The sequence below is a fragment of the Capnocytophaga endodontalis genome (assembly GCF_002209445.1).
Taxonomy (GTDB): Bacteria; Bacteroidota; Bacteroidia; order Flavobacteriales; family Flavobacteriaceae; genus Capnocytophaga; species Capnocytophaga periodontitidis.
Map to the genome: position 1 here is coordinate 461,038 of NZ_CP022022.1, position 461,373 is coordinate 922,410.

409 protein-coding genes, 5 tRNA genes, 3 rRNA genes, 1 other RNA gene and 10 pseudogenes (2 of these 428 cut by a window edge) are annotated in these 461,373 nt (G+C 38.9%); 234 read left to right on the plus strand and 194 right to left on the minus strand.

Annotated elements, in window-relative coordinates; genetic code table 11:
• Together CBG49_RS02220 and CBG49_RS02225 are read right to left on the minus strand one after the other, a co-directional pair.
• Positions 1 to 25, minus strand: the 5' portion of a protein-coding gene (locus CBG49_RS02220; RefSeq protein WP_088593191.1) for a YggS family pyridoxal phosphate-dependent enzyme. 704 nt of this gene lie to the left of the window's left edge; only the first 25 of its 729 coding nucleotides appear in the window; the start codon lies at positions 23 to 25; its stop codon lies beyond the left edge, outside the window.
• Positions 26 to 39: 14 nt separating this feature from the next.
• Entirely contained in the window at positions 40 to 756 is a 717-nt protein-coding gene (locus CBG49_RS02225) for a hypothetical protein (RefSeq protein ID WP_227002934.1), read from the minus strand.
• Positions 757 to 926: 170 nt separating this feature from the next.
• Here CBG49_RS02225 and flxA point away from each other — a divergent pair, with 170 nt between their 5' ends.
• The 9 genes from flxA to CBG49_RS02270 all read left to right on the plus strand — a co-directional run bounded on the left by flxA (position 927) and on the right by CBG49_RS02270 (position 14,611).
• On the plus strand, positions 927 to 2,435 hold the full coding sequence (gene flxA / locus CBG49_RS02230; protein WP_088593193.1) for a flexirubin biosynthesis tyrosine ammonia-lyase FlxA: 1,509 nt from the start codon (positions 927 to 929) through the stop codon (positions 2,433 to 2,435).
• A gap of 16 nt (positions 2,436 to 2,451) precedes the next feature.
• The gene (locus CBG49_RS02235; protein WP_227002935.1) at positions 2,452 to 2,961 is read left to right on the plus strand and encodes a DUF4948 family protein; all 510 of its coding nucleotides are present in this window, start codon (positions 2,452 to 2,454) and stop codon (positions 2,959 to 2,961) included.
• Between the two features lie 147 nt (positions 2,962 to 3,108).
• On the plus strand, positions 3,109 to 3,843 hold the full coding sequence (gene flxB / locus CBG49_RS02240; RefSeq protein ID WP_088593195.1) for a flexirubin biosynthesis SDR family reductase FlxB: 735 nt from the start codon (positions 3,109 to 3,111) through the stop codon (positions 3,841 to 3,843).
• A 313-nt stretch (positions 3,844 to 4,156) separates the two neighbouring features.
• Positions 4,157 to 8,044, plus strand: coding sequence for a DEAD/DEAH box helicase (locus CBG49_RS02245; protein WP_088593196.1), 3,888 nt, complete (start codon positions 4,157 to 4,159; stop codon positions 8,042 to 8,044).
• Positions 8,045 to 8,272: 228 nt separating this feature from the next.
• The gene (locus CBG49_RS02250) at positions 8,273 to 8,668 is read left to right on the plus strand and encodes a hypothetical protein (RefSeq protein ID WP_157668350.1); all 396 of its coding nucleotides are present in this window, start codon (positions 8,273 to 8,275) and stop codon (positions 8,666 to 8,668) included.
• Positions 8,669 to 8,903: 235 nt separating this feature from the next.
• Positions 8,904 to 9,428, plus strand: a complete 525-nt coding sequence (locus CBG49_RS02255; protein ID WP_088593198.1) for a hypothetical protein — start codon at positions 8,904 to 8,906, stop codon at positions 9,426 to 9,428.
• Positions 9,429 to 9,655: 227 nt separating this feature from the next.
• On the plus strand, positions 9,656 to 11,020 hold the full coding sequence (locus tag CBG49_RS02260) for a TlpA family protein disulfide reductase (protein ID WP_088593199.1): 1,365 nt from the start codon (positions 9,656 to 9,658) through the stop codon (positions 11,018 to 11,020).
• A gap of 276 nt (positions 11,021 to 11,296) precedes the next feature.
• Positions 11,297 to 12,244 carry a hypothetical protein gene (locus CBG49_RS02265; protein ID WP_088593200.1) on the plus strand — a complete coding sequence of 316 codons (948 nt, stop codon included), beginning with the start codon at positions 11,297 to 11,299 and terminating at the stop codon, positions 12,242 to 12,244.
• 84 nt (positions 12,245 to 12,328) lie between these two features.
• A complete protein-coding gene (locus CBG49_RS02270; RefSeq protein WP_088593201.1) occupies positions 12,329 to 14,611 on the plus strand; it encodes a hypothetical protein in 2,283 nt (760 codons plus the stop codon).
• A gap of 46 nt (positions 14,612 to 14,657) precedes the next feature.
• On the opposite strand, the gene CBG49_RS02275 is transcribed toward CBG49_RS02270, so the two are convergent.
• Entirely contained in the window at positions 14,658 to 15,113 is a 456-nt protein-coding gene (locus tag CBG49_RS02275; protein WP_088593202.1) for a PIN domain-containing protein, read from the minus strand.
• Entirely contained in the window at positions 15,110 to 15,376 is a 267-nt protein-coding gene (locus CBG49_RS02280) for a glutaredoxin-2 domain protein (RefSeq protein WP_088593203.1), read from the minus strand. The genes CBG49_RS02275 and CBG49_RS02280 overlap by 4 nt, the downstream gene beginning before the upstream one ends.
• 264 nt (positions 15,377 to 15,640) lie before the next feature.
• Here CBG49_RS02280 and CBG49_RS02285 point away from each other — a divergent pair, with 264 nt between their 5' ends.
• A complete protein-coding gene (locus CBG49_RS02285) occupies positions 15,641 to 16,492 on the plus strand; it encodes an AraC family transcriptional regulator (protein WP_088593204.1) in 852 nt (283 codons plus the stop codon).
• A gap of 51 nt (positions 16,493 to 16,543) precedes the next feature.
• Complete coding sequence (locus tag CBG49_RS02290) at positions 16,544 to 17,026, plus strand: hypothetical protein (protein ID WP_088593205.1); 483 nt, start codon at positions 16,544 to 16,546, stop codon at positions 17,024 to 17,026.
• Between the two features lie 169 nt (positions 17,027 to 17,195).
• Here CBG49_RS02290 and CBG49_RS02295 read toward each other — a convergent pair whose 3' ends face one another.
• Complete coding sequence (locus tag CBG49_RS02295) at positions 17,196 to 17,978, minus strand: lipocalin family protein (RefSeq protein WP_088593206.1); 783 nt, start codon at positions 17,976 to 17,978, stop codon at positions 17,196 to 17,198.
• A 468-nt stretch (positions 17,979 to 18,446) separates the two neighbouring features.
• Here CBG49_RS02295 and CBG49_RS02300 point away from each other — a divergent pair, with 468 nt between their 5' ends.
• The 4 genes from CBG49_RS02300 (at position 18,447) to CBG49_RS02315 (ending at position 26,701) form a co-directional block, all read left to right on the plus strand.
• Positions 18,447 to 21,485, plus strand: coding sequence for a SusC/RagA family TonB-linked outer membrane protein (locus CBG49_RS02300; protein ID WP_088593207.1), 3,039 nt, complete (start codon positions 18,447 to 18,449; stop codon positions 21,483 to 21,485).
• 152 nt (positions 21,486 to 21,637) lie between these two features.
• Positions 21,638 to 23,122 carry a RagB/SusD family nutrient uptake outer membrane protein gene (locus CBG49_RS02305; protein WP_088595240.1) on the plus strand — a complete coding sequence of 495 codons (1,485 nt, stop codon included), beginning with the start codon at positions 21,638 to 21,640 and terminating at the stop codon, positions 23,120 to 23,122.
• A 135-nt stretch (positions 23,123 to 23,257) separates the two neighbouring features.
• A complete protein-coding gene (locus CBG49_RS02310) occupies positions 23,258 to 24,697 on the plus strand; it encodes a SusE domain-containing protein (protein ID WP_088593208.1) in 1,440 nt (479 codons plus the stop codon).
• A 264-nt stretch (positions 24,698 to 24,961) separates the two neighbouring features.
• On the plus strand, positions 24,962 to 26,701 hold the full coding sequence (locus CBG49_RS02315) for an endo-dextranase (RefSeq protein ID WP_088593209.1): 1,740 nt from the start codon (positions 24,962 to 24,964) through the stop codon (positions 26,699 to 26,701).
• Between the two features lie 70 nt (positions 26,702 to 26,771).
• Here the strand turns inward: CBG49_RS02315 and CBG49_RS02320 are convergent, their stop codons facing one another.
• Positions 26,772 to 27,137, minus strand: a complete 366-nt coding sequence (locus CBG49_RS02320; protein WP_088593210.1) for a hypothetical protein — start codon at positions 27,135 to 27,137, stop codon at positions 26,772 to 26,774.
• 273 nt (positions 27,138 to 27,410) lie between these two features.
• On the opposite strand from CBG49_RS02320, the gene CBG49_RS02325 reads away from it, so the two are divergent.
• Positions 27,411 to 29,597: a glycoside hydrolase family 97 protein gene (locus CBG49_RS02325; RefSeq protein WP_088593211.1), complete on the plus strand. Its 2,187-nt coding sequence runs from the start codon at positions 27,411 to 27,413 to the stop codon at positions 29,595 to 29,597.
• 64 nt (positions 29,598 to 29,661) lie between these two features.
• Here CBG49_RS02325 and CBG49_RS02330 read toward each other — a convergent pair whose 3' ends face one another.
• Positions 29,662 to 29,853, minus strand: a complete 192-nt coding sequence (locus tag CBG49_RS02330) for a hypothetical protein (protein ID WP_088593212.1) — start codon at positions 29,851 to 29,853, stop codon at positions 29,662 to 29,664.
• A gap of 270 nt (positions 29,854 to 30,123) precedes the next feature.
• Between CBG49_RS02330 and CBG49_RS02335 the strand changes: the two genes are divergently transcribed.
• The 5 genes from CBG49_RS02335 to galE all read left to right on the plus strand — a co-directional run bounded on the left by CBG49_RS02335 (position 30,124) and on the right by galE (position 35,442).
• Positions 30,124 to 31,281, plus strand: coding sequence for a hypothetical protein (locus tag CBG49_RS02335; RefSeq protein ID WP_088593213.1), 1,158 nt, complete (start codon positions 30,124 to 30,126; stop codon positions 31,279 to 31,281).
• A 69-nt stretch (positions 31,282 to 31,350) separates the two neighbouring features.
• Entirely contained in the window at positions 31,351 to 32,967 is a 1,617-nt protein-coding gene (locus tag CBG49_RS02340) for a DUF6377 domain-containing protein (RefSeq protein WP_088593214.1), read from the plus strand.
• A gap of 69 nt (positions 32,968 to 33,036) precedes the next feature.
• The gene (locus CBG49_RS02345; RefSeq protein WP_009418182.1) at positions 33,037 to 33,276 is read left to right on the plus strand and encodes a hypothetical protein; all 240 of its coding nucleotides are present in this window, start codon (positions 33,037 to 33,039) and stop codon (positions 33,274 to 33,276) included.
• 20 nt (positions 33,277 to 33,296) lie between these two features.
• Positions 33,297 to 34,391, plus strand: a complete 1,095-nt coding sequence (locus CBG49_RS02350) for an SH3 domain-containing protein (RefSeq protein ID WP_193433075.1) — start codon at positions 33,297 to 33,299, stop codon at positions 34,389 to 34,391.
• A 25-nt stretch (positions 34,392 to 34,416) separates the two neighbouring features.
• The gene (gene galE / locus CBG49_RS02355) at positions 34,417 to 35,442 is read left to right on the plus strand and encodes a UDP-glucose 4-epimerase GalE (protein WP_088595241.1); all 1,026 of its coding nucleotides are present in this window, start codon (positions 34,417 to 34,419) and stop codon (positions 35,440 to 35,442) included.
• A gap of 85 nt (positions 35,443 to 35,527) precedes the next feature.
• Here galE and CBG49_RS02360 read toward each other — a convergent pair whose 3' ends face one another.
• From CBG49_RS02360 to CBG49_RS02430, 15 genes and pseudogenes are all read right to left on the minus strand, one after another.
• Positions 35,528 to 35,761 (minus strand): hypothetical protein, encoded by a 234-nt coding sequence (locus CBG49_RS02360; RefSeq protein ID WP_088593215.1) that lies wholly within the window; start codon positions 35,759 to 35,761, stop codon positions 35,528 to 35,530.
• A 7-nt stretch (positions 35,762 to 35,768) separates the two neighbouring features.
• Positions 35,769 to 35,969 carry a hypothetical protein gene (locus tag CBG49_RS02365; protein WP_088593216.1) on the minus strand — a complete coding sequence of 67 codons (201 nt, stop codon included), beginning with the start codon at positions 35,967 to 35,969 and terminating at the stop codon, positions 35,769 to 35,771.
• A gap of 291 nt (positions 35,970 to 36,260) precedes the next feature.
• A pseudogene (locus CBG49_RS02370) lies at positions 36,261 to 36,395 on the minus strand (type II toxin-antitoxin system mRNA interferase toxin, RelE/StbE family); the annotation flags it as partial.
• Complete coding sequence (locus CBG49_RS02375) at positions 36,376 to 36,651, minus strand: flagellar motor switch protein FliM (protein WP_088593217.1); 276 nt, start codon at positions 36,649 to 36,651, stop codon at positions 36,376 to 36,378. The gene CBG49_RS02375 and the pseudogene CBG49_RS02370, both read right to left, overlap by 20 nt.
• Before the next feature lie 42 nt (positions 36,652 to 36,693).
• Positions 36,694 to 37,560 (minus strand): NAD(P)H-binding protein, encoded by an 867-nt coding sequence (locus tag CBG49_RS02380; RefSeq protein ID WP_088593218.1) that lies wholly within the window; start codon positions 37,558 to 37,560, stop codon positions 36,694 to 36,696.
• A gap of 4 nt (positions 37,561 to 37,564) precedes the next feature.
• Entirely contained in the window at positions 37,565 to 38,896 is a 1,332-nt protein-coding gene (locus CBG49_RS02385) for an NAD(P)H-binding protein (protein ID WP_088593219.1), read from the minus strand.
• A gap of 3 nt (positions 38,897 to 38,899) precedes the next feature.
• A complete protein-coding gene (locus CBG49_RS02390; protein WP_088593220.1) occupies positions 38,900 to 39,514 on the minus strand; it encodes a CDP-alcohol phosphatidyltransferase family protein in 615 nt (204 codons plus the stop codon).
• 79 nt (positions 39,515 to 39,593) lie between these two features.
• Positions 39,594 to 39,902 (minus strand): hypothetical protein, encoded by a 309-nt coding sequence (locus CBG49_RS02395; protein WP_088593221.1) that lies wholly within the window; start codon positions 39,900 to 39,902, stop codon positions 39,594 to 39,596.
• Between the two features lie 116 nt (positions 39,903 to 40,018).
• Entirely contained in the window at positions 40,019 to 40,327 is a 309-nt protein-coding gene (locus tag CBG49_RS02400) for a hypothetical protein (protein WP_088593222.1), read from the minus strand.
• A 168-nt stretch (positions 40,328 to 40,495) separates the two neighbouring features.
• On the minus strand, positions 40,496 to 41,113 hold the full coding sequence (locus tag CBG49_RS02405) for a hypothetical protein (protein ID WP_157668351.1): 618 nt from the start codon (positions 41,111 to 41,113) through the stop codon (positions 40,496 to 40,498).
• Positions 41,114 to 41,303: 190 nt separating this feature from the next.
• Complete coding sequence (locus CBG49_RS02410) at positions 41,304 to 41,696, minus strand: hypothetical protein (protein ID WP_157668352.1); 393 nt, start codon at positions 41,694 to 41,696, stop codon at positions 41,304 to 41,306.
• A gap of 80 nt (positions 41,697 to 41,776) precedes the next feature.
• The gene (locus CBG49_RS02415; RefSeq protein WP_157668353.1) at positions 41,777 to 42,346 is read right to left on the minus strand and encodes a hypothetical protein; all 570 of its coding nucleotides are present in this window, start codon (positions 42,344 to 42,346) and stop codon (positions 41,777 to 41,779) included.
• A gap of 180 nt (positions 42,347 to 42,526) precedes the next feature.
• Positions 42,527 to 43,720, minus strand: coding sequence for an NADH-quinone oxidoreductase subunit J (locus CBG49_RS02420; RefSeq protein ID WP_088593226.1), 1,194 nt, complete (start codon positions 43,718 to 43,720; stop codon positions 42,527 to 42,529).
• A gap of 129 nt (positions 43,721 to 43,849) precedes the next feature.
• Positions 43,850 to 44,656: a CPBP family intramembrane glutamic endopeptidase gene (locus CBG49_RS02425; RefSeq protein WP_088593227.1), complete on the minus strand. Its 807-nt coding sequence runs from the start codon at positions 44,654 to 44,656 to the stop codon at positions 43,850 to 43,852.
• Positions 44,657 to 44,852: 196 nt separating this feature from the next.
• Positions 44,853 to 47,192, minus strand: coding sequence for a TonB-dependent receptor (locus CBG49_RS02430; protein WP_088593228.1), 2,340 nt, complete (start codon positions 47,190 to 47,192; stop codon positions 44,853 to 44,855).
• 384 nt (positions 47,193 to 47,576) lie between these two features.
• On the opposite strand from CBG49_RS02430, the gene CBG49_RS02435 reads away from it, so the two are divergent.
• Positions 47,577 to 48,398 (plus strand): leucine-rich repeat domain-containing protein, encoded by an 822-nt coding sequence (locus CBG49_RS02435; protein ID WP_088593229.1) that lies wholly within the window; start codon positions 47,577 to 47,579, stop codon positions 48,396 to 48,398.
• Positions 48,399 to 48,517: 119 nt separating this feature from the next.
• Here the strand turns inward: CBG49_RS02435 and CBG49_RS02440 are convergent, their stop codons facing one another.
• The 7 genes from CBG49_RS02440 to CBG49_RS02470 all read right to left on the minus strand — a co-directional run bounded on the left by CBG49_RS02440 (position 48,518) and on the right by CBG49_RS02470 (position 54,943).
• The gene (locus CBG49_RS02440) at positions 48,518 to 49,315 is read right to left on the minus strand and encodes a DNA-methyltransferase (RefSeq protein ID WP_088593230.1); all 798 of its coding nucleotides are present in this window, start codon (positions 49,313 to 49,315) and stop codon (positions 48,518 to 48,520) included.
• Positions 49,315 to 49,836 carry a PD-(D/E)XK nuclease superfamily protein gene (locus tag CBG49_RS02445; RefSeq protein WP_088593231.1) on the minus strand — a complete coding sequence of 174 codons (522 nt, stop codon included), beginning with the start codon at positions 49,834 to 49,836 and terminating at the stop codon, positions 49,315 to 49,317. Before CBG49_RS02445 ends, CBG49_RS02440 begins: the two co-directional genes overlap by 1 nt.
• Positions 49,833 to 50,756: a DNA adenine methylase gene (locus tag CBG49_RS02450; protein WP_088593232.1), complete on the minus strand. Its 924-nt coding sequence runs from the start codon at positions 50,754 to 50,756 to the stop codon at positions 49,833 to 49,835. The genes CBG49_RS02445 and CBG49_RS02450 overlap by 4 nt, the downstream gene beginning before the upstream one ends.
• Positions 50,757 to 50,779: 23 nt before the next feature.
• The gene (locus tag CBG49_RS02455; RefSeq protein ID WP_088595243.1) at positions 50,780 to 52,951 is read right to left on the minus strand and encodes a glutamine synthetase III family protein; all 2,172 of its coding nucleotides are present in this window, start codon (positions 52,949 to 52,951) and stop codon (positions 50,780 to 50,782) included.
• A gap of 208 nt (positions 52,952 to 53,159) precedes the next feature.
• Complete coding sequence (locus CBG49_RS02460) at positions 53,160 to 53,741, minus strand: Uma2 family endonuclease (protein WP_088593233.1); 582 nt, start codon at positions 53,739 to 53,741, stop codon at positions 53,160 to 53,162.
• Positions 53,742 to 53,822: 81 nt separating this feature from the next.
• Positions 53,823 to 54,407, minus strand: coding sequence for a Uma2 family endonuclease (locus tag CBG49_RS02465; protein ID WP_088593234.1), 585 nt, complete (start codon positions 54,405 to 54,407; stop codon positions 53,823 to 53,825).
• A 122-nt stretch (positions 54,408 to 54,529) separates the two neighbouring features.
• A complete protein-coding gene (locus CBG49_RS02470) occupies positions 54,530 to 54,943 on the minus strand; it encodes a hypothetical protein (protein WP_088593235.1) in 414 nt (137 codons plus the stop codon).
• Between the two features lie 118 nt (positions 54,944 to 55,061).
• Here CBG49_RS02470 and CBG49_RS02475 point away from each other — a divergent pair, with 118 nt between their 5' ends.
• The 15 genes and pseudogenes from CBG49_RS02475 (at position 55,062) to CBG49_RS02545 (ending at position 68,425) form a co-directional block, all read left to right on the plus strand.
• A complete protein-coding gene (locus CBG49_RS02475) occupies positions 55,062 to 55,412 on the plus strand; it encodes a hypothetical protein (RefSeq protein ID WP_227002936.1) in 351 nt (116 codons plus the stop codon).
• A gap of 22 nt (positions 55,413 to 55,434) precedes the next feature.
• Positions 55,435 to 56,619, plus strand: coding sequence for a helix-turn-helix domain-containing protein (locus CBG49_RS02480; protein WP_088593236.1), 1,185 nt, complete (start codon positions 55,435 to 55,437; stop codon positions 56,617 to 56,619).
• 75 nt (positions 56,620 to 56,694) lie between these two features.
• Positions 56,695 to 57,861: a dicarboxylate/amino acid:cation symporter gene (locus CBG49_RS02485; protein WP_088593237.1), complete on the plus strand. Its 1,167-nt coding sequence runs from the start codon at positions 56,695 to 56,697 to the stop codon at positions 57,859 to 57,861.
• 83 nt (positions 57,862 to 57,944) lie between these two features.
• Complete coding sequence (locus CBG49_RS02490) at positions 57,945 to 59,180, plus strand: PAAR-like protein (RefSeq protein WP_236854633.1); 1,236 nt, start codon at positions 57,945 to 57,947, stop codon at positions 59,178 to 59,180.
• A gap of 20 nt (positions 59,181 to 59,200) precedes the next feature.
• Positions 59,201 to 60,166 carry a pentapeptide repeat-containing protein gene (locus CBG49_RS02495; RefSeq protein ID WP_088593239.1) on the plus strand — a complete coding sequence of 322 codons (966 nt, stop codon included), beginning with the start codon at positions 59,201 to 59,203 and terminating at the stop codon, positions 60,164 to 60,166.
• A 291-nt stretch (positions 60,167 to 60,457) separates the two neighbouring features.
• On the plus strand, positions 60,458 to 63,511 hold the full coding sequence (locus CBG49_RS02500) for a leucine--tRNA ligase (RefSeq protein ID WP_088593240.1): 3,054 nt from the start codon (positions 60,458 to 60,460) through the stop codon (positions 63,509 to 63,511).
• Between the two features lie 59 nt (positions 63,512 to 63,570).
• Entirely contained in the window at positions 63,571 to 64,239 is a 669-nt protein-coding gene (locus tag CBG49_RS02505) for a hypothetical protein (RefSeq protein ID WP_088593241.1), read from the plus strand.
• Complete coding sequence (locus tag CBG49_RS02510) at positions 64,236 to 64,808, plus strand: hypothetical protein (protein WP_088593242.1); 573 nt, start codon at positions 64,236 to 64,238, stop codon at positions 64,806 to 64,808. The genes CBG49_RS02505 and CBG49_RS02510 overlap by 4 nt, the downstream gene beginning before the upstream one ends.
• Positions 64,809 to 64,893: 85 nt before the next feature.
• Positions 64,894 to 65,316: a SufE family protein gene (locus CBG49_RS02515; RefSeq protein ID WP_088593243.1), complete on the plus strand. Its 423-nt coding sequence runs from the start codon at positions 64,894 to 64,896 to the stop codon at positions 65,314 to 65,316.
• A 69-nt stretch (positions 65,317 to 65,385) separates the two neighbouring features.
• On the plus strand, positions 65,386 to 65,709 hold the full coding sequence (locus CBG49_RS02520; protein WP_009413044.1) for an iron-sulfur cluster assembly protein: 324 nt from the start codon (positions 65,386 to 65,388) through the stop codon (positions 65,707 to 65,709).
• A 21-nt stretch (positions 65,710 to 65,730) separates the two neighbouring features.
• Complete coding sequence (locus CBG49_RS02525) at positions 65,731 to 66,654, plus strand: DUF3078 domain-containing protein (RefSeq protein WP_009413043.1); 924 nt, start codon at positions 65,731 to 65,733, stop codon at positions 66,652 to 66,654.
• 117 nt (positions 66,655 to 66,771) lie between these two features.
• Positions 66,772 to 67,308, plus strand: a complete 537-nt coding sequence (locus CBG49_RS02530; RefSeq protein WP_088593244.1) for a DUF6922 domain-containing protein — start codon at positions 66,772 to 66,774, stop codon at positions 67,306 to 67,308.
• Positions 67,309 to 67,487: 179 nt separating this feature from the next.
• Positions 67,488 to 67,727 (plus strand): annotated as a pseudogene (locus tag CBG49_RS02535) (Crp/Fnr family transcriptional regulator); the annotation flags it as partial.
• Between the two features lie 9 nt (positions 67,728 to 67,736).
• Positions 67,737 to 67,901, plus strand: a pseudogene (locus CBG49_RS16335) (L-2-amino-thiazoline-4-carboxylic acid hydrolase); the annotation flags it as partial.
• Complete coding sequence (locus CBG49_RS02545; protein WP_088593245.1) at positions 67,898 to 68,425, plus strand: Crp/Fnr family transcriptional regulator; 528 nt, start codon at positions 67,898 to 67,900, stop codon at positions 68,423 to 68,425. The pseudogene CBG49_RS16335 and the gene CBG49_RS02545, both read left to right, overlap by 4 nt.
• Here the strand turns inward: CBG49_RS02545 and CBG49_RS02550 are convergent.
• Together CBG49_RS02550 and CBG49_RS02555 are read right to left on the minus strand one after the other, a co-directional pair.
• Entirely contained in the window at positions 68,422 to 68,952 is a 531-nt protein-coding gene (locus tag CBG49_RS02550) for a hypothetical protein (RefSeq protein WP_088593246.1), read from the minus strand. The two genes, CBG49_RS02545 and CBG49_RS02550, sit on opposite strands and share 4 nt — an antisense overlap.
• A 3-nt stretch (positions 68,953 to 68,955) precedes the next feature.
• Entirely contained in the window at positions 68,956 to 69,234 is a 279-nt protein-coding gene (locus CBG49_RS02555; protein ID WP_088593247.1) for a hypothetical protein, read from the minus strand.
• Positions 69,235 to 69,368: 134 nt separating this feature from the next.
• Between CBG49_RS02555 and CBG49_RS02560 the strand changes: the two genes are divergently transcribed.
• The 5 genes from CBG49_RS02560 (at position 69,369) to CBG49_RS02580 (ending at position 73,961) form a co-directional block, all read left to right on the plus strand.
• Positions 69,369 to 70,382, plus strand: a complete 1,014-nt coding sequence (locus CBG49_RS02560) for an Acg family FMN-binding oxidoreductase (protein ID WP_088593248.1) — start codon at positions 69,369 to 69,371, stop codon at positions 70,380 to 70,382.
• 210 nt (positions 70,383 to 70,592) lie between these two features.
• The gene (locus tag CBG49_RS02565) at positions 70,593 to 71,804 is read left to right on the plus strand and encodes a beta-ketoacyl-[acyl-carrier-protein] synthase family protein (RefSeq protein WP_088593249.1); all 1,212 of its coding nucleotides are present in this window, start codon (positions 70,593 to 70,595) and stop codon (positions 71,802 to 71,804) included.
• Positions 71,805 to 71,898: 94 nt separating this feature from the next.
• Positions 71,899 to 72,237, plus strand: coding sequence for a carboxypeptidase-like regulatory domain-containing protein (locus CBG49_RS02570; protein WP_088593250.1), 339 nt, complete (start codon positions 71,899 to 71,901; stop codon positions 72,235 to 72,237).
• A gap of 188 nt (positions 72,238 to 72,425) precedes the next feature.
• The gene (locus CBG49_RS02575; RefSeq protein WP_157668354.1) at positions 72,426 to 72,860 is read left to right on the plus strand and encodes a hypothetical protein; all 435 of its coding nucleotides are present in this window, start codon (positions 72,426 to 72,428) and stop codon (positions 72,858 to 72,860) included.
• Positions 72,861 to 72,908: 48 nt separating this feature from the next.
• Positions 72,909 to 73,961, plus strand: a complete 1,053-nt coding sequence (locus CBG49_RS02580; RefSeq protein ID WP_088593252.1) for an NAD(P)/FAD-dependent oxidoreductase — start codon at positions 72,909 to 72,911, stop codon at positions 73,959 to 73,961.
• Between the two features lie 12 nt (positions 73,962 to 73,973).
• Here the strand turns inward: CBG49_RS02580 and CBG49_RS02585 are convergent, their stop codons facing one another.
• Positions 73,974 to 74,801, minus strand: coding sequence for a prephenate dehydratase (locus CBG49_RS02585; protein ID WP_088593253.1), 828 nt, complete (start codon positions 74,799 to 74,801; stop codon positions 73,974 to 73,976).
• A 408-nt stretch (positions 74,802 to 75,209) separates the two neighbouring features.
• Here CBG49_RS02585 and CBG49_RS02590 point away from each other — a divergent pair, with 408 nt between their 5' ends.
• From CBG49_RS02590 to CBG49_RS15995, 12 genes are all read left to right on the plus strand, one after another.
• On the plus strand, positions 75,210 to 75,992 hold the full coding sequence (locus CBG49_RS02590) for a hypothetical protein (RefSeq protein WP_088593254.1): 783 nt from the start codon (positions 75,210 to 75,212) through the stop codon (positions 75,990 to 75,992).
• Positions 75,993 to 76,061: 69 nt separating this feature from the next.
• Complete coding sequence (gene prfH, locus CBG49_RS02595) at positions 76,062 to 76,754, plus strand: peptide chain release factor H (RefSeq protein WP_088593255.1); 693 nt, start codon at positions 76,062 to 76,064, stop codon at positions 76,752 to 76,754.
• Between the two features lie 196 nt (positions 76,755 to 76,950).
• Positions 76,951 to 77,361 carry a hypothetical protein gene (locus tag CBG49_RS02600; protein WP_088593256.1) on the plus strand — a complete coding sequence of 137 codons (411 nt, stop codon included), beginning with the start codon at positions 76,951 to 76,953 and terminating at the stop codon, positions 77,359 to 77,361.
• A 110-nt stretch (positions 77,362 to 77,471) separates the two neighbouring features.
• Entirely contained in the window at positions 77,472 to 77,918 is a 447-nt protein-coding gene (locus CBG49_RS02605; protein ID WP_088593257.1) for a hypothetical protein, read from the plus strand.
• A gap of 9 nt (positions 77,919 to 77,927) precedes the next feature.
• Positions 77,928 to 79,319 (plus strand): RtcB family protein, encoded by a 1,392-nt coding sequence (locus tag CBG49_RS02610; RefSeq protein WP_088593258.1) that lies wholly within the window; start codon positions 77,928 to 77,930, stop codon positions 79,317 to 79,319.
• A gap of 262 nt (positions 79,320 to 79,581) precedes the next feature.
• Positions 79,582 to 79,863 (plus strand): hypothetical protein, encoded by a 282-nt coding sequence (locus CBG49_RS02615; protein ID WP_088593259.1) that lies wholly within the window; start codon positions 79,582 to 79,584, stop codon positions 79,861 to 79,863.
• Between the two features lie 13 nt (positions 79,864 to 79,876).
• Positions 79,877 to 80,323 (plus strand): PIN domain-containing protein, encoded by a 447-nt coding sequence (locus CBG49_RS02620; RefSeq protein WP_088593260.1) that lies wholly within the window; start codon positions 79,877 to 79,879, stop codon positions 80,321 to 80,323.
• A 543-nt stretch (positions 80,324 to 80,866) separates the two neighbouring features.
• Positions 80,867 to 81,538, plus strand: coding sequence for an MIP/aquaporin family protein (locus tag CBG49_RS02625; protein ID WP_088593261.1), 672 nt, complete (start codon positions 80,867 to 80,869; stop codon positions 81,536 to 81,538).
• A 127-nt stretch (positions 81,539 to 81,665) separates the two neighbouring features.
• Positions 81,666 to 84,248 (plus strand): DNA mismatch repair protein MutS, encoded by a 2,583-nt coding sequence (gene mutS, locus CBG49_RS02630; RefSeq protein WP_088593262.1) that lies wholly within the window; start codon positions 81,666 to 81,668, stop codon positions 84,246 to 84,248.
• 262 nt (positions 84,249 to 84,510) lie between these two features.
• A complete protein-coding gene (locus CBG49_RS02635) occupies positions 84,511 to 84,807 on the plus strand; it encodes a preprotein translocase subunit SecG (RefSeq protein WP_088593263.1) in 297 nt (98 codons plus the stop codon).
• A gap of 99 nt (positions 84,808 to 84,906) precedes the next feature.
• A complete protein-coding gene (locus CBG49_RS15990; protein WP_227002938.1) occupies positions 84,907 to 85,248 on the plus strand; it encodes a hypothetical protein in 342 nt (113 codons plus the stop codon).
• Positions 85,249 to 85,282: 34 nt separating this feature from the next.
• A complete protein-coding gene (locus tag CBG49_RS15995; RefSeq protein WP_227002939.1) occupies positions 85,283 to 85,552 on the plus strand; it encodes a hypothetical protein in 270 nt (89 codons plus the stop codon).
• A 136-nt stretch (positions 85,553 to 85,688) separates the two neighbouring features.
• Here the strand turns inward: CBG49_RS15995 and CBG49_RS02645 are convergent, their stop codons facing one another.
• Positions 85,689 to 86,201, minus strand: a complete 513-nt coding sequence (locus CBG49_RS02645) for a lipocalin-like domain-containing protein (protein ID WP_227002940.1) — start codon at positions 86,199 to 86,201, stop codon at positions 85,689 to 85,691.
• Positions 86,202 to 86,456: 255 nt separating this feature from the next.
• On the opposite strand from CBG49_RS02645, the gene CBG49_RS02650 reads away from it, so the two are divergent.
• Positions 86,457 to 87,059: a hypothetical protein gene (locus CBG49_RS02650; RefSeq protein WP_088593264.1), complete on the plus strand. Its 603-nt coding sequence runs from the start codon at positions 86,457 to 86,459 to the stop codon at positions 87,057 to 87,059.
• 116 nt (positions 87,060 to 87,175) lie between these two features.
• On the opposite strand, the gene CBG49_RS02655 is transcribed toward CBG49_RS02650, so the two are convergent.
• The gene (locus tag CBG49_RS02655) at positions 87,176 to 87,883 is read right to left on the minus strand and encodes a response regulator transcription factor (RefSeq protein ID WP_088593265.1); all 708 of its coding nucleotides are present in this window, start codon (positions 87,881 to 87,883) and stop codon (positions 87,176 to 87,178) included.
• Positions 87,884 to 87,971: 88 nt separating this feature from the next.
• Here CBG49_RS02655 and CBG49_RS02660 point away from each other — a divergent pair, with 88 nt between their 5' ends.
• Complete coding sequence (locus CBG49_RS02660; protein ID WP_088593266.1) at positions 87,972 to 90,200, plus strand: FAD-dependent oxidoreductase; 2,229 nt, start codon at positions 87,972 to 87,974, stop codon at positions 90,198 to 90,200.
• A gap of 41 nt (positions 90,201 to 90,241) precedes the next feature.
• On the opposite strand, the gene CBG49_RS15815 is transcribed toward CBG49_RS02660, so the two are convergent.
• The 9 genes from CBG49_RS15815 to CBG49_RS02710 form a co-directional block, all read right to left on the minus strand.
• Complete coding sequence (locus tag CBG49_RS15815) at positions 90,242 to 90,556, minus strand: hypothetical protein (RefSeq protein WP_162613454.1); 315 nt, start codon at positions 90,554 to 90,556, stop codon at positions 90,242 to 90,244.
• 223 nt (positions 90,557 to 90,779) lie between these two features.
• Positions 90,780 to 91,388 (minus strand): hypothetical protein, encoded by a 609-nt coding sequence (locus CBG49_RS02675; protein ID WP_009413053.1) that lies wholly within the window; start codon positions 91,386 to 91,388, stop codon positions 90,780 to 90,782.
• Between the two features lie 159 nt (positions 91,389 to 91,547).
• A complete protein-coding gene (locus tag CBG49_RS02680) occupies positions 91,548 to 92,045 on the minus strand; it encodes a YfbM family protein (protein ID WP_088593269.1) in 498 nt (165 codons plus the stop codon).
• Positions 92,046 to 92,152: 107 nt separating this feature from the next.
• The gene (locus CBG49_RS02685; RefSeq protein WP_088595244.1) at positions 92,153 to 92,851 is read right to left on the minus strand and encodes a WG repeat-containing protein; all 699 of its coding nucleotides are present in this window, start codon (positions 92,849 to 92,851) and stop codon (positions 92,153 to 92,155) included.
• A 269-nt stretch (positions 92,852 to 93,120) separates the two neighbouring features.
• Positions 93,121 to 93,633, minus strand: a complete 513-nt coding sequence (locus CBG49_RS02690; protein WP_167372065.1) for a YfbM family protein — start codon at positions 93,631 to 93,633, stop codon at positions 93,121 to 93,123.
• Positions 93,634 to 93,651: 18 nt separating this feature from the next.
• Positions 93,652 to 94,371, minus strand: a complete 720-nt coding sequence (locus CBG49_RS02695) for a hypothetical protein (protein ID WP_088593271.1) — start codon at positions 94,369 to 94,371, stop codon at positions 93,652 to 93,654.
• A gap of 38 nt (positions 94,372 to 94,409) precedes the next feature.
• On the minus strand, positions 94,410 to 95,150 hold the full coding sequence (locus CBG49_RS02700; RefSeq protein WP_088593272.1) for a hypothetical protein: 741 nt from the start codon (positions 95,148 to 95,150) through the stop codon (positions 94,410 to 94,412).
• A 14-nt stretch (positions 95,151 to 95,164) separates the two neighbouring features.
• The gene (locus tag CBG49_RS02705; protein WP_088593273.1) at positions 95,165 to 95,956 is read right to left on the minus strand and encodes a hypothetical protein; all 792 of its coding nucleotides are present in this window, start codon (positions 95,954 to 95,956) and stop codon (positions 95,165 to 95,167) included.
• 193 nt (positions 95,957 to 96,149) lie between these two features.
• Positions 96,150 to 96,896 carry an acid phosphatase gene (locus CBG49_RS02710; RefSeq protein WP_088593274.1) on the minus strand — a complete coding sequence of 249 codons (747 nt, stop codon included), beginning with the start codon at positions 96,894 to 96,896 and terminating at the stop codon, positions 96,150 to 96,152.
• A 449-nt stretch (positions 96,897 to 97,345) separates the two neighbouring features.
• Here CBG49_RS02710 and CBG49_RS02715 point away from each other — a divergent pair, with 449 nt between their 5' ends.
• The 4 genes from CBG49_RS02715 to CBG49_RS02730 all read left to right on the plus strand — a co-directional run bounded on the left by CBG49_RS02715 (position 97,346) and on the right by CBG49_RS02730 (position 99,891).
• Positions 97,346 to 97,678 carry a hypothetical protein gene (locus tag CBG49_RS02715; protein WP_009413063.1) on the plus strand — a complete coding sequence of 111 codons (333 nt, stop codon included), beginning with the start codon at positions 97,346 to 97,348 and terminating at the stop codon, positions 97,676 to 97,678.
• Positions 97,679 to 97,771: 93 nt separating this feature from the next.
• Positions 97,772 to 98,590 carry a class I SAM-dependent methyltransferase gene (locus CBG49_RS02720; RefSeq protein WP_088593275.1) on the plus strand — a complete coding sequence of 273 codons (819 nt, stop codon included), beginning with the start codon at positions 97,772 to 97,774 and terminating at the stop codon, positions 98,588 to 98,590.
• A gap of 349 nt (positions 98,591 to 98,939) precedes the next feature.
• Positions 98,940 to 99,440: a Panacea domain-containing protein gene (locus CBG49_RS02725; RefSeq protein ID WP_088593276.1), complete on the plus strand. Its 501-nt coding sequence runs from the start codon at positions 98,940 to 98,942 to the stop codon at positions 99,438 to 99,440.
• A gap of 4 nt (positions 99,441 to 99,444) precedes the next feature.
• The gene (locus CBG49_RS02730) at positions 99,445 to 99,891 is read left to right on the plus strand and encodes a hypothetical protein (protein WP_088593277.1); all 447 of its coding nucleotides are present in this window, start codon (positions 99,445 to 99,447) and stop codon (positions 99,889 to 99,891) included.
• A gap of 217 nt (positions 99,892 to 100,108) precedes the next feature.
• Here the strand turns inward: CBG49_RS02730 and CBG49_RS02735 are convergent, their stop codons facing one another.
• From CBG49_RS02735 to CBG49_RS15710, 3 genes are all read right to left on the minus strand, one after another.
• Entirely contained in the window at positions 100,109 to 100,417 is a 309-nt protein-coding gene (locus tag CBG49_RS02735; RefSeq protein ID WP_088593278.1) for a hypothetical protein, read from the minus strand.
• A gap of 73 nt (positions 100,418 to 100,490) precedes the next feature.
• A complete protein-coding gene (locus tag CBG49_RS02740; protein WP_088593279.1) occupies positions 100,491 to 100,766 on the minus strand; it encodes a hypothetical protein in 276 nt (91 codons plus the stop codon).
• Positions 100,767 to 101,224: 458 nt separating this feature from the next.
• Complete coding sequence (locus tag CBG49_RS15710; RefSeq protein WP_157668355.1) at positions 101,225 to 101,377, minus strand: hypothetical protein; 153 nt, start codon at positions 101,375 to 101,377, stop codon at positions 101,225 to 101,227.
• A 102-nt stretch (positions 101,378 to 101,479) separates the two neighbouring features.
• On the opposite strand from CBG49_RS15710, the gene CBG49_RS02745 reads away from it, so the two are divergent.
• Positions 101,480 to 101,995 carry an OmpH/Skp family outer membrane protein gene (locus CBG49_RS02745; protein WP_088593280.1) on the plus strand — a complete coding sequence of 172 codons (516 nt, stop codon included), beginning with the start codon at positions 101,480 to 101,482 and terminating at the stop codon, positions 101,993 to 101,995.
• Positions 101,996 to 102,080: 85 nt separating this feature from the next.
• Here the strand turns inward: CBG49_RS02745 and CBG49_RS02750 are convergent, their stop codons facing one another.
• The 4 genes and pseudogenes from CBG49_RS02750 to CBG49_RS02765 all read right to left on the minus strand — a co-directional run bounded on the left by CBG49_RS02750 (position 102,081) and on the right by CBG49_RS02765 (position 107,475).
• Positions 102,081 to 102,746 carry a LysE family translocator gene (locus CBG49_RS02750; RefSeq protein WP_088593281.1) on the minus strand — a complete coding sequence of 222 codons (666 nt, stop codon included), beginning with the start codon at positions 102,744 to 102,746 and terminating at the stop codon, positions 102,081 to 102,083.
• A 122-nt stretch (positions 102,747 to 102,868) separates the two neighbouring features.
• Positions 102,869 to 103,419: pseudogene (locus CBG49_RS16395) on the minus strand (hypothetical protein).
• 436 nt (positions 103,420 to 103,855) lie between these two features.
• Positions 103,856 to 106,087: a ribonuclease R gene (gene rnr / locus CBG49_RS02760; RefSeq protein ID WP_088595245.1), complete on the minus strand. Its 2,232-nt coding sequence runs from the start codon at positions 106,085 to 106,087 to the stop codon at positions 103,856 to 103,858.
• A 503-nt stretch (positions 106,088 to 106,590) separates the two neighbouring features.
• Positions 106,591 to 107,475: an NAD kinase gene (locus CBG49_RS02765; protein ID WP_009413073.1), complete on the minus strand. Its 885-nt coding sequence runs from the start codon at positions 107,473 to 107,475 to the stop codon at positions 106,591 to 106,593.
• Positions 107,476 to 107,575: 100 nt separating this feature from the next.
• Here CBG49_RS02765 and CBG49_RS02770 point away from each other — a divergent pair, with 100 nt between their 5' ends.
• On the plus strand, positions 107,576 to 108,667 hold the full coding sequence (locus tag CBG49_RS02770) for a hypothetical protein (protein ID WP_088593282.1): 1,092 nt from the start codon (positions 107,576 to 107,578) through the stop codon (positions 108,665 to 108,667).
• Positions 108,668 to 108,674: 7 nt separating this feature from the next.
• Here the strand turns inward: CBG49_RS02770 and nrdG are convergent, their stop codons facing one another.
• Positions 108,675 to 109,157 (minus strand): anaerobic ribonucleoside-triphosphate reductase activating protein, encoded by a 483-nt coding sequence (gene nrdG / locus CBG49_RS02775; RefSeq protein ID WP_088593283.1) that lies wholly within the window; start codon positions 109,155 to 109,157, stop codon positions 108,675 to 108,677.
• Positions 109,138 to 110,928 carry an anaerobic ribonucleoside-triphosphate reductase gene (gene nrdD / locus CBG49_RS02780; RefSeq protein ID WP_088593284.1) on the minus strand — a complete coding sequence of 597 codons (1,791 nt, stop codon included), beginning with the start codon at positions 110,926 to 110,928 and terminating at the stop codon, positions 109,138 to 109,140. Before nrdD ends, nrdG begins: the two co-directional genes overlap by 20 nt.
• 394 nt (positions 110,929 to 111,322) lie before the next feature.
• Here nrdD and CBG49_RS15905 point away from each other — a divergent pair, with 394 nt between their 5' ends.
• The 9 genes and pseudogenes from CBG49_RS15905 to CBG49_RS02830 all read left to right on the plus strand — a co-directional run bounded on the left by CBG49_RS15905 (position 111,323) and on the right by CBG49_RS02830 (position 119,235).
• Positions 111,323 to 112,276, plus strand: coding sequence for a phage baseplate assembly protein V (locus CBG49_RS15905; protein WP_193433076.1), 954 nt, complete (start codon positions 111,323 to 111,325; stop codon positions 112,274 to 112,276).
• A gap of 497 nt (positions 112,277 to 112,773) precedes the next feature.
• On the plus strand, positions 112,774 to 113,541 hold the full coding sequence (locus tag CBG49_RS02790) for a hypothetical protein (RefSeq protein WP_157668356.1): 768 nt from the start codon (positions 112,774 to 112,776) through the stop codon (positions 113,539 to 113,541).
• A gap of 85 nt (positions 113,542 to 113,626) precedes the next feature.
• Positions 113,627 to 113,875, plus strand: a pseudogene (locus CBG49_RS15910) (PAAR-like protein); the annotation flags it as partial.
• 872 nt (positions 113,876 to 114,747) lie between these two features.
• Positions 114,748 to 114,909: pseudogene (locus CBG49_RS15920) on the plus strand (PAAR-like protein); the annotation flags it as partial.
• Positions 114,910 to 115,232: 323 nt separating this feature from the next.
• Entirely contained in the window at positions 115,233 to 116,129 is an 897-nt protein-coding gene (locus tag CBG49_RS02810) for a hypothetical protein (protein WP_088593286.1), read from the plus strand.
• A gap of 12 nt (positions 116,130 to 116,141) precedes the next feature.
• Positions 116,142 to 116,207: pseudogene (locus CBG49_RS16340) on the plus strand (DUF4280 domain-containing protein); the annotation flags it as partial.
• 271 nt (positions 116,208 to 116,478) lie between these two features.
• Positions 116,479 to 116,877 (plus strand): hypothetical protein, encoded by a 399-nt coding sequence (locus tag CBG49_RS02815; protein WP_088593287.1) that lies wholly within the window; start codon positions 116,479 to 116,481, stop codon positions 116,875 to 116,877.
• A gap of 440 nt (positions 116,878 to 117,317) precedes the next feature.
• The gene (locus tag CBG49_RS16015) at positions 117,318 to 118,775 is read left to right on the plus strand and encodes a hypothetical protein (RefSeq protein ID WP_227002943.1); all 1,458 of its coding nucleotides are present in this window, start codon (positions 117,318 to 117,320) and stop codon (positions 118,773 to 118,775) included.
• Between the two features lie 106 nt (positions 118,776 to 118,881).
• A complete protein-coding gene (locus CBG49_RS02830) occupies positions 118,882 to 119,235 on the plus strand; it encodes a DUF4280 domain-containing protein (RefSeq protein ID WP_088593288.1) in 354 nt (117 codons plus the stop codon).
• A 573-nt stretch (positions 119,236 to 119,808) separates the two neighbouring features.
• Here CBG49_RS02830 and CBG49_RS02835 read toward each other — a convergent pair.
• A complete protein-coding gene (locus CBG49_RS02835; RefSeq protein ID WP_088593289.1) occupies positions 119,809 to 120,618 on the minus strand; it encodes a lipocalin-like domain-containing protein in 810 nt (269 codons plus the stop codon).
• Between the two features lie 162 nt (positions 120,619 to 120,780).
• Between CBG49_RS02835 and CBG49_RS02840 the strand changes: the two genes are divergently transcribed.
• Positions 120,781 to 121,731, plus strand: a complete 951-nt coding sequence (locus CBG49_RS02840) for a hypothetical protein (RefSeq protein ID WP_088593290.1) — start codon at positions 120,781 to 120,783, stop codon at positions 121,729 to 121,731.
• A gap of 50 nt (positions 121,732 to 121,781) precedes the next feature.
• Here CBG49_RS02840 and CBG49_RS02845 read toward each other — a convergent pair whose 3' ends face one another.
• The 9 genes from CBG49_RS02845 to CBG49_RS02885 all read right to left on the minus strand — a co-directional run bounded on the left by CBG49_RS02845 (position 121,782) and on the right by CBG49_RS02885 (position 127,541).
• A complete protein-coding gene (locus tag CBG49_RS02845; RefSeq protein ID WP_009750715.1) occupies positions 121,782 to 122,531 on the minus strand; it encodes a uroporphyrinogen-III synthase in 750 nt (249 codons plus the stop codon).
• Positions 122,532 to 122,553: 22 nt separating this feature from the next.
• Positions 122,554 to 123,225, minus strand: coding sequence for a DUF4271 domain-containing protein (locus tag CBG49_RS02850; protein WP_088593291.1), 672 nt, complete (start codon positions 123,223 to 123,225; stop codon positions 122,554 to 122,556).
• A gap of 14 nt (positions 123,226 to 123,239) precedes the next feature.
• Positions 123,240 to 123,650: a DUF4296 domain-containing protein gene (locus CBG49_RS02855; RefSeq protein WP_088593292.1), complete on the minus strand. Its 411-nt coding sequence runs from the start codon at positions 123,648 to 123,650 to the stop codon at positions 123,240 to 123,242.
• Positions 123,651 to 123,661: 11 nt separating this feature from the next.
• Complete coding sequence (locus CBG49_RS02860) at positions 123,662 to 124,999, minus strand: dihydroorotase (RefSeq protein ID WP_088593293.1); 1,338 nt, start codon at positions 124,997 to 124,999, stop codon at positions 123,662 to 123,664.
• Between the two features lie 16 nt (positions 125,000 to 125,015).
• Positions 125,016 to 125,555 carry a GNAT family N-acetyltransferase gene (locus tag CBG49_RS02865; RefSeq protein WP_088593294.1) on the minus strand — a complete coding sequence of 180 codons (540 nt, stop codon included), beginning with the start codon at positions 125,553 to 125,555 and terminating at the stop codon, positions 125,016 to 125,018.
• On the minus strand, positions 125,552 to 125,845 hold the full coding sequence (locus tag CBG49_RS02870; RefSeq protein ID WP_088593295.1) for a DciA family protein: 294 nt from the start codon (positions 125,843 to 125,845) through the stop codon (positions 125,552 to 125,554). Before CBG49_RS02870 ends, CBG49_RS02865 begins: the two co-directional genes overlap by 4 nt.
• A gap of 16 nt (positions 125,846 to 125,861) precedes the next feature.
• Complete coding sequence (locus CBG49_RS02875; RefSeq protein WP_088593296.1) at positions 125,862 to 126,158, minus strand: Txe/YoeB family addiction module toxin; 297 nt, start codon at positions 126,156 to 126,158, stop codon at positions 125,862 to 125,864.
• On the minus strand, positions 126,158 to 126,382 hold the full coding sequence (locus CBG49_RS02880; RefSeq protein ID WP_088593297.1) for a hypothetical protein: 225 nt from the start codon (positions 126,380 to 126,382) through the stop codon (positions 126,158 to 126,160). The genes CBG49_RS02875 and CBG49_RS02880 overlap by 1 nt, the downstream gene beginning before the upstream one ends.
• Before the next feature lie 157 nt (positions 126,383 to 126,539).
• On the minus strand, positions 126,540 to 127,541 hold the full coding sequence (locus CBG49_RS02885) for a choice-of-anchor D domain-containing protein (RefSeq protein WP_009413099.1): 1,002 nt from the start codon (positions 127,539 to 127,541) through the stop codon (positions 126,540 to 126,542).
• Positions 127,542 to 127,781: 240 nt separating this feature from the next.
• Here CBG49_RS02885 and CBG49_RS02890 point away from each other — a divergent pair, with 240 nt between their 5' ends.
• Together CBG49_RS02890 and CBG49_RS02895 are read left to right on the plus strand one after the other, a co-directional pair.
• Positions 127,782 to 128,594 (plus strand): type IV secretion protein Rhs, encoded by an 813-nt coding sequence (locus tag CBG49_RS02890; protein WP_088593298.1) that lies wholly within the window; start codon positions 127,782 to 127,784, stop codon positions 128,592 to 128,594.
• A gap of 158 nt (positions 128,595 to 128,752) precedes the next feature.
• Positions 128,753 to 129,973, plus strand: coding sequence for a 3-deoxy-D-manno-octulosonic acid transferase (locus CBG49_RS02895; RefSeq protein WP_088593299.1), 1,221 nt, complete (start codon positions 128,753 to 128,755; stop codon positions 129,971 to 129,973).
• A gap of 104 nt (positions 129,974 to 130,077) precedes the next feature.
• Here the strand turns inward: CBG49_RS02895 and CBG49_RS02900 are convergent, their stop codons facing one another.
• The 10 genes from CBG49_RS02900 to CBG49_RS02945 form a co-directional block, all read right to left on the minus strand.
• Positions 130,078 to 132,342 (minus strand): NADP-dependent malic enzyme, encoded by a 2,265-nt coding sequence (locus CBG49_RS02900; RefSeq protein WP_088593300.1) that lies wholly within the window; start codon positions 132,340 to 132,342, stop codon positions 130,078 to 130,080.
• 87 nt (positions 132,343 to 132,429) lie between these two features.
• Positions 132,430 to 133,062, minus strand: a complete 633-nt coding sequence (gene pgmB / locus CBG49_RS02905) for a beta-phosphoglucomutase (RefSeq protein WP_088593301.1) — start codon at positions 133,060 to 133,062, stop codon at positions 132,430 to 132,432.
• A gap of 78 nt (positions 133,063 to 133,140) precedes the next feature.
• Positions 133,141 to 134,571, minus strand: a complete 1,431-nt coding sequence (locus CBG49_RS02910) for a leucine-rich repeat domain-containing protein (protein WP_088593302.1) — start codon at positions 134,569 to 134,571, stop codon at positions 133,141 to 133,143.
• Positions 134,572 to 134,805: 234 nt separating this feature from the next.
• Positions 134,806 to 135,000, minus strand: coding sequence for a 30S ribosomal protein S21 (gene rpsU, locus CBG49_RS02915; protein ID WP_009413086.1), 195 nt, complete (start codon positions 134,998 to 135,000; stop codon positions 134,806 to 134,808).
• A gap of 52 nt (positions 135,001 to 135,052) precedes the next feature.
• Positions 135,053 to 135,631, minus strand: coding sequence for a TatD family hydrolase (locus CBG49_RS02920; protein WP_088593303.1), 579 nt, complete (start codon positions 135,629 to 135,631; stop codon positions 135,053 to 135,055).
• A gap of 43 nt (positions 135,632 to 135,674) precedes the next feature.
• Positions 135,675 to 136,154, minus strand: coding sequence for a CAP domain-containing protein (locus CBG49_RS02925; RefSeq protein ID WP_088593304.1), 480 nt, complete (start codon positions 136,152 to 136,154; stop codon positions 135,675 to 135,677).
• Between the two features lie 29 nt (positions 136,155 to 136,183).
• Entirely contained in the window at positions 136,184 to 137,152 is a 969-nt protein-coding gene (locus CBG49_RS02930) for a type II toxin-antitoxin system HipA family toxin (RefSeq protein ID WP_088593305.1), read from the minus strand.
• A 2-nt stretch (positions 137,153 to 137,154) separates the two neighbouring features.
• Positions 137,155 to 137,475, minus strand: coding sequence for a HipA N-terminal domain-containing protein (locus tag CBG49_RS02935; RefSeq protein ID WP_088593306.1), 321 nt, complete (start codon positions 137,473 to 137,475; stop codon positions 137,155 to 137,157).
• On the minus strand, positions 137,472 to 137,684 hold the full coding sequence (locus tag CBG49_RS02940) for a helix-turn-helix domain-containing protein (RefSeq protein WP_088593307.1): 213 nt from the start codon (positions 137,682 to 137,684) through the stop codon (positions 137,472 to 137,474). The genes CBG49_RS02935 and CBG49_RS02940 overlap by 4 nt, the downstream gene beginning before the upstream one ends.
• A 330-nt stretch (positions 137,685 to 138,014) precedes the next feature.
• Positions 138,015 to 138,434 carry a nucleoside-diphosphate kinase gene (locus CBG49_RS02945; RefSeq protein ID WP_088593308.1) on the minus strand — a complete coding sequence of 140 codons (420 nt, stop codon included), beginning with the start codon at positions 138,432 to 138,434 and terminating at the stop codon, positions 138,015 to 138,017.
• 88 nt (positions 138,435 to 138,522) lie between these two features.
• Here CBG49_RS02945 and ffs point away from each other — a divergent pair.
• An RNA gene (gene ffs, locus CBG49_RS02950) (signal recognition particle sRNA small type) lies at positions 138,523 to 138,621 on the plus strand.
• Between the two features lie 31 nt (positions 138,622 to 138,652).
• Here the strand turns inward: ffs and CBG49_RS02955 are convergent.
• The 3 genes and pseudogenes from CBG49_RS02955 to CBG49_RS02960 form a co-directional block, all read right to left on the minus strand.
• On the minus strand, positions 138,653 to 139,387 hold the full coding sequence (locus CBG49_RS02955; protein ID WP_088593309.1) for a molecular chaperone DjiA: 735 nt from the start codon (positions 139,385 to 139,387) through the stop codon (positions 138,653 to 138,655).
• A 42-nt stretch (positions 139,388 to 139,429) separates the two neighbouring features.
• Positions 139,430 to 139,567, minus strand: a pseudogene (locus tag CBG49_RS16020) (PIN domain nuclease); the annotation flags it as partial.
• Between the two features lie 61 nt (positions 139,568 to 139,628).
• Positions 139,629 to 139,889 carry a glutaredoxin-2 domain protein gene (locus CBG49_RS02960; RefSeq protein WP_088593310.1) on the minus strand — a complete coding sequence of 87 codons (261 nt, stop codon included), beginning with the start codon at positions 139,887 to 139,889 and terminating at the stop codon, positions 139,629 to 139,631.
• 197 nt (positions 139,890 to 140,086) lie between these two features.
• Between CBG49_RS02960 and CBG49_RS02965 the strand changes: the two genes are divergently transcribed.
• Complete coding sequence (locus tag CBG49_RS02965) at positions 140,087 to 141,001, plus strand: IS982 family transposase (protein WP_088593311.1); 915 nt, start codon at positions 140,087 to 140,089, stop codon at positions 140,999 to 141,001.
• 118 nt (positions 141,002 to 141,119) lie between these two features.
• Here the strand turns inward: CBG49_RS02965 and CBG49_RS02970 are convergent, their stop codons facing one another.
• From CBG49_RS02970 to CBG49_RS02995, 6 genes are all read right to left on the minus strand, one after another.
• On the minus strand, positions 141,120 to 142,355 hold the full coding sequence (locus CBG49_RS02970; protein WP_088593312.1) for a hypothetical protein: 1,236 nt from the start codon (positions 142,353 to 142,355) through the stop codon (positions 141,120 to 141,122).
• An 88-nt stretch (positions 142,356 to 142,443) separates the two neighbouring features.
• Positions 142,444 to 143,667: a hypothetical protein gene (locus CBG49_RS02975; protein WP_088593313.1), complete on the minus strand. Its 1,224-nt coding sequence runs from the start codon at positions 143,665 to 143,667 to the stop codon at positions 142,444 to 142,446.
• 30 nt (positions 143,668 to 143,697) lie between these two features.
• Entirely contained in the window at positions 143,698 to 145,419 is a 1,722-nt protein-coding gene (locus CBG49_RS02980; protein ID WP_088593314.1) for an ABC transporter ATP-binding protein, read from the minus strand.
• Between the two features lie 22 nt (positions 145,420 to 145,441).
• Positions 145,442 to 147,175 carry an ABC transporter ATP-binding protein gene (locus CBG49_RS02985; RefSeq protein ID WP_088595246.1) on the minus strand — a complete coding sequence of 578 codons (1,734 nt, stop codon included), beginning with the start codon at positions 147,173 to 147,175 and terminating at the stop codon, positions 145,442 to 145,444.
• 72 nt (positions 147,176 to 147,247) lie between these two features.
• Positions 147,248 to 148,054 carry a class I SAM-dependent methyltransferase gene (locus CBG49_RS02990; protein ID WP_088593315.1) on the minus strand — a complete coding sequence of 269 codons (807 nt, stop codon included), beginning with the start codon at positions 148,052 to 148,054 and terminating at the stop codon, positions 147,248 to 147,250.
• 3 nt (positions 148,055 to 148,057) lie between these two features.
• Positions 148,058 to 150,382 carry a TonB-dependent receptor gene (locus tag CBG49_RS02995; RefSeq protein ID WP_088593316.1) on the minus strand — a complete coding sequence of 775 codons (2,325 nt, stop codon included), beginning with the start codon at positions 150,380 to 150,382 and terminating at the stop codon, positions 148,058 to 148,060.
• Positions 150,383 to 150,596: 214 nt separating this feature from the next.
• On the opposite strand from CBG49_RS02995, the gene CBG49_RS03000 reads away from it, so the two are divergent.
• On the plus strand, positions 150,597 to 151,559 hold the full coding sequence (locus CBG49_RS03000) for a helix-turn-helix domain-containing protein (protein ID WP_418219530.1): 963 nt from the start codon (positions 150,597 to 150,599) through the stop codon (positions 151,557 to 151,559).
• A 45-nt stretch (positions 151,560 to 151,604) separates the two neighbouring features.
• Positions 151,605 to 152,906, plus strand: a complete 1,302-nt coding sequence (locus CBG49_RS03005; protein ID WP_088593318.1) for a Fic family protein — start codon at positions 151,605 to 151,607, stop codon at positions 152,904 to 152,906.
• Position 152,907: 1 nt separating this feature from the next.
• On the opposite strand, the gene CBG49_RS03010 is transcribed toward CBG49_RS03005, so the two are convergent.
• From CBG49_RS03010 to CBG49_RS15840, 9 genes and pseudogenes are all read right to left on the minus strand, one after another.
• Positions 152,908 to 154,428, minus strand: coding sequence for a GH3 auxin-responsive promoter family protein (locus tag CBG49_RS03010; RefSeq protein ID WP_088593319.1), 1,521 nt, complete (start codon positions 154,426 to 154,428; stop codon positions 152,908 to 152,910).
• Between the two features lie 83 nt (positions 154,429 to 154,511).
• The gene (locus CBG49_RS03015) at positions 154,512 to 155,480 is read right to left on the minus strand and encodes a glycoside hydrolase family 130 protein (protein ID WP_088593320.1); all 969 of its coding nucleotides are present in this window, start codon (positions 155,478 to 155,480) and stop codon (positions 154,512 to 154,514) included.
• Positions 155,481 to 155,497: 17 nt separating this feature from the next.
• Positions 155,498 to 156,565, minus strand: coding sequence for a TdeIII family type II restriction endonuclease (locus tag CBG49_RS03020; RefSeq protein ID WP_088593321.1), 1,068 nt, complete (start codon positions 156,563 to 156,565; stop codon positions 155,498 to 155,500).
• Positions 156,566 to 156,575: 10 nt separating this feature from the next.
• A complete protein-coding gene (locus CBG49_RS03025) occupies positions 156,576 to 158,162 on the minus strand; it encodes a DNA methyltransferase (RefSeq protein ID WP_088593322.1) in 1,587 nt (528 codons plus the stop codon).
• Between the two features lie 22 nt (positions 158,163 to 158,184).
• On the minus strand, positions 158,185 to 158,451 hold the full coding sequence (locus CBG49_RS03030; protein ID WP_088593323.1) for a hypothetical protein: 267 nt from the start codon (positions 158,449 to 158,451) through the stop codon (positions 158,185 to 158,187).
• Between the two features lie 11 nt (positions 158,452 to 158,462).
• Positions 158,463 to 158,842: pseudogene (locus CBG49_RS03035) on the minus strand (Uma2 family endonuclease).
• Between the two features lie 122 nt (positions 158,843 to 158,964).
• Positions 158,965 to 160,089, minus strand: coding sequence for a DegT/DnrJ/EryC1/StrS family aminotransferase (locus tag CBG49_RS03040; protein ID WP_088593324.1), 1,125 nt, complete (start codon positions 160,087 to 160,089; stop codon positions 158,965 to 158,967).
• 109 nt (positions 160,090 to 160,198) lie between these two features.
• Positions 160,199 to 160,744: a GNAT family N-acetyltransferase gene (locus CBG49_RS03045; protein WP_088593325.1), complete on the minus strand. Its 546-nt coding sequence runs from the start codon at positions 160,742 to 160,744 to the stop codon at positions 160,199 to 160,201.
• 8 nt (positions 160,745 to 160,752) lie between these two features.
• Positions 160,753 to 160,929: a hypothetical protein gene (locus tag CBG49_RS15840; protein ID WP_009750733.1), complete on the minus strand. Its 177-nt coding sequence runs from the start codon at positions 160,927 to 160,929 to the stop codon at positions 160,753 to 160,755.
• A 275-nt stretch (positions 160,930 to 161,204) separates the two neighbouring features.
• Between CBG49_RS15840 and CBG49_RS03050 the strand changes: the two genes are divergently transcribed.
• The 6 genes from CBG49_RS03050 (at position 161,205) to CBG49_RS03080 (ending at position 171,978) form a co-directional block, all read left to right on the plus strand.
• Positions 161,205 to 162,182 carry a pyruvate dehydrogenase complex E1 component subunit beta gene (locus tag CBG49_RS03050; protein ID WP_088593326.1) on the plus strand — a complete coding sequence of 326 codons (978 nt, stop codon included), beginning with the start codon at positions 161,205 to 161,207 and terminating at the stop codon, positions 162,180 to 162,182.
• Positions 162,183 to 162,521: 339 nt separating this feature from the next.
• Positions 162,522 to 163,139 (plus strand): 4'-phosphopantetheinyl transferase family protein, encoded by a 618-nt coding sequence (locus CBG49_RS03055; RefSeq protein WP_009750735.1) that lies wholly within the window; start codon positions 162,522 to 162,524, stop codon positions 163,137 to 163,139.
• Between the two features lie 276 nt (positions 163,140 to 163,415).
• Positions 163,416 to 165,707 (plus strand): TonB-dependent receptor, encoded by a 2,292-nt coding sequence (locus CBG49_RS03060; protein ID WP_088593327.1) that lies wholly within the window; start codon positions 163,416 to 163,418, stop codon positions 165,705 to 165,707.
• Between the two features lie 343 nt (positions 165,708 to 166,050).
• Positions 166,051 to 166,371 (plus strand): DUF6660 family protein, encoded by a 321-nt coding sequence (locus CBG49_RS16345; protein ID WP_009750737.1) that lies wholly within the window; start codon positions 166,051 to 166,053, stop codon positions 166,369 to 166,371.
• 85 nt (positions 166,372 to 166,456) lie between these two features.
• Positions 166,457 to 170,788: a CusA/CzcA family heavy metal efflux RND transporter gene (locus CBG49_RS03075; protein WP_016479452.1), complete on the plus strand. Its 4,332-nt coding sequence runs from the start codon at positions 166,457 to 166,459 to the stop codon at positions 170,786 to 170,788.
• Between the two features lie 5 nt (positions 170,789 to 170,793).
• A complete protein-coding gene (locus tag CBG49_RS03080; protein ID WP_009411030.1) occupies positions 170,794 to 171,978 on the plus strand; it encodes an efflux RND transporter periplasmic adaptor subunit in 1,185 nt (394 codons plus the stop codon).
• A 47-nt stretch (positions 171,979 to 172,025) separates the two neighbouring features.
• Here CBG49_RS03080 and CBG49_RS03085 read toward each other — a convergent pair whose 3' ends face one another.
• The 3 genes from CBG49_RS03085 to CBG49_RS03100 all read right to left on the minus strand — a co-directional run bounded on the left by CBG49_RS03085 (position 172,026) and on the right by CBG49_RS03100 (position 176,587).
• A complete protein-coding gene (locus tag CBG49_RS03085; RefSeq protein ID WP_088593328.1) occupies positions 172,026 to 172,916 on the minus strand; it encodes an IS1595 family transposase in 891 nt (296 codons plus the stop codon).
• Between the two features lie 940 nt (positions 172,917 to 173,856).
• Positions 173,857 to 175,092 (minus strand): site-specific integrase, encoded by a 1,236-nt coding sequence (locus CBG49_RS03095; protein ID WP_088593329.1) that lies wholly within the window; start codon positions 175,090 to 175,092, stop codon positions 173,857 to 173,859.
• 319 nt (positions 175,093 to 175,411) lie between these two features.
• Positions 175,412 to 176,587 carry a DUF4595 domain-containing protein gene (locus CBG49_RS03100; protein ID WP_088593330.1) on the minus strand — a complete coding sequence of 392 codons (1,176 nt, stop codon included), beginning with the start codon at positions 176,585 to 176,587 and terminating at the stop codon, positions 175,412 to 175,414.
• Positions 176,588 to 176,728: 141 nt separating this feature from the next.
• Between CBG49_RS03100 and CBG49_RS03105 the strand changes: the two genes are divergently transcribed.
• The 17 genes from CBG49_RS03105 (at position 176,729) to CBG49_RS03185 (ending at position 194,782) form a co-directional block, all read left to right on the plus strand.
• Entirely contained in the window at positions 176,729 to 177,175 is a 447-nt protein-coding gene (locus tag CBG49_RS03105; protein WP_009414239.1) for a 6-pyruvoyl trahydropterin synthase family protein, read from the plus strand.
• A 38-nt stretch (positions 177,176 to 177,213) separates the two neighbouring features.
• Complete coding sequence (locus CBG49_RS03110) at positions 177,214 to 177,678, plus strand: hypothetical protein (protein ID WP_162613455.1); 465 nt, start codon at positions 177,214 to 177,216, stop codon at positions 177,676 to 177,678.
• 35 nt (positions 177,679 to 177,713) lie between these two features.
• Positions 177,714 to 178,208, plus strand: coding sequence for a hypothetical protein (locus tag CBG49_RS03115; protein WP_088593332.1), 495 nt, complete (start codon positions 177,714 to 177,716; stop codon positions 178,206 to 178,208).
• A 4-nt stretch (positions 178,209 to 178,212) separates the two neighbouring features.
• The gene (locus CBG49_RS03120; protein WP_088593333.1) at positions 178,213 to 179,286 is read left to right on the plus strand and encodes a Fic family protein; all 1,074 of its coding nucleotides are present in this window, start codon (positions 178,213 to 178,215) and stop codon (positions 179,284 to 179,286) included.
• A gap of 128 nt (positions 179,287 to 179,414) precedes the next feature.
• Complete coding sequence (locus CBG49_RS03125) at positions 179,415 to 180,191, plus strand: UDP-2,3-diacylglucosamine diphosphatase (RefSeq protein ID WP_088593334.1); 777 nt, start codon at positions 179,415 to 179,417, stop codon at positions 180,189 to 180,191.
• A gap of 5 nt (positions 180,192 to 180,196) precedes the next feature.
• Positions 180,197 to 181,249 (plus strand): DUF4434 domain-containing protein, encoded by a 1,053-nt coding sequence (locus CBG49_RS03130; protein WP_088593335.1) that lies wholly within the window; start codon positions 180,197 to 180,199, stop codon positions 181,247 to 181,249.
• 23 nt (positions 181,250 to 181,272) lie between these two features.
• On the plus strand, positions 181,273 to 181,881 hold the full coding sequence (locus CBG49_RS03135) for a GAG-binding domain-containing protein (RefSeq protein ID WP_088593336.1): 609 nt from the start codon (positions 181,273 to 181,275) through the stop codon (positions 181,879 to 181,881).
• Between the two features lie 6 nt (positions 181,882 to 181,887).
• Positions 181,888 to 182,310 (plus strand): ribose 5-phosphate isomerase B, encoded by a 423-nt coding sequence (gene rpiB, locus CBG49_RS03140; protein ID WP_088593337.1) that lies wholly within the window; start codon positions 181,888 to 181,890, stop codon positions 182,308 to 182,310.
• Positions 182,311 to 182,723: 413 nt separating this feature from the next.
• On the plus strand, positions 182,724 to 184,085 hold the full coding sequence (locus CBG49_RS03145; protein ID WP_088593338.1) for a hypothetical protein: 1,362 nt from the start codon (positions 182,724 to 182,726) through the stop codon (positions 184,083 to 184,085).
• Positions 184,086 to 184,124: 39 nt separating this feature from the next.
• Positions 184,125 to 185,225, plus strand: a complete 1,101-nt coding sequence (locus CBG49_RS03150) for an imelysin family protein (protein WP_088593339.1) — start codon at positions 184,125 to 184,127, stop codon at positions 185,223 to 185,225.
• Positions 185,226 to 185,311: 86 nt separating this feature from the next.
• Positions 185,312 to 186,709, plus strand: a complete 1,398-nt coding sequence (locus CBG49_RS03155) for a di-heme oxidoreductase family protein (RefSeq protein WP_088593340.1) — start codon at positions 185,312 to 185,314, stop codon at positions 186,707 to 186,709.
• A 542-nt stretch (positions 186,710 to 187,251) separates the two neighbouring features.
• Positions 187,252 to 189,387, plus strand: a complete 2,136-nt coding sequence (locus CBG49_RS03160) for a prolyl oligopeptidase family serine peptidase (protein WP_088593341.1) — start codon at positions 187,252 to 187,254, stop codon at positions 189,385 to 189,387.
• A gap of 178 nt (positions 189,388 to 189,565) precedes the next feature.
• Positions 189,566 to 190,942: a T9SS ring complex lipoprotein PorK/GldK gene (gene porK, locus CBG49_RS03165; protein WP_009414251.1), complete on the plus strand. Its 1,377-nt coding sequence runs from the start codon at positions 189,566 to 189,568 to the stop codon at positions 190,940 to 190,942.
• 62 nt (positions 190,943 to 191,004) lie between these two features.
• Positions 191,005 to 191,670, plus strand: a complete 666-nt coding sequence (gene porL, locus CBG49_RS03170) for a type IX secretion system motor protein PorL/GldL (protein ID WP_009414252.1) — start codon at positions 191,005 to 191,007, stop codon at positions 191,668 to 191,670.
• Between the two features lie 36 nt (positions 191,671 to 191,706).
• Complete coding sequence (gene porM / locus CBG49_RS03175) at positions 191,707 to 193,272, plus strand: type IX secretion system motor protein PorM/GldM (RefSeq protein WP_088593342.1); 1,566 nt, start codon at positions 191,707 to 191,709, stop codon at positions 193,270 to 193,272.
• A gap of 10 nt (positions 193,273 to 193,282) precedes the next feature.
• Positions 193,283 to 194,185, plus strand: coding sequence for a type IX secretion system ring subunit PorN/GldN (gene porN / locus CBG49_RS03180; protein ID WP_009414254.1), 903 nt, complete (start codon positions 193,283 to 193,285; stop codon positions 194,183 to 194,185).
• Positions 194,186 to 194,455: 270 nt separating this feature from the next.
• Positions 194,456 to 194,782, plus strand: coding sequence for a nucleotide pyrophosphohydrolase (locus CBG49_RS03185; protein WP_088595247.1), 327 nt, complete (start codon positions 194,456 to 194,458; stop codon positions 194,780 to 194,782).
• Between the two features lie 39 nt (positions 194,783 to 194,821).
• Here the strand turns inward: CBG49_RS03185 and recA are convergent, their stop codons facing one another.
• Positions 194,822 to 195,994 carry a recombinase RecA gene (recA, locus tag CBG49_RS03190; protein WP_088593343.1) on the minus strand — a complete coding sequence of 391 codons (1,173 nt, stop codon included), beginning with the start codon at positions 195,992 to 195,994 and terminating at the stop codon, positions 194,822 to 194,824.
• 228 nt (positions 195,995 to 196,222) lie between these two features.
• Between recA and CBG49_RS03200 the strand changes: the two genes are divergently transcribed.
• From CBG49_RS03200 to CBG49_RS03245, 10 genes are all read left to right on the plus strand, one after another.
• Positions 196,223 to 196,687 carry a hypothetical protein gene (locus CBG49_RS03200; protein ID WP_088593345.1) on the plus strand — a complete coding sequence of 155 codons (465 nt, stop codon included), beginning with the start codon at positions 196,223 to 196,225 and terminating at the stop codon, positions 196,685 to 196,687.
• A 46-nt stretch (positions 196,688 to 196,733) separates the two neighbouring features.
• Entirely contained in the window at positions 196,734 to 197,255 is a 522-nt protein-coding gene (locus CBG49_RS03205) for a hypothetical protein (protein WP_088593346.1), read from the plus strand.
• Positions 197,256 to 197,291: 36 nt separating this feature from the next.
• Positions 197,292 to 197,804, plus strand: a complete 513-nt coding sequence (locus CBG49_RS03210) for a hypothetical protein (RefSeq protein WP_157668359.1) — start codon at positions 197,292 to 197,294, stop codon at positions 197,802 to 197,804.
• Between the two features lie 21 nt (positions 197,805 to 197,825).
• Positions 197,826 to 198,134 carry a Fic family protein gene (locus tag CBG49_RS03215; protein ID WP_227002944.1) on the plus strand — a complete coding sequence of 103 codons (309 nt, stop codon included), beginning with the start codon at positions 197,826 to 197,828 and terminating at the stop codon, positions 198,132 to 198,134.
• Positions 198,135 to 198,612: 478 nt separating this feature from the next.
• On the plus strand, positions 198,613 to 198,879 hold the full coding sequence (locus CBG49_RS15730) for a hypothetical protein (RefSeq protein WP_157668360.1): 267 nt from the start codon (positions 198,613 to 198,615) through the stop codon (positions 198,877 to 198,879).
• Positions 198,876 to 199,484: a hypothetical protein gene (locus CBG49_RS03225; protein WP_088593349.1), complete on the plus strand. Its 609-nt coding sequence runs from the start codon at positions 198,876 to 198,878 to the stop codon at positions 199,482 to 199,484. The genes CBG49_RS15730 and CBG49_RS03225 overlap by 4 nt, the downstream gene beginning before the upstream one ends.
• 11 nt (positions 199,485 to 199,495) lie before the next feature.
• Positions 199,496 to 200,065: a hypothetical protein gene (locus CBG49_RS03230; protein WP_088593350.1), complete on the plus strand. Its 570-nt coding sequence runs from the start codon at positions 199,496 to 199,498 to the stop codon at positions 200,063 to 200,065.
• Positions 200,066 to 200,296: 231 nt separating this feature from the next.
• Entirely contained in the window at positions 200,297 to 200,698 is a 402-nt protein-coding gene (locus CBG49_RS03235) for a hypothetical protein (protein WP_088593351.1), read from the plus strand.
• A gap of 54 nt (positions 200,699 to 200,752) precedes the next feature.
• Positions 200,753 to 201,877: a DUF2931 family protein gene (locus CBG49_RS03240; protein WP_088593352.1), complete on the plus strand. Its 1,125-nt coding sequence runs from the start codon at positions 200,753 to 200,755 to the stop codon at positions 201,875 to 201,877.
• Positions 201,878 to 201,965: 88 nt separating this feature from the next.
• Complete coding sequence (locus tag CBG49_RS03245) at positions 201,966 to 202,985, plus strand: hypothetical protein (RefSeq protein ID WP_088593353.1); 1,020 nt, start codon at positions 201,966 to 201,968, stop codon at positions 202,983 to 202,985.
• 268 nt (positions 202,986 to 203,253) lie between these two features.
• On the opposite strand, the gene CBG49_RS03250 is transcribed toward CBG49_RS03245, so the two are convergent.
• Entirely contained in the window at positions 203,254 to 205,569 is a 2,316-nt protein-coding gene (locus tag CBG49_RS03250; RefSeq protein WP_088593354.1) for an outer membrane beta-barrel family protein, read from the minus strand.
• A gap of 248 nt (positions 205,570 to 205,817) precedes the next feature.
• Here CBG49_RS03250 and CBG49_RS03255 point away from each other — a divergent pair, with 248 nt between their 5' ends.
• Entirely contained in the window at positions 205,818 to 206,918 is a 1,101-nt protein-coding gene (locus CBG49_RS03255) for a FlxJ family methyltransferase (RefSeq protein WP_088593355.1), read from the plus strand.
• Positions 206,919 to 206,976: 58 nt separating this feature from the next.
• Here CBG49_RS03255 and CBG49_RS03260 read toward each other — a convergent pair whose 3' ends face one another.
• From CBG49_RS03260 to CBG49_RS03365, 23 genes are all read right to left on the minus strand, one after another.
• The gene (locus CBG49_RS03260) at positions 206,977 to 208,308 is read right to left on the minus strand and encodes a UDP-N-acetylmuramoyl-tripeptide--D-alanyl-D-alanine ligase (RefSeq protein WP_088593356.1); all 1,332 of its coding nucleotides are present in this window, start codon (positions 208,306 to 208,308) and stop codon (positions 206,977 to 206,979) included.
• The gene (locus CBG49_RS03265; RefSeq protein ID WP_088593357.1) at positions 208,305 to 208,823 is read right to left on the minus strand and encodes a HigA family addiction module antitoxin; all 519 of its coding nucleotides are present in this window, start codon (positions 208,821 to 208,823) and stop codon (positions 208,305 to 208,307) included. Before CBG49_RS03265 ends, CBG49_RS03260 begins: the two co-directional genes overlap by 4 nt.
• Positions 208,824 to 209,038: 215 nt before the next feature.
• The gene (gene gldJ, locus CBG49_RS03270; RefSeq protein ID WP_472266232.1) at positions 209,039 to 210,688 is read right to left on the minus strand and encodes a gliding motility lipoprotein GldJ; all 1,650 of its coding nucleotides are present in this window, start codon (positions 210,686 to 210,688) and stop codon (positions 209,039 to 209,041) included.
• Between the two features lie 222 nt (positions 210,689 to 210,910).
• Entirely contained in the window at positions 210,911 to 211,945 is a 1,035-nt protein-coding gene (locus CBG49_RS03275) for an inorganic phosphate transporter (protein WP_009414267.1), read from the minus strand.
• Positions 211,946 to 212,333: 388 nt separating this feature from the next.
• The gene (locus CBG49_RS03280) at positions 212,334 to 212,795 is read right to left on the minus strand and encodes a lipocalin-like domain-containing protein (protein WP_088593358.1); all 462 of its coding nucleotides are present in this window, start codon (positions 212,793 to 212,795) and stop codon (positions 212,334 to 212,336) included.
• Positions 212,796 to 212,989: 194 nt separating this feature from the next.
• Positions 212,990 to 213,673, minus strand: coding sequence for a porin family protein (locus tag CBG49_RS03285; RefSeq protein ID WP_088593359.1), 684 nt, complete (start codon positions 213,671 to 213,673; stop codon positions 212,990 to 212,992).
• Positions 213,674 to 213,950: 277 nt separating this feature from the next.
• The gene (locus CBG49_RS03290) at positions 213,951 to 214,208 is read right to left on the minus strand and encodes a DUF6952 family protein (RefSeq protein ID WP_088593360.1); all 258 of its coding nucleotides are present in this window, start codon (positions 214,206 to 214,208) and stop codon (positions 213,951 to 213,953) included.
• Positions 214,189 to 214,500: a thioredoxin family protein gene (locus tag CBG49_RS03295; protein WP_002681786.1), complete on the minus strand. Its 312-nt coding sequence runs from the start codon at positions 214,498 to 214,500 to the stop codon at positions 214,189 to 214,191. The genes CBG49_RS03290 and CBG49_RS03295 overlap by 20 nt, the downstream gene beginning before the upstream one ends.
• Positions 214,501 to 214,567: 67 nt before the next feature.
• Positions 214,568 to 215,203: a peroxiredoxin gene (locus CBG49_RS03300; RefSeq protein WP_088593361.1), complete on the minus strand. Its 636-nt coding sequence runs from the start codon at positions 215,201 to 215,203 to the stop codon at positions 214,568 to 214,570.
• A 144-nt stretch (positions 215,204 to 215,347) separates the two neighbouring features.
• Positions 215,348 to 216,082, minus strand: a complete 735-nt coding sequence (locus CBG49_RS03305) for a tRNA threonylcarbamoyladenosine dehydratase (protein ID WP_088593362.1) — start codon at positions 216,080 to 216,082, stop codon at positions 215,348 to 215,350.
• A 581-nt stretch (positions 216,083 to 216,663) separates the two neighbouring features.
• Positions 216,664 to 217,245, minus strand: a complete 582-nt coding sequence (locus CBG49_RS03310) for an outer membrane beta-barrel protein (RefSeq protein ID WP_088593363.1) — start codon at positions 217,243 to 217,245, stop codon at positions 216,664 to 216,666.
• Positions 217,246 to 217,414: 169 nt separating this feature from the next.
• Entirely contained in the window at positions 217,415 to 218,773 is a 1,359-nt protein-coding gene (locus tag CBG49_RS03315) for a WD40/YVTN/BNR-like repeat-containing protein (protein WP_227002945.1), read from the minus strand.
• Between the two features lie 332 nt (positions 218,774 to 219,105).
• Positions 219,106 to 220,854: an aspartate--tRNA ligase gene (gene aspS, locus CBG49_RS03320; RefSeq protein ID WP_088593365.1), complete on the minus strand. Its 1,749-nt coding sequence runs from the start codon at positions 220,852 to 220,854 to the stop codon at positions 219,106 to 219,108.
• 22 nt (positions 220,855 to 220,876) lie between these two features.
• On the minus strand, positions 220,877 to 221,182 hold the full coding sequence (locus CBG49_RS03325; RefSeq protein WP_088593366.1) for a type II toxin-antitoxin system YafQ family toxin: 306 nt from the start codon (positions 221,180 to 221,182) through the stop codon (positions 220,877 to 220,879).
• Positions 221,183 to 221,184: 2 nt separating this feature from the next.
• Positions 221,185 to 221,409: an antitoxin gene (locus CBG49_RS03330; RefSeq protein WP_088593367.1), complete on the minus strand. Its 225-nt coding sequence runs from the start codon at positions 221,407 to 221,409 to the stop codon at positions 221,185 to 221,187.
• Between the two features lie 139 nt (positions 221,410 to 221,548).
• Entirely contained in the window at positions 221,549 to 222,715 is a 1,167-nt protein-coding gene (locus CBG49_RS03335) for a sugar-binding protein (protein ID WP_088593368.1), read from the minus strand.
• A 30-nt stretch (positions 222,716 to 222,745) separates the two neighbouring features.
• A complete protein-coding gene (locus tag CBG49_RS03340) occupies positions 222,746 to 223,063 on the minus strand; it encodes a type II toxin-antitoxin system RelE/ParE family toxin (protein ID WP_009420594.1) in 318 nt (105 codons plus the stop codon).
• Positions 223,026 to 223,298, minus strand: a complete 273-nt coding sequence (locus tag CBG49_RS03345; RefSeq protein ID WP_088593369.1) for a hypothetical protein — start codon at positions 223,296 to 223,298, stop codon at positions 223,026 to 223,028. The genes CBG49_RS03340 and CBG49_RS03345 overlap by 38 nt, the downstream gene beginning before the upstream one ends.
• An 81-nt stretch (positions 223,299 to 223,379) precedes the next feature.
• Positions 223,380 to 223,550: a hypothetical protein gene (locus CBG49_RS15845; protein ID WP_167372066.1), complete on the minus strand. Its 171-nt coding sequence runs from the start codon at positions 223,548 to 223,550 to the stop codon at positions 223,380 to 223,382.
• A 4-nt stretch (positions 223,551 to 223,554) separates the two neighbouring features.
• Positions 223,555 to 224,361 carry a type I methionyl aminopeptidase gene (map, locus tag CBG49_RS03350; protein ID WP_088593370.1) on the minus strand — a complete coding sequence of 269 codons (807 nt, stop codon included), beginning with the start codon at positions 224,359 to 224,361 and terminating at the stop codon, positions 223,555 to 223,557.
• A gap of 53 nt (positions 224,362 to 224,414) precedes the next feature.
• Positions 224,415 to 226,034: a glucose-6-phosphate isomerase gene (gene pgi / locus CBG49_RS03355; protein ID WP_088593371.1), complete on the minus strand. Its 1,620-nt coding sequence runs from the start codon at positions 226,032 to 226,034 to the stop codon at positions 224,415 to 224,417.
• 105 nt (positions 226,035 to 226,139) lie between these two features.
• Positions 226,140 to 226,874: a DNA cytosine methyltransferase gene (locus CBG49_RS03360; protein WP_088593372.1), complete on the minus strand. Its 735-nt coding sequence runs from the start codon at positions 226,872 to 226,874 to the stop codon at positions 226,140 to 226,142.
• Between the two features lie 14 nt (positions 226,875 to 226,888).
• On the minus strand, positions 226,889 to 228,118 hold the full coding sequence (locus CBG49_RS03365; protein ID WP_088593373.1) for a M23 family metallopeptidase: 1,230 nt from the start codon (positions 228,116 to 228,118) through the stop codon (positions 226,889 to 226,891).
• Positions 228,119 to 228,288: 170 nt separating this feature from the next.
• On the opposite strand from CBG49_RS03365, the gene CBG49_RS03370 reads away from it, so the two are divergent.
• The 3 genes from CBG49_RS03370 (at position 228,289) to CBG49_RS03380 (ending at position 231,529) form a co-directional block, all read left to right on the plus strand.
• Positions 228,289 to 228,534, plus strand: a complete 246-nt coding sequence (locus CBG49_RS03370) for a FeoA family protein (protein ID WP_088593374.1) — start codon at positions 228,289 to 228,291, stop codon at positions 228,532 to 228,534.
• Between the two features lie 161 nt (positions 228,535 to 228,695).
• Positions 228,696 to 230,861, plus strand: a complete 2,166-nt coding sequence (feoB, locus tag CBG49_RS03375; RefSeq protein WP_088593375.1) for a ferrous iron transport protein B — start codon at positions 228,696 to 228,698, stop codon at positions 230,859 to 230,861.
• 14 nt (positions 230,862 to 230,875) lie between these two features.
• On the plus strand, positions 230,876 to 231,529 hold the full coding sequence (locus CBG49_RS03380) for a hypothetical protein (RefSeq protein WP_088593376.1): 654 nt from the start codon (positions 230,876 to 230,878) through the stop codon (positions 231,527 to 231,529).
• A 24-nt stretch (positions 231,530 to 231,553) separates the two neighbouring features.
• Here CBG49_RS03380 and CBG49_RS03385 read toward each other — a convergent pair whose 3' ends face one another.
• The 14 genes from CBG49_RS03385 to CBG49_RS03455 form a co-directional block, all read right to left on the minus strand.
• A complete protein-coding gene (locus CBG49_RS03385) occupies positions 231,554 to 232,456 on the minus strand; it encodes a transposase (RefSeq protein WP_088592837.1) in 903 nt (300 codons plus the stop codon).
• Between the two features lie 296 nt (positions 232,457 to 232,752).
• Entirely contained in the window at positions 232,753 to 233,064 is a 312-nt protein-coding gene (locus CBG49_RS03390) for a hypothetical protein (protein ID WP_088593377.1), read from the minus strand.
• A gap of 85 nt (positions 233,065 to 233,149) precedes the next feature.
• The gene (locus CBG49_RS03395; RefSeq protein WP_088593378.1) at positions 233,150 to 233,656 is read right to left on the minus strand and encodes a hypothetical protein; all 507 of its coding nucleotides are present in this window, start codon (positions 233,654 to 233,656) and stop codon (positions 233,150 to 233,152) included.
• 825 nt (positions 233,657 to 234,481) lie between these two features.
• A complete protein-coding gene (locus tag CBG49_RS03405) occupies positions 234,482 to 235,111 on the minus strand; it encodes a hypothetical protein (protein WP_088593380.1) in 630 nt (209 codons plus the stop codon).
• 257 nt (positions 235,112 to 235,368) lie between these two features.
• Positions 235,369 to 235,914: a DUF4303 domain-containing protein gene (locus CBG49_RS03410; RefSeq protein WP_088593381.1), complete on the minus strand. Its 546-nt coding sequence runs from the start codon at positions 235,912 to 235,914 to the stop codon at positions 235,369 to 235,371.
• Positions 235,915 to 235,960: 46 nt separating this feature from the next.
• Entirely contained in the window at positions 235,961 to 236,401 is a 441-nt protein-coding gene (locus CBG49_RS03415; RefSeq protein ID WP_088593382.1) for an SMI1/KNR4 family protein, read from the minus strand.
• A gap of 80 nt (positions 236,402 to 236,481) precedes the next feature.
• Complete coding sequence (locus CBG49_RS03420; RefSeq protein WP_088593383.1) at positions 236,482 to 236,982, minus strand: hypothetical protein; 501 nt, start codon at positions 236,980 to 236,982, stop codon at positions 236,482 to 236,484.
• A gap of 48 nt (positions 236,983 to 237,030) precedes the next feature.
• Complete coding sequence (locus tag CBG49_RS03425) at positions 237,031 to 237,552, minus strand: hypothetical protein (protein ID WP_088593384.1); 522 nt, start codon at positions 237,550 to 237,552, stop codon at positions 237,031 to 237,033.
• Positions 237,549 to 238,187, minus strand: a complete 639-nt coding sequence (locus CBG49_RS03430) for an Imm43 family immunity protein (RefSeq protein WP_088593385.1) — start codon at positions 238,185 to 238,187, stop codon at positions 237,549 to 237,551. Before CBG49_RS03430 ends, CBG49_RS03425 begins: the two co-directional genes overlap by 4 nt.
• Entirely contained in the window at positions 238,184 to 238,606 is a 423-nt protein-coding gene (locus CBG49_RS03435; RefSeq protein ID WP_227002946.1) for an immunity protein, read from the minus strand. The genes CBG49_RS03430 and CBG49_RS03435 overlap by 4 nt, the downstream gene beginning before the upstream one ends.
• Before the next feature lie 140 nt (positions 238,607 to 238,746).
• Positions 238,747 to 239,172 (minus strand): hypothetical protein, encoded by a 426-nt coding sequence (locus CBG49_RS03440; protein ID WP_088593386.1) that lies wholly within the window; start codon positions 239,170 to 239,172, stop codon positions 238,747 to 238,749.
• Positions 239,173 to 239,193: 21 nt separating this feature from the next.
• The gene (locus tag CBG49_RS03445) at positions 239,194 to 239,508 is read right to left on the minus strand and encodes a hypothetical protein (protein ID WP_167372067.1); all 315 of its coding nucleotides are present in this window, start codon (positions 239,506 to 239,508) and stop codon (positions 239,194 to 239,196) included.
• Between the two features lie 102 nt (positions 239,509 to 239,610).
• Positions 239,611 to 240,249, minus strand: a complete 639-nt coding sequence (aat, locus tag CBG49_RS03450; protein ID WP_088593388.1) for a leucyl/phenylalanyl-tRNA--protein transferase — start codon at positions 240,247 to 240,249, stop codon at positions 239,611 to 239,613.
• Between the two features lie 2 nt (positions 240,250 to 240,251).
• Positions 240,252 to 240,797 carry a DUF3127 domain-containing protein gene (locus tag CBG49_RS03455; RefSeq protein WP_088593389.1) on the minus strand — a complete coding sequence of 182 codons (546 nt, stop codon included), beginning with the start codon at positions 240,795 to 240,797 and terminating at the stop codon, positions 240,252 to 240,254.
• Between the two features lie 257 nt (positions 240,798 to 241,054).
• On the opposite strand from CBG49_RS03455, the gene CBG49_RS03460 reads away from it, so the two are divergent.
• The 8 genes from CBG49_RS03460 to CBG49_RS03495 all read left to right on the plus strand — a co-directional run bounded on the left by CBG49_RS03460 (position 241,055) and on the right by CBG49_RS03495 (position 250,119).
• Positions 241,055 to 242,638 (plus strand): leucine-rich repeat domain-containing protein, encoded by a 1,584-nt coding sequence (locus CBG49_RS03460; protein WP_088593390.1) that lies wholly within the window; start codon positions 241,055 to 241,057, stop codon positions 242,636 to 242,638.
• Positions 242,639 to 242,657: 19 nt separating this feature from the next.
• Positions 242,658 to 243,218 carry a calycin-like domain-containing protein gene (locus tag CBG49_RS03465; RefSeq protein WP_088593391.1) on the plus strand — a complete coding sequence of 187 codons (561 nt, stop codon included), beginning with the start codon at positions 242,658 to 242,660 and terminating at the stop codon, positions 243,216 to 243,218.
• A gap of 167 nt (positions 243,219 to 243,385) precedes the next feature.
• Positions 243,386 to 243,583 carry a hypothetical protein gene (locus CBG49_RS03470; RefSeq protein ID WP_088593392.1) on the plus strand — a complete coding sequence of 66 codons (198 nt, stop codon included), beginning with the start codon at positions 243,386 to 243,388 and terminating at the stop codon, positions 243,581 to 243,583.
• A gap of 47 nt (positions 243,584 to 243,630) precedes the next feature.
• Entirely contained in the window at positions 243,631 to 245,187 is a 1,557-nt protein-coding gene (locus CBG49_RS03475) for a leucine-rich repeat domain-containing protein (RefSeq protein WP_088593393.1), read from the plus strand.
• A 100-nt stretch (positions 245,188 to 245,287) separates the two neighbouring features.
• On the plus strand, positions 245,288 to 245,866 hold the full coding sequence (locus tag CBG49_RS03480) for a calycin-like domain-containing protein (protein ID WP_088593394.1): 579 nt from the start codon (positions 245,288 to 245,290) through the stop codon (positions 245,864 to 245,866).
• A 97-nt stretch (positions 245,867 to 245,963) separates the two neighbouring features.
• On the plus strand, positions 245,964 to 247,064 hold the full coding sequence (locus CBG49_RS03485; protein ID WP_088593395.1) for a DUF4903 family protein: 1,101 nt from the start codon (positions 245,964 to 245,966) through the stop codon (positions 247,062 to 247,064).
• A gap of 4 nt (positions 247,065 to 247,068) precedes the next feature.
• Complete coding sequence (locus tag CBG49_RS03490) at positions 247,069 to 249,411, plus strand: TonB-dependent receptor plug domain-containing protein (RefSeq protein WP_088593396.1); 2,343 nt, start codon at positions 247,069 to 247,071, stop codon at positions 249,409 to 249,411.
• Between the two features lie 18 nt (positions 249,412 to 249,429).
• Positions 249,430 to 250,119: an HmuY family protein gene (locus CBG49_RS03495; protein ID WP_088593397.1), complete on the plus strand. Its 690-nt coding sequence runs from the start codon at positions 249,430 to 249,432 to the stop codon at positions 250,117 to 250,119.
• 173 nt (positions 250,120 to 250,292) lie between these two features.
• Here CBG49_RS03495 and CBG49_RS03500 read toward each other — a convergent pair whose 3' ends face one another.
• The 3 genes from CBG49_RS03500 to gdhA all read right to left on the minus strand — a co-directional run bounded on the left by CBG49_RS03500 (position 250,293) and on the right by gdhA (position 253,824).
• Positions 250,293 to 251,675 carry a hypothetical protein gene (locus CBG49_RS03500; RefSeq protein ID WP_088593398.1) on the minus strand — a complete coding sequence of 461 codons (1,383 nt, stop codon included), beginning with the start codon at positions 251,673 to 251,675 and terminating at the stop codon, positions 250,293 to 250,295.
• A gap of 64 nt (positions 251,676 to 251,739) precedes the next feature.
• Positions 251,740 to 252,393 carry a M949_RS01915 family surface polysaccharide biosynthesis protein gene (locus tag CBG49_RS03505; RefSeq protein ID WP_088593399.1) on the minus strand — a complete coding sequence of 218 codons (654 nt, stop codon included), beginning with the start codon at positions 252,391 to 252,393 and terminating at the stop codon, positions 251,740 to 251,742.
• A 90-nt stretch (positions 252,394 to 252,483) separates the two neighbouring features.
• Positions 252,484 to 253,824, minus strand: a complete 1,341-nt coding sequence (gene gdhA, locus CBG49_RS03510) for an NADP-specific glutamate dehydrogenase (RefSeq protein ID WP_088593400.1) — start codon at positions 253,822 to 253,824, stop codon at positions 252,484 to 252,486.
• Positions 253,825 to 254,127: 303 nt separating this feature from the next.
• Between gdhA and CBG49_RS03515 the strand changes: the two genes are divergently transcribed.
• Positions 254,128 to 255,735, plus strand: coding sequence for an L-lactate permease (locus CBG49_RS03515; RefSeq protein ID WP_088593401.1), 1,608 nt, complete (start codon positions 254,128 to 254,130; stop codon positions 255,733 to 255,735).
• A gap of 93 nt (positions 255,736 to 255,828) precedes the next feature.
• Here the strand turns inward: CBG49_RS03515 and CBG49_RS03520 are convergent, their stop codons facing one another.
• The 7 genes from CBG49_RS03520 to rnpA all read right to left on the minus strand — a co-directional run bounded on the left by CBG49_RS03520 (position 255,829) and on the right by rnpA (position 259,888).
• Positions 255,829 to 256,239, minus strand: a complete 411-nt coding sequence (locus CBG49_RS03520; RefSeq protein WP_009413975.1) for an META domain-containing protein — start codon at positions 256,237 to 256,239, stop codon at positions 255,829 to 255,831.
• Between the two features lie 18 nt (positions 256,240 to 256,257).
• On the minus strand, positions 256,258 to 256,659 hold the full coding sequence (locus tag CBG49_RS03525) for a hypothetical protein (RefSeq protein WP_088593402.1): 402 nt from the start codon (positions 256,657 to 256,659) through the stop codon (positions 256,258 to 256,260).
• Between the two features lie 101 nt (positions 256,660 to 256,760).
• A complete protein-coding gene (locus CBG49_RS03530; RefSeq protein WP_088593403.1) occupies positions 256,761 to 257,255 on the minus strand; it encodes a TlpA family protein disulfide reductase in 495 nt (164 codons plus the stop codon).
• Between the two features lie 85 nt (positions 257,256 to 257,340).
• Positions 257,341 to 258,240, minus strand: coding sequence for a sulfate adenylyltransferase subunit CysD (gene cysD / locus CBG49_RS03535; protein WP_088593404.1), 900 nt, complete (start codon positions 258,238 to 258,240; stop codon positions 257,341 to 257,343).
• 16 nt (positions 258,241 to 258,256) lie between these two features.
• On the minus strand, positions 258,257 to 258,700 hold the full coding sequence (locus CBG49_RS03540) for an energy transducer TonB (protein WP_088593405.1): 444 nt from the start codon (positions 258,698 to 258,700) through the stop codon (positions 258,257 to 258,259).
• 253 nt (positions 258,701 to 258,953) lie between these two features.
• Positions 258,954 to 259,523 (minus strand): phosphoribosylglycinamide formyltransferase, encoded by a 570-nt coding sequence (gene purN / locus CBG49_RS03545; protein WP_088593406.1) that lies wholly within the window; start codon positions 259,521 to 259,523, stop codon positions 258,954 to 258,956.
• Positions 259,520 to 259,888, minus strand: coding sequence for a ribonuclease P protein component (gene rnpA / locus CBG49_RS03550; protein WP_088593407.1), 369 nt, complete (start codon positions 259,886 to 259,888; stop codon positions 259,520 to 259,522). Before rnpA ends, purN begins: the two co-directional genes overlap by 4 nt.
• Positions 259,889 to 260,335: 447 nt before the next feature.
• On the opposite strand from rnpA, the gene CBG49_RS03555 reads away from it, so the two are divergent.
• The 56 genes from CBG49_RS03555 to CBG49_RS03835 all read left to right on the plus strand — a co-directional run bounded on the left by CBG49_RS03555 (position 260,336) and on the right by CBG49_RS03835 (position 341,970).
• A complete protein-coding gene (locus tag CBG49_RS03555; RefSeq protein WP_088593408.1) occupies positions 260,336 to 263,680 on the plus strand; it encodes a SusC/RagA family TonB-linked outer membrane protein in 3,345 nt (1,114 codons plus the stop codon).
• Between the two features lie 15 nt (positions 263,681 to 263,695).
• Positions 263,696 to 265,189: a RagB/SusD family nutrient uptake outer membrane protein gene (locus tag CBG49_RS03560; RefSeq protein ID WP_088593409.1), complete on the plus strand. Its 1,494-nt coding sequence runs from the start codon at positions 263,696 to 263,698 to the stop codon at positions 265,187 to 265,189.
• A gap of 30 nt (positions 265,190 to 265,219) precedes the next feature.
• Positions 265,220 to 266,062, plus strand: a complete 843-nt coding sequence (locus tag CBG49_RS03565; protein WP_088593410.1) for a zinc-binding metallopeptidase — start codon at positions 265,220 to 265,222, stop codon at positions 266,060 to 266,062.
• Positions 266,063 to 266,076: 14 nt separating this feature from the next.
• A complete protein-coding gene (locus tag CBG49_RS03570; RefSeq protein ID WP_088593411.1) occupies positions 266,077 to 267,426 on the plus strand; it encodes a DUF4302 domain-containing protein in 1,350 nt (449 codons plus the stop codon).
• 18 nt (positions 267,427 to 267,444) lie between these two features.
• The gene (locus CBG49_RS03575; RefSeq protein WP_088593412.1) at positions 267,445 to 268,395 is read left to right on the plus strand and encodes a leucine-rich repeat protein; all 951 of its coding nucleotides are present in this window, start codon (positions 267,445 to 267,447) and stop codon (positions 268,393 to 268,395) included.
• 23 nt (positions 268,396 to 268,418) lie between these two features.
• Positions 268,419 to 269,753: a DUF4302 domain-containing protein gene (locus CBG49_RS03580; RefSeq protein WP_088593413.1), complete on the plus strand. Its 1,335-nt coding sequence runs from the start codon at positions 268,419 to 268,421 to the stop codon at positions 269,751 to 269,753.
• 65 nt (positions 269,754 to 269,818) lie between these two features.
• A complete protein-coding gene (locus CBG49_RS03585; protein ID WP_088593414.1) occupies positions 269,819 to 271,294 on the plus strand; it encodes a BACON domain-containing protein in 1,476 nt (491 codons plus the stop codon).
• A 29-nt stretch (positions 271,295 to 271,323) separates the two neighbouring features.
• Positions 271,324 to 271,938 carry a hypothetical protein gene (locus tag CBG49_RS03590; RefSeq protein ID WP_088593415.1) on the plus strand — a complete coding sequence of 205 codons (615 nt, stop codon included), beginning with the start codon at positions 271,324 to 271,326 and terminating at the stop codon, positions 271,936 to 271,938.
• Between the two features lie 15 nt (positions 271,939 to 271,953).
• Positions 271,954 to 273,276 (plus strand): DUF4302 domain-containing protein, encoded by a 1,323-nt coding sequence (locus CBG49_RS03595; RefSeq protein ID WP_088593416.1) that lies wholly within the window; start codon positions 271,954 to 271,956, stop codon positions 273,274 to 273,276.
• Positions 273,277 to 273,338: 62 nt separating this feature from the next.
• The gene (locus tag CBG49_RS03600; RefSeq protein WP_088593417.1) at positions 273,339 to 274,670 is read left to right on the plus strand and encodes a DUF4302 domain-containing protein; all 1,332 of its coding nucleotides are present in this window, start codon (positions 273,339 to 273,341) and stop codon (positions 274,668 to 274,670) included.
• A 101-nt stretch (positions 274,671 to 274,771) separates the two neighbouring features.
• On the plus strand, positions 274,772 to 276,094 hold the full coding sequence (locus CBG49_RS03605) for a DUF4302 domain-containing protein (RefSeq protein ID WP_088593418.1): 1,323 nt from the start codon (positions 274,772 to 274,774) through the stop codon (positions 276,092 to 276,094).
• Between the two features lie 6 nt (positions 276,095 to 276,100).
• A complete protein-coding gene (locus CBG49_RS03610) occupies positions 276,101 to 276,586 on the plus strand; it encodes a PH domain-containing protein (protein WP_088593419.1) in 486 nt (161 codons plus the stop codon).
• Positions 276,587 to 276,701: 115 nt separating this feature from the next.
• Positions 276,702 to 277,118, plus strand: a complete 417-nt coding sequence (locus tag CBG49_RS03615; RefSeq protein WP_034555884.1) for a CBS domain-containing protein — start codon at positions 276,702 to 276,704, stop codon at positions 277,116 to 277,118.
• 68 nt (positions 277,119 to 277,186) lie between these two features.
• Positions 277,187 to 278,137 carry a PhoH family protein gene (locus CBG49_RS03620; protein WP_088593420.1) on the plus strand — a complete coding sequence of 317 codons (951 nt, stop codon included), beginning with the start codon at positions 277,187 to 277,189 and terminating at the stop codon, positions 278,135 to 278,137.
• Between the two features lie 283 nt (positions 278,138 to 278,420).
• The gene (locus CBG49_RS03625) at positions 278,421 to 278,627 is read left to right on the plus strand and encodes a hypothetical protein (RefSeq protein WP_088593421.1); all 207 of its coding nucleotides are present in this window, start codon (positions 278,421 to 278,423) and stop codon (positions 278,625 to 278,627) included.
• A gap of 12 nt (positions 278,628 to 278,639) precedes the next feature.
• Complete coding sequence (locus CBG49_RS03630) at positions 278,640 to 279,044, plus strand: protein-export chaperone SecB (protein ID WP_088593422.1); 405 nt, start codon at positions 278,640 to 278,642, stop codon at positions 279,042 to 279,044.
• Between the two features lies 1 nt (position 279,045).
• Entirely contained in the window at positions 279,046 to 279,597 is a 552-nt protein-coding gene (locus tag CBG49_RS03635) for a hypothetical protein (protein ID WP_088593423.1), read from the plus strand.
• Positions 279,598 to 279,878: 281 nt separating this feature from the next.
• A complete protein-coding gene (locus tag CBG49_RS03640; protein WP_088593424.1) occupies positions 279,879 to 282,197 on the plus strand; it encodes an outer membrane beta-barrel protein in 2,319 nt (772 codons plus the stop codon).
• Between the two features lie 650 nt (positions 282,198 to 282,847).
• Positions 282,848 to 283,303, plus strand: coding sequence for a 50S ribosomal protein L13 (rplM, locus tag CBG49_RS03645; protein WP_009413950.1), 456 nt, complete (start codon positions 282,848 to 282,850; stop codon positions 283,301 to 283,303).
• Entirely contained in the window at positions 283,303 to 283,689 is a 387-nt protein-coding gene (gene rpsI / locus CBG49_RS03650; RefSeq protein WP_002681865.1) for a 30S ribosomal protein S9, read from the plus strand. The genes rplM and rpsI overlap by 1 nt, the downstream gene beginning before the upstream one ends.
• A gap of 111 nt (positions 283,690 to 283,800) precedes the next feature.
• Positions 283,801 to 284,526, plus strand: coding sequence for a 30S ribosomal protein S2 (gene rpsB, locus CBG49_RS03655; protein WP_088593425.1), 726 nt, complete (start codon positions 283,801 to 283,803; stop codon positions 284,524 to 284,526).
• 123 nt (positions 284,527 to 284,649) lie between these two features.
• Positions 284,650 to 285,612, plus strand: coding sequence for a translation elongation factor Ts (gene tsf / locus CBG49_RS03660; protein WP_009413948.1), 963 nt, complete (start codon positions 284,650 to 284,652; stop codon positions 285,610 to 285,612).
• Positions 285,613 to 285,942: 330 nt separating this feature from the next.
• The gene (locus tag CBG49_RS03665; protein ID WP_088593426.1) at positions 285,943 to 288,567 is read left to right on the plus strand and encodes a zinc-dependent metalloprotease family protein; all 2,625 of its coding nucleotides are present in this window, start codon (positions 285,943 to 285,945) and stop codon (positions 288,565 to 288,567) included.
• A gap of 543 nt (positions 288,568 to 289,110) precedes the next feature.
• Positions 289,111 to 291,828, plus strand: a complete 2,718-nt coding sequence (locus CBG49_RS03670) for a TonB-dependent receptor (protein ID WP_088593427.1) — start codon at positions 289,111 to 289,113, stop codon at positions 291,826 to 291,828.
• 159 nt (positions 291,829 to 291,987) lie between these two features.
• Entirely contained in the window at positions 291,988 to 293,787 is a 1,800-nt protein-coding gene (locus CBG49_RS03675; RefSeq protein WP_088595248.1) for a DUF5689 domain-containing protein, read from the plus strand.
• Positions 293,788 to 293,915: 128 nt separating this feature from the next.
• Positions 293,916 to 294,257, plus strand: a complete 342-nt coding sequence (locus CBG49_RS15735) for a hypothetical protein (RefSeq protein ID WP_157668361.1) — start codon at positions 293,916 to 293,918, stop codon at positions 294,255 to 294,257.
• A 372-nt stretch (positions 294,258 to 294,629) separates the two neighbouring features.
• Positions 294,630 to 296,142: ribosomal RNA gene (locus tag CBG49_RS03685) — 16S ribosomal RNA — on the plus strand.
• Between the two features lie 139 nt (positions 296,143 to 296,281).
• Positions 296,282 to 296,355: transfer RNA gene (locus tag CBG49_RS03690), tRNA-Ile, on the plus strand.
• An 85-nt stretch (positions 296,356 to 296,440) separates the two neighbouring features.
• Positions 296,441 to 296,514 (plus strand) — tRNA-Ala (locus CBG49_RS03695).
• A 154-nt stretch (positions 296,515 to 296,668) separates the two neighbouring features.
• Positions 296,669 to 299,511: ribosomal RNA gene (locus CBG49_RS03700) — 23S ribosomal RNA — on the plus strand.
• Positions 299,512 to 299,692: 181 nt separating this feature from the next.
• Positions 299,693 to 299,803: ribosomal RNA gene (rrf, locus tag CBG49_RS03705) — 5S ribosomal RNA — on the plus strand.
• Together the 16S, 23S and 5S rRNA genes with 3 tRNA genes alongside form the textbook arrangement of a ribosomal RNA operon.
• 287 nt (positions 299,804 to 300,090) lie before the next feature.
• Positions 300,091 to 300,164, plus strand: a tRNA-Ile gene (locus CBG49_RS03710).
• A gap of 695 nt (positions 300,165 to 300,859) precedes the next feature.
• On the plus strand, positions 300,860 to 301,636 hold the full coding sequence (locus tag CBG49_RS03715) for a type III pantothenate kinase (RefSeq protein ID WP_088593429.1): 777 nt from the start codon (positions 300,860 to 300,862) through the stop codon (positions 301,634 to 301,636).
• The gene (locus CBG49_RS03720) at positions 301,629 to 302,903 is read left to right on the plus strand and encodes an outer membrane protein transport protein (RefSeq protein ID WP_088593430.1); all 1,275 of its coding nucleotides are present in this window, start codon (positions 301,629 to 301,631) and stop codon (positions 302,901 to 302,903) included. Before CBG49_RS03715 ends, CBG49_RS03720 begins: the two co-directional genes overlap by 8 nt.
• A 12-nt stretch (positions 302,904 to 302,915) precedes the next feature.
• The gene (locus CBG49_RS03725; protein ID WP_088593431.1) at positions 302,916 to 304,256 is read left to right on the plus strand and encodes a hypothetical protein; all 1,341 of its coding nucleotides are present in this window, start codon (positions 302,916 to 302,918) and stop codon (positions 304,254 to 304,256) included.
• Between the two features lie 87 nt (positions 304,257 to 304,343).
• Complete coding sequence (locus CBG49_RS03730; protein ID WP_088595249.1) at positions 304,344 to 304,580, plus strand: XRE family transcriptional regulator; 237 nt, start codon at positions 304,344 to 304,346, stop codon at positions 304,578 to 304,580.
• A gap of 66 nt (positions 304,581 to 304,646) precedes the next feature.
• A complete protein-coding gene (lptC, locus tag CBG49_RS03735) occupies positions 304,647 to 305,195 on the plus strand; it encodes an LPS export ABC transporter periplasmic protein LptC (RefSeq protein WP_418219531.1) in 549 nt (182 codons plus the stop codon).
• A 2-nt stretch (positions 305,196 to 305,197) separates the two neighbouring features.
• Positions 305,198 to 305,383 carry a hypothetical protein gene (locus CBG49_RS03740; protein ID WP_009412992.1) on the plus strand — a complete coding sequence of 62 codons (186 nt, stop codon included), beginning with the start codon at positions 305,198 to 305,200 and terminating at the stop codon, positions 305,381 to 305,383.
• Between the two features lie 5 nt (positions 305,384 to 305,388).
• Positions 305,389 to 305,607 carry a uroporphyrinogen decarboxylase gene (locus CBG49_RS03745; protein WP_088595250.1) on the plus strand — a complete coding sequence of 73 codons (219 nt, stop codon included), beginning with the start codon at positions 305,389 to 305,391 and terminating at the stop codon, positions 305,605 to 305,607.
• Between the two features lie 309 nt (positions 305,608 to 305,916).
• Positions 305,917 to 308,046, plus strand: a complete 2,130-nt coding sequence (locus CBG49_RS03750; RefSeq protein WP_088593433.1) for a S9 family peptidase — start codon at positions 305,917 to 305,919, stop codon at positions 308,044 to 308,046.
• A gap of 10 nt (positions 308,047 to 308,056) precedes the next feature.
• The gene (gene pth, locus CBG49_RS03755) at positions 308,057 to 308,623 is read left to right on the plus strand and encodes an aminoacyl-tRNA hydrolase (protein ID WP_088593434.1); all 567 of its coding nucleotides are present in this window, start codon (positions 308,057 to 308,059) and stop codon (positions 308,621 to 308,623) included.
• Positions 308,624 to 308,639: 16 nt separating this feature from the next.
• Complete coding sequence (locus tag CBG49_RS03760) at positions 308,640 to 309,098, plus strand: CopD family protein (protein WP_088593435.1); 459 nt, start codon at positions 308,640 to 308,642, stop codon at positions 309,096 to 309,098.
• Between the two features lie 326 nt (positions 309,099 to 309,424).
• Positions 309,425 to 312,709 carry a SusC/RagA family TonB-linked outer membrane protein gene (locus CBG49_RS03765; protein ID WP_088593436.1) on the plus strand — a complete coding sequence of 1,095 codons (3,285 nt, stop codon included), beginning with the start codon at positions 309,425 to 309,427 and terminating at the stop codon, positions 312,707 to 312,709.
• Between the two features lie 12 nt (positions 312,710 to 312,721).
• Positions 312,722 to 314,458, plus strand: coding sequence for a RagB/SusD family nutrient uptake outer membrane protein (locus tag CBG49_RS03770; protein ID WP_088593437.1), 1,737 nt, complete (start codon positions 312,722 to 312,724; stop codon positions 314,456 to 314,458).
• 24 nt (positions 314,459 to 314,482) lie between these two features.
• Positions 314,483 to 317,236 (plus strand): SusC/RagA family TonB-linked outer membrane protein, encoded by a 2,754-nt coding sequence (locus CBG49_RS03775; protein ID WP_088593438.1) that lies wholly within the window; start codon positions 314,483 to 314,485, stop codon positions 317,234 to 317,236.
• Positions 317,237 to 317,240: 4 nt separating this feature from the next.
• Positions 317,241 to 318,941: a RagB/SusD family nutrient uptake outer membrane protein gene (locus CBG49_RS03780; protein ID WP_088593439.1), complete on the plus strand. Its 1,701-nt coding sequence runs from the start codon at positions 317,241 to 317,243 to the stop codon at positions 318,939 to 318,941.
• 319 nt (positions 318,942 to 319,260) lie between these two features.
• Entirely contained in the window at positions 319,261 to 320,817 is a 1,557-nt protein-coding gene (locus tag CBG49_RS03790; protein WP_088595251.1) for a DUF1735 domain-containing protein, read from the plus strand.
• Between the two features lie 322 nt (positions 320,818 to 321,139).
• Positions 321,140 to 322,126 (plus strand): IS110 family RNA-guided transposase, encoded by a 987-nt coding sequence (locus tag CBG49_RS03795; protein WP_088593441.1) that lies wholly within the window; start codon positions 321,140 to 321,142, stop codon positions 322,124 to 322,126.
• 238 nt (positions 322,127 to 322,364) lie between these two features.
• Complete coding sequence (locus CBG49_RS03800) at positions 322,365 to 323,150, plus strand: glycoside hydrolase family 16 protein (RefSeq protein WP_088593442.1); 786 nt, start codon at positions 322,365 to 322,367, stop codon at positions 323,148 to 323,150.
• Complete coding sequence (gene galA, locus CBG49_RS03805; protein WP_088593443.1) at positions 323,151 to 325,616, plus strand: beta-galactosidase GalA; 2,466 nt, start codon at positions 323,151 to 323,153, stop codon at positions 325,614 to 325,616.
• Between the two features lie 272 nt (positions 325,617 to 325,888).
• A complete protein-coding gene (locus CBG49_RS03810; protein ID WP_088593444.1) occupies positions 325,889 to 327,292 on the plus strand; it encodes a cellulase family glycosylhydrolase in 1,404 nt (467 codons plus the stop codon).
• 7 nt (positions 327,293 to 327,299) lie between these two features.
• A complete protein-coding gene (bglX, locus tag CBG49_RS03815) occupies positions 327,300 to 329,612 on the plus strand; it encodes a beta-glucosidase BglX (protein ID WP_088593445.1) in 2,313 nt (770 codons plus the stop codon).
• Positions 329,613 to 329,636: 24 nt separating this feature from the next.
• Positions 329,637 to 332,696: a beta-galactosidase, LacZ type gene (gene lacZ / locus CBG49_RS03820; protein ID WP_088593446.1), complete on the plus strand. Its 3,060-nt coding sequence runs from the start codon at positions 329,637 to 329,639 to the stop codon at positions 332,694 to 332,696.
• Positions 332,697 to 333,279: 583 nt separating this feature from the next.
• On the plus strand, positions 333,280 to 337,323 hold the full coding sequence (locus CBG49_RS03825; protein WP_088593447.1) for a hybrid sensor histidine kinase/response regulator transcription factor: 4,044 nt from the start codon (positions 333,280 to 333,282) through the stop codon (positions 337,321 to 337,323).
• A gap of 43 nt (positions 337,324 to 337,366) precedes the next feature.
• Positions 337,367 to 339,433, plus strand: a complete 2,067-nt coding sequence (locus CBG49_RS03830) for a beta-galactosidase (RefSeq protein ID WP_088593448.1) — start codon at positions 337,367 to 337,369, stop codon at positions 339,431 to 339,433.
• Positions 339,434 to 339,900: 467 nt separating this feature from the next.
• Positions 339,901 to 341,970, plus strand: a complete 2,070-nt coding sequence (locus CBG49_RS03835) for a GDSL-type esterase/lipase family protein (protein ID WP_088593449.1) — start codon at positions 339,901 to 339,903, stop codon at positions 341,968 to 341,970.
• Here CBG49_RS03835 and CBG49_RS03840 read toward each other — a convergent pair.
• The gene (locus CBG49_RS03840) at positions 341,954 to 343,105 is read right to left on the minus strand and encodes a glycosyltransferase family 4 protein (RefSeq protein ID WP_088593450.1); all 1,152 of its coding nucleotides are present in this window, start codon (positions 343,103 to 343,105) and stop codon (positions 341,954 to 341,956) included. The genes CBG49_RS03835 and CBG49_RS03840 overlap by 17 nt on opposite strands.
• 303 nt (positions 343,106 to 343,408) lie before the next feature.
• Here CBG49_RS03840 and rimO point away from each other — a divergent pair, with 303 nt between their 5' ends.
• From rimO to CBG49_RS04000, 32 genes are all read left to right on the plus strand, one after another.
• The gene (rimO, locus tag CBG49_RS03845; RefSeq protein WP_088593451.1) at positions 343,409 to 344,719 is read left to right on the plus strand and encodes a 30S ribosomal protein S12 methylthiotransferase RimO; all 1,311 of its coding nucleotides are present in this window, start codon (positions 343,409 to 343,411) and stop codon (positions 344,717 to 344,719) included.
• Between the two features lie 77 nt (positions 344,720 to 344,796).
• Positions 344,797 to 346,116 (plus strand): UDP-glucose dehydrogenase family protein, encoded by a 1,320-nt coding sequence (locus tag CBG49_RS03850; RefSeq protein ID WP_088593452.1) that lies wholly within the window; start codon positions 344,797 to 344,799, stop codon positions 346,114 to 346,116.
• Positions 346,117 to 346,189: 73 nt separating this feature from the next.
• Positions 346,190 to 346,411 carry a hypothetical protein gene (locus CBG49_RS03855; RefSeq protein ID WP_088595252.1) on the plus strand — a complete coding sequence of 74 codons (222 nt, stop codon included), beginning with the start codon at positions 346,190 to 346,192 and terminating at the stop codon, positions 346,409 to 346,411.
• The gene (locus tag CBG49_RS03860; protein WP_088593453.1) at positions 346,393 to 346,686 is read left to right on the plus strand and encodes a Txe/YoeB family addiction module toxin; all 294 of its coding nucleotides are present in this window, start codon (positions 346,393 to 346,395) and stop codon (positions 346,684 to 346,686) included. The genes CBG49_RS03855 and CBG49_RS03860 overlap by 19 nt, the downstream gene beginning before the upstream one ends.
• A gap of 154 nt (positions 346,687 to 346,840) precedes the next feature.
• Positions 346,841 to 347,689 (plus strand): NAD-dependent epimerase/dehydratase family protein, encoded by an 849-nt coding sequence (locus CBG49_RS03865; RefSeq protein WP_088593454.1) that lies wholly within the window; start codon positions 346,841 to 346,843, stop codon positions 347,687 to 347,689.
• A gap of 266 nt (positions 347,690 to 347,955) precedes the next feature.
• Positions 347,956 to 348,576 carry a hypothetical protein gene (locus tag CBG49_RS03870; RefSeq protein ID WP_088593455.1) on the plus strand — a complete coding sequence of 207 codons (621 nt, stop codon included), beginning with the start codon at positions 347,956 to 347,958 and terminating at the stop codon, positions 348,574 to 348,576.
• 122 nt (positions 348,577 to 348,698) lie between these two features.
• On the plus strand, positions 348,699 to 349,691 hold the full coding sequence (locus CBG49_RS03875; RefSeq protein ID WP_088593456.1) for a 2Fe-2S iron-sulfur cluster-binding protein: 993 nt from the start codon (positions 348,699 to 348,701) through the stop codon (positions 349,689 to 349,691).
• A 53-nt stretch (positions 349,692 to 349,744) separates the two neighbouring features.
• Complete coding sequence (gene rfbF, locus CBG49_RS03880; protein ID WP_009417218.1) at positions 349,745 to 350,515, plus strand: glucose-1-phosphate cytidylyltransferase; 771 nt, start codon at positions 349,745 to 349,747, stop codon at positions 350,513 to 350,515.
• Positions 350,509 to 351,579, plus strand: a complete 1,071-nt coding sequence (rfbG, locus tag CBG49_RS03885; protein WP_088593457.1) for a CDP-glucose 4,6-dehydratase — start codon at positions 350,509 to 350,511, stop codon at positions 351,577 to 351,579. The genes rfbF and rfbG overlap by 7 nt, the downstream gene beginning before the upstream one ends.
• A 588-nt stretch (positions 351,580 to 352,167) precedes the next feature.
• Positions 352,168 to 352,545, plus strand: a complete 378-nt coding sequence (locus CBG49_RS03890) for a GxxExxY protein (protein ID WP_034555318.1) — start codon at positions 352,168 to 352,170, stop codon at positions 352,543 to 352,545.
• Between the two features lie 322 nt (positions 352,546 to 352,867).
• Positions 352,868 to 354,181 (plus strand): lipopolysaccharide biosynthesis protein RfbH, encoded by a 1,314-nt coding sequence (rfbH, locus tag CBG49_RS03895; RefSeq protein ID WP_088593458.1) that lies wholly within the window; start codon positions 352,868 to 352,870, stop codon positions 354,179 to 354,181.
• Between the two features lie 173 nt (positions 354,182 to 354,354).
• Entirely contained in the window at positions 354,355 to 355,233 is an 879-nt protein-coding gene (locus CBG49_RS03900; protein ID WP_088593459.1) for an NAD-dependent epimerase/dehydratase family protein, read from the plus strand.
• Positions 355,230 to 356,249, plus strand: a complete 1,020-nt coding sequence (locus tag CBG49_RS03905; RefSeq protein WP_088593460.1) for an NAD-dependent epimerase/dehydratase family protein — start codon at positions 355,230 to 355,232, stop codon at positions 356,247 to 356,249. Before CBG49_RS03900 ends, CBG49_RS03905 begins: the two co-directional genes overlap by 4 nt.
• A 9-nt stretch (positions 356,250 to 356,258) precedes the next feature.
• Positions 356,259 to 357,536 carry a protoporphyrinogen/coproporphyrinogen oxidase gene (locus tag CBG49_RS03910; RefSeq protein ID WP_088593461.1) on the plus strand — a complete coding sequence of 426 codons (1,278 nt, stop codon included), beginning with the start codon at positions 356,259 to 356,261 and terminating at the stop codon, positions 357,534 to 357,536.
• Positions 357,533 to 358,945 carry an O-unit flippase-like protein gene (gene wzx, locus CBG49_RS03915; RefSeq protein ID WP_088593462.1) on the plus strand — a complete coding sequence of 471 codons (1,413 nt, stop codon included), beginning with the start codon at positions 357,533 to 357,535 and terminating at the stop codon, positions 358,943 to 358,945. The genes CBG49_RS03910 and wzx overlap by 4 nt, the downstream gene beginning before the upstream one ends.
• The gene (locus tag CBG49_RS03920) at positions 358,942 to 359,946 is read left to right on the plus strand and encodes a glycosyltransferase family 2 protein (protein ID WP_088593463.1); all 1,005 of its coding nucleotides are present in this window, start codon (positions 358,942 to 358,944) and stop codon (positions 359,944 to 359,946) included. The genes wzx and CBG49_RS03920 overlap by 4 nt, the downstream gene beginning before the upstream one ends.
• Complete coding sequence (locus CBG49_RS03925) at positions 359,943 to 360,902, plus strand: nucleotide-diphospho-sugar transferase (protein ID WP_088593464.1); 960 nt, start codon at positions 359,943 to 359,945, stop codon at positions 360,900 to 360,902. Before CBG49_RS03920 ends, CBG49_RS03925 begins: the two co-directional genes overlap by 4 nt.
• Positions 360,899 to 361,843 carry a glycosyltransferase family 2 protein gene (locus CBG49_RS03930; RefSeq protein ID WP_088593465.1) on the plus strand — a complete coding sequence of 315 codons (945 nt, stop codon included), beginning with the start codon at positions 360,899 to 360,901 and terminating at the stop codon, positions 361,841 to 361,843. Before CBG49_RS03925 ends, CBG49_RS03930 begins: the two co-directional genes overlap by 4 nt.
• Positions 361,833 to 362,555: a glycosyltransferase family 2 protein gene (locus CBG49_RS03935; RefSeq protein WP_088593466.1), complete on the plus strand. Its 723-nt coding sequence runs from the start codon at positions 361,833 to 361,835 to the stop codon at positions 362,553 to 362,555. The genes CBG49_RS03930 and CBG49_RS03935 overlap by 11 nt, the downstream gene beginning before the upstream one ends.
• Positions 362,555 to 363,682, plus strand: a complete 1,128-nt coding sequence (gene wecB / locus CBG49_RS03940) for a non-hydrolyzing UDP-N-acetylglucosamine 2-epimerase (RefSeq protein WP_088593467.1) — start codon at positions 362,555 to 362,557, stop codon at positions 363,680 to 363,682. The genes CBG49_RS03935 and wecB overlap by 1 nt, the downstream gene beginning before the upstream one ends.
• Positions 363,672 to 364,688, plus strand: a complete 1,017-nt coding sequence (locus tag CBG49_RS03945; RefSeq protein ID WP_088593468.1) for a glycosyltransferase family protein — start codon at positions 363,672 to 363,674, stop codon at positions 364,686 to 364,688. The genes wecB and CBG49_RS03945 overlap by 11 nt, the downstream gene beginning before the upstream one ends.
• Positions 364,685 to 365,497: a glycosyltransferase family 2 protein gene (locus CBG49_RS03950; protein WP_088593469.1), complete on the plus strand. Its 813-nt coding sequence runs from the start codon at positions 364,685 to 364,687 to the stop codon at positions 365,495 to 365,497. The genes CBG49_RS03945 and CBG49_RS03950 overlap by 4 nt, the downstream gene beginning before the upstream one ends.
• A complete protein-coding gene (locus CBG49_RS03955; protein WP_088593470.1) occupies positions 365,498 to 366,574 on the plus strand; it encodes an EpsG family protein in 1,077 nt (358 codons plus the stop codon). It begins immediately after the preceding gene.
• A 5-nt stretch (positions 366,575 to 366,579) separates the two neighbouring features.
• A complete protein-coding gene (locus CBG49_RS03960; RefSeq protein ID WP_088593471.1) occupies positions 366,580 to 367,614 on the plus strand; it encodes a glycosyltransferase family 4 protein in 1,035 nt (344 codons plus the stop codon).
• Entirely contained in the window at positions 367,611 to 368,726 is a 1,116-nt protein-coding gene (locus CBG49_RS03965; protein WP_088593472.1) for a glycosyltransferase, read from the plus strand. Before CBG49_RS03960 ends, CBG49_RS03965 begins: the two co-directional genes overlap by 4 nt.
• Before the next feature lie 358 nt (positions 368,727 to 369,084).
• Positions 369,085 to 369,786, plus strand: a complete 702-nt coding sequence (locus CBG49_RS03970) for a glycosyltransferase (protein ID WP_088593473.1) — start codon at positions 369,085 to 369,087, stop codon at positions 369,784 to 369,786.
• On the plus strand, positions 369,783 to 370,889 hold the full coding sequence (locus tag CBG49_RS03975) for a glycosyltransferase WbsX family protein (protein WP_088593474.1): 1,107 nt from the start codon (positions 369,783 to 369,785) through the stop codon (positions 370,887 to 370,889). The genes CBG49_RS03970 and CBG49_RS03975 overlap by 4 nt, the downstream gene beginning before the upstream one ends.
• A complete protein-coding gene (locus CBG49_RS03980) occupies positions 370,886 to 371,719 on the plus strand; it encodes a glycosyltransferase family 2 protein (RefSeq protein WP_088593475.1) in 834 nt (277 codons plus the stop codon). Before CBG49_RS03975 ends, CBG49_RS03980 begins: the two co-directional genes overlap by 4 nt.
• A gap of 9 nt (positions 371,720 to 371,728) precedes the next feature.
• The gene (locus tag CBG49_RS03985) at positions 371,729 to 373,618 is read left to right on the plus strand and encodes an acyltransferase family protein (RefSeq protein WP_088593476.1); all 1,890 of its coding nucleotides are present in this window, start codon (positions 371,729 to 371,731) and stop codon (positions 373,616 to 373,618) included.
• A gap of 308 nt (positions 373,619 to 373,926) precedes the next feature.
• A complete protein-coding gene (gmd, locus tag CBG49_RS03990) occupies positions 373,927 to 375,084 on the plus strand; it encodes a GDP-mannose 4,6-dehydratase (protein WP_088593477.1) in 1,158 nt (385 codons plus the stop codon).
• Positions 375,085 to 375,086: 2 nt separating this feature from the next.
• Positions 375,087 to 376,157, plus strand: a complete 1,071-nt coding sequence (locus tag CBG49_RS03995) for a GDP-L-fucose synthase family protein (protein ID WP_088593478.1) — start codon at positions 375,087 to 375,089, stop codon at positions 376,155 to 376,157.
• Between the two features lie 243 nt (positions 376,158 to 376,400).
• Positions 376,401 to 376,964 carry a hypothetical protein gene (locus tag CBG49_RS04000; RefSeq protein WP_088593479.1) on the plus strand — a complete coding sequence of 188 codons (564 nt, stop codon included), beginning with the start codon at positions 376,401 to 376,403 and terminating at the stop codon, positions 376,962 to 376,964.
• A 754-nt stretch (positions 376,965 to 377,718) separates the two neighbouring features.
• Here the strand turns inward: CBG49_RS04000 and CBG49_RS04005 are convergent.
• Both CBG49_RS04005 and CBG49_RS04010 read right to left on the minus strand, forming a co-directional pair.
• Positions 377,719 to 378,801: an OmpA family protein gene (locus CBG49_RS04005; RefSeq protein ID WP_088593480.1), complete on the minus strand. Its 1,083-nt coding sequence runs from the start codon at positions 378,799 to 378,801 to the stop codon at positions 377,719 to 377,721.
• Between the two features lie 234 nt (positions 378,802 to 379,035).
• A complete protein-coding gene (locus CBG49_RS04010) occupies positions 379,036 to 380,433 on the minus strand; it encodes a leucine-rich repeat protein (RefSeq protein WP_088595253.1) in 1,398 nt (465 codons plus the stop codon).
• Between the two features lie 445 nt (positions 380,434 to 380,878).
• Between CBG49_RS04010 and CBG49_RS04015 the strand changes: the two genes are divergently transcribed.
• The 5 genes from CBG49_RS04015 to cls all read left to right on the plus strand — a co-directional run bounded on the left by CBG49_RS04015 (position 380,879) and on the right by cls (position 387,102).
• Positions 380,879 to 382,084: a hypothetical protein gene (locus tag CBG49_RS04015; protein ID WP_088593481.1), complete on the plus strand. Its 1,206-nt coding sequence runs from the start codon at positions 380,879 to 380,881 to the stop codon at positions 382,082 to 382,084.
• A gap of 495 nt (positions 382,085 to 382,579) precedes the next feature.
• Entirely contained in the window at positions 382,580 to 383,620 is a 1,041-nt protein-coding gene (locus tag CBG49_RS04020) for a threonine aldolase family protein (RefSeq protein ID WP_088593482.1), read from the plus strand.
• Entirely contained in the window at positions 383,617 to 384,330 is a 714-nt protein-coding gene (locus CBG49_RS04025; RefSeq protein ID WP_088593483.1) for a ZIP family metal transporter, read from the plus strand. The genes CBG49_RS04020 and CBG49_RS04025 overlap by 4 nt, the downstream gene beginning before the upstream one ends.
• A 142-nt stretch (positions 384,331 to 384,472) precedes the next feature.
• The gene (locus CBG49_RS04030) at positions 384,473 to 385,654 is read left to right on the plus strand and encodes a toxin-antitoxin system YwqK family antitoxin (RefSeq protein ID WP_088593484.1); all 1,182 of its coding nucleotides are present in this window, start codon (positions 384,473 to 384,475) and stop codon (positions 385,652 to 385,654) included.
• Entirely contained in the window at positions 385,651 to 387,102 is a 1,452-nt protein-coding gene (gene cls / locus CBG49_RS04035) for a cardiolipin synthase (protein WP_088593485.1), read from the plus strand. Before CBG49_RS04030 ends, cls begins: the two co-directional genes overlap by 4 nt.
• Before the next feature lie 34 nt (positions 387,103 to 387,136).
• Here cls and CBG49_RS04040 read toward each other — a convergent pair.
• Positions 387,137 to 387,207, minus strand: a tRNA-Gln gene (locus tag CBG49_RS04040).
• A gap of 310 nt (positions 387,208 to 387,517) precedes the next feature.
• Between CBG49_RS04040 and CBG49_RS04045 the strand changes: the two genes are divergently transcribed.
• The 5 genes from CBG49_RS04045 to CBG49_RS16270 all read left to right on the plus strand — a co-directional run bounded on the left by CBG49_RS04045 (position 387,518) and on the right by CBG49_RS16270 (position 390,630).
• Positions 387,518 to 388,342, plus strand: a complete 825-nt coding sequence (locus CBG49_RS04045; RefSeq protein ID WP_088593486.1) for a thymidylate synthase — start codon at positions 387,518 to 387,520, stop codon at positions 388,340 to 388,342.
• A 140-nt stretch (positions 388,343 to 388,482) separates the two neighbouring features.
• Complete coding sequence (locus CBG49_RS04050) at positions 388,483 to 389,730, plus strand: alpha/beta hydrolase (RefSeq protein WP_088595254.1); 1,248 nt, start codon at positions 388,483 to 388,485, stop codon at positions 389,728 to 389,730.
• Entirely contained in the window at positions 389,711 to 390,259 is a 549-nt protein-coding gene (rfbC, locus tag CBG49_RS04055) for a dTDP-4-dehydrorhamnose 3,5-epimerase (RefSeq protein WP_088593487.1), read from the plus strand. The genes CBG49_RS04050 and rfbC overlap by 20 nt, the downstream gene beginning before the upstream one ends.
• 119 nt (positions 390,260 to 390,378) lie before the next feature.
• A tRNA-His gene (locus CBG49_RS04060) sits at positions 390,379 to 390,455 on the plus strand.
• Positions 390,456 to 390,498: 43 nt separating this feature from the next.
• Entirely contained in the window at positions 390,499 to 390,630 is a 132-nt protein-coding gene (locus tag CBG49_RS16270) for a hypothetical protein (protein WP_257789601.1), read from the plus strand.
• 212 nt (positions 390,631 to 390,842) lie between these two features.
• Here CBG49_RS16270 and CBG49_RS04065 read toward each other — a convergent pair whose 3' ends face one another.
• On the minus strand, positions 390,843 to 393,284 hold the full coding sequence (locus CBG49_RS04065) for a TonB-dependent receptor (protein ID WP_088593488.1): 2,442 nt from the start codon (positions 393,282 to 393,284) through the stop codon (positions 390,843 to 390,845).
• Positions 393,285 to 393,287: 3 nt separating this feature from the next.
• Positions 393,288 to 394,628 (minus strand): PKD domain-containing protein, encoded by a 1,341-nt coding sequence (locus CBG49_RS04070; protein ID WP_088593489.1) that lies wholly within the window; start codon positions 394,626 to 394,628, stop codon positions 393,288 to 393,290.
• A gap of 172 nt (positions 394,629 to 394,800) precedes the next feature.
• Between CBG49_RS04070 and porV the strand changes: the two genes are divergently transcribed.
• Positions 394,801 to 395,862, plus strand: a complete 1,062-nt coding sequence (porV, locus tag CBG49_RS04075; protein WP_227002948.1) for a type IX secretion system outer membrane channel protein PorV — start codon at positions 394,801 to 394,803, stop codon at positions 395,860 to 395,862.
• Positions 395,863 to 396,008: 146 nt separating this feature from the next.
• Here the strand turns inward: porV and CBG49_RS04080 are convergent, their stop codons facing one another.
• The 15 genes from CBG49_RS04080 to CBG49_RS04160 all read right to left on the minus strand — a co-directional run bounded on the left by CBG49_RS04080 (position 396,009) and on the right by CBG49_RS04160 (position 426,673).
• Entirely contained in the window at positions 396,009 to 396,650 is a 642-nt protein-coding gene (locus CBG49_RS04080) for a hypothetical protein (RefSeq protein WP_167372068.1), read from the minus strand.
• Entirely contained in the window at positions 396,650 to 397,021 is a 372-nt protein-coding gene (locus tag CBG49_RS04085) for an AHH domain-containing protein (RefSeq protein ID WP_088593491.1), read from the minus strand. Before CBG49_RS04085 ends, CBG49_RS04080 begins: the two co-directional genes overlap by 1 nt.
• Positions 397,022 to 397,026: 5 nt before the next feature.
• Entirely contained in the window at positions 397,027 to 398,022 is a 996-nt protein-coding gene (locus tag CBG49_RS04090; RefSeq protein ID WP_088593492.1) for a hypothetical protein, read from the minus strand.
• Between the two features lie 2 nt (positions 398,023 to 398,024).
• Positions 398,025 to 398,291, minus strand: coding sequence for a hypothetical protein (locus CBG49_RS04095; protein ID WP_088593493.1), 267 nt, complete (start codon positions 398,289 to 398,291; stop codon positions 398,025 to 398,027).
• A complete protein-coding gene (locus CBG49_RS04100; protein WP_167372069.1) occupies positions 398,288 to 398,929 on the minus strand; it encodes a hypothetical protein in 642 nt (213 codons plus the stop codon). The genes CBG49_RS04095 and CBG49_RS04100 overlap by 4 nt, the downstream gene beginning before the upstream one ends.
• Positions 398,930 to 398,937: 8 nt before the next feature.
• Positions 398,938 to 402,651, minus strand: coding sequence for an AHH domain-containing protein (locus CBG49_RS04105; RefSeq protein ID WP_088593494.1), 3,714 nt, complete (start codon positions 402,649 to 402,651; stop codon positions 398,938 to 398,940).
• Positions 402,652 to 402,680: 29 nt separating this feature from the next.
• Positions 402,681 to 405,974, minus strand: a complete 3,294-nt coding sequence (locus tag CBG49_RS04110; RefSeq protein WP_088593495.1) for a T9SS type A sorting domain-containing protein — start codon at positions 405,972 to 405,974, stop codon at positions 402,681 to 402,683.
• A gap of 159 nt (positions 405,975 to 406,133) precedes the next feature.
• On the minus strand, positions 406,134 to 406,583 hold the full coding sequence (locus CBG49_RS04115) for a lipocalin-like domain-containing protein (protein ID WP_088593496.1): 450 nt from the start codon (positions 406,581 to 406,583) through the stop codon (positions 406,134 to 406,136).
• Between the two features lie 601 nt (positions 406,584 to 407,184).
• A complete protein-coding gene (locus tag CBG49_RS16025; protein WP_227002949.1) occupies positions 407,185 to 410,286 on the minus strand; it encodes a zinc metalloprotease in 3,102 nt (1,033 codons plus the stop codon).
• Positions 410,287 to 410,408: 122 nt separating this feature from the next.
• Positions 410,409 to 411,425 carry a hypothetical protein gene (locus tag CBG49_RS04130; RefSeq protein WP_227002950.1) on the minus strand — a complete coding sequence of 339 codons (1,017 nt, stop codon included), beginning with the start codon at positions 411,423 to 411,425 and terminating at the stop codon, positions 410,409 to 410,411.
• Positions 411,426 to 411,455: 30 nt separating this feature from the next.
• Entirely contained in the window at positions 411,456 to 412,502 is a 1,047-nt protein-coding gene (locus tag CBG49_RS04135) for a hypothetical protein (RefSeq protein WP_088593497.1), read from the minus strand.
• A gap of 1 nt (position 412,503) precedes the next feature.
• The gene (locus CBG49_RS16030; protein WP_227002951.1) at positions 412,504 to 417,843 is read right to left on the minus strand and encodes a hypothetical protein; all 5,340 of its coding nucleotides are present in this window, start codon (positions 417,841 to 417,843) and stop codon (positions 412,504 to 412,506) included.
• Positions 417,844 to 417,858: 15 nt separating this feature from the next.
• On the minus strand, positions 417,859 to 419,910 hold the full coding sequence (locus CBG49_RS04150; RefSeq protein WP_088593498.1) for a fibronectin type III domain-containing protein: 2,052 nt from the start codon (positions 419,908 to 419,910) through the stop codon (positions 417,859 to 417,861).
• A 6-nt stretch (positions 419,911 to 419,916) separates the two neighbouring features.
• Positions 419,917 to 424,353, minus strand: a complete 4,437-nt coding sequence (locus CBG49_RS04155) for a hypothetical protein (protein WP_088593499.1) — start codon at positions 424,351 to 424,353, stop codon at positions 419,917 to 419,919.
• Positions 424,354 to 425,314: 961 nt separating this feature from the next.
• The gene (locus CBG49_RS04160) at positions 425,315 to 426,673 is read right to left on the minus strand and encodes an alginate export family protein (protein ID WP_088593500.1); all 1,359 of its coding nucleotides are present in this window, start codon (positions 426,671 to 426,673) and stop codon (positions 425,315 to 425,317) included.
• Between the two features lie 185 nt (positions 426,674 to 426,858).
• On the opposite strand from CBG49_RS04160, the gene nrfH reads away from it, so the two are divergent.
• From nrfH to CBG49_RS04185, 5 genes are all read left to right on the plus strand, one after another.
• On the plus strand, positions 426,859 to 427,476 hold the full coding sequence (gene nrfH, locus CBG49_RS04165; RefSeq protein ID WP_088595258.1) for a cytochrome c nitrite reductase small subunit: 618 nt from the start codon (positions 426,859 to 426,861) through the stop codon (positions 427,474 to 427,476).
• A gap of 26 nt (positions 427,477 to 427,502) precedes the next feature.
• Positions 427,503 to 428,969, plus strand: a complete 1,467-nt coding sequence (gene nrfA / locus CBG49_RS04170) for an ammonia-forming cytochrome c nitrite reductase (RefSeq protein WP_088593501.1) — start codon at positions 427,503 to 427,505, stop codon at positions 428,967 to 428,969.
• 82 nt (positions 428,970 to 429,051) lie between these two features.
• Positions 429,052 to 430,272, plus strand: a complete 1,221-nt coding sequence (locus tag CBG49_RS04175) for a cytochrome c biogenesis ResB family protein (RefSeq protein WP_088593502.1) — start codon at positions 429,052 to 429,054, stop codon at positions 430,270 to 430,272.
• A 24-nt stretch (positions 430,273 to 430,296) separates the two neighbouring features.
• A complete protein-coding gene (ccsA, locus tag CBG49_RS04180; RefSeq protein ID WP_088593503.1) occupies positions 430,297 to 431,091 on the plus strand; it encodes a cytochrome c biogenesis protein CcsA in 795 nt (264 codons plus the stop codon).
• 100 nt (positions 431,092 to 431,191) lie between these two features.
• On the plus strand, positions 431,192 to 431,551 hold the full coding sequence (locus CBG49_RS04185; protein ID WP_009412534.1) for a helix-turn-helix domain-containing protein: 360 nt from the start codon (positions 431,192 to 431,194) through the stop codon (positions 431,549 to 431,551).
• 34 nt (positions 431,552 to 431,585) lie between these two features.
• Here CBG49_RS04185 and CBG49_RS04190 read toward each other — a convergent pair whose 3' ends face one another.
• The 17 genes from CBG49_RS04190 to CBG49_RS04265 all read right to left on the minus strand — a co-directional run bounded on the left by CBG49_RS04190 (position 431,586) and on the right by CBG49_RS04265 (position 446,533).
• A complete protein-coding gene (locus CBG49_RS04190) occupies positions 431,586 to 431,993 on the minus strand; it encodes a hypothetical protein (RefSeq protein WP_088593504.1) in 408 nt (135 codons plus the stop codon).
• Between the two features lie 11 nt (positions 431,994 to 432,004).
• Positions 432,005 to 432,376, minus strand: coding sequence for a hypothetical protein (locus tag CBG49_RS04195; RefSeq protein ID WP_009412536.1), 372 nt, complete (start codon positions 432,374 to 432,376; stop codon positions 432,005 to 432,007).
• 33 nt (positions 432,377 to 432,409) lie between these two features.
• A complete protein-coding gene (locus tag CBG49_RS04200) occupies positions 432,410 to 434,032 on the minus strand; it encodes a hypothetical protein (protein ID WP_088593505.1) in 1,623 nt (540 codons plus the stop codon).
• Between the two features lie 146 nt (positions 434,033 to 434,178).
• Positions 434,179 to 435,438: a putative DNA modification/repair radical SAM protein gene (locus tag CBG49_RS04205; protein WP_088593506.1), complete on the minus strand. Its 1,260-nt coding sequence runs from the start codon at positions 435,436 to 435,438 to the stop codon at positions 434,179 to 434,181.
• Between the two features lie 16 nt (positions 435,439 to 435,454).
• Positions 435,455 to 436,027, minus strand: a complete 573-nt coding sequence (locus CBG49_RS04210; RefSeq protein ID WP_193433091.1) for a 1-acyl-sn-glycerol-3-phosphate acyltransferase — start codon at positions 436,025 to 436,027, stop codon at positions 435,455 to 435,457.
• The gene (locus CBG49_RS15820; protein WP_162613456.1) at positions 436,023 to 436,205 is read right to left on the minus strand and encodes a hypothetical protein; all 183 of its coding nucleotides are present in this window, start codon (positions 436,203 to 436,205) and stop codon (positions 436,023 to 436,025) included. The genes CBG49_RS04210 and CBG49_RS15820 overlap by 5 nt, the downstream gene beginning before the upstream one ends.
• Before the next feature lie 181 nt (positions 436,206 to 436,386).
• Positions 436,387 to 436,566 (minus strand): hypothetical protein, encoded by a 180-nt coding sequence (locus CBG49_RS04215; protein WP_088593508.1) that lies wholly within the window; start codon positions 436,564 to 436,566, stop codon positions 436,387 to 436,389.
• Positions 436,567 to 436,713: 147 nt separating this feature from the next.
• Positions 436,714 to 437,868: an ABC transporter permease gene (locus tag CBG49_RS04220; protein ID WP_088595259.1), complete on the minus strand. Its 1,155-nt coding sequence runs from the start codon at positions 437,866 to 437,868 to the stop codon at positions 436,714 to 436,716.
• Positions 437,869 to 438,022: 154 nt separating this feature from the next.
• Entirely contained in the window at positions 438,023 to 439,483 is a 1,461-nt protein-coding gene (locus CBG49_RS04225) for an ATP-binding protein (RefSeq protein ID WP_088593509.1), read from the minus strand.
• 182 nt (positions 439,484 to 439,665) lie between these two features.
• Complete coding sequence (locus tag CBG49_RS04230) at positions 439,666 to 441,201, minus strand: DKNYY domain-containing protein (RefSeq protein ID WP_088593510.1); 1,536 nt, start codon at positions 441,199 to 441,201, stop codon at positions 439,666 to 439,668.
• 1 nt (position 441,202) lies between these two features.
• A complete protein-coding gene (locus tag CBG49_RS04235) occupies positions 441,203 to 442,216 on the minus strand; it encodes a virulence RhuM family protein (protein WP_088593511.1) in 1,014 nt (337 codons plus the stop codon).
• A gap of 19 nt (positions 442,217 to 442,235) precedes the next feature.
• The gene (locus CBG49_RS04240; RefSeq protein WP_227002952.1) at positions 442,236 to 442,952 is read right to left on the minus strand and encodes a Fic family protein; all 717 of its coding nucleotides are present in this window, start codon (positions 442,950 to 442,952) and stop codon (positions 442,236 to 442,238) included.
• The gene (locus CBG49_RS04245; RefSeq protein WP_088593512.1) at positions 442,945 to 443,697 is read right to left on the minus strand and encodes a hypothetical protein; all 753 of its coding nucleotides are present in this window, start codon (positions 443,695 to 443,697) and stop codon (positions 442,945 to 442,947) included. The genes CBG49_RS04240 and CBG49_RS04245 overlap by 8 nt, the downstream gene beginning before the upstream one ends.
• On the minus strand, positions 443,694 to 443,990 hold the full coding sequence (locus CBG49_RS04250; protein ID WP_088593513.1) for a DUF1493 family protein: 297 nt from the start codon (positions 443,988 to 443,990) through the stop codon (positions 443,694 to 443,696). Before CBG49_RS04250 ends, CBG49_RS04245 begins: the two co-directional genes overlap by 4 nt.
• A gap of 16 nt (positions 443,991 to 444,006) precedes the next feature.
• Positions 444,007 to 444,399 carry a 30S ribosome-binding factor RbfA gene (rbfA, locus tag CBG49_RS04255; RefSeq protein ID WP_009412549.1) on the minus strand — a complete coding sequence of 131 codons (393 nt, stop codon included), beginning with the start codon at positions 444,397 to 444,399 and terminating at the stop codon, positions 444,007 to 444,009.
• Positions 444,400 to 444,446: 47 nt separating this feature from the next.
• A complete protein-coding gene (gene ribD / locus CBG49_RS04260; protein ID WP_088593514.1) occupies positions 444,447 to 445,418 on the minus strand; it encodes a bifunctional diaminohydroxyphosphoribosylaminopyrimidine deaminase/5-amino-6-(5-phosphoribosylamino)uracil reductase RibD in 972 nt (323 codons plus the stop codon).
• Positions 445,419 to 445,573: 155 nt separating this feature from the next.
• Positions 445,574 to 446,533 carry a ribonucleotide-diphosphate reductase subunit beta gene (locus tag CBG49_RS04265; RefSeq protein WP_088593515.1) on the minus strand — a complete coding sequence of 320 codons (960 nt, stop codon included), beginning with the start codon at positions 446,531 to 446,533 and terminating at the stop codon, positions 445,574 to 445,576.
• 215 nt (positions 446,534 to 446,748) lie between these two features.
• On the opposite strand from CBG49_RS04265, the gene CBG49_RS04270 reads away from it, so the two are divergent.
• The 6 genes from CBG49_RS04270 to CBG49_RS04295 are packed head-to-tail and all read left to right on the plus strand — an operon-like array spanning position 446,749 to position 451,168.
• Complete coding sequence (locus tag CBG49_RS04270) at positions 446,749 to 446,955, plus strand: hypothetical protein (RefSeq protein ID WP_034555269.1); 207 nt, start codon at positions 446,749 to 446,751, stop codon at positions 446,953 to 446,955.
• A gap of 2 nt (positions 446,956 to 446,957) precedes the next feature.
• The gene (gene rfbD / locus CBG49_RS04275; RefSeq protein WP_088593516.1) at positions 446,958 to 447,794 is read left to right on the plus strand and encodes a dTDP-4-dehydrorhamnose reductase; all 837 of its coding nucleotides are present in this window, start codon (positions 446,958 to 446,960) and stop codon (positions 447,792 to 447,794) included.
• Positions 447,795 to 447,803: 9 nt separating this feature from the next.
• Positions 447,804 to 448,949 carry a cytochrome-c peroxidase gene (locus CBG49_RS04280; protein ID WP_088593517.1) on the plus strand — a complete coding sequence of 382 codons (1,146 nt, stop codon included), beginning with the start codon at positions 447,804 to 447,806 and terminating at the stop codon, positions 448,947 to 448,949.
• A complete protein-coding gene (locus CBG49_RS04285) occupies positions 448,949 to 449,608 on the plus strand; it encodes an HAD family hydrolase (RefSeq protein ID WP_088593518.1) in 660 nt (219 codons plus the stop codon). The genes CBG49_RS04280 and CBG49_RS04285 overlap by 1 nt, the downstream gene beginning before the upstream one ends.
• A 16-nt stretch (positions 449,609 to 449,624) precedes the next feature.
• The gene (locus CBG49_RS04290) at positions 449,625 to 450,428 is read left to right on the plus strand and encodes a phosphoribosyltransferase family protein (RefSeq protein WP_088593519.1); all 804 of its coding nucleotides are present in this window, start codon (positions 449,625 to 449,627) and stop codon (positions 450,426 to 450,428) included.
• A gap of 2 nt (positions 450,429 to 450,430) precedes the next feature.
• The gene (locus CBG49_RS04295) at positions 450,431 to 451,168 is read left to right on the plus strand and encodes a TIGR03915 family putative DNA repair protein (RefSeq protein ID WP_088593520.1); all 738 of its coding nucleotides are present in this window, start codon (positions 450,431 to 450,433) and stop codon (positions 451,166 to 451,168) included.
• Here the strand turns inward: CBG49_RS04295 and CBG49_RS04300 are convergent.
• The 14 genes and pseudogenes from CBG49_RS04300 to CBG49_RS04370 all read right to left on the minus strand — a co-directional run.
• Positions 451,165 to 452,028: a glycerophosphodiester phosphodiesterase family protein gene (locus tag CBG49_RS04300; protein ID WP_088593521.1), complete on the minus strand. Its 864-nt coding sequence runs from the start codon at positions 452,026 to 452,028 to the stop codon at positions 451,165 to 451,167. The genes CBG49_RS04295 and CBG49_RS04300 overlap by 4 nt on opposite strands.
• 6 nt (positions 452,029 to 452,034) lie before the next feature.
• Complete coding sequence (msrB, locus tag CBG49_RS04305; protein ID WP_418219532.1) at positions 452,035 to 453,084, minus strand: peptide-methionine (R)-S-oxide reductase MsrB; 1,050 nt, start codon at positions 453,082 to 453,084, stop codon at positions 452,035 to 452,037.
• A gap of 164 nt (positions 453,085 to 453,248) precedes the next feature.
• The gene (locus CBG49_RS04310; RefSeq protein WP_088593523.1) at positions 453,249 to 454,163 is read right to left on the minus strand and encodes a ribonuclease Z; all 915 of its coding nucleotides are present in this window, start codon (positions 454,161 to 454,163) and stop codon (positions 453,249 to 453,251) included.
• Positions 454,154 to 454,465: a hypothetical protein gene (locus CBG49_RS04315; protein WP_088593524.1), complete on the minus strand. Its 312-nt coding sequence runs from the start codon at positions 454,463 to 454,465 to the stop codon at positions 454,154 to 454,156. The genes CBG49_RS04310 and CBG49_RS04315 overlap by 10 nt, the downstream gene beginning before the upstream one ends.
• A 152-nt stretch (positions 454,466 to 454,617) precedes the next feature.
• Positions 454,618 to 454,890 carry a hypothetical protein gene (locus tag CBG49_RS04320; protein WP_088593525.1) on the minus strand — a complete coding sequence of 91 codons (273 nt, stop codon included), beginning with the start codon at positions 454,888 to 454,890 and terminating at the stop codon, positions 454,618 to 454,620.
• 391 nt (positions 454,891 to 455,281) lie between these two features.
• Positions 455,282 to 455,968, minus strand: coding sequence for a hypothetical protein (locus CBG49_RS04330; protein WP_088593527.1), 687 nt, complete (start codon positions 455,966 to 455,968; stop codon positions 455,282 to 455,284).
• A gap of 31 nt (positions 455,969 to 455,999) precedes the next feature.
• The gene (locus CBG49_RS04335; RefSeq protein ID WP_088593528.1) at positions 456,000 to 456,200 is read right to left on the minus strand and encodes a hypothetical protein; all 201 of its coding nucleotides are present in this window, start codon (positions 456,198 to 456,200) and stop codon (positions 456,000 to 456,002) included.
• A gap of 327 nt (positions 456,201 to 456,527) precedes the next feature.
• Positions 456,528 to 457,364, minus strand: coding sequence for a hypothetical protein (locus CBG49_RS04345; protein ID WP_088593530.1), 837 nt, complete (start codon positions 457,362 to 457,364; stop codon positions 456,528 to 456,530).
• Between the two features lie 284 nt (positions 457,365 to 457,648).
• A complete protein-coding gene (locus CBG49_RS04350) occupies positions 457,649 to 458,095 on the minus strand; it encodes a hypothetical protein (protein ID WP_157668362.1) in 447 nt (148 codons plus the stop codon).
• Positions 458,096 to 458,353: 258 nt separating this feature from the next.
• Positions 458,354 to 458,551 (minus strand): hypothetical protein, encoded by a 198-nt coding sequence (locus CBG49_RS04355; RefSeq protein ID WP_227002953.1) that lies wholly within the window; start codon positions 458,549 to 458,551, stop codon positions 458,354 to 458,356.
• Between the two features lie 19 nt (positions 458,552 to 458,570).
• Entirely contained in the window at positions 458,571 to 459,326 is a 756-nt protein-coding gene (locus CBG49_RS04360; RefSeq protein WP_157668363.1) for a hypothetical protein, read from the minus strand.
• A gap of 311 nt (positions 459,327 to 459,637) precedes the next feature.
• Complete coding sequence (locus CBG49_RS04365) at positions 459,638 to 460,651, minus strand: hypothetical protein (protein ID WP_088593533.1); 1,014 nt, start codon at positions 460,649 to 460,651, stop codon at positions 459,638 to 459,640.
• Between the two features lie 14 nt (positions 460,652 to 460,665).
• A pseudogene (locus CBG49_RS15740) lies at positions 460,666 to 460,848 on the minus strand (transposase); the annotation flags it as partial.
• A 50-nt stretch (positions 460,849 to 460,898) separates the two neighbouring features.
• On the minus strand, positions 460,899 to 461,373 hold the 3' end of the coding sequence (locus tag CBG49_RS04370; protein ID WP_193433092.1) for a DUF2062 domain-containing protein. Its footprint extends 662 nt past the window's final position; 475 of the gene's 1,137 nt are visible here — the last part of the coding sequence; the start codon falls outside the window, past its right edge; the stop codon is at positions 460,899 to 460,901.

The window sequence follows — 461,373 nt, forward strand, 5'->3', positions numbered from 1 at the left end:
CGATGTTTTGCAGAATGTTTTCCATTATTTTTGTGTTTCTTAATAATATTCAATAGTGCGTTTAGCGGTACTTTTGAGTTTGCCGTTTTCGTATTTCTTTATTTCAATAGCACTGCCGTGAGTGTCGTATTGGTACTCGTAGGTAATTTTTGTTTCCTTTTTGTCGGCGTTTTGCGAAAGAACTGTAGTTGCAAAGCCTCGACTATTATAAGTGTAAACATTTTTAGTTATAGGAAGAGGGTCATCATCTTTAAAAACCTCTTTAGTTATCAGGAATCCCTCTTTGTTATAGGTAATGAGTTGTTTTACATTTATTATTTTATCATCAGATACAAGAGTTGTTTTGTAATCTTTAGGGTCATAGCGATAATAAAATTTTACTTTTTCAGTGTCATTCAGTCGCATTTCCATTTCAATGGGAAAGCCTTTTTTATTTAATTTTACCACATTCCCATCAATCTCCTTTCCTTCTTGATTATAAACTATAGTAGTTGCTACGGCTCCTTGACGTTCAAAAATTGTTTTAAATGCTTCATTAATAGGTTCTCCTTGCAATGTTCGTGTTTCGCTTTTGGTTATAAAACCATCCTTACTAAAAGAATAGAAAACAGTATCAATAGCACTAAAAAAAGGTGCTTCATATTCAATAATTTCCTTCACATTTTTCACTTTTCCATTCAACTGATGTTGTTGCACATCTGTTATCAATCTAAAATTCTGTGCCTTTACACTGAAAAAGCATAAACTGACAATCATAAGAAGCAATAGTTTCATAGTAAGAATGCTCATCAAGGGTTGAAAAGTTAAAAAAATAAAAAGTTGCCTGATAAACCAGACTATGGCGACAAAAGTAGTAAAAATATCTCATATTTGCTAATTTACCAATTATTTACTACCTTTGTCGCTCATATTAAAATTTTTTCCAGTTGAAAACACTACGTACTTACGAAGATTTTAAAGCCATTGTTTTTCACAAAAAACAAGTAGCGATTAGCAAAGAAGCTAAACATTTGATTGAGGAGAGTTATAACTTTCTAAAAGAATTTGCCAACGATAAAATTATCTATGGCGTAAATACTGGTTTTGGCCCTATGGCACAATATCGCATAGAGTCTGAAGACCAATTGCAATTGCAGTATAATCTCATCCGTAGCCACGCTTCTGGCTGTGGAGAAGTATTTGATATAAAAACGGTACGCGCAGCGATTCTCTGTCGTTTGAACAGTCTTTCTCTTGGTAAATCGGGGGTGCATATAGAGGCTATTGAGCTGATGCGCGACCTATTGAACTACCGCATTACCCCGCTTATCTTTCAGCACGGTGGTGTAGGCGCCAGTGGCGACCTCGTGCAGTTGGCTCACCTCGCCTTAGTACTCATAGGCGAAGGCGAAGTGTTCTACAAAGGCTTGCGTCGCCCAACGGCTGAAGTATTTGCCGAAGTAGGTCTCAAACCGCTACAAATACACTTGCGCGAGGGTCTTTCGCTGATGAACGGTACCTCGGTAATGACGGGCTTGGCAGGGGTGAATTTATATTATGCCGAAAAACTATTGGACTGGACAGTAAAATTCAGCTGTGCTATCAATGAATTGGTACAGACTTATGACGACCATTTTTCAGAAGAATTAAACAACGCCAAACAGCATACCGGTCAGCAGGATATTGCTAAGCTAATGCGCGAGTTTCTCGCCGACAGCAAGCGCACCCGCAAACGCGCAGAACACCTTTACCAAGGAGAGCACAACGAGACTGTTTTCAAAGAAAAAGTACAAGAATACTATTCATTGCGCTGTGTGCCACAGATATTAGGTCCTGTGTTAGACACTTTGCAACACACCCAGCGCATTTTTGAAGAAGAACTCAACTCGGCTAACGACAACCCTATCGTAGATTTGCCTACCCAACAAGTGTATCACGGGGGGAACTTCCACGGCGATTATATTTCCCTTGAAATGGACAAACTCAAGCTGGTAGTTACCCGTATGGCAATGCTTGCCGAGCGACAACTCAACTACTTATTGAATCCTAAAATCAACGAACTTTTACCGCCGTTTGTGAATGCAGGCAAGCTGGGCTTTAACTTCGGTATGCAAGGGGTGCAATTCACGGCTACCTCTACCACTGCCGAGTGTCAAACCCTCTCTACCTCTATGTATGTGCATAGTATCCCGAATAATAACGACAATCAGGATATCGTGAGTATGGGTACCAATGCCGCAACGCTCACCCGCAAGGTGATAGAGAATGCTTTCCAAGTACTCACCATTGAAGCGATTACCATTGCGCAGGCTATCGATATTTTGGGCTGTTATGACCAGCTTTCAAGCACTACCAAAGAATGGTATGACGAAATAAGGGAGATTATTCCGTTCTTTAAAGAAGATATGGTGTTTTATCCTTATTTGAAGGAAACAGCGACGTGGTTGAAGAAATAGAACAATGCGAATACTATTGTTATTATTAGTACTTTTCACCTTAAAAAGTTGCAAACCAGAGGTAAAAGATCCTACCGACAAGCAAATGACAAGTCATTTCAACACACACAAAGCTGATTTTGAAATGGTTCGGCAAATCATTGCAGAAGATACAATCACAGCGTTTGATTATCCGCCTATTTTAGTTGAAGGGAAATATAAAAATGCCAAGGATTCTATATATTTCAATCAGCTGACCATAAACAAAAAAAGAAAATTGGATTCCTTGTTACAAAATGTACAATGTAGTGGGATATCTGTCCTTTCCAATGATCAGGTTACTTTTAATTATTATTCCTATGGTGGAATAGGTTGGGGTGTTGAAAAGAATTTTCTTTACACCAAAAGGAATTTTAAGGAAAGTGATGCCGAAATCTGTCCGCCAGAGGTAGATATGTCCGAAAAGCGTTATAATTCAATAACAAATTGCCACTTAGTAAAAGAATTAGGCAATAATTGGCACATAGAGTTAAACTATGACAGATAATAACTGAGCAAAAGTTCTATTTTCAACTTTGCCAAAGTGTGAAATTTTAGCAAAGTGTAGCGACAGTGTGGTTAAAAAAAAATAGAATAATCAGACAAGTCTGACTTGTCAGACTTATCAGACAGAAAAACTAAATAAAAAAACAAAATGAGAAAGTACGCTATCATTACAGGCGGTTCGCGAGGCATAGGGCGCGCTATATGCGAAAAACTCGCGCAAGACACCGATTATCACCTACTCATTACTTACCAAAGCAATGAGATAGCTGCCCTTGAAACCCTCGGTCATATCAAAAAATTAGGGCGCGAGGGAGAGATTATTCGCTTTGATGTTTCTAATCACGAAAGCACCACCAAAGCCCTCACCCAATGGCAACACGACAATAAAGATGCTGTGGTAGAGGTGATTGTGAACAACGCGGGTATCAATCGCGACGGACTCTTTATGTGGATGCCTCAAGAGGATTGGAGCAAGGTAATCTCTACTACCCTTGATGGTTTTTACAACGTAACCAACTTCTTTATCCAAAAAATGTTACGCCATCGCTACGGACGTATTATCAACATTTCATCGGTATCGGGAGTAAAGGGAACTGCAGGACAAACTAACTACTCGGCTGCTAAAGGGGCTATCATTGCTGCTACCAAAGCCTTAGCTCAAGAAGTGGCGAAACGTCATATTACTGTAAATGCCATTGCCCCAGGGTTTATACGCACCGATATGACTTCCTCTCTCAACGAAGAAGACCTCGTAAAACTGATTCCTGTAGGGCGTTTTGGCGAAGCTGAAGAAGTAGCCGACCTCGTATCGTTTTTAGTGTCTAAAAAAGCCTCGTATATCACCGGAGAAGTGATAAATATCAACGGGGGAGTATATAGTTAAGTGAAAAGTGAAAAAATCTGTTCAGTATCCCACTGAACAGCTTTTTCTTATTTGCTAATTTGCTAATTATAAATTACCTATCGTATGAAAAGAATCTTTAATTTTTTATGAGAAAGAGTTCAATGCAACCGTAACTGAGCACAAAGTTTCACCCAATGCACAGTGGCATTATGAAGTATATGCTACCAACACCTTGCATTTTGCTTTCTTTGATGACGTGAGTCGTTGGGATTACCTCATTGAAGTTTGGGTAGCTCCTACAAAAAACGACCTGATAAAAGCTATCAATGCAAATAAAAAATAAACCCCTAAAATGAATCAAGAAATCTTCACCGCTCTACAAAACAAACTCAAAGTAGGCAACCGCCGTGGCGTGCACCTCAACGCTATTCCTGCTGCTTCGCGCTATAAATTTGATATTGCACGACTTTCGGCTATCTTCAAGAGCTTGCCCGAACGCTTTATCCTCGACCTCCTTACCCTGCGCAACCTCAACTTTTCGTTTTCTATTCACGATACCGAAAGTACTGATATAGACCGCCGTAGCGCCTCTTCCGAGAGCCGCAACAACAGCTTTGAACGCAATCCCGCCCTCGAAAAACTCGTAGATAGCATCGAAAACCTGATGTTCCAAAGCGAGGTTATCACTTCCGAAAAAGGGGTGAACACACTCGGCTTTGGCTTCCCCATACTGTTGCGCCGCGATATGGGCGACGGACAACTCACGGCTGCGCCTATCCTAATTTGGTCGGTGAAGATAAAGCCGGCTACCCAAATGAATACGTGGGTGATAAGCCGCAATGAGGACGACCCTATCTACCTGAACGAGGTGCTCACCAACCACCTGCAAAACGATTCAGGCGTAAGCCTCAAACCCATCCCCGACGAGATGCTGGAAGACGGCAAAATCGATAAACCTGAACTGCACTCTCTTTGTTCGGATATCCTCAACCAACTGAAAGTTACCCAAAACTTGGATTTCTTGCTGAACAACTATACCGAAATTCTCCCCCTAAAAACAAAAGCGGAGTACGAGGAACTTTTGCCTAACAAAGGCGATGCTTTTATAGAAAAATGCGGTATCCTCTCCCTCTTTGAAGTCCAAAAACAGAATATCATCAACGATTACGAATCGCTGAAAAAGGAATTTGTACCTTTGGAGGCAACAGCTAATGAACAATTCCAATCGCTGAGCGCTATTGAAACCGACCCCTCTCAACAGTCGATTTTGGAATCGCTGAAAAGTCAGCAGAAAATACTCATTCAAGGTCCCCCAGGTACGGGCAAGAGCCAAACGCTCACGGCAATTCTCATCAATGCTTTGGAAAACAAACAGAAAACATTAGTAGTCTGCGAGAAGCAAACTGCCCTCGAAGTACTCTACAACGCCTTGCAAAACAAAGGTTTGGGTAAGTATTGCACAATGATAAAAGACGCTATTGCCGACCGCAGATTCATTGTAGATGCCGTGCGTAACCATATCGATAATGCCGAGTTTAAAAAAGAAACACCAGCCTTTCCCGAAAAACTCCTTGCTGAACAAGTGCAAGCAATGCGCAAAATCACAACAGATATCAATGCTATTCACCACAAACTCAACCAACCGCTCCTCAACCAACTGTCGTGGACAGATGTAATGGCGGAGCTAATGCGCTACGAAACAGATAGAGAAGAACTCGACCTCTCGGCTTTTTCCTTTCAGTTTACCGATGAAGAATTTACCTCTCTCGCACCCCTTTGGCAACAAGGTGAGGCGCTCTATCAGCGGTATGCACCCTACGCTCAAAATCATTTGTTCAACCCCAAAAAACTCACCGCTACCAATCTGTTTAACACCCAACAACAACTCGCCGAAGCCTTCAAACAATATGCGCAACAGTGGGAGGTTATCCAGCAACAGAAAGCCGTTTATAAAGCCTATTACTTGCACAAACGCAAAGAGGAATTTGTACAACAGCTGGATACCTTAGCGCAATATCGCAATGAGTATGAGCTGATTACCGCTACGCTCCCCCCTACTTCACCTGTGTATCAACCAGAAGTAACCAAAGGATTTTTCTACAAACTCTCAGCACTCTTTTCTGCTGAGAAAAAGCAGGTGCTGAAAACCCAAAAACGCTTGCAAGAACTCTGTACAGCGATTAAAGCACTCAGTTTGCACCGTAATTTTTTGTCGATTGCTATTTCGGATAACTTATTGCTCAACAAAACTATCATCGCCGAGTACACTCCTGCCATTGCCCAAGCGCAAACCGATTTCGACAGCAAAGCTAATGCTGATTTCGCTGCCTTAGACCTGCTGAATTACTACGAACGATCGTTTGTAAACGCCGATTTAGACAAGCTCATAAGCGAAGTGAAATCGCTTAAAAACCGCATAGAAGCTGATAGTTGGCTCGACGCTGTCAATTTTGGCAATACCTTTGCCGAGTTTGAAGCCTTTATCACCCGCAGCTTGGCGACTTACAACAGCTATCAAGCCGACCCTGCACAGCCTTTGGTGGCTCAGTACGAGTGGTTTGCATTCTTTCAATCGCTTAACGATTTCCAAGAACGCATTGTTTTATCACTTACCAAAGTAACGCATTGGGAAGCTTCCTTCCTCTATGCTTATTACACCTTGCTCTTGCAACGAAATGCCGATGATACGCTAAACTTCAACGAGCGCGATTACGCCGATTTTAAAAAGAAAGTACACTACTTCGCCTCTGCCCAAAAAGATTTTATCGAGGGCTATTGGAATACCCAACAACGCAAAGCTGTAAAAACGTTTGAAGAGACTAACAAAGATCTCACTGTGGCAAACCTCTACAATAAGCGCAAAAGTGAAAAACACAGTCGCCTCACCTTGAGACAAATAGCGATGAAGGACACCGACCTCTTTACGAGTTTCTTCCCTATTATCCTCACTACCCCCGATGCTTGTTGCAATCTGTTTGAGGGCAAAAATTTCTATTTCGACAATGTGGTGTTCGACGAGGCAAGTCAGCTGAAACTCGAAGACAACTTGCCGGCTATGCTCAAAGGCAAGACGATTATCATCGCAGGTGATGAACACCAAATGCCGCCGTCTAACTACTTTAGCAAAGTATTCGACGGTAGTGCTGAAGATGAGGACGACAACGAGGAAGAAGATGAAGTCCTCACCTACAAAAATGCGATGCTGAACATAGAGTCGCTCTTGGATTACGCTTTGGAGTACCAATTCAGTAAGAACCATTTAGATTTTCACTATCGTTCTAAACACCCTTATCTGATTGATTTTTCTAACCACGCTTTCTACAACGCCCGATTGCGTCCGCTACCCAGCACCGAAAATCGTATCCCTATCCATTTCACTCAGGTAAATGGCACATTCGATGAGCATATCAACCGTGAGGAAGCTGCCGAAGTATTGCGTATCCTCTCACAAATAGAACCTCGTGCCGACGGTAGTTACCCATCGGTGGGGATTGCGACCTTCAATATCACCCAGCGCAACTACATACGCAAACAGATACTCCAAAAGCAAAACGACCCTACTCAAACGGCTTTCCGCGAGAAAATCAACGCCTTAGAACAAGCAGGACTCTTTATCAAGAACTTGGAGAACATACAAGGAGACGAGCGCGATATCATCATCTTATCGGTAACTTATGGCAAGAAGAAAGGTGGCAAGTTCGTACAGAGTTTTGGTCCGCTGAACTTCTCCAAAGGCTACAAACTGCTGAATGTGATTATCACCCGCGCCAAGGAACAGATATACGTGTGCAACTCTATTCCCGAAGAATTGTTAGCAACCTATAAAGACGCTTTAGCGCAAGAAGGGGCTAACAACCGCCGCGCTGTGCTCTACGCCTACCTCGCCTACGCCCGTGCCGTAAGCGACGGCAATGATGCCCTCCGCCGTGAAATACTATCGGAACTCGACCTCTACGGACACAAACACACCGATGTCGACCAGCAAAGTAAAAGTGCTTTTAAAGAACAAACCTACCGTCAGCTCAAAGAAAAATACCCCGACCAGCGTATCACTATGGACTACGAGTTTGGTGGTTATACTATCGATATTTTGTTAGAACCCAAAGAAGGCAAGCCCGTAGCTGTAGAATGCCTCAGCAAACCCCTTTACAACAACGATTTAGCCTATTTAGAAGACCTGCACAAGGAAAAAATATTGCTCAACGCCGGCTTTGACTACAAAAGGAAATGGGCGAAATGATAATGACGAGGGACGAATTACGAGGGACGAGGGACGAATTACGAATGACGAGGGACGACTATTGTATTTCTTGTTAAAAGGTTATTATTTGTTTTTGTTTAGGCATTTAATATATAAAACATTGAAAAGTTAGTTAGATTTGGGGTAATGTATCAAATAACTTGTTGAATTCTAAGCAGTACAACAACCTAATTGACAAACGGCACGAGCGACACGCAAAAAGAGAAAATGGGAAAGAAAATAAATAAAATAATAAATATTTTATACTATTTTTTAGTGTTTATAGTCATTGTTACTACCATAACAATCATTGTAAACGGAAAATCACTTGACTTTTTTTGGTACTTAACAAAAGAATGTCATACAAACAACAATCCTTTGACTTGTGGATATTTGTTTTATTATACCTTTGGATATTTAAGCATAGCACTTTCTTTTGTAATCAATAAAGATGGCATTCCTCCAATCATTGATCACATTCTTTTTAGTATAGGAGCTCTCGTTGCTGGTTGTTTGTGGTGGGGTATATGCTTTCTGCTTAAAAAAGGACTACAAAAAGGTTCAATTTTAATACTAACTCTCATTGAAAAGTGGCGAAATGCGCATTCCAACAGAAGAAAATAATAAATTAACGTCAGTTCGATATAACAAAATATTGATTTACAGCTTTGTATTATAATATATTTACAAAACAATTCACCGTCAGGTGAAAATTCGTGTTTCACATACCCAGCTGCGCCAACTCGCTGGCTTTGTGGGAGATTTAAAATGTTTCGCTGATTGTTAAATGAATACTTACGCCGAACTCACGTTATCTTAGAGTTTAGGTTTGTAAAAGAAATTAAAAAACACGAGAAATATGGAAACCGTTGATATTATAAATAATATAATGGATAAATATTATTTTACAGAAGAAATAAAAGATGATGAAGAATTGAAAGCTATTCTAAAAAAAGAAATTGATAAATCATCATTTAATAATGCAATATATACATTAATAGAAAAAAAGGACTTAGAAACAGTACAAAATGTTATCCTAACGGGGTGGTTGTTAAATTGTTTTAATCCCTCTAACGAAGAACCTTTAAGGAGATTGCTTTTATTGAATTTTCATAATTCCCACGAAGATATTGTTGATTTATTTCAAACAATGTGGAATAATAGTACCAAAAATATACCTATTCTATTAAAAGCGATAGATAATATCCCTGAGTATTTAGAAGACGATGACTTCAAATATCCTTATATACGAAAAATCATCTATGCTATAGGAGCTCAACCACAGCCTGAGAGTCTTTTAGCATTAGAGCAATTAGCAGCTGAAACTAATGATATAAAAATAAAGGAATTGGCTTTGCACCAGTTAGAAAAAAGGAAGGAATAAATAACTAGAGGTAGAATATTGTTTTTCTTGTTAAAGGGTTATTATTTGTTTCTGTTTAAACAGCTTTACATTGAAAGTTAGTTAGATATGGGGTAATGTATCAAATACCTTGTTGAATACTAAGCAGTACAATAACCTAATTGACAAACGGTACAAGCAACATAAAACGCACCTATGCGAGATGCAAGCCGTTTTTGATAAACACTAATAAAATACAAATAAACAATATGAAAAAAATCATTACAACCCTAACAACGCTTGTTTTATTAGCTCCTTGTGGCGCCCAATCTCTCCAAAAAGGAAAGGATTATGGGGTAATCTCTGGAAAATTAGACTTCTCTATGCCTAATCAAAAGATGCGACTTATTCATAACGATAAACTCTTTAAGGAGATTGCTGTTGGCAATGATGGTTCTTTCCGAGATACCATACCCGTTATAAGCAATGATCATACCTACTATCTTGAGGATCCTATATCGCTTTCTTTGTATATAGATAACAAAACCAATATAGAGATTTTTATGAGTATGCAACCTCTTAAGGTAACCGTATCAGGAGCGCAAGCCGAGCAAACTCAGTATTTCATAGAAAGGGATCACTTCTTTAAAGAAAAAATATCCGATGCGTATAACACCCTCTTCCTACAAGAACCTCAGGAGTTTAAAAAAAACATTAGGGCGCTATTAGGCGAATTGAAAAGAAAATTAGAAAGCTATAATTTTGACAATGAATTCCTCAAAAACCAACAAAATTGGATTGACTACAACTATATATATGCTTTGATAAAATATCCTGATATATATAAATTCTTCATCCGTAAGGAAGTGGAACTCCCCAAAGATTTCTATGCCGAAAGAGATGCGATAGACTTTGATAATGCACAAGAATTTGAGCGCAATGAAGTCTATAGAACTTTGGTGAAAATCAAATACTTTGAACAAATAGGTGAAAACCCCAACAATCCCGAGCGAATAGATAATTTCATAAAGCTAATAAGCACTCTCAAATCGGATAATATTCGTGCTTATTTTGCGGAAAACTTGGTACTCTTGATAAAACCTGGCAATACTGAAAATAAGAAAATACTGAACTTTATACTCCACAATGTAAAAGATAAGAAAGTAATACAAGATGCTAAAGAAGCTTATCACAAAACGCTGAAATTAGCTCCTGGAAAACCGGCTCCGCTATTCACCAACTATGAAAATGCTCAAGGAGGAACAACTTCTCTTACAGATCTCAAAGGGAAACGCTTGTATGTGAGTATATGGACTACTTGGTGCCTCCCCTGTAAAACAAAACTTGCTGACCTTAGGGTTTTACAGGAAAAACTCAAAGGAGAAAACATTGAGTTTGTAAGTATCGCTATAGACAACGATAAGCAAGAGTGGCGAGAAATGGTAAAGAAAAGAGAATACAAAGGGGTGCAACTCATTACCGATAAAGCCTCTGAATCTCAATTTATTAAAGAATGTGGCATCACACAAATTCCTACTTTTCTCATTATAGATGAGAAAGGAAGAATCGTAAGTCTCAATGCGCCCCAGCCTTCCGACCCTAATATAGAGAAAGTATTAAAAGGTAAAAAGTAACAGGTTGATGCGTCGCTACATTTTGATAATCAGTTGCTTTTAGAGTATGTTGTGTAGACACTGCCCAAAAAGTCTCAAAATCGCTTTTGCATCATAAACTTTGTCAAAGTCCCAAAACTTTGACAAAGTCTATAAACCTGATAATCAATAACTTTTAGTCACATTGTAGGGGCGTTTTGCAAACGCCCACATAAATAAAACTTTTCGGACGCCCCCCTAAAAACAAGCCTAATTATTCGCAACCTATTTTTATATTGACTATAAATTAATCCTATAATGAAACACCTCTTTCTAACACTATTACCCCTTTTTGCCTTTGGTCAAACCGATTCTATACCTATTGCGCCTCCTCCTCCCCCTCCTATGCGGATAAGAGTGATAAGCGACATCGTTCGAGACCAAGAAAAACTATTAGTTGTGCTCTCTCAACCTAACGACAAGAAAAGGTCTAAACATTACGACGATTACTGGAACGACTATATAGAATCACACCCTAACGACCAAGATTTAGAAGGCAAAAAACCTATTTACTACTACTTTTTTTACTTAGTAGATGAAATTGACGACGCTCAATGGCTCAAAAAAAATGGCATCCCTACTGATAAAAACGTGTATGCTGTATGTGATTATGATGGTGACGTAATGTATTATAAAGAAGCTACTATACCCGAAATGCATCGCAAAAAATTGTTCTATGACGATACTGAAGCTGAGGTGCGCACTACCGCCACTGCTCGCCTTATCGACAAAGTGCTTACCAACCCCCAAGCTCCTATAGAAGATGTAGAAAAGGCTTTTCACAAAATGGTGACCAACAACTATGATTTACAACTACAAAAGGTAGAAAATTACATCTTAAAGCTAACCCCTAAACAACTGCGCTGGCAGTGGAAACGCTTAGTGGAAGCCCATTATCGCGATAGAAAAATAAATGAGGAGTATACCCGTTTGCTCATACGCAACTACACTACATTCTACAACCAGAATTTCCTGCAAATTATCTTTCACACCGAATACATCCCTGATGCTACCGACCTAAAGGCAATGGCTTACTTTATCAAATTCTATGAAGAAGCTGTAAAAATCCCTGATGCTGAGAGACTATTTCTCTATAGTTATGATCTCTATGAGTTCTTTCAAAAACTCACCACAGCCCATCGCGAGTTACTCCCCGATATAGAGATCGTTACCGCCGAAGCCAAAAGAAAAGGAATTATAGATTAATCCTTCCTTTTTTACAATATACTAAATGCTCTGGCTCACTTTTTGCTGCTAAGCCCTAAAAACTAAATTAACTAATATCTAAAAATGAAAGTACTCCCCTTATTAGCGCTCTTGCCGCTCTCTTTGGCTGCGCAAACCCCCATTCCTTCAGGAAATTATAAAGCCAACTCTCTTGGCAATGCTTTAGAATTGAGATTCCTCCCCAACGGCACTTACGAACTGATTGCTACCTCGGGCGAGTACGTTCTCAAAGATAAAAAAATACTTTTTCAACCTCAAACCTCTTCTTTTGTTGTTGAGAAAAAACAAAGCGACAGTCAGCAATTGCAAATCACCCTCAAAACACCGCCTCGCACAGGTGCCGATCCGCGTTATCTCTACATTGGGTATGAAAATGCTAAAGGAGAAGTGGAGTACGTATGCGTTTATAACAAAATCGATTCTTTAGAGAATATTGAAGAAAAAAAGGATAGCAATGGCGAAACTTACTATGTGCTCGAAAGTTTTGAAGTACCCCGCACTGCCAATCTCTACTTAGTTGATGCTCACCAAGCTGCCCACAGCAAAAACAAGGAAGTAAACATCCAAAAATTCCCTATTGGCAAAGATACAAATGCTGTGGAAATCGCTGTTTTAGCAGGTGGTAATTCCTTCAACCTCAACGGGGTTTACAATCCCGACAAACAAACTATTTCGGTTTCGGAAGGCAATAGCAGCAATGCCATTGTCTTTAGCAAACCAAACGACAAACCCAATCCTAACCAAGTACCTGTCGCTTCTAAAGAAAACGTAAGTCAATGGGCTCACTTCATCGACTTTGAAAAAGAACGCGATATTCCTCGATACGACCCCGATAAAAAAACCAAAGAAAAAACCAAAGCCGTAGTTTCGGTGCCTAAAAACCTCAATGTTGCCCTCGCTTCAGCCGATAAACAAAGTCGTTTAGTGGTAGTGTTCCAGCAACCTGATAACTCAAAAGCAAAAGCTGAATTTGATGATTTCTTCGCTAAATACAAAGAAGACGGTAGTGGCTATAACGACGATGATGACGATAACAGTCCGCTTTATCCTTACGAGTTCTATTTGGCTACTGCCAAAGACCTCAAAACCCTCAAAGCCAAAGGAGTTCCTGCAGGTAACCAAGTAGTTCTGTTAGACGTTGCAGGCAATGTGCTTTATTCACAACCCGCAACCATCAGTGAGGTTGCCAGTGATGAGCTCTTTACTTCTAACGAAAATGTAGCCCGTTTCAGCACTATTGCAATGGCACGCGCACTCGATAAAGCCTTGAGTAACCCTAAACTACCCGTAAAAGAACTGCAAAACATTTTCACCACTTTCCTCAAAAAGGACAGTCAGCGTGTGTATTTATTAGCAAAGAATCGTCCGGAACAAAAAACCGGCGATAGCAATGAGGAAGAAGCTTTTGACTATATTGCGCAAGAAGCCGAAGATTATTTCTCTAATCTCAAGAATCCCAAAGGTATTTACCAAATGCAACTCACCCCAGAGCAGGCAATCTCCCAATGGGAACGCGTGGTGAATGCTCATAAAAAGGACACTAAACTCGACCCTGAGTACGCTTTCTTGCTCTCCCTCAACAATACCGAAAGCAACTATTACTACCGCATTTTCAACGCCGAAAAACCTGCAACTACCGCCGATATAGATGCGGTTGCTTATTTGGTGAAATTCGCCGATGATATCAAAGCCTACAACAAAAAAATTGAAGGTAACGACGACAACTATATGGGCTATAACGAACGTTTGAACAAAGGAATCATAGAAGTAAATTACGGAGAACTATCTAACCAACTCGACCGTATCGTTTTCAACGACAAAAAACTCTTTGAACCCGTAAAAACTGTTTATAAAGAAGGTTTGAAAAAGAACCTTTTCTCCGCCGATAACTACATCGATTTTCTCTATGATAACAATGTAGATGAAGCCGCAGCTTACTTCGGTGAATACTACAAAAATCTATTGCAAAAGGATAGCAATCTCATCGCTGCATTAGACAAGGCTTTTTCGGAAGGCGATGATGAGAACAGTTGGAAATACTACAAAATGCGTTTTGCAAATCGCGCTAACAACATTGCTTGGAAAGTGTTTGAAGAGCACAAACAAAACCCCGATAAATTGAATGAGGCTTTCCAATGGTCGAGTTCGGCAGTACAATTAGAACCCGAAAATTCTTATTATTTAGACACTTTTGCCCACCTCTTGTACGCACGTGGTGAAAAGCAAAAAGCCTTAGAAATACAAGAAAAAGCTGTTAAAAATCTCCCTAAGGCCGAATATGGTGGCGATGATGAAAAATCAGAGATTCAAACCAATTTTGAAAAAATGAAGAAAGGAGAGATTTAGGGGGCAGTCACTACACTTTGTCAAAGTCCAAGGACTTTGACAAAGTCTATAAAATACTTTCTTTTTTGTGATAAACTTTTGTTTTAAGCTCTTGGGTTGTTATACATATATCATAACCTTCTTCTTTTAATCCATTCAAAAGTTTGAAATCACAAGTCCAGATTTTATGGCCTTTTTCCAAATGAAGTGCAACAAAAGGATAATCGTCAGGGTCTATGCTTTTGACTATATTTTTAGCTTTATCTATATATACTCTTGGAATATCTTTTACTTTGAAGAAAATAATATTTTGTATAAATCTTTTGAGAAGGACATTAGCTTGCCTTTTGGTCAAATGATTATCTTTCATAATTTCAGGTAAATGTTCATTAACCTCATCTAAAAGGTAATCAGGGGCAATAAATTGAATTGTTTTCTTTTTATCACTCAAAATGGTAGCTATAACTCCTTCTGGTTTATAGAAACAGCTATAAATAATGTTGGTATCCGAAATAACTATCATATAGCTTGTTTTTCTTCCATTTTAGCAAGTTCTTCATCCCAACGACGTGCAATGTTTTTATTAGATTCTTTTGACATTGCCATAATTTTATCGCGGTATTTGATAGGAATACCATATTCATCTTCTTCGAGTTCTTCAGTAGCAATTGCTTCTTTTTTAGTTTCCTTTATCTTGGTAACTTTAACAAAATCAAGAGTTTTTGCGTACTTTATAAAACTCATAGCCATTGGGCTATTATCGTTAATGGTTATAGTATAAATCATAATAATTCAATTGATAATTGATAATTAATAGTTTATAAGCCTCAAAAATTGCGCCAAATTAGGGGTCAGGTTTCAGGGGTCAGGGGTTATAGTATACTTTTGACAGCCTTGTCTGACCCGTCTGACTTATCCGAGTTGTCTGACTCCGTCTGACTTGTCTGACCTCCCCAGCTTGTATTGTAACAACAAACAATAAAGCAATATAGGAAAAGTCCCCTTGAAAAAACTGCCGTATCTTTGCCCCAGAAATTCAAATTACACCCTATGAAATCTATCACTCATAACGATTACACCCAGCGCATCAACAAGGTAGCGGAATACATCAACCGTCACCTTGATGAGCCTATCGAACTGAAAACATTAGCCGATATTGCCCACTTGTCGCACTTTCACTTTTGTAGGATTTTCAAAGTGCTGAAAGGTGAATCGCCTATCGCTTTTATCGCGCGTTTGCGCATAGAAACCGCTGCCCAACTGCTGCGCTACTCTACCCTCCCTATAGAGCAAATAGCCTTCAATATAGGCTATGAAACCCCTGCATCGCTCTCTAAAGCCTTTAAAAACCAATATGGCATTACCCCTACCGAGTACAGAACTAATAAAGATATCTACATTATGAAAAAAGAAATCATCAACCCCGATTTGGCTCTCAAAGCTCCTAAAATAATGGAACTCGAGCCTAAAAACCTCATCTATGTAGCCCTTACCGGCGGATATGGGTCTTTAGACTACGGCAAAGCCTACGAACAATTATGGGCGGTTGTAAAATCGCAAAAGCTATTTTCCAAAGGCATCGAGTCGATATGTGTATCGTACGACGACCCTAAAATTACCGAAGCCTCCCTGCAACGTTCGGAAGTAAGTTTGGCTATTCACAAACCTGCGCTCCCTGAAGGAGAGGTGAGTTGCAAAACCTTAGCAGGAGGCAAGTATGCCGTCTTTTTCTATCAAGGCAGTTACAGTCAGCTCTCTGCCGTTTGCGATGCTGCAATGCGTTGGGTAGTAGAAAATGAATACGAACTGCGCGATGAGCCTATGTTCGAGAAATACCTCAACGACGCTCGCCGCACCCCCGAAGAAAAACTAAAAACAGAAATCTATATCCCCATTAATTGATTTGTCGATTTTCTAATTTGCTAATTCTCTAATTTACTAATTTTTAACATTATGCTTCTTACAAAAACTGAAAAAACCGCAGGGATTGTTTTAGCAATCCTTCTATTATTGCTCACACTTTCAGGGAGTGGTTATTTCTTCTTCACTTTGAAAGTAAACTTTGTGCAATGGCTTGCTTACAACGCTTGCTCACCCAGCAGCTTAGTGTATTTAGCTTGCTTTATCGCCTTTTGGCTCACCAAAAAGAGCTTTTGGCTACCCCTTGCCTTCCTGCCGATGTACTATTTCGGCACTATGGGACTCTTCACATTCACGTGGAGCGGCGCTAATATCTTTGCCCAACTGTCGCATATCACGATGACGCTCAACTTGCTATGGGCAGGCTATACCCTTTACCGCATCGGTGATTACAAAGGATTCGCACAAGGCTTGTTGTGGAGCATACTATTATTTGTGCCTTACATCGCTTTTGTGATGTACTACTGCCGCACCCACGCCGAGGAAATTAGTAACTTGCTACAAATGACGCCTTAAAAATGCTATCGGTTTTATTAGACCTTTCTGTTCATCATCAGACTCCTCAGACTTGTCAGAGTCGTCGGATAACTCTGATAAAACCGACTTTATTCAAAAGTAAAAAATCCCTTGCAGTTTGCACTGCAAGGGATTTTTTCTAAAGTAAAGTAACTATTTCATTAATTGATTACTGCTTTTGGAAGAACATTGTAGTTCCTCCAAGGCTAAGCGTAAGTGTTTGGTTGTTATTGCTAAAGCTAAAAGGGATAGGTACTTTTTGTCCGTTAGAAACGTTGTAATATTTGCCTCCTTCTTTTACATAGTCGTAGCTTTCCACCTTACCTGCTTGGCATTGTGTGCTGTTTGCAGGCAGGGTATAGTAAAGCGAAAAGCCTATAGAGCTCGCTACTATACTACCTGTAAAGCAAGCAGGAGTACCCGCAGGATAAGTAGTGCCTCCTGCTTCTATTTTGGTAAGTTTCCAATAACCTACAAAAGGATCGAGATAACTATAGTCTACTCCTTTTTTGTGAAGGATATTTGTTTCTTGAAAACCTAAATTGTTCTCAAAAGTGAGAATAAGTTCTTTGCCCTTTATTTCATATTTCATAGGCTTCATTTTCTTTCCTTTAGGACCATTAGGAGAATTGCTAGCAACACTATAATTTATCTCACCATTAGAGAGGGTGTAATCAAGAATAAAGGGAGTATATTTACATTCGGAACCTTCTAAATGATACCATTCTTCTTTTATTTGAGTATCGGAAAATGAGCGATAACCCCGTTTAGCACGATCGTCAGGAAAACCCCAACTCATAGGTTTTCCATTACTTCCAGAGTTATTATACATAGTATAAATATACCAATCTCCTTTGAGCGAAGTGCTACCTCCGCCGTTGTCGTCGTCTTTCCCGCAAGAGGAAACGCATAATGCTGTGGCAACCAGTGCCGAAAAAATTAGTTTTTTCATATAATTATTATTTAGTGAGCCCCCGAACCCCCGAAGGGGAACAAGCCGCAAAAGTTATTGGATTATTAGTTTTTATCAGACAAGTCAGACTAGTCGGACGTGTCAGACCAGTCAGATTCCTGACCCCTGAACCCTGACACCTATCATCGGGGCAAAAATAATAAAAAATATCTTTATATCCTATTTTTTTTTAACTTATTTTATATTTCGTCTCTCGTCATTCGCTCCTCGTCATTCGTAACTCGTCATTCGTAACTCGTCATTCGTAACTCGTCATTTCCTTACATTCTTTCTATATTTTTCGCTCTTGCTTTCTTTTCATTTTGTTGTTTATCAAACTGCTACATTTTTAGTTATCTATATTTTCACTATCTGATGTTTTTAGTATATCTTTAACGTTTTATCTTTGCGGCAGAATTAGGTATTAGGTGTCAGCTCTTACCTCTTACCTCTTAACTTTTAACTAAAATGAAAGGAAAACAAAGAACTTTATTAAACAGTATTGGCAAGCTCACCTTGCTACTACTTTTTAGCTTGCTTTCTACCGCCCTTTCTGCCCAAAACAAAAAGATTAGCGGAAAGGTAATCGATGAAAAACACCAGCCCGTGCTGGGGGCATCGGTGGTGGTGAAAGGCACTACTAAGGGTACTACTACCGATTTCGATGGGAATTTCACGATAGATGTACCTGCTAAAGCCACGCTATCGGTTTCATTTATAGGGTATCACACCCAAAATGTAGCAGTAGGCAACCAAAACCAACTCTCTATCGTGCTCAAAGAAGAACAAGAGCAGTTAGACGAGGTAGTGGTGGTAGGTTATGGTACCGTCCGCAAGAAAGACCTTACGGGAGCGGTTACTTCGGTGTCTAACAAAGCCCTCAAGGAGAAACCTATTGCCAACGCTGGGGAAGCGCTCCAAGGGCGTGCTGCTGGGGTGCAAGTAACCTCGGCGGGAAAACCTGGTGACAATGTGTCGTTTCGCATTCGGGGTATCAGCACGATTAACAACAGCGAACCGCTACTGGTTATCGATGGGGTACCTACCGACCTCGGTATCAACGCCCTCAACGTAGATGATATAGAAAATATTGATGTGCTAAAAGATGCTTCGGCAACTGCCATTTACGGCTCTCGTGGTGCCAATGGGGTGGTGCTTATCACTACCAAAAAAGGAAAAAATGGCGACGGCAAACTGTCGTTTAGTACCAATATTGCTCTCCAACAAGCTACCAACTTACCTGTGATGCTCAACGCCCGCGAGTTCGCTTCTTATCACAACGAGATGATTGCCAACTACAACCGTACCCCTGGGGTGAGTCCGCTTTCACAACGCCCTGATTTTGCTAATCCCGAAGACTGGGGCGAAGGCACTAACTGGCTCAAAGCGCTTTTCCGCCCTGCTTTTATGCGTAACTATTCGCTTTCATACTCAGGCGGTAACGACAAGAGCAATTACTACGTATCAGCTGGGGTGTTCGACCAAGATGGGATTATCCTCAACACTTCTTACCGCCGTTATACAGTGCAGTTCAATGGCGAGTCGCGCGTAAAACCGTGGATTAAGTTTGGCAACAACCTCACTCTCAGTCACGACGAAAAGAAATCGGGCGACTACAACATCCGTATGGCAATGGCTTCTTTGCCTACACAACCTATTTACAATGAAGACGGCAGCTACTCAGGTCCGGATTCGCCTGCCCATCAGTACAGCGATATCCGCAACGTGATAGGTACTGCCCTTATCAACGGACAAAACACTACCAAAGGCTATAACATTTTGGGGAATATCTTTGCCGAGATTACTCCCGTAAAACATTTGGTATTCAAAACCACTGGAGGGCTTGATTTTAAATATTGGGACAACCGCAGTTTCTCCCCTAAATACAACTGGAAACCAATACCTAATCCGCTCTCTAACCTCTACCAAGATGCTAACAAGAGCACTACTCTCCTTTGGGATAACACACTCACTTATACCAATACTTTTGCCCAAAAGCACTTCCTCAATGTGATGGTGGGCACCAGTGCGCAAAACAACGTGTATAGCAAAATCAATGCGAGTGTGAGCAACTTCTTGAGCGACCAGCAAAACCAACTCAGCAAAGGCTTGGAAAACCCTACAGTAGGCGGTACGATGAACGATTGGGCTATCCTCTCTTTCATCGGGCGACTCAACTATACTTATGCCGATAAGTACTTGCTCACTGCTACGGTGCGTCGCGATGGTTCTTCGCGTTTCTCCAAAGAAAACCGCTGGGGTACTTTCCCTTCTTTCTCTTTGGCGTGGCGCGCATCAAATGAGTCTTTCTTCCCTAAAAACGACTATGTAAACGATGTGAAATTGCGCGTGGGTTACGGTATGACTGGTAACCAAGGCGGTATTGATAACTATGCTTATTTCACCAAATTACGCACAGGGCAATATGTGTTCAACAACAATTTGGTGTCTACCCTCTATCCTCACGTGATGCCTAACCCTAATGTAAAATGGGAAACCGTAGAGCAATTCAATGGGGGTATTGACCTTGCGCTACTCAAAAACCGCTTGAACCTCACTTTCGATGCCTATATCAAAAACACCAGCGATATGTTGGTGCCAATGGCGGTATCAGTAAGCTCTGGCTATTCGGATATCAACGTGCCAAGTATCAACGCTGGTAAAGTGGAAAACAAAGGGGTAGAGCTCACAGTATCATCAGTGAATGTGAATAAAAAGGACTTCCAATGGAATACTGATGTAAACGTATCGTTCAACCGCAACAAAATTGTGAAGATGAACGATGGTGTGCCTTTGTTCACTGGTTTTGAGGCGTTCCTCACCAAATTGCAAATCCTCTCCGAGGGTCACCCTGTAAACGCTTTCTATGGCTATGTAATGAACGGACTTTTCCAAAACCAAACAGAGGTGGACAACTATGCTACCCAAGTGGAAAACGGTACCGCCCCTGGTGATGTGAAGTTCCGCGACCTCAACAACGACGGGGTCATCAATGCCGAAGACCGTACTTATATCGGCAATCCGTTCCCTGAATGGACATTCTCTATGAACAACAATTTCAACTACAAAAACATCGATTTACAAATATTTTTACAAGGTGTAGCAGGCAACGATATCTACAATGCCAACCGTATATGGCAAGAGGGAATGTCGGTGCCACAAAACCAAATTGCCAAAGTAAAAGACCGCTGGACAGGCGAGGGCACTAGCAATAGCATTCCGCGTGCTATCTATGGCGACCCCAACCAAAATGCGCGTCACTCTACCCGCTTTGTAGAAGATGGTTCGTATTTGCGCATCAAGAACGTAACTTTGGGGTATACACTTCCTAAAGAGGTTACTCAAAAATTCCACACCGATATGTTGCGCATATATCTGTCTTGCCAAAATCTCTATACTTTCACCAAATACAGCGGTATGGATCCCGAAGTAGGCACTGGTGGCGTTGATGGCGGTACTTACCCTGTAACCCGCACAGTTAGCTTTGGATTAAACGTGCAGTTTTAGGGGTCAGGCATCAGGTGTCAGGTGTCAGGCATCAGGCATCAGGTAATAAAATATAACACAATTATAAACAAAAAAAAATTACCCCTATGCAGCCTTTGTGGCTTGCCCCCCTCTCCTTGGGAGAGGGGGAACGGGGGAGAGGAATCAATACTATGAAAAAGATATTATACATCACCCTATTAGCATTTCCACTCTTCACGGCTTGCTCTAAATTCTTAGACAAGACTCCTTATGAAGATTCAAGTGCTGAAAACATAAGCGATGCGGCATCGGCAATTGCCCTTACCAATTCGGCTTATAAACCCTTGCAACGCTCTAACCTCTACAATATGCGCCTCTGGACGCTCGACATCGTAGCAGGTAACAGCATCGTAGGCGCTGGAGGTGGTAACGACGGACTCGAAACTATCACTCTTTCCAACTTCAACGCAACTGCCGATAACCCTTTGGCGCTCGAAATATGGCGCGGTTGTAACCCTGGTATTCTCTATTGCAATACGGCTCTGAAAGCTTTGCCTTCTGCCAATATCCCTGAGGATATCAAAAACCGCTGTATCGGTGAAGCCAAATTCCTCCGCGCGCACTACTATTTCCTTTTGGTGCAACTCTTTGGCGATGTGCCTCTTCAGCTCGACCCTAAAGAGAGTTTGACTAACAAAACGCCTTTCCGCCAAAGCAAAATGAAGATATACAACGAGGTGATTATCCCCGACCTCAAAGAGGCTTTCAACCTATTGCCTACACGCGAGCAATATAGCAATGCCGATAAAGGTCGTGCCACCAAAGGTGCTGCTGCGGGTATGCTCGCTAAAGTATACCTCACCTTGGGCAGATATAGTGAAGCCCTTGAGATGTGCAACGCTGTCGAAAACCTCGGTTATACCCTCAATCCTGATTATTCCGATTGTTTTGGCGCTGCCGAACGCAACAAAAACACTGCCGAGTCTATCTTTGAAATTCAGTATTACGGACTTACCAAAGATGATTTCTGGGGCGAAGAAAACCAAGCCTCTTGGCTCAGTACTTTTATGGGTCCTCGCAACAGCGGTTGGGTAGGGGGTGCTTATGGGTGGAATCAGCCTACACAAGAGTTTGTAGACCAATATGAGGCTGGCGACCTCCGCAAGGATAAGACGATTCTCTACGAGGGTTGTCCTAATTTTGAGGGGAATGCGTACCGCGCTTCAATGTCTAACACGGGCTACAATGTGCGCAAGTTTTTAGTGCCACTAAGTCAGTCGCCTGATTTCAACACCAACCCTGCCAACTTTGTAGCGCTCCGCTTTGCCGATGTACTCCTAATGAAAGCGGAAGCTCTCAACGAATTGGGTCGCACCACCGAAGCCGAAGTGCCTTTGTACAAAGTGCGCACCCGCGCGGGTCTTACTCGTCGCGCCGATATAGAGAACCTCACTCAAGCGCAAATGCGTGAGAAAATACGCCACGAACGCCGTATAGAACTCGCTTTTGAAGGTCATCGCTGGTTTGATATGATTCGCTGGGACAACGGTCAGTACGCACTCAATTTCTTGCACTCCATAGGTAAAACCAATGCCCGCGAGAAACACCTGCTCTTGCCCGTCCCTCAAAAAGACCGCGACGCCAACCCCAACCTCACCCAAAACCCTGGTTGGTAGTGCGAGCCGCACAGGCAATTAAAACAAATTACTTAATTAACAAATAAAAACAATTTCACCCTTGTCGCTTTTGCGGATTCCCTCCCCCTCGCCTTCGGAGAGGGGGAGAACGGAGGGGGTGAGGAACAAACTAATATGAAACCATTCCATTTATACATCGCCTTCCTCTTACTGCTCCTTACGGGCTGTAAAAAAGAGGACTATATGGAGCTCTTCAAAGAGGGAAAACCTTTTGAATTGAAAGCCCAAAAAGAAATGGTAGCCTTAGATGCTGCCAACCCCGAACAAGAAGCTATCAAATTCACTTGGACAGCAGCTTCTAATTACGGCACCAATGCCGGTATCACCTATACCTTCCAAATGGATGTGCAAGGCAATAACTTTGCGGGAGGTATCAGCGAGAATGTAGGTCGTGAAGCCTATGAGAGAGTGTATAAAAACGAAGAACTCAACAACCTCTTGCTCAATACTTTCAAGGTTGCGGTAGACACCGAAGTTACTATGGAAGTACGCATTATTGCTCAAGTGGCTTCTGGCGAGGGAATGAAACAACATACCAATGTAAAGACTATCGTTTTCAAAACGCATACCCCTATCAGCAATACATTGTATATCATCGGTAGCGCCGCCCCTCACGGTTGGAGTGCCGATCAAGCCGAAGAGATGAAACCTGTTGAGGGCACTCCTAAAGCTTTTGCGTGGTCAGGACGATTGTCTGCTGGAGAAATCAAGTTTATCACTACCAAAGGTCAGTTTATACCATCGTATGGCAAAGGCAGTAACAACAACGAGTTGCACTTCCGCAAAACCGATGTCGATACGAGTGATGAGAAATTTACAATTGCCGAAAGTGGTGTCTATACTGTGAAAGTGAACCTCATCAACCTCACCATAAGCATCACCAAAGGCGAAGCGCCTGAATATACCGAGTTGTGGTTCGTAGGTGAACCTACCGGTTGGAGCTTCAAGAAAATGACCGTAGACCCTGCCGACCCCTTTGTGTTCCACTACAACGCCGATTTAGGCAATGGAGGTGAGTTCAAAATAGGCACTAAAGAAGGCGATTGGTTAGCAGTATTTTTCCGTCCGAAAGAAAATAATACTGCTGAAGGTAGTGACCTCCCTGTGAAGAAATGGGCGGGCGACCCCGATAACAAATGGAAAATTGCAGCTGGCACTTACAAGATTACGCTCAACACTCGTACAATGAAGATTGACATTGTGCCTTTCACTCCTTATGCAGGAATGTATATGATTGGTAGTGCTACCGATGCTGGTTGGGATATCAACAATCCTATTGCAATGACTGTCGATAGTAGCAATCCTAACGTTTTTATGTGGGAAGGCGACTTGAAAGCGGGCGAGCTCAAATTCTCTTGCGACAAGAAAAGCGATTGGGGTGGCGACTGGTTCTTAGCTGCTAAAGCTGATAAAGCACCCGCCGGTGTAGAAGAACCTATGATTTTCAGCGCCCACGGCTCTAACCCCGATAATAAGTGGAAAATCACTGAAGCAGGCACCTACAAAATCACCCTCAACCAACTCACCCAAAAGGTGATTATTAAAAAGCAATAGTCCCCTCCCCAGCCCTCCCCCAAGGGGAGGGAGTTTAAGAGAGTTCAAGAACAAAACATCTTTATACGTGTTAAACAACCCTCCTTTCCGTTCGCATCTGCGGGCTTAGCCTCTCTCAATCCTATTTGCGGATTGCCCCCCTCTCTTTCGGAGAGGAAGTCGCGAAAGCGAGTATGTGGAGGGGTGAGGCTTTAAACTATTGCGGATTGCCCCTCTCTCCTTGGGAGAGAGGAAACGGGAGAGAGGAATAATTATTAATTGAAAATGAAAGCTTTATATACTCTATTCTTCGCCACTACGCTCAGCCTCTTCTCTTGCGAGAAGAACGATACGCCGAGCAATAACCCTATTACCTATGGCGAAACTTATTTGAAAATAGATATCAGCACCGATAAGGCAGTCTACACCCCTGGTAGCACGGTGCGCTTCTCCTTGGCGAGTATGCCCTCTGGTACTTACAAAGTGCGCTACTCTCACTTAGGCGAAATCATTAAAGAAGAACCTCTTACCAGCGCCTCTTGGCGATGGGTAACCCCTGCCGATGACTATCGAGGTTATTTGGTGGAAATCTACCAAGAAGCTGGCGGTAAACAAAATACTTACGGCAGTATCGCTGTGGATGTATCTTCCGATTGGACAAAATTCCCCCGCTATGGCTTCTTGTCCTCTTACGGCAAAAACGAACCTATTGAGAAGAATATCGACTTTATGAACCGGTGTCATATCAATGGCATTCAGTTCTACGATTGGATGTACGACCACCACAAACCACTGGCTGGCACCCCTCAAAACCCTGCTACTGAGTGGACTGACCTCTTCAAACGCCCCACTTTTCTTTCTACTGTACGTGGCTATATCAGCGCTGCTCATAGCAAGGGTATGAAAGCGATGTTCTACAACTTGGCTTTTGGGGCACTCAAAAATGCGGAAGCCGATGGGGTTGCCAAAGAGTGGTTTCTCTACAAAGACAATCAGCACAAAGAGAAAGATGCACACTTGTTAGGCGACTTTGCCCGCAGTAGTATCTACCTCACCAACCCTGGCAATGCACACTGGCAAAACTACTTAGCAGGGCGCAACAGCGATGTCTATGCTGTTTTTGGCTTCGATGGCTATCATATCGACCAACTCGGGGGGCGTGGCACGGTATACGATTACAATGGCAATAGCGTAGACCTCTTGCCCCAATACGCCTCATTTATCAATGCGATGAAAAACGCACATCCTAACAAACGCCTTGTGATGAACGCGGTAGGGCAATACGGTCAAACTGAAATTGCAGGCACCAATAAAGTGGATTTTCTATATACTGAAGTATGGGACGAAAAAACCTACGACCAGTTAGCTCGCATTATCCTCGATAACTACAATCGTAGCAACAACCAACTCAAAACGGTGTTGGCTGCCTATATGGATTATGAAAAATCTAAAAATGCAGGTTTTGTAAACGAACCTGGCGTATTGCTTGCCAATGCCGTGATTTTTGCTTTTGGAGGGGCTCATTTAGAGATAGGCGAACACTACCTCGCCAATGAGTATTTCCCTAACAAAAACCTTCAAATGAAAGCCGACCTCAAAAAAGCGCTCATCACCTACTACGATTTCTTGGTGGCTTACCAAAACCTATTGCGCGATGGCGGTAGTTATACCTCAGCGCAGGTAACTGCCGAAAATGCAACCATAGCAGCTTGGCCTGCAGCCAAAGACCAAATTGCTTGCGTGAGCAAAAAGGTAAATAACAAAGAAGTGGTACACCTCATCAATTTCAACGGGGTAACCTCTATGGACTGGCGTGATACCAACGGTACTCAAAAGAAACCTACCACAGTAACCGACCTTAAAACTACCGTTGCTGTAACCGCACAACCCAAAAAAGTGTGGTTCGCCAGCCCCGACCTCTTTGGCGGTGCTCCTCGTGCCGTAGAATTTACCTATAACAACAACCAAATTACCTTCACCCTCCCCTCCCTCAGCTATTGGGATATGGTGGTGATAGAGTATTAATAAAAAAATTAGCAGATTAGCAAATGAGAAAATTTGCTAATCTGCTAATTAATAAATTTGCTAATTATCGTTATAGTTTTTCTTTCTTTAAAACCTCTAAAACAGTATAGTGAGGTAGATATATCTCATCTTGATAGGGTTCTCGGTTAAGAATTTTTTGTTCGCGAAGTACTTTTACAGTATAACGATAACCCGCTTCATAAGTGTCGAATTTTAAATATTCTTTAGCAACCATAAAAGTATTGTTAGATTCATCAGTAACCCTGTAACATTTTGTTTCAAAGACACCTGTAAACATCCGAAAAGAGCATTCCTCTAAATGCCCGTCAATCACAAAAGTGTGATAGCTCTTTTGAATTTCAAATTCAGGTTTTTCTTTTTTACAAGAAAGCAAAAACAACAAGGTAATAAGTGTGTAAAATATAGTGTTTTTCATAAGGAATAGATTTTAAATTCAAGACAAAGATACTGTTTTATTTCTATAAATATAATTTTTATACTAAATTTTAATCTTTATTTTCAGAGATTATTCCCTTCACTTTTAAGAACTGTCCCCTTTCGGGGAAGTCAGCGAAGGCTCATAACTGAATATGTACACCACAATTGTGAGTAAGTGAATAAGGGGACAATCCACAAATTAGAAAATTAAAAATGCCTATATAGCTCATACCAAATTTGCTAATTTGCTAATTAATAAATTTGCTAATTTATGAGATTTCTTACTTTCATAACAATAACTATCCTCTCCTGTGCTACTGCTGTAGCGCAGGAGTTATTTTCGCCTAACAAAGCGCTGAAACTCTCTTTTTCACTCAACGCGGAAGGCACACCTACCTATTCGCTTTTTTACAAGGGAAAAGAAGTAGTTAAACCGAGTAGATTAGGTATTGAACTATTTAGCTCCAATGAAGTGAAATTTGGCGCTGAAATCACCAAAAAAGAGGGGGCAAACACCTCTCTCTACCATAATTTTGAAGTGGTGAATACCCAAAATACAAGCATTGATGAAACTTGGCAACCCGTATGGGGCGAAAGCCAAAACATTCGCAACCACTACAACGAGCTATTGGTGAGCCTCAAACAGAAGGACACCCACCGAGAGATGAACCTGCGTTTTAGATTGTTTGACGACGGATTGGGCTTCCGCTATGAGTTCCCCGAACAAAAGCAAATGCCTTACTTTGTGATTAAAGAAGAACGCACCGAGTTTGCAATGACGGGTGATCACCAAGCGTGGTGGATACCCGGCGATTACGATACCCAAGAGTACGACTATCAGCAATCACGCCTCTCCGAAATACGCGCTATCAACCAAAAAGGGCGTCAGGCGAATTTAGCACAAACAGGCTTTTCGGATACGGGCGTACAAACCGCTTTAATGCTCAAAACTGACGATGGTTTGTATATCAACCTGCACGAGGCTGCTTTGGTAAACTACGGGGCGATGCACCTCAACCTCAACGATAAGACTTTCGTGTTCCAATCGTGGATTACCCCCGATGCCAACGGTGCCAAAGGTTATATGCAAACCCCTGCCCAAACGCCTTGGCGTACAGTGATTGTTAGCAACGATGCCCGCGATATTTTAGCTTCGGATATCACCCTCAACCTCAACGAACCTTGCGCTTTAGCTGATACCTCTTGGATTCACCCGATGAAGTACGTAGGGGTATGGTGGGAAATGATTACCGGTATGAAAGAATGGTCGTATACTTACGATGTGCCTAGTGTGCATATCGGTAAAACCGATTACACCACCCTCAAACCCCACGGCAAGCACGGGGCTACTACCGAAAACGTGAAGAAATACATCGACTTTGCCGCCGAAAATGGTTTTGATGGTGTACTGGTAGAAGGTTGGAATATAGGGTGGGAAGATTGGTTTGGACATTCCAAAGATTTGGTATTCGACTTCCAAACACCTTACCCCGATTTTGATATCGAAGCTATTCACCAATACGCCAAAAGCAAGGGAATTAAGATGATTATGCACCACGAAACTTCCTCGTCTATCCGCAACTATGAGCGTTTTATGGACAAAGCCTATCAGCTGATGAACAAATACGAATACCCCGCCGTAAAAAGCGGTTATGTAGGGAATATCATTCCGCGAGGCGAAAACCATTACAGTCAGTGGGTAAACAATCACTACCTTTATGCTATTAAAAAAGCTGCCGACTACCGCATTATGGTGAATGCTCACGAGGCAGTGCGCCCTACGGGGTTGTGTCGTACCTATCCTAACCTCATAGGCAACGAGTCGGCGCGCGGAGGTGAATACCAAGCCTTTGGCGGTAGCAAGCCCAATCACGTGTGTGTGTTGCCCTTCACCCGACTTATTGGCGGACCGATGGACTATACTCCTGGCGTGTTTGAAATGGACATCAGCAAGAACAACCCCAACAACCATTCACACTGCAATGCCACTTTGGCAAACCAATTGGCATTGTATGTAACGATGAGCAGTCCGCTGCAAATGGCATCTGACCTGCCAGAGAACTACCGCCGTTTTCCCGATGCTTTTCAGTTTATCAAAGAGGTTGCGCTCGATTGGAGCGAAAGCCACTATTTAGAAGCCGAACCAGGGGCTTATATCACTGTGGCACGCAAAGCCAAAGGCACTCGCAATTGGTTTGTAGGCAATACAGCCGGCAAGGATTTTACCTCCAAGATTCACTTCAGTTTCTTAGAGCCCAAAACTACTTATGTAGCCACTATCTACGCCGATGCCAAAGATGCCAACTATCAAACCAATCCGCAAGCCTATACTATTCAAAAAGTATTGGTGACCAACAAGAGCAAGCTCACTCTGCACTCAGTAGCAGGCGGAGGCTATGCCATTAGCTTGTACCCCCTCACCGATAAGGCACAAGCCAAAGGATTAAAAAAACGATAGCAATTACAGTAATATAATAGTGAAAAAAAGCTGCTAAGCGACGTGCTTAGCAGCTTTTTTGTGATTATTTAGTAATTTTCGGTAAGAAATCTTTAGGATGTCCTAATTTGCTAAATAGTTCTTTAGCAGCGGCTACTTTTTCAGGAAAATACACCTTATTTTCATCATAAGGTTGTTCATTTTCTTTAAAAGCGATTTGTATGCGGTGTTTATCCCACATTTGTTTTTCAAAAGCTCTTTTTTCTTCTGTTGTCATAGTCAATTATTTTTAAGATGTAACAAGAATAGATTGTGAATAAATATGTTTACTCTCAGAAACGTTTAAAGCACATATCCAGTTATCACATACTTTTTTACACAACATTCTTTAAAATGATTGATTATCAGTAAATAAACTTTGCCAAAGTCTAAAACTTTGGCAAAGTGTAGCGACATAAATCTTATAATTATTATAACAAAAATTACACCAAAACAAATTTGCTAATTCCCTAATTTTTCTTACTTTTGCCTTTAAAAATAAAATACTATGAAAAAAGACCTCTTTTTCCCTGCACTAATCGCTGGTATTGTCTTTTCTGCTTTCTTTATCTTCCTTGTCAATCAGTTTGCCACAGGCTTATATACACAAGCGTGGTTTCTTTTTCTCCCTATCCCCTTGATTTTAGGGACATGGACATTCTATGCTATCTGCTGCAAGCACAAAATATCCTCCGTTATAGCGATAGGTTGCACCATTGCTTTTTTTGCGTGGATAATGGACGAATTAGACGTTTCTTTCTCTAAACTGAGAGCAGAAAAAAACTTGCCTATAGCTTACAGAGATTATGAAGATTTAGACTATGAAATATCTGTTTGCGCCCAAGAAGGAGGAAATTGTATTCACGAAGTTCCTACTAATGAATCGGAAGATTTAACAAGTTGTTTTCTCAATCGCCGAAATGAAGTGGTTATGGTTCAAGATGATAGAATATCTTCTTATATTTTGAAATTCGACACCTTAGGCTATCAACAATCAATGGATATTGCAACTGATAGAGACCATAAAAAAGCTGCTTATATTTTAGATGATTATGTAATCAATATCGATGAAAATACCTATAGTACATTCTTCCTAAACGATGATGAAAATTTCCTACCAATGACCTTTATCGAAGCATCTAAAAAATGGACACCAACACAACAACAAAACTTTTTTGAAAACAATGTGAAAACTAAAGCCTCTTGTTTTAAAATAACAAAGGGAAAACAGAATAAAATCGTCTTCTTAAAAGACGACAAATGGCAATATTTCTACACCGATATAGAACGTGCTTCCTTTGGCAAAGACACCCTAAAAACACAATACAATTACCCTGAGCTATTTGATGAAAAACGTTTTCCTAAACAAGAAAAAAGCTTAACTCGCAACTATATACGTCCGCAGTACGTACAAACCTACCGAGATAACTTTGGCTATACTACCATTTTGTATTATCATATCGTGAAACCTTCACTTACCTATCATCTAAAAACTCGTTTCAAAACTGTAAAATCTCAAGAAGAACTTCGCACTCTACCTACCTATTACTTTAAAAATGATACCGAAACTATAGAAACTTTTGGATGGATAAGTCTGTATAGCCATAAACATTTGCAATATCAATTATTGAGAATAGGAAATCAAACATATAGAATAGGAAAGTAAAATCTAATTCTCTAATTGGCAAATTGACAAATTTTTCTTACTTTTGCCTCTGAAAATTAATGTTTGAAAATGAAGTACAAAAGCCTTATCATAACCCTCCTACTACTCCCCTACTGCGCTCTGGCGCAAATGGCGCAAAATCAAACGCTCATTCACGACCTCACCGCACTTATCAAACAGAAAGATAACTACACCCAGCAAAAAGAACGCAAAATAAAAGAAACTATCGACTTGCTACGAGTGCCCAATGCCTCTGCTGAACAACGTTATGCTATCAACCAACGCCTCTTCGACGAGTTTAAAACTTATATATCCGACTCGGCGGTGTACTACGTGAAAGAGAATATCCGCATTGCTGAAGAACTCCAAAAACCCGACCTCCAAAACGATTCCCGCCTCTCTCTCGCTTCTCTCTACATCATTTCGGGCAACTACTTAGATGCTGCCGACCTTCTTAAGGCTATTGATAAAGAACAACTGCAAAAACCTCAGCTCATTCAGTACTACAACTGCTACCTCAATCTCTACAACAACTACGCTTTCAACAACCCCGATGCCAAAACCTATATCGCTAAAAGCAATGCTTACCGCGATCTCCTTCTCAATTTAGTAGATAAGAATTCCACTCACTATATCCTCCTCTATGCTGGTGTGCTCACCGATGCCGGCAGGTATGACAAAGCCGAAAAACTCCTCCTCGACCGCTTTGCTCTAATGCACACCGATGAACACGAAAAAGCCGTATTAGGCTATGTGCTGGGCACGCTCTACAAAAAGAAAAAGAATGTCCCTAAACAAATAGAATACTTTGCTATTTCGGCGAGTTGCGACATCAAAGATGCTATTAAAGAAAACGCCTCGATGCTCGAACTTGCCTCAGCACTCTTTCAATTAGGCGAAGTAGAGAACGCTTACACTTGTATCAAATCGGCGATGGAAGACGCTACTTTTTGCAATGCTCAACTGCGTTCCGATGAGGTGATGAAGATTTTCCCTATCATCGAAAAAGCCTATCAGGAACGCATTCACAGTCAGAATACCAAATTGCGCAACGCCTTGTTGTTAGTAGGGTTGTTTGCCGTTTTCCTCATCATTGCCGTAGTATTGGTCACCCGCCAAATGAAGCGCATCGCCAAAATACGCAAGGAACTCTACCACAAAAACCAAGATTTAGAACAACTCAACGAACACCTGCGCGACGTAGTAACTCAACTCAACGAAAGCAACGAAGTAAAAGAAGCCTATATAGGCGAGTTTTTCAACTTGTGCTCGGTGTACATCAGCAAATTAGAAAAATACCAAAAAATGCTTACCAAAAAGGCAAAAGACCGCAATTGGGACGAACTCAACAAAGTGCTCCGCTCTACCGAGATGATAGAGCAAGAACTGAAAGAGTTCTACAAGCTGTTCGACGATATTTTCTTGCATCTATTTCCCCACTTTATCACCGAGTTCAACGCTCTATTAGCCGAAGACGAACGTTTTGCCCCCAAACCTCACGAAATGACCCCCGAGTTGCGTATCTTTGCCCTTATCCGCTTAGGCATCACCGATAGCTCTAAAATAGCCACTTTCTTACACTATTCCACCAATACGATTTACAACTATCGCACCCGTGTGCGCAACAAAGCTATCGTACCGAGAGAAACTTTTGAAGAAAAAGTAATGAAAATAGGCAAGAAATAACACAAAAAGTAAGCTACTTTATTGCTAATCATTTTTTTTTGTACCTTTGTGGCGATAAAATAAAAACAAATGACTTACACAATCACCATAGACAATAGTCCGCAAGCTTTATCATTTATAGAATTCGTTAAGAATCTTGATTTTGTGTCGATTACTAAAACTAAAGAAAATAGTACAAAATCAAATGTTGTACTTAATGAACAAAAAGAACTCAAAAAACGTTTTTTTAAAGCGTTAAAAGAGGCTGACGACATACGTGCTGGCAAAAAAGAAGCTATTGATTTAGACGAATTGCTCAATGAACTATAAACTCCCAAAAATTAATATTTGTGAACCCCTATAACAATTATTTACATATACGCTTATTACCAATTTTATTCATCAGTTGTTGTCTATTTAGCGGCTGTGAATATTTCTCATCCTCTCCTGCCCAAGAAGAGACAAGTAAAACAGCTGATGAGATTTATACAGAAGAGGAGAATTCAGCTGAGAATATAAACTCTGAAGATGAAAAAATAGGCAATCCTATTGATTATAAAACACCTACTATCAAGAAAGTGTTTGTTACCACTCGTGATGGCATTGAGTTTTACGAAGGAGCTGATGATAAAAGTACTCGTCTTGGCAAACTACCTTACGGAGAAAAAGTGGAGGTCATAGAAGAACTTATGTATTGGTACGCCATAAAGTATAACATTCAAAGGGAATACAAGACGCCTAGTGGAAATAATGTAACTATGTGGCAATGGGAAAAAGTTTTTATAAAGCAAGAGCAAACTGGCGATATTAGCCAGATTAAACTCAATTACAAAGACCTGATTACTACTGAAGACAAGAAACCACTAAAGAAAATAAGCATTCGCTTTGTGACTAAAGACGAATATCTCACCGAAAAAGCCAACGCTGTTGATTTTTTAGATACTACCAATGTCATCAAACCGGTAAAAGGAAAACTACGATTGCCTTGCGAAGAATGCAAACAAAAATATATTACTTATCTTGATAGTCTTCATTCTTATATGGGTGAAATACCTCCTCTAAACCAATATCTTATTAGTGCTATGTACTATGATAGTTGGGGGTGTGCCTTGGTTGATAAAACCACAGGTAGAAAACTTATCTTATCTGGCTATCCTTATATCACCCCCGATAAACAGCATTTTATAACCCTTGATGATATTGATCCCGAAAAAGTTATGGAGTTTTCACTTTATAATGTTGATGAAACAAATAAAATAAAGAAAGTATTTTCAACTACTTTTACTGAATGGATTATTATGTATGATAAAGAGGGAAAAGTAGAAAGGTTTATGGGTAGTAATGGAAAACTATATGCCAAAGTTTTTTACGCATATATTAGTCTATTTGAAGATATAGATAAATACAACCAATATGGACAGTACATCTGTATCAGCCTTAAATAATAAATGTGACTCAATTAATAAACAAATGAAAAAAATAGTAGTAACCGGTGGATTGGGCTTTATTGGCTCTCATACCGTTGTAGAATTACAAAACGCAGGCTTTGATGTGGTTATCATTGATAACCTTTCCAATGCCCAAGAAAATGTAAAAGACCACATTGCTAAAATTACAGGTAAAATGCCGGTGTTCGAGAAATTCGACCTGCGTGATAAAGCTGATGTACAAGATTTCTTCAAGCGTCATCGCGATGTGCAAGGGGTGATTCACTTTGCTGCCTCTAAAGCGGTAGGTGAGAGCGTGGAGAAACCGCTTTTGTATTACGAAAATAACCTTACCAGCCTTGTATACCTCTTGCAAGAACTGAGCAAGTTGCCCAAAGCACACTTCATTTTCAGTTCGTCTTGCACTGTGTACGGTCAGGCAGATGAGTTGCCTATTACTGAGAATGCTCCTGTGAAAAAAGCCGAATCACCTTATGGTAACACCAAACAAATCAGTGAGGAGATTATCAGCGATACTTGCAAGGTTACTCCTTCGCTCAATGCGATTGCCTTGCGCTACTTTAACCCTATTGGGGCACACCCTTCGGCTGAAATAGGCGAACTGCCCTTAGGCGTACCTCAGAACTTAGTGCCTTATATCACCCAAACGGCTATAGGTTTACGCGAGAAACTCTCGGTTTTCGGTGGCGACTACCCTACCCCCGATGGCACTTGCATTCGCGATTATATTCACGTTGTGGATTTGGCAAAAGCTCACGTGATTGCGCTTCAACGCCTATTAGAAAGCAAAAATCCCGAAAACTATGAAGTCTTCAATATAGGAACAGGCAAAGGCAGTACCGTTCTGGAAGTTATCCAAAGTTTTGAACGCGTATCGGGCAAGAAATTGAACTACCAAATCGTAGGTAGACGTGCTGGTGATATCACCGCTGCTTATGCTAACACTGATAAGGCTAATAACATACTCGGTTGGAAAGCCCAAAGCACTTTGGACGATGCGATGCGCTCGGCTTGGCAATGGGAACAGAAAGTGAGAAGTAAAAAGTAAAGCCCAGCAGGGACTCACAGCTGGATATGTGGTAAAAAGTTAAAAAAAATGGCTGTTCAGGCGAGGACTGAACAGCCATTATTGTTTAAAGGTTTAAATTTTTCAACTCCTGCTCTACATCAATATTGAGGATATGATAAAGCGTTTTGCGCGAAATAAAGAATTTAGGATAGATAAACTCTCGCCAAATTACCGTAATAGGGATATAACGCGCATCGTGAGCGTTGAACTCATTCATTACCGCTTGGTAGCGCAGTAGTTGGTTGCGACGGCAAGTCTCCCGACTCCCGTTGCCTTTAGATTTCATTGTTATTTTCATTATACTGTTAATTGTTGTTGTTGATAGTTCTGCCAAAGTGTTTTAGCTCTTGCAAACTTCTGCCTAAACCGCTAATATGGTGAGGCAAAAAGCGTGAGGGGCGCTGCATTTTTTTTGCTTGAGCCAATACTTCGAGGGCACGTTGCTGGTGGAGCCTATCAAAATACTCCTGCTGTGCCATTTCATTAGGTTGTATATAAGTCTTCATTTTGTTTAAATTTACTATTAGACAAACAATTGTAACACATAGAGAAATACTAAAAAGGCGGTGATCTATTCATCATTTTTACGATTTATTAACCCTGCAAAAATATAGACTTTCTCTCTAATAAACAAATATTTTTAGAGTTTTTTTCTAAAAATATTAGAGCGGGAACATAAATCCTTAACTCTCAATTTATCAGAATTTTTAATTAACAAAACACTTTTCACTTCTTGTGTGTCACAACAAAAATCCCCTTGTATTTTACATACAAGGGGATTTTTGTTTCTTATATCATCAACTAAATAAATCAGAATGTGTTTCTATTCTGTTTAGAGTAATCAACTTTTCTTCTTCATATTGCTTTCAAATCAATAGTAAATCAGGTTCTATATGGCACTCCATACAACCTTTATAATTTCCAGTTAGTAAAAATATCATTAAGCATTTCCTTTGCGTTGGTATAGCCTTTTACAAGTCCTTTTTTATATTTTGCTACTAACATATCGCCTTCTTCAATAGCTTCAATGGTTTTTTTGTTGGGCACATACTCCTCAATAGGTTCAGCTACTGCATTCACTGGCTCTACAATCACATTGTACTTCTTGAAAAGAGACTCAAAAATAGGCACTTCTGCCTCAGGAATACTTACATTGTAATTTATCATATTATAATTTGTAGTTCTCATATCTTTTTATTTTTTTTGGCAAATATACAATTATTTTTGTGATTAACAATCTTTTATCGCTTCAAAATACGGCTTCAATCGGTGTTTTCCTACTTTTAGAGGGGTTACCGAATCCATTGCCATTACAGTGAAAACAAACTCTATGGTACCATAAGCGCTCTTTGGCATCAAATATTTGCCTATTTTCAAAATAAAACGCCGTAACCAGTCAGGTGAATAGCTTATTTTCACAGGTTTGTGCAACACTTCAAAAGCTAAACGGGCAATTTCGGTATGCGTAAAGACCTCAGCACCGCCTACATTCACTTCTTTTTCAGTACTTGCTAATTGTGCCACGCACACTTCGGCTAAATCTTCGCCGTGAATGGGGTTCATTGCGTATTGTCCTTTGCCAAACAAACGCACTTTCCCCCCTTTTGCCATCTTTAAAAAGTTACCCATATCGCTGTAAAAACCACTGGGTCGCACAATGCAATAGTCTACCCCACTGGCTTTAAGGGTATCGACAAAACGTTCTTTGGCTGCCCCAATGGCGATATGTCGCATCATTTCACCTTTGAATACCGATACATACACAAATTTCTGTACGCCTTCGCGCAAAGCTTCATCGAGGAGGTTTTTGTTGGCTCCATAATCCACTTGTTCGTAGGTAAGTCCGTCCTTTTGTTGGGTAATTCCCACAGTTGAAATCACTTGGCTCACCCCTTTGCATACCCCTTGCAGTGTTTCGGGTTTTGTTACCTCAGCTTCTACCACTTCCAGTAGCGGATGTGTGAGTAGGGCGGGTGCTATTTTTGACTTATTGCGCACCACAATACGGGTAGGGTATTCTTTTTTTAGGAGCTCAGCTAATATATACTGACCCAAATAGCCGGTCGCTCCTGCTAATAATATTTTCTCTGTTTTCATTGGGTTAATCTTCTTCTGCTAAGTCTAAAAAGTCTTCAAAATATTCCTCAAAAGAATCAAACATAGGAGTAGGTTTGTCTATTTCAAATTCCCCTTTATCATTGCAAAATACCTCTGCTTCGAAGACCTTCGCATCTTTTAGGCGTACCCCATTAGAAACTTTATATAAGGTTAGAAACTCGTCCACCTCGTAATGTAGTACGATAAAATCCTCTGAGAGATGTAAATCGTCTCTTAGTTGTTTAGTTAGTTCCACAATAGGATAAGATATACTGTCTTTTTCTTTGTAAATACCATTGATATACACATCGCCATAGTTGCAGGAACCACATTCTGAAAGAAAATTTACATATACTTCAGGAAGCAATATGCCCAATTCCTCTTCTATATGCTTAATTTCTTCAGCATTAGCCCCTAGAGAATACTCAAATTCTCCACTCTGTTTTAATCGTTTTAGATAATATCTATCAGCTGATGAATTTATAGATTCAAAAAACGCCTTTAACCAATGTTTGCCTACTTGCATAGGAGCTACAACATCCATGGCCATAATGGTAAGGACAAATTCCATAGCACCATAGATACTTTTAGGGAGGAGGTATTTGCCCATTTTTAGGATCAAACGCCGTACCCAGTCGGGTAAATAAATTATATTGGCAGGTTTATGGAGTACCTCAAAAGCCAAATGAGCCATCTCCGTTTGTGTAAAAATCTCAGCTCCTCCTACATTGACTTCCCGTTCGTAACGCTCCAATTGGGCGACACAGACCTCAGCCAAGTCTTCCCCATGAATGGGATTCATGGTATATTGTCCTTTGCCAAATAGGTGTATTATGTCCTTCTTATCCATTTTGAAAAATAGAGTCATATAACTATAGAAAACGCTGGGGCGTATGATACAATAGTCTAATCCACTAGCCTTAAGAGCATCAACAAAACGTTCTTTAGCCGCTCCAATGGCTATATGTCGCATGGCTTCTCCTTTGAATACGGATACATATATGAACTTACGTACTCCTTCGCGTAAGGCTTCATCAAGTAGGTTCTTGTTGGCTTGGAAGTCTACCTGCTCATAGGTAAGTCCATCTTTTTGGCGGGTAATCCCTACAGTTGAAATCACCTTATGCACCCCTTTACATACTCCTTGTAGGGTGTCAGGCTGGGTTACTTCCGCTTCTACTACCTCCAATAGCGGGTGAGTGAGTAGGGCGGGTGCTATTTTTGCCTTATTGCGCACCACAATACGGGTAGGGTACTCTTTTTTTAGGAGCTCAGCCAATATATACTGACCTAAATAGCCGGTCGCTCCTGCTAATAATATTTTCTCTGTTTTCATTTGTTAATTAAACAACTTGTGTTTCTTAATTTCTTTTCCTTTTCTCAGCAGATAAGCGTGGTAGCTACTCGGGATATCGTTCTGCCATTTGGGTAGCAACAAAATGATAAGAATGACGTCCAATTGCGAGAAAAGTCCCCAATAGACCGCCAAGAGCAAGGGGAAACCTCCATAACCAAAGCCGATGAGCGAGATAAAAGCTACTAATAAGCATACGCCCCACAGTTTGGAAAGAAAAGCGTGTGTACAAGTTTCTTTGCCAAATCGCCAAAAGCTCACCCCATAGCAGAGTCCTTCCATTACAAAAAGGGCAATAATTTCATACCGATAGGCTGCTATCAAAGTGGGATTGAGGTGATAACAAGCCACGCCCACACACAGCCAAAATATCAAATCTGTTTGGCTATCCATTCGCCGCATTGCCACGGTGCAGACCCCCATATAGCGCGCAATAATCCCATCGAAGATATCCGACAATAGTCCTAAAACGATAAAAACTACTATCCATAGCCTTGCGGTGGGTTCTTCTGCCTTATACGCCACCCACAGAATAGTAGGGGCTAATAAAAACCGAAATAATATCAGTAGGTAGGGGAATTTTTTTAATAGTGTTTTCATTATTCAAATACGATTTTGCCAATAGAAATCTTTTGTATTAGTATGTTGCATTTTTAAGAGCCTAACTAAATATTACCCTTTACCATAGACTTGTTTTATATTTTTCTTTATAAAAAGTATTGAATAAGACGAAAAACTCATCCAAAGCCTTTTCTTCTGTTTCAAATTTATAGAGAAGTATATCTGCCCAGCCCCTACTATCATTCATATTATATCTTTTACGTAACCACTCATAAAAGTCTGTGTATAAAATATCTGCCTTTACATCTTCTTCTTCATCACGGTAATACCAAGCATCAATAAATACTTCGAGGTTAAATATGCTATGCTTTCTGATAAATAGTACAGGAAAGGGTTTAATTTGCTTTATAAGTTCTATAATAGTCATATTGAAAATAGTTTTTGTTTCTGTGTGTTATATTAGGTATAAAGTCTAAAGGATTTCTCTCACTGACTCGCGCCTGTGGGGAGGTTTTAGTATGTTGCATTTTTAAATATTACCCTTTACCATAGACTTGTTTTGTATTTTTCTTTATAAAAAGTATTGAATAAGACGAAGAACTCATCCAAAGCCTTTTCCTCAGTTTCAAATTTATAGAGAAGTATATCAGCCCAGCCTCCACTACCTCCTACTTTGTATTTTTCTTGTAGCCATTCATAAAATTCTGTGTATAAGACATTAGCTTTTACATCTTCCTTGGTATCACGATAACACCAACCATCAATAAATACTTCGAGGCTGAATATACTATGTTTTCTAATGAACAGTTCAGGAATAGGTTTGATTTGCTTTATAAGTTCTATAATAGTCATATTGAAAATAGTTTTTGTTTCTGTGTGTTATATTAGGTATAAAGTCTTAACGATTTCTCTCATTTAAGGGCGATTTGCAAATCGCCCCTACAGTAGCGTGCAAGATAACTGATTATCTCCCTCTCAGTTGGTTATAGAGCTGCAAGAAACGCGCCAGCGGGGGAAAATTTAGTTTTCAATGACATCTCCTACTTCTAAAAATAAAACATTACTAAATCCTCTTTCTTCTATGAAAGTTTTTACATTTTCTGTACATAAAAGAAAAGTACTTTTTTCTATTCTGAAAAAATCAAAATCTCCAAGCTCTCGCTTGTCAATAAATATACCCTTTCCAAGTTCTCTTGGTGTATGTTTTGTACCAAATAGGGTTTCTTCTCCAATATAGTCTTTTATCCAATCTTTTCCATCATTTCCTTTACTCATTATTACAGTACTTTGAGGTAATATAGGAATGTTGATTTTAGAATAGATATGTACCAAATCGACCTCTTCTTTAGGTAACCATCTTAATTTACGAATATCTTTTGCTACTATTTCTTTTGGATTTTTATGCCATTCTAGCTCTCCTATTTCTATTTTATTGAATATTTGATTTAGCTCTATTGCTATTTCTCTTTTACATACAATATACCCACCATATAAAAAATCAGGAATAACATTCCCTTTGGAATGGTAATCATTCCAAGTCACTTTTATATATTCTCCTTTTTCATAAGGTTGTCCCATTTGAGCGTGAATACTAGCATAAATAGGATCATTTCCACCTCTTATTTTGTATATCTTCATTGTTTCTATATTGTACTGCTTAATAATATATTGAGGTTTTAACAATACATCTAATTGATTACCATAAATTTGTAATAGAGCTAGAAGCTCTTGGGATGATAGGCACGAGCTACAAGCTCGCGCCAGCGGGGCTCCCCTTTAGGCTTTAGCTCTTTGTATTGTGCTGCTTGGTAGGTTGAGGGGGAGGTATTTATTTCTTAAAAGAAACAATATCTTTTTCTTCTAACCATATAGACTCATCATTAGTAGTTATTTCTCCTGTATTAGCATTTATCCAAATACCGAAAACTGCTACCTTTTGCATAACTAAATTCTGAAAAGAATACACATAATGATCATCAATAATTAAGGTTGGAGAAAGAAGCGTTTCATCATAATCTAAATCCTTACTTTTTTTATTATCATATAAATATTTGACATATAAATCATTAGCTTCTTGGACACTAATTTTATATTTCTTTTCTTGGACAATTTCCTCAGAATACGGAAAAACTTTATGGTTTTTTAAGTAATTCTCACTTGGATTACAACCAAATAATAAGGTAATAAGTGATATAGTAATAATTATTCTTTGCCATTCCATAAATCTTTCGTTTTTGTTTAATTGTATTATAATGTTCTGTTGATTCTTATATTGCCCACGCGGATTGCACCAGCGGGGTTTTACCAATTTTTATAATTAGCAGGAGGTATAGGAGTCTTTTTTCTACGAAATCTACTAAAAACATAGATTGTATCACCTCTTATCACTCCCATTCTTTGGTCATAACGAGCTGATGTTGGCGAATGAGCTACAAATTCTTCTAATTCAACCTTGTTGGGGTTATGCATCTTATAATAACCAGCTGTCCATTGTTTTGAGGGGGCATTATATTGTAAAGAATCTCCATAAAGAAATCCAGAAGCACAACGACCATCAGCAAAAAAACGTAAAAATACAACATAAGGTTTCCTTTTATAATCATAACCTATATCCTTATTTATGTATATAGCTGTTGTATCTATATTATCTCCTTTTTGCAATCGGTAAGGAGTAGGATATGCTAACCAAAAGCAAGGATCTATAGGGCGAGCTCCATCTCCTTCTAACCGATAATAGTTTCTCCCCACAGGAATGGGACAGTGAAATAAACGTGTATTACAACTACAAATTGAAAATATTACTGTTATTATCAGGATTCCAGAAAAACTGAATAGACGGAATCGTTGGTTCTTTTTGATGTTGAATTTCATTATCATTAATTTTTCCTTGTTTTTATTAATTAGGCTTTAGTTCTTTTGCATTGCACAGCTTGGCAGGTTGTTTTTTGGGGGGATGATAGGCACGAGCTAAAGTCACTGAAACCTGCAAGCAAGTATGTGACTCGCGCCAGCTGGGGTTTTCATTAGTTTATTTTAATTCTTTTTCTCCTATTATTCATCCTTAATGATGTAAGTTCTACCTCTATCATTAAACAGTTTATAGTGCAAATTCTTATTACTATAGAGTTTCAGGTGAGCAAAAACCTCCATAGTTTCTGTAGGAGTAGTGAAATAAGTAGTAGGCAAATGTAGGTTAGTTTCCGTTTCTCTATAATCACTTATATTAAAAGTAACCTTATCTATTACCAAATCGTAGTAAAAATCTTTGTTATTATTAGCTATATATTGCAGTTGTATGCCTTTAGGTTGCTTACTATCACGTTTGGTAGCCTCCCATTCTTCAAAATTCATAAAGCTTTTTACTTTATTTTTAGAGATAAGACCTCGCAGAAAATCATATTCATCGCGTTCTTCATATTTTCTGTTAAACGGAAGAAAGAAATAGTACCACTCATTGTCTTTGCAGAAAATAACCTTCAAATCATTTAACTGCTTATTTTCGGGTTCTTTTCGGTATATATAGCCTTCATCATCAATAAAAAAAGCATCAGTTGTTTGTTTCATTTCTTCAAAAAAAGCTTCACTTTCACTATCATTCCACTCTGCTGATTCTTTTAAAAAAGTTATAGGTTTAGGTACAGTATCACCATCAATAGCCCAAGTAAGGTATTTGTTATTACGCGTGTCAAAGTAACAACTCTTCATCACATCATTTGCGTAATATCCTTGCCTAATGTAGTATTCGGCAATGAGGTTGCCATAAGTATCATATTTATAGAGTCTTTTAGCTCCTTCTATCAAGATAAGCTCATTTTTATCATTCAAGAAAACAACAGTAGTCGTACTACCATACCCAGGACCTTCGCGTTTAGAAAGAAAGCTAATAGTCTTGCCTTGTTTATGATAAGGGGCACTACTAAACAAGTTATTATAGTTCTTGTATTTCTTCGGAGTTATCTTATCCGAATAATAATCTATGATATCATTATGAAATAAATCAAACAACGAAATAGCTGTAAATAGTACAACTGTGGCCAACCCCCAGCGTGCCCATTTGTAATACACACTAAAGTAGGTAAAGAACAGAAATGCTATAACAATACTAACTGCCGATGCAAGAATAAAAATATAAATAGCCCCCCACCCCCCTTCAAAAATAAACATTAGGGAGGCAATTAGCATTATAGCAAATATGATAAAAAAGACTACTATAGCAGGCTTTTCAGGATTTGGTTTTGCGTTCATATTATTGATATTGAATATTTTGAGATGTTAGACTAAGTGCATATTAACTAATGTTAGAAAATAAGGTGTTTTTGCTCCACAAAAGTAGGTATTTATTCACTAATAACCAAATTCTCCCCTTTTAACTCTTCACTCTTTACTAAAAAACAATCGTCTTTCTTTCACTAATATATAGCCCATCAGTAGGGCAAATAAGCCTGTTTGTATCAGTTTGCTGTCGGGGTGGGTGGCGAAGATTTCGTTGGAAATATTGGCTACCAAATGGAACAATATGGCTACTAATACATTGCGCCCCGACTTGTAATACAACCAGTTGATGATAAACACAAAGGCAAACAGACTCACAAAAAAGTTAGCCGTATAAATCCACCCTTCCGCTTGTATGTTGCTCTGGTAATAATCTTTTACGAAGAACAAAGGCAAATGCCACAACCCCCAATACACGGTAAAGATAACCGATGAGGTGAAAAGCGTCCACCTACTGCGCAAGGCATCAGTGCCGTAAGTATGCCAAGCTAACTCTTCGACTACTGGCGCTAAGCAAAGTACAAACCAAGCATTGAAAGGTGCTGAACTAAAACTGGGTTGCCCTGAAATGTAAAACTGGTCGAGGCTATGCCCTAAGTCCAATGAAAGTAGCTGTGCCACCACAATGGAAAGAGGTGGAAACAAGAGGGTAATCCAAAAATAGCGGTTGGTGAGCAATTTTTTGCCTACAAAACGCCCTTTGAGGTCGGATAAGAGCTCCTTATTACGTGTAAAGAGGTAGGTTGCCACTCCCATAGGCGCTAACAAACCTGCCAATTCAAAAAAGCCTGTCCAAAAAGCATTAGGTGCTTTGGGTTGGTGACTCCAATAAGCCACCACAAACCACAATACCCAAGGAATCACAAGGGAAAGAGTAAAAAACAAAATAGGGTGATTATATTTTTTCATTTTATTTAAGAGTTAAACTCAATTTATGAGAAAGCCCCCGTTCCCCCGAAGGGGGACAATCTGCAAAAGTGAGCATTTTTTAAAATAAAGACAATGTTTAGCCTCTCACAATAATCGCTTTCACGGCTTGCCCCCTTTCCTTCGGAGAAGTCTGCAAAAGCAGAGTATGTGAGGAATGGGGGTGAGGCCTTTACTTTCAAAATTCTATTTTATAACTGATATTAGGAATCACCAAAGTAGCTTTACTGAGCTCTATCTGTCCGGTTTGGTAATTGTAATTATGGTCGATGTAGATAGGGGCACCCAGTACATTCTTCATTTGGAAAGAGAACACGCTACTGCTCTTGCGGTGGTTGATGCGGTAATTCACAGTAAGGTCGGCGTAGGTAAGGGTACGGAATTGCTCGCTAAAAGCCCTACTTTCATCGTATATCACACGTTTTTGGGCTACCGACTGGCTTTCCAAAATGGGACTGTAACGCTCGCCTCCGGTTACACTCACACGCGCATTCACATCGAGCACCTTGCGGTTATTGGCAAAATAGAACTCTTTACCAAAGAGGGCATTCAGCACAAAACCTTTGTTATAGCGCGTGTTACGCCACACATTATCCCCCGCTTTATATTCGGATTTGAAGATAGACCCCGTAATGAGATAGTAATAATTATCACCCAAAAAGCGCTCGAAAGTAAGGTCGATACCATAATTGCGCCCTTTGGTATTATTCACGAGTGCTTTGTTGAGATACAACGCCCTGCGCAAATTGATAAGCGAATAGCTACTACCCTCTTCCCCTGGTATATTCCACAGATATTGATAATAGGCTTCGGCTTTGAAACGCAATTTATCGGTAAGCATCCAGTCGTAACCTAACACAAAATGATGTGCCTCACTGAGCTTCAAATCCTTATTCACAGCTACACCCCCTACTTCTATCATATACACATTCAAATCTTCGGGCTGAGAGTGTTTACCATAGCCGAAACTCAAACTGTATTTGTCGGAAAGTTTCCAAGCCAATCCCGCTCTACTTTCAAGAGAGAGTTCTTTACTCAAACCAAAGTAGTGAGTGCGCAATCCCACATTCGCCAAAAGGGCAGGCGATAGCTGGTATTTCAGTTGGGCATAACCTTCGGTAAGATGCGTATTACCAGCCGAATTGACGATACGCGCATAAGTGGAAGGCACATAATCCTGTGCAGCGCTGAGGTTATACTTGTAGAAAAGTTGTTTAGATGAAATCCCTACTTTTAAAGTAGCCAAGGGAGAGAGTTTATGAGTGAGCGAGGTCGCCAAAGTGAGTGTGCCGTTTTGTTTTTTAAGTCGGCTATCGGGAGTGAACACAGAAGCATCATCGGAAAGATAATCGGTGCTAATACGGTCGTCAGTACCCGAAAAAGCGACGTGTGATTCTACAAAACTGCGCTCACCAGCGGTGATTTGGTGGCGCAAGCCCACAGTACCCACGTAAGTATCCCAATTGTTATTCACGCGGTCGATATCAGTTTTCCAGTCGGCAGGAGCGCTCAAAGCATCTTTATGAGTGTTGTCAATCCCCCCGATACCCCAAAGAGAGAATGTACCTGTTTTTTCAGTAGGGAAATTCAATTTAAAGGAAAGGTCTTGGTACTTAATACGCTGACCGGTTTTATTGATTTTCAAATCACTGAGTAATCCCAAAGTAGAATAGCGATAGTTGAAGAGATAAGAAGAACCTTTGGCACGTGAAAGCGGACCTTCGGAAGCAAAATCGAGTCCTAATACGCCCACTTGTGCTGTATGCTCATAGCGGGAAGTATTGCCAGTGCGCATTTTCACATCAAAAACAGCTGCGAGCGCATTGCCATACTCGGCAGGAAAAGCCCCTGTAAGAAAATCGGAATTTCCAATCACCTGATTGCTAAAAAGCGTAACCAATCCGCCCCCGATGACGTTTCCCCCAGAAAAATGCTGAGGTGAAGGGATTTCCACGCCTTCCAATCGCCATTGCACGCCCTGCGGAGCATTACCGCGCACGACAATAGAGTTGTCCTGCAAGTTACCGGTAGAGACCCCCGCAAAAGCAGACGCCAAACGCGCAGGGTCACTAAGTCCGCCAGCATAACGCTGTGTTTCCTCTACCGAAAAGGTGCGGGCACTCACGGTAGCCATTGCATTGAGGGCTTTCTCCTTGCGGATACCCGCTACTACCTCCACACCTTCAAGCTCAGTAGCGGCTTCTTTCAGAGCAATACTAAGCACTACTTCTTTGGCTGAAGTAATGAGCAGTTCGGGAATCACACGGCTCTCATAGCCTATATAAGAAATTTCCAAACTCACCCTTCCTAAGGAAAGATTAGTAATCGAAAAGTTTCCCGCCTCATCGGTAGTTGTACCGATAACAGGATTAGAGTTTTGCACCACTATGGTAGCCCCTATGAGAGGTTCGTGAGTGCTTTGGTCGTAAATAGTACCCCTAAGTGTTTGGGTAATATCTTGCGAATGTGCTACAAGCGGAAGCACTAAAAAAAGGGCGATATTCAAAAAGGTTTTCATTGCGTAATACTTTTAAAATTCTGGGGCAAAAGTACAGCGCAAAAAGGGGTGCATCGCCCAAGCGTGAGGGAATGGACGCTTTTTTTAATGACGAATGACGAATGACGAGAGACGAGCTGTATGGGCAAGAAATTTTGGCAAAGGATAATCATTTACTTTTAGAGTATGTTATATAGAAAAATATACAAATAGAAAGCTATAGCCATTAGTTTAAAAAAGGAAAGATAAATCAGTCACTTGCAAAGATAGACTAAAAAGATTTCATAACCAAACTTTTACTTTTTGATGTATTGAATTGGTTATACTAAAAAATATCTTCATTATTAATTGTTTATTGATAATTATTTTGTAGCTTTGCACTCTAAACATCAAAAAAAAATTACTATGAAAAAAATTTTATTTTTAACCTTAGCTGCTACTGTTTTTGCAAGCTGTAGCAAAGACAAAACAGAGGACCCTGTAAACAACGACATTCCTGCAAGCTATTATGAACTTAGTGCTGATGGTTTGACCCTTGTGAAATGGACTAACACTAGTACTACTTCATTAGATATGCAAGCCGATAGCAAGCTACAAAAAGTAAATACTATTAAAGCAAATGCTTTTAGAAACACCAAACTACAAAGCATAAACCTGCCTGTTAACTTAAAGGAAATAGGTGATTATGCTTTTATAAACTCTTCTATTAGTACAGTTACTTTTAATAGCGCATCTAATATTACTTTTGGGGAAGCTGCCTTTGAAAATACCGATATAACTTCAATAAAGCTCCCCAACACTAAAGAAATAACAAACTCTCTATTTAAGGGTTGTCGCAAACTAAAAGAAGTACAGTTTGGTAAGGTAGAAAAAATAGGTGACAATGCATTTTACAACTGCACAGCTCTTACCCAAATTAACTTAGATAACACCGGGCTTACTGAAATAGGGGAAGCTGCTTTTGCTTTGTGTGAAAAAGCCGAAAAAGCTATCTTACCTGAAACCATACGTATAATAGGAGCAAGTGCTTTTTCAAATTGTTTTGTGTTAAGTAATATTACAGTTAAAGCTTTTTTAGAAGTACCTACTTTGAAAAGAGATAATGCTTTCATTAGTGGGTCATCAATAAGAAGAAATATTTATGTACCTTCAAGAAGAGTAAACGATTACAAGAATGCTCCTAACTGGAGTACTTGGAAAGAAGAAATTACTGCTATTATTGAATAAATTAGCAAATTAGTAATTAGAAAATGAGCCAATATGCAGGTATGCACATTGGCTCATTTTGTATTGATTCACAATAAGAAAAACATACAAATAGAAAGCTATAGCCATTAGTTTTTTGTTTATAATCGGGATTTGTATTTCTTAAATATATCAGGGTTTTGTATTTCTAATTTTCTGTTTTTGCTCAGCTCTAAAAACTCTTGTTCTTTATCTATACCAACAAATTTTCTGCCTTGCAAATTAGCCGCAATACCTGTAGTTGAACTCCCTGTAAAAGGGTCTAATATCCAAGCATTAGGTGGGGTAGAAGCTAAAATAAGTCTTGTAAGTACTGATAAGGGTTTTTGAGTGGGGTGCTTGCCACACGACTTTTCCCAAGGAGCAATCGCGGGAAAACGCCATACATCTTTCATTTGCTTATTACCATTCAGTTCTTTCATTAGTTCGTAATTGAAGTAATGAGGCGTTTTTTCTTCTTTTCTTGCCCAAATAATTTGCTCAGTAGAGTGGGTAAAATACCTGCAAGAAAAGTTAGGGGGTGGATTGGTTTTCTCCCAAGTGATAATATTGAGTATTTTAAAACCTAATTCTGTAAGTATTTGTCCTACTGAAAAGATGTTATGCATCGTACCACTAATCCAAATAGTAGCCTCTTCTTTCATCACTTCGCGTACTAAAGTAAGCCATTGTCTATTAAAATCATTTACAAAAGCTATTCCTTTTGACTTATCCCAATCTCCTTTATTAACGCTTACAATTTCGCCGTTATTTACAGTAAGTCCTCCATTTGATAAAAAATAAGGAGGATCTGCAAAGACCATATCAAACTTACGATGAAACTGTGGTAACAGCTCCATCGTATCTCCGTGAAGAAGGTAAAATGATTTGTCTTTGGATTTGAAATAGGGGTTAAGCATTATTCAGGGACAGGCAAACCTAATTTTATTAATGGAATATACTCAAAGAAATAATAACAATGTACACTATGAATATAGTCTAAAACATCTTTGTATTCAGGTTTCCTAAACCAATCACTTAATAGATAAATGTATTCTACTTCTATATTTGCTTTTGATAAAAGTTTTTGATATTGTTTCCTTTTAAAATCACAAGTTTGTAATTTTTCATCTACTGAACCTGCTACTTGTTGGAATTTGCATTCAATTATGAATAATGTATTTGCTATAATTACAAATATACTATCATCGGGCAGTAATCTTTTAGATATTAATTGTTTCCAATCAATATCTAACTCTTCGAGAAATTTATAAAAACCGTATTTTTTAAAAATTCTTCCAACAAGTTCTCCTTTGTAAAAAACATTATTTTCTTTTACTTCATAACCTTTTTGAGAGTTTAGAAATTCTGCTAAATCAGTTTTACCTTCAAAAGCTAAACCTGTTTTTGTATTTCCTCCTCCTCTTCCTCCGTAAATCATATAGTTAAAAAATTATTAGTATAGTTGTTAATTAATAATTCATTTAATACCCCTCGTTTTTCAGGGTTAGCATTGATACTTCTCTTAGCTAATACGCGTTTTATTTTAAAATCGGCATATAGTTCATCAAAAAAATGGTTGTTTTCGTCTTTTCCTTTTACATCTGAATTGCTGAGTATCCAATAGTGGTTCAAGTTGTCTAATTTTTGGCAGAAATCTCTTAATCTAATTTGTTCGCTATCGTCAAAATTGTCTTTTGCATAAGCATTGAAGTTAGAGGTCTCGCTCAAAGGTTTGTATGGAGGGTCAAAATAGAATAAAGTATTTCCTTCTGTATAATGAATAGTTTGCTCGAAATCACCACATATAATTTCCACCTTTTGCAATGCTTTACTTACTGCTAAAATGTTTTCTTTATCGCAAATCATAGGTCGTTTGTAACTCCCTATGGGCACATTGAACTCATTTTTACTATTTACACGATATAAACCATTGAAACAAGTGCGATTTAAGAATATAAATAAGGCTGATTGGTTTAGTTTTTCTTCACTTCTGCTATTAAACAAGGCTCTTTTCTCATAATAGTATGCTTTTTTAGCCTCTTGTTGATCTTCTAAAGCGTGGTATTCTCTTTGTAAATGCTCAAGAATGGTTATTAACGGCTCAGGATTTTCGGCAATAGTGCAATAAGTATCTATCAAATCTTTGTTGATATCATTGATAATTGCTTTTTTCATATTAGGAAACTCATTGAGTAACCAAAATAGGACAGCTCCGCTCCCTACAAAAGGTTCTATATAGGTAAAGCTCTCATTATGAACAAAATTAGGTAAATTTTTTTTGATTTGTTCTATGAGCTGTGTTTTACCTCCTGCCCATTTTAAGAAAGGTTTTGCTATGTGATTTGTATTTTTTCTCATTTAATTTTTATCTACGCTTTTGTTTAGTTAAACAACAATTCGCGGTATTTGGTGAGTGTCCAAAGTTCATCGTCTACCATAAGTTCGAGTTTATCGCAGTGGTAGCGTATTACCTCAAAGAAAGGTTTTACTTGCGTGCAATAAGCATCGGCTTTGGCTTCAAAATCGGGAAGGTGATTAGCGTGCTTGCGCGCCTCTACCATTGCCTCTACCTGACTGTGAATCACCTTGATATGCTCGGAAATATGGCGTATGAGCTCTAATTGCTCGGCAGCGACTTCTTGATAGCTATCGCCAAATATTTCTTTTAAGCCTTTCACATTCTCAATAAGGGTGTTTTGGTAACGCACGGCTGTTGGCACCACGTGGTTCAGTGCTATATCGCCTAATACACGCGATTCTATCTGCACGGTTTTCACGTATTCTTCTAAGCCAATTTCATAACGCGCTAAAAGTTCTACTTTGCTGAGTACTCCTGTACTTTCAAACAAAGCCACAGCCTTCTCACTGATGTTTTCTTTGAGTGCTTCTGGTGTCGTTTTATGGTTTGACAGTCCGCGGCGGGCAGCCTCTTCCTCCCATTCTTTGCTATAACCATCGCCTTCAAAGCGTATTTTTTTACTTTCCTTAATATAGCGGCGCAACACTTTAAAGATCGCATCTTCTTTCTTCTTGCCCCCCTCTATAAGCGCATCAACGGCTTTCTTGAAGTCGGTGAGTTGCTGAGCTACAATGGTGCTCAGTACCATTGTAGGCTTGCCACAGTTGGCTTTAGAGCCCACTGCGCGGAACTCGAACTTGTTGCCCGTAAAGGCGAAAGGCGAGGTGCGATTGCGGTCGGTAGTGTCGAGGAAGAGGTCGGGTATTTTGCCTACTACATTCAGTTTGAGTTCGGTTTTTTCCTCAGGAGATAGGTTATCAGAGGATACTTCTAAGGCGTCCAACACTTGGGTAAGCTGTTCGCCTATAAACACCGATACTATGGCAGGCGGTGCTTCGTTGGCACCTAATCGGTAATCGTTAGTCGCCGATGCCACTGAGGCTCTTAACAAAGGCTCATACTCACATACTGCCTTGATAGTACAGATGAAGAAAGTGAGGAATTGCAGGTTCTTGATAGGCGTTTTGCTCGGTGCTAAGAGGTTTACGCCTGTATCGGTAACAAGCGACCAGTTGTTATGCTTGCCCGACCCATTCACCCCTGCAAAGGGTTTTTCGTGGAATAGGATTACAAAGTCGTGGCGCTCGGCTACTTTGCGCATCACGTCCATTAGCAAAGAGTTTTGATCGACAGCAAGGTTAGCTTCTTCAAAGATAGGTGCCAACTCAAACTGGTTAGGCGCGACCTCATTATGGCGCGTTTTTACGGGGATACCGAGTAATAGGCACTCTTGCTCCAAATCGCGCATAAAAGCCAATACACGGCTTGGAATTGCCCCTAAATAGTGATCGTCCAACTGTTGTCCTTTCGCCGCTTGATGTCCTAAGAGCGTGCGACCGGTAATCATCAAATCGGGGCGGGTATTGGCAAGGGCTTTATCGATGAGGAAGTACTCTTGTTCACAGCCTAAGGTAGTGGTTACTTTGCTCACGTTCTTGTCGAAATAGCGGGCTACCTCGGTAGCTGCTTGGTCGAGAGCGCTAAGAGCTTTAAGCAAAGGCGTTTTATTGTCTAACGCCTCGCCCGTATAGGCGATGAAGATTGTAGGGATACAAAGCACGGTGCCATATACAAAAGGCGGTGAAGAAGGATCCCAAGCGGTGTAGCCACGCGCCTCAAAAGTATTGCGAATACCGCCATTGGGGAAGCTGGAAGCATCCGATTCTTGTTGAACGAGCTGTCCGCCCCCGAAGCGTTCGATAGCGCGGTCGCGAGTAACGGGCTCAAAGAAAGCGTCGTGTTTTTCAGCTGTACCTCCTGTAAGAGGTTGGAACCAGTGGGTGTAATGGGTAGCGCCTTTGGAGATTGCCCAATCGCGCATAGCGGTCGCCACTTGGTCGGCTACGCGGCGGTCGATTTTAGTGCCATTGTGGATGGCGTTCATTACAGCGGCAAAGGCATCGCGGGTCATCAGTTGGCGCATAGCCTCTTCGTTGAATACATTTTGGGCAAACAGTTCGGAGCGTTTGCCATTTTCGGGTACCGCCACCGGTTTACGGTTTTGTGCGGTAGTAAGAGCGGTGAATCTTAGCATAGGTAATAGGTAACAAGCCACACGGGCAGTTTTATTAAAAAGGTTGAGTGAGGCGGACGAGGCGGACTGGTCGGATGAGGCGGACGCAGTTTTTAATATCAAATTTGGCAAAGGTCGTAGCACGACGAGCATATCAACTTTGGCAAAGTTTTAGACTTTGCCAAAGTGTAGTGACGCATCCTATCCCCTGAGACCTGACACCTGAAACCTAACTACTAAATATCTCACTTAGGTTTATCTGCAAGTCGGGGAATTTTTGTGGGGATACTACTTCGCCTGCAAAGCGCGGTTTGAGTCCTATATAGCCATTATCTTGTAGTACAAAGATATCTAATTCCTTTTCTTCGGGACGTAGCACCCAGTATTCTGCCACCCCTGCTTCTTCATAGATATGCATTTTTTTGCTTAGTTCTTTTTCTACATTACTGGGGGAGACGATTTCGAGTACCCAATCAGGGGCTCCATAACAGCGTTTGCCATCGGCGAGCTTTTCGGGGTCGCACACTACACAAAGATCGGGTTGTAATACGGTATTATCTTCTCCATTAGGGTTTTTGAGCACTACATCAAAAGGCGCTGCAAAGACTTCACACCGCTTGCCTTCTAAATAGTTGTCTATCTTAGTAGATAGTTTTCTCGACACCCTCTGGTGGTTGATAGAGGGTGCTGACATCTTGAAGAGCTTTCCTTTGAGGAGCTCTACACGTTCTTCAAATTTCCATAGCAGGTACTCTGCATAGGTATACAGCCCATTGATAGGGTCTAACTGATTGATGTTTGTTATCGTCATATTTTAATTTTATTGAGTGAATGAGGGGGGGTGGATTGGGCGGACACTATCCCCTGAAACCTGATGCCTGAAACCTAATCTCTAATTCCTAAAAATCTCTTTTGTATGTACTTTTAGGGTGGGAAATATCACCGAATGCACTTCATCATCTACTATGGGGCTGAGCGTTTTATAGTGGTTGTTTTCCAATACATTTACAATTACATATTCTTCTGTGGGGTGTATCACCCAATATTCACGTACTCCTGCTTCTTCGTAGAGTTTAAACTTCTGTTTAAGTTCTTTTTTTGAATTACCTGGTGATATGATTTCTATTACCAAATCAGGGGCTCCTATACAGCCTCTGCTGTCAATTTTTGTACGGTCGCATACCACACAAAGGTCGGGTTGTACCACTGTATGGATAGCATCACCTGTCTCGCCTTTTGCAGGCAAACGCACATCAAAGGGGGCTGGGTATATCTGGCATTTTTGATTTCTGAAATATAATCCTAATTCTATATTTAGATTACTTTGTACTACCTGATGTGCAGGAGAGGGTGCTGACATCTTGAAGAGCTTTCCTTTGAGGAGCTCTACACGTTCTTCAAATTTCCATAGCAGGTACTCTGCATAGGTATACAGCCCATTGATAGGGTCTAACTGATTGATGTTTGTTATAGTCATATTTTAGTTGTTAGTTTTATTGGACGAGGTCAGATGAGGTGGACGAGGGCGGATAAGGCAGACGGGGGTCGGACAAGGCTAACATTGCCCCCCGTGATACCTGATACCTGACCCCTAACCTCCTACAACTGTAATGTAATAGGGGCGTTGTCCTTTGATTTGAGGGTAACGGCTTTGCTGGTTTTCAAAGTGTTTTCAGTCACATCATCACCTGAAAGGTTCTGCTTGTTTTGGTTGTAATAGACTACAAAATGATACACTTCACGCTCTTCAAATTTATCTACACTGAGGGTGAAAATTGCTTTCCCTTCATCGTCGGTTGCTGTTGATTTGGCGTGGAAAGTGGGTTTTGAGCCACCTTTGTGTTCCCAAGCCCACTGGTCGTAGGCGTAGACTACCCAATTTTTTAGAGGGGCACCATTGGTGTCTTTTAAGTAGAGAGTTACATCTACTTTGCCTTCCATTTTCTTAATGTCCTCTTTGCTACAAGCTACAATAGCAAGTGCAATCAATAGTGTTAAAATTGTTCTTTTCATTGTTTTATTATTTAGTTGCTAGTTGTTAGTAGTTAGACAATGCAAAGGTATTACATAATGAGCAAAAAAGCAAGGAGATAGAAAAATATTCTTACCTTTGCCATAAATTATGTAGTTTATGAAATTATTAGTCTCCTTATTGCTTTTATTACCTTTGTGGGCAGAAGCGCAACTAATGGAACCTCTTGACAGATGGGGTATACGCACTGCTTACACACATACTAACAGCAACAAGAGTTTTGTTTTTGTAGGTGCTTCACTCAATAGTATAGATGTAGATGCCAGTGGTTTGGCTGCTGCAGGTGCCGATGCCTTCTTTATCTTGCCTGTAGGAGCAGGTGTTTCAGTAAATACTGAAGCAATAACACCCCGTGTAGGTATTACACTCCTGAATGCTATCGAATTTTACTGGGGATACTCCATTCCTTTTAAGGGAGATAACTACTTTAGGGGCGCACATTTTCGGTGATTGTAAATTTGTTTAGTGGATTATGAGTAGTCTTTTTGTTATTGGCATCTTTTTGTGCTTTTTCTTAGCGATACTGCTGTTTTCTAAAAAATCTCCATCGTTGTCTGACAAGGTATTGGGGGTATGGCTTATGTGCATTGGTGTTTACTTGCTGAACTACTATCTGCACTATTTGGGTTATTGGGAGAAATACCCGCATTTGGTAGGAGTTACCCATCCTTTCCCGATGCTTTTTGCGCCTTTTTTGTATTTGTACGTATCGGTGTGCGCGCGTGAAGACCAACGTTTTCATTGGCGCGACACTTTGCACTTCCTACCCTTTATACTGGGCTATATAGTGATGTTCCCCTTTTTATTTGGCTATTCAGCAGAAGAAAAGGCAATAACTGATAGTGCTGATTATCACAGTGATTATCAGTGGTTTTTTACACTTTCGTTTATTACTTTTGTAGTAGTGAGTGGGGTGTATTTTGTATTAGCTTATCGGAAAATTAACCTCTATGAGCGGGTGATAGGTGAGAATTTTGGCTATAATGAGGGGATTAGCTTGCAGTGGTTGCAGTTGCTATTGTTAGGTTTTGTGGCTATTGTAGCTGTATTGGTAACGGTGTATGTGGTAGAATATTCTTTAGAAATAGACACAGGATTTAATATAGAAATCATAGCCTTTGCGCTGTTTATATTATTTATTTTTGCGATTGGTTTTTGGGGCATACGCTATCAGGGGATTTTTAGTGCGAGTGGTGCAGGGAGGGTAACAAATCTCTCAGACAAGTTGGACGGGACTGACAAGGTGGAGGAAGTAGAGAATTTTAATAACTTTGAAGAGGAGACTAAAGCGCCAGAGTATCGCAAATCGGGATTGAAAGCTGAAGAAGCGCCCGAACTACACCAACAGCTTTTACAACTAATGCAAACTGAAAAACCTTACCTCGAGCCTAAACTCTCTTTAGCGCAATTAGCGGAAAGGTTAGGCGTACTGCCTAATCACCTATCGCAAATTATCAACCAATACGAAGAAAAGAATTTCTACGATTTTGTGAACAGCTACCGCGTGGAAGAGTTTATCGATTTGGCTAAAAAAGATACCGACAAGAGTTTTAATCTCTTAGGACTTGCTTTTGAGGCGGGGTTTAACTCTAAATCTTCTTTCAATCAGGTTTTTAAGAAATTTAAAGGAAAAACCCCAAGTGAATTTTTAAGTTGAGAGGTAAAATTTGCTAATTTGCTAATTATTTTATACTTTTGTCGCTTTCAATTAATTATAAAATATTAGTGAGCTATGAAAATCTTCAACAATCTTCTCGTGAGGGTGATTTGTGGTATTCTTTTAGGGGTACTCCTCGGTAACTATGCACCAGAATGGTTATACCGCATACTTCTCACTTTTCAATCATTATTTAGCAATTTTCTCAAGTTTGCTATCCCCTTGATTATGATGGGGCTCATTATGCCTTCTATCGCCGATTTAGGCAAGAATGCGGGCAAATTGTTGCTCATCACGGTAGGGATTGCTTATGCTTTTACGCTGTTTTCAGGTTTTTCTACTTATTTAGTGGGCGAGGCTATCTTCCCTTCACTCTTACAAGGCGAACAACTCGCTTCTCTTGCTGAAAACAGTGTGAAATCTGCACCTTATTTTACGATTGAAATGCCCCCACTTGCCGATGTGATGAGTGCTTTAGTTTTCTCGTTTATCATAGGGATAGGTTTATCGTTCAACGAAGAATCTAAACTCACCGATGTGATACGCGAGTTTGGCGATATTATCAAATGGTTGATTATCAAAGCCATTATACCTATATTACCTTTCTACATCTTGTGTATTTTTGCTGAAATTACTTATAGCGGACAAGTGGTTGCTATAATGAAGGTATTCTTCAAACTAATTGTAATCCTCTTTGTAATGCACATTTGCTTGCTCATCATTCAGTATCTTATTGCAGGGGGTATTTCGGGCAAGAATCCTTTCAAAGCCTTGGGTACAATGCTACCTGCGTATGCTACTGCTTTGGGTACTCAATCCTCGGCAGCTACCATACCTGTAACGTTGCGACAATCGCTAAAATTAGGGATTTCACAACGCATCGCAGGCTTTGTCATTCCGCTTTGCGCCACCATTCACCTATCGGGGAGTACAATGAAAATCACTGCTTGCGCCCTTGCATTGATGATGCTCCAAGGGGTACCTTACGATTTTTCTCTCTTTGCCGGCTTTATACTGATGTTAGGCGTGGTGATGATCGCTGCTCCTGGTGTTCCTGGAGGTGCCATAATGGCGACCTTAGGAGTACTGAACACTATCCTCGGTTTTGACGAGAGTATGCAAGGACTGATGGTTGCTCTCTACATCGCTATGGACAGCTTTGGCACTGCCTGCAACGTTACTGGCGACGGTGCTGTAGCACTGATTGTTGATAGAATTGCGAAGAGAGGGGATAGGAGATAGAGGTCTGGTGTCAGGGGAGAGGCTCTATACATTGCACTGCAGGAGCTCTCCCCTGCCCTATAAAAGCAAAAGATAAGGGTGTAATGCTGGGCGATAAAACGTCGTGCTCTACTATTGATAATGACCCTATACAAAACAAATTCGACTTTGGTATATGCAAAATAACCAAACAACCTTGTGTTAACAATATTAAGTTGGGTAATTGGGAAAACTATAAAAAAGATCTCTATTTTGATGAACATCCTGCCCTTACCAATCGCTCTACTATAAAGTGTGCTATGGGTGGTACGATTAAATTTAATACTACGGGGCAAATAGGAGAAGTTCCAGTAGTTTCGGGCGTAAAAACTTATGGTGATAAGGCTAAAACCGAAGCTGAAATACAATTTACCAAACTTGCTTTTCACACTAAGTATGATGTGTGCAGTGATGAAGTAACCGATTTTGTGGATTACAAAAACTTTTATGTACTTACGGATAATAACGAATGTTATCACTGGTTGTTTCTCAGAGAAAACCCCGATGATTACAGCACTATAAAACCCGAAAGTATTCCTTTTACTTGGGAAAGTAATAAGCCCTTAATACTTACCACTACCTTTCAAGTGATAAGTGATGAAGCTATTGAAAAAGTACCTCTTTTACGACTACAACAGCAAGGTGAGGGAGGAGAAAAATATCTATTCAAAGAACGAAAGGCTAAAAGAGCTAAAGGCAAGCGAAAATGTGATGAGTTTACAGTAACATTTATCAGTAAAAATACCCCTTTTAAAAATAGCGTACAGTACATAGAAAATTTTGTACTTACGGTAGAATGTTCTTGGGATGATGGAAAAACTTGGCATAAAGTAGGTAGTAGCCAAAACACTTTGTACATTACTTGGCGAAAGCCTTTGTGGGACAGATTTAGAAAACTTAATTCTGAATGGACTTCTACACAAGTGAAAAATATGAGCGATAATGCCAAACCTTGTATTTTAGAGACTTTATTATACTTGGGCTGCAAACAAGCTCATAGTATACAGTTAGGGAAAGAATCCTCTTCAGAGTTTGAAGAAGCTGTAGCTATAGAAATATTTAAAGCTTTTGAAGGATTAGAAGTAAAACGCGCTCGAGAAGATACTCCCTATAGAACCCCTTTAACCAATGGTTGTATGGGATATTGGAGAGAAATTAGTGTAGCAGACTCAGGAAACCCTATAACAAATAATACAGATCCAAGATCAAAAATGTTTTATGACAAACCTAAAAATGTAGTCTACCAAGTAGGACTTACTTACTACTTCAATCCCGATGTTTGGAAAGATAAGAAAAATTAGAGAATTGGCAAATTAATCCTATGGCAATATCCATAAAACTCAAAAAACGTTGGGATGTTTATCCCACTTTGCAAGAGGTGCTTACAGCAACTCAAAACCTCAGTGTGTCTCCCTTCGGACTTACCGAAGAAGGCTTGCAGGACTTTTGTGGGATAAAACTAGAATACTCTCATGATAAGTATTATTACGATTACTTCGAACTCCCTATCACGGGAATGCAAAAATGCGATTTTTCGGGCTCAAAATGGCTTAATTTCTTACTTGTTTCAGAAGTGTATGAAAACCCTAGTACGATTGAAAACTGTATCTTCAACGAGACGCTTTTTGATACGAGTCTTGCTCGTACAATGATATTTAAACACTGCTCTTTTGATGATTGCACGATCAAAGACCATACTTTTTATGGCATCCTACAATCTTGCTCATTTAAAGGCATACGCAAGAAAAACACCAAACTATTTTTTAACTGCGACCTGATAAAAGACTGTTTGTTTGAAGGCGAAATGCGAAAAATCAACTTTTGGGGTTCTCCTTTAGAAGATTGTGTTTTTAAAGGAACGCTGTATGATTGTTCGTTTGACGGTCTAAAGATGGGGTCTGAAAAATGGAAAAAAGGCTACGTAACTCCCGAAGAGGTAGATAATCGCTTTGATCGTATAGATTTCTCTCAGGCTGAAGTGATGATGAGTAGCTTTGCAGATTGCTATTTAGACCGCGTGAAGCCCTCACCAAACAACTGTTTGGTACATCTCACAGAAGCTTTTTTTAATAAGCTTTGCGAGCTGGTAGAAGCAAAAGCGAGCGATGATGAAAAGATTATGCGTTATGCCAAATCGTTTTATCGTTCGCACCCTCGAACACCTTATACATTCGCTCACCCTAAGGATTTTACGCACCCTAAAGAACCCGAAAGTTTTGTCTTTGCACAGCGACTCTACGACCTTGTTTGCGAGGCAGCAGAAGCCACCAATTGCAGAATAAAGTAAGGTTATAATAGGTTTTGGCAAAGTCCCAAAACTTCGCCAAAACCTATTTTCTTATCTCTTATCTCTTACCTAAAAAACCGCCCGTGCGGCTCGCACCCCATTACTCCCCGCTGGCGCGAGCTTGTAGCTCGTGCCTACTATAAATAGAGCTTGTAGCTCCCCAAAAAATTGCCCGTGCGGCTTGCACCCCATTACTCCCATTATTCCCACTACTCTCACCCCAAATTTGCATATCTATCAATTATACACTACCTTTGCACCCTAATACCTAACACCTGAAACCTAACACCTATGGTATATAATCACAAAGAAATAGAAGCCTTTTGGCAAGAATATTGGGCTAAACATCAAACTTTCAAAGCCCAAAACAACAGTACCAAACCCAAGTACTATGTGCTTGATATGTTCCCTTATCCCTCAGGAGCGGGCTTACACGTAGGGCATCCGCTGGGCTATATCGCCAGCGATATCGTGGCGCGCTACAAGCGTCACAAAGGGTTCAATGTGTTGCACCCTCAGGGGTACGACAGCTTCGGTCTGCCAGCCGAGCAATACGCTATCCAAACAGGGCAACACCCTGCGGTTACTACCGCGCAGAACATCGCTCGTTACCGCGAGCAGCTTGATAAGATAGGCTTCTCATTCGATTGGAGTCGCGAGGTGAAAACTTCCGATCCCGATTACTATCGCCATACCCAGTGGATATTCATACAGTTGTTCAACTCGTGGTATAACAACGCAACCGACAAGGCAGAGCCTATCGAAACGCTCATTGCACTCTTTGAAAAAGAAGGCAATAGCAAGGTAAATGCTGCCTGCGATGATGATACCCCCACCTTCACTGCGGAACAGTGGCGCGCTTTCTCATCAGAACAGCAACAACAAATCCTCCTCAAATACCGACTTACCTATTTGGCAGAGACCGAAGTAAACTGGTGTCCTGCCTTAGGAACTGTACTTGCCAATGATGAAATTGTCAATGGTGTATCCGAGCGTGGTGGTCACCCTGTTATTCGCAAGAAGATGACCCAATGGAGTATGCGCATTACCGCCTATGCCGAACGCCTCTTGCAAGGATTAGACACCATCGATTGGAGTGAAAGCATCAAAGAAAGCCAACGCAACTGGATAGGGAAATCAGTAGGAGCCTCTATCAATTTTACGCTCGCCAGAGGCGAGCACAAAGTCGAGGTCTTCACCACTCGCCCCGACACCCTCTTTGGCGTTACTTACCTTACCCTTGCCCCCGAACACCCCTTAGTATTGCAAATCACTACAGAGGAGCAACGTGCTGAGGTAGAGGCTTATATAGCAGCTACTGCCAAACGTTCAGAGCGCGACCGTATGGCGGATACCAAAACCGTATCAGGGGCATTTACAGGAGCGTATGCCGTACACCCACTCACCGGAAAGCAAATCCCTATTTGGATAGGTGATTATGTATTGGCAAGCTATGGTACAGGGGCTGTTATGGCAGTGCCTGCTGGCGACGACCGCGATTATGCCTTTGCTAAACACTTCAAAGGGGCTAAAGGAATGCCAGAAATGATTAATATCTTCGATAAAGATATTTCAGAAAATGCCTTTACTGACAAAGAGGGAATGACTTACCAAAACTCCGATATTCTCAATGGTTGCTCTAACTTTAGCGAGGCAGTTGCCAAAGTGTTAGCAGCCTTAGAAGCCAAGGGCGCCGGCAAAGCCAAGGTGAATTACCGTCTCCGCGATGCTGTCTTCTCACGTCAGCGTTATTGGGGCGAACCTTTCCCAGTATACTATGAAAACGGCTTGCCACAGATGATAGGAGAGGAGCACCTCCCTATTCTCCTACCCGAAGTAGAGAAATACCTCCCTACCGAAGAGGGTAACCCACCGTTGGGCAATGCGACTACTTGGGCGTGGGATACCATAAACCATAAGGTAGTGAGCAACGAACTTATTGATAATCAAACCATATTCCCGTTAGAATTGAATACTATGCCAGGTTGGGCGGGCTCTTCTTGGTATTGGTTAGAGTATATGATGGAAAAAGACGCACGTGGAACTTTCCCTACCAAACCCGTAGTAGACTACTGGCAAAACGTAGACCTATACGTAGGGGGTAGCGAACACGCCACAGGACACTTGTTATACTCTCGCTTCTGGAACAAATTCCTCAAAGACCGCGGTTTTGCTCCTACCGAAGAACCTTTCAAAAAACTGATAAATCAAGGGATGATATTGGGTATGAGTGCCTTTGCATACCGAGTGTTATGGGAAGTGAAAGATGAGCAAGGTAATGAAGTGAATTTAGTTGAAGTAAAAGAGCTTTCATCTAATAACTTTCCTCCTATATTTGTTTCAAAGAAATTCAAGGATGATAAGTTGGTGATTGTTTTATTAGAGAAGATTTTCCCTAAATATCCTCAATGGGTGGAGTTTATGAAAAAACTCTCAGGAAAAATAATTAATACTATTATCCAACCTATTCACGTAGATGTTTCTCTCCTCAAAGATACTTCTGATGAATTAGATATTGAGAAATTCAAAACGTGGCGCAAAGAATTTGCTAATGCCGAGTTTATTTTAGAAAATGGTGCACTCTACACCCCCTCCTTGGGAGGAAGTCGCGAAGAGCGAGTATGTGAAAAGGGGGAGGATTTCCTCTGTGCTCGCGAGGTAGAAAAGATGTCGAAATCTAAATACAACGTGGTAAACCCTGATGATATTTGCGAACAATATGGTGCGGATACTTTGCGCCTCTACGAAATGTTCTTAGGACCTTTGGAACAAGCCAAACCTTGGAACACGGCAGGTATTTCGGGGGTATATAACTTCTTGCGCAAGCTATGGCGTTTGTATTTCAATGATAATGGCTGGCAAGTAACCGATGAAGCCCCTACACCCGAGATGCTCAAAGCACTGCATAAAACGATTAAAAAGGTAAATGAAGATATCGAGAATTTCTCATTCAATACCTCGGTGAGTCAGTTTATGATATGCGTGAATGAGCTATCAACGCTAAAATGCCACCATAAAGACGTTTTAACGCCTCTTGCGGTACTAGTAGCACCCTTTGCTCCACATATCGCCGAAGAGCTCTGGAAAAGGCTCGGAAATGCCGAAAGTGTAACTTATGCACCTTATCCCGTACACGAGGATAAGTATTTGCAAGAGGACAGTAAGGAATATCCCGTATCGTTCAACGGTAAAGTGCGCTTCAAACGCGCTTATGCTACCAGTATGACTCCTGCTGAGATAGAGCAAGCCATTCTCGCCGATCCTCAAACTGCAGAACAGTTACAAGGCAACACCCCTAAAAAGGTCATTGTAGTACCTAATAGGATTATCAATATCGTAATGTAAATATAAAAAGTCGTTAGTCATTAGTGATTAATGACTTTTTCTTTTTTTTGATCAAAATTATGGATACACTATTTCTCTTGATGCTCCCCATTCTCGGGGTTATTATGTACTTTGTGATGGTACGCAAAAACGCCTTTGAAGAGCGCTTGGCACTTTATCGCCCTCAGCACCAGCTGTCACAAAAGCGGGAGGTTTATTTGAAAGGGGTGCATAAGTTCCGTCTCTGGTTTGTAAGTATCTTCTTTGTAATATTTGTCGCTCCTTCACTCGTCTACTTTATATTGATGTTTCAAGAGAATACAGCTAAATGGTATGTATTATACCCCAATGAAATGATAGTAGAACCTTTGATAATCTTCTTGATTGGTTTTTTAGCTTATTACCTCCTTTCTTACGTGTTCAAACGCAATGAAAAAGCCCTGCGTATGCTGGTAGAACAAATGAGCGATAGTGATTTTGAGTTACTCCTCAAAATAAAAGAGAGATTACCGTTTATCAATAAATACGATACTTCATTTGTATTGTGTAACCATCAGTTATATCTCTTTACTTTCTTTGCAATTCGTGAGATTGACCCTACCAAAATTACCAATATGAACTGGGGAAGATCCAAAAATGGTGTCTCGGTAACCCTCAAAGCTCCCAAACGAACAATGATAATGATGCCTCGAGAAGCATTTCCTTACTTTTTGCAAATCGTTGAACAGTATAATCCAAAACTAAAATGAACAATACTCTCCTCTCTTCCGAAAGACAGCAATATATCAAAAACCAAAACAAATATATCAAACAAGCAGCTGTATTCTTTGCCTGCACTCTCATTGCTACAATAGCGTTTTTTGTAGGGTTATTCTTCTATTTCATTCCAGATAAATCTCACATCTACAACCTTTTGTTGGCAATCTCAGTCGCCGAAATTTTAGCGTTCTACTTTAGCTATCACGTATTAAAAAAGAAAATTCAAAACCAACAAGAACTCATTGCGCAAATGTCGGATACTGATTTTCAGCAGTTGCTCAATACCCAAAAATATTTGTTCCCTTTGATGAAATACAACCCTCCATTTGTGTTTTGTAGAGATAAACTCTACTTGTTTCCCCTTTTTAATATCAAAGAAATCAACCCTACAACTATCAAAATACTGAGTTGGAGGTATTATAACAGACAAAAACGAGGAATGACTTTTATCAAAACGCCTAATACTACCGATGTTGCCAAAATGACAAAAGAGCTATTCCAGCATTTCGCATCGATTATCAAGCTCTACAACCCCAGTGTACAAATCGAAACGCTTTAAAACACCACTGCTAATTGTTAAAAATGTTAATTGTTAATTGTCAATTGTTAATTGTTTTTTATCTTTGCCCCCTAATTTATTGCAAATGACTATCGAACATATTCAAAATGAGCTTATTGAAGAGTTTTCATTCTTTGAAGATTGGACGCAACGTTACGAATATCTCATAGAACTCGGCAAGTCGTTGCCTCTAATAGACGAACAATATAAAACTGAAAATCACCTTATCAAAGGATGCCAAAGTCAGGTGTGGTTACACGCCGAAAAGCAAGGTAACGAACTCGTATTCACCGCCGATAGCGATGCGATTATCACCAAAGGTATTGTCGCTCTCTTAATAAGAGTATTCTCTCATCAAACCCCCGAGAATATCCTCAACGCCGATGTGAGTTTTATCGATAAAATCGGTCTTAAAGACCACCTTTCACCCACCCGCGCCAACGGCTTAGTAAGTATGATTCAGCAAATGAAACAATACGCTCGGCAGGAGTTAGAAAAAAAGAATTAGCTCCAGTTGTCGCTTTTGCGGATTGTCCCCCTTCGGGGGAACGGGGGCTTTATTAATAACTAAAAAAAGATGGACGAAATCATAAACACCGAAGTCCTCGGCGAAAAAATCGTTGAGGTACTCAAAACCATATACGACCCCGAGATTCCTGTAGATATCTACGAACTCGGACTTATCTACGACGTTTTCGTGAACGAAGACCGCGATGTGAAAATACTAATGACCCTCACATCACCCAATTGCCCCGTCGCCGAATCTCTCCCTATGGAAGTGAAAGAAAAGGTGCAAAGCATTGACGAAGTACACGAAACACTTGTAGAAATTACCTTCGACCCCCCTTGGAATCAAGATATGATGAGCGAGGTCGCAAAACTCGAATTAGGACTTTTGTAAACTAAATTTAATAAATCACTTATGAAAAAACTTTTATTTTCAGCTCTATTATTGTCTTCAGTAGCTACTTTCGCTCAGGAAGACGAAACTAATGGCGGTGTAGCTCAAGATCCTACAGCTGCCCCTACCGAAGAAGCTCCTGCTCCTCGTTGGACAAAAGGTGGTAGCGCTTCATTGTTGTTCTCACAAGCTGCTTTCAACCACGATTGGACTGGTGGTGGTTCTAACAACGTTGCTGCTAACCTCGCTGTTAGCTATGCTTTCAACTACAAAAAAGACAAATGGGCTTGGGATAACAATATCTTCATCGACTATGGTCTCACCAAAGTAGATGGCGATGAATATACTAAAAAAACCACCGACCGTTTTGAAGTAAACTCTGTACTCGGTTACCAATTGAACAACCCTCAATGGTACTACTCATTCTTCTTGAACTTCAAAACTCAAATGACCGATGGTTACAAGTATGTAGATAGCCAAAACCGCACGCTTATCAACAAATTGCTCTCCCCAGGTTACTTGCAATTTGGTCCTGGTATGTTGTGGAAAAAGAGTGACAACCTAAAAGTGAACATCGCGCCTGCAACTTCTAAAATTACTACTGCACGCAAGGAATTTACTTCACCTACAGGAGCTCACTACACTCATAACTTCTACGGTGTTGAAGACGATAAAAACATCCGTTACGAACTCGGTTTCTACTTGAACGGCTATGCTAAAGTTAATGTATGGGAAAACGTATCTATCGAGAACATCCTCAGCTTGTACAGCAACTATTTAGATAAACCACAAAATATAGATTTGGATTACACTGCTAACGTAGTGATGAAAGTAAATAAATACTTATCAGCTAACTTTACTTTCCAAGCCATCTACGACGACGATGCTGCACGCGCTTTCCAAATCCGTGAATTGTTAGGATTAGGTTTAAGCTACAAATTCTAATGACGAATGACGAATTACAAATTACAAAAGGACTGTCTTATTAGGGCAGTCCTTTTTTTATTGTGTATCTTGGTATTTAAAAAAATAATAGTACATTTGTAGTCATATTTTAAATATATGTTGCCAGAATTAGAGAAAATAAAAGGAGTACCCCCCAGCGCTATTATCCTGAGAGAGCTTAAGAAATCAGCTATTGAACTTGAGCAATTTCTAAAGGATACAGCACTCTCTTTGCAGTCATTAGATCAAATCACTCCTAAAATTTCTAATGTTTTAGCACAAAAATTTGGTACAACCCCTGATTATTTTTTAAAGTTACAAGAGTATTACAACAAAAAATTAGCCTTAAACAAACTTCCAAAACCCAAACCTGATGTATCTAAAATTAGTAGGATACTATTTTGGGATACCAATTTCGATCAAATAGACTGGATAAAGAGTAAAAAGGCTGTTGTAAGACGTGTATTTGAAAGAGGAAGTCCTCAAGAAAAAGAAGTAATACTAACTTTTTATGGCAAAGAAGAAGTAATAAAACTTCTAAATGAATTACATCAAAAATTAACTAATGAAAGCCTCAAAAATCTACCTGAATACAGTATCCCCATTACTTTTAGAAGTATTCAATCAGTTAACTCTCACCTTTATATAAGTTGATTACTCTGATAATCAATAGATTTTGCAGTATGTTATGTAGAAAAACTGCAATAATTGAGTATGTGCTACAAACGCTACATACAAAAACTTTTGGGATATTTTCTTTTTGTTTAGTTTGTTGGTATTTAGAAAAATAGTACTACTTTTGCCTTATACACTATTGCTGAATTACAGAAGATTTGGAGAAACTTATTGCATACATACAAAAAACAATTCCTAAACTAAAAATAGAGGAACAGATGCTTAGAGAGGCTTTCCAAAAAGAGAGCGTTGTTAAAGATACCTTGTTGTTGGACTTCGGACAAGTGTGTGAGCATTATTACTTTGTAAACAAAGGGGCTCTTAGGATATTCTTTTACGATGATAATGGCGAGGAATACACCAGTTGGATAGCTTTTGAAAATTACTTCTTTACAGAGTAATTTAGTTATACAGATTTACAGAGAATTATATGCCAAGTAGACTGCGGTTGGATAAAGGGCATTAAAACAGAGCTACACAACTTACATTTTGCGCGACCCACTACTTTTGCTACGGGCAATACCTGCCAAATGTGGTTTATAAAAGAAGAAAAAACAGAAGATATACAATGACCCTAAACCTCGATTTCCTCAGTCAGTATTTTACTGAAGTACATTTCGATAAAGATGCCCTCATCACCCGTGCAGGCGATGTGGAGCACTCGCTCTATTACCTCAGCGAGGGCATCGTGCGCTTCTTTTATTACAACCCCACAACCGACAAGGAAACTACCGTAGATATCCTCTTTGCCGAGCAGTTTTTTATGTCGTATGCCTCGTTTGTAAAGCGTGAACCTTCGCTCTTCTCTATTCAAGCACTCAAAGAGGTTACTGCCTATAAAATAGGGCGTGAACACTTGGAACACCTCATTGAAAAGCAAGAATACTTACAAATAAAAGCTGATATCTTGGAACATCTGCTCATTGAAAAGATGCAACGCGAGGCGCAGTTCTTATTGCAATCACCCGAAGAGATTTACCGCAATCTATTGGAAAAAGACCCTAAACTCATCCAAAATATCCCCCTAAAATATATCGCTTCTTATATTGGCATCACCCCTCAAGCGCTCAGCAGGATTAGGAAAAGAATTTTCTAAAAGGTTACTTTCTCATTGAGTTCTTTCAATAATTCTTCCACAAGAGAGAAATAAACTCTTGGATATGTGTCTTTTTCCTGTAGGATTGTAGTCAAGCGAAACCGTAATTTCATACAAAGCTCTGTTCCTAAGGTAGTGTACTTTAAATCCTCTTTCAGCAAATGAGCCAAATTATTATAGTTTTCATCTTCTAATGTGATGATAAGCCATTTCACTTTGCCAAAAAAGTCTCTGGAGATATGTTCTTGGTAGAAGGTGTCAAATAGTTCAAAGAAAGCATCTAAAGCCTTTTCTTTAGTCTTGAATTTGTAGAAGAGTATATCCGCCCAGCCTCTACTATCCCTAAGATGATATTTCTTGCGTAACCAATAGTAAAAGTCTTTATAGAGTATATTGGCTTTTACCTCTTCTTCTTGATTGCGATAATACCAACCATTTAGGAAAGCTTCTAAGCAGAATATATCGTGTTCGCCAATAAATAATTCAGGACGAGGCTTGATAAGGTTAATAAGTTCTATGATGTTCATTACTTATTTCTTTAGCGTGTTAAAAAAAAGGTCATCTATTTGTTTTTCAGTACCTGAGCCTATAGAGACCATTTTGCTGACGTCAGCAAAATGATAGGCTATATTTTCGCCTACACTACTGCAGGAAACCTTTGCTTTTTGAATAATAAGTTCAAAATTACGCCACTGAGAGTACCCCAATAAGGTTTGTAACTCTCTGGCACTCCAGCATTCTATGCCTTCTACTTCTTGGGCGGCTTCCTCAAATTTCTTAAAAAGAGCTTTTATTTCTTCTGCTTTCATTTTGGTATGATGAATTATTTTTCTGCAAAGTTATGGTTTTATTCTTATACTGCCAAAAGCATTTCTTAACCTAAGTTCATTTTTTTGGCGTTTTTTCGGCGTTACTTTGCAGCGTAAAACAAATACAAACTAAAATGAACTTAAAAATGTTACCTATCACGTTTATGATGGCGCTTGCTACCCTTAAAGCTTCCGCCCAAAATCCCGACTTTTTGACCCTTATCAAGGCTGCTACACAAGCACCTTCAGGTCATAACTCTCAGCCTTGGTGGTTTGAAACTTCCGATCACAGTATCGTTATCAAACCCAACTTCGAGAAAGCCCTCCCCGCCGTCGATGGTCAGCATCGCGAACTCTTCATCAGCTTGGGTTGTGCGCTCGAAAACCTCTGTATCAAAGCCTCTGAGCTACAGTACCAAACTAATGTAACCCTCAGTCCCGAGGGGGTCATCACCATTGACTTACAAAAATCAGAAGCTGTTACCCCTGACCCTTTGGCAAGTGTGATTGAAAAACGACAAACCAACCGCTCGGTGTACGACGGCAAACGCATCGACCCTGCGCTATTGCAAAGCCTTGTGGAACAAACAGGAGCAACGGGTATCTTTACTTTTGCCAATGGCACTTCGCTCTTCAAGAAACTCACCGATGCCGTCTTGCAAGGCAATACCGCTCAGATGTCCGATCCTGCTTTTAAAAATGAACTCCTTTCGTGGATTCGCTTCAACAAAAAACACTCTGAAAGCACTCACGACGGACTCAGTTATGCGGTACTCGGGGCACCTAATTTACCCCGTTGGGTTACAGAGCCTATTGTAAAAGGAAGCCTCAAAGCAAAAACCCAAAACAAAACCGACCTGAAAAAGATTCAATCCTCTTCGGATATGGTACTCATCACTACTGCTACAAACGATATCCCCACGTGGATAGCCACCGGTCGCACCCTCGAACGCTTTTTGCTCTTGCTCACCCAAGCAGGCATCGCTCACGCCTACCTCAATCAGCCGTGTGAAGTACCTGAAGTAAATACTTCTCTACGCGAAAAACTCACTGAAAACAACGTCTATCCTCAAATTCTTTTGCGTATCGGCTATGCCAAACCCGTCGCATACTCCAAAAGAAAAGACGTTAAGGAAGTGATGAGGTAATTTGCAAATCTGTGCAGCTCGCACTTTTGGTAAATTTGATTACCTTGATAATCAGTTACTTTCAATTACATTGTAGGGGCGTTTTGCAAACGCCCCTATACATTTTCTAACGCCTAATTTCGTCATTCGTAACTCGTCATTCGTAAATATTTATTACCTTTGCCCCTACATTTGCTAATCTGCTAATTTTCTAATTTACTAATTGAATTTATGAGAGTAGTTATCACCGGAATGGGTATTTATTCCTGCATAGGCACTTCACTGGGCGAAGTGCGTGATTCGTTATACCAAGGTAAATCGGGTATTGTTTTCTTGCCCGAACGCAAAGAATATGGCTATCGCTCTGCCCTCACAGGCTTTGTAGAAAACCCCGACCTCAAAGGTCTCTTGGGTCGCCGCGAGCGTATTTCTATGGGACAAGAAAGCGAATTTGCCTATATGGCAACCCTCGAAGCGCTTAAAAATGCCGGTATCGATAGCGATTTCTTACAGCAAAACGAAGTGGGCATCCTCTATGGCAACGACAGTGTAGCCGAGTCGGTGATTCTTACCAATGACAAGATAAGAGAAAAGAAAGACACTACCCTCGTAGGCTCTGGAGCGGTGTTCCGCACGATGAACTCCACTGTAACGATGAACCTCTCTACCCTCTTCCAACTGCGCGGGGTAAATATGAGCATTAGCGCCGCTTGTGCCAGTGGCTCACACTCAGTAGGTTTGGGTTATTTGCTTATCCAAAGCGGTATGCAAGACTGCGTGATTTGCGGCGGTGCTCAGGAAATCAACAAGTATAGTATGGGCAGTTTTGATGGTCTTGGGGTCTTCTCAATGCGCGAGGGAGAGCCTGCTTTGGCTTCACGTCCTTTCGATGCTAATAGAGACGGTTTAGTGCCCAGTGGGGGCGCAGCTACTTTGGTGTTAGAAAGTTACGAATCGGCAATGAGGCGCGGGGCGACCCCTATCGCTGAGGTGGTAGGCTATGGCTTTTCGTCTAATGGCGGACATATCTCTACCCCCAATGTAGAAGGACCTGCCCGTGCGATGGCGCGCGCCCTCAAAAATGCAGGTATGCAAGCTAATGAAATCGACTATATCAATGCACACGCCACTTCTACCCCCATAGGCGATGCCAACGAAGCAAAGGCTATACACGAGATTTTTGGCAGCCATATCCCTGTGAGTTCCACCAAATCAATGACCGGACACGAGTGCTGGATGGCAGGAGCCAGCGAAGTGATTTATTCCGTACTGATGATGCAAAACAGCTTTATAGCCCCTAATATCAATTTTGAAACCCCTGATGAAGCTTCTGCTAAACTCAACATCATCGCCGAAACTATGGAGCGCCCTATCAACGCCTTTTTGAGCAACTCATTCGGCTTTGGCGGTACAAACTCAGCTTTGGTAATCAAGAAAATTTGAGAATTATAGTCTATCATAATTGATTTGCAAAATTTGTATCGCTACACCTTTCCGTACGAGGTAAGATGTAAAAAGTCTCATTTGGTTAACTAAAATGAATAAGATATTTTGTTTCCTACTTATTTATATTATAACACTAAGTTGTAATATCTACAATAAAAAAGAATTCTACACTGGTTATGTATATGATTTTGTTACCCGAAAACCTTTACAAAATGTTAAAGTAATAGAATTAGAAAGTAACCACGAAACGACAACCAATGAAAAAGGATATTTTAGTATGAAGAAGTTAGAAAATGTATCTTCAAGTCTTATTTTTGAAAAAGAAGGTTATAAGAAAGATACTATTCGTTCTATTCAAATACAAAATGGTGAACAACAACAAGAAGTTTTCAAAGGAAAAATAATTTATATATCTAAATTAAAAATATGAATCAAGAGTTGAAAAATAATAATCCCTGATTAACAGAATGTTATCGCTTTTGCATCGCGCCTCCCCCTTTGAAGGAAGTCTGCAAGAGCGGAGTATGTGAGGGGGGGATGTTTTAAATCAATAAGTTAATTTGACCCTTGATTGGCATTTTTAGAGAATATACAAATCGTTTAATACACTTTTAAAAAATGAACACATTCCTTTGTACAATAGATTTACAACCTAATATATTGTCCTCCGACCGTTTGAGCATTGCTCTCATAATGGCTGATGAACATACATTGTTTTTCAAATATTCAGAAAACAAACTCAATGCTGTAAAACATTTGTTTTCTCCTGAGGCTTTCAATATACTGAAAATATACTTAACATCTTTAGAAGAAAGTTTTAACTCCCATAATCAAGAATTGTTAAAAAAATGGGTGAACGAAGGTTATTTATCTTATTTAGAAAAGTATAACAATAATTTAGTATTGTTTTCTAAAACAAAAAAAGTAGCTGTACCTCTCAACCGAGAAATCTTTGGTAAATTCTTTGAAATGTATGTCTTTTCCTCTGAAAATAATTATCAAACAGAAGAATACTCACAAGAAAGCTTATTAACAGATATACTAGTGAGATAATTATCACACTATCCTAACCCCTGAAACCTAACCCCTGAAACCTGAAAAATGTACGACTTTATCATCATAGGTGCGGGACTTGCAGGCGTAAGCTTTGCCCATACCCTCGAAAAAAACGGCAAAACCTTCTGCCTCCTCTCCGATCACTCCCAAGTGGCGAGTGTCATTGCGGGAGGAGTTTATAATCCCGTTGTTTTAAAGCGATTTACCCCCGTTTGGCATTCTGAGGATATAATGAAAAGTGCCAACCGTTTTTACGACGAAATTGAGGCTAAAATGCAATGTCAATTCCGCGTTCCTATACACGTAGTGCGCAAATTCGCTTCTGTAGAAGAACAAAACAATTGGTTTACAGCTTCCGATAATCCGCTGCTTGCTCCTTATTTGAGTCCCGTGATATTGCCCGCTCTCAACGAGGCACTCCCAGCACCCTTTGGCTTAGGCGAAGTGCTCCACACGGGGAGATTGAACGTACAACACTATATAACCGAAAGTTTAAAACGCTGGCAAGCAGAAGGTGTGTGCTACGAGAAGACTTTTGTGTACGACGATTTAGAAGTATACGATACACACGTGGCTTATTGCGGAGTTACCGCCCGAAATATCATTTTCTGTGAAGGCTGCGGTATTGCCAAAAATCCGTATTTCAGCAAATTGCCTATGCGTCCGTGCAAAGGGGAGACCCTCACTATCAGCGCTCCTCATTTGCAGTTGCAACATATCTACAAAAGTGATGGAGTATTGATTCCGTTAGGGGATGATAAATATATACTTGGGGCTACTTACGACCCCGAAGATTTAACTGAAGTAATTACCGAAGCTGCCCGTACCGAACTTTTAGAAAAACTGCGCAAAATGACGAACGTTCCTTATGAAGTGCTAAGCCATCAAGCCGCAATTCGCCCTACAGTAGCCGATAGGCGACCCCTTTTAGGGCAACATCCTCAGCACTCACATCTGTGGGTGTTCAACGGTTTAGGTACCCGAGGCGTGCTCAATGCCCCTTACTGCGCCCAAGTGCTCTACGCCGCCGCTTTTGAAGAAATAGAAATCCCCCACGAAATGAATATCAACCGCTTCGCCAAGAGATTTAGGCATTAATCTTCTTACCTCTTATCTCTTATCTGATATAAATTTTCCCAAAACTTTCAGCTCTTCTGTCATTATCTCCAAAAGTTGCATAGCTTGCTCAAATTGGGCGTAATGTTCAAACCCTACATCTACGAAAAAAGCGTATTTCCAAGGTGTTTCTATCACTGGCAACGATTGTATTTTGGTCATATTTATATCGTGGTCGCGCAACACGTTCAGCACAGTGGCGAGACTTCCGCTCTTGTCGTATACTTGAAATTTTAGGGTAGCTTTGTCAATTTCTTCTTTTGGCAGATGGCTGTCAGTAGTAGAGAGCACCACAAAGCGCGTAGCGTTGCGCTTAATAGTTTGGATACTTTCAGCTAATATCGGCAAGTGGTAAAGTTCCGATGCCGAGGTTGAGGCAATTGCAGCGACACCTTTCAGCTGCTGCTCGTGAATTTCTTTAGCAGCTTGGGCGGTGTTAGTAGCTTCTACCAAACGGATATGAGGATATTGCTCAAAAAAATCTTTGCACTGCAATAGTGCCATATAGTGTGAGCGCACTTCGGTAATATCGGCTAAAGTTTGGTTGCCAAGAGCCATCAGGTGGTGCTGAATATTCATATAGTACTCGCCTGTGATGTGCAAGTTGTTGCGGTCGATAAGCGCATAGTTGGGCAGTATAGCCCCTGCAATGCTGTTTTCAATCGCCATTACCCCCCATTGGGCTTCCCCATTTAAGAGTTTTTTCACCACTATATCAAAATTGCGACATTCTATAACGTCTATATCCTTACCAAAATAGGCTTCAGCCGCCTGATAATGGAACGAACCTTGGGTACCTTGTATGGCTATTTTTTCATTCATAGTGCAAAAATACATCTTTTTTCTTGCATATTCAAAAAATTGTTGTACCTTTGCCCCCGATTTTAAGAATTATCGTTTAACTAAATACAAAAAATACACACGAAGAAATGACCTATATCAAGTTACATATCGCATCTGTATTACCTTTGCACAAGGTAACGCTTCGTGGCGTATCCGCTTGATTAGAATAATAGTATAATATATAGAAGAGCCCGAAGCACCCGCTTCGGGCTTTTTGTTTTTCCTCACAAATAAAACTTTTAGGACACTTTCCTATCACATTTTCCCGAAGCAATTAAATTGTAAGTTAGAACAATTTGCCTTCTGAAAATATCCTTATTTGAGGATTGTCCCCCTTCGGGGGTTCGGGGGCTGATTAATTATTAATTGTCAATTGTTAATTGAAAAATGGGAAATCTATATATTACCGCCGAAGGCGTTTCTCGCCTCCGAAATTTGCGTTCTCGCAAGCGCATTGCTCGAGAAGACCACGAGAAGTATTTGCGCGAATGTATCAAACGCCAAAAAGCACTCTTTAAACAACGCCGTGAACTGCCACTTGTACCACTCGAAAAACCTTACCAAAAGGGCTATGTGCGTTTCTTTGTACTGAGGGAAGATGTAAGGCAAGGCAAGCAAGCCGACTTTTTCGCGACACTTTTGGAGAAAATCAACACCTATCAATATGCTGATACACGTAAGTTTCAGAAGAAGAAAAAGCGCCGTGGCAAACGCGTTTACATAGCTCGTAAGCAGGAATTGTACGCTTTTAATCAATGGGAATGGCAAAGAGCCCTTGAAAGGGGGAAGTTTACTGAAAAAGAACGCGCCTATTTTGCAAAAATAGAGTGTTTCAATCGCCAAAAAGACCGTTTTGAAACCTATTACGAGTTTACCGAAGCGTGGCGTTTTGAACTGCGTGTAAAGCCTAATATGATCACCCACTACCGTCCGGTAGATGTAGCCATAGAGCGAGAACTCGCCGAGCTTGATAAAATCATAAATGACTATAAGAACTGGGGGATTATCCATAGCAAAATCTATGGAGGCAGTTATTCGTGGAATCAATTCCAAAAGCGCTATACGCCTAAGGAAAAGTACAAACGCACCCCGCTGAGAGAAATTGCAGCCCTTAAGTATCACACCTCAGCAATGGAAATCGCAGATATCCTTTTGGAGGTCAATCTTTAACCCAATCCGACCAATCCGACCAATCCGCCCCGTCAGACTTGTCCGATTTACAAAAAAACAAAGAAAAAAATGCAAGAAAAAATCATACAAATCACCGCAGGACGCGGTCCTTTAGAATGCCAATGGGTAGTGGCGAAAGTACTCAAGACTTTCCTACAAGAAGCTACTCAAGCAGGTATCGACTATACTATTCTCAGCCGAGAGGAAGGCGATGCCAATCTCACGGTTAAATCGGTTACCCTGCAACTCAAAGGCAAGGAATTAGCATCGTTTTTGAAAAGTTGGTTCGGCACCGTTTGCTGGATAGGCAAGAGCACTTTTCGCAAGTTTCACCAGCGCAGCAATTGGTATATAGGCGTTTTTGAACTCGACCAACTCCAACGCCAGACTTTCTCGGAGCGCGATGTACAGTTCCAAACCACTCGCTCGCAAGGCAATGGCGGACAGAATGTGAACAAGGTAAATTCGGCAGTGCGCGCCACCCACCTGCCTACGGGTATCAGCGTATTGGCACAGGATTCTCGTTCACAGCTGGACAATAAGAAACTCGCCCTTGCCCGCCTTAAAGAAAAACTCGCCGAAATAGAGCTTCAGCAACTTGCCGAGCAAGCACAGAGCCATTGGAGCAATCACACCCAAGTGCAACGTGGCAACCCTGTACGCACTTTCAAAGGTACCGATTTCAAAAGCACTTATGTAGAAAAGAGCTATAAGAAAGAACGCGCTGCTGCTAAGAGGGAAATTAGGGAATTTGTCAATTAGCAAATGCTTGTCGTGCTACGACCTTTACCAAAGTTGTCATCTCTGATAATCAATCACTTTTAGAGTATGTTGTGTAGGAAAGCCAGCGATAGCTGGGTATGTGCTGCAAACGCCCATTGCAAACGCCCTTCAAAAAACGTTTTATAAATGCTCTCCAAAAAAGAACTTTTTAGACACTCTCAAAAAAACAAACTTTATGACCGGAAGATTCTATCAAGATACCCATTTCAACCTTAGCATACTCAATGGTTTGACCATAGAGCAACTCAAAGTGTGTGTAAATCCTGATGATGAAAATATCTGTTTAGTTTATCTAAAAGCGGAAGGACAGCCTATTTTTCATTTCTTTTTAGATGTGGGTATTGCTTTTTGTGAGTGTTGGAATGAGTATGAAGTAGATGAGGACGATGATGCCTATCGCTTTGATGACCTTACTGAGGCTTGGCAACTCAAAGGCAAGCACATTAGCGCTATTTTTGCCCAAGAAGTAGCCGGAAATAGTGAAATTACCTTTCTTTTGGAAGAAGGTGAAAAGCTCCTGCTCTACTATTGCCCCACAGAAGATAAGAGCTATTTTATTAAGGATAATGAGACAATGAGCCGATGAGTCAATTTGCTAATTTGTCAATGAGTACGTCTCACAACTCGGAGATATTCCAAGTTTCTCCAAGTTTCTCCAAGTTTCTCAAGAAAATACTAATAACCCTATTCATTACTATGGAAGAACAAATACAAGAACTTTTAAATAGTATTCCTCAAGGAGTTACTTATACTACCTTTCCTGAAGAACTCGAACCAGAGGATATTTCACAAGAGCGCATTGACGGTCTTAAGAAACTGCTTACCCACGAAGATGTTTTTATTGAGCTTTCTGCTGCTAAATTGCTTTGTGCGTGGGGAATAGATGAAGGTTTTAGGGCTTTGATACAACTGTATGAAGCAGGAAAAACCGAAGGTTATTTTACTCGTCGTTTGCACGGTTATGAAGGAACCGCTGAACAACTGCTTTGGGTACTGTTGTGTTATCAATCTACTAAAGAAGAGATTTCAGAAGAAGCAGGTGAGAAAGCTCAACAACAAATTCGCCCTTATGTAAAGCAATTGTTACAAAAGGTGCATAACCCAGAGCAATGGAAAAAATATGTAGAGGGTATTATCAATTGACAAATTATTATGGCAAATTTAAAACTCAAAGGGAAAGACCTCCTCAAGTTAGGCTTCCCGAATAATCAATCTATCAATGTAGCGTTGGAAGTGATGAAACGTAATTACGCTACCAAGAATACCGCTTATGTAAAGTCGGTACTCGAAGATATTCTAAAAAATCCTGCGCAGTACGAAGGACATCTTACTTTTGGTCAGATAGCCGAAGCGTTGCTTTCGTCTACTAAAACCGAAAAGCGACAGCTCAACGCTACACGCGCCCCTTATCATATCTTTGGTGACGACATCACCGAAGAGGCAAAAACGCAACTCTACACCGCGCTAAAACTCCCTATTTCGGTAGGGGGTGCGCTGATGCCCGATGCTCATAGTGGCTATGGATTACCTATAGGGGGCGTATTAGCGGTAGAGAATGCCGTGATTCCTTATGGCGTAGGCTTGGACATCGGTTGTCGTATGTGTCTCAGTATCTTGGATATCCCTGCATCCTACCTTTCGGGGGCACGTGATAAGTACGAGAAAGCCCTTGCCGAGCATACGAAGTTCGGGATGTACGAAACCCACAAATCGCACATAGAACACGAGATTTTCGACCGCGATACTTTTTCGCTTATCCCTATCCTCAAACGATTGAAGGACAAAGCTATCAAGCAGATGGGTACTTCGGGCAGTGGCAATCACTTTGTGGAGTTTGGCGAGGTAGAACTCTTGGCAGACGACCCACAGATAGGTTTGCCCAAAGGAAAATATCTCGGTATACTTTCGCATAGCGGGTCGCGTGGTTTTGGGGCTGAAATCGCTCAGTATTATGTGCGTGTGGCAGCCGAACAATGTCCGCTCCCGAAGGAAGCCCAACAGTTTGCGTGGCTCGACCTCAATACCCACTTAGGGTTAGAGTATTGGACAGCTATGAACCTCGCTGGCGATTACGCATCTGCCTGTCACGACGATATCCACCGCCGATTGATAAAGGCTGTAGGTGGTCGATTGAGAGCACGTATCGAGAATCACCATAATTTTGCGTGGAAAGAAATTCACGATGGTAAGGAGGTGGTGGTACACCGCAAAGGGGCAACTCCAGCAGGGGAGGGGGTACTGGGTATTATTCCTGCCTCGATGACCGATGCCGGTTATATCGTGCGCGGCAAAGGCAATGCCCAGAGTTTCGATTCTGCTTCACACGGAGCAGGGCGCGCTTTCTCGCGCAATGAGAGCAAGAACCGATTTACCAATTCCGATATCAAAAAAGCCCTCAAAGCCAAAGATATTACCCTCATCGGGGGTAATGCCGAAGAAGCTCCTATGGCGTATAAAAACATAGAAACCGTAATGGCTTCCCAAAGCGATTTGGTAGATATCATCGGTACTTTCCAGCCACGCATCGTGCGAATGGACAAGTAATCCGTTATTTTTGAATTATGTTATGATGAGGCTGTCTGAAAAGTCTCAAAATCACTTTTGCGTCACTACACTTTGCCAAAGTTTTAATTGCTCGTCGTGCTACGACCTTTGCTAAAGTTGATTAGTCTGATTATCAATAATTTTTGAAGTATGTTATGTACGGGCGTTTTGCAAACGCCCACATAAATAGAACTTTTCGGACAGTTTTTTTATTTGTTTATATGCTAATTATCTTGTATCTTTGCCAAAAATAGAAAATATTATGCCTTATACAGTTACCATTACCGATAACAATCCACAAGCACTACACCTTGTGAGATATCTTAAAACACTTGATTTTGTAAAAGTTACAAAGCAAAAAGAGCCTAAGTACTCTCAGGAAGTGTTGGACGCTTCTAAAGTATTAAAAATGACCCCTGAGGAAATCGTAGAAGCTGCTAAAGAAGAAGAAATGACCCCTGAGGATTACGCGTTTGTGATGACAATCTCTAAAAAGATAAATCACAATATAGCTAAACGTTGGGATGAACATTTTAATATTTAATTTTTAATATTATATGATTATCATTGCCGACAGTAACATTTTTATGAGTGCTCTTGTAAATCCTACAGGGCGTACAGCTTCTATATTAGCCGAAAGGAAGAAAATACAATATATAGTGCCTGACTATCTCATTGCCGAAGTAACTGAACATATTCCTGATTTGGTAAAACGCTTTAAAAATCAGAAAACAAAAAAAGAACTATTAGCTGATTTTAAAAAGTTATTAGAAGGTGTTACCATTGTAAGTGAAAAAGAGGTTAAAAAAGTTAATGCTATTAAAGCAAAAGAAATAGTTGCTGATATAGATATAAAAGATTATCCTTTTATTGCTCTTCATCTGCAAATCAAACACAAAATATGGACTTCTGATAAAATCCTTGTAAAGGGTCTTACTGAAAAAGGTTACGGACATTTCTTTACCTCTACGGAAGAATTGAGTGAACATCTCTACAAAAAATAAAACCTCTAATTTACTTATTTTCAGTTGAAGAAACGCTCCTCTCACATAAAAAATATGCTATATGTTTTGTTGCTTCCGCTGTTTTTCATTTTCATATTGTTTATCCGCTTTTTTGATAAGATGGACGAGAAAATACATATTCGCACTATTCTCGCTTGGATATTCTCACCTTACTGCCCTATATATAACGTCAGTTCAATATAACAGAACATTGATTTACAGCTTTGTAACATAATATATTCACAAAATAATTCACCGTCAGGTGAAAATTCGTGAGATAATAAAAAAATAAAAACTTTTATACACTCCCAATTTCGTGAAAATTCGTGTAATTCGTGGGAAATTAAAAATATTTTACTGATTGTTAAATAATTACTTACGACGAACTCACGTTATATATAGGGTTGCGATGGATAGTGAAAAAACTTTTTGGACAAAGCAAATTCTAATAGTAAGACTTTTTTGATAAGAAAAATTGTTTTTCTATGTATTTTTTATACCTTTGTCATTAAATAATAAATACGTTTAATTAAAAAAAGAAATATGAAAAAGTATTTAGCAGAAATGTTTGGCACTATGGTGCTCGTTTTAATGGGATGTGGTGTAGCTGTGAGCTTAGGTTGCACAAATGCTGATCCTTCAACAGTAATTGGTACAGCGTTAGCTTTTGGTTTATCGGTTGTAGCAATGGCTTATACCATAGGAGGCGTTTCAGGATGCCATATCAATCCAGCCATTACGTTGGGAGTATTCCTTTCAGGAAGAATGAATGGCAAGGATGCTGTGGGGTATATGATCTCACAGGTTATTGGAGCGCTAATTGGTTCAACGCTTTTGTTTGTTTTGACCTCTAATGCAGGTTTAACAGGCACAGGTGCTAATGATTTGCAGGATGCAAATGTAACTGTTTTAGGCGGTTTGTTGGCAGAGATTATTTTCACTTGCGTGTTTGTGCTCATCGTTTTAGGAGCAACATCAAAGGAAAATGGTGAAACCAACAAATTTGCTGGCTTAGCTATTGGTTTAGGTTTAGTACTTATCCACTTGGCTTGTATTCGTTATACAGGAACTTCAGTGAATCCTGCGCGTAGTATTGCTCCAGCTCTCTATGCTGGTGGCTCTGCTTTAGAACATCTTTGGATTTTTATTGTAGGTCCATTTATTGGTGCTTGTTGCGCTGCAGGTATTTGGAAAGTGATTGAAACCAAAAAATAAGAATTGTTTGGGATTTATAAAAAACAAGGTGTCACAAACACCTTGTTTTTTATGTCATCAATTTGATAATTATCAAATAATACGTACCTTTGCCCTTTCAAAACTTTTCACTTTTCACTAAAAATATATGGCAAAAGAAACCCCTTTGATGAAGCAGTACAATCAGATAAAAAGCAAATATCCTGATGCTTTACTGCTGTTTAGGGTAGGCGATTTCTACGAAACCTTCGGTGAAGATGCCGTAAAAGCCGCTCATACCCTCGACATTGTGCTCACCAACCGCAACAACGGCACCGAGCGCAGTGAATTGGCGGGTTTTCCTTACCATTCTATCAATACCTATCTTCCCAAGCTCGTAAAAGCGGGCTACCGCGTGGCAATATGCGACCAGCTCGAAGACCCTAAACTCGTGAAAGGCATTGTAAAGCGAGGTGTTACCGAACTCGTTACCCCAGGAGTTGCCCTCAACGACGATATATTACAAAGCAAGAGCAACAACTTCTTAGCCTCAGTATGGTTGGGCAAACAAGGCTGCGGTGCAGCTTTTCTCGATGTTTCTACCGGTGAGTTCTTGGTAGCACAAGGCGATAAAACCTATATCGATAAGCTCTTGCAGAACTTCCGCCCCAGCGAACTGCTCGTTGCTAAACACCAAAAAAAGGAATTTGCCGAGTATTTTGGCGACGACTTTCACTGTTTCTACTTGGAAGATTGGGTCTTTAAAGACGATTACGCCCAGCAGGTACTCACCAAACACTTTCAAACCAACTCTCTCAAAGGCTTTGGCATAGACGAACTCACCGAAGCGATTCTTACCGCAGGGGCTATTCTCTACTACTTATCCGAAACCCAACACCACCAACTCCAACACATTACTGCCATTCAGCGCATCGCCGAAGAGGCTTATGTATGGCTCGACAAGTTCACCATTCGCAATTTGGAACTCTATGCGGGCAATACCACCCCCTCGGTGAGTTTGCTCGATGTGATTGATAAAACGCTATCGCCTATGGGTAGCCGTACCCTCAAACGCTGGTTGGCGTTACCGCTGAAAAAGTTAGACAAAATCCGTCAGCGTCACGAGGTGGTCGATTACTTTTTGAAACACATCGATGTATTAGAGCAGGTGAAAACAGCCCTCAGTCGTATGGGCGACATCGAACGACTGATTTCTAAAGTCGCTACTCTTAAAATCAATCCGCGGGAGGTAGTGCAATTGCGTGCTTCCTTGGAACATATCCCCCTGATAAAACAGTTGTGTTTGGCTTCTGCCAATGAATCGCTTACCCTTTTGGGCGATAAACTCCACAGTTGCGAACAGCTCAGTGCACGCATCGCCGAAACACTTAGTGAGGATGCCCCAGTAAACATCGCCAAAGGCAATGCTATCGCCAAAGGTTTTTCGGCAGAATTGGACGAACTGCGCGGACTCTCGCATTCGGGTAAAAGCTATTTAGACGATTTGCTCTTGCGCGAAAGCCAACGCACAGGTATTCCTTCTTTGAAAATAGATAGCAACAACGTCTTTGGCTACTATATCGAAGTGCGCAACACTCATAAAGATAAAGTCCCCCCCGATTGGATACGCAAGCAAACCCTTGTGAATGCCGAGCGTTATATCACTGGAGAACTCAAAGAATACGAAGCCAAAATATTAGGCGCTGAAGAAAAAATCGCTCAGTTAGAACAATCGCTATACGCCGAACTGATTGCTTTTATCAGTGAGTATATTGGTCAGGTACAAACGAACGCCACCCTTATCGGTCAGCTGGATTGCCTCTGTGGTTTTGCTACTTTGGCGATGGAAAACAACTATCACCGCCCCGAGATGAACGAGGGGTACGCCATTGACATTAAGGACGGTCGCCACCCTGTGATTGAAAAGCAATTGCCCGTAGGTACACCCTACATTGCCAACGATGTGTATTTAGACCGCGAACGCCAGCAAATCATAATGATTACCGGACCTAATATGTCGGGTAAATCGGCTATTTTGCGACAAACTGCCCTGATAGTCCTCTTGGCACAAATAGGCAGTTTTGTGCCTGCTGCCAGCGCTCAATTAGGTATCGTCGATAAGATATTCACCCGCGTAGGGGCAAGTGATAATATTTCTATGGGTGAATCTACTTTTATGGTCGAGATGAACGAGGCAGCCCTCATTTTGAACAACATCTCCGATAGAAGTTTGGTGCTCTTGGACGAAATCGGGCGTGGTACGAGCACCTACGACGGCATTTCCATAGCGTGGGCAATCGCCGAATATTTGCACGAGCACCCTAGCAAAGCCAAAACCCTTTTTGCGACCCACTATCACGAACTCAACGAGATGAGTGAGCAGTTCGAGCGCATCAAGAATTACAATGTATCGGTAAAAGAAACCAAAGACAGCGTACTTTTCTTGCGCAAACTCACCGAGGGCGGTTCAGCGCACAGTTTTGGGATACACGTCGCGAAGATGGCCGGAATGCCTCAATATGTCATTCAGAAGGCGAATAAAATGCTTAAAAAGCTCGAGGAGAGTCATAATGTAGTCCCCACTGCCGAAGTGGTTAAAAACGCCCAAAAAGAAATGCAATTGAGCTTCTTTGATATGAACGATCCACTCTTAGAAGCCCTAAAAGAAGATTTACTCAGTCTCGACATCAACACCCTCACCCCCGTAGAGGCACTGATGAAACTCAACGAAATGAGAAAACGAATTAGCTAATTAGCAAATGACGAGTTACGAATGACGAATTACGAGTAGCGTCGCTACAGAGGCTGTCCGAAAAGTCTAAAAATTGCTTTTGCATCATAAACTTTGTCAAAGTCCCAAAACTTTGACAAAGTCTATGAATCTGACAATCAATTACTTTCAGAGTATGTTATGTAGGAAAGTCAGCGATAGCTGAGTATGTGCTGCAAACGCCCACATAAATAAAACTTTTTGGACACCCTCTTGGAAACCTACTCCCTAAAATCTAATTACTATGCGATTTTTTAGATATTCATTGCTTTTATATAATGCACTCTCTGCTATAGGAATTTTCTTATTAGTGATAGCAGGATTTTTCTATGCAATTCTTATTTTAAGTATTCCTTTATATGCTACCTATAGAGCCTTTACTGATAAAGACCCTGTGATCAGGAAGAGATATACCTTTTCTGCTATTGCTAGTGCTATTACTTTCTTTTTAATAGGAATTCTCGCTCTTATGATTTCCAAAGGTATTCAAAAAGATAGAGAAGAACAGAGATTGCAACAACTACAAGAGTCTGTTAGGTAATTAGCTAATGACGAGTGACGAATTACGAGTAGCGTCGCTACACTTTGCCAAAGTCCAAGGACTTTGGCAAAGTCTATAACCATTTAAAAATAAACAAAAATGAAAAAAACAATTTACACACTTTGTGCAGGCGTATTTGCACTGCTTACAGTTATTGGCTGTTCTAAATCTGATGACAACGACAGCAAAAAGAACAAGGATAAAAATGATATCGAAGTTACAAACTTCAATATTCCTAAGGAAGCTAAAACTATTCTGCCCGACAAAACTCTTACCGAAATGGTTGCCAACGGAATGACCATTAACGAGGGGACTACTCCGCCTAATATCGAGGGTATCTATTTGCTCGATAACCTCAAATTCCTTTACACCAGCGACCCCGACGATCATTACTTTACCAAAGGCGATCCAGCTGCCGATTATAAATATAAGTTTTTATGATCAACAAGGAGTAAAGGTAAAATCGAATTACAAAGTGCTGAAATTTGGTGTGTTTGATGTAGCTACAGGCTATGGAGCTATCATTTCAGGTAGCGGTAACAAGTTCACCGTTTTCCTAAGCCACGCTGCTAATACAGAAGGTGTAAAGAATAACGATATAACTCTAATTTCAGGTGAACTGACTCCTCAAGGCATTAAAAACTTAACATTTGTGCTAACAGTTACCGAAAAACAAGATGCAAACAACCAAATAATGAAGGTAGGTACCTATCGCATTTTTACTCACTACGAAAGTATCGCTTAAAAACAAACAGCGTATTAAACCTCGAAGAGGATATTGGATAGGCGTAAATTCGTAGCAAGAAAAAAGAAATACCTTTACGGCGACTGATAAACAACAAATAAAAAAACTTCTCTTGATGAGAAGTTTTTTTTATTTTTTAAGGAGCCTTATACTCCATTGCTCTAAGGGCTGCCAATTCTTTTTCGGTAATTCTTTTATAGGTAGTGGTAGAAGGTTTTTTGTTTCCATCTACATCTATATAGGCACCCTCTATCACAAGTTTACCCTCAGTAATGGTAAAATTGGTAGTGCCATTTTTGGTTGTAAAGGTATTCCCTGAAAGCGTATAAGCCAAGAGCTCTTGCTTTTCATAGCCGCAATTGCCATTTCTCTTCTTAAACGAAAGAAGTTCTATTGTCTTTTCAGTAAAAACAACCGTTTCTTTTATTGTACATTCTGAGACTGCCATTGGTTTCCCATCTATGGTAGACGATTCCATTTGCCACGCTCCTATAATTTCAGGAGATTTTTGAGGAGGTGTGGGTGTGTCATTATCCTTTATAATTTCAGGAGATTTTTCAGGAGGTGCGGGTGTGTCATTATCCTTGCTTCCACAAGAGGTTACAAGGGTTGCCAGTGCTATAAAAGCACCTAATAAAATTTTTTTCATATCCGTTGTGAATTTTTAGTTTGAGGGTACAAAAGTAAGAACTATTTGTCAATTAGGCAATTTATCAGTTAGTTTTTTACGATATTGGATGTTTTCTTATCAAAAAAAAGTAACTTTTGAGTGGAAATAATCCTATATCAATTATATTTCGGCACTTTGGCAGTAGCACCAGTGTTTGTTAAATTGTTGTTAAAAGATTTGGAAGTGTTCTATTTAAAATAGTACATTTGCCTCCGATTTTTTAAAGAAACAAAAATGAAAAGAACAATCTACGCACTTTGCACAGTGGTATGTGCATTATTTGTAATGACTTCCTGCTCAAAATCAGATGATGAAAAAGGAGGAGGAATAAAAAACAATAATTTCTCTTCTGAGGTAACAGCCGTTGCCTCTAAAGACCTTATCCAAAAAATGGCTACTGGTGGAGCTACTATCTATGGTGGCACAACCCCTCCTGAGGTTAAACTTCCTTCTGGGTTCCTTTTTCATACAGGAGAAATAGTGCTCAGCCATACTACTCTTGGAAGTGAAGAGCCATTGATAGGTAAAGTTCACGATGGCTTCTTTTATAAATTTTACAATCAGAGTGGCTCTAAACTAAAAGTAGATTATTTCAACCAATCAGGAAGAACCTATGCTGCTAATGGTGTAGATGCGGTTATCTCAGGAGAAGGGAATAATTTTACTATTTTCTTTCTCAACAAAGAAAGAGATTTAGTTGCCCTTTCAGGTGAATTTACCGGAGATGCAATAAAGGATTTTCAACAATCAGTTATTAATAAAATAGAAAAACCTGTGGGAACAGTACGCGTTTTCAAAAGCAAAAGTGGCTATGCCGAAAGTACACGTGAATTCTAATGAGTAAATTTGTCAATTCACAAATAAATAAAAACTTCTCTTTATCTAAAAATAAAGGGAAGTTTTTTTATATCTATCCTCTAACCCCTGTCCCCTGTCCCCTAACACCTAATACCCTACAAAACCCCTTTTTTCCTCGCGATGTTAATCGCTTCTATAAGGCTTTCGGCATTGAACTTTTCTCGTATATTTTGTCGGTGTCTATTCACTGTGTAAGTGCTGATGAAGAGCTTTTCAGCTATTTCTTTGCTAGAAAAACCTTGAGAGGCAAGTGTGAGTATTTCCTTCTCCCGTGGAGTAAGTGCAAAAGCGTCCTCTTCTTCTATTTTTATAGGGATAATCTCCCCCGTTATACAGTGTTTCATTTGCACCCTTACCGGCAAATTCTCCGATTGGTCAGGGGCAATTTCTATAATGCCTAAGGCGAGGTAATTGTCGTCAGTAACTTCTAATAGTTGCATCTCGTTAGTCACGCGCCCATAAGTGCCATCGGTTGCCATTCCGCGATAGTCGTAAATGTATTTGTACTGCACTTGTTCTTCTTTGGGTAAGGACGATAGAAACTCGTAAATCTTCTCATCTATGAGCTCTTTCATCGCCAAATCATCGGGGTGAATGCGTCGTTTCAGCGGATAATCTTGCATTTCACTACTGTCGTTCTTAGGAATATCGTCGTAACCAAAGAGTTTAAACTTATCGGAAATAAAATAGAAATGCTCGTTTTTATCTACTATAAAAACAGCATTATTCCCTATTTTTGCAAGCATTTTGGCATAAGGGATATACTTCTGTGCCAAGATTTCCATAGAGGCTGAGGTGCTCATCGTCAATTAAAAATGGTTATTTTTGCGTATTGTCACACTTGCGCAACCGCCGTAATTTTGCCCCAAAATTAATAATTATTTCTCAAAGATGAAAAATTACAACAGTATTATTATAGGCAGTGGCTTGGGCGGACTCATCGCCGGAGCTACTTTGGCACTCTGGGGCAAGAAGGTAATTGTGCTCGAACAACACTACATCGCTGGCGGTTGTGCCACCGCTTTTAAACGCAAAGATTACTTAATGGAAGTAGGTTTGCACGAAATCGACGGACTCCACGAAACCGACCCTAAACGTCCTATCTTAGAACTTTTAGGTGTGTTTGAGGAAGTAGAATTTCTAAAAGTACCCGAATTCTACCATTTGAAGAAGCAAAACTTCCAGTGTACTTTGCATCACGGGGCAGAAGCCAAAGAAAAACTCATCGTCGATTTTTCCGATAGCAAAGCCGAAATTGAACGCTTTTTTAAACTTATCAATAAGCTTTACGCCGAAATGCGTCGGCTTCCCCGCAACAAATGGCTCAATATATTGCTCTACCCGCTGATGCCTTTCTTGATTCCTACGATCATCAAAACTTCTACAATGAACACAGGTGATTGGCTGGATGCAAATATCAAAAATGAAGCGCTCAAAAACGTGCTTACAGCTAATTTAGGTTATTATACTGATGACCCTTATAACCTCTCACTGATGTACTTCCTGATGGCACAAGGTAGCTATCTAAACGGAGGGGGCAACTTCGTGAAAGGGGGTTCGCAATCGCTGTCTAACTACTTGGTGCGCTTTATTGAAAAGCGTGGCGGACAAGTGCTTACGGGTAAATTCGTTGAAGAGATTTTGGTGGAAAACAACCAAGCGGTGGGGGTGAGCTATCGCGATACGTTCAACAGTTCGGCAGCTAAACAATCGCTCTATGCCGATAGTGTGGTCGCCAATGCCGCCCAACCTATAGTTGCCCAGATGCTCCCCGAGCCTTATCGCTCTAAATTAGCACAAAAGGTGGCACCTTTAGAACTCGCCTGTTCCTTGCTCACCATTTATTTGGGTTTCAATACCGATTTGAAAAAACTCGGCGTAAACCACTATTCTACCATCATTCAAGGTCAAAAAGACTATAAACTGAAAGATGTAAAATCCGATTCGCAAGGTGATTGGGCTCAAAAATCATTTACTTTTGTGAATTACGGAATGGTAGATGCCCAGTTAGCTCCTGAGGGAAAGACGGTAGGAGTAATTTGTGCCATTGATTACCTCAAAGAATGGGAAGGACTCAGCGAAGCGGAATATCAGCAGAAGAAGGAAAGAGTCGCACAGCTGTTTTTAGCGCGTTTAGAAGCCGAATTCCCCACTATTCTTGATTACTTGGAGTATTATGAGGTAGCGACTGCCAAAACGATAAAAAGATACACTTTAAACCCGCAGGGCACCCCCTATGGCTATGTGCAATCGGTGAAACAGACTTATCCTAAACGCGATAAGCTCACCACTTCACCGCTGAAAAACTTGTACTTTGCCTCAGCTTGGGCGCCTTCAGGTGGGGGGTATTCAGGGGCGATTTACAGCGGTTTTATGACGGCAAACAAGATGAAAACCCAAGTGAAATGGCGTGACTACGCACCCTCAACGCTCACCGATGAACGCTGTGTAAAACTCTTAGCCAAAGACCTCATCGCCGATAATACTATCTTGCTCACTTTTGAAAAACCTAAAGACTTGGCGTATAAAGCAGGGCAGTATGCCGTTTTGCGCCTCGATAACCCTCGTTATACCACATTGGATATACCTTTGCGTCCGCTTTCAATGGTTTCTCATCCTAAAGATGACACTTTGCAGTTCGCAATGCGCCTCAGCGATAGCAGTTTTAAGAAAAGTGTTGCCGCAATGGCGATAGGCGATACCGCTACGATATTCGCCCCTATGGGTAATTTCACTCTTAAAGCGAAAAATAAGCGCATCGTGTTCCTCGCCTCAGGCATTGGCATTACCCCCGTACTCCCAATGCTCAAAACCTTAGCACAACAGCAATTTGCAGGTGAAGTAGCAGTGTTTTACTCTAATAAAACCGAAACCTCAGCCGCTTTTCACAGCGAATTACAACACAGCACTTTGGCTAACTATAGCTATCTGCCCGTGTTCACCGCCACCCAAAAGCGCCTCAACGCTGCTTTTTTAAAGGAGCATCTCCACACCCTCACCGATTGTGAGTATTACATCGTGGGAACCCATAGCTTTACCAAAGCAATGCAGGAACTCCTTCTCAACGAAAAAGTCCCTGCAGCGTTTATTTTTAAAGATGATTTTGGTTCAGCTTCTTAAAGTCTTATTACCTAGAGCCAAGAAGTCTTAGGCTCTAGGTCTTACCAACTTTTGTCCTCAGTACTGTGTACTCTCCACTCTTGATAGCCATTAATAAGCCATTCTTTTGTGCTGATATCATACTTTATTACTTGATAGCTTAGTGGATTGTTTTCATCTTTATAGAAAAGATAAATATTACCATCTCCACGAACATTTGCAGCAAGGTTGTCTTTTAAATATCCATAATACACAAATCTATCTTTTTCTTTAAGGAGTTTATGTTTTACAAATTGGTTTTTAATTTCTTTAGAAAGATTTTCTTTTTCAAACGAGGAGTAAAAGTTTCGGTTTCTGCAATTTGAAAGTTTTGCCATAGCGAACCTGAGAAATGAGAATTACTAAGAGAAACGTTGGTACATTCACCTTTACCAATGAGTTTGATACCGCGAAAATCTTGTAAGTCATCGTCTATTGTAGTACCAAAAAGAGACACACTAAGGTTTTGAGTTGCTGTAAGCACCTCTTGCAAAGTGAGATAGATATCTCAACGTTTTTTGAGTTTTATGGGTATTGCCATAGGGTTAATTTGCCAATTCTCTAATTTTTCTTATCTTTCCAAACATCGGGATTGAAGTAGTAAGTAAGTCCTACTTGGTAGACTACATTTTTAGGTTCGTAGCGGAAAGGGTATTCACGCGTATAATCATCTTTTGTAACACTCCATCGTCCGCCTTTGATACGTGCTTCAAGAGAAAGTTGTGGATTGAGGTATATTTCAAGTCCCATAAATCCAGCGATGTCCATCATACGTTGGTCGGGGATTTGAGCATCCTTGCTTAGAGCAAAATCAAGAGATCCTCCGCAATCTAAGCGCATTCCTTTAAAGAATCTAAAACTCATTACATACCCCACTGATAGATAAGGGATAGAGTAGGAAGTGTTGATACCTTTTTCGGAGTATTTGTATTTACTACCTTGACCTGAGTAGGTGAGCTCAAATTTACCTGCAAGAAATTCGTATACATAGTCGGTATAGACAAATCCGAAGTAAGGTTTTTGAACGGGATCGTAATCACCATCACCTCTGAAAGAAAGGTTAGCAAAGTTTATCCCACCTTTAGCACTCAAGGTACTATAGCGCAACCAATCATTTTGTGCTTGTGTGGTAAGGCTTAAGAGCAAAAACAAAGAAGTGATATATTTCATAGTTGATTTACTAATTAGCTAATTATAGGGCAAAAGTAGAGTATAATTCACAAATGAGCAAATTTGGTGCGAGCTACAAGCTCTATTTATAGTAGACACGAGCTACAAGCTTGCGCCAGCGGGGGACTTTTTGAATTTAATATGTTAAGACTTAAAAAATTATCCAACAGTAGAAACGATTGCCTCTCCATTACTTGCAGCTGTAGCAAAAAAAGATCGAAGTATTTGAAAATAGTCATACAAGTACTCAAAAACCTCCTCACTCCATTCATCAAATGCATACAATTTTTCGTCTTGACTCATCACTTCAGGATTGTAGTTTTTTCTAAAATCTACCTTGGTAATTGGGGCTATTTTTTTGTAAATACCCGCTACTTGTTCAGGGGTAAGATAAGAAGGGGTTCCGAGATCTCTAATTGCTTCCTCATCAAAATACTGTTCGCTAAAGATAATGCGATTTATGCTATCTACTGGTTGCTCAGGACTCCCTTTTACAAAAGATTTTCCTGTGAGAAGGTACATAATTCCGCTCCAAGCCCTATCAATATCAATAGAACGGGTATCATCATCCTCTCTGTTGTAATAAAGAGCTGGATTTTCTAAATAACTTTGTAATTGCTGCTTAGAAATTCGAGACAAATACATAATGAAACTCATAACTTAATTAGATTTTTAAATTAACAACTACAAAGGTAGTGTATAATTAGCAAATTTGGAAATTAGCAAATTAGGTGAAAAATTAATAAAACATTGAATTATCAAATTTATAAGAAATTACCTTCCTTATCTATAGTCAGTTCTTTGCCATTTTTGATGAGCATATAATAATAATCTTCCCATTCTTCGGTAGGTTCTGAATAAGGCTCAGCGTGTTCATATTCAAATGGGAGTTTTGTATTTCCTTTTTTGTCAATCATTCCCCATTTGCCCTTGTATTTCACCATTGCGTAACCACTTTCGTTAAAATGATCTGCGTCATCGTATACAAATGGCAGTACAAGCTCTCCTTTAGGATTTAAAAAACCGTAATACCCTATATTTTTGGCAAATGCCAAACCTTGGTAAAACACATCAATTTCGTCAAACCAAGGGGTAAGACTTTTGTTGTGGCTATCCAAAAGTTGATAACTATCGTTCAGTTTTACCACAAATACGCCTTGTGAATACCAAATAAAATCATACTTAGCAGGGATGATTTCCTCACCTGAAGGTTTGATGATTCCTCTTAAATTGTTGATAGTAACATCGTAAAAAGGCATATCTTGAGGGGGATTGGTATCGATATAATCGTATTTCAAGGGGATGATTTCCAATCCTTTAGGGTTTACAAGTCCGTATTTATCGCCTTTGCGCACCATCATATTCTCGGTGCGTGTGGGGAGTACTTCATCGTACTGTTTCCGCCAATCGCTGTTACAAGCTGCACAACATAGCGCTAAGGTTGTTATTAAGAATTTTTTCATCATATTGTTTATTTTGGTTATTCTATTAAAAAATATTACAAAGATATTGATTATCAGTTTAATAGCCCCCTTTCCCCCGAAGGGGGACAAGCCGGAAAAAGAGACTTTTATGATAACTCTCAAAATGCTCTTACAAAAAAACTACAAAAGCTATTGATAATCAGAGTAATCAACTTTGCCAAAGTTTCTTGCTTGTGCGGCTCGCACCTTTGGCAAAGTTTATGATGCAAAAGCGATTTTGAGACTTTTTAGAAAGCCCATATTTTCCCCTAACTCAGGAAAGTAATCATCGCCTCTCCCCTACTGGCTGCCGTAGCAAAAAAAGATTGAAGTGCTTGAAAATGAGAATACAAATATTCAAAATCTTCCTCATTCCAATCCAATGAAGGGTATAATTCCTCCTCTTCACTCATTGCCTCAGGATCGTAATGCGCTTTTAAATCAGCTTCTGTAAGTGAAGCTATTTTGCGATGAATACCCGCTACTTGCTCAGGAGTAAGGTAATGAGCAGGTCCGTAGCCTACATCCATATCTTCATCAAAGAATTGCGCACTGAAAAAGATACGATTCAGGCTATCTACTTCATCCTCAGGACTTCCAGAGGCAAATGCCTTTCCAGTAAGCAGATATAAAATACCGCCCCACGCTTTATCGATATCCAAAAAAGCATCATCATTGTCTTCTGATTCATACAATACATCCAATTTCTCTTCAAAAAGAGAAGGCGTTTGAATGTAGTTTTCAAGCTCCTGCTTAGAGATGCGGAGCAAATTCATAATCATACTCATAGTTTTTAATATTTAATCGTAATAAGTTATTTCTCTGCGTACAATTTCAGGAAATCTATCTTTTGGTACTGGCTTCTCAAAGATTTCTTCTCGCTCTATCCAATTGCCTTTATCATCATATACATATTTGTAATGATAGTGTAAAAGTTTAATTCCTTTTAAGTTATATACCTCTATATCAGTTATTTGACCTTTATTGTCATAATGATAAACACTCTTTATATCGCCTTGAAGTGTATAATCTACCTGTCCGTTATCTTTGTAATAGATGTCATTTTCTATTGTGGTACGCCCTTTCACAGTATACGATGTATACGATATTTGAGTATGAGTACCAAAATACCGATAGGTTGTACTTTCAGATTCGCCAACTTTTTCTACCAAATAAGTACCTGCTTTATCATATAAAAAGCTGATAGCCGTTTCTTCTCCCTTATCAGGATAATTAATTCCCTTATCAGGATAACTAATTCTTTTACAGCCTTTTAAGTGATTGTGCGCATCATATTCATAACAGTATACAATATCGCCCCCAATATTCTTTTCCACAAGATTTCCCTTTAGGTCAAAACGGTAAGTGATAGGTGTTACCACTATCATTTTAGTCTCTGCTAATTCAGGAGGATACTTTAGAAAACTCACTTCTGTAACCGATTTTACTTTCCCTTTAAGGTCTAATCTTGCGGTTGTATATTCCTTTTGCGCCTGCAAATGAATTGTTTCTATAAACATAAAAATCAAAAAAAGATACCTCGTCATAAGATTATATATTAGTCGTAATAAGTTATTTCCCTGCGTACAATTTCAGGGTATTTATCTGGTATAGGAGTCTGAAAAGTTTGCTTCTTCTCTACCCAATTGCCTTGCGCATCATACACATACTCATAACGATAGCTATTACTCACTTCACCTTTTTCGTCGTAGAAAGTAATGGTTGCTACCTCGCCTTGGTCGTTATAAGTATAGACTTCCTTTTTACCATCTCGAAGTATGTAATCAATTTTGCTATACGTATACGAATAAGGTTTTTGGTAGTAAATCTCCTTCTCATCAATCACTTTTCCAGCAATGGTATGAGATATTTTACAGTGAACAGGTGATAAATAATCTATTCTTAATTTCTCTGTCATCTTTTTATAAAAAGTAAGTTCTTCCCAAAAAGCCCCATCTTTAACGCGTATAAACATTATATCTGCCTTTATTTTCTCAGAATAGACATACTTTTTACCACCCGATAAATAGTGTTGATAGCGATCGTATTGATACACATACTTGATATCCGCTCCTATACTTTTCTCAGTGAGATCTCCTCTTTGGTTAAAAGAATAAAGCGTAGGGATAGGGCTTTGCATTTTCATAGTAGCTAATTTTTGAGGAGGATACGCATACTGAGTAGTTTCAGCAATGCTTTTCACCTTCCCTTTAAGGTGCATCTCAGCACACGAATATTCATTTTGCGCCAACAGCCCAAAATGTATGGTAAATACTATGATAAAGATAATATTTTTCATAAACAAATCTCACACTAATTGATAATTTCTCTCTCCACATACCCTACGATAGTCCCATTCACAAAGATAGTACGAGTAATCCAATTACCTTTTTTGTCAAAAGTATGTTTAAACTGCTGGTTGTTTGTACCCGTTGGGATACCCTTTTTGTCATACGTATAACGCAATACTTGTGGGGGAGTGTTACCCTCAGCAATACTGCGCTCCACTACCCTACCCTCACGGTCGTAACGCACTTCTATGCGTATTTCGGAAGAAGTATTGCCCTCGGTAACCATCTTGAGCAAAGTGCGCTGGTTGTGCTTATTGAACTCCTGCCACACCTTAGCTTTCTCTTTATCCGTTTGTAAAAGACCTTCAACAGGGTTGCCATTGCTATCCCACTTATTAAAAGTATACACCTGCGTAGGCGAAGCACTCCCCTGCATTAGCATACGATAAGAAAGCAATTTCCCTTGAGCATCGTATTCATATTTACCCGTAGAAATAAGCAAACCACCGTGAGCCGTTTTGGTAATCGTTACCTCCAAAGGATGTTGTGCAGCATCATATACATACTGGTAACGCAAACTATTACCGCTATAACGCTGTTCAGAGTCTGTAGCATATCCCGCTTTATCAAACACATAACGATTTTCGGTAGCAAGGCGTTTTTGTTTAAGGTCGCCACGATACACATCATACGTACGTTCTACCATCATTTTCACCTCTCCTTTCAGCTCCTTATCAGCACGAGTAATGGGAGGATTGACAATTTGTGCCATTCCCAATGAAGGAAACAAACACAGAAAAAGCATTTTTTTCATATATTATTAGTTATTAATAGCAATCAAAAAGTTGAGTTAAGTACCTTTTAAATATAGCCCCAAAACCCCAAAAGGGGGAGAAGGTGCAAAAGCAATTCTCACTGTAACTTCTAATAAAACAATATATCTTTTTTTTAAAAAATTCTTGATTTATTTTATTAGTGTTTAGTTGTTAGTATCTAACTCCTAAAACCTATCGTTTATTACCTGATCGTCCTGAAAGTTTAGTAAATTCTACTTTTGCTTTAGTGAGTTGTTCCATAAACTCTTTATTGGCGTGCAAGCGGGCAACTACAGCACTGGCAACAAGTCTGCCGGCATCTACATCACTTTGGAAGTGATAACCACAAATCACTCTACTCTGTCCGATTTCATAACCGCGTTTGAGGATTTCGTTCTGGCGCTCTACATTGATTTCAGCCAACACCAAGGCAGTAGCCCAACCAATAGCCGTATGTCCTGAAGGATAAGAACCGTTAGTAGAGAGTCCTTGTTGTTGTTCGGTGTTACAAGTATCTTCATTGTAGAAGGTAAACGGACGTATACGCATATAGTGCTCTTTAGCACTACGGGTAGCATAATCGCCGGCATCTTCACGAAAATGACTGATGAGTTTGTAAATTTCTGGAGTTGCTTCTTTAGAAATTGTCATCCCAAAAGCCTGCGAAAACGATTTAGCTACTCCATCGCCGTATAAACGTGCATCACTCACAGCTTGGTCACCGCGCGGTGTAGGGCGTTGCATTTTGCCCCAGCGGTATTGAGCCTCATCATTCAAGAAAAGAATACTATTCACAGCAGGAGGAGGGGGCAGGAGTTCTAAACTACTTGCTACATCTTCTAAAGAAAGATAATGATGTGATTCTTTTTCCTGTGCTTGTACAAAAGTACCAAGGGTCATAAAAGCAAAGAAGCCTACCCAAATAGAATGTTTTTTCATACTAATATTGTTTTTATGGTTAAAATACGCCGACAAAAATAAGAATTAATAAATAAAAATACAAGCAATAAAAGAATAAATCTCAAATCATTTAGTTAGGGATAGCCCTGCACATACCCAGCTATGAGCATTCATTAGTTTTCCCGAAGAGGGACAAGCTGGAAAAGTGAGTTTGAAATTACTCGAGAATAGCCCCCGAACCCCCGAAGGGGGACAAGTCGAAAAAGTGACTTTTTAAAGAGAAAACACCTAATATTCCCTCTGCTGGTGCGAGCTTATAGCTCGTACCCCATCACCTCTCATTTGCTAAAAAAATGTTCCACGTGGAACATTTTTTCAATTAACAATTAACAATTCACAATTGCGAATTGTTAATTATAAATTGATAATTGTTAATTAATTTATTACCTTTGCACCATCTTAACTCTTATCTCTTAACTCTTACCTAAATGAAACGTTTTATCGTAAATAAATTTTTCGTACCCAAAGGCTTTGCAGGAATTACCCTCTACCCTTTTGTATTTACAAATAATCCGCGACTATTAGAAGACCCTCAGTTTATCAATCACGAACGCATACACCTCGCTCAACAACGTGAACTCTTGGTGATTTTTTTCTATATCTGGTACCTTATAGACTTCGGAATTAAATACCTAAAGTATAAAGATAAATATCGTGCCTATCGCAATATCATCTTTGAACGCGAAGCCTACGAAAACGATGATAACCTCAACTACCTAAAAACACGAAAACTATACGCCTTTCTTCGAGGGAAGAGATAAGAAGTAAGAGGTAAGAAATGTTCCACGTGGAACATTTTTTTTCAATTAACAATTAATAATTAATAATTAAACTGCCCCTGTGGCTCACACCTGATGACAATTAAAGATTACAGTATATCCCAAGAGGAATTTACTCTTGTATATGATTCAGTATTAGAACTTTACAGAACAAATCCCGTTCCTGATGAGCTGGGTAAATACTACGAAAGTGAGGCATATATCTCACATACCGATAGCCGTAAAACGCTATTCGACAGACTCTACCAATGGGTGAAAAGCTATAACCTAAAGCATAAAATTGCACTCATCAAGCAATACAAAAAAGGAAATATACACCTCCTCGACATAGGGGCGGGTACAGGCGACTTTGTGTTGAGTAGCAAAAAATACGCTCATTGGGAGGCTATGGGCATTGAGCCCAACGAGAAAGCACGTGCCAAAGCAGAGAAAAAAGGCTTATTGCTACAAGCTGATTTTAGCGAACTCCTCCCCCATTCTTTTGATGTGATTACTATGTGGCACGTACTAGAACATGTACCCGATGTAACACAAGAAATACAGATTATCAGCAACTTACTAAAAGAAAACGGTATTGCTGTAATAGCAGTGCCCAACTATCGCTCTTGGGATGCTCAGCACTATAAGGAACATTGGGCTGCTTATGATGTACCCCGACACTTATGGCATTTCTCCAAAAAGAGTATCGAGCAGCTTTTTGCTAAAGAAGGTTTTCACCTCCTCGCTACCCACCCTATGCTCTTTGATGCCTTCTACGTGAGTATGCTTTCCGAACAATACAAAACTGGTAAGAAATCATTTCTCAAAGGATTCATCAACGGACTCCGTTCTAACTACTACGGTTGGCGCAAAGGAGAATACTCATCACAAATTTACATTTTAGGTAAGAAGTAAGAGATAAGAGGTAAGACTTACCTATTTTTTAAGAGATAAGAGGTAAGACTTACCTATTTTTAATATTTTTGAAGCTAAAAATAGCAAAAACTTTAAATAAGGCGTTTTTACAACACTTCTCCCTTATCAATAACTAAGTATATCACTTTTTAAAAATAACGATTAAAAACAGCTGTAATAAAGTCGGTTTTAATAAGTTATTTTTATAGATTTTTAATTTAAAATAGAAAATGATTATTTTTAGGGAATAGGGGTCAGGAGTCAGATGGTTTCACGTGGAACATTTTTTGCTTATGAGTTTGTAAGTAACAAAATAATACTTACTTTTGCATTACCAAAATGAATCATTATGTTTAGTTTTAACAAAGACAAATCAATTCACTCAGTCTTCTTTATCTTAAATGAAATAGAAGAAGGTTGTGATATACATAAAGTTTGCAAGATACTTTATTTTGCCGACCAAAAGCATTTAGTAAAATGGGGAAGACCTATTACAGGCGATCATTATATAAAAATGAATTATGGTCCCGTACCTTCCAATATAAAAAATATCATTGATTTTAGCAGTGATATCCAAAGAAACGGAAATATACTTTCTACTGTTGTAGAATATGATAGTGATGAGTTATCGGTATCCGAAATAAATTGTTTGAAAGAAAGTATTGAAGAAAATAGAAAACTAAATTTCAACGAACTTACTGAAAAATCACACGATAAGGCTTGGAATAAAGCAGAATTAAACAACCCAAAAGGAATCCCATATATAGAAATGGCTAAAGTAATTACTACCGATGAAAATATGCTCAACTATATAAGAGCTAATGAATTAACTGACCAAATTCACTTCTAAAAATATGAACTTAGGAGATTTTTTCAATGATGAAATTAGAAAGGAATATGCTGAAAGACAAATAGATATTGGAAAAGCACTACTTATAAAAATACCTGATTTTAATGTAAACTATTCAAAATATTGTGTAGTTGTAGCATTAAACAAATACAATATTGCTGGAGTAATTATCAATACTGAAATCAATTCCAATATTTTTAAAACAGATGATTTAAGAAAATTACATCTTCCTATTTTACAACGAGACCACCCATTTCTAAAATATGATAGCTTTGTAGATTGTTCACAACTTATAAAATGGAAGATAGAATATATTATAGAAGTTATTAGCAAAAAACCTGAAATAGTTGTAGGTAATGTAACTGATGATTTACTGAAGAAAATACACCTTACTATTACCTTTGCCGATACCATTACAAACAAAGAAAAGAAAAATTTTGGTTTTTTATAACAAAAGCACTCAATTGAGTGCTTTTTTAATTTTTAAAGACTAAAAACTTCAAATAAGGCGTTTTTATAACACTTCTCTCCTATTAATAACTAAGTATAATAACGCTTAAAAACGGCTGCAATAAAGTCGGTTTTAATAAGGTATTTTTATAGATATATTTTTTAGATAAAAAAAAATTATATATAAGATTTAAGATGTTTCAAATGGAATAATAAAACTAATTAAAATTTCCTATTCTTTTAAGATTAGCAATAAGAATAGGATTTGTTAATAGAAAATCTTCTGATATAGAATATACATTGTGAGTAATGTTTTCATTAACATCAATTCCATAATAAGAATATTTAAATTCCTTTTCATCTCTATTTTCTACTAAAAATTTCCATTCTTTATCTGTAAATTCATTTCTTGATATTTTAATACAATAATCACTTACAGGGACGGAAACAATATTCTCTTTTTTAACAATTTCTTGAGTTTTAGTACAAATTTTATTAGCAACTGATTTTAAAAGCTCTTTATTCATTTTTACATTTAATCATTTAATAAAAGTACTAATAGTTTATTAGAAAACTATTAGTACTTTTTAAAGTTAAAAATTATTTTTGCAACATACTATCTGCCTTCGAAGATTCCATAAAAATAGAACCCATTTGTTTGTAAACAAATCTTTTGCCACAACCTTCTATTGCATAAGTAGCTTGTCCAACTCCCTTAACTCTCTCAACAACTTTAAGTTCTCCAACTGGACAATTTTGCTCAATAGAAACAGTCTTAAGCAATTTAGATTCAGTAGAACCAGAAACAGTTCTAGTAACTGAACCACAACTAAACAAAGTAACAGATAATAAAGATATAAATATAATCTTTTTCATTAGATCAAAAATTATTTTTGTTTTCCTACTCTATCAGATTTTCGGATTCCTCTTTTGGTCAGCTTGTAATCAATTAAAATTACAAATAGTTTAAAGTTAATAAATTAATCATTCTACATAGGCATTGATTTTTTAACTCACTAAGTCCTGAAAATGAAGATTATAAAAACAAAAAAAGCGAGGACTTTTAACCTTTATTTATATTCTAAGGAGCCTCTGGTAAGCTTTAAACACATATAAATAAAAGAAAAGCCCACGCTATATCAGCGTGAGCGTTCTCGCTTATTTATTTCTACGTGTTTAATGAAAATTTACCAGATTTCCTTAATATAGAAATATAAGCTAACGCTTTTTATAAACTAAAATTACAGTGCATAATTACTACAAATTAATCATATACGCAAATATTTTAACAAATATTTTCGTACGTTTTCTTTAGATATTTAATAATCAGGTAGTTATATTTCCATAATTTTTACTATTGCTTCATCTAATTCTTCTTGTGTGAGGTATTCTCCTCGCTCAATCTCCCTATAATCTTCTTCTATTTCAAACCAAAATTCATCAATAGTAAATTGAGAGATTTCTTCATCTGTTAAAACTGTTTCCATACCTATATTTTACTTTTTTAAGCAACAAAATTAAAAAATATTTTATTTACACACAAAACTTTCTTATTTTTGCGACCTCAATTAAATTAAACATTATAGAAAATGAAAAAACTCATCTTAACAGGCGTAGCAATCCTCACTCTTACTGCCTGCACCGATAAGGTGGCTTTCGTGGATAACAGCAAACTCTTAAATGAGTACCAAGAGAAAAAAGATATCGAGGCTAAATTGAAAACTGAAGTTGATGCCTATAAGAAAAAACGCGATAGTATTTCTTTAGCATTCCAAACTGAAGCACGTGCTTTCGACGCTCAGGCTAAAACCCTCCCTCAAAACGTGGCTCAGAAAAAATACAACGAGTTGATGCAAAAGAGTCAGATATTGCAACAACACTTGCAACAAGAAGAAGAAAGATTGCAATTGGAAAGCCAAACTCAAATGGATTCTCTACTTAGCAAAGTGAAGAAAAACATTAAAGAATATGGCAAACAAAAAGGCTATACCTTTATCCTTGGTGCTAACGACGGCGGTAGCATACTCTATGGTGCTGATAACAAAGATATTACTAAAGAAGTTACTGAATACTTGAACAATCAATATAAATCAGGTAAGAAGTAACAAGGTCACAGGCCTTAGGCCATAGGCAATAGAAAATAGACTTTGTCAGAGTTTTAAGACTTTGACAAAGTTTTTTTATTGATAGCTAATCAGTTAATTGTAATACGTTAGGAAAGAACGCTTGGAATATCAAGAAAACTCCAAAGACTAACAATATAATGCTAATTGCGCGTTTGATTTTGTAGATATGAAAAGCGGTAAGTCGGTTTTTAAGTTTCTTAGCAATGAGAATTTTAAAGATATCTATCGCAAAGTATACTAAGATAATAGAAGTGAAAAATACAAATATCCTACTGGCATTCATATCGAGTTTAGGACCAAAAACGATGATAATTCCTAACCAAAAACCTAAAACCCCTATGTTGATGAAATTCAGTAGAAAACCTTTGATAAAGAGGGCTACATAGTTCACTTTTTCAGCTACTTGCAAGTGCGCATTCTCCTTATTGTCCATTGTTTTCTTGAAGTCTTTTTTCAGTTTGATAAATGAGATAAGTCCATAGGCTACCATTATAAGTCCGCCAGCAAAGAAGAGTTTAGGATCGTCCTTAATTTCGCGTAGCAGACTGCTGGTAGTGAAATAGACAATGAGAATGAATACAGCATCGGCTAATACTACCCCCGAATTGAAAGCAATAGCTGCCCTAAATCCTTTGGTAATAGCTGTTTCCAGCAATACAAAGAACACAGGACCTATGGTAAAAGCTAAGAACAAGCCTAAAGGTAATGCAAGCAATACATCCGCAAACATCTATTTCTACCTAAAATTTGATTAATTGCACAAAAGTACTAAAAAACTGCTGAATCACAAAAAATAAGGGAGAAGTTTTTAGTACCTCTCCCCTACTCTATTGGTATTGTGATAATTATTAACTATGGTTTGATAACCTCATTTACTTGTTTTAGAGTTTCTTCATCTTTCAAATCAACTAATTCTTTAAGGTCTTTAGAAAGATAGAAAGCTTTTACATCAGGTACATAAACTAAATAATTATCGATACCCTCAGTATAATAATTAGAAAGCAATTGCTTAAAATTACTAACTCCATTACAAGTTTTTTCTAAATCCTCACCATCATTATTTACATAAAATACGGTATAATTATCTTTTTGATTGCGAGAAACTTTTTGGTTTTCGTACTTGCCAGCAACATCAAAACCTACACCCCAGCTTGATTCAGCAATGATACTTGACAAGAAAGTAACGGTATTATCTTCTTTGTTTAATTTGTATGAGACAAGTAATACTTTCTCATTTGGAACAAAGTTTACTGATTTCTCTGTACAGTTTCAAAGAACTCTTTATAAGTCATTGACTTATTTTGCAAATCTTGCAATGGTTCTTCATTTTTTTCCTTAGAGCAAGACAGTAATACTACTGCAAAAAACAGTATAAACAACGAAAATTTCATCATTTCTTTCACATTAATTCAATTTTTAAATTATTAAATCTTTCTTTTGCACGTTCTTTTTTATGAAGACAGTAACCCGTAGCTCAGTTAGGGGAAGTTATTTTTAAGGAAAAATTCTCACTATATTTTGTTTATAGAAGAAAGCAACAAAATATATCTCCAAAGAAAAGAATATCAATATCAGTCATAGGCATTAGGATTTTACAGAACAAAGGTATATTATATTTTTATAACTTCCAAATATTTTTACAACTCTTTTAGTATCAATCTACAAAATATCTTATAATTATTTATATATCAATATTTTAGAAATATATTAGTAAATACATATTGTTACTTAATATATTATTAAAAGCATAAAAAAACTTTGCCAAAGATACGAGCCGTACGGGCAAGAAACTTTGGCAAAGTATAGTGATGCAAAAACTGCTTGTCGTGCTACGACTCATTATTCACTTATGAGTTCAAAGTCTAATTGCTTTTTCATCAGGTCGGTGTTTTTCACACGTATCATTACTTCATCACCAAGCTGGTAGGTTTTACCAGTGGCTTGTCCTACCAAGGCGTATTGTTGTTCGTCGAAAGTGTAATAATCGTCTTTGATGTCGCGAGCACGTACCAATCCTTCGCATTTGTTTACGGTAATTTCTACATAAATACCCCATTCGGTTACGCCCGAAATCACTCCTGCAAACTGCTGGTTCTTATGGGCTTCCATATATTTCACCTGCATATATTTGATAGAATCACGCTCGGCTGAAGCTGCTACACTCTCCATTTGTGAGGAGTGTTTGCATTTGGTTTCATATTCGGCTTCGGGTTGTGAAGGGGCATTATCTAAATAGAGTTGCAAAAGGCGGTGTACCATCACATCGGGATAACGGCGTATAGGTGAAGTGAAATGGGTATAATAATCGAACGCCAAACCGTAGTGACCTATGTTTTTGGTAGTATAAGTAGCCTTTGCCATTGAACGTATTGCCAAGGTATCGACTAAATTCTGTTCTTTCTTGCCCTTTACTTCTTCTAAGAGATTATTAAGCGAATCGGTAGTGGTTTGACGGTTTTTCAAATCCAAACTATAGCCAAATCGGTTAATAACTGTATTAAACTGTTGTAGTTTCTCAGCATCGGGTTCATCGTGTACGCGGTATACGAAAGTCTTTTTCATTTTGGCTACATACTCGGCTACCTTTCTGTTAGCCAATAGCATAAACTCTTCAATTAGTTTGTTGGCTTCCTTGCTTTCTTTGAAATATACTCCTGTAGGGTTGCCGTTCTCATCGAGGTCGAATTTCACTTCTACCTTATCAAAAGTAATAGCTCCCAAACGCATACGCTTGCCGCGCAGTTTTTCGGCTAAGGCATTGAGCGTGAGAATAGCCTCTACTACCTCAGCAGGTACGGCACGCTCTTTATCGGTAATAGAAGTCTCGGCAGGAATGGTGTACCCCTCCCCTACTTTAGCTTGCTCTATTACTGATTGTGCTTCTTCGTAAGCAAACCTAAATGACGAGTGTGTTACGGTGCGTCCTATCCAAATATCTATTACTTCGGCTTTCTTATTCATCTCAAACACTGCGGAAAAGGTGTATTTATCTTCATCAGGGCGGAGTGAACAAGCAAAGTTACAGAGTATTTCGGGCAACATTGGCACTACCCTATCTACTAAATATACTGAAGTAGCACGGTTGTAAGCCTCTTCATCTAATATAGTACCTTCTTTCACGTAGTGCGATACATCGGCAATGTGTACGCCAATTTCGTAATTGCCATTTTCTAATACTTTGAATGAGAGCGCATCATCGAAGTCTTTTGCATCACGAGGGTCGATAGTGAAGTTAAGAGTTTGGCGCATATCACGACGACGCGCAATCTCCTCATCGGTAATTGATAGGTCTAAGTTTTTAGCAAAGGCTTCTACCTCTTCTGGATAAGTGTAGGGCAGACCGTATTCGGCTAAGATAGAGTGCATTTCGGTAGTTTGTTCCCCTGGTTTGCCGAGTATCTGTTCCACTACCCCCATAGGCGAATCGCTTTTGTCTTTCCAATCTTCTATGCGTACAATTACACGGTCGCCGTCCTGAGCGCCATTGAGTTTGTCTTTTAGCACAAAGAAATCAGTATACATACGGGCATCGGTAGGAACGACAAAGGCAAAGTTTTTGTGCATTTGCACAGTACCTACAAAGCGCACTTTGTTGCGTTCTAACACCTTACTAATTTCTCCTTCCATCTTATTGCGATTTCTAAAACGTGGAAATACATACACTTCTACCAAATCGCCGTGGAGAGCTTTATTTAGAAAATTCTGTGCTACAAAAATGTCGTTGTCTAAACCATCAACTATTACATAGCCATTGCCACGTGCACTCACATCCAGCGTACCTACATAATAGTGTTGCATAGGGATAGCTTGATACTTTCCGCGGTCGATTTCTACAATGCGTTTTTTCTCTTTCAGTTGTACGAGTTGTTTCACCAGCATATCACGACGTGGTGCATCGGTAATGTGGAGTTTGGCAGCGATTTGCTTGTAGTTGAAACCCTCTTCGGGGTGTTCTTGCAACACCGAGAAAATTGCTTTGATAAGCTCGTGCTTGTTGCGTTTAGCCAGACTCTTATTCTTTTTAGGTTTCCCTGATTTGCCTTGTTTTTGAGTTTTATTTGTTTTTTTCATAGTAATTTCTTTTTTAGATGTGAGCCACACAGCAATGTGAATAAATGCAAAGATAATCATTTTTGAGTTATCAACAATCTCTAAATTATAAACTGAAAAAAAATATTTTTTTAAAAAAGAAGGTTATTATTATGAGGGTGTGAATAGGAGGTAAAAAAATAGGCTTAAAAATTTGCTTTTTTCAGTTGATGTGATTTATGATTAGTTATTAACAATAAAAAACGATTTACGACTTTTAAAATGAATATTTTAGGCAAAACTGTTGATAACTGTCCAACGATTATTTAACTGCATTTTGTGGATAATTTTTTAAAAGGGCAATTGTGGATAACTGTTGTATCACTGTTGATAATTTTCTAAAAAATAAATTTGCTTATTTTAGACTTGGATTCGTATATACAGAAAAGCGAGAGAAGCAAATTTATTTATCATTTTTTAAGTAATAGTTATAAACAAGTTTTTAGGGGATAAGGGTCAGGTATCAGGGGTTAGGGGGTATGAAGTTATTTGTTTCTTCTGTCTTCACCCCAGAGTAGTTTGTATCTTAGTGTATTGATAAAACTATCGCCGTCTAATCGTATCATTTTCACTACAAAAGGTGCTTTGCGCACAATAATAGAGTGCTTTTTGTCTACCGATTTGATATGAGAATCTAACGATAAAAGGAATTTCTTTTCCCGTCCTGAGATAGTGAGTTTAATTTCAGTATCTTCGGGGATGATGAGCGGTCGCATATTGAGGTTGTGCGGTGCGATGGGGGTAATGACAAAGTTTTTAGCTGTAGGTAAAATTACGGGGCCGCCGCAGCTCAGCGAGTAGCCTGTAGAGCCTGTAGGGGTAGAGATGATAAGTCCGTCAGCCCAATACGATGAAAGGAAGTCACCGTTTAACTCAGTATCGATAGTAATCATTGAGGCTGTATTTTTTCGTGTAACGGTAATTTCGTTGAGGGCGAAATTTATAGGGTCTACTGGATCGCCACTATCGGCATAGACAGCTTCTATCACCGAGCGTTCCACTACTTCGTAAGTTTTATCGCGCAATTGCAGAAAAACGTTTTGCAGGTCGTCTTTATGAGCATTTGCTAAAAAACCCAAACGCCCTGAATTGATACCTAAAATAGGTATTTGTAAATTGCGGAGATAAGTAATACCTTTCAGCAGGGTACCGTCGCCTCCAATGGTGAGCATTACCTCGTACGAATTATCGAGGTCGGCAAATGAGCTAAAAGGTTTAGCTTTGAGGAATTGGTGAGAGCGGATATTCAGTTCTTTAAGGATTTCACATTCAATAAATACCTCGTCATCGGGCAAGAGGTGAGAGAAGAGTTCGCGCAGTATAGCTTCATTTTCGGTAGAATATTGTCGGATATAGATTGCTATTTTCATTGATTTGCCAATTGGTATGGCAAAGATACAAATTAATTGATAATGAACAATTGACAATGAAGAATTTTTACTATTTTTGCATTTTCAACCTCTCCAATATATGAAATACATTCCCCTTTCTCTTTTACTATTAGCTACTGTTAGTAGTTGCGACGGCTGTAAAAATAAATCAACCTCTACTATAGACGAAATTTATGTGTCTGATAGTATAAAAGAATATAGCCCAGAATCTCAAATTATCCAATATAGTCAAGACCCAGAAAACACTGATACTCCTATTGATACTACAAGCATTGAATTTGAAAACATACCCGCTGCTTCTGTTGCCGATAGTATCAATTTGTATATCTCAGGACTTGCTCAGAATGAAAAAGCGATCCACGTTTCTTTTTCTGATATATACCAAAACGACACCTTAGATGTGCCTCCACATTATATCAAGAACCAAAAGAAATTAGGAAAGGAATTTATGAAGTATTTTCCCTTAACAGGCAACTATAGAACTCGCTTTTTCAAACGTATGAAATTCTCTGAAACTGATACACTCTATCTCTATAACATCGATAAGAATACGTTGAAAAAATTTCCTTTATCTACTCTAAGAGTCGCTGCTAATCTCAATGTTTATGCCGATGAAAAAGACATTTCCTCTTACAATTACGAAATAGGTTTTGAAGTGTATTACGCTAAAGATAAACTCTCTAGGGAAGAAGCTGAAAATGGTTTTACTTTTGCTTATGTAGGCAAAGAAAATCCATTTGTAGAGAACCAAATGCAAGTAGTTACTTGGAAGGAAATAAAAACATCTGCTTTCCCTGCTACCTACAAAATTGTAAATCCTAAATACAGATTAGGAAAAGCGTACAAATACCATTACAAACAAACTACTTGTTATATACAAGATTTTACTGAAGATGATAGTTATTACGACCCCATTGCACGCTATTTTGTAGTGATAGATAACAACACTAAAAAGATTATCAAGCGTCAATTCTTTAAATCAGGTGAATCTACCTCTATTACTCCTGCTGAAAAAAGCGATATAATACCTCCTACCTATATAGGGCACTTGCTTAAAGGAAAACCTGCTTGTATCTTTGGTTTATATGGAGAATCCTTTGGATGTGAAGCCCTTGTCTTCCTCAGTGATAACTACTCAGACCTCCCTATACAATGCGATAACCGACATTGAGAAAATCTTACCTTTTACTTTTTTTATAAAACAGCTTATTCATCACCTCTCCGGTTTGCAGGTTTAAAAACTCTTGATTGGTGGTGGGGCTATCTAAGCCACCGAGTTTAGGTAACCACTTGCCGGTTTTGATGTAGTCTAAACACCCTAACAACTCAGGGTATTTGCGCTGTACTTGCTTGAGGTTGAGCCCTGTATAGAGTGCCGTTTTCAGCCGTTTGCACTTCACTTGGAAGATAAGCGAGAGCAGGGTCTCTACCTGCCACTCGCCTCCCATAAATAGCACACAGCTTATCATATCTTCATACTTGCTAAGCAGTTGTTCCAAACCTTCATTAGTAAGCGCACAGCCTTTGCTACCGTCCCAAATATATTCGGAATGGCAACCCTCACACGCCAACGGACACCCTGTGATGGTAAAACACAGGGATATCTCGTTGGGTACTTCTTGGAGGACTATATCGTAACTGCTATACCGTAGCGTTCCCATAGTAACGTATTTTAGCTTCTTTTTGTCGGTCTTTAGAGAAATTAGTGATGCGTTTGAGATAGCCTATCACCCGTGTCGCGTGGTCGATATTTTCAGAACCACAATGGGTGCAGTGGTCGTGCGTGTGTTTATCGATATAGCCACAATCGTTGCACACGGTTACGCATATATTAAAGCAGAAGTAGTTGCAACCCGTTTTAGCGGCTACATTTAGCAACTTATAAAAACCTTCGGCAGTGGTGTATTCTTCGAGATTGCAGTGGTAAGCCGAACCGCCGTCTAAGTACTGTATATAGTCGTTGCCGTGCAAATAGAACTTATCGATAAGGTTTTGAGAGCTGTCTTCCACAATATAGAAATATGAATTGTAGCAATCGCGTGGCACTTGCAAGCCATCGGCTTTGTCCCAAGCAGCATTCTTCACGCCTAAATTCTCGGCAGGTACAAACTCGGTATTGAACATAAAGCCGTATTTGGCTTTAGCTTCCTTGTTTTTGTCGTAAATTAGTTTGAGGTTTTTGTTGATGAACGCCTTATAGTCAGGATTATCGGAAATGCGAATCCCTAAATACTCGGCAGCTTCCACCATTCCGTTGATACCAACGGTGAGGAATTGCTTATCAAGTGAGATGAAGCCCGCATCGTACACCGGTAACATACCCGCATCTTTGTAATCCTGAACAATAGCGCGATAAGCTACTTGGTATTTATGGATATTATCTAAGGTGCGTTCCAACGACAAGTGTTTTTGGTAGAGGCGATTCATATTAATGGTTATCACATTAATACTACCGGTAGAAACACCTCCTGCCCCAAGTGAATAACTAAAGGTGTTATCGGAAATTTCATTGCGCAAACGACAGCAACTTGCTAATGAATCGGCGTTGTCCGATTGGTATACAAAGAAGGCATTCCCTTCGCTGAGCTCTTTGGCACAGAAGCGCGCAAAATGCTCGTCGTACACGTGTTTGCCCTTAGTGAGCATTGCTGCGGTTACTACAGGGAAGGTGAGTATCGCCTTGGTGCGTTCGATATTGAACCAATGCATAAAGAACTGTTGGAGCTTGTCTAAAGATTCATAAGAAGGCTTGCTACCATCGGGGTAAACGAATGTACCGAACATCGAGTCGAAATAAGGGCGGTCATACAGCGATATGTTCCAGAATACCGACTGATAGCCACGTGCTGCTGCTGGCTGATTGATAGCGTATACTACGTGTTGCAGTTCGTTTTCTATCACTTCACGGTGGGTATTGAGGTAATCGTCGCCATAGTCTTTACGCGCAAAATGGTCGAAGTACATTAGGAACTCTACCGTTGCTACCGCTCCTGCAAACTGAGAGGAAACGGAAAAGAGGAAGTTCACGAACGACCCGCAATAGCTTGCCAAATGTTGCGGAGCTTTACTTTCTCCACCGAGTTTTACGAGCCCGTCCAAGAGCAAAGGATACATCGAAACGCTCACACAATAAGGTTTGAGGCTCGTTTCGTCGTGCACGTAGATTTCGTGTTCCTCAATCTGACGGATATACTCATCGGCTAATTCTTTGCCAAAGAGCTGTTCGATTTTGTGAGACACGAGCGAACGGTTCACTTGAATATTGATATCTTTATTGAGTTCTGCCTCCATCGTAGCGATGTTTTTATGTGCCACATTGGCATTGGCATCGAAGAGAGACCCCGTAGCGGCATTGTGAGATTGTAGGTAATTTTCGATGAAATTACGCTTTGTTTGAAGCTGTTCAGCTGTAAGCTTAGTGAATTTACTCATAATTTTTTATTTATTATTATTTCGTTCAGGTGAAAAAGAGTACTGAGGGATTTATATAAACCTCTCATATATAGTACATTGTATAATATTGCTTTTTATAAATTCCCTAAAAAGGGGAAGTAATTTTTTCTTAGTTGCTGGTGCAAAGGTACAGAATAAAGTAATAGGTTATCAACAAAATTAAAATAGTTATCAACAAAGTTATCAACAATTTTCGTTACTTATTCATACTTAGGAGTTAAGGAGTAAAAACTCCGTTATTAAAATTTTGTAACAAAAATAGGATTACATTTATTATAAAGTAACGTGAGTTCGATTTAAGCAGCAACGAGTCTTTTTAGATCAACAATGTCTTCTTGCAAATTAATAGAAGGCTTTTTATCAGGGTATCCCTATGATGCGCACGCCTGCGGATTACAATGCCGAGGCTTTCCCCAAAGCAGAGCAACAGCCTGCCATTGTTAAAGATAACAACGATCCTCAAGGAATGGGACGTGTACGGGTACAGTTCTTTTGGCAGAAAGGCGATGAGCTAAGCCCGTGGATCAGAATGATACAACCCTACGCAGGCAATGGCAAAGGTTTTTATTTTATCCCTGAGATAGGCGAAGAGGTAATGGTAGACTTTGAGAACGGCAATGCCGAACGCCCGTTTGTGCTGGGGGCGCATTATAATGGCGCGGCAAAGAGTGGGTATAAACCAACGACCAAGGCTATACATACTGAGAGTGGTACAAAAATTGTACTTAACGATGAAGATGGGAGTATAAAAATTGAAGATGCAGTAGGCAACAGCCTCATTTTTGATGGCAATCAAAAGATAACTCTCAGTAGTTCTATTTTTGAAATCAATACCCAGCAGATGCTCATTAGAGCCACTGATAAACTGCACATTACCACAAATAACTATGTGCTGAACGTACTTAGTCAGTTGTATATATTTACCGCTTGGATGAAACAGAAGGTGAGTGGTTTTATGCAGGTATTTAGCAACACTGCCCTTATCAAGAGTACCAACACCCTTGATATCGAAGCCAAAGAAGCAAAACTCTCAGGCAAAGAGTGTGCAGTGCTCGACTCAAAGAAGAAGGCGGTGGTCAATAGCTTGGGGGTAGCTCAGTTGCAAGGCAAACAAGGGAATGAGTACAGCAATAATGGGCAAGGGATAGCGCAGGCACCGTTAGAAAAAATAGGCTTAGCTGTGGTATATTTTAGACCTTTAGAAGACTGGAGAGGTGAATTTGGGTTTGATTGGATGAGAGATAAGTATTTTCCATTTAAAAATGAGTTAGCATATAAAGATATCATATCAAGTGGATACTCAACAAAAGAATCAGATAGGTGGTGATTTCATTGCAGATGGAAAAATACAAATGATTAGTCCTACAATAAGAGAGAGTTTATAATCGGTTACAAGAACTGTTTTTTCAACAGAATGCGAGATATAGAGATAATTACTTTACTATATTTAAGTTTGGTGTAGAGTCAAATAAAGATGGATTATTAGGAGAAACACAAGATATAAAAACTGAAAATGTTATTATATTTACTTTACCTCGTGGAAATGAAGATTACACTTTAGCCCACGAAACCTTACACGGACTAGGACTTTATCACACACAGAGAAGTTAAGTTTGCGAAAATAGATGGGTATGAGACAAAACTAATGATGCATGATGAAGTTATTATACCATATGATCGTAGTAATAAAAAATATATCTATTTCTATGGTTCTACAACCAATATAATGAGTTATGGCACACTTAATAAATTTACTACTTGGCATTGGCAATGGCTGATTATAAATCCAAATCTACGAACGTTTAATCTTTAATTTACAAATAAATGAATAAGATAGTATTAATCATAATGTTATTTATTTCAAACCATCTAATAAGTCAAATAACCATTAAAGAATTTGTACAAAAAACAGAATACAAAGATTGGGAGACAGAACCAAGTTATTCCAATACAGAAGAAGATTGGTACTTTAAAAAAGATAATAAAAGAGTACGCATTTCAAAATTTAGTGATACTTTTCAAATAGAGGAGACAAATACGCTAACTCCTTGGGAATGTTTTTGGTCTTATAGTAGAAAAACAGAAATTTTAGTACTAAAAGGGCAAAGCTTTTATAATATCCCAACTGGGAAATGGGTGTATTATGATGAAATGGGAAGAATAAAGAAAGAAATTGATTATGATAAATCATATAAATTTTCAATAAAAGAACTTATTGAAAAAATAAAAAAAGAATATGATATTGATATAGAAGGAGAAATTAATAGCCCTATTGTAGGTTTAGAAACTGACAATGAGGGGAATAAATATTTTTTTATTTCTTTTGACCCTAAAGGATTAGTAAACATATATGGAGAAAGAACCTATATACTTGTAGATGTCAATACAGGAAAAACTCTTTTCAAAACGAGCTATTTCAAAAGAAATGATGGAGAAAAACCTCCCTTTTATCGTTATTTAGAGATGAAAAAAGGTAACATAACCTCTATCTTCATAGAAGAAACCACTCAGCCTAAAGAGTTAGGTGTACCCTATAAACAAGGTGGCTATTACCCTCCTAGCACTTACCAACTCTACAACGGCAGAGCCTAAAACAAAGAGGAATGGGCAGCGTATGTAAAAACACGCCCTTGGTGGGAAAGGTTATTCTTAAGCTAAATTTTAAAGATTAATCATTATGTCACAAATCATCACCAATACCGCAGAACTCAGTTGCAATCAAGGTACAGCAACGAGTAAACTCAATGTTACAAGTCAAGATTTTGTAACTATTGAGGGTAAAGCTATGGCTACTGAGGAGGACAAGCAAGCGAATACCAATATACAGCCTTTTAAGCAATGCAAACTAAAACCTTCTTCTGGTGGTTATTTACCTTGTGTGCCTGCTCCTATTCAATGGGAAGATGCTGCAGAGAAAGACACTATTATGGGATTTTATCGAAACAATGATTTTAATACCGATTTCCGTCCTGAGAGTCCAGCCGTAATAGAAAATTTTAAAAATGAGTATAGAAATGTAACAATAGATCGCGATGGCACACCATATAGGTATTTTGTGCCTAAACTTATGAGGAAAATATTATTATACATTGTAGTATTAACAATAAATCATATGATGGCACAAGAAAACAAAAATTCTTTAAAAGATACAATTATGTTTAAACGATTTGATTTTGAATTATACAAAAGAAACTATGAAGGTTATAAAGAAGATCCAACACGTCCCCCATTTTATATATTAGCAGATGGGAGTGCTTTTGAATCATTTGTAGGGGGAGATGATATATATTATCTTGTGATACCTCCTAAGCCTTCCTACCATTATTATATGTATTTTTATTACCCCAACGGAAGACTAAAAGAATATGGAGCTTTTGCAGGACTTAGAAGTACTGTAAAAATAGGTGTTTGGAGACAATATGATGCTATAGGAGATGAAACACAGGTAGATGAAGAAGCAAAATTTGAGAAATGGTCTTTTAATAAGGTTTTAGAGGTATTAGAAAAAGATGGAGTTATCAATTTGCGAACGGGAAAACATAGAGAAGCAAATGAATTAGACTTTGATTTTGATGAAAAAGAAAAAAAATGGACAGTGGCAGTTGTTAAAGAAGTAATAGATGTTTTTATTGATGTTTATTATGAATATATCTTTGATTGTGTAGCTGGGACATATACTCGAGAAGAATATGAACGCTATAATAATAAAGCAATAGATCTTTCTGGGTTACCTCAATTAAAGAATAGTAAAGAGAATAAAGATAGAGCAATAAAAAAGTGAAATAATTTTTATTAGTTATGCCACAAATCATCACTGATACTGCAGAACTCAGTTGCAATCAAGGTACTGCAACAAGTAAACTCAATGTTACAAGTCAAGATTTTGTAACTATTGAGGGTAAAGCTATGGCTACTGAGGAAGATAAACAGGCTAATGCCAATATACTGCCTTTTAAGCAAAGATATTTTGATGATAGTCTAACTACTACTTCTTATTATAGCTCTAATAAGGCAGTAGTAACTACAAGCCGTATAAAGCCATTTGTGATAACACACGAAGTATACCATAGTTTGGGCTTACCTCATTCATTTGAAAATAAAAATCATATTCCTCAAGGAAATAGTAGAGAAATAGAAAGTAATGGAGAATATTCATTTGGATACCGAATGACCACCAATATTATGGATTACTCAGATCACAGGAATAATCTATTCTATTGGCAAATAAAAATAGTTCGTAGCAAAGCGGCTCCAGAACCTAACAATTATAGACCTGAACAGTTATGAAAAAATTGATCGCGATTAGTTGTTTACTATTGATAGTAAACCTTAGTAATGCACAATATATATATGAGTTAAAAATTGATAAAAAAATGGATAAGAACAATCGCCCAACAATAGATAGTGGATTTGACATTCTTCATTTAGAAGAATATAAAGATTATTTAATCAAAGACCCCGATAATATTGATAAAGATGTTTATGAAAAGAAAACCTCTTCAGGAAAAATACAAATAGAGGGAGGGTATGGGAATGATTATCACTACAAAGAATGTTTTGATAATTCAAGCTATTATATATTTAAGATATATGATGCAAAAACATTGAAGATTAGATTAAAAAGGTTGTCAGAAGAACCAACAAGAATTGCCTTAGGCAAAGAGTATCTCTATGATAGTAATGCTACCCTTATCAAAACCATTGATCACGATAAGGGATGGAATTTTAGTTATGAAGATGTGATTAATTATTTATACGAACATATAGAAGATGAAGTAGAAATATTCATTTCTTCTATCAAAAAAAGAGTATACCAAAATAGAAATTATTGGCAAGTAGAAACTAATGCAAGCTTTTGGAAAAAGAATCATTTCTTACGTATAGATGGCAATACGGGTGAGATACTGTGTCATCTTATTTTGTATGCAGAAGAAAACGCTCCTGCAATAAATGTGCTTAAAACTATTGTACCTAATAAGATAGATAAACTTCCTCCTGAAGAAAATAAATATCTTCATTGGATAGATGAAAATGGCAAAAAGTATCAAACCCCAGACACAAGGCGGAAAGTCAATGGCATTTCATATACCGAAGAAGAATGGAAAGCCTATGAGGAAGAACAATGGCAACGCTATCAGAAAAACAAAGGAAAAAGTTGGTGGGAGCGATTGTTTAGTTAAAATGTATAAGTTATGCCACAAATCATCACCAATACCGCAGAACTCAGTTGCAATCAAGGTACAGCAACGAGTAATCTCCCCTGCTGGCGCGAGCTTGTAGCTCGTGCCTACTATAATAAGAGCGTGTTACTCATTCCTTATCAATTACTGTAAGTTCCAGTAGTAAGTACAATTTTTAAATATCATTTCTTTTCTCAAACACAAAATTACTAATTTTCGGGAACTTTTATTTTATTATAGGAAAAAGTTTAAACAGCTTCTAAGTACATCAAGGCAACACAAAAACGAAAGAGTAAAAATAACCAAAATAAAAGAAGAGGCTAGTGATTGGCAACCTTAAAAAAAATCTATGAAAAAAATAATATTTATGTTAATATTTAGTTCAATACTTTCTTTATTAGGATGTAAAAGTAAAGAAGAAAAATTTTGGGAAAATCATAAAGTTATACTATATGATACAAAAGAAGCAGAATTATTTATAAATAATTCAGTAATTAAACCAATGGAAGCAAGTAAAATACAAGAGGAATTTGCATTAAAAAATAATAAAGCACCTGAAATGTATACATTTTTTATAGTAGATAATTACTATGTATTTACTTCTTATTTTCAACCCAAAATACCTAATGCCTCAATAAAGGGAATTTGGGTAGATGCCACCACTGGTAAAGCTAAGTATGTCTTAGAAGATATAAGAATTAGAGCATATAAACCCTATACGGAGAAAGAAAATGCATATCCTTTTTAAGGGAACTATATAAAGTTAAATTCAATAGAAATTTAGGTATCTATTCGGTGAATATAATGGAAAATGGAGAACATTGTACCCCTGCTGGCGCGAGCTTGTAGCTCGTGCCTACTATAATAAGAGCGTGTCGCTCATTCCTTATCAATTACTGTAAGCTCCAGTAGTAAGTGCAATTTTTAAATATCAATTTTTTTTCTCAAACACAAAATTACTAATTTTCCGGAACTTTTATTTTATTATAGGAAAAAGTTTAAACAGCTTCAATATAATGGACTATTCTCATTTAGTAAAAGATCCTGTATCTGGCAACGCACGAAGTCCTATAAATCGTTTTCAATTATGGAAATGGCAATGGGAAACTATACGAAAACATTATTTATTAAAATAAATCTCTTATGAGGAAAATATTATTATACATTGTAGTATTAACAATAAATCATATGATGGCACAAGAAAACAAAAATTCTTTAAAAGATACAATTATGTTCGAAAAATTTGATTTTAACCTATGGAATACAAGGTACAAAGATTTTGAAAAAGATCCTAAATATGGGGGGTATTACAAATTAAAAGATGGTTCTTCTTTCCGTCCTATTTATGGAGGAAAAGGGTATATCTTTTATGAAGTGATTCCCCCCTTACCTGCCTATTACCATTACTTTTATGATTATTATGAAAATGGTAATCTTAAAGCCTATGGTAAATACGCAGGTATGCAGGTAGTAAAAATAGGTGTTTGGCATTACTTTGATGAGAATGGCAAAGAAACTCAAGTGAATGAAGAAGCAAAATTAGGTAAATGGACATTTAATGCTATTTTAGAGGTATTGCATAAAGATGGCGTTATTGATCTCTACACAGGTAAAAATAGGGATTGGAATAAATTATGTATTGAATTTAAAAATAATAACAGAGAGGTAGCTGTTATCGTTTTTAAAGAAAGAATAGATATATTGATAGATACTTATTACGAATATATATTTAACTGCAAAACAGGAAAGTACACTCGTAAAGAGTACGAACGTTATAATGAAAATGCTAAGGATATGCCTACACTTCCTCCTTTGAAAAATAGTAAAAAGAATAAACGTAAAAGAAAAAATAGCATATCAATAAGTGAGGAAGAGTACCAAGACCTTCAGATTTTACAATGCAAAACAATTAATAATAACAATAAAGCTGAATGTTTAAACGATAGAGTTATGTTTGAATATTTTGATTTTGAATTACACAATAGAAACTATGAGGGATATGATAAGGAAATCGGAAATCCTCATTTCTATAAAGCAAAAGATGGTAATTTATTTAAAGGGGTAAACTTTGGAGGAGAAAACATATACTACATAGTAATCCCCAAAAAACCAGCTTATTATAGGTATATGTATTATTACTACCCTAATGGGAAACTACGAAAGTATGGAAAATATGCTGGGATGGGAGGAAATACTATGATTGGAACATGGTGTTATTATGATGAAAATGGAAAATTGGAACAAATAGATGAAGAGAGAAAATTTGGTAAATGGAGTTTTGAAAAAATATTAGGTATATTAAACAACGACTCTTCTATTAATTTAGAGACAGGAAAAAATAGAGAGGCTGACAAGCTATATTTTGAATTTGATAAAATAAAACATATATGGATAGTAACTGTTGTTAAGAAAGTTTTACATGATATTATTGATGTTTATTATGAATATATTTTTGATTGCACAAGTGGAAAATATGTTCGGAAAGAGTATGAAAGATATAATAATGCTGCTGGAGGATTTGAATTGCCTCCATTAAAAAACAGCAAAGAACAGCAAGAAAATTCAACTTCCCTCTTCATAGAAGAAACCACTCAGCCTAAAGTACCCTATAAACAAGGCAGCTATTACCCTGCTGGCACTTACTAACTCTACAACGGCAGAGCCTACAACAAAGAGGAATGGGCAGCGTATGTAAAAACACGCCCTTGGTGGGAAAGGTTATTCCTAAGCTAAATTTTAAAGATTAATCATTATGCCACAAATCATCACTAATACTGCAGAACTCAGTTGCAATCAAGGTACAGCAACGAGTAAACTCAATGTTACAAGTCAAGATTTTGTAACTATTGAGGGTAAAGCTATGGCTACAGAGGAGGACAAGCAAGCGAATTCCAATATACAGCCTTTTAAGCAATGCAAACTAAAACCTTCTTCTGGTGGTTATTTACCTTGTGTGCCTGCACCCATCAAATGGGAAGATACGGCTGAGAAAGACACTATCAACGGGCAAAAAATACTTACAGAAAACTCCTATTGTATGTGCTCAGTAGGTGGTAAAATCACCATAAAAGACAAAGGGCACAACGAAAATCATAATGCAGAATGACCTAATCGCTACGACTTCGGAGTGCCACATTCTGCGCCCCCTTGCGCACAAGTAGTTTTGAGTAGCCTAAAAGGTTTTCAGCTGCTCAAAACACAACTTGCTACCATCTGGTGATGGTAAAACATAGCCCAAAGGGCTATATTTAGGTTAGTCTACAAACTGCGCCACAGCGCACTCATCACACTCTTTAAAGGGTATTTTTGAGCTAAAAACAAGGGTTTTGCTTTATGCTACAAAATATTGTATTCCAAGTGTCTTTTACTTTATTAACTTATTGATTTTCAGTAATTATACTGTTCTAACGTTACAACCTTCGTACTTACCTATGCCCTCTCCACATATTTTTTTGGCAAAAAAAAGCCGCTTATGGAACTTTGCTCTCGTAACGCAATTCTATAAGCGGTTATTTCTTAAAAATAAGACTGTTATAACTCTATAAGTCTCATATTAATATCATAGAAAATAAAAAAGGGGCTGTCCTTAAAAGTTTAAACTAAACTTTTCGGACAGCCTCTTCTTTTATAAACAAGCACTTTTATGCCCCTATTTCAAGGATTGTCAGCAATTGCTTTATTATTTAATATTCGCTTGAAAGGCTGCTTCTGTAATTCTCCTATAAACTTCTACAGTTTTTCTATTCTGCCAATTATCCAACAAAGTATTGGTAGTAATAGTAAGTTGGTCGTTAGTTATTTCAAAAGTAGGCATTGCCCTCTCTTTTCCGTCATTTATGATAAAACTATTCCCTAATAACGTATACGACTTAGCTTCTACATTCCCATAACTACATTGCTGATTGTTATAAGTAAAGTTATACTCACGAAGCTTGTCACGACCAAAAACCAACATCGAACGTTGTGTACATTCATCTAAGGTAGTCGCTACTCCATTCACTGTTTTAGATACTATTTGCCAATATCCTACCAAAGGATTGTTTTGAGAAGGTTTATATTCCATTTTATTAATTTCCTCCAATTCACTTTGAGTAAGTTTTCTAAATACAGCTACCCCTTCATTATTGTTTTTATCTCTATATTTCAAGGTAAGTTTATTCCCACTAATAGAAAAAGTATAGATATCTTCTCCTTTTTTTAGTGTGTTACCCGATACAGTATAGTTAGTAGGAGTATTTTTTTCAAATGTACAGTTACCAGTATTATCGGTATCAAAATCATACGTTTGTTGCTGTGTGCCATTGTATATTCGCACCTCTTTGCCATCACAAGCAGGTAATGGTATTTCTTTCCCATTAACTGATATCGATTCTAATTGCCACGCTCCAATAAGTGCTTGGGGGTCGTTAGTGCTATCATCGTCCTTGCTACCACAAGACGAAACCATTGTTGCAAGTGCTATAAAAGCACCTAATAAAATTTTTCTCATTATGTTTATTTTTTTTGTTTAAAGCACAAAGATAGTAAAAAAAACAACAATACCAATCAAGAGTGAATAAATAATTTATAACTTACAAATGAACAAATCATCCATTTGCCTAATTGATAAATTATTCTTACTTTTGTGCCCTAACTTAATTACCACTCAATAATGAAGAAATTTTTTATAAGCCTAATAGCAGGTATTGCTTTAGTAAGTTGTAGCAAAAACGACGACAATAAAAAAGAAAATCCCCAAGAAAGTAATATCCTCCGCAAAATGACCACAAGAGATGCTGAGGGAAACAGTTCAGTAGCTTTATATACAGTAGAAAATGGAAGACTCACTGCCATAACCCTTCAAAAATATAGCAAAAACGGCACCCAAAATGGTACTCCCGAGGTAAGTACTTTCTACTATGATAGCCATAACCGTATCATTAAAGCTGTAACTACAGGCTCTGAGGGGGGAGTTGACGATAAAACCGATAAATACAGCTATGACGATCAGGGGAACCTCGTTACATACGAAAAAATATTTACTGATAGTCACAGGTCTAAAGAGTTTTACGAATACAGCTATACAGGCAAACAACTCACCAAAATATTTCAAAAAACCTACACAAAAGGAAGTATAAATGGGGTACCCTACACCAGAATAGATTGCTATGAAGAGACTTTCACTTATAGTAATGGAGGTAATACCATAGTACAACACAATAAAGGTTTTGAAATAGATGCTCAAGGGGCTGTGATAAGTAGAACTATCTACGAAGCTAACACTATTACCTATACACTTTCCAACGGCAATGTTGTAAAAACAGATAATAAAGATTCCGATGGTCGTTTGCATTACGTAGTAGAAAGCACTTACGACACTAAAAACAATCCTTTACAACATTTTGTTAGTATGTTAGCCCTATACCCTGAAGTATTTAGTGAAAAAGCAAAGAACAATATCACTAAAATGACCACTACCATAAATGATAATGGTAAGACTCAAGTAACTACTGTTCGCTCTGAGTACAACTACAATGCATCGGGCTATCCTATCAGTGCTAAAGTGTACACTAAAAATGATAATGAGGCAGAAAAAGAATCAACAATAGTATATGAATACTAAGTACATAGTTACAAATAAAACAAAAAAGACTGCTTTTTAGCAGTCTTTTTTTATTTTTTACTATTTTGTTTGCCTAAATAATGGTCGAGGGCAACGGTCATCGAGGGGCTTTCGGGTGAAGGCGCTTTGATATCGATGATGAGTCCTGCTTCTTCAGCAGCTTTAAGAGTTGCATCGCCATAAACGGCTATTTTAGTTTTCTTTTGTGAGAAATCGGGGAAACTCTTAAAAAGGGCTTCTATACCTGCAGGCGAAAAGAAAGTGAGTATATCGTACTTATTTTCTTTCAGTGCCGAAATATCACAGTATACTGTGCGGTAAAACACCACGCGTTCCCATTTGATTTTGATTTCGTCTAAGGCTGCAAAAGCCTCTGGTTTGGGTACATCCGAGCCTGGGAAGAGAAATTTCTCATCTTTGTATTTTTTGAGGATAGGCAAAAGATCGGCGAACTCTTTTTTACCTACATATATTTTGCGCTTGCGATAGGTGATGTACTTTTGCAGGTAGTAAGCGATGGCTTCCGATTGGCAAAAGTACTTCATTGTAATAGGCACTTTAAAGCGCATTTCTTCAGCTATGCGAAAATAATGGTCTACTGATTTCCGGCTGGTGAGAATAACGGCTGTAAAATTAGTAAGGTCAATCTTCTGCATTCTAATGTCCTTAGCGGTCATCCCTTCTACTTTGATAAAAGGCACAAAATCTACTTTCACATTGTGGTTTTGTATGATTTGTGCATACGGAGAGTTCTCAGCCTTTGGTTCTGGTTGCGAAACTAATATCGATTTTACCTTCATAAATGTTATTTCTTCACACTTCCTAAAAATACCTTGTTCCGTAAACGAGAAAGATATAGGGTGCTATTTCAAGGGTGCAAAGATACAAAATAAAATAGAATAAGTATGGTTTTATTTCTTTTTGATTGGATTTTATGATTTTAAGCCAACTTAATATATTGATAATCAGTAGTATTATCAACAATACTAAAAGAAGTAAAAACAAGTGTTTTTCGCTTGTAAAAGGTAGATAAACACCAAAAAAAAGGACGATTACCATCACAATTGCAGCGTACGACGAGTAGGCTACCCTGCTAAAAATGTAGTCTCTACTAAAATCGGAAAGATCGAAAAGACTGCTTATCCACTGCTGAAGGAGGAGTTTTACAATAAGGAATACAAATATAAAAAGCACTATTTCTAAGAACATAAACTTCTCGGCATAAAGTGTTGTTATTCCATAGTGTTTCAGGCATACGTATACAAAAAGCGCTAAACACAAACATTGTGTGAGGTAGAGTACTACTGTAAAGAGGTGAAGTTTGCGTTCTTTTTTGCCATAGATAATAATGTACTTATTGTTGAACAACAGTCGTTGATAGTCGGTAAAATGTTTAGGATAGAACACGCGCAGGAAGGCTACCAACCCAAAAATGAGCAGGAAGGCAGGGAATATCCAAGTGAGATAGGTGCGATGTATGAGCAGTGCGTCCAAAATTACTAAATGGGTTATTTAATGAGTTCTTCTTTGAGTTCTTCTTTAGGTTGTGTTTCTGTTTTGAGCTCGTTGTTAGAGGGGTTCATCGCTTTGCTGAGGCTGTCGCGTTGCAACTGGATTCTCTTTTCTACTTTCTTTACAATGGTATCGTATTCTTTGGGAAAAGAAGCGTAGTACACCATATTTTGTGCCAGCGAAAGACTGTCGATTGCGTATTTTTTGTAGATGAACTGTTGTGGGTTGAACTGCAACGAGTCTAATTTTTGGGCTTGTGAAACTTTCATCGATTCTAATACTGCCAAATCGTAAAGCAAGTTTTCCATTTGTTTTTCGTCTAAAAACTTATCGGGTTTGGGCACGATGTTCTTTTTGCAGGCTGTTACTGTGAGTAGCAAAGCGAATATATAAATAATTTTCTTCATAGTTTGTTTTATTATCTGTTGAAAGTGATGCGTTGCCCCTGAGGGGTAGCTATTACCTTACCATTGTGATACACCTGCTTGCCGTTTACAAAAGTGCTCACTACAGCCGAGTGAAATTGTTGTCCTTCCAGCGGACTCCAGCCACATTTATACAGCAGGTTGTTTTTCTGTACCGTCCATTGGGTATCCATATCCACTAACACAAGGTCGGCGTAATAGCCTTCACGCAAGAACCCGCGGTCTTTTACCTGAAAAAGAATAGCGGGATTATGACACATTTTTTCTACTATTTTTTTGATAGAAATGCTACCTTTATGAGCTTTCTCGAGCATTGCCACGAGTGAATGCTGTACCAAAGGTGCCCCTGAGGGGATATTAGTATAGCCTTTGCGTTGTTTTTCTTCCAACGTGTGCGGTGCGTGATCAGTAGCAATCACATCCAGACGGTCGTCCAAGAGGGCTTGCCACAGCGCAGTGCGGTCATCAGCAGTTTTTACTGCCGGATTCCATTTGATGAAAGCCCCGCGAGTAGTATAATCATCTTCCGAAAACCACAAGTGATGCACACACACCTCAGCGGTGATTTTCTTATCTTTTAGTGGCATATCATTGCGGAAGAGGTCGGTTTCCTTAGCTGTCGAAAGGTGGAACACGTGCAAGCGTACGCCGGTTTTTTCAGCCAAAGCAATGGCGCGTGAAGAGGACAGATAGCAAGCCTCAGCACTTCGGATATGAGGGTGCAGGTCTATAGGGATATCCTCGCCATACAAGGCTTGATAGTGGGCTAAATTCTTGCGAATAGTTGCTTCATCTTCACAATGGGCAGCAATTACTAAATCTACATTATTGAAAATAGCTTCTATGGTTTTCTCGTTGTCTACAAGCATATTCCCTGTGGAAGAGCCTAAGAAGAGCTTGACCCCTGCACAAGCGTTTTTATCTAAGCGTTTCAATTCTTCGAGGTTGTCGTTTGTACCTCCCAAGAAGAAAGAATAGTTAGCATAAGAAGATTGTTTGGCAATCGCAAATTTCTCTTCCAAAAGCGGAATTGTTACGGTTTGAGGTACGGTGTTAGGTTGCTCAAAAAAGGTAGTTACACCGCCGGCTACCGCAGCCCGACTTTCGGTAGCGATAGTAGCTTTATGAGTAAGCCCAGGTTCGCGGAAGTGCACTTGGTCGTCAATCACCCCAGGGAGGAGGTATTTACCTTCGGCTTCTATCACCTCATAATTCCCTTTAGGAGTAATGTGGGTACCTATTTGGGCAATGCGCTCTCCCTCAATCAAGAGGTCGCCTTGAAAGAGGGTGTTTTCGTTTACAATAATGGCGTTTTTGATAAGGGTTTTCATTGTTACCTATTACTTGTTACCTAAATACAAGGTGTTTATATATTCCACCTGCGAGTTCTTGATGATTTACATATTCAAACCCTAAACGGGAGTAAAGGCGTTCGGCTTGTGGATTTTGTACATCCACGAGTAAGCCTATGGGCTGAGTAGTTACCTTTTTAAGGTGGGCTACTAATTGTGAGCCTATACCTTTACCTTGAGCAGTGGGCAGTACGCTGAGAGTATCTATATAAAGTTCGCCTTCAGCGGTTTCATCTTCCAGCACAATATCTATACCATAGCTACTGCGAATGAGTGCCAACACAGGGGCGCGCAAACGGTGCAAGTGAGCACCATCATAAGCAATTATCGACCCTATTACGGTATTGTTTTCCTCGTATAGCCAAGCATTTTTATAGGAATATTGATTATCTTCTTGTTCAAAGAGCTTTTGTAGTAGGGCAATAGCTTCTTCTTTATGGTCTTTGCCTATCATTTTATACACGATTTCCTCCATTGCTTGAAACATTAAGGGGGCGACAGCAGAGGCATCGGTGGGGGTAGCAGGTCGTATCATCCGTTTAAAAATATCAGTTTTTGAATTAAGTTTTCTCCCAAGCGCTCGTTGAGGTTCTCAATAATTTTAGTTTTGCCATAACTCAATTCGTTGCTAAGTGCAGGGGAGCTCAAGTGCACATATAGGGTGTTGCCTTTGAGCTCTACCGAGGTAGTATAGCGCGCTATAGCTGTACCCATCAGTTCATTCCAAAGGGTTGGCAACGAGGCTTTTTGCAAACCGTAATTGAGGTGGTTTTGCTTTACAATGAGCTTGATAACCTCCGAGAGGGTGTGAGTATTTCCGTCCATAATTTTAATTCTTTAATTACTTATCATTGTAATGTCCAAAAGCAGAAAGTACTTCTACTTTTTTTTCTTCCTCAAAAACTTCATATATAAAGCGATGTTTTCCATTGATTCGTTTGGAATATACATTTCTTTCTCCATATCCTTTAAGAGGTTCCGTCTGTCCAGTTCCTTTTGTAGGGGTCTCTTCTAACTCATCTAAAAAAGCATCTATCTTTTTTAGTATTTGTTTATTACCCGATTGCTTATGGATTTCTAAATCACTGAAAAATTCTTTTGAATAAATAATCTCAAAGGCTGGTTGTTTTTCTTCCATTAGTCAAACATCAATTTTTTCATTTCTTCCCTACTCATTTGTATTTTTTCACCAGCTCTTGCACGATCTATTTTAGTAAAAAAAGCCTCCTTAGTCATCAAAGTCTCGTCCTTTTCTTCTTTAATAACCTTGGTCGTAGCTTTCAAACTGTTTAAAATTCTTTCGATAAATGGAAAGTCTACAGCTTGTATTTCTGATTGGAATGTAATTGTGGTTGCTCCCATAGTTTCAATATTTTTTGCAAATGTACAAATTAATTATCAATTATCAATTATTTACCTGACCTATTACTTGTTAGCTATCACTAAAGAAAGAGGTTGCCTAAAGTTTAGACAACCTCTTTACAATTATAAAGCCAGCAGTACTCAAAGCTGGATTTTGTTAGTTACATTCTGTTTTAAACTCTGCTCTGGTTCCTTGTTTTCTCCATCCTGCAGGAATATTAGCTAATTGTTCAGCGCTTACTTTTATACATTGTAAGGAATTAGCTCCGTTCAATTGCATATACGTAAGTTTTGTGTTTTTTGAAAGGTCTAAACTCGTTAGAGAATTGTTCTCATTTAGGTACAAACCTTTGAGTTCGGTAAGTTTAGAAATATCTAAAGAAGTGAGTTTGGAATTATTGCAATACATATTAGTAAGACTTGTATTAAGAGTAACACCTTTAAAATCAGAACCTCCACAAGCAAAGGTTTTGATATGCTCATTTTGAGAAATATCAATACTAATAATACCTTTTTCTCCAGAAAATTCCATTTTTGTAAATTTTCCATAAATAGAAACTGTATTAGAGCTACCTATTCCTACAAAAAGGTTTCCTGCTTTTACACTGGGATATAGAACTTCTAACAAAGCCTCACCTTCATCTTTTACACCATTGTTATTCCGGTCAAACCACACCTCAGGAATATCATTCTCTGCAATTGCAACGCTTAACATAAAGGAATCACCTTCAGCCTTGTTAGTAACAAAAGTTACTTTAGGTGTTATGGTAGCAGTTCCTTTTAGCGGAATGGTAACAGTTCCTGCATTGCTTTTAATCACTAAGTTAGCTGTTTTATTTCCATTAGTTTTAGGAGAAAGGGTAACGGTAAATTCGTATTTTTTACCTACTCCTATAGTAATGGGCGAAGCGGAGGTTGTAAACTCATCGGCATTAGCACCTGTGAATTCCACTGATGTAATAGTAACATCGGTTGTACCTGTGTTAGTGATAGTGAAGGTTTTAGAAGTAGTACCATTCACAAAATCGCCTTTAGGGGCAGTTACTTCCACCTTAGGGGTTGGTGGTTGTTGCGGATTGTCGTCATTCTTTTTACAAGAAACGAAAGTAGCGAATGCTAATGAAAATAGCATTACTGAAAAACTGAATCTTTTTTTCATAAAACTGAATTTTAAATTTTATTGGCAAATATACAAAATAATTGCCAATTGACAATGAACAACTTGTTTTTGTTAGTTACAATCTATTTATTTGTCGCTTTAGTTATATTTGTAACAACCTATCCTCTTTTTGCGCTTTTTGGCATACTTTTAGTACGTTAGCCCGCACAAGCATTGGTACATTAGAAAATCTTTTGTACTTTTGCGCCCTTATAAAATATAAATTAATAGCACATTATTATGAAAAAAATTGTAGCAATAGCGGCTTTATTAGCCACTACCATCGCCTTTGGTCAGGCTCAAAAAAAGAATGGTTGGGAGCGTGCCAAACTCAATGGAAAAGTAAAAACATATACCCAAACAGGTATCCAAGTTACTGAAGAAGGACAAGAAATCCCTATGAATTCTGAACTTTTTACTCAGTTTGACAAAAAAGGAACTCCCGTGAAAATGTACTCTAAACAAAATGGTATGACCATCAATTTTGTGGATGTGTACGACAAAGAAGGACTTTTGTTAGAATCGGCTTCTCGCGATGATTCTAATACCCTCCTTTCTAAAAACGTATATGAATACGACGAGCGCGGTAACCTTACCAAACACGATGTTGAAACTCCTGATGGTAATATCTTTATGAGTCGTATCAATGCTTATAACGGTCAAGACCAGTTGATAGAACGCACCGAATGTATGGCTGGATTGTGCGATGAGAAAATCACCTATACCTACCTTCCTAACGGAAAAGTAGCTGAAGAATCTAAATACAGCAAAAAAGAATTATCAAGTAAAACTGTATATACTTACGATGCTAAAGGTAATACCATTGAAAAACAAGTATTTGACAAAGATAATAACCTAAAACAGCGCATTACTTCAGTTTTTGACGACAACAACAACGAAACAGAAGTAAAATACTTTGATAAAGATGGTAATGTTACCAAAACAGAATCGTACACACTTGTGTATGACAAGAAGAAAAACTGGATAAAGAAAACAATGTCGGTTGATGGTAAACCCACGATGATTTTACTTCAGAAACTAAAATATTATTAATAGATAGCAAAAAAAGCTGCTCCGTTTTAGAGCAGCTTTTTTTTTAGATACTTTTGCAAAATCCTACTTTTCTAACTTCTATGAGATTTAAAATTCTCTTATTTTTTAAGATACTTAAAACTTTTCACTACTTTTGCATTCTGTACTAACGGACTATTATGTATAATCTCATTATTTATCTTATAAAAGCAATCCTCCCGCTGATTGCCCTCTTCAATAAAAAAATACGTCTCTTTGTAAGCGGACGTAAAACTGTATGGACAACTCTTAATGAAAAATTAGATAAAAATACGCGTTATGTGTGGTTACACGCGGCTTCCTTAGGTGAGTTTGAACAAGGATTGCCCGTAGCCAAAGCCCTTAGAGCACAAGGTTACAAAATACTCATTACTTTCTTCTCGTCCTCAGGTTATGAGGTGCGCAAAAACACCCCCGATGCTGATATAGTAGTCTATCTTCCTCTCGATACTCGTGCGAACGCTCGTAAGTTTGTACAACTCGTAAATCCTGTAATGGCTATCTTTGTGAAATACGAGTTTTGGGTGAACTACCTCAATGAACTTAAAAAAGCGCAAGTGCCTACTTATTTGCTCTCCGGTATTTTTAGAAAAAACCAAATTTTCTTTAAGCCTTACGGCAGAATGATGCGAAAAGCGCTGCACTGTTTTACGCATTTCTTTGTACAGAACGACCTTTCTAAAACCCTGCTCAACAGTTTAGGTTTTACTAATGTAACGGTGAGTGGTGACACCCGTTTTGACCGTGTAGCCGAAATAGCCGAGAGAGACAACCATCTCGATTTTATAGAACAATTCAAAGGGGATGCTTTGTGCGTGGTATTTGGTAGCTCTTGGCCTGCCGATGAAGAGGTTTATTTGCAGTATCTCAACACTTGCAAAGCTAATATAAAATTTATTATTGCCCCTCACAATATCCACCCCACTGAGATAGCTGTACTGAGAGATAACAAGCAGAAATTAGACCGCAAAGTTGCCCTTTTCAGTGAGAAAGATACTCTTAACCTCTCTGATTACGAGGTACTCATTCTCGATACTATCGGTATGCTCACCAAGGTATACAGTTATGCCGATATAGCTTATGTAGGTGGAGGTATGGGAACTTCGGGATTACACAATGTGTTAGAACCAGCTGTTTTTGGTATTCCAGTGATTATTGGTAAGAACTATGAAAAATTCAATGAAGCGAAAGAATTAGTCGCTTTAGGAGGTGTACTATCTGTTGATAGTAGAGAAGCATTTGCTGAGGTGATGAATAGCCTTGTAAATTCGGATGAAAAACGACAGATAGTAGGAAATATCAATCGTGATTATATAGCAACAAAAAAAGGCGCTACAAGCACCTTTTTAAAGGGAATATAAAATAATTAAATTCTAATAAAAACTTTGCCAAAGTGCTATAACATAAAAGCTATAAATACTTTGGCAAAGTATAATTTACAATCTTATTGCTTGTGTAGCTCGCACTACTCAGATTGTGCTTGAATTACAGCAAGCGTAGCCAAATTCACCATTTCATCAACAGTAGAACCGAGTGTAGTAACGTGAATAGGTTTGGTTAGACCTAATATTACGGGGCCTATGGTATCTAAGTGTTGGGTTTCTTTGAGGAGTTTATAACTGATGTTTGCTGCCTCAAGGTTAGGGAAGATGAGTACATTAGCCCCTTTGCCGTTGTTGAGTTTTGAGAACGGATAATTCTTGGCAATCTTATCGGGATTGAGGGCAAAATCGGCTTGGATTTCTCCATCTACTACTAAATCAGGGTAATGTTTGTGCAAATAAGCTACCGCCTCACGTACTTTGAGACTGCTTTCAGACACTGCCGATCCAAAGTTAGAATACGACAACATCGCTACTGAAGGTTCTAAACCAAACGATTTTACTGCTTTTGCCGTTAGTAAAGCGATATTAGCTAACTCTTCGGCAGTAGGGTTGATATTGATAGTCGCATCGGATAGGAAAATAGGTCCTTGCTTGCTGAACATAATGCTGGCAGCAGCGATGCGGCGCACTCCTTCTTCTTTTTTAATAATCTCTAAAACAGGGCGAATAGCTTTTGGATAAGCGTGTGAATAACCTGTAATCATCGCATCGGCTTGACCAGTTTCTACGAGCATTGTACCGAAATAGTTGCGTTCACGCATTAGTCGTTCAGCTACTTCATAAGTGATACCACGGCGTTCGCGCAATTTCCAATAGTGTTGTACAAACTTCTCACGGCGTGCGCGCTCGGCATCGCTCTTAGGGTCGATTACATCTACACGACCGTTAAATCCTATTTCGTATTTAAGGGCTTTGATGAGTTCTTTATTGCCTAAAAGCACTGGAATACCAATACCGTCCTCATAGATGCGTTGGGCTGCTTTGAGCACTTCTAATTGGTCGGCTTCAGCGAATACGATGCGTTTAGGAGCGCGTTTGGCACGGTCTTGCAAGAGACGTATTTCTTTGCTTCCTACGCCTATTCTATCCATTAATTCACCTTTGTAGGCTTCCCAATCGGTTATAGGTTTCTGTGCCACTCCCGATGCCATAGCTGCTTTGGCGATAGCAGGGGGTACTTCGTAAATCAAGCGAGGGTCAAACGGTTTAGGAATGATATAGTTGCGACCGAAAGTAAGGTTTTCGCCGCCATATACAAGACTCACTTTTTGAGGTACAGGTTTTTTAGCCAATTCGGCAATAGCGCGTACCGCAGCGAGTTTCATTTCTTCATTGATTTTGGTAGCTCGAACATCTAACGCTCCGCGGAAGATATAAGGGAAACCGAGTACGTTGTTCACTTGGTTAGGAAAATCGGAACGACCCGTTGCCATAATGATATCTTTACGTGTTTTGATAGCCAAATCATAATCGATTTCAGGGGTAGGGTTTGCCATTGCAAATACAATTGCATCCTTGTTCATAGAGAGCAACATCTCTGGGGTAAGCACATCGCCTTTAGAAAGACCGATGAACACATCAGAGCCTTTTACGGCTTCTTCGAGGGTGTGGAGGTTGCGGTCGGTAGCGAACTCAGCTTTTTGTTCGGTGAGATTAGGGGAATCTTTGCGAATTACTCCTTTGCTATCGCACATTACAATATTTTTAGGGTCGGCACCTAAAGCTACATAGAGGCGTGTACAAGAGATAGCAGCAGCACCTGCACCATTTACTACTATTTGTGCTTTGGCGATGTCCTTACCTACGATTTCCAAGGCATTGATGAGGGCAGCAGCCGAAATGATAGCTGTACCGTGCTGGTCGTCGTGCATTACAGGGATATCCAATTCTTCTTTTAGGCGTCGTTCAATTTCAAAAGCTTCAGGAGCTTTGATATCCTCGAGGTTAATACCCCCAAAAGTAGGTGCAATTGCTTTTACGGTTTCTATGAATTTATCTACATCGGTGGCATCTATTTCGATGTCGAACACATCGATACCCGCAAAGATTTTGAAGAGCAAACCTTTACCTTCCATTACGGGTTTAGAGGCATCGGCGCCTATATCGCCTAAGCCAAGAACCGCAGTTCCATTAGAAATTACGGCTACCAGATTGCTTTTGGCAGTATATTTATAGGCGTTGCTTTTATCGTCGGCGATAGCCAAACAAGGTTCGGCTACCCCAGGTGAATAAGCCAACGCGAGGTCGTGTTGTGTAGCGTGTTTTTTAGTAGGTACGATAGCAATTTTCCCAGGTTGAGGGAACTCGTGATAGTGTAATGCTTCTTCTTTTTTTCTTTGATCCATTTGTTTTAGGTAAGAGGTAAGAAGTAAGAGGTATTACCTAATTACTTGTTACCTATTATTGTTTATAAGTGCAAAATTATAAAATAATTACGAATTATGAAGTACGAATGACGAAAAATTAGGAATTACCTCATCGGCGGCGCAAAGTACTTGCTCCTCTCCTACCCCTATGACTCTCATTCCAGCGGCTTTAGCAGCTTGTACGCCTGCAGGAGCATCTTCAAACACACAGCACTGGGCAGGAGGCAGTTGCAAAAGTTCAGCAGCTTTGAGAAAGACTTCGGGGTTGGGTTTGGCTTGAGTTACCATAGTGCCATCAACAATAGCATCGAACAGCGGCAAAATGCCTGTGCGCTCTAATACCAAACGCGCGTTCTTACTGGCAGAGCCCAAAGCGATTTTCTTACCTTTGTTTTTCAGCGAATGCAAAAAATCGGCTACACCTACGAGCAGTTCACTGCTATCGATATGGGCGATGTACTGCAAATAGAGTTCGTTCTTGCGGAGAGCTAAGGCTTGGAACTCATTTTTAGGCAGTGTTTTACCTGCCCACTGAAGTATTTTGTGCAGAGAGACTTCCCTACCTATGCCTTTGAGTTGCTCGTTATGTGCGGGAGTGAGCTCAAAGCCAAATTCTTGAGCGATAGTTTTCCACGCGCGGTAATGGTACTTGGCGGTATCTACGAGTACGCCGTCTAAATCAAAAATATATCCTTTCATTGAAAAGTGAATAGTACAAAGAAAAACCGCTATAAGGGGGACTTATAACGGTTTTCCGAAGTATGTTAGTTTTAAATTTTATTGAATAGGGTAAGGTTTGTAGCCATTAGTTCTTAAACCTCTGAAGTAAGATGCTATTTCTGTACCCCAACTACTTGCATAGGTATCAATACTACCTGCAGGAACGTAAAGCACACGTCGTTCAGCATTAGTTGCACGGAAAGAAGTACCTACTGCAGGAGGAGTAGTGGCTCTACAAGTTACTTTTACTAAATTTGTTATATCAAAAGCACCTTTTTCTATTTTTTCTACAGAAGCAGGTAAATCGATTTCTGTTAATTTAGTATTTCTAAAAGCACTTTTACCTATTACTTTTACTCTTGTCATTGTAACAGTAGTTAAGTTAACACAACCATGAAAAGCATCTTCATCTATTTCTTCTACATTTTTCAAATCAACGCTTGTAATATCTTTATCTTTAAAAGCTTCTCTTCCTATTTTTTTAGCATCAGCAGGTATATCAACGTGAGGAGGTAATACAGCTCCTGGTTTTACAGTAAGGACACCATCGGCATCTACAATGAAATAGCTAGTAGGTACTGAAGCTTTTATAGTAAAGTTAAGTTTCAATATTTGTCCGTCGCCGTTGATAAGATTCACACTGCCTGTACCTACGCTTTTAGCGGTTACTTTGATACCAGACACTGCTTTACCAATAGGTCGATTTACTCGATCATAAACAGTTTCAAGTGAAAATACAGCTGTTACACTGCCATCAGTAGTCATTTGTACTCTATCAAAACGGCCATTAGTAGTACCATCATCAGTAGTAGTAGTGGTATAAACTCCTTGTAAGTTGATGCTGTAAGTACTATTTAAGCTCAACTCGGTAGGGGCGCTTATTGCTTTGAAAGGTATAATTACATAAGCAGGTACTTTAACCTCTTGATTTTTATCTACATCTTTAAAAGTGATTTCGTGGTGCAAACCTTCACCTTTTCCTCTTACTTGGAAGTTGCCTAACTCATCAGCGAAAGCTGTATTTCCTACTGACATAGTATAGTTGCCAGATCCTTCTTTGATACGACTTCTAAGATTGGTTACTTCATTCTTTTTGAGGAAGATAGTACTTGCATCTACTTTAAAGCCATTTTTATTTTCTACGTTTTCTTTAAACACGTGTACATTGAGTACAGCTTTTTGAGAGCGATTACCATTCTTAACTTCTACTGTAGTATCTCCTTCTTTTACTCCTTTTACACTTATGAAGAGGTAGTTACCTGTTCTTCCTGCGATAGCTACTTGAGTATTATTAGATTTAATATCGGTCACTCCAGAACCAGAAGGAACAAAGAGTTTTACTTGAGCTGTTTTATCTACAGCTACTGTTAGATTTGAGTCTGTAAATCTTATGACATTGTCGTCGTCACCTCCACTGTCTTTTTTGCAACCAGTGAGTGCTGTTGCAGCTAACGTTGCTGCCATTAATGTTAAAAATGTAGTTTTCATTGCTAAATTTTTTGTATTATTATACTTTCATTTCAATTTCGGGACAAAGGTAGTACTTTTTATAAAAAAATGCAAATCATTGAGAGATAAAGAAGTAAGTTTTTTGTGATGAATGTAACAAATTATTTTAAGTTATTGAAAATCAATATTTAATGTATAAAATAAACAAAAGGTAATAGATAAGAGTTGTGATAACTCTATCTATTACCTCATTATTTTGTTATTTAACAAAAGCTATACTTCTTCTTGGTCTTTCAAGTGTTGAATGTATTGAGCTTTTTGGATTTCGGTTCTTCTGCGTACAGATGGTTTGGTGAAATGTTGTCTTTCACGTAGTTCACGTACTACACCAGTGCGGTCGAATTTGCGTTTGTAACGTTTTAAAGCTTTATCGATGCTTTCTCCGTCTTTTAAAGGGATTATTAACATAGTGATTACACCTCCTTTCAATTTTCAGGGCGCAAAAGTACAAAGTAATTTTCTAATTTGCAAATTTGTCAATTAGAAAATTAGTAAATTTTGAAATAGACATCTCTTCATCATCAGATTCAAAAAAGCGATATTCGGGTGAAATACTTTTATAAACTTCCTGTAGCTGAGGTGAATAGGTGAGGGGTTTCCCAAAAGAAAGGGCAATGTTATGAGCGATGCATTCTTTGGCGACTTTTAGATTTTTGCGAAAACCGTGGAGTATCCAGAGCTGTTTGGTTTTAGTGATTTTTCGCAAGTGAAGGACTTCGGAATAGGCTTTTACACAATGGATGATGAGCGGGAGCTCTAAGGTTTCGGCTAAGTAAATGTGCTTTAAAAATATTTCTTGCTGCAGGGGTAGGGGAGTAGTGATGTTTTTGTCGAGCCCACATTCGCCAATAGCCCAACAGTTGGGATGTTTTGCCAAAGGTACTAAGGCTTCCCATTGTAGTTTCCAATTCTCTACATACCAAGGATGTATGCCTACCGAGAAGGGTTCGGTAGTATTGGCTGTAAGGGGGTATTGGTTACGAATCACTAAAGTATCAGCTGTGGAATGCTGAATATGAGAGTGAATGTCTAAGTACATTTTCAGGTGTCAGGGTGCGAGCCGCACGGGCAAGGATTAGGGGTTAGGGTTTGGAGGGGGTAGCGAAGAGTTGTGTCCAATAGTCGCCACTATGAGCTGCACCTACTTCGGTTACATTGGGGTTCATTATATTAGCGCAATGTCCTGGGCTGCTGAGCCAACTTTTCATCACTTCTTCTTCATTTTGTTGCCCCATAGCTACATTCTCAGCCCAAGTAGTCCACTTGTAGCCTGCTTTACTGAGGCGATTACCAGGGGTTTCACCGTTTTTGCCATAGTGAGTCATTGTATTACGGCGACGCATATCGTCGCTATGGGCTTTAGCTACTTTTTCGGGGGTAGTGTTCCACTTGAGGGGTGGTACTGCCTTGTAGTAGGTATTGCCACAGTTACAACCTTTTTGGCGCTGCTGGTTGATGAGGGCGAGCATCTTGTTAGTGCTCAAGCCCGTGTTGTTATCACTATCCTGTGATTTACTACATTGTAGCGATAGGATTGCTAAGAGTAAAAGGAGTTTTTTCATAAATATAAGTAATAAGTGTTCTGACAGTTTTAATCACTAATAGCTAACTTTTTTATTTTTCTCTGGTAGGTTTGTAGGTAATTGCGTTGGAGTTTCTCAGGGAGGAACGAACGCTGGATTAGAGTTATTACCTTATCAGTTTGAGAGGTGAGCAGGGTTAGGGTTTTGGTGATGAGTTTTTCGGGGAGCCCCACTTCTTTACCCAAGTGCAAAAACTGTTCCCTTATTTTTTGTTGGTTGAAAGGGGAGGGGAGAAGTCCGCTTTTTAGGGCAAAAGGGTGATCGTCTATATGGATAGCTGTATTGAGTAAATCATAAGCGGGAGACAATCTAAAATCGCCTTGTGGAGACTGTATCAGCGAGAAGTTCTTCAGGTGAGCATCGCCATTAGAAAACAAATAGTTAAAAACAATGAGAGTAAACAGTTTAAGACTTTCTACTTGCCACGCAGCTACATTTTTTTTCAATATATTGAACAAATCGAGGTAAGTACCCGTATATTTATAGTCGGTACCGTGGGTTTGAACAGTTTTTCCTAATAGAGAAGCAAAGTCTTCTACTGCATATTTTTCGCCATTAGGGGCAATATCAAAACGTTTGGTGATGTATGCGGGTGTGCCATCGGCAAAGAAGATAAGGGCATTTTCAGCGGTTTCTATACCGAATACCTGCTGAGCGATTTGCATAGTGAGGTGTTCATTAGCAGGAGCAAAGGCTTCATTTTTAGGCATCTCACTGATAGGTTTCAAAATATAAGTACTTTGCTCACCTTTTTGGGTTATTCTAAGAGAAGTGTTGTCCAGTGTCATTAAAATCTTTCTTTGATAACCTGAAATTGAAAGAGAGTACAGAGGTTTATAACTGTTTTTTTCTGTTTTTAGTGAAAAAGACAATAGATGAGATACTTGCTTCCCGTTGAACAAACGGCGCAAAGCTAAAGGTGAATATGTGTGATAACCTTCAGAAAGTAATGAAGGACATACATTTAATGTTTTCATTGTTAAATTGGTTTTACAGTAATTGCTCCAATGCTATCGTACTGAGCAGCTACCATTAATAATCCAAAGTCATCATCGCTATCAATTTTTGAATCTATACAAATGCGTTCTCTATTTTTTCCTTCAGGGAGCATATTAAAGAAAAAAGCAAAAAGATAGGGAGAATGATATTCTTGTTGTGTTTTTAGAAAACTAAAACTAATAGCAGGTTTTTGACTATCAGCAAGCCAATAGTTGTGATATCTAAAAGTAAAACAACCATCGTTGTGCTGAGTGAGGATGCCAGCTGGTTCTCTTTTATAAAAAATTTCTGCTTGTCTCATTGAGTCATATCTTTAATGGTTAGATTCAATTCTAAACCAAGTACCTCTAGTATTTTTTGTAAGTTTTTCAGGGTGATATTACCTTTACCACTCTCAAAATGTTTCAGAGTACGCAAACCTACCCCCGAGAGTAAAGCAACCTCTTCTTGATTGACATTCAGTACTTTTCGTCGTTTTTTAACGGTTTGTATTAATTCTTGAAAGTTCATTATATGGCACTTTTTGTGCAAAAGTAGTGAAAATAATAGTAGTATACAAGTAAAAGTGCTATTTATGGTACTTTTAATTAGATTTTTTCTTCTATGTGCTCTCTTATCTTGCTCAGTGAATGGGAGATTTTCAGGAATATTACTTACTGAAAGTTAGTAATATTTGCAAAGATATGTTGTAACTCAGGATTGAAGATATTATTGGGCAAGGTAAGATATTGCCATTAGTCGAGGTGAACCCTTTCAAGTGCTCGTTTGTAAGCGTAGGTTGAAAGCTGACTGTAGGTTACAAACGAGCACAACAAGAAAAAGAGAGTTGCTAATTTTTCATTAGAAAATTTCTCTTTCTGAGAAATGGAAATGACTTTCGATAGCGGCATTTTCATCACTATCAGAGCCGTGAACAGCGTTTTCGGTCACTGAAGTGGCGTACTTCTTGCGCAAAGTACCCTCGGCAGCGTTTTCGGGGTTGGTGCTCCCTAAGAGTTCACGGAAATTAGCTACAGCATTATCTTTCTCAAGGATAGCTGCTACTATAGGTCCACGGGTCATAAAGTTGAGCAGACTCTCAAAAAAAGGTTTGCCTTTGTGTACGGCATAGAATTGTTCGGCATCACGGCGGGTGAGCTGGGTGAATTTCATCGCTTTGATGGTAAAACCAGCAGCGATAATGTCGGTAAGGATAGCCCCTATATAGCCTTTTTCAACGGCATCGGGCTTAATCATTGTAAGGGTTCTGTTTGTAGTCATTGTATGTTGTTTTATTAGTTTCAGCCACAAAGATACAAGTTTTTTTGAAAAAAACTTGCAGTGTAATAAAAAAGTTGTACTTTTGCACCGGCAAGTCCTACACGACCAGCTCCTGAAAAATCCTCCAGGGTGGGAACACAGCAAAGGTATTCGGTTGTAGCGGTGCGATGTAGGTAGCTTGCCACTTTTTTTTTGTAATTTGTCAATTTGACAATTTGCTAATTTTGAAATTTGCTAATTAGCTCGTACGCCTCTTGTACTTGTTTAAATTTTTCTTCAGCACCTTTTTTAATGGCAGCATCTTCAGTAATCACTCTATCGGGGTGATATTTTTTTGCCTTATTTCTATAAGCTTGTTTTACTTCTTCAGCAGTAGTAGCATTGGGTTGTAATCCTAAAATAGCATAGGCTTTTGCCAAGGCATTGGGCGTGGTGTTGTAAGGGTTGTTATTATCGTTTTGGCTACTGCCAAACATTGCCTTGATACTCTCAAAATCACTGTTTTCTATACCAAAATGATAAGCAATTTCTCGTATTTGTCGTACCTCTTCCTCACTTATCACCCCATCCGATTCGGCAATACCAAACAAGAAATACAAGATTTGCAATCGGGTTTCGTAAGTAGTGCGCACCCGCACATAGATAGCAATACGAGTAGCATCTAATTCTCTACCTTTTATGAGTTCGTTGAAACTGCGAAACACTGCATTAGCGCGCTCTTTGCCATATAGGCGCACGAATTGGAGTCGCACGAAGTCGAGTTCTGCTTGAGTGACACGTCCGTTAGCTTTGATAACGAGAGAGCAGAGGGAGAGGAGGTTGAGTTCGAAAGTTGCGGGGGAGATGTGCGAACGGAAAGGATTGTTGAAGCCTTTAGTTGTGTTAGGCTGCTGGGCAAAGCGTTTGAAAAATAAAAAGAATAGGATTCCTATAAGGATAGCAAAGAATTTCATAAAGGAAAATAAGTGAATTAGTAAATGGGAAAGGGGATAGTTCTATAGTTTTTTATAACGTTTCAGGATAAGTTCTTCAGTAGTTACACAAATATCTAATCCTTTTTCTTTTAATCCATTTATAAGTACCTTATCACCTGTCCAAATTTTATGTTTATACTGCAAGTGAAAGGCAATAAAGCGTTGATTCCTTCAGGTCTAATCAAAGCACTGAAAAATATATTACTATCTGTAATTACAATCATTTTTCTGTTTTCATTTTAGCACGTTTGGCGTAAAAGCGTTTGGCTGCGTTTTTTTTAACTTGATTTGATAACTTTATTAAGAAATCACGATGAGCAATAGGAATACCATACTCATCTTCTTCGATTGTTGTGTTGGGAATAGTATCTTTTTGAGTATCTAAAAAACCTTCTACAATAGTAAAATCTAATTTTTTAGCATATTCTATAAAAGCTAAGGCTTGAGCATTATTATTATTAATAGTTATTGTAATAGGCATAACGATTTTTTTTGCAAAGATACAAAACAATTGATAATAAGCAATTTCTTCTTATAGAAAACATTGTTAATACTTCCTGCTAAATTATTTATAACGTGAGTTCGACGTAAGAAAAGTTATTTTTTATTTGCAAAAAAGGGATAGTTTTAGTAACTTTGTAGTTTGAAAATCAAAAGTTTAACTAAAAATCTATCCCTATGTTATCAAGCCACAAAGTTACGGAAATTTTCTTTATAATAGACGAATTTGACAAGAATTTTGAAAAAATAGTCTCTGACCATAGTCTTGTGCAAAATACTGACTTAAAACAGAGAAATCGTAAATCAACTTTATCTGATAGTGAGGTTATGACTATTCTAATTCTCTTTCATTCAGGTCATTATAGAGATTTAAAACATTACTATATCAATCACATAAAGAAGCATATGAAAGGTGAATTCCCACAAACTGTATCCTACAATCGATTCGTTGAATTGCAAAAAAAAGTAGTTGTAAAATTAGCTATATTCTTGAAAATGTTTTGTTTAGGAAAATTTACTGGCATTTCGTATATTGATTCTACCCCCATAAGAGTTTGTCATATCAAACGTGAAAAACAACATAAAGTATTCAAAGAATTTGCCCAAAAAGGACAATGTTCTTTAGGCTGGTTCTATGGATTTAAGTTACATCTAATCATTAATGATAAAGGTGAAATACTTGATTTTATAATAACACCAGGCAACATAGATGATCGTAAACCTCTGTCTGATATGAACTTACATAAGAGAATCTTTGGAAAACTCTTTGGAGATAAGGGGTATATCAGCAAAGATTTATTTGAACTATTATTTATTGATGGGGTACATTTAATCACTAAGATTAAAAAGAATATGAAAAATAGCTTGATGCTCTTACAAGACAAAATAGCTCTTAGAAAACGTGCTTTGATAGAAACAGTAAATGACGAATTAAAAAACATTTGTCAAGTAGAGCATACAAGACATCGTTCTTTTGATAATTTTATAACTAACTTATTATCAGAATTTATAGCTTATTCTTTCTTTGATAAAAAGCCTTCTATTAATTTGCAAGAAGACATTGTTGATCTAAAAAGACTCGTTGCTGCTTAAATCGAACTCACGTTAAATAATAAAGCAATTGCTGACAATCCTTGAAATAGGGGCATAAAAGTGCTTGTTTATAAAAGAAGAACCCGTTAGTAAAGTTACTAACGGGTTCTTCTTTCATTTAAAATGCGTGAAAAAAGGCAGGATTGCCAGTGGTGGTGAGGATTTGCTCTACAGTTTCGGTAGCTGGGTTGAAAGCGAAGAGTCCGCGTTTATCACTTCCAAAAGCACCGAAAATTACTTTATCTTTCAGTTTGGTGATAAGGATACTATGCCCATCGGTTAGAGGAACGCCTCTTATTTGGCTTATAGATTTGGCATTGAGGTCGATAATCACTGCCATTGCACTTTTTGCGGTATAAGGGTTTGCTGTATATAGTTCGGAAATACCTACATAGGCTACTACTTTACCATTGCCTATATATTGCGTATTAAATAAGCAAGCGGGTTTGTAGTTAGTTCCTTGAATAGGAGTATTAGATATATCCCAGGTTTTAGTAGTATCGAATTCTGTAGCAGCTTTAGGAATACATAGAAATCCCGATTTTTTGTTATTCGGGTTAAACCCGAAGTATCCTACGGTAGCTATGTAGAGATCACCTCTTTCAGTAGCGAACATCATACCTCTGCATTGTGCCATAGGACGTGTGGGGAAGGTGAGCCCTGAGGTAGTTTCGGAGACTACTTTTTCCACTATGTCCGTTTGAGGGTTGATGATGAGAACATCACTTTGTTGATAGTCAGGGTAAGGTTGCCAACCGCCGCCTGGGTTTATCTGGGTAAGGCTTAGGTAGTATTTACCATTGTGTAGTATACCCATAGAAGGGTCGGGGCTAGTATCACCGTGAGCGTATGAACTGAGGTTTATTTCACCTGTTTTCTGCATTGTTTGTGGATTGATAATCCATACATTACCCATAGCGTATAGGGGTACGTAGGCTTTGGTTGGGCTAACGATGGTTAGGTTACCAAACATTGAGTTGGCAGGAGTGGCAAGGGTAGCCCCTTTAGTAAGTTTTTGGGTAGAGGGATCATAAGTATAAAGGACTACTCCTCCTGTACCTTTCATAGTATCAAATATATAGACATTATTGCCTTCTACTTGTACTGAAGAACCAAACTCTATTTGTTCGGCTTTAGAGTTATCAACAGCGATACCTCCTGCCATTTTATGGATGATTTGAAGGTAAGAACTACCACTCATTCCATCGGGATTTTTCACCGAGGTTTCTAATAAGAAATTACCGTTGTACTCTACCGTGCTGGGAGGTACAGGAGCTGGTTTAGTGTTGTCGTCTTTTTTGCAAGACACACTAAGCAGTGCAAGACTGCAGAAAGTTAAGATTACTTTTTTCATTGTAGTTTATTTTTTTGATTAATTTTCGATTTTTGCAACGCACTAAATTGCCCGTGCGGCTCGCACCAAATTGCCTGTGCGGCTCGCACTAAAATGCGTAGAAAAAGTCTGCACCCCCTTCTGTGTTTAGTACTTGTTTGCTGATACCGGTAGCAGGGTTGTAGCTAAACAAACCTCTTTTGTCTGTACCCGATACACCAAAAATCACTTCGTTGTTGTTTCTACCGATAGACACACTATGGCTATCGGTATAAGGGATACCATCAATCTTCTTGATTGTTTTAGCGTTGAGGTCTATCAATACGGCAATACCATTTTTATCGGTGAAAGGGTCTTTTACATTCAGTTCAGCAGCACCTACAAAACCTACTGCTTTGCCATTACCTAAGTATTCCACACTATAGATAGTTGCAGGTTTATAGGTAGTACCCTCAATAGTAGTGTTGGATATATCCCAACTCTTACTGCTATCAAACTCGGTAGCCGATACAGTAGTACTTTGAGGTATGCACACAAACCCTGAATGGGTATTTGCGGGATTGAACCCGAAATAACCAGCACACATTATATATATATCTTTGTTTTCGGTGGTGAAAATACAAGTTTTATATGAGGGTTGAGAAGGCATAGCCAAGTGAGTAGTGGTTTCTGATATTACCTTTTCTACCTTATCAGTTTGTACATTGATGATGAGTACATCACTTTGGAGATGGTCGGCATAAGGAGCATAATCAGGTCCTAATTGCAATAGGGGTAGGTAGAAATACCCATCGCGTATTATTCCGTAGCCTGCATCCGGACTGCTGTCGCTGTGGGCGTACCTTTGAATGTCTATTTCACCTGTTTTCTGCATTGTTTGTGGGTTGATAATCAATACCTTTGGTACGTTGTATAAAGGCAAATAGGCTTTGGTATCGCTCACCTTTATCAAGTTGCAGGGCATAGAGTGTGCAGGGGTATCGAATTTTTTACTTTCGGTAAGTTTTTGGGTAGTAGGGTTGTAAATAAATTTTCTCACACCATAACTACCATCAATAGCATCTAATGAATATACCTCATTGCCATATATCATTACACTCGACATATAGGGTACTTGTATAGCTTGTTTGTTGTTTAAAGCAGTAGTGGTATTGAGGTCATTAGTAAGTTGTAAGTAAGAACTACCACTTTTACCGTCGGGGTTTTTAAAGGTAGTTTTCACCAAATACTTTCCACTGCCTTCATTAGAAGGAGTAGGGGTAGGGGTGTCGTCTTTTTTGCAAGACACAATGAGCAGAGCGAGGCTGCTGAGGGTTAAGATTACTTTTTTCATTGTATGTATATTTATAGGTTAATTTATTAGTTAGATATTCCATTCTTTAGCTCTGTTGTGGGCGTTCCACATTCGTTGGTAGAGTTCACTACTTTGCAAGAGCTCGTTATGAGTACCTATGGCGTTGATTTCACCTTTTTCAAAAACGATAATCTGGTCGGCAGAGGTGATAGTAGAAAGGCGGTGAGCGATAACAAGCACGGTTTTTCCCTTGATAAGCTCACTAAATGCCTGTTGTATTTTGTATTCGTTCTCGGGGTCGGCAAAGGCGGTGGCTTCGTCTAAAACGAGAATAGGAGCATTTTTCAAGATAGCACGTGCCAACTGAAAACGCTGTTGTTCACCTCCGCTAAGGTGTACACCTTGTTGCCCGAAAAGAGTGTCGTAGCCCTTGGGCAAGCTCATAATAAAGTCGTGTATTTGAGCGGCTTGGGCAGCAGCAATCACTTCTTCTTTGGTTTTGTTCATCCCCATACGGATATTCTCGTACATTGTTTGAGCAAACATAAAGCTGTCTTGAAATACAAAAGAGACCATCTGCATCAGCTTTTCAGTAGATAACTGACGAATATCTACCCCACCAATGCTGATGTTTCCTTCTTGTACATCCCAAAAACGCGACAACAATTGCCCCACCGTGCTCTTGCCAGCACCTGAAGGACCTACCAAAGCAGTAATAGAGCCTTCTTTGGCAATAAAGTTGATGTCGTTGAGTACGTAATGTTCGCCGTCGTAGGCAAACGATACTTTATCGAAATGAATATCGTAATGAGAGGGCTCTTGTGGAGTGTGTGTTTCGGGTAGGACGGGAGCTTCGAGTATTTTGTCTATTTGCTGTACGCCTTGCTCTATGAGTTGTAGTTGCATTGCCATATTGCTCATCGCAAACACGGGGCGCATATAACCCGTGCCCAGAATTAGGAAGAAGAGCAGGGTGGCGAGGGTGAGCCCATTGTGAAAATAGAGGTATAAACCCAATGCTAAAACGGGCAACATCGCATTGCTGGCAAAGCTCATAAAGATAGCAAAAGGGGGTGAACTGTGGCGTATCCAGTCGCTTACAAAACGATGAAAGGTGAGCACTTTTTTGCCGTACTTATCAAAAGTTTCAGCTGATTGCTGGAAGATTTTCATCACCGGCATAGCGCGTACATATTCCACAATGCCTGCACTCATCTCTTCGAGTGAATGGTGGTATTTTTGGGTGAGATTTTGGTTTTTACTGCCAAACATCAGGGGCATTATCACCACCAATACGAGTAGCGGCAAACAGCTGATGAGTGCTAACCGCCAGTCTTCACTAAACAGATAGCCCAAGGTGAGCAGAGGCAAGGCAACGGCTTTTACAAAATCGGGGATTTGGTGAGCTACAAAGGTTTCGATACGTTCTACATCGTCTGAAATTATTTTCTTGAAAGCTCCCGAATTGCGGTGTGAAAGATAACCCATAGGCAAGATGCCTACTTTCTCAGTAATAGTTTTGCGCAAGCCATAGAGAATATTGAAAGCGGCGATATGCGAGAGAATACCTGAAAGCAAAAAGGCTACCATACTCACTATTACCATCACTATAGCATATACCACATACTGTTGGATAGTGGTGAAATTAGGTTGTGATTGGGTGAGTTCTTTAATAATGTAAAACACTAAGGCATAAGGTACAAGGCTCAGCACGCTGTGTATGACGGCTAAGGTGCAAGAGGCTAAGAGTAAAGTCTTGCGTTGTCCTGCTATTTGGAGTAATCGTTTCATAATAAGCTAATTTTCATATTTGCTAATTTGGCAATTTCCATCCTCCAGATTGCTGTTGGAGTGTCCAAAGGCGCTGGTAAATACCTTTTTGTGCTAAGAGTTCGCTATGCGTACCAGCTTCGGCGATTTTGCCATTTTCTAACACGAGTATCTTATCAGCATTTTTGATAGTGGATAGCTTGTGGGCAATCACCACCACGGTTTTATCTTTTACAAGCTCTTGAATAGCCTGCTGAATAAAAATTTCGTTTTCGGGGTCGAGGCTGGCGGTGGCTTCGTCTAATAAGATGATGGGCGCATTTTTCAGCAAGGCACGAGCAATACTGATGCGTTGTTTCTCACCTCCTGAGAGTCGGTTGCCCCCTTCACCGACGGGGGTGTGCATTCCTTGAGGCAGTTCCCACGCAAACGACAGTACTTGGGCACGCTCGGCAGCGGCTATAACCTCAGCTTCGGTAGCGTGTGGATTGCCTATTTTGATGTTGTTGTAAATAGTATCATCAAAGAGGTATACCTCTTGAAAAACCTCGCTGATAAGTCCGTAGAAACGTTCTTGCGGAATATGGCGTATATCTACTCCTCCGATGGTGATACTGCCTTTGGTTACATCCCAAAAGCGGGCGATGAGTGAGGCAATAGTGGTTTTACCCGAACCTGAATGCCCTACCAAAGCTACCATATTGTGCTCAGGCACTGTAAAATTTAGATGACTGAGAGTCGTTTTATCCGGTAGATAAGCGAAACTCACATCGTGGAAAGTAATATCGAAATGGGTAGGGAACTCGTTTTTATCAGTTTCCATAGTAGGTTCTTGCAATACTTCAATCACCCTACTGAGGCTCTCGTTCATATAGCGAATCATCAAGTAGTCCACCAATACTACTTTGATAGGACTATAGAGATTATACCCCAAAATAAGGAATACCATTAGTATAGGTACAGTAATCTCTCCGTGTGTGAGGTAGTACAAGCCCAAGGCGAGCATCAGTATAAAAGCAATTTCGAGCACTATAAACGAAAGTGTAACCGTAGGACCTGGGATGGCCTCTAAACGGATACTCTTTTGGCGGAGGTCGGCGTAGGCTTTTTCGAGAGTGCTATAATTGTCGCCCGTAAGTCCATAGGATTTTAAATGTCGGATACCTTGTACATATTCTAAGAACTTAGCCGACACCTCGTTGCGGGCTTTCACTTGTGCTTTGCTCAATCCCCATTTATCGACGATAAAAGTGCCGAGCTTAAAAAAAGGAATGATAAGCGGTAAGGCAGCTAATAAACAGAGGGTGAGTCGCCAATCGCAATAAAACAAGAAGCTCGATAGCATTACGGTACCAAAAAGGGCAGCCGCCAGATTGCCAAAACTGTGACTAAAAATATGTTCGAATGAGGCAACATCTTGCATAATTACTGAGCCAATCTCTCCAGGGTCACGCTTTTTGAAGAAACCCAAAGAGAGCTTTTGCAAGTGATTGCCCAACTTTATACGCAATTCTTTAGCAATGTCGTATACGTAGAGATTAGAAGAGACCAAAGTGCGCGAGGCGACAAAGAACTGCAAACAGAGCAAGAGGCACATCAGCCCTACCATCAACCAGATGAGAGAAGTGTTAGGTTGTTCTTTGAAAAGTTCCCATACAATAATGAGCAAAATACCCGACGGTGCTGTGATAAAACCGCTGTGCACAATTTCCCACAACACACTTTTGAGAATCTGCTTAGGATGAAAAGTTGTAATATATTTGAGATTTTCTATCATAGTTTTGTTAGTCTTAAGTTTGCGACAAATTGCCCGTGCGGCTCGCACCAAATTGCCTGTACGGCTCATACCTCATTGGCAAATTGACAAATTAACTACCCTCTGGTTGAATCGTTTATAAAAATAAGGAATTTTATAAAGCATTCTGAATATAAAAGGATAACGACCTTGGTCATACTCACTCATATAGTATTCTTTAGCCAAATGGATTTTAGGATGCCAACTTTCCATCGTAGCACTTTCTTTTTCACTCCACTTAAATTCAGGACGCTGGTCTTTGTCCATCGCACCGAGTGTATCGTGATTTTTGGCGTGTCCTACTAAGGTGTAGGCGAGCATATCAAACAAAAAAGTAGCTTCGTCTACTTTATCGCACAGATTGATCATAAAATCCTTTACTTCTCTCTGGGGGAAGTACATTAGCACTCCCTCCACGATAATGAGCAAGGGTTTGTGATGTGCTTTTACAATAGGTATCCATTCTCTATCAAAAAGCGACATTTCCAAAAAACTCCTCTGTTCCGTCTCTTCAAAAAACTGACGGCGTAATTGCATCACTTCGGGTAGGTCGAGGTCGTACCAATGGGTTACTTTTGGGCAACCCAAACGCTCGTAACGGGCATCGAGCCCTGCACCGAGTTGTATGACTACCGCATCGGGGTGAGCAGCGATAAATTTGCGTGTCTCTTCATCAATCAGGCTCGCGCGCACGCATACCCCTGCTTGAGAGAATTTAGCTTTCTTAAACTTGCTGAAATCATAGTCTATTTTGCTGATAATCTCAGCAGCTTTTTCATCGCGCAACAAAGGATTGCGCTGTTTTAATTCGGTTGCTTTTGCCCATAAAGTGATGAGCATTGTTTCAGGGATTTTATTCATAATCTAAAATATTACTCTAATCTTCACTCCCCCATTAATACCAGGGAGTGGACGGTTAAATTCCGACAAGGTCTTTTCGTTCGTTATATTACGCAATTTGCCCGATATAAAGAGTTTGTTATTCAAAAAGCTGTGTTCAAAGCCTATATCAATAGTGGTGCTTCGTGGGATGCGGCGTTTTTGTAATTGGGTCAATTCAAAATCATAGAAATATTCTTCTACAAAAGCCACATCGGCAAAAAGGCGTGTGTTCTGACCGCTACCTCCAAAGAGATTTTCGCGGTGAAATTCCATTCCGGCGTTTGCCATTAGGTAAGGGATGTTAGGCATACGCTTGTTTTTAGTGGGGTTGGGCACGGTACTGGCGGGCTCGTAGTCGCGGGTGTCGCGCAAGTCTTGGTAAGTAGTATTCACGTAGGCATAGAGCGAGGGGAGTACATCGGCTTTAGCTTCAAACTCTACCCCAAGGGTGCGCATCTCGCCAAAATTCTGATATTGAGCGCCTATAAGTCCGGCGGTGTAGCGTATCATATCCTGCAAATACATATAGAAGAAGTTCATTTCTATTTGTGCATTGGTAGGGTGTTTGCCCGTGAGGTCGAACAATAAACCGAGGTTTGCACTAGCATTGCGTTCGGGTAGGAGGTCGGCACTGGGCACTACACCGATGCCGTCGCCCAAAAGCTCACTTTCTGAGGGGATACGCACTTCATAACCTGCTGAGAGTTTCCCCATTAGCGAAGGCAAAAAGCGATAGCGCAAAGCATTGTTCACCCCCCAATTGTTCTTTTCTAAATCAACATCGTATTTACCAGGCACAAATAATGGTGCCATTTGAGTGTGCATAGTGTATTGGTAGTAGCGTACAGTAAGCGAGTTGAGAAATACATCGTTAAGTGACCGCAAGTCGTAAGTAAGTCCGCTCACCCAGCTGTGCATACGCGAATCGAAATTTACTTGTTTGCCTAAACTGAGAGTTTTGAGTTCATCCTTTGGCGTTCCTTTGGCTATAGAAAATACACTGTTGAAGTTGAACGAATGACGCTCATTGATGATATACTCCAAGTTGGTTTTATTGATAAACGATAGTTTTTGGTCATCGGAATCTGAAGGGAAGTTGTAGCCTACCTCGCCTCCGTAACGCGATGGGGTAGGGTAGGAGGTGCCATCCCATTCATAGCGGCGGGTAGCTTTATCGATAAAGTTCATTTTGGTGAGTACCAATCCGTTGAACATATCAAAGTTGAGCCCTTCGGTAAGGAAATTGTCTTTGTTGAGTTTGTTAGCCAAGCCCGCCATAAGGCTCTCACTATAGGCTTCGCGAATATCGTACTCTATACCTTGTACTTCTTTGTAAGTCTTTACCACTACGGGCTCTAACTCCACCTCGTCAAACCACCATTTTTTAGCTTTAAAGCTCCCTCCAACGATGTATTTGTGGTATTTATCGTGGTTGCGGGTGATACGCAAACCCTCGCGATAGGGCGAATCGAAAGTATAGTTATTATCGGAAGTGGTATAGCCCCCACCGATACCAAAAACGAGTCCGTGTGCTTTCAGGTTGCGTTTGAAGACCCCCTGCGCCTTGTGAGTGTTGAAGCTCTCGTAACCATAGCTGAGGTCGGCATACTTATCAGGATATTCACGAATGACGATATTGATAGCCCCTCCCAAAGACGACCCTCCAAAGCGAGCAGGAACAACGCCTTTGTAAATCTCGATGCGGTCTATCATATCAATAGGAATATCGTTGATATCTAAATAGTCGGTTTGTTCGCTCATTGGCAATTCATCGATAAAAAAGCCAATGCGCTTGCCTTCCAAACCACGCACCGAAATGCGCGAACTGCTCCCCACACCTCCAGAGGTGCGCAAGGTTACCCCCACGGTTTTAGCGAGAATGTCCTGCACATTGCTCACTGTGCCCCGCATATTGCTCATATCAATCACCGTTACAGGCATACTCTCTTCTTTCTTTTGGTGAGCGATGCTCTTGCCCGAAACGGTTACCCCGCTTATTTCCTCGGCTTGCTCTTTAAGGCTGATATCCAAGCGCTCTTGCCCTTTTAGATAGATTTTTTTGCTAAACGTTTGGTAACCGAGATAGCTACCTATTACAGTGTAATTACCTTCGGGGATACCCTTTAGATGATAGTTACCTTGTGCATCGGCATTAGTGCCTTTCTTCAATTCTTTGAGGTAGATATCGGCGCCTATGAGTGGTTTTTGGGTGGCTTTATCGGTAATTTTACCCGAAAGTTCAGCGGTGTTTTGAGCCCATAAAAAGGAAGTAGTGAGCAGTAATAAAAGAAAAGTTTTGTATAACATAAATATTGGTTTTTATCCATTAAATCACTAACTATCAACTTCTAATCCTTATTTTTCTATCCCCTATCCCCTAAATCCTAACCCCTAAAATTTGGTAGTTTGAAATATATTATTTACTTTTGTTCTAAACAAATGAATTTCAGGAGGCAAAAGTACAGTAAAAAAGAAGTACAATTGTTTAATATCCTTAGCAAAGTTTTATATCTGAATAGCTATGATGAACGAAGTAACATTACCTTTGGTGACCAGTGAAGAAGAAGTACAAAGCTACTATGAGGGAGTGAGTGAACAGGTGGGATTGTTTCGGTTAGAACAACAGTTTTTAGGCGAGCATACTTACTACTGTTGGCAAGCACAAATGAAAGAAGATGTAGTTTTTGAAGGACGTATGGATATCCCCTCAGTGCGCCTTTATTTTGTTACCCAAACCCATAAAGGTATACAAATAGAGATTGACAAGCGTATTGCTACCGCCAAAGCAGGAACACATAATATATTTTTTGGGTGTGAAGAGTGTTTAGGGAAAGATTTTTTGCACAAAGATGATACTATAGAGGTGATTACTGTAGCGATTAGTGCCGAAAATTTTGCGCAAATGGCTGTTCAATACCCCGAAATCTTTATGGCGTGGTACGAGCGTTATGAGCGTGGAGGTAATTTTATCCTCTCCCCCGACCACTCCCTGCCTACCACCTTTGCGATACAAACAGCACTTTGTCAGTTGCAACACGCAACCCTCTTGGGCAAGGCTGCCCGCCCCTATACCGACCTGAAAGTGCAGGAACTTCTCCTTTTACAACTCCAACAATACGAGCAACAACAGTCGCAACCTCACCAATATTGTAAAACCCCAACCGATATACAGAAGATGTACGAAGTGCGCGATCTGCTTACGGCTCAGTTAAACACTACACCCACAATCACTGAGTTAGCGCGTGCTGTAGGTACTAATGAAAAGAAATTGTGTTACGGTTTTAAAGAAGTATTTGGCACTACTGTTTTCGGCTATTTATATGATTATAAAATGGAGTTAGCACAGCAACTACTTCTCCACAGTGATAAGAACATCAGTGAGATAGCATTTGCTTGTGGCTATGAGTATGTATCACATTTCTCTACTGCCTTTAAGAAGAAATTCGGCAGAAGCCCGAAGCAAAAATTGCGTGATTTATCATAAATCACGCAATTTTTGCTATCTTTGCCCTCTAAACACATAAAACCAATGATAGAAAGCCCTCCTCCTTTTGTCCCTCAATCGGCTCTTTTTTCCCTTATAAAACCTCTGTTAGAAGAGGGTATCTTGCAGAAAATACAAGATGAATATCTGTATTGGTCAGAACTTAAATATAAAAAAACTAAAAGTGCGACCCCTGAACAATTGTGGCAGGCTGTAAAACTTTACCGCTTGCTAAACCAGCGTACATTGCAATTTGGCAATTACCATTTTAGCTATGTACTCACCGATTATATCCAGCAAGCTCTCCATAACTTTGATATGCACATTGGAGGTACCCTCACCAGCAATATGGGGATTGCCGAGGTAGATACACATAAATTTATGGTGAGTTCTATTATGGAAGAGTCAATAGCCAGTAGCCAAATAGAGGGCGCTAATACCACGCGTAAAAAGGCTAAAGAGATGATTCAAAAAGGGATAAAGCCTAAAAGCAAATCGGAGCAGATGATTGTGAATAACTACCATACGATGCAGTACATTGTGCAACATAAGGACGAACCGTTTTCAGCTGAAAACTTGTTGCATATCCACCAACTCATCGCTCATAAGACCCTCGATTTACCTGAAGAAGAAGGCGCTTTCCGCACCCATAATAATATTTATGTAGTTGATTTTACTAATAGCGAAGTAGTGCACACCCCTCCTGATACTCGTGAAATACCACAGCTTATCAAGGAACTTTGCTCTTTTTTCAATAATAATAGTGCTCCTTTTATTCACCCTCTGGTCAAAGCCTGTGTGCTGCACTTTATGATAGGTTTTATTCACCCTTTCACCGATGGCAATGGGCGTACTGCTCGCGCTGTATTTTATTGGTATATGCTCAAATCGGGCTATTGGCTTACTGAATATCTCTCCATCTCACGCATTATAAAAGAAACAAAAAAGCAATACGAAAAAGCCTACCTACATACTGAAGCTGATGACAACGACCTCAGCTATTTCATCACTTACCAATTGAGGGCTATGGAAAAAGCTTTTGAAGCCTTGAAAACTTATATTAATAGAAAGCAAAAAGAGATATTTCAAGCTTCACAATTTATGAAAATTCCTGGAGTAAACGATCGTATGGCGCAAATTATCAAAATCATTTACGATGACCCTGATCGTGTGCTTTCTATCAAAGAAATTGAAAATCGCTTTCTCATCTCGAACCACACAGCTCGCACTGATCTCAAACAATTGGTAGATATGGGATTTTTAGAAGTTATTCCCGTTAATAAGAAGAAACAGAGTTATATCAAATCACCTTTGTTTTTCAGTCTTTTAGAAACTAAAATTGCGTGATTTATCGTAAATCACGCAATTTTAGCAATTCTTCTACGTATTCTCTACTGTTAGAAAGTCGGGGGACTTTGTTTTGCCCGCCGAGTTTGTCTTTATGCTTGAGCCAATCGTGGAAAAGACCTGCGCGTGCGCTGTGTACTTTGGGCTTGTTGAGGGTCATATTGTTGTAACGCTTGGCTTCGTAATCGGAGTTGAGTTTCTGGAGTTCGAGGTCTAATATCTCGGTGAATTGCTCTAAACTCTCTGGAGCCGACTCAAATTCTATCACCCACTCGTGTCCGCCTTTTAGCTTGTCCTGCATAAAGATAGGTGCTACAGTATAATCTATCAAATGACTATTGGTTTGTTCGCAGGCTTTTTCTAAAGCGCGTTCGGCATTTTCAACGATAAGTTCTTCGCCAAATACATTGATAAAGTGCTTGGTGCGCCCCGTAATCTTGATGCGATAAGGAGCTACTGAGGTAAATCGCACAGTATCACCTATAATATACCGCCACAAGCCTGCATTGGTGCTAATCACCATTGCGTAGTTCTTACCTATCTCCACTTCACTCAGCGGAATAGCTTTTTGTTGGGAAGTGCCAAAGGTCTCCATCGGGATAAATTCATAGAAAATACCATAGTCGAGCATTAGCAGCATCTCGTCGGAATTGTTGCGGTCTTGAATAGCAAAAAAGCCTTCAGAAGCGTTGTATATTTCGTAATAGCGGAAAGTATCCGAGGGGATGATATTTTTATATTGTTCGCGATAAGGAATGAAACTCACTCCACCGTGGAAATACACTTCTAAGTTTTCCCACAATTCTAATAGGTGTTGTTTTTGGGTATCTTCTAAAATGCGGTTCAGCAATACGAGCATCCACGAGGGGACTCCTGCAATGCTAGTTACATTTTCGGTTTTTACTTCTTTTACAATTGCCTGTAGTTTGCTCTCCCATTCACTCATCAGCGATACTTTGTTGCTAGGAGTACAACTCCATTCTGCCCAAAAAGGCAAGTTTTCAATTAAAATTGCCGATAAATCGCCAAAATAGGTACCGTTTTGTTCGTATAATTGCTTGCTACCCCCAAGTCGCAAACTCTTTCCTTTGAAAAGGTTCGAGTCCTCGTTGTTGTTCAGGTATAAGCAAAGCATATCTTTCCCTGATTTGTAATGACACAATTGCAGAGCCTCCTCACTCACGGGTATAAATTTGCTTTTGGCATTGGTAGTCCCGCTGCTCTTAGCAAACCACTTGATGGGTGTATGCCAAAACACATTGCGTTCACCGCGCCGAGCTCTTTCAACATAAGGCTCAAAGTTCTCGTAGGTAGTGAGAGGCGTTTCACGCACAAATTGCTGGTAGTTTTTCACTTCGGCGAAGTTGTATTGCTTGCCGAGTTCAGTATCTTTGGCATTGCTGATTAGTTCTAAAAGCACGCGTTCTTGTACTCTATGAGGGTCGAGTACAAACTCTTGTATCTGGTCAATGCGACGTTTTAAAAACCACGAAGTGATAGAATTAAATAAAGCTAAAGGCATTTTGTTTCAGGTTTCAGGGAATAGGTGTTAGGTTTCAGAGTAGGATTTTGATACCTGACCCCTGACCCCTAACACCTGATAACTTATAAAGAATTTTCTTTAGTGAATTTTACGATTTCGGAAATACGTCCGAAGGCAACGCCCACTACTGTATCGGCAGCACCGTAGTACACTGCTACTTTGTCTTCTTCGATAGAATGCAAGGCAGCGCAAGGGAATACCACATTAGGCACATCGCCAGTAGTTTCGTAAAGAGTGGCAGGCGCCAAGAGGTAAGGCTGTGTACGAGCGATTACTTTGCTTGGATTGTTGAGGTCTAACAAAGCAACCCCCATAGAGTAGCGGAAACCGTTGCAAGTGTTGATCACCCCGTGATAGAACAATAGCCAACCATCTTTTGTTTTGATAGGCACAGCTCCTGCTCCTATTTTGGTACATTGCCAAGCGCTATCTATAAAAGGTGTTACTTTCATCACGCAGCGGTGTTCACCCCAGTATTTCATATCGGGGCTATAGCTGATGAAAATATCACCGAAAGGTGTATGCCCGTTATCACTTGGGCGGCTAAGCATTGCGTATTTACCGTTGATTTTCTCAGGGAAGAGCACTCCGTTGCGGTTGAAAGGCAAAAAGGCATTCTCGCATTGGAAAAACTCTTTGAAATCAAAAGTATAAGCAATCCCGATAGTAGGACCACAATAGCCATTACACCAAGTTACCCAATAGCGGTCTTCGATAAACGTTACGCGAGGGTCGTACTTATACTCAGAATGTAAGAAATCAGTATTACCACCTTTCATCACGATAGGTTCGTGGTTGATTTCCCAGTGAATAGCATCTTTACTGAAGCCAGCAAAGATGTTCATTTGTACTGCTTTGTTGTCGCAGCGGAAAACCCCTGCATAGCCGTCGCCAAAAGGCACAACAGCCGAGTTAAAAATACTGTTAGAGGTAGGGATATCATACCTACCGATAATAGGGTTTTCAGAATAACGCCACATTACATCGGTACAACCCGCAGGGCGTTCTTGCCAAGGAATTTTTTGACTCATTATTTTTGTTTTAGTTATTAGTTATTCGAGTTAGAGGTTATTAAGGATTTTAATATATAATATCGTTCATAGTTGTAAACTCCTTGAATATTAAAAAGAGTTTGGTTATAAAACTTTGTCCATACTTTGTTATTTTGTATGTACTCCTTTATTTGGTTGTCATTTTCTATAAGTAATATCTCAGAAAATAGAAACCATTCCTCAAGCTGTTTCTTATAGTTTTCTAAACCTCTATTGTTATTATTTACAAGAAAATAGAATTTTGTCAGAAATTCTGGGGTAGAAATAGCATTAATGATATCTAATATTTGTTCCATAGTATTTCTTTCTCCTGAAAGAAAATCCCATAATTCACTAGCTAACAAAGTTTCTTCTTGTACAAAATACTTAGGCATATTTATAATAGAACGAAAAAATCTATCTTTATTATAAGCAGTAGGAGTGTTGGGATTCTCAGTAGGGTCAAAAGGGAATCCTATATAAAATCTGATCTCTTTGTTAGGAAATAGTCTATATAAGGCTGCTTTCCCTTCTAAAATCTTCTGTTTTTCACCTCGCATTTCTCCTGAGTTGGGCTTTACAGATTTTAGTTCAATAGCAGTAATAGTATCAAATTCTTGTATAAAAACATCTGCCGAAAAGTCAATAGCTTTCACTAAAGAGGTATCAGTATTTTGAAAGATAATAGCATTTTCTCTTTGTAAGTTGGGTGTTTGCACAGTGTTACTCAAATCAGTAATGAGTTCTGAAATACTCTCTTTTTGGTATTGAGTGATATATTGACTTCCTAAACGTTTTGTTGTGTACTCTCTTTTTTCCCCATTAGATAAGTGATGTGCTATATTTTCAAAAAATTGTTGGCCTAATGTAGTGTTTAATCCGTGTAACCAGCTACTTAATGTTATAAAAAAGGGCACATTACTTACCCCACCTTGTAACTTATCAGTAAAAGCACTTAAGAAAGCTTCGTGAAAAGGAGCATTTCTATTACCTGAAGTATCTTCAGGAAATTTGTCAAATCGATTTACAAGTGTTTTTATTACTTCAAAAGCTATCTTTTCTTTTTGTAAATTGGTTAAAGCCATAAATCTTTTATTACTTTTCTTTCAAATGAAATATAATCTCTGCATACGCATTTTTGTCTTTTTCGGTACGATTGAGAACAGGGCGTTTGTATTGGTTTACAATGCGCATTCCTGCTCGCTCGGCTATTTCGGGGTATAAGCCATATTTGTCGTTAGCAACCAAAAATACATCGTAATCATCGGCTAAAAAGCGTTTGCTATTGGTCAGTACCTCAGCAATACCCGCTACATACATACGTTTGGCTTCCTGCCCTTGTCCTTTGTAAAGGGGGCCTATCTCTTTATCGTCGTTGCGCTCAAAACCAAAAAGGTCGTAAGCATAAGCGTGTTGCTCGTGATAATCAATCAGCCCTACATAAGGAGGTGATGAGAAAATCCCTTTTATTTTCTGCTTTCTTGCCAAAGCAGCAAACTCAGGGTTCTTATGCTCTAATGCCTCAAAGATGTCAATAGTACGACTATCACCTTGTAAACATTTCTGGTAAGTATTAGTACGCAAATCTTTAAATTGTTGCAAACGTTTGATAGTGTCTTTAGTGTAGGTCTCCCACCATTTCAATATAGAAAAAAGAGGTTTGCACACCTTGCCGTGTTTGGCACAATAATAAGTGGTAGTTACGGGCTCTATCAAGGTTGCTAAATCGGCGTGAGTGGTAGCGCGACAACTGCGAATGGTACGGCTCAATATAAGAGTAATAATACGCTTGGTAGCGGGATTAGCTATCTGTTTAATAAGGTTAAACACAAAATCTATCTCCTCACGTACGTGCTGTATATACCATTTATCTAAAAATGTATCGGCTTTAGCTTGTTTTAGCTGAATGTGATACTTTTCTATAAGACCCTGATAAATAGGTAAAAACTGTTGCTCTTTCTCAGCCCCGTATACTTTGCCGTCTATCTCTTTGCGTTGTAGGCGATATTTATAGTCGGGCACGGGGAAGAACTCTTTATTAAAATAATTGAGTGCTTCGGTAAGTTCAGCATCAAAAGCAAGTATGTGTTTTTCTGCTAAAAATTCCTTTAAAGCTTGGGTAATGCGCTGTGTTTCATCATACACATCTACCAAATCGTAATGTCCTACCTTAGCATTGCCTATGAACGCATTGAAAGCCGACACATCTACTCCTATAGCGTGCATTCCTAATTCTGAGGCTTGCACCATAGTAGTACCACTACCCGAAAAAGGGTCGAGGACTATATCACCTGTTTTAAAAAAGACTTCTTTTTTGAAAGCATCAGTATGCCCATCTAAAAAATACTCTACCAATTGCGGAATAAACTTCCCTTTATAAGGGTGCAAGCGGTGTACGTGTTTGGTAGTTTCTGCTTCTTTATATTGCTCAAATGACAGACTCCAGTTGAGGTCATCACCTAATTTCTCTTTCCACTGTGAGGCGCGATTTCCACCCAAAGCATCATAATAGGCCTTAAGTTCCTCTTTAGCGATTTGAGTGATGCCATTGTTTTCAAATTTCTTTACTTTACCATACTGTACTAAATAGGAGATATTTGAGGAAGTAACATTCTTCCCCATATATTCCGTTGCCCACAATGAGGCTTGTTGCAATGTAAAGTATTGATTTGTATTTAGCATATTTTTCTAATTAGGTAGATACTTAATTATTTTCATAGGGTATCAACTCTTGAATGGCATTCTCTATGCTATCATACCAATCGATGTAATCACCTATCTTACTTTCTAACAAAGTAACTTCTTCTGTCGTTAAATCTCTATTTAATACCTCATTAGATACTGTTTGTAAATCTTCTTTTGTGAGAAAATAAACAATATCTGATGTTTCTACCTCAAACTTTTCAAAAAGAGATTCAAAAATAGGTAAGTCTTCCTCATCAATAGCTATTTGCAATACAGTCTTTGCCATAAGGATGTTGTTTAAAAAATATCGTTAGTATGTAGTTTAAGAGTAGGAAATTTCTCTGAAGGGATATAATCATCTACTACATTGATAGGATTTTGGTACTTATCACCTTTCAGTATATAAACTAAAATATTTTGGTGATCGGGGTCAATAATCCAATATTCTGGTACTTTAGCTTCCTCATAAAGGGCATATTTGAACTTCATTTAAGAAACTGATAGAGTTCTCCCGCTAATTTCATTGATATTTCTTGATGTACTGCTGAAGGTGCAGACATTTTGAAGAGCTTTCCTTTAAAAAGTTCTACACGCTCTTTAAATTTCCACAATAGATAATCGGCATACGAGTACACTCCATATAGAGGGTCTAACTGGTTGATATTAGTGATTTCCATAAAAAGATTACTTTTCTGTTATATTCTTCAACTTTGCCAAAGACCATAGCACAGGTAGGTGTTAAGAACTTTGGCAAAGTGTGTGTGACGCAAATAACTGTCTGTCTTGCCGCGACCTACAATTACACTGTTTTCTTTATCAATTCTGTGATAAATGCTATTTGCTCGTCGTCAAGCTCGGTGTGCATAGGCAGTGAGATGACTTCTTGTACTAATTTATTGGTAACGCCAAAATCAGCTTCGTTATAAGAGCTTCGGGTATAGGCTTTTTGGGCGTGCAATGGTATAGGGTAGTAAATACCAAAAGGCACTCCATTGTCACCCAATACTTTGGCGAGTTCATCGCGTTTGCCATTAGTGATGCGGAGGGTATATTGGTGGAATACGTGGTCGTAACCTTTGGCGATTACAGGAGTAATGATATGAGGATTGCCTTTCAGCGCTTCTGTATATTTGCGAGCAGCTTCACGTCGGCGGGCGTTATAATCGTTTAGGTGAGGGAGTTTGGCGCGCAACACAGCGGCTTGTAAAGAGTCGAGGCGTGAGTTTACCCCTACTACATCGTGGTGGTAACGCACGTACATACCGTGATTTACGATACCGCGAAGAGTGTAAGCGAGGTCATCGTCGTTAGTGAAGATAGCCCCTCCATCGCCGTAGCAACCGAGGTTCTTAGAAGGGAAGAAAGAAGTTGCCCCCACGTGACCGATAGTGCCTACTTTTTGTTTGTGTCCATCAGCAAAAGTGTAATCAGCACCGATGGCTTGCGCATTGTCCTCAATCACGAAGAGGTTGTGTTTTTTAGCCAAAGCCATTATAGCTTCCATATTGGCTGGCTGACCGAACAAATGCACGGGTACTATGGCTTTCGTGCGGGGAGTAATCGCTTTTTCAATAGCCTCGATGTTGATGTCGAAAGTATCGTCATACACATCTACCAATACAGGGGTGAGTTTCAGCAAGGCAATCACTTCTACGGTTGCAGCGAAGGTAAAATCAGCAGTTATAACTTCATCACCTTCTTTGAGTCCGAGCCCCATCATTGCTATTTGTAGGGCATCTGTACCGTTGGCGCAAGGGATGACGTGTTTTACCCCCATATAGTTTTCCAATTCTTTTTGGAAGGCTTGTACTTGGGGGCCGTTGATAAAAGCGGTGGTGTTGAGTACTTCTTCAAAAGAAGCTTGTACTTCGTTTTTAATTCTTTCATACTGACCTTGAAGGTCAACCATTTGTATTTTTCTCATATATGTTGTATGTTAGATTTCTGATGTTAGGGGTGTTAAGTATTGCAAAGATAGGGTTTATTTTTAATAATCTTCGATGACTTTTTATTGTTCATTCTTTTAATATTATTTACTCTTCAAGGTCTGCTAAATCAAGAAACATCAATCGGGTACTGTCCTCTTTGTCATTATCTGATAGGAATTCAAAACCCATTCTTTGATAGAAAGGAATAGCTTGTTTGTAGGCATCAACAGTGATAAGCCTACAAGCTTGATTGTCATTCAACATAAGGCAATTACTTATAATAGTATGAATCATTATTTTTCCTAATCCTTTTCCTTTACAAGATTTATCAACAGCCAAGCGACCTATTTTTACAGAAGGAATATTTTTTAAGTGTCTTTTAGGATAAGGTATTAAATCTCTTAAAAACTTTTTTAACTGACTTTTTGAAGAAAACATTTCCTCTTTAAGTTGTAAGCTATCATTTAGTAAGCTATAATAACCTAAAGTTCGGGTGTCATCTTCAATCACAAAAGTGGTAGCGAGTAATTCTTTTCGATAAGGAATAGCTTCTTCAAAAAGAAACTCATTCAAATCATCATCTTCACAATTAAAGGGTTTAATCACAAATCCTTTAGTAACTCTTAAAAAAGATAAATTATCTAAATTCATTGTTCTATTTATTTTTCTTCTCTACTTTCCTTGAAAATAGCTCTTAATTTAGCAGCATCTTTCTCAATACTCTCACGTGTAATGCCTAAACGTTTAAAATTCTCTTTAAACCCTGCTAATTTCTTGTAGAACTCTATTACATCTTGCCCCTCAAGTATGGGCGTTGCTTTGATTTCTCTTGCCATAGTACTTTAGATATTAAGTGTTCAGACGGCAAAGATACAACGTAATTACTAAATTAGCAAATTTTAGTTATTGATTGTTAGCCACTTCCAAATAGCCCGATATTCTTTAGTTTTCGTATAAAAAAATTAGAAACTTAAACCGTTAATAAACAACATTTTAAAAATTTTCTTTAAAAATAATCACTTAAAAAAATTGGGAAATTAAATAATTATTTCTACTTTTGTACTTTCAAACTGAAAAATTTTAGTTATATACCTTATTTAATATAATATAAATGAGAACAATACAATTTAGAGAAGCCGTTTGCGAAGCGATGAGCGAAGAAATGCGTCGCGACGAGTCTATTTATTTGATGGGTGAAGAGGTTGCCGAATACAACGGTGCATACAAAGCCTCTAAAGGAATGCTCGACGAGTTTGGTCCTAAACGTATAATCGATACCCCTATCTCCGAAGGTGGTTTTGCAGGTATCTCAGTAGGGGCAGCTATGAATGGTAACCGCCCAATCGTTGAGTTTATGACCTTTAACTTTTCGTTGGTAGCAATTGACCAAATCATCAACAATGCCGCTAAAATGCGTCAAATGTCAGGTGGTCAATTTAATATTCCTATCGTATTCCGCGGTCCTACCGCTTCTGCTGGTCAGCTTGCTGCTACCCACTCTCAAGCTTTTGAGAATTGGTACGCTAACTGTCCTGGTTTGAAAGTAGTAGTTCCTTCAACTCCTTATGATGCTAAAGGATTACTCAAATCGGCTATCCGCGATAACGACCCTGTAATCTTTATGGAGTCTGAGCAAATGTACGGTGATAAAGGTGAAGTACCTGAAGAAGAATACACTATTCCTCTTGGAGTTGCCGACATTAAACGCGCTGGTAGCGATGTAACTATCGTATCTTTTGGTAAAATCATCAAAGAAGCTCACAAAGCTGCCGATATTTTAGCCAAAGAAGGCATCGAATGTGAAATCATCGATTTGCGTACCGTGCGTCCACTCGATTTCGATACCATTTTCACATCAGTGAAAAAAACAAACCGCTTAGTAATTTTAGAAGAAGCTTGGCCTTTTAGCAGTGTCTCTTCCGAAATTACTTACCAAGTACAAGAACACATTTTCGATTACCTCGATGCTCCTGTACAACGTATTACTACCACCGATACTCCTGCGCCATTCTCTTCAGAATTGCTCAAAGAGTTCTTACCTAACGCCGAAGACGTAGTAAAAGCTGTAAAAAAAGTACTTTATAAATAAGAATTTGCTATCATTTTTATTTTTTAAAAGTTATATTTTATTTTTTAGTCTTCACGATTTTCTTTTTCGTGAAGACTTTTTTTGCGCTCTACACCGTTAAACTTTTGTTAAACTCTCATTTTTACAATGTTAAACTTCTGATAACTTAAAATAAGAGTTTTTAACATATTCCCATAGCCAAAATACTAATAAACCATTAAAAATTAAGTCCAAAACTTTTTTCATTAACATATTTATTATGTTAAATTACAAAACAGACATTTTGCTCTCTAAATAGAACTTGTCTATATTGAAGTTTTTTTTACTACCTTTGTATAAAATAGATGAGAGAAAACAAAAATGCCATTGATTAAAACATTTGATATTGATGTAAAGACCAAACTTTACTTATGGGATGTGGAGGAGAGGCTCACTGATTTGCAGCAAGCGGTCGTACTCACACCCCAACAACAAGAAAGTTTGAATGCCATTCACAATGAGAAAGGCAAAAAAAACTTCCTTGCTACACGCGTATTGCTCAAAAATATCGGTTATACACCTACTGCTCTGTTCTACGATCCTAACGGAAAACCTTTCCTTAGCGATGGAAAACAAATTTCTATCAGTCATTCCTTTAATAAAGTAGCAGTGATTATCAGCGATAGAAAAGTAGGGGTAGATATAGAGAAAAAACGCCAAAAAATAGTAGCTATAGCACATAAGTTCACCCAATGGAACTTTAGAGCAGCCTCTTTCTCTTTAGAAAGTATCATACAAAAACTCACAATGACGTGGTGCGCTAAAGAAGTAGGCTTCAAAATTCACGGCAATCCTGAACTCACCCTCAACGATGTAAAAGTACGCGATTTCTTCCCTACCGATAGCTCTACCGAGATACTCGTAGGGCGTGGTAAATACGAAGTCCACTTCATTTTTATAGAGGATTATGTTTTAGGCTATTGCCATAGTATCAAGTAACAAATAATAGTTAACAAGTAACAAAAAGCGACTCTTTTTGAGTCGCTTTTTTTGTTTGTACCTCTTCATTTCTACGACTTTTGAAAACCTTATAACTACGGCACTCTAATAAAACACTTTAAATAAAACTAAAAATATTTCTTTAAAAATTTTCACATTATCTAAAAATGAATTACCTTTGCGCCGAAATAATAAGTAATTGTGCCTGTCTCAATAAGGTAATAAGAAAATTGCCCGTGTGGCTCGCACCAAATTTTCTAAACAAATTAATATTATATGAAAACTTTTTTATCAGCTATTGCTATAGCTTTCAGTACTTTATGTTTCTCTCAAAACGGAACTATCAAAGGTACTATCACGGCAGAGGGTCAACCCTTAGAAGCCGTAACTGTCCAACTCGAAGGTAAAACCTTCAAAAAATGGACAACCTCCGACCGCAATGGTCAGTATTCTCTTTCCTTACCCGCTGGCGAATACAGGCTAAAAGTGCGTTCGTTGGGGTATATTCCTTATAACGATAAAGTGGTTATCACAGGAGAAGAGACTCTCTCTCAAGATGTCTCTCTCAAAGAAGATGTGGTCGGAATGGAAGAAGTGGTCGTAACAGCTACCAAAACCAAAGAAAACCGTAAGGACGCACCTGTACTGGTGAGTGTTACTACCAATCGCGAACTGGCAAACGTCAAAGCCCATACCTTGATGGAAGGTCTGGTATTCCAACCGGGTTTGCGCACCGAAGTAAACTGCCAGAACTGTGGTACTTCCCAAGTGCGTATCAATGGCTTGGAAGGTGCTTATTCGCAAATCCTCATCGATAGCCGTCCTATCTTTGGCTCGCTTAATGGTGTGTATGGCTTAGACCAAATCCCTGCCAATATGATTGAGCGCATAGAGGTGATTCGTGGAGGTGGTTCTGCCCTTTTCGGCTCTAATGCCATTGCAGGAACTATCAACGTGATTACTAAAAACCCTACCAAAAACGAGGCACAAGCAGGTATTGTGGGCAACCTCATAGGCGGTAAATCAGCCGATGTGGTGAGCTCTTTCAACGGTTCACTTGTGAGCGAAAACTATATGCGCGGTATCTCTTTCCACGCTATGCAACGCACACGTCAGTCTTATGACGATAATGGCGATGACTTTACCGAAATCACTCGTTTGCGCAACCTCAATGCGGGTGCAAAACTCTTTAACGATTTTACCGACCGTCATAAGCTCACCGCCGAACTGAACGTGAGCAACGAAAATCGTCGTGGAGGTAATAAACTCGACGAACCCGAACACCTTGCCGACCTTGCCGAAAGTATTCGTACGCAAATGTTAGGAGGTAATGCTAATTTCGAGTATTTCTCACCTGCCTATAACCATAAGTTCACCGCCTATACCAGTGCCGAACGCACTCGCGCTGATAACTATTACGGCAGTTTCGATGGTACCGACATCGTAGCATCTTCTGGCAACTATGGGGTTACCAAAGAAAATATTTGGTTACTCGGCGGACAGCATACGGCTTATGTGCCTACGGGCAACGGCAATTTGCAATGGACGTCGGGCGCCGAATATCAATACGACAAGATAGCCGAAAAGCGTCAGAATCCTAATGTGCTTGCCGTAAACCAAAAAGCGAATACATTTGGTCTCTTCACTCAAGCCGATTGGCGTATCTCTCCCAAAATCAAAGTGCTCGGGGGTGTCCGATTCGACAATGTCAATTCCGATATAATAAAGAAAAGTGTTACTGCCCTCAACCCTCGTGCGAGTGTCCTCTACAATATCGATGAGAATTTCATTGCTCGGGGTTCGTATTCACGTGGTTTTAGAGCGCCTTTCTTCTATTCAGAAGATGTACACAGCGAATTGCAAGGAGGTGAAGCACGACGCGTAAAACTCGCCGATAATCTTAAAAAAGAGACCTCCGATAGCTTTACCGCTTCTTTCGAATATAACCACGCTCACGATAACCACCAATTTGTAGCGATGATAGAAGGGTTTTACACGGCTTTGCACGACCGCTTTACTTACGAAGATGCAGGTTTAGAAAACGGATTGCCTATCCGTGAGAAACGCAATTCCGATGGCGCCGTAGTAAAAGGGGTAAATATAGAAGTAAAATATAGCCCCAATCCCAAATTTATGGTACAACTTGCCACCACTATCCAAAGTTCTAAATACAACAGCGTGCAAAACCCCGAAGAAAACGTCTATACCGATGAAATTCTCCGCACGCCAAGTGTGTATGGCAACCTGATGGCAACCTATAAACCACGTCCTAATTGGGATATCAACTTTGTAACCGTATATACAGGTAGTATGAAAACCACTCACTTAAAAGGTTATATAGCCGATACACGTTTGGAGACCACTCCTGCAATGTGGGACGTAGGCGTGAACACCGCTTATGAGTTTAAATTCCAAACATTCTTCCCCTTAGAAGTAAGTTGTGGTATCAAAAACCTTTTCAACCAATATCAAAAAGATTTCGACAAAGGCGCTGAACGCGACGCCGATTACATTTATGGTCCTTCGCTACCTCGCACTATGTTTGTAGGTTTAAAAGTGAAGATTTAATATTCATATTAACTTTGCAAAGTTTGCCCCAAAATTGAAACTACTTTTATAATCTATTTTAAATAAAGAAGATACAGGAATTACAAGAAGATTAGGTAATGATTTAGTAATAGCTCTTATTTCATTTGATTATACCTATTTTCTCAGTAACTTCTAGGTGCAAAGGTACAACATCTTGACAATATAACCAAAAAAAATTACCTTTGCACCCGCAGACGTGCGTTGCTGCACGTCTGCGTGGAGCTGGTAATGTGTCAGATGTGTTATTTTTAATTATGTAGTAGAATGCGACAAAATCAAAAAATTTTGTCAGATTGAAAAAAAATGTATCTTTGCTCCCAATATGAGATTTTTCACCTTCATACTTAGCTTATATCTGTTGGCACTCACTGGGCTGCCTTGTACGGATATGCTTGAAGGTGAGGAGTCTTCAGCTTCTTATGAATTTGTAACAGCCCCAACTGGGGAACACTCTCATTTTCATTTGGATAGCTGTTCACCTTTCTGCATTTGCACTTGCTGCCAAATGGTAATCAGCACGCCCACTACTTATGAGGCCTTAACCATTGCTCAAGCCACCGCAACCATTCCCTCCTATAGCTATCCCCTGACCGTATGGTCTTCGAACTGCTATGGGAATATCTGGACTCCTCCCAAGATATAGTCTTTTCTTTCTTCATCTCAAGTGATTGTTCATTAGTCATCTCACCCATCATTAGTCATTAACTAATCATTAATTCTTATTAGAAATGTTAGACAAAATCATACTATTTAGCATCAAAAATAAGCTATTTGTAGGATTCATGACCCTTATGCTTATTTTTTGGGGCGTATGGAGTGCTACAAGGCTCCCCATTGATGCCGTTCCAGATATTACTAACAACCAAGTACAAATCATCACCTCTACCCCTACTTTGGCCTCACAAGAGGTAGAGCAACTGGTTACTTTTCCTATTGAGCAAGCCATCGCCAATATTCCTGGGCTGGAGGAAACACGCAGTATTTCCCGCTTTGGCCTCTCGGTCATCACAGCCGTCTTTAGCGAGGATATGGACATCTACTTTGCCCGCCAGCTAGTCAATGAAAAGCTCAAGGAGGCACAGGAGCAAATCCCTCAAGGCATAGGCTCGCCCGAACTCTCACCCGTGAGTACCGGACTGGGGGAGGTATATCAGTATATCATTCGCCCTACGGAACAGAGCAAAAACAAATATTCCGCCAAAGACCTCCGCACCATGCAGGACTGGATCGTGGCTCGCCAACTCTATGGTACCAAAGGAATAGCCGAAATCAACAGCTTTGGAGGCGAACTCAAGCAGTATGAGGTGGTTATAGACCCCGATCGCCTCCGTGCCATGGGGGTGAGTGTCAGTGATATTTTCACTGCTTTGGAGCAGAACAACCAAAATACAGGAGGTGCCTATATCGACAAGCGCCCCAATGCCTACTTTATCCGAGGAATAGGCATGGCTCGCTCCCTTGAAGACATAGGCAATATAGCCGTAGGCAAGCACACTCCTCCCCTCTTTATCAAGCATGTAGCCGAGGTACGCTTGGGCAGTGCCCTCCGCTATGGTGCCCTTAGCTATAATGGCGAGGTGGATGCCGTAGGTGGGGTAGTGATGATGCTCAAGGGCGAAAACAGCCACGAGGTAGTCAGTCGTATCAAAGAAAAACTGCCCACCATACAGCAATCCCTACCTGAAGATGTAGTGATAGAGCCATTCTTAGACCGCACGGACTTGGTACAACGCGCCATCCATACAGTAGAGAAAAACCTCTTAGAGGGGGCGCTGATTGTCATCTTCATCTTAGTACTTTTCTTAGGGAACCTGCGTGCCGGACTGATTGTTGCCACGGCCATTCCGCTCTCCTTGCTCTTTGCCTTAGGAATGATGAACCTCTTTGGAGTAAGTGCCAACCTGATGAGCTTGGGAGCGATAGATTTCGGAATTATCGTAGATGGATCGGTTATCGTGGTAGAAGCAGTGATGCACCACTTGGCGATCCGAAAGAACCACCAACGACTTACCCAAGCACAAATGGATGAGGAGGTATTCCATTCCGCTTCCAAAATACGCAGTAGTGCCGCCTTCGGAGAGATTATCATCCTGATGGTGTATATTCCCATTCTTACCTTGGTAGGAGTAGAGGGCAAGATGTTCCGCCCTATGGCACAAACCGTCGTCTTTGCTATTTTGGGTGCCCTGATCCTTTCCCTGACTTATATCCCTGCCATGAGCGCTTTGCTCCTACCTAAAACAGTAAGTGACAAGCGCAGTTTTGCCGAGCGAATGATAAGCTGGCTCTACCGTCACTACCAACCGCTCTTTGTCCGTTCTATCCGCCTTAGGGGATGGATAATAGGCAGTACCGTGGTACTGTTCGTTCTTGCGGTAGGCATTTTCAGCCGTATGGGAGGTGAGTTTATTCCACAACTACAAGAAGGCGATTTTGTTTTTGAATGTATTCTGCCACCGGGCACTTCCCTGAAGCAGAGCTTGGAGACTTCCATGCAGGCCTCTCGCCTGATTCGTGAGTTCGACGAGGTGAAAATGGTGATAGGCAAAACAGGTTCTGCCGAAATACCTACCGACCCTATGCCGCTGGAAGCCTCCGATATTGTGATCGTACTCAAGAGCCAAGACCAATGGAAAAGTGGTCGCTCCTATGAGGAATTAGGAGATGCCATCATTGAGCGGCTCAAGGATATTCCTGGGGTCTTCTTTGAGAAAAGCCAGCCTATACAAATGCATTTCAACGAATTGATGACAGGTGTCAGACAGGATGTAACGATAAAAATCTTTGGAGAAAACATGGATACCCTCGCCCACTACGCCCAAAGAGTAAGCCAACTTATCCAGAAAACAGAAGGTGCTACCGCCCCACAGGTCGAAAAAGTAAGCGGACTTCCGCAAATCAATGTTACTTACGATCGGGTACGCTTGGCCAACTACGGACTTTCGGTGCAAGAGGTCAATGAGGTACTCAGTACCGCCTTTGCTGGTAAGAAGGCTGGGGTTGTCTTCGAGAACGAACGAAGGTTCGACCTTGTGGTACGCCTCGATAGCCTCCATCGTACCGGAATTGACGATGTACAGCATATGATGGTAGCTACCGAAAATGGGCAGGTGCCGATGAGCCAATTGGCCACTATCAAATATGAATTAGGCCCCGCACAAGTAAGCCGTGAAGCAGGCAAGCGCCGTATCGTCATTGGCTTCAACGTGCAAGGGCGCGATGTGCAGAGTGTGGTGAGTGATATAGAACAAAAATTAAAGGGCGTAAAGCTCCCTACGGGCTATTACTTTACCTATGGCGGTCAGTTTGAGAACCTACAACAAGCCACCGACCGACTGCTCATAGCCGTGCCTGTAGCCCTACTTTTAATATTTTTCTTGTTATACCTTGCTTTCCACTCTATAAAACAATCATTGCTCATCTTTAGCGCTATCCCGATGAGTGCCATTGGGGGCGTATTTGCCTTGCTTCTTCGGGGAATGCCTTTTAGTATTAGTGCGGGTATTGGTTTTATCGCGCTCTTTGGGGTAGCAGTGCTCAACGGTATAGTGCTTATTGGCACTTTCAACCAGCTGAAAAAAGAAGGAATGACCAACCTTTTGCATCGCGTGATTACGGGTACCGAAATGCGTTTACGCCCTGTGCTAATGACGGCTATGGTGGCGAGCTTAGGTTTCCTACCTATGGCACTCAGTCAAGGAGCAGGAGCAGAAGTACAACGCCCCTTAGCTACAGTGGTTATTGGGGGGTTAGTATCGGCTACCTTCCTCACCCTCTTCGTGCTTCCGTTGCTTTACATCGCTTTCAATAGTACCTTTTCTTGGCGCCGTCCTTCAGCTAAAGTACTCACGATAGCCCTATTGCTTATCAGTCCTATAGCGCTACACGCTCAGCAGTCTTACTCGCTACAAGAAATAGAGCAAATAGCCCTTAAGAACAATGGAGTGATTAAGGCAGCACAACTCAAGCTACAAGGAGCAAGTGCTAAAGAGCGAACCTCTTTTGAATTGGCTAAAACAGACTTTACAGGGCAATACGGGCAGTACAGCAGTGCTGAAAAAGACCTTTCAGTAGGTGTATCACAATCTATTCCTTTGCCTACAGTATTTGCTGCTCGCAAAAAGCTCTATCAAGCAGAGACACAATTACAACAAGGGCAATTAGCCCTTCAGCAGAATGAACTGAAGCGGCAAGTGCGCAACGCATATCAGCAATTGCAATATTTGACTTTTAAAGAGGAACAGCTCTTGCAGCTTGATAGTCTCTACAATAATTTTATTCGCATTGCTGAAGTACGCTATAAAGCAGGGGATACCAAGAAGATAGATATTAACACTGCCCAAGTGAAGAAAGGAGAAATAAGTTTGTTACTTCAACAGAACAAAACTATACAACAAGCTACCTATCGCAACTTGCGTACGTTAATGCAAACAGAAGAAGCATTTACCATTACCAAGCCGCCCGTGTATGAGCCTTTGTTACTCAGTGAGCCTTCGGATGTACAACTCTCTCAGCACCCTTTGGTACAACTCAGCTATCAAGAAGCAAACATAGCTGAGCACAACAAACGTCTAGAGCGTGCCCAAGCCCTGCCCGACCTTACATTGGGCTATACCAATCAGTCTCTTATAGGAATGCAAACCATTGGAGGGGTAGAGACCTATACTGATAGAAGTAAACGTTTTCACTTTGCCACCATAGGGCTTTCAGTTCCTATTTTTACCGCTATCCGTGCCAAGGTGAAAGCTTATAAATATCAGAAAGAAGCAGCTATAGAAGCAGCTCAACAAACAGAAAAACAGCTTAAAACTCAATGGATAAATCTGCAAGAGGAATACCAACTGAATTTGCAAAAATATCAGTTTTACAAACAAGAAGCGCTACCTGAAGCCGAGCGCATTATCCGAGCCAATCAGTTAGGGTATAGCGCAGGTGAAATAAGCTATGTGGAGTACCTTTACACCCTACAGACAGCCGTAGATACCCGCTTGGCATACCTTGAGAGTATCGAGGCGCTTAATCAAAAAGTAATAGAAATACAATCCCTTTTAAACCAGTAAAACAAATGAAAAAATATGGTATAAAAATCGCTTTTATCCTTATAGGAATTAGTCTATCAGCCTGCAATGGCACTCCTACAACTACCAATAATCAAAAGCTCGAAGAGCGCGAAGAACACCACGAAGAAGGAGGCAATCTCACCACCCTTACCCAAGCTCAAATCCAAACTGTAGATATTCGTTTGGGACATATAGAAGAAAAAGCTCTTGCCGCTACCCTCAAAGCCAATGGAATACTGAGCGTGCCTGCCGACCATCAGGCGAAGGTATCGACTGTATATGCGGGGATTATCAAGAGCGTAAAGGTAGAGATAGGCAGTTATGTGCAAAAAGGGCAAGTAATCGCTACTGTTTCTAACCCAGAATTCTTGCAACAACAACAGCGCTTGCTCACCGTTAATGGTCAGATAGAACTTGCTAAACAAGAACTTGACCGTCAGCAAACCCTCTATGAAGGGAATGCTGGTACTGGTAAGAACCTACAAGCCGCTACTACTCAGCTACGCACTCTCCGTACCGAAAAAGCTTCGCTTGAAGAACAAATACGCCTAATGGGCTTAAACCCTCAAACACTCACCGATAAGGGAATGCAATCTACTTTGGCGATAGTGGCTCCTATTAGTGGGAATATCAGTGCGGTATATACTAACAAAGGGGCTTATATAGATGCCTCCACCCCTATTGTGGAAATCATCGACAACAGTTCGCTACACCTGCACTTGCAAGTGTATGAGCGTGACTTGCCTTACATTAAGGTAGGACAACAAGTGCACTTCAACCCTACCAATAACACCTCTCGCGAATATGATGCCCAAGTGTATAACATTGCGGCTTCGTTTGAAAACGAAAGCAAAAGCATCATTGTACATTGCCACGTAGAGGGTGACAAACAAGGGCTCATCAATGGAATGAATGTAACAGGGGTTATCAGTCTTGACAAACAAACGACCCCTGCTGTACCTAACGAGGCTATCGTAGAGGATGCTGGTAAATCCTACATTTTTCTGGTAACCCAAACTTCGGATAAAGAAACCTCTTTTGAGAAAGTGGAGGTAGTAAAAGGAGCTTCCGAAAGTGGGTATACTGCCATTGCCCCTGTAAAACCTATAGCCCCCGAACAGACTATTGCCACCAAAGGAGCATTCTTTATCAACGCAACCTTAGTAAATGCTGGAAAAGATAGTGATTAGAATTGGTAATGTATCGGATATATTATTAAAATTTTTGAGGTGTCAAGTTAAGGGCATATTAACAGAGATTGGAAAATAGGTTTTCTTTCAATCAATCTTTTTATTAGATTGTTAAAGATAGTCTCTTTGCTCTGTGAGCGATTGATTCTAAAACTATACTCAGCTAAATAGCGGTCTATATTAAACTCTGAAACCCAAGAATATATACCTCTTATCCAAGATTTTACTTGGTGTATTACTTTGTGTAATGTAGGAAAATTCTTTCCGTCATTACTCGGTTTTTGAGTTATATTATAGTCCTTTATAGGTCTATAGCCTTTCCATTCATCAGTCGTTATATAAGCTGTCTTATCAATGTGTTTATCAAATATTGTTCGTAGTGATTTTGAGGAATAGTCAGGAATTTTAAATGCATAAAAACGTTTAACTTTACCTTGGTTACTAAGTTGTATCGCACAAAGAACTTTCTTTTTCTTTGCGTCATAACTTCTACCTTGTTTTCCTTCTTCTTTTCCTCCTATGGTAAATTCATCGACTTGCACTTTGCCATCCATTTTCTGTGACTCACTGGATTTCATAGCTTCACGAACCTTGTGCATAAAATAATGTGCTGTTTGTCGACTAATATCATAACGACGAGCAACTTGTGATGCTGATAGACTTTTTGTAGTTGTTGACATCTCAAAACATATATAAAATGCTTTGAGAAGTCCAAATTTTAGCTTGTGAAACAAAGTTCCAGCTGTAGGACTTTCTGTATCTGAACAGATATTGCAAGTGTGTGAAAAATCTTTGCGAACTTGGTATTTTGTATGTCCACATTTACGGCAACAATACCCTTTTTCCCATTTTATGGAAGCTAAGTATTCTTCGCAATCTAAGTCTGTTTTAAAGCGTTCAGTAAACTCTAAGAGGCTTTGTCCTTTGAATAATTCCATAATACATTAATTTTCAGAGTGCAAATATATGAAATTATTTTGACACCTGAATAAAATTTTATTACATTAGAAATACAATAAAAATATAAAAGTAAAAAACCACGACTTCGGAGTGTGTTTTAATCCCTGCAAGGGCAAGTGGTTTTGAGGTGCCTACACGCCTAATGCGTGCCTCAAAACACAACTTGCTCTGTTTGGGTGAACAGAAAATTCTCCCTAACGGTCGAATTTTAATTAGCCATAAAGAGAGAAATTTACACTACGAGTAGGTAAAGTGATTTAGGGCATATTAGCAATATATTTAATCACTTACTTACAGAGTTATTTACAATTCTATGTAAAGCTATATGTATATTTGTACATTACTTTGCATTCACGCATTAAAGCAAGCAAGTATGTACGAAGGTAAAAACGTAATTAGGTAGCTACATAGTTTGAAATTTTTATTCGACAATGGGAGGAAAAGCGGTATTCGTTTCAAAAAACAATCTGTAAGAAGCGGCATTTTTCTCATATTTGACATTTTTTTTATTCGCTTAAAGGTCGGAATGAGCTGGTTTCGTTTCGAGTGCCATAAAAGGTCTGTGTTTAGCTTCTGCAAGGTTTTTCAAAAAAATACTACCCGCAGGACAACGGACAAGGGCTGGAGATTTTTTTGAAAACCCATCGGGCTTGACCTTGCAAGAAGCGTTAAGAACACAGAAATACCTTTGCACTCGAACAACGAACCGCCATTACGTGCCTTAAGTGTTTAAAACAGGGAAAATAGGTAAGTCTTAATGACGTATTTCTATTTGTGACAAACGAATACCCTTTTCCTTATTTGTTGAAGTCTTTTTCTCTTCTAATAGCTTTCTGTAAGGCAACAAAAAAATCCATCGACACATCTCTTTTTGAAATGTTATCAATGGATTTCTAATTTTTAAAAGACACTGAGAAGCTATCCTATCTTTAAATTCTTTAATCGTTCGGCAGCAATTTCCATATCCTTGCTGATTTTCTCATTGGTGATTTTAGTATAAATCTGGGTAGTTTTGATATTCTTATGTCCCATCATCTTACTAACGCTTTCCAAGGGAACCCCTTCTGTTAAGAACAGAGTACCAAAGGTATGGCGTGCCCAGTGAAATGAAATGGGTTTTTCACGAATGATGTTACAATCTTTCATCATCTTTCTGATTAAGAGGTTGCAATTAGTGTTGGAGGGCGTAGGAAACAATACCTCAGTACGAGTCGTACCTTCATATTTTTCAATAATTTTCTCGGCTATATCCAACAGACGTACATTACAGGGCACATCAGATTTCTGACGGCGTTTGATAAGCCATTTGTTGCCGTCAAAGAACGATTGTAAGTGGCTTCTTTTAAGTTGTTTGATATCAATATAAGAGAAGCCTGTAAAGCAACTAAAAACAAATAGGTCTCGTACTAATTCAGCAGAAGCACTCTTAGGGTGATATTGTAAAAGAGTTTCTACTTCCTCTCTAAGCAAATAGCCTCTATCTTTCTCCTCCATAGAACTTATATAATTCTTAAAAGGATTGCGATAGATAATTCCTTTGTCTATGGCTATTTCTACCATTTTACAAAGGGGCATCATATAAACCCATATTGTGTTGTGAGTAAGACTTTTATTAACTCTAAGATAGAAATCAAAATCGTTGATAAAGTCTTCTGTAAGCTCTTTGAAAGAAATATCACTTCTGCGGTATTTATACTGGATAAACTCGCTCAAATGAGTATATACATTCTCATATTTGTTAAGAGTGCTGTAACTTCTAACACCTTTTTCTACCATCAAGGCAAAGCCTTCTTTGAAATTCTCATAGACTTTTAGCAAGGAATCTTCCATTACTCCTATGCCTAGAAAAGTAGCTTTTAGCTTCTGAGCAGTAACCACTCCCTCGTACTTCATCAGTTCCTTGTAATGAGTAATAATACGTGAGCGAATCTCTTCCAGCTTGCGATTAAGTTGGGTAGCTTCTTCTGTTTTACCTGTTACCCTTCCGTACTTCAAATCCCATTTCTGTGGAAGGATTTCAAGTTTGGTACTAAACTGAGCTACCTGATTGTCAATGGTAATACGCCCCATAATAGCAACCTTACCGTTCTTCTTTGGGGCATTCTTTTTAAGGTAAAACAATACCTTAAAGGTTGAGCGTTTTACTTTTTTCATACTCTAATTTTTTAATTTGCGAAAGTACTTTTTATCAAGTTACTGTACAATATGAAAAAAGGTGTAAAACACTGAAATATAACCTATTAATAAAAAATATTTTTCAGTATGGTAGGTAACGATTTAGAAACCTAATTTTGAAAAAACCTATCTAAAACATCTAAGACTCTGTCTTCTCTTATCTTCCTGTCAAAAAATTAATCCTCTTTGTATGAGCTAATTACATTATTTTTTGTAGTTTTGCTTTTTATTCGTAATTTTGCAACAAAAAAGCGACTCATTTTCGAGTCGCTTTTTTTATTATTTGTATATTGGAATATTAGTAATTCAACTGATAAGTAGTAGTCATATCACTATTATAGCTAATTTCAACACGAATATTATCTACTACTTGCGCTCCATTTTCAGTTTTAAGTTTGAAAGTGTGGCGAGCTACTTTATTTACTGTTAAGTTGATAGTTTTACCATTCTTATCTTTCTCCACTTTTATAGGGATAATAATATCAAACACTTTTTCATCACTTTTATCACTTACCAATTGGTATTTTTTGTTTTTCTCAGTACCATTTTGAATGTTAGTGATAAGAGTTGTTAATTTTGTTAAATAATCAGCGTCAGTAAAATAACCAAGACCTGTATCACTACCAGCTCTTGCATTTCGGGTTTCGTTGATAGTCTTTACAAAACCATCAGTATCAAAAGTATAAGTATAGTTATTAGTGTAATTTAAAATAGTGCCATCTTCTGTTAAAACCCTTTGTTGTAACAAGTTCTTAGGAGCCACTCCTTGTATCCAACCTATTTGAAAATCGAAATATTGAGCATAACTAGTCACAGCATCCCCTTCAAAGTTGTACAACAAAAACTTATTTTTGTTCAAGTTGTTGTTATAAGAAAGCTGATTTGCAACCGTGGTAACTTTGCCCCTCCAATTTCTCTTTTCACTAATCTTAGTCAGATTGTCATTTGTCCACTCAAAATCACCTCTAGAACCTTTTGTCAATCGTTGGTTACTGTCGTAAGTTCCTAAACCTAACATATTACCAGCAGCGTTGAGTCCCACTTCTCGATTTTCTATACCTCCTGTATCTTCATTAGGAAAAGTTATTTTCACAGAACTATCTCCATAAATAAATGTTTTTACATTATCACTTTTGCCCTCTTCCTTTCTAGTAATCTTTTTGATTCTTCCTTTTTCATCGTATTCATAAGCAAAGTTCAAAGTCTTTGCTACAAATTTTTGACCGTTGAGAGAGGGTTCTAACGCACTTTCAAGAGAAGGGGCAGGAGCACCACCTGTATAGTCTATTTCCACTATGATAGCTTTACAAGTAATTGTTTTTACTTTTTTAGTAGGCAAGTAGTCGCTTTGCGTAGTAGGGGTAGTAGTCCCATTACCACCTTTGCCATCACCGCCATTAGGAGTATCATCGTCTTTACTACCACAACCTACAAGCATTGCCATTGCTGCGATACTGAATAAAATTTTTTTCATTGGAATTGATTTTTATAAGAATATGGGGCAAATGTACGAATAATTTTGCTAATTCTCTAATTATTCACTACATTTGCACCAAAATAATGATTCATTATCAATTGTTAATTGTTAATGAATCATTGTTAATTGTCAATTATTATGATTCGCATTACTAAAAAATTCGACTTTGAAGCAGGACACGCTCTTTTTGGCTATGACGGCAAGTGCAAAAACCTGCACGGACACAGCTATAAACTCTACGTAACAGTGATAGGCGAACCTATCAACAATCCTAACAACGTGAAAAATGGTATGGTTATCGATTTTGGTGACCTCAAACGCATTGTACAGGAGCAAATTATCGATGCTTTCGATCACGCAATGGTTTTCAACGAACTCTCTCCTCACAAAGCCTTAGCCGACGAACTGCGCGCCAAGGGGCATCGCATTATCACGGTGCCTTATCAACCTACCAGCGAAAACCTCGTAACCGACTTTGCCCAGCGTATTGCCTACCAACTACCCGCTGGAGTAGCTCTCTTTTCGGTACGCCTTTGCGAAACCGAAAGTTCCTATGCCGAATGGTTTGCATCAGATAATAAATAAAGACTAAAGCTATGGGGTGGTTTGATTTCTTAAAAGAAATGTTTGTATCTCGTGATAGTGGAGATGAGGCAGCTGCTAAAGCTATCCTGCGCAAGCGTTTTAACAATAATAAGAGCTCAGAAGAAAAACAATATATCTATGATCATTGGAAACGTTTGCGTATTGATGCTGAGAATTGTGATGTATTAAATGAAAGAGCCACTTTTGACTTACAAAAAATTAAAGATGAACATATAGACTATCATTTACACGAACAGATGCTATCCGATGAGAATGTAAATTTGGTAAAGTTGAGTTGTTACGACAAAAGTTTTTCGCCCGCTAAAGCCTACCGTGTAACACTTATTGATTATGATGCAGCTACTGTGAGAGCTAAACTCAACGTACAAGGTTATATAAATGTGTTTATAGACCCAGAAAAACGCGGAAATTACTATGTTGATACCTCTTTTTTGAGTTTAGATCTTTCCATCTTAATAAAAATCTCTGAAATTCGTCAATGAATTAGGAATTAATATATCAAAACAGACATTAAACTATGGAAAATATTATCATTATTGCAATAGCTTTATTAGTACTCTTTTGGTTTATCAAAAAGAAGAATAAAAGAAAATCAAAAAAAATCTCTATAGAAGAAATTCGCAAATATTGGCGCGAAAAACGCATTCCTGCCGATGACTGTGAGGTGAAAGAGGTACCCGCTTTTTATGATAGCAATGCGATGAACGACACTCCTTTTGATAGCAAATTCGGAAAAGCCATACTAATATATAGAGCAATGGCAACTCAAGCTATACTAGCTGAAGATGAAGCTAAAGAAAATATGATACTCACACGCCTGCGTTGTTTCGACAAAAGTACTACCCCTATAGAAGTGTATGAGATTAATTTTGTCAATATAGATCTCGATATATTGCAAGCCAAACTCAACGTGCAAGGCTATGTCAACATCTATTTCAACCCCCAATCTTATCAACTTCATATTGATGCCGAGTTTTTAGAAAAAGACCTCTCTGAACTGATGAATCATTAAGATAATGAAAACAGATTTTACATTACCCTTATTACCACCTCCACCAGAAATTGAAACCCGTGAGATACTCAAACAACTCACCCTCTCTCATAGGCATTTAGCTGAACTGAAAGGGGTAGTAAAAACAATTCCTAATGAGCAAATCCTCATCAATACTCTTTCCTTACAAGAGGCAAAAAGCAGTAGCGAGATTGAAAATATCGTTACCACTCACGACGACCTCTATAAGGAAAACATTATGATTGATACCAACCCAGCCAGCAAAGAGGTACTAAATTATGCCAAAGGCTTGAAAATGGGTTTTGAGATAGTGCGCAATGAACGGTTGTTGCTCAACAAGCATATATTGTTGATTCAGGAGCAACTTGAAGCTAACAAGGCAGGCTTCAGAACGCAAGTGGGCACCAAGCTCGTCAATAGCCATAATGAGGTAGTGTACACACCACCACAAGATAAAGACGAAATACTCAACTTAATGGCAAATCTCGAAAAGTTTATCAACGACCCTGAGTTTTCAGAACTTGACCCACTTACTAAAATGGCAATTATCCATTATCAGTTTGAGAGTATTCACCCTTTTTATGACGGCAATGGTCGTACAGGGCGTATCATCAATATCTTGTATTTGGTATTACAAGGTTTGCTCGATTTGCCCGTGCTTTACCTGAGTAGGTATATCATTCAACATAAAACTGATTATTACAAAGCTTTGCAAGGAGTGAGAACCAAAGGCGATTGGGAAACGCTTATTTTTTATTTACTCAAAGGAGTAGAAGTAACCGCTATTGAAACTATTGAGATGGTACAAAACATCAAAACGCTGATGCAACAAACCAAACAACGCTTGCGCAGTGAGCTACCCAAGATATACAGTCAGGATTTACTGAACAACCTCTTTAAAAACCCATATACTAAGATAGAGTTTTTGCAAGAAGATTTGGATATAGTTAGGCGTACTGCACAAAACTATTTAGATACGATTGCTGAAATAGGGTTGATTAGTAAGTTGAAAATAGGGAAGTCAAACTATTATATCAACGAAAATTTGATAAAAGTACTCCAAAGAGAAAAAGTATAACGTGGCAAAAAAACGCCATTTTTTTCCACGTATGACACAACGTGGCAAAAAAACGCCATTTTTTGCCATATCACATTCTTCATTTATACAAAATCGACTTTTTGTATAGATGATAACTTAAAGAACCAATGTTATCTATAGAATTACCCAAAGATAAAAAGATATACTTCGCCTCCGATAATCACCTCGGAGCGCCCACTGCTGCCGAAAGCAAACCCCGCGAAGCTAAATTTGTGCAATGGCTTGACAGCATCAAAGCTGATGCAGGATCCATCTTCCTTCTTGGCGACCTTTTCGACTTTTGGTTTGAGTACAAAACAGTTGTCCCCAAAGGCTTTGTACGTACTTTGGGCAAGCTGGCGGAACTGCGCGATAGTGGTATTCCTATCTACTTTTTTGTAGGCAATCACGATTTGTGGATGGACGATTATTTCGAAACGGAATTAGGAATCCCCGTATACCGCCGTCCGCTGGAAGTAGAATGTGCAGGCAAACGTTTTTTGATAGGGCACGGCGATGGCTTAGGGCCTGGTGATAAAGGTTACAAGCGGATGAAAAAAGTCTTTACCAATCCCTTTTGCAAATGGCTTTTCCGCTGGTTACACCCCGATATAGGCGTGCGATTGGCGCAATACCTCTCGGTGAAAAACAAACTCATCTCAGGGGCTGAAGATGTACATTTCTTGGGAGAAGACAACGAATGGTTGGTGCAGTATTGCAAGCGCAAACTCGAAACCCAGCATTACGATTATTTTTTGTTTGGTCACCGGCATTTACCAATGACCATCAAAGTAGGGGAGGGGAGTACCTATATCAACACCGGTGACTGGATACACTACTTTACCTATGCCTTTTTTGACCCCCAATCCGGTGAATTGAAAATCAGAGAATTTACAAAAGAATAACACCTATGAAAAAGATTTTACTCTTTATCCTGCTCTGCACTTCCTGCCTTATAGCTTGTAAAAAAGAGAATAACGAAGAAAAAGGTTGTGAATATCCTCAGCAAACAACCCCAAAAGCCCTTACAGGTACTTTTGTGCAGCTCTTTGGCAAAGGTGATTGGAGTGAAACACAATGGGATGAGCTCCTCACCGAAATCAAAGATTTAGGAATGAATACCCTTATTGTGCAATATACCGCATTCAAAAATCCTTCCAACGATATCACTTGGTTCAATTCGGCAAATGCGTTCACCGCTACCAAAAGCAAACACACCCTTGAACGTGTGTTGGCATCTGCTCAGCGAAAGGGGATAGAGGTGCATATAGGTTTACATTTTGATGATTCTTATTGGAAACATCAAACCGATGTAGCATGGCTACAAACACAAGCCAATTATTGTATTGCCATAGCCGAAGAAATTCAAGCACAGTTTGGCACACATTCTGCTTTCAAAGGCTGGTATATTCCGCACGAGCCTGAGCCCAATGTTTATAATACCGATGAGAAAGTACGCCTTTTTAGAGAACAATTTGTAGATCGCATTTCCAGCCGTTTGCACCAATTGAACAACAAACCTGTGTCTATCGCTGCCTTTTGGAATAGCTCACTTTCCACACCTGAGCAACTGCAACACTTTATGGCAGAATTAGCTAAAAGCAACCTGCAAATTATAATGTTGCAAGATGGCGTAGGCGCACAACACGTAACCCTTGAGCGCCTTGCAAGCTATTATGAGGCTGCACAACGCGGACTCTTTGAAGAAAACAAAAACTATAAAGGTGTATTTTGGAGTGATTTAGAAACCTTTGCATCGCCCAATGGTCAGTATCCTTTTCATCCTGCTACTTTCGATAGGGTAAAACAACAATTAGAGACAGCCCTTTCTATTAAAAAGGTCAGTAAAGTAGTATCTTTTCAGTATTTTGATGATATGAGCACTAACAGCCCGCACAAAACCAAAGCCGATGCCCTCCGAGAAGCTTACAAAAACTATATCAAACATAAAAACTCACTTTAACCGTAAGTATTAATTAACTTTATATGAAACATTATTTTATTTTTACAGTAATTGCATTAGCAATATCCTTTGCCACAGGGTGTAAGAAAGACGATAACACCCCCGAAACCACAAAAAAAGAGGCTATTCCGCACAAAGCGAATATCGCCTATTACAAAACCGATGTGAAAGATATAAGCACCTATAAAGAGCTTATTGATCAAACCGTTGCCGAGTACAACACCTTGCTCGCTGCGGTCGATAAATTACCTCAATATCCTAAGGATAAATACAAATATGCTGGGCAAGATTACGCTTGGACAGAAGGAAAGAGAATCTCAAATGAACTCCTCCAAAATTATAACAATAAAAAGAACAATATCGATGTAGCTCTAGCTAAAAAAACTTATGAAGATTTATACCAATACGGAGTGGTATATGCTCACATAGAACTAATGGCGCGCCAAGCTGAGGTATATCGCAAGGAATACCCTACCAATACCGAAATAGAAAAGCTTATTGAGAAAACTTTTGATGGTTTATATACAACCCAAGAGGGAAATGAGCACTTTATAAAATCAACCAATGAAGAAATTGTAGCAAACTACAACAAAATCATCGACATAGTAAACAAATTAAAATCACAACAATAAAATAAAATGAAAATAGCCATAGGGAACGACCACGCAGGAGTCGATTACAAGAACGCTATCGCAGCCTTTTTAAAAACCAAAAATATTGAAGTTCTTAACTTCGGAACCGATACCCCCGAAAGTGTTGACTACCCCGATTTCGGTCACGCTGTCGCACGAGCCTTGGAAGAAGGCAAAGCCGACCTCGGTATCGTGATTTGCGGCAGTGGCAACGGCATCGCAATGACTGCCAACAAGCACCCCCACGTGCGTTGCGCTGTATGTTGGACGAAAGAACTTTCAGCCCTTGCCCGTGCCCATAACGATGCCAATGTACTCAGCATCCCCGCCCGTTTCACCGCCATTGAGCAAGCAGTAGAAATTGCCAACGCTTTCTTAATCACCCCATTTGAGGGCGGTCGACACGAACGCCGTGTAAAGAAAATTTAAAATCACATCACACACTTTGGCAAAGTCCTTGGACTTTGCCAAAGTTGATTATTAGTTGATCTCTCAAATAATCAATCACTTTTAGAGCATGTTATGTAGGGGCGTTTTGCAAACGCCCTTATTTACAACGCCCTCCCACCTCCGAGATTCTCCAATATTCTCTGAGATTCTCCCAGATTCTCCCAGATTCTCCCAGATTCTCCGAGATTTTCCAAAAACTCCTAAATCATCAGTTGATTCCTCAAATAATCAATCACTTTTAGATCACATTATGTAGGGGCGTTTTGCAAACGCCCCTATTTATAAACTCCACTCCCTCTAAAACCTTCTAAAAAAAAAATCTATAAATTATTTGGAAGTATAATAAATAAACTATACTTTTGCATCGAATTATTCTAAACAACGTGTTTTCGATGAAAAAGATAATGGCTATAGCATTGATTTCCAGCTTCCCTATGCTATTAAAAGCACAAGAAGTTACCGACTATAATAGTATGAAGGAAACAATCAAGCAGGAAATTCTTCAGGAGTTAAAACAAAAAGATTCTCTTGATAAAGAAAAAGAGAAAAAATCACTCCTCAGTTGGGATAAATTTTCTTTTAGCGGCTATGGAGCAGTAAACTATTACAATTATGGTACTTACGACTCCGATTCGCAAATCCGCGACAAGATAGACCCCGAGCGTCTCAATCTGTATATAGGCTATCGCTTCAACGACTGGATAAGTATGCGCTCTGAAGTAGAGTTTGAACACGGTGGCACAGGCGCAACTATGGAATACGACGTCCAAGAAGAAGCCGGAGAATTTGAACAAGAAATTGAAGCTGGGGGTGAGGTAAAACTCGAACAAATGTACCTCGATTTCCATCTCCGCCCCTATCTCGGCGTGCGCGTAGGACGCGTAAAACTACACCTAAACCTCGCCCAAACCCTCGACCGACCCACTGCTTACTTCACCACCCATAAACCTAATATGGAAAACGAAATCCTCCCCTTAGGTTGGTATGAAAACGGACTACAATTATACGGCACTTTCCTCAAAAACTTCAAATACGAACTCTCTTTTACTAACGGACTCGACTCTTCTGGCTTCAGCTCCCGTAACTTCGTAAAAGGCGGTCATCAACTCCGTTTTGAAATGGCTAATGCCGATGCTTGGGCTTACTCAGGTAAAATTGATTATCTCTTCGGAAAAAATAAACATACCTTTATAGGCGCTGGATTCTACTACGGTAACTCTAACCCCAATCGTTCCAAAAAAGATATTACTAAAAACGGCTATGTAACCCTCTTCACAGCTCACCTTTCTTACGACGAAGGCCCTTTGCGTTTTAATGCAGCCCTTATTTGGGGAACCGTACAAAACTCCGACCTTATCTCAGCGGCTAACCGTCGCTTGTCAAGCACTTTAGGCGTAAAACGTACCAATGTAGGCAAAGAGGCTATGGGTGTATCTTCCGAAATAGGCTATGATATACTCCACCTTTTCCCCACTCTAAACACTCAACAAAAACTATATCCTTTTGTACGTTATGAGTACTACGATACAATGCGAAAAACACAAGGAAACATCATTAGAAGTCCTAAATGGGAACGCAAAGCATTCACCGCTGGTCTCAACTGGTTTATCACCCCTCAAATAGTAGCTAAAGCTCATTACGAATGGCGTACCTTAGGTGCTGATTTCTACGATATGACCCAAATAATCCCCGTGTATATGGGTAGAAAAATGAAAGAAAACACTTTCTCTGCTGGTATCGCTTTCTCTTTCTAACTCCTAAACAAGTAACTAATATCTAAATAAATAAGCTATATGAAATCCAAAATCTTAACACTCAGTACAATTGCAGCCCTCTTCTTCATTGGCTGTAACAAAGACGATAACAACGACGACGAACAACAAAAACTTGCTGCTCAAGTAGCTGCTGAACAAGCCGTAATCAACGATGTTGTTAATAATGTAATTGTCCCTACTTATCACGAATTAGATGCCAAAACCAATGCAATGGTTACCGCACTTACCTCTTTAGAAAATAATGCTACCGATGCCAATCTCACAGCAGCACGAGAAGCTTGGAAAACAGCCCGTACCCCTTGGGAACAATCCGAAGGCTTCCTATACGGCCCCGTAAAACTCCCTGAAGACCTCGATGAAGCAATGGATACTTGGCCTGTAGACGTTAATGCTATGAACAATATCATCAACGGAACAGCATCTATCACCGCCGATGTAATTAAAAGTAACCCCGAAACACGTGGATTCCACCTTATAGAATACCTCATTTGGGGTGAAAATGGCAATGCAACAGCAGCTTCTCTCTCCGCTCGACAAAAAGAATATCTAAAAGCAGCTGCTGAAGATATGAAAAACAATACTGCTGCTGTACTCAACGGATGGACTAAAGGTCAAAAATATGCCGAAGACTTCTACAACGCATCTAAAGGTACCGGTAAATACAAAACAACTGCAAATGCTGTCTCCGAAATCGCATCTGGCTTATGGCATATAGCCAATGAAGTAGCGGCCGAAAAAATAGCCAACTGTTTCAACGAATCTGGTGACCCTCTATTTGATAAAGAAGAATCTCGCTTTAGCAACAATTCTAAAAAAGACTTCGCCGATAACATCCGCAGTATTCAAAATATCTATTTAGGCAAATACAACGGCAAACAAGGTAAAGGAATTTCCGACCTCATCAAAGCAAAAGACACTGCCCTCGATACCAAACTCAAAAACAAAATACAAGAAGCTATCGACAACCTCGAAGCCATCCCTGGCACTTTCACTCAGGCAATCACCAAAGGAAATGCAGCTGGTAATGCCGCTGTAAAAAAAGCCCAACAAACAGTATTTGAACTACGTGATATTATAGAAAAAGAAGTAAACAAATACTATGCAATCACTAAAGGTTAATCAAAACAACCGCTAATTTTTAAAACGGCAAAGAGAAACTTTTCTCATTGCCGTTTTCCTCATAGTTTAAAAAAACTAACATTCCAATGAAAAAAATAATAACCACACTTACCTTTAGTACACTACTATTGATGAGTTGCTCTAAAAGCGATAGCTCTGATTCCGATGAGTATGAAGGGCTCACCCTATTAGACCTCAACGAACGTATCTATGCAGGAGGAGCTACTACTATATTTAGTGAAAATAGCTTAGCCTATAGTGTAGCAGCCCCTAACCTTACTGAAGCTGAAGACGATAAACACACCATTGGCGACCGCGCTTTCGAAACTACTTTTGTAACCAACCCCGCTCCTGTCTACGGTGGTTTAGGACCTATTTTCAACAGTAACTCTTGCATCAGCTGCCACCCTGGCGATGGTAGAGCCGCATTTCCTACTGATTTAGAACGCTCACGTGGCTTCTTTATGCGCGTAAGTCTCCCCGGTACCGATGCTCACGGAGGCCCCTTACCCGTTCCTGGTTTCGGAACCCAAGTACAGAACCGAGCCCTCACTGGCTTCCAGCCCGAAGGTAAATATGCTGTAAGCTTTACCGATTCTATCGTCACCTTCCGCGACGGCTCTAAAGTAACCCTTAAAGTACCTCACTACACCCTCAATGGCGTAAGTGCTACCGTACCTCCTAACATCCTCATCTCTCCGCGCACAAGTATGCCCATCTATGGCTTAGGACTCTTAGAAAATATTCCCGAAGCCGATCTCAAAGCCTTAGAAGATGTAAACGATGCAAACAACGACGGCATCTCTGGAAAAATAAACTACGTGTGGGACGGCGTTCACAAAAAAAGAATGGTAGGGCGATTCGGATGGAAAGCCAATACCGCTACCCTTTTAGACGAAGCTGCTGGGTCTTTCTCAGGCGATTTAGGAGTAACAAACCCTTATTATCCCGTCGAAATAGGTAAAGGGCAAGCTCATTCCGATGACGGCAAAAACGACGACCCCGAAATGAGCAAGGAAATGGTTGATGCTACCGAGTTCTACCTCCAAACATTAGCTGTACCTGCTATGCGTAATGCCCATAAAAAATCAGTGCGTTATGGAGCATATATATTTGAGGGCATTGGTTGTGCCAAATGCCATACTGTAAAACAACGCACCCTCAATGCCCCCACTCCAGCCCTTGCTAACCAAACCTTCTACCCCTATACCGATATGCTACTCCACGATATGGGACCCGCTCTCGCCGACAACCGCCCCGACTTCTTAGCCAACGGACGTGAATGGCGCACCCGCCCTCTATGGGGAATAGGCTTACAGGAAATAGCCAGTGGGCACACCAATTTTCTCCACGACGGTCGTGCTAAAAACATCACCGAAGCTATTTTGTGGCACGGAGGTGAAAGTGAAAAATCCAAAAAAATATTCCTAAAACTCACCAAAAAAGAACGTGAAGACCTCTTAGAGTTCCTCAACAGCATTTAGAAAAACAGAATCAATAGAAGCTACCCCAAAAGCCCTAAAATTCACCTTTGTATCGCTACACTTTGGCAAAGTCCTTAGACTTTGCCAAAGTTGATTACCCATATAATCAATCACCTTTAAAGTATGTTATGTAGGGGCTGTCCGAAAAGTCTAAAAATCGCTTTTGCATCATAAACTTTGTCAAAGTCCCAAAACTTTGACAAAGTCTATAATCCTGATAATCAATCACTTTTAGAGTGTATTATGTAGGGGCGTTTTGCAAACACCCCCTCAAGAAAAACTTTTAGGACAGCCCCCCCAAAAAAACATTTTGTAAGCGCCCTTATTTGCAAATGCTCATAACGCCCCCACAAAAAAACATTTTGTAAACGCCCTTATTTGCAAACGCCCACAACACCCCCAAAAAAACTTTTCAAACACCCTCCCACCTCCAATCTTCTCCGAGATTCTCCCAGATTCTCCAAAAACTCCTAAATCATTACAAACAATAATTTGCTTAATACAAAACTATTTAATAACTTTGCCAAAAAATATTTAATGATATGACCCATAAACTATTCCCCGCCGCACTACTACTATTAGTAGCCTGTAATCAAAACCCTAACAACCCTAACACCGAAAAAATGACTTACCCTCAAACTCGTACCGACAACACCGTCGATACCTATTTCGGCACTCAAATCGCCGACCCCTACCGTTGGCTCGAAGACGACCGCTCTACCGAAACCGCCCAGTGGGTAAAAACTCAAAACAACTTCACCTTCGCCTATCTCTCCAAAATCCCCTATAGGCAAACCATTAAACAAAAACTCGAAAAACTTTGGAACTACGAAAAAATAGGCGCACCCTTCACCGAAGGCGACTACACTTATTATTATAAGAACAACGGATTGCAAAACCAGTCTGTGCTCTATCGTAAAGATAAAAACGGTAAAGAAGAAGTTTTCTTAGACCCCAATACCTTCTCAAACGATGGAACCACCTCTTTAGGCGAAGTAGCCTTCTCCGAAGATGGCTCTTTAGTAGCCTACCTCATCTCCGAAGGCGGTAGCGACTGGCGCAAAGGCATCGTCCTCAACGCCAAAACCAAAGAAGTAATAGGCGACACCTTAATAGATATCAAGTTCAGCTCTATTGCTTGGAAAGGCAACGAAGGTTTCTTCTACTCCAGTTATGATAAACCCAAAGGAAGTGAACTATCAGCTAAAACCGACCAACATAAACTCTACTACCACCAACTCGGTACACCCCAAAAAAATGATGCTCTCATCTTTGGCGGTACTCCTGCCGAAAAATATCGCTATGTATCAGGAGTAGTCTCTTTAGATGCCCATTACCTAATCATCTCAGCGGCAGTAAACACCTCAGGTAACAAACTCTTCTTAAAAGACCTCAAAAACCCTAAAGCCCCTTTAGTAACCATTACCAACGATTTCAATGCCGATACCCATTTCATTGATAACGACGGATCAACCCTATTCTTTGAAACCAATCTCAATGCCCCTAACGGACGATTAGTGAAAACCGAAGCCACCAAACCACAACCCGAACATTGGCAAGATGTCGTCCCCGAAACCAAAAACGTATTGAGTATCACCGCAACAGGGCATTATTTCTTCGCACACTATATGGTCGATGCCCTCTCGCAAATAAAACAATATAACTATAAAGGTGAGTTAGTACGCGATGTGAAACTCCCCAGCATAGGTACAGCCGCTGGTTTCCACGCCAAAAAACAAGAAACTCACACCTATTTCTCTTTCACCAATTACGCCTATCCTACCCAAATATACAAAATGGACTTAGCTACAGGCGATACACAGCTCTATTGGAAACCCAATATCGCCTTCGACCCCAATAACTACGAATCCAAGCAAGTATTCTACACCTCTAAAGATGGCACCAAAATACCAATGATGATTACCTATAAAAAAGGAATCAAACACAACGGTAAAAACCCCACCTTATTATATGGTTACGGCGGATTCAACATCAGCCTAATGCCAACCTTCAGCGTCGCCAATGCCGTATGGATGGAACTCGGTGGTGTGTATGCAGTACCCAATTTGCGTGGAGGAGGTGAATATGGTAAACAATGGCACAATGCAGGTACCAAAATGCAAAAACAAAACGTCTTCGACGATTTTATAGCCGCCGCCGAGTACCTCGTAAACGAAAAATATACCTCCCCACAATACCTCGCTATCAAAGGAGGATCTAACGGAGGGCTACTCGTTGGCGCTACAATGTTGCAACGCCCCGACTTATTTAAAGTTGCCCTGCCCGCCGTCGGAGTACTCGATATGTTGCGATATCACACCTTCACCGCTGGTGCTGGGTGGGCTTACGACTATGGTACTGCTAACGATAGCAAAGAAATGTTCCAATACCTAAAAGCCTATTCACCACTCCATAATGTAAAAAAAGGTGTCAGTTACCCCGCAACCCTCATCACCACTGGCGACCACGACGATAGAGTAGTGCCCGCACACAGCTTTAAGTTCGCCGCCGAACTCCAAGCTAAACAAACAGGCAACAACCCTATCTTGATAAGAATAGAAACTAATGCAGGGCACGGCGCCGGAACTCCCGTAAGCAAAACTATTGAACAAAACGCCGATTTGCAAGCTTTCACCTTGTGGAATATGGGAGTAAAAAAACTAAATTTAAAAGACTAAAATACACAAAAAAATGAACTTTTCTTTTAATCTTTTTTTACATTTGAAGCCCTTTAATCCTTTAAAATGTAAAGATATTGTTAAATTTTATAGTTTATAGAAATAAATAGTGAATTTTTTTTGCGTGTGTAAAAAATTATGCGTACGTTTGCGCCCTAATTAAATGTGAATTTAAACAATGTTTATGGCAAGAAGAATAATCGTAGTGCTACTTGTGCTTTTAACAATGTCTGCTTGTAAACGCGGAAGTGGCGATGGCAAGGGAGAGCTCGTAGGAGTAAGAGGTAAGAGCTGGAAGCAACCTACCCCTTACGGTATGGCGCTCATCCCGAGTGGTTCTTTCATTATGGGTAGTTCCGATGATGATAAAACTGCGAGTTTAAACGCAACAATCAAAACTGTGAGCGTTGGTTCTTTCTATATGGATGAAACCGAAATCACAAATAGCGAGTACCGCCAGTTTGTCAATTGGGTACGCGATTCTATCATCCGTACACAATTAGCCGATATGGCTGAACAAACAGGCCAAGGACCAGGAAGTGGCGGAATAGGTGAATACGCCTATCTCGACGCCAATACCGAAAAAATGAACGCTTGGCAACAGTACCTCCAAAACACTTACGGTGATGATAAAGCGCGAAAACTAAACAAAAAAGTAGCCCTCATTTGGGACGTAAACAAATTCCCAGACGAGTACTACTCCGAAGTAATGGACAAAATGTATTTGCCCGAAGAAGAAGCTTACAACGGCAAACGCATTATGGACGTCCAAAAATTCGAGTTCAAATACCAATGGCTCGATATGGATAAAGCCGCTCGTAAGAGAGGTAACCGTAAAGACTTCATCAAAGAAGAAATCGTGAAAGTATACCCCGATACAACCGTATGGATTCGCGACTTCAACTATTCTTATAATGAGCCTATGCACAACGACTACTTCTGGCACGAAGCTTATAGCGACTATCCCGTTGTAGGCGTAAGCTGGATCCAAGCTAAGGCTTTCTGCGAATGGCGCACCTTGAACAAAAACTCTTACCAAAAATCAAAAGGTGATTACACCGTTAACTCTTTCCGCCTTCCTATTGAATCCGAATGGGAATACGCCGCTCGCGGTGGATTATCTGGAGCAACTTACCCTTGGGGAGGCCCCTATACTTACGACGATAAAGCTTGCTTCCTCGCGAACTTTAAACCTATGCGCGGCGACTACGCCTCCGATAACGCTCTCTACACCGTAGAAGCTAAATCTTACGAACCTAACGGATATAACCTATATAATATGGCTGGTAACGTATCCGAATGGACTAACACCTCTTACGACCCTAACTCTTATGAGTATATGTCTTCTATGAACCCTAACGTTCTCGACGATAGCAACCGTCGTAAAGTAATACGAGGCGGCTCTTGGAAAGACGTCGCTTTTATGCTACAAGTAAATACTCGTGATTACGAATATCAAGATTCAGCTCGTAGCTACATCGGTTTCCGTACCGTTCAAGACTTTATGGGTGTTAGCGAAAAACAACAAGCTAAATCCGCAAGAGGTTATAGATAATAATCAAAAAAGTAAAACAAATCAAACTAATTTAACAACATTTATTTAATAATTAAAGTATTATGGCAGGAAGTAAAGTAACAAAAACAATTTTTCAATACGCTTATGGTATTGGTGCCTCAATCGTAATCGTTGGTGCCTTAGCTAAAATTTTGCACGCAGATATCTTAGGTATGAGCGGTAGTTTCCTTTTAGCAGTAGGTATGGGAACTGAAGCTGTAATCTTCTTTATGTCAGCTTTTGAGCCTCAAGAAGAAGATTTAGATTGGTCTTTAGTTTACCCAGAACTTAAAGGTGGCGCTCCCTTGTCTCGTCAAGGAGTTATGGCACAACAAAGCCAAGACGACAAACTCATCAGAGAGTCTTTGTCTGAAAAGTTAGACAATATCTTAGCCGAAGCTAAGATCGATGCAAACTTAATGCGTTCCTTGGGTAGATCTATCGAAAATTTCGCCGAAGCAAGTAAAGAAATCGCTCCTGTAACCAATACTATGGTGGCTACTCACAAATACGGAGAAGAACTTTCTGAAGCTGCTTCTAACTTAGAATCTCTCAACAGCCTTTACAAATTACAATTAGAAAGAACTGAAAGACAAGTGTCTGCACAAGCAGGAATTGCCGAAAATCTTGATTCTTTGAATCAACAGATGCTTTCTTTCAAAGATAACCTAAGATCTTTGAACACAATCTATGGAGGAATGTTATCTGCAATGAGCGGTGCACGATAAGAGTAATTATTTATTAACTTATTAAAAAAATAGCTTATGGCAGGTGGAAAATTAAGCAATAGACAGAAGATGATTAACCTGATGTATCTTGTCTTCCTCGCAATGATCGCACTCAATATGGGAAAACAAGTACTAGATGCTTTCGGGTTAGTAAATCAAAAATTTGAAGTATCAAATAAACGCGATACTCAGGGAATTAGCTCAGCGATGGAACAACTAGCGCTCAAAGCAAGCGAAAGTCCCGCTCAGTTTGCCCAAATCAACGAGCAATCTAAGCAAATCAAATCCATTTCCGACGAATTGTACAACTATGTACAAGGTCTTAAAGATGGACTTGAAAAAGCAATCGGGCAAAGTGATAAAAAGGTAAACGAAAAAGATTACCAAGCAATGGATAAATCTGATTATACTGATCACTTATTCTTTGCCGAAGGCGCTACCGAAGGTAAAAAATTCGTAGAAAACATCAAAAACTATCGCGAAGCCCTATTAAAAGTGTTAGGTGATAACCCAGCTTATGCTGATATCGCAAAAAAAGTTAAAGATAACTTTAATACCGATGCAGTAAAAGATAGAGATGGTAACACCGTTCAATGGTTGAACTTCAACTTCGAAGGTTTCCCTTACATCGCTACTTTAGCAAAATTCTCTATGATGCAATCTGATATCTTATCAGTACAACAAGAGTTCGTTTCTAAAGCGTTGGAAGGTCAATTGAAAACTCAAGTATCAATGACTAACTATACTACTTTGCTCGAGCAAGGTAAAGGTGCTTTCTATCAAGGTGAAAAATTCGACGGTGCTATCGTTTTAGGTAGAAAAGATCCTACTACCCGCCCTAACTCCGTAGAACTTTCATTAGACGGTAGAAAATTAGGACCAAGTGATTATACTATCGAAGATGGTCGTGTGAAATTGAATGTAGGTGCAGGTAATGCCGGTGAACACAAAATTACTGGTAACCTCTACTTCGATGAAGATGGCAAACGTATCGCAGTGCCTGTAGCACAATCATTCTCTACCATCCCTAGACCTAACTCAGCAGTTATCTCTGCCGATAAGATGAACGTAGTATACCGCGGTGTTGATAACCCTATCACTATCTCTATGCCTGGTGTGCCTAACAACAAAATTTCTGCTTCAGCTCCTGGTCTTTCAAGATCTGGTAGTGCTTGGGTAATGCGTCCTGGTCAAGGTAAAGAAGTAACCATTTCTGTAAGTGGTGAAATCGACGGTCAACGCTTTAGCTCTTCTAAATTGTTCCGTATCAAAAATATCCCACGTGCCTCTGGTAGTATGGGTGGTATGATTGGAGACGCTAAATTGCCTAAACAAAACGTTGGTGTATTACCTGTAATGGCCGTACTTGAAGACTTCGATTTCGACTTGAAACTCCAAGTAAATGAGTTCAAAGTGTTTATCCCTGGTCAACCTAGTATCATCGTAAAAGGTGGTAAATTTAATGAACAAGCTCGCGCAGCCGTATCAAGAGCTAAACGCGGTGATAAGATACAAGTGTTTGACATCAAAGCTAGTATCGTTGGTAACTCAAGCTTGAAATTACCTCCAGTATCACCTATCATTATTGAAATAACAAACTAACAGAATTTTTATGTTACAATTGAAGAAGATTATAGTACTATTGATCATAGTATTTGCTTTTCAGATCTCCTCTGCTCAGGTAAATATACTTAATGCCAAAGTAGCTAGTGAAATAGGAGTAAAAACTGAAGCTCAAATACAAGCGGATAACGATAAGCCTCTCCCTTATGGGTATGTTGACGACCGCGACATCCTTTGGTCTGTAGAAGTTTGGGAAGTAATCGACCTCAACGAGCGCGCTAACTTTCCTCTCCTTTTCCCTACCGACACCTTGGAAGTAGATGCTTACCGTCGTTCCCTATACGATGTACTATTGAAAAATATCAAAAATGGTAAAATCAAGGATTTGTACGTAGATTCTTATTTTACTCAAACAAAAACCGCTGAGTCTATTCAGGCTTCTCTTTCTAAAATCGATACCTTAGACGAAGGTTACAACTTGCTCAACGCAGGTGAAGCCCTCCCCGATGAGTACATCACTCGTAGAAACTTAGAATCCGCCGATATCGCTCAGTATTATATCAGAGGTATCTGGTATTTCGACAAACGTCAAGGAGAACTCAAATATCGTTTGCTCGCCTTAGCTCCTGTAGCTCCCGATGTAAACTTTATCGATTCCGATGACTCTACAATGTCGGCTTTAGTACCTTTATTCTGGGTATTCTATCCTCAAGTGCGCGACATTTTGCACGAAGCTAAAACTTTCAACCGTAAGAACGACGCTCGCCCAATGTCTTTCGACCACTTGCTCAACGCTCGTATGTTTAGCTCGGTAATCTACCAAGAAGCTAACGTTTACGGCGATAGAAAAATCAAGGATTATATACCCGATAACGCGCTCTTACAACTCTTAGAAGCTGATAAAATCAAAGAAAAGATTCGCGACAGAGAGCAGGATATGTGGACGAACTAATTTTAAATTCACAGTTAGAGTATTTTTACAACAATTTTAGAAAAGCATTGCTCTCCCAAGAGCAGTGCTTTTCTAATTTAACGTCAGTTCAATATAACAGAACATTGATTTACAGATTTGTACCATAATATTCACAATACAATTCACCGTCAGGTGAAAATTCGTGAGATAATATAAAGTAAAGAGTTTTTTACAGTCCTTATTTCGTGAAAATTCGTGAAATTCGTGGGGGAGATTATAAAATCAAATTCATTCCAAAACAACAATAAGATGAATATCAAAAATGCACAATTAGAAGTAGATAATTGGATTAAAGAACACGGAGTGAGATATTTCAACGAGCTTACCAATATGGCTCAACTCACTGAAGAAGTAGGTGAAGTAGCCCGTATCATTGCTCGCCGTTATGGAGAACAATCGGAGAAGGAGAGCGACAAACAGAAAGATTTAGGTGAAGAACTCGCCGATGTAGTGTTTGTAGTACTTTGTTTGGCTAACCAAACCGGCATCGATTTGCAAGACGCTTTTGATAAAAAAATGCTTCGCAAAACCGAGCGTGATCACGATCGCCATCACAACAACAAAAAACTTAAATAAACAAAAACTCAGGGCTCAACACCCTGAGTTTTTTTATAGCTATTCGTCTTCTTCTAAAAGTTCATCGTCGTCAAATACTTCTTCCTCTTCTTCAATATCTTCAGCTAAATCCTTTTTGCCTTTGGCAGCAGCGCCTTTTTTGCCCTTTTTAGGTTTAGCAAATGGGTCGCCTCCAGCTTTCAACCACTCTCTTACTTTCTTTTCTATTTCCTCTACTAATTCAGGGTTGTCACGCAACAAGCTGAGGGTTGCATCACGACCTTGAGCGAGTTTGCTATCACCATAGCTAAACCAAGCGCCGCTTTTGCCTATAATATCGGAAGCAACACCTATTTCCAATAGCTCACTTTCTTTTGAAATACCTTCCCCGAACATAATGTCAAAATAAGCCATTCTAAACGGAGGTGCAACTTTGTTTTTCACTACCTTCACTTTGGTTTTATTACCTATAATATTGCCATCACCGTCTTTGATAGCAGCACTACCTTGTGCACCGCCATCTTTGCGTATTTCAAGACGTACTGATGAGTAGAATTTCAAAGCATTACCACCTGTAGTAGTTTCGGTAGGACCACCGTACATTCCTCCACCTAATTTATCGCGCAATTGGTTGATAAAAATTACTATACATTTAGCTTTGCTAATGCTACCCGTAATTTTGCGGAGTGCTTGCGACATTAGTCGTGCGTGAACCCCCATTTTAGAGTCGCCCATATCGCCATCAATTTCGGCTTTAGGGGTAAGAGCCGCTACCGAGTCGATGATTACAAGGTCTACAGCGTTAGAGCGAATAAGGGCATCGGCTACTTCAAGGGCTTGTTCACCACTATCGGGTTGAGAAACGAGCAAATCTTCAGTATTTACCCCTACGTTTTTGGCGTATACAGGGTCGAAAGCGTGTTCAGCATCAATGAATGCCGCTGTACCGCCTGCTTTTTGTACTTCGGCGATAGCGTGAAGGGTAAGTGTTGTTTTACCAGACGATTCAGGTCCGTAGATTTCTATCACGCGACCTTTAGGGTATCCGCCTACTCCCAAAGCAGCATCTAAGGCGATAGAGCCCGATGAGTAGACCTCTACATCTTCTATAGGGTTGTCGCCCAAAGCGCGCACAATGCCCTTGCCATAAGTCTTATCTAACTTAGCAAGTGTGAGCTTAAGGGCTTCTTTTTTCTGATCTTGAAGCGAAAGTTCTTTATCGTTTTTTGCCATTGATTGGATTTTTATTGTTTAGATGTTTATAAGTGCAAATGTACGAATATTTTATGAATTAACAAAATTAGGAAGTTTCAGTGTTTTTTTATACATTTGTCCGAAAATGTGTAATATTCTATTTAACGAAATGAAAAAACGCGTATTGTACATATTACTATATCTCAATGAATATTACCCTTTAAAAAAGAAAAAGAGGAATTATAAACTAAAAAACACTAAAAAGAAATGAAAATCATATTTTTGTCCTTCTTTCTGTTTGTCGGTTTTTTGCAAGCACAAACTGTTGTAGAGAATTTTACGCAAAAAACGCCTTTAGTAGTTTTACCTGATATTTTAGTGAAAAGAGATACCATATTTTATTCTAATAACAATCTTAATAAAAATGAAAAGACTTTTTTTGAGCAGTTTTTTAGGGAATTCAAGGATAATATCAATATAAAATATTTTTATGATGAACTAAAAGAAGAAGTTTTATGTCGTTTTGTTTTACAAAAAGACAATACAACCTCCCGTATTTCATTTATTAAAGATTCTTCTGATAAAAGAATGCATTTTGAAATTATTAGAATTATCTCAAGAATGAAATTGCATAACCTATATGATAAAAGAACTGAAATTTATTTGAGGATTGTTCTAAATTTGGAAGAAAAATCTGATAAAAATACTCCTTCTTTTAGAATAATCGAATGATGGGTGATTTTCGGTAAATTGTAAATCGCTGTTATATCTAAAACGTATGAAAAAACTCCTATTTATACTCTGTTTGTTTCCGCTCCTTATGCAAGCGCAAGATAAGGAAGAGGCTATAATGGTATTGCCCGATTTGCTCGTAAAAGGAGAAGTTGTTAACGGACAGCAAACAAACACCTTAATTGTAACCAACTATCTCAATGGCTCTTTACTTTCTAAAGGAAGTAAAACACCTGCTGTTTTTTGTAAAGACCTCAATGAGTATAAAAAAAGTTTTGAATGGATTTTATATGATTTACACCACTTAAAGGGACACGTACGAGGTTGTTTTTTTATAGAATTTGTCATTTCTAAAAAAGGGAAAGTAATCATCAATTACATAGAGGGATTTGATAAATATACAATAAAAGAAAGTATAGAATTCATTTTTGATACGCTGTTGGAAAATATATCTCCTGCGCGTAATGAAATGGGAGAGCCCATAGAAACAAAAGGTTTTTTATTAATACGTTTTGATGTGCAAACTTACTTACCTGAAGATTTTGAAGAGATAGTAATCTTGCCTTAAATTTAATATTATAAACATTGTAGAATGAATATTATTATGAAAAAACTCCTATTTATACTCTGTTTGTTTCCGCTCCTTATGCAAGCGCAAGATAAGGAAGAGGCTATAATGGTCTTGCCCGATTTGCTCGTAAAAGGTGAAGTTGTTAACGGACAACAAACAAACACCTTAATTGTAACCAACTATCTCAATGGTTCTTTACTTTCTAAAGGAAGTAAAACACCTGCTGTTTTCTGTAATGATAGTGATGAGTACAAACGCTATTTTAAAGATCTTTTATATTGTGTAGTTCATTTAAAAGGACACGTACAAGGTTGTTTTTTTGTAGATTTTGTAATCAAAAAAAGGAAAATAACTATTAGTTATATACAAGGATTTGATGAAGATGTTATAAAAGAAGAAATAGCCTCTATCTTTAAAAAAATTAAAATCATCTCTCCTGCGCGTAATGAAAAAGGGAAGGCTATAAAAACAAAAGGATTTTTGTTAATACGTTACGATGTACAAACTTCATCACCTGAAGATTTATTCTATCAAAAAGGAATCTGAAAAATTGCACTTGATAGAGGAATGGGCGATAGAAGTTATGGAAAAGAATGTTTCAAGTTTACAGAGAATTTTTTACGAATGATATTTCCTGCTACCGCGCAGGATACCGCGCAAGTCAAAGAATTGATTGAAATACTATCCAAAGAGATGGATAGAAAAGAAATACAAGATATGTTAGGACTTTCTCATAGGGAAAACTTTCGATTAAAATATTTAAAACCTGCATTGGAACAAGGATTTATAGAAATGACTATTCCCGAGAGACCTAGTAGTAAGTTACAAAAATACCGACTAACCATCTTGGGCAAACAATTAAAAGATAAACAATAAAATATGATTTGTAGTCATTCTAAAAGCAGGAGGGTTGAGGAGTAAATTTATGCTTTCAAACAACTATAGTTCTTGTCTTATTATTTTGCTTGTTTATTTTTATTGCCCTCTTTACAGATAATACACATTGGTTTGACTTTCTAAAATCTTTATTATGAGTGTATCTACCAAATCAAAAATATTTGAATTTTCTGTGTTGCCTTTGTGGGAGAGTTTTATAATTTGGGGGGCATTTGCTTTTTTGTTTGTTTTCCCCTCTCTTTATTTTCCAAAATGGGCAGGCATCATTATCCGTATATATGTTCCTTTGTTGTGCTTTTGTGCTTTGGGATATTGTCGTATAAGATCTAAAAAACTTTCTATTGAAGTAATTGATAATGATAAACTTAATTGCAAAATCAATAATAAATCATTAGTAGTTCCTTGTAACGAAAACAAAATTTTTTATATAAGGTTGTATAAACGTAGAACAGCGTCTATGATACGAATTAAAAACGAGCTGTTTTATATTTATACGGAAGATTTTAGTAAAGAAAATATAAAGGAATACGATTTGAATATTAAAAAGTTACAAAGTGTAATTGGCAATAACCCTAACCGCAAACCTATTGATTGGATACCATTTCTAATGCTCTGGACTATTTACGGCACACTACTTATATGCCTTCCTTTTGCACTTATTTTCTTTATAGCCCTTTTTACAGATAATTTGCATTGGTTTGACTTTTTAAAATCTTTATTATGAGTGTATCTCCCAAATCAAAAACATTTGAGTTTTGGTCAATATCTTTCTGCGAAGGAATTATTGTTTTTATAATATTTATTATTTTGTTCCATTTACCAATATTCTATACATCTGAACTTCAGAAATGGTGGGGTATAGTTATTCGTTTATATCTTCCTATGGTGGTTTTATGTACTTTAGGATATGTTAAACTAAGAAGTAGAAAACTTATCATTGAAACAAATAGCAAGCAACGACAGTTTATTTATACACGCAATAACAAGCAATTATTAACTGAATTTGAAAAAGTAAAGATTTTTTATCTCAAAAGTTCCAAAGGTAAAATAGGGCGCATATTGCGTATTGAAGGTACATTATATTTTATTTACTCGAAAAATCCTTTTAGCAAAGAGGTCGCAAAACAGTATAAATCAAAAATAGAAGAGTTGCAAGATATTATTGGCAGCAATACTAAAAAAGAAAAAATTGATTTAGTGCCTCTGAGTATCAATTTATTAATTGATGTCGTACCATTTATTATCATACCATTAGCAATTCTTTATTTAATTGCTATCTTTACAGATAATACTCATTGGTTTGACTTTTTTAAAGAAATGTTTTCCTAGAATAAAACTATATGAACAAGCATAAAATTCAAAAAACAGAAAGCAATCAAATACAAGTTTATCCATTAATAACAACACAAATTATTATGTTTTTAATGTCTCTTGCAACTGTTCTAGTTTATTTCTATCTTCATTCGATGGGAATAACTGTGATTTTTTTTATCTTAATGTATTTTTTTTATTACAAAATACAAGTTCTATTAAGTAAAAATCTGGTTGTTGAAATAACAGATGATAAAATGTTTTTTGTTTTAGATGGAAAGAGAATAGTATTGAAAAGCTTAAAAATATATGAATATAGGTTTCCTAGAGTTATGGAAAATATCGTGAGATTCAATAATAGTATCGTTATGGTAACTGTTAAAAAAGCTAATATAATGGGAGAGCCTACCGAAAAAGAAAAGATGCTATTAAAACAATGTATTGAAACTATAAAGACGCATAACAAAGTAGATAGAAGAATAACGTTAGACTTGATACCTATACTTTTTATGTTCGGCACTCACACTATAGTTTATCTTGCTCTCATTTCTATTGTATTATTTATTCTGTTTGCTATTTATTTTATATTCACCTTGTAATATTTATCATGAAAAAAGTATGATAGTCAATCAGAATTGGTTTATAAAATTTGCATCGCTACACTTTGTCAAAATCCTTAATTGTCCTTGCGGATCGCTCTTTTAATGAAGTCTATAAACCTGATTATCAATCGCTTTTAGAGAATGTTGTGTACGGGCGTTTTGCAAACGCCCCTAAAAGCAAATCACTCACTTACAATTATATCCACCTCACAATAAATCCAGTTATTTATGAGATACCTAATTATTTTCTTATCATTCTTATTTTTTTATTCCAATGCTCAGCCCTTACCTTCTATAATTATAGTTGATAGTATCTCTATTTCAAAGAAACCTCTGTTTGTAAAAGAGATAAAGACAAATAATATAGAAACTATTTATTTTCTGTTTTCATCTACAAAAGAAATAAAACATATAGCAATAGGAAATAATGGTAGAAATCTTTTTATTTATAAAAAAGACACTATGAGTATTACCCTAAGTTTAGAAAAAAGGAAACAAATCCTCATTCAAAACCTACATTTTCAAAAAGGAGAATATACAATAAATTTGAAAGATTGTAATTTTCAGAGTGATTACTATATAAAAAATTTTCCTTGTGATTGTTTAAATTATAGAAGAGAAGAAGAATAAAAAGTATTGATTTTTTGCTTTTTAGTTCTATATTTGCATAAAAAACCTATTCTTATGAAAAAGATATTATTATTTTTACTCTTAACCCTGCAGATCGCTAGCTGTCAAAACCATAATAGCAATAATAAGAAAATGAACGAACCACAATATGAATGGGGCATAGCGGTGAATACTCCCATAGGCTACCCTATACGTTTTTATGCAGCTATGGTAGGAGGAACTCCCATTGTAGGAGAGTTGTACACTGAAAAAGAAGAACCCGATTGGGGAAATGCTTTTGGTTATGAAAGCACTTCAATGGACAAGCTACCTAAAAGCGTAGATATGGTATGGCTATCCTATAAAGAAGATTGCTTCTATAGGCTCAAAACGGCTATTGATTACGAAAAGATAGCAAAACTTTTTAGAGAAGGTTTTAATCAAAGAGTACCTAATGGAGAAGTAAGACATAAAACCTATGATACTATAGTAGTGGGTATTGCCCCTGGTGGCGTAGTAGTGTTCTGGGCAGGCAATGGCTATAAAAAAATTACTGAAATAGGAAGATACCAAGCCGAAAAAATAGATTTGAAAGAGCCACCTGGGTTAGATAGTCACGAACGCCTTATATTTAGCAAAGAGGATAGAGAAGAGGTTTTAAATAGTGACTTAACAATTCCTAAAGCGGTACGTGAAGCCAATAAAAACAAACCCATCCCCTTTGGCTTATGGGATAGTTATAGAGACCATCAATACCAATGGTTCCCTGTCTATGAAATTCCCAATGGGAAAATAGGTGATGTCAATTACCGCTATTGGAATGGAGAAGCTGGTGCTACCTTGTATACTGATTTCGCTTCCTATATGGGTAAAGTAGATTTCTTCTATTTAGAAGAACCTATTCAAAAACGTCCCTTATTCAAAGAATTAGTGATTTGGTATAAAGCAGAAAACGGAGAAAAATATTTGGCTGAAGTAAGTTTTGATTGGGAAGCAGTAGTAGCAGCTTATCAAAAAGTCTTTAGAAAAGAAGCCGATAAAGTAATGGCTCACTTAGATATTCGCGTAAATCGCAACAATACCTATCTCACTTTTCAATTGATAGGCGACAATGGCAAACAAACTTTTTTAGAACCTAAAACATTAGAAATTTCAAAATTTACAGAGGAAGATGTTATTCCTCCCACTCCTTTTGAATAATAAAAACTTGACTAAAAATATGCCACAGAAATTTGTTACAAAACCATTATTATTTTTACTCATAGCTATATTCCTAAGCTCTTGTTCTATGTTCACCCCGAAAGACAACAATATGAAATGGACTGCCCAATACAACTTTATGGATTTGTACAAGCAAAAAGTATATGAAGGTTATTTTAATGCAGGGGCAGCTATTGAGATAAATGGCATTGCAGTAATCAACAGCCACACTATTCTATTGGGAGCAGAAAAAGATTTGCGAGCTTTTGATCCTGACGTTTTAGAAAAACAAGCGGTGCTTTTTGTCTCTACCGACAAAGGTAAAACCTATAAGGAAATCCCCTTAGAAGGAAGCTACTTTGATAGTTTTTACAAAACTGAGGACTACTGTATTATAGAGACTTCGGGAGAGCATCATTTTATTTATCTATTTAACAATAAAGCACTTAAAGTGGAAAAAATAGATGAGTGTGATAATGATTTGAGTATATGGTATGGTATTTTTGACGGCAGATATATTATGTATAGCAATGGAAAAAATGAATATGTAATGGATATATCAAACCGAAGCAAAATGTATGAAATACCCCAAGCAATTAAAAATATACCTACTTACCCTATCAATCAGAATGGAGATTTGATTTATATGAAAAACAATGATTTGTATATTTACAATGTCATCTCTCAACAAGAGAAGTTATACAAGAAACTCAAAAATAAATATGATTACTTTTTACCTATAGATGAGGCTGATAGTCCGCTAACATTACAGCAAGTAAAGAATGAAGATGATGAGGAAAAGTATGAAGAAAAGATTTATAATTTAGATGAAGAATTGTTGTATGTTATCAATAAGGACAATAGGCGAAAACATTACAGATACAACAATTTTATTTGCGACTATTCAGCCTTAGGTACCTCCCCAAAAATTCGTTTTTCTTATGATTATGGCAAAACTTGGAAAACACATAATGTAAAAGGTTTTTCTATCTTACAAAGTACTTTTGGCTTTTATAAAGATGAATTTTTGGTAACTGAGGGCATTTTCTTTCGAGGAAATTCACCAGAAAGTGGTGGGCGCATAATGGTAGGAGAATTTCAGAAATAAAAATAGTGCGAGCCGCACGGGCTTTTGCCCGTGCGGCTCGCACCTGTAGTAAATAATTAACGTCAGTTCGATATAACAGAACATTGATTTACAGCTTTGTAACATAATATATTCACAAAATAATTCACCGTCAGGTGAAAATTCGTGAGATAATAAAAAAATAAAGACTTTTATACACTCCCAATTTCGTGAAAATTCGTGAAATTCGTGGGAGATTAAAAATATTTCACTGATTGTTAAGTAATTACTTACGTCGAACTCACGTTAATTACATTCTGTTTTTCTGGTCTCCATCGGCTTGTTGACCCTTGTATTTGCTTTGAGTAGCATTGAAATTGTACTCTAACCCAATGCGAAATGAACGTGTATTGCTATCAAAATGCTTATTATTAGTAACATAAGGATTTTGAAATCTGTCATAAGTTCCCATTTGGTTAAAAATATCCATTACACCTCCATACACTTCCAATGATTTGTTGAGGAAAGAATGTGAAAACATCAAAATTACCATTCCTTGAGGTTTATAACCATAAGCAGTATCCTTACTTCCTTTACTGCGATATACCATCATTAAAAAGAGATTAGCATTGTCGCTTAGGCTAAATTGGTTCATCAACTCAGCTCCAAAGACGGGTTGGTTGTTCTCAAAAACGCCATTAGCAAACTGTTTGCTGTACATCAAATCGAGTTTTGGTACCCAACGCCCTATTTGGTAATAAGCCGAAAGTCCTAATTTCAATCTTTGGTAGTCACCAAAATTGTGAATGTAGCGCTCTACTACATTAGGCAGGGTACGCGACAATTGGTAATCTTCAAAAAAACCATTGTGTACCAATGAATAATCTACTGATAGAGAGACGATTTGATAAGTAAGCAAGAGTGAAAAATCATCACTTAGGCGCGGTTGCAAATCGGTATTACCGCGATTGTAGAGAAAAGGAGTTTCATACGTAAAACGGTCGGAAAGTTCATAAAAGGCAGGGCGGGTGATTTTTTTGGCATAGCTAAACGACCATTCGGTTTTATGCCAAGGGAATGCTACCGAAATATTAGGGAGCAAGTGCTTGTAACTACGGCTTTTAGCATCGTTCTTTACATCGTTTTCAAAATAACCAAAATCGGTATATTCATAGCGCGCTCCTATTTTCCATTTGGTTTTATGCCAAGGGAACGAATAACTCGCAAAAGCAGCCGATTGTGTTTCCTTGTTGTCGATATCGGTAGGAGTACTGATATTGTCTTTATAATTGTCGTAGCGCGATAGGGTGCTGGCTTCCACCCCATAAGCTAACAAGCCTTTGCCTACTCGCTGCGTGAGATTAGTTTTCATCGTCCACAAGTGTGATTGCGCATCCGAATGGGTGTTGATATTGCGCTGAGAAGGTGTGGTGAGGTTGCGCTCTACAATATCAGAACGATAATTAGAGAATGCGCCCGCATAGAACACATCGGTTTGCAACTTGAGTTTATCGGAGAGTTTGCCATCGTAATACACATTGGCATTGAGGCGTGTATCCTTGTTGAGGCGATCGAAAGTGTTCAATCCTTGTTGGGTAAGGGTTCCATTGCGGTAAGTAGCTGTGTTTTGCTCGGTAACATTATGCCCTGATAGCGGACTTGTAGTCATCCACACACTTGCCCCCAATGAATGTTTATCGTTGATTTCGTGAGAGAAACCTGTTTTAGCATAGAAACGACGAGTGTTATCTTTTACTATTTCATCGGTGCGCACTTGCCAATTGTTGGCTTGAGTGTGCACATTCAACTCTTGATCGTTTTCGCGTTTGAAGTTGTGATAGACATCTGTGTGTGTTGAGAAGAAAACATCGGTGTTGCCTGAACGGTAGTTTAAGTGAGCATCAACAAAGCCTTCTTGTCCTTTTTTAAACCGACTTTCCACGCTCACACCGCCACTGAGACCGTCGCCTTGTTTCTTTTTGAGAAAAATGTGAATCACCGCCCCCACACTGTTGTCGTATTCAGCACCCGGTTGAGTTTCCAAGCTAATGCGGTCTATTTCCTTGGGAGAAAGACGGTATACATCGTTCATATCGCGCACCCGCTTGTTGTTGATATAGAACAAGGGTTTTCCTTTGCCAAATACTTCTACGCCATAAGAGGTATACGACATTGATACCCCAGGTAAGAAATAGAGCAAAAGGTCTACTTTAGGGATGTTTTTTAATGAAGAAGCCGCTACATCGGCAGTAATTACAGTGCCTTGTTGTTTCATCACAGGGCGATGAGCCGAAACCACTACTTCACCGAGTTCATTTACTGATTTTTGTAGGGAAATGGTTCCTAAATCGCCCAAAGAAGGGGTAAGGACTTTTTCCTTGTACTCCAAATGGGTGATTTTAATCACTGAAGACTTGCCTTGGGCGTTGTCGGGCAGTTCAAAATGACCTCTGTCATCGCTAATAGCTCCTTTTACCATTGTAGAATCGGGAAGAGTGAGTTGGATAACGTTAGCACCAAAGATAGGTTCCCCTTTTTCGTTTAGTAAAGTGCCTTTATAGGCGCTTTGTGCGTGAGTAATGGCAAGAGGAAGAAGCGCCATTACTAAAAATAGTAATCGTTTCATACTTTGAGTTTGATAAATAATTGTTAATTACGCTGCAAATATAAATATAGTTTTTTATAAACACAAGAGAAATTAAAACTTTTTAAAATAAAAACCTTTTAATCATTTATTCTTCGTCCTTCGTAATTTGTCATTCATCATTCGTCACTCGTCATTTGTCATTATTATATATTTCGTCATTCGTACTTCGTAATTCGTAATTATTTTATATCTTTGCGACTTGATTCTGATTAACACATTACCCTTTTATGAATTTAACTCCTGCATTAGAGAAACAATACACTAAAGAACAGAGAACAGCCCTTGAGGCTCAGCGTTTGGCTCAAGAAATCGCTTTTGGACCTGTTGTTTTTCAAATCTCCCAACTAATGGTAAAATTTGGCGTTTTGGAAGCGTTATGCAACGCCCCTAACGGGCTTACAATGGCGGAAGTTGCTGCTCAAACAAAGCTCAGCGACTACGCAGTGAAAATACTTTTGGAGGCATCGCTCTCTATAGGTACCGTAATTGTGAGTAACGACGACCGATTTTCTATTACCAAAGCAGGTTGGTTTTTGTTACGCGACAAAACAACACGCGTGAATATGGAGTTTATACAAGAGGTGTGCTACGAAGGCTTATTCCACCTCGAAGAGGCTCTTACCGAGGGCAAACCTTCAGGATTAAAAGTATTTGGCTCTTGGCCTACTATCTACGAGGGACTTTCACAACTGCCTCCTAAAGCCCAAGAAAAATGGTTCGCCTTCGATCATTATTATTCTGATTATTCGTTTGACGATGCTTTGAACATTGTTTTCAAGCAACCCGTGAAAACCCTGCTCGATGTGGGCGGCAATACCGGTAGATTTGCCTTGAGAACAGTGGACTACAACCCCGATGTGCAGGTAACCATTATGGATTTGCCTCAACAATTAGGGTTGATGAAAGCCAATACCGCTGGCAAAGCAGGTGCTGAACGCATTGCGGGACATCCTGCGAACCTCTTAGACGCCTCGGTGCCTTTCCCTAAAGGATTTGATGCAATATGGATGAGTCAGTTTTTAGATTGTTTTTCTGAAGATGAAGTAACGAGCATTCTCACGCGTGCAGCAGCTGCAATGGACGATCACACCTCGCTTTACATACTCGAAGCCTACTGGGATAGACAACAACACGAAACAGGGGCGTATTGCCTCACCCAAATAAGCGTTTACTTTACTGCAATGGCAAACGGCAACAGCAAGATGTACTACTCTGGTGATATGATACGCTGTGTGGAGCGCGCTGGATTGGAAGTAAGTGCTATCTATGATAACTTAGGCAGCGGCAATAGCCACACGCTTTTTCAAGTGAAGAAAAAAAGTAAATAGTGAATGAAGAGACTTTGTCAAAGTCCTTGGACTTTGACAAAGTGTTATAACTTGTAACCTATTTTACCTGAATTAAACGTTCTAACGCCATGCCGCGTGAGCCTTTGATAAGGAGTAGGCAATTGTTGAACGATAGGGTAGGGAAGACCTCTTTGAAAGCCTCGAAAGTTTCGTATTGCGGATAAGGGCTTTGGGTTTTAGCAAAGTTACTCCCTACCAAATATACGCCTTCCCACTCATAATTTTTAAGTTTATCTACTATACGCTGATGTTCTTCTGCAGCGTAGTTTCCTAATTCAAACATATCACCTAAAATGAGTACTTTCTTCTTCTCGTCACTCATTGTAAGCAAATTGTCGATAGCAGCGGCCATACTGCTGGGGTTCGCATTGTAAGCATCGAGCAATACGGTATTGCTGCCCCATTGCACTAACTGACTGCGGTTATTCTGCGGGATATAGGCTTCAATACCTCTTTTTATAGCCTCGTTAGAGAGTTTGAAAAATTTGCCGAAAGCTACTGCAGCGGCTATATTGGTGAAATTGTAGCTACCTACTAAATGTGAAGTTGCTACGGTAGGAGCATCGGTAAATCCCTCTATTAGAACCTTTCCCCCTTCTTCGGTAGTTTGTGTGGAGGCATCTTCAAATTGTATGGTTACGGGTTGAGTGCCCAAACACTGTACGGCTACATTCACCCCTTTACCTACCCCGAAACTATACTCGTTGTGATAATCGGCTAAGAGGGCTTCGGTAATAGGATTATCGGCATTAGCGATGATGGTTTTTTGGTGCGCTTTGAGGTAGTCGTAGAGTTCGCCTTTGGTTTGTATAACGCCCTCGAAAGAGCCAAATCCCTCTAAATGTGCTTTGCCAATGCTGGTGATATAGCCATAATCGGGTTGAGCGATATTACAGAGGAAAGCGATTTCGCCAGGGTGATTGGCGCCCATTTCTACAATAGCGATATCGGTTTCGGGTTTGATAGAGAGCAGGGTGAGTGGCACCCCTATATTGTTGTTGAGGTTGCCTTGAGTGGCTACTACATTCAGCTGCTGTGATAAAACAGATTTGATGAGTTCTTTGGTAGTGGTTTTGCCATTGCTACCGGTAATGCCTATCACAAGAGTTTTGAGGGTGTTGCGATGATAGGTAGCGAGTTCTTGTAGGGTAGTGAGTACATCGCTAACCAAGATCATTTTATCAGAAGTTTGATAAGCAGCCTCATCGATTACGGCATATTGAGCTCCTTTTTCGAGGGCTTCGGCAGCAAAGGTATTTCCGTTGAACGAAGCCCCTTTTAGTGCGAAATAAATACTACCTTTGGCAATATTGCGGGTATCGGTAGAAACGCCTGTAGAGGCGAGGAATTTTTGGTAAAGATTTTTCATTTTCTATTTGCATTATATGCGACTAAGGCATCCCAAGTGATTGTATTTTTTTCTTCTTCATTGAGTTTGTCTAATGACTGTCTTTTTTTAGTAAAGAAAGAGACGAGTTCATCTACACTATTTACTCCAAATATTTCTTTGATAGTATTGTAGTTATACTCTAAATCATCTTTTAAGTATCCTAATTTTTGAAGAGATTTTACAGAGACATATTGTTTTACTACTCCCCATAAAGGGATTAAGCTAGCGCGCTTTATATTTCGCTCTTTTATTCTTTGTAGGTCGATATCATATTGAGATTGATAACTCATCCAATGCATTGCAGGGATTTTGAATACTTCTTCTAATAGCACAGCTATTTCGGCAGTTATATTTCTCTTTCCTTTTATAATTTCATTGATATACGATGATTTAACTCCTAAAAGAATGGCTAATTCTTTTTGAGTCATATTTATTGCCTCAAGCTCATCTTTTATGATTTCACCTGGATGTATGGCTTTAAAAGGAGATGTCATAATTGATTATGTTTTTTCGTTGCAAAAGTACAAAATATTTTATTACAAGTTCACTTTTTAGTGAATATTTTTTAGTGTGAGCTGTATAAGCAGAAAATTTTAGCAAAGTGTAGTAACACAAATATGATTTTGTAGATATTATAAAGAAAGGTATAATAGAAAAAGTGCTGTAAACATTACTATTTACAGCACTTTTCCTATATTGTTTTAAAAATTTATCCTTTAGGAGTACGGTGATTAGTTTTAGATTTAGAACCTACACGACTCATAGCATTACGGAATCCGATGTAATCGGTAGCGATGTATTGAGGGAGGAATCGGCGTTGAGCTGGGTCGATCCAGTAAGCGCGGTCTCTCCAAGAACCTCCTTTGAATACGCGAACTTCGTCGTCGATGAGAGAAGTACGGTCGTTAGAGGTGTCGTAATCTTTACCATTGAGTTCACTTCCTGGTTTTTTAGGGCGAGGGGCGTTGTACATAGAGTTAGTATACTCAGCACCTGGAGCCATTAAGCCACCTTGGTTACGGAAGTTACGAGTTGAAGATTTTTCACCATCGTTGTAACTGCGGTTATCGGCGTGTGTGAAGTTGTAACGCAAGTAAGTTTCGTTAGAGTCGATTGGCACAGTAGCCAAGTTACCAGGGAGGTTACGAGCGATGATTTTTCTGTTAGACAAGGTATCGTATTTTACTGATTCAGGAGTTACTACGATTTGTTTGCCGTCTTCACCTATAGCGTGTTTCATATACACGTTACCACGGTAGTAGTTGAAGTCGGATTTTTCATCATCGACGATAGGACGATATACGTCGGCTACCCATTCGGCAACGTTACCAGCCATATCATACAAACCGAAGTCGTTAGGTGGATAAGTTTTTACAGCTACGGTGATATCACCTTTATCGTCTGACCAACCGGCTAATCCGCCGTAGTCACCTTTACCTTGTTTGAAGTTAGCCATCAATTCGCCACGAGTGCTACGTTTAGTAGAGCGGGTGTATTGGCTATCCCAAGGGTATTTTTTTCTACCTTGTAAAGAGTTGTACTCACGGATACCGTTGAGTGATTTAGCGGCGTACTCCCATTCTACTTCGGTAGGGAGGCGGTATTCGGGCAATAGCACACCACTGGTTTGTTTAGCGTAGCTTGGTTCACCATCTTTATTGGTGTTTTTACCCCCCATTTCGCCGGCTATTTTACCGCCATAAGTTTGAGTAGGGGCATTGAGATAGGTATCGGTACTGAAAGTACTTTGCGCATCAACTTGGTAACGAGCATCACGGGCGAGGTAACCATCGCGTTCGAGGATAGCCTCATTCACGCGGTCGGTACGCCAAGAGCTGAATTGTACTGCTTGAACCCAGTTTACACCTACTACAGGATACTCGGCATAAGCAGGGTGGCGCAAGTAGTTGTTTACCATTGCTTCGTTAGCGCTCAAGGGGCCTCTCCATACCAAAGTATCGGGGAGCGCACCTATATATATATTTCGGTATTGCTCTTGATCAGGAGGGAACACACGTTTGAGCCAATCGAGGTACTCCATATACATTTTGTTGGTTACCTCAGTTTCATCCATATAGAAGGATTGTACGTGTTGTTGAGTTGGAGTATTATTCCAATCGTGCATCACGTTATCTTGCACTTGCCCCATAGTAAAAGTACCACCTTCGATAAGCACAAGCCCAGGACCGGTTTCTTGATCTTTGAAATCGGTGTTGTATTGGAATCCGCCTTCTTTAGCATTGATTCTCCATCCTGTTGCACTTGATACATTTCTATCAGACTTTTTGCCTCCACAGCTGGTGAGCAATAAGCCTGTAAGAGCTATGCAAATAGGGATTCTTAATAAACTTCTTTTCATAGTAAAAACACTTGTTAGCATAAAAATTCGGGCGCAAGATACTACTTTTTTTGAATATAGTATGCTTGTTTTAGTATTTTAACGCTATATTAATATTAAAATATTTTATACATTTTAGTATACTGTTGATTTATAATTAGTTGTGTATCTTTTCCACTTTGGTAGATTTTACTCATCCGCAAGGCATTTCGTCTATTTTTTAACAATTCTTTAAGTATTTTATTAGAGCAAATTAGCTTTATCTGCTAAAAAAATCAACAGTAGAGAGAGTAAAAAGGATATAACAGGAGCAATCATCCACATTGTGAAAAATCGCTTTACTTGGGTTTTGCGAAATATATTTTTGTGTCCCATTTTGGCGACCCCTATACCGAGTATGGCAGCTACATTCACTTGTACTAAGGAGGTAGGTATACCTTTTACTACTGAGGCGAGCAGGAGTAGGCTACCTGAGATGAAGGCGATGATTACAGCTTCGAACTTGCCAAAGAGGATGATTTCCTTACCAGTATTTTTGAGTATTTTATGCCCAAACAGGGAAGCACCAATACCGAAACAGGGGGCTACTACTAAGGTGGCGAGCATTAGGATGACGATATGATCGCTTTCGCGGATGTGTAGCTCGTTGATGGTCATCGTATAGAGGGGGCCGGCGGCATTGGCAACGTTGTTAGAGCCTATGGCAAACGATACATAGAGAGCCATTATTACTAACACGATGTCCCATATATGGCGTTTGTTCTCATTTTGAGCGCGCTGAATGGTGAGTCCGCGACGGCGCATAGGTTGGTATATATATTTCCCAGCGAAGAAGCTGAGGAAATAGGATATGATGGGCAATATAAACCAAGCGGGGATGATTTCGACAAAGAGGTTATGGGTGTCTAACCTACCGAAATACAAGGCAGGGGCGGCTAAAGCGAGCACGGCTGCTTGGCTGGTGGATTGGGGGATGCCTGATATATTAGAGATGAGCATTGTTACAGCTATGGAAAATAGGGCAATAGAGACGACGGTGAAGTCCATAAACTCTGAAGGTAGGATGCCGCTGCCCATAGTGCCAGCTGTTTTTTTACCTGCTATAAAAGCACCTACAAACACCATTATCCCAAAAAGCCCTGGAATGATAGACTTCCTAATCACATTAGCGCCATAGCTGGCTGAGAAAGCAGGAGCAGTGCCACTACCTCCCATAGTAATTGCTACAGCCATTGCAGTGAGGAAGGGGATGAGTAACTGGTTGTATATAGGGGTCATTTTGCTTTTATATTGTATATTCGAGGCAAAAGTACAAAATAATTATCAATTAACAATTAAGAATTATCAATTAACGGTTAATAAAAAGAAAAAAGCCCGATATTGCTATCGGACTTTTCCATTAACCAACCAAAACTTTAAATTATGAAAACTATTATTTGAAGTTTTACAATGAGCTACCACCCTCATTGCGTTGGCAAAGGTACGGCGTTTTTTTGAAATACCAAAATAATTTGATGGTTTAACAAAAATTTAACAGTGGTAGTGATTGTTATGTATTGATAATTAGAAAGTTGCACTTTTTTGAAAAATCTCAAAGGGCTCTGAGAATCTTGGAGAATCTAGGGGAATGTCTCGGAGAAACTAAGAGAATCTCGGGGGGAGGGGGTTAGTTATTTTTTAATTTTTCAAGTTCTGCAAGTTGTTCAGTGGTGAGTTTGCGAAATACTAAAACTCTATTTGTTTCACCAGACTGGGTTGTAGCCTTTACTTTGAAAGTGATTTTATTACCCTCAATAGCAAACTCTGCTGGGTAATCTTGTTGAATAGCGGGGTTTGTAGCGATAACGATATTACCACGTACTCTGTAGGGACGTTTTTCGATACTAGCGTCCTTGTCGTAAACACACTTACCGGTACCATCATCTTTGAAAAATATTTCTTCGGTTTCGGTAGCTGAATAGATAACTACATTTTTAGCACATTCAGTAAGAGGTATGGGCTGATTATTATCAGTGATAGATTCTAATTTCCAACCGCCTATGAGTTGGTTAGGGGCATCGTTGTCGTCTTTGCTTTTGCAAGCGATAAGGCTTGTAATAGCTACTAAAGTTATTAAAAAATTTTTCATATTGAATGAGTGTTTATTCGATTTTGGGGCAAAGATACAAAATAATTGTTAATTGACAGTGATGTTGTGATGAGGGGGGAGTGTCTCGGAGAAACTAGGAGAATCTTGGAGGATCTCGGAGGGGGATTGTTATAGAAAAAGCTGCCTATGGGTTTAGACAGCTTTTTTATCATTATTACTTGTGTGGTTTAGTTTTAGAATTTGTAACCTACACCAATTTGGAATACGCGGTTTTTGAATTTCATAGGAACCCAATTTTTACCATCTTTTGAGTAATCTTTAGTAGATAACTCTGTGAGTCCTAAATTGAAGGTAGCATCGAAGAAGAGTCCTGAATCTAAGTTGTATTCAGCACCAAAGCCTAACCCTAAATCAAAGTTTTTATCAGGGGTAAGGGAGTAATTAAGTTTGCTAATAAGATTAGAATTATTAGCGGGCTCTGCTTCAAATTCTACTTTTGATAGGAAACCTAAGTTTACTCCTACTTTAGGGCGGAACCCATTGATATCGTATTTAAACCAAAGAGGGACATTAAGCTGCTGTATAGCCAATTTACTACTGCTGTTTAAATCTACTTTTCCAGAAAGGGGACCAGCGCTAACTTCAAGTGATTTTAAATTGGCTCCTTGGAAAGCATAGTCTATACCAGCTTCTACCCATAGTTTTTCGTTGAAGCCATATTCAATAAAAGCTCCAAAGTGAAAACCAGGTCTGTAAGCAGTATTAAATTTAGCGGTTCCTGTACCAATTATTGAATATTCAGGTTCGGAAACGCTTGACAATAAGAAGCCTGCTTTAGCTCCTACTTTGAATTCTTGGGCGTTGGCGGTGGTGATTCCCGCTACAGCCATTGCTGCAATGATAAAAATTTTTTTCATTTGTTTTTATATTTATTTGGTTATTACTATTTGATGGTTAGTTGTGCATTGTTTATTTCGGGGCAAGATTACGACAAATATTTGAGATATGCAAAAGTTTTTTTTAGGTAAGAGGTAAGAGATAAGAGGTAAGAGGGTGGAAATTAGCAAGTTAGAGAATTAGCAAGTTAGAGAATTAGCAAATTAGCAAATTAGCAAATTAGGGAATTGAAAAAGCCGTTCAGACCCCTCTGAACGGCTTTTTCGTTTTTAGTTAGTGAAAGAAATAATAATAATTTTACTTGTCGATAGAGCCTACTACACGCTTCATAAAGGTGTTGAGGGCTTCTTTTTGTGGAGTACCTTGTTTGATGAGTTCATCTACTTCGATAGCTCCGTAGAAATTGGAGAGCAATTCGCCGATTACGTCTAACTCCTCATCTTTGAGTTGTTCGCATTCTATGAGATTTTCGAGTGTTTCGATGGTCTCATTCACGTAATCTTGGTCGTTGTTCTCGATAAACTGAACGATATGTTTAATTACCGGTAATCTCATCTATAAATTCTTTTAGGAGTTCGGCTTTGTTAGTTTGCAATTGTTTTTCCAAATTACCGTTTTTGAAAGCGGCAAATGTAGGCAAGTTATCCACTTTGGCGAGTTTGCGTGACTCTGGGAAAGCCTCAGCATCTACATATACAAAAGTAGCGTTAGGGGTTTCGGCTGCATACTTTTTGAATTTGGGTTTTATGATTTTGCAGTTACCGCACCATCCTGCGCCGAATTGTACGAATACGAGGGGATTAGCGGCTATGATTTCTTGCAAATTATCTTGAGTAAGTTCTGTCATAGTGATGAAAAAATAGTGTTGAGTTTTTTAGTCAATGCATATTTACAATGATCAAGTTTTCAGTTTTTTAGTGAGAAGCTAAATAGCTTGCTACGCCTTTACGATCGGCATTCATAGCGTCTTTACCTTCTTCCCAGTTAGCTGGGCAAACTTCGCCGTGTTGTTGTACGTGAGTGTAAGCATCTACAAGGCGCAAGTACTCTTTTACGTTACGACCTAAAGGCATATCGTTGATACTTTCGTGGAATACTTTACCTGTTTCGTCGATAAGGTAAGTAGCGCGGAAAGTTACATCGTCACCTTCGAGGAGGTAAGCATCGGCAGTTTCGTCGTAAATTTCGCGAGAGTCGAGGATATCTAAGATGCGAGCGAGGTTACGGTTGCTATCGGCAAGGATAGGGTAAGTAACGCCTTCAATACCACCGTTGTTTTTAGGGGTGTTGAGCCACGCGAAGTGTACTTCGGCAGTGTCGCAAGAGGCACCTATTACTTTTACGTTGCGTTTTTCGAACTCGGCTAAGGCTTCTTGGAAAGCGTGGAGCTCGGTAGGGCATACGAAAGTAAAATCTTTTGGATACCAGAAAAGGAGTACTTTCTTTTTACTGTTTACGGCTTCAGAAAGCACGTTGATTTTGAATGTATCGCCGAGGTCGCTCATTGCGTTTACCTCGATATTGGGGAATTGTTTTCCTACAAATGACATATTATCTTGTGTTTTTATGTTCTGTTTACGGGTGCAAAAGTAGGATGTTTTTGAAGATTGTAAATAGTTTTCTAATTGAAAGATTTTATGAAGAGATAGGGATTAGTTATAGGGGGTCAGGGGTTAGGTGTCAGGGGACAGGTTTCAGGGGGTTGAGGGTCTTTTTAATAGATAATTGATGGCGGCGGCGGCGGCGTGTAGGCCAAAAGCGGCGGGCATAAAACTAATGGTGCCGTAGAATGACTTTTTGTAGTCGAGACCTTCGGTGCGCTGCATAGAGTCTTTGGAAACGATTTCGGAAGAGAATACAGCTTTGATACCCGAATCGATACGCTCGTTTTTCAAGCGTTTGCGTATAAATTTAGCCAATGGGCAGTTATAGGTTTTCATCAGGTCGGTTACTTTTATTTGGGAAACATCGGTAGCGCCTCCTGCTCCCATACAGCTCACTAAACGCACGCGTTGGCGTTTGGCTGAGAGAATGAGGTTGAGCTTGGGGGTGATGCTATCGATACAATCGATTACATAATCGAACTGAGGAGTTACGATTTCGGTAGCGCGTTCGGGGGTGAGGAATTCGTGTATTACAGTAAGGTTGAGTTGGGGGTTGATGTCTAAAAGGCGGGTAGCCATTACCTCGGTTTTGTTTTTGCCTACGGTGGAGTGAAGGGCAGGCAGCTGCCTATTGATATTAGAAAGAGAGACGCAATCACCATCGACAATAGTGAGGGAACCTACGCCTGCGCGGGCTATAAATTCGGCGGCAAAAGAGCCAACGCCTCCTAAGCCTACAATGAGTATATGAGCCTTTTGCAAGGTGTCAAGACCTTGCTGTTTGATTAATAGTTCAGTACGTTCTAACCAGTGATTGTTGTTCATATTTTAAAAAAGCCTCTTCGGTATGGAAGAGGCTTGTACTTTTATAGTATCAAATTTTCTACGGTGCAAAGGTAGGAATAATATTGTGAAGTGCAAAAATATTTTGCTACTTAACGTGAGTTCGACGTAAGTAATTATTAAATAATCAGCAAAATGTTTTAAATCTCCCACGAATTTCACGAATTTTCACGAATTTGGGAGTGTATAAAAGTCTTTATTTTTTATTATCTCACGAATTTTCACCTGACGGTGAATTATTTTGTGAATATATTATGTTACAAATCTGTAAATCAATGTTCTGTTATATCGAACTGACGTTACTTAATAAAACTGTCCGAAAAGTTTTATTTATATGGGCGTTTGCAAAACGCCCCTACACAACATACTCTAAAAGTGATTGATTATCAGATTTATAGACTTTGTCAAAGTTTTGGGACTTTGACAAAGTTTATGATGCAAAAGCGATTGGCTATCAGAATAATCAACTTTTCCAAAGTTGCGATCCGCACGGGCAGGAAACTTTGGCAAAGTATAGCGATGTAAAATCGAATTTGAGACTTTTCGGATAGTCTTTATGGTTTTTAGAAGAATAGAGCAACACCAATACCAACGCCGAATTTACCGAATTTTTCGGAATTATTAGTGTTTACTTTTTCCTTAAGGTTCATATAGTCATAGCCTACATAACCTGTAAGAGCAGCACCTTCGTTTACAAAGTAAGCGATACCACCTTTTAATCCAAAGAGAAAACCTCTTGATTTTTGGCTGTCACTGCTTCCTTCTGACTGCCAAGCGTATCCAACTTTAGCACCTACAAAAGGGGCTAATTTACCTCCAATAGGGAAGTAATAATGAGCATTAGGAGCTATAGCAAAACTGTTGGTAGCATCTGAAGCTCCTTTTGTTTTTTCGTGTCGGTATTCTAAACCAAGACCTACAGCCAAGTTGTTGATCACGAAATAGTTCACATTGGGAATAAACTTGAAAGTATTGGTAGTACTTTCTCTTTCAATAGTAGTGTTACCACGTTTTTCAGAAATAGTTACTTTTGTAGATTCGTAAGAGAAAGATAAATCAGAACCTACCATCCAGTTTCCTTTTTCAGTTTGTGCGTAGGTAGCGGCTGAAAAAGCTACAGCTACCATCAATAAAAATTTTTTCATATAATTCAATTTTAATGTTTATAAGGGCAAAGATATGAAATAATTACGAATTACAAGCTATGAATTACGAAAAAGTTGGTTTTTTATTTTTTCACTAATGGCAAAAACTACCATATCCAATTTGTTTTTAAGGCAAAAATCGATATTTTCTTTTAAGTCTGTAAATTTACTATTTAAAATAGTAGCGGTATAGCAAACCATCATCGGCAAAAGCGTATAACACATTTTGAGTATAGTAAAGTTTTTTGATATTGCTTTCGGCTTCAAACTCTTTTTGCCAAGTATTGCCTCCATCAGTAGTTTTGTAGATAACCTTGCCTGATGATTGCCAGCCTGTATTTTCATCTTGAAAAGCTAAGGATCGTACACCAATAGGAATTTCAAAAGGTAATTTTTGCCAAGAATATCCCCCATCAGTAGATTTGTATATTTTGTCAACTGATCCAGATATTAAACAATAGCCTATTTGATTAGTAGGAAAATCTACAGCAACGGCCATCCCATCTGGTTCATTTTGAAATACATATTCTGTCCATTGCTCGTTATTACCATTACAAAATAATATTTTGGGAGTAGCCATACCTTTATTGATAAGTCCTCCAATCCATATATGGTTTACATCTCTTTTAAAAGCAAGAAACTGATAATCCATTCTTCGATCAGATTTTTCAACTTCTCTTACAGAATAAAAATCCTTTCCGTTAGTTGATTTATAAACATCACCATCTATTGAGACAATAATAATATTTTTCATTTCATCATCACAAACCACTCTATTGAACTTGATACCCTTTTTACTAAAAAAATATTTTCCAGCCCTAATGAGAGGAAATGGGTCTTCTGTACCACCATAAGGAACTTTGTATATCTTAAAATCATATACATTAAAACCTTCATTATTAGGAGTAACATAGAAATCTGATTCGTGATTAAAAGGACCAGTATCCTCCCATCTTTTCCAAGAAATACCATTATCTTTGCTAAAAATGACAAGATTTGCAGCTCCTCCCCATATTTGAGTGGAGTATAAATATTCACCCACAATTTGGGTTTTCATAAAATTACTATGATGTTCTGAGGATATTTTTTCCCATTGAGTTTTTACCCATTGTCCTACAGCCTTGTCAATGATACCTATTTTTTGTTCATAGTCATTGGTTACTTTGTTGTCTACCACAGTTTTTTCGCCAAAGTAGAATTTCAACTCTGGCAAATAGGTACTACTGCGGGGTAATACAAGGGTGAGTTTCTTACCATCGGCTGAAACTGAGGTGATAGTAGCTTCAGTATCTCCAAAAGTTACTTTGCATTGTTCTTTTTTAGGGAAATTTTCGCCTAAAATATCCACGCTATCACCTGCATAGCCGTAGTTTTTGCTATACGAAGTGATAACAATTGCTTTTTGTTCAACGGGTGGGGTAACATTGCCGTTACCGTTTCCATTTCCATTGTTAGGGTTAGAATCGTCTTTGCTACAAGAGGTGAGTAGTAAGAGCACTAAGCCTACTGCTTTTAAAACTTGTTTCATATACATTTTATTTTTAGCGTGAGTTCGGCGTAAGTAATTATTTAACAATCAGCAAAATATTTTAAATCTCCCACGAATTTCACGAATTTTCACGAAATTGGGAGTGTATAAAAGTCTTTATTTTTTTATTATCTCACGAATTTTCACCTGACGGTGAATTATTTTATGAATATATTATGATACAAAGCTGTAAATCAATGTTCTGCTATATCAAACTGACGTTATTTTTAGCGTTTTACATTGCAAAAGTAATATTATTTTTCACAAAAACAATAAAGGCTGTCGCAAATTTTAGTTTGTGACAGCCTTTTATTTGCTAATTGACAAATTTTCTAATTTGCTAATTGAATGCTTAGTTCTTTCAGTTGTGCCTCATCAATAGGCGAAGGGGCATCAATCATCACATCGCGACCGCTGTTGTTTTTAGGAAAAGCGATAAAGTCGCGGATAGTTTCTTGTCCGCCGAGCAGAGCTACTAATCGGTCGAAGCCAAAAGCCAAACCACCGTGAGGAGGAGCGCCGTATTTGAAGGCGTTCATCAAGAAGCCAAATTGTGCCTGTGCCTGTTCTGGGGTAAAGCCTAACAACTCAAACATTTTGGCTTGTAACTCTTGGTTGAAGATACGTATAGAACCACCGCCTACTTCGTTACCGTTGAGCACGAGGTCGTAAGCATTGGCACGTACGGCACCTGGGTTGCTGTCGAGTAACGGAATATCCTCAGGTTTAGGCGAGGTGAAAGGGTGGTGCATTGCAAAGAAGCGTTCTTCCTCTTCGCTCCACTCCAAAAGAGGGAAATCTACGACCCATAGAGGGGCATACTCATCAGGTTTGCGCAAGCCGATACGCTCGGCAAGTTCCATACGGAGGGCGCTGAGTTGCCCACGTACTTTGTTTGCCTTGCCTGAAAGGATACAGATAAGGTCGCCTGCTTTGGCCCCAGTGCGCTCTGCCCACGCCTTGAGGTCGTCCTCGTTATAGAATTTATCTACTGATGATTTGAAGCTACCATCTTCATTGCATTTTACATATACCATTCCCGAAGCGCCTACTTGCGGACGTTTTACCCATTCCACCAAAGCGTCAATCTCTTTGCGGGTGTAGCTGTTGGCACCAGGGACAGCAATCCCTACAACTAATTCGGCTTCGTTGAACACCTTGAAATCGCGGTCTTGCGCAAGGTCGTTGAGTTCGCCGAACTTCATACCAAAACGGATATCGGGTTTGTCGTTGCCATAAGTTTTCATCGCCTCGGCGTAGGTCATACGAGGGAAAGCCCCAAACTCTAAGCCTTTGAGTTCTTTGAGTAGGTGTTTTGCCAAACCTTCAAAGGTCTGGATAATGTCCTCTTGCTCTACAAACGACATTTCGCAATCTATTTGGGTAAACTCTGGTTGACGGTCAGCGCGGAGGTCTTCATCACGGAAGCACTTTACGATTTGGAAGTACTTGTCTAATCCGCCTACCATTAGCAACTGCTTAAAGGTCTGTGGTGATTGTGGAAGTGCATAGAACTCACCAGCATTCATACGGCTAGGCACCACAAAGTCACGAGCGCCTTCGGGTGTTGATTTAATAAGTACAGGGGTTTCTACCTCTATAAAGCCTTGTCCAGAGAGGTAGTTGCGCACGATCATGCCTACCTTGTGGCGGAAAATAAGATTATCGCGCACAGGGGTACGACGTATATCGAGATAGCGGTACTTCATACGGAGGTCTTCACCGCCATCGGTATTATCTTCAATGGTAAAAGGAGGGAGTTCAGAATGGTTGAGCAAGGTGAGTGCTGTAACGAGGATTTCCACTTCTCCGGTAGGAATATGAGCGTTCGCTGCCTCGCGTTTGATCACAGTACCTTGAATTTGAATCACATCTTCACGAGAGAGGGTTTTAGCTTGCTCAAAGACTGTTTTATCAGTGCGTTCTTCATCAAAAATAAGTTGGGTGATGCCATAGCGGTCGCGAAGGTCTACCCAAATCATAAATCCCTTGTTGCGGACGCGTTGTACCCATCCGCTGAGGGTTACTTGTTGTTTTTCGTGCGAGAGTCGTAACTCTCCACAAGTATGCGTTCTGTACATTTATTTTAATTATGAATTAGTGCTATTTCTTAAATAATTCGGAGTGGGAACCTACTCTTACCAAGTAAATTTCATTTTGTCCCTCATCATATTGCAACCAAATTATCAATAAATCAGGTAGGATATGGCATTCTAAATGACCTTTATAATTACCTGTAAGTTTATGGGGGCTCATATAATCAGGTAGAGCCTCAACTCCTCCTTTTTTTAATAATGTGATAGTGTCAGTAATCTTCTTTACTTTGGTCTCATCATTAAGGAATTTTTTAAAATCCTTTTTGAAAAGTCCTGTATAGTATATTTCATATTTAAATGTTTCTTCTTCCATAGTTAGTTTTTAAGAGATTCTATTAATTCCTCTACTGTTGCATAGCTCTTCTTGTTTTTATCTTTAGCCATAGCTTCGGCTTCTTTCATAGCTTGTAGAGTAAGATCATTAGGGATATAGCTCTCTTCTTGAGGGGGGGTGTATTCAAAATCAATGTTCATTTCTTTGAATAGGGTAGTTAGTACATTGATTTGATTTTGAGTTTTAGGATAAACTAATAGACACATAATATTCAATTTTTAAGTTTTTTACTTTTGATACTCTTCTATACGCCTACTCGCTGACTTCCTCCAAAGAGAAAATGCGATGCAAAAGCAATAACATTCTGTTAATCAGAGATTATTATTTTTCAACTCTTGATTCATATTAATAATAGCTGATTTCGTAAATAGTAGAAGCGTCTTGTTTAGTGAATTTCAATTCTTTTCTATCCAAATACTTTCTCTTACCATTCTCTTCTTTATAAGAAAAGGTGTAAACTCTCTCTTGTTCGTATTTTACATCAATAGGTTTGCCTTTGGAATCTTTGGTGATGTGCTCTTTATGAGTAATACTAAACTTATAAGTGCCATTGGCATTAGTGAACTCTTTATAAGTCATATTTTTGATCGTACCTGCTTTTATTTTAGCAATTAGAGCTTCTAATTCTTCCACATCTTCATTTGAGGTTGAACCAGAAGAGAGACTTACTCCGTCATCATCACCAGAACGATTTTCTACTATACGACTTACATAGCCGTCCTTATCGTAAGCATAAGTGAATTTTATAAGTGTAGCATACGATACTTTTTCCTTTTTGTATGTATAAGATTTAGATATAGACTCCAAGAGGTTTTTAGTAGGGACACCTACTGGGAGTGCATTTAGCAAATCAAAATAGGTGGTATAGATATCTATTTCATCTCTTTCTTCATTGTTGAAAATAAAAAAGCGATTCTTATTTTCATTAGGATAGTAAGAAAATCTCATTTCGTTAGTTTCTTCTGCTCCTCCCCAAGAAGTAGAAGTATGAGTTTCAGCAGTTAAGTTGCCATCTTTCCAAATAAAACTATTATCGTCTATTTTAAATAGCTGACCTTTTTCATCATAAGTGAGATAACTATCACTATCTATTTTTTTTAGATAACCCTTATTATCTAAAGGGTAAACAAGATCTTTTTTCCCATCGTTTATTACTATTTTCTCTTGAGGATAACTGAATTCATAGGTTACTAGTTCACCTCCTTTATTAGAAGTGTATTTTGAAATGCGCCCCTGAGCATCATATTCATAAGAAAAGACTCCATTTTCTAAAGTATATATAAACTTAGGTTCACCATTTAGAAAATAGGTCGGGTCGCTATTAGGGTTCTTTTTTCTATCTAAATAGGTAATCTTTACCTCTTTAATCCTCTTTACCACAGTAGTTTTAGGGGGTTCAGGATTATTAGGTGTTGGGTTGTTTGGGTTATCAGGAGTTGGATTTTCGTCGCTCTTTCCGCAAGAAGCTAAAGTAAGAACGGCAGTTGCTACTAGAAATAAGGCTTTTTTCATTGTTGATAATTTTAAATAATTCATTTATTTTTATATTCTATTGAGATTTAACTTCTCGGGGTTATTTCTGTTATCCCAAAAAGATATAATTTCAATCACTTGTTTTTGTTCTATAATTTGGTAAAAAATTGAAAAATTACGAAGTACAATTACTCTTCTTACATCCTTTCTATTATCTACTATTGTTCCTATTCTTGGATTATACTCAAGCATTTCACAAATTTTAGCTATTTCAGCTTCTAATTTTAGAATATAACTTTCTGATTGAGTTTTTTCTAACCAATACAGCGAAATATCATACAATTGAATTTTAGCTTTTGGCAACCAAATAATCGTTAGATCTTCCATTTTCCCAATTCTCTATGAGTTCTCGTAATCCTTTCATTACTTCATTATGAGGAATAAAGACACCTTTTTTTGCCTCTTCTAAACCTTCATCTATAGAATGTAGTTCAGCTTCTGAAACCTTTGTATAAGGTTCAGTGTATTCATTGGTAACAATCTCAAAGTCTAAATTTTCAAGAGCAGCTTTAGCCTTTTCCAATGAGAGATGTTTAGGTGGTTTAATAATAAGTGTACTCATAATTTTAGTATTTTTAAATTCAATTATTTTTGATATACTTCAAGTTCTTTAGTAAGAATTTATAGACAAAAGTTTTTTCTCTTAGGCTTCTTTCTCTATGAGTTCTCGTAATCCTTTCATTACCTCATTATGAGGAATAAAGACACCTTTTTTTGCCTCTTCTAAACCTTCATCTATAAAAAGTAGTTCAGCTTCTGAAACCTTTACATAAGGTTCAGAATTGTCAGAGATATTGGAAATAAAGGTGTTCATTCATCTAATTAAGCAAAAACTCGTCCTCCTCATTGCTTTTAATGCCTAAGGCTTCGTATATGTACTTGAAGGTGGAGAGCAATTTAGGTTTGCCATCGATGAGGGCTACATCGTGTTCAAAGTGGGCAGAAGGTTTGCCGTCGGCAGTGAGGATTGTCCAACCGTCTTTGAGTTGGCGTATGCTCTTGGTGCCCATATTAATCATAGGCTCTATAGCTACGACCATTCCATCTTTAAACTTCTTACCATTACCGCGTTTGCCGTAGTTGGGCATTTCGGGGTCTTCGTGCATTTTGCGTCCTACGCCGTGCCCAACGAGTTCGCGCACTACTCCATAGCCGTGTGCCTCACAATGTTGTTGTATAGCGTGTCCCACATCGCCTACGCGGTTGCCCGCACGAAACTGACGGATACCTATATACAGAGATTCTTTGGTTACGCGCAATAGTTCTTTTACTTCGGGGGCTACTTCGCCTACTTCAAAAGTATAAGCGTGGTCGCCATAGTAACCGTTTTTCAACGCTCCGCAATCTATTGAGATAATGTCGCCTTCTTGTAGCGGACGGTCGTTAGGAATGCCGTGTACTACTTGCGCATTAGGGCTCATACATAGGGTGTTAGGGAAGCCATACAAGCCCAAAAATCCTGGGATAGCCCCTTGACTGCGGATGTACTCTTCGGCGATTTTATCTAAATAAAGGGTGGTTACCCCTGGTTTTACTTCTTTTGCCATTATCCCCAAAGTACGTGATACTACTTGGGCTGCTTGGTGTAGTAGTTCTATTTCTTCGGCTGTTCTAATGTGAATCATATTGTAGGAGTTAGGAGTTAGGAGTTAGGACACTATTTCCTAACTCCTATTTCCTAAGATTTGAATTGTTTTAATAAATTGGTTGTGGAACTGTCGTGAGCAGAGAGTTCGGTAGCGGCGATGTCTTTAAGGATTTTGCTTGCCAACTGTTTGCCGAGCTCTACGCCCCATTGGTCATAACTGTAAATGTTCCAAATCACACCTTCTACAAAAATCTTATGCTCATACATTGCGATAAGGCTACCCAAACTTTCAGGGGTAAGTTTATCGATGAGGATAGAGGTTGTAGGGCGGTTCCCTGTAAACACTTTGAAAGGCACTAAGGCTTCGTTTACCTTGTCACCCATTTCTTTACGCACTTCGGCTTCGGTTTTACCTTTTAAAAGAGCTTCGGTTTGTGCAAAGAAGTTAGCCATTAGCTTGTTATGGTGGTCGGTATTGCCGTGCAATGAGTGTTTAAAGCCAATGAAATCAGTAGGTATCAATTTAGTACCTTGGTGGATGAGCTGGAAGAACGCGTGTTGAGAGTTCGTTCCTGGTTCACCCCAGATGATTACCCCAGTTTGGTAAGGGATAGCGTTGCCATCACGATCGGTTTGTTTACCGTTACTTTCCATTATACCTTGTTGTAGGTAAGCTGCCAAGCGTTGCAAATACTGAGTATAAGGAATGATCGCTTGACTTTCGGATCCGTAGAAGTTGTTGTACCACACGCTGAGTAATGCCAATACTACTGGAATGTTCTTCTCAAAAGGAGCTGTGCGGAAATGCTCGTCCATAGCGTGTGCTCCTTTGAGCAACTTATCAAAATTGTCGTAACCTACCGATAGAGCAATGCTGAGACCTACGGCACTCCACAACGAGAAGCGTCCACCTACCCAGTCCCACATAGGGAATACATTATCAGGGTCGATACCGAATTTATCAATCTCTTGCAAGTTAGTAGACACCGCTACAAAGTGTTTAGCAATATCTTTTTCTGAGCCTGATTTGAGAAACCATTCTTTTACAGTAAGCGCATTCGAAAGGGTTTCGAGTGTTGTAAAAGTTTTAGAAACAATCACTATCAAGGTAGTTTCGGGGTTGAGGTGCTTGATAGTTTCAAGCACGTGGTCGCCATCTACATTGCTGATGAAGTGTACGTTGAGGTGATTCTTATAGAATTTAAGCGCCTCAGTTACCATTGCCGGACCGAGGTCAGAGCCACCGATACCGATATTCACCACATCGGTAAAGGCTTTACCGGTATAACCTTTGCGTTTGCCGCTGATGACTTCTTCGCTGAACTGTTTGATTTTGTGTTTTACAGCCACTACTTCGGGCATTACGTTCTTGCCATCTACGTTTACTACGCTGTTTTCGGGCGCGCGAAGGGCAGTGTGCAAAACCGCACGTTTTTCGGTATTGTTGATAAGGTCGCCACCGAAGTACTTTTCGATAGCATCTTTAAGGTGACATTCGTCAGCGAGTTGCACGAGGAGTTTCATTGTTTCCTCATCGATGCGGTTTTTAGAATAATCTACGTAAAAGTCGTGCCATTTGATAGTGAATTTTTCACCGCGAGCAGGGTTTTTCTCAAAGAGAGAAAGCGTATGGCGGTCTTTTACTTCAGTAAAATGTTTTTGCAATGCTTTCCAAGCATTGGTTTGTGTTGGATTACTATTTTTTAACATTTTAAAAATAATTATATTAGTTGTTAGTTATCAGTTATTAATTATAAATTGTGTTTCAGACTGCAAAGGTATAAAATAATCGCAAAACACGAAAAATAACTTGTCTTAAAGAAATACTCTATCTATTGCTTCTTTTAGTCTTTTTATCAGTGCCAAATTAGGACTTTTAACAGCTTGAGTGTATAATTGGGTATCGCTAATCTTTGGTAGAACATATTTTTTTGAATACCCCTGAAAATTGAAAATCTCTCGAGGAGTAAGCCTACGAATGCCAAAATCATCTCGTACAAAAGTATTTTTTATAACACTCATTTGTAATGATATACTAGCATTAGGCAACAGGGCATATACTTTTGATGATTTTATTTGGTAAAGAGTATCTTTACACTTCATTTCTCTCATCAATTCTATTGAAAAAGCCGAACTGAGCTCTACATAATAGCAATCCCATTGTTTACCTTTTTCCAAAAAATCATTAATAGTACGACTTGTTGGCATTTTTTCTGGAAACTGAAACACTTCCTGCTGTTTTATACTCATTTTGTCTAAGACAACGATAAAAACCGATTCTTTATCCATCGGTATATCAACATACTCCTTAGGGCTCATCAGTTGATAATAAGTGTGATAATCTTTACCTTCAAAAAAAGAAAGTAACTCCTTTAATGTTTTTCCCTTTGTATCGGTCAAAAGCCCTTTCTTACCTTCTAACAACATTACTTTAGGACGTGATGCTAATAACTCAATCTCTTTTTGAAACGCTTCTATACCGAAGATTTTGTATGTAGGTATTTCCTCCTCTTCTAATAAGTCAAAATATCTAAATTCAGTAGGTTTCATAATAGCTAAGCCACTTAATTTCCTAATTTATCCAATTGTTCTTTTAGAGGTTTGATAAACTCTAAATACTTTGCTTTTAGCTTGGCCTCTATAGGCACCGAGTCAGGTAGTTTTTCTTTCAAGGGGTCTACTTGCACACCATTTTTCCAAAAGCGATAACACACGTGAGGGCCTGTTGCTAAACCGGTACTTCCTACCAGTCCAATCACTTCACCTTGAGCTACGTGTTTCCCTTTACGGGCTAAGATTTTTGACATATGTAAGTACTGTGTTGTATACATATTGTTGTGGCGCACTTTCACATAGTTACCATTGCCTGAACTATAGCCTGCTTCTATGACGGTACCTGCAGCAGTTACGCGTATAGGGGTACCCGCAGGAGCGGCATAATCAGTGCCGAAGTGCCCTTTCATACGGTGAAGCACAGGGTGAAAACGCATTCCAAATTTAGAAGTAATACGGAAGATATCCAAAGGTGATTTTAAGAACATACGTTTCATCATATTGCCGTTCTCGTCGTAATAGCCATTTGTACCTTTGATAGAATCGGTGGTAAAATTGAAAGCGTAATACGCCTTACCTCCCCATTCAAAATAAGCGGCTTTTACTTTTTCAACACCTGCATAGATGGTGTCGTCTACATAGCGTTCGTCGTAAATAATTTTGAATTTATCGCCTTTTTGCAAGCGGAAGAAGTCGATAGTATAATCGAATATTTGGCCTAATTGATAGGTAGCATTTTGGCTAATTCCAGCATTTTGTGCATCGACAGTAAGGTTGTTTTCAATTTCACCTTTTATAGCTTTTTCTTTTATAGAAACTTTTCGTTCAGCGTTATAAGCGTGGATAGAATCGGTGAGTCGCACTACGATATAATTTACAATATCGGGTTGATAGACGAAGCTATGAGGTGTATCGGGGTGTTTTTTGTCGAATAAAAAAGCATAAGGATGCCCTACGCGGAAATCCTTAGGTTTGATAAATTCCTTAGTTACCTCGGTAATATGATGGATTTCGTTTGCACCGATATGCTGTTCTTCAAGGAGTTTGCCAAAAGTATCGCCTTGTTTGAGGGTGTCTTTCACAATGTTGTAGTCGTTGAGGTTGAAGCCAAACTCATACACGGGAGGTTTAGGGGCTTCGGTAGTGGAAGAGGCAGTAGTTTTTTCGGTTTTAGAGGTGCGGTCACAAGCCGTAAAAAGTAATAGAGAGCTGAGTAGTGAAAGGTAATATATTTTTTTCATTCTAATTGTTTTAGTAAAAAGATTGCAAATAGTGCGCCAAAGGTAAGAATAATTTGTCAATTAGCAAATTTGTCGATTAGCAATTTTGCTTCTAAAAATATTTTGTCAATTCATTAAAAGTTTGTAATTTTGCTCGTCTAAAAATATATTTTGAATTATATAAACCTTTTATGACTCTTACTTTAGCCTCTTTAAAAATAGGACAAACAGCTGTTATTGTGGGATTTGCCCCTGAATGCCGACAAGAAGTGCGACAACGCTTACTCGACTTAGGCTTTGTGCGCGGCTCAAAAATTAAGATAGAAAATGTGAGTCCGCTTGCCGACCCGATTGCTTATACTATTCATCATACCCAAATTGCTTTGCGCAAGAGTGATGCACTTTGTGTGCTGATTCAGGTAACAGATAACAAGTAACAGGTAACAGGGGATAGAGGATAGGGGTTGTTCAAAAAAATGATTAATAATCAAGCTAATCAACTTTGCTAAAATCTGAAACTTTAGCAAAGTGTAGTAATAGAGATAAATAAAAAAGAATAAATCAAACGAGCTGTTTAACGGCTTGTTGTACTACGACTATGAAAAATATTTGTGATACTTGTGCACTTAATCCTTCAGCTTCCTTAAAACCTTTAGGCGAGGAGGCGGGCACTTACCACTATACCATTGCTCTTGCAGGAAATCCTAACACGGGCAAGAGTACCGTTTTTAATGCGCTCACAGGGTTGCGTCAGCATACGGGCAACTGGCCTGGCAAAACCGTTACCCGCGCTGAGGGGAGTTTTTCCTATCACGATCAGCGTTATCGCATTATCGACCTGCCAGGTACATATTCGTTGCTCTCTACCTCGGAAGACGAGGAAGTAGCACGCGATTTTATTCTCTTTGGCAAACCCGATGTAACGGTGATTGTAGTAGATGCAAGTCGATTAGAGCGCAACCTCAGCTTGGCATTGCAAATACTTGAAATTACAGATAAAGCGGTACTGTGTCTCAACTTGATGGATGAGGCACGCCGCCATCATATCACTATTGATACGCGTACTCTTTCTCGCGATTTGGGTATTCCTGTGGTGGCGACTTCAGCACGTACTAAAGAAGGGATTGCCGATTTGCTTTTTGCTATTGAAGATGTAGTAAGTGGTAAATTTCAAACCAAAAAACAGACTTACATAGATCTTCCTAAAGAAAATGCTGAAGCTATTGCTGAACTGCAATCGGCACTTTCTGAACTCAACCCCGATTTACCAAATACTCGTTGGCTTGCTATGCGACTCATTGAAGGTGATGAGAGCGTGCAAAAAGGGGTTATAGCAGGCACTTTTTCAGCTGAAAATAATCCCGAAAAACAAACACGAGCGCTGCGTATAGCCGATGAGTATCACAAGATTTTAGGCGATACCTACCGCAATGATTTGGTAGAGGCAATTTATGCTGAAGCTACGAAGCTGATTAACGCTTCGGTAAGTACTGATTTTTCGGCGCGTTCTTTCCGTATCGATCGTGCGATTGATAGGGTAGTTACGCATAAAATTTGGGGTTTTCCTATTATGTTTCTGCTGTTGGCAGGCGTGTTGTGGATTACTATTATCGGGGCTAATTATCCTTCACAATGGCTTTCGGATCTGTTTGTAGGGTGGCTTTATCCGCTTTTGAAAAATGGAGCCAATGCCTTGCATTTTCCTTGGTGGCTCAGTGGTTTCCTCATCGATGGGGTATATTTAGCCACCACGTGGGTGATTTCGGTGATGTTGCCCCCAATGGCGATATTCTTCCCTTTGTTTACTCTTCTTGAAGATTTTGGTTACTTACCACGTGTGGCTTTCAATCTCGACAAGCTCTTCCGCACCGCGGGCGCTCACGGCAAACAAGCCCTCACAATGAGTATGGGCTTTGGCTGTAATGCTGCAGGGGTAGTAGCGACACGCATTATCAACAGTCCGCGTGAGAAACTGATAGCCATTATCACCAATAACTTCTCGCTTTGCAATGGGCGTTGGCCTACCCAAATACTTATTGCGACCTTGTTCATTGGGGCATTAGTTCCCAAGCAGTGGAGCGGTACAGTTGCGATGCTCGCAGTGATAGGAATCGCAGTGTTGGGTATAGTATTTTCATTCCTCACCTCGTGGTTGTTGAGCAAGACCCTCCTCAAAGGAGAATCATCATTTTTTGTATTGGAATTGCCGCCTTATCGTCCGCCGCGTTTTTTTCAAACACTCTACACCTCACTTATTGATAGAACCCTTATCGTACTTTGGCGTGCTATTGTGTTTGCTGCCCCTGCAGGAGCAGTGATATGGCTAATATGCAACTTGCAAATAGCCCAGCAACCCATTGCGCTTTGGCTTATACAAGGCTTAGACCCTATAGGTGTGTTTATAGGTTTGAACGGAGTGATTTTGCTCGCTTATATTGTTGCTATTCCCGCCAATGAAATTGTAATCCCTACGGTGTTAATGCTCACCACTATGGTATTAGGACAAACAGCAGTAGGCGAGGGAGCTGGTGTACTTATGGAAGCCTCCACCTCACAAGTGGGCGTATTGCTACACGCTGGTGGATGGACACTCCTCACGGCTGTAAATCTAATGCTTTTCAGCTTGTTACACAACCCTTGTAGTACGACTATCTACACTATTTACAAAGAAACCCACAGCAAGAAATGGACACTTATTGCTACCCTGTTGCCTGTGCTCTATGGGATAGTGGTGTGTTTTCTCGTCGCACGAATTTTTGGTTAAAACACATTAGAAAGATGAAACAAGTTACCCTATTTTTAGTATTGTTAGCATTCAGTTTAGTAGGGAATGCCCAGCCTTTTCAGATTCAAAAAATGAAAGATTTTAGCAAAATAAGTTTTAAAGATTGGCAACCCGATACTTCCTTTGTATTTTGTGGAGGGTCGATTACTTATTTGCGAAAAGGAGATGATAAAGTGCAAATACTTATAGACGAACGAATAAAACAGATAATGTTCAGCAGTGTTGTACACCCTTATGGGTATGTGTATCAGTATGATGTTCATAGTAATAAACTTATAAAAAGCACTACATTTTTTTATGATATGCTTGTAGGGAAGACCTATCATTACGGCGCAAATGGGAAGATTACTAAAGAAGAAGATTGGGATGCCCCTTATAAAATATCTATTGATGAGCTAAAAACTATTTGCAAACAGAAATTTCATCTCGATTTGATGGATGTCTCCTTGAAGTTAGACGTTCGTAGAGCAAATCATCAAAAACCTGTTTATGTTATTTGTATTCCAGCACCTTATAGAAGAGGACCAGAAGGGAAATACATCACTTTGAGTGCAGATAATGGAACAGTCCTTTTTGAGAAAGAAATTCATTCTAAAGCAGAATTTAAAGCGTGTTTAAATGAAATTTACGGTATTTCAGAAGAATAAAAGGTTAATAATGCTAATCAAGGTTTAAAATAAATTTTCAAAGAGTAATGCAGTAGCTATTTTTCCAAAGATATGGACAAAAAGTCCTTTGCTAGAGCGCACTTTTCCAGCATATTGTATTTGAGTCTTTTCATTCAACCAATTAAAGAACGATTCAATAGGTTGTCTTATAGATGAAACAGCCTTATTATACAAAGATTCAAAAGCAAAATCTCTCTGTTTTAATACTTCTGACTTGTTCTTTTTCATTTTTATAGGTGTTATCATTTCACTATTATTTGATTTCAAAACTTCATTAACAGCAGCACTTTGATAAATCTTGTCAGCAATAAAACAAGTATCTGTTAGCTCTTGCCAATTTTCTTTGAAAACACTTAAATCATTTTCACTAGCTTTGGTAACAATATAATCTTTCAAATAAGGAAGAGTACCTTTTTGATAAGCACCTAAGGCGTGTAGTTTCACACCATAATACCACATTTTTTTCGAGGAACAATAGCTTTTATCAGTAAAATCACGAGCTACTTTTCCTTTGCCATTTCCTTTACAAGTAACAATAGGACAAGAGTCTAAAATATTGATAGACATTTCTCTTTGCTCTGACATTCCTATTAAAATTTGTTCAATAGATATATGCTTAAAGACTTCGCTAAGTCTGTTTAAACGATTATTAAAGGCTTGATAAGAAGGTATTTTAGGGAACCAATCAAGCCAGTAATCTTTGATGAAATTATACATTTCTTTTATTTTGTACTTGTGTTCAACACCAGTGCAAAATAGATAAATTGTAATAACTTCTTGATCTGTAAATACAGGTTTGTTGTTATTGCTAAATCGCTGACAAAAATATTGTAAATAATTATCGTATTTTTGACATATTGTTAAATATATTTTTACTAATTTTGTCGCCGTAGTCTGATTTATCATTTATATCTGATTTTTTTTTGACACCACAAAGATAGTGATTTATCAGACTACTTTTATTTTTTCTACTTTTTCAACTCTTGATTCGCATTAATAGTTAATGAACAATTAGCTCTGCAAAGTGTTACCATCATCGGATTTAAAACATCCACCTCTCTTGCGGACTTCCTTCAAAGAGGGAGATGCGATGTAAAAGCAACAACATTCTGTTAATCAAGGATTATTATTTCTCAACTCTTGACCCATATTGTAATAAAAGGTTTATAGCTTCGCAAGTGTTGTAGAACAAAAACATATTTTTAAATAGTAATTATCCAGCCTAATATAAAAAATAATACCCATATAATATGTAACACCCAAACAATGATTGCCCTATCAGCATCTCTTATCTTCTTTTGCCAAAGGTATAATAATAAAGAACAAATCACTACATACACCCCAAACAATATGTAATACACTTGATATTGCCACAAAGGTGGTTTGTATATTTCATAATCCATTCGTTGCATCAGATTTTCTGTATCAAACCAAACTCCAGTCATCCAAGAGAACTGAAATATCGCAAAGATATTGTAAATCCAAAATAAAAATACAATTTTATATAGTTTCATTATTTAGAACTTTTTCTTCATTAGACCTTACAAAAAAACATCTGGGTGACATCCTTTTTAGCCCAATATACGCATTTTTTACCATCTATTTAGTTCTCTTACTTAATTGTTCCAATCGGAATTCTTTAAAATTCTTGTAGAAAACAAAGTCTTCAGGAAGTAGTTCGTCAGCAATATGCCATTCGATAGTATCTCTTTGTCTGAAAATATAGAAACATTCGTAAGGATAATCACGAATGAATTTGAAATTTAAAAAAGGATATGCTTTAGCATTATTGAGATATGCTTTAGGTATTGATGAAAAAAGACTATCTGCATTGAAAGGGATATCTATTATTGTAGAATCTTTAAGAACTCCCTTGTTGTAAATCTGTTCATGGATTAGAAATCTGTTTTTAGTAACTTCAACTATTTCTAGTTCATCTTTGTCGATATTTATAGGGATCTCAGGTTCTACATAAAAATATTTAATCTTTAAGATTTCATTTTCATTGGATTTTTGTGCTTTCTCTATGGTATTTTTGTCGCTTTTTTGTTCTTTGGTAGAGCAAAAAAAGAGTGAAAAAGCCATTAGTAACAAGTAAAATTTCATCTGTTTAGGAATTTAAAAGGTAATACGCTGACAAAGGTAATGATTTTTTAGTGGAAATCAAAAAGTTTTTTCTAATAAGAAGAGATTATTCAATTAACAATTGACAATTAAGAATTAACAAAAGTGGTGTGAAGGGATTGGCGGCTGGCGCTGCTGGATTTCACGAATTGTGAGGCAAAATGGGGGTGATTTATAGAGATAAGCCCACGAATTTCACGAATTTTCACGAATTTGGGATTGTATAAAAGTCTTTGTTTTGTATTATCTCACGAATTTTTCACCTGACGGTGAATTATTAGAATTATTGTACCCATAAAAAAGGGTTTATACAGATTTCTAAAACCTCTCTAGCACTAATATACTCATAAAATGTTAGAAAAATAACAGCTATTATCATAGGAAAATAATAATACCATAGAAATATTACTATAGGAAAAACATAGTAACTGTAGTCACTAATATTGCATTTTTTTAATATATACTTGATTATTTTGAAAATAATAAAATGCAAACAAAAAATCCAAATAAGTAAAAAAGATAGTTTTACTGAGTAGTAAATAGAGAATTTATTTATAAATTTTACAATATCAGGTTTAATAGAGAATAGATATGATAAAAATTTAGTGCTGAAAAAGCTATTACTTTCTATATAAGCAAAGAATATTTTTATTACTAAAAGAGTGAGTACTATTATGTACAAAAAGTCACTCATTATTTTTTTAGGGAGATAAAACATATATTTCATTATAACACACTATCTACAATTTCTTTTTTCTTCAAACTAATCTATTATATTATCCATAAATACTTTTACTTTTTTAATTTCTAAAGAGAATGCACTTCTTCAATATCGACTATAAAACCTTCAAAAATTTCATTATATATGCTATTTTTTTCATTATTTTTTGCTGAATAAAAGCATTCTTTGATAAAAGGATCTCTTTTAAAACATAAAATAATATACAAAAGCGTTTCAAGTTCTTCTACAGAAGATATATCATTCAGCAATTTTAGATAAACACTTTTGTTAGCTTCCATATAGGTTATAATTGAGGGTAAAAGAGGGGCTTCCCTCCCTACTGAAATAGGAATAAAATGCTCAAACGGCTCTATTTCAGTATTATATTTAATTATTATATGCTCACCTTGCGCATTTCTGTCGTTACCATTGAATATTTCAAAAATAATATTTAGAAGTTCGAGTCTGTTGTTTGTAATGGTTACCAATTCATTAAGAAAAGGTAGTATATAAAAACAGCTTTCGGATAGACCTCCTTGTATAACAATATGGTTGTCTAACTGCCAATAAGCGATATTTCTTTTGTGAGGATCATCATCAATAAGGTTGTTCAATATATCAGCGATATTGTAATCTATAAAGCCTAAACGATCTTTTAGCGCTTGCCACGCTACCTTTCTGACGGAGCTTAATATAATATCTAATGGTTTATTCATATCAATTGTGTTTTAACGATGTAGAAAAACGTGTACAAAGTCGGTGAGCTGGCGCAGTATAGAGAAAAGCTCCCACGAATTTCACGAATTTGCACGAATTTGGGATTGTATAGAACTCTTTGTTTTGTATTATCTCACGAATTTTCACCTGACGGTGAATTAAAAGCCTCGCACTTTAGACGTATATTTAACTATTAAAATCCTCTTTGGGAGGAGCTATAATTTATTCTAATCTTTGTGTTTTATAATAAATAGTATTATTCCTCTACTTTGGGATTATCTTTTAACCATTCTTGAATGTTCTTTGCTTCATTGAGTAAAAGGGCTCTATCTACATCAGAATTGTCGTTAGGAATACACTCAACGTTGATATAAACTTGCTCTCTCGGCTGATTGATTGAGAAAACACCTTCCTGATCCAATTTTTGCATCGCTTGTACCATTGCCGAGATTCTTAGTTCAAACTCTCGTTCTATTTCATCTTCGTCTTCCATATTAAGAATACTAGGATAAGTATCTAACAAACTTTGAACAGGCTTGAAATATTCTTCACCAAAAGCGTAATAAGGCGAATCGGCAAAGTTCCATTTGTATAACCAAATTTCTTCTTTGGGATGTTTAGGTATCTCTCTGTCTAAGGCTTCATAAGACCAAGCTGATAGAATAGGTGCATAGCCCTCGGCAGGAGCAAGTAATACACAATTGTAATAATGTTCCTTGTTCTTAAACAATTCCAAGAATGCTTCTTTAGCACACTTATAGATAAGCTGACTTAATGCTTCTGTTCGCGCTTCTTCTGTCATTTTGATTTGATGTTACTTGTTGAAAATATTTCTTAGGGTTTATTATCTATTGTGGTAAAGTAGTATGCTCTAAAATGGTTATAAACTCGCTGAATGTATCGCATATAAAGTAGGTATTACAATCGCTATTGGAAGCCTCAAAAAAGTGAGAGTGATCATAGAAATAAATCCCTTTGGAGAAATCACCTACGTCTGTGGTTACTAAAAGGAGCATTCCTCCTCCTGGATCTCTCCCGATGACAAGGCTTTTGCTCGGAAAATCGTCACTGAACTCTTCATAGATTTTTATACATTTTTTTATATCATAGAAAAGATCAAACATAATGTATTCCTCTATATCCTTTACATAGAAATAGGCTTCATCAATGGTAGCGCCGTCATTTTGGGCTAAAAAATTAAAATAATCATCGGGCAAGGTAAAGCCTAAAAGCTCCTGAAAAGCAAGGGCTTTTGCTTCACTCCCTTTGTTAATTGCTTCTATTTTCATACTTGTAAAATGTTATGCTTATTATTTTGTTTTTTTATAGATTGGTAAAGCATAGGAAACTTAACAATGTACTTAATATTTCATTCTTTATGATCTATGATATGTATAATTTCAGCAAAATATTGATGTAGTTTCTCTATTATAAACTCTTCGGGTACTTTAAAAAATAGGAGATCATCAAGAACATAGTATATAATAGACTCTTCTGATTCTAGATGGTTAGAAAAGAAGCATAATAGTAAATTTACTAAATGTTGTTCTCTTGTTTTCTCATCTATATGCCCCCTATATTTACTAAGATTTGCAAAGAAATCCTTTTTCAATGTTGTTGCTTTTATTTCAAAGTCATTATAGGTTAATTCAAGGTAGGATAATTGTTTTTGAACATACTCGGTAATAGAAAAGGGTAACACTCCTAGCTCTATAAAAGGAAAGAAATCGGCTATGAAGTGTATTTCTTTCTTCAAGAAATTAAACCCTTCAGAAATATATTCATACCAATAGTCATTAATACATTCGACTAACTCGTGTACTGTGTTAAACTTATCTGTTTGTATATTAGTTTTTGTATCTGAAAACACTTATACTATATAAGCTACAAGCTGTTAGTATAATAACTATAAACCTTTTTATCCTCTATAAAATCCTTTTTCTTCTAATATTTCTCTCTCACAATAGTCTATAGAAATAAATGTTGTAATGACATTAAAAGTTAAATCATATAACATAGGAGGAAATTTACATTCATAAATTACTTCTCCATTAAATTTGCGATAATATAATTCGTTATCTTTGTAGGTTGGGCATTCTATAAGAGTATTATAGGACAATAAAAAGTCAAACAAATAATAAAGATTTGAAATAAAACTATCAAAGGTTGATGGCTCTTTTCTTGTTGAATAATAAACTTCTTGTTTTATGGAACACCAATCAAAGTTAAAATGAAATGGCAAAAATACCATTTTATTAAATCCTTGCAAATTAGAATTTAGATATATTGCTTTATAATTAGCTAAATTACTTCTTAACACCCAATCTTCTAATAATAAGGTGTTTTCCTGCAATATAGAAAGATAAGGAGTGTTGAAATCACTATCTATTTGCAATAATTCATCTCTTATTTTCTCATAAAAATAATTCCATTTTTTCATAATGTGTTAGAGAGGGGGGGTAAAAACTCTTCTTTTTTATTCATATTGTTATAAGCTGTAGGAAAATCTTCTATCAAATAAATCTCAGGTTTATAGAATGAACTCAAAACAATATCTTTTGTCTCTTCTGTGAATAGCAACCCTTGTTCGTAAGCTATCCTATCGTAATAGAACACTCCTTTTTTCTGCTCTTTTATAGTTATATTGGGGTATAGATATTCAAAACGATTACCCGCCATACGTTTTTTCCCTTCTTCTTCTACGATAAAAGAAGAATTATCCACCTCTAAAAGAAAAAGAACAAAGTAGGACTTATCCGAGCAAGATACTCCTTTCGAGTGTTGCACCAAACAAGGAGATACTACATAACGATTTTCCCCCCAATACGCTGATAGAAAAGATAAAAACTCTTCTGAGACAACCATTATTCTATTTCTATAGAAAACCCAGTCGAACCTAACATTTCCTTTGTTTTTATAGGTAAGAAGCATCTGAGAAGGGACGTTTTTCATATATTTCCAATCAGAATTAGTAGGATTTTCTAAATCCGATAACTCAGCATTGTAAAAGAACTGGGGCACCCCTGTTCTCCAGCGTGTTGTAGTCATAAACCATATAAATAATTTTTCTTTCATCTTTTTTTTATAAATAAGTTGTTAATTGTTATAATATCCCCTCCTCTACTTGTTCTAAGATATAACTCCACCAAGTGTTTTTGATCCAAACAAGGAGTGTCTATTTTTAAAAAATGTCTTTTTATAGTTTTTAGCTTTTCCAAGCGTAATGTATCGCTATATTCTTCCTGAAAATCAAAATTTTTAGTAAAAAACAGCAAGCAATCTATGAGTTGGTTTAAGGACGAATTTATAAAAAGAGTACTCTCTGATAGGGAATAAACAGAATGGTTGCTATGGCTAACCCCTATTTTATCCTCGTAATCAACTCCTATAATATAAAAATCACCTTCTGTATAAACAGGAAGTTTAAAAGAAAGCCCTATAAAGCTAAGGTCTAAAAAGTTTTTTATTATTTTCTCTATCTCTAATATATCCATTTCTATTTAGATAAATTGGTGTTTGTTGAATGTTCCTTATTTCTAAAAATATTCCTATCTTCTAAAGAAAAAAGGCGGGGTGTTTGCTTCAAACAGATAGGATATATTCCATAAATTAACTACTCCTCTACTTTGAGATTTTAACGAGTAAAAGGATTTTTACCACTGATAATTACATTATCTTCGCTCGTCAAACAAATCATAGCATCTAAATTTACATCTGTTATATAAACATCTAAGCTACTGGGTAATTGAGGTATAATTAACTTTATATTATTCCACCCAGATATTTTGTATATATCATCTCCTTTTTCTGTAAAGATAAAAAAATCACCTTCTAATGGCAACTCTAAAATAGCTCTTATAGCTTCTACCCCATAATATACCTTTCCTAAATCTTTAAGACATTCAAAATATCGTAAAAATCGTCCGCTATTCAATTGGGTATTATCCACATACTTGCTCAGTATTTTAGTTTTGTATTCTTTACTTACTATACCAAAGTCATTAGCTGGTATTTTAGACTCAATAAGGGAGTCTTTTAGTAGTTTATCATCTATTTTCATAATGAATAATCAGAGTATTTTTTAGATTTTGTTGTTTTCTTCCCAAAACTCTACTAATTTTTCGTACAAACAATGGATTAAAAGCATTTCATCTTCTTTAGTTAAAGTTTTTGTGAAATCTTTTTTAAAAAGGTAATATTTAATTTGTTGAGAAAAGGCAAAGTTAGTCGGTAATTTGTATTTAGAAGCTAACCACTCGCTAAACCCCTCTAACAATATATTATCTTTAGCTAAATCATAGCCAATAATAAGAGATACATAGTTATTATAAGTACTATCGGGTACAAACATACCGATGCAGTCCTTTATATGTCTAAACAATTCTATTTCTTTCATATAACACACTATCTACAATTTTTAAAAAGAATATCGGCTATAAAACGCCTACAAAGTCAGTGAGGGCTCACAGCTGGGTATGTGAAACGCGAATCTGTACTTTTAACGATTGATGGTTAATAATTTTAAAAATGTTGCTCTTGGGATTTCTTCAGCGCCTAAACTTTCTAAATATTCACTGTGAATTTGGCAATCTACTAAGGCGATATGAGGGTGGGCTTGCAGGAAAGTGATAAAACCGTACTGTGAGGCGTTAGGCTGCTTGCTAAACATACTTTCTCCACAGAAAATTTTGCCGATTTGAAGTCCGTATAAGCCGCCTACAAGGGTTTCGTCTTGCCATACCTCTACCGAGTGTGCAATTCCTTGCTGATGAAGGATTGTATAGGCTTCTATAAGTTCGGGGTGAATCCAAGTGCCGTGTTGGTCTTTGCGGGGCACTGTAGCGCATTGCTGCATCACTTGGGTAAAACAACGGTTGTAGGTAACGCGATAAGGAGCTTTGCGGAGGAGTTTGCGCATATTTTTGCCAATATGCAGTTTTTCGGGGAAAAGCACAAAGCGAGGGTCGGGACACCACCATAGTACAGGTTCCCCCTCATTATACCAAGGAAAAATGCCTTGAGAATAGGCTTCTATGAGTCGGGTAGGGGAGAGAGAACCTCCAAAAGCCACAATTCCTTCCTCCGAAGCGGTATCGGGGGAAGGAAAAGGTGTTTCGTTGTTTATTAAGTATGTCATTCTTAGAATGGTAGATCGTCTTCGGGTTCAGCAGTTGGAGCACTTTGTGCTGGAGGAGTGCCAAAAGCTTGTTGTGGAGAAGGTTGGAATGATTGTTGAGCAGTTTGAGGTGGGTATTGAGGAGGCACTTGTTGTTGGTACTGAGGGGCTGCTTGCTGATATTGAGGGGGCGCCTGTTGGTATTGTGGTTGTGCATAGCCTTGTGGAGGGTAAGCAGGTTGCCCATAGCCTTGTGGGTAAGCTTGCCCTTGCGGAGGATAGTTTTGTGCCATTTCGGCATTTTCGATACGCCATCCTTGTAAGTTTACAATGTATTTGGTCTCTCCTTGAGGGTTTACCCACTCACGACCGCGAATATTGAAACTGATGCGCACTATTTGTCCTTCTTGAAAGTTATCGAGTAGCGCACATTTTTCCTGTACAAAGTCAAATGGGATGTACTGAGGGTATTGTTCCTCGGTCATAATTATAACATCGCGGCGTTGGAAGCCATTTTGCCCTACGGTTTGTGTAGGTGTAATTTTGATGATTCGTCCTTGGATATCCATATTGGTATTTTTATTTATTGGTTATTCGTAAATAATGATTTGTAAGGGCAAAGGTAGTACAAATTTAGATATTAGCAAATAGTTTTGTAAAAAAATGTAAGTGAATCTAACTCATAATCAACTATTGTTTATTACCTGCTTACTATAGCTGTAAGAAATAATACATATTTTATACACTCTTTATCACTATTCTAAATAATATTTATACCTTTGCACCAAATTTTAAACTAATTCATTTTACAAATACATTTTATCGTATGATAAATTATATCCAACATTCAGTAAAAGTGATGATAGCTATAACGCTCATCGCTTTGGGCAGTGCTTGCAAGAAAAGCGATAGCCCAGAACCTCCCAAACCAGAAAATGGCAAAGTAGCTATTGAAAACCCTGCTTTGGTAACTGCCTTAAAAGAACAAGGCTTTACTTTTGAAGGCAATACCCTTGTAGTAAACGACAAGGTGCGCACCACTACTTCACTTAACCTCAGTGGCAAACAGCTCACCGATGTAAAAGGCTTGGAGGCGTTTCCAGCCCTTAGTGAGGTAAACCTCAGCAACAACAAGTTTGCACAAACATTCGATTTTGGTACATTGCCTGCAACGGTAAAGAGTGTAAACCTCAGTGGTAATGAGCTGTACGACTTTAAAAACCTCGCTACTACCGACTATAGTGACAATGCCCAAGAGCCTTATAAACTCATTCGCAGTTTTGATAAGATCGTATTACCTACAACCGCTAAGTACAATATGGACGTATTGCCGGCCTACGTAAAACTTGCGCCTAAGAGTGATGTACAGATGCTCAACGCACAAGGTACAGCTGAGAAATATACTACCTTGCGAGAGGTGCCTGACCCTGTGTTGTTGCAATATTTGAAAGCTAATTTTGCAAGTGTGTTTAGTGGTGATAAGATTGATATTAGCAAGAGTATAAAAGTAGATGAAAGAGCCAATGCTGTAAAAATATTAAAAGGTGAAGAAGGTTATAATGAGCCTGAATTTGCTAACCTTAAAAACTTAGAAGGCATTATTTTTATTACAAATAATCCTTTATTTCGCGGAGATGTAGAAATACGAACCTTACCTGATGAAAATTTTGTAGTGGATAATTTAAAGATATCACCCAAAACAGGAAGTGTTGTCCTCTATGGGGTTAGTACACCTAACCTAAACTTAACCAGAGCAGAAGATCTTTTTGCTTTTTGGGCTGTTCATAATAAAGGTATTACTAATGTCAATTTATCAGCCTCTAAAAAAATTATGCAACGAGGAGAAACAAGTCATTTGGGTTTTGTAGGTGATTTTATTATAATTGCAGATTGCCCTAATTTAAAAACTTTTACCTTGCCTGATGTTTCTAAAAGTACCGTTTCTCCTATTTCAATATTTGCAATCTCTCTTTTAGAATTACCTAAGCTTACTTCTACTATTGATTTAAGTAAAATACAAGTTTTTTCTTCTCTTCAATTAGCTAAAATACCAGCAACTACTAAAATTATATATCCTGCTGATATTAAATATTTTACAATAGGAGGAAATAAAGAAAAAGAAGGTCAGTTTGGAAAATTAATTTTAACTATTACAAAAGATATATACGACAAAGAGGAAACAAAAGCTTTTATTCAAAAATATCTTCCTAATAATAGAATTACAACTTCATACAATTTTGTAGATAATTTATTAGAGGATTCAGAAATTTATGACTATACTGACACCAATAATGAAAGTGGCCGACCTTCCATCCACAACCGAAGTTTTTTAAATAAAACTAACAATAAAGCACTAACTCTTAACGAAATCGTAAAACTTAGATTCGGAAACTCTAAGCATAAAAAGTAATTATCTAAATTTAATAACTATGTCAAATTTATTTAAATCGATAGCTTTTGTAGCTATCTTAGGAATGGCATTAGTAGGATGCCAAAAAGAAGAGGCGAACATTGCTGATCATCCATCTAATGAAGGGAACTCACAAAACGCTAATGAGACGACAGTTGTTAGCGAACATCCCTCTGTTAATTCTAACTTCATTGTAGATAGTGTAGTGGGAAATTACAAAGGTGAAATTAACCAAGTAAAGATGAACGGAGAAAATAAGGGCTCTGTTTCTGATAGAACGGTAAATATCACCAAAAACGGCAATAACAAGTTTAACCTAAGTGTTGATGCTTTTAAAGTAGGAAGAATGCCTGCTAAACTAACTATCAACGTTAAGGGTATCACATTAAATAGTGACGGTACTTTTTCAGGAAGCTTTTCTAATGGAGTAAACTTACTGTTGACTGATTACCCTGCCAATATTAGAGGTAAATTCTTTAAGAAAGATAATGCGACAAAAGTAGAATTTACTTTGGAAAGTAGCGGAACCTATCTTTTATTTGTAAATTTTGATGCTTCTGTACATTTTGATACTTACTAAAAAGTAGTAACTTTAAGGGGCTGTCCTAAAAGTTTTTCTTGAGGGGGCGTTTGCAGCACATACCCAGCTATCGCTGGCTTTCCTACATAATACACTTTAAAAGTGATTGATTATCAGTATTATAAACTTTTTCAAAGTTTTTGGGACTTTGACGTACGACAAAGTTTATGATGCATGGAGAAAGAGACGACAAGAATGGTACACTGTTTTTTACCCCTACTGAAGAGATTTTTGATCGCCCAGAAACCAAAAAATTTGTTGAAACATATATCCCTGATAAAAAAATAGGTGTTGCGAGATTTAATGACGCTCCTTCTCTAAGAGTGTTTGATTATCTTCCTTTATATGATGACGAGGAGGAATAATAAATAGATGAGTATAAAGATTTTATATAACCATAAATATTTTAACTATGAGAAATTATATCCAACATTCAGTAAAAGTGATGATAGCTGTAGTGCTCATCGCTTTAGGCAATGCTTGCAAGAAAAGCGATAGCCCAGAACCTCCAAAACCAGAAAATGGCAAAGTAGCTATTGAAAACCCTGCTTTGGTAACTGCCTTAAAAGAACAAGGCTTCACTTTTGAAGGCAATACTCTTGTGGTAAACGACAAGGTGCGCACCACTACTTCACTCAACCTCAGTGGCAAACAGCTCACCGATGTAAAAGGCTTAGAGGCGTTCCCAGCACTTAGTGAGGTAAACCTCAGCAACAACAAGTTTGCACAAGAATTTGACTTTGGGGCATTGCCAGCAACGGTAAAGAACGTAAACCTAAGCGGTAATGAGCTGTACGACTTTAAGAACCTCGCTACTACCGACTATAGTGACAATGCCCAAGAGCCTTATAAGCTGATTCGCAGTTTTGATAAGCTGGTATTGCCTGCAACCGCTAAGTACAATATGGATGTATTGCCTGCCTACGTAAAACTTGCGCCTAAGAGTGATGTACAGATGCTCAACGCACAGGGTACAGCTGAGAAATATACTACCTTGCGCGAGGTACCTGATCCTGTGTTGTTGCGTTATATCAAACAAAACTTTCCAAGTGTAATAACTAATGACAAAATAGATATTAGCAAAAACTTAAAAATAGAAGAAACACAAACTGATATAGTTATTGACCAAGCAGTTCAAAGAGACCCCAACGTAGTAGATACTTCAAAAATAAATAACATTGAAGGTATTGAGTATATATTTAATAACCCACGTCTCAGTGGAGGTGTTTTTTTAACAATGACAGCAAGCAAAACCATTACTTTCCCTTATGTAAAGATAGGAAAGAATGTAAGTATATTTGTTATAGAATGGATAAATACTCCAAAAATAGACTTTTCAAATGTTGAAAAGTTAAGGGCTATAAAAGTTAGCAACAATCCTTCTATACAAAAAATAGATCTTTCATCTTCTAAAACATTTATGCAATTAGGAGCTAAAGGTTATGATTCAAATGGAGAGCTAACAGCCTTACGTATAGATAACTGTCCATTATTAGAGGAAATAATCTTCCCTAACTTAAATAATGCTCCCGCTCCTATTTCAGCAAGTACTGTTCGTCTTCTAAATCTTCCTAATTTGAAATCTGACATTAATTTTAGCAAACTACAAGTAATAGAAGGAATAGCCTTTGGAGGGCTTCCTAAAGCTAAAATTATTTATCCCAGCAATGGACTTACATATTTTATTGATGGAGGTGTAAGAGATGATGAAAATGGAATTTTGGTGTTTGAAATTACGAAAGAAATTTATAATAGACCCGAAACACAAGCGTTTATAAAACTTATTCCAAAAGATAAATTAGATGATGGAGGAAATAAGCACTTTGAAGAAGCTCCTAATCTAACCAGATTCCCATATCTTCAAGAATTAAAAGATAATAATGAAACAGGTAGAAAATATCTAAGGAGAGATAATTCAAAGAAAATAGATATTTTTGAACATTTATTGAAAAAAGCAAAAAAAAGATAAAAAAGTTTGCTTTGTAAATATTTTATTATACCTTTGCCTCGCTAAACTTATTTATAATGGGTTTAAAATAGTGAACTAATAATTTTTTAATTTTGTCTATATGAAATATTCATTTTTAAAAATGATTGCTTTTACAGCAATCGCAGGGGTGGCATTTATAGGGTGCCAAAAAGAGGAACTCAACTCTGCTGAGACAGGATTAGTTGCCAATAGTCAAGCAGCTGTTCAGCAAAATGCTGAAAGTCAAAGAGCTACTATTACAGTAGACGATGTAAAGGGAGACTATAAAGGTGTCCTTGACGAAGTTGTAATGAATGGGAATAAGAAAAGCCCTGTTTATGATCAACTTTTCAGTGTAGAAAAACATAGTAATGGTAAATTTAACCTATATTTACCTCCTTTTAAAATAGGAAATATGCCAGGTACGATTACTATTGACACTAAAGGAATCACTCTTAATAATGATGGTTCTTTCCGTGCTACTAATCTAAAAAGGTCTGTGATTTTAAACACTCCTATTAGTACACATAGATACACAGCTACCTTAGTAGAAGGAAAGTTTACAAAAGAAGGTGATACCTACAAATTAACAGTAGGAATTCATAGCGAAGGTAAATTTGCGTTCATCACCCTTTTTACTGCCTATGTTCATTATGATGGTAAGCAAGTGAGAAAATAATTCTCTACTTCCTACTCTTAAAAGTCAGAAAGTAACAACTACAATTGTTGCTTTCTGGCTTTTACTCTTAACTTCAACTGTAATTAATCTCCTTACTATGAAAAAAATACTTTTATTATTTATAGGGCTTTCCTTCTTCGCTTGCAAAAAAGAAGAACAAAACAAGCCTATTGAAAATACCGACCCTAAACTGCAAACAGCTATCAGCGTACTAAAAGGCGATATGGTATTAGGGCAACACGTGAAATTGGCTGGTACGGACAGATCATTATTGCCTTCGGGCGTACCTACTAAATTTACTTTCACTTGGGACGAGCCCAGCAAACGCCTCAAAATGCATCTTGAGAAAATACAACCGGGCACTATGCCTTTTGCCGTAACAATGCACGCCTCCTTGGAGGCAATGGAACTCAGCTATTGGGACAAGCAGGAATACGAGGGCAATTGGATAAAATTCTACGATAAAGCTGCCGTAACTACCCCTTATATACCTGACAATTACCAAGGTCCCACTATCACTAAAGAAGGGAGTACCATTGTTACGGGCTTCTTCAATGTAGATACACACGAGGTGTATTTCTTAATCCAATACAATATGATGAACGTAGTGGGTACGATATTTAAACAAAAAATTGACCGCTCTCGCTTAGCTCACTTTCAGGAAGAACTCGATGCCTACGAAGAGGCGTTGGCAGAAAAAAAATTAGACACAGGGGGTGAAAGATTTCGCGGTGATAACAACCAGCAAGCTATTACGCTTTTGGGTGCTACTCAAACTATTACGGCTAAGCTCACCTACGAGGGTAAAACTACAGAGGTAGCCTTGCCTATCACCTTTGTGTGGGACGGTAAAGAGCCTAACAATGTAACAGGGCGTATGCAACTATCGCTTGCCAAAACGGCAGTGAGTGGAGTGAACTTGCAATTAGATTTCAGTGGCAAAGCGCGTTTTATAGATGTGCTTACTAAAAGTGAAGAAGCTATCTACGGGCAAGGCAATACCGATAAAACCAAACTCAAAGCAGCGGAAGTAACCACTACCCTTTGGGATGCTACGGGTACACAAACGCTTAAAACTTCTGCTAAAGGCGAAGTGCGAATGATTGTGAATGTAGAGAAAAAAATAACCTCCTTCTCTTACCTTAACAAAGAATTAGGACTTACCATTTATGCCAAAGAAGTAGCTATAAGACCTTAAGTTAATGAGAATCACCATATCCATTTTACTATTTCTATTAGGAGGAATCCTCTCAGCCCAACAGGTGCGTATGCGGGTGCTCGACAAGAGTACCCGCTTGCCTATAGCTGCGGCAGTAGTGAGTTATACCGAGCCTGCTTATAGTGATAAACTACAGCACAGCATTGCCGATGACAATGGCATTGCCCTCCTGAAAAGGCGCAAGGGGGGTGTACTGCATTACACGGTGCAGTCGCTGGGCTACACACTGCTAAAAGGTACGCTAAACGCAGAAAACGAGCTCACGGTATACCTCAGCGAGGAAACTACCCAATTGGCGGGCACTACTCTCACAGGTAGAACGACGGGTGCTACCGTGCGCCCCACCAAAGAAACACCTACGGTGGTGCAGGTCATCACTGGGCAGGAGTTAGTGAAAGCGGGGTATAGCAATATCCAGCAGGCGCTGATGCAGGAAACCCCTGGGATGAATATCCAAAAGGTAGGTTTTGGCAACGAGATAAGTATGCAGGGCTTGGATGCGCGCCATATCCTCTTTTTGATGGACGGTGAGCGTATGACGGGTGAAATGGCAGGCAACTTAGATTACGAGCGGTTCAACCTGCACGCTGTAGAGCGCATTGAGGTGATGAAAGGGGCGTCGTCTACCCTCTACGGTTCGAGGGCAGCAGGAGCAGTCATCAACATTATCACCAAGAAAACAGATAAGCCTTTTGCTATTACGGTAGGTTCGCGACACGCCGAGATGAACGAACGCAATTACCACAACCCTGAGCGGCGCGATTTTCTCTATATGTTTGAAAAGAATGCCGATAAGCCCAACCTGCAATCCTGGGTATCGGCAGGGGCAAAGATAGGGAAGTTCACTACTCAAACGGATGTGTGGTTCAGCAGTCAGGATGCGTATTACCTTTACCAAAAAGAACCCGATCGCAAGGTGTATACTAAAGAAGCCAATCCGTTTCTCAGTAAAGATACTGTAGTGCAAGCCACCTTTTTGCGTCCGCCAATGGGTATTGAGGGGGTAGAGCATCTCTCGGCTTCGCAAAAACTGTATTACGACAGCAAAAACTTAAGCGTACAGCTATACGGCACGGGCTTTTTGATGAACTCGTATGATATGGTGCAAGACCTCTATTTCTCGCAAACCAAAGACTTCACCGGAGGGCTAAAACTCTCCTACCGCCTCAAAAACTATTTCGCACTACACGGCACTTTCCATACCGACTTTTACGAGCGCTACAAACGTCACGAACGCCGTGATGTAGATAAAAAGGTGTATGACTCTAAGATTATGCAACCGCGCCTCACGCTCACCTCGCAATACTTCAAAAAGCACGACCTCATTTTGGGGATTGACTATTTTCAAGACGACCTCACCAGCGACCGCTTTGCAGCCAATCGTATGCTCACACGAGGGTTGAAGGAATGGGAGTTCTTCTTTCAGGACACTTATACCATAACCCCTAAGTGGCAAGTGGAAGCCGGATTGCGCACCAATTACAGTCTGCAATTTGGTACGATGGCACTGCCGAAAGTAGCCATAAAATTCTCGCCTACCGAAGCCCTTTCGTACCGCTTGAATTACGCCAAAGGCTATCGTTCGCCTTCTATTAAAGAGTTGTTTTTTAATTGGGATCACTTGGGAATGTTTCAAATTGTAGGCAATGAGATGTTACAACCCGAGAAAAACCATTACTTTTCGGTAGGAGCTGAATATGCGGTGCCTAAATTCTTTATTTCGGGGAATGCCTTTATCAATCAGTTTCAGGATAAGATAGAGGGGGTGTGGAAAATCTACGAGTTTCAGTATAACTTCGAGTATATGAACCTCAGCCAGCAACGGCTCTTAGGCTTTGACCTGCTCACCCGCTGGAAGATAGTACCCGCCCTTACGCTCAACGCTTCCTATTCGTATGTAGACGTAAGTAAAACAGAAGGCTTGCGCATCAACACTACCTCGCCTCACGCCGCTACCGCAGGGCTTGAATACAAATGGTATCGCGACAACTACGACCTATCGGCAAACCTGACGATGAGTATGATGGGTAAGAAAACTTTTGATGTGCAAGATCGCATTACGGTGCAGGAAGAAGTACCTTTATACGGTGGTGGTATGCAACGGCGCCCTGTGAGCAAAGAGGCCTATTTCCGTTGTGAACTGCCTGCTTACGCACTTTTCAACTTAAATGTACAACAACGCTTTTTGAAGCATTACAAGCTGAACGTCGGGGCAAATAATATTTTCGATTATAAACCTTCAACCTTGGGCTCTGGCGTAACGATGTTCAACATTCCTGCTACTGCAGGGCGTAGGTTTTTTGTGCAGGTAGAGATCGATTTTTAAATTAGGAAATTAGCAAATATGAAAAGAATCTTATATAGTATACTGATAGCTTTGTTGAGTACGGCTTGTGTGAAATATGAAGCTCTGCCTTTTACAGGCAAAGTGCTACCGCGTCGTTCGGGGTACATCAATAATGTCACCAACGATTGGATATACTATAACCTCCGTACAGGTGAGATATTCAATGCCTACCAAGTGAATGCCGATATTATAGAAGGCAATCAGAAAAATAGATTAGACTGGGATTTAGCATTCTGTGGTAATAAACTTCGCACCAATAGCGGCACCAGTGGCAACGGACACGGAGGAGTTGCCGATATGGGCTTTCAGGGGTATGACCGCTGGACGACTGTTTCGCAATTGCCTCACGACCTACAATGGGTAGTAGATACCGACAACGTGTCTATCACTATGTCACAACGCGAGTGGATAAGCTATACCGTAGCCCATAATATCACAGGTATCCCTTGGTTTGACCCCAATAAAGGCCCCCAACAAACCAAAACCAATGCTAATCCGTTACTCAATAAGGCGTTGGTGTTCTCAGGACCGCCCCCCTCTTATACCCCCTCGTTTCACACTTATATCATCCGCACTGCCGATGGGTTGCGCTATTTTAAGTTACAAATAGTGAGTTGGTATGACGAGAGTATTGAAATAGGCGACACAGGGGGGCGTATTAGTTTTTATTGCGATGAGTTGAAGTAAATCAAAAAAAGTAGTATATTTGCCTTGTTATTTATCACATACTGAAAAAACAATGAGAATATTCATTACCTTTTTGTGTTGGGGCTTTTTTACTTTGGCACAAGCAATATGGAGCCCCTATAGAATCAACGTATGTAATACCTATCAAATATTCTTTTGTTGATGAATAATCACTAAAAATATTCTTTCATTGTATAAATATCTAAGAAGCCTTTGCGACCGTTTTTTTCTATTTGGTAGAAAGCTTCGGTAATGGGTACTAAAACATCGTATTGAGGGGTGGTGAATTGAGGGTAAATGCCTACTTTGCCATTTTGGTAGAAAAGAATCCGTTCGTTTTTATCTTGTTCTATCTTGTTGAAAGCAATAGGGAGGAGCTGTTTGCCTTTGAGCTGATGAGATTTGTGATATTCGTACTCAAAAAGACCAAAGAGGTTGCCTTGTTGCACTCGTAAAGCTTCAAAAGGGAATTTTTCTTCTATGGAAAATCCTGAAAATTCTGTTGTACCATCTGCAAAAGCAATTTTTTCAGTTGGCTTGCGATCTATAAGGTAATGCTTTTCCTTGATAATATTGGGATTATTAGAGTCTACTCTTCCTATATAAGGCTTAGGAGTTTGCTTAATGCGGTATTCTAACCAACGTTCTATAAAACTAGTTCCACATTCTTCTATTTCTCTTTCAGGTTTATCGAGTTCTTCGCCACAACAATCATAGTAATGAGCTCCATTGTCATCGAGTACTTCCAAAGCATTCAGGTGTAGATATACCTTTTTTAGGTTTGGAAAGAGCATTTGTTGCAGATACATGTTGTAAATCTCTAAAGAACTTCCCTTTTTTGCTAAGATAAAGTGCCCATTGAACTGAATATCATCATAAGCAGAGGGTAGTACCCGTTCTCCATAGTCATCTATCAAAATATATTGTTTACCCTCTTTTTGTATATCGAACATAGTTTCTATATAGCGCCCTTCAGAAAAACAAGGTTTTGAAGTAGGTTCCTTCTGTTTTTTTAAATGAAATGACATTGGTTTCCTTATACTTACAGCGGTACTTATATCATATAACAGATTTTTATTATCTGTAGGAATCAACAGATAGCTAAGAGCATTACCTCTCGCTAAAGCATAAGCCTTCTTGCCATTGCCAAAATCTAACTCAATAGGTGTTTGGTATGATATCAACATATCGCTGAGTGTACTGATTCTCACCAAATGAGGATTGATAAACTCAAGACGAATTGTATACCCGTCTTTTTCAGAAGTATAAACATTTCCTGTAAAGTTACTGAGTTTAGTAGTGCGCAAGTCCTTTGTATTGAAAAAAGTAGCTTTTTGTTGTAATATTTTACTATCTATAGAGCTATGATAAGCGATAAGCCATTGCTTATTTTTAGGTCGCAAAAAAGCTCCTAACAGAGAGCCATCAGTTTTTTGATGACAGAAAAATAGACGTCCATTGGGTTCAAAACCAATACTATTTATACTATCGGACGGGATTACTATCTGCGCTTGAGCAGTTGAAAATAAAATCAAGAAGAAAAATAAGACCCTCATAATAATTGACAATTAACAAGTAACAATTAACAAGTAACAATAGGCAAAGAATGTGCCAGCAAAATTACTTTTTCAGTTCTTTAATAGTTTCGGTATTGAAAAGTGCGTGTTCTCTTTCTTCTAAGGTTGCAACAATACTGCGTATTTTCTTTTTTAACGCTAGGGGAAGTTTGTAATAAGAGCGGTCTATTTGGGTATGTCGTCCATCGTCTAAGCTAGAATTTTGATGACGAATGGCTGTTTTCTTTCCTAAATAGTAAAGAATGAATTTTACTCGGTTTTCTTCATACGGTTCTCCGTATTGAGATTCTGAACCATATAGTACAATTGGGTCTATATAACCATCGTTGTTGAGGTCGGTGAGACTTATATAGCGCGTGTAGAACCACATTGCTTTTTCAGTATCATTAATAGCATCGGTAATTGTCCAAAGTACTTGAGGTGGTGTTTCTTCTTTTAGAAGCACATTGAAAGCTTTTATAGAGGTTGCTTTATCGGGGTTGCTATTATTTTCAGAAATGATAAGATACTGCTTGCCTAATTTATCTTGAAAAGCATACACTTTCCTGATAGGGAATGTTACCCCTATTTCTTTAAGAGTTTCGTGGGTAAAAAGCGTTTGTACTTGTTTATCTGTAAGGAGTGTAGCTCCTGAAGAGTCGGGTTGAGCTTGTAGTGATAAGAAGCTAAAGAGCAAGAATAGATAAAGATTTTTCATAAAAACTAAATGAATTTAAAAAAAGCTGCCCATTATCTTGAGCAGCTTTTTGTTATTTATAACTCGTTATTCGTCATTCGTAACTCGTCATTAAACTACGCCTTGGTCGAGCATCGCGTGAGCGACTTTCATAAAGCCTGCGATGTTAGCACCTTTCACGTAGTTGATATAACCCTCTTCTTGACCGTATTTTAGGCAAGCGTTGTGGATAGACTCCATAATTTGGTGCAATTTAGCATCAACTTCTTCGCTTCTCCACGCGAGATGTGCGGCATTTTGAGTCATTTCAAGACCAGAAGTTGCTACCCCTCCGGCGTTCACTGCTTTACCAGGAGCGAAAGGCATTTTAGCATCTTGGAAAGCTTTGATAGCCTCAGGAGTACAACCCATATTCGATACTTCGGCTACGAGTTTTACACCATTTTTGATAAGCATTTGAGCGTCATTGCCGTCTAATTCGTTTTGGAATGCACAAGGCAAAGCAATATCACAAGGAATAGTCCACGCTTTTTTGCCTGCAGTAAACTTACTTTCTTTAGCAAATTTTTCGGCAAAAGGTGCTACGATGTTGCGGTTAGAAGCGCGGAGTTCGAGCATATAGTTAATCATTTCGTGAGTCATACCATTAGGTACTTCCACACAACCATCGGGGCCTGAAAGTCCGATAACTTTTGCGCCCAACTGAGTTGCTTTTTGTGAAGCTCCCCACGCTACGTTACCAAATCCTGATACTACTACGCGTTGTCCTTTGATATCTCTGCCGAGTTTTTTAAGCATATGGTCTACAAAGTAGAGTGCGCCATAACCTGTAGCTTCAGGACGAATGAGTGAACCTCCCCAATTGATACCTTTACCGGTGAGTACCCCAGTATTGTATTCGTGGGCTAATTTTTTGTACATACCGTACATATAGCCTATTTCGCGTCCGCCTACACCCACGTCGCCAGCAGGCACATCGGTATCAGGGCCTATGTATTTCCAAAGTTCAAGCATAAAGGCTTGGCAGAAACGCATAATTTCGGCATCAGATTTACCGGTGGGGTCGAAATCAGACCCCCCTTTAGCACCTCCCATAGGTAGGGTAGTGAGGGCGTTTTTGAAAGTTTGTTCAAAACCGAGGAATTTAAGCATTGAAGGGTTTACAGCTTTGTGGAAGCGGATACCACCTTTATAAGGGCCTATGGCAGCGTTGAACTGCACGCGGTAACCGAGGTTGCTTTGCACTTCGCCTTTATCGTCAACCCAATCCACGCGGAAGGTATGAATGCGGTCGGGCTCTACGATGCGTTCAATAATTTTAGCTTTGGCAAATTCGGGGTGCTGGTTGTACACCTCTTGTACTGATTCAAGCACTTCGTGTACAGCTTGTAAGTACTCTTTTTCACCAGGGTGTTTCGCCTCTAAAGAGGTCATAATTTTTTTTACGTCCATAATATATTAATTAGTTATGAATTATGTGTTAATGAATTGTTTTGGTTACGCCAAATATATTAATGAGCGACAAAAGTACTTAATATTATTGAAATGTGCAAAGAAAACGAAAGAAATTTTTCTTAAAAAGAAAATATAAAGATTTTAACTTATCTAAAGCTCGAAAATTTATAGCACTTTTTAGTCTTGTTTTTGTACTAAACTACTAGCAAATTGTTGATATTTTTATTTTTTCTTTCGCAGAATTTGCATTTTAAATAAAAAGCACTATTTTTGCCCCCGAAAAGAAATCTAAAAAAACTTATGGCTTTATTTCTTAGCATACTTCCGATTGCGCTCCTCATCTATTTGATGGTAAAGAAAAATGCGCTTCCTTCGTATATTGCACTTCCACTGATTGCGGGATTGGTGTATATACTTCACCTTACTTATTTTAATGGCTCGTTTGTAGCCCTAAATGCCAATTTTATCAAGGCAATTATCTCGGTAGCTACCCCTATTACAGTAATTTTTGGGGCAGTGCTCTTCAATCGAATGATGGAGATGACAGGGGCAATGAACGTATTGCGCCGCTGGTTAGGCAATATCAGCCCCAATCCTGTTGCTCAACTGATGATTATAGGCTGGGCATTTGCCTTTATGATTGAAGGCGCTAGTGGTTTTGGTACGCCAGCAGCTATTGCCGCTCCTCTATTAGTAGGCTTAGGGTTCAAACCCTTGCAGGTGGCCATTCTCGCCCTAATTATGAACTCGGTACCTGTATCGTTTGGAGCAGTAGGTACGCCTACGTGGTTTGGTTTTGGTACGCTCATTGGCAATGGAGCTATTTCCGACGATCAGCTTTCGGATATTGGTAAAATTACGGCTATCATACACCTATTTGCAGCTTTCGTAATTCCGATAATGGCACTGAAAGTGATTGTTTCGTGGCGACAAATACGCGAGAATATTGTTTTTATTCTCATCAGTATCCTTGCTTGTACCTTGCCTTATGTGGCCATTGCGTGGTTTAACTACGAGTTTCCTTCGTTGGTAGGGGGGGCTATTGGTCTTTTCATTTCGGTAGGGGTTGCCAGCAAAGGTATTGGTTTATCAAAAACTGATAACAGTGAAATACAGCACGAAAAAGTGAAGACTCCAGAGCTGTTGAAAGCCCTCTTCCCGACGGCTTCACTGATAGTAATTTTAGCACTCACTCGCATCAAACAACTCCCGCTAAAATCTCTTTTGAACGATACTACCGAGTGGTTTACTATTAAATTAGGATATTTAGGAGATTTTCAAGTAACTAAAGGATTGATTTTCTCGTTGAAGAATATTTTTGCTACGAGCGAGAGTGAGAGTTACAAGCTGCTTTATGTGCCAGCGCTCATTCCGTTTGTGGTGACGGTGTTGATTTCAATTCCGTTGTTCTCACTGAAATGGAAGCAAACTAAATCGCTTTTTTCAGCCAGTTTTGTACAGATACAAAAGCCTTTTTTAGCATTGGTGGGGGCACTTATTATGGTGAATGTAATGCTGATGGGAGGAGAAAACTCAATGGTGCAAATTATAGGTCGTGGTTTAGCCGATGCTACGGGTAGTTATTGGACGATGTTTGCTTCATATTTAGGTGCAGTTGGGGCGTTTTTCTCGGGCTCGAATACTGTGTCAAACCTCACTTTTGGGGCAGTACAATATTCGGTGGCTAATACCACAGGGCTTTCAATCCCTTTGATTCTCGCCTTGCAATCGGTAGGGGGTGCGATGGGTAATATGGTGTGTATCAACAATATTATTGCGGTATGTTCGGTATTAGGTATCGACAGAGCTGAGGGTAAAATTTTAAAAGTTACAGCGGTACCTATGTTTGTATACGGAATTATAGCGGCTGTAGTAGCGCTTTTAGTAATACCGCTCATTTTTAGCTAACGGATTAATAATTAATAAACAACAAAAGGCTGCATAGAACATTTATTCTGTGCAGCCTTTTCCAATTAATTAATTTAACCCATTTTAAACATTTCACTTCTTAGCAAAAGTAAGCAGAACAGTTCCTTTATCGTCCTTTAGTAATAACTGTTCGTTTTTCACTTCATATTTAGCTACTTTTTTCATTGCAGAGCCAAAGGCATCGGCAACTTCCATTTTGTCGGGGCAAAGCATTAGTGTAGAAGCTAAATCACTAAACACTAATTCGTTATCGGATACTTTTACGATGCCTCCCATAAAGGTATTACAGCTGTCGGAGCCATTTACCTTCATTTCTTTCACATTGAGTTTTAGGGTAGGTTGTGCTTCGGCTGTTACGGCAGTAGTTCCCATAGTAACTAATTGCCATTCACCTTGCAAACTATTAGAATTAACGCGTGCAGTATTACAACTGCCTAACCCTATTGCTACAGATAATAGCATTAAAAACTTGATTTTTTTCATTGTATGATTACTTTAAAATTATTTCTCGGTGAAATAGATATCAAGCCCCATTGTACCATCGTCATCCTGACTATAAAAAGCCATTAGTTCCTCTTCGCGGTAGTAAAATTTGTAATCTTGATAAGGGTAAGGTTTATTAGATGCCGAAAAAATAATTTGGTTGTTGCGCTTATTGATGCGCCAAGCCACTTCTACTTTATAGATGAGTCGTGGTTGTTTAGTAATTGTTAGTTTTTCTTCTCTAATGATAGCTTTATCTTTCAAAAAAGTGACAAAGATATATTGTTTAGTATTGATGCTATCACCAGCGGCTCTTTTAGTAATTTCACCCTCAAAGTGCCTATCGATGAGGTCAGTGCGTTCTTGTGCATATAGGTTTAGCACGCCCAAAAACAAGAGGATAACGAGAATTCTATTCATAACATTTACTTTTTTAAAGGTTTATATATTGAGTTGTTATGCTTCAAATGAGGTTGTTTTCTCGGTTTGGGTTGTAGTAGAACACTGCTGGTTGAATGGTTTTATTTGATATATTTTTTGAGTGTTTTGAGCAACTCGTTAGTTCTGAGGTTGTCGCCTTGGGCTAATAGGTTGCCTTCGGGGTCGATGAGAAAAGGTGCAGGGATGCTACTAACGCCATAGCTATTAGCGGCTTTATTTTCGCTGTCCCATACGTTGTACCATACCATTCCTTCCATTTTGATAGTGTCGAGCCAAGAGTCTTTATCTTTAGGTCTATCAATGGATACAGATAGGATAACAAAGTTTTTTCCTTTGAGCTCTTTATAGGCTTGTTTGAGGTATTTGTTTTCTTTTTTGCAAGGCATACACCACGATGCCCAAAAGTCGATGAGTACGTATTTACCGCGTAAGGAGGACAACTTCAATTCTTCACCATTGGCTTGTGGTAAGGTGATTTCGGGTACGGGTTTGTGGCGTTGCAATGTTTGAGCAAAGATTGGTGCAGTTGCTAAAAGGAAAAGCGCTATGGCTGTAAATAATAAATTTTTTCTCATTTGTGATTTTGTTTTTTAGTATTCAGATTTTACTCATACAAAAATCTGACCATTTTTTTAATGATTTGTTTTTGAGGTTATTTAATTAGAAATATCCTCCTTTTTTGCGGTCTTCCATCGCTGCTTCGGTTACTTTGTCGTCTATACGGGTTTCGCCGCGTTCTGAGATGCGCGAAGCAGTAATTTCGTTTACCACTTCTTCAAGGGTTGCCGCATTGCTTTCTACGGCGGCGGTACAGGTCATATCGCCTACAGTGCGATAGCGCACACGCTTGTTGAGAATGGTATCATTTTCATCTATTTGAATGAAAGGTGATACAGCAATGAGGCGACCTTCGTGTTCAATTACTTCGCGGTTGTGAGCGAAATAGATAGAAGGGAGTTCAATTTTCTCTTGTTGGATATAGCTCCACACATCGAGTTCTGTCCAGTTTGAGATGGGGAATACGCGTACATTTTCACCTTTTTGGATTCTACCGTTATAGATGTTCCAGAGTTCAGGGCGTTGTAGTTTTGGGTCCCACTGACCGAACTCATCTCTTACTGAGAAGAAACGTTCCTTGGCGCGAGCTTTTTCTTCGTCGCGGCGTGCGCCCCCGATGCAGGCATCGAAATGGAATTCTTCAATAGTATCTAATAAGGTGTGTGTTTGCAGCCAGTTACGAGAGGCGAATTTGCCTTTGGGTTCAGTAAGACCTTTAGCTTTGATAGTATCTTCTACTTGTCGTACAATGAGTTCAGCACCAATGCGTTTGGCAAGGGCATCGCGATAAGCGAGCGCTTCGGGGAAGTTGTGACCTGTATCGATATGAACCAATGGGAAAGGTATTTTCATAGGAGCAAAGGCTTTCATAGCCAAGTGCACCAAGGTAATAGAGTCTTTTCCACCGCTAAAAAGTAGAGCAGGGCGTTCAAATTGAGCTGCTACTTCGCGCATTATATAAATACTTTCAGCTTCTAATTGTTTTAAATGTTCTTTATTCACGATTGTTACTTGTTATCTATTTTACTACATCGAAATCAAATTCTAAGGGGTAGATTCCTTGTACATCGATTTCGCGGCCTTGAGCGTCTTTAGCGGGAGCCATTTTGGGGAATTTTTGAAAAAGGCGTTTACCTTCGGCTGCTAAAATAGGTTCTCCTTCTACTTTTTGAACAGAAAAATTACCTTTTTTGTCAATTAGGTAATATACTTTCACATTTCCTTTGATTTTTTTGTTGAGGGCTTCTTGAGGATAATTTAAATTATTGACTATCCAGTCGTTCAAACATTCGTCAAAATTAGCTTCTTTGGTGGTATAAATGCTTTGATAATGCAAGCAGTGAGGTTTTTGTTTTACCACTGAAGTGTTATTAATGTCAACAGCTTTACTGTCTTGAGCTTGTATAGTAGCGAAACTGGCTACTAATAAGATGCTTGTTACTAAGGTTTTAATTGCTTTCATTGTTTTAGATATTTTAAAATTTTCAAAAGTATTTATACATTAATTTTGCTTGATGTAATTGAGAATTGCAAAAAGCTACTTTGTTCTGTAAGTTTATTTTCTAAGGCTAATTGATAATGTTTTACTGTTTCTATAAAGTTCAGTACTATAGTTTTGAATTCTATAGTATGATCATACTTTGGAGTTCTTTTTTACAGTTGAAAACATAATCTCTTTACTTACAAATTTTACAAAGGTACAACTTTTTTTTTAACTAACAAGTTTCCAACCATTTTTCTATTACTTTAGGGAAGTGCTCGTATTCTAAAAGGTGTATTTTTTCTGCTAAAGTATCAGCGGTATCGGCAGGTAATACTTGAGTTTTTGCTTGAAAGAGGATGTTACCTTCGTCGTAATGTTCGTTTACATAGTGAATGGTGATACCGCTTTCTGTTTCGCCATTAGCTACTACGGCTTGGTGTACGCGAGCGCCATACATTCCTTTGCCGCCGTACTTAGGCAGGAGTGAGGGGTGGATGTTGAGAATGCGGTTAGGATAGGCAGTTATAAGATTTTCAGGTACTTTCCATAGGAAGCCTGCCAGCACAATAAGGTCGGGTTGTTGTGTTTTGAGAACATCGAGTACTACATTTGTTTTGTAGAAAGCTTGTCGGTTGAACACAAGAGAAGGGATATCTAAGCGTTTAGCGCGTTCCAGCACGCCAGCTTGTAGGTTGTTGCAGAGGATTAAACTCACTTGAGCGCTACCTTTTTCGCTGAAATAAGTAGCGATACGTTCGGCATTTGAGCCAGAACCAGAGGCAAAAACAACGATTTTTTTCATAGTTGAATAGGCAAATTAGCAAATTGTGAAAGGGTAACTTTCACGGCATTTTCTATTTCGGTATAGGAAACTTTTTCTTTTCCTATATAAATAAAGGCTAAAGCGTAGGGTTGTTCAGTTAGAGGTAAAAGGTGTTTTTGTAGTCGATAAGCCTCTCGCAATCGGCGTTTGAGTAAATTTCTATCTACAGCGTGTTTAAAAGTGCGTTTAGGCACACTTATCAGTAACTGATAAGGTACCTTAAGAGCAGTGATAGGGGTATACAACAAACGTATGGGGTAGGCTGTAAGTGCCTCACCCTGAGCGAAAAGTTGCTGTATATACTCACGTTTGCAGAGTTTTTCGGCTTTTGGAAAAGTATACATAGGGCAAAAATACGAATAATTTGTCAATTAGCAAATTTAGTCACTTAGCAAAATACATATTATCAACAGATGTAACCGAAAATCTATTTCTTAAAAAACGTTAAATTTTCATTTTAATTTCATCTAAATGAATGTTTTCATCTAAGTGCTTTATTTTTAGTTTATCGCTTTATTTACTTAAAAATAAATAACTTACAGTTTAATAGTCACGTATAAGAAAATCTTCATTTTTTTAAGAGAATATTTGCGGTATTTTCATTAAATCTTTAAAAACGTTGAGAATACTGTAATTTTTTAACAATAACGCTAAGTAATCTTTAAAAAACAGTTTTTTGGAAAAGATTTTGCACTCTTTAAAACGGCCGCCAAAAAAAATGCTATATAAATTTGCATTTATAATTTTTTTTTCTGAAACTTTGCAAAAATAATTGACTTAATATAATAGCGATGAAAGAAAAATTGATGTACGCACTGTTATGCGCTGTGCTGTTCGTCGGCTATGCTTTTGCCCAAGAACACACCGTAACAGGGGTAGTAAAAGATGATGCGGGCACTCCGCTACCCGGTGCCTCTGTAGTAGTAAAAGGAACCTCTCACGGGGTCGCTACCGATTTTGATGGTAAATACTCCATCAAAGTACCTAATAATAAGGCTGTATTGGTCTTTTCGTCATTAGGTATGAAGCCTACTGAACGTCCTGTAGGTAATAACAAGGCAATCAATGTAACACTTGAAGTGGAAGCGCAACAGCTTACCGGTGTAGTGCTTACAGGTTACCAAGAGTTCGACCGTTCTAAGTTTACGGGTAACGCCCAAACCCTTAAAGCCGACAATATTAAAATGGACGGCGTGGTGGATGTAGGTCGTATGATCGAAGGTCGTGCCGCAGGGGTAAACGTACAGAACATCTCTGGTACTTTTGGTACTTCACCTAAAATTACCATTCGTGGGGGGTCATCTATCTTTGGTGACACTAAACCGCTATGGGTAGTAGACGGTGCTGTACAAGAAGAGGTAGTACCGCTAACCTTCGAACAGCTCGCCTCTGGTGATGCTTCTACTTTGGTGAGTTCGGCTATCTCTGGTATCAATGCGAACGATATTGAGAGTATCGAAATTCTTAAAGATGCTTCAGCCCTTTCTCTTTACGGTGCGCGCGCCCTCAACGGTGCCGTGATTATCACTACTAAAAGCGGTAGAAAAAACGTAAAAACTCAAGTAAACTACCAATTGGAAGAGTCGGTGCGTATGATTCCTAATTACAATCAGTACGACATTATGAACTCTCAAGAGTCTATGGGAGTCTACCGCGAGTTGGAGGAAAAAGGCTATTTTTCACTTTCTTCATATACACAAGCGCGTTATGGAGGGGCTTATAATATAATGTATCGTGCTATCGATACTTATAACCCTGCCACAGGTACTTTCTTGCTTGAAAATACCGAGGCTGCACGCCTTGCTTTCTTGCGCAAATACGAATACGCCAATACCGATTGGTTTAAAACACTTTTCCGTCCTTCACTTACACAAAACCACACCGTGAGTCTTTCAGGTGGGGGTGAAAATGCGACTGTATATGGTTCAGTAGGTTTCTTTGTAGACCCAGGATGGACAATCGCCGACCGTGTGCATCGTGTAACAGGAAACCTCAAAACTACCTATACCCTTTCGCCCAGCGTAAAAATAGGGGTGCTCACTCAAGGGTCTATACGTACCCAAAAAGCTCCTGGTACTTATAACCGTTCTGCCAACACTGTAAGTGGTGGTTATGATCGCGATTTTGATATCAACCCTTTCAGTTATGCGCTCAACACCTCACGTGCATTGCGCCCTTATGGTGATGATGGCAAATACGAGTACTACAGCTACAACTATGCTCCTATGAACATCCTCAACGAGCTCGCTAACAACTATATGGATTTGAACGTGCTCGAGTATAAAATTCAAGGGGATTTAGAGGTTAAATTAGCTAAAGGACTTAAATACAACTTCCTTGGCTCTATACGTCACGTAAAGAGTTCAAACGAACACTCTATGAGAGAAAACTCTAACGTGGTAGGAGCTTATCGCGCCAATCGCACAACAGTGATTGCAAAAGCAAACCCTTTCTTGTTTAAAGACCCAGAAAATCCCGATATGATTCCTCAAGTAGCATTGCCTAACGGAGGTATCTATAGACTCACCGAAAATAACTTGCAAAGTTACTATTTCCGCAATGCCTTGGAGTACAAACGTTTGTTTGACAAAAAACACGACCTAAAAGCATTCTTAGGGCAAGAATATCGTCATACCGACCGCGATAACTCTTTCTTCAACGGTTATGGTTACCAATTTGAGCGCGGAGGCACTGCCTTTACCGATTATCGTGTGATTCAAAAAGCAATTCAGGATAACTCTCCTTACTTTGGTAAATCATTCACTAAAGAGCGTGGTATAGCTTTCTTCTTACAAGGAACTTATACTTACGACAACCGCTATGTATTCGCTGGTACAGCCAATTACGAAGGTTCTAACCAATTGGGTAGAAGCCGCAGTTCACGCTGGTTGCCTACTTGGAACGTGAGTGGTCGTTGGAATGCTTCTAATGAGAGTTTCTTGAAAGACAATACCAAGATTTCTAACCTTGCTTTTCGTTTGAGCTATGGGCTTATCGCTGGTTTAGGTTCTGCCAGCAACGCTTTGGCGATCTTTAAAAACGAAGTAGCTAACCGTTACAATCTCAGTGATAGAGAAAACACTATATTTATAGAAGCACTTCAAAACTCTGAACTTACTTGGGAAAAAGTATACGAAGCCAACGTAGGTATGGAACTCGGCTTGTTTAAAAACCGCGTTAATTTGTCGTTAGACCTTTACCAAAAGAATTCTAAAGACTTGATTGACTATGTACGTACCTCAGGTGTTGGAGGGCAACTTGTAAAATTGGCAAACAACGCCTCAATGGTGACCAAAGGTATAGAGCTCGCTTTGGATACTAAAAATATAAAAACTGATAATTTTAGCTGGAATACAGGTATCAACTTTGCGTATTTCAACCAAGAAATTACAAGCCTTACCTATCGCCCTAATGTGTACAACTTAGTGCGTGAAGTAGGAGGAAACGTAGTAGGCGGAGCGCGTAATACCTTGTACTCTTACGACTTTATAGGATTGAACAGCAAAGGGTTGCCATTATTCAACTTGCTCAATGGTAGCACTAATTTTGAGGATATTGATTTCCAACAAATTGATAATATCTTGAGTTACCTCAAAAAAGAAGGCCCTGTAGAGCCTAATATCACAGGAGGGCTTTCTAATACCTTCCGTTACAAAAATTGGGAACTCAGCTGCTTGATTACAGTAGCCGCAGGTAACAAAATACGCAAACCCGATGAATATAGTGTAGATTACAACGACCTTAGCGTTTTCCCTAAAGAGATGAGAAACCGCTGGATCAACCCAGGTGATGAAAGGGTAACTAATATTCCTGCTATTGCCGATAAAAGAACAGTTAATGAAGTAGGTAGAGCTACCCTCCGTCGTGTGTACAACGCCTATAACTATTCAACTGAACGTGTAGTTGATGGTTCGTTCGTTCGTATGAAAAGTATTGGGCTCTCTTATGCTTTCCCTAAAGACGTATTAGACGCTCTACACGTGAACAACCTTACCTTGCGCTTGCAAGCTACTAATCCGTTCTTGATTTATGCCGATAAGAACCTCAATGGTCAAGACCCTGAGTTCTTCCGCACTGGTGGGGTAGCTTACCCTGTAAATACCCAATATACCTTTACTATCAATCTTGGAATCTAAAAAAATACGTAAGCAATGAAAAAGAATATATATACACCCATAATAGCCCTCTTTTTAGGTTTATCGTTTACCGCTTGCAATAAATTTCTGGACGAACTACCCGATGCACGTGCAGAACTCGATACACCCGAAAAAATACATGAGCTCTTAGCAAGAGCCTATCCTGACGCACTGTATGCTGATTTCTGCGAAACAATGAGCGATAATGCAGGTGATAAAGTAAACCTTGCTCAGTCGTCTATATTCAATACACAAATGTACTCTTGGCAAACTAACAACGAGTATAGCACTTGGGATACACCACCTCACTATTTCTATGCCGCTTATGGGGCAATTGCCAATGCTAACTACGCCTTAGAAGCTGTAGAAAAACTTGGTGGCGGTAGTGAACTCAACTACCTCAAAGGAGAAGCCTTGGTAGCTCGTGCTTATGCACACTTTATGTTAGGACTTTTTTGGTGTAAGCCTTTTAATCCTGCTACCGCTGCTACCGATTTAGGCTTGCCTTATGCCACTAAAGCCGAAAGAAAAGTGTTTGAAGTTTATCGCCGTATTTCAGTAAAAGATTATTACGATGCGATTGAAAAAGACTTGACAGAAGGTTTACCTCTTATTGATAACAGCAAGTATAGCAAACCTAAATTCCACTTTACCAAAGAAGCGGCTCACGCTTTTGCTTCACGCTTCTACTTGGTAAAAGGCGATTGGGATAAGGTAATTTCACACGCCAATGAAGCTCTTGGTGCTAATCCAGAAAACAAACTACGCGATGTAAAAGGGCAACGTTCACGTACTTATGCACAACAAGGCTTGCTCTATGCTAGTTCCGATGAGCCCGCTAATGCTTTGATTATAGGCGCTTCCTCTCTTTATGAAAGAAACTTTGCTACTAATAAGTATGGATTGACCTTACAAAAATCTGAAGAAGTATTAGGTAATAACAAGCATCCGCTAAACGCTTTCCGCGCTACTTGGGCTTATTCTATTTACGGAAACGACGATTATCGCAATTTCCCTAAATACCAGGAGTATTTTAAATATACCAATGTATCGGCAGGAATTGGTTATGCTTACGATATGGCAGTACTCATCTCTTACGACGAGGTATTTCTCAACCGTTTGGAAGCTTACTTGATGAAAGGCGAAAAAGCTAAGTTCCTTACTGATTTGGTAGTTTTCTTAAAAAAGAAAACAATGCAAAATATCCCAGATTCTTTTGTGTTGAGTGAGGCAAATATGAATACCATTTATCAAAACAAAGGTACTGAGTTCGATCCTGCCTATACGCTTTCTACTCAACAACGCGAATGGTTACAAGCTGTAGCCGATGTGAGAAGAGCTACTTTTGTGTTTGAAGGCTTGCGCTGGATAGACAACAAACGCCTCGGGATGAAGGTTGTACACGTGAAAGGTGGTCAAACTATGGAGCTCACTAAAGACGACCCACGTCGTGAGTTACAAATCCCTGAAGATGCTATTTCCAACGGTATTACTGCAAACCCAAGATAACTTAACAACAAACATTCAAATTAGTAAGATATGAAAAAGTTATATATCGCCGCAGTGTTAGCGCTGTCGTTAGCTGCCTGCAACAATAAAGAAACCCTTAGTTCTGAGAGTGTATTAAAACCCAGAACAACGGCTAAAACGCCATTAGATACCTATATCTACAACAATTTCCAGAAACCGTACAACATTATAGTTACCTATAACTATATCGATGCCGATTTTGAAATGGGTAAATATTTTTACCCTCCTACCGAAGCCAAAGTGCAACCGATGCTCGAAATCGTAAAAAAAGTATGGATTGATGCCTATTCGGAGGTAGCAGGGCCTAACTTCATAAAAGAAGTAGCACCGCGCCAAATCTCTCTTATCGGGGGGTACAACGTAAACCCCAGTGGTACTATTACCCTTGGGTTTGCCGATAGCGGTATGAAAATCACCCTTTTCAATGTCGACCAGCTCGACACCCACAATCACAGTGGTACACGCCAGTATTTCCATACCATTCAGCACGAGTATTGCCATATCATCAACCAGAAGAAACCTTATTCATCTGAATATGGCAAGATTACCCCTTCTGGTTATACCGCCAATTGGTATAATGTGCGAGAAGCCGAAGCGAATGCCGCTGGTTTTATCACCCCATATTCTATGTTGAATGACATTGAAGACTTTGCCGAGATGACCTCTGGAATGCTCAGTATGAGTAAAACAGCTTGGGATGCTAAAATAAACGCCATCAGTAGCGCCACAGGAAAAGAGGCTATCCGCAAAAAAGAAGCTTTTGTAGTAGCTTATTTCAAAAGCGAATGGAACATCGATATCTACCAGCTACAAGCTAAAGTAGAACAACAAATGCTATCAGTATTACAATAACGCTAATCTCATTAATGAAAAAAATCATTTATATAACTATTGCAGTTTTAGGAATCTTTGCTTGCCAGAAAAACGAACCTGATAACCTTTTTGATGGTAAAACACCTTCTGAGCGTTTTGAGCAAAGCCAAAATGAATTGCGCACCCAGCTTACCACCCCACAGCAGGGGTGGAAGCTCACCTATTTCACCGATAATAAAAAGTTTGGAGGGTTTACTTTCCTAATGAAATTCACCCCCGAAGGTTTTGTGAATATGGCATCCGATATAAGCGCTACCGCCTCCCCCACAACAAGTAAATACGAAATTAAATGGGGGCAAGGTACTTTGCTTTCTTTCACCACTAAAAACTATATCCACGAACTTTCCGATGCTATGCAGGGTGAACAAGGAAAAGGATTAGAAGGTGAATTTGAATTTATTTATCTCGGAAAAGAAGGTAACAAACTCAAATTCAAAACTCAACGTCAAGCTACTGAACAAATTGTGTATTTTGAGCCCGCTACTGCCCAAGATTGGAATGTTATCCAAGACCTCAGCGGAAGTGTAGATGCTTTAGAAGGCGATATCCTTAGACACTTTTTTAGAGTAACCAAAGATGGCGTAACCAAAGATTATAGCATATCACTATCTAACAGATACCTAACGCTAAATCTCTCGTCCGACCCTTCTCAAACACTAAAAACAGCAATTGTCCCTACTCAAGCAGGCTTTACTTTCGACCCTCCTTTGGTGATTGAAGGCAAAACATTCACCCAAATTACTTGGGATAACAACGCTTCTCCAGCACGTTATATCACTACAGTAGATGGAGTAACTGCCGAAATACGCTTTGAGTTGAGACCCTCTCAAGAACATATCTCTAATGATTATCAGTCAGTACCTGCAAGTGTAAACCGATTCTTATTCTTGTCGGAAACCTTGCTAAGTACTCCTTTTACTACCGAAGGTTTTAGAGATAACGTGATGAAAATAGAAAGCAGCAAGTGGTTCCCTTCACTACTGATTTCTTTTAAAAGCAGTACCAAATGTGAAGTAGAAGTGCGCTATCAATTTCCTAATCAACAGTTTCAATCTCGACTCATCTTTGTTCATAACTACGAAATTAAAGATAAACGCATTTATATCAAAGATAGAACAAGTATCGACGGCACTAATTTAAATTTGTGGCAAGCTACTGAAAATGAAGCTATTTTAAGGAAAGCCTTAACAGCCCTCAACAGTATAGCCTACTTAGGAAGTGAAGGTCTCTATATAAAGAAGGTGCCTAATAAATTCCGTTATACCGATGATGTGTATGTAATACAAAGCCATCGTTTGCCTAATATCTATTTCCCAGCTTATGGATATTTTCAAAGAGATTAAACTAAAAAAGAACTTGCAATGAAAAAAATACTTATTTTACTCGTTACCATTCTTGCTGTAGCTTGTAGCAAAGATGATAATAAAATCAATAATAATAGTAACAACAATAGTGGGGGAGGAGGAAACACTTCCACTCCTACTGTTCAATACGACAATCTCAATGTAGCAACTCAAACTCTTACTTTCATTACTTTAAGCAGTACCCAAACGCTCACTATTACAGCGGGTTCTGGCAACTATAGCGCTACAGTAGCAACTCCTATAGTGAGCGTAAAGGTAGTGAGTAACACCTTAGAGATTACCAGCGTGGCTACAGGTACCACTACTATCACAGTAGTCGATACCAAAAGCCAACAAAAAGCTGAAATTCCAGTAGTTGTAAAAACACTTTATACAGTAGATGCCAATGGCACTATCACCCATTCCGATCGCCATAACTTCGCCGATGATACCGATTTGGTACTCTCTGGAGTAAAAGCAGTAGGCGAAGGCGTGTTTAAAGGTTTTGGTGAGTTCAAAAGCATCACTGCCAATGGAGTAGAAAATTTTGGAAAATTAGCTTTTGCCTATTGTCAACAAGTAGAACAAATAACCCTCAACGGGGTAAAAAACATTGGCTTAGGTGCTTTTCAGTTCAATGCTTCTCTACAAACCCTTACCATCACAGGGGTAGAGAATGAAGAGTTGAAAGTTAGCCAAGAAGCTTTTGCCTCTTGTGCCGAACTCAAAACAGTAGCATTGCCCGCACAAACTAAAGAAATAGGAAAGAATGCTTTCTTCCAATGCCGCCAAATAGCAGTAGTGAAATGTGCAGCTGTTGAACCTCCTAAAGTGTTTAGAGGCACTTTTCCTAACCTGATATCTGGTACTCAAAGAGTGTTGTTTGTACCTAAAGGAAGCAAAGAAAAGTACGAAGCTGTAGATAATTGGAAAAGCAAATTCAGTCGTATTGAAGAAACTGATTTTTAAAACCCTTTAAAACTACATTTACAATGAAAAGACTCCTCTTATTACCCATCATCGCTTTGGCACTTTTTGCTTGCCAAAAGAACGATCCTGATGACCTCTTCGGTAAAACACCTGCTGAGCGATTCAACGAAAAAGAAAGCGAACTTCGCAGTGCTCTTACTTCCGCCCCTCAAGGCTGGAAATTCACCTACTTTACCAAAGAAGGTACCTTTGGTGGTTATAATTTCTTGATGAAATTTACCCCCGAAGGTTTAGTAACAATGGTATCCGATTTTAGTAGTGAAACTAACTCACCTACTACCAGCAAGTACGAATTGCAACAAGGACAAGGGGTGAAACTCACCTTCACTACCAAAAACTATATCCACGAACTTTCCGATGCGATGCAAGGAAAACGAGGAGCAGGTTATGCAGGTGAATATCAGTTTCTATACTATGGTAAAGAAGGCGATAAACTCAAATTTAGAACGCAACGTGAGTCTACCGAGCAATTTGTGTACTTTGAGCCCGCTACTGCCCAAGATTGGACAGATATCAGCACTCTTTCAAGCAACCTCAATACCTTAGTAGAGAATATCTCTAATTATTATATGAGAGTTACTGCCAATGGCAACACTATTCCTTATGAATTTGGTATGCAATATGGGAGTATAGAGGTAGCACCGCGTTCTAATACGAACGACACCTCAAAAGCCTCAGTCGTCGCTACCAAAACAGGTGTAGCTTTCAAACCCGCCCTCGTAATTCAAGGCAAAAGATTTACCGAGCTTACACGTGATAATAGCACCACGCCTCCTACCTATAAAGCTACTGTTGATGGCGTAACTGTAGAATTGAGCTATTCATTAGTTCCTCCTGATGAATTTGTTACCGATGACTACTTGGTTATCCCTTCAACTTTAAATTCATTCGTAATACTTCCTTCTAACCTAAAAACTCTTATGTCACGAGATTTTTACGATAATGTCTTAAAAATCGATGGTGTTAAAGATTTTGTAATCTTTAGAATGGACTTTGAGGATGATGGAACTTGTACAATCCAATTAGCATATAAATTTGATGGAAATACTAGAAATTCTTGGCTTTACATTGAATGTAATTATGAGTTGAAAAACAAACGCTTATATTTGAAAAATCCAGGTGCCTTACAAAAAACAGATCCTACTATTTGGGCAAAAGCCGAAAATGCAACTATTCTTGCAAGAGGTACAAATGCCTTAACAAAAATAATGGAAATAGCTGCTGAAGGATTCTATGTAACAAATACAGGACGAACTTTTTCAGGATACCCATTGTACACCTTGCAAAGCCGCAATAATCCTACTTATACCTCTCCTTATCTCGTTTATAAAAGATAATTCTAACTACAACATTAACATTGTCAAAGCCTTTAAGGCTTTGACAATGTTTAATAATTTTTACTATGAAAAAAATAACCCTACTTCTGCTCGCTTTGAGTCTCTCGTTTTGCTCTAAAAAAGACGATGATACTAAAAACGCTAACTCAACTACCGTTACCCCCGAAGCTACACTTTTAAATATCCCTGCTCAGCAAGGCAACTACTCAGTGAATGTAACTGCCGATGGTGCTTATACCGAGCAAACCGATGCCGCGTGGATCAAACTCTCCCCCGACACCGATTATAAAACACTAAAATTTGAAGTCCTCACCAACGAAGGTGGCGACCGCCACGGTACCATCAACCTAATGGTGCAAAACTCAGTGAAAGCGAAAATAGTTGTCTATCAAAAAGCGCGCTTGTTCGTAACCCCCGAAACAACAGCCGTTGAAGTAGGCGCACAAGCTGCTGAACACACCATCAACATCACCGATAAAAATGTGAATGACTATACGCTCAAAGCGTCTCACGATTGGATTACTTTTCCTATCCAGCCCAATAAAAACAAAATTGTTTTCCAAGTAAAAGAAAACACCACAGGAGCTGATAGAACAGCTACAATTACCGTGTTAGTAGGCGATAAAACCGCTGGTGAAATTGCGGTAACCCAAAGAGTAAATATATCGTATATCTTGCCTTTTATAGAGTTTGGCAAAGTAATCGACGATATTAAAAACTTTGAAAAAACGCGTAAAAGCACCCTCAAAAGTGAAAAAGATTTAGGCTCTGGCAGCCAATTAGTATATACCGTAACCGATAAACTTTTCAGCGAAATACAGTACGTAGTCAACTTGCGTGGCTTGCAAAAAGCAGGACTCTTTGCCAAAGAAAACCCTCTTACTGAGGCTCAGAAAAAGAACTTTGAGGACTTCCTCGTGCAAGAAGGCTTTGAGAAAATCACTATCAAAGGCTATAAAACCACTTTGGATATGACCCTCACCGATAAAGACGCCTTTGTACATCGCGAAAAACAAGTGTTAGTACAATTTATGGCTGATGCCAAAGCAAACCACTATGCGTTTTCTTACTATCCTGTACAGCAAAAAAACTTTACTACCTTTGCTCAACTCCCTGCTCTGCTTAAAAAAGGAGCTACTAAAGACGAAATAGCCACTTATGAGCAAGCTAACGGAGGTACTTACGATGCGGCTAATTCGCCTCAATCCAATGAAAAACGCGATGCTTATACGTATAATGTGAACAAAAACAATGTACTTAGCCGCACTTATTTCGTAGGTAAGAGCACTAATACACTTGTAGGGTTATACCAAACCACTTTCCGTTTCAACACAGCTTCTTTAGCTTTCTTTGCAGGCTTAGATGGTGAATATTACCCTACCAAAGAATTTTTAGCCCTCTTGAAAAACGAAGGCTATGTGTACAGCGGAATCTCTAAAGGTTATTATATCTTCAAAAAAGGAAAAGATATAATCTCAGCTAAAGTGCTTATAGAAAACCAAGAAACCGTATTAGATTTTAGAGTTTACTATGTAAAATAACGTTCTACCTCTTAAAACCTAACCACAAAATGAAAAAGTTATTATTATCCCTGCTATTAGGTGCTACTGTTAGCGTTTTTAGCCAAGAAAAAGAAACCGCTAAAGATAGTATTCCGTATGCGAAATGGTCTTGTGAATTTGATGCAGGCTTAGGGCTTGCCGAAATGGTGAGCAGTGATTTCCAAATGAGAGGTGATGTAATGCGCGCACAAATGCGAGTGCTCTACTCTCCTGAAAAAAACCTCCGCTTTGAAATGGGTTTTGGAGTCAGTGAGTTTTCACAAGGAGGCTTTCATCAAAGTGAAAGTAACTATGCAATGCTCAATGTATCTACCCTCGATGTGCCTGTGCGGTTAGCCATAGTTACTCCTGTGAGTCCTAATATTGGTATTGTTACCGGTGCCGGACTCCATGTCAGCGCTCCTTTGTGGCGACAGTTCAAAACTCAGGATGTGGACAACAAAGATTGGATAGGAGGTACCGTTAACCTCGGGTATCACATTTTTGCCGGAGCAGATTTATACGCTTCCGATCACAGTAAATTAGCGATTTATGGAGAAATAGGAGGCTCTTTCATGAACAAAGGCAACTACATCACCCGTTACCACGCAATTATCAATTTTAGTTATATTTATACACTTTAACCCCCTAAAAACACAATGAAAAAAATCACCCTCCTTTTGCTCACTATGAGCCTTACGTTCTGCACCAAGAACGACAACGATGCAGTAGATAACCCTATCGACCCAGTGGAAAACCCCGCCTTGATGAAAGAGCTTACTGCCGCTCCCGACGGTTGGAAACTCACCTATATTTCCTCCGATGATTCTTTCGGAGGCTACCACTTTTTGATGAAGTTCGACGTTCGAGGCAAAGTATCAATGCTCTCCGACCTCAGTGCTACAGCTACCCCTACTACCAGTAACTACAGCGCCCAAGAAGAAGGAAAAGACTTAGTACTTAGCTTTATCGGCAATAACCAAATCCACCTATTAGCCAATGCTCTACAAGGGGCTATAGGCAATGCCCATACAGGTAAAGTCTATCAGTTTCTATATACAGGTAAAGAAGGTAATAACCTCAAATTCCAAAACTTGCTCCTCAGTGGTATGCAGTTAGTGTTCGAACCTGCCACCGCTGCCGATTGGTCACGTACCCCTGCGTTCTACAAAAATATCACCCCTTTAACCACCGCCGCCGCTCATTATTACCTAAAAGTAAGCACTGCTACGGGTACGCCCACTACCTATCCTATTGAGTTTACCAATAGAGTGTTATCACTGAAAAATACCCAAAGCAAAGTCGCTGTTTTAGCAACCGAAAAAGGTATTGCTTTCCATCGCGCTTTTACCTTAGGCGGACAGTCTTTCACCCAGTTAGAACGTGTTGCAGGTAGTGTGCCCCCCGTGTATAAAGCAACCGTCAATGGCGTTACTGCCGAGCTTTTCTACTCCTCAGTACCACCTAATTTCTTTGATGGCGACGATTATAAAGATATCAATACCACTATCGAAGCTTTTGCTCTTATGAGCCAGTATTTCAAAAATAATGAGTATATGACGGAGGCTTTCTATGAAGATGTATTGAAAGTCAACACCTCTACCGACCTCTATATGCTCAGAGTAATGTTCGACGGTGCCACCGATTGCCATATCCAAATAGGACATATTTTCCCTGAAAAAGGCTTCTCTGTACTCCAAATCAGTTGTAAGTACGAACTCAAAAACAAGCGTTTGTACTTTAAAGATAGTGATAAAAACCTGAGCACTTCTGCGCCTGATGTTTGGGGTGACGAGAAAAACAAAGCAATCTTAGAACAAGCACAACGCGCTTTAGGAAGTGTCTATGCTCTTGGAGCACAAGGGTTGTACATCAAAAAACTGAACATCAAAGTTAAACCCCAAGAGGATAACCCTGTATATCTATTGCAAAGCTACGAATTTCCGTTGTACGCTTTCCCTATCTGGGGAGTCCCACTGTAGAGGCGATTGGCAAAAGCCTCTCCTAACCCCCTTAATAAGAAAACCCCTAAAAAGAAATAATAATGAAAAAGTCCTTAAAAAACACCGTTCTCCTCGCGCTCGCTATGAGCCTCTCATTCTGCTCTAAGAATGATGATGACAACACTGGAACTGAATCCGTTACTCCAGTACAAAACCCTGCCTTGATGAAAGAGCTCACCGCCGCGCCCCAAGGCTGGAAGCTCACCTACATCTCCCCTGATGATTCCTTCGGGGGCTACAACTTCCTGATGAAGTTCGACGATCAAGGCAAGGTAACAATGCTCTCCGATCTCAGTGCTACGGCTACCCCTACTACCAGCCGCTACAGCACTCAAGAAGAGGGGAGAGGCTTAGTTCTCAGCTTTATCGGCAATAACCAAATCCACCGTTTAGCCGATGCCCTACAAGGAGCTGCGGGTAGTGCCCATATGGGTAAAGTCTATCAGTTTCTATATACAGGCAAGGAAGGTAATAACCTAAAATTCCAAAACTTGCTTCTGGGAAACAACGCTTCTGTAGTATTTCAACCCGCTACTGCCGCCGATTGGTCGAATATCTCTACATTGTACAAAAATATCGCTACAATCGATAATAACGCCTCTCATTATTACCTAAAAGTAAGCCCTGCTACGGGTAGCCCTACAACCTATCCTATTGAGTTTACCAATAGAGTGTTATCACTGAAGAATACCCCAAGCAAAATTGCTACTTTGGCAACTGAAAACGGCATTGCTTTCCATCGCGCTTTTACCTTAGGCGGACAACCTTTCAACGAATTGAAACGCGTTGTAGGTAGCGTACTACCCGTATACAAAGCAACCGTTAATGGTGTTACCGCCGAATTGTTCTTCTCAATGCTCCCCCCCGACGATTACGACAACGATGATTATCAGCACATCAATAACGAAATATCTTTAATAGCTGTCTCCACTCAAATAATGAAAAAAACTGAGTATATGTCTCAGGATTTCTATCAGGATATACTGCGAGTAGACGATACCACCGATCTCAATATGATAATGATGACCTTTACGGGTACTGTTTGCCAGATAGAAATAGGGCATAGTTTTGATGGAACTAATGTCTCTTTTATAAGTATGAAGGTTAAATACGAACTCAAAAACAAACGTTTGTATTTCACCGAAACTGATGGAGCTTTTACAGCTGATAACGAAGATCTTTGGAACGATCCTAAGAATAAGGCGGTGGCAGAACAAGCTAAACGCGCGTTAAATCGTCTCTACGAAATTGGTAATCAAGGTTATTATGTGAAAAAAATGCCGCTCTCTATTCGTCCTTTTGCCACTAATCCTATTTATTTCTTCCAGAGCTATGAATATCCTCAATATGCTTTCATAGCTTGGGGAGAATAAACAGTAATTTTTGCATCAATACACTTTGCCAAAGTTTCTTGCCCGTGCGGCTCACACCTTTGGCAAAGTCTATTTCCTAACCCCTAACCCCTAAAAACACAATGAAAAAAATTACCTTCCTCCTGCTCGCTATGAGTCTTTCGTTCTGCGCTAAGAACGACAACCCCACTGCTGGAGATGACCCTATCACTCCAGTGCAAAACTCTGCCTTAATGAAAGAGCTTACTACAGCTCAAAACGGCTGGAAACTTTCCTATACTAATGGAAACAGCATAGGCGTTTATCAATTCCTCCTCAAGTTCACCTCTGAGGGCAAAGTATCTATGCTTTCCGACCTCAGTGCGACCGCTACCTCCACCACCACGCGCTACACCACTCAGGAAACCAAAGAAGGCAGTGTATTGAGTTTTGTAGGCCAAAATTATCTACACCAGCTCGCCGATGTACTCCAAGGCGACCCCGCTAAAGATTTTTCAGGTAAGGTATACCAATTCCTATATCTCGGTAAAGAAGGTGATAAACTCAAATTCAAAAACCTTCTCAGCAATCAGCCGTCGCAACTCTATTTTGAACCTGTCACTGCCACCGATGAAGCGCAATTCCCTAACCTTGCGCGCAATATAGTACCACTCACCGAGCACACATCTCACTACCTTTTGAAAGTATCAACAGCCACCACTTCGCCTACCCTTTACTCTATTGCTTTCACCAATAGAGTCTTAACCCTTCAAGGCGCCACGGTAAAAGCACCCGTAAAAGCCACCGAAAACGGCATCGTTTTGGTACCACCTCTAACGATAGAAGGTAAGAGTTTCAGTGATTTAACACGTAGTGGCAGTACCGAAACTCCCACTTATAGCGCGACGGTAGAGGGGGTAACTGTCGAATTGTACTATTCACTCATCAGCCCAGAGGTCTTCAATTCCGATGATTATTTAGCCATCGTCAACGACGAAGTGAGCGCTTTTGTATATCTCGAGTCTTCTTTTAAAAAATCTTCTTATACAAGTGCCCTCTTTCACGACAACTTTTTAGCAATTGATAGTGAAAAAGCGTTCAACTCTATAAGCATACGTTTCAAGGCAGGGAACAAAGTAGATCTTATCATTGGCTATAAATTCCCCGATAAATCAAGTACCGAATCAATTACTGCCAATGCCACCTATGAGTTCAAAGATAAAAAACTCTATATGACCTTTCAAAGTTTCAAGCATCCACTGGCTTCGAGCTCTTGGTTAAAACCCGAAAACCGCGCCCTCTTAGACCTTGCCTTTGAGCGTTTAGAAAACTTGATAGCCCTCAGCAACGAAGGTTTGTACATCAAAAATACAGGAGAAAAACAGAATGATCGCTTTATCTATTTCTTTCAAAGTCATAGTAAGCCCTCTTTCTATTTTCCTGCTTATGCACTCAAAAAACTATAATACTTTATGAAAAAGAATGTTCATTGGAGTAATACAGTAAGAATCATCACAGTATTAGTAAGTGTATTAGTCATCGTTGCTTTAGTGACGATGGGCAGGAATTATCTTTTAAATCCCAACTACGGCTTGTTGTTAGGTATCATCGCTATTACCATTACCTTAGCTGTATTTATACTCAGCGCTCCTATGAGTATAGTGTTAGAACCCGATAAGCTTACTTTGAAAAAACTTTTCGGTAGTAACAGCTTAAAATACAGCCAAATCCTCTCCGTAGAAAAACACAAGCCGTCGTTTTGGGATATGAGAATTTTCGGTTCAGCAGGCTTTTTTGGCTATATAGGTATTTTCTGTAACAAACGTATCGGAAAGTACACTTCATTTGTAGGTGATACCCATCAGTGTTTTTTGGTAACCACCAAAAGCGGTAGAAAATACGCCTTCAGTTGTGAATCGCCCGATGAGGTGATAACACAACTTACCGCTAAATTGTAATACACCTAAAAAATAGCAAATTTGCTAATTAATAAATTTGTTAATTACAAAAAGTTTCGTATCTTTGCGGGTGAAATCAATAAACAAAAACATTCACCTTAAAAACGCAATTATTATGAGACAAAGAGTACCCGTTTCACAAATTATGAGTAAGGAGTTAGTAACCCTCTCTCCCGATCAATCACTCTATGAAGCCGAACGTTTGTTCAAAAAACACCGTATACGCCACATCCCTGTGGTCGAAGGCGATAAACTTATAGGCATTGTAAGCTATTCCGACCTCCTTCGTATCAGCTTTGCCGATATGACCGACGGCGATGAAGAAGTAACCTCCGTTGTCTACGATATGTATACCATCCCGCAGATTATGGCTAAAACACCCCTTACAGTAACTGCCGACACCTCCATCAAAGAAGTAGCCGAAATCCTCGCCGCCCAAAGCTTCCACTCTATCCCCGTGGTAGATAACGGCAAACTTGTCGGCCTCGTAACCACTACCGACCTTATCAAATACCTATTAGAACAATATTAAATTTAGGTAAGAGGTAAGAGATAAGAAACGCAAAATCTTACCTCTTACCTCTTATCTTTTACCTGAATATGAATGAATTAACATTAGAACTTACCGAAGTTAGCCCCCAAGTGTTTTGTGGGGAAGACGAAAGTAATATCAAGTACATCAAAACCCTATTTCCTAAACTGAAAATCGTTGCACGCGGTAGCAAACTCATCGTTTTTGGCGAAGAACTACAGCTCAAAGATTTCCAAACACAAATCGAAAAACTCATCGCCTATTGCGCAAAATACAACCGCTTAGACGAGCGTACTATCGATAGTATTCTTTCTGCATCTACCCCCCAAACTGCCGAAAAAGTACGTGAAGAGGATATCATTGTACACGGAGTCAGTGGTAAAATCATCCGCCCGCAAACCCAAAATCAAGTAAAATTGGTAGAAATGATGCGTAATAACGATATGGTTTTTGCCGTTGGGCCTGCCGGTACCGGTAAAACTTATGTAGGGGTAGCCTTAGCTGTAAAAGCCCTCAAAGAAAAACAAGTACGCCGCATCATCCTCACCCGTCCAGCAGTCGAAGCAGGCGAAAACCTCGGTTTCCTCCCTGGTGATCTCAAAGAAAAACTCGACCCCTATATGCAACCTCTTTATGATGCCTTGCGCGATATGATTCCCCACGAAAAACTCAACGCTTTTATTGAGGCTGGTATCATCGAGATTGCCCCCCTTGCCTTTATGCGCGGACGCACCTTAGACAACGCTTTTGTAATCCTCGACGAAGCTCAGAACACCACCCACGCTCAGATGAAAATGTTCCTCACCCGTATGGGGCGCAATGCCAAGTTTATGATAACTGGCGACCCTGGTCAAATCGACCTCCCCCGCAAAGTCTCTTCCGGACTCAAAGAAGCAATGCTCATCCTCCAAAATGTACAGGGCATTGCCTTCCTCCACTTAGACGATAAAGATGTTGTGCGCCACCCATTAGTACGCAGCATCATCGAAGCCTATAAGACAATTGAGAACAACGAATAGTCGTAGCACGACAAACAATTATATTTTACCCATAACCCCCAAGACTCTCTGAGAGTTCCAAGTTTCTCAGAGAGCCTTTCTAAGTTTTTCTACTCACATAATGCTTATAATTTTAATGAAACTTTAACTACTTAATTAATAAATGTTTACAACTAAAATCTAAAATATAGCACCAAAAAAAGTTGGTTTTTTTTTGCTATGTCAATAAAATGTTTTACTTTTGCGTCCACTAAAGCTATAAGTATATAGCTTATCATCTTAAAACCCTTTAATTATTTGGATTATGGCAGCAACCCTTTTAGAAGAATTGAAAGAGTATTTTGAAAATACTCCAAGAGAGCAGATTTTGAAAGATTGGGAAAGTACCAAAGAATATGAAGGTGTGGGGCCTACTGCTGATGAGTTTTTAACTTCTGTATATTCCCAAAGAGTCAAAATTGTTACTAATATATATAGCCCGAGTTTTTCTTCGGGCTTTTTCTTTAATTAAAAACATAGAATTATGCAATCAGCGTCTTTTTCAATTATCAATTATCAGTTTGATGAGGTATATATTAACCTCCACAACTATAAGGAAGGTGACTTAGGCATTCTTTTCACTACGAAAGGTGTTTTTCAAAAAGATAAAAAAGTATTTGAACTTATTTTCTCGGTTTCTTTACAACACGAAAATACAGAGCCTTTTGTGCGTATAAATTGTAAAGGACTCTTTGAGTTTAAAAATGTAGAAACGATTGAAGATATTCCGGACTTCTTTTACAAAAATAGTATAGCTATTTTATTTCCTTATGTACGAGCTTATATAAGTTTAGTTACTACCCAAGCTAATGTACCAGGCATCATTCTCCCTACTTACAACTTATCGAGCTTAGAAGAAAAATTGCGAAATAATACCACAGAAGCATAAAATGAAACCGAGAAAAGCCTATCAAACTCTTGAAAACAGAAATAACCCAGATAAAATAGAGGAGCAAGGACCTTTTTTATGTAGTCATAAAAATGCTTGGTTAGGTAAAGGCTATTATTTTTGGGATTCTTTTATTGAAAATGCACATTGGTGGGGACAAAAAGGAGCTCGTTATAAAAACGGATATGTCATTTGTGAGTCTACTTTTGAATTAGATGAAGATAAGTGTTTCAATTTAATAGATAATCCTGAACATCTTGAATTATTTGACTTCACAAAAAAAACCTTAATAAAACAACAAATTCATAACAATCCTGTTGTTCCACGTGTTATAGAATTTTTAAAACAACGAGAAAACTTTAAGTACGAAGCCATTAGAGCAAATGGTATCAATAGCAAAAATGAGTATAGAACCTCTTTTGTGATAAATGGTCACCAATATTTAGAATCATTTCCTGCTATACAAATATGTTTTCTTACTAAAAATGCACTTAATAGAAAAGGCTTCAAAATTGTATATCCTGAAGAATATGCTGAAGGTTTTGTAGTGTAGAAATGATCGTTAATGAACTAAAAAGTTGCTAAAAATGTTATAACCACATTTTTAGCAACTTTTTTATATTATTCCAACCTTTTCAAAAAATCTTCGTTTATATGGGAGAAAGCAATAAAAAGCTTTCTAAAAAAATCAACTGATAATCAGTGTAATAAAAAATAATTAATATAAAAATAACAATTTAAAAGTACCTTGTATTGCATAATACCTTTATTTATCATATCTTTGCGCCGTGAAATTAATTAGTTTACATCTAGTAACCATAAACCATATAAACAATGAAAAAGATTATTCTATCACTGCTATTAGCAGTAACGGTAAATGGCTTTGCACAATCTTCTTTTAAAGGAACCTTGTTGAATACTGAAAAAAAACCAGTGAGTGCTGCCAATGTGCTCCTAATGACTCTCCCCGACTCTACCCTCGTAAAAGGGGCAATAAGCAATCAGCGAGGTGTTTTTGAACTACCCAATGCTGCTGAGGGTAAAAAGGTGGTTATCAAAATTACGCATTTGGAATATCAAACGGAGGTATTTACCCCCTCGGGGAGCAACTTGGGCACCATTGTTTTGACCCCTGCTACCAATCAGTTGGGCGAAGTAGTGGTAACAGCTCATCGCCCGATATTAGAACAAAAAGGTACGCGCATCAGTACCAATGTGGCGCAATCGACCTTGCAGAACCTCCCCAAAGCCGAAATGCTTATCAACTTCTTGCCTGGGGTGAGCACTTCCTACACCGGTGGAGGTTATGAGGTGTTTGGCAAAGGCAATCCTATCTTCTACATCGATAACCGCAGGGTGCGCAATTTAGATGAGGTGAATCAGTTATCGCCCAAAGATATTGAGAGCATAGAGCTGGAAACCCAACCTGGTGCGGAACACGACAATACGGTGGGTGCGGTAATCTATATCAAACTGAAAAAGAAACAAGGTGATGGACTGAGTGGGTCGGTTGAAAATGAAAATTATGTGTTAAAAAAAGGAGCCTTAATAACTACTTGGCTTAGTCTCAACTACCGCAAAGGCAAAACCGACTGGTTTACTACTATAGGCAACTTCAACAACTTCAACAAGAAAAATGCCGACCTCTATCAGGATTTGCAAGTACATACCCAAAGTAATGATTGGCGCGTGACAAGCGACGAAACTAACAGGAGTAATGCCAAAGGAATAAATGCTAAAATAGGGGTAGCACACGAGATTTCGGACAAACATTCCATAGGCGCAAGTGTGAGAGGGAGTGTAGAACCTTGGGTAGGACACAGGTTTAGCAACCAAGAGACTGCTACCTTCAAAAATAACCTCCTTACTGCCAAAGGGCTCAATGAATACGACCGCTTTAGCCAAGATAAAAAGTTAGGCATTAATGCCTATTACGAAGGCAAAATTACTGACAAACTGAAACTGCAAACCGATGTAGATTATATCGGTCAGCGTTCCGATAACACTTCCGATATTGTGGAGCGCAACCTCCTCAGCACTGCCTCTCGTAACGTGCACACCCATTCCGATGCTGCTTCCGATTGGTGGGGACTCAAAACTACTTTCTTGCAAACCCTTGGCAAGGGCGCTATAAACTATGGCGTAGAGGCAAGCGACCTGCATCGCACTGAGGACTATACCGATAATGTGCTTTCGGCTTCCGATATTAAGAATACCGAAACGCGTTCGGCTGGTTTTGTGAGTTTCTCTTACCCTATCAAAAAGGTGAATTTGAAACTCGGTACGCGCTATGAGTACGCCGACTTTGGTTATTACGAAAACGGACAAAAAAGCACCGTAAAAAGCAAGACCTACCGCGATTGGTTGCCCAATATTTCTATTGCATTCCCTTGGGATAAAACTCAACTGACCTTTAGTTATGCACGCAAAATTAAACGTCCGGCTTTTTATGAGCTCAGCGACTACAACACTTATAGTTCTCCTTTCTTGTACAATCGTGGAAACCCATATATTGTGCCTCAGCTTACTGATGAATGGAATGCCTTGGCTACTTATGGTCCTATTTCGGCTTCGGTAAGTTATTCGAATATTCACAAAGGTATCTATTCCGATTACCAACTCTCAAGCATCAATCCCGATGCCGTTGAGAAAACTCTTCGCAATTACGATGATTTTAACGAACTGAAATGCGTACTCAATGCGCAAACCCAAATAGGCAAATGGATGCCTAAACTTACGCTCACTTATAAAAAACCTTTTGCTAACAATGTGTTTTACACCAATGAAGGTAGGTTTATGGTAGAAATGATGAACCAAATTACTCCTACTGAAAACTGGTTAATCTTGGCGATGTTTATTTATATGAACAAAGGTTCAAACCGAGAAGTCTACGCCTACAAGGATATGAGCGGAATAGTCGTAGGGGTTGCCCGTATGTTCTTCCACCAATCGCTTACAGTGTATGCCGTAATTTCCGACCCTTATAACGGTCTCAATGAGCACACACGCGTACAAAATCCGTACATTAGTAATAGAACTGCTCAGAATTACAGCAATTTTGGATTTAAAGTAGGACTGAGTTACAATTTCAATACCACCCAAAGCAAGTATAAAGGACAAGGAGCGGGAGAAGAAGAGAAAAACCGCTTGTAATGAAAATCAGTATGTTATATTATTACGAGATACCTCAAAAGTCTCAGGAACGTTACAATACCAGCTCCGAGTATTGGTTGCATTTGCATCGCTACACTTTGCCAAAGTTCTAATAGCTTCTCGTGCTACGAGCTTTGGCAAAGTTTGTTAATCTGATAATCAAATTGTCTTTAAGTTGTGTTGTGTAGGGGGCTGTTTGAAAAGTCTCAAAATTGTATTTTGCGTCCCTACACTTTAGCAAAGTTTTACAACTTGTCAATTTTATTATCCTGATAATCATTCACTTTTAGAGTATGTTATGTACGGGCGTTTTGCAAACGCCCTATATAAATAAACCTTTTCCGGCGCCCTCTTACAAAAAAACTCTTTAAACAGCCCCACAGTTTCCACCACTCCCAAATTAGCTAATTTACAAATTTGCTAATTTACTAATTCCCATACTTCCATTCTTTGCCCGTGCGGCTCTTACCTCCCAAATTAGCTAATTCTCTAATTTGCTAATTTCCAAATTCTTACCTCTTACCTCTTACCTCTTATCTCTCAAAAATTTTGCAGTTTCAAATATTTGTCGTACTTTTGCGCCCTAAAAATAAAAGTGTCGTTTGATGACACTATAAGGAATGTTTAATTTTTAATAAAAATCACAAAGAGTGGACACATTAAGCTACAAAACCATCTCTGCCAACAAAGCCACTGTAAATAAAAAGTGGGTCTTGGTAGATGCTGACGGACAGACTTTGGGTCGCCTTGCTTCTAAAGTAGCAAAACTACTTCGCGGTAAGTACAAACCCGATTTTACCCCTCACGTTGATTGTGGCGATAACGTAATCGTTATCAATGCCGAAAAAATCAACCTCACAGGGAACAAATGGGAAGATAAAACCTATCTTCGCCACACTGGTTATCCAGGAGGACAACGCTTCACAGGAGTAAAACAACTCCTCGAAAAACACCCTGAACGTATCATCGAAAAAGCTGTAAAAGGTATGTTACCAAAAACAAGATTGGGTGCAGCAGTTTTACGTAATTTAAAAGTGTATGCAGGTAGCGAGCACAAACAAGAAGCTCAACAACCTGTTACCATTAACTTAAACGATTTGAAATAATGGAAGTAATTCACACCATCGGTAGACGAAAAACCGCCGTAGCGCGTATCTACCTTAAAGCAGGTAACGGTACTATCACCGTAAACAAACGCGAACTCAACAATTATTTCACTACCCCTACATTGCAATACAAAGTAAAACAAGCCCTCAGCCTTGTAGGTGCTGAAGATGCTTACGATGTAAAAGTAAATGTATACGGAGGTGGTATCACCGGTCAAGCCGAAGCCGTTCGTTTGGCTATCGCTCGCGCTCTTTGCGAACTCAACGCCGAAAACCGCGCAGTATTAAAACCCGAAGGGCTCCTCACTCGTGACCCTCGTATGGTTGAACGTAAAAAATTCGGTCAGAAAAAAGCCCGTAAGAGATTCCAATTCTCTAAACGTTAATATCAATTTGCTCCTTAGTTTAGCATCCAAATGGCTCAGGCGGTTATTCCATTTTTATAAAACCTCTCCAAGCTATTGCTAATAGTAGGAACGTAAACTATTTAAAAAGAAATGGCAAATAACATAGAAATTAAAGATTTATTAGATGCAGGCGTACATTTCGGCCACCTTACCCGCAAATGGAATCCTAATATGGCTCCCTACATCTATATGGAACGCAACGGTATCCACGTAATCAACTTGTACAAAACCGCTGCTAAAATCGAAGAGGCTACCGAAGCCCTCAAAAAAATCGTAGCCTCTGGCAAAAAAGTGCTTTTCGTGGCTACCAAAAAACAAGCTAAAGACGTTGTTGCCGAAAAAGCAACTTCAGTAAAAATGCCTTACATCACCGAGCGTTGGCCTGGTGGTATGCTTACTAACTTCGTAACCATCCGTAAGGCTGTAAAGAAAATGTCGTCTATCGATAAAATGAAAAAAGACGGTACTTTCGATACCCTTTCAAAACGTGAAAAACTACACGTAGAACGTATGCGCGAAAAACTCGAGAAAAACTTAGGGTCTATCGCCGATATGTCTCGCCTCCCTGGTGCTCTATTTGTAGTCGATACTCTCCGTGAACACATCGCTGTAAAAGAAGCGCAAAAATTAAACATTCCTATTTTCGCTATGGTAGATACAAACTCCGACCCTCGTGAGGTGGATTTTGCTATCCCTGCTAACGACGACGCTTCTAAAGCTATCGAAAAAGTTCTTTCTTACATCACCGAAGCTGTAAACGAAGGTCTTTCTAGCAGAACTGCCGACGCTAACAAAGAAGCTGATACAGCCGAATAAATCAAATAAGCTTTGACAAAGTCCCTAACTTTGTCAAAGCCTTAAAATTATTTTTTAACTTACTTTCACCGGCTTCTCCCTCCCCTCGGGGGAGGGCTGGGGAGAGGATAAACATTAATAAAAATGGCAAATATTACCGCCGCAGACGTAAATAAACTCCGCCAAGCTACCGGCGCAGGTATGATGGACTGTAAAGCTGCCCTCATCGAAGCCGAAGGCGATTTCGATAAAGCAATCGAAGTATTGCGCAAAAAAGGTCAAAAAGTAGCCGCTAAACGTGCCGACCGCGATTCTAAAGAAGGCGCTGCTATCGCTCAAGTAAATGCTAACCACACGGTAGGTGCTATCATCTCTCTCAACTGTGAGACCGACTTCGTAGCCAAAAACGCCGATTTCGTAGCCCTCGCTAAAGATTTAGCTGATCTCGCTCTTACTGTAAATAGCAAAGACGAACTTCTTGCCCTTAACTACAAAGGCATTACTGTAGCCGAAAAACTCCTCGAACAAACAGGTGTGATCGGTGAGAAAATAGAACTCGGTGCTTTCGAAAAAGTAGAAGCTCCTTTCGTAGGTTCTTACATCCACCACGGCAACAAAATCGCTGCTATCGTAGGCTTATCAGCTGCTATCGCTGATGCTGCCGAAGTAGGTAAAAATTTGGCGATGCAAATCGCTGCTATGGGTGCTGAAACCCTTTCTTACAAAGATTTCTCTCCTGAGTACATCGCTAAAGAAACCGAAGCACGCATCGCTATCATCGAAAAAGAAAATGAAGAGTTACACCGCTTGGGCAAACCGCTCAAACACGTACCTCAATACGTTTCACAAGCACAGCTCACTCCTGAAGTATTAGCTAAAGCTGAAGCCGATGCTAAAGCTGAATTGAAAGCTGAAGGTAAACCAGAACAAATTTGGGATAAAATCCTTCCTGGTAAGATACAACGCTTCATCTCCGATAACACTACCCTCGACCAAGAGAAAGCTCTTCTCGACCAAGTGTACATCTATGACGAAAGCAAAAAAGTATCCGATTTTGTAAAATCTAAAAATGTAGAGATTACAGCTTTCAAACGCGTAGCCTTGTAATTTATATATTTAAATGATATATGTTAAAAACTCCTCTTACTATTGAGTAGGGGGAGTTTTTCTCTAACTAACGTTAGTTCGATATAACAGAATATTGATTTACAGTTTTATATCGTAATATATTCACAAAATAATTCACCGTCAGGTGAAAATTCGTGAGATAATATAAAGTAAAGAGTTTTATACAATCCCATTTTCGTGAAAATTCGTGAAATTCGTGGGAGATTAAAAATATTTTGCTGATTGTTAAATAATTACTTACGCTGAACTCACCTTAACTACCAATCGTTAGTCGTACTACGCCCCCTTTCAAAACATTACCAAATTAAAATGAAACATATTATCTATTTATTCCTCTACCTCAGTTTTACCACTGCTCAAGCACAATGGAATATTGCTCTTCCTAATGGCGAAACCCTTAATCTCCAATGGCAAGAGCGCGAAAACTCTCAGCAAAATAAAGATATTCACACCTTTGTAGGCTACAGCCAAAACCAGTTTGTGGCTACTTTGGTAGTACACCCTAATAAAGAGGCTTCTGGTAGCTTGCAATGGGAAGGGACTACCTACCAACTTACAGGCTCACAGCAAGGTAAGCTATCAGCAAAAGAGCGACTTCGCCATAATCCCAATGCAAAATGTGGTACCGATACTCACCAGCACACCTCTCATTTTCCTTCTCCTCAAAACAGCCCTACTGCGCGCCCTGTTACAACCGCTACATCTCTAATGCCCAACGACCCCGAGGGGATTCTCTATCTCTATCGCTTGGCAGTATTGGTTGATTACTACGATTTTGCCCATACTTTCGGCAGTGATATCACACAAGTAAAAAACTTCCTGCTCAACCTCGAAACTTTTCTCAACGAGGTATATGTACGCGATATAGGAGTGAAATTCAGCATTGTAGATGATAACCGACTTATTATTCAGGAAGCTACTAAGCAGTTGTACAATCAAAAATCGCGACGAGATATCATCGAAAATTCTACTGAAAAGATTAATGAACTCATTGGCGATAAACAGTATGACATAGGAATTGTAATCGCTCCTGGCACCGATGCTACCTTGTCAGGACTCGCTTTCTTTTCTGGAGGATTCCGCCTTGTAAGAAAAGGAGGGGCTTCGGCAATAGCCGAAAATGCAACCATCGCTCACGAAATCGGACATTTATTTGGTGCCGATCACACTTTTAAAAACGTCTACTCAGGTAACTCTCTCTATACAGAACCTCGCTACGGTCAATCGCTGATGGGCTATAGCAACAATTTCCCCGATGGGGCTTTCTTTTCACTCCCTACCGCTTATCAAATACGCAATGGGATTGTCAATAGGTCTTATTTCAAAGATTCTCAGCGCACTCAGTTAGTAAACCGCAATGGGAATGATGTGAGTAATTTCAATTACGTTTATGGTATCAAAACCGAAAGCTCTTTCCCTACAATTGATCGCACAAAACTACAAGAAACCTATACCATTCCTAAAGATACTTATTTCCAATTCCGTATCAAGGCGACAAGCCCTAACAATCTCCCTATTTATTACACAGCACAACTCACCAGTAGGGCAGGAGTAAACGATCCTAAGTTCCTCACTCGTAAGGGGAAAATAGGCGGAAATCCTATCACTTTCCAAACACAATACAGCGATTTAGGAGGCTTTATAGAGTATACACGTCCCAATGCAAAAGGCGAACACCTCTTTTGGGTGGCAACCTCTAATCCTGCGCCCCAACACTTTGTGAATTACGATATGGTAGCTGTAAAGGTGAACATCGCCGACGGTAAAACTTTCGCTATCACTAACGGAATGAACGACGAGTACCAAGGGGGTGATAAAATAACACTTCATTGGCAAGTAGACCCTAACTTCTTTGACCCCAATAGCAAAGTGCGCATCCTCCTTTCCGATGATTTAGGTAAGACTTTTAAATATACTTTGGTAGAAAGCACCGAAAACGATGGTACTTGCGAAATTATGCTTCCCAATATCGAGATAGGTACAGTAGAATGGGGTAAACAACCAAAAATCCAACTTCCTGCGGGGGTTATCAAAGTGGAAGTGATAGACCATATCGCTTTTGCTATCACCAATGTAGCGCCTTATAAAATCTTTAACGGAAAATCAGTGCCCAATGGAGGCTTTAAAATTAAAAGGAAAACAGGAACGCCCTCTCCTTTAACTTTTGTAGAGAATAGCAAACCCAAAAATGTAACCGTTCAATGTGCTAATGAGATACCTGCACCTGTCAACCCTACAACCGAAGGAGGTTGTGGAGCAGCAACCATTACCCATACAGATAAAAAGCTCGCTGGAACTTGTGCCAATAGCTTTACCATTCAGCGCACATTCAAGGCTTACGATGGCTGTGAAACCATTACTTATCAACAAACAATCGTAGTGAATGATACCCAAAAACCTACTTTTGTAGGGAGTTTACCTCAAGATACAACGATTGATGAAGGAACTGAAATACTTCTTGGAGCTACTCTTACCGCTACCGATAATTGTAAAGGTACATTTCAAGTCGTTCCTACCAAAGAAAACCTTGCCAATAAAATAATATATACTTGGGTAGCCAAAGACGATTGTGCTAATGAGTCAGTACACAAGCAAACCATTACACTAAGACCCATAGCAAAAAAACCACAGCAAGAGCCAGAGAAAAACATTGTTATCTACAATGGCGTTTCTACCGAGAATACGAATAATTATTTTACCGTAGAAGGAGCAGATGATAATAGCCCTATTCATCTCCTTATTTTCGATGAAACAGGCTTAAAAGTATATGAAAATGAACATTATGGCAAAAATGGCGATTATTTTAGAGGTTATGCCAATGTCAAAGGTTTTATAGGCAATAACAAAGCCCTTCATGGCACTTATTTCTATATCGTTCGTTACAGCAAACACGGAAAAGAAGAACAGCAAAAAGGCTTTTTATATGTAAGATAATACTATCACCGTCAGTCGAAAATGGTGTCCCTACACTTTTCCAAGATTTTTAATTGCTTATCATATTACAACCTTTATTAAATTTGATTACCCTGATATTCAACCACTTTTATACAATGTTATGTAGGGGCGTTTTGCAAACGCCCCACCAACGCCCTCAAAAACACTCCCACCAACGCCCTCAAAAACACTCTCACAAATACACCCTTTTAGTCAGCTTTTTCTATCCCCCCTCTCCGAGCTTCTCCAAGATTCTCCGAGCTTCTCCAAGACTCTCCGAGCTTCTCCGAGCTTTTCCAAGATTCTCCGAGACTCTCCCCCTCATCACAACATCACTTTTTCAACCCCAATTTTTGTGCAAATTCCTATTTCACATACCCAGCTGTGCAATTTTGTGAAATTCGTGGGTGATTTAAAATATTTTACTGATTTTCAAATAATTAACTACAATAAACTCACGATAAAATAATTTTATGATTTATTTTTGGTTATTTACTTTTATTGTTGTACCTTTGTCTCCTAATACAAGAAATCAACCTTATTATGTTTAAGAAATTTTATTTGTTCATACTTTTGCTAATGTCAGCTTCGGCATTTGCACAATGGCGAGTAGAAGGAACGGTAGTAGATGAATTGAGCAAAAAGCCTTTAGAAGGCGTGAAAGTACACGTCAATGCTTCTGCTTGGCAAGCAACTACCAATGGAAAAGGAAAATACGCCCTCTCTCTTCCCGAAGGCGAATACCTTATCATCTATTCACTTAATGGTTATACCCGTCAAGAGCAATTGGTCTCTGTAGGAGGGGAAAAAATCACTCAGCAACTGCCTGAAGTGAGCCTAACAGCCGATTTAGTTCAAGAATCCGAACAAATGGCTGTAATCAACGAATCTGAACTCGAAGACGATGAGAGCGGTGCCGATGCTATGTCAGGTCTCTTGCAAAGCTCTCAAGATGTGTTTATGCGACGTGCAGCTTTCGATTTTAGTTCTGCTTTCTTCAAACCTCGTGGTTACGATTCCAAAGATGTAACTGTACTCATCAATGGTATCCCTATGAACCGATTTGAAAATGGTCGCGCCCAATGGAATAATTGGGGAGGTCTCAACGACATCACTCGCAACCAAGAGTACAGCAATGGACTCTCAAAATCCGACTATACTTTCGGCGGTCTAATGGGCTCTAACTACATCAACATTCGCCCCTCACTTAACCGCGCTGGCCTTCGCATTACTTCTTCAGCAAGCAACCGCAGTTATACCGGTCGATTGATGGCTACCTACAACTCAGGTGTACTCCGCAATGGCTTGTCGTTTATGGTATCCGCCTCCCGACGCTTCGCCCCTCAAGGCACTTGGGTCGATGGAACGCTCTACAACGCTTATGCTTTCTCTGGCGGCGTTGAATACCAACTCAACGATCATCACAGCTTCAACCTCATCGGACTCTTCTCTCCCGTGAAACGCGGCAAAAGCTCTCCTCTCACTCGCGAAGCTCTCGATTTGTTCGGCTACCAATACAACCCTTATTGGGGCAGACAAATGGGTGACAAACGCAACTCTCGCAACCGCATTATCTCCGAACCTATCTTCGTTCTTTCATATAACTATTTGAAAAACAATACGCGTTTGAATATCGACTTAGGCTATCAGTTCGGCGAAATTGGCAATACCCGCATCGCTTATGCGAACGCCCAAAACCCCGAACCTAACTACTATAAAAATATGCCAAGCTATTATCTGAACCAAAATGCAGGCCCCGACTTTGTAGCCGCCGAAGAACAAAAAAACTATATCTTGGCTAACTCTCAACTCAATTGGGAAAACTTGTACTATGCTAACTATAACAATGCCGATAAACACAGTACTTTTATAGTGAGCAACGACATCAACCGCGAACGCACCCTTTCTGCCAACGTGAATTTTGCAATGCCTATTCACGACTTCATCAAATGGACGTCAGGAGTCGTATATCGCAATATCTCTTCCGATAACTTCGCCGAAATCAACGACTTGCTCGGAGGTCAGTACTTTGTGAACTACGATTACTTCGAGAACAAACCTTACGATGCCAATGAGGCAGATATGAAAAAACAAAAAGGCGATAAATGGAATTACTTCTATAGCCTAAAAAGCAATGTAGCCGAGGCTTTCTCTCAATTAGAATTTACCTTCAAAAAAGCCGAACTCTTCATCGCTGGTCGTTATCACTACACCGATGTACAACGCGAGGGTAAATACAACTACCCCCTTTACAGCGATTCGTATGGCAAAGGCGCCTTGCAAGTGCAAAACGGGGTAAGTACCAAAGCTGGAATTACTTATGCCTTCACTGGTCGCCACCTCTTGCAACTCAATGTAGGCTATTTCAACACCCCACAATCCTTGCGCAATATCTATCCTAATGTGCGCAACTCCAATCGAATATTGCCTAATCTCAAAAACGAAATGGCTTATACCGCCGATGCAAGCTATATATTGCGCTCCTCTTTCTTGAAAGGTCGCCTCACAGGCTTCTTTACCGAGATTGAAAACACTGCCGAAACTAACTTCTTCTATACCGAAACCGCCCTTACCGATGAAATCGACAAAGATTTTGTGGCACAAACCATCGATGGCATCAAAAAACGCCACTTCGGATTAGAATTGGGTGCCGAAGCGCAATTGCACCCTACTGTAAAACTTACAGCAGTGGCTGCTATAGGGCAATACACCTATATCAATAATCCATCGCTCTACATTTCAGCAGGTGATGTAAATAAAGCTATCGACGAGGTCAAAATGAAAAATTACCACGTGCCAAGCGGGCCACAACAAGCCTATTCATTAGGGTTGGAATACCGTAATCCTAAATATTGGTGGGTAGGCGCAACAGCCAATTTCTTAGCCCAAAACTACGTATCGCTATCTGCCCTCAACCGCACCTCTCAGTTCTTTATCGACCCTGCTACCAAAGCACCTTACTCTAATATCGACCTCGATAAAGCTCGTCAACTCCTCAAACAAGAACGCTTAGACGACGTCTTCTTAGTAAACCTCGTCGCTGGTAAATCTTGGCGCGTAAAGAAAACCTATATCAACCTAATGGCAAGCGTGAACAACCTCTTCGATACCAAATTCCTTTCAGGAGGTTTTGAACAATCACGTACAGCTAACTATGGCAGAATGCTACAAGATAACGCCCAAGGAGTCCCTTCTTTCGGTAACCGATATTTCGTAGGTTACGGACGTACCTATATGCTTAATTTAGCCGTAAGTCTCTAATCAGGTGACAAACTAACAAATAACATTAAAAATCGCCCCATTGAATCCCTTTTGCGGATTGTCCCCCTTCGGGGGAGCCAGCGAGAGCTCACAGCTGGGTATGTGCACGGCAATTGCCGAGTAAGTGAGTCAGTGGCTAAACTAATAAATAACAACAATATGAAACTAAATGCATTAAAACCCACAGCGATAGCCCTATTGTCGCTATTCGCAATCACATCGTGTGTAAAGGACGACGATTATGACATCCCTAACCCTGAAGGCGAAAAAACACTACCGCCTTTTAGTGGTCAGGTAGTAAGCTTCGATACAGCCATAGGTAAAGCCGTTACAAATGTAACTACTTATGGAGCCGACGAGGCAATCGAAGGTTATGTAATCTCCAGTGACGAAGCTGGTAACTTCTATCAAAAAATTTATATCCAAAACGAAGATAAAACCAAAGGAGTTACCGTCGCTATCAATAAAACAGGTCTATATACCGATTTCCCATTAGGTGCCAAAGTACAATTGCGACTCAAAGGTCTCACCTCACAAGTAAACAATGGTGGAGTTGACTTTGGAAGTGGTATATTCCAAGCAAATAACGGAAGAACCAGTGTAGGACGAATGTCAGAAGCCATCGCTAAAAATCACCTTTTCGATAAAGGAGGTGTGCGTAAAACTTTAGCCGAACTCGCTAAAGCCGATACTTCTATAAATACATTAAAGGTAGAAGCCAATATCAACCAACTCATCACCCTTAAAGGAGTACACTTCAAAACGGAAGATGTAGGTAAAAATATGCATCAAAAAGCCAATGATACCCGTCAAGGAACAGACTACACCCTTACCGATGCACAAGGCAATACAATTCCTTTTAGAACCAGCCGTTATGCCAAATTCAAAGATGAAAAAGTGCCTGCAGGAACTTTAGATGTCACAGGGATACTCACCAAGTACGGTCAAAATTGGCAGTTTATGATTAGCAACTACGCTGATATAGTAGTCAACGGAGGCACCTCTACCGGTACCCAAACCAATACTCAAACCAATACAACCGTTGAAACTGTAGAAGCCAGTACCGCTACAGCCGCCAACTTCGTAGAAGGTAAAAAGGTAAAACTACACGGTAATCTTAAGGTAGAAGGAAGCAGAGCCTATATTCTTTTTAGTGATGGCACCAAAATACAATTGTACACTAAAAACTTCAGTAAAATTAGTAAAGAGAATAAAGATAACCTCAAAGTAAATGGCAAAGAAGTTACTGTAACAGGTACTTTTGGCAAACATAATACTACGCTTCAAATCGCTTATGAGCAAGACAGTGATTTAGTATGGGGCTCAGGTAATAACAACCCACAACCACCAGCAGAAACTATAGAAGCAAGTACCGCTACAGTAGCTGTTTTTGAAGAAAATAAAGTTGTTACTATGCACGGTGTATTAGTATCTAAAGGAGGTAAGGGCTATTTCAAATTAGGAGATGGTACCTTAATACAAGTTTATTCCAGTACTAAAAACATCAATGAAACTAAAGAAAAAATTGCAATGGGTGGTTACGAAGTTACTATAAAAGGAACCTTTGGCTTACATAATGGAACAAAACAAATTCAATATACCAAAGCAGAAGATGTAACTTTTGGTCAAGCCCCTGCTACCCCCACTTATGAAGCCTTAGATGCTTCTACAGCCACTATAGCTAACTATGCCGATGGTAAATATGTAAAACTTACAGGTACTATTATTACTCAAAAAAATGGTAAATATACAGATTCCTACATCACATTATCCGATGGTAATAAAATAAAACTTTTCCCAGCAAATAGTGCTAGCATTTCAAAAGCAAAAACTGATAGTCTAAAAAAAGATGGTCAAAAAGTAACTGTTTCAGGTAAGTTCGAAGACTACATCGATAATAAAGGAGCAAAAATTTACGAACTCATCTACATAAAAGATAGCGATGTAGAAATACAATAAAAAAACATTTTTTCTTACCTAAAAAGAGGCTGTCCGAAAAGTCTAAAAATCGCTTTTGCATCATAAACTTTGTCAAAGTCGCAAAACTTTGACAAAGTCTATAGCACTGATAATCAATCACTTTTAGAGTGTGTTATGTAGGAAAGCCAGCGATAGCTGGGTATGTGCTGCAAACGCCCCCTCAAGAAAAACTTTTAGGACAGCCCCTTTTATTCTCATCCCCTCCCACAGTTCCCACCGCTCTTACCGCTCCCACCACCACCCTCTCTTTCCCTAATTCCCTATCCGCCCGCACAACTCCCACACTTTCATCACCACCCAATCCCACCACCACCCTCTTTTTCTCTAACCCCCACCCCTCTCACCGCTCCCACCACTCTCACCGCTCTCACCACTCCCACCACTCCCATCACTCACATCCCCCCCGAAAAAAACTCTCACCCCTCCCATTCCCTCCGAGTTTCTCCTAGTCCCTCCGAGTTTCTCTCCCACCGCTCCCACCCCATCCTCGCCCGCACAGCTCGCACCCCTCCGACACCTCGGAGTCTCACCGAGATTCTCTTGTAAATCTCTATTGATTCTCAACCACTTAAAAAATAAATTAAAAAAATCTTAAAAAAAACGCTCAAAAAATTTGCTAGTTTAAAAAAACGCCGTACCTTTGCACCCGCAAATGAGACAAAACACGGTCTCAAACTAAGAAACAACACGTACATTGACATAATGTTGTACAGCACAAAAAAGATTTAAAGAATCGAGTGAAACCTGAAGTCAATTCGTAGGGGCGTATGCTATACGCCCGCTACAAAAAAACAAATCGGTTAAAGAAATAAAAGAATTTAACGATGAAGAGTTTGATCCTGGCTCAGGATGAACGCTAGCGGCAGGCCTAACACATGCAAGTCGAGGGAGAAGCCTTCGGGCTGAAACCGGCGCACGGGTGCGTAACGCGTATACAATCTGCCTTTTATCCGGGGGATAGCCCGAAGAAATTTGGATTAATACCCTATGGTATAAGAGCACGGCATCGTGCACTTATTAAAGCTACGGCGGTAAAAGATGAGTATGCGTTCTATTAGCTAGTTGGAGAGGTAACGGCTCCCCAAGGCGACGATAGATAGGGGTTCTGAGAGGGATGTCCCCCACACTGGTACTGAGATACGGACCAGACTCCTACGGGAGGCAGCAGTGAGGAATATTGGACAATGGTCGGAAGACTGATCCAGCCATGCCGCGTGCAGGATGACGGCCTTATGGGTTGTAAACTGCTTTTGTAAGGGAAGAATAAGGAGTACGTGTACTTTGATGACGGTACCTTACGAATAAGCATCGGCTAACTCCGTGCCAGCAGCCGCGGTAATACGGAGGATGCGAGCGTTATCCGGAATCATTGGGTTTAAAGGGTCCGTAGGCGGGCTAATAAGTCAGGGGTGAAATCGTTCAGCTCAACTGAGCAACTGCCTTTGAAACTGTTAGTCTTGAATAGTTGTGAAGTAGTTGGAATGTGTAGTGTAGCGGTGAAATGCTTAGAGATTACACAGAACACCGATAGCGAAGGCATATTACTAACAATTGATTGACGCTGATGGACGAAAGCGTGGGGAGCGAACAGGATTAGATACCCTGGTAGTCCACGCTGTAAACGATGGATACTAGCTGTTTGGACGCGAGTTTGAGTGGCTAAGCGAAAGTGATAAGTATCCCACCTGGGGAGTACGTTCGCAAGAATGAAACTCAAAGGAATTGACGGGGGCCCGCACAAGCGGTGGAGCATGTGGTTTAATTCGATGATACGCGAGGAACCTTACCAAGGTTTAAATGGAGACTGACAGGGGTAGAGATACCTTTTTCTTCGGACAGTTTTCAAGGTGCTGCATGGTTGTCGTCAGCTCGTGCCGTGAGGTGTCAGGTTAAGTCCTATAACGAGCGCAACCCCTGCCATTAGTTGCTAACGAGTAAGGTCGAGCCCTCTAATGGGACTGCCGGTGCAAACCGTGAGGAAGGTGGGGATGACGTCAAATCATCACGGCCCTTACATCTTGGGCTACACACGTGCTACAATGGCCGTTACAGAGAGCAGCCACTGCGTGAGCAGGCGCGAATCTATAAAGACGGTCACAGTTCGGATCGGAGTCTGCAACTCGACTCCGTGAAGCTGGAATCGCTAGTAATCGGATATCAGCCATGATCCGGTGAATACGTTCCCGGGCCTTGTACACACCGCCCGTCAAGCCATGGAAGCTGGGAGTACCTGAAGACGGTCACCGCAAGGAGCTGTTTAGGGTAAAACTAGTGACTGGGGCTAAGTCGTAACAAGGTAGCCGTACCGGAAGGTGCGGCTGGAACACCTCCTTTCTAGAGAAAACCGAAATTTAAAGACAAAAGGAAGAATATTAATTGTTAATTATTAATTATTAATTGATTCTTTAAATCTTGCTGACAACAAAATAAAATTTGCAAATTTGCTAATTTACAAATTTGCTAATTAGAACAAAGTCTCATAGCTCAGCTGGTTAGAGCGCTACACTGATAATGTAGAGGTCGGCAGTTCGAGTCTGCCTGGGACTACAAGCTAAAGAAGGAAATTCTAGGAGCTGAAGAGAGACGAATAGCGTAAATCGTAATTCGTAATTCGTAACTCGTCATTAAGCACGGGGAATTAGCTCAGCTGGCTAGAGCACCTGCCTTGCACGCAGGGGGTCAAGGGTTCGAATCCCTTATTCTCCACAACAAACGTACATTGACATATTGGGATAAAAAGCATAAGAGATCAATAATAGATTATTGATAATCTAACGAAAAATATTAAAAAGAATCAAAGAGAACGAGGTATTTATTTAATTGATAATAGATAATTGTTAATTGAATAAAACTACAAGCGCGAAAAGTTATGTAAGGGCGTATGGGGGATGCCTAGGCTCTCAGAGGCGAAGAAGGACGTGATAAGCTGCGAAAAGTTGCGTGTATTGGCACATACGAGATGATACGCAAATATCCGAATGGGGCAACCCAGTACATTGAAGATGTACTACACCGTAAAGGTGAGCAAACCCGCTGAACTGAAACATCTTAGTAGGCGGAGGAGAAGAAAACAAAAGTGATTCCCAAAGTAGTGGCGAGCGAAATGGGAACAGCCCAAACCCGTATTGTTACGGCAATGCGGGGTAGTAGGACCCTGATATAGGTTGTAGAGCTGGATTAGAAGTGTTTGGAAAGACACACCATAGAGAGTGAAAGTCTCGTATAGGCACAGCGATATAAACCTTAAGGGAATCCTGAGTAGGTCGGGGCACGTGGAACCTTGACTGAATCTGCCGGGACCATCCGGTAAGGCTAAATACTCCTGAGAGACCGATAGTGAACTAGTACCGTGAGGGAAAGGTGAAAAGAACCGTGAATAACGGAGTGAAATAGCCCCTGAAACCATACGCTTACAAGCGGTTGGAGCAGCTACGGCTGTGACAGCGTGCCTTTTGCATAATGAGCCTACGAGTTACTGTTACCAGCGAGGATAAGTATTTCAGATACGAATCCGCATCGAAAGAGAGTCTGAAAAGGGCGCAAATAGTTGGTAGTAGTAGACGCGAAACCTGGTGATCTACCCTTGGGCAGGTTGAAGCGCTGGTAACACAGCGTGGAGGACCGAACTGGTTGTCGTTGAAAAGACTTCGGATGACCTGAGGGTAGGGGTGAAAGGCCAATCAAACTGGGAAATAGCTCGTACTCCCCGAAATGCATTTAGGTGCAGCGTTGGTGTGAGTTTAATAGAGGTAGAGCTACTGATTGGATGCGGGGGTTTCATCGCCTACCAATTCCTGACAAACTCCGAATGCTATTAAATGCTCATCAGCAGTGAGGGTATGGGTGCTAAGGTCCATATCCTAAAGGGAAAGAACCCGGACCATCAGCTAAGGTCCCCAAATATATGCTAAGTTGACCAAACGCGGTCTGACTGCACTGACAGCTAGGATGTTGGCTTGGAAGCAGCCATACATTTAAAGAGTGCGTAACAGCTCACTAGTCGAGCGGTTGGGCATGGATAATAAACGGGCATAAGCATATTACCGAAGCTATGGGGTTATTACTAAGTAATATACCGGTAGGGGAGCATTCTATAGGCGTGGAAGCTAAAGGCGTGAGCCATAGTGGAGCTGATAGAAAAGAAAATGTAGGCATAAGTAACGATAAGGCAGGCGAGAAACCTGCCCGCCGAAAGATCAAGGTTTCCTCAGCTATGCTAATCAGCTGAGGGTTAGTCGGGGACTAACGCGCACCCGAGCAGGGGAAGTGGATGTACAACAGGTTAATATTCCTGTACCATTAATCTAATAAAAGTGACGGAACGAGATAACTACCGCGTACTGACGGAATAGTACGTTAAAGGAGCAGTTATAGCTTTAATAGTACACTGAAGCTTCGGCCGAGGTGATAGAGTGGTGACAACGTTTCCAAGAAAAGCGAAGATTAATGCCCGTACCGTAAACCGACACAGGTGATTGGGATGAGAATTCTAAGGCGCTCGAGAGATTCATGGCTAAGGAACTAGGCAAAATAGACCTGTAACTTCGGGAGAAAGGTCGCCTATCTAGCGATAGGCCGCAGTGAAAAGGTCCAAGCGACTGTTTATCAAAAACACAGGACTCTGCAAAATCGAAAGATGAAGTATAGGGTCTGACACCTGCCCGGTGCTGGAAGGTTAAGAGGAGAGCTTAGCGTAAGCGAAGGTTTGAATTGAAGCCCCAGTAAACGGCGGCCGTAACTATAACGGTCCTAAGGTAGCGAAATTCCTTGTCGGGTAAGTTCCGACCTGCACGAATGGTGTAACGATTTGGACACTGTCTCGGCCATGAGCTCGGTGAAATTGTAGTATCGGTGAAGATGCCGATTACCCGCAGTGGGACGAAAAGACCCTGTGCACCTTTACTATATCTTCGTATTGGTCTTGGATAAGTGATGCGTAGGATAGGTGGGAGACTAAGAAGCGGCTATTCCGGTAGTTGTGGAGTCATTGTTGAAATACCACCCTTTGCTTATCTGAGGTCTAACCCTGCAGAGTGCAGGGGACAATTCGTGGAGGGTAGTTTGACTGGGGTGGTCGCCTCCAAAAGAGTAACGGAGGCTTCTAAAGGTTCCCTCAGCACGCTTGGTAACCGTGCGAAGAGTGCAATGGCATAAGGGAGCTTGACTGAGAGACCCACAAGTCGATCAGGTACGAAAGTAGAGCATAGTGATCCGGTGGTTCCGTATGGAAGGGCCATCGCTCAAAGGATAAAAGGTACGCCGGGGATAACAGGCTGATCTCCCCCAAGAGCTCACATCGACGGGGGGGTTTGGCACCTCGATGTCGGCTCGTCACATCCTGGGGCTGGAGAAGGTCCCAAGGGTTGGGCTGTTCGCCCATTAAAGTGGCACGCGAGCTGGGTTCAGAACGTCGTGAGACAGTTCGGTCTCTATCTACTGTGGGCGTTAGAAATTTGCGTGGATCTGACTCTAGTACGAGAGGACCGAGTTGGACGCACCACTGGTGTATCTGTTGTCTTGCCAAGGGCATAGCAGAGTAGCTAAGTGCGGATGGGATAAGTGCTGAAGGCATATAAGTACGAAACCCGCCACAAGATGAGATTTCTTTTAAGGGTCGTGGGAGATGACTACGTTGATAGGTTACAGGTGTAACGGTGGTAACATCATAGCCGAGTAATACTAATCACCCGTAGACTTTTCGCGTAGCATTCGTTTTTACAAAAATGTTAGTCACAACAATTGTTAATTATTAATTGTCAATTGTCAATTGAAAAAATATGTTTTTTATCCCTATATGTTAAAAATATAAGGTTACAGGTATTAGGTTATAGGCATCAGGGATTACCCTGAAACCTACCCCCTAACCCCTGACACCTAAAAAGTTTAAGGTGGTTATAGTCAAAGGTCTCACCTCTTACCATTCCGAACAGAGCAGTTAAACCTTTTAGCGCAGATGGTACTACACTTGTTGTGGGAGAGTATGTCGCCGCCTTCTTATAAAGAGCAATTCTGATATAGAGTTGCTCTTTTTTTATTTCATACCTACCTATCCACCCTCGCACCCCCCCCGATTCCCCCCGAGATGCTCTGAGTTCCCACCTTCCCAAAAAAACTTCAATTATAAGGCTTCTATTTTGTTCATTATATCTAAAAAAATGGAAATCAAAAGGTAATTTAAAAATTGCACTTGATAGTGGAATTTTAAGAGCTATTTTTTTTATAAAAAAACTTGCACAATTCAAATATTAGTACTACTTTTGCCCCGTCTTATAAGAAAAGATAGGTCTCATAGCTCAGTCGGTTAGAGCATCTGACTCATAATCAGAGGGTCGTTGGTTCGAGCCCAACTGGGACCACTAAAAAAGCCTTGAAAGTCAATTTCTTTCAAGGCTTTTTTTCTATTAATAATAGTTTATCATAATTGATTTTACAAAATTAGTGTCGTATCAGCCTTTCTCCGATACTTTCTGAGTCTTTCAAAATTCATTTTTGTGCAAATTCGTGAAATTTGTGGGAAACTTAAACTATTATTAACTCAGTTTTTTCCTGTTTTATGGCTTTTCCCATTAGATTCTTTAGCAAACAATTAATACACCTACTACCGAACCAAAAGTAATAGGTAAATTGTCAGAAATAGTCTCTTCTCTAAAATAAGTTTCCTTTGAGTAGGAAAAAAATGTATTCAACAAAAAATACATTACTATCGCAACTGCAACAAGAATGGTTAATGGACAAGTTTTCATAGTGTGAAAATTTAATAAAATGTTAATATCTTTTGAATTTATGTTTTAATCAATGTTATATTCCTTTATATAAACGTGTTATCTTCTAAATGATAGTAAATAACACATTTTTTATATTTCGTTGTTTTTCTAAATCACCCGGCAAAGATATTAAATAATTAAGAAATCGCAAACAATATTTAACATTTTTTTACTATTAAGATTGAAAAGTAATAAAATAAGCACCTTCTGTCTTTTTAACTTTACTCTAATTCCCTCAATTGGCACTTTTTTTGATATAACTTTTCTTCAGTAAATAAAGCTTTTTTATGAACCTCATTATCGATCAGGGAAATACTGCCGTAAAAGTAGCGCTTTTTAAAGCTCAAAAGCAAGTGTTTTTTAATACTTATACAGCCGAAAATTTTCAGCAACAATTGATGAAAGAGGTCAATTTAACCGAAATACAACAAGCGATTATCGCTTCGGTGGTAGCAGAAGCCGAAACGCGTTTTAGCTTTTTAAAAAAATATTTACCTCACGTGATTTTTGCCTCGAGCACTATGCCTTTGCCCTTTGTAAATAAATATGCTACCCCTCAAACCTTAGGTGTCGACCGTTTGGCTTTAATCGCTGGAGCAATACAGCTTTTTCCCAATCGCAATATACTGGTAATCAGCGCAGGAACTTGTATAACTTTTGATGTGGTTACCCAAAAAAATGAATATCTTGGCGGTGCTATTGCCCCAGGAATTGCTATGCGACTAAAAGCAATGCATCAATTTACCTCCAAACTACCACTTTTAGAACAACAAGATTTTGATAACGAACAGTTTATAGGTAATACTACCGAGAGTTGTATGCTTTCAGGAGTCTATAATAATGTAGTGCGTGAAATCGAAGGTGTCATCGTTCAATACGAAGAAAAATTTGCCAACTTAGCAGTCATTCTCACAGGAGGCAATCAAAAATATTTGCAAGAAAGAATAAAAAAACCGATATTTGCCAACTCATTTGTGTTGCTTGAGGGCTTGAATAATATTTTAGAATACCAAAAACAAACGCAACACTCTATAAATGGACAGTTAAAACAATATGATGAATAAACAGTTAATTACACTTATTATCGCCTTATTAACAACTACTTACGCTGCTTTCGCACAAAAAACAACCGAGTCTCCCTATTCCTTTTATGGCATAGGCGAACGCAATTTCGGCGGAATAGCCGAAGAAAGTGCTATGGGCGGTTTGGGTATTTATGCCGATAGTACCCGTGTAAATATACAAAATCCCGCTGCTCTTTCTCAGCTAAAATTTACCGCTTTTTCAGCTGGATTTACAATGCAACGCAAAAATATTGTTACAAATAACACAAAACTCAATACCCAATCTTCCTCCTTCAATTATTTTACACTCGGCTTCCCTATAGTCGAAAAATTAGGAGTATCATTTGGGCTAGTGCCCTACTCTTCCGTAGGCTACAAAATTAAAAACACCAAATCCAACCGAGTATATCAGTATGAAGGTAACGGAAATGTCAACCAATTCTTTTTATCTACTGGTTATCAAATCTATGGAGGGCTTAGCTTAGGCGCTTCTTTCCGCTATCATTTCGGAACTATTGATATGACCGACCTATACCAGCAAAACAATATCGAGTTCTACACTCAAGAGTTCAGTAAATCACGCCTCACAGGGGGGGCTTTCAATATCGGTTTGTACTACGAAGAAACTCTAAAACACCGTTTGCGATTATATACCTCATTAGTATACACCCCACAAAGCACACTTTCCTCCGAAAACCAACGCAATATCTCTACCCTCAGCTATGTAGCCTCCTCACGAAGCGGCGCTCAGCTCACAGTACGCGAAACCAGAGCTCTCGATTTAGAAGCTACCGGACTCAAAAACACCAAACTCACCTTGCCCACACAAATAGAAGTAGGCTTTGGATTAGGTGAACACCAAAAATGGTTCGCAGGTTTAGAATATACCTATATTAATAATAGTAAGTTCTCAAATCCCTTCCTCACCACTACCGATGTAAGTTACAAAGATAGCTACAAACTCGCCGTTGGTGGATTCTGGATTCCTAACTATCACTCCTTCTCAAGCTATTGGCACAGAGTTACCTACAGAGTCGGTTTGCGCTATGAAAACACCGGAATTGTACTCAACGGACAAAACATCAATTATTTTGGCACGTCTTTTGGACTAAGTCTTCCTGTAAAAGGATTTTCAAACCTTACCCTCGTCGCTGAATATGGCAAACGTGGTACTACCACAGCCAATTTGATAAAAGAAAATGAGTTTAACCTAAGAATAGGATTCACTTTAAACGACAAGTGGTTCCAACGAACAAAGTATCAATAAAAACAAACAAGAATGAGAAGAAGAATTTTATTAGCTACAATGGTTGCAGGCTTTTTCTTTGCAACTCAAGCCGAAGCTCAGAACTGTAATACTCCTGAGCTCACTCAGAAACTTTCGATATTTAGCGAATACGCTAAAGCGAAAAACTACAAAGAAGCGTATCCTATTTGGAAAGAAGTATATACTCAATGTCCTACTCTACACTATGCTACCTTTGCTTATGGAGAACGCATCTTGCAGGATAAAATCAGAACTAGTAATGGTGCTGAAAAATCACAATTCGTAAAAGAATTATTGCAAATGTACACCGATTACAACAAGTATTTCGCTTCCCGTTTCAACGCTACCGAAATGCGCATCCGTCAAGCTCTTTTGATGTTCGACGAAAAAGTTGGCTCTGAACAAGAAATCTACGACCTCTTGCACAAAGCTTTCACTGAAGGCAAAAACGATTTCAAAAACGAAAAAGCCTTATACTTGTATTTCTCCGAGTTAGTTGCCTTGCACGAAAAAGGTCAGAAAGAACTACAAGAAGTATTCGATGCCTACGATAACATTTCAGATAAAATTCAAGACGAAAAAAATGAACTTTCTGAAGTGATCAACAAGTACTTAGCCCAAGAAGAAGCAGGTACAATCAACGAAAAAGACAAAAAATTGCTCGAAGCAAACCGCAAACGTGTCGATAACTACGAAACTATTGCCGAAAGTATCGATGCTAAATTGGGTCAGCTCGCCGATTGTAGCAACCTCATCCCGCTTTACACTAAAAACTATGAGGCTAACAAAACTAACGAAGAATGGTTGCGCCGTGCTGCCGGTAAAATGTCCGATAAAGATTGTACTAAAGACCCTCTTTTCGTGAAGATTGTAACTTCATTGCACCAAGTAAAACCATCAGCAAACTCTGCTTATTACTTAGGGGTAATGAACGACAAATCTGGCAACTCTGCTAAAGCGATTCAATACTACAACGAGGCAGTAAACCTTGAAACTGATAACTTTAAGAAATCTAAACTCCTCATCCGTATCGCTTCTAAACACAGCAAAGCTAGCGCTGTAGCCTATGCTCAAAAAGCGCTTACTTACAACCCATCAAACTCTGATGCTTATCGTATTATGGCTCACGCCTATGCAAGCTCAGCTAACGAATGCGGTAGCACTTCATTCGAAAAAAGAGCGGTATACTGGTTAGCTGCCAAAACTGCTCGCAAAGGAGGTTTGGAAAGTTTAGCTGCTCGTTACGATGCTTTAGCTCCTTCTAAAGTAGATGTGTTCGAATCAGGATTAGCAGGGAAAACCGTTACCCTCAAATGCTGGATAGGACAATCTGTAGTAGTACCACGTTTGTAATACTATTTGTAATAAAATATAGCTTTATCCGTAGAGATGATACACAAAATCGTCTCTACGGATTATGCTCAAAAAAACATCTCTATTATGTATACTATTAATCTACAAAACCTACAAACACCACAGTTTTTAACTGATAACAATGGTAAGTCTATCGCTTTGATTCCTGCTGAAGAGTACAAAGCCCTATTAGCTATAGCCGAAATGTACGAAGATTTGGAAGATATTCAAGCCTTCAAAGAAGCTGAAGGAGAAGAGACTGAACCTTTAGATGTTTTTTTAAAACGTGTAGAAAAAAATAGAAGAGGACATTGTGACTGTTGAAATTGTCAAGGTTAGTCATAGAAAAGAAGTCTATAAGAAAAGATGAAAATAAATATTCTTAAAAAGATGATGAGAAGTATTGCCGTACTATCAGGTATGGCAATGCTTTTTTCGTGTAACAACGATATGCGCAACCTGCAACAACTCAGCATCCAAAAAAAATTCCCTCAAGGTGAAGCCTATAACTTCAAACTCGTATATACCGATTCTACTAAAGTAGTTGCCGTTGTTACAAGCCCTCTCAACAAAGATTATACAAACCAACGGATGCCTTATTCCGAATTCCCCGACGGCGTGAAAGTGGAATTCTACGACCAAGCCCGACATAAAAATACCGTCGAAGCGCGCTATGGCATCATCTACCCTTCTTCAGATATCGTAGAACTGCGCAACAATGTAGTACTTACTACCTACGACGGCAAACGCCTAAAAACCGAACAACTCTTTTGGGATCAAAAAGAAGATTGGATTTTTACCGATAAAGAATTTAGTTTTACCGATGAAGCCAAAGGCACCGTCACCAATGGCATAGGTATGGATTTCGATAAGAAATTCTCTACCGTTAAAGCCCATAAAACTACCGGTATTTTGGCTATTGACGATAAAGATGAATAATTATGAACGCACGTATCTTTTTTGAATATGCCTATCTGGCTATCGCTTTCTATTGTGCCTACCAAGTGTATGCCTTATATAATACCCCCGACCGCACTCAGTGGTATATGTACATTGCCTTTACACTCGGCGCATTGGCTATGTTTTGGCTCAGACGCAACACCCGACTTAAAAACCGCAGACGATAATGACTATAATTAATATTACCGGCTATGCTGCTTCACTCTTCATAGTGCTCAGCTTCCTTATTAAGGATAACCTTTTGTACATACGCCTTACCAACTTAGTGGGGTGTGCTCTTTTTGTAATTTATGGATATTTCATTGATAGTATCCCCGTAATTCTGCCCAATGCCTTTTTAGTAGTCGTACAAATCGTGTATATTTGGAGAGAATTAAACAAGAAAAAATAGGCTTTGCTAAACTTTAGTTGTTAGCTATGATATACTAATTTAGCATTATAACAGATTATTGATTTACAGCATTGTATCACAATCTATTCACAAGATAATTCACCGTTAGGTGAAAATTCGTGAGATAATGTAAAGTAAAGAGTTTTATACAGTCCTTATTTCGTGTAAATTCGTGTGATTCGTGGGAGATTTAAAATATTTTGCTGATTATTTAATAATTAATTACATCAAACTCACGTTAATTTAAGGAAAACTCCGTGAAATCTAGCTGCACCAGCTGCCAATATTTATTAGACTATATTTTATTTTATGAAAAGAATAACACTTTTCCTTTTAGGAACTTTTTTCTCCCTTTCAGCTCTTGCTCAAAATCGCAAACTCTCAGTAGCCGAATCGGTGTTTTATGCCGTGCAAGACCCCTCTAATCCAATGGGATATCGCTACCTGTTTCCCGAAACTCTCGAGAACCTACGCTGGCTCAAAGATAGTGATGTATTCCTTTATGCCAAAGACGGAAAATACCTCATTTTTAACCCAAAAGGGGAGCAAGTAGGAAGTATGAACGCTGAGCAACTAAACGGCAATATCTTGCTGATTGACAAAAATGAAATCGTAACCAAATCCGAAAATACTTTCTACCGCTATAACGGTGAAGGCAAGCAAGTTTTGGCAACGATTGCTCTTCCTAAAGGTAGTGAAAATGCCGAATACAACCCTCAAGCGAAAGTAGTAGCTTATACACTCAATAACAATTTGTACTTCGCCGATGAAAAAAACGATAAAAAAGCTATTACCTCATTTACCGATGCCAATATAGTAGCTGGAAAAGCGATTCACCGCAATGAATTTGGTATCAACAAAGGAATTTTCTTCTCTCCTAAAGGCAACTATGTGGCTTTCTATCAAAAAGATGAAAGCAAAGTCGCCGATTATCCTTTAGTAGATATCACTACTACCCCCGCAACGCTCAAATCTATAAAATATCCAATGGCAGGACAGCCTAGTGAGCAGGCTGCCGTAGGGATTTACGACTTCCAAAACCAAAAAGTACTGTACTTAGATATCGATACCACCGATGAACACTTTCTCACAAACTTAGCTTGGAGTCCCGATGAACGTTATATTTTGTTAGCCGAAGTAAATCGCGCTCAAAATCACTTCGCTCTCAACCGCTACGATACGCACACAGGTAAAAAAGTAAATACCATTTTTGAAGAACGCAATGCCAAATGGGTTGAACCCGAAAAACCTGCCGTTTTCTTGCCTAACAAAGTCGATGAGTTCTTGTGGCTGAGCGAACGCAACGGATTTACCAATGTGTATCACTACAATACCAATGGCAAACTCATCAAGCAAATCACTAATTTCCAATGGGTAGTACAAGATATTTTAGGCTTTGATGCGCAAGGTAAATACGTGTTCATCACAGGTACAGGTGCCGACCCGCGCGAGCAACACGCCTTCAAAATAGAGCTCAAAAACCCTAAAAAAATAACTGCTCTCACTACCGAAGCAGGCTCTCATAATGTACAGCTAAGCCATAGCGGTAATTATCTGTTAGATAGCTATAGCAGCATTAGCATCCCCAAAAACATAGACCTCATCAATACCGATAAAGGCAGCAAGCAACGTTTGTTCACCGCTGAAAATCCATTGGAAGGTATAGCTGTAGGAACTACCGAGTTTGTTACTCTAAAAGCTGATGACGGTACGCCTCTTTATGGCAAGTTACACAAACCTACTACTTTAGATCCTAACAAAAAATACCCCGTACTCATTTATGTATATGGTGGCCCTCACGCTCAACAAGTGAGAAACGAATGGTTAGCCGATACTTATTTGTGGTTACATTCATTCGTAGAGAACGAACAGTATATCGTTTTCACATTAGACAATCGCGGTAGTAAAAACCGAGGATTTGCTTTCGAAAGTGTTATCCACCGCCAATTAGGGGAAACCGAAATAAAAGACCAACTCAAAGGGGTAGACTACCTCAAGAGTTTGCCTTATGTCGATGGAAATCGCATAGCTGTACACGGTTGGAGCTTTGGAGGATTTATGGCTTCGAGCCTGATCACACGCCACCCCGATGTGTTTACCACTGCTGTAGCTGGAGGGGCCGTAACCGATTGGAAATACTACGAGGTAATGTATGGCGAACGTTATATGGATACCCCAAAAGAAAACCCCGAAGGCTATGAAAACAGCAGAGTAGGCAAATACCTCGACCACCTCAATCGCCCATTGTTGTTCATTCACGGTAGTATAGATGATGTGGTAGTACCTCAACACCTGATGAGTATCACTCGTGACGCTATCAGGAAAAATAAATTTATAGATACTTTTATCTACCCAATGCACGGACACGGAGTGAGAGGCAGTGACCGCATTCACCTCACGCAACAAATTATAGATTACATCAAAACAAACAACTTGTAATTATCATTCTATGAAGAAATACTTAATAGCCTGCCTCGGCAATATAGGGGCTGAATATGCTAATACACGCCATAATATAGGATTCCTTGTAGCCGATACATTGGTGAAAGACCATAATGCTTCTTTCACTACTCAGAAACTCGGTGACCTCGCCGAAATTAAAGTGAAAGGGCGTACCTTTATATTGTTGAAACCCTCCACGTATATGAATCTCAGTGGCAAAGCGGTGCGCTACTGGATGGAAAAAGAGAACATTCCTTTGGAAAACCTTTTGGTCATTTGCGACGATTTGAATATCCCGTTTGGCACTATTCGCATCAAAGGCAAAGGAAGTGACGGAGGTCACAACGGACTTAAAGATATTCAGGCTCAACTGAACACCCAGCAATATGCGCGTTTGCGTTTTGGTATTAGCAGTAATTTTGAATCGGGCAAGCAAATAGACTATGTACTCGGCGAATGGACTCCCGAAGAGCAAAACCTCCTCCCCGAACGCTTAGAAAAATGTGCCGAAGCCGTAATTTCTTACGGCTTAGCAGGGCTTAATACCACAATGAACACCTTTAATAACAAGTAACCCCTGACCCCTAACTATGTACACACATCACCTCATTCTCATTCTGCACCTCATTGCTGCCACTATTTGGGTAGGCGGACACTTAGTATTGGCAATTGGCTATTTGCCCAAAGCTCTTAAACGCAAAGATTTCAGCTATATAGGCAATTTCGAGAAGACTTACGAGCCTATTGGTATGCCCTCACTTGCCGTATTAGTTATCACAGGTATTTTAATGGCTTACGACTACAACGCTGGTTTCAGTTCTTGGTTTTCATTCGCTACTCCTATTGAGCGCGTAGTATCACTGAAACTCATTTGTTTGCTAACCTCTATTTGTTTTGCTATTTCGGCACAAACGCGCGTTTTACCCAAACTGCGCAAAGGTCAGCTCAACAAATTACCCGAAATGGCAGTGCATATCATCTGTGTAACCCTCATTGGGGTACTAATGGTAATACTCGGTAGCTTAGTAAGAATAGGGGGATGGCAGTAAAGCACATCCCCTTTTTATTTTGTAATACTCATAATTTTCTTCTTATTCCCCTACCACACTTTCTCTCTTCTTTTTTAAACCTGTACTTGCTTATTTGTATTTAAATATGTAATATTGCCTCTGCTAATTATGTATAAAAATATTTTAAACAACTGAAAAACAAGCTATAACAACTACCTAAAATTTTCCTTTACTTTAAGATAATTTTATAACGTATAGATTTTGATAAATAAACGAAAAGAAATGATAACAACCTTTTAACTATAACACCCTACCTTTGCCCCAACGAAAATAAACATTTTCCATATAACTAAAATGCCAAAATTATGGATAGATTACATTCATACAAAACCAAACTACTGATGCTCGTATGGCTCTTGGGGCTTTGCGTGGGGATGCAGTCGCTATCCGCACAAACTGTCAGAGGAAAAGTAGTTGATGAAGACAATATGCCTCTAATGGGGGCTACTATCTTGGAAGTAGGTACTAAAAACGGCGTAAGCTCCGATTTTGATGGCAACTTCCAGCTGACCCTAAAAAACGGTGGTGCTACCTTAGATATATCCTATATAGGATATAAAAGCATTAAAGTACAAGTGCAAAACCGCAACAACATCACCGTAAAACTCTTGCCCGAAACCACCGAACTAAAAGAAGTGGTGGTGGTAGGGTATGGTACCCAAAAGAAGGAAACTGTAACAGGTGCTATTTCTTCTGTTAAAGGAAATAAACTCGTAGAAAATGCAGTTGCCAACGTCTCCAATGCGCTGGTAGGGCGTATGCCAGGTATTACTTCCACTCAGTCCAGTGGTGAGCCTGGTAGGAACGCTACCACTATTCGTATTCGAGGGGTGAGTACCTTCAATGCAAGTAGCCAAGAACCTTTGGTAGTAGTAGATGGTATCCAAAGCTCTATGAATGCCGTAAATGCGATGGACCCTTACGAAATTGAAAGTATTAACTTACTGAAAGACGCTTCGGCAACAGCTGTCTATGGTGTGAAAGGAGCTAACGGGGTGGTGGTAGTAACTACCAAAAGAGGTCGTTCTGGCGCCCCTAAGGTGAGTCTTACTTATAACTTTGGTATGAGTCAGTTGGCTACTCAGTTAGACCTGCTCAATTCTTATGATTATGCGCGCTTCCGCAACGAGGCTATTCGCAATGACAACGACCCAAGTAACTTCGATAAGCTGTTCAGTGAAAGCGGTTTTCACAACGAGTTGTGGAAGTTCAAGAACAATCGCGACTATACACCTCAAGAGGTAGAAGCGATGAACCTCACTCCTGAACAAAAACAAGCTCTGCTAAATAGCCCTGCTCTGTATTACACCAGTCATAACTATTTCAAAGAAGCTTTTGGCGGGGTATCTCCTCAAACGCAATTCAACTTAAACGTATCAGGGGGAAGTGAGAAAACGCGTTACTTTACTTCTTTGGGTTATTTCTATCAAGGAGGTACTTTCAAAGAAACTAATTACCACAACGCCGATGTAAACTCTAAATACCAGCGTTACAACTTCCGCTCTAACTTCGATTTTGAACTTACCGATCGTACTAATCTCACGCTCGACCTCGCTGCTGTATCTTCAAAGGTAGGAGGGATTTTAGGTAGTGAGCAAGACGGCGATGTAAACAGCGAAACAGCCCGCAAAAAGTCGATGTTAGTGCATATCTTGGCGAATACGCCTTTTGCAGGTCCTGGTATTGTAGATGGGCGTTTAATCGATGGATATGTAGATGGCGTAAATCCTTTAGTAGGCAAAGGAGGTACAGGTTATTCGGTATTGTCCAGCTTGCTTTGGCGACCTTACCTTACTACCTATCAAACCGACTTAAATCTAAACTTAAAACTGAAACACAAACTCGATTATATCACTCAGGGTCTTTCTATTTCAGGTACTTTTTCTTACAACGATTTGTATAGAAAAGGTGTGAAAAGAGAGCGCTCTATCCCTTCGTATAGCGTAACTCGCAACCCTAAAAACCCTGCTGAACTACTCTTCTTTGGCGGCAGACTCAAACACACTACCCTTACCGACCGCTTTAAATCAAGCAAGTGGCGTCGCCTCTATTTTGAAGTAGCTACCAACTACGACCGCTCTTTCGGAAAACACAATATCACTGCCTTACTTTTGGCTAACGGACAAAAAACGTATGACCCTGGTTTTGAGTTCAACGTACCTGCTGGTATTATGGGGCTCGCCGGTAGGGTTACTTACGATTACGACCGCCGTTATCTTATTGAAGGCAATATGGGGTATAATGGTACCGAAAACTTCGCTCCTGGCAAACGCTTCGGGTTCTTCCCTGCCTTCTCATTGGGTTGGGTAGTTACTAACGAAAAGTTCTTCCCTAAAAACAATATTCTCACCTATCTAAAACTGAGAGGTTCTTATGGCGAAGTAGGGAATGACCAAGTAGGTGGTCGCCGTTTTTTATACTTGCCAAGTACTTGGGGCTACGGCTATGAAGGCTACCGCAACGATGGTTATGGTGCAGGAGGTTACTATTTCGGCAGTAGTGATGGTACTACCAAAGACCCTTTCTATACTGGTGCTTGGGAAACGCGTGTTGGGAACCCCAATGTTACTTGGGAACGCGCCAAAAAAAGCAATGCAGGTATCGACCTGAATATGTTTAAAAATAGGCTTACTATCAATGCCGATGTATTCCAAGAAAAACGCGACAACATCTTGTGGAACAGAGGGACAGTGCCTGGTATTGTAGGTTCTGACCTTCCTGCGAGCAATATAGGTAAGGTAACCAATAAAGGTTACGAAATACAAGTACACTGGGGCGACAAGATAGGCGATTTCACTTATGGTATCGGGGGGAATGTATCCTATGCTAAAAACAAAATTGACTACCGCGATGAGCCTAACAACCCTTACCCTTGGATGAATGAAACGGGTTATTCTATCGGTCAGTACAGAGGTTATCTCACCAATGGTTTCTACAACACTTGGCAAGAAGTAATGCAACGCCCATATTCTCGTTTTGATGGCAATAAAGTGCAACCTGGTGATCTCCGTTATGTAGATGTGAATGGCGATGGCGTTATCGACGAGAAAGACCGCGTGCCTATTGGTTATGCAAACTTCCCTCGCTATACTTTTGGGGCAAACCTCAATGTAGGTTACAAAGGATTTGAAATATCAGTGCTCTTCACTGGTACGGCTCAAGGTTCTATGCCTTTGGATTTCTATACACGCAACCCTTTCTATATGGGTACAGGGGCTGCTTTCCAACATCAGTACGACGGGCGTTGGACTCCTGAGAAAGCCCAAAATGGCATTACCCCTACCTTCCCGCGTGCTTCTATGCGCACCGGTGATAACATCAACGGATTGTTTAGCGACTTCTGGTTGCTCTCTACCGACCATATCAAGCTGAAAAACGTAGAAGTAAGTTATCTCTTGCAAAAGAAAATGTGGTTGGATAAAGCAGGTATCTCATCGGTGAAGGTATCGGTGAGCGGTAACAACCTCTATACGTGGTCTAAAATGCACGATGGTTACGACCCCGAACAACAAGATTCTAACGGCGCTGCCTCTGGATATCTCTACCCTATGACCCGCACTTATAGCGTAGGGCTCAACGTTCAATTCTAAAAAATACAACCAATGAAAAAGCTCATTTATACCACCTTAATCCTCGTCTTTTTCTCACAAATATTAGAAGACCACTTCCTCGAAAAGAGTTTAGGAAGCGATGTGAATGTCGATTCTATCTTTTCGAGCAAACAGAAATCTCTCTCGGCTATTGCCCAAGCCTACGCGATGAGCCTGCAATCAGGTATTACCTTGCGTTACGACAATGGGCGCATTAGCGGGCTGAAAGCGGGAACGCTCTCTCACCTATCGGGAGAAGTGAACGATGTGAAATTCAGTTGGGAAGACACCTATAAAATTCAACGTTCTGGAATGGTAGCCAGCGACTCCGATGGCAAAGCGCTTAGCTCCGATGGTTTTGTGTTCAACTACCAATCTATCCGTCAGTGCTATTTGGTGATTGAGAATATCGATAAAGTCCCCGATCTTACTGAGGTACAAAAGAAAAGTATCAAAGCCGAAATGTATACCCTCATCGCCTACCGATATGAGGAGATGTTCAAACGTTACGGCGGAGTGCCTATTATAGAGGGTACTCTTTCAGTAGATTCCGAGCTGAATATCCCTCGCGCTACCTTGCGCGCTACCTTAAACCACATTATTGCCCTTTGCAACAAAGCTATTCCTGACCTACCCGATAGCTACAACGCTTCGGAAAAAGGACGTGTAACCAAAGGTATCCCTATGTGTATCAAAGCCGAAGCGCTGATGTACGCCGCGCGTCCGCTGTTCAACAGCAATACGCCTTATATGAGTTTGGGAGGCAATAACAACCTGATTTGTTTTGGCACACACGATGCTTCGTTGTGGCAACAAGCCATAGAGGCTAATGAGCAAGTGATACGCTGGGCAACTGCCAATGGTTATCAAATCATCAATACGGGCAACCCCTTAGCCGATTACGGTACAGCAGTAGCAACCCCTAATAACCGAGAAGTACTCCTCGCCTTTAAATCACAAAGTTTTATAGAGGCTTACAACCCTCACAGCCAACCAGGAGGAGCAAATTCTATGAGTTACTTGCAACTTACCCAATACTACAAAACTGATGGCACCGACCAAACGTGGACGGGTGAAAACTTGGAAAGCTACGCTACTTATGTGAACAAGTGCAATGAGTTAGAAGCGCGCTTTAAAGCCTCAGCAGCGATTGCAGGACAACAAGCGTGGAACAACCCGAGTTCGCATTATTGGTCAAGTGAGAGTTTGGCAAATGCTTCTACTTGGGAAAAGAGAGCGGGCAGTGAAGGCGCAGGACGCCGTGTGAAATTCTTCTATATGGCTGATACCCGCGATTGGTTTGAATTCCCTTTGTACCGTTTGGCTGAATTCTATTTGAATCTCGCCGAAGCCTATAACGAAGCAGGCAATCCTGCTCAGGCTTTGCAAAACCTAAACGTTATCCGCTCGCGTGCAGGGCTGCCCAACGTTACTGAAACAGGACAAGAGGCTTTGCGCAAAATTGTACAAAGAGAGTGGGCGGTAGAGTTCTACGAAGAAAATCACCGTTACTTTGATGTAAAACACTGGAAACTCACCGATATCGCCAATGGTATCATTGGAGGGGAAAAGAAAGGAGTAGTTTTTGAGTACGCCCCAGGAAAATCGGAAGGGTGGAATGCTTGGGATTACGCTTCTTACGCCGTGAAACCTGTCTACACAGGGTATTGGGACAACAGTCAGTATTTAGAGCCTTTCCCTCAATCGGAAGTGAACAAAGGCTATTTGATACAGAACCCAGGGTACTAATAACCAATTAATAAAACAACTGAAATGAAATATAAACATAACATATTATTTTGTAGCCTTGTGGGCTGTATGCTTTGGGCGGGTGCTGTGCAGGCACAAAGCCCTCTGAACGTACCCGAAGAGCTCTCAACACTTTCTACCTCATCAGTAAAAGGAGAACAGCTCTTAAAAATGCCCACAACCAACTTTACCAACAGTTTGTTTGGGTTGCTACCTGGACTCACTGTATTGCAAGGCGGAGGAATGGACAATGCCAGCCTAAATATCCGTGGGTTGGGTTCTTACAACTACCCTTCGGTTACCTATTTTATCGATGGTTATCAAAGTGATTTTATACTGCTATCACCTTCCGAAATCGAGTCGATTACGGTTTTGAAAGATGCTGCTGCCTTAGCGCCGTTTGGTATGAAAGGCGCACACGGCATCGTGTGGATTACCACCAAACGCGGTGCAGAAGGCAAGCCCGTGGTAGGGGTAGATTTTCAAACGGGCGTGCAAATGCCTACAGTACTGAGCAAACCGCTATCGGCTACCGAGTATGCCCAACTATACAACGAGGCTTACAGTAACGATGCAGGTGCTTGGACGAGCTTTTACAATATTCCTAACGATGTGAAATACAACACCGATTGGTACGACAAAGTGCTCAAAAAGTCGGCTTTGTTTGATAGACAAGATGTGAGCATACGCGGAGGCTCGGCTACTACTAAGTATTTTGTGCTATTAGGGCACGCAGGCAACAGTGGTTTGTACGCCTCTAAGAACGACGATTCGCACTCTAGCGGAAGATTCGACCAATATCTCGTAAAGGCAAATTTAGACTTCAGTATGCTCAAAATATTTGAAGGAAATGTAAATATCAACGGGCGTATAGAAGACCGTAAATCGCCTAATTACAACGAGTATAAGCTCTGGCAAAACTTGGCGAGCTACCCTAATATCATTTATCCAGCGCAAAACCCTAATGGGTCGTTCCCTGGTACGGCTATCCACCCCGATAACCCTTACGCTTCTATCCGAGCCTTAGGTATCAAAACCCTACACGACCGCACTTTAGGGGCTAATTTCAACCTAAAAGAGAAATTAGACTTCATCACCCCTGGTTTGTACATACAACAAGGCGTATCGCTCAGTTCGTGGACACGAGGCACACGCATTGTAAGTAGAGATTACACTCGTATGTTCAATGGGGTAGCACAAACCACCCATCGCGATAGCAACTACAAAGTAGACGACGACTGGGGTACCAACCAATGGAACCGTTTGCAGTTTCTGTTGGGTGCAGGTTATGCCCGTGAATTTGGACAAAACACTTTCCAAACAGCCGTAAACTACCTTCAATACGTTTATAATATAGACGACAATCTCAACGGAAAAGCGGGTTTGAACAACAACTACGCCTATCAGAACATCGGCGGACGTGTGTTCTACGATTGGAACAAACGCGTATCGGCAGAATTTGGTTTTGCCTTCGGTGGCTCGGATAACTACAAAAAAGGCAATCGCTTTGGTTTTTATCACGCCCTTTCAGCAGCTTATCAGGTTTTCAATGAACAATACCCTTCGGCGAATGCCAATATCAATCGGTTGAAATTGCGTGCTTCGATAGGTACTACGGGTAACGATGTGTACAACGAAGGTCGCTACTTATACGAACGCTATTACGGTTCTTACGGAGGAGGCGGTTTTGCCACAGGAAACGACGACCCATCCTGGCATAGTGCTATCGGACTAAAATACGTACCTAATGAGCGTATATTTGCCGAAAAAGCCTATAAGTACAACATAGGCGCGGAAGCTAAATTCTTCAACAAATGGGACGTGATGATAGAGGCTTTCCTCAACAAACACGAAGGTATTATCACCCCTGATTACAGCATTTCAAGTGTTTTTGGGGCTACCCCTCCCTATAAAAATATAGGAAAGGTTACTAACCGAGGTTTTGAAGTGAGTACGCTCTACAGCAACGCAGCAGGAAAACTCACTTATAGTATAGGCGCTAATGCTTCGTATGCTAAAAACAAAATAGACTATATGGCTGAGTACGATGCTACTAGCGAGAGTTCAGCTCAAACAGGCAGACCTATCGGCACGCGCTTTGGCTATGAAGCTGCTGACTTTTACGACATAAACGATTTTGACAGCAATGGCAACCTGTTACCTTCACTCCCTAAACCTTCGTTTGGAAATGTTGCCCCTGGTGATGTGAAATACCGCGACCTAAATGGCGACAACCGTATAGACCCTGCCGATAAAACCGAAATAGGCAAAAGTTACCTCCCTACACTCACGTATGCTGGTACGCTCAACCTTGGTTATGAAGGATTTGACCTTGGAGTGCTCGTGCAAGGAGTACAAGGCAGAGAGGTAAATTTATTAGACGATGCACGCCAAAAAACAGTTGCTTTCGAGAACAACGGCAATGTGTATGCGATCGCCAAAAACCGCTGGGCTTACTATCCTGCACAAGGTATCGATACCCGTAGCAGTGCCCAATACCCACGTTTGTCGTTATTGAGTAACAACAATAACACCCAGCCTTCCACCTTGTGGATAAAGAAAGCTAATTACCTAAGAGTACGCTACATAGAGTTAGGTTACAGCGTTCCTAAACGAATGCTCGACGAGATAGGCGTTAGCAAATTGCGCATTTACGTAAATGCCGCCAATCCGTTTACTTTCTCATCACTGCTTACCGATTATGACTTAGACCCCGAAGTGCTTTCGGGTTACCCTGCCCTCAAATCGGTTACTATGGGTGTGTCTTTAAAGTTTTAAACAAATGAACTACCGAAAATATATCGCTATGTTAAAGAGTAATAAACCGAGCAGAACAATCTTTGCAGTGAGCTGCATTGCGCTGATGAGTACACTCATCGGGTGTAATGTGTTAGACACCAAAGAAGATATTTACGATACCGACGAGCAGATAAAAACCAATTACCAAGTGTTGTACGACTTTGGTTATGCTGCCTATACACGTTTGCAAAACCGCTTTGATGCTATCGATGGCAATCTGTTTGCGGCAGTGAGCGACGAGGCTGAATATACGCTTTCGCCTTCAAACACTCAAGTTTTTAACGAAGGAAGCTGGAATAGCACCAACAACCCCGATAATACGTATGCTTACAACTACGAAGGCATACAAGCGGCTACTTATTTCTTGGAAAAATTCCCTAACTATGCTTCTTTCTTAAAGCAGAACCGCAACCTTATCACTCAAAACGACATCAACAACTACAATCGCGATGTGAAGAGCATAAGGGCTTTACGCTTTGAAAACCGTGTGTTGCGAGCTTATTTCTATTTCGAACTACTGAAACGCTACGGAGGGGTACCTCTTGTAAAAACAACGCTTTCCGCCGATAGTAACACGCTTTTGCCTCGCAACACAGTGGACGAGGTAGTGAACTATATCGTAAGTGAAATCGATGCTTCCAAAGATAGCTTGATTACCAATTGGGGAAGAGATTTTGATATAGGCTTAGACGGGCGTATTACCAAAGGCGCTGCCTTAGCTCTCAAATCCAGAGTGTTGCTCTATGCGGCAAGTCCGTTGTACAACCCCACTAACGATGTAAACAAGTGGAAAGCAGCTGCCGAGGCTGCCAATGAGCTTCTCAGCTTAAATCTCTACAGCCTTGATAATAGTTACCGCGATTTGTTCCTCGGCGACAGAAGTGCGAAAAGCTCTGAAACCATTTTTGCTATTCGCCAAAGCGCCACTAATGATTTAGAAAGGAAAAACTACCCTATTGGCAGTGCAGGAGGTAATAGTGGCATCACGCCTTCACATAATTTGGTAAGTGCTTATGAGTACAAAGGTGCCCCCGACCCTAATGATATATACGCCAATCGCGACCCTCGACTCGGCTATACGATAGTAACCAACAACAGTCAGTGGAACGGACGCACAATGGAAATATACGCAGGTGGTGCCGACAACTACAACGCCAAAAACGCTTCACGCACAGGCTACTACCTCAAAAAGTTTCTGAACGACAACCTCGATTTAGTGCAAGACGAGAAAAAACTCCGCTCTTGGGTAGTCTTCCGCTTGGCTGAAATTTACCTCAACTATGCCGAGGCGATGAACGAAGCCTACGGCCCCGATGCTAACAACGGTTATGCACTTACTGCCAAAGAGGCTATCAATTTGGTGAGAGGCAGAACGGGGGTGGAAATGCCTGCGATTACTACAGCATCAAAAGAGGAGTTCAGAGAAAAAGTAAAACACGAACGCCGTATAGAACTCGCCTTTGAAGAACACCGTTATTGGGATTTGCGCCGTTGGAAAGACGCTACTACCGTGCTCAATGAGCCACTTACGGGAGTACAAGCTACCAAAAACGGCAATCATTTTAGCTATCAAGTAAAAGAAGTAGAAAAGCGCACTTTTGCCGAAAAGATGTATTGCTACCCTATCCCTCATAGCGAAATCAATAAATCTAACGGAATTGTAAAACAAAACCCAGGTTGGTAGTGACGAATGACGAATGACAAATGACAAATTACGAAATACGTCAATTTGAAAAAAATAACTGAATAACAAACCTCATCGCTTTTGCGGATTCCTCTGCATTCGCATTTAAAAACAATAGCCTATATATCTTGAGAATAAACTCCGCAATAGAAGAAAATATTAGATGTTTTTTCACCAAAAAAGTAGCTTTTGCGGATTGCCCCTTCCCTTCGGGAGGGGGAACGGGGGTAGGCATTTAAATACGAACATTGTGTGCGGATTCCCTCCCCCTCCCCTTGGGGAAGGGGGAGAAGGAGGGGGTGAGGATAAACCCTTATATATGAAAACAAAAAACATTACATTATTGCTACTCCTATTCGTAGCCTTCATCGCTTGTAAAAAAGACGATGTGTTTGAAGACCCCGGCATTACTACCCTTTATATGCCGCAAGCCTCGTTGAACAACGGAGGTAATGAATACAATGTGCCTTTCGGCGGAAACTCCGAGAACTACACTTTCGACGAGACTACTAAGAAATTGAAAATAGTGCTCGGCGTGAAAAATTCAGGTCTCTCTACCGATGGCTTTGCTGTAAAAGTAAAAGTTGATGCACAAGCTACTAATGCTTATGTAGAAAAGTACAAAAACGACGAGAAAAAACCGGCTGTTGTACTACCCGAAGGTTCTTACACTCTGCCTGAAAGCGCTACCATCCCTTCTGGTAAGAATGAAGAGTCTTTCTACTTAGAAGTGGATGTGCAAAAGCTCCTTACCGACCACCCCGATTACTACAAGAATCGCATCGCTTTGGCAGTTACTATCTATGGAAACGAGAAAATTCTCGCCTCTAAAGCAACTACCATAGTAGTGATTGATGGGGCAAAATTCTTGCCTACTCCTCCTGAACCTCCTAAACCTACCTTGGAAACTATGCTCAAAAAAGATGCTTGGAAGGTGCTAAAACAAGGTATCGACGGCAAAATTACAGCCGATGCTAAGATTAATATCGTTGAGGGTAATATACATTACTCTTCTGGTAAAGTGGGCGGTAAGTTCAATCACGTGATTTACCAACCGGTAAAAGTGGAAAAAGGACAAACTTACACTTACGATATGCACGTGGAAATCAAAGGGCAAGCGTGGGGTTGGATACAAGTGTACGTAAGTGAACACGAACCTGAAGAAGGCAAAGACTTTGGCGATGGCAAGGTATTAGAGCTCCAAAACAACATCACTTCGCCTATGAGTGGTTCATTTGCGGAGCTTTCATCTATCCAAGACCAAAAGACCTATACCGCTGGTAAAACTGGTACGCTCTATTTTGTAATAAAGATAGGTAGCTGGGATAATAATTTCGAGGATTTAGCCCTCTCTGATATCGTATTCAAGAAAGATAACAGTCCTAAACCTCCTAAACCTGCTGTAGAAACCCGCATCAAGAAAGACGCTTGGAAAATACTGTTGCAAGGCATCAATGGAGGTCTTTCAGAAAAAGCCGATATCACCATTACCGATGGTAATATTCATTACACTTCGGGCACCGAAGGCAAGAAGTTCAACCACGTGATCTATCAGCCTATTGAAGTAAGCGGAGGAGAAACTTATACTTACGATATGACACTCACCGCCAAAGGCAAAGCGTGGGGCTGGATACAAGTGTATATAAGTCAGTGGGAACCAGAAGAAGGCAAAGACTTCAACGACGGTAAGGTGTTTGACCTATCGGGAGAAATCAAAACGCCTAAAAGCGGACTGATGTCGGAATTAGCTTCAGGTGAAAAGACTTATACCGCTACTAAAAGTGGTAAGTTATTCTTTGTGATAAAGATAGGTAGCTGGGATAACAATTACGAAGACTTAACTTTTTCAGATATCTTTATCAAAAAAGCACCTTAATAATCTTATATTCTTGGATTATTTGGATTATTTCGATTATGTTATGTAGGGGCGTTTTGCAAACGCCCCCACACAAATCCCCATGCATCATAAACTTTGTCGTACGTTTGCATCTTGAAAAATAAATTGTAATTTTACATTTAAATAAGCACGGAGAAAGACCGAGACTTTGTTAGTGAAAAACTGCCTTTGACGTTCAGTCCCCGTGCTTTCACATCTGTAAAACTGGATAGTTCGTTAGGTTTTAAGCCTGTGTTTACGACGATAGATTATCAGATGTTATTTAAACAAAGTTATTTTTAATCTTTTTAATTTATTCATTATGAGTTATGTAGGTATTGATATTAGCAAGGATAGCTTTGTAGTAGCTTTCTCTTCTGCTTCTAAAAGTAAAACTATCACTTATCAAAACGACGACAAAGGTATTGAAAAATTTATAAATACCCTTGATAAAGAGCAACATCATTGTGTGATGGAAGCTACTGGTAACTATGGTGTTAATCTACTTTATCACCTTTGTGAACAAGAAATAAAGGTTAGTTTAATTAACCCTAAGCAAAGTAATTTCCTTTCAAAAATGAAACTATCTACTGCTAAAACTGACAATAAAGATGCTCGTTTGTTAGTAGAATATGGAGAAAAAATGAATCCTAAAGTTTATAAAATGCCTTCAGATAAGATTATTCTCCTTAAACAGAAACAAACAGTACTTACTCACTTAATAAAACAGCGTACAGCAAGTAAAAACCAGCTAAAATCTTTAGAGTTACTCAATAAAAAAGATAATTTAGCTATTGATATGCTCAAAAACAACATAGATAACTTAGATAAACTCATCAATAATCTAGAAAAAGATATTGTTTCTATCACTGAGGAAGAGTTTGAAAAACAAGTTCAACTACTTACTTCCATTAAAGGAATAGGCAAAAAAGTTGCTACTACTTTAGTGATTATTACTAATGGTTTTTCTTTCTTTGAAAATCCTAAGCAATTATCTCGTTATATAGGTATTTGTCCTACCTACCAACAGTCGGGTAAATCGTTGAATTACAACGGACATATTAATAGAAATGGACATAGCACCTTACGTGGTCAGTTGTTTATAGCATCGTGGTCAGCAGCTAAGTATAATTCCTCTTGTAAGGCTCTTTTTGAAAGGCTTAGAGAGGAAGGAAAACCTTGGAAATTAGCACAGATAGCGGTCTGTAACAAGCTTATTAGGCAAGCTTTTGCAGTTATTAAGTCAGGAGTTGCTTACATAGACGGACACATTCCTACTTTATCTGCACCAATGCAAACAGCTATATGAGTCACTACTTTCGCCGTAGGCGAACTAAAAGAAATTCCTTTTTAGAAAAAAAAGTTACTAAAAAATTTGCATATTAACATAGTTCGTCAAAGTCCCAAAACTTTGACAAAGTCTATAAACCTGATAATCAATTACTTTTAGAGTATGTTATGTAGGAAAGCCAGCGATAGCTGGGTATGTGCTGCAAACGCCCCATACAAACAACCTTTTAAAAAAAATCAAATTAATACTAAACAATATGAACACACTGAAATTATTTAGTTTTCTCTCAATATTATGTGGTATTACCGCCTGCAACAAGTCAGGCGGTGATACACCTATTGAGGAGAACCCTATGCCTGAAACCCCTGCTGAATGGGTGTTAGACTTCCAAGACAACTTTGATGGCAATGCCTTAAACACCGATAATTGGGCAGTGTACGACAATGAATACCTCGAAAAAGAAGGTAAACTCAAACCCGAGAATACGCGCCGTACTTATGCTATTGAAGTAAAAGATGGTTTTCTAAACTGCCTTATCGACAAAGACCCTAAACGCAATGGCTGGTTTATGACAGGCGGTATCGCCCATAAAAAGAACTACAAATACGGCAAATTTGAGTTCAGAATCTGTATGGACGAAGACCCTCATAAGTCTTCCAGCGGTTTAGGACTTACTTGGCCTGAAAGTGAAAAATGGCCTCAAGATGGCGAAAATGATATCTACGAAACCGCTCACGAAAATAACACTTGGAATACAAATATCCACTATGCAGTATCTGGTAAAGACCAACAGTATCAACAAACCTTCCGCAATTACAACAAAAGCGATTGGCACATCGTAGCAATGGAATGGGCGCCTGAGTATATCAAGATTTACATCGATAGTAAATTAGTATGGACTCTCTCCGACCCTGTGGCAATAGCCAAAGCACCTCACCACTTGTGCTTCCAAACCGAAAAAGACATTAACAAACCTTTTACCAAAGCCCTCAAACTCCAAGTAGACTGGGCTAAGGTATATAAATATGTGCCTAAAAAATAAATGACTCATCTAAACAAATTATTTTTCATTTTTATCTGTATGTTCCTATGGCTTGCCCTCCCCATCTACGGGCAAGCCACAAGGGAACATATATTGTTGGATAACCATTGGAAATTCTGTTTAGGGCACGCTACCGACCCCTCCAAAGATTTGTACTACCGCGTGTATAACGACTTCTCCAAAACGCTCTCCAAAGGCATTAACTTTTCAAGTATCGACTACGACGATAGCTCTTGGCAAACCGTAGACCTCCCTCACGATTGGGCAGTAACTCTCCCTTTCAGTGAAAAAGGTGATTGGTCTCACGGCTATAAAGCCTTAGGCAATGCCTTCCCCGAGCATAGTATCGGTTGGTATAGAAAAACCTTTGACCTCAGCAAAGCCGAAGCTGGCAAACGCATCGAACTGCAATTCGACGGTATTTTTAGAGATAGTCGGTGTTGGGTAAATGGTATTTATGTAGGGCAACACCTCAGCGGCTATACGGGCGTAAAGTACGATATTACCGATTTGGTGCATTTTGGCAAGCCTAATGTGATTACCGTAAGGGTAGACGCTACCCAAAACGAGGGTTGGTTTTACGAAGGGGCAGGTATCTATCGGCACGTGTGGCTGAACTCTTACAGCCCTGTTCACTCTTCCCCCGAAGAGGTTTTTATTTATACCAAAAGCATTGGCAAACAAGCCGAAATGTACGCCGAAGCCACTGTTTATAACCGAGAGACAAGTCCGCAAACTTTTCAGGTGGAATGGACTATTCTTAACCGTGAAAAGAAAGTAATAGCTACTCACAAATCTGCAAATACTACTTTTGCCCCTAACGAAAAAGTAACTGTAAAGAGTAACCTTAACATTCCTAATGCACAACTCTGGGATACCGAACATCCTTATCTGTACACTCTAATAACAAAAATCACTGCTAACGGAAAAACTACCGACCTCATTCACACTCGTTTTGGAGTGCGTACTTTCAGTTATAAACCCGACGGCTTTTACCTCAATAACAAAAAAATGAAAATAAAAGGCGTGTGTGTGCATCAAGACCACGCCGGTGTAGGTACAGCTCTATTAGATGAGTTGCAGTACTATCGTGTTGGGCTACTCAAAGCAATGGGCGCCAATGCCTACCGCACTGCCCATCACCCTCATAGCCCTGCCGTGCTACAAGCCTGCGACAGTTTGGGTTTATTAGTGATGGACGAAACCCGACTCTTAAACAGCGGACGAGAATACCGTCAACAATTTGAAGACCTTATCAAGCGCGACCGCAATCACGCTAGCGTTTTTATATGGTGTATCGGGAATGAAGAAGAAAAAATACAAAGCACCGAAACTGGTGAGCGCATCGCTCGTACGTTGGTGAGTTTACAACAGTATTTAGACCCGTCGCGCGTGAGCACTTATGGCGCCAACGTAGGTAATGAAAGTGAAGGTGTGAGTGCTGCCATACCCGTACGAGGTTTCAATTACAACCTCTATGGGCTTACCGATTATGAGAAAGCACACCCCAATCAACCTATCATCGGTACCGAAGTAGCCAGCACTGTGGGTACTCGAGGGGTATATTTGCCAGAAACTGTGCTTGACAAAGCAGGCGGTTACAGTGGTCATTTTGTAGCCGATACCCTCCGCGCCTATCTGCTCGACCAAGACAAGAGTTACCCCAGTTGGGCATCACAAGCACAGCAATGGTACAGCACGACTGCTAACGACCCTCGTTTTATGGGAGGTTTCGTATGGACGGGCTTCGACTATCGCGGAGAGCCTACCCCCTTTGCGTGGCCTAATATCAGTTCGCATTTTGGGGTAATGGACGTGTGTGGTTTCCCTAAGAACGTGTATTACTACTACAAAGCCCATTGGAGTGAATCGCCTGTATTGCACATAGCTCCTCATTGGAATCTGAACCTGCCCCAAAACACTGTGGTAAAAGTGTGGGTATATAGCAATACTGAAGAAGTAGAACTTTTCTTAAACGAAAAATCGCTTGGTAAACAAAAAACACCTACTTTTGGACACTTATATTGGGAAGTACCCTACGAAAAAGGTACGCTGAAAGCCGTAGGCACTAAGAATGGAAAGCGAGTTACTACCGAAGTTACTACTACCGAAAATCCTTTTGCGATTGTGCTTTCTCCTCATAAAACACAACTGAAAGCCGGTAAGCAAGATGCCGTAATAGTGAATGTGAGTGTAGTAGATAAAAAAGGACGTGAAGTACCCAATGCCGATGCCCTTATACAGTTTCAGCTTACAGGAGATGCTCGCATTATAGGAGTAGGAAACGGCGACCCCAGTTCGCACGAAAAAGACACTTTTGCCAAAGAAGAACGTGTAGAGCGCAAACTTTTCAATGGCAAATGCCAAGTGATTATCCGCTCAGGTGAAAAAGGTGGCAAACTGCAATTGCACGCTACTGCCAAAGGTCTAAAAGAAGCACAAATAATAGTGAAAAGTGAAAAGTGAAAAGTCTCAACCCAGCAATAATGAGCATCACTACGCTTTGTCAAAGTCAAAAACTTTGACAAAGCCTCACCCCAGCAATATCCTTATAATCAATCACTTTTAGGGTATGTTGTGTAGGAAAGCCAGCGATAGCTGGGTATGTGCTGCAAACGCCCGAAACAAACGCCCTCCGAAACAAACGCCCAAAAATAAATTCTTGGAAGCTATTATTTTATATATCACAATTCGTGTAATTCGTAGGAGATTTAAATAAATTCTTGATTTATAAAAAAATGTTTAATATAAAACTATCTAAAATACTGCTTTGTGTGCTTTGCTTGTGTGGAGCGCTAAGCTTTTCGCAAGCAAATATAACGGTAAGCAAAACTCACCCGCGCTATTTTGAAAAAAACGGCACGGCGTGGATTCCTATTAGCACCAACTATTTGCCTATCCAAAACATTGAAGAAGCTGAAAAGTACTTTAAACACTTTGCCGAAAACGGCGGAAATGCAATGCGCATTTGGATAAGCACTGAGTTCTTAGAAATAGAAGACCAAAGGGAAGGAAAATACAATCCCGAGAAGTTAGCGCGTATAGAACAGTTGCTACAACTCGCCGAAAAATATCATATTTATATCAAATTCACCCTGCATCACTTGCGTACTATCTCTAATAACATCTCACCTGAGGCTTCTTGGTGTAACAGCCGTTCGCTAGCTACCAAGTTCAAGAATGTAAGCGATTACGTAAGTAGCAAAAAAGGCAAAAGGTCCTACTTAAAACGCCTCAAAGCTCTTGCTCAAAAGTGCCAAAACCACCCGTATGTATATGGCTGGGAGCTGTGGAACGAAATGGATTCAGCAGTACCCGAAGCAGAGTGGCTACCTTTTACCGAAGAGATGCTCGGTAAGGTGAAAAAGTTATGTCCTGAGCAATTGGTTACCCAAACCTTAGGCAGTATGCACGCCCCTTATATGGACGACTACTACAAAAAGCTGGCAGTAATACCTGACAACGAGTTTTTGAGCATTCACCGTTATTTAGACGAGGGCGACAAGTGGCATCAATACCCCATAGTGAAAGGAGCTGTGAGTGCTTTAGCAACCGATGCCGTAGCTATGGGATTGACGTTTACCAAAAACGACCCCAAGCCTGTTATCATCAATGAGATAGGAGCTGTAAACCCCAACCACTCAGGGCCTTCGTCGCTTTATCCGAAAGACACAGAGGGCATCCTATTACACGATTTTATCTTTGCACCTTTCTTTGGAGGTAGTGCAGGTTCGGGCAATACTTGGCATTGGGATCATTATATCGAGCCTAACCAACTGTGGTATCACTTTGGGCGTTTCAAAAACGCTATTGAAGGAATTGACCCCGTGAAAGAAGCGATGCAACCTTTTTCTTTTAGCTCAATGAATGTGAATTGTTATGGCTTACAAGGGAAAACCAAAACAATTCTGTGGTGCAGAGACCTTGCTAATAATTGGAAAACAGAACTCCGCGACGGAATCCCTGCCGAAATAAAACGCAATTTCGAAATACCTCTCAGCCACATCAACAACAAATATACGCATTACAGTATTTACGATCCTTGGACTGACAAATGGAAACGACATATACCTATTGAAAATAACAAGGCTTTAATTCCGGCCTTCAAACATTCAATAGTAGTAATCTTAGAAAACCTATAGTTTATCTATGAGATATAGCAAACACATCTTTAAAACGCTTATTTCGTTACTTATGATAGGTTGCGCAACACCCGCTATCCTAAAATCTGATAATGAAAAACTCACCCAAAAGAGTTTCAGTGGCGATAAACATATAGAACAGCGCGTAGATTCGGTACTGCGTTTGATGACTCTTGAAGAAAAAATCGGACAAATGACGCAATTCTCAGCTGATTGGTCGGTTACAGGCCCTGTAATGGCTGATAAGTACCAACCTTACCTCGAAAAAGGCTTGGTAGGAAGTATTTTTAACGCTACTTCGGTTGCAGGTATACGAAATTTGCAAAAAATAGCGGTAGAACAAACGCGTTTGGGTATTCCTATCCTCTTTGGTCAAGATGTGATACACGGCTATAAAACTATCTTTCCCATTCCGTTAGCTGAGTCTTGCTCGTGGGATTTGACATTGATGCGCAAAACAGCTGAACTCGCTGCCCGTGAAGCTAGTGCCGATGGTATCAACTGGACGTTTGCCCCTATGGTAGATATTACCCGCGATGCTCGTTGGGGACGCGCAATGGAAGGCGCAGGCGAAGACCCTTATTTAGGAAGCCTCATCGCCGAAGCGCGCGTAAAAGGATTTCAAGGAGGTGACAATTGGCAAATGTTGAGTAGCCCTCACACGCTTTTAGCTTGTGGTAAACACTTTGCCGGCTATGGAGCTGCCGAATCAGGCAAGGACTATAATACAGCTGAACTCTCTATGCACACCTTGCGCAATGTATATTTACCTCCTTATGAAGCGACCCTAAACGCAGGGGTGAGCAGTATAATGGCTTCTTTGAACGAGATAAACGGAGTGCCTGCCACCGCCGACAAGTGGTTGCTTACTGAGGTACTTCGCAAAGAATGGGGCTTTAACGGCTTGTTAGTGAGTGATTACACAGGCATTAACGAGTTGGTGCGACACGGGGTAGCCAAAGATGATAAACAAGCGGCAAACCTCTCAGCCAATGCAGGAATAGAAATGGATATGAACGGGGCAACCTTTATTAAATACCTTAGTGCCTTAGTGAAAGAAGGCAAAGTAGCCGAAGCTCAAATTGATAAAGCAGTAAGGCATATATTGGAAATAAAGTTCCTTTTAGGTCTTTTTGATGACCCCTACCGATACTTAGATGAAGAACGTGCCAAAGCAAATACCTTTACTGAGGAATATCTGAAAGTAGCACGACAAGCTGTTGCTTCCTCAGTAGTACTCTTGAAAAATGAAGCTGAAGTGTTACCCATCAAAAAAGATAGCGGTAAAACTATTGCTGTAATAGGGCCTATGATGAACAACACAAGTGATATCAACGGCAGTTGGACGTGCTTAGGCGACGGCAAACAAAGCGTGAGTTTACTCACAGGGCTTACCGAGAAATACAAGGGTACAAATGTAAAACTTCTCTATGCCGAAGGTTGTGGTTTTACAACTATTTCAACAGAACAACTCAAAGAAGCGGTTGCTATAGCTCGCAAAGCCGATAGGGTATTAGTAGCCGTAGGTGAACAGAGCAGCTGGTCAGGAGAATCGGCGGTGCGCACCGACATTCGTTTGCCTCAAGCGCAACGCCAATTGCTCGAAGCACTAAAAGCCATAAACAAGCCCATAGCTATCATTACTTTTAGCGGACGACCGCTCGACCTTTCTTGGGAAAACGAGAATGTACAAGCTATTTTGCAAGCGTGGTTTCCTGGTACGCAAGGAGGTAACGGCATTGCTGATGTGATAGCAGGCGATGTAAATCCTTCGGGGCACTTAACGATGTCTTTCCCGCGCAGTGTAGGGCAAATTCCTATTTACTATAACTACAAAAGCACAGGGCGACCTGTATATACAAATAATGAAGAAATAGACCACCGCCCTCATTATAACGCAGGATATTTGGATAGTTCCATTACGCCTCTTTATCCTTTTGGTTACGGACTCAGCTATACTACCTTTGCTATTAGTAATGTGCATCTGAATAAAAAAAGTATGAAACGTTATAACGATAGCATTATAGTAAATGCCTCTGTGCAGAATACAGGAACAACCGAGGGCGAAATAGTGGTACAACTCTATACCCGACAGTTAGTAGCAAGTGTTAGTCGCCCCGTAAAGGAATTGAAAGGCTTTCAGAAAATCTCTCTCAAAGCAGGTGAAAGCAAACAAGTCCGTTTTGAACTGCCTTCCGAAGCTCTTGCCTTTTACGGCATCAATGGGAAAAAGGACACTGAGCCCAGCGAGTGCCTGCTGTGGGTGGGCTTACATTCTGCCGATAATAGTAACGAACAACATTTTTCAATAGAAGAATAACAAACCATAAAATAATAAACGATTATGAGAATACAACGTACCTTATTCTTATTGATTTCCGCTTTGGCGAGTAGCCTCAGCATAGCGCAAACCCACGATTGGGAAAACTTAGCAGTAAGCAGTATCAACACCGAAAAAAGCCATAGCCACTATGAGCCGGCTGGAAAAGTACTCCTCAACGGCAATTGGCAGTTTGCCTACTTCAAGCACCCTTCACAAGTGCCTGCCGATTTCTTTTTGGGCAAAGGCATTACCCAATGGGACGCTATAAAAGTGCCTTCAAATTGGCAACTGCAAAGCAACCGATATGACCCTCCTGTTTTTACCAATATCAAATATCCGTTTGCAATGAACCCTCCTTACACCCCTAAGGACTACAACCCTACGGGAGTGTATAGAACGCAATTCACTTTGCCCAGCAAATGGAAAGGCGAACAGGTGTTCATTCACTTTGCGGGAGTGCAATCGGCGATGGAGTTGTTCATCAATGGTAAGCAAGTGGGCTATCACGAAGATGCAATGCTACCTGCCGAGTTCAACATCACTCCTTACCTAAAAAAAGGCAAAAACGAGCTGTATGTAAAAGTCTTGAACTGGTCGGACGGCAGTTATATAGAAGACCAAGACTTTTGGCGACTCAGCGGTATTTATCGCGATGTATACCTCTTTGCTACCCCCGAGTTGCGTATGCGAGACTTTTCGGTTTATCCTCAGCTCGATGCGCAATACCGCGATGCTACCTTGCAGGTGCAAGTAGAGGTACAGAATTTAGGCGAAAAAGTAAGCGATGCCCTTGTGGTACAAACCACCCTTAAAGACAGTAAAGGCAATGTGATAGGTACCGAAAAAGCCTCTGTTGCGGATATTGCTGCGGGAAAAGAAGCTACCGTTAGTACCCAAATAGCCGTAAAAAATCCGTTGAAATGGACTGCCGAAACCCCTAACCTCTATAAAGTGGAACTCAGTTTGCTCACCGCCAAAGGCAAAGTGTTACAATCGTTTACTCAAAATGTAGGATTTAGGAAAGTTGAACTAACAAACGGATTGCTCCTTGTGAACGGCAAGCCTGTGAAGTTTAAAGGGGTAAACCGCCACGAGTTCGACCCTTATAATGGTCGCACCATCACCCGCCAATCGATGATTGACGATATTATCCTGATGAAAACGCACAACATCAATGCGGTGCGCACCTCTCACTACCCCAATCTGCCTGAATGGTATACCCTCTGCGACGAATATGGTTTATATGTGGTAGACGAAGCCAATATCGAGAGCCACGGATTGTGGGAGAGTGGCTACTACATAGGCGAACGCCCCGAATGGCAAAAGGACATCGTGGAGCGCAATGTGAATATGGTTGCCCGCGACAAGAACCACCCTTGTATCATCTATTGGTCGATGGGGAATGAATCGGGTTGGGGCAAGAACTTCGATGCAGCTTACGAGGCTATAAAAGCTCTCGACCCTCAAAAACGCCCTGTGCATTATGAGTCCAAAAATCCTGCTTATGCAGGCGTGCTCTCGCATTACGATATTATCTCTAATATGTACACCGAGCTCAACCACCTAAACAATCTCTTTACCGAAGACCCTAAACGCCCTGTGATTATTTGCGAATATGCCCATTCTATGGGTAACAGCTTAGGCAACTTCCGCAAGTATTGGGAGCTTTTTGCTACCAATGAGCGCTACCAAGGTGGTTTTACGTGGGACTGGAAAGATCAAGCGTTGCGTTGCAAAGATAAGAACGGCAAAGAGTATTGGAACATCATCAATCATATCGACAAGGCGAATGTGAACGACGGATTGGTAAATGCCACAGGCGTTCCTCAACCCGAAATGCACGAACTGAAAAAGGTATATCAGTATTTCAATGTAAAGGATATTGATATCAACACAGGTCTGGTGCTCATCAGCAATAGCAACTACTTTGTAAATAGCGACGAGGTGTATTTGCAATGGGAACTTATCGAGAATGGCAAGCCTATCGCTAATGGGGTAATCAACGACTTGAACATTGCCCCACAAAGCCAAAGAGCCCTACAAATACCTTTCGATACAAAATTAGTACAAAACGGCAAGGAATACTTTATGAACTTCCGTTTTAAGAATAAAAAGGCAACTGCTTGGGCTTCAAAAGATTTTGAAGTAGCCAAAGAACAACTCGCCTTTCCTAACCGTGTTGAGAGAGAACTCACCAAGCCTTCCGATAAAAAACTAACCTTTACTGACGAAGCGACAAACTTCACCGTAAAAGGCGACAATTTTACAGCCGTATTCAGCAAAAAAACGGGCGGTTTAAGTCAATTTACACATAAAGGGAAAAACCTGCTTTCAGAAGCGATGGTGTCCTCTTTTTGGCGTGTACCTACCGATAACGATGAAGGTGGTTTTGAACAATCATATGCCTCAGCTTGGCGTAAAGCGGGATTAAAAGAAGCTACGGTAAGAGCTACTGAAATGAAAGCTACGCAAATAGGGGAAACCCAAGTGAAGATAGTAGCACACAACCGAATTGAAACCAAAGCGGGCAATATCAGCCAACAAGTAACTTACCTCATCAATGGCGAGGGACGTATAGATATCAGCACAAATGTGGAAGTGCCTGCCTCTGTGCCTCCTTTGGCAAGAGTGGGAATGCTCCTAACACTCGACAAGAGTTTTAACAAAGTGGAATGGTACGGCAAAGGTCCTTATGAAACTTATGCCGATAGAAAAGAATCGGCTTTTGTGGGTATTCACAGCGGTGCGGTAAAGGATATGCACTTCCCTTATGTAATGCCTTCTGAAAATGGCAACCATATCGATACCCGTTGGCTCAAACTCCTTTCGGGTACTACCGAACTATACATCAGTGCCCCTAAACTTTTTAATTTCAACGTACAAGACTATTCGGACGACGCACTGAACCAATCCAAAGAAACCCAAGAACTGCGCCGTGGAGACCACACTTATTTGCACATCGATGAGGCTCAAATGGGTGTAGGAGGTGACGACAGTTGGTCGCCACGCGTACATAAAGAATTTTTGCTCAACCAACCGTATTATCATTACGAATTTAGTATTCAGGTAGGGAGGAAATAAGGAGGTCTAAGGCCTTAGGCCATAGGCACTAGGGAAGCGACGGTTAATTATTCAAATCCTCGTGGAGTAACTTTTTGGAACATTAACTTTGCCAAAGTTTGAAACTTTGGCAAAGTTTATACCGCAAAAGTGATTTGAATAGCAAATAGGAGAGTTGAGAAATTCGGAAGGAAACGGAGGAAATCAAAAGAGGGTTAAGACTGTTTTTGGTGGAAAAAGGCTTTAAGGAGGGTGGGGTTAGCTTATAGAGAGCTTATAGGAAGCTTATACGAATCTTGGACGATTGGTATAGAAAGGGTATGTAAAAAGTTGATTAATAGCACAATACAACAGTGTCAAAAATGCCAAAAATAGGGTTTCGAGGCGAAAGAAAAAGAATCCTCACCCCGTTCACATACTCTCCTATTCGGAGACTTCTCCCAAGGAGAGGGGGAGTGTAGGGACGGAAAAGGGGAAGAAAAATTAGAGAATTAGCAAATTTGGAAATGAGAAAATGGGGAGGTGTGAAGTATTAGGTCATAGGTAATAGGGCGGAGTATGAAGGAAAAGGGGGAGAGAATTTAGAGAATTAGCAAATTTGGAAATGAGAAAACTACTCTACATAATATGGGCGTTATTTCCTGCCTTGCTCTCAGCGCAGGACTGGGCGTATCTATCCAAAATCACCACCCACAACGGATTGGTAAGCAATGAGGTTACCAGTATGTTGCAGGACTCAAAAGGCTTTATATGGATAGGCACTGATGACGGTTTGCACAAGTTCGACGGCTATGATATCACTGTATATAAGCACAATAGCACCCAGAAGAACAGCCTTGCAGGAAACTCTATCAGGTGTTTGTTTGAAGACAGTCAGCACAACCTTTGGATTGGCTTAAAAGGCGAAGGACTCAGCAAACTGAACCTGCGCACGGGTATCTTCACCACCTACAAACATCAAAAAGGGAGTAAAAGCCTTAGCTATAACGATGTAGCGGGCATAGTAGAGGACGAGGCGGGTATGATTTGGATAGCCGTAGACCGTGGCGGACTGGATATGCTCAATCCCAAAACAGGAGTTTTCATTCATTACGACATTCGAGAAAAAGGCACTTCCAAACCTCTGAATAACGCCCTTACGGGTATGGTAGCTACCAATGGCACGCTCATACTCAGTTCGTGGGGTGGCGGGGTGTATAGCTTTAACCGCAAGGAAAAACAATTTGAACTACACCCTTATTGGCATACAAACGACACTGATGAGAAGGTATGCAAGCACATTTTCAACCTCTACAAAGACCCAGAAGGCACGGTTTGGGTATCATCGGCACACGGTGGTTTGTATAGCTTAAATGAAAAAACGAAAAACTATGAACGTTATGCGGTGTGTGGTGCGACCCCTTGTACACACAATGTGAACGTGCTTTCGGTAGCCGATGACGGTCAGCACAACATTTGGATAGAGACTAACGAGGGCATCAAACTCCTCAACAAAAATACTCACACCATTACCGACTTGCAAAACCCGCAACTCGCTAATGAAAGTGTGAATCACATCTACCGAGATAAAAGCCAACTGATGTGGGTGAGTACCGCCTCAGGGATTTACTATTTTAGCCCTACCCCTGCCCAATTCAAATGGGTGAGGTACAAGAATTTTCTTTCGGAAAAGCAAGTGCGCGCTATCTTTAAGGACAGCAAAGGCAACCTCTGGATAGGAGGCTTAAACCATATTGATAAACTCAACCCCGATAGGAAAACACTCACTGCTTTTAGCAACCAATCCTACAACCCCAATACTCAGCTCTATCAGGCTTTCTGTGAAGATGCCGAAGGGAATATTTGGATAGGCAACTATGCCAATTATCTCATTAAGTACAATCCTTCGTCCAATAGTTTTAGTCAGGTGCCCATTCCCGTGCCTACCGGTACGAACTACACCTACCGCAACGTCTATCAAATTACCAAAGATTGGGATAATTCCTTTTGGCTTGCTACCGAGTTGGGGGCAATCAACTACCAGCCCGCTACGGGAGTTTTTACCCCGTTATTCGAAAGTAAAAACATTATCTACCCCGAAGATAAAACCCCCGTAATTCACCGCGACCAAGACCTTCTTTTGTGGGTAGGCACCGAAAAAGGCTTGCGTTGTTACACCCGCGACCTAAAACTCAAACACACCTATACAGCCCTAAAAAACAACACACACGCCCTGAGCAACGACTTTATTACGGCTATCCACGAGAGCAAGGACGGCACCTTGTGGATAGGCACCAAAGGAGGGCTACACAAGTTCGACAAGAAAACCGAACGCTTTGAACTCATTTGCCGTAAAGGCACCGACTATGGCGACCCTATTTTTGGTTTGGCAGAAGACAATAGTGGCAATCTGTGGATGAGTACCCCTTCGGCAGTACTGAAATACACCCCAAAAAGCCAACAGTTTCAAGTGTTCAACGAGTACGACGGATTGCAAAATTCGGGCTTTCAATTAGGGGCTTTTGCACAAGCTAAAGACGGCGAACTACTCATTGGAGGAAAAGACGGTTTTAATACTTTCTATCCTCAACAGCTTACCCTTAACCAAACCCAACCCAAAGTAGTAATTTCCGATTTTCAAATATTCAACAAATCGGTACGACCAGAAGAAGGCGGGGTGCTCAGCGAGGTGATAGATGAGACCCAAAGCATTCACCTCAAACATTGGCAATCGGTAATATCGTTCCGTTTTTCGGCATTGAACTACCGCGCTTCTTTCAAAAACCAATACGCCTATATGCTCGAAGGTTTCGACAGCGATTGGATTTACGACACTTCCGAGCGCATCGCTACTTATACAAACCTCAACCCAGGCACTTACATCTTCAAAGTAAAAGCCACTAACAACGACGGGGTGTGGAGCGAAAAACCTACTACGATTAAGATAGTAGTAGCCCCTCCGCTTTGGCGAACAACTTGGGCTTATATCCTCTATGCCTTGCTGGGAGTGGGCTTGCTCGTGCTTATCGTCAAGTATTACACCATCAAGGAAAGAGACAAGCAGAACCTGCGCATCTCGCAATTGGAAGCCCAGCGTATGTACGAAATCAACGAGATGAAAACCAACTTTTTCTCTAACATCTCTCACGAGTTCAAAACACCGCTTTCGCTGATTGTAGGTCCGCTGAACCAAATGGTAGATGATGAGAACTCTCCTAAGCAGCACAAAGATAAGTATACAATGATGTTGCGCAACGCCCAAAAACTGATGCGCCTCATCAACCAATTACTCGATTTTAGAAAGTTAGAAAAGAACAAATTAGAGCTGAATTTGCAATACGACGATGTGGTGAAATTTGTAAAAGGAGTGAGTGAAACCTTTGCTTATCTCGCTTTAGAAAAACAAATACAATACACTATCAAAAGTACAATGCCCAGCTTGTGGATGCCTTTTGATGCTGATAAGTTAGACAAAATTCTCTACAATCTCATCGGGAATGCCTTCCAATACACCCCCGAAAAAGGCGCTATCACGGTATTCATTGCGACTGTGGTGCAAAACCAACAGAAGTTTTTGCAAATAAAGATAGCCGATACAGGCATTGGCATCTCCAAAGAAGAACAAAAACAGCTCTTTACCGCTTTCTTGCAAGGCAAACGCCAAAAAGAAATCCACAACGAGGGGGCTGGCTTAGGGCTCGCTTTTACCAAAGACCTCGTCGACCTACACCAAGGGCATATAGAGGTAGAAAGTGAAGAAAAACAAGGGGCTACCTTCACGGTATTGTTGCCTATTTTAGATGTGCCACAACTCCACGACGAGGCGTCTATCACCTTGCAACAGATAAACACTACCCAAGCAGTGAAAGAAATAGCGCCACAAGAAAATGCAACCGACAAGGAAGAGACTATTTTGGTGGTGGAAGACAACGACGATATGCGCGATTATATACAGCACATCCTCAGCGAACATTTCCACGTACTCTTGGCACGCGACGGCGAAGAGGGTTTAGAATTGGCAATTGCCCACATCCCCGACCTTATCGTATCGGATATTATGATGCCTAAACGCGATGGCATTTCAATGGTAAAAGAACTGCGCGCCAACGAAAAAACAAACCATATCCCTATCATTCTGCTCACCGCCTTAGACAAGGAATCGCAAGTGGTAGAGGGCTACAGTTTGGGTGTAGAAGACTATATCACCAAACCTTTTTCGGCTAAAATCCTCAGCAAGCGCATCGAAAATATACTGCTTTCTCGCAAGAAGCTGTGGGAACAGTACAGCTCCTCCCCTAACCTGAATGTCTACCGCGAAAAACTCATCGGGCAACCTTGGAAAAAAGAGTTTGTAGATAAGGTGAACAACATTGTAATGGAACACCTCAGCGACCCCGAGTTTGGTATCGATGCTCTCGCCGATGCCCTAAATATGAGCACTAACCAGCTCTTCAAAAAGGTAAAAGCCATTATGAACACCACCCCTTACAACGTGATTGTACAAATACGTATGACCGCTGCTACCCAACTGATGAAGCAAGGTAATTTGAACATTTCGGAAGTAGCCTATAAGGTGGGTTACCAAGAACTATCGAACTTCAGTCGCTCGTTCAAAAAGTTCTACAATGTTTCACCGCGAGAGTATTTGAAAGGAGAAAGTGAAAAATGAAATGTATAAGCTAATTTGATAAGTTTTATAAAAGAAAAGATAAGTGGATAAATGCTTTATCACCTTACCTTTGCAGCACAAAATGTACCACCAAAAAAGTATTTGTATGTTTTTAAAAAATTGTATATACCTTTTATGTCTTGGGGTTGCCTCCATCACTACCACTGTGAAAGCGCAACCCTATGTATCCCCCATTGGTGCACAAGTGTTTATCGAACCTGGTCAGAGTGATGAACAAATCAACACTTGGTTCAAACTCCTCAGCGAGCACCAAATGAACTGTTGTCGCATTCGTATGTTCGAAAACTATATGAAGCGCCCCGACGGTACTTGGGATTTCTCGCTGTTCGACAAGGCTTTTAAAGCAGCAGAGCGATACAATGTGAAGATTGTAGGCACACTCTTCCCCGCTGCCCCCGACAATTCGTTAGGTGGCTTTAAACACCCTTATTCCCAGTCACATCTACAAGAAATTGCTACCTATATCAAGCAAGTAGTAACCCATTTCAAAACCTCGCCTGCCCTCTATGGTTGGGTGCTAATGAACGAACCTGGCACAGGGGGTTGGGTGCCTAACGATGCTTTTGCCAATGCTCAAAAAAGTGAATGGCTCAAAACACTACAACCTACTACTTACAACAGCAAAGGCTACCCACAAATAGTAGATTTCACCCCTCAACAGTTCTTGCTACACTACAACACTTGGTACCTGCAATGGATTGCCAATGAGGTAAAAAAATACGACCCTAACGCCTATTTGCATGTCAATTCTCACCAAATATTCAGCAATATTGCCGAATACAATTTCCCCGCTTGGCGCAACTTCCTCAGTTCGTTAGGCGCTTCTGCTCACCCCAGTTGGCATTACACTATGTTTCACAGAAATCAGTACGCTACAGCTTTGGGGGCGAATTGCGCTATCATACGTTCGGGAGCAGGCGAATTGCCTTTTTGGGTAACCGAATTGCAAGGGGGCAACAACACTTATAGCGGTTATAAAGCCTTCTGCCCTACCAAAGAAGAAATTACCCAATGGCTGTGGACGAGCATTGGCAACGGTGCTGAACACATCTTATTTTGGTGCTTAAACCCGCGTGCTGTGGGCGATGAAGCAGGCGAATGGGCACTCGTAGATTTCCAAAACCAACCTACCGACCGACTCACTGCTGCCTCCGAAGTTGCCAAAACACTCCAGAAAATCAATATCAGCAAATTTAAACCCGTAGTAGCTAATATTCACATCCTCTATACCCGCGAAACTCTTTGGGTAGAAAAGAAAGCGCAACTAAATGATAATAGCAACAATGATTACGAGGGCAGAAACACGGGAGGTGCTATGAAATCGGCGTTTGCAATGTATGAAACCCTACTTGAAAACGGCATCAATAGTCAGTTTCAGTGCTTTGATGAGTTCAACTGGAACAAGCCCTCTTACAAAGGCGAAACCATTATTTTATCAGGACAAATAAGCCTCCCATCGCGTTATTGGGAACCCCTGCGCAACTTTGTACGCAATGGCGGCAAACTGATAATGGAAGGACTTAGTGCGTTCTACGACGAAAATATGTTTGCCCTACATCACACAGGATTTCCACTACAAGATGTATTGGGGGGCGCACTGAAAGAAGTAAAATGCCTCCCTACCGATTTCAGTGTAAATTACCAAAACGCACCTCTGCCCGCCCATCTTTGGAAAGGTAGCATCTACAATGCTCAAGGACAAATAGTTGTCCAAGAGGAAAATAATGTATTGGCAACGAGACATCGCTTTGTAAAGGGGGAGACCTTTTGGTTGCCATCGCTATTGGGGTTGGGCGCTTTGCGAAGTGACAAAGGGGAAGCGCTTTCGCGTTTGCTACTCGCCGAAGTACAACCCACTGTGCCTTTTCAGTTTGAAACTTACCAAAAAGGAGTGCAAATGTATACAATGCAAAAAGGCAATCAATATCTTACTATCCTCATCAACAAACGTCCACAAGCTACCACAGTGGCATTGCGTTGTCCCAAAGGAGTAAATCCTTCAGTTGTTTTCGCCGATAAGGGAGGAAGTGCAACAGCCAACACCGCCCGCCTATCCTCCGAAGAAACCTTAGTAATTCTTTGGAAATAAAATTTCCCAATTCATTAATTATTTGCAATTTTTGCGTCGCTACACTTTGCCAAAGTCTAAACCCTTAGGCAGCTTTTCTATGACAATCCCCTCCGAGATTTTCCTAGTTTCTCCGAGACACTCCCCCCTTATCACAACATCACCGTCAGGTGAAAATTCGTGAGATAATATTGAAATAATATAAAGATAAAGACTTTTACACACTCCCTATTTCGTGAAAATTCGTGAAATTCGTGGGAGACTAAAAAACAAAACTGTTTATCATATTCACTGAACAATTCACCGTCAGGTGAAAATTCGTGAAATTTGTGGGAGTTTAAAATATTTTGCTGCTTAGAAAGTCCGCGATAACGGAGAATAACTTAGACCTTTAAAACACAAGCACTAATGATTCTTTGGAAATAAAATTTCCCAATTCGCTAATTATTTGTACTTTTGTAATTGAATAGCATTCAATTTGCAACCAAATGAAAAAACAACTACTCTTTATCAGTGCCTTAGTGCTTGGCTCTTTGGGTTGGGGACAGCAAAAAACTATCAAAGTAGCTTGCGTAGGCAACAGCATTACCTACGGCTATGGCATCGAAAATCGCGAACAAAACAGCTACCCTTCAGTATTACAACGCTTGTTGGGTAAAGGTTATAAGGTAGGCAATTTCGGTCATTCAGGAGCGACTTTGCTCAGCAAGGGACATCGCCCGTACATCCAACAAGAGGAATACAAAAAAGCCCTTGCTTTTGCAGGCGATATCGTGGTTATTCACTTAGGCATCAACGATACCGACCCGCGTAACTGGCCTAACCACCGCAACGATTTTGTAAAAGATTATCTCACTCTTATCTCTTCTTTTAAAAAAGCTAATCCCAAAGCGCGCATCGTCATCGCACGTATGAGTCCGCTATCGCACCGCCACCCTCGTTTTGAATCGGGAACACGCGATTGGCACGCCGAAATACAACAAGCTATTGCGCTCGTTGCCCAGCAAACAAACGCCCAGCTCATCGACTTTCACGAGCCGTTGTACCACTTCCCACAAATGCTCCCCGATGCCGTACACCCTAATGCACAAGGGGCAGCTATCTTGGCGCAAGTAGTCTTTGGTGCTATTACAGGCAACTATGGAGGCTTGCAACTCCCTGAAATCTATTCTGATAATATGGTATTGCAACACGGCCAGCCACTGCCCTTGCACGGCATTGCCAATGCAGGCACTAAAATCACTGTAACAATAGGCAAACAGCAACTCAACACCACTGCCGATAGCAATGGCAAATGGCAAGTAACCTTAGCGCCGCTTGCTGCCAAAGAAACCTATACCTTGCAAATTACCGCAGGTAAAGAAAAACGTACTTTTAAGAATGTAGTTGCTGGTGAAGTGTGGCTTTGTTCAGGACAATCGAATATGGAGTTTGAAATGTTCCAAGCCTCAACAGGCGAAAGAGATATCCCACAAGCCGAAAACCCTAATATTCGATTGTTTGATATGGAAGCCCGTTGGCGCACTGATAATGCGAACGCTTGGGAAAGTTCAGCCTTGGATTCTATCAATGTGTTGCAGTACTATAAACCCGCTCAATGGGAAGTCTGTACCCCTAAAACCGTACGTGCTTTTTCGGCAGTAGCCTATTACTTTGGACGTACCCTCCAAAAAGAGTTGAATATGCCTATAGGGCTCATCTGCAATGCTGTAGGTGGCTCGCCTACAGAATCGTGGATAGACCGCCGTACATTGGAATACGACTTTCCGCGTATCCTCAACAATTGGCGTGAAAACGATTTTATAATGGATTGGGTGCGCCAGCGTGCAGGCGAGAATATCGCTAAAGCTACCGATAAATTACAGCGACACCCCTATGAGCCTGCGTATCTGTTTGAAGCAGGCATATTGCCCTTAGCGAAGTATCCTATCAAAGGAGTGATTTGGTATCAAGGAGAATCTAATGCACATAACAAAGAGGCACATAGTAGGTTGTTTCCACTATTAGTAAAAAGTTGGCGCACTGAGTTTAACAATCCCCAAATGCCTTTCTATTATGTGCAGCTATCGAGTATCAACCGTCCGTCGTGGGGTTGGTTTAGAGAAAGTCAGCGCCGATTGATGAAGGTAGTGCCTCACAGCGGAATGGCAGTATCGTATGACTGTGGTCACCCCACCGATGTACACCCTAAAAACAAACAACCCATAGGTGAGCGTTTAGCACAATGGGCGTTAGCCGACACGTATGGCAAAAAAGTACTCCCTTCAGGACCTTTGTTCCGTTCAGCAACTTTCAATGGAAAAGCCGCTACGGTTGCTTTTGATTATGCCCGCGGAATGCACCCCGCCGATGGTAAAACCTTGCGTGGGTTTGAACTTTCTGATGGTAATGGAATTTTCTATCCGGCAACAGCCGAAGTTGTAGGCGAAGAATTAAAAGTAACGAGTGAGGAAGTAAGTACTCCCAAAATGGTGCGCTATGGCTTTAGCCCCGTGACCGACGGCAATTTAGTAAACGAAGCCAACTTACCCGCCAGTACCTTCACAAGCGAGCCCTAACACCTGAGACCTGAGACCTATCCCCTAACACCTGATCATAAACTTTCATTAACTCTTGAAATACAGCCTCATCGGTAAAGCGTTGTGCATAGTGGTAGCCCTCGGTAATCATCGTCGTGCGCAGCGCTTCATCAGTAGTGATTTTTACTATAGCCTCGCGTATTTCGGTAGCCGCTCGGTCTAAATTCACATAGATAGAATGAGCTCCTCCTGCTTCGGGAAAACAACTGCCCTTAGAAGTGATAACGGGCGTTTTAGAAAATAAGGCTTCTATAATGGGAATGCCAAAGCCTTCAAACACTGAGGGATAACAGAACACCGTTGCCAACTGGTAGATAATTGCCAAATCTTCCATTGATACGCCGCTGAGCAACTGCACACGTTCACTGAGGTTATGCGCCTCACAGTACCTCTTTATCTCCTCGTAGTATTGAGTGGGCTTGCCTACCAATACAAGCGACATATCTTCAAGAGGTTCAATCGCTTTCACTATTTCGAGAGCATTTTTGCGAGACTCTATAGCCCCCACATTTAGCACAAAACGATCAGGAAGTTGGTATTTTTCGCGTATAGCCGCTTTTTCTGTTGAAGTATAAGTATTTTTAAACGCCTTGTGACACCCTTGATATACCACTGTAATTTTCTCTTCGGGAACACCCAAATAAGTGATGATATCGCGTTTTGTCTGTTCGCTAATAGCAATGATATGCTGGGCGTTTTGGGCAGCATAAAGAAACTTTTTATAGTGAATTTTTCTATCAAAATACGAATACCATTGGGGGTAACGCATAAAAATAAGGTCGTGAATAGTTACCACTGTCGGCAAATGCTGAGCAATACCTTTGGGAATTTCCCCTGAAAGTCCGTGATAGATATCTATGGGTAGTTTTTTAGCTATAGCAGTGATTTTCAAGCTGCGCCAAAGACTTTTTAATGTGCGCCAGAAGAAAGATTGAGGAGTGATTTCAGTAGTATTTTCATCAATTTTCACCCCTAAAAATTTGCGTTTTTGAGGGTTAAATAGGTACAAATGACCAACCTTATGCTCTTGGAGCATACGAATCAAGTCGCGACTGTAGTTACCCAAACCGCGAAAGTTATGAAAAGCCCGTTTGGCATCAAAAGCTATGTTCATCCGTTAAAAAAAATATCATATTGTTTTATACAATCTGTGTAAATCCAGCAGCACCAGCTGCCAATTTGTGAGATAATATTGTAAATAATATAAAGGATTTTATGCAATCTGAAATTCGTGAAAATTTGTGAGATTCGTGGGAGACTTTTTAAACATCAGCGTTTCTCAGATACCCTCAGAGCACCCCAAAAACTCATTCTCCTGACACCTATCCCCTAAACCTCGCCGCAAAGATACAAATAATCAGCAAATTGGCAAATTGGCAAATTATCCGTACTTTTGCACCCCGAAACAAACTGAAGAATGCGAACAAGATCAATAAAAAAGAATACTATCAATGTGGTAACCCTTGGTTGCTCTAAAAACGTGTATGACAGCGAAGTGCTAATGGGGCAGTTAAAGGCTGGTGGTAAGGAAGTAGTACACGAAAAAGAAGGTAACATAGTGGTTATCAACACTTGTGGGTTTATCAACAACGCCAAAGAAGAGAGCATCAACACTATATTGGACTATGTACAACAAAAGGAAGCAGGATTAGTGGATAAAGTCTTTGTAATGGGTTGCCTCTCCGAACGTTATAAACCCGATTTAGAAAAAGAAATCCCCGATGTCGATCAATATTTTGGAACTAGTGAATTGCCCGCTCTGCTCAAAGTTCTCGGCGCCGACTATAAACACGAACTCATAGGTGAACGACTCACCACTACACCTAAAAATTACGCATATCTTAAAATATCCGAAGGATGCGACCGCCCTTGCAGTTTTTGTGCTATACCACTAATGCGTGGCGCTCATATCTCTACCCCCATTGACGATTTGGTAACCGAAGCCGAAAAACTCGCCGCCAAAGGGGTGAAGGAACTCATTCTCATCGCTCAAGATATCACTTATTACGGCTTAGACCTTTATAAAAAACGCGCTCTTGCCGACCTATTGCGCGCCTTGGTAAAAGTTGAAGGGATTGAGTGGATACGCATTCACTACGCCTTCCCCACAGGCTTCCCGATGGACGTGCTTGAGGTGATGAAAACCGAGCCTAAGATATGTAATTATTTAGATATCCCACTGCAACACATTTCCGATAAGATTCTCACCAGTATGAAACGCGGTACCACCCAAGAGAAGACTACCAAGCTCCTCAAAAAATTCCGCGAAGCAGTCCCCGAAATGGCAATCCGCACAACCCTAATTGTAGGTTACCCTGGCGAAACCGAAGAAGATTTCCAAAAACTAAAAGATTTTGTTAAAGCAATGCGTTTTGATCGCCTTGGTTGTTTTACCTATAGTCACGAAGAGAATACCACAGCCTACGAGTTAACCGACGATGTCCCCGAAGAAGTAAAACTACAACGTGCCAATGAAATTATGGAATTACAATCGCAAATATCGTGGGAATTAAACCAAGAGAAAGTAGGTAAAACCTTCCGTTGCCTCATCGACCGTAAAGAAGGCAACTATTTCGTAGGACGCACCGAATACGACTCCCCCGATGTCGACAACGAGGTACTCATCAACGCTAAAAAACACTATGTTAAAATAGGCGATTTTACTGATGTGAAGATTATAGAGGCTGCCGACTACGATTTGTACGGAGAGCCCGTCGCAATTTGTTAAAATTTACTAATTGACAAATTTGCTAATTGACAAATTATTCATATCTTTGCAAAAAAATATAATACAGAAATCCATATATGAAAATAGCAGTCATAGGCACTGGTTATGTAGGTTTAGTATCAGGCACTTGCTTTGCCGAAATGGGCAACAAGGTAACCTGCGTAGATGTCAATACTGAGAAAATAGCAAAACTCAAACAAGGAATTATACCTATCTACGAACCTGGATTGGAAGAGATGGTGCTGAGCAATGTAGCTCATCAAACCTTGTTTTTTACAACGGATATAGCCGAGGCTATCAAAGATGCCGAGGTCGCTTTTATAGCTGTAGGAACTCCTATGGGCGATGATGGGTCAGCCGATTTGCAATATGTGCTTTCAGTAGCCCAAGCTATAGGCGAAACTATGCAAGGAGAGCTCATTGTAGTCGATAAATCTACCGTACCTGTAGGTACAGCCGATAAAGTACGTGCTACCGTACAAGCCGCCTTAGGTAAACGCGGTGTGAATTACAAATTTCACGTAGTATCTAACCCCGAGTTTTTAAAAGAAGGTAAAGCGATTGAAGATTTTATGAAACCTGATCGCGTGGTAATAGGAGCGGATAACGAATACGCTTTCAAGAAAATGAAAGAACTCTACAATCCGTTTTATATGCAAAACGATCGTATGATCACAATGGATATCCGCTCAGCCGAAATGACCAAATATGCAGCAAATACAATGCTCGCCACCAAAATATCGTTTATGAACGAGATTGCCAATATCTGTGAGCGTGTAGGAGCCGATGTGAACAAAGTGCGTATCGGTATAGGATCCGATAGTCGTATAGGCTACAGTTTTATTTACCCCGGTTGTGGCTATGGAGGCTCTTGCTTCCCCAAAGATGTATTAGCTTTAAAAAAATTAGCCGAAGAGGTAAATTACAAAGCCAAATTGATAGAAGCCGTCGACGATGTAAACAACCGTCAAAAATATGTAATTGCTCAAAAAGTAATCGCTCACTATGGTGAAGACCTCAGCGGCAAAACCTTTGCTGTATGGGGGCTCTCATTCAAACCTGAAACCGATGATATGCGCGAAGCTCCTGCAATTTATGTCATTAAAGAATTGGTGAAACGAGGTGCCAAAGTACAAGCCTACGACCCCAAAGCCGTTCACGAAGCCAAAGTATGTTACCTAAAAGATGTTGAGGTTACTTATGTAGAGAGCAAATACGAAGCCCTAAAAGGAGCTGACGCCTTGCTTTTACTCACCGAATGGAAAGAATTCCGCGTCCCCGATTTTGATGAAATCGCCAAATTACTAAACGAAAAAGTCATTTTCGATGGTCGCAACCAGTACAACGCCTTTGAGTTACCCCAAAAAGGATGGAAATATATACAAATAGGAGTTTAATAGTTAGGTGAGAGTTCCCACAATTCCTATAGCTCTCACAGCTCCCATAGCACCTATAGAAAAAGAATTAATTATGGTTACATTACAATTAACATTTAACAATGAGGCAGAATACGCACTCTTTGATACCCTTTTTGAAAAATTCAAAATCAAAAAAAAAGTGGTGAGTGTAGGAAAGCCTTTGAATACTTATTCTGAAACTACAGCTCAGAAAATAAAAAAAGCTCGTAGTCAAAAACAGAAAGGAACACTTACCACTGTAACACCAGATAACCTATGGACACTGACCAACTAACTTTTATAGTGCAAATATCCGATGATGCAATAGATGATTTAAAAATTATCAAAAAGTCAGGAACTCCTGCTATAAAAACAAAAATAGAAAGAATCATTCAAGAGTTACAAGAAACTCCAACAAAAGGAGTAGGGGCTCCTGAACAACTTAAAGGAGAAGAAGGCGTTGTTTATAGCAGAACACTCAATAAAAAAGATAGGCTTGTTTATGAAATATTAGAAGAAGAAAAACGTGTAATTATAATTCAATTTTTAGGGCACTACCAAGATAAATAAAGATTACATCTCTTATGAACTTTGTCAAAGTCTCAAACTTTGACAAAGTCTAATGAACTGATTATCTGTTTTATAAAATTACCAGTATCGTCTGAATTTCTCTGAGCCTCTCTGAGACCACTGATAAATCACATTTTAATTCTGCATTTGCACAATGAAAATATTAGTAACAGGTGGCGCTGGCTTTGTAGGTTCAAACCTTTGTGAAGCCTTAGCCAACAACCCTCAAAATGATGTCTATTCATTAGACAATTACTTTACCGGAAGCCGAGACAACCACGTGGCGGGAGTAACCTATATAGAAGGTAGTACCGAACACATTTTCGAGCTCATCAATTTCACTCCCGATTTGATATACCATTTAGGAGAATACTCTCGTGTAGAACAAAGTTTTGACGATATCGATAAAGTGCTTCTGTTCAATAAAATAGGAACTTTAAAAGTGTTAGAGTTCTGTCGTAAACACAATTGTAAATTAGTATATGCAGGCAGTAGCACTAAGTTTGGCGATGGTGGGATTGGCAAAGACCAAAGTCCTTATGCGTGGAGCAAATCCTCTAACACCGAACTGATTATCAACTATGGCAATTGGTATAATTTAAATTATGCCATTGTATATTTTTACAATGTCTATGGCAAACGCGAAATACGCACAGGCAAATACGCAACCCTCATCGCCCTCTTTACCGAGAAAATGAAGAAAGGCGAACCTCTAACAGTAGTGAGCCCTGGTACCCAACAGCGTAATTTCACCCATATAGATGATATAGTCGATGGATTACTATTAGTAGGACAAAAGGGCAAAGGCGATGGCTACGGCATAGGCAGCCCCGAAACCTATACAGTCCTCGAAATAGCCCAACTGTTTGGAGGTGAGATACAAATGCTTCCCGAACGCAAAGGCAACCGTATGACCGCCGAAGTTGTTACCAAAAAAACAGAAGCCCTCGGCTGGAGAGCTAAGAAGCATATAAAAGACTTTATAGAAAAACTAAGGAACTAACAGCTTGAAAAAAGGGGAGAAGATAAATTTATCGTAACTATAGGAATAACAGTGACGTAATCGTTAAAATACCTTTACTCCACTGCTCCCATAGCTCCCAAATCACCCGTGTAGATTGCACTCATAAAACCCTCTCATTTTCAAACCTATAGACAAAAAATCTCTTTTCTGCCTAAAAAATATTTTCATAAATTCGTAAATAATTAAAATATTTTTGTACCTTCGCGCCTCAAAAACATTTTAACACCTTTTAACATTTACCATTTATGATGAACTTTTTAACACTCAAACAATTCTCCCCTAAACGTTTGCTCAAAGGAGACGACTATGTAGAAAAAGAAACCGATAGCATCCACAATGCCCTATTCCTACCCGTGACTATTGTCTCTTCATTTGTATACTATGCCGCCCACACCGATATCGAAAACAAAATCCTCTTCTATTTAGCTGGCGTTTTTGGAGTTATCTACTACATTCTCGTTAGGCTCGTCTTCACCTATCGTTTGCAAAAACACTTAGCACAAACAGTACCTAACTATCAGTTCAAGTGGAGCTTATGGTACGTCAATTGGAAAGACGAAGCTCTACAACAAGCGTGGAAAGAAAAACTACAAGCTGTGCGCAAACGCGGAGATCTCACTAACGAAAAACACCTGCGAATACTCCACACTTACCAATGCCACAACACCGCCCACTGGGCCTATGCAGGGCTGTTCCTACTCATAGTCATAGGAATCTTTTGCGCATTTCTATTAGCAACCACCAAATCCCACCACAAACTCACCGAGTTCAACCGCAACCGACGCCGAGCACTCTCCGCAAGAGTACAACACTTAGCAAAAACCTCTACCGATAACAACCTACTCACCCTCAAAACATTGGTATAACACCCCACTAAACAAATATACTAAAACTTCTAAAAAAAACTACACATTCAACCTATTTCATAAATAAACATAGGTGTTATCCAAAATAATTTTGTATATTTGCGCCCTAAATATTACCTATCTTGTCAACATATACCATACATTTAAAAAACGACAAATCTTATCCTTGTGATGAGAATACCTCTTTGCTAAGAGCCGCCTTAGATAACGATATCAGTTTAGAATATTCGTGCTTTGAGGCACGTTGCAGGAGTTGCCGTGTAAAAATACTTCAAGGCAAAGTTGAGAATTTGCAAGACGAAAAAGTGCTTACCGCAGAAGAAAAAGCAGCGGGCTATGTACTCTCGTGCAATGTAGTACCTAGATCAGAAGTAATATTAGATGTAGAAGACTTGGCAGTAAAATTGCCTAAACCACAAGTTACACCTTGTAAAATAAACAACATCACTGTACTTACTCCTAATATTGTAGAAGTAGTATTGCGCTTGCCCCCAAAGATAGTCTTTCAGTTCTTGCCTGGACAGTATGTAGATATTATCAGAAACGGACAAAAACGCAGTTATTCTATCAGTCATAGCCAATGTGAAGGCAATGAACTAAGACTCTTTATCCGTAATTATGAAGGAGGTTTATTTAGTCAGTACTGGTTTAACGAAGCCAAACCTAACGACTTATTACGAATGGAAGGCCCACTGGGTACTTTTTTCTATCGCAATAATCCCAATTGTGAGGAGATCGTTTTAATAGCTACAGGCACTGGAATCGCACCTATAAAAGCAATTTTAGAGCAGCTGCAATCTACACCTGATTTGACAGCTCATAAAAAAATATGGCTTTTATGGGGAGGAAGAAAACGAGAAGATCTCTTTTGGCAACCCAAAACAACACTACCTAATTTCACCTATATACCCGTACTCTCTCGCGAAGAGCAGTGGCAAGGGGCTAAAGGTTATGTACAAGAAATAGCATTACAGCAGCCTATCCATTGGCAAAAAGCACAAGTATACGCTTGTGGTAGTGAAGTGATGATACAAAGCGCTCAAAAACTCCTCTCCGAACAAGGACTAAAAGAAGAAAACTTCTTCGCCGATGCGTTTATAGCAGGTAATAAGTAAATTTTTATAAATAAAAAAATAATTGCCCGTGCGGCTCGCACAAAATTATCTTTATGAAAGCAGTAATATTAGCAGGTGGTCTCGGTACACGCCTCAGTGAAGAGACCGTTGTAAAACCCAAACCAATGGTAGAAATAGGAGGAATGCCCATCTTATGGCATATTCTCAAAATTTATTCACATTATGGCATCAATGAGTTCATCATCTGTTGTGGCTATAAAGGCTATATCATCAAAGAGTACTTTGCCAACTACTTTATGCACCAGTCCGACATCACTTTCGATATGGCAAACAACGAGATGCACGTACACCAAAAACGTGCTGAACCGTGGAAAGTAACCCTCGTAGATACAGGAGAGCACTCTATGACGGGAGGACGCCTTAGAAGAGTATTGCCTTATATAGCCAATGAGGAAGCTTTTTGCTTTACCTATGGCGATGGGGTAGCTGATATTGATATTGCTAAATTACTAGCTTTTCATAAAGCTCACGGCAAGCAAGCTACCCTCACTTCTGTCTACCCCCCAGGTCGCTTTGGAGCTTTAGATATAGTAGACAATCAGATTATGAAGTTCCAAGAAAAACCAAAAGGCGATGGTGCTCTCGTAAACGGAGGTTTCTTTGTCCTTTCTCCCAAAGTGATAGAGCGCATCAAAGATGATAATACAATTTGGGAACAAGAACCTCTCAAAGGATTAGCTGCCGACGGACAGCTGATGAGCTACAAACACGAAGGTTTCTGGCAACCAATGGATACCCTCCGCGATAAAATGCTCTTAGAAGAATTATGGCAAACCAATAAAGCTCCTTGGAAAGTATGGTAGTAGGAAAAGTAAATCCTCAATTTTGGAAAGGAAAACGCGTATTTGTTACAGGGCACACTGGATTCAAAGGGTCGTGGCTATCCCTATGGCTACAGCTGATGGGAGCCAAAGTAAAAGGATTTTCATTAGCCCCTCCTACCCAGCCCGCCCTCTTTGAAGTCGCTAAAGTAGGTGACAATATGCAAACCGAAATAGGCGACATTCGCAACCTCCAACAGCTATCACAAAGCATACGTGCTTTCAATCCCGATGTGTTATTACATTTAGCTGCTCAACCTTTAGTACGACTTTCCTATAAAGAACCTGTAGACACTTATAGTACCAATGTAATGGGTACTGTAAACGTTTTGGAAGCAGCTCGATATGCCCCTCAGCTGAAATCGGTAGTTATTATCACTACCGATAAGTGTTATGAGAACCGAGAATGGGAATGGGGCTATCGTGAAAACGAACCTATGGGCGGACACGACCCTTATAGCAATAGCAAAGGCTGCGCTGAGTTAGTAGTCTCTGCCTATCGCCGCTCTTTCTTTTATACTAACGATACCGCAGCTGTAGCCTCAGCCCGTGCAGGTAATGTAATAGGAGGAGGTGATTGGGCTGACGACCGGTTGATACCCGATATCTTGCGAGCTTTTGAGCAACAACAGCCCGTGATTATCCGTAACCCCCTCTCTACACGTCCGTGGCAGCACGTATTAGAACCCCTCTCAGGCTATTTAGTATTAGCTGAACGCTTGTATAATGAGGGCAATGCCTTTGCCGAAGGTTGGAACTTTGGACCTAAGGACGACGATTGCCAGCCTGTACAATGGATATTAGAAAAAATGGTACAATTTTGGGGCGAAGGAGCCCGTTATGAATGGGACAAGAGCGAACAGCCTCACGAAGCTAACTTTCTAAAACTCGACTGTTCCAAAGCTGCCACCCGACTCAAATGGCATCCTCAATGGCGACTCGCCGATACTTTAGAAAAAATCGTCCATTGGCATCGCGCGTGGCTACGAGGAGCAGATATGCAAACCCACTGCCTTTACGAAATCAAAGGCTATATGGAATCCTAAACCCATCAGCGCAAGCTGAAACATTCGTGCAAATTTATGAACTTAGAGGTCAGAACCCATCATCTCAACCTGAAAAATATTCGTGTAAATTCGTGAGATTTGTGGGCGAAAAACCCATCATTGCAACCTGAAGTATTCGTGCAAATTCTGTAATTATAGGTCAAAACCTATCATCTCAATCGGAAACATTCGTGCAAATTCGTGAGATTCGTGGGCGAAAAACCCATCATTACAACCTGAAGTATTCGTGCAAATTCTGTAATTATAGGACAAAGCCCTATCATCTCAACCTGAAAGATATTCGTGCAAATTCGTGAGATTCGTGGGCGAAAAACCCATCATTGCAACCTGAAGTATTCGTGCAAATTCTGTAATTATAGGTCAAAACCTATCATCTCAATCGGAAACATTCGTGCAAATTCGTGAGATTCGTGGGCGAAAAAAATATCAGCGCAAGCTGAAGTATTCGTGCAAATTTATGAACTTAGAGGTCAGAACCCATCATTGCAACCTGAAAGATATTCGTGTAAATTTGTGAGATTCGTGGGCGAAAAAAAACCTGAAACAAATTGTATCAACAACAAAATGATGATAATAGAAAAAGAACTCTCCTATAAAATTGTAGGAGCTATTTATGAAGTTTACAATCAATTAGGTATAGGATTATTAGAAAAAGTATACGCTTCTGCACTCAAATTTGAGTTAGAGAGCAGAGGGTTAAAAGTACAAACAGAAGTACCTATTCCTGTATACTATAAAGGTAATCTTTTACAAGATGTTGCTTTTAGAATAGATTTATTAGTAGAAGATAGAATTATTGTTGAGATTAAATCAGTAGAAGAACTAAGTGCGAAACACCACAAACAAATTTTAAACTATTTAAAACTATCAAATTTAAAATTAGGAATATTAGTCAATTTCAACGAAGTAGATATCAATGAAGGAATTTTCCGAAAAGTGTTATAGAAACCCCATCATTGCAACCTGAAAAACATTCGTGCAAATTTGTGAGATTCGTGGGCGAAAAAAATATCATTGCAAGCTGAAATATTCGTGCAAATTTATGAACTTAGAGGTCAGAACCCATCATCTCAACCTGAAAGATATTCGTGCAAATTCGTGAGATTCGTGGGCAAAAAAACCATCAGCGCAAGCTGAAACATTCGTGCCAATTCGTAGGTAACCCTCATCATCTCAACCTGAAAAATATTCGTGCAAATTCGTGAGATTCGTGGGCGAAAAAAACTAAAAAACATTCGTACAAATTCGTGGTCAAAAAAAAGAAAATATGTCATTAGAAACAATTAGAGAAGAAATAGCAAAATTAGTAACCCAATATGCCCAAGAGGCTTACAAACCCAAACCCTTTGAAGCAGGAAAAACGGTAATCCCTCCTTCAGGAAAAGTAATCGGTGAGCAAGAACTCCAAAATATGGTCGCCGCCTCTCTCGACGCTTGGCTCACCACAGGACGCTTTAATGCTGCTTTTGAAAAGAAGTTAGCCGCCTTTCTGGGGGTGAAATACTGCATCACTGTAAACTCAGGGTCTTCAGCTAATTTAGTAGCCTTTAGTGCGCTCACATCACCTAAATTAGGTGACCGTGCTATCAAAAAAGGTGATGAAGTAATAGGGGTAGCAGCAGGCTTCCCTACTACGGTGAACCCTATTGTTCAATTTGGGGCAGTACCCGTATTTGTAGATGTAGATCTACATACTCACAATGTAAACGCCGACCTTATAGAACAAGCCATCACCCCTAAAACCAAGGCAATAATGCTTGCCCATACTTTGGGAAACCCTTTCAACTTAGAAAAAATAAAAGCCCTTTGTGAGAAATATAACCTTTGGCTCGTAGAAGACTGCTGCGATGCACTCGGCGCTACCTACAACGGACAAAAAGTAGGTACGTTTGGTGATATTGCTACCCTGAGTTTCTATCCAGCTCACCATATCACAATGGGTGAAGGAGGAGCAGTATTTACTAACAATCCAGAACTAAAAACCATAGCTGAGTCTTTCCGCGATTGGGGGCGTGATTGCTATTGTGCACCAGGTTGTGACAACACTTGCAACTGCCGTTTCTCGCAACAGCACGGTGATTTGCCTTTTGGATATGACCATAAGTATGTATATTCACATTTAGGTTACAACCTAAAAATTAGCGATATGCAAGCCGCTTGCGGATTAGCACAGTTAGACCGCTTAGAGGAGTTTATAGAAAAACGTCGTAAAAATTTCGCCTACCTCAAAGAGCGACTCCAAACCCTTACTGATTTTCTATACCTACCAGAGGCAACCCCCAATAGCGACCCTTCGTGGTTTGGTTTTCCTATCACCCTTAAAGAAGATGCAGGTACCGCACGTGTAGATTTGCTCCGCTTCTTAGACCAGCACAAGATAGGCACACGTTTACTATTTGCGGGTAACCTCACTAAGCAACCCTATTTCAAAGGAGTGGAATACCGTGTAGTGGGTGACCTTACTAATACCGATATCACAATGAATCAAACCTTTTGGGTAGGTATTTATCCAGCTTTAGGCGAAGAACAGTTAGACTATATCGCAGAAAAATTAGAAGAATATTTTGGAGTAAATTTCTAACTTTAGCACAAAATAGGTTTCTTTACAATATCACCCTCATCAGCGCAAGCTGAAGCATTCGTGCAAATTCGTGCAATTCGTGGGCAAACCCCCATCAGCGCAAGCTGAACGTGCCTTTCGTGGGAGTTTTTTCAATCCTACATAGAGCAAGAATTTGAAATAGCAATATAATTATGACGATACTTTTAACGGGCGCAACAGGCTTCCTTGGCAGTCATTTGCTGAAAGCATTTGTAAACAAAGGCTATGAGGTAGTAGTACTCAAACGCTCTACCTCTAATATGTGGCGTTTAAAAGGTTTTGAAAACACCTTTAAAAGCTATGATATAGACCAAGTACCTTTGCAAAAAGCCTTTGAAGAACAATATATAGACACTATCATTCATACAGCCTGTGTGTATGGTAGAAAAGGAGAGAGTATACAGCAGATACTCAAAACAAACTTAATGTTCGGGATAGAATTGCTTAGTACAGCAATAGATTTTAGCACAAAACATTTCCTTAATACTAGTACACTTTTAGGTAAACAAATAAACGCTTATGCCCTTTCAAAAAAACAATTTGAAGAGTGGTTGCAATTGGCGTCTGATAAAATACAAGTAGTGAACTTAAAATTAGAACTTATGTTTGGAGAGCAAGATGGCAATGACAAATTTACCTCTTGGATCTTGAATGAACTCCAGCAGGAAAAAAACATCATCCCACTCACCGCAGGCACACAAAAGCGTGATTTTATTTATATAGACGATGTGGTAAGTGCCTACCTTACTTGTTTAGAACAAGCACCACAACTAAAAGATTTTAATGATATAGAGGTAGGTACAGGTGTACTCACTCCCGTAAAGACTTTTGTAATACTTGTCAAAGAGGTATTAGAAAAACTTAAAGGCAAACCAATAAAAACACAGTTGAATTTTGGAGCACTTCCTTACCGAGAGGGGGAGATTATGGAACCCCAAGTAGATAATAGTAGGTTGTGTTCTTTAGGGTGGCAACCTAAAAGAAGTTTAGAAGAAAATATAGAACAATTTGTAAAAAACGAGATACAATGAAATATTTGATAACAGGCGGTTGCGGCTTCGTAGGAAGCAACTTAGCTCAAGAAGTATTAAAACGAGGAGAAGAATTGGTAGTTTTAGACAATCTTTTCCGTTATGGTAGTGCCCAAAACTTAGATTGGCTCAGAACGCTCGGTAAATTCTCTTATTATCCTTATGATATACGCAACACCAATGATGTAGAAACTGTGATCAAAAAAGAACAGCCTGATATTGTGTTTCATTTGGCTGGACAAGTAGCAATGACTACTTCTATTGAAAACCCACGTTTGGATTTTGAAGTGAATGCAATGGGCACTTTCAACTTATTAGATGCTATTAGAAAATACTGTCCTGATGCTTACATCTTATACTCATCAACCAATAAAGTATATGGCGATTTCGCTAATCTTACTTTTCAAGAAGAACAGATGCGATATACCTGTCAAGAATATCCTAAAGGATTTCCTGAAACTTATCCTTTAGATTTCCATTCGCCTTACGGATGTTCTAAAGGATCAGCCGACCAATATTTATTGGATTTTCATCGTATTTATGGACTTAAAACTATAGTATTTAGACATTCATCAATGTATGGAAGTCATCAGCACGCTACCTTCGACCAAGGTTGGATTGGTTGGTTTGTGCAAAAAGCAATTGAGATAAAACAAGGTACAAATCGAGAACTATTTACTATCTCAGGCAATGGTAAGCAAGTACGTGATGTGCTTTATGCCGATGATGTAGTAAGTCTTTATTTTCAAGGTATCAAATATATAGAACAAGCCAAAGGGCAAGCCTTTAATATAGGTGGAGGTATTGAAAATAGTCTTTCACTACTAGAACTTTTTGCTATGTTAGAAAAACTTTTAGGTATAAAAATGCAATATAAAGAGCTCCCCTTTAGAGAGAGCGATCAATTAGTATTCGTAGCCGATAATACTAAAGCTCAAAAAATATTGCAATGGCAACCTAAAATGACCTCAAAAAGAGGAATAGAAAAAATGGTAGAATGGATTGGAAATAAATAATTAAAAATTTTGGTAGCAATTTTAGGAGCAGGAATAGCAGGTATTGCGGCAGGATATCATTTATCACAAAGAGGTATTGAACATACTATCTTTGAGAAAAATAGTTCTTGGGGAGGCTTATGTGACAACTTTTCAATAGGAGAAGGTTTCTTATTCGATAAGTTTGTTCATCTTTCTTTTACAAAATCAGAAGTGGTAAAAAACCTTTTCCAAAACAATACAGCTTTCTATAGTCATAAGCCTGAATCATCTAATTATTATAAAAACTTATGGTTAAAACATCCTGTACAAAACAACCTTGCCCCTTTGTCTATAGATGAAAAAATAAGAATTATAGAAGATTTTGTCGCTAAACCTACTCTTAATACGATTCAGAACTATGAAGATTGGCTATTGGTGCAATTCGGGACGTATTTTAAAGAGCATTTTCCAGAAAAATACACTTATAAATATTGGACACTTCCTTCAAAAGAACTTTCTACCGACTGGTTAGGCAGTCGAATTAGCATTCCATCTTTAGAAGTACTATTAAGAGGGGCTTTTGAAGTGCAAGAAAAGAACTTTTATTACGCTCAAGAAATGCGCTATCCACAACAAGGAGGCTATAAAAGTTTCCTAAATACAATGGCTACAAACTCTTCTATAAAGACACAGAAAGAAGTTGCTCTTATTGACCCTATTCACAAAAAAATTACTTTTGCAGATGGTTCTGAAACTAACTATGAAAAACTTATTAGCTCTTTACCTCTGCCTGAGATAGTAAAAATCATAAAAGATGCTCCTAAAAGCATTCTTGAAGCTGGAGAGAAACTGTTGTCAACCTCAGGTCAGTTAGTGTCTATAGGATTCAATCGCCCTGATATACCTAAACATTTGTGGTTTTATATCTATGATGAGGATATTTTGCCAGCGAGAGCTTATTCTCCTTCGCTCAAATCACCCTATAATGTACCAAAAGGAAAAAGTTCCTTACAGTTTGAAACCTATTTTTCAAAAAAGAAACCTAAACAACTTTCCGGTGATAGTTTGGTAAACCACATTATCGAAAAAGGTATACAAATGAAACTTTGGGAACTTAACGACATTGCAATCACCGATTATCGAGAAGAAAAATACGCTAATGTAGTATTCGATTTCAATAGAAAGAGCAACGTAGCTCTAATACAAGATTATTTGAGAACAGTAGCTATCATTAGTATAGGCAGATTTGGAGAATGGGATTATTTTTGGAGCGACCAAAGTTTATTAAGTGGCTTTAAAGGAGCTAATATAATAGGAAACAGATGATAAAGATAACTAAAACAGATGTACTTTGGAATTATATAGCGCAGTTCTTTAGTTTAGCTTCTGGGCTCATTACCCTACCTCTTATTTTAAAAATGCTAACTGTAGAAGAAATTGCACTCAACTATATTTTTCTAACAGTTTCATCTTTAGTACTCCTTTTCGACTTTGGCTTTTCACCTCAATTTAGTCGTAATGTAAGCTATGTATACGGAGGTGCTCAAACACTAAAAAAAGAAGGAATAGAAGATGCTTCCTCTGCAGAAGTGGCTATCAACTACCGATTAATAGCTACTCTCGTAAAAGTAGGTCAGTATGTCTATCTCCGTTTAGCATTGTTAGTGCTACTGGTAATGCTCTCTGTCGGAAGTCTATATATTTACAAGGTTACAGATGGTTTCCATTCAGTAGCTCACTCATTGCCTATTTGGATAATTTTTTCAGCCTCTACTGCTTTTACTATTTATTATGAATATTACAATTTCCTACTGACGGGAAAAGGTGCTATCAAAGAAACTAAAATAGCTTTACTCGCCTCTCGGATTGTTTATATAGGGCTTACTTTTTTGTTCTTGTATATAGGTTGGGGACTGATGGGAGTTGTATTGGCAAATTTTATAGCTCCTTTTGTAAATAGAATGTTGTGTTATCGATTTCTTTTTACAGAAGAATTTAGAACCCAGTTAAAACCTTACAATATTAGCAAGGAAGAAATCAGTGCAACTTTTGATGTGATATGGTACAATGCTAAAAAATTAGGCTTAGTTTTTGTAGGAGCTTATGCCATTACAAAATTTAGTATGTTCTTAGCAGGTTTATACTTATCAAACGCAGAAATAGCCTCTTATGGATTGATGATGCAATTGGTAAATATACTCTCAACAGTAGCAACAACTTTTTTTATTACCTTTCAACCCAAATTTGCTGCCTTACGTGTAGAAGGAAACTCACAAGGTTTTGTAAGCTTGTTCTCTTTTAGTATAATTATTTTTTACATACTATTCACTTTAGGTGGAATTATATTACTATTCTTAGGTAATACAATTTTAGGATATATACACTCAAATGCTTTTCTGCCTAATAAATTGATTCTTTGTCTTTATATAATAGTTGTACTTTTAGAAAACAATCACTCACATTTTGCAACAGCTATTATCAGCAAGAATAATATTCCTTTTGTCAAACCTGCTCTTTTAGCAGGAATTGGAATCGCAATAGGAAGTTTTATAGTATTAAAATATACCTCTTGGCGAATTTTAGGCTTAGTCCTTGTACAAGGATTTTGTCAAGCAGTGTACAATAATTGGAAATGGCCTTTTGTCGTACTCAGAGAATTTAAACTCACAATATTTCAATTCATTCATTTAGGTATACAAGAAACTTATTACAAACTAAAAACCATTTTCAAATGAGATATACAGCCGTAACCCATATACCCTCTATAGCTATAAAGCAAGGAGTTGTCCCTGAAGGAGCACAGATTACAATAGCAATCCCTACCTACAAGCGAGCTCACTTGCTTAGAGAGACCCTTGAAAGTTGCTTAGCTCAGCAAACAAACTGCCCTTTTGCTATAATGGTAGTAGACAATAATCCAGAACGAGAGTGCGAAACAGAACAATTGTTACGAGAGTACAAAGCAATTCCCAATCTGTTCTACTATAAAAATACAGAAAACGTAGGGATGACAGGTAATTGGAACAAACTTTTTGAACTATCTCAAACAAACTTTGTGGTAATGCTTCACGATGATGACTTGATCAATCCTTCTTATATCGAAAAAATATATGATGTTTTAAAACTATATAAATATAATGTAAATGCTATTTATGTACAACACTTTCTTTTTACTCATATTTCAGAAATATCTATAAAAGAATCTAATAAAAATTATAGAGTAATTCCCTTAAAACCATTTGATTATATTTTTGGCGTGTTTTCTACAATTTCTGGAGTTTGTTTTAATAAGAAAGTAGCAGTTAAGCTCAATGGCTTTGACGACACACATTATCCCTTGATGGATTATATGTTCAGTTATTCTATTACTAAAGAAACAAAAGTACTTAAAATAGTAGGGGTACCTTTATTAATGTACAGATGTGATGAAAATGTAAGCAGTACAGCAGAAAATACATTCAAACTTATCGATGAATACAAAAAAACTACAGATATTATACTGTTAGATTATCCTTTTTATAAAAAATTATACCCCTCATTCTTTAAGTATTTGATAAAAAAGAATGTTATAGAGGAACAAAAAAGAGTTTTTAATACCCAAGACCCACGTTTAGATGAAAAATATAACGAAATAACAAAAAGCATTACTCCCTATGACAAAATAGTCTATCTTTTTTGGAGAATCCTTAGAAAAGTTAATTTTTTTAGCAAACGATTATATCAAAAAAGAATATGAATACACTAAACACCCCTATTTTATTCCTAATTTTTAATAGATTAGACACTACTAAAAAAGTATTTGAAACTATTAAAAAAAATAAACCCTCAAAACTTTATATCGCAAGCGATGGTGCCAGAGCTCATAAGCAAGGAGAAAAAGAAATTGTACAACAAGTTAGAAATTTTGTATTAGAAAATATCAATTGGGATTGTAAAGTCCAAACTCTCTTCAGGCAAGAAAACTTAGGTTGTAAAGAAGCCGTAAGTACTGCTATCTCTTGGTTTTTTAATAATGAAGAAATGGGTATCATCTTAGAAGATGACTGTTTGCCAGATGATAGTTTTTTCTATTTCTGTCAAGATTTACTTATTAAATACCAAAACGACACTCGAATTTGGCTTATAACAGGTACAAATGATTTGGTAGAAAATGTCTCTACTGATAAAGAATCATACTATTTTTCTAAATATGAACATATTTGGGGGTGGGCTTCTTGGAGAAGAGCTTGGAAATATTACGACAAAGATATTTCTTATTACCCCGACCTGAAAGCTAAAAATATATTTCAAAAACTGTTCGCTAATAAAGATGAGTATCTCTACTTTTCTAAAATATACGACAAATTATATCTAAAAGGTATTGATACTTGGGATTATCAATGGAAACTAACCATAATGATAAATAATGGACTTTCCATTATCCCAACTGTTAATCTGATTTCTAACATAGGATTTGGAGCAGAAGCTACTCATACTCATTCCGCCGAGGATGACAATGCAAACCGAAAAACCGGAAAAATATCTTTCCCTATACAACATCCTCTTTATATAATTCCTAACTTTGAAAAAGATGAGCAAAAAAGAAAATTAATCTTAAAAAAAACAAGCAAACTAAAAATAATGATCAATGTGCTAAAAACTCATAGTATATCTGAAATCTTTAAAAAACTTATACAAAAAATCACAAAATGAATACTCCAAAAGTAAGCGTACTAATTCCAGTGTACAATAGGCAAAATCTGATAGAAGCAACAGTAAAAAGCGCTTTAGATCAAACCTACCCAAATACCGAGATTGTAATCGTCGACAACAAAAGTACTGATAACACTTGGAAAATACTCCAAGCTTTAGCGCAAACTGATGATCGTGTCAAAATTTATCAAAATGAAACCAATATAGGTCCTGTAAGAAATTGGCTAAGATGTATAAACGAAGCTACCGGAGAATATGCTAAAATTCTTTGGTCAGACGACTTAATCGATCCTACCTTCTTAGAAAAAACACTCCCTTTTTTAGAAAATAAAGAAGTAGGATTCGCTTTTACAAGTGCTAAAATTTTTAAAGTTAACATTACAGAACCTCATAAAATCTCTCTCTATAGAATAGGAAAAACAGGATTATATCCCACAGAAAAATATATACAGAGTATTATAGATGATAAAGATTATCCCGTCTCTCCAGCTTGTGCTTTGTTTAGATTAAACGATTTAAAGAATAATACACTTGCCGATATCCCTAACAAAGTAGCAAGTGATTTTGCTATGCACGCTATAGGAAATGATTTGTTGATGTTTTTGCTAACAGCTAATCAATACCAAAAATTTGCGTTCGTAAACGAACCTTTATCCTACTTCAGAGCTCATAACGACTCTATTACTATAGCTTCTAATAGAGAAAAATTATATCTGTATTATGCTTTAGCTGGAGCTTATTTTGTAGAGAATCATCGCCCTGATCTAATAATAAGAATGAATACTAAAATATGGTTCTTACTGAAAAAATATAAAAAACAAGCTAAAAAGTATAATATGTATCATATTTTAGATTTTTATATGAACAATAAAAATCAAAAAATAGATATAAGTTTTATAGCAAAAAAGATATTTAGAAAAATATTGAGCTATGTCAAATAACACACAATCACCCCTCATCACCATCATCACCGTTGCCTATAACGCCGTAAAGGATATTGAAAATACGATCCTATCAGTACTCAATCAAACCTACCCTAATATAGAGTATATCATCATAGATGGAGGTAGTACCGATGGCACTCTTGACATCATCAAAAAATATGAGGGTAAAATTTCCTATTGGGTAAGTGAACCCGATAAAGGCATTTATGATGCTATGAATAAGGGGACACTAAAAGCTTCAGGCGAATGGCTCAACTTTATGAATGCAGGAGATACTTTTTATGATCAGCAAGTATTAGAAAAAGTATTTAAGGATAATAATTGGAGTGATACCGATGTAATCTATGGAGACGTAATATATGTATATCCTGATAAAGAGGAAATACGGAAAACAACTTCTTTAAAAAGAATAAAAGTAGGTATTCCTTTTTGTCATCAATGTGTATTTGTGAAAACTAAACTTCAACAGCAGTATCTATTTAATACAAATTATAAAATTTGTGCTGATTATGATTTTTTTTACACACTATATAAAAAAGGATTTTCTTTTAAATATAAAGAACTGATAATTGCAAAATATTTGGCTGGAGGTCTTTCTTCCAATGTTATTTCTCTATATTTGGAAGAATGGCGTGTTTCAGGATGGAAAAATAGTTTTTATTTTATTATTAGAATAGCTTGGTACAAAATAAAGAAAATATTTAGATAATGACTCAAAAACTCCTTTTTATATTTGGCACACGCCCCGAGGCTATTAAAATGGCTCCGCTCATAAAGGCTTTTCAAAAAGAACCAACTTTTGATACAAAAGTATGTGTGACAGCACAACATCGTGAGATGTTGGATCAAGTGTTAGATTTTTTTGAGATAAAAGCAGATTACGACCTTAATGTGATGAAGCCTAATCAAAATTTGTATACACTTACCGCTACAATTATTACAGAACTAAAAGCTGTTTTAGAGCATTGTAGCCCTAACTATATATTCGTGCACGGCGATACTACTACCACTATGGCAGCGAGTATTGCAGGCTTTTATGCAGGAGCTAAAGTGTGCCATATAGAAGCAGGACTTAGAACTTTTAATAAATATGCACCTTTCCCAGAGGAGATTAACCGAAAAGTAACAGGAGCCATAGCCGATTTTCATTTTGCTCCTACCCAGCAAGCAAAGCAAAACTTATTAAGAGAAGGGGTAGACGAAAAAAGTATTTTGGTAACGGGCAATACAGTGATAGATGCTCTTTTAGAAAGTACAAAAAAAGTAGAAAAATTACAAGACAAAGAGATTGATGCTTTAAAAAAGGCAGTAGATAGCACTAAAAAGCTAATCTTAGTTACAGGACATAGGCGTGAAAACCAAGGCGAAGGCTTTATACATATCTGTCAGGCACTGAAAAAAATCGCTTTACAAAATCCTGAGGTACAGATAGTCTATCCAGTGCACTTAAATCCTAATGTAAAAGAACCTGTTTATCGTATATTATCAGGCATTGAAAATGTAAAGCTCATAGCACCTTTAGCCTATCCTGCCTTTGTTTGGCTGATGAACCAATCTCATCTTATCATTACCGATAGTGGTGGCGTACAAGAGGAAGCGCCTAGCTTAGGCAAACCTGTATTGGTAATGCGTGACACTACCGAGCGCCCTGAAGCAGTAAGTGCAGGTACAGTAATCTTGGTAGGTACCGATGAGCAAAAAATAGTAGGTGAATGCGAGCAACTACTTAACAACCAAGAGAAATATACTAAAATGAGTGCTTTACACAACCCTTATGGCGATGGCAAAGCTTGTGAACGAATCGTAGAATTTTTTAAGAAAAGAAATGAAATATAAAATATTTTTTGAGCAGGGAGACAGACACGATGCTACTATTCACTATGTGAATATTATTAAAAAGGCTTTGGAAAGAGAGTCTGGAGAAGATGTCCTTATAGTAGATAATATTAAACAAATAGAAAAAACAGAAATAGTAGTTGTTGTCAATGCTAAAGCCCATCTAAAACTCCTCTTAAAAAATAGAAAACAGAAAGTAATATGTTGGTATCAAGGCATTATGCCTGAGGAAATATTAGTAAATTATACAAAAAAAGATAAATGGCTAAAATATATTCTTTGGCGATGTTTTGAATATATATCACTAAAATTAGTTTCTTTTGCGTTATTTGTTTCCGATAGAATGAAATATCACTATGAGAATAAATATAAATTCAAATTTAAGGATAATTTTTATGTAATGCCTTGTTTCAATCAGAAATTGATAGAGGAAAGTTTTTTTGTGAAAGGAAAATACGAAACTCCTTCATTTGTATATGCAGGAACTATGTCTAAATGGCAATGTATTGATGAAATGTTACAGATATATAAAGAAATTAAGACTAAAATACCAAATGCAACACTTACTCTATACACTTCTGAAAAAAAAGAAGCTCAAGATTATTTAAAAAAATATAACTTAGAAAATGTCCTAATAGATCACTTGCCTTATAACCAGTTGTTTGAAGCATTACAACATTATAAATATGGATTTATTATCCGTAAAGATATTGAAATGAATAGAGTTGCTACTCCTACAAAAATGAATACTTACTTAGCTAATGGAGTCATACCAATATACAGTAACTATATTTTTGCTTTTAAAGAAGGATTAAAAAATACACAATATCAAATTGAAATATCAAATAATGATGAAGTTTTAGAAGAGATTATCTCTTTTGAGAAAAAAAATATTGAGGCTATTAATGTGTTAGAAAATTACAAATCAACAGTATTTAGCCATTTCTATTCTGAAGATTTTCATATAAATAACCTTATTGAGAAAATAAAGAAAACTAACCTATGAAAATATCATTAGTAACTGCTACTTTGGGGCGTGTAGATGAAATTAACATACTATTAGACTCTCTTGTAAAACAAACATATAAAAACTTTGAACTCATTATTGTAGATCAGAATGAACACTATAAAGTTCAGAATATTGTTGATAGATATACTAATATTTTAAGCATTAAATACATTAGAAGTAGTACAAAAGGGCTTTCTTATAACAGAAATATTGGTATTAAAGAATGTTCTGGAGATATTATAGGCTTTCCTGATGATGATTGTTATTATAGTGAAAATCTCTTAGAAGAAATTGTATATACTTTCAAAGAGAAAAAAAATAAAATTACATTAGTAGAGGCTTATGATAGTATTACTAAAAATATTTTTATCTCTAAAACAGATGTTCTAAGTCGTAAATCTCTATTTAAATACGCTATTTCTTTTAACTTGTTTGTAATCTTTGATAAGAAGAAATTATTTGATGAGCGTCTTGGAGTTGGAACTTTCTTCTCTTCAGGTGAGGAAACTGATTATATATGGCAACTATTAGATAAAAAGGACATAGCTATTTTTGCAAAAAATGCTAAAGTATTTCATCCTCAAAACGCTGCTTCTAACAACTATCAAAGAGCTTATTCCTATGGGCTCGGCTTTGGAGCACTATTTAAAAAAGAAATTTTAGGAAGAAAGCACTATACTTATTTTATAATGTACCTCAAATATCTTATCCGTAGCATAGGGGGAATTGTATTATCCTCTAATAAAAAGTTCTATTGGGGAAGCTTGAAGGGGAGAATTAAAGGTTTTTTATTATTTAAATTATAAATGTACTTTTTAGTGCCCATATATTCGTTTTTAGCTTTTACAGCTCGCTTCTTCTTTACAGAGAAACTCTCTAAAGAAGTCAAAACCTATATATATGTATTCAGCTATATCCCTGTTATTTTCGCGCTTCTATACATCGCAGGATTAAGAGATATAACAGTAGGTACAGATACTGCTCATTATCGAGATATTTTTAATAACCCCGACGATATTGAAATAGGGTTTCAGTGGTTCGCTGAATTTATAAAATATATAGGAGGTAATTTCCACCTTTTTCTCTTCTTATTTTTCTTTATCTCATTATCCCTAAAGGTATACGCTTTTAAAAAAGTCTCTTTATATCCCTTACTTTCTATTTGTATTTATTCAAGCTTTTGGTTTTTAGTATATGAAATGAATGGTATTCGGCAAGGGCTTGCTTTAGGTTTTATAGCTCTGAGTTACTATTTTCTCTCCGTAAATAAAAATTGGTATTTCTATTTGTCGCTTTTAGGAGCTATTTTATTTCATTACTCAGCACTCGTTTTTCTACCAATTATCTTTATTATAAAAAAGAAATGCACAAATCTCATCTTCTGGATAGTATTAGGGATTATAGTCCCCTCTGCTTACTTAGGGGTAACCTCTTTTATATTAGAAGGATTAGGTACTATTATAGGGGTTGATTTGCGCCTAATAGAAAGAATTATATCCTATCGAAACGATGAGTCTTATAATGCTAATATTCTCTATTCATTCAGTACATTTGTGAGATTTGTAATATTATTCATTACTTTTTTCTTTATCAATAGAGTTCACCTTTCTGAAAGAACAAAAAATATATTCTTATGGTGTGCTCTCTTAAATATTAGTATCTATCTTTTGTTCAGTGAGGTAGAGATTATCGCTACAAGGCTCTCTTTGTATTACCGCTTTTATGAATGTTTCTTTTTAGCTTGTTTGCCTAATGCTTTTAAAGGAAAAGTAACCAAAATTTTGATAGGATTCCTTTTGTGTTTATATGCTCTTTCTCAAATAATAAAAACATTAGCCATCCCAAATAATGCTTTAGTGCCTTATAAATCTATATTGTTCTAATAAATATGAAAATAGCTATCGATTGTAGAATGTATAATAGTTCAGGTATTGGAACTTATTTACAAGGTATTCTTCCTTATCTATTGGCTGAGCAGAAGAATAATTACCTATTGTTAGGAAATTTCAATATACTATCTAAATATAAAGCAAAGAATGTAGAAATTCAAGAAGTAAATATACCTATATTTTCAGTAAAAGAATTATTTTGCTTCCCTTGTGCAAAAATCAACTCTTACGACGTATTTTTAACCCCTAATTTTAATATCCCAATAGGAATAAAAATACCTATTTATGCTTTTATCCACGATGTTGTTTTCTTAGACATCAAAGAACTTACTTCAAAAATAGGTTACTATATAAGAAAATTTTATTTAAATAGGGCTGTTAAAATAGCTAAAAAAATATTTACTGTTTCAGAATTCTCTAAAAAAAGAATTTCATTCCATTTCAAAAAAGCAAAAGATATTGTTGTAGCTCCTTGTGCTATTAAAAATGAGCTCATAAATTATTTCCCACAAAAAGTTTCTATTTCCAAAGAATTTATTATCTTTGTAGGCAATATCAAACCTCACAAGGGCTTAGAAACCTTAGTGAAAGGCTGGAGATATGCAAGAAAAAAAGGATTTGATAAACAATTGGTAATAGTAGGCGAAAAAGAAGGATTTAAAACCAAACTCTCTAATGAAGAGTTCCTTAAAGATCAAAATATTATTTTTACAGGTAAAATATCCGATGAGGAACTCTATAACTATATGAATGAGGCTTCTATACTGGTGCAACCATCAATTTATGAAGGTTTTGGGCTTCCTCCCTTAGAAGCTCTTTATTTAGGAAAAACTTGTTTATTGTCTGATATTGAGGTTTTTAAAGAAATTTATGCCGAATTCCAAAATTGCTATTTTTTTAATAAAGAAAGTCCAGAAGATTTAGCAAAAAAATTATTGTCCTTATCTCCTCAAAAAATAGAACAAAAAAATTTTATAAACAATCATTTTCATTTTAAAAAAACTACTCAAATCATTTTAGAAAATATAGTATGAAAATATTGCAAATAGGAAAATTCTATCTTCCTCATTCAGGAGGTGTAGAAAAAGTTCATTTTGATCTTGTTGAAGGACTAAATGAAAAAGGTATTCAAACAGATGTTTTATGTGCTAATCATTTAAAAGGAAATTCTTTTTTTGATGAACACTATAAAATATTTGCAGCTCATACTATAAAAGTATTAGCTTCTACCCCTTTGAGTTATAGTATAATTCCAATTCTCAAAAAAATACAACATAATTATGATATTATACACATCCATTTACCTAATCCAATGGCTAATTTAGCTGTTTTTCTCACCCAACCTAAAGCTAAAATTATACTACATTGGCATAGTGATATCATACGACAAAAAAAACTACTTAAACTATACGCCCCCTTACAAACCTGGTTATTAAAAAAAGCAGACAAAATAGTCATTACAACCCCCACTTATGTAGAAGGATCTTCTACCTTAAAAAAATATAAAGATAAAATAACTTGCATTCCTATTGGTATTGACAATAAAGAACTAACAGTAAATGAAACAAAGCTCAATGAGTTAAAAAAAGAATATAAAGAAAAAAAAATAGTATTCTATTTAGGAAGATTAGTTTATTATAAAGGTATTGAATACCTTATTGAAGCTTCAAAATCCTTACCCGATGATACAATTATTTTAATAGCTGGTATAGGAGAACTAAAAGACAAACTTCAAAAACAAATACATTCCTATAATTTGGAAGACAAAGTAAAACTCTTAGGAAAAATCCCTTTTGAAGAGTTAGGTGCTTATTATCAACTTTGTGATATATTTTGCCTCCCCTCTACCGAGCGCTCAGAAGCTTTTGGAGTAGTACAAATCGAAGCTATGGCTTTTGGAAAACCTGTTATTTCTACAAGTATCAAAGGTTCAGGGGTTGATTGGGTAAACCTCAATAATGTATCAGGCATTATTGTGCCCCCTAAAGATGCTAACAAATTAGCAGAAGCTATTATAGAATTGCTTACTGATGAAAAGAAATATCAACAGCTATCAATAGGTGCTAAAAAAAGATATGAAGAAGAGTTTACAAAAGAGAAAATGGTTGAAAAATTTAGAAATTTATATTTAGAAATACTAAAATAGCCCCAGTTCGATATAACAGAACATTATAATTCCCCGTCAGGTGAAAATTCGTGAGATAATAAAAAATAAAGACTTTTATGCACTCCCAAATTCGTGAAAATTCGTGTAATTCGTGGGAAATTAAAAATATTTTGCTGATTGTTAAATAATTACTTATGCCGAACTCACGTTAATTAGCCAAAGTTTCACACTGTGTTTGAATTGTGTTATGTAGAGGTGTTTCGCAAACACCCACACAAATAGAGCTTTTTTTAAAACACCTTCAAAACTTTTCACTATTCATTTTTTAGAAAAAACAACAACGTTTACAATATTTTTTGTATCTTCGCGTTTCAAACACTAAACATTCATCGTCCTGATGCTACTCTCTATCATCATCCCCACATATAATTCGGCTTCGCATATAGCTCACTGCCTTTCTCTTATACAGCAACAATTAGGGGAAAATCATCACTGCGAAGTGGTAGTCGTAGATGGTAAATCTACCGATGAAACCCTAACTATTGTAGAGAGTTTTAGTTCTAAAATCCCTCAATTGAGATGGATTTCTGAAAAAGACAAAGGAATTTACGATGCAATGAACAAGGGGATTGCACTCGCTCAAGGAAAATTTCTCTATTTCTTAGGCGCCGATGATGAAATTACCTTCACTATAAACCAAATAACCCCAATATTGCAAAATGAGAACACCATCTATTACGGCAATGTACTTTTAAAAAACACACAAACACTATACGACGGCGCGTTTACAACCGCCAAACTCATAGAGCAAAATATATGTCACCAAGCAATTTTCTATCCTAAGAAAATAGTAGAACAACACCCGTACAATCTAAAATACAAGTTATTAGCCGATTATGAGTTAAACCTAAAACTCTGGTCAAAATACAAATTTGAATACGTAGATCTCACCATAGCCGTATATAGCAACGATGGGATTTCTACCCAAGTGAAAGATGTACAATTTAAAAGTGATTTCCTTTCTATACTCTATAAGTATTTGGGAATAAAATATGTAATAATAAAAATATACAACAAACTTAAAAGAACACTACAATGAAATATATAGCCTTCTATTTCCCTCAGTTTCACTCTATAGAAGAAAACAACCAATGGTGGGGACACCAATTTACCGATTGGGAATTGGTACAAGCCGCCCAACAATATACTGAAGAACAACGACAACCCCGAATCCCTTTAAACAACAACTACTACGACCTTACTGAAGCTGAGGTAATTGCTTGGCAAACCCAATTGGCAAAAAAATACGGCTTAGCAGGCTTCAATTTCTATCACTATTGGTTTGATGGCAAGCTATTGTTAGGCAAACCTATGGAGTTGTTTTTAGCAAACCCTAACAATAACCTCAACTTCTGTATCACTTGGGCAAACGAAACTTGGACAAAACAGTGGATCGGTAGCTCCGAAATACTGATGGAACAAAAACATTTAAATGATAAAGATCTTTGGCAACAACATTTTGATTATTTGTTACCTTTTTTCAAAGACCCTCGTTATATTACCATAGACCAAAAACCTGTGTTTTGCATCTATCGCCCTGAACTCAATAAACATCAAACCCAATGGATGAACTTCTTCAACCAAAAAGCTCGTGAAAATGGTTTTGAAGGTATTTATTTTATCGGAATGAAATCTTATGACCTCGATAGAGAAGACGAAGTGTATAGCAGCTTCCAAGCCAAAATGCTCTTTCAACCGCGCTATCTTTTCAACAAAAAATTCTTCCAACGCAAATCGTGGGTGTCAGCAATAGAAAAAAAACTCAGACGTTTGCCTGAAAAAATGCAATTCTGGATAGGCCGACTCAAATTTAAAATGGAAAAAAGCCAAAAAGTAGATTATGTAGCTTTTGGTGAAGCCCTCTTAGCCTTAGCACAACAAACCCAAGATAAAACCTATCAATCAATTATTGTAGATTGGGATAACACTCCCCGATACAAAAATCGCTCTAAATTCTTTGTAAATGCTACTCCTGCTAATTTTGAACACTTTTTAAAAGAACTCTCTCTTATCGAAGCTGCCAAAGGAAATGAATTTGTATTCATCAATGCTTGGAATGAATGGTCGGAAGGCGCTTATTTAGAACCTGACACTACTTATGAGTACCAATATTTAGACGTCATTAAAAAATTATCGGAATGAAACTCTCTGCCTCTATAGTGTTATATCAAACCGACCTCACCCCTTTAAAAAAAGCAATCGATAGCTACTTCGCTTGCCAAACCCAGCAGCTACAGCTATTCCTTGTCGACAACTCACCTACCGATGAGCTCAAAAGCCTTGTAACGATGTACCCCGATAAGGAAATACACTATATTTTCAACAACGAGAATATGGGGTACGGCAAAGCTCATAATATTGCTATCAAAAAATCTATGGAGCAAGGGCTGCCCTATCACATAGTCTTAAATCCTGATATTGTCATACAAAAAGGCACCTTAGAAAAACTCACTCATTATATGAATCACCACCCCGAGGTAGGCAATATAATGCCAAAAATCATCTATCCCAATGGTCAGCTGCAATACCTTTGCAAACTCCTACCTTCCCCTCTCGACCTTATTTTTAGGCGTTTCATCCCTTTCAAAAAGTGGAGAGATAAAAGCAACAAACGTTTTGAGTTACACGCCTTTAGTTATAACAAAACGATGAACATCCCCATCCTTTCGGGGTGTTTTATGTTCTTGCGCACCGAAGCCCTTGAGAATGTAGGATTATTTGATGAGCACCTTTTTATGTATATGGAAGATTTCGACCTCAACCGTCGCATCCATCGTGCCTACAAAACCATCTTCTTCCCCGAAGCCGTCGTTGTACACGAATACCAAAAAGCATCCTATAAAAATATCAAACTCCTCAAATCCCATATCAAATCCGCTATTTATTACTTCAATAAGTACGGCTGGTTTTTCGATAAGGAAAGAAAGAAAATCAATCAAGAAACCTTAAAACAAATCTTAGAAAAGGACTAAAAACTTACTATGCTGAAAAAGAATACTTATCGCCCCGACATCGATGGACTTCGCGCTTTAGCGGTTTTAGCCGTTGTATTATTTCATTTAAGTCCAACGCTCTTGCCCAATGGCTTTTTGGGGGTAGATATCTTTTTCGTTATTTCAGGTTTTCTCATTACCACTATTCTCTACCGTGAGATGGAGCAAAACAACTTTTCGTTTGCCAATTTCTACAATAGGCGCATCAGGCGAATTCTTCCTGTTTGTTTTGTAGTGATAGTTGTAGGGTTATTGCTCACACGATGGCTCTTCTTAACCAAAGATTTTTATAGCGTTGCCAACAGTGCAGTAGCTTCTGTTTTCTTTCTGTCTAACTTCTATTTTGCAAGAGTAGGAGGCTATTTTGATATTGCTACCGAAGAACGCCCCTTCAATCATATATGGTCACTATCTGTAGAAGAACAATTCTATTTCATTTTTCCTCTATTGTTGTGGTTAGTGTTTAAAAGTAAGTTCCTCAGAAAACATATCATAGCTGTATTACTCTCTACAATGTTTTTCTTGCTATGCCTCTCCTTCTTACCTTTAGAGAAAATAGGCATACACTTAGATGCTTACTACCTCCCTCATTTGCGAATGATAGAGTTGCTCACAGGCTCATTATTAGCTGTAATCTTGTGCTTAAAAGGCAATCATTTGTCAGTACAAATGTCTAATATATTAGGTAGTAGCACTTTGGTAATAGTCATAGCTTGCTTATGTGTGAAGAATGTATTTGTACCTCCATTTTTCCCAGGAGTAACCTCACTTTTATTGTGTGTCCCTACAGCGCTACTAATTGTAGCCAATGAAAAAGGAAGCTATGTGAAAAAACTATTTTCAATACCACCTATAGTGTGGATAGGAAAACTCTCGTATTCTCTATACTTATGGCATTGGGTTGTATTAGCAATGTGTAGGTATTTTTTAGGAGTAGGCGACTTACCTTTCGGGGTCGCTTTAGGGGCTTTTATACTAATGTTCTTACTTTCAATCATCACCTATTATTTTGTAGAACAACCTTTTAGAAAGAAAAAATACACTTTCAAGAAAAGCTTTTTGTATTTATACCTATTGCCTCTTATTGTAGTGATAGCTATTAGTTACAGCCTATATCAAGCAAAAATTCCTGAGCTTCAAAAAACTTCATCACACTTTCCACCAGTAGTGTGTGAAAAATGTACTACTTCAAAAGATACCTTGCAAACATTAGGTGATACGAAAAGCCTTTATCCTAAAAAAATCCTTTTTGTAGGCGATAGCCATACCTCTCATTTATCCCCTTTCATAGATATAGTAGGTAAAAAAGAAGGTTGGAAAGCCGATGTCCTATCAGCAGGAGCTTGTCCATCGTTATTAAACACTCAAGGTTGGAAACCTTCACCCGAATGCCAAAAGGCACTTGATTACTTGCAAGAACACTACCTCCAGTACAATGTTATCTTTTTAGTAAACTCATATACTACCGATAGAGAAAATATCCCTGCATATACACAAAAGTTCATCGCTACTATACGCACCTTGTTAGCTGCAGGGAAAGACGTTTATGTACTAAACTCCTCAGCTAATTTTGATTATGATGTTCAAAGAAACCAAAAGCTCAAAGAACAAGTAGGAATCCAATACTTTACCTCTCTTAGAGGAGAAAAATACAAGAAAAATTACGAACGTTGGGAAAGATTTGCCTCCACTCTAAAAACCGAATTTCCTACCCTCCATATAATAGACCTCTCTCATTACATCCCTAATGATGGTTGTATAGCAGGAAAACCAATAATGTACGACACCAATCATTTCAACACCTACGGAGCTCAACAAATAGCAGCTCTTTTCATAGCAAATGGAGAAAAACTCCTTAAACTTGAGGACAGGCGATAAATCATAAACTTTGTCAAAGTCCCAAAACTTTGACAAATCCTATGACTCTGATAATCGATCACTTTTAGTCACATTGTAGGGGCGTTTTGCAAACGCCCTCTCAAGAAAAACTTTTAGGACAGCCTCAAATTCGTGAGATAATAAAAAATAAAGACTTTTATGCACTCCCAATTTCGTGAAAATTCGTGAAATTCGTGGGCAAGGGCAGTCAATACCTACTAAAAAATATCTACAAAAAGTATCTTTATCTCCAATATTTTTCGTAACTTCGCCCCTTGAACAATCTCCTTTATTACACCAATAATAAAATGACAAAAAAAGCACTCATTACAGGTATTACAGGGCAAGATGGCGCCTATCTCGCCGAATACCTCCTCAAAAAAGGATATGAGGTACACGGTATGAAACGCCGATCATCCCTCTTCAATACCGACCGTATCGACCACCTCTACCAAGACCCTCATTTAGAACATCGCAACCTCATCCTACACTACGGTGACCTTACCGATAGTATGAATATCACACGCCTTGTCCAAGAGGTACAACCCGATGAAATCTACAACCTCGCTGCGATGAGTCACGTGCACGTGAGTTTTCAAACTCCCGAATACGTCGGTAACGCCGATGGTCTGGGCACCTTGCGCATCCTCGAAGCTGTACGCCTCTTGGGGCTTACCGAAAAAACACGTATCTATCAGGCTTCTACCTCTGAACTTTATGGATTAGTGCAAGAAGTACCTCAAAGTGAGCGCACTCCTTTCTATCCGCGTTCGCCTTATGCAGTCGCTAAATTGTATGCCTATTGGATTACTGTCAATTACCGCGAAGCCTATAATATGCACGCATCTAATGGTATCCTCTTCAACCACGAATCTCCTATACGTGGGGAGACTTTCGTAACCCGCAAGGTAACCCGTGCGCTCAGCAGGGTAGCGTTGGGTATGCAGGATAAGTTCTATATGGGTAACCTCAGCTCTCAACGCGACTGGGGGCACGCCAAAGACTATATCAAGGCGATGTACCTCATCTTGCAACAACCCGCTCCTAGTGATTATGTAATTGCTACAGGTATCACTACCGCCATCCGCGATTTTATCACAATGGCAGCTAAAGAAATAGGTCTCACTCTCGAATTTAAAGGTGAAGGCGTAAACGAAAAAGGATATATCACCGCGGTAGATACTTCTGTTTTCAGCGAAAAAGTAGGTGAAAAGTACCTCAGTGCTATACGCGAACGTATTGCCAATAACCCCGAAGTGGTAAATGTAGACCCTCAATATTTCCGCCCTACCGAAGTGGATTTACTCATTGGTGACCCTACCAAATCGCAAACCGTTTTAGGTTGGAAACCCGAGTACGACCTTAAAGGACTGATTGAAGATATGATGCGCTCGGATATCAAACTCTTCAAACGCGATGCTTACCTCAAAGAAGGTGGCTTCACTGTAATGAATTACTTTGAATAACAATGGATAAAAACGCTAAAATATATGTTGCAGGACGCAAAGGTTTAGTGGGTTCTGCTATTTGGAAGAATCTTTCTCAAAAAGGATATACCAATTTGATAGGCAGAACAAGTGCCGAACTCGACCTACGTGATGCACAAGCCGTCGCTCAATTCTTTAAAAACGAAAAACCCGATTATGTCTTCTTGGCTGCTGCCAAAGTAGGGGGCATTATGGCTAACAACACCTATCGCGCCGATTTTATCTACGAAAACCTGATGATTCAAAACAATGTGATTCATTCGGCTTACGAAAATAAGGTGAAAAAATTACTGTTCTTAGGGAGTACTTGTATCTACCCTAAGGAAGCACCCCAGCCTATGAAAGAAGACTGTTTGCTCACTTCTCCGTTAGAATATACTAATGAACCCTATGCTATTGCCAAAATTGCGGGCATCAAGCTATGCGAGAGTTACAACCTGCAATACGGCACTAATTATATTGCTGTAATGCCTACCAATCTCTATGGGCCTAACGATAATTTTCACCTTGAAAATTCTCACGTATTGCCAGCGATGGTACGCAAAATACACTTAGCAAATGCCTTGCTTAAAAATGATTGGGAAGCAGTAAAAACAGACCTCAACAAGCGTCCGGTAGAAGGAATAAGTGGTAAAAACAACCAAGAAGAAATAAAAACAATCTTATCAAAATATGGTATTACAGCCGAAACAGTTACGCTATGGGGTACAGGCACTCCTTTGCGTGAGTTCTTGTGGAGTGAAGATATGGCCGATGCTTGTGTGTTTCTAATGGAACGCATCAATTTTAAAGATACATATCCCGCTAATGCCAATGAAGTACGCAACACCCACATCAATATTGGTACAGGTAAGGAACTTTCTATCAAAGAACTCGCCTATATGATAAAAGAGACCATTGGCTATCAAGGAAAAATAGTCTTCGATAGCACCAAACCCGATGGTACAATGCGTAAACTCACCGACCCCTCTAAACTACATCAACTCGGTTGGCAACACTCTGTTGAACTCCAAGAAGGAATAAAACTGATGTATGAACATTATTTGTTGTAAATCAACCCCATATCTGTACTACTCTGTTACAACCCTGTTACCCCTTGTTACAACTTTTTGCACACACGCAAAATTCACCGCAATTTTGCACCGTAAAAGTTAGGAAATAAAGTTCAGAAATGAAATAGGAAATAGAATAGTGGTCAGCCCCTCTGGACAGGCTGACGTGTCCAGCACTATCCCCTATTCACTATTCACTATCCCCTAACCCCTAATTATGAACAACTTTAAAATCAAACAAAAATGGCAAAAAGTATTAACAACATCGTAACAGAAGGCCTTTCTGGTCGAATCGGAAAACAAATCGTTTTCAGTCAACGCAATGGCGAAACCATCGTTTCTAAATTCCCAGTGCGTACTAAAAAACCAACCGCTAAACAAATAGCTCAACAAACCAAATTCTCAAGTGCTATCGCCTACGGTAAAAACGCTTTGCAGGACAATTCCCTCAAAGTACTCTATACCACCGAAGCTCAGAAACGAAAAGGCGTATCTGCTTACAACCTCGCTGTCGCCGATTTCCTCAAAGCTCCAGTGATTGAAAACGTAGATGTCTCAGCTTATAAAGGGGCTGCCAGCGGCGAAAAAATAACCATCACCGTCACCGATAATTTTAAGGTAACCACTGTGAAAGTCGCAATTATAAACAGCGATGATACCCCTGTTGAACAAGGTGAAGCAACCCTCTTAGAAGGCAAATGGGTCTATAGCACCACCGCTACTAACGCCGCCCTCTCTGGCGATAAAGTAGTCGTAACGGCTACCGACCGTCCTGGTAACAAAACCGTAAAGGAAACAACCCTTTAATCACAAATCGTTATTATAACAACAATTAGAAAAACAATAGGCTCATCTCCCATCAAAAGATGAGCCTATTATACTTCTGTTTTCCACACACCTGTAGCTTACACTTTTAACATCAGTCCGATATAAAAAAACCTCAGTTCGGTATAATAGAGCATTATAATTCACCGTCAGGTGAAAATTCGTGAGATAATTATAAATAAAGACTTTCACACTCCCTAATTCGTGAAAATTCGTGAGATTCGTGGGAGATTTAAAATATTTCACTGCTTGTCAGATAAATCCTTAAAAAACCTCAGTTCGGAATAATAGAGCATTATAATTCACCGTCAGGTGAAAATTCGTGAGATAATAAAAAAATAAAGATTTTTATGCACTCCCAATTCGTGAAAATTCGTGAAATTCGTGGGAGATTAAAAATATTTCACTGCTTCTTAAATAAATCCTTACCTCAAACTTTTTACAAAAAAAAAGACTCAGCAATTCCCATCGCCGAGCCTTTCAATTATTGTATAATTAAAATGAGATTTTGTGGTGAATAAGCCACCTATGAAAAAAACTTTTCAGCCAACTGTCAATTGCCAATTGTTAATTGTCAATTGTCAATTGTTAATTAAAAAAGCCCTCCCATAGTTCTCCAAAAAGCAAATATAATTACCTTATTAAAAAACATTTATGATGATTGCATTGTGAAGAACCCTCTAATTTTAACAAGTATTCAAAAAAAGAGAATATGGAAGGTACTTTTCATCACTAACTATTGTTGTTCTTTGATAACATTGATTTCTACACGTCGGTTAATCTCTTTACCGCGTTCAGTATCGTTGCTCTCAATAGGGCGAGTTTGCCCGTAACCTTTAGCCTCGAGGCGTTTTTTGCTCACACCGTGGCGTGAAAGGTATTGCTTGATAGCATCAGCGCGATCTTGTGAGAGTTTGAGGTTGTGCTCAGGAGTACCAGTGTTATCAGTATGTCCTTCTACCACGAAGTTGAAATCGGGGTTTTCGTTCATAATCACCGCAATATTGTCCAAAATAAACTCAGCTTGTGGTTTCACTACCGATTTATCGGTGTCAAACAAGATAGTCTTTGCATAAAGGTTTATCTGTTTTACCACGCGTTTGGTACGCTCTTCGCGTTCTTCAGGAGTTTCTACACGAGTAATCGCTTTGTTAGCCGATACGCGTTTGCGGTCTTTTTTCTCTTTTACTTTAGGTTCTTTAGTGCGTTCTACGTGGTCTACAATAGGGTTTTCGCGAGCGGTAAGTGGCAATTTAAGCACTACACCAGCGCCCCATTGGTAGTAGTCGTGACCGGTGCCACCCCCTACGTTGTAGGCAGTGTTCACATTAGCGCCCACTACATCTGTAAACCAGAAGTTTACACCTACTCCAGCGATAAACTTAAATTTGGTTTCACTATCTACTGAAGCAACTCCCACACCCACTTGTGGATAAGGGTCGAGCCAAGGAAGCGCATCCCACAAACGGTTGAGGTGATAACGACCGCGCACATCAAACGCCCAATAAGTTTTGGCGTTTTCGAGTTTAGTTTCCTCTACATCAGGAAAGTAATTTTGGTCTTTCTTGATGCTTGCATAGGCAAAACCCGCTTCGGCAGTAATACCTTTTTTGATGTAGCGAGCGGCGTTGAGGCGGAAGCCGATATTCATATCAGGGTAGCCAAACCAGTCTTTCATTACACTTCTTTCGGGCACCTTAAAGTCTACGGTGCTCACACCCGCCCCTACGAGCCAAGGGCGATAGTTATCTTGTGCTGTTACAGCACTCGCGCTGAGCGCTGCAATGGCAGCAATGGTATATGTTTTAATTTTGTTCATTTCTTGTGATTTTTTTATTGTTTTATCCTCAGAGATTTTCCGAGATTCTCAGGGTTTCTCAGAGTTTTTCCGAGATTCTCAGAGTTTTTCAGAGCCTTTTAGGGTTTCTCAGGGTTTCTTAGGGTTTCTTAGAGTTTTTTTCTGAGTTCCTCAGAGTTTCTCAGAGCCTTTCAGAGTTTCTCTGAAAATTCTCAGAGTTTTTCCGAGATTCTCAGAGTTCCTTAAAAACAGCTATTAATAGCCTCTTATTCTATCTCCAAAACTGGTTGCTATCCAAGTTTGGCGTATCTTCCAGTCTCCCACAGCTGCTGTTGGCACATACAAGGTCGCATTATTTGTATTACCAATAGGACTTTGTGCATAAGCATACGTCCCAAAATTATTTCCATACCTAAGAGTACCTGATGCAACAGTCAATTGGCTGGGGGTTGTTACTCCTATACGCAATTCTCTCAATGAATTTTCAGTAAACAACAAAGCCCAAGCTCCTATTTTAGTAAGTTTAGACCCTATAATGATATGGGTAGTAGTAGAAGGAAATACTTGTCCTATGTGTAAATCACTTATATATCCCGAACCATGGTAGCTTTCATATGAATCATACGCCAATTCTTTTAATTCTGGTAGATTAAATTTGCTTACTTTAGTACCTCTAAAAGCTGAACTTCCTATTTTCTCTACTTTATTAGCAATCACAGTTTCTAAGTTTTGTGAGCCGTAGAAAGCTTTAGAACTTACCTGTGTTACATTATTTAGGTCTATTTTGGTAATTTTAGCATTACCATACAGATAATTATCATTTTGAACTTGTGAAATATTTGCGGTAAAACCTCCTTCAGTGATTGTAGTTGCTTTATAAGGCACTTTAGGAGGCACTGTAAGCATATCAAAACTGCGTTTGGTAACATAAGTAGCATTAGAAAGTCCAGTTACAGTGGTACCGTTTATAGCCCAGAACTTGGTTACTTTTTTAATGACCACAGTTTTATCTTCTTCACCTGCTTTGGTAAATTTGAAAGTAAGTGGCGTACTTTCATCGTAGTGGTTTTGAGCTTTCACCTTCACTTTGTTGCCAGAGCCTGTGATTGTTACACGGGTATTGAACACAGCGGCAGGAGCCTTACTGCTCGCTTGATACTCATAACCCACAGGGGCTTCAACTTCTACTTCATCTTTAGAGTTTGCCTCAGTAAGGTCGCCATCTATATTTTCGATAGTGAGGGTGTTACCTCTCCATCCGCGATCTCTTTCTACAATCACAACCGTAAGGGTAGCTGTTTTAGCTGCATTAGTAGCTGGGTCGGTATCCGTAATGCGGATATCGTGACTACCGTTCTCATTGTCATAGGCGTGAATTACCAAATGAGGTTGAGGGTCGGTGTTTTTAGTTACAGTTAGCGCAGTAGAAGGGCTTTCGAAATTAAAATTATTGGTAGCACCATCAATGGTTACAGAACGGGTGGAACCTTCTTCTATATGAATGGTGTGAGTTCTACCATTTCTAAAATAGAAGCTGTTTTCAGTACTTGGGCGTGGTTTTTCACCTACCCCGTCATCGGCATCCGATTTACAGCCTATGTATGTAAGGCTTAAAGATACAAATGCCATTAAAGCAAAAATTCTTTTTCTCATATTATTTCTTTTTATTAAATTACGCACTATGCGTGGGTTATTTATCTGGTGCAAAGGTACAAACGGGAAAATAAACCCTCCAAATTAATTTAAGATATGCTTAACTTTATCACATCATTGAAGTAGTGAAATAGTAGTGTTTTTAACAATTTTAACAATTCACAGCTGCTTTTTAATACTATTTTAACAGATTGCAAGCTTAAAAATAGCCAATTATAACTTATACGCGTAAAAAGTATTCATTTACACACTTTTGTAACTCGCTATAAATAAAACTCTTACAAAATTGTGACGTACTAATGACGTAGTACCTTAACAAATTCAAAATAATAGAAATGGGTAAAATAGTTACATAAAAATCAGTAAAATTACCTTTGTTGAAGAACCAATTCTTGCTATTTTGCAAACTATTTTTTACCTTTGTAACCTGAAATTTAGTGTTGATATGAACACCCCTCCTTATAAAAAAGCACTAAAATACCTCATTATCATCATCAGCGTGATGGTGGTATGCGCAGCTGTTGCGTTCTGGATAAACAGTGAGTTTGATGCATTTGTTGCGGTCGTTTGTGCTGTATTGTGCAGTGTTGTACTCTCATTCTTATTTCTTTTTTACTACAGCTTTTACTATCGTTGGGCGCGACAATGGCTCTTAGCAGGCATACTGGTAGGGCTCGTTTTATTTTTGCTATTAGCACTTCAAAACGAATTAGAAAATGTCTATTCTGTTATGATGACTCCTAAAAAGTACGACAACTACCTCTCACTACAAACTCATACGCCCTACCGCAAAAACGGCAAAATCCTATCCCTGCTCTCCCCTAATCCCGATAAGAACTTGGAATACAACTTCCTCTTTCTAAACGAACACGCCCAGTTGGTGTTGATGCAAAACGTCCATTACCCTCATTTCTACAAGTTTAACCGACAGGGAATACTCATCGATAGTCTGCAACTAACGAACCAATGCGATTTTGAATACGCTTTTCTGGGTAGCCATTATGTGAATTTCAACGATAACCAAAGTCTCTCTTGGGCAATCGATGGCGATGCACAACTCAAACCCATAACTATAGTAAACCATTCACCACAGTGGACTGATAAACAGCGGAGAACCTTCTTCAACGAAGTGCAAAATACCGCCGATTACTACTATATTTATGAGATTCGCAGTCAGGAATCCGACCAAAGTGATGAGCTAAACACCTCAAAATCTAAAGAAAAAGTATTCTTCTACCGAAATGAACGATGGCAGTATTTTTACCTGTCACCCAACGAGTATACCTATCAAAAAATACCTGAAAACGAACGTTCTAAAGGTGAGAACAACCCGCTTATTGGTGACTTTAGCGGGCGATTTACCAAAGAAACAACCTGCAAGCATCACAGCATACATCCGCTTTATGTAACTGAAAATAACCGAGGTTTATACATAGATTTAGTAGCAAAAGGAGTGGTTTTTCACCTCCTCATTTCGCGCAATAACCCTATGTTTGGATCGATTGACTACCAGCCATTGTACTGTTTAAAAAACGGAGATGAACATTTGGAAACCTATCAAGATTTAATGTTCTACAGCAATACCCAGCTACTCTATCAATTGTTTTACAACAGCCAAGAAGTGTATATAATTAGAGAATTAGCAAATTAGTAAATTAGCAAATTAGTAAATTAGCAAAATTTCCTGCCCGTGCGGCTCGCACAAATCGCTTTTGCATCATAAACTTTGTCAAAGTCCCAAAACTTTGACAAAGTCTATAAATCTGATTATCAATTACTTTTAGAGTATGTTATGTAGGAAAGCCAGCGATAGCTGGGTATGTGCTGCAAACGCCCATTAACAAATTGAAAAATCGCAAAATTTCCTACCCGTGCGGCTCGCACTAAATCGAAATTATTCGTATCTTTGCCCCCTCATTCTAACTAACGTCAGTTCGATATAACAGAACATTGATTTACAGCTTTATATCATAATATATTCACAAAATAATTCACCGTCAGGTGAAAATTCGTGAGATAATAAAAAATAAAGACTTTTATACACTCCCAAATTCGTGAAAATTCGTGAAATTCGTGGGAGATTAAAAATATTTTACTGATTGTTAAGTAATTACTTACGTCGAACTCACATTAACTAATACTAAAAATGAAAATATCATTTAAAAACGATTATGCCGAAGGCGCTCACCCCGCAATTTTAGAAGCCCTCGTACACACAAACACTGTACAACAAGCAGGATATGGCTACGATAATTATTCGGCAGCTGCCAAAGAACTCATCAGAAAGAAGATAGAAAACCCTCAGGCGCAAATATTTTTTGTAAGTGGTGGTACACAAGCTAATATGCTGGTAATAGGCACTTTGTTGCGCACCTACCAAAGCGTGATAGCCCCCGAAACAGGGCATATCGCCGATAATGAAACCGGAGCTATAGAAGCAGTAGGTCACAAAATACACTTAGCCCCAGCAACAAACGGTAAAATCACTCCTGAGAGCATTGCCGATTTTGCCACCCGCTATACAAATTATCCACACCAAGTACAACCACGACTCGTGTATATTACGAACGCCACCGAGATAGGAACCATCTATACTTTGGCAGAGCTCAAAGCCATTTACGAGTGTTGCCAAGCGCATAACCTCCTGCTGTTTATGGACGGCGCGCGATTAGGATCTGCATTAAATGCAGAAGACAACGATATACAATGGAAAGATTTAGCCCCTTATACCGATGTGTTTTATATAGGTGCTACCAAAAACGGCGGACTGTTAGGCGAAGCCATTGTAATCAACAATCCAGCCCTCGCCGATGGTTTTGAGTATTACCTCAAACAACAAGGAGCGCTACTTGCCAAAGGTCGTTTGCTTGGCTTGCAATTTCTCACCTTGTTTGAAAACGGATTGTACGATGCTTTGGCATTGCACGCTAACCAGCAGATGAAACGCATCAAAGAAGCGTTTGTAGTCAATGGTTATACCTTGCTTTCAAATACTTGTACAAATCAGTTATTCCCGATACTCACTCACAACCAAATTGCCGCATTGGCAGAGCAGTTTGATTTCTACCAGTGGCAAAAAGTAGATGAAACCCACACCGCCATTCGCCTCATTAGCTCGTGGGCTACTACCGATGCACAAGTAGATGCGCTTATCCAAGCAATTCAATCATTAGCAGTAACTCAATGAAAAATTACCTCCTTCCTTTCCTTTCAATCGTGATAGGGGCTTGCCTTGTGTTGTGGCTCAAACCCACACATAAAAGCAGGCTTAAGCTGTTATTGGCATTCAGTGGCGCTTTTTTAATGGGGATGACCATTTTTCACCTTCTCCCCGAAGTATATCACGAGGCACTACACGCTCACGAAGAACACAGTGATTTTGGCGATAAAACCATCGGACTCTGGATCGCTGTGGGCATACTCCTGCAAATCGTGTTAGAGTTCTTTTCGCACGGCGCCGAACACGGTCATTTTCATTCACCCGCCAAAGGATTACAAACCCATTTCCCGTGGGGGCTATTCATCAGTTTGAGTATCCACTCAGTGCTTGAAGGCTTCCCATTACACGAGCACAGCAATATGGTGTACGGCATTTTCATCCACCATTTGCCCATTGCTATGGTGCTGACAATCTTTTTCTTAGATTCCGGCATCGGACTCAAACGCACGCTTGCTTTTCTGTTTGTCTTTTCGCTAATGACCCCGCTGGGCGCTTTTTTAGCAAACTATGTACCCGCCTTATTGCCCTATCACAACCTGATGAGCGCCGTAGTCGTGGGGATATTCTTGCATATCTCGTCAGTAATACTGTTTGAAACCTCCGAAAATCACCAATTTAATTATAGAAAGTTAGGCGTGATTGTTATAGGTTTTGCAATGGCATTTCTGTTCAATTAACAATCGCAGACTTTGTCAAAGTCCCAAAAACTTTGACAAAGTCTCTAAGAACGACAAAGTCTCTAAAAATTTCAGAGTTTTTCAGAGGATCCCCAAGACATTCAGAGGCTCTCAAAATCTCACCGTAATAACAATTAACAATATGAAGTATTTAATCTTTACAGTCTTATCACTGCTTTCACTACAACAGTACGCACAGCAACTCCTCACCGAGAGTGAGATAGACGAAAAAAAATTCGGCAATGAGAGTATCCATTTCCTCAAAAGCAACAACACTCGCTTGAACGGCGCCTACAAAATAGGCAACAACCAAGGAGAATACTACGAGGTTACCTTCGTTGATGGAATTGCCAACGGATTGGTGAAATTCTACAACCGTTATGGCAAACTAAAAACCGAAGCTACTTTTGAAAAAGGCATCTTCCACGGTCCTTACAGGCAATACGCTCCTTACTCAGGCGAAATGTACCGCGAATATAACTACAAGAACGGCGAGCTCGACGGCAAATTCCGCGAATATTCCGATGGCAAATTAGTAGTCGATAGAAACTACAAGGACGGCAAACCCGACGGCGATTGGAAAGAATACGATGAGAACGGCAAACTCACCAAAGAAGAACACTACAAAATGGGCAAAAAGGACGGTAAACAGTGGTCGGCTGTCACTCGCCGCCGTAGCGGACTTGTACAAACCGATGTAGAATACTACAAAAACGGTGAACCTACAGGCAAATGGCTCTCCAAATTGAGCGACGGCACCCTCCGTGAAGAAAGAGAGTACAAAGCCAATGGCACTTCAGTACGCAAAGAATATTACGAAACCGGTCGACTTAGTAAAATAGTGCATTACAAAGGGGAAAAATACCAAGGTGATTACCAACTCTACAACAGCGATGGAATACTCACTGAGGAAGGTACTTACGACAACGATTTCCCTACAATGAAAAAAACATATTACCCTAACGGAAAACTAAAAACCGAAAGTTATTACCAAAACAACGAACAACACGGCAAATACGCTTCTTACGACGAACGCGGACGCCTATTAGTAGAAGGAGCTTACCTAAAAGGCTATCCCGATGGAACTTGGAAATCATACACCACCGATGGTGTGTTAACTAAAGAAGCTCATTACGACAAGGGTAGGGAAGAGGGCGCTTACAAAGAGTATTATCCCTCAGGAATACTTTCTATAGAAGGACAATACGCTCGCGGACAGAGAGAAGGCGTTTGGAAATACTACAACGAGCAAGGTCAGGTCGCTAAAGAAGTAAAATACCAAAACGGCAACTCAGTACAAGTTACCAATTATATGGATAAATGAAACTGATTCTCCTCTACGAAATACTCTACATACTATTTGTTATAGCTGTGTGCTTGCGAATTATTTGGGACACACGCTCGGTGAGTAAAGCTTTAGCTTATTTGCTCTTAGTTATCTTTGTGCCCATTGCAGGGGCAATCTTCTACTTTTCATTTGGTATCAACTACCGTCGGCATAAAATATACCACAAAAAACTGACTGTAGACCAAGCTTTCCGCCGACAATTAGAACAGATTTACCCGCGTATACAAGCGCATTTAAAATCCTTAGGCAATTCGGTTACAGCATCTTATGAAAAGAGTTTGCGATTTCTGTCGAATATAGAGGAACGCCTTTTATTGATTCCTAATGAAGAAGTAAAAGTAATATGCAATGGCGAAAACCTCTTTCCTGAATTGCTTGAGAGTTTGCGAAGTGCTCAACATCATATCCACATAGAGTATTACATCTACGAGAACGACCACATAGGCAATGCTATTAAAGATATTCTAATAGAAAAAGCGCGTGAGGGGGTAGAAGTACGTTTCATTTACGACGATTTTGGCAGTCAAGGCATACGCCGAAACATTGCGCGTGAGCTACGCGAAAATGGAGTCCCTGCTTTTCCGTTTTACAAAATCAACTTTGTAAAACTCGCCAATCGTATGAACTACCGCAATCACCGCAAAATAGTAGTGGTAGATGGCTATACCGCTTTTATAGGAGGAATCAACATCAGTGATAAGTACAACAATACCGAAGCTAACGAGCGCTATTGGCGCGATACTCATCTAAAAGTAAAAGGCTATTCGGCTCACGTGTTACAAGCAGTATTCTTGCAGGATTGGAATTTCTGTAGCGGTGAAAATGTAGCTATCAACGCTCCTTATTTCCCAATAGGTATAGAGCCCCATCCCACCGATTATTTCACACAAATCGTCGCCAGTGGTGCCGATTCCGACCTCCCAAATATCCTCTACGCTACCGTGCAGCTCATCTATGCAGCTAAACGCGAAATCCTAATTACCACCCCTTATTACATCCCCGATACCTCCTTGCAAGAGTCGCTTATCATTGCCGCACTTAGCGGAATAAAAGTGAAATTATTAGTACCCCAAAAAGGCGATTCGGTATTTGTACATATCGCCAGTGAGTCATTTTTTGAAGAATTGCTCAAGGCAGGAGTAGAAATTTATCTTTATGAAAAAGGATTTGTACACGCTAAAACTTTTGTGATAGACGGCGAAGTAGCATCGGTAGGTACAGCCAACCTCGATGCGCGCAGTTTCGACCTCAATTTTGAAGTAAATGCCCTCGTGTACAACAAAACAGTCGCCAGCGATTTGCAGAGAATTTTCTATAACGATTTAAAAAATGCGCGTTTGTTGCAGTTAGAACAGTGGCAAAAGCGGAGTGAGTTTAAGCAAATGATAGAGCGGGTAGTGCGCTTGTTTTCACCGTTTTTATAAAATAAAAAAGGCCTCCTCTCGGAAGCCTCTTTCGTTGGTCTACTAGGACTCGAACCTAGAATAACAGAACCAAAATCTGCTGTGTTACCATTACACCATAGACCAGCGATTTCTCATTTGCGGTGCAAAGGTACTGCTATTTTTGTAATCTGCAAATTTTTTAGAAGTTTTTTTTAAATAAATCGATGAAAATCTTCTTTAACCACTGAAAATCAAAGGAATTAACAAGTTGCCAAAAATAAGCCCGTGCGACTCGCTTCAAATCAACAAATTATCCTTACCTTTGCGCCCTGCTAATCGGCTAATCTACTAATCAACAAATTATAAAATATTTTATCTTATAAACACTCACTTTTGCGGCTTGCCCCCTCTCCCAAGGAGAGGGGGAACGGGGGTGAGGCTATTCAATCGGCAAATGAAAGTATATCACGACCTCTTGCGCCATATCCTTGAAAATGGCTATTCTAAAGACGATCGCACTGGTACCGGTACTACCAGCGTGTTCGGTTACCAAATGCGCTTTGACCTCAGTCAAGGATTCCCTTTGGTAACTACTAAAAAAATACATCTAAAATCAGTGATTTACGAACTCTTGTGGTTCTTAAAAGGCGATACCAATATCAAATATCTCACCGATCACGGCGTGCGTATCTGGAACGAGTGGGCGGATGAGAACGGCGACCTCGGCCCCGTGTATGGCGCACAGTGGCGCAACTGGAATGGAGAAGCTATCGACCAGATAAAAACCGTCGTCGAAACCCTCAAACACAACCCCGAAAGTCGTCGCATTATTGTATCAGCTTGGAATCCTTCGGTATTACCCGATACAGGAAAATCGTTTGCCGAGAATGTAGCCAACGGCAAAGCCGCCTTGCCCCCTTGCCACGCCTTATTTCAGTTCTATGTTGCCGATGGCAAGCTCTCCTGCCAATTGTATCAACGCAGCGCCGATGTGTTTTTAGGAGTACCCTTCAACATTGCCTCTTATGCCCTGCTCACAATGATGCTCGCCCAAGTATGCGATTTGCAAGTAGGTGATTTTGTGCACACTTTCGGCGATGTACACATCTACAACAACCACCGCGAACAAGTAGCCCTACAGCTCAGCCATACCCCACGTAAATTGCCTACTATGCACCTCAATCCAGCGGTAAAAGACCTCTTTGCTTTCGACTACGAGGATTTCCGTTTAGAAGGCTACGACCCCTATCCCGCCATCAAAGCACAAGTATCAGTATAATTAGCAAATTTTTCAATTAGCAAATTTGCTAATTATCCTCCTACCGTTAAAGTTTCGTTAAAATGCAGTGGATAACTTTTTTATATAAGCCTTTTTTAGTTATTTTGTACGCTCAAACAAAAAGTAACAAATCTATGCAGATGAAGAAATTATGTACACTCCTCATTGCCTTATTAATGGCACAAAGTATTTTTGCACAAATCAGCAACGAAACATTCACTTCAGGCAAAACCGGCAAACGCCAGAAAATAGGACTCTATAAGCCCACTGGTTACACCGATAAAAAAGTCTATCCACTGATAGTAGTCCTCAACGCCAACACCCTAATGGAGCCCGTGGTAACCGCCGTGCGCTACTACGAACAATTTGAAGAAATGCCCAAATGTATAGTAGTAGGCGTATACGATGAAAAGTTAGAAGAAGTAGCCATTATCGATGAAGTAGGTCGCCCTATGAATGAGTCCGCACGCTTTTTCGATTTTATTTCCACCGAATTAGTACCCTATATACAAGGCAAATACCCCATTGCAAGCTTCAAAGGAATTATCGCATCGGAAGAAGCCGGTTTTTTAATCAATTACTACCTGCTCAACCCCAAATCGCCCTTCAGTATGTACGTAAGTTTAAACCCCACAGTAATCCCACGTATGGCACCCGAGTTTGCAGCCGCTTTGGCAACAGGTGCCTCAAAAGAACAACACCGCTTGTATTACTATATGGCAACCGCCGATGTAGAAAATAAACTCAGCTACGACAAAACAATTAATTTTGAAAAAGGATTGCGCTCTATGCCTATCCACGAATCGGTACTCTACCGCTTTGCCGATATGAAAGGAAGCTCCGTCAACTCCGCCAAATTACAAGGAATTGCCCAAGCTCTCGACGAGTGTTTCGACATCTATAAACCCATAGGAGGCAAGGAGTACAAAACTCAAATGGAAACCTTGAGCAATAATATTTTTGAATATTTAGAAAACAAGTACAACACTATCGAACAATGTATCGGACTCAAAAAGAAACCCCTGCTCAACGATGTAATGGCAACCTATACCGCTATCAAATCCGCTGCCGATTGGGAGTCGCTTAGAAAATTAGCAAAATATGTAGAAACAAATGGCTATGTAAAAACCGCAATGCCTAACTTCTTCTTAGCCGAATACTACGAAAAAACCGAAGATTACAAAAAAGCATTGAAAACCTATCAAAAATCGTATACCGAACCCAGTATAGATTTCATCACCGCCGACCTTATCACCGAACGCATCAATGCTCTTAAAACCAATAGAAATGTAGGTAGACCCTCTAAAAAATCTAAAAAAGTAATAGAAGAAGTGCCTGAAACCACCGACGAACAAACAACCCCCACCGATGAAAGTAATCAAAACTAAATTAGAAGGTGTCGTGATTATAGAACCACAAGTATTTTTTGACGGCAGAGGCTATTTTTTCGAGTCGTTTTCACAACAACGCTTCAACGAGCAAGTAGCCCCCATCACATTTGTGCAGGACAACGAATCAAAATCAAGTTATGGTGTATTGCGCGGCTTGCACTTCCAAAAGCCCCCTTTCGCACAATCTAAATTAGTACGAGTTGTGAAAGGCAAAGTGTTAGACGTTGCGGTTGATTTACGCAAAGGTTCACCCACCTTTGGGCAATACGAATCGGTAGTGCTTAGCGAGGAAAACAAACGACAGTTTTTTATTCCACAAGGCTTTGCTCACGGTTTTGCAGTGCTCAGTGAAGAAGCTATTTTTCAGTATAAATGCGACAAGTACTACGCCCCTCACAGCGAGGGAAGTGTGCGTTGGAACGACCCTACTATAGCCATAGATTGGCTATTGCCCGAGAAAGACATTATCCTATCAACAAAAGATGAACAAGCCCCACTCTTATCACAATTAACAATTAACGATTGATAATTAAGAGAATACACTTTCTTACCTCTTATCTTTTACTTCTTATCTAAAAAAGTTTAGTAAAAAGTTTGGTAGTTTCAAAAAAAGGTATTAATTTTGCCCCCGAAAAAATAAAGATGGTGGTTTTAGCTCAGTTGGTTAGAGCGTCGGATTGTGGTTCCGAAGGTCGTGGGTTCGAGCCCCATATTCCACCCCAAAGGGGAAACCTAATTAAAATACGCCTTAGAGCGTATTTTTTTATGTCTACACTTTATGAACTTATACAAAGCGAGTATATTTCCGATAAAACTGTTAATCAGTTTGAGTTGGCAGGAAAAGATACTCAAACACTTATTCTATGTTACAACAAGGTTCAGAACAAGAGCAGATAAAAAAAGTGTATTGAGAAAAATTAAAGAAAGTTTCTGTCAGAATAGAAAGATAATAATTGATTAAAGAAAAAGCAAACTCTTAAAAAACTATCCCTTACCTAAAGTCAAACAACAAAAATATCTTTAACATTTTCAAAAAACAGACCCCCAATCTACTTACAATGAATAAAAATATCAATGTAAGTATAAAAAATATGAATTAGGATAACTTATTACCACTCTGAATTGAGATAGGCTTTGTGGTAAAAGTCTATCAACGATTCTGAAATGATATTTATCTTCTGTTGAGGAGAAATTTTCTTAGCGAGAGCTTCATAAATTTCTTTTTTATGTTGTTTAGCAAAATCGCTGAGAAGCCCCTCTTCTCTTATAAGTTTTTCCATAGTCATATCTTTCAACTCATTAAGCATCCAAAGATGAGCCTGATAAGCTTTTTCAGCATTTTCTAAACTTTCTTTATTTTCGTTTGTAGGATTACTATCATAAGTCTGTTTCCAAGAAAGTATATTTCCTTTTATTTTTGAGTCACTTTCTACTGCTTGTTGATATATATTTTTCAAACAACGGAAAACAAAGCCTCGATAATCTTGCTGTTGTTTTTTAGCTTTTTCTATAAGTAGTTTTTGTTCTTGTAACAAACGTTTTCTATCTTTTTTTCCACTTACCTGCAACTGATGGTGCACTTCTGTAATTTGAGTGTTGAGTTCTCCCATAAAACTCAAATCAGTGATGTTTGAAAGTTCAGGTATATCTTTTATAACTACCATTTCTTCAGTAGTTTTAGTTGCTTGTTCAATAGGTTCTTCTGCCGTTGTAAAAACTTCTGGCATTACTTTCTCCTCTTGTAATGGAATAGTATCCTTAGCTCTCTCAAGGTCTTCTGCTTTTTCAACCTTTTGCTTTTTCTCCTTACGAGGCTTTTTCTCTTTAGGAGTTTTCTCCTTTTTCTTAAATTTAAACGATGGGAAAGGCAATTCTACCTTTTCAAAATGGTAAGTATAACCTACACTCACATTAGTACTTTGTGCCGAAGTGTTTTGAGTATCACTTTCAGCGTTGCGAAAAGACTGTAAAGCACTTAAGGTAAACTGGTGGTTTTTCCAAGGGAGAAAGTTTAAATTTAGCTGTACATTAGCTGTACTACCTTTAGAGGTAGCCGATTGTGAAATACTATAGTTCCCTAAGAGCGTTGTGTTGAGTTTATCTTCAAAAAATGTTTTACCTACTGTAAGAGAAGGTCCCATCACTTCTGTTTTTTCTCTCGCTACAATACTATATGAGTAGTTGAAGGAAGGTGATAAACTGAGTTTACTTTCAGGAAATTGTACCATATAGGCAGCTCCTGCATTGTGAAAACGCGAAATACCTCCTCTGCGTACTATATCATTTTGTTTGTTCACCACATCGTTAAAAGAATATGAAAGAGTTATATTCTGTTTTTCATTTATAGCATAAGCTATATTGGCATTTGTGTTTTGTGATACTTGTCGGTAGTTGATAGAGTCTTGAGGATGTTCATAGAGTTGTGGATTGTTGATTCTATCAAAAGGATTGATAAGTTTATTAGTAAACATCGTAAAGTTACTATAACTTCCTGAAAGAGATAGTTTAGGTGTAACCTTAGCATTTACATTGGCTGATCCTACCCACTGGTTGGACTGTTTAGGTTTTTGTTGGTTTAAATTGTCGTGTTGTCGTCCTATGCTAGTAGCTATTGATACATTACCTTTAAAAAGATTTAGAGAACTATTTAGGGTGATATTTTCCATATCGTTTACAAAATAGTAAGCCCCTAAGGTCTTGTAATCGGGGTCTACTTTCTCGTAACGCACCCCTACACTCGCCTTCGTGAAAATAAAGTTAATACCTGCATTGTAAGCTGTAAAATCCTGCTTTTGGCTTTGAGTATTGCCCAAAAGACTTAAAGCATATTCACCAAACACTTCTACAAAATGCAGAGGTTTGTATTTAGCAAATCCTGAATACACTTGGTTGGATAGTGGATATATTTTCTTCTCATCGGGAATAGGTACCGATAGAGAATTAGCTTTATCGTTAGCAAAGAAAAGAATTCCGCCTATTTCTAAATCTTCTTTTTTATAGGAGAGCTTCGTGCCGTAACCCCAACGCTCATAGGTAGGTATGGTTTGAGGACGACCGTCATATTCAGTTGCTTTGGCAAGTCTACCTCCCATAAACGAAGCTCTTAAAGGATATTTTTCAGGGGTGAGCTCTAAACCTCCTCCTGTGAATTGTAAACCGTTGAATGTATAAGGAGAAAAGCTCATACTCACATCGCCTATATGGGCTAAAATCCATTTGTATTTAGGGTGCAGACTTAGGCGATTAAATTTAAAGGGAATTTGGTAGTCTAAAGCATCTCCTTGATTAGTGTATCGATAATTGATAGGCATTGTCCAATCATAAAAGCCCAAAGTGATATTACCATTGAAAAAATACAAGAAAGGCTCACTAGAGGGGCTGTCAGAAGCTTCGTTATACACGCCACTTACTGAGGCACTCCCCAAGATAGAAAACGGTTTCTTCTTGAATTTTTCTTTTAGCTGAGTATCTATATTTTCTAAATCTACCTGCTGAGCTAAAATTGGTAGAGAAAATAAAGTAAAGAGTACAAGTAGGTAAGTTCGCGCCATTGATTAATGATTTTTTTGCATTTTAATATCAACAACTATATAAGATTCTGTGCCATTGCTTATATATTCCTTAATCTTAATAGCTCCTTTTCGTCCGTTAGCTGTCTCAAAGAGTACAATTCTGTTTGCTTTTTCCTTATTGAAAGGAGCTTTGTTGCTTTTGTATTTTATGGATAAGGGAGATAGTGTAGCTCCTGAAGAAAGAGTGTTGAAATTGTTTTCTGAGAAGAAGGTTACCCATCTATTATTCTCTTGTTTGTTGATAAAGTAACTTTTTGTAGCATTAGGGATAGGGTCAAAAACAGCTGTTTGAGCTTCATCAGGTGATAAGAATACGTTATGAGAAAAAGATGCACTTTGCCCAAAATACACAAAATCAATAAGTTTACCATTTTCTGTGGTTACTTCGTTAGGTTTTAATACTTTTCCTAAAAAAGAAGAAAAATAGCAACCAATTTCTTTACTAGTATTGATACCTAATTTTATATCAGTAAAAGTAATGAGGTTATCACCAACTGTTACTATAAAGTTTTTTTTCTCTGATAAAGTTTGCTTGTCGTTGTTAGCAGTAAGCTCTATTTGATATGTTCCTGCTGTAGGAAGTATAAAAGAAGGATTTTCATTGGTGCTTTCTTGCTGAAAATTCTCGCTACTCACTTTCCAGCGATAAGCGGAGGCATTTACCGATTGGTTTTTCAAAAATATACGTACAGGAGCTTGTGTATTATGAGGGTATTCATTGGTTATTTCAAAAGCAACAGATAAAGGAGCACGCACTACTACTGCTTTCTCCATTACCTGACGCTGAGAGTGATTGCTCGCTTCCAGTCTTAATTTAAATGTCCCTTCTCTTTCAAAAGTTACAGTAGGATTTTCTTCCGAACTATGAGCAGGAGTTCCTCCTTCAAACGACCATTGATAAGTAGTAGCTCCCTTACTTTGGTTATTAATACTAAGTGTAAGAGGTGCTATATCGCTCCCTTGTTGAGTAAAACTAAACAAAGCTGATAATTCAGGGTAAACTGTAAATGATTTTTGGAAAGTGCGCGCTTCACCATCCAAATTGGTGGTATGTGCTGTAATAGTATAAGTCCCTGCTTCAATATAGCGAATATCCTCAGGATAAAAAGCATTAGAAGAAGTATAACTGCCATTAGGAAATTCCCACTGAAAAGTATCGGCACCTGTAATTTTGTTTATGATGTGTACTTGTACTGGGGCATTGTAATTATCATCTACCATTGCAATGCTAAAATCACCCTCAATAGGCATATTTTGCTCTTGCTCACAAGCAAAGCAAAACCATAGTGCTAAACAAACTGCTATTTTTAAGACTAAGCGCATTGTATTATATTTTATATAATGGCTACAAAAGTAGTATTTCTAACTCAATAAACCTAAGAAATGTTTACTTTTTTTGAAAAATTGTGTAATTCAACTATTTGATGTATTTTTGCAAAAATACTATAAAATGAACTGTACTCAATTATTGTGTTTTCTTTGTGTTTTTTTATTTATGAAAACACCTCTTTTTTGTCAAGAAGAAAAATCTATTTCTACGGCTTTTCCATTTTTGCTGCTTAACTCTGATGCTATTTCAGCAGGGAAAGGAGAAGTGGGGGTAGCTTCCTCTCCTGACATTTTTTCTCAAAGGGTGAATGCTTCCAAATATATCTTTCTACCTACTTCTTCAGCAGTAGCCATTAATTATATGCCCTTCACTCATAGAGCTGTGCGCGATGTATTTTTAGGAGGGATTACTTTTTACAAAAAGAGAATACGCGATGCTTTCGGGGCAAATTTCTCATATTTCAGTATCGGTGATGTGAACTTAACCCAAGACATAGGGCAACAAACCTATATTTTAGGGACTTTCAAACCTACAGAGTTTTCATTGGAGGGTTCTTATAGTTTGCAATTAAGTCAGTCGTTTGCGATGGGAGTTAGTTCACGTTTTTTAAGTTCGCAACTATCTGTTCCTTCACAAGGGAAGAGCACTGCCCGAGCATTGGCTTTTGATATAGCAGGCTATTTCTATTCGCAAGATCACTTTATCAGTAGTTTGTTATATCGATACACTTGGGGATTTCAACTTTCTAATGTGGGGACAAAGGTAAAATATGACGACTTGGGCAGGTCTTTCTATCTTCCCACCCAACTGAAATTAGGAGCAGGTTTTTTATTGCAAACCGATAGTTATAATGAATGGGAGCTTTCTATAGAAGCACAGAAATACCTTGTGCCTACCCCTAATGAGCAAGGCGTCCCCGACAAAGATATTATAGAAGCCTTAATAACCTCTTTCTACGATGCTCCTAATGGTTTCCGTGAAGAGTTTCACGAGATTAATTGGGCGGTAGGTTTGGAATACAAGTATAACCAATCATTTTTCTTGCGCTCAGGATTCTTCTATCAACATAAAAACAAGGGTGACCGAAAGTTTTTATCTATAGGAGCAGGATTTACTTTTTTTAACAATTGGCAAATGGATGTAGCCTATCCTTTTTCATTCTCCACCTATAACAATCCATTCAGCACCTTTAAAATTAACCTAATTTACCGCTTTGGGCAACAGTGATTATTTTACAATCATCTTCTGCACCATCACATCTCTTCCCGTTTTTTAGCTTAAAACTGTAAAACCAAGTAATGAATAGAGAATTAATATGAGAAGACGGAGGGACATTTTTCTGATAGTTATACTAATTTTATCACAAAAAGCACTTATTCCGTTTTCAGAATATCATATTCTGATACTTCATAGCCTGTTATATTGTTTTCTTGAAAAGCATTCAATAGTTTTTCGGATATAATATTTCTTCCCTCAAAATGAAATATATCATATTTTGGAAAAGAATTTAATAGGTAAACTTCTTTAATGATAAGATTTTTTTCAAAATCTCCAAAGGTTTCTTGTTCTTTACTTAAGTAAAATTCCTTTGATGTAAAACAGAATTCTTGGATAATATCTCTCCATTTTAGTATGAATTTGGATTTTTTCATATCTATATATTGGAAAATATCATCATAGAAATTGAACCAATAATAGTCTTTTACATTAATTTTATTACGAAATAAAACTATTGGATAAAATTTATATTTAGGGATATTAAACTGTTCTAAAAGATTTTTTAACTTTACATTAATAATTAGACCAAAATAAGGTGTTGTACTGCTCAACATATCTGTAATTTTAGCATTCTTATAAAACTCCAACTCTAAATAAGGAATTTCATTAGGAATGTTCCCATAATTAATTCTTTGTGTAGAAAAAGGAGAGTTAAAAATGTTATTCTCAGTTTGTGAAATTTGTGGATAAGAACCTATGGTATATAGGTTTTCTGATGTTCCTAAATTAAAATACATTACTTAATACCTATTTTTTTGTTTATATTTTTAAAATACTCATTTAAGTTCATTCCTGAATTTTTGGCTTCTATAATTCTCTTTTTTAAATCAGGAATCAATTCTTCTTGTAAAAACTTATTAGCTTGTTCAGGAGTTAAACCTATTTTATTAAATCTATCTAATTGCGTTTTTACATATTTATCATAAGCAGGATGGTTTCCGTGTATACCTTTTCCAATGAGTTTAGTATATTTTTCCAACCCTATACCATTCTGTAACATATTAGGATGAAAACCATCTAAAGCAGCTATTCTTATAATCTCATTATCTTCACATATTTGCCAAGGAATTATGTGGTGAGCTTCAATATTATCGGTAGTGCCTAAGATTCTGGCTAAATCTCTTCTTCATAGATAAACAACGTATTTCCGGAGTCCAGAAGAAACATTTTATCATCATAGAACTTTATATCCATAACTCTTTCATAGGTTTCTACCCTGTGAATCCACTTATATTCGCCTGTTTCGGGGTCAATGGCAAGGATAAAAGCGTATCCAGATATAAAGACTTCATACCATAATAACCCTTTATGATATACTACCCTATAACCAGCTGGCCAGTATGTTTCTCCATTATATTCAAAATCAGGTAGGCGATCGTATTTTCTTCCATAACCATACTTTTCTCCATTATCTAAATTCACCCAATATAAAGAGAGCCCTGTACAGACATAGCCTAAGTTTCCTACGATCTCCATAGTGCGTGCACCACTGTTCACCTTCCATATTAAGGAACCCTCTTTTTGGGAAAGGCAAACGATTCCAGTTCTTGTTACAACGATAAAAGTATCTTTATAAGGATATATTTCGTATATACATAATTCTTCTTTATCAGGGAAAAAGTCTTGTATATTCTGTTGCCATAGTAAGGAAAAATGGTTATATATATATATGTATGATTTTTTCTTTGATATAATAAAGTTGCTTATAGGTAACATTATAACACCTTCTACAAAATCATCTCTAACTTGTATTACCGAAAAAAATTCTATACTATACACTATCAATTTTCCATTTACAAAAGAATATAGTGTGTTTTTAAAAAAATAATTATTAGAAATATCTAATTCGATTTTTGATTCATGTATTATATTCTTTGTTGTTCTATTTAAAACAGTAAAATCACTTCCTTCATAATTTTTATAGAAGAAAATGTGTTGTAAATCAATATGATATCTATAATTGATAGGAGAAGAATCCGTACTCCACAGCAATTTTCCTTTAAGATTAAACTCTCCCAGCACTTGTCTGTCATTTAAAAAAGTATATAACTTTTTATCTAACAAAAAAAGTCCATTAGTTTCCTTTATATGATTTATTTTTCTGTACATAATTAATCAGCTATTTCGAAAAACTTATAAAAATTATCAGAATTATCTAACCATCCTAGAAAAGAATCACTTTTAATTTCTTTTTTAGTATCCATCCAAACTTTTATTTTATCTCCAAATGATTTGTTTTCAAATAATTTTTCTAACTCCTTAATAGGTTTTCCGTCAGCTGTTTTAAGAGCTTGTAACACTTTTGATTTTAGGACATCAAAATCTCTAATATTATCTGTTTTTGCAAATATCCATTGAATATCACCTAAATTTTTCATTCCGTTTTCAGAATATCATATTCTGATACTTCATAGCCTGTTATATTGTTTTCTATAAAGGCATTTAATAGTTTTTCGGATATAATATTTCTTCCCTCAAAATGAAATATATCATATTTTGGAAAAGAATTTAATAAGTAAACTTCTTTAATTATGAGCTTTGTTTCAAAGTCTTCAAAAGTTTTTCTTTTTTTTGATTTAAAGAAATCTTTTGATGTAAAACAGAATTCTTGAGAGACATCTCTCCATTTTAGTATGAATTTCGATTTTTTCATATCTATATATTGGAAAATATCATCATAAAAATGGAACCAATAATAGTTTAATTTACTTTTTTTATAAATAACTTCTGTATCATAAAATTTATGATTAGGCAGAGAGTACAAAGTAATTAATGATTTTATTTTACTATTAACTACTAATCCATAAGGAACGCTTACCCTTTCAATGAAATCTGTAGGGTACGCCTTTTTATTTAGTATTATAATATACTTTGGTATATGTTCAGGGAATTCTTCTATTCTTGTTTGAAAATCAATGAATACTGAAAAAAACTCTGAATCTTCTGAAACATCTGTTTGAGGATAGTATCCAATTATATTTGTATCTGTAGATTCTGATAGTGTGTAATACTTCATATTTTGATTTAATTGATTCCTTTAAAATATTCGTTTAGGTTCATTCCTGAGTTTTTCGCTTTAATAATTTTTTCCTTTAAATCAGGAATTAATTCTTCTTGTAAAAATTTATTAGCTTGTTTTGGTGTTATATTTGGATTTTCTAACATAAAATCTTCTAACTTAGATCTTACATATTTATCATAAGCAGGATGGTTCCCGTGTATACCTTTTCCAATGAGTTTAGTATATTTTTCCAATCCTATACCATTCTGTAACATATTAGGATGAAAACCATCTAAGGCTGCTTTTTGGATAATATTATCACTTGAACATATTTGCCAAGGGATTATGTGATGTGCCTCAATATCATCGGTAGTGCCTAAGATTCTGGCTAAATCTCTTCTATCTCCAAAATCTATTTTATTACCAACCCTTTTCCAAGTTAGTTTAATTTCATTTTTTCCCCAACGAATTATTTCTTCTACTTTTGTTTTTCCCTTAGAAAACTCTTTAGCAACATCAAACCTTTTTAGAGAATTTATTAGCTTTCTAACTTTTATTTTTCTTATTTCTCCCGTAAGTTTTTCTGCCATTTTAGGTAATTCTGCAATAAATTTACCTGAAACAAAAATGCTTATAGTTGTTCTTACAGCACCTTTGGAGAGCAAATGGCTTTGTTTGCCTTTATCGGTTTGTTCTTGGGAGGCTTCTTGCCAGTCGGCAGAGGAGTTTCCTGTTGCAGCTTCTAAAACGATTTCCTTTAAAATAGGGAAAAGCTCTTTGGGGTTTTCTTTTATTTCATCTTTTATCTTTACTAAGCCATTGTAAGTTTCTTCTCTAACTTTTTTATCTACTGCTATATCGTAGACCATTACTACCATCCCTGTAATATCAGTAACAACAGTTAGTCCAGCTTCTAAGCTTCCTGTAACAACTCCAGGAGCTTTAATATTAGATTCTTCTGGTGATTTATCTAAATATACTTTAGCTTCAACTTTTCCTGTTTTTAAAAGAGTTTTAGTAAGCCCTACTCCTTCAATGAAAACTTGAAATTTAGTAGCATTTTTTCCTATCTCTATTTTTTTACCATCGGCAAAGGCATCTTCATCTAATTGAGGGGCTTGCTGAGAGGGAATCCTTAAATCAGAAAAATAGGCATTAGTTTGGTTTAAAATATGTTTAGAAATTTCTTCTAAATTAGCTTTTTTACCTTCTACTATAGGTAAATCACTTCGGTAGCCAAAAGCACTGAGTTGGATAATACCTTCTTCATTTCGGTAGAAACGCATTTTTTCCTCCTGCTCTCCTTTCCAAATTCCTTTTATAATTTCGGCATTAGAGAGGGGATTTTGCACTTCTTCTACTTTATTTTTAGCATTTAGCTTATATATTTTTCCTTTATATGTCCATTCAAAAGCTTGCTCTTTATGAAGTTGTTTTTTAATTTCTAAGAGGTCTTTTTCAATGTTTTTAAGTTCATCAGAGGATATTACAGCTTGGTTGTTATTCAAGCAGTTTTTTAATTCTTCAATGATATATTTTTCATCTTCTTTGGTTATAGTTTCGGTTTCTTTAACTGAACAAAAGTTTTCAGGAAAGGTTAAACGGTTAGTACATTCTAATAAATCACTATTTTCTTGCGCTATCAACAAGAAAGAATCTTTTTTATCTTGAATGTTTTTTATATATTGTTTTACCTTTGTTGTAGGTGTTTCATTTTTACTAACAGAGGATTCTTTTTTTCGTAAAAGAGTTATGAGATCAGCATTATTTTCGGGGTGATATTCTCCTAAAATACATTTAAAGTTGTATTTTCCTATATTGAGATTTACGATTACTCCATTTTTATCTCCCGTATGATGTATAGATTTTTCTTCACATTTTTTGCACTTTAAGAAAGCTTTCCCTTTTAGGTTTAACAAAGCCTCTACTATTTCATTTATCTGAGAGTCATTATTAGCTTCCTGTTCTTTTTTAGCGATGTATTGTTCAAATTTATTTTTGTGCTTATCATACAGTTTTTCAGCCTTTTCTGTATTTGCTAAAAGGGCTTTTCTTTCTTCTTTAGAGAGTTTTTCTACAGAGGCAGAAAACATCCCTTCTCCTAAGCTCTTAAATTTTTCTTTATCTTCATCTGAAATACCTATTTCATCAGCATTGCTTAAATAGAAATCCCATAGTTTCTTTAATTCTTGAAGAGATTTAACATCTTCTACAGTATTTTTTTTCTTTTTGAAGATGCTTTTTAGGTCATTAATTACTTCATCAAGTCTTTTTATTTCCACCACATTTCTCTCGGTCTCATCATAAGTGGTTACGAGTTTTCCGTCTATGAGTTGGCGTTCGGTGTTGAGCTTGATGCCATTGAACACTACCTTTATTTTAGTGTCTTGCAAATAAGGCACTTTCACATAGCCTTCACCTGAGTATACGCCATTGCTGCCTGTAGCATTGAGCACGGTTACAGGGAAATCACCTGCCCTAAAGGTGGTGTTAGGATACAAGTTATCCTGCAATGGCTCGGTGTTCTTGATGCGTATCTCGGGTTTTACCCCACATTGCACTTGACTCTTTTCGTCTATCTGCTCGGTGGTGGTAAACTCTTGTTCGGTGCTATACACATAGCTATCTTCCCCAAAAACTGAGGTGCTATTGGCTGCGTTTAGACCACAAGCTACCCCCACTTTGTAGATGTAGGTGCGTCCGCGTTTGAGTCCTATAACTTTGGCATAAGGCATACTCACTTTTTGCGATTTCCAGCTTTTGCCTTTCTCGCGGTACATCACCTTGTACGGGTATTCCTGATTGGGCATCATCGCCTGAGCACTCCATCGCAATTGTGCTGAGGTGCTTTCGGTCATCGCGGTGAGCATTCGTGGTGCTTCGCAATTAGAGACTAAATCGAAGTAAAAAGTTTCGGAATTGCCGTTGTTCCTAAAGTACGATTGTTCGTTAGGATTGGCAGGATTGTTAGTAAGAGCGCGTACTTGCCACACATAGCGTTTGTTTTCCAATAGGATGGGCATCATATTGGTATACTGCAACGCAGGGGCATTGGTTTTGGTTTGGTATACTAATCTGCCGCTCATAAATGCCTCTTCGGGTACTAAAGCTAAATCCCATACTTCTTTGAGGGTGAACTCGTACTGCATAAAGGGGGCTATATCGCGAGGCATCCATTGGAAGAGAATATTTTGAAAGGCGTTCTTTTTGGTGAGCACTTCGCCTTTTTGGGGCATCGTAAGCACAGGGGGTGAGTAGCGGCGTACTTGTATCATCGCGCGCCCTTTGTTGGACACAGGGCGACCTGTAGCTACGTCGTAAAGCGACAAGCCAATAAAATAAGTACCCTCAGGAAGTAGCCCGTTGTAAGTCGCCTCATTGATACCGTAGAGATTCTCGTAGCGCAGTAGGGTTTTGAAATCTATATTGGTAAGTGTACGTCGTACACCTGGAGAGAGGTTTACCAAATAGGGGGTAATATAGTCGGGAGTTTGGGCAATGGTTTGTCCTTGGAAGTTTTCGAGCGAGAATCGTAGTGCAAAAGGTCGTCCGCCGGTAGAGAGGTCTTTGAGCAGGAAATGAGCTTGTATTTTCTGTTCAAAGGTATCGGCATACCCTCTGAGGCTCTGAGGATAGGGTGGGGTGACAAACACTTGTACATCCACAGGATATTGCTGAGCTTGCAGGGTGAAGCTCAGCAAGGTGAGAAGGAGGAGTATATAACGACGGAGAGACATTTTAATAACGAGTTACGAATTACGAATGACTAATGATTTACAATCATTTTTTGAACCATAATATCACCTCCTGCTTCTAAAATTATCAAGTATTGACCTGATAATCTACTATTTGAAACAGGAATGTTAAAAGAAGTTCCTTCAGGTTGTTCAATAGGAGGGATTACCATTTGACCTAAGATGTCCATTCCGTAAATTTTTATAGCGGTAGGTTTTTTGAGTTTCACTTCTATGCGGAAAGTACCATTGTTAGGGTTATCTACAATTTTGAAATCATCTATAACTACTTCTTTAAAACTGTTTTCTTTACCGATGCCCAATCGATCTTTTTCGACCCAAAGTGTTTTGTATATAGTCTTCTCACATCCGTCTAAAAAGCCTTTCAAGCCTATGGTATAAGTACCTTCTTTAGGGAAACGCACTTCTGCTCCTCCGTTTTCTTCTTTGATAAGCGTAACTTCTTGAGGTAACACCCATTGGGTAGTAATGCTATGAGATAAGTTTATCAGTTTTACTGTATAGTTATAGTAAGCATTGGTTGCTGCTAAAAAGTCTACCTCTAATACTTTATCACTTTGCAACACCTCAAAAGTAGTCGACTCTCTGCAACCTTTTTGGTCAGTAATTTCTACTTTATAGATACCTTTTGCTGATACTGCAAAAGTAGGTTCAGTACTAAGGAGGGTACCAGTACTATCTGTCCAACGGAAAGTAGCTGAAGGGAAAGCTGTGCTTAAATCAAACGAACGACTGTCGCCTTGGCATATTGTGATTTGTGAAGGGATATTGATAACCGTTTTTTCAGGTTGCAATACTTCGTAAAACTGTTCTAACGCAGGACAATCGCTTTGGTCACGGAATACTGCTTTGTATTTACCTGCTTTTAACCCATTGATAGTTTTACCACCATTGGTAATACGTTGTGAAAGAAGATTCCCCTGAGCATCATACCACGAAACATTTATATTTCCTTTACCTCCTGAGAGTGTAAGCGCTATCTTACCATCATTCCCCTCATAGCAGGTTACGGGAGTGATGATAGCATTGTTTACCTCTACTTCCTCAGGATAAGAAAGCGCCGCCTTTTCTTGCACGGAACAACCGCGACTATCACTTACGGTTACGAAATACTTTCCAGCTGATAGACCTGTGATATGAGCTCCTGAATGACCTGTATTCCAAAGATAGGTATAAGGAGGGGTACCTCCAGAGGCTATAGCTGTTGCTTGTCCCCCATTAGGAGCGCTACAGGTCATTTCTGATTTAGTGACACTTAGCATAAGCTGAGGTGGCTCTGTAAGGGTATAAAAAGCTGTTGTTTGGTTCTCATTTTTATCGGTTACAACTAATTGGTAAGTACCTTTGCTCAGTTCTCTAATAATGGCTTTGCCGTTTCCTTGAAGAGGAACTCGACGTCCTAATTTTTTCCAAAAGTATTTATATGGAGGCACACCTCCTTCTACAGTTGCACTTAGCACTCCATTGTTATAAAGTTCGTAATGGTTATTAGGGTCGTTGTTATTTTGATTACAGCCGATAGTAGTAGTAGCACTAATAGAGGCGGTAAGTAGGGGAGGTTCTGTAATTGTAATTTCTTTCATAATAGCACAATCATAATAATCACGTACTGTGAAAGTATAAGTGCCAGCCTCAAGATTTTCATAAACATACCTATATTTAGGAATATCATTATCTGCCGAAAGTAAGTCTCTCTTGGAATAAGAGATTTCACCTTTAGAAGAATACAATGTTGCGATATATTGATTTTTATTATAATTATAAAGAGTTCCCCCCATTACTATAGGTTCTATTTTCCCATCGGCACGTCCAGAACCTGTTACATTAGTAACGAGATCGGTATTTTCATTCATTATAGTAATGGGCATTTTAGGTCCCCATACGTTTACCACAAGAGGATTATCGCTTGCCATTGGACAATTGTTTTTGTCGGTAATGGTAAAAGTATATACACCTGAAGCTAAATTCTCAATGGTAAAAAAGTTCCCTGCAATAGCTACAGGAGGTTCACCATTTTTGATGTATTTATAAGGAGGGGTACCGCCCAAGACTCGGACTTCTATTTTCCCTTTGGTATCTCCAAAACACTTATTGTCTGTTGGAAAAGCAGAGGCTGTAAGAGGTTTAGGAACAGTTATGGTAAAAATACCTTTGTGTTTTGCATCATCAGTATATAAGGGGATATCTTTTCTTTGCCGATTACTATCTAGATAATAGAAAAAACCCTTTATATCTATCTGATAATTGGTAGTTACAGTAGCAGTAGTAAGTACGACATTATCTATGCGGTCGTGCTGTAAGAAATATTCTGTTAAATCTTTGGGCAGACCATTAATTTCTATAGCACCTTCTGTTTCATTTCCACCTTCTTTTATGAAAGAAAAAGTATTAAATACTTCCCCTAAATAAGCCCCTCTATTTTTCTTATATTGTTCTAAACTTCCTAATAATTTTCTGCTGAGCTGGATAGTAACAGTAGCAGTAGTTTTAGCTTCTTTGATATTACATAAAGGAGATTGGATATTTTTTATTGTAATCAAAGGGGCTGCTTGTGTAATGGTAAGATCTACATTATTAGAATGAGAGCATACTAAACCTGTATCTTTGTCATAAGATACTACTCTGAAATATATATGTTTGCCTATCATCTCTTCTGCTCTTGCTTTACTTCCTAAAACATCTTCGGCAGATACATCTATTCTTTGTTTTTTTTGGAATTTTGCGGGAAGGGGTTGCCAATTATTTCCTTGTGTAGCATATTCATAACGATATAAATCACTATCAAAACCTTCCTTAGCTATAAGAGGAACTTTGACATCAATAGGGAGAAATGAATTGGATTTATTATTAATTTTAGAAGTAAGGGTATGTATTGGATCTGCTCGCCAAGTGATATCGACTTTAATTTTTACAGCCTTTCCATATAAAATAGGAACAGTGTTGTATCTTGCTATTTCTTTAATATCAATTCGCCTATTTTCTAAGTCTGTAGTTGCTCCCTCCCAACAGCCACCAAACCCATTTTCTCGTTCAGCTGAAGCATTTAAGAGTAAATAAAAGTCTCTCGATTTTACATTTTCTATTATGTGACGATCTGTAAACTCATCTTCTTCTGTTATAATATCTTTCGATCTGCCCCCTTCAATAATTTTCAGGTTACAAAAGTGGTCACATATACGACCATTCCATCTATCTTCAGAATAGGCTCCAAAACTCACTTTCCCTTGTATAGTATACATATTATCTTGACTGTAAGATAATTGGAGCAAGTAAAAAGCTAAAAAAATATAATATAGATTCTTCATTGTGTTTAAACTTAAGAAAAAAAGAAGACAAAATTCTTATTAAATATTTTTCTAATTAATATTATTAAAAACACAAAATTCCTTTAATAGTTTTCTTAAGGTATTAGTAACTTTTTCTTTGAAAAATACATTTGTAAATCATCATCATCTTTTGTGGTTTTAAGAATTTCTTTTTATATACACATCTTTCTGTATAATTTCATCTTGCCCATCATCTTTCTTTTTAAGAATTTTGAGAATTAAGTTATTTCCAGAAATAGAAAAAATAACCACAATTTTTTTCTTTTCAATAGATGTCAATAGAAGTGTATTGTTAGAAATTGAATACGTAAACTTTAAATCTGGTTGTTTTATACAATCTCCGGTACTTTTTTTGAAATGAAAACCAACATTTATAAATTGGTCTTCAGTAATAATAATGTGGCTTTTTTTACTACATTCAGTAAGTTTTATATCTTCTCCTGCAGCATTACTTGATACAAGATACCACGTTCCAATTAATGCTTTTTTAGCATCATCTTGGGGATTAGGGGTGTCATTATTGCTTTTTCCACAGGCGGTGGCTAATAATGTTAAGGCTATAAAAGCCAAAGTAAAGATTTTTTTCATTGTACAAAGGTTTTTAAATTATTAATGCGACAAAAGTAGTGTGTTTTTTTGAGATATGCAAGGGATGAGAGAGATTTTTTCACAAAAGGTTGTTTTTTACATATTGTATAGCGCAAAAGGTTGGTTATGAGGTTACAGAATTGTAAGGTCTTTAGGGAGGTATTTTCTATTTTAAGTGAGGGAAATATGGTTAATTATTTGCTAATCAAATAAATAGCTTTGCTGTTTTTTAGGTCTCGCACAAAGCCAGCGAGGGCTTACAGCTGGGTATGTGAACACGAATCACACAGATTTAACACGAATAAATCTCTATTATTGCACGGATAGGTAGCTGACACTACTGGATTTACACGGATTATGATGTAAATATAATTGTAGATCACTGTTTTGTTATATCAAACTGACGTTAAATAACGTGAGTTCGACGTAAGTAATTATTTAACAATCAGTAAAATATTTTTAATCTCCCACGAATTACACGAATTTTCACGAATTTGGGAGTGTATAAAAGTCTTTATTTTTTATTATCTCACGAATTTTCACCTGACGGTGAATTATTTTGTGAATATATTATGATATAAAGCTGTAAATCAATATTCTGTTATATCGAACTGACGTTAAATAATGTTTTTCTTATATTTTCATTTTTCCAGATTATTTCAAAGACATCATTTATTTCTTTTTTAATAGCACTTTGTAATCTTCTTACAACATCCTCTCTAGTAATACCTCTACCTCCTTGTTGGATAATATACAGCTGATCAAAGTTATTAATCTCTCTTAAATATGCTTTATATTGCCCTAAGTCTTTAAACATATTAGTAGCTGTAGAATAGTTTTTAGTATCTATGAAGATACTAATTTCTTTATTAACATCAAAGGCTTTCCACTTGATATCAAACCTAAAATCACCTGCCTCATCAGCATAAGAAATAAGATCTTCTAATTCTAACTTTTGCAGGGTGCTATGGAATTTAGCGGGTAAGTAGGATTTGATATTTCGGATTACCTCTAAAGAGGTAGTGCCTGCTTTAAACTTATCAGCCGTTTCTAAAAGTTTGTTTAAGAAAGCTACTAATTGTCCTTCAGGAATCTCATCTATGTGCTCTGTAAATAGATGCTTAAGGTCGTCCACAAGGTCATCTATAGCTTTTACGGGATTTTTAGGTACTTTTTGATAGAGTTCTTCAAAACGTTTGGCAAAATCATCTACTTTATTGAACTTAGTGTTTAGTTTTTTGATGAGAGCTACAACCTTTTCATTATTGCTTAAAAATTGTTGTAATTTGTTGATATTTGTAGCTTCTCCGGCTATTTCTAAAACAATTCTACCTTGTGCGTCTTTTCCTACGATGAGTTTTCCTGTTTTTCCATTAACATCGGTAATTTCTTCGGTAATTTCAAAAAGTACTTGCTCTATTTTGCCTGCTTGAGGGAGTAACTCAATTCCTTGAGCTGTAAATCGGGCTAATTCAGCATCTATTAGTTTGCTGTAAATGTATATTTTTCCTTCTTTAGGTAAAAATCGCAATACTTCAGTACAATGGTCGGCTAAAAAGAGGGCAGCTTTTTGGGTTGCAACATTAGGGATTTTAGACAAACTCACCACAAAAGCTTTACCATTACTACCTACTTTACCCACTACGCGCATTACATCTGCGAAAGAGCTTGCCTCTGAAAGAGCTTTTATCTCACCTGCTCCTACAAAGAATGAAGCTACAAAAATAGCGTCGTAGCAAGCGCCATAAACGGCTTGAGGGGTCTTTACAGAGGTGTTATACACACCGTGATGTTTTTTGAGGGCATCGCCCATCGCTTTCCAAGTGTCACTTTGGCCTAAAGCGCTTATGAAATTGTTTATTCCTTTGACTAAATCGGTTGGGTTTTGACTAATACCGGCAGCTAAATCGCTTATTCCCGCAACTAAATCAACGGTAGAGTTCCACATTCCGCAAGAACAAGGGGCTCCTAACTCAAATTGAGCGTTGAGTAATGATGAAAGTATTACATTATTAGTATCAAATCCTATTTTTCCTAAAAACTCTTTAAAGAAATCGACTGTTTTGTAATCAATTCTATCAGAGTTCCAAACATTAGGAGGGATTCTGAGTATTTTAAGTACACAAGTAGTGCTCTCAAAAAGTTCATTTAAAGAAATGATTTCATAAGTACCATCAATGATTAATTTGGCTACTTCTAAAAATGGTTTCATTTTACCATCTTTATCTCTTAGTTCTCTAAATTTCTCGCCAAAAACGCAATCTTTATCGATAATTTCTATTAAGTGCTCATAGAATAAATACTTATCGTGTATGCGTTTGAAATCATCTAAAACAATCAGGAGTGAGGTATTTTTGAGTAATTCTTCGTTTTTACCTATTTCTTTTTCAATGTTTGTTTGTAAATCGTATATGAGCTCCTTGATACCCGTTTTGAGCATCTCGTCGTATTTCACTTGGATAGCATAAGTAGGAGGAGCATCTAAACCGCTTATACGTACATCGGCAAACTTTGAGAGGATATTGCGTAATGTTTCTTTATCAGTTTCAGATATTTGTACATTATGTTCTCTATAATGCTCTATTATAAATTTATAGAATTCTCTTTGGGTTTTCTTTAAACAATTTAAAGGATCACTTGCTGTAGAGAGGAGTTCCCAATTGCTTAGTCCTTTAATATTATCAAAAACTATATTTGAAAAATAGGCACTGCCAACTCCTCCATTTTCTGAAAAGAAAGCTTCTTTAGAGATTTTTCCCTTATAAATGTTAACTTCGTTGCACTGAGAAGGGGAAACATAGAAAATCTCTTGAATTAAATTTTTATTTTGCTTATAGGTAAAATAGTTTTTTCCAACAATTTCAAAATTTTCATTTTTATCTTGTTTGGCATCTTTGTAATATCCTTTAAAAATAGAGTCATTTTTAGAAAACAAAGCAATCCATCTTTCATCAGCTATTGTAAAACCGATAAGAGTTCCTTTTACGAAGGAAAAATCACGTGCTTTTGCAGGTAGGGTAATTACACTTGATGTTGGAGAAATGAAACTTTTCTCTTTATTTTCATATCCTGATATTTGCTCAACAGTAGTGCCTATAAGAAATTTCCAAGCTTTATACTCTCCCTCACTTTGTTTTTGGAAGGCATAGAGTTTTACTTTAGGGTCGTTGATTTGCTTCCAGTCGCGATAGAAGAAGTCTTCTCCCTCATTGTAATCCATTAGGGCGGTGGTTTTACCTTTGTCGGCATTTTTACCTTTGAAAGGGTGTTCGAGTTTGAAGATGCCGTGCCCGAGTTCGTGGGCTATGGTGCGTGCATTGGTGCTGTAAACAAAGCCGTATTGCCCACCTAATCGCATATAGCCGTGATTGCCAGTGCCGTCGTTTACCAAAAAGATGTAATAAGTGTTCTCTTTTGGCTTTCTGTTGGTTGTAAATTTAGCGATGACTGCGTTTTGTTCAGGACTATAGGTAGAAAGGTCACCAAACTCGTTTTCTGTGGGCAAAGTGCCGTTTTTGAGTTGGTCGCTAATGTCAAAAGGTTTTTCAGTAGTGATGTGTAGTGTTACCCCTACTTTTTCATAAATCTGCTGTACTTGAGCGATTGCCTCTTGAAGGTTTTGTCCGCTTTGAGTAGGCACTAAAGCTACATTTACTTCTTTAGGCGAGAGGTGCACCAAGTTGAACCTCCTGCGATTTGGCACTTTTTACCTTGCTTGATAGTAGCTTGTACTTGTTCAATATGTTAAAGAACTTATTTTTAGTATATTGTTTGTGTAATGATTTTGGGTACAAAGATAGTGGTTTTGCAAAAAAAGGCAATAGTTTAGGTATTTTCTTCTCTTTCAAAAATATATAGAGTTCCTTGAGAACTTAATGCTCCTAATTGGTTTTCATTACCTTGAAGCTCCATAATTCTCGGTTCTGCACCTTCTTCTTTTTGAAAGTCATACTCCCAAGTGAGTTTTTGGGTAACTCTATCCAACACTCCTATTTTACTATCAAAATGACTTGCAAAATAGATTTTGCTATCTGTTAGCACAAAATTAGCTATATCACTACGTATCTTTTTGACTGAAAGCTCATTGGTTAAATCATAGAGTTGAATCGCTCCATTAGTAGGATTTATTTCCCAATAGAATTCCCACATAAAACCGATAAGTTTATGAGTCGTTTCATCTATTTGAGTTGCTTCGGGTAGAGGAATAGCCGAGGGTAACCAACTACAATGGAAATTAGCTATTGTATGTATTTGATGTACTAAAGCCCCTGTTTCAATATCTAACGCTATGATAGTATGATGATTGAGAGCTATCCAAAGTTTTCCTTCTAACACGCCTATCAACTTTTTCACTTCCCAATCTGCCTCTTTGTCGTAATTGTCGTTATGAGGATTATTAGGGATTGAATGTAAAGAGAATTGCCAAGATAGACAATTGTCTAATGTCATCTTAATCATATCTGGAGATGAGCTATCCATATAAAAAAAGTAATCATCATATTTCATTAAGTCCAACAGACTACCCTCACAAAATAGAATTTCATTATTTATCTTTGTTTGGTTACTATTCTCATCATAAATGATATAATTATTTTGGTTTTCATAATACTCTACATATAAGTTTGTATCGTATTCTAATTCTCCTTTGTAGTTATAAACCTTACTACCAAAATCACCAAAAACAACAATACTATTTTCTTCATATTTGCTTCCCCAACAAGAATTTACTAAATGTACAATTATTTTCTCTTTTTTATCTTGAATGCTAAACAACGTACCATTCTTGGTGTAAAAAAAATCTTTTTGAGTAATATAAAAACTTCCAACATCTGTTATTTTCATGGTGTTAAAAATATAAAATAAACCTATAAATTAAACTCTTCTCTCAAAAATACGTAAAGTATCATTACTATCTAAAATATAGATATTATTCCCAGAGATTTGCATATCTATGATGTAAGAAATTTCATTTCCTTTCTGAAGCAATTCTGATGACCATATCACTTCCTTTTTCTCTCTGTCAAGAACTGCAAAACGATTGCTATCTCTTCCTTCAAAGGCATAAATGTATTTATCATCGTACCCTCCCACATTATTCAAACACAAAACACTATCATTTTTCTCATTTTTAAACCTATAGCTATTAAAATAGTTTTTATTAGAATTAGAATTTAAATCATATTCCAAATAGAAATATAAATTTAAGTTAAAAATAATACCTTTGGAAATATCCAAAATAGTATCATATCCGAAAAAACCTTTAAAATCCTCTTGGAAAGCATTACCTTTTAAAATTTTTCCATTTGATATAAAATGAGCTTCTTCTCCTGAATAAATATCTAAAACTAACAACCCATTATTGAGAACAAAGCAGATATTGTTTTTATATATCCCTAAAAATTTAATTATTTCAAGTCCTACACTCATAGAGCCTTTTTTATCTAAAGAATACTGCCAAAGGATATCATTTTCCATATTCTTTAAAATAACATTTCTTTTTAAGAATATTTGCAGTATAAAATCCTTTTCCCTAAAGAAATTACCCTCTATAAAATAATCATATTTTTTAATCTCCTTAAAAGGATTTAACTGATAAAGATACAAATCACTTAACCATTTACCTTCTTCATTTTTAAAGAAATTCTTAGAAGTTAGAAAGTTATTATTGAATAAAGTATCTTTATGAAAAAACACATCTATCTCAAAAGAGGTGTTATTGATGTAATTGAAAAATACTGTACCTCCTTCTTTTGTATGATAGCATAGATATGTATCGTAAAAGAAGTAACTTTCATTATCTTCATCTAAAAGATAACCATTGATATATAAGTGATTATTTTCATCATTGAAAGCAATGTGATTGTCTAAGACTTGAAAATTACTTATATTGCTATATGATTGAGTATTTATAAGGTTCATACTATTCTACTTTTATAATTTTATACAATTGACTTTCCTGTTTAGATATTAATTGATGAAAATCTTCTTTCATAAGCTCTTTTAGTTTATTTTGAGAAATATTTTTTGGATAGTTAGATGTATTGAACAAATTATCTCTCAAGTTTTTGTTTTTCCAAATAGTTTTGAAAATTTCATCTTCATTATTAGTAAAGAATTTTTTAATCCCTCCTTTTATTTTACTTGCTGATATTTTTGAAATATCAAAAACATATCTTAGCTCACCTAAAGTGTTTACAGATTGTAGGTAAGATTGAAATTGGTTAAGAGATATTTTGGATGCATCTATATAACTCTTGTATTCCAAATATTTTAAATCTCCTACGTTTTTTTGAAAGAGTTCTATATCAAAACGACAATTAGAACAATCAATTTCTTTTGATTCAAAACGTGCGTCAAACCTTTTAACACTTTGTGGAGTTATTTCAGAGGTTTTACGCATTTTACTTAGCATAAAGGCAGCTCCTTCAACGGCATAGTTAGGACTGTTGTCTTTGTTGAGCTTTTTGAGTTCTCTTATCACATCATCAAAACCATCTACTTCTTTGTACTTTGATACAAAATCTAACACATCATCTAAATACTCGTCCATATTCTTTAAAAATGAAGTAGTTGCTTTCCCACAAGTAGAACAACCAGCTCGTACATTAGCTCTTATAATAGCTTCCAATCCTTCTTCGCCACCAATAGCCTCTAATGCTTTTTTATTACTTAAAAATTCAGCTACTTTGTTTATAACTTTTGAGTCATTAGCAAATTTAGAAGCTTCACTACGAGCTTTTTTAACTAGACTTTCAGCTTTTTCTAAAAGCTCTTTAGTAACTTTTTCAGCGGTATCTTCAGCTATATCTTCAGCGGTGTGCGCTAATCTTGCATTTGTATCGCCACCTATAGGCGCTGTTCTACCATTGAATAGTTCTTCGGCTACATCTTCAGATACGTCTTCAAATCTTTCGGTATTGTTTACTAATACACGTACTCTGTACAAGCCGCTTTCTAATCGTTCAGCTACTTTGCCTGTCGCATTTCTAAAGACTATCAGTAGTTTGCCTGAAGCATTTTTTACATAACGAATGCTTATTCCTATATAACGCAAAGGGTCGCCTATGCGGTTGCAGAATTGCAGGGCTTTTAAGGAAGTGCTTCCTATTTTGGCTAAAACACTTTCACTTGCAGCGACATCGCCAAAACACAATACTATAATAGGACCTGCTATTGAACCTATAAACTCATTTTTTTTGCAAGGATTGTCTTTGCTAAATTGATCGCTAATACCTTCTTTAAACAAGAACCACAATTTGCCAAATCCTAAACCTTTGCCATATATTACATTTCCATTATCATCAGTAACTTCTATATTTTCAAGTTGTTGAACAAATTTGCTGTTGTTCTCACGTCCTTTTGAAGAACCAAAAGAGGACAACAGTTTGCCTAAATCGGGTACTGTTTTTACGACATCTATCAAGCCGTTGTACATTCCACAGAAAAGGGCAAAATTTGCTTGACTTGCTTCTTTTTGTGCTTTGGATAAATTAGATTCTTCACCTGCGATTTGTTCGGTAATGAGATTGACATAGCCTGAAAGATTCAGATAACTAAAGACTTCAGCGTAAATAGGATTATAATTACTTGCTTTACAGTCCCATACAGATTCAGGTATCTTTAGTTTTCCTATACCTGACCCCAACATATCAAATAGGTCGTAAAACGCTGTAAAATGAAAGTCTGTTATGTCTTTCCCTATATAGAATAGTTTTCCAAAGAATGAAGCTTGTTCATATTGGAATTTTTCATCCCATTGTTTGAGTGTTTTTCGCAAGTCTTGATCGAAATTATCGCCTACAACAACTTCTTTTACACTTATTTTCTTATCAGAACCATCGTATTCTATCCAAAAAACAATTTCATCAGGATTTATAGCTACTTTTTCATTGCCTACATACAATTGTGCTTTTCCATTTTCGTTATGCACAGCAATTTTAGCGGTATTTTCTAAAATATTTTTGTGGGAAAGCAAAATTCTTGTATTTAGGTGGTGGTTTTCACCTGTAATAGTGTTTTTAGTGTTTTTAGCGACAATAGAATATAGCTTTTCGGCTAGGTTTTTGCTAAGTTTTTCATCGGCTATTAAGCTATAAACAGTTCCGCCATTTCCGTTGCCATTTCCTATATTAAGCCCCTTGTTTAAAGAACAATCTCTTTTAGAAAGAGTTTTACAGATATATGTATTACCTTCTCTTACTAATATTTCTTCACCTTCAAGACAGTCTTTTCCTCTATTTGTGAAATCAGCAATGATGTATTTTCGATCAATATTTGAATATACTTTTGAACGATTAATGGTTGTTACACCATCTATGCAATCTGTACATAGTAAAAATGCAATACCTCCTCTTGCTTTTATTTCGTTATTTTTTGTTTCAACATATTGAGTGGGGTAATATTTATTGTCTTTTTCATCAGTAACATATTGTAGAACACCACTTTTTGATATTGATAATTCTTTTATTTTCTCAATCTCATTATCATTAAAACTAACTATTTTATTAGCTACAAAAAAACTTTTACAACTTTTTGTTATATCAAATTTAATAGAGCTACCATCTGTACTTCCTGCAATTATTACTACGCCTCCCTTCAGTTCTCCCTCACTTTGTTTTTGGAAGGCATAGAGTTTTACTTTAGGGTCGTTGATTTGCTTCCAATCGCGGTAGAAGAAGTCTTGCCCCTCATTGTAATCCATTAGGGCGGTGGTTTTACCTTTGTCGGCATTTTTACCTTTGAAAGGGTGTTCGAGTTTGAAGATGCCGTGCCCCAGTTCGTGGGCTATGGTGCGTGCATTGGCACTGTAAACAAAGCCATATTGCCCGCCTAATCGCATATAGCCGTGATCGCCAGTGCCGTCGTTTACCAAAAAGATGTAATAAGTGTTCTCTTTTGGCTTTCTGTTGGTTGTAAATTTAGCGATGACTGCGTTTTGTTCAGGACTATAGGTAGAAAGGTCACCAAACTCGTTTTCTGTGGGCAAAGTGCCGTTTTTGAGTTGGTCGCTAATGTCAAAAGGTTTTTCAGTAGTGATGTGTAGTGTTACCCCTACTTTTTCATAAATCTGCTGTACTTGAGCGATTGCCTCTTGAAGGTTTTGTCCGCTTTGAGTAGGCACTAAAGCTACATTTACTTCTTTAGGCGAGAGGTGCACTAAAATACATTTGCCAATGAGTTCTTCTTTTTTGCCTTTTTTGTCTTTCTTTTCTTTGGCAACGACCCATAATTCTTCCTGCGCAAAGTCGAAAGCTCCCTTACGAGTGATTTTGTATAGTCCTTCACCTTTGCTTTCAGCCTCTACTTTTACACCATTTTCTGTATGGAAGAAGAAATCGTATTTGGTAGTATCGGCGGGTTGTATGCGCAGTTCAAAGCTCGAGGTTTTGCCTTTTACAAGCGCTTTATAAGGTATTTCACCATTGGTGTCGTTTGCTAACTCATCGTTGAAGAGCCATTCTACCTTAAAATGTTTGTTGCTAATAGGCGGATTTTTGCTATCTCCTTTTCCGGCTTGTTGGGCTAACTGAGTGCCTTGCTCACGAGTGCCTTTGGCAGTTACTTTGCCACTCTCATCTAACTGATAGACTTTTCCTTGGCTATCAATGATTACATAGTCTCTGCCCTTAGGTAATGTTACTTTGGGTGCTATGCCGGTTTTAGGGTCTACCTTACCGGTAATGGTGATGCGCCCAGTGATGCTATCTACTTGTATATCGTTTTCATTTTCTATCTCAAAAGGCATCTTTTGGTCTTTCTTGCCTTTATCGCCGAAGACTTCACCTATACCTTCTTGTATAAACTGTACATTTCTCTCGGTCTCATCATAAGTGGTTACGAGTTTTCCGTCTATGAGTTGGCGTTCGGTGTTGAGCTTGATGCCATTGAACACTACCTTTATTTTAGTGTCTTGCAAATAAGGCACTTTCACATAGCCTTCACCTGAGTATACGCCATTGCTGCCTGTAGCATTGAGCACGGTTACAGGGAAATCACCTGCCCTAAAGGTGGTGTTAGGATACAAGTTATCCTGCAATGGCTCGGTGTTCTTGATGCGTATCTCGGGTTTTACCCCACATTGCACTTGACTCTTTTCGTCTATCTGCTCGGTGGTGGTAAACTCTTGTTCGGTGCTATACACATAGCTATCTTCCCCAAAAACTGAGGTGCTATTGGCTGCGTTTAGACCACAAGCTACCCCCACTTTGTAGATGTAGGTGCGTCCGCGTTTGAGTCCTATAACTTTGGCATAAGGCATACTCACTTTTTGCGATTTCCAGCTTTTGCCTTTCTCGCGGTACATCACCTTGTACGGGTATTCCTGATTGGGCATCATCGCCTGAGCACTCCATCGCAATTGTGCTGAGGTGCTTTCGGTCATCGCGGTGAGCATTCGTGGTGCTTCGCAATTAGAGACTAAATCGAAGTAAAAAGTTTCGGAATTGCCGTTGTTTCTAAAATACGACTGTTCGTTAGGATTGGTAGGATTGTTAGTAAGAGCGCGTACTTGCCACACATAGCGTTTGTTTTCCAATAGGATGGGCATCATATTGGTATACTGTAACGCTGGGGCATTGGTTTTGGTTTGGTATACTAATCTGCCGCTCATAAATGCCTCTTCAGGCACTAAAGCTAAATCCCATACTTCTTTGAGGGTGAACTCGTACTGCATAAAGGGGACTATATCACGAGGCATCCATTGGAAGAGAATATTTTGAAAGGCGTTCTTTTTGGTGAGCACTTCGCCTTTTTGGGGCATCGTAAGTACAGGAGGTGAGTAGCGGCGTACTTGTATCATCGCGCGCCCTTTGTTGGACACAGGGCGACCTGTAGCTACGTCGTAAAGCGACAAGCCAATAAAATAAGTACCCTCAGGAAGTAGCCCGTTGTAAGTCGCCTCATTGATACCGTAGAGATTCTCGTAGCGCAGTAGGGTTTTGAAATCTATATTGGTAAGTGTACGTCGTACACCTGGAGAGAGGTTTACCAAATAGGGGGTAATATAGTCGGGAGTTTGGGCAATGGTTTGTCCTTGGAAGTTTTCGAGCGAGAATCGTAGTGCAAAAGGTCGTCCGCCGGTAGAGAGGTCTTTGAGCAGGAAATGAGCTTGTATTTTCTGTTCAAAGGTATCGGCATACCCTCTGAGGCTCTGAGGATAGGGTGGGGTGACAAACACTTGCACGTCCACAGGGTATTGCTGAGCTTGCAGGGTGAAGCTCAGCAAGGTGAGGAGGAGGAGTATGTAACGACGTAAGAACATAGTAATTATGGATTGTTAATTATTAATTGTTTTGACTTCTATTTTTTCAGTAGGGGTAGGTGAATTATCTTTTAAAATGACTTTAAAAAGGTAGAGATAAGTGTTATCAGGTTGTATGTCGGAATCTTCAACCGAGGTAACAGGCGTAGTAAAACTGCGCCACAACATAGGTTTATCTCCATTGATAGCTTTGTAAATTATCATTTCATTAAAGCCATCTTTTATAGGTAACCACTGCAAAGTAACTTTTCCTTTTTTAACACGACTTTGAAGACCTCGTAATACCCTATCATCGGTTTTAGGTTTGTGATTGATTTGTATTACAGGCGAGTAGTCGGAAAAATTATTGCTATGGTCTTTTGCACGTACGGTATACTCATAACCCCCTGATACATTAGGAGGAACCGTATAAGTATAGGATTCTTTTTTGCTATTATTTTCAGAATGAATAAGTTTCCAATCGGTAGTACCCTTTTCTCTTCGGTAGAGCAAATATTGGGTTACATCGTCACTAAAGCTCTTACGCCAAGTAAGTTTCCAGCCATTTTTGTCATCGACATACTGAGTAAAAATAGGGGTGGTAGGAGGAACTTTATCGGGTTTGGTGAGTTCTAACAATACGGAGGGAGTAGACTCATTCTTACGAAAATCGATAGCAGTTACCCAATAATATACTTTAGCATTCAAACTTTTGAGAACTACAGTATCTTTAAGGGAGGTATCGGTTATATGAGAGCCCGTGATACGCATCATCTCTTCACCTTTTTGGTTACCTCTAAAAACATAATAGCCCATTAGGTCGGCATCGGTATTGGCTTTCCATTGCAAAGTTACGACCCCTAAAGTATCTATAGTCCCTGTGAGTTGTTGTACCCTTTCAGGAGGGGTTTCGTCATCGGGCTGTACTAACATCGCAAATGAATCGAAAGTAGTGCCATTTTTGGCATACGTGCGCACTTTATAGTAATTAGAGGGCATTGTAGGGGTTATAAGTATTTGTCTATCAGTTACAGCAATAGGAGTTTTTATCTCTTTATAAGCCTTGTCGTCAGGCGAGTGCAAGAGAGAAAAGTGTGTGATCTCATTCTCATTTTCCTTAGAGAAATCCCAACGCAAGCGGTATTGTTTTTCATCTATAGGAACTACCTCAGTAAGTTGTGCTATTTGCGTAATAGCCTTAATACCTTTGCCTTTTATCTCTTGAGAATACGGACTATAAGTTCCAAAGATTGTTTTTCCTTTTAGGCGATAGCGGTACTCCTTATCATTTTGAGCTAATGAATCTACATAAATCATCGCTGTGGAACGACTATTTTGATTCATATTTACCACGGGATGTTCGGTTATTGGAGCAAAAGGAGCATCTCCTTCAGCCTTTTCAATAAAATAATAACTATAGAGTTGGCTAAGGGTTTGATAGTCCCACGTGAGAGTTACTTTTCTATCTTCAAAATGTCCTCTAAAATCAAAAGGAGCTGGTAATTCTTGGAAATCTCTAAGCCCAGCCACTACAGCTCCTTCTTTTATATTGAGCTTATCATTAGGCAATAGTTTTACTTTATAAAGATAATTTTCATTAGGTAATACCTCGTTGTCTACATATCCCCACCCTGCAAAGCAAGCTACAGAGAAGTCTAAATCGGCTGCCATTAGAGCAAAAGAAAAACGGTCGTCTATTTCACGTGCTTTATTGGCAATTCCTTCTATAGGGTTTTGGTTATTAGAAATCTCAGTTTCAAAAGTTTCACCATAGATAGCTTGTGCGACAATAGCGGCATTGTCGTTCTTTTCAACCCATTCTTTCCACTTTTCTAAAGGAGGGGTTTTGAAGGTGCCTAACACTTTGGTTTCGGGGGTAGTGAGCAGTTTCCCATTGCGAAGGTATGTAGTCCGTTCTAACAGAAATCCTATGTTATTGGCTTTCTGCCACGCTACGGGGGCATCTACTGCCCATCGCAAAGCAATACTGTTTTTTCGTACCTCTTTACTTATTTGCACAGAAGGGTTTTCTTGTGAAAAGGCAAGAAAAGTAAAAGTATATATAACTATAAATAAAGCTTGTTTCATTTTCTCTTAAAACTTATATTTGTAAGGTGTTTCGGAAGTGATTTTTCCGTTAGGTAATTGGTATTTTAACACAGCTTTGTAGTTTTTAGAAGGAAGCACAGGGAAATAGAGTTCCATAAACTCTACGTACAAAGGATTTTGCATTAGTTCACTCAAGTGATTAGCAAAGTAAGTGTGCTGATCATCCCAGTCTTTTTGATAATACATAAATACATCATATCGATAAGGGAATACCCGTTTTACATCGTAACTACTCCATTTAAGTTCCTCAGGATAGAACGGAAAAACAGTGACAGCCTCTTTAGGAGGATAGCCTACGGTGTTAGTATCTCTGCTAAGCCAAGGCTGTCCTTGAGGGTTGTTGTATAAATATTTAGTAAATAAAGCGTCAAACTTATCATCTAATACAGCTTCAGCTTTTATGAGAGGAATTCCCGAATAAGTGGTTCCTATGAGTTCAGCTTCTTCAAAAGGTTCATCAGTATTCATATCGTTCTGTAGCAAGGCAACTGCCGAGTTATATTTTATCCACAAATGTTTCGTATTGAACTTCTTCATCTTGTCACTCAGACGCTCGTATTTACTAGTGTTAAATTGGTATGACAAACGTTCAAAGCCTCCTCTATCTACATTAGCTTGTGCTTTTTTGTTCTCAAAGGTGTAAGAAGTTTCGTCTTCTCCTTTGTCAAATTTTCCCTCAGAAATTTTGGGGTCATTTTTCTTTCTTTGTGACTTTTCAGCACTTACTTTTGCTCCTTGCTTGCTATAGCTCACAATAGAAAGCCCATATTTAGTAGCTTTGGAGAGTTTAGGCATAGTGAAGGAAATTTTGTTTTCTGCTTTTAAGTAAGTAGGAGTAAGCTCAAGGGCTTTACCACCTCCTTCGGGCTCTATAAATAATCGAGTATTCCAATGTGCATCTTCAAACAAATAAGGCTGACCTTGTGCTAATTGTACAAAGCCTTCATCACTTTCGCCTATGAAATAGTTCTTTTGGTCTAATACAGGATAGGCGTATTTTATATTCTTATTAGGGATATAATCAGGAGCTTCACCTGTGGTAAATGTACGCTCTTCGGTTTCTACGGCTTTTTTACCATCTACCATCACAGTATGGTAACTTCCTCCTTTAAGTTCTTTAAAGCTTACACTTACAACAGCTTTTAGTTTTTGATGAGGAGGAAGCACCTCTCTTGGAGTAAAGTTAAGTTCATCTTGATTTTTACCATAAGTTAGTTTTCCTTCTATGGTATTTCCTTGCGCATCAATAACTTCAAATTTTTCTAAGTTTACTATGTAAGTATGGTCATGGTCATCTTCTGGGATAACAATAGGTTTTTCTAATTCTAAGTTAAAAGTAGCTTGAGGAGAGAGGAATACATCTACATTTTCACTACGGTCAGAAGGGGATACGTCCGAGATAATTTTCATACCTCCTAACACTTGATCGCTTGCCAATTCACATTGTTCTCCAAATTCCATTTTTAAACGGAAGCGACCTTTTACCAATCCGCCGAGTACATTGTAGTAGCCACCTAAATAACCTCGTGCCCAGAAAGGATTAGGTCCTGACCCTTGTAGTAAAGCTGCTACCCCTGCACTAAGTATTGGGATGCGTTTGCGAATAAAGAACAGTTTTATTTTAATACCTAATTCGCCTTGCAGATATACATACGTTTGTCCGTTAGCATACCATCCGTTGATCCCTAGTTCTCCACTTCTGCCTTTGCAATGGGCATTGCCATAATTTTTTAACATCAAATCTGAACCAAAGCCAGCGGCAAAACTCGCGTAGAGAAAACCTACATCAAATTTAGTATCAAAGTTTAAATGTGCACCAAAAGCAAATCCTTTACCTTCTTTTATTTGGTTAAGACTCTTCATATAACCTATCTCATCAGGATTAAGATTGAGTATTTCGGCTACTTTTGCAGGAGGTTGGGGAGCCTCGCCTATTTTGGTACCTATCATAAGATAGGTTTGAGCTTTGAGATTTAGAAAATCGCCAAATCCTACTTGCAATCCCATCATCTCACGAGTCGTACCTAGATGATAATACCAATCTTGAGGGTCTACGTGCAATACGGCTCGTCCTGCCAAGTTACCATTACCAGTACCTCTTATCACTCCTCCAGCTACATTCACATATACTTCCATATTAGAGTGATAAGCTTTTGAAGCAAAATCATAACTCACATTTAATTGAGCGAAAATAGGTGCTTTTTGGGTTTCATTGCTTTTATCTATAACAAAATCATCGGGGATGTCAGCTTTTCCTGAATTGTCCAAGTATTTATACTTTTCATTTTTAGCTAACTCTTCCATTTTTACAACATTTTGTACATTGTCAGCAAAACTTTTTTGTACGGTAGCAAAAGGATTGGATAGTTTATCTTGGAAGGCATACATTACAGCAGCATTACCATAAAAGCCGATTTTTGAGAGTCCTCCTCCTTTATAAGTTTGTATATCTAACAAGGCTAAAAAGGATAGTACTTTTTTGTCTTGAAAAGCTCCTAACACTCCGGCTTTTAGCCCCAATCCTATTTTTTCATCAGGAACAAGAGAAAGCTCTTCTAATTCCTCTTTTTCTTTAGGATTGCCTAAAGGGCGCATTTGATAATACGCCCCTCCTACAAAACCTGTTATTTTCACGTATTGGGTGTTGATATTTAGTCCGTCTACCATAGCTTCAAAGCCCCAATAGCGGAAGTCCTTACTGCCAAATACAGCATTAGCCTTAACATCTACATCAATTTTAGTGATTTTAGCGGCAAGTTTGGCTTTGAATCCATTGCCGTATATTGGGTGGTTTTTCATTAGGTTCAGCTCTCCACTCACTTTAGCTACTGCTATATCTACTTCTTTTAATTTGAGTTTAGTAATTTCAAATCGGTCGTAATCCCAATGTTCATCGGTGTTTTTAGCGTAGATATTGAAATCACCTTCGGCAGAAAACTTATCTTTTTGTAAGCCTACCCGTATACCAAAATGTAATTGAGCACGTTCTTCTCTAAAAGCTACACTTACATCTTTGATACTCACAGGGAAGCCTGCTATTTTCTGTTCTCCTTCACAGCCAAAATACTCAGCTGATATGTAAGGAGCTTGTGTTTGTAAGGTGAATTTTTGAAATTTAACTCCTTCTAATCGATAAATATTTTCATTATCTTTAGGGGCGTCTAAAATCATTGACCCATCCAATACTACTTTTGGGAGAAATTCTTTGTTTTTTACTTGCAATTCAACATAAGAAGAAGGCAGGATAACAGCTTTTGCTTTCCACATATCAAAGGAAATAGACTCTAATGAGGAAACACGGAGCATATAGTTATCCTCGGAAAAACTACCCTCAAAATGAATTCCACGAGAATCTTCTTTTTCTATAGGAATACGGAAAGCACCAGAAAGGGCACCTCCGGTGAGTTTAGAAGCTACAAAATCAGCTTGTATGTGGTCTATGGCGTATTGCCATCCTTTCTTTTTATCCTCAGAAGTACGTCCTTCTTTAAAGCTAATGAGATTCTCTGCTGACAAACTTCCTGAAAAACCATAAGCATCCAAAAGGAAGTTAGTTGCTTTTAAACTTACTCTCCCTCCTGTTTTTTTGAACTCCTCAGGTAAGGTAACCGTGAGTTCTTGTATATAAAAGCCTCGCCAACTTTCTTGCCCAGCTACTAAATACTCGTCATATCCTTGAGGGAAAACCATTGCTGGGGCATTATTGGTATCACTCATATCCAAGACCATTCGCTCAGGGTGAAATATAAAAGCTCCTTTATCTTTATTTTGTATTTGCCTTGTAAGAGCAAAAGCAGGTAGTTTAAGTTCTACTAGCAAGTTGTTAAAATCTTCTGCTACTATAGCCACTTCGCTTTCTACATAACCATTGGCTATAGGCTGTAGTTGATTGTCAACCGGAACTATGAGTTCATTAGAGATGCGTATCATCCCTTTTAAAGCAATTTTTTTCAATCCGTTACAATCTACTTCAATATATGTTTGGTCGTCTACAGTTTTTCCTTTTACATTTTTACCTCCTTTGAGCAAAAACGACCAGTTTTTAGTATTACTAATAGTCACATCACCTAATAATGACAAATGTACATCGCCTACTAACTGACCTTCATACGAAAAAGGAATTTCAGTAGCCCCAAAGTAGAGTTCGCGTTTACCTGAAGGATTTTGTGTGTCGGGGAAGGTAATGCGGGCATAGATATTTACAGTAGTTTCGTTAGGAGAAAAAGTAGCATTGGTAATCATCATAGCATACTCTACGCCATTCTTATTTTCTCTAATTCCTACAGGGAGTTCAGTAATATCTTGAATTTGGTTTACCCAATGGGTTTTCTTTTCTAATGAAGTAAAATTTTCTTGCTCTTGCGCTTTCAAACTACTATAGCACAACAGCAAAAGTAGCAAATAGATGCTTTTTATTCTCATAGCGGAAGTATATTTTTTTAACGCTACAAAAGTAAAAAAATATTTTGAAATAACAATTATATTCGCATTAAAACTAAAAATGTATTCACATTTTTTATTCGATACGTTGTTAATCAGTGAGATGTATTATATGTTTTTAGTTATTTCTCTCTAAGAATTCCTATAAGTATGCTTTTCTAGAGCTTTTTTGATTTATATATTTGTAGAATTTATAAATATCTGTATCTTTGTACATAAATTGAATCTTTGTAACACAGATATTTCCGTGTATTAATTAACACTAAAATAGAGTATATAATCGAGTATTTTTATTAGGTTTTTGGGTGTTTTTTGAACCTAAAAAGCATTGATAATCAAAACATTTTTAAATCAATGTAAAATTGTGGTTCCGAAGGTCGTGGGTTCGAGCCCCATATTCCACCCAAAGGGGAAACCTAATAAAAATACGCCTTAGAGCGTATTTTTTTATGTCTACACTTTATGAACTTATACAAAGCGAGTATATTTCCGAGTATACAAAATTGAAAGAACTTATGGAGAAGAAGAAATATTGAAATTCAAGTATAAATCATAAATAACGTCAGTTCGATATAAAAGATTATTGATTTACAGCTTTGTAACATAATATATTCACAAAATAATTCACCGTCAGGTGAAAATTCGTGAGATAATATAAAATAAGGAGTTTTATGCATTCTCAATTTCGTGAAAATTCGTGTAATTCGTGGGAGATTAAAAATATTTTACTGATTGTTAAATAATTACTTACGCCGAACTCACGTTAATTATATAGAATAAGATTACTCATTTACACTTTATTTGTATTATCAATTTTTCTCTTATTAAAGAGATTCCTATATTTTGTAGTGTCTAAATGTACAAGGAACAAGTAGTAGCAAAATGTAAAAAAGGATAGCTCTCCACAGAAAGCTATCCTTTTTTATATAAATATTAGTTGTTTTTAAAACATTGCTGAAAACAACTTAGGATTGATGTTCAAACTGCACCAGAACCAATCTTGGTAACCGCGTTGGTTAGCAGTACCTTTGAGAGCTTTGGTACCATCGTTAGCAAAGTAAGTAGAGTAACCTACTTGCAACCCTATAAAAGGTTGTACTTTTAAGTTGTACACCAAGTCGATTTCACTGCCATAGCTACTGTGTTTTTTGCCTCCAACCTCAAATTTAGCAGCAGGTGCAAAATAGTGGAAAGTAGCGCTGAGGTTGCTCTTTTCGCCAGTGCGTACATTAGCAGTGAGATAAGGATTGAGCAAACCCACAGAAGGGGTGAAACCTACATAGTAATAATCCATAAAGCCGTAGAACTTGTGGTTGGTACCGCTGAAAGGATTAAATTTCTTATCTTTAGAATTGTCATCAGAGGCGTTGCCACTGAGGTAGTCTACTCCAGCGGTTAAGCCAAAGATAGGAGAAAACTTATAGCCTGCATTCACAGCAAACATATAAGCACTTTTATCGGCACCTGTATTGTTTTTGCCGGTTTGCATATAAGCCGAAGCACCATAGCTCAACTGGTTACTTTTGCCAGTGTAGTGCGCACCGAAAGTTTGCATATTTTGGTCAGCACTATCATCAGTACGGTAACCTAAGTTAGCAAACAAGAGCGACAATTGGTGTGCTTCACTGATGCTATAGTGCGCGTGAAGAGCTTGCAAGTGTTGATAATCCTGACCCAATCCTGGAGTGAAATTCTGTCCGCTCGGAGTATTTACATTTAGAGTAGGGGTCGTGGTACTTCCCGATTGGTTATAAGCAAAGAAACCGCGAAGTGTCAACTTTTCAGAAGGTGTCCAATTGAGGTTCACTGCATCGTGGCTACGTCCGGCAGGATGCCAATCAAGCGACCCAAAAATGCGATCATCATCTAAAACAATCATCTGTCTACCTACTTTTGCACTAAGAGTATTTACAAGCGGAAATTCAGCATAAGCCTCAAAAACCGACATACCGCCTGTTCTATCAACAGCTTGTATTTGTTGCGCTTGCCCCCATACATTCACATTTTGTAGTGATATATATAGGTGTAAACGATCGGTGTGCTTGTAGTCAAAGTTCAAACGCGTACGGTTATTTGTGAGAATTGCAGGTGATTCCCCCTCCACTAAAGGACGATATGCCCCATTGCGATACTCAAAACGCGGGCGCAATTGCGCTGATAGTGTAAACTCGTTTGGAGGTGGGGGAGGAGCCATTTCATCCATCGGTGGAGGTGTTGGCAACTCTTCTTGTGCACTTGCTAAAGTAGGGCACAAAACGAAAGCAGTGCCCAACGCAAAAATTGATAATAAATGTTTTTTCATCGGTATAATTTTTTTTGAATTATTTACACTTAAAAAATGTTAATATATTGAAAATGAAACAAAAACAAATTTCTCTTATTTAGACTTACAATAAAGTATACAGTTTTTTTTATTTTCATTTGCAAATGTATAGAAACTATTTTACATTTGCAACGAAAAACAACGAAAAAATATTTTTTTATATAATGGCGACAACAGATAACAACACCCCATCTACTAAAAAAGGACGATGGTTTCGTTTCTTAATTCCCTCGTTAGTAGGGATACTGATAGGGCTTTGTGGATACATATTTTATATATCCAAAGCATATACCTATCTGTCTGACGACCCTAAGGCGTGTGTGAACTGCCATATTATGGAGCCTGAGTACGCTACGTGGATGCACTCCTCTCACGGTCGCAATACCGTGTGTAACGATTGCCACGTGCCTCACGACAACGTTTTTCGCAAATACTATTTCAAAGCGAACGACGGACTTCGCCACGCTACAATGTTCACCTTCCGTATGGAACCACAAGTGATTAAGATGCACACTCCAGGGCAAACAGTGGTACAAGAAAATTGTATTCGTTGCCATAGTACTTTGGTAAGTGAAGTGCAAGCGGGCAAGGTGACTGCTAAAATGGCTCACGCCGATAACGGTAAATTGTGCTGGGACTGCCACCGCGAAGTGCCTCACAGCCGTGTACGAGGGCTCAATGCAGCTCCTCATTCCCCTGTACCTATTATTAGTAATATGCCAAGCAATACCCCTGAGTGGCTTGATAATATGGTGAAAAATAAAGAAAAATCAACAAATTAAAAAAACGAAATATAATTTATACAGCGATGAAAAAGAAACATTGGTTAATTGCAGGTTTATTAGCAATAGTTACCTTTTTGTTAGGACTATTGGCTAATTCAATAATGAACAGATCTTCAGAAGCTCAGTTTATCGCAAGAGGCGGTAATAACCTCCCCGATCAGGAATGCAAAAACGAGCTCTTTGAACCGTTCTATCCTCGTGAATACGCTTCGTGGGCAGCAACTGCCGACACTACTTTCCGCTCTAAGTATATGAGTAGTCAAGATGATGATTTGCTCGCTTTGCGCCCCGAAATGGTAATCCTTTGGGCTGGTTATTCTTTCTCTAAGGGATACAACGCTCCTCGCGGACACATGCACGCTATTGAAGACGTTACTAAAATCCTCCGTACTGGCGCCCCTACCGATTCTACACACTCCCCTCAACCAGGTACTTGCTGGACTTGTAAAAGCCCTGATGTGCCTCGCCTAATCAAAGAAGTAGGTGCTGAAACTTACTACAGCGCTCCTTGGGATCAATGGGGTAGCCAAATCGTAAATCCTATCGGTTGTGCTACTTGCCACGATACTAAAACTATGAAATTGCAAGTAAGTCAATTGGCTTTACAAGAAGCCTTCAAACGTCAAGGTCGCGATATCAATAAAGCTACTCACCAAGAGATGCGTTCTCTCGTCTGTGCGCAATGCCACGTAGAGTACTACTTCAAAGGTGATAAAAAATATCTTACTTTCCCTTGGGATAAAGGTATGACTATTGAAAAGATGGAAGAGTACTACGATGCAGAAGGTTGGACTGACTATGTACACCCACTTAGCCGTGCCCCTATCCTTAAAGCACAACACCCTGACTATGAACTTTCTCAACTCGGTATTCACGGACAACGTGGCGTTTCTTGTGCCGATTGCCATATGCCTTACAAAACTGATGGTGCTGTGAAATTCACCGATCACCAAATCAGTAGCCCTTTGCGTAACGTATCAGCAAGTTGCCAAACTTGTCACCGCCAAAGTGAAGAAGAATTGGTGAAAAACGTATACGATCGCCAAGATGCTGTATATGGTATGCGTATGAAACTCGAAAAACAATTAGCAAAAGTACACTTTAAAGCTAAATTCTTGTGGGATAACGGTGCTACTGAAGAACAAATGAAACCTACTTTGGCACTTATCCGCAAATCACAATGGCGTTGGGATATGGTACACTCTTCACACGGTGCCGCTTTCCACGCTCCTATCGAATCTGAACGCCTCCTTAGCGATGGTCTTATCTATGCTTATCAAGCTGAAGATAATTTAGATGTGCTTAAAGAAAAACTAAACATCAAAACAGCTTTTGTAATGCCTGATATCAGCACTAAAGCTAAAGCTCAAAAAGAAATCGGTCTAGATATTCCTAAAGAAGAAGCTGCTAAGAAAAGATTCTTAGAAACTATCGTTCCTAAATGGATTAAAGAAGCCAAAGAAAAAGGACGCTTAGTAACCCAAAAGTAATTTACGAATTACGAATGACAAATGACGAGTAGGGGCGAATGTAATTCGCCCCTATTTCTTACCTCTTATCTCTTACCTAACTATGAAACAATATCCTTTCGCTATTCTCGTAGCGTGCATATCCCTTATCATAGGGCTGATACTACAACTTACCTTAGGAAGTATCAGCAAAAGTTGGTTTAGCTTTCCTTACAATGTAATAGGAGGCTTTGCCTTTGTGGTACTCACTACAGCTGTATATTTTATTTTTAGAAAAACAAACTTCATCGTGCGCTTTTCATCAGCGCCTTTTGCTATTGTTACGGTCGTAACCCTTGGGGTTCTCACCATTGGTTTGGGGAGCATCAACGTAAATCCTCAAGAGGTAGCTCATAGCTTTGTGGGCAAATTGGGCTTAGACGACCTTACCAAAACTTGGTACTTCGGCATCGTTTTCGTGTTAGCACTGATGAACCTCTGGTTTTCTATCCTCAAACGTTCAATGGTCTACCAACGCAAGAACATCCCGTTCCTCCTCAATCACTTTGGCTTATGGCTTACAATGTTCGCTGGCGTATTAGGTCAGGGAGATATTATACGTCTGAAAATGAACCTCTATAAGGATAAGCTCGAATGGCGCGCTACTACCGAAGATAATCAAATGGTAGAACTCCCCATCGCTATGGAACTCAAAGAGTTTAGTATCGATATCTACCCTAATAAACTATTTGTTATCGATAGCACAGGCTCAGCACTACCTCACGAAAAACCTATAGGCTTTATGCTCGAAAAACAAGGTGAGAGTATGACCCTGCTGAACTGGAAAATTACCCTTCTCCAATACCTCGAAAAAGCAATCCCCGATACCGATAGTACTTATGTCAATCACACAATGTGGGGAGCTACCAATGCAGCCAAAGTAACCGTAGAAGACCTCCGTACTCATAAAAAGAAAACCGATTGGATTTCAGCTGGTAACTTCCAATTCTCACCCCGTGCCATTCATTTAGACGATGAACATACCTTAGTAATGGCTCCTGCCGAAGCACGTAAATTCCAATCTGAGGTATTAGTATACCAAAAAGGAAAACAAGAAGTTTTAGAAGAAAAAATAGAGGTGAATCACCCTATCAGTGTAGGCGGTTGGCGTATTTATCAATTGAGTTATGACGAGCGTATGGGACGTTGGTCAGAACTCAGTGTCGTCGAACTCATCTCCGACCCTTGGTTACCTGTCGTTTATGTAGGAATTTTCTTACTACTTGCTGGCGGTATTGCCCTACTCTTTGAAGTAAAAACTAAAAAACAAACATCTAATTCCTAACTCCTAATTCCTATTTTCTAAACTATGTGGCATTATTTTAATCTTATAACATATATCACAGTAGCTTTGTGGCTACTTTCAGGTACGCTTATCTACAGCAAGAGCAAAGCGCTCAGAGGAGTGAGTATTGCAGCTCACTTGATAGCTACCTTAACCATAGGAGGTTTTATTGTTGCCTTGTGGCAAAACTTAGACCGCCCGCCCTTGCGCACACTTGCCGAAACGCGTATTTGGTATGCATTCTTTATGGGGCTCATAGGCTGTGCTATCTATTGGCTCTATCGCCAAAAGTGGATGCTTAGTTATTCAGCAGTAATGGGTATTGTATTTATAGTGCTTACCTACACTCACCCCGATACAATGAACAAAGCCTTGATGCCTGCTTTGCAGAGCGTTTGGTTCGTGCCCCACGTAATCGTGTATATCTTTGCTTATGCGATGTTGGGAATGGCTTCTCTCACTGCTTTTTATGGTATTTATCGCTATAAAAAAGGACAAGAAGTACAATCAATCTTTACTGTTATCGACCAACTCGTAAAAATAGGTTATGTATTTCTTACCTTTGGATTGCTCTTTGGAGCCCTTTGGGCAAAAGAAGCGTGGGGACACTATTGGACGTGGGACCCTAAAGAAACTTGGGCGTTTATCACTTGGCTCGGCTATTTGGTATATCTCCACCACAAGTACAATCACAAAGAAAAGAAACCATTCCAGAGTTTCCTTATTGTAGGAATTGCCTTTATACTGCTCCTTGTTTGCTGGTTTGGTGTAAACTACTTACCAACAGCACAAATGAGTGTACATACCTATTCTGGATAAATAATAAAAAAAGTCGCTAAGTACCTCACTAAGCGACTTTTTTTGTTTAATAGGAAAATTATTTATACTTTTGCCTACTGATTATTAAAATGGTATTAAGATGATTGAACAACCAGAAGTAAAGATAAAGCAAGCACGCGAAGTAAAAAGAGTTTCTCAAGACTTTGTCGCGGCTCAGTTAGGAATTTCTACACGCGCTTATTCAAAGATTGAATCAGGAGAGACGCAACTTACCATTACGCGCCTCAACGAAATATGTGCTATTTTGCAAGTAGACCCGATGAAAGTTTTAGGTTTCGACGATAAAAAAGTGTTCAACATCAATAATAATTCTTCTGGCACTTGTAATGGAGAATATCATTTGAATCAAATTCCCGAAAAATTAATAGCTCAATACGAAGAAACTATAGCTTCCCTGAAAGAGCAAATAGTAATGCTCAAAGAGATGCTTAATAAATAATAAAAAAGCTGCCTTAGGGCAGCTTTTTATCGTTTTAGTTGAGTACCAACTTTTCAGTTTTGGTATCTCCTTTTTTCAAAGTAATAGAAACTCTTTTAGTTTTACTACTATTGTTAAGTGTATAGTGCGCTGAAAAAGTAAAGGTATTAGTCTCATTATTAACACTTGTGAATTGCGTTCCTTTATCAAGATTGGTAAAAGTAGCGTTACCTGCATCATCAGAAACTACTTGGAAGGTAGCGTGAAATGTTTCGTCGCCCATCATATTCCAAGTATCTTGATCGTAAGCGTATACTCTCACTCCTTTTACAGGTTTACCTAAGAGGTCTACTAATTGAATAGTAGCAGAAGTTGCTTTGTCTTCATCCTTGTCTTTACTACACGCAAATGTGGTGATTGCTGTAAGTAACAATACTGTTGTGTACATTAAAAATTTCTTCATTGCTTTGTGGATTATTGGTTATTACTGTGATTGTGTATTTCAATAGTTGTGTTACCTGCATTCTGAGGTTGAGCTTGTTGAGGAGCATTCTCACGTTTTGCTTTGATTTTGATAGTTTCAGTGGTTACAATACCAGCTGTAATTCCACTAATCAAAAAATCAGCAAGGTTAGTACGAGTAACTACTTGACAGTTACCTGAAGAGGGTGTATTTACTTTAGTCCGTCCTATAGGAAGTAGTCCCCAAAAAAGCCATACTTGTTTACCTTTGGCATACACATAATCTTCGGTAGGGGTTTCGCGAAACTGCCCTACATCTGTTTTAGTGGTACGACAAGCACTTAACATTAGCAGTGCTGTACCAAGAATTAAAAATTTCTTCATTGGTTTATGAAAATTAATTAGTTACGAAATTGATTAGGGGAAAGAAACTGTAATTTCTCTGTTGTTTCTACTAAATTCAGCATCGTAAGAGCCTTCAGTAGGATAAAAAGCATAACCTTTGTTTTGTTTCCAGCTTACGGTATAAGTTTCTAATGCTACCTCAAAAGTTCTTGTTGTTTTTCCTTCCATTACAAAAGTACTACTTCCTACTTTTACAGTATATGGATTTTTAGAAGTGTTTTTAATGATAAGTGTTCCTTTTGCTTGATTATTACAGTTTTCAGTAGTGTTGAGGGTTACTTGAACCATATTGCTATAAGCATTAGTAGTAAAACTACCTGTTTTAGTATGACCACAAGGGGTAGTAGCAGTATAGCTAAAACTTTTGTTTTGTTCAAGTTCAAAAACTACATAACCTTTAACACTACCTATTGTGTTAGTGCTTTTTGTTTGCCCTTCAATAGTTATTTTTACATTGTTTAGGTATTCATTACTATCTCTTACCAAGAATTCAACGTTTACTTTTCTTGTTTGTGCTTGGCTTCCTGCAAGAGTAATAGTACTTTCTTTAGCAGTACCATCAATAGCGAGTTCTACTTCTTTGTAGTAAGGTGAAGAAGAAGTAACTACAAAAAATGTATATTTTTGATTGTTGTATGTAGGACGGAAGTTGCTGAAAGTAGCTATACCTTGTACATTGGTAGTAGCATTTTTAGTAGAAGTTAAAAGATTTTCATTGCCATTACCCGTTTTAAGTCCATAACTGAGAGCTTGAAAAGTATAAGAATCAGCAGCATACACCTTTTTACCACTTACAGCAGTACCATTGCTTACTACCTTTATCTTTACAGTATAATCCTTTGCAGTAGCTGTAAGAGCGATGGTATTATCGCCTTCAGCAATTGTTTTTTCTACTTCAGTAGAAAGATATTCATTGTCTTTTTCTACAATGAAATACAGCTTTCTACCTATATATTCTGATACATCAATAATAGCACTACCATTGCTTACAGTAGCCTCTTTTACAGCTACGTGGCTTGATTTAAAAGTACTATTAGCTACGATTACTTTTATTCCATTAGTAACCCCTGATACAGTGATTTTTGCAGTAGCTTTTTTCGCAGCTGGTGCTGTACTATTAGAAGAGGTTTTAGTAAGGGTGCGTTTAGTAGTTTTACCATCTTCATCTTTTACAGAAACTATGATGTTATCCCCAGCTTTAGTAATATCCAAAAGTTCTTTCTTCCCTTGAATTACAAGATAAACCTTGCCATTTTCTACTGTATAATTAAAAGTGCCTCGATTTTCAGTACAAGTATTGTCCTCATCGTCATACTGATTGGTGATAAGAGTAACTTGATTTTTGGTAAAGACAAAAGACCCTTTTTTAACACAATTCCATTCAGTTTGGTGGTTAGCATTGTTAGAGAACTTCACTCCGTCATACTCAAATTCTACGTGTGACCACGTTCCGTTGAGAAAGTCGGGTGTAATAGCTGTTACAGCCTGACCAGTATTGCTGTTGCCATTACCGTTCCCAGTGCCATTACCTCTGTTATTGCCGTTGTTGTCGCTCCCTCCATCGTCTTTGGAGCAACCGATAATCGTAAGTGCTATAAGTGAAAGCACCGTGAAAAATGTTGATAATCTTTTCATTATTTGAAATTTTATGAATTAAACGGGGCAAAAATACCACGGATAAAAAAGATATACAACACTAATTATTTCTTATTTTGAACTTATATTTCTTATTTTGAACTATTATAGAACGAATGATGAGAGATAAATAATGAGAGAAGAATTTAAAACAGCGATAACTGTCCGTTGAAGAGTTCTTTGTGCTTGTTATGGCTGTTGGCAATGAGCAAATGGCGGAGTTTTGTGGGCTCCATAGTGCCTGCCAATGGGGTTGCCCCGCTGCAAGTGATGAAGTATTTGGCTCGGCTGAGGGTTACTCCTATCTGTTTGAGACTGTAATAGGTGAGTTTTTGGAAGGTGCGCGCTGTGAGTATCTTCTGCACTGAGCGTACGCCTACCCCTGGGATGCGCAAAAGCATCTCACGAGGTGCGGTGTTTACATCTACCGGAAAGAGGTGTGGGTGGCGCAATGCCCAAGCGAGTTTGGGGTCTATTTCTAAATCGAGAAAGGGCTGACGTGTATCTAAAATCTCATCGGGGGCAAAGCCATAGTAACGCATTAACCAATCAGCTTGATAGAGACGATTTTCACGCACTATAGGCACCTGAGAGTGAATAGACGGCAATCGGCTGTCTTGCAATACCGGTACATATCCCGAATAGTACACCCGCTTCATCTCTAACTTATCATACATATAACTGGCGACTTTTATTATCTTCTGGTCAGTTTCATTAGTAGCGCCTATAATCATTTGGGTAGTTTGTCCGGCGGGAGCAAATTTTGGTGTATGCTTGAATTTCTTCTTTTCAATAGAGTGAATAGCCAATTCATTTTTCAGCTGCTGCATTGGGGTGATCATCTGCTGGTGATCTTTTTCGGGGGCAAGCAACTTGAGTCCTTCTTTGGTGGGGATTTCGAGGTTGATAGAAAGGCGGTCGGCATAGAGTCCTGCCTCGTGAACGAGAGCTTCACTCGCCCCTGGAATCGTTTTTAGGTGGATATAACCATTGAAACGCTCTTCTAAGCGCAACTTTTTAGCCACGCGCACCAATCGTTCCATTGTAGTATCGGGGTCTTTGAACACTCCCGAACTGAGGAACAAGCCCTCTATATAATTTCGGCGGTAAAAGTTGATAGTGAGGTCTACCACCTCTTGCACGCTAAAAGCAGCGCGCTGTATGTCGTTGCTGCGTCGCGATACGCAGTACACACAATCGTAAATACAATGGTTGGTAAGCAGTATTTTGAGCAGAGAAATACACCTGCCGTCCTCGGTAAACGAGTGGCAGATGCCAAAATTGGCTGCGTTGCCCAATTCACCTTTCACTGCCTTGCGCGAGCTTCCGCTACTGGAGCAAGAAACATCGTATTTGGCAGCATCGGCGAGGATCGCTAATTTTTCTTTAATGCGCTCAAAGTCCATTGTTAGGGGATAGGGGTTAGGAAATAGGGGATAGGGGGTTCCACTGTTCGGGGTATTTTGGATTGATATCCTTGTAAAAATCGTAAATTTCCTGCATAATACTCTCTTGAGAGCGCGTTTGCAGGTCGGTGAGGGAGATGGTTTTGCCTATGTATATTTTCTTTTTCTTAAAATCGCCAGCCCCCAAAACCACAGGCACTTGGGCAGAAAGAGCGATATGGTAGAAGCCCATACGCCATTTGTTCACGCGAGAGCGCGTACCTTCGGGGGTTACCACCAAGCTAAAATCTTCTTCTTTAAAGCGTTGGGTGATAAACTCGATGAGGTGGTTGTGCTGAGAGCGGTTGATGCCTATGCCGCCCAATTTGCGTACCACCCAACCATACCAAGCTTTGGTGTGGGCATCTTTGATAATGAGTTTGATAGGTTTTTCAAACTTCCAATACGCCAAAATACCGAGAACGAATTCCCAATTGGTAGTATGAGGCGCTACTACCAACACACAGCGATTGAGGGTTTGTTTATCGCCTTGTAGTTCTATTTTCCAGCCCATCACCCATAAGGCGAAAGAGCCAATCCATTTTTTAATCATAAACTGTCAATTTGTCGATTCTGAGGTAAGAGGTTAAGAATGTTACAAAAAATAACAAACCTGATATAATGGTTAAGAAATGCATTTTGTTGTTGAGATATTCCATTAAGCAATAGCCAGAAAAGCACAATGAAAGACACATCATTACGATAAGAACGATTTTTCTGCTGTTCATAACCTTGATTGTTTTAAATATTTACGGCAAAAGTACGAATAATTAGGAAATTGACAAATTTGCAGAAGAGTTAGCGAAGAAGTTGCTTTTATGTCGCTACACTTTGCTAAAATAGAAAGACTTTGATAAAGTCTATAATTAAAGCGAGCTAACGCTCTTTTTTCTTTATAGTTGCAAAAGATTACTTATTTTTATTTTTAAAACTATCATAGAGAATTATGATGAGATGGATTGACAATACCAAAAAGAAAATAGGATCTAATACCTTGCTTGCAAAGGCTTCATTGGGTAATTTAAGTAACACAAAAGGGAAGAGAATTACAACTAATATTGATAATACTTTTTGTAGTTTATTCTTCATTGCAAATATTATTTTAGTATTGTTTTTCAATGGAGATATAAGAAAACCCTAAATTGCGTAATATGGCTGTTATGTAACCAACTCCTACTATTGCATAGAGCAATCCGAATAATGTTTTCTTTGTCATAATATATTTTTTTTAATGTTTTATTTCATACGTACGCGTGATGAGGCTACTAACGAAGCTAAAACACCTAATATTACTATTGTTGCAAAAACAATTACTATATTTAGCGCTGTAATAGCAACGGGGTAGGGGAGGGTAGGACTTATCTTCACAAACTCAAAATGTTGTTGTAGCAATACAATTGTCGCTCCTAATACAATCCCTAATACGGCACCTAATACCGATGCCATAGTGCCTTGCCAGAAGAATATCTGTCGCATTTGTTTTTCGTTCATTCCGAGGGCATAGAGTGTTTGTAAATCATCCTTTTTATCCAAAATCATCATAATAATTGCCCCTACAAGATTGAAAAGAGCAATGATAAGCACCAAAATAAAGATGAGATATACCGCTATATTTTCGGTGTTGAGCATACGGTAAAGCGCATCGTTTAGTTGTACGCGGGTTTTTACAATTATGGGCTCGTGAAAGAGCTGTGTGAGCTGCGTAATTACTTCTTTTTCATTGGCATTAGGGGCTAATTTCACTTCTATAGCCGATACTTGATTTTTGTTTGCTCCCAACAAAAACTGCGCCTCATCTAAGGACGAAAATACGTATTTCTTATCTAAATCTTCTGTAAGTTGATAGATGCCTTGCACTACCGAAAAGGCTTGTCGGTAAGGCATAGGGTCGTTTAGGATACTACCTTTACCAGCTTTGGGGACGACTATTTGCAAGGGAGAAGAGCCATCGGCGAGGTTCAAGCCTAAGTTATTGAAGATGGTGCCTCCTACAATTACACTGGGGGGAGTGAGATCCCAGTTGCCTAATACGAGGATACTATCCACTGCATTTACCAATGGATACTCAGTATCTACCCCTTTGATATAGGCGATATGGTTCTTTTGGTTATGAGTGAGGAAAACCTGTTCTTCTAATACTTTAGTGAAGTGAGCAACCGAGGAGAGTTGGCGTAAGTTTAGAGTGTCTTGTTTGGTAATCGATAGGTATTTGCCTGTTTTTGGGAATATTTTCAGGTCGGGGTCGAAGGTAGAGGTGAAAGAGAGGGTAAATTCTTTGAGTCCGGCAAATCCTGCGAGCACGATAAAGAGGGCAGCACCTCCCAGCACCACTACAAAGGCAGTAACCCTATTGATAATGTTGATAACGTTCTGTGAACTTTTGGCGAACATATAGCGCCTTGCTATGTAGAGAATGGGAGACATTGCTTAAATGATATAAAAACTTGCTTATTTAGCCCTAAAACTTGCTTATTACTATTTCGGTGCTGTATTTCAATGAGTTATAAGAATATATTAACCTTGCTTATTTCACCCTAAAACTTGCTTAATCTTTTTTAAAGGTGTATTTAGCATTCAAATCACGTTGTTTTTCAGTGTGTTTTTCAAGAATATTTTGTTTGATAAAAGTATTTAAATAAGCACGTATAGAGTTCTGATTAATTTTTGTATGTGCTACTAATTCAGAGAGTATTGCAGTTCCTTTCCTAAATAAATAAAGTAGAATAGCCTTTTGAGAATCGTTGTATTTTTCCCAATTTTCTTCAATAGTAGTCATCAGTACTTTTGAAATAGTTTTTTCGTGAGTACTAGCACGGTTACGTAAGGTTAAATATACATTATTATTTTGCTCTCTGTATTCGGGTTGAGCAAGTAAGGACTTTTCCATTGACTGATAGATGCGCGAAACACCTTCATTCAGTTGTCTAACGTAGCCTAAATCTTCTAATACTCTTGCAATACGTGGGTTTCGAGCAAAACGTTCTGTTTTTATATTTTCAATGGTAACTTGTGCAGGAAGAGGACCACTATTGCTAATCTCAAGTCGGTCGTCAAAATGTTTGATATAAATTTCATTGCCTTGTACATTATAGGAACGATGGCAAAGAGCGTTCACCACCCCTTCAAGCCAAGCTTCTTCGGGGTATTCAGGTACTTTTTTAAACTTTCCAATACTGATGTCTAAAAAATAGTAGTCTTTTAATGAAGTTCGCAAAAAATAAGTAAGCATATCAATAAGTCTTGGTATATTGTTTTCAAAGCGCTGATCTTTTACCACATTGTGCTCACTACCTACTTTAGCATCTATCCCTTCATAACGCACATAACGTACTGTTGCAGAAGGTATATAACGCTCAGGATATTTAGAAAACAACAATACAGCCGACTTTTTAAACTGATAATTACCCTCTTTTTTACTTAATAAGTTCCGCTTGTAAAGCAATTCGAATATGTTGCCAGAAGTAAAGTTTACTTTCTCTTTATAAGCAGCTAATAACTCTTGATCTAAATCATTGGAATCAAAATCGGCTACTATTTCATCTTCAAATAATCGGATATTTTTATCGTACTCAAGTCGTTTTATCTGCTCTCTATCCAATTCTCTATTGCTATCAGCAACACGTAGAAAAACCTTTTCGTTGTCTTTTCTACAATAAATACGTTCTATATCTTGTTCAACGTGAAATAGAAAGACTAAATTTTTATCGATATAAACCTCTTCAAGTTCAATATTACAAGGAGGTGTTATAAAGTCGAATACAATCTTTCGGTACTCACTTAGCTTATCAGCAATGGTATTGAGGTCTTGTATTTCCCCTTTATCACTCACGCCAAAAGCCAACACACCTCCATCGGCATTTAGCATTCCTATCAACTCTTCGGCTATTTTGGTAGGTTTAATATCTTTTTCGCCTAAACCTTTCCGTTCAAAATATTGATTCTCAGGTTGATTTTCTAAGTATTCTTTTGTGAGAATACTATTAAACTTTGATATAGGTTTATTCATTATTTTTTTGCTTGCTTAAATGATATAAAAACTTGCTTATTTAGCCCTAAAACTTGCTTATTGCTATTTCGGTGCTGTATTTCAATGAGTTATAAGAATATATTAACCTTGCTTATTTCACCCTAAAACTTGCTTAATCCTTTTTAAGGGCAAAAATAGTAAATAATCAGCAAATTGGCAAATTAGCTATTTTGATTGCATTCAGTCTTGATATTTCTACTTTCTAATAACTGTTGTAAATCTTTAATTTTTTCAATAAGGGCATTTTCTCTTTCTACCAAACTTCTTGTGCTGATGAGATAATCGCGTGAAGTGCCTTCCTTCTTGCTTACAATATGCATCTGTCCTGCTACTTTTTTCTTGTCGACTTCAAAGACTACTTTTCGAATATCGCTAATGAGGTATCGTTTTCCTATTAAATTGTTAATTCTCAAATGTTTTTCTTCTAATATAAAAGGGTCTATGGTGATGTTGTAGTATTTGAATATGCGGTGGGTAATATAAGCAAAAATGGAAGATACAATAATAACCCACAAAAGTAGGTAGCGTTCCCAAAGTGATTTTGTATAGGTTTTTGCCTCCCCTAAAACTTCATACTCCTTCTTATTGAGGTCTTTGTTTTTTATTTTATTTTTGATTTCTGAAGGGGAGAGATTACTTTTTAAAGAACATATTTGGGTACTATAAGATATAGAGCCTCTTTTTCTAGACCGCGATTCTTTACATAAGAAAAACAATGTTTTCTTTCCGTTAGAAAAAATCCCTTTTTCTATTTCTTTGCAACCTTCAAAAGGGTTGTTGTTTATTACTTTTTTGACTTTTTCAGCCATTGTATCGTAGTAATAAACTCCTTGTTTGTTTACAAAAAATAGATGGTTGCTATAATTGTGGTTGTCTATAAGCAATTGATAGGGAGCTTCACTTGGCAGGAAAGCTGTCTTGCCAATAAATACTTTACCTCCGTTGAGATGGTAAAGATAATCATAATTTCCACGATTAGAGAATCCTTCAGCTACAAGGTCGTCGCTAAAAGTTTCGTCTAATAATTGGGTTTCATAGAATACTTGTTTGCCGTCGGAGAAGTAAGGTGAATAGCTTTTTCTATAAGAGCGGTCATTGCGCTCTCTTAGGTCTAAAATGGGAAAGAGAGTATCTTTAGCGCCTTCAATCTTTTCACCTTGGTAATAAAAATGAGTGCCATCAGTAGATAAGTAAGCGGAAGTGGTTGAAGCCGAAAAATGCTGTCCGGTTTTGCCTACTTTTTTCATAGGTTGAGAGGAGTAGCCATTCTCAAATTCGGGATATGGGGGGCAATAGTAAGTATCTTTTTCGTCGGTGAAGAGGTCGTTGCCAATAGCTCTAAAAGGTTGTTGTAGGGGGACAATTTTATTGGTGAAGAAAACGTGCGATTTGTCCCACCCTATTTGTGGTATATGTAAGTTTCCTGCAAAGACTTGAAAAGTACTTACATCAGCTTCTGGAAGAGGGAGGTAGCCTTTTCCTATTACTAAAGTGTATATTTTTCCTTGATACTTGTAGAAATCGGAGTGTTCTAAATTATATTTATCAGAGTGAGCGTAGAATTCTTCATCTACTTGAGGATTGTCTTTCAGTGCAATGAATACAAAAAGGGTTATAAAAGCCGCTATAGAGAGGATTATGGTTATACGTGTAAACCATATTATATTTAAGCGACGTTTGTTCTTTATATGTATCATTTTATTTTTTGTGTTTTAATAATTTAGCTGTGTTTTTCTCTAATACTTTTAAACTCTCTAAGTATGATTCCTCAATAGGAGAAAGAGTTCTGGCTTCATAAGCACGGTATTCTTGAATTGCTTTTTTCTCGGCTTCGTCGTGACTAATACTTCCTGCGCCTTGTAATACACCTTTGCCATAATTGGCTGAAAATTTATCTAGTTCTTCAATCCAATCCTGCATATACATAGGGCTTTGTGTTTGAGCTTTGAGTTCTGCTAAGTCAAAAAAAGCTGAAACAAGACGGTTTAAGCGAAATAATTCTTCTTCGGTAAGATAGTTTTTAGCGATTTTAGCTTCATTTAAGGTGGGTAAAGCGCCTTTGAAAGTAGTGAGTCCCATAAAGTCTTTGGTGCTATCAGCTCTGTGATAAATAAGTTCAGCTGATGTTTGCTGACTGCTAGCGTAATGTAGTTTGTTTTGTACTATTTTGAAGAAAGTGAGGGTTGTTTCACTTTTAGGGTCATAATCTCTGCTGGTAGCATACAAATCGAGTACTTGGCGGTATAGAGCTTTTTCACTTGAACGAATATCGCGAATTCTATTGAGTAGTTCTTTCCAATAATCACCTCCTCCGTTGCCTTTGAGGCGCTCATCGTCCATTGTAAAGCCTTTTACAATGTATTCTTTTAGTCGTTGTGTTGCCCAAATACGAAATTTAGTAGCTATAATACTTTTTATGCGATAGCCAACTGAAATAATCATATCCAAATTATAATAATCCAATTGTCGTCTAACATCTCGGATACCTTCTTTTTGAACTGTCAAGAATTTCTTGACAGTTGCTTCTGGTGAAAGTTCTCCTTCTTCATATATATTTTGAATATGTAAACTGATGTTTTGTTTGGTAGTATTAAAAAGCTCTGCCATCAGCTGTTGCGTGAGCCATACTGTATCCCCTTCAACCCTTACATTGAGTTGGGCTGAACCATCTTCACGCTGATAAAGTATGATTTCTCCTTTTTGTATTTCCATTTTTAGTTTAGGTAATTAATTAAACTCTGAAATATTCCATTACTGCTTTGTACTCATCTTGTGCTGTGAGGCAAGTATCGAGTAAATAACCTTCTATTTGTTGCCAATTTTGCAAACCGCGATAGTAGAACAAACGCAGATTTTCAGTAATGATAAAAGGGGTTATATTGTTGGCTAAGCATTCTTTGAAGAGGAGTAATCGCCCTACACGTCCGTTGCCGTCTTGAAAGGGGTGAATATTTTCAAATTGCCAATGAAAATCTATCAAATCACGAAAAGTTTTCGTTGGTTTTTGGTGATAATTGCTTAGTAGGAGCGTCATTTCTTTTTCTACATTTTCAGGTAGTGTAGTGGCATTGCTCCCTACTTCGTTAGGTAGTTTTTTATAATCACCTACTGCAAACCAATCTTTTCTACTATCGGAAGTGCCTGCTTTAAGAATGCTGTGAAATGATTTGATCATTGCTTGAGAGAGAGGTTCAGTAGCTGAGTGTAGCATTATATCAAAAGCTCTAAAATGGTTGATAGCCTCTACGATGTCGTCTACATTTACAGCTTGCTGGGCAATGCCAATAGTATTAGTTTCAAAGATATAACGCGTTTGTTCGCGAGTGAGTTGGCTACCTTCTATGTGATTAGAATTATAGCAAAAATCTATTTGAGTGCGGTGGTAGATACCGCCCTTCAATTGAGATGTTTGTTCTTGTAATAAGCGTTCTAAAAGCATATTATTCATAATATGTCAATACACGAGTCTCTATTCTAAAAGGTTTTTTTATTCCTTCATAGTCAGTTAAATATATAATGCGCTTTGTCCAATTCTTATGTGTGTCAAAAGAAATGTATTGGTATTGTGTGGTCTCTATCAAATCACCATCTTCATAGAGTATTTCTTTTTCTAAATGGCCCTCTTTGTTATAAGTGTATTTAGTAATCCGCTGTCCTCCTGATAAATTAGCGACAATCAATCTTCTTGAAGAGTCGTATTTCAGACTAACGCTATAATCGATATCCTGCTTGCATTCCCCCACTCCTATAGATTTTTTCTCGATAGGGTCTCCTTGTGCGTTGTATTTGTAAGTATCAATACAACAGAGGTCTCCCAAATATATTTTTTCAATATATTTCCCTTGTGTATAACTATACTCGGAAGCGAGCTCTAACTTTCCACCATTATTAGACTTTAGTTTTTTTAATTTCCTACCTTTTTCGTCGTAGAGGTATTTTTCTAAAGAAATAATATTAGCTATTTCTTTAAAAGTCAGTAGGTTACCATCTTTGTTGTAGAAAGCTTCTTTTGAGGAATTGTCTTTAGAATTGTTATCAGGCACTACTTTTCCATTTTTATAAATAACCTCATAGTAGGTAGTAACTGTTGTTTTTACCTTTCCTTTTAAATTTTCTTCTTGAAGATCAGTTCTCATTTTCTGTCCGAAAACAGTAAAAGGCACTAAAAATAAGCAAAATAGAAGTGTTCTCATAGTAATCTCTTGATTTTAATAGCTGTTTCTAACTGATATATGTAAAAAGGCTTCTTTTCCTTTCCTAAGCCCAAAAACTTTATAAACCAAAGGTATGGAACCTTTGATTCACTATAAAAATAATCATCAAAAGGGAAGTTGCTGATGTCTACCTCAAAAGCCTCACTGAATGCGACCAACAAATCCTCAGCATCATCACCCTCAATATGCAGCTCTTTATTAAGGGCAGTTTGTGAAGAAAAAGGTTCTTTCCCTACAAACCTTTCAATGAGTTGTTGCAATTCATCCCTCATAACTACCCCCTAAGAATTATGTCATTTTTCTCTTGTAGAGCAAAGCTCTGTTCTCAATAGGGTTTTCTTCTTCTTTGAGTGATTGTTCAATGCCCTCGATGTATTGCAATGAGTCATCTATATAGAAGAATAATTCCGGCATACGGCGGAACTGGTTTTTGGTGATTTGTGAGAGTTCGTGTTTGATGAGAGGAGCATTAGAAGTTACCCCCTTGAGCACCTCGGCAGCCTTTGCCTCTGGGAATACGCTGAGGTATACTTTAGCTACCGATAAATCTACGGTTACATTTACTTTAGTTACCGAAACGAGTAAGTTTTGTTGCCCTGCATCGCGTATGGATTGCTGCAACACTTTGGCTAATTCTTCTTGAATAATGCCTGCTATTTTCTTTTGTCTGTTATTTTCCATTGTATAATTGATAAATAAGTAGTGCAAAGATAGTAATAATTTGTAAATTAGCTGATTTGTGGGGCTTTCACACCTTCGCCGAAACTCACTTCGCTTTTGTAGATACGCATTTCGTCGTATAAACCTGCATTGATAAATTGTTGCAGGGTGTATGCACCTCCCTCTACTATAAGGCTTTGGATATTGCGCTGGTAGAGCAGGTCACAGATTTGTTGAGGTACGTTGCGGCTGAGGTCGATGCCTATTACTTCTGTTTGTAGCCCATAACTTTTATTACTTACTTTTTCCTTGTTAGTTATGAAAAGCGTTGGCTGTTGGTCGTTCCACACTTTAAACTCTTTAGGAGAGCGCAAGTGAGGGTCGATAATTACCCGTAGCGGATTTTTGCCATACCAATCGCGGGTGTCGAGCGAAGGATTGTCGGCTAATACAGTGCCTACGCCTACTAATATAGCTTGTTCTTCACTGCGCATTTTGTGTACTTCTTGGCGTGTATAAGCATCGGTAATCCACACAGGAGCAAGCGTATCTTTGAGAGCAGGAGCGATAAAGCCATCGGCAGTTTCTGCCCATTTGAGGAAGATATAAGGGCGTTTTTTCTCGTGAAAGGTAAAAAAGCGTTTGTTGAGTTCCCTACATTCTTTTTCCATTACCCCCACTGTTACTTCACAGCCCGCAGTCCGCAGTTTTTCAATACCACGACCAGCGACTTTAGCAAAGGGGTCGATCGTGCCAATCACCACGCGGGGAATGCAGTGTGCGATAATCAAATCGGCGCAAGGGGGTGTTTTGCCATAATGACTGCAAGGCTCTAAACTCACATAGAGCGTACTTTCAGACAGTAGCGACTTGTCTTTCACTGAGGCAATAGCACGCACTTCGGCGTGAGGCTCACCTGCTTTTTGGTGCCAGCCCTCACCGATGATTTTCCCTTCGTGCACTATCACACAACCTACCAGAGGATTAGGATATGTAGTGCCAAGTCCATTATAAGCTAATTGTATACAGCGTTTTATCATAGATGTTAGGGGATAGGGGATAGGGAATAGGGTTTAGAGTTTAAGGATTAGATGTTTTTGCAAAGAGTTAATCATTTTTCCAATTTCTTGAATAAGAGAAATAGATTTTTCAATATCTCCTGATACCTGACACCTATCCCCTAATACCTGAATCCTTAAAACAAATCGTTCTCGGTGATGCTCTTGTCGTGTTTGGTATAGGCGGTAGGACGTTTGGCAAAGAAATCGTCGAGTTCGTTGCTAAATACCTCTTCTTCAAACCACATCATAGGTTTAGCTTCATCACCACTGATGTTGAAAGGCTTGTCTAAACCGAGTTGGGTAAGCGAGTCGTCAAGGCGGTAACGCATATAGTTAGCGAGGTCTTTTTTGCTGAAGAATTCTAATTCACCTTGTTCAAAAATCCAGTCGAGCATCTTGTCTTCCAAAAGAATATAGTTGCGGATAAAATTAGTAGCTTCGTGCTCGGCAACGGTTTTCATTTCGGGGCGTTCTTCAAATATTTTTTTGAGAATATAAATACCAGCATTGGCGTGCACTTGCTCATCAATAGAAGTCCAAGCAATGATGTTGGCTACATTTTTCAAATAACCTTTGAAACGTGTGAATGATAAAATAGTAGCAAACTGACTGAACAAAGAGGCGTTTTCTATAATAAGGGTGAAGAAAAGGATGCGCTCCATAGCATTCTCGCGGTTTTTAGCGAGGTATTCTTTTAGTATGTTGTTGCGCTCTTTGAAAATAGGCACTTCAAGGAGGTTTTCAAACTCGTTGTTGTAACCCAATACCTCTAATAAACGAGCGTAGGCTTCGCTGTGGCGGAACTCACACTCGGCAAAAGTAGCGCCAAGACCGTTAAATTCAGGTTTAGGAAAGAGGTCGTAAAGATCGCCCCAAAAGGTTTTTACCGATACTTCTACCTGTGCAATCCCCAATAAGGCGCGCTTTACGGCTTCTTGTTCTATGGTCGATAAATTAGATTTAAAATCCTGAATATCGGCTGTAAATTCTACTTCGGAGTGCACCCAAAACGATTTGTGCATAGCGTTTACGAACTCCATAACCTCTGGGTATTCAAAAGGTTTGTAGTTCTCGCGTTTATCAAAAATTCCCATTTTTATTGTGTTTTTATTAATAATTCAGGGGGCAAAGATAGGGATAATTTGACAATTAGCCAATTAGTAAATTAGTAAAATCACTCCTGTTCATAACTATGTTGATAACGTGTTGATTTTAATTGATAACTATTTCATTGTTGTTTTGCATTTTCTTCGTATCTTTGCCCTCGCAAAACAGAATAAAATTCATTTTAATAAAAAAGTTAAAAGCTATGGAAGAATTTGTAAAGTTAATCGAACAAATCTTGTATATGGAAAATTTCAACACTGAAGTTACTCCTGATTTGAAAGAAAAATTTGTAGCCTTGTACAACAAATTTGGCAACAGTGTACCTGATAAATATAAAGGTGATGCTAACAGAATGTACAATAAGTACGCTGCAACCGTAGGTAGCAATGCGTTTAGCTACGCTTACTAATAATGAATGTATTAGTAACCGGAGCCAGCGGTCAGTTAGGTTCCGAAATACAAAACAACACACACCGTATAAGCAATTATTATTTTAGCGATGCCGACAGCTTGGACATTACAGATGCCCAAGCTATTCGTGCTTTCGTTCAACAGCACGCTATTGACCTCATCGTGAATTGTGCAGCTTATACCAATGTAGATAAAGCTGAAGATGATTCTGCTACAGCCGAAGCTATCAATCACACAGCTGTAGTTCATTTGGCAAATGTGTGCAGCGAATTTCACTTGCCTCTTATCCATATCTCTACCGATTATGTGTTTGGAGGTACTAAAAATACGCCCTATCGTGAAACCGATGCTACTCAACCCCTCGGCGTGTATGGTCGAACCAAATTGGCAGCTGAGCAAGCTGTTCAAAACAGTGGAATTGAGTATCTTATCATCCGTACTTCTTGGCTTTATTCTCTCCACTTTGGCAATAATTTTGTAAAAACGATTCAGCGACTTAGCAACGAGCGCGACCAGCTAAAAGTAGTAATTGATCAAGTAGGAACGCCTACTAATGCTGCCGATTTAGCCGATTTTATAGTGCAAGCTATAGAAAATGCTTGGTATCGCGGTAAGCGTGAAGTATATCATTTTTCTAATGAGGGAGTATGTTCGTGGTACGATTTTGCTGTGGCTATAGTAACCAAAGCGGGCAATGCTTGTGAGGTATTACCTTGTACTTCAGCCGAGTTTCCTAGTAAAGTTACACGTCCTGCTTATTCAGTATTAGATAAAACCAAACTCAAAACCGATTTTGGTTATCGCATTCCATATTGGAGAGATAGTTTTTTGAAATAACATTTCTCTATGAAGAAAATTCCTCTTATCATACTTGGTATTTTAGCTCTTTTGGCTTTTACACTACGCCATAAAGACGATATCTTCACCGACCCCGAATATATCGCTCAACTGCGAACGATGTATAGCTCTGGCGACCCTACAAAATGGGAAGCTCCTACCTTAGACAGCACTCTTGTAGCTGGTTTTCAAGATATAGGCTCATTACCTCCAATACCTTTTCCCACTGATAATCCTTTCTCCGAAGATAAAAAAACGCTGGGCAAACTGCTCTTTTTCGACCCTCGTTTATCGCGTTCAACACAAATATCCTGCGCCTCTTGCCACGATTCTCAATTGGGCTGGGGCGACGGTCGCAGTGTGTCGTTTGGACATAACCGCCGTACGGGCGTGCGCAACGCAATGACTATTCTCAACACGGGCTATTACACTTCTTTTTTCTGGGACGGTAGGGCTACTACTTTAGAAGAACAAGCCTTAGGTCCTATGACCGACCCCGTGGAAATGCACTCTACCCAAGATTTATCGGTAAAACGCATTCGCAAAATTAAAGGCTACAAACCTTACTTTGTAAAGGCTTTTGGCGACGATAAGATAACTATTGAGCGTATTACCCAAGCTATCGCTACCTACGAACGCACTATTGTGAGTGGCAAAAGCAAATTCGACCGCTTTATCAGTGGTGATAAAAATCGCTTCACCGATGAGGAGGTAGTAGGCTTACACCTTTTCCGCACCAAAGCGCGCTGCATCAATTGTCACAATACCCCTCTTTTCTCCGATAACCAGTTTCACAATGTGGGACTTTCCTATTACGGACGTATGTACGAGGATTTAGGCAAGTACAAACACTCTAAAAAGAAAGAAGATGTGGGAAGCTTTAGAACGCCATCGCTTAGAGAGGTGGCACGCACTGCCCCTTATATGCACAATGGCTTTATGCCCGATCTTGAGGGTGTTGTGGAAATGTACAACATAGGAATGCCACGCCCTGAACCTCGCGAAAACCAAAAGAAAGATACGCTTTTCCCTACTACCGACCGCCTATTGCAGACTCTGAACCTCAGTAGAAAGGAAAAAGAAGCCTTGGTAGCTTTCCTCAAAACACTTTCTTCACCGGCTTATCACGAACGAATGCCCGAACTCCCCCAATAATGACTACTATCGACCTACAGAAATACCAGCACTTTTCATTTGATATGTGGCTCACGCTCATCCGCTCTCATCCTGTTTTCAAAGAACAAAGAGACCGATGGTTGCGCTACTATTTTAGTATTACTGCACCTTTAGACGAGGTGCACAAAGCGATACGTACGGTAGATTTGCAAGCTAATGCCGAAAGTGAACGCACGGGGCTGCATATCCCTCAGCAAGTGCTTTTTGAGAGAGTACTCACGCTGTTGAATGTTCCCATAGACGAAAATATTGATTGGGAAGCGTGTTTTGCAGAACAGGAAACACTTTTTTTGCATTATATGCCTCAGTTGTTAGACCCTAAAATAGATGTGCTTTTTGCCAAAATTCAATCGCAGGGGAAGACCATAAGTCTGTTGAGCAATACGGCTTTCATTACGGGGAAGACCTTGCATAAGGTATTGGCGTACTACGGATTAGCATCGTATTTTTCGTTTGAGCTCTATTCCGATGAAGAGGGAATTGCCAAACCTAACCCCGCGATTTTCCAAAAGGCTTATGAGCTTACTAACGCCTTGCGCCCCGTTGAAAAAACTCAGTGGCTGCACATAGGCGATAACCCTATTGCCGATATACAAGGTGCTACCAATGCAGGTTTGTGCGCCTTTCTTATCTCTTAACTCTTATTTAAATTAAATGAATAAACGTTTTAGTCTGCACTCTATAGAAAGTGCTGAGGCTTGTACTTTTAGCGAAGCCGCCTACAGTAGATTTAAATTTGGCGACACAGCTGTTGCCGAACAATTTGGCAAAGAACTCTTTGCAGGGTTTATCGCCCAACACAGTGATTTTATTTTAGCACAAGATGAAATTGTGCTTTTGCCAAGTCCGTATTACGCAATTCCTACTGCATCCGACTATCTGTGTCATTATTTTAAGAAAGAACTGAACTACTTTCTTTTTCAACACGACCGCAAATCTTGCGTAACTGCCAAAATACACCGCAATCAAACCTACGTGCAGGACTATGGCAATATGAGCTATGAACAACGCGTAAACCTCATTGCCAATGATACTTATTACATCGATCGCACTTTTATTGAACGGAAATGCTGCTTGCTTATTGACGATATCAAAATCACCGGTAGCCACGAGCACACCGTGAACCGCATTCTCAAACAATACAATGTACAAGGCGATTTCTTTTTCTTGTACTATGCCGAACTTATCAATAAGGATATAGATCCTAAAATTGAAAATCACTTCAATTATTTTGCTATCAAAACTCCTACTGATCTTATTGGACTGATGAAAAGTGAGCGTTTTGCTTTCAATACGCGCATCATTAAGTATATTTTATTACTTCCTGAAGCTGAATTTGACAAAATATATAAAGCTATAACCGAAACCCAACGAAAAGAGATTTTTGAATGGGCAATTAGTAATAATTATCACCAAATAGCTGAATACAGGACTAATTTACTAAAAATAGCACCTTAATTTTGAAGATTTTAGTATACGATAGTACTTTTGAAGGCTTCCTCACAGCGGTTTTTGTAGTTTTTGAATACCGTTATGAGGAAGTTGCTATCGTTGCCCAACACCTATTTGCTCCCTCGCTGTTTGAGGAAGCAATAACCGTATACACCGATGCAGCTAAGGCTGAGCGCGTGCTGAACAAAATAGAACAATGTTGGGGGAAAGAAGGGAAAGCAATAGTATTGAGGGCTTTCCTATCGGAAGAAGAGGGAATGGAAAACTATCTATTAGCCGCCATCCGGTTGATGATACAACACCCTGAAGAACAAGTACTTGAAAACTATGGAAATACAGCTATTGCTGCCATACGCAAGGCTGCCAAAAGTGTAGGCAGAGAAGTACACCGAATGAAAGAGTTTGTGCGTTTTGAGAAGGTAGGCGATTTGTATTTTGCCAAAATAGTTCCTGAGTACGATGTGCTGGCTTTGGTAGTTCCTCACTTCAAAAATAGATTTTCCGACCAGCAGTGGGTGCTCTACGACCCGCAACGCGCCTATGGTTTTGCTTACGATTTAGAAGAAGTCTTTCCCTTTACTCCCGCCGATAAACAATTTGGCAAGTTATCCACCTCCCTGCCCGACGGCTATGAAATGCTTTGGAAAACTTATTTCCAGCACATCAACATAGCCGAACGCAAGAACAGCAAGTACCAGCTCAGGAATATGCCTAAGCGTTATTGGCAGTACTTGCCCGAAGTTTAAAATGAAAGGGAAAGAGGTCTATCAGTAGAGAAAATTTGAATACCTTTTTGCGCCCATTCTTTGTAAAGATGATCACCTTTAGTCGCTGCACGCTTGTCTAAGTTTCCTAAAGTACCCAAAATAGCAGGGATTTTCAGTTGGTTCAAACGTTGGTAGAGCGCATCAGGAGCTACTTTGATACCCGTGAAAGCTACCAATTTTTCTTTGGGGATACCCGTTTGCAATATGCGTTCTAACTCATCGTTGTTGCGCACACTTACCGAAATCAACATCTCTGGAGCCACTTTGTAGAGCGCTTTGGCTTGTTCGGTATTATAGCTGATGAGCACCACTTGGGCTTCCATACCTTCAGCACGTACTAAATCTACTACTTTTTGGTAAGAAATTCCTTTTTTGAAATCGAGCATTAGGTATCCGTGATTGGCTTTACACCACGCCAATACATCTTTTAAATAAGGAATTTTAAACTGAGTTACATTACCGAACTCATCTTTTAGATTTTCTTTGAGTAAATCGGCGGTAGACATAGCCGAAACTTCACCTTTGCCCGTTGCAGTACGACCTAAACTGTTGTCGTGCATCAAAAGCAAATCGCCATCGGCACTTTCAAAAATGTCAATTTCAAAACTGTGTACTCCCTTAGTAGAAAGATACTGAATGCTTTCCAAGCAGTTTTCGGGGTATCCTTTGAGACCTTCGCCGCCACCACCGCGGTGAGCCGATACAATAGGTTTGGCAGCAAAGTAGATTTGGTTAGTAATCTCTTGCTGAGCGATAATCTGTCCTGTTGCTGGAGCTGAAGCGTTTTTGCAGGCTATGGCGCAAAAAAGGAGTCCTATAAATGATAAAAATTTCTTCATCAGTGTTTATTTCTTCTTATTTTTCTTAGTAGTTTTAGTTTTATTTTTAGTGTTTTGGGTATTTTTAGTGTCTAATAAAGGAAGATATTGGCTATAACCTTCTTTTTCCATATCTTCTTTAGGGATAAAGCGCAACGATGCACTATTGATGCAGTAACGCAAGCCGCCTTTATCTTTAGGCCCATCGTTGAACACGTGCCCTAAGTGAGCATCGCCTAATTTGCTGCGCACTTCGGTACGGGTCATATTGTGAGAAGTATCTGTTTTTTCAGCGATGAGCTTGTTGTCAATAGGTTTAGAGAAACTTGGCCATCCACATCCCGATTCAAACTTATCGGTAGAGACAAAAAGCGGTTCACCAGTGGTGATATCCACGTAAATACCTTCACGAAATTCATCGTAATAAGCATTAGCAAACGGACGTTCGGTGGCGCTTTCTTGGGTTACAGCGTACTGTTCGGGGGTGAGCTGCTTGCGGAGGTCGGCTTTAGAAGCTTTTTTGAAAGTCTTCTCGGTAGGAGCGGGGTTCGCTTGGCGAGCCAACTCAAACAAAGCGGGTGAAATATGGCAATATCCTTGCGGATTTTTGTCTAAATAATCTTGGTGATATTCTTCAGCTTTGTAGAAGTTTTTTAGCGGAAGTACCTCTACCACTATGGGTTGGGAGTATTGTTTTGCCACTATGGCAATAGCTTTCTCGATAAGAGGTTTTTCAGCTTCATTTGTATAGTAGATACCCGTGCGGTACTGGGTGCCGCGGTCGTTGCCCTGTTTGTTGAGAGAAGTAGGGTCGATGATTTTGAAATAGAGGTCGAGTAGTTGGTTCAGGTTGATGAGTTGGGGGTTGTAGGTTACTTTCACCGTTTCGGCAAAACCTGTATCGCCCACGCACACTTGGCGGTAGGAAGGAGCTTGAGAGAGGTTGCCATTGGCATAACCTACTTCGGTAGCGAGCACTCCGCGTATTTGCTTGAAAAAGTGTTCGGTACCCCAAAAGCAGCCTCCAGCGAAATAAATGTCGGTAGTATTAGCATTGGAGTAATTTTGTTCTTCCATCTCGGTGTTGAGGTTCTTGTTGTTAGTTGAAACTTGTTGGTTAGTAGCGGTTCCGTTAGCGCATCCCAAAGTGAAGACACTTGCCAAAAGGCTAAAAAAATAGGTTTTCATTTGCTGTTGTCGATTATTAGTTTTTGATGCTTCTTTCAAAAACAGTGCCAAGGCTAATTTTCAAAAACAAACTTTTTTCCGTCTTCAGCTAACAAAACATTCTTAAAAACCTCTTGCGCTTCCTGTTTAAACATATTTACATCGGGATAACGAGAGGAGTAGTGCCCTAAAATAAGCGCTTCAGCCTGAGCATTTTTGGCGACAAGCCCTGCTTGGTAGGCGGTAGCGTGCATTGTTTTGGCAGCGAGTTCTTCGTTGATTTTCAAGAAAGTAGATTCGTGGTAAATCACTCTTGTTCCTTGTATTTCGGTCGCTAAATCTTCTAAATAAACAGTGTCGCTGCAATAGGCGTAACTTTGCGGGCGATGAGGCTCAAAAGTGAGCTCGGTATTGGCAATAGTTTTACCATTCTCTAAAGTAATGTCTTTTCCATTTTTGATATTCTGGTAATCACATACTTCAATCTCGGGGTATTGGGCGATAGCATCCATATTCAGGCGGCGTTCACCTTCTTTTTCTTGAAATAGGAAACCATTGGTATAGACGCGGTGTTGCAACGGAATAGTGCGCACTAATACTTTATCATCTTCGTATAAGAGTTCAGAATTTTTAGAAGATAGTTCGTGAAAATACAAAGGGAAAGGCGTGTAAGCCCCGCCGAGTTTGAGCACGAGTAGCACCGCTTCTTTGATACCTTTAGGTCCGTAGATATGCATTTCGGCTTCACGACCAAGGAGTTGGAAAGTAGAAATAAGTCCGAAAAGTCCATAGAAATGGTCGCCGTGGAGATGAGATATGAAGATGTGTTTGATGCGGGAGAATTTAGCATTGGCATTGCGGAGAGCGATTTGGGTAGCCTCTCCACAATCGATGAGGAACAGATGACCGCGCATTTCGAGCAGTTGAGCCGAGGGGCGGGCATTAGAGCGAGGGGTCGCACTGTGGCAACCTAAGATAGTTACTTCCATAAGTCGCGTTCTATTTCGTCGAGTTCAATAAGGTCGTAGGCTTCTTGTAGGGTAGGGGCGATGTGCAGGCTGAGGTCAAAATCTTCGAGAGCCAAAGCGCGTTGTACCACCACCACCGATTTTGCTTGTTGCTGGCTGTACTGTTTTGCAAACGAAGCAAGCGGTTTGAGGTCTTTTTTGAGCCAATGTTCCTCTTCGGGTAGTGTTATGATAATATGCTGAGGTTTTTGGGTAGCGCTGAATGTTGCCAGCCAAGAGGGGAGTTGTGATTTATTGAGGGTAATTTCGGTAGTTTCTTTCATTAGTACAAATTTCCCGCAAAATTATAAATAATATTTTAAAGGACAAAGGAATCTATTAAAAAAGAGGCAACCATTAGACTTTATCCCTGATGAACCAATAACTCCTCCACTTTTTTCTATCCTTGTTCTTCTTTTATAGTTAGAACTAAATGTTAATCTCTTCTCTTTCTATTGAATATACTTATTATAAGATTTAATAATAATCCAATTCCTATACCCATAGTTGTATAAACTAATGTAATTTTATTAAAGAAGTTATTTGATATTGTATTGAAAAATATTTCTTTTATAGGCTCACTTGGAGAAGCTGTATCACTGTAAGCAACTATTGCCTCACAAAGAGAAAACAAAATGCCTGCAAACATTCCTAATATAGGAAATAATAACTTACTTTTGATTAGGTTTATAGTTTGAATTTTCATCATCAAAATGTGAATTTAAAAGACTAACCCCCGTTCCCTTCACGTACTCTACTCTCGCAAACTTTCCGAAAGGAAGGAGGCAATCCGCAAAAGTGATTTTTTAATGAGAAAACATCTAATATACCCTACTATTTTTTGTAGTTTATTAAAATGCGAATACTTTGTTAAAAAGAAGAGAATAGTGCGAAATAATCAATTATTTTCTTTTTCTTTTTAGTATCGAAATACAATTTTGAAAAAAGAATAACGAATAAAACTCCTGATAAAATGGGAGCGATTTTTCCTTGATTGTAAAGGTATTCTATAACAGCATAAATAGTGTAGCCCAAAGCGAGCAACAGCATTGTGATAATGACAATTGGTTTTCGGGGATTCATAAGGGTTAAAAAAGGTTTTATAATGGATTAGTTTTTAATTGAAAATGGAGAGTATTACCAGTCTGTTTATCCAAAAACTTACCTTCTATATCAGTAAAAAAAGCTACAAGAGTATTGCCTACAAAGAGTTTGCCCATCGCTCCTCCTAAGGCTTCAGCATCTTCAGGTGATAGATATTGCGTTGTATAATGCACAATATCTTCCCTTCTACCCTCTATAACCGATTTTATTTGAGTAATATACCCCTTTTCGTTTAGGGTAACCATAAAATAACATTTATCGTTTTTACTTAACTGCATCATCTCTCTTGTCGCCTTGTCGGCACAAGTGAGTTTCCAAGTATTATCGGATACATAAGAAGTTTTAAACTTTCCCTTATTATGTGCATCATATTGATAAAGAGAGCTATACATAGCGTTTGAGGTACGCACAGCAAATTTCAGTAATTCTTTAATCTGGTTTATATCTTTTATATTAGTAGGTTCTTGTTCGCTAAGAGTACAATTTTCTATTTCGTACGTGTTAGATGAAATTTTAAAATTCCCTTTACAACTTTTTTCGGTATTACCCGTTATTTGCATAGCAAAACTAATTTCTTTTCTATAAAAAACTAAATCTTTAAAATCTAATTTTTCAAAGAAATCTATTTTTTGTGCAAAAGAGGTATTCACTAAACATATTAGCGTAAATAAAAGATGTTTCATTTGAGAAGATAGAGTTACTTATGAACAAATATTATTCTTGTTGTCTTTCTTTTTGTAAAACAAAACCTATAGAAATAGCTGAAAGCAAACATACCAATGCTGTAAGGCTATTGCTTAATACATCTCTACCATTTAAATTTGCAAAACATAGAAAGGCTATTTCTACAAAAAATCCGATGGTTGCTAACACAAATAAGAGGCTTTTTACATCTTTTCTTAAAAAAGGTTTCATAATAAATAAGGTATTAAGATTAAAAATTGAGATTGAAGTGAGTTAATACTTTTTTCTATGGCTGACAAAATAGCCAATAACAAAAATATTACTAAATAGCACTATGTATGACAATGCTACTAACCATTTATTGAGTTGATATCCAGCAAAACCATTCATATAAATAGGAATAAATGATATAATGGCTATAGTGAGCAATATATAACGTATAGATTTTTTCATATTATGAAGGTTTTAAAATTCCGCTACAAAGTTAGTAATTAGTTTTTTACAAAGCAAGAAAAAAAGGATATTTAACATTTTATCCGCGGTGGGACAGGCTTCTTTTTATTTGTTTTTTACAATATAATCTTGAAACATTGGGTAAAAATTTTCTTCAAAATATTTTCTTTCTTCTACGGTTAAGGATGTTGAAATTTCTTCGTTAATATAATTGTAAATATTGTAATAAACAGCAGTTTTCTCTTTCCATCCTGTTTTAAGCGAAGGGGCATAAAAAACTTCTATAACACTCTGTTTCTTGATTTTATTCTTTAATGCTGCTAATGAAAAAAGGTCGACTTGTTGTTCACTTATCAAAAGCTGGTTGTCATTCTCTTTTAGGATTTCACCCATATCGTTTTTGATAGTTTTTTCGTTTGTGAGCAAAGCGTTTGGCAAAGAATGATTGATGTAATCAATTATTGAAGAATCACCATATTTATAGGCGTTTTTAATGAAAAAATGAGGTTTATATAGGAAAAGTTGGTATAAATATACATTATAATCTTCTAAATAATATCCTAATGAATCATCTTTAAAAATATGATTCAAAATATCATATAAAATAGCTTCATCTTTCTGTTGGATGCGAACTAACAATAGTTTTATGAAAAAAACTTGAGCATATTCTTCTTTTTCAAAATCTTGTTCTTTTAAAAAATTGAAAAACTCTAAGCGAAAATCCTTTTTTTGAAAAGTATCTAATTTTAAATCTTCAATATAGGAGCCTTTGTATTTGTATTGTTTTAATTCAATGTTCTTTATGAATGATGCTGAAGTATTTACCCCTTCAATAAGAGTTGAATTACTTATACTATTCTTTGGGATATTATCGCCTTTCCCGATTGCACATTTTAAAGCAAGAGATAAAATGATGAAAATAGATATTTTGTAATAAATCATATATTCTGTTTTTTTATGAAGAAGCTGTTTAAAAAAAATAAAAGTTCCCGAAAATTAGTAAATTTGTGTTTGAGAAAAAAGAACACCAAAATTCAGGAACTTTGTGCAAAGATACAATAAATCATTGGATTATTAGCTTTTTAAGTGTAGAAAAAAAGATTTAGCTTTAATAAAGGAGTGCAACCAGATGTTTATTTTCTTGATGTAACTTGAAATGGAATGCTCCTATAAGGGGTCATTTCCAAGTTTCTAAAAAACGTTTAAATACGTTTATTTTCAACAACTCAATATGGTCTATTACGTAACATCTTTATAATTTTCTGTTCAGTTTCTTTATATATGTTCATAGGAATAGATATAGATATCTTATAAGAAGCTATTTGTTTAAAAAAATCACTATCAAATAACTCTAAGCTGAGAAAACTATCTGTATAGTATATGTTTGTATAAAACCAAACCTTTTCCATCCCCAAAGTATAGAAAATATCAAAATACTCTTTTATGAGATCAGATAACCAAGAAAGATAATCTACTAATTCATCGTCAGCTATATAAACTTTAGGATGCGATAAAGAAATACAACCAAAGCCATATTTTTCACCTTTTTTATTCTTCTTATCATTTGGATGGATGATAGACTCTATCTTAATCTTATTACCTAATATTTTAAGTATTTCATCTATTAATAACTCTGTTCCAAATATTTCTATGGTGATATAATAAGCAATCATATTTAGAAGCTGTTTAAACTTATTCCTATAATAAAGTAAAAGTTCCCGAAAATTAGTAATTTGTGTTTGAAAAAAAAAGAATACCAAAATTCAGGAACTTTGTGCAAAGATACAATAAATCATTGGATTATTAGCTTTTTAAGTGTAGAAAAAAAGATTTAGCTTTAATATGGAGAGCAACCAGATGTTTATTTTCTTGATATAACTTGCATTGGAATACTCTTATTAGGGTTTATCTCCAAGTCCCTCAAAAAAAGTTTAAACAGGTTTCATATCAAAGTCTGCTTCCCAAAAGCCCGTGCCAAAGCCTTCATCAAATTTGCATTCTCCCCAAGCTGTGGTGGCTAATAAGAAGAGTTGCTGGTCAATGGAGGTCTCTAAGGTAGTCTTGGCAAGGTCGCGCTTCTCTATCAGTGCCTTGAAGTCTATCGGGGTTCTGTAGTAAGTGCCTTTCATTTATCTTAATTATTACAAATCAATATCTTCTTATTATTACAAATTCATCACTACCTTGTGGTAAATATAGCTTAACGGGGAATGTAGCGGCACCTCCTTCTTTTCCATATTGTATAAGAGGACTCTCTCCTTTTATATCCCAATCGATACCATTAACCTGTTTAGTGTGATTACTCCGTTCTAAGCACACTAATCTACCATCAGCATATATTTTCATCTCATAATCTTCTAAAGCAGCCATCATACCCTTGTCTTTGATAATTTCTTCTTTTTCTTCTTTGATGTACTTATTGAGGTATTCTTTATCAGAATAATTGAAAAAAGCTATTTCTTCTTGAGATTTTTTTACTAATTTTTGCCATTGATCAACATCTCCTTTATTAAGAATTTCCCATAGCTTTTTATAATAGGCGATAACTTTTTCCTTTAGTTTATCTTTGTCCCATTTTCTAAGATCTTGCCCATTACTCCAACCATTCAGTTCATAAGGTAAATCGATTGTAAACTTTCCTTTTATTTCATAATATGGAACAGGTTTCTCCAAATTTGGAATAGGATAAGAGTATAGATACTGATATGTTCCCTCTTCTGCTCCTTCTCCCACAGCAATCTTCTGATATTTAACTAATCCTACTTTTAAGAACTGAAAGGTATCAGGCTGTATACCTCCTTTTCTCAGTTCTTCATTAGAAGAAAATAGTTTTATCCTAAACTGATAAGTACCACTCTTTAGAACAGCTTGATTAATGTTTATTATAGTATTATGTATAGACATTTCATTGTTTGTTTCTACTAAAATATCATTAATGTAAGCTTCATAACGACCAGGTATGGTAACATCTAAAGCATAAACAATTCTTTCATTTGATTTCATATTATTTTTTTGTTTCCAACTCAGTGATAATACTGTTAGAAGTATTAAAATACAATATTTATTTCTCATCTTTTTTTAGATATTCTTTTTTTAAGAAGCTGTTTAAACTTTTTCCTATAATAAAATAAAAGTTCCTGAAAATTAGTAAAATTGTGTTTGAGAAAAAAGAACACCAAAATTCAGTAACTTTGTGCAAAGATACAATAAATCATCTATACCACCATTTTGCAGAGGGCGATATGGTATGCCTCGTCGCTGATAAATACGTAATCATCCCAAATATCCATAATCCTGAATTTAGAATATCCCCTTGGGAATGTAATATCCAGAAGCTCCAAGTCAGACAATCTCAACAGTTTTTGGTTTCCTTTCCATTCATCTGTCTTGAAAATCGGAGATAGGATTAGATATTCTTTTTGGGCGCTGAATTTTCCCCTCAAACCTTGTTTTTGTGCAAGCTTTTCCAATTTTTCCTTTCCCCATATTTTCCTCTTGTAGATACCGTCTTGGGTGAGTTCGAGGTACCAATAATACTTGAATCGTGATAAGCTGCAAGGATTTATTGTATCTGCTTCCACGAAGGCATAAATCGAATTATCTTTTATCATAAGGCTACCTATCTGGGGATAGGAGTAACTAAAATCCATTTTGTGATAGATACCCTCTGCCCGTCCTAAGGATAGCATAAAATTGCTTCGGACTTTTTCATTTGTAAACACAGGGGTGAGTTGCTTGTCCCAATGCAGCGTATGTGTCTCATTGTCATAGTGTAGAGAGGTAAAACTATTTGCGGCAAATACCTCTCCGTCTACACGGCAAATAATCGGATAAACCCCGTTTTCGCCAAGTGTGGAAATCTCCGTGATATTCTCTGCAGCACACAAGTTTTCACTTACTACTTCGCACGGTTTCTGCTCGGGAGACGACACCCACCAGACTTTTTTGTCTTCTCCGCTAATAATTAAAATATCGGAACCTGTATCCAACAAAACGGGCTTATTCCAGCTTTTCTTTTGTGCGGGAGACGGAATGAATGACCATTGCCCCGCCTTTATCCAAACGATACCGTAGCTATTGCCGTCATCGTCGCTGCTCCAGATAACAAATTCGTCTTTTCCTCGTGCAAAATGATTTTTTGCATTTATGGGAGCATATTGATAGGCACCATTGCTTAGCTTGAATCCCGTAGTCGTCCACTCTGAAATTTTATCTAATTTTACCTGCATAATTTTCTCTCCTAATCTCCACAGATATTACAAGTACGCGAAAAATCTTTTCGGATTTGATATTTTTTATGACCACATTTGCGACAGCAATATCCGCCTTCCCATTTTAAAGAAGCTAAATATTCTTCGCAATCTAAGTCAGTTTTAAAGCGTTCAGTAAACTCTAAGAGGCTTTGTCCTTTGAATAAATTCGTAATATATTAGTTTTCAGAGTGCAAATATGTGAATTTATTTTGACACCTCAAAATTATCTTTTTCTCAATTTCAACAATCCATAAGTGAGCAACCCTAACAACAATGAGGCGCTAATTGCCAAAGTAAAACTTCCTACTAAATATTGTAACAAATTGTTTTGGATGTATTCCATTGCTGTGAGGTCGCCTTGCGGCAGAATGGTGTCTCCCACAAAAAAAGTACCTATTTTAAGAGAAGAAAAAATGAGCACAGGTATCATCGGGGGGATACTCACGTTAGAGCAGATAAAAGCTAAAGTTTTATTCAAATTGAAGAATACTGCCAAAGTGATAGTAAGTATGGTTTGAAAACCCCAAAAAGGCGCAATGCCAAAGAATACGCCTAATGCTACTGAACCTGCTTTCACACTGTCGCTGCTGTCACTTTCTAAAATATCCTCTTTGATGAAGCGTTTGAGACTCTTTTTTTTGGCATCTCTAAAGAAATTACGCGGCTTGATGTAGAAAAGTGCGATGAGTACCAACACG

What these genes read in the sequence shown, in the direction of transcription:
- CBG49_RS02225 (WP_227002934.1), bottom strand. Translation starts at nt 756, where the DNA reads ATGATTGTCAGTTTATGCTTTTTCAGTGTAAAGGCACAGAATTTTAGA.
- flxB (WP_088593195.1), top strand. Translation starts at nt 3,109, where the DNA reads ATGAGAAAGTACGCTATCATTACAGGCGGTTCGCGAGGCATAGGGCGC.
- CBG49_RS02245 (WP_088593196.1), top strand. Translation starts at nt 4,157, where the DNA reads ATGAATCAAGAAATCTTCACCGCTCTACAAAACAAACTCAAAGTAGGC.
- CBG49_RS02250 (WP_157668350.1), top strand. Translation starts at nt 8,273, where the DNA reads ATGGGAAAGAAAATAAATAAAATAATAAATATTTTATACTATTTTTTA.
- CBG49_RS02255 (WP_088593198.1), top strand. Translation starts at nt 8,904, where the DNA reads ATGGAAACCGTTGATATTATAAATAATATAATGGATAAATATTATTTT.
- CBG49_RS02260 (WP_088593199.1), top strand. Translation starts at nt 9,656, where the DNA reads ATGAAAAAAATCATTACAACCCTAACAACGCTTGTTTTATTAGCTCCT.
- CBG49_RS02265 (WP_088593200.1), top strand. Translation starts at nt 11,297, where the DNA reads ATGAAACACCTCTTTCTAACACTATTACCCCTTTTTGCCTTTGGTCAA.
- CBG49_RS02270 (WP_088593201.1), top strand. Translation starts at nt 12,329, where the DNA reads ATGAAAGTACTCCCCTTATTAGCGCTCTTGCCGCTCTCTTTGGCTGCG.
- CBG49_RS02275 (WP_088593202.1), bottom strand. Translation starts at nt 15,113, where the DNA reads ATGATAGTTATTTCGGATACCAACATTATTTATAGCTGTTTCTATAAA.
- CBG49_RS02280 (WP_088593203.1), bottom strand. Translation starts at nt 15,376, where the DNA reads ATGATTTATACTATAACCATTAACGATAATAGCCCAATGGCTATGAGT.
- CBG49_RS02285 (WP_088593204.1), top strand. Translation starts at nt 15,641, where the DNA reads ATGAAATCTATCACTCATAACGATTACACCCAGCGCATCAACAAGGTA.
- CBG49_RS02290 (WP_088593205.1), top strand. Translation starts at nt 16,544, where the DNA reads ATGCTTCTTACAAAAACTGAAAAAACCGCAGGGATTGTTTTAGCAATC.
- CBG49_RS02295 (WP_088593206.1), bottom strand. Translation starts at nt 17,978, where the DNA reads ATGAAAAAACTAATTTTTTCGGCACTGGTTGCCACAGCATTATGCGTT.
- CBG49_RS02300 (WP_088593207.1), top strand. Translation starts at nt 18,447, where the DNA reads ATGAAAGGAAAACAAAGAACTTTATTAAACAGTATTGGCAAGCTCACC.
- CBG49_RS02305 (WP_088595240.1), top strand. Translation starts at nt 21,638, where the DNA reads ATGAAAAAGATATTATACATCACCCTATTAGCATTTCCACTCTTCACG.
- CBG49_RS02310 (WP_088593208.1), top strand. Translation starts at nt 23,258, where the DNA reads ATGAAACCATTCCATTTATACATCGCCTTCCTCTTACTGCTCCTTACG.
- CBG49_RS02315 (WP_088593209.1), top strand. Translation starts at nt 24,962, where the DNA reads ATGAAAGCTTTATATACTCTATTCTTCGCCACTACGCTCAGCCTCTTC.
- CBG49_RS02320 (WP_088593210.1), bottom strand. Translation starts at nt 27,137, where the DNA reads ATGAAAAACACTATATTTTACACACTTATTACCTTGTTGTTTTTGCTT.
- CBG49_RS02325 (WP_088593211.1), top strand. Translation starts at nt 27,411, where the DNA reads ATGAGATTTCTTACTTTCATAACAATAACTATCCTCTCCTGTGCTACT.
- CBG49_RS02330 (WP_088593212.1), bottom strand. Translation starts at nt 29,853, where the DNA reads ATGACAACAGAAGAAAAAAGAGCTTTTGAAAAACAAATGTGGGATAAA.
- CBG49_RS02335 (WP_088593213.1), top strand. Translation starts at nt 30,124, where the DNA reads ATGAAAAAAGACCTCTTTTTCCCTGCACTAATCGCTGGTATTGTCTTT.
- CBG49_RS02340 (WP_088593214.1), top strand. Translation starts at nt 31,351, where the DNA reads ATGAAGTACAAAAGCCTTATCATAACCCTCCTACTACTCCCCTACTGC.
- CBG49_RS02345 (WP_009418182.1), top strand. Translation starts at nt 33,037, where the DNA reads ATGACTTACACAATCACCATAGACAATAGTCCGCAAGCTTTATCATTT.
- galE (WP_088595241.1), top strand. Translation starts at nt 34,417, where the DNA reads ATGAAAAAAATAGTAGTAACCGGTGGATTGGGCTTTATTGGCTCTCAT.
- CBG49_RS02360 (WP_088593215.1), bottom strand. Translation starts at nt 35,761, where the DNA reads ATGAAAATAACAATGAAATCTAAAGGCAACGGGAGTCGGGAGACTTGC.
- CBG49_RS02365 (WP_088593216.1), bottom strand. Translation starts at nt 35,969, where the DNA reads ATGAAGACTTATATACAACCTAATGAAATGGCACAGCAGGAGTATTTT.
- CBG49_RS02375 (WP_088593217.1), bottom strand. Translation starts at nt 36,651, where the DNA reads ATGAGAACTACAAATTATAATATGATAAATTACAATGTAAGTATTCCT.
- CBG49_RS02380 (WP_088593218.1), bottom strand. Translation starts at nt 37,560, where the DNA reads ATGAAAACAGAGAAAATATTATTAGCAGGAGCGACCGGCTATTTGGGT.
- CBG49_RS02385 (WP_088593219.1), bottom strand. Translation starts at nt 38,896, where the DNA reads ATGAAAACAGAGAAAATATTATTAGCAGGAGCGACCGGCTATTTAGGT.
- CBG49_RS02390 (WP_088593220.1), bottom strand. Translation starts at nt 39,514, where the DNA reads ATGAAAACACTATTAAAAAAATTCCCCTACCTACTGATATTATTTCGG.
- CBG49_RS02395 (WP_088593221.1), bottom strand. Translation starts at nt 39,902, where the DNA reads ATGACTATTATAGAACTTATAAAGCAAATTAAACCCTTTCCTGTACTA.
- CBG49_RS02400 (WP_088593222.1), bottom strand. Translation starts at nt 40,327, where the DNA reads ATGACTATTATAGAACTTATAAAGCAAATCAAACCTATTCCTGAACTG.
- CBG49_RS02405 (WP_157668351.1), bottom strand. Translation starts at nt 41,113, where the DNA reads ATGAAGATATACAAAATAAGAGGTGGAAATGATCCTATTTATGCTAGT.
- CBG49_RS02410 (WP_157668352.1), bottom strand. Translation starts at nt 41,696, where the DNA reads ATGGAATGGCAAAGAATAATTATTACTATATCACTTATTACCTTATTA.
- CBG49_RS02415 (WP_157668353.1), bottom strand. Translation starts at nt 42,346, where the DNA reads ATGAAATTCAACATCAAAAAGAACCAACGATTCCGTCTATTCAGTTTT.
- CBG49_RS02420 (WP_088593226.1), bottom strand. Translation starts at nt 43,720, where the DNA reads ATGAACGCAAAACCAAATCCTGAAAAGCCTGCTATAGTAGTCTTTTTT.
- CBG49_RS02425 (WP_088593227.1), bottom strand. Translation starts at nt 44,656, where the DNA reads ATGAAAAAATATAATCACCCTATTTTGTTTTTTACTCTTTCCCTTGTG.
- CBG49_RS02430 (WP_088593228.1), bottom strand. Translation starts at nt 47,192, where the DNA reads ATGAAAACCTTTTTGAATATCGCCCTTTTTTTAGTGCTTCCGCTTGTA.
- CBG49_RS02435 (WP_088593229.1), top strand. Translation starts at nt 47,577, where the DNA reads ATGAAAAAAATTTTATTTTTAACCTTAGCTGCTACTGTTTTTGCAAGC.
- CBG49_RS02440 (WP_088593230.1), bottom strand. Translation starts at nt 49,315, where the DNA reads ATGCTTAACCCCTATTTCAAATCCAAAGACAAATCATTTTACCTTCTT.
- CBG49_RS02445 (WP_088593231.1), bottom strand. Translation starts at nt 49,836, where the DNA reads ATGATTTACGGAGGAAGAGGAGGAGGAAATACAAAAACAGGTTTAGCT.
- CBG49_RS02450 (WP_088593232.1), bottom strand. Translation starts at nt 50,756, where the DNA reads ATGAGAAAAAATACAAATCACATAGCAAAACCTTTCTTAAAATGGGCA.
- CBG49_RS02455 (WP_088595243.1), bottom strand. Translation starts at nt 52,951, where the DNA reads ATGCTAAGATTCACCGCTCTTACTACCGCACAAAACCGTAAACCGGTG.
- CBG49_RS02460 (WP_088593233.1), bottom strand. Translation starts at nt 53,741, where the DNA reads ATGACGATAACAAACATCAATCAGTTAGACCCTATCAATGGGCTGTAT.
- CBG49_RS02465 (WP_088593234.1), bottom strand. Translation starts at nt 54,407, where the DNA reads ATGACTATAACAAACATCAATCAGTTAGACCCTATCAATGGGCTGTAT.
- CBG49_RS02470 (WP_088593235.1), bottom strand. Translation starts at nt 54,943, where the DNA reads ATGAAAAGAACAATTTTAACACTATTGATTGCACTTGCTATTGTAGCT.
- CBG49_RS02475 (WP_227002936.1), top strand. Translation starts at nt 55,062, where the DNA reads ATGAAATTATTAGTCTCCTTATTGCTTTTATTACCTTTGTGGGCAGAA.
- CBG49_RS02480 (WP_088593236.1), top strand. Translation starts at nt 55,435, where the DNA reads ATGAGTAGTCTTTTTGTTATTGGCATCTTTTTGTGCTTTTTCTTAGCG.
- CBG49_RS02485 (WP_088593237.1), top strand. Translation starts at nt 56,695, where the DNA reads ATGAAAATCTTCAACAATCTTCTCGTGAGGGTGATTTGTGGTATTCTT.
- CBG49_RS02490 (WP_236854633.1), top strand. Translation starts at nt 57,945, where the DNA reads ATGCTGGGCGATAAAACGTCGTGCTCTACTATTGATAATGACCCTATA.
- CBG49_RS02495 (WP_088593239.1), top strand. Translation starts at nt 59,201, where the DNA reads ATGGCAATATCCATAAAACTCAAAAAACGTTGGGATGTTTATCCCACT.
- CBG49_RS02500 (WP_088593240.1), top strand. Translation starts at nt 60,458, where the DNA reads ATGGTATATAATCACAAAGAAATAGAAGCCTTTTGGCAAGAATATTGG.
- CBG49_RS02505 (WP_088593241.1), top strand. Translation starts at nt 63,571, where the DNA reads ATGGATACACTATTTCTCTTGATGCTCCCCATTCTCGGGGTTATTATG.
- CBG49_RS02510 (WP_088593242.1), top strand. Translation starts at nt 64,236, where the DNA reads ATGAACAATACTCTCCTCTCTTCCGAAAGACAGCAATATATCAAAAAC.
- CBG49_RS02515 (WP_088593243.1), top strand. Translation starts at nt 64,894, where the DNA reads ATGACTATCGAACATATTCAAAATGAGCTTATTGAAGAGTTTTCATTC.
- CBG49_RS02520 (WP_009413044.1), top strand. Translation starts at nt 65,386, where the DNA reads ATGGACGAAATCATAAACACCGAAGTCCTCGGCGAAAAAATCGTTGAG.
- CBG49_RS02525 (WP_009413043.1), top strand. Translation starts at nt 65,731, where the DNA reads ATGAAAAAACTTTTATTTTCAGCTCTATTATTGTCTTCAGTAGCTACT.
- CBG49_RS02530 (WP_088593244.1), top strand. Translation starts at nt 66,772, where the DNA reads ATGTTGCCAGAATTAGAGAAAATAAAAGGAGTACCCCCCAGCGCTATT.
- CBG49_RS02545 (WP_088593245.1), top strand. Translation starts at nt 67,898, where the DNA reads ATGACCCTAAACCTCGATTTCCTCAGTCAGTATTTTACTGAAGTACAT.
- CBG49_RS02550 (WP_088593246.1), bottom strand. Translation starts at nt 68,952, where the DNA reads ATGAACATCATAGAACTTATTAACCTTATCAAGCCTCGTCCTGAATTA.
- CBG49_RS02555 (WP_088593247.1), bottom strand. Translation starts at nt 69,234, where the DNA reads ATGAAAGCAGAAGAAATAAAAGCTCTTTTTAAGAAATTTGAGGAAGCC.
- CBG49_RS02560 (WP_088593248.1), top strand. Translation starts at nt 69,369, where the DNA reads ATGAACTTAAAAATGTTACCTATCACGTTTATGATGGCGCTTGCTACC.
- CBG49_RS02565 (WP_088593249.1), top strand. Translation starts at nt 70,593, where the DNA reads ATGAGAGTAGTTATCACCGGAATGGGTATTTATTCCTGCATAGGCACT.
- CBG49_RS02570 (WP_088593250.1), top strand. Translation starts at nt 71,899, where the DNA reads ATGAATAAGATATTTTGTTTCCTACTTATTTATATTATAACACTAAGT.
- CBG49_RS02575 (WP_157668354.1), top strand. Translation starts at nt 72,426, where the DNA reads ATGAACACATTCCTTTGTACAATAGATTTACAACCTAATATATTGTCC.
- CBG49_RS02580 (WP_088593252.1), top strand. Translation starts at nt 72,909, where the DNA reads ATGTACGACTTTATCATCATAGGTGCGGGACTTGCAGGCGTAAGCTTT.
- CBG49_RS02585 (WP_088593253.1), bottom strand. Translation starts at nt 74,801, where the DNA reads ATGAATGAAAAAATAGCCATACAAGGTACCCAAGGTTCGTTCCATTAT.
- CBG49_RS02590 (WP_088593254.1), top strand. Translation starts at nt 75,210, where the DNA reads ATGGGAAATCTATATATTACCGCCGAAGGCGTTTCTCGCCTCCGAAAT.
- prfH (WP_088593255.1), top strand. Translation starts at nt 76,062, where the DNA reads ATGCAAGAAAAAATCATACAAATCACCGCAGGACGCGGTCCTTTAGAA.
- CBG49_RS02600 (WP_088593256.1), top strand. Translation starts at nt 76,951, where the DNA reads ATGACCGGAAGATTCTATCAAGATACCCATTTCAACCTTAGCATACTC.
- CBG49_RS02605 (WP_088593257.1), top strand. Translation starts at nt 77,472, where the DNA reads ATGGAAGAACAAATACAAGAACTTTTAAATAGTATTCCTCAAGGAGTT.
- CBG49_RS02610 (WP_088593258.1), top strand. Translation starts at nt 77,928, where the DNA reads ATGGCAAATTTAAAACTCAAAGGGAAAGACCTCCTCAAGTTAGGCTTC.
- CBG49_RS02615 (WP_088593259.1), top strand. Translation starts at nt 79,582, where the DNA reads ATGCCTTATACAGTTACCATTACCGATAACAATCCACAAGCACTACAC.
- CBG49_RS02620 (WP_088593260.1), top strand. Translation starts at nt 79,877, where the DNA reads ATGATTATCATTGCCGACAGTAACATTTTTATGAGTGCTCTTGTAAAT.
- CBG49_RS02625 (WP_088593261.1), top strand. Translation starts at nt 80,867, where the DNA reads ATGAAAAAGTATTTAGCAGAAATGTTTGGCACTATGGTGCTCGTTTTA.
- mutS (WP_088593262.1), top strand. Translation starts at nt 81,666, where the DNA reads ATGGCAAAAGAAACCCCTTTGATGAAGCAGTACAATCAGATAAAAAGC.
- CBG49_RS02635 (WP_088593263.1), top strand. Translation starts at nt 84,511, where the DNA reads ATGCGATTTTTTAGATATTCATTGCTTTTATATAATGCACTCTCTGCT.
- CBG49_RS15990 (WP_227002938.1), top strand. Translation starts at nt 84,907, where the DNA reads ATGAAAAAAACAATTTACACACTTTGTGCAGGCGTATTTGCACTGCTT.
- CBG49_RS02645 (WP_227002940.1), bottom strand. Translation starts at nt 86,201, where the DNA reads ATGAAAAAAATTTTATTAGGTGCTTTTATAGCACTGGCAACCCTTGTA.
- CBG49_RS02650 (WP_088593264.1), top strand. Translation starts at nt 86,457, where the DNA reads ATGAAAAGAACAATCTACGCACTTTGCACAGTGGTATGTGCATTATTT.
- CBG49_RS02655 (WP_088593265.1), bottom strand. Translation starts at nt 87,883, where the DNA reads ATGAGCACCTCAGCCTCTATGGAAATCTTGGCACAGAAGTATATCCCT.
- CBG49_RS02660 (WP_088593266.1), top strand. Translation starts at nt 87,972, where the DNA reads ATGAAAAATTACAACAGTATTATTATAGGCAGTGGCTTGGGCGGACTC.
- CBG49_RS15815 (WP_162613454.1), bottom strand. Translation starts at nt 90,556, where the DNA reads ATGGCAAAACTTTCAAATTGCAGAAACCGAAACTTTTACTCCTCGTTT.
- CBG49_RS02675 (WP_009413053.1), bottom strand. Translation starts at nt 91,388, where the DNA reads ATGAAATATATCACTTCTTTGTTTTTGCTCTTAAGCCTTACCACACAA.
- CBG49_RS02680 (WP_088593269.1), bottom strand. Translation starts at nt 92,045, where the DNA reads ATGAGTTTCATTATGTATTTGTCTCGAATTTCTAAGCAGCAATTACAA.
- CBG49_RS02685 (WP_088595244.1), bottom strand. Translation starts at nt 92,851, where the DNA reads ATGAAAAAATTCTTAATAACAACCTTAGCGCTATGTTGTGCAGCTTGT.
- CBG49_RS02690 (WP_167372065.1), bottom strand. Translation starts at nt 93,633, where the DNA reads ATGATTATGAATTTGCTCCGCATCTCTAAGCAGGAGCTTGAAAACTAC.
- CBG49_RS02695 (WP_088593271.1), bottom strand. Translation starts at nt 94,371, where the DNA reads ATGTTTATAGAAACAATTCATTTGCAGGCGCAAAAGGAATATACAACC.
- CBG49_RS02700 (WP_088593272.1), bottom strand. Translation starts at nt 95,150, where the DNA reads ATGAAAAATATTATCTTTATCATAGTATTTACCATACATTTTGGGCTG.
- CBG49_RS02705 (WP_088593273.1), bottom strand. Translation starts at nt 95,956, where the DNA reads ATGAAAAAAATGCTTTTTCTGTGTTTGTTTCCTTCATTGGGAATGGCA.
- CBG49_RS02710 (WP_088593274.1), bottom strand. Translation starts at nt 96,896, where the DNA reads ATGAAAAAACATTCTATTTGGGTAGGCTTCTTTGCTTTTATGACCCTT.
- CBG49_RS02715 (WP_009413063.1), top strand. Translation starts at nt 97,346, where the DNA reads ATGAAACGTTTTATCGTAAATAAATTTTTCGTACCCAAAGGCTTTGCA.
- CBG49_RS02720 (WP_088593275.1), top strand. Translation starts at nt 97,772, where the DNA reads ATGACAATTAAAGATTACAGTATATCCCAAGAGGAATTTACTCTTGTA.
- CBG49_RS02725 (WP_088593276.1), top strand. Translation starts at nt 98,940, where the DNA reads ATGTTTAGTTTTAACAAAGACAAATCAATTCACTCAGTCTTCTTTATC.
- CBG49_RS02730 (WP_088593277.1), top strand. Translation starts at nt 99,445, where the DNA reads ATGAACTTAGGAGATTTTTTCAATGATGAAATTAGAAAGGAATATGCT.
- CBG49_RS02735 (WP_088593278.1), bottom strand. Translation starts at nt 100,417, where the DNA reads ATGAATAAAGAGCTTTTAAAATCAGTTGCTAATAAAATTTGTACTAAA.
- CBG49_RS02740 (WP_088593279.1), bottom strand. Translation starts at nt 100,766, where the DNA reads ATGAAAAAGATTATATTTATATCTTTATTATCTGTTACTTTGTTTAGT.
- CBG49_RS15710 (WP_157668355.1), bottom strand. Translation starts at nt 101,377, where the DNA reads ATGGAAACAGTTTTAACAGATGAAGAAATCTCTCAATTTACTATTGAT.
- CBG49_RS02745 (WP_088593280.1), top strand. Translation starts at nt 101,480, where the DNA reads ATGAAAAAACTCATCTTAACAGGCGTAGCAATCCTCACTCTTACTGCC.
- CBG49_RS02750 (WP_088593281.1), bottom strand. Translation starts at nt 102,746, where the DNA reads ATGTTTGCGGATGTATTGCTTGCATTACCTTTAGGCTTGTTCTTAGCT.
- rnr (WP_088595245.1), bottom strand. Translation starts at nt 106,087, where the DNA reads ATGAAAAAAACAAATAAAACTCAAAAACAAGGCAAATCAGGGAAACCT.
- CBG49_RS02765 (WP_009413073.1), bottom strand. Translation starts at nt 107,475, where the DNA reads ATGAAAATAGCAATCTATATCCGACAATATTCTACCGAAAATGAAGCT.
- CBG49_RS02770 (WP_088593282.1), top strand. Translation starts at nt 107,576, where the DNA reads ATGAAATACATTCCCCTTTCTCTTTTACTATTAGCTACTGTTAGTAGT.
- nrdG (WP_088593283.1), bottom strand. Translation starts at nt 109,157, where the DNA reads ATGGGAACGCTACGGTATAGCAGTTACGATATAGTCCTCCAAGAAGTA.
- nrdD (WP_088593284.1), bottom strand. Translation starts at nt 110,928, where the DNA reads ATGAGTAAATTCACTAAGCTTACAGCTGAACAGCTTCAAACAAAGCGT.
- CBG49_RS15905 (WP_193433076.1), top strand. Translation starts at nt 111,323, where the DNA reads ATGATGCGCACGCCTGCGGATTACAATGCCGAGGCTTTCCCCAAAGCA.
- CBG49_RS02790 (WP_157668356.1), top strand. Translation starts at nt 112,774, where the DNA reads ATGAATAAGATAGTATTAATCATAATGTTATTTATTTCAAACCATCTA.
- CBG49_RS02810 (WP_088593286.1), top strand. Translation starts at nt 115,233, where the DNA reads ATGAAAAAATTGATCGCGATTAGTTGTTTACTATTGATAGTAAACCTT.
- CBG49_RS02815 (WP_088593287.1), top strand. Translation starts at nt 116,479, where the DNA reads ATGAAAAAAATAATATTTATGTTAATATTTAGTTCAATACTTTCTTTA.
- CBG49_RS16015 (WP_227002943.1), top strand. Translation starts at nt 117,318, where the DNA reads ATGATGGCACAAGAAAACAAAAATTCTTTAAAAGATACAATTATGTTC.
- CBG49_RS02830 (WP_088593288.1), top strand. Translation starts at nt 118,882, where the DNA reads ATGCCACAAATCATCACTAATACTGCAGAACTCAGTTGCAATCAAGGT.
- CBG49_RS02835 (WP_088593289.1), bottom strand. Translation starts at nt 120,618, where the DNA reads ATGAGAAAAATTTTATTAGGTGCTTTTATAGCACTTGCAACAATGGTT.
- CBG49_RS02840 (WP_088593290.1), top strand. Translation starts at nt 120,781, where the DNA reads ATGAAGAAATTTTTTATAAGCCTAATAGCAGGTATTGCTTTAGTAAGT.
- CBG49_RS02845 (WP_009750715.1), bottom strand. Translation starts at nt 122,531, where the DNA reads ATGAAGGTAAAATCGATATTAGTTTCGCAACCAGAACCAAAGGCTGAG.
- CBG49_RS02855 (WP_088593292.1), bottom strand. Translation starts at nt 123,650, where the DNA reads ATGAAGAAAATTATTTATATATTCGCTTTGCTACTCACAGTAACAGCC.
- CBG49_RS02860 (WP_088593293.1), bottom strand. Translation starts at nt 124,999, where the DNA reads ATGAAAACCCTTATCAAAAACGCCATTATTGTAAACGAAAACACCCTC.
- CBG49_RS02865 (WP_088593294.1), bottom strand. Translation starts at nt 125,555, where the DNA reads ATGATACGACCTGCTACCCCCACCGATGCCTCTGCTGTCGCCCCCTTA.
- CBG49_RS02870 (WP_088593295.1), bottom strand. Translation starts at nt 125,845, where the DNA reads ATGGACGGAAATACTCACACCCTCTCGGAGGTTATCAAGCTCATTGTA.
- CBG49_RS02875 (WP_088593296.1), bottom strand. Translation starts at nt 126,158, where the DNA reads ATGGAAGAAAAACAACCAGCCTTTGAGATTATTTATTCAAAAGAATTT.
- CBG49_RS02880 (WP_088593297.1), bottom strand. Translation starts at nt 126,382, where the DNA reads ATGGGAGCAACCACAATTACATTCCAATCAGAAATACAAGCTGTAGAC.
- CBG49_RS02885 (WP_009413099.1), bottom strand. Translation starts at nt 127,541, where the DNA reads ATGAAAAAAAGATTCAGTTTTTCAGTAATGCTATTTTCATTAGCATTC.
- CBG49_RS02890 (WP_088593298.1), top strand. Translation starts at nt 127,782, where the DNA reads ATGAAAAAAATTGTAGCAATAGCGGCTTTATTAGCCACTACCATCGCC.
- CBG49_RS02895 (WP_088593299.1), top strand. Translation starts at nt 128,753, where the DNA reads ATGTATAATCTCATTATTTATCTTATAAAAGCAATCCTCCCGCTGATT.
- CBG49_RS02900 (WP_088593300.1), bottom strand. Translation starts at nt 132,342, where the DNA reads ATGGATCAAAGAAAAAAAGAAGAAGCATTACACTATCACGAGTTCCCT.
- pgmB (WP_088593301.1), bottom strand. Translation starts at nt 133,062, where the DNA reads ATGAAAGGATATATTTTTGATTTAGACGGCGTACTCGTAGATACCGCC.
- CBG49_RS02910 (WP_088593302.1), bottom strand. Translation starts at nt 134,571, where the DNA reads ATGAAAACTACATTTTTAACATTAATGGCAGCAACGTTAGCTGCAACA.
- rpsU (WP_009413086.1), bottom strand. Translation starts at nt 135,000, where the DNA reads ATGTTAATAATCCCTTTAAAAGACGGAGAAAGCATCGATAAAGCTTTA.
- CBG49_RS02920 (WP_088593303.1), bottom strand. Translation starts at nt 135,631, where the DNA reads ATGTACTTAGACATTCACTCTCATATTCAGCATTCCACAGCTGATACT.
- CBG49_RS02925 (WP_088593304.1), bottom strand. Translation starts at nt 136,154, where the DNA reads ATGAAAAAACTCCTTTTACTCTTAGCAATCCTATCGCTACAATGTAGT.
- CBG49_RS02930 (WP_088593305.1), bottom strand. Translation starts at nt 137,152, where the DNA reads ATGAAAACATTAAATGTATGTCCTTCATTACTTTCTGAAGGTTATCAC.
- CBG49_RS02935 (WP_088593306.1), bottom strand. Translation starts at nt 137,475, where the DNA reads ATGAGACAAGCAGAAATTTTTTATAAAAGAGAACCAGCTGGCATCCTC.
- CBG49_RS02940 (WP_088593307.1), bottom strand. Translation starts at nt 137,684, where the DNA reads ATGAACTTTCAAGAATTAATACAAACCGTTAAAAAACGACGAAAAGTA.
- CBG49_RS02945 (WP_088593308.1), bottom strand. Translation starts at nt 138,434, where the DNA reads ATGACTACAAACAGAACCCTTACAATGATTAAGCCCGATGCCGTTGAA.
- CBG49_RS02955 (WP_088593309.1), bottom strand. Translation starts at nt 139,387, where the DNA reads ATGAAATTCTTTGCTATCCTTATAGGAATCCTATTCTTTTTATTTTTC.
- CBG49_RS02960 (WP_088593310.1), bottom strand. Translation starts at nt 139,889, where the DNA reads ATGCCTATTACAATAACTATTAATAATAATAATGCTCAAGCCTTAGCT.
- CBG49_RS02965 (WP_088593311.1), top strand. Translation starts at nt 140,087, where the DNA reads ATGTTATCAAGCCACAAAGTTACGGAAATTTTCTTTATAATAGACGAA.
- CBG49_RS02970 (WP_088593312.1), bottom strand. Translation starts at nt 142,355, where the DNA reads ATGAAAAAAGTAATCTTAACTTTCTGCAGTCTTGCACTGCTTAGTGTG.
- CBG49_RS02975 (WP_088593313.1), bottom strand. Translation starts at nt 143,667, where the DNA reads ATGAAAAAAGTAATCTTAACCCTCAGCAGCCTCGCTCTGCTCATTGTG.
- CBG49_RS02980 (WP_088593314.1), bottom strand. Translation starts at nt 145,419, where the DNA reads ATGAAACGATTACTCCAAATAGCAGGACAACGCAAGACTTTACTCTTA.
- CBG49_RS02985 (WP_088595246.1), bottom strand. Translation starts at nt 147,175, where the DNA reads ATGATAGAAAATCTCAAATATATTACAACTTTTCATCCTAAGCAGATT.
- CBG49_RS02990 (WP_088593315.1), bottom strand. Translation starts at nt 148,054, where the DNA reads ATGAATAAAATCCCTGAAACAATGCTCATCACTTTATGGGCAAAAGCA.
- CBG49_RS02995 (WP_088593316.1), bottom strand. Translation starts at nt 150,382, where the DNA reads ATGTTATACAAAACTTTTCTTTTATTACTGCTCACTACTTCCTTTTTA.
- CBG49_RS03000 (WP_418219530.1), top strand. Translation starts at nt 150,597, where the DNA reads ATGATGAACGAAGTAACATTACCTTTGGTGACCAGTGAAGAAGAAGTA.
- CBG49_RS03005 (WP_088593318.1), top strand. Translation starts at nt 151,605, where the DNA reads ATGATAGAAAGCCCTCCTCCTTTTGTCCCTCAATCGGCTCTTTTTTCC.
- CBG49_RS03010 (WP_088593319.1), bottom strand. Translation starts at nt 154,428, where the DNA reads ATGCCTTTAGCTTTATTTAATTCTATCACTTCGTGGTTTTTAAAACGT.
- CBG49_RS03015 (WP_088593320.1), bottom strand. Translation starts at nt 155,480, where the DNA reads ATGAGTCAAAAAATTCCTTGGCAAGAACGCCCTGCGGGTTGTACCGAT.
- CBG49_RS03020 (WP_088593321.1), bottom strand. Translation starts at nt 156,565, where the DNA reads ATGGCTTTAACCAATTTACAAAAAGAAAAGATAGCTTTTGAAGTAATA.
- CBG49_RS03025 (WP_088593322.1), bottom strand. Translation starts at nt 158,162, where the DNA reads ATGCTAAATACAAATCAATACTTTACATTGCAACAAGCCTCATTGTGG.
- CBG49_RS03030 (WP_088593323.1), bottom strand. Translation starts at nt 158,451, where the DNA reads ATGGCAAAGACTGTATTGCAAATAGCTATTGATGAGGAAGACTTACCT.
- CBG49_RS03040 (WP_088593324.1), bottom strand. Translation starts at nt 160,089, where the DNA reads ATGAGAAAAATACAAATGGTTGACCTTCAAGGTCAGTATGAAAGAATT.
- CBG49_RS03045 (WP_088593325.1), bottom strand. Translation starts at nt 160,744, where the DNA reads ATGAATTTAGATAATTTATCTTTTTTAAGAGTTACTAAAGGATTTGTG.
- CBG49_RS15840 (WP_009750733.1), bottom strand. Translation starts at nt 160,929, where the DNA reads ATGGCAAGAGAAATCAAAGCAACGCCCATACTTGAGGGGCAAGATGTA.
- CBG49_RS03050 (WP_088593326.1), top strand. Translation starts at nt 161,205, where the DNA reads ATGAGAACAATACAATTTAGAGAAGCCGTTTGCGAAGCGATGAGCGAA.
- CBG49_RS03055 (WP_009750735.1), top strand. Translation starts at nt 162,522, where the DNA reads ATGCCATTGATTAAAACATTTGATATTGATGTAAAGACCAAACTTTAC.
- CBG49_RS03060 (WP_088593327.1), top strand. Translation starts at nt 163,416, where the DNA reads ATGAAAACTTTTTTATCAGCTATTGCTATAGCTTTCAGTACTTTATGT.
- CBG49_RS16345 (WP_009750737.1), top strand. Translation starts at nt 166,051, where the DNA reads ATGAGATTTTTCACCTTCATACTTAGCTTATATCTGTTGGCACTCACT.
- CBG49_RS03075 (WP_016479452.1), top strand. Translation starts at nt 166,457, where the DNA reads ATGTTAGACAAAATCATACTATTTAGCATCAAAAATAAGCTATTTGTA.
- CBG49_RS03080 (WP_009411030.1), top strand. Translation starts at nt 170,794, where the DNA reads ATGAAAAAATATGGTATAAAAATCGCTTTTATCCTTATAGGAATTAGT.
- CBG49_RS03085 (WP_088593328.1), bottom strand. Translation starts at nt 172,916, where the DNA reads ATGGAATTATTCAAAGGACAAAGCCTCTTAGAGTTTACTGAACGCTTT.
- CBG49_RS03095 (WP_088593329.1), bottom strand. Translation starts at nt 175,092, where the DNA reads ATGAAAAAAGTAAAACGCTCAACCTTTAAGGTATTGTTTTACCTTAAA.
- CBG49_RS03100 (WP_088593330.1), bottom strand. Translation starts at nt 176,587, where the DNA reads ATGAAAAAAATTTTATTCAGTATCGCAGCAATGGCAATGCTTGTAGGT.
- CBG49_RS03105 (WP_009414239.1), top strand. Translation starts at nt 176,729, where the DNA reads ATGATTCGCATTACTAAAAAATTCGACTTTGAAGCAGGACACGCTCTT.
- CBG49_RS03110 (WP_162613455.1), top strand. Translation starts at nt 177,214, where the DNA reads ATGTTTGTATCTCGTGATAGTGGAGATGAGGCAGCTGCTAAAGCTATC.
- CBG49_RS03115 (WP_088593332.1), top strand. Translation starts at nt 177,714, where the DNA reads ATGGAAAATATTATCATTATTGCAATAGCTTTATTAGTACTCTTTTGG.
- CBG49_RS03120 (WP_088593333.1), top strand. Translation starts at nt 178,213, where the DNA reads ATGAAAACAGATTTTACATTACCCTTATTACCACCTCCACCAGAAATT.
- CBG49_RS03125 (WP_088593334.1), top strand. Translation starts at nt 179,415, where the DNA reads ATGTTATCTATAGAATTACCCAAAGATAAAAAGATATACTTCGCCTCC.
- CBG49_RS03130 (WP_088593335.1), top strand. Translation starts at nt 180,197, where the DNA reads ATGAAAAAGATTTTACTCTTTATCCTGCTCTGCACTTCCTGCCTTATA.
- CBG49_RS03135 (WP_088593336.1), top strand. Translation starts at nt 181,273, where the DNA reads ATGAAACATTATTTTATTTTTACAGTAATTGCATTAGCAATATCCTTT.
- rpiB (WP_088593337.1), top strand. Translation starts at nt 181,888, where the DNA reads ATGAAAATAGCCATAGGGAACGACCACGCAGGAGTCGATTACAAGAAC.
- CBG49_RS03145 (WP_088593338.1), top strand. Translation starts at nt 182,724, where the DNA reads ATGAAAAAGATAATGGCTATAGCATTGATTTCCAGCTTCCCTATGCTA.
- CBG49_RS03150 (WP_088593339.1), top strand. Translation starts at nt 184,125, where the DNA reads ATGAAATCCAAAATCTTAACACTCAGTACAATTGCAGCCCTCTTCTTC.
- CBG49_RS03155 (WP_088593340.1), top strand. Translation starts at nt 185,312, where the DNA reads ATGAAAAAAATAATAACCACACTTACCTTTAGTACACTACTATTGATG.
- CBG49_RS03160 (WP_088593341.1), top strand. Translation starts at nt 187,252, where the DNA reads ATGACCCATAAACTATTCCCCGCCGCACTACTACTATTAGTAGCCTGT.
- porK (WP_009414251.1), top strand. Translation starts at nt 189,566, where the DNA reads ATGTTTATGGCAAGAAGAATAATCGTAGTGCTACTTGTGCTTTTAACA.
- porL (WP_009414252.1), top strand. Translation starts at nt 191,005, where the DNA reads ATGGCAGGAAGTAAAGTAACAAAAACAATTTTTCAATACGCTTATGGT.
- porM (WP_088593342.1), top strand. Translation starts at nt 191,707, where the DNA reads ATGGCAGGTGGAAAATTAAGCAATAGACAGAAGATGATTAACCTGATG.
- porN (WP_009414254.1), top strand. Translation starts at nt 193,283, where the DNA reads ATGTTACAATTGAAGAAGATTATAGTACTATTGATCATAGTATTTGCT.
- CBG49_RS03185 (WP_088595247.1), top strand. Translation starts at nt 194,456, where the DNA reads ATGAATATCAAAAATGCACAATTAGAAGTAGATAATTGGATTAAAGAA.
- recA (WP_088593343.1), bottom strand. Translation starts at nt 195,994, where the DNA reads ATGGCAAAAAACGATAAAGAACTTTCGCTTCAAGATCAGAAAAAAGAA.
- CBG49_RS03200 (WP_088593345.1), top strand. Translation starts at nt 196,223, where the DNA reads ATGAAAATCATATTTTTGTCCTTCTTTCTGTTTGTCGGTTTTTTGCAA.
- CBG49_RS03205 (WP_088593346.1), top strand. Translation starts at nt 196,734, where the DNA reads ATGAAAAAACTCCTATTTATACTCTGTTTGTTTCCGCTCCTTATGCAA.
- CBG49_RS03210 (WP_157668359.1), top strand. Translation starts at nt 197,292, where the DNA reads ATGAAAAAACTCCTATTTATACTCTGTTTGTTTCCGCTCCTTATGCAA.
- CBG49_RS03215 (WP_227002944.1), top strand. Translation starts at nt 197,826, where the DNA reads ATGGGCGATAGAAGTTATGGAAAAGAATGTTTCAAGTTTACAGAGAAT.
- CBG49_RS15730 (WP_157668360.1), top strand. Translation starts at nt 198,613, where the DNA reads ATGATACGAATTAAAAACGAGCTGTTTTATATTTATACGGAAGATTTT.
- CBG49_RS03225 (WP_088593349.1), top strand. Translation starts at nt 198,876, where the DNA reads ATGAGTGTATCTCCCAAATCAAAAACATTTGAGTTTTGGTCAATATCT.
- CBG49_RS03230 (WP_088593350.1), top strand. Translation starts at nt 199,496, where the DNA reads ATGAACAAGCATAAAATTCAAAAAACAGAAAGCAATCAAATACAAGTT.
- CBG49_RS03235 (WP_088593351.1), top strand. Translation starts at nt 200,297, where the DNA reads ATGAGATACCTAATTATTTTCTTATCATTCTTATTTTTTTATTCCAAT.
- CBG49_RS03240 (WP_088593352.1), top strand. Translation starts at nt 200,753, where the DNA reads ATGAAAAAGATATTATTATTTTTACTCTTAACCCTGCAGATCGCTAGC.
- CBG49_RS03245 (WP_088593353.1), top strand. Translation starts at nt 201,966, where the DNA reads ATGTTCACCCCGAAAGACAACAATATGAAATGGACTGCCCAATACAAC.
- CBG49_RS03250 (WP_088593354.1), bottom strand. Translation starts at nt 205,569, where the DNA reads ATGAAACGATTACTATTTTTAGTAATGGCGCTTCTTCCTCTTGCCATT.
- CBG49_RS03255 (WP_088593355.1), top strand. Translation starts at nt 205,818, where the DNA reads ATGAATTTAACTCCTGCATTAGAGAAACAATACACTAAAGAACAGAGA.
- CBG49_RS03260 (WP_088593356.1), bottom strand. Translation starts at nt 208,308, where the DNA reads ATGAAAAATCTTTACCAAAAATTCCTCGCCTCTACAGGCGTTTCTACC.
- CBG49_RS03265 (WP_088593357.1), bottom strand. Translation starts at nt 208,823, where the DNA reads ATGACATCTCCTTTTAAAGCCATACATCCAGGTGAAATCATAAAAGAT.
- gldJ (WP_472266232.1), bottom strand. Translation starts at nt 210,688, where the DNA reads ATGAAAAGAAGTTTATTAAGAATCCCTATTTGCATAGCTCTTACAGGC.
- CBG49_RS03275 (WP_009414267.1), bottom strand. Translation starts at nt 211,945, where the DNA reads ATGACCCCTATATACAACCAGTTACTCATCCCCTTCCTCACTGCAATG.
- CBG49_RS03280 (WP_088593358.1), bottom strand. Translation starts at nt 212,795, where the DNA reads ATGAAAAATTTTTTAATAACTTTAGTAGCTATTACAAGCCTTATCGCT.
- CBG49_RS03285 (WP_088593359.1), bottom strand. Translation starts at nt 213,673, where the DNA reads ATGAAAAAAATTTTTATCATTGCAGCAATGGCTGTAGCGGGAATCACC.
- CBG49_RS03290 (WP_088593360.1), bottom strand. Translation starts at nt 214,208, where the DNA reads ATGAGATTACCGGTAATTAAACATATCGTTCAGTTTATCGAGAACAAC.
- CBG49_RS03295 (WP_002681786.1), bottom strand. Translation starts at nt 214,500, where the DNA reads ATGACAGAACTTACTCAAGATAATTTGCAAGAAATCATAGCCGCTAAT.
- CBG49_RS03300 (WP_088593361.1), bottom strand. Translation starts at nt 215,203, where the DNA reads ATGTCATTTGTAGGAAAACAATTCCCCAATATCGAGGTAAACGCAATG.
- CBG49_RS03305 (WP_088593362.1), bottom strand. Translation starts at nt 216,082, where the DNA reads ATGAACAACAATCACTGGTTAGAACGTACTGAACTATTAATCAAACAG.
- CBG49_RS03310 (WP_088593363.1), bottom strand. Translation starts at nt 217,245, where the DNA reads ATGAAAAAATTTTTATTGATGGTAGCTGTAGCTTTTTCAGCCGCTACC.
- CBG49_RS03315 (WP_227002945.1), bottom strand. Translation starts at nt 218,773, where the DNA reads ATGAAACAAGTTTTAAAAGCAGTAGGCTTAGTGCTCTTACTACTCACC.
- aspS (WP_088593365.1), bottom strand. Translation starts at nt 220,854, where the DNA reads ATGTACAGAACGCATACTTGTGGAGAGTTACGACTCTCGCACGAAAAA.
- CBG49_RS03325 (WP_088593366.1), bottom strand. Translation starts at nt 221,182, where the DNA reads ATGGAAGAAGAAACATTTAAATATGAAATATACTATACAGGACTTTTC.
- CBG49_RS03330 (WP_088593367.1), bottom strand. Translation starts at nt 221,409, where the DNA reads ATGTGTCTATTAGTTTATCCTAAAACTCAAAATCAAATCAATGTACTA.
- CBG49_RS03335 (WP_088593368.1), bottom strand. Translation starts at nt 222,715, where the DNA reads ATGAAAAAAGCCTTATTTCTAGTAGCAACTGCCGTTCTTACTTTAGCT.
- CBG49_RS03340 (WP_009420594.1), bottom strand. Translation starts at nt 223,063, where the DNA reads ATGGAAGATCTAACGATTATTTGGTTGCCAAAAGCTAAAATTCAATTG.
- CBG49_RS03345 (WP_088593369.1), bottom strand. Translation starts at nt 223,298, where the DNA reads ATGAGTACACTTATTATTAAACCACCTAAACATCTCTCATTGGAAAAG.
- CBG49_RS15845 (WP_167372066.1), bottom strand. Translation starts at nt 223,550, where the DNA reads ATGAACACCTTTATTTCCAATATCTCTGACAATTCTGAACCTTATGTA.
- map (WP_088593370.1), bottom strand. Translation starts at nt 224,361, where the DNA reads ATGATTCACATTAGAACAGCCGAAGAAATAGAACTACTACACCAAGCA.
- pgi (WP_088593371.1), bottom strand. Translation starts at nt 226,034, where the DNA reads ATGTTAAAAAATAGTAATCCAACACAAACCAATGCTTGGAAAGCATTG.
- CBG49_RS03360 (WP_088593372.1), bottom strand. Translation starts at nt 226,874, where the DNA reads ATGAAACCTACTGAATTTAGATATTTTGACTTATTAGAAGAGGAGGAA.
- CBG49_RS03365 (WP_088593373.1), bottom strand. Translation starts at nt 228,118, where the DNA reads ATGAAAAAAATATATTACCTTTCACTACTCAGCTCTCTATTACTTTTT.
- CBG49_RS03370 (WP_088593374.1), top strand. Translation starts at nt 228,289, where the DNA reads ATGACTCTTACTTTAGCCTCTTTAAAAATAGGACAAACAGCTGTTATT.
- feoB (WP_088593375.1), top strand. Translation starts at nt 228,696, where the DNA reads ATGAAAAATATTTGTGATACTTGTGCACTTAATCCTTCAGCTTCCTTA.
- CBG49_RS03380 (WP_088593376.1), top strand. Translation starts at nt 230,876, where the DNA reads ATGAAACAAGTTACCCTATTTTTAGTATTGTTAGCATTCAGTTTAGTA.
- CBG49_RS03385 (WP_088592837.1), bottom strand. Translation starts at nt 232,456, where the DNA reads ATGATAAATCAGACTACGGCGACAAAATTAGTAAAAATATATTTAACA.
- CBG49_RS03390 (WP_088593377.1), bottom strand. Translation starts at nt 233,064, where the DNA reads ATGAAACTATATAAAATTGTATTTTTATTTTGGATTTACAATATCTTT.
- CBG49_RS03395 (WP_088593378.1), bottom strand. Translation starts at nt 233,656, where the DNA reads ATGAAATTTTACTTGTTACTAATGGCTTTTTCACTCTTTTTTTGCTCT.
- CBG49_RS03405 (WP_088593380.1), bottom strand. Translation starts at nt 235,111, where the DNA reads ATGAATAAACCATTAGATATTATATTAAGCTCCGTCAGAAAGGTAGCG.
- CBG49_RS03410 (WP_088593381.1), bottom strand. Translation starts at nt 235,914, where the DNA reads ATGACAGAAGAAGCGCGAACAGAAGCATTAAGTCAGCTTATCTATAAG.
- CBG49_RS03415 (WP_088593382.1), bottom strand. Translation starts at nt 236,401, where the DNA reads ATGAAAATAGAAGCAATTAACAAAGGGAGTGAAGCAAAAGCCCTTGCT.
- CBG49_RS03425 (WP_088593384.1), bottom strand. Translation starts at nt 237,552, where the DNA reads ATGAAAAAATGGAATTATTTTTATGAGAAAATAAGAGATGAATTATTG.
- CBG49_RS03430 (WP_088593385.1), bottom strand. Translation starts at nt 238,187, where the DNA reads ATGAAAGAAAAATTATTTATATGGTTTATGACTACAACACGCTGGAGA.
- CBG49_RS03435 (WP_227002946.1), bottom strand. Translation starts at nt 238,606, where the DNA reads ATGGATATATTAGAGATAGAGAAAATAATAAAAAACTTTTTAGACCTT.
- CBG49_RS03440 (WP_088593386.1), bottom strand. Translation starts at nt 239,172, where the DNA reads ATGAAAATAGATGATAAACTACTAAAAGACTCCCTTATTGAGTCTAAA.
- CBG49_RS03445 (WP_167372067.1), bottom strand. Translation starts at nt 239,508, where the DNA reads ATGAAAGAAATAGAATTGTTTAGACATATAAAGGACTGCATCGGTATG.
- aat (WP_088593388.1), bottom strand. Translation starts at nt 240,249, where the DNA reads ATGACATACTTAATAAACAACGAAACACCTTTTCCTTCCCCCGATACC.
- CBG49_RS03455 (WP_088593389.1), bottom strand. Translation starts at nt 240,797, where the DNA reads ATGGATATCCAAGGACGAATCATCAAAATTACACCTACACAAACCGTA.
- CBG49_RS03460 (WP_088593390.1), top strand. Translation starts at nt 241,055, where the DNA reads ATGATAAATTATATCCAACATTCAGTAAAAGTGATGATAGCTATAACG.
- CBG49_RS03465 (WP_088593391.1), top strand. Translation starts at nt 242,658, where the DNA reads ATGTCAAATTTATTTAAATCGATAGCTTTTGTAGCTATCTTAGGAATG.
- CBG49_RS03470 (WP_088593392.1), top strand. Translation starts at nt 243,386, where the DNA reads ATGATGCATGGAGAAAGAGACGACAAGAATGGTACACTGTTTTTTACC.
- CBG49_RS03475 (WP_088593393.1), top strand. Translation starts at nt 243,631, where the DNA reads ATGAGAAATTATATCCAACATTCAGTAAAAGTGATGATAGCTGTAGTG.
- CBG49_RS03480 (WP_088593394.1), top strand. Translation starts at nt 245,288, where the DNA reads ATGAAATATTCATTTTTAAAAATGATTGCTTTTACAGCAATCGCAGGG.
- CBG49_RS03485 (WP_088593395.1), top strand. Translation starts at nt 245,964, where the DNA reads ATGAAAAAAATACTTTTATTATTTATAGGGCTTTCCTTCTTCGCTTGC.
- CBG49_RS03490 (WP_088593396.1), top strand. Translation starts at nt 247,069, where the DNA reads ATGAGAATCACCATATCCATTTTACTATTTCTATTAGGAGGAATCCTC.
- CBG49_RS03495 (WP_088593397.1), top strand. Translation starts at nt 249,430, where the DNA reads ATGAAAAGAATCTTATATAGTATACTGATAGCTTTGTTGAGTACGGCT.
- CBG49_RS03500 (WP_088593398.1), bottom strand. Translation starts at nt 251,675, where the DNA reads ATGAGGGTCTTATTTTTCTTCTTGATTTTATTTTCAACTGCTCAAGCG.
- CBG49_RS03505 (WP_088593399.1), bottom strand. Translation starts at nt 252,393, where the DNA reads ATGAAAAATCTTTATCTATTCTTGCTCTTTAGCTTCTTATCACTACAA.
- gdhA (WP_088593400.1), bottom strand. Translation starts at nt 253,824, where the DNA reads ATGGACGTAAAAAAAATTATGACCTCTTTAGAGGCGAAACACCCTGGT.
- CBG49_RS03515 (WP_088593401.1), top strand. Translation starts at nt 254,128, where the DNA reads ATGGCTTTATTTCTTAGCATACTTCCGATTGCGCTCCTCATCTATTTG.
- CBG49_RS03520 (WP_009413975.1), bottom strand. Translation starts at nt 256,239, where the DNA reads ATGAAAAAAATCAAGTTTTTAATGCTATTATCTGTAGCAATAGGGTTA.
- CBG49_RS03525 (WP_088593402.1), bottom strand. Translation starts at nt 256,659, where the DNA reads ATGAATAGAATTCTCGTTATCCTCTTGTTTTTGGGCGTGCTAAACCTA.
- CBG49_RS03530 (WP_088593403.1), bottom strand. Translation starts at nt 257,255, where the DNA reads ATGAGAAAAAATTTATTATTTACAGCCATAGCGCTTTTCCTTTTAGCA.
- CBG49_RS03540 (WP_088593405.1), bottom strand. Translation starts at nt 258,700, where the DNA reads ATGAAAGCAATTAAAACCTTAGTAACAAGCATCTTATTAGTAGCCAGT.
- purN (WP_088593406.1), bottom strand. Translation starts at nt 259,523, where the DNA reads ATGAAAAAAATCGTTGTTTTTGCCTCTGGTTCTGGCTCAAATGCCGAA.
- rnpA (WP_088593407.1), bottom strand. Translation starts at nt 259,888, where the DNA reads ATGTATACTTTTCCAAAAGCCGAAAAACTCTGCAAACGTGAGTATATA.
- CBG49_RS03555 (WP_088593408.1), top strand. Translation starts at nt 260,336, where the DNA reads ATGAAAGAAAAATTGATGTACGCACTGTTATGCGCTGTGCTGTTCGTC.
- CBG49_RS03560 (WP_088593409.1), top strand. Translation starts at nt 263,696, where the DNA reads ATGAAAAAGAATATATATACACCCATAATAGCCCTCTTTTTAGGTTTA.
- CBG49_RS03565 (WP_088593410.1), top strand. Translation starts at nt 265,220, where the DNA reads ATGAAAAAGTTATATATCGCCGCAGTGTTAGCGCTGTCGTTAGCTGCC.
- CBG49_RS03570 (WP_088593411.1), top strand. Translation starts at nt 266,077, where the DNA reads ATGAAAAAAATCATTTATATAACTATTGCAGTTTTAGGAATCTTTGCT.
- CBG49_RS03575 (WP_088593412.1), top strand. Translation starts at nt 267,445, where the DNA reads ATGAAAAAAATACTTATTTTACTCGTTACCATTCTTGCTGTAGCTTGT.
- CBG49_RS03580 (WP_088593413.1), top strand. Translation starts at nt 268,419, where the DNA reads ATGAAAAGACTCCTCTTATTACCCATCATCGCTTTGGCACTTTTTGCT.
- CBG49_RS03585 (WP_088593414.1), top strand. Translation starts at nt 269,819, where the DNA reads ATGAAAAAAATAACCCTACTTCTGCTCGCTTTGAGTCTCTCGTTTTGC.
- CBG49_RS03590 (WP_088593415.1), top strand. Translation starts at nt 271,324, where the DNA reads ATGAAAAAGTTATTATTATCCCTGCTATTAGGTGCTACTGTTAGCGTT.
- CBG49_RS03595 (WP_088593416.1), top strand. Translation starts at nt 271,954, where the DNA reads ATGAAAAAAATCACCCTCCTTTTGCTCACTATGAGCCTTACGTTCTGC.
- CBG49_RS03600 (WP_088593417.1), top strand. Translation starts at nt 273,339, where the DNA reads ATGAAAAAGTCCTTAAAAAACACCGTTCTCCTCGCGCTCGCTATGAGC.
- CBG49_RS03605 (WP_088593418.1), top strand. Translation starts at nt 274,772, where the DNA reads ATGAAAAAAATTACCTTCCTCCTGCTCGCTATGAGTCTTTCGTTCTGC.
- CBG49_RS03610 (WP_088593419.1), top strand. Translation starts at nt 276,101, where the DNA reads ATGAAAAAGAATGTTCATTGGAGTAATACAGTAAGAATCATCACAGTA.
- CBG49_RS03615 (WP_034555884.1), top strand. Translation starts at nt 276,702, where the DNA reads ATGAGACAAAGAGTACCCGTTTCACAAATTATGAGTAAGGAGTTAGTA.
- CBG49_RS03620 (WP_088593420.1), top strand. Translation starts at nt 277,187, where the DNA reads ATGAATGAATTAACATTAGAACTTACCGAAGTTAGCCCCCAAGTGTTT.
- CBG49_RS03625 (WP_088593421.1), top strand. Translation starts at nt 278,421, where the DNA reads ATGGCAGCAACCCTTTTAGAAGAATTGAAAGAGTATTTTGAAAATACT.
- CBG49_RS03630 (WP_088593422.1), top strand. Translation starts at nt 278,640, where the DNA reads ATGCAATCAGCGTCTTTTTCAATTATCAATTATCAGTTTGATGAGGTA.
- CBG49_RS03635 (WP_088593423.1), top strand. Translation starts at nt 279,046, where the DNA reads ATGAAACCGAGAAAAGCCTATCAAACTCTTGAAAACAGAAATAACCCA.
- CBG49_RS03640 (WP_088593424.1), top strand. Translation starts at nt 279,879, where the DNA reads ATGAAAAAGATTATTCTATCACTGCTATTAGCAGTAACGGTAAATGGC.
- rpsI (WP_002681865.1), top strand. Translation starts at nt 283,303, where the DNA reads ATGGAAGTAATTCACACCATCGGTAGACGAAAAACCGCCGTAGCGCGT.
- rpsB (WP_088593425.1), top strand. Translation starts at nt 283,801, where the DNA reads ATGGCAAATAACATAGAAATTAAAGATTTATTAGATGCAGGCGTACAT.
- tsf (WP_009413948.1), top strand. Translation starts at nt 284,650, where the DNA reads ATGGCAAATATTACCGCCGCAGACGTAAATAAACTCCGCCAAGCTACC.
- CBG49_RS03665 (WP_088593426.1), top strand. Translation starts at nt 285,943, where the DNA reads ATGAAACATATTATCTATTTATTCCTCTACCTCAGTTTTACCACTGCT.
- CBG49_RS03670 (WP_088593427.1), top strand. Translation starts at nt 289,111, where the DNA reads ATGTTTAAGAAATTTTATTTGTTCATACTTTTGCTAATGTCAGCTTCG.
- CBG49_RS03675 (WP_088595248.1), top strand. Translation starts at nt 291,988, where the DNA reads ATGAAACTAAATGCATTAAAACCCACAGCGATAGCCCTATTGTCGCTA.
- CBG49_RS03715 (WP_088593429.1), top strand. Translation starts at nt 300,860, where the DNA reads ATGAACCTCATTATCGATCAGGGAAATACTGCCGTAAAAGTAGCGCTT.
- CBG49_RS03720 (WP_088593430.1), top strand. Translation starts at nt 301,629, where the DNA reads ATGAATAAACAGTTAATTACACTTATTATCGCCTTATTAACAACTACT.
- CBG49_RS03725 (WP_088593431.1), top strand. Translation starts at nt 302,916, where the DNA reads ATGAGAAGAAGAATTTTATTAGCTACAATGGTTGCAGGCTTTTTCTTT.
- CBG49_RS03730 (WP_088595249.1), top strand. Translation starts at nt 304,344, where the DNA reads ATGTATACTATTAATCTACAAAACCTACAAACACCACAGTTTTTAACT.
- lptC (WP_418219531.1), top strand. Translation starts at nt 304,647, where the DNA reads ATGATGAGAAGTATTGCCGTACTATCAGGTATGGCAATGCTTTTTTCG.
- CBG49_RS03740 (WP_009412992.1), top strand. Translation starts at nt 305,198, where the DNA reads ATGAACGCACGTATCTTTTTTGAATATGCCTATCTGGCTATCGCTTTC.
- CBG49_RS03750 (WP_088593433.1), top strand. Translation starts at nt 305,917, where the DNA reads ATGAAAAGAATAACACTTTTCCTTTTAGGAACTTTTTTCTCCCTTTCA.
- pth (WP_088593434.1), top strand. Translation starts at nt 308,057, where the DNA reads ATGAAGAAATACTTAATAGCCTGCCTCGGCAATATAGGGGCTGAATAT.
- CBG49_RS03760 (WP_088593435.1), top strand. Translation starts at nt 308,640, where the DNA reads ATGTACACACATCACCTCATTCTCATTCTGCACCTCATTGCTGCCACT.
- CBG49_RS03765 (WP_088593436.1), top strand. Translation starts at nt 309,425, where the DNA reads ATGGATAGATTACATTCATACAAAACCAAACTACTGATGCTCGTATGG.
- CBG49_RS03770 (WP_088593437.1), top strand. Translation starts at nt 312,722, where the DNA reads ATGAAAAAGCTCATTTATACCACCTTAATCCTCGTCTTTTTCTCACAA.
- CBG49_RS03775 (WP_088593438.1), top strand. Translation starts at nt 314,483, where the DNA reads ATGAAATATAAACATAACATATTATTTTGTAGCCTTGTGGGCTGTATG.
- CBG49_RS03780 (WP_088593439.1), top strand. Translation starts at nt 317,241, where the DNA reads ATGAACTACCGAAAATATATCGCTATGTTAAAGAGTAATAAACCGAGC.
- CBG49_RS03790 (WP_088595251.1), top strand. Translation starts at nt 319,261, where the DNA reads ATGAAAACAAAAAACATTACATTATTGCTACTCCTATTCGTAGCCTTC.
- CBG49_RS03795 (WP_088593441.1), top strand. Translation starts at nt 321,140, where the DNA reads ATGAGTTATGTAGGTATTGATATTAGCAAGGATAGCTTTGTAGTAGCT.
- CBG49_RS03800 (WP_088593442.1), top strand. Translation starts at nt 322,365, where the DNA reads ATGAACACACTGAAATTATTTAGTTTTCTCTCAATATTATGTGGTATT.
- galA (WP_088593443.1), top strand. Translation starts at nt 323,151, where the DNA reads ATGACTCATCTAAACAAATTATTTTTCATTTTTATCTGTATGTTCCTA.
- CBG49_RS03810 (WP_088593444.1), top strand. Translation starts at nt 325,889, where the DNA reads ATGTTTAATATAAAACTATCTAAAATACTGCTTTGTGTGCTTTGCTTG.
- bglX (WP_088593445.1), top strand. Translation starts at nt 327,300, where the DNA reads ATGAGATATAGCAAACACATCTTTAAAACGCTTATTTCGTTACTTATG.
- lacZ (WP_088593446.1), top strand. Translation starts at nt 329,637, where the DNA reads ATGAGAATACAACGTACCTTATTCTTATTGATTTCCGCTTTGGCGAGT.
- CBG49_RS03825 (WP_088593447.1), top strand. Translation starts at nt 333,280, where the DNA reads ATGAGAAAACTACTCTACATAATATGGGCGTTATTTCCTGCCTTGCTC.
- CBG49_RS03835 (WP_088593449.1), top strand. Translation starts at nt 339,901, where the DNA reads ATGAAAAAACAACTACTCTTTATCAGTGCCTTAGTGCTTGGCTCTTTG.
- CBG49_RS03840 (WP_088593450.1), bottom strand. Translation starts at nt 343,105, where the DNA reads ATGAACATAGCTTTTGATGCCAAACGGGCTTTTCATAACTTTCGCGGT.
- rimO (WP_088593451.1), top strand. Translation starts at nt 343,409, where the DNA reads ATGCGAACAAGATCAATAAAAAAGAATACTATCAATGTGGTAACCCTT.
- CBG49_RS03850 (WP_088593452.1), top strand. Translation starts at nt 344,797, where the DNA reads ATGAAAATAGCAGTCATAGGCACTGGTTATGTAGGTTTAGTATCAGGC.
- CBG49_RS03855 (WP_088595252.1), top strand. Translation starts at nt 346,190, where the DNA reads ATGGTTACATTACAATTAACATTTAACAATGAGGCAGAATACGCACTC.
- CBG49_RS03860 (WP_088593453.1), top strand. Translation starts at nt 346,393, where the DNA reads ATGGACACTGACCAACTAACTTTTATAGTGCAAATATCCGATGATGCA.
- CBG49_RS03865 (WP_088593454.1), top strand. Translation starts at nt 346,841, where the DNA reads ATGAAAATATTAGTAACAGGTGGCGCTGGCTTTGTAGGTTCAAACCTT.
- CBG49_RS03870 (WP_088593455.1), top strand. Translation starts at nt 347,956, where the DNA reads ATGATGAACTTTTTAACACTCAAACAATTCTCCCCTAAACGTTTGCTC.
- rfbF (WP_009417218.1), top strand. Translation starts at nt 349,745, where the DNA reads ATGAAAGCAGTAATATTAGCAGGTGGTCTCGGTACACGCCTCAGTGAA.
- rfbG (WP_088593457.1), top strand. Translation starts at nt 350,509, where the DNA reads ATGGTAGTAGGAAAAGTAAATCCTCAATTTTGGAAAGGAAAACGCGTA.
- CBG49_RS03890 (WP_034555318.1), top strand. Translation starts at nt 352,168, where the DNA reads ATGATAATAGAAAAAGAACTCTCCTATAAAATTGTAGGAGCTATTTAT.
- rfbH (WP_088593458.1), top strand. Translation starts at nt 352,868, where the DNA reads ATGTCATTAGAAACAATTAGAGAAGAAATAGCAAAATTAGTAACCCAA.
- CBG49_RS03900 (WP_088593459.1), top strand. Translation starts at nt 354,355, where the DNA reads ATGACGATACTTTTAACGGGCGCAACAGGCTTCCTTGGCAGTCATTTG.
- CBG49_RS03905 (WP_088593460.1), top strand. Translation starts at nt 355,230, where the DNA reads ATGAAATATTTGATAACAGGCGGTTGCGGCTTCGTAGGAAGCAACTTA.
- wzx (WP_088593462.1), top strand. Translation starts at nt 357,533, where the DNA reads ATGATAAAGATAACTAAAACAGATGTACTTTGGAATTATATAGCGCAG.
- CBG49_RS03920 (WP_088593463.1), top strand. Translation starts at nt 358,942, where the DNA reads ATGAGATATACAGCCGTAACCCATATACCCTCTATAGCTATAAAGCAA.
- CBG49_RS03925 (WP_088593464.1), top strand. Translation starts at nt 359,943, where the DNA reads ATGAATACACTAAACACCCCTATTTTATTCCTAATTTTTAATAGATTA.
- CBG49_RS03930 (WP_088593465.1), top strand. Translation starts at nt 360,899, where the DNA reads ATGAATACTCCAAAAGTAAGCGTACTAATTCCAGTGTACAATAGGCAA.
- CBG49_RS03935 (WP_088593466.1), top strand. Translation starts at nt 361,833, where the DNA reads ATGTCAAATAACACACAATCACCCCTCATCACCATCATCACCGTTGCC.
- wecB (WP_088593467.1), top strand. Translation starts at nt 362,555, where the DNA reads ATGACTCAAAAACTCCTTTTTATATTTGGCACACGCCCCGAGGCTATT.
- CBG49_RS03945 (WP_088593468.1), top strand. Translation starts at nt 363,672, where the DNA reads ATGAAATATAAAATATTTTTTGAGCAGGGAGACAGACACGATGCTACT.
- CBG49_RS03950 (WP_088593469.1), top strand. Translation starts at nt 364,685, where the DNA reads ATGAAAATATCATTAGTAACTGCTACTTTGGGGCGTGTAGATGAAATT.
- CBG49_RS03955 (WP_088593470.1), top strand. Translation starts at nt 365,498, where the DNA reads ATGTACTTTTTAGTGCCCATATATTCGTTTTTAGCTTTTACAGCTCGC.
- CBG49_RS03960 (WP_088593471.1), top strand. Translation starts at nt 366,580, where the DNA reads ATGAAAATAGCTATCGATTGTAGAATGTATAATAGTTCAGGTATTGGA.
- CBG49_RS03965 (WP_088593472.1), top strand. Translation starts at nt 367,611, where the DNA reads ATGAAAATATTGCAAATAGGAAAATTCTATCTTCCTCATTCAGGAGGT.
- CBG49_RS03970 (WP_088593473.1), top strand. Translation starts at nt 369,085, where the DNA reads ATGCTACTCTCTATCATCATCCCCACATATAATTCGGCTTCGCATATA.
- CBG49_RS03975 (WP_088593474.1), top strand. Translation starts at nt 369,783, where the DNA reads ATGAAATATATAGCCTTCTATTTCCCTCAGTTTCACTCTATAGAAGAA.
- CBG49_RS03980 (WP_088593475.1), top strand. Translation starts at nt 370,886, where the DNA reads ATGAAACTCTCTGCCTCTATAGTGTTATATCAAACCGACCTCACCCCT.
- CBG49_RS03985 (WP_088593476.1), top strand. Translation starts at nt 371,729, where the DNA reads ATGCTGAAAAAGAATACTTATCGCCCCGACATCGATGGACTTCGCGCT.
- gmd (WP_088593477.1), top strand. Translation starts at nt 373,927, where the DNA reads ATGACAAAAAAAGCACTCATTACAGGTATTACAGGGCAAGATGGCGCC.
- CBG49_RS03995 (WP_088593478.1), top strand. Translation starts at nt 375,087, where the DNA reads ATGGATAAAAACGCTAAAATATATGTTGCAGGACGCAAAGGTTTAGTG.
- CBG49_RS04000 (WP_088593479.1), top strand. Translation starts at nt 376,401, where the DNA reads ATGGCAAAAAGTATTAACAACATCGTAACAGAAGGCCTTTCTGGTCGA.
- CBG49_RS04005 (WP_088593480.1), bottom strand. Translation starts at nt 378,801, where the DNA reads ATGAACAAAATTAAAACATATACCATTGCTGCCATTGCAGCGCTCAGC.
- CBG49_RS04010 (WP_088595253.1), bottom strand. Translation starts at nt 380,433, where the DNA reads ATGAGAAAAAGAATTTTTGCTTTAATGGCATTTGTATCTTTAAGCCTT.
- CBG49_RS04015 (WP_088593481.1), top strand. Translation starts at nt 380,879, where the DNA reads ATGAACACCCCTCCTTATAAAAAAGCACTAAAATACCTCATTATCATC.
- CBG49_RS04020 (WP_088593482.1), top strand. Translation starts at nt 382,580, where the DNA reads ATGAAAATATCATTTAAAAACGATTATGCCGAAGGCGCTCACCCCGCA.
- CBG49_RS04025 (WP_088593483.1), top strand. Translation starts at nt 383,617, where the DNA reads ATGAAAAATTACCTCCTTCCTTTCCTTTCAATCGTGATAGGGGCTTGC.
- CBG49_RS04030 (WP_088593484.1), top strand. Translation starts at nt 384,473, where the DNA reads ATGAAGTATTTAATCTTTACAGTCTTATCACTGCTTTCACTACAACAG.
- cls (WP_088593485.1), top strand. Translation starts at nt 385,651, where the DNA reads ATGAAACTGATTCTCCTCTACGAAATACTCTACATACTATTTGTTATA.
- CBG49_RS04045 (WP_088593486.1), top strand. Translation starts at nt 387,518, where the DNA reads ATGAAAGTATATCACGACCTCTTGCGCCATATCCTTGAAAATGGCTAT.
- CBG49_RS04050 (WP_088595254.1), top strand. Translation starts at nt 388,483, where the DNA reads ATGAAGAAATTATGTACACTCCTCATTGCCTTATTAATGGCACAAAGT.
- rfbC (WP_088593487.1), top strand. Translation starts at nt 389,711, where the DNA reads ATGAAAGTAATCAAAACTAAATTAGAAGGTGTCGTGATTATAGAACCA.
- CBG49_RS16270 (WP_257789601.1), top strand. Translation starts at nt 390,499, where the DNA reads ATGTCTACACTTTATGAACTTATACAAAGCGAGTATATTTCCGATAAA.
- CBG49_RS04065 (WP_088593488.1), bottom strand. Translation starts at nt 393,284, where the DNA reads ATGGCGCGAACTTACCTACTTGTACTCTTTACTTTATTTTCTCTACCA.
- CBG49_RS04070 (WP_088593489.1), bottom strand. Translation starts at nt 394,628, where the DNA reads ATGCGCTTAGTCTTAAAAATAGCAGTTTGTTTAGCACTATGGTTTTGC.
- porV (WP_227002948.1), top strand. Translation starts at nt 394,801, where the DNA reads ATGAAAACACCTCTTTTTTGTCAAGAAGAAAAATCTATTTCTACGGCT.
- CBG49_RS04080 (WP_167372068.1), bottom strand. Translation starts at nt 396,650, where the DNA reads ATGTATTTTAATTTAGGAACATCAGAAAACCTATATACCATAGGTTCT.
- CBG49_RS04090 (WP_088593492.1), bottom strand. Translation starts at nt 398,022, where the DNA reads ATGTACAGAAAAATAAATCATATAAAGGAAACTAATGGACTTTTTTTG.
- CBG49_RS04095 (WP_088593493.1), bottom strand. Translation starts at nt 398,291, where the DNA reads ATGAAAAATTTAGGTGATATTCAATGGATATTTGCAAAAACAGATAAT.
- CBG49_RS04100 (WP_167372069.1), bottom strand. Translation starts at nt 398,929, where the DNA reads ATGAAGTATTACACACTATCAGAATCTACAGATACAAATATAATTGGA.
- CBG49_RS04105 (WP_088593494.1), bottom strand. Translation starts at nt 402,651, where the DNA reads ATGTCTCTCCGTCGTTATATACTCCTCCTTCTCACCTTGCTGAGCTTC.
- CBG49_RS04110 (WP_088593495.1), bottom strand. Translation starts at nt 405,974, where the DNA reads ATGAAGAATCTATATTATATTTTTTTAGCTTTTTACTTGCTCCAATTA.
- CBG49_RS04115 (WP_088593496.1), bottom strand. Translation starts at nt 406,583, where the DNA reads ATGAAAAAAATCTTTACTTTGGCTTTTATAGCCTTAACATTATTAGCC.
- CBG49_RS04130 (WP_227002950.1), bottom strand. Translation starts at nt 411,425, where the DNA reads ATGAAAATAACAGATGTTGGAAGTTTTTATATTACTCAAAAAGATTTT.
- CBG49_RS04135 (WP_088593497.1), bottom strand. Translation starts at nt 412,502, where the DNA reads ATGAACCTTATAAATACTCAATCATATAGCAATATAAGTAATTTTCAA.
- CBG49_RS16030 (WP_227002951.1), bottom strand. Translation starts at nt 417,843, where the DNA reads ATGTTCTTACGTCGTTACATACTCCTCCTCCTCACCTTGCTGAGCTTC.
- CBG49_RS04150 (WP_088593498.1), bottom strand. Translation starts at nt 419,910, where the DNA reads ATGAAACAAGCTTTATTTATAGTTATATATACTTTTACTTTTCTTGCC.
- CBG49_RS04155 (WP_088593499.1), bottom strand. Translation starts at nt 424,353, where the DNA reads ATGAGAATAAAAAGCATCTATTTGCTACTTTTGCTGTTGTGCTATAGT.
- CBG49_RS04160 (WP_088593500.1), bottom strand. Translation starts at nt 426,673, where the DNA reads ATGAAAAAACATTTATTATCAATTTTTGCGTTGGGCACTGCTTTCGTT.
- nrfH (WP_088595258.1), top strand. Translation starts at nt 426,859, where the DNA reads ATGGCGACAACAGATAACAACACCCCATCTACTAAAAAAGGACGATGG.
- nrfA (WP_088593501.1), top strand. Translation starts at nt 427,503, where the DNA reads ATGAAAAAGAAACATTGGTTAATTGCAGGTTTATTAGCAATAGTTACC.
- CBG49_RS04175 (WP_088593502.1), top strand. Translation starts at nt 429,052, where the DNA reads ATGAAACAATATCCTTTCGCTATTCTCGTAGCGTGCATATCCCTTATC.
- ccsA (WP_088593503.1), top strand. Translation starts at nt 430,297, where the DNA reads ATGTGGCATTATTTTAATCTTATAACATATATCACAGTAGCTTTGTGG.
- CBG49_RS04185 (WP_009412534.1), top strand. Translation starts at nt 431,192, where the DNA reads ATGATTGAACAACCAGAAGTAAAGATAAAGCAAGCACGCGAAGTAAAA.
- CBG49_RS04190 (WP_088593504.1), bottom strand. Translation starts at nt 431,993, where the DNA reads ATGAAGAAATTTTTAATGTACACAACAGTATTGTTACTTACAGCAATC.
- CBG49_RS04195 (WP_009412536.1), bottom strand. Translation starts at nt 432,376, where the DNA reads ATGAAGAAATTTTTAATTCTTGGTACAGCACTGCTAATGTTAAGTGCT.
- CBG49_RS04200 (WP_088593505.1), bottom strand. Translation starts at nt 434,032, where the DNA reads ATGAAAAGATTATCAACATTTTTCACGGTGCTTTCACTTATAGCACTT.
- CBG49_RS04205 (WP_088593506.1), bottom strand. Translation starts at nt 435,438, where the DNA reads ATGGACTTTGAGCGCATTAAAGAAAAATTAGCGATCCTCGCCGATGCT.
- CBG49_RS15820 (WP_162613456.1), bottom strand. Translation starts at nt 436,205, where the DNA reads ATGAACAGCAGAAAAATCGTTCTTATCGTAATGATGTGTCTTTCATTG.
- CBG49_RS04215 (WP_088593508.1), bottom strand. Translation starts at nt 436,566, where the DNA reads ATGAAGAATAAACTACAAAAAGTATTATCAATATTAGTTGTAATTCTC.
- CBG49_RS04220 (WP_088595259.1), bottom strand. Translation starts at nt 437,868, where the DNA reads ATGTTCGCCAAAAGTTCACAGAACGTTATCAACATTATCAATAGGGTT.
- CBG49_RS04225 (WP_088593509.1), bottom strand. Translation starts at nt 439,483, where the DNA reads ATGAATAAACCTATATCAAAGTTTAATAGTATTCTCACAAAAGAATAC.
- CBG49_RS04230 (WP_088593510.1), bottom strand. Translation starts at nt 441,201, where the DNA reads ATGATACATATAAAGAACAAACGTCGCTTAAATATAATATGGTTTACA.
- CBG49_RS04235 (WP_088593511.1), bottom strand. Translation starts at nt 442,216, where the DNA reads ATGGAAATACAAAAAGGAGAAATCATACTTTATCAGCGTGAAGATGGT.
- CBG49_RS04240 (WP_227002952.1), bottom strand. Translation starts at nt 442,952, where the DNA reads ATGAATAATATGCTTTTAGAACGCTTATTACAAGAACAAACATCTCAA.
- CBG49_RS04245 (WP_088593512.1), bottom strand. Translation starts at nt 443,697, where the DNA reads ATGAGAACACTTCTATTTTGCTTATTTTTAGTGCCTTTTACTGTTTTC.
- CBG49_RS04250 (WP_088593513.1), bottom strand. Translation starts at nt 443,990, where the DNA reads ATGAGGGATGAATTGCAACAACTCATTGAAAGGTTTGTAGGGAAAGAA.
- rbfA (WP_009412549.1), bottom strand. Translation starts at nt 444,399, where the DNA reads ATGGAAAATAACAGACAAAAGAAAATAGCAGGCATTATTCAAGAAGAA.
- ribD (WP_088593514.1), bottom strand. Translation starts at nt 445,418, where the DNA reads ATGATAAAACGCTGTATACAATTAGCTTATAATGGACTTGGCACTACA.
- CBG49_RS04265 (WP_088593515.1), bottom strand. Translation starts at nt 446,533, where the DNA reads ATGGGAATTTTTGATAAACGCGAGAACTACAAACCTTTTGAATACCCA.
- CBG49_RS04270 (WP_034555269.1), top strand. Translation starts at nt 446,749, where the DNA reads ATGGAAGAATTTGTAAAGTTAATCGAACAAATCTTGTATATGGAAAAT.
- rfbD (WP_088593516.1), top strand. Translation starts at nt 446,958, where the DNA reads ATGAATGTATTAGTAACCGGAGCCAGCGGTCAGTTAGGTTCCGAAATA.
- CBG49_RS04280 (WP_088593517.1), top strand. Translation starts at nt 447,804, where the DNA reads ATGAAGAAAATTCCTCTTATCATACTTGGTATTTTAGCTCTTTTGGCT.
- CBG49_RS04285 (WP_088593518.1), top strand. Translation starts at nt 448,949, where the DNA reads ATGACTACTATCGACCTACAGAAATACCAGCACTTTTCATTTGATATG.
- CBG49_RS04290 (WP_088593519.1), top strand. Translation starts at nt 449,625, where the DNA reads ATGAATAAACGTTTTAGTCTGCACTCTATAGAAAGTGCTGAGGCTTGT.
- CBG49_RS04300 (WP_088593521.1), bottom strand. Translation starts at nt 452,028, where the DNA reads ATGAAGAAATTTTTATCATTTATAGGACTCCTTTTTTGCGCCATAGCC.
- msrB (WP_418219532.1), bottom strand. Translation starts at nt 453,084, where the DNA reads ATGGAAGAACAAAATTACTCCAATGCTAATACTACCGACATTTATTTC.
- CBG49_RS04310 (WP_088593523.1), bottom strand. Translation starts at nt 454,163, where the DNA reads ATGGAAGTAACTATCTTAGGTTGCCACAGTGCGACCCCTCGCTCTAAT.
- CBG49_RS04315 (WP_088593524.1), bottom strand. Translation starts at nt 454,465, where the DNA reads ATGAAAGAAACTACCGAAATTACCCTCAATAAATCACAACTCCCCTCT.
- CBG49_RS04320 (WP_088593525.1), bottom strand. Translation starts at nt 454,890, where the DNA reads ATGATGAAAATTCAAACTATAAACCTAATCAAAAGTAAGTTATTATTT.
- CBG49_RS04330 (WP_088593527.1), bottom strand. Translation starts at nt 455,968, where the DNA reads ATGAAACATCTTTTATTTACGCTAATATGTTTAGTGAATACCTCTTTT.
- CBG49_RS04335 (WP_088593528.1), bottom strand. Translation starts at nt 456,200, where the DNA reads ATGAAACCTTTTTTAAGAAAAGATGTAAAAAGCCTCTTATTTGTGTTA.
- CBG49_RS04345 (WP_088593530.1), bottom strand. Translation starts at nt 457,364, where the DNA reads ATGATTTATTACAAAATATCTATTTTCATCATTTTATCTCTTGCTTTA.
- CBG49_RS04350 (WP_157668362.1), bottom strand. Translation starts at nt 458,095, where the DNA reads ATGATTGCTTATTATATCACCATAGAAATATTTGGAACAGAGTTATTA.
- CBG49_RS04355 (WP_227002953.1), bottom strand. Translation starts at nt 458,551, where the DNA reads ATGAAAGGCACTTACTACAGAACCCCGATAGACTTCAAGGCACTGATA.
- CBG49_RS04360 (WP_157668363.1), bottom strand. Translation starts at nt 459,326, where the DNA reads ATGTCTATACATAATACTATAATAAACATTAATCAAGCTGTTCTAAAG.
- CBG49_RS04365 (WP_088593533.1), bottom strand. Translation starts at nt 460,651, where the DNA reads ATGCAGGTAAAATTAGATAAAATTTCAGAGTGGACGACTACGGGATTC.